The sequence below is a fragment of the Peribacillus sp. Aquil_B1 genome, from assembly GCF_022603275.1.
In the GTDB taxonomy this organism is placed as follows: domain Bacteria; phylum Bacillota; class Bacilli; order Bacillales; family DSM-1321; genus Peribacillus.
Genome location: NZ_JAKXEE010000001.1, coordinates 1,669,476 through 2,130,848, shown reverse-complemented (window position 1 = coordinate 2,130,848; position 461,373 = coordinate 1,669,476). Strand labels below are relative to the sequence as shown.

The 461,373-nt window shown below is 38.8% G+C and carries 408 protein-coding genes, 1 other RNA gene, 10 pseudogenes and 4 riboswitches (1 of these 423 cut by a window edge); of the genes and pseudogenes, 127 read left to right on the top strand and 292 right to left on the bottom strand.

The window, feature by feature from the left end:
• Window positions 1-94, top strand: partial view of an MFS transporter gene (locus MPH60_RS10440; RefSeq protein ID WP_241588639.1) — the 3' end only. The gene continues 1,250 nt to the left of window position 1, outside the view; the window shows 94 of its 1,344 coding nt (coding positions 1,251-1,344); its start codon lies beyond the left edge, outside the window; its stop codon occupies window positions 92-94.
• A gap of 109 nt (window positions 95-203) precedes the next feature.
• Here the strand turns inward: MPH60_RS10440 and MPH60_RS10435 are convergent, their stop codons facing one another.
• Complete coding sequence (locus MPH60_RS10435; RefSeq protein ID WP_101222067.1) at window positions 204-530, bottom strand: YnfA family protein; 327 nt, start codon at window positions 528-530, stop codon at window positions 204-206.
• Between the two features lie 251 nt (window positions 531-781).
• On the opposite strand from MPH60_RS10435, the gene MPH60_RS10430 reads away from it, so the two are divergent.
• The gene (locus tag MPH60_RS10430) at window positions 782-1,729 is read left to right on the top strand and encodes a DMT family transporter (RefSeq protein ID WP_241588638.1); all 948 of its coding nucleotides are present in this window, start codon (window positions 782-784) and stop codon (window positions 1,727-1,729) included.
• Between the two features lie 41 nt (window positions 1,730-1,770).
• Here MPH60_RS10430 and MPH60_RS10425 read toward each other — a convergent pair whose 3' ends face one another.
• Window positions 1,771-2,856 (bottom strand): MBL fold metallo-hydrolase, encoded by a 1,086-nt coding sequence (locus MPH60_RS10425; protein ID WP_241588637.1) that lies wholly within the window; start codon window positions 2,854-2,856, stop codon window positions 1,771-1,773.
• Window positions 2,857-3,176: 320 nt separating this feature from the next.
• Here MPH60_RS10425 and MPH60_RS10420 point away from each other — a divergent pair, with 320 nt between their 5' ends.
• Together MPH60_RS10420 and MPH60_RS10415 are read left to right on the top strand one after the other, a co-directional pair.
• Window positions 3,177-3,923, top strand: a complete 747-nt coding sequence (locus MPH60_RS10420) for a type II toxin-antitoxin system SpoIISA family toxin (RefSeq protein ID WP_241589026.1) — start codon at window positions 3,177-3,179, stop codon at window positions 3,921-3,923.
• Window positions 3,920-4,099: a hypothetical protein gene (locus tag MPH60_RS10415; RefSeq protein ID WP_241588636.1), complete on the top strand. Its 180-nt coding sequence runs from the start codon at window positions 3,920-3,922 to the stop codon at window positions 4,097-4,099. Before MPH60_RS10420 ends, MPH60_RS10415 begins: the two co-directional genes overlap by 4 nt.
• 276 nt (window positions 4,100-4,375) lie before the next feature.
• Here MPH60_RS10415 and MPH60_RS10410 read toward each other — a convergent pair whose 3' ends face one another.
• Entirely contained in the window at window positions 4,376-5,335 is a 960-nt protein-coding gene (locus MPH60_RS10410) for a sensor domain-containing diguanylate cyclase (protein ID WP_241588635.1), read from the bottom strand.
• 529 nt (window positions 5,336-5,864) lie between these two features.
• Between MPH60_RS10410 and MPH60_RS10405 the strand changes: the two genes are divergently transcribed.
• Complete coding sequence (locus tag MPH60_RS10405; protein WP_241588634.1) at window positions 5,865-8,435, top strand: helicase-related protein; 2,571 nt, start codon at window positions 5,865-5,867, stop codon at window positions 8,433-8,435.
• 76 nt (window positions 8,436-8,511) lie between these two features.
• Here the strand turns inward: MPH60_RS10405 and MPH60_RS10400 are convergent, their stop codons facing one another.
• Window positions 8,512-8,721 (bottom strand): YqaE/Pmp3 family membrane protein, encoded by a 210-nt coding sequence (locus MPH60_RS10400; protein ID WP_241589024.1) that lies wholly within the window; start codon window positions 8,719-8,721, stop codon window positions 8,512-8,514.
• Between the two features lie 250 nt (window positions 8,722-8,971).
• Here MPH60_RS10400 and MPH60_RS10395 point away from each other — a divergent pair, with 250 nt between their 5' ends.
• A complete protein-coding gene (locus MPH60_RS10395; RefSeq protein ID WP_241588633.1) occupies window positions 8,972-9,643 on the top strand; it encodes a hypothetical protein in 672 nt (223 codons plus the stop codon).
• A 102-nt stretch (window positions 9,644-9,745) separates the two neighbouring features.
• Here MPH60_RS10395 and MPH60_RS10390 read toward each other — a convergent pair whose 3' ends face one another.
• Window positions 9,746-10,057: a hypothetical protein gene (locus tag MPH60_RS10390; protein WP_241588632.1), complete on the bottom strand. Its 312-nt coding sequence runs from the start codon at window positions 10,055-10,057 to the stop codon at window positions 9,746-9,748.
• A 227-nt stretch (window positions 10,058-10,284) separates the two neighbouring features.
• Window positions 10,285-10,614: a four-helix bundle copper-binding protein gene (locus tag MPH60_RS10385; RefSeq protein ID WP_241588631.1), complete on the bottom strand. Its 330-nt coding sequence runs from the start codon at window positions 10,612-10,614 to the stop codon at window positions 10,285-10,287.
• A 163-nt stretch (window positions 10,615-10,777) separates the two neighbouring features.
• On the opposite strand from MPH60_RS10385, the gene MPH60_RS10380 reads away from it, so the two are divergent.
• Both MPH60_RS10380 and MPH60_RS10375 read left to right on the top strand, forming a co-directional pair.
• Window positions 10,778-11,167, top strand: coding sequence for a DUF948 domain-containing protein (locus MPH60_RS10380; protein ID WP_137024467.1), 390 nt, complete (start codon window positions 10,778-10,780; stop codon window positions 11,165-11,167).
• 92 nt (window positions 11,168-11,259) lie between these two features.
• The gene (locus tag MPH60_RS10375; RefSeq protein WP_241588630.1) at window positions 11,260-11,625 is read left to right on the top strand and encodes a DUF948 domain-containing protein; all 366 of its coding nucleotides are present in this window, start codon (window positions 11,260-11,262) and stop codon (window positions 11,623-11,625) included.
• 209 nt (window positions 11,626-11,834) lie between these two features.
• Here the strand turns inward: MPH60_RS10375 and MPH60_RS10370 are convergent, their stop codons facing one another.
• Both MPH60_RS10370 and MPH60_RS10365 read right to left on the bottom strand, forming a co-directional pair.
• A complete protein-coding gene (locus MPH60_RS10370) occupies window positions 11,835-12,026 on the bottom strand; it encodes a DUF3934 family protein (RefSeq protein ID WP_137016732.1) in 192 nt (63 codons plus the stop codon).
• 174 nt (window positions 12,027-12,200) lie between these two features.
• Window positions 12,201-13,532 carry an oligosaccharide flippase family protein gene (locus MPH60_RS10365; protein ID WP_053534965.1) on the bottom strand — a complete coding sequence of 444 codons (1,332 nt, stop codon included), beginning with the start codon at window positions 13,530-13,532 and terminating at the stop codon, window positions 12,201-12,203.
• Between the two features lie 343 nt (window positions 13,533-13,875).
• Between MPH60_RS10365 and MPH60_RS10360 the strand changes: the two genes are divergently transcribed.
• Window positions 13,876-14,154: a hypothetical protein gene (locus MPH60_RS10360; RefSeq protein WP_157830982.1), complete on the top strand. Its 279-nt coding sequence runs from the start codon at window positions 13,876-13,878 to the stop codon at window positions 14,152-14,154.
• Between the two features lie 292 nt (window positions 14,155-14,446).
• Here MPH60_RS10360 and MPH60_RS10355 read toward each other — a convergent pair whose 3' ends face one another.
• Both MPH60_RS10355 and rocF read right to left on the bottom strand, forming a co-directional pair.
• Window positions 14,447-15,883, bottom strand: coding sequence for an amino acid permease (locus MPH60_RS10355; protein ID WP_241588629.1), 1,437 nt, complete (start codon window positions 15,881-15,883; stop codon window positions 14,447-14,449).
• 374 nt (window positions 15,884-16,257) lie between these two features.
• Window positions 16,258-17,208, bottom strand: coding sequence for an arginase (gene rocF / locus MPH60_RS10350; RefSeq protein WP_241588628.1), 951 nt, complete (start codon window positions 17,206-17,208; stop codon window positions 16,258-16,260).
• A gap of 481 nt (window positions 17,209-17,689) precedes the next feature.
• Here rocF and MPH60_RS10345 point away from each other — a divergent pair, with 481 nt between their 5' ends.
• The 10 genes from MPH60_RS10345 (at window position 17,690) to MPH60_RS10300 (ending at window position 30,070) form a co-directional block, all read left to right on the top strand.
• Window positions 17,690-19,756, top strand: coding sequence for a helix-turn-helix domain-containing protein (locus MPH60_RS10345; protein ID WP_241615824.1), 2,067 nt, complete (start codon window positions 17,690-17,692; stop codon window positions 19,754-19,756).
• 308 nt (window positions 19,757-20,064) lie between these two features.
• Window positions 20,065-22,248 carry an acetate--CoA ligase family protein gene (locus MPH60_RS10340; RefSeq protein ID WP_241594837.1) on the top strand — a complete coding sequence of 728 codons (2,184 nt, stop codon included), beginning with the start codon at window positions 20,065-20,067 and terminating at the stop codon, window positions 22,246-22,248.
• A gap of 6 nt (window positions 22,249-22,254) precedes the next feature.
• Window positions 22,255-22,716, top strand: coding sequence for a MaoC family dehydratase N-terminal domain-containing protein (locus tag MPH60_RS10335; protein WP_241594836.1), 462 nt, complete (start codon window positions 22,255-22,257; stop codon window positions 22,714-22,716).
• Window positions 22,717-22,769: 53 nt separating this feature from the next.
• Window positions 22,770-23,186: a MaoC/PaaZ C-terminal domain-containing protein gene (locus tag MPH60_RS10330; RefSeq protein ID WP_241594835.1), complete on the top strand. Its 417-nt coding sequence runs from the start codon at window positions 22,770-22,772 to the stop codon at window positions 23,184-23,186.
• A gap of 35 nt (window positions 23,187-23,221) precedes the next feature.
• Window positions 23,222-24,385 (top strand): thiolase C-terminal domain-containing protein, encoded by a 1,164-nt coding sequence (locus MPH60_RS10325; RefSeq protein ID WP_241594834.1) that lies wholly within the window; start codon window positions 23,222-23,224, stop codon window positions 24,383-24,385.
• Between the two features lie 11 nt (window positions 24,386-24,396).
• Window positions 24,397-24,813 (top strand): Zn-ribbon domain-containing OB-fold protein, encoded by a 417-nt coding sequence (locus MPH60_RS10320; RefSeq protein ID WP_241594833.1) that lies wholly within the window; start codon window positions 24,397-24,399, stop codon window positions 24,811-24,813.
• A gap of 37 nt (window positions 24,814-24,850) precedes the next feature.
• Window positions 24,851-26,047, top strand: a complete 1,197-nt coding sequence (locus tag MPH60_RS10315; RefSeq protein ID WP_241615823.1) for an acyl-CoA dehydrogenase family protein — start codon at window positions 24,851-24,853, stop codon at window positions 26,045-26,047.
• Between the two features lie 21 nt (window positions 26,048-26,068).
• Window positions 26,069-27,205: an acyl-CoA dehydrogenase family protein gene (locus MPH60_RS27885; RefSeq protein WP_241591790.1), complete on the top strand. Its 1,137-nt coding sequence runs from the start codon at window positions 26,069-26,071 to the stop codon at window positions 27,203-27,205.
• A gap of 55 nt (window positions 27,206-27,260) precedes the next feature.
• Entirely contained in the window at window positions 27,261-28,736 is a 1,476-nt protein-coding gene (locus MPH60_RS10305; RefSeq protein WP_241591788.1) for an aldehyde dehydrogenase family protein, read from the top strand.
• A 56-nt stretch (window positions 28,737-28,792) separates the two neighbouring features.
• Window positions 28,793-30,070 (top strand): MFS transporter, encoded by a 1,278-nt coding sequence (locus tag MPH60_RS10300; protein ID WP_241591786.1) that lies wholly within the window; start codon window positions 28,793-28,795, stop codon window positions 30,068-30,070.
• A gap of 77 nt (window positions 30,071-30,147) precedes the next feature.
• Here MPH60_RS10300 and MPH60_RS10295 read toward each other — a convergent pair whose 3' ends face one another.
• Window positions 30,148-30,879, bottom strand: coding sequence for an alkaline shock response membrane anchor protein AmaP (locus MPH60_RS10295; RefSeq protein ID WP_241591785.1), 732 nt, complete (start codon window positions 30,877-30,879; stop codon window positions 30,148-30,150).
• A gap of 165 nt (window positions 30,880-31,044) precedes the next feature.
• Between MPH60_RS10295 and MPH60_RS10290 the strand changes: the two genes are divergently transcribed.
• From MPH60_RS10290 to MPH60_RS10245, 10 genes are all read left to right on the top strand, one after another.
• A complete protein-coding gene (locus MPH60_RS10290; protein WP_241591783.1) occupies window positions 31,045-31,929 on the top strand; it encodes a hypothetical protein in 885 nt (294 codons plus the stop codon).
• A 303-nt stretch (window positions 31,930-32,232) separates the two neighbouring features.
• Window positions 32,233-33,852: an amidohydrolase gene (locus tag MPH60_RS10285; RefSeq protein ID WP_241591781.1), complete on the top strand. Its 1,620-nt coding sequence runs from the start codon at window positions 32,233-32,235 to the stop codon at window positions 33,850-33,852.
• Between the two features lie 104 nt (window positions 33,853-33,956).
• Window positions 33,957-35,189, top strand: a complete 1,233-nt coding sequence (locus MPH60_RS10280; protein WP_241591779.1) for a Zn-dependent hydrolase — start codon at window positions 33,957-33,959, stop codon at window positions 35,187-35,189.
• 136 nt (window positions 35,190-35,325) lie between these two features.
• Window positions 35,326-35,526, top strand: a complete 201-nt coding sequence (locus MPH60_RS10275) for a DUF3311 domain-containing protein (RefSeq protein WP_137016757.1) — start codon at window positions 35,326-35,328, stop codon at window positions 35,524-35,526.
• Window positions 35,523-37,007: a sodium:solute symporter family protein gene (locus MPH60_RS10270; RefSeq protein ID WP_241591777.1), complete on the top strand. Its 1,485-nt coding sequence runs from the start codon at window positions 35,523-35,525 to the stop codon at window positions 37,005-37,007. Before MPH60_RS10275 ends, MPH60_RS10270 begins: the two co-directional genes overlap by 4 nt.
• A gap of 50 nt (window positions 37,008-37,057) precedes the next feature.
• Window positions 37,058-37,975 carry a carbon-nitrogen hydrolase family protein gene (locus MPH60_RS10265; protein WP_241591775.1) on the top strand — a complete coding sequence of 306 codons (918 nt, stop codon included), beginning with the start codon at window positions 37,058-37,060 and terminating at the stop codon, window positions 37,973-37,975.
• Window positions 37,976-38,549: 574 nt separating this feature from the next.
• Window positions 38,550-38,867, top strand: coding sequence for a DUF3870 domain-containing protein (locus MPH60_RS10260; RefSeq protein ID WP_241591774.1), 318 nt, complete (start codon window positions 38,550-38,552; stop codon window positions 38,865-38,867).
• 160 nt (window positions 38,868-39,027) lie between these two features.
• A complete protein-coding gene (locus MPH60_RS10255; protein ID WP_241591772.1) occupies window positions 39,028-40,188 on the top strand; it encodes a DUF819 family protein in 1,161 nt (386 codons plus the stop codon).
• 15 nt (window positions 40,189-40,203) lie between these two features.
• Window positions 40,204-41,286 carry a dipeptide epimerase gene (locus tag MPH60_RS10250; protein WP_241591771.1) on the top strand — a complete coding sequence of 361 codons (1,083 nt, stop codon included), beginning with the start codon at window positions 40,204-40,206 and terminating at the stop codon, window positions 41,284-41,286.
• A 16-nt stretch (window positions 41,287-41,302) separates the two neighbouring features.
• The gene (locus MPH60_RS10245; protein ID WP_405389732.1) at window positions 41,303-42,313 is read left to right on the top strand and encodes a C40 family peptidase; all 1,011 of its coding nucleotides are present in this window, start codon (window positions 41,303-41,305) and stop codon (window positions 42,311-42,313) included.
• A 555-nt stretch (window positions 42,314-42,868) separates the two neighbouring features.
• Here the strand turns inward: MPH60_RS10245 and MPH60_RS10240 are convergent.
• Window positions 42,869-43,243 (bottom strand): DUF2294 domain-containing protein, encoded by a 375-nt coding sequence (locus MPH60_RS10240; protein WP_241591767.1) that lies wholly within the window; start codon window positions 43,241-43,243, stop codon window positions 42,869-42,871.
• 242 nt (window positions 43,244-43,485) lie between these two features.
• A riboswitch (cyclic di-AMP (ydaO/yuaA leader) is annotated at window positions 43,486-43,627 on the top strand.
• Window positions 43,628-44,347: 720 nt separating this feature from the next.
• On the opposite strand from MPH60_RS10240, the gene kdpA reads away from it, so the two are divergent.
• The 6 genes from kdpA (at window position 44,348) to MPH60_RS10205 (ending at window position 54,757) form a co-directional block, all read left to right on the top strand.
• Entirely contained in the window at window positions 44,348-46,021 is a 1,674-nt protein-coding gene (gene kdpA, locus MPH60_RS10235; RefSeq protein ID WP_241591764.1) for a potassium-transporting ATPase subunit KdpA, read from the top strand.
• A 22-nt stretch (window positions 46,022-46,043) separates the two neighbouring features.
• Complete coding sequence (kdpB, locus tag MPH60_RS10230) at window positions 46,044-48,083, top strand: potassium-transporting ATPase subunit KdpB (RefSeq protein ID WP_241591762.1); 2,040 nt, start codon at window positions 46,044-46,046, stop codon at window positions 48,081-48,083.
• Between the two features lie 25 nt (window positions 48,084-48,108).
• A complete protein-coding gene (gene kdpC / locus MPH60_RS10225) occupies window positions 48,109-48,666 on the top strand; it encodes a potassium-transporting ATPase subunit KdpC (protein WP_241591760.1) in 558 nt (185 codons plus the stop codon).
• Between the two features lie 60 nt (window positions 48,667-48,726).
• Window positions 48,727-51,042, top strand: a complete 2,316-nt coding sequence (locus tag MPH60_RS27760; RefSeq protein ID WP_272492823.1) for a universal stress protein — start codon at window positions 48,727-48,729, stop codon at window positions 51,040-51,042.
• Window positions 51,043-51,181: 139 nt separating this feature from the next.
• The gene (locus MPH60_RS10210; RefSeq protein WP_241591798.1) at window positions 51,182-52,981 is read left to right on the top strand and encodes a S9 family peptidase; all 1,800 of its coding nucleotides are present in this window, start codon (window positions 51,182-51,184) and stop codon (window positions 52,979-52,981) included.
• Between the two features lie 225 nt (window positions 52,982-53,206).
• Window positions 53,207-54,757, top strand: coding sequence for a histidine kinase N-terminal 7TM domain-containing diguanylate cyclase (locus MPH60_RS10205; RefSeq protein ID WP_241591758.1), 1,551 nt, complete (start codon window positions 53,207-53,209; stop codon window positions 54,755-54,757).
• 112 nt (window positions 54,758-54,869) lie between these two features.
• On the opposite strand, the gene MPH60_RS10200 is transcribed toward MPH60_RS10205, so the two are convergent.
• Entirely contained in the window at window positions 54,870-55,583 is a 714-nt protein-coding gene (locus MPH60_RS10200; RefSeq protein ID WP_241591757.1) for a class I SAM-dependent methyltransferase, read from the bottom strand.
• 179 nt (window positions 55,584-55,762) lie between these two features.
• Here MPH60_RS10200 and MPH60_RS10195 point away from each other — a divergent pair, with 179 nt between their 5' ends.
• Window positions 55,763-56,023, top strand: a complete 261-nt coding sequence (locus MPH60_RS10195) for a hypothetical protein (protein WP_137023549.1) — start codon at window positions 55,763-55,765, stop codon at window positions 56,021-56,023.
• Between the two features lie 240 nt (window positions 56,024-56,263).
• Here the strand turns inward: MPH60_RS10195 and MPH60_RS10190 are convergent.
• A pseudogene (locus MPH60_RS10190) lies at window positions 56,264-56,902 on the bottom strand (formylglycine-generating enzyme family protein).
• A gap of 277 nt (window positions 56,903-57,179) precedes the next feature.
• Here MPH60_RS10190 and MPH60_RS10185 point away from each other — a divergent pair.
• The 5 genes from MPH60_RS10185 to MPH60_RS10165 all read left to right on the top strand — a co-directional run bounded on the left by MPH60_RS10185 (window position 57,180) and on the right by MPH60_RS10165 (window position 61,395).
• Window positions 57,180-57,977: a DUF2935 domain-containing protein gene (locus MPH60_RS10185; RefSeq protein WP_241591755.1), complete on the top strand. Its 798-nt coding sequence runs from the start codon at window positions 57,180-57,182 to the stop codon at window positions 57,975-57,977.
• Window positions 57,978-58,234: 257 nt separating this feature from the next.
• On the top strand, window positions 58,235-58,885 hold the full coding sequence (locus tag MPH60_RS10180) for a GntR family transcriptional regulator (protein ID WP_241591753.1): 651 nt from the start codon (window positions 58,235-58,237) through the stop codon (window positions 58,883-58,885).
• Window positions 58,886-59,001: 116 nt separating this feature from the next.
• Window positions 59,002-59,790 (top strand): SDR family NAD(P)-dependent oxidoreductase, encoded by a 789-nt coding sequence (locus MPH60_RS10175; protein ID WP_241591751.1) that lies wholly within the window; start codon window positions 59,002-59,004, stop codon window positions 59,788-59,790.
• A gap of 34 nt (window positions 59,791-59,824) precedes the next feature.
• On the top strand, window positions 59,825-60,577 hold the full coding sequence (locus MPH60_RS10170) for an SDR family NAD(P)-dependent oxidoreductase (protein WP_241591749.1): 753 nt from the start codon (window positions 59,825-59,827) through the stop codon (window positions 60,575-60,577).
• 32 nt (window positions 60,578-60,609) lie between these two features.
• A complete protein-coding gene (locus tag MPH60_RS10165) occupies window positions 60,610-61,395 on the top strand; it encodes a glucose 1-dehydrogenase (RefSeq protein WP_241591747.1) in 786 nt (261 codons plus the stop codon).
• Between the two features lie 182 nt (window positions 61,396-61,577).
• Here the strand turns inward: MPH60_RS10165 and MPH60_RS10160 are convergent, their stop codons facing one another.
• Entirely contained in the window at window positions 61,578-61,751 is a 174-nt protein-coding gene (locus MPH60_RS10160; RefSeq protein ID WP_241591745.1) for a DUF4021 domain-containing protein, read from the bottom strand.
• Between the two features lie 189 nt (window positions 61,752-61,940).
• Here MPH60_RS10160 and MPH60_RS10155 point away from each other — a divergent pair, with 189 nt between their 5' ends.
• The gene (locus tag MPH60_RS10155; protein ID WP_241591744.1) at window positions 61,941-62,588 is read left to right on the top strand and encodes a lysozyme family protein; all 648 of its coding nucleotides are present in this window, start codon (window positions 61,941-61,943) and stop codon (window positions 62,586-62,588) included.
• Window positions 62,589-62,661: 73 nt separating this feature from the next.
• Here MPH60_RS10155 and MPH60_RS10150 read toward each other — a convergent pair whose 3' ends face one another.
• The 4 genes from MPH60_RS10150 to MPH60_RS10135 form a co-directional block, all read right to left on the bottom strand.
• Window positions 62,662-63,213 (bottom strand): DUF402 domain-containing protein, encoded by a 552-nt coding sequence (locus tag MPH60_RS10150; RefSeq protein ID WP_241591742.1) that lies wholly within the window; start codon window positions 63,211-63,213, stop codon window positions 62,662-62,664.
• A 235-nt stretch (window positions 63,214-63,448) separates the two neighbouring features.
• Window positions 63,449-63,949 (bottom strand): VOC family protein, encoded by a 501-nt coding sequence (locus tag MPH60_RS10145; protein WP_241591741.1) that lies wholly within the window; start codon window positions 63,947-63,949, stop codon window positions 63,449-63,451.
• 229 nt (window positions 63,950-64,178) lie between these two features.
• Window positions 64,179-64,592, bottom strand: coding sequence for a VOC family protein (locus tag MPH60_RS10140; protein ID WP_241591739.1), 414 nt, complete (start codon window positions 64,590-64,592; stop codon window positions 64,179-64,181).
• Between the two features lie 62 nt (window positions 64,593-64,654).
• Window positions 64,655-65,122: a DinB family protein gene (locus MPH60_RS10135; protein ID WP_241591736.1), complete on the bottom strand. Its 468-nt coding sequence runs from the start codon at window positions 65,120-65,122 to the stop codon at window positions 64,655-64,657.
• 153 nt (window positions 65,123-65,275) lie between these two features.
• On the opposite strand from MPH60_RS10135, the gene MPH60_RS10130 reads away from it, so the two are divergent.
• Together MPH60_RS10130 and MPH60_RS10125 are read left to right on the top strand one after the other, a co-directional pair.
• Window positions 65,276-65,767: a hypothetical protein gene (locus MPH60_RS10130; RefSeq protein ID WP_241591735.1), complete on the top strand. Its 492-nt coding sequence runs from the start codon at window positions 65,276-65,278 to the stop codon at window positions 65,765-65,767.
• Between the two features lie 187 nt (window positions 65,768-65,954).
• Window positions 65,955-66,335 (top strand): VOC family protein, encoded by a 381-nt coding sequence (locus tag MPH60_RS10125; RefSeq protein WP_241591733.1) that lies wholly within the window; start codon window positions 65,955-65,957, stop codon window positions 66,333-66,335.
• A gap of 80 nt (window positions 66,336-66,415) precedes the next feature.
• Here the strand turns inward: MPH60_RS10125 and MPH60_RS10120 are convergent, their stop codons facing one another.
• On the bottom strand, window positions 66,416-66,736 hold the full coding sequence (locus MPH60_RS10120; protein ID WP_241591731.1) for a 2Fe-2S iron-sulfur cluster-binding protein: 321 nt from the start codon (window positions 66,734-66,736) through the stop codon (window positions 66,416-66,418).
• A gap of 275 nt (window positions 66,737-67,011) precedes the next feature.
• Between MPH60_RS10120 and cdaS the strand changes: the two genes are divergently transcribed.
• The 19 genes and pseudogenes from cdaS to MPH60_RS10025 all read left to right on the top strand — a co-directional run bounded on the left by cdaS (window position 67,012) and on the right by MPH60_RS10025 (window position 90,250).
• Window positions 67,012-67,632, top strand: coding sequence for a sporulation-specific diadenylate cyclase CdaS (gene cdaS, locus MPH60_RS10115; protein ID WP_241591729.1), 621 nt, complete (start codon window positions 67,012-67,014; stop codon window positions 67,630-67,632).
• Between the two features lie 253 nt (window positions 67,633-67,885).
• Window positions 67,886-68,632: a type I methionyl aminopeptidase gene (gene map / locus MPH60_RS10110; protein WP_101222117.1), complete on the top strand. Its 747-nt coding sequence runs from the start codon at window positions 67,886-67,888 to the stop codon at window positions 68,630-68,632.
• Between the two features lie 243 nt (window positions 68,633-68,875).
• A complete protein-coding gene (locus tag MPH60_RS27880) occupies window positions 68,876-69,628 on the top strand; it encodes a helix-turn-helix transcriptional regulator (RefSeq protein WP_241591727.1) in 753 nt (250 codons plus the stop codon).
• Between the two features lie 112 nt (window positions 69,629-69,740).
• Window positions 69,741-70,991 carry a GTPase family protein gene (locus MPH60_RS10100; protein WP_241591725.1) on the top strand — a complete coding sequence of 417 codons (1,251 nt, stop codon included), beginning with the start codon at window positions 69,741-69,743 and terminating at the stop codon, window positions 70,989-70,991.
• 116 nt (window positions 70,992-71,107) lie between these two features.
• Window positions 71,108-72,250, top strand: a complete 1,143-nt coding sequence (locus tag MPH60_RS10095) for an acyl-CoA dehydrogenase family protein (RefSeq protein WP_241591722.1) — start codon at window positions 71,108-71,110, stop codon at window positions 72,248-72,250.
• A gap of 215 nt (window positions 72,251-72,465) precedes the next feature.
• Window positions 72,466-73,737, top strand: a complete 1,272-nt coding sequence (locus tag MPH60_RS10090) for a sensor histidine kinase (protein WP_241591720.1) — start codon at window positions 72,466-72,468, stop codon at window positions 73,735-73,737.
• A gap of 106 nt (window positions 73,738-73,843) precedes the next feature.
• On the top strand, window positions 73,844-75,832 hold the full coding sequence (locus MPH60_RS10085; RefSeq protein ID WP_241591718.1) for an acetoacetate--CoA ligase: 1,989 nt from the start codon (window positions 73,844-73,846) through the stop codon (window positions 75,830-75,832).
• A gap of 211 nt (window positions 75,833-76,043) precedes the next feature.
• Window positions 76,044-76,637 (top strand): annotated as a pseudogene (locus tag MPH60_RS10080) (TetR/AcrR family transcriptional regulator).
• Window positions 76,638-76,747: 110 nt separating this feature from the next.
• Window positions 76,748-77,071, top strand: a complete 324-nt coding sequence (locus MPH60_RS10075) for an antibiotic biosynthesis monooxygenase family protein (protein ID WP_241591716.1) — start codon at window positions 76,748-76,750, stop codon at window positions 77,069-77,071.
• 73 nt (window positions 77,072-77,144) lie between these two features.
• The gene (locus MPH60_RS10070) at window positions 77,145-77,708 is read left to right on the top strand and encodes an NADPH-dependent FMN reductase (RefSeq protein ID WP_241591714.1); all 564 of its coding nucleotides are present in this window, start codon (window positions 77,145-77,147) and stop codon (window positions 77,706-77,708) included.
• 283 nt (window positions 77,709-77,991) lie between these two features.
• Window positions 77,992-78,984 carry a thiamine pyrophosphate-dependent dehydrogenase E1 component subunit alpha gene (locus MPH60_RS10065; RefSeq protein ID WP_241591712.1) on the top strand — a complete coding sequence of 331 codons (993 nt, stop codon included), beginning with the start codon at window positions 77,992-77,994 and terminating at the stop codon, window positions 78,982-78,984.
• 21 nt (window positions 78,985-79,005) lie between these two features.
• The gene (locus tag MPH60_RS10060; protein WP_241591709.1) at window positions 79,006-80,040 is read left to right on the top strand and encodes an alpha-ketoacid dehydrogenase subunit beta; all 1,035 of its coding nucleotides are present in this window, start codon (window positions 79,006-79,008) and stop codon (window positions 80,038-80,040) included.
• Between the two features lie 107 nt (window positions 80,041-80,147).
• The gene (locus tag MPH60_RS10055; protein WP_241591707.1) at window positions 80,148-81,371 is read left to right on the top strand and encodes a dihydrolipoamide acetyltransferase family protein; all 1,224 of its coding nucleotides are present in this window, start codon (window positions 80,148-80,150) and stop codon (window positions 81,369-81,371) included.
• Between the two features lie 17 nt (window positions 81,372-81,388).
• Window positions 81,389-82,771, top strand: coding sequence for a dihydrolipoyl dehydrogenase (gene lpdA / locus MPH60_RS10050; protein WP_241591705.1), 1,383 nt, complete (start codon window positions 81,389-81,391; stop codon window positions 82,769-82,771).
• Between the two features lie 19 nt (window positions 82,772-82,790).
• On the top strand, window positions 82,791-83,567 hold the full coding sequence (locus tag MPH60_RS10045; protein WP_241615822.1) for an acetoin reductase: 777 nt from the start codon (window positions 82,791-82,793) through the stop codon (window positions 83,565-83,567).
• Window positions 83,568-83,762: 195 nt separating this feature from the next.
• Window positions 83,763-85,649, top strand: a complete 1,887-nt coding sequence (locus MPH60_RS10040) for a sigma-54-dependent Fis family transcriptional regulator (protein ID WP_241615821.1) — start codon at window positions 83,763-83,765, stop codon at window positions 85,647-85,649.
• A 71-nt stretch (window positions 85,650-85,720) separates the two neighbouring features.
• Window positions 85,721-86,698: an NAD(P)H-dependent flavin oxidoreductase gene (locus MPH60_RS10035; RefSeq protein WP_241591699.1), complete on the top strand. Its 978-nt coding sequence runs from the start codon at window positions 85,721-85,723 to the stop codon at window positions 86,696-86,698.
• 939 nt (window positions 86,699-87,637) lie between these two features.
• A complete protein-coding gene (locus MPH60_RS10030) occupies window positions 87,638-87,988 on the top strand; it encodes a hypothetical protein (protein ID WP_241591697.1) in 351 nt (116 codons plus the stop codon).
• Between the two features lie 1,230 nt (window positions 87,989-89,218).
• Window positions 89,219-90,250 (top strand): acyltransferase family protein, encoded by a 1,032-nt coding sequence (locus MPH60_RS10025; RefSeq protein ID WP_241591695.1) that lies wholly within the window; start codon window positions 89,219-89,221, stop codon window positions 90,248-90,250.
• Window positions 90,251-90,642: 392 nt separating this feature from the next.
• On the opposite strand, the gene MPH60_RS10020 is transcribed toward MPH60_RS10025, so the two are convergent.
• From MPH60_RS10020 to MPH60_RS10005, 4 genes are all read right to left on the bottom strand, one after another.
• Window positions 90,643-91,281, bottom strand: a complete 639-nt coding sequence (locus MPH60_RS10020) for a glycosyltransferase (RefSeq protein WP_241591693.1) — start codon at window positions 91,279-91,281, stop codon at window positions 90,643-90,645.
• 493 nt (window positions 91,282-91,774) lie between these two features.
• Entirely contained in the window at window positions 91,775-92,362 is a 588-nt protein-coding gene (locus MPH60_RS10015) for an SET domain-containing protein (protein ID WP_241591691.1), read from the bottom strand.
• 267 nt (window positions 92,363-92,629) lie between these two features.
• Entirely contained in the window at window positions 92,630-93,604 is a 975-nt protein-coding gene (locus tag MPH60_RS10010; RefSeq protein WP_241591689.1) for a bile acid:sodium symporter family protein, read from the bottom strand.
• 4 nt (window positions 93,605-93,608) lie between these two features.
• The gene (locus tag MPH60_RS10005) at window positions 93,609-94,997 is read right to left on the bottom strand and encodes an FAD-binding oxidoreductase (RefSeq protein ID WP_241591687.1); all 1,389 of its coding nucleotides are present in this window, start codon (window positions 94,995-94,997) and stop codon (window positions 93,609-93,611) included.
• 520 nt (window positions 94,998-95,517) lie between these two features.
• Between MPH60_RS10005 and MPH60_RS10000 the strand changes: the two genes are divergently transcribed.
• Together MPH60_RS10000 and MPH60_RS09995 are read left to right on the top strand one after the other, a co-directional pair.
• Window positions 95,518-96,306: a FadR/GntR family transcriptional regulator gene (locus MPH60_RS10000; RefSeq protein ID WP_241591685.1), complete on the top strand. Its 789-nt coding sequence runs from the start codon at window positions 95,518-95,520 to the stop codon at window positions 96,304-96,306.
• Window positions 96,307-97,026: 720 nt separating this feature from the next.
• Window positions 97,027-97,398 carry a cyclic-phosphate processing receiver domain-containing protein gene (locus MPH60_RS09995; protein WP_096339513.1) on the top strand — a complete coding sequence of 124 codons (372 nt, stop codon included), beginning with the start codon at window positions 97,027-97,029 and terminating at the stop codon, window positions 97,396-97,398.
• Between the two features lie 690 nt (window positions 97,399-98,088).
• Here MPH60_RS09995 and MPH60_RS09990 read toward each other — a convergent pair.
• From MPH60_RS09990 to MPH60_RS09930, 13 genes are all read right to left on the bottom strand, one after another.
• Window positions 98,089-99,417: a 6-phospho-beta-glucosidase gene (locus MPH60_RS09990; RefSeq protein ID WP_241591683.1), complete on the bottom strand. Its 1,329-nt coding sequence runs from the start codon at window positions 99,415-99,417 to the stop codon at window positions 98,089-98,091.
• Between the two features lie 18 nt (window positions 99,418-99,435).
• On the bottom strand, window positions 99,436-99,750 hold the full coding sequence (locus MPH60_RS09985; RefSeq protein WP_241591681.1) for a PTS lactose/cellobiose transporter subunit IIA: 315 nt from the start codon (window positions 99,748-99,750) through the stop codon (window positions 99,436-99,438).
• Between the two features lie 2 nt (window positions 99,751-99,752).
• Window positions 99,753-100,655 (bottom strand): ROK family protein, encoded by a 903-nt coding sequence (locus MPH60_RS09980; protein WP_241591679.1) that lies wholly within the window; start codon window positions 100,653-100,655, stop codon window positions 99,753-99,755.
• Window positions 100,656-100,670: 15 nt separating this feature from the next.
• A complete protein-coding gene (locus MPH60_RS09975) occupies window positions 100,671-100,907 on the bottom strand; it encodes a hypothetical protein (RefSeq protein WP_241591677.1) in 237 nt (78 codons plus the stop codon).
• Window positions 100,908-100,919: 12 nt separating this feature from the next.
• Window positions 100,920-102,266, bottom strand: a complete 1,347-nt coding sequence (locus MPH60_RS09970; RefSeq protein ID WP_241591675.1) for a PTS sugar transporter subunit IIC — start codon at window positions 102,264-102,266, stop codon at window positions 100,920-100,922.
• 32 nt (window positions 102,267-102,298) lie between these two features.
• The gene (locus tag MPH60_RS09965) at window positions 102,299-102,610 is read right to left on the bottom strand and encodes a PTS sugar transporter subunit IIB (RefSeq protein WP_241591673.1); all 312 of its coding nucleotides are present in this window, start codon (window positions 102,608-102,610) and stop codon (window positions 102,299-102,301) included.
• 3 nt (window positions 102,611-102,613) lie between these two features.
• Complete coding sequence (locus MPH60_RS09960; protein WP_241591671.1) at window positions 102,614-104,083, bottom strand: glycoside hydrolase family 1 protein; 1,470 nt, start codon at window positions 104,081-104,083, stop codon at window positions 102,614-102,616.
• 127 nt (window positions 104,084-104,210) lie between these two features.
• Complete coding sequence (locus MPH60_RS09955) at window positions 104,211-104,930, bottom strand: MurR/RpiR family transcriptional regulator (RefSeq protein ID WP_241591670.1); 720 nt, start codon at window positions 104,928-104,930, stop codon at window positions 104,211-104,213.
• Between the two features lie 305 nt (window positions 104,931-105,235).
• A complete protein-coding gene (locus MPH60_RS09950) occupies window positions 105,236-106,153 on the bottom strand; it encodes a DMT family transporter (protein ID WP_241591668.1) in 918 nt (305 codons plus the stop codon).
• Window positions 106,146-106,841, bottom strand: coding sequence for a GntR family transcriptional regulator (locus MPH60_RS09945; RefSeq protein ID WP_241591666.1), 696 nt, complete (start codon window positions 106,839-106,841; stop codon window positions 106,146-106,148). The genes MPH60_RS09950 and MPH60_RS09945 overlap by 8 nt, the downstream gene beginning before the upstream one ends.
• A 690-nt stretch (window positions 106,842-107,531) precedes the next feature.
• Window positions 107,532-108,350 carry a methyltransferase domain-containing protein gene (locus MPH60_RS09940; RefSeq protein ID WP_241591664.1) on the bottom strand — a complete coding sequence of 273 codons (819 nt, stop codon included), beginning with the start codon at window positions 108,348-108,350 and terminating at the stop codon, window positions 107,532-107,534.
• 205 nt (window positions 108,351-108,555) lie between these two features.
• Window positions 108,556-109,011: a HEAT repeat domain-containing protein gene (locus MPH60_RS09935; RefSeq protein ID WP_241591662.1), complete on the bottom strand. Its 456-nt coding sequence runs from the start codon at window positions 109,009-109,011 to the stop codon at window positions 108,556-108,558.
• A 302-nt stretch (window positions 109,012-109,313) separates the two neighbouring features.
• The gene (locus MPH60_RS09930; protein ID WP_241591660.1) at window positions 109,314-110,141 is read right to left on the bottom strand and encodes a TrmB family transcriptional regulator; all 828 of its coding nucleotides are present in this window, start codon (window positions 110,139-110,141) and stop codon (window positions 109,314-109,316) included.
• A gap of 140 nt (window positions 110,142-110,281) precedes the next feature.
• Here MPH60_RS09930 and MPH60_RS09925 point away from each other — a divergent pair, with 140 nt between their 5' ends.
• On the top strand, window positions 110,282-110,911 hold the full coding sequence (locus MPH60_RS09925; protein WP_241591658.1) for a homoserine/threonine efflux transporter: 630 nt from the start codon (window positions 110,282-110,284) through the stop codon (window positions 110,909-110,911).
• A 297-nt stretch (window positions 110,912-111,208) separates the two neighbouring features.
• On the opposite strand, the gene MPH60_RS09920 is transcribed toward MPH60_RS09925, so the two are convergent.
• Window positions 111,209-112,540 carry a (Fe-S)-binding protein gene (locus tag MPH60_RS09920; RefSeq protein WP_241591656.1) on the bottom strand — a complete coding sequence of 444 codons (1,332 nt, stop codon included), beginning with the start codon at window positions 112,538-112,540 and terminating at the stop codon, window positions 111,209-111,211.
• Entirely contained in the window at window positions 112,537-113,943 is a 1,407-nt protein-coding gene (locus MPH60_RS09915; protein WP_241591654.1) for an FAD-binding oxidoreductase, read from the bottom strand. Before MPH60_RS09915 ends, MPH60_RS09920 begins: the two co-directional genes overlap by 4 nt.
• Before the next feature lie 114 nt (window positions 113,944-114,057).
• On the opposite strand from MPH60_RS09915, the gene MPH60_RS09910 reads away from it, so the two are divergent.
• On the top strand, window positions 114,058-114,693 hold the full coding sequence (locus MPH60_RS09910) for a hypothetical protein (RefSeq protein ID WP_241591652.1): 636 nt from the start codon (window positions 114,058-114,060) through the stop codon (window positions 114,691-114,693).
• A gap of 62 nt (window positions 114,694-114,755) precedes the next feature.
• Here MPH60_RS09910 and MPH60_RS09905 read toward each other — a convergent pair whose 3' ends face one another.
• The 7 genes from MPH60_RS09905 to MPH60_RS09875 form a co-directional block, all read right to left on the bottom strand.
• Window positions 114,756-115,562, bottom strand: a complete 807-nt coding sequence (locus MPH60_RS09905) for an ABC transporter permease (RefSeq protein ID WP_094246734.1) — start codon at window positions 115,560-115,562, stop codon at window positions 114,756-114,758.
• A complete protein-coding gene (locus tag MPH60_RS09900; RefSeq protein ID WP_241591650.1) occupies window positions 115,562-116,506 on the bottom strand; it encodes an ABC transporter permease in 945 nt (314 codons plus the stop codon). Before MPH60_RS09900 ends, MPH60_RS09905 begins: the two co-directional genes overlap by 1 nt.
• Complete coding sequence (locus tag MPH60_RS09895) at window positions 116,470-117,603, bottom strand: ABC transporter ATP-binding protein (protein WP_241591796.1); 1,134 nt, start codon at window positions 117,601-117,603, stop codon at window positions 116,470-116,472. Before MPH60_RS09895 ends, MPH60_RS09900 begins: the two co-directional genes overlap by 37 nt.
• Before the next feature lie 45 nt (window positions 117,604-117,648).
• Window positions 117,649-118,749 (bottom strand): ABC transporter substrate-binding protein, encoded by a 1,101-nt coding sequence (locus MPH60_RS09890; protein ID WP_241591648.1) that lies wholly within the window; start codon window positions 118,747-118,749, stop codon window positions 117,649-117,651.
• Window positions 118,750-118,768: 19 nt separating this feature from the next.
• Window positions 118,769-119,776: a TAXI family TRAP transporter solute-binding subunit gene (locus tag MPH60_RS09885; RefSeq protein ID WP_241591646.1), complete on the bottom strand. Its 1,008-nt coding sequence runs from the start codon at window positions 119,774-119,776 to the stop codon at window positions 118,769-118,771.
• Window positions 119,777-119,938: 162 nt separating this feature from the next.
• Complete coding sequence (locus MPH60_RS09880; protein WP_241591644.1) at window positions 119,939-121,315, bottom strand: sigma-54-dependent transcriptional regulator; 1,377 nt, start codon at window positions 121,313-121,315, stop codon at window positions 119,939-119,941.
• 24 nt (window positions 121,316-121,339) lie between these two features.
• Window positions 121,340-123,439, bottom strand: coding sequence for a transporter substrate-binding domain-containing protein (locus tag MPH60_RS09875; RefSeq protein ID WP_241591642.1), 2,100 nt, complete (start codon window positions 123,437-123,439; stop codon window positions 121,340-121,342).
• Between the two features lie 354 nt (window positions 123,440-123,793).
• On the opposite strand from MPH60_RS09875, the pseudogene MPH60_RS09870 reads away from it, so the two are divergent.
• A pseudogene (locus MPH60_RS09870) lies at window positions 123,794-123,940 on the top strand (IS5/IS1182 family transposase); the annotation flags it as partial.
• A 183-nt stretch (window positions 123,941-124,123) separates the two neighbouring features.
• Here the strand turns inward: MPH60_RS09870 and MPH60_RS09865 are convergent.
• The 9 genes and pseudogenes from MPH60_RS09865 to nirB (MPH60_RS09825) all read right to left on the bottom strand — a co-directional run bounded on the left by MPH60_RS09865 (window position 124,124) and on the right by nirB (MPH60_RS09825) (window position 133,073).
• On the bottom strand, window positions 124,124-124,714 hold the full coding sequence (locus MPH60_RS09865) for a YdeI/OmpD-associated family protein (protein WP_241591640.1): 591 nt from the start codon (window positions 124,712-124,714) through the stop codon (window positions 124,124-124,126).
• 82 nt (window positions 124,715-124,796) lie between these two features.
• Window positions 124,797-125,189 carry an SRPBCC family protein gene (locus MPH60_RS09860; RefSeq protein WP_241591794.1) on the bottom strand — a complete coding sequence of 131 codons (393 nt, stop codon included), beginning with the start codon at window positions 125,187-125,189 and terminating at the stop codon, window positions 124,797-124,799.
• 93 nt (window positions 125,190-125,282) lie between these two features.
• Window positions 125,283-125,522: pseudogene (locus MPH60_RS27750) on the bottom strand (ArsR/SmtB family transcription factor); the annotation flags it as partial.
• An 877-nt stretch (window positions 125,523-126,399) separates the two neighbouring features.
• A complete protein-coding gene (locus MPH60_RS09850) occupies window positions 126,400-126,861 on the bottom strand; it encodes a hypothetical protein (RefSeq protein ID WP_241591638.1) in 462 nt (153 codons plus the stop codon).
• Window positions 126,862-127,161: 300 nt separating this feature from the next.
• A complete protein-coding gene (locus tag MPH60_RS09845; protein WP_241591636.1) occupies window positions 127,162-127,482 on the bottom strand; it encodes a hypothetical protein in 321 nt (106 codons plus the stop codon).
• A 357-nt stretch (window positions 127,483-127,839) separates the two neighbouring features.
• Window positions 127,840-128,265: an OsmC family protein gene (locus MPH60_RS09840; RefSeq protein ID WP_241591634.1), complete on the bottom strand. Its 426-nt coding sequence runs from the start codon at window positions 128,263-128,265 to the stop codon at window positions 127,840-127,842.
• A gap of 243 nt (window positions 128,266-128,508) precedes the next feature.
• Window positions 128,509-130,125 (bottom strand): family 14 glycosylhydrolase, encoded by a 1,617-nt coding sequence (locus MPH60_RS09835; protein WP_241591632.1) that lies wholly within the window; start codon window positions 130,123-130,125, stop codon window positions 128,509-128,511.
• Window positions 130,126-130,323: 198 nt separating this feature from the next.
• Window positions 130,324-130,641, bottom strand: a complete 318-nt coding sequence (nirD, locus tag MPH60_RS09830) for a nitrite reductase small subunit NirD (protein ID WP_241591630.1) — start codon at window positions 130,639-130,641, stop codon at window positions 130,324-130,326.
• 17 nt (window positions 130,642-130,658) lie between these two features.
• The gene (nirB, locus tag MPH60_RS09825; protein WP_241591628.1) at window positions 130,659-133,073 is read right to left on the bottom strand and encodes a nitrite reductase large subunit NirB; all 2,415 of its coding nucleotides are present in this window, start codon (window positions 133,071-133,073) and stop codon (window positions 130,659-130,661) included.
• A 255-nt stretch (window positions 133,074-133,328) separates the two neighbouring features.
• Here nirB (MPH60_RS09825) and MPH60_RS09820 point away from each other — a divergent pair, with 255 nt between their 5' ends.
• Window positions 133,329-133,604 (top strand): MerR family transcriptional regulator, encoded by a 276-nt coding sequence (locus tag MPH60_RS09820; protein ID WP_336275413.1) that lies wholly within the window; start codon window positions 133,329-133,331, stop codon window positions 133,602-133,604.
• 200 nt (window positions 133,605-133,804) lie between these two features.
• Here MPH60_RS09820 and cobA (MPH60_RS09815) read toward each other — a convergent pair whose 3' ends face one another.
• The 4 genes from cobA (MPH60_RS09815) to MPH60_RS09800 all read right to left on the bottom strand — a co-directional run bounded on the left by cobA (MPH60_RS09815) (window position 133,805) and on the right by MPH60_RS09800 (window position 140,503).
• Entirely contained in the window at window positions 133,805-134,575 is a 771-nt protein-coding gene (gene cobA, locus MPH60_RS09815) for a uroporphyrinogen-III C-methyltransferase (protein ID WP_241591626.1), read from the bottom strand.
• 109 nt (window positions 134,576-134,684) lie between these two features.
• Complete coding sequence (nasC, locus tag MPH60_RS09810; RefSeq protein WP_241591624.1) at window positions 134,685-136,835, bottom strand: assimilatory nitrate reductase catalytic subunit NasC; 2,151 nt, start codon at window positions 136,833-136,835, stop codon at window positions 134,685-134,687.
• An 87-nt stretch (window positions 136,836-136,922) separates the two neighbouring features.
• The gene (gene nirB, locus MPH60_RS09805) at window positions 136,923-139,244 is read right to left on the bottom strand and encodes a nitrite reductase large subunit NirB (protein ID WP_241591623.1); all 2,322 of its coding nucleotides are present in this window, start codon (window positions 139,242-139,244) and stop codon (window positions 136,923-136,925) included.
• 53 nt (window positions 139,245-139,297) lie between these two features.
• Window positions 139,298-140,503 (bottom strand): nitrate/nitrite transporter, encoded by a 1,206-nt coding sequence (locus MPH60_RS09800; protein WP_241591620.1) that lies wholly within the window; start codon window positions 140,501-140,503, stop codon window positions 139,298-139,300.
• Window positions 140,504-141,360: 857 nt separating this feature from the next.
• Here MPH60_RS09800 and MPH60_RS09795 point away from each other — a divergent pair.
• Window positions 141,361-141,903, top strand: a complete 543-nt coding sequence (locus MPH60_RS09795; protein ID WP_241591618.1) for a ribonuclease H-like YkuK family protein — start codon at window positions 141,361-141,363, stop codon at window positions 141,901-141,903.
• 155 nt (window positions 141,904-142,058) lie between these two features.
• Here MPH60_RS09795 and ssrS read toward each other — a convergent pair.
• The 5 genes from ssrS to MPH60_RS09770 form a co-directional block, all read right to left on the bottom strand.
• Window positions 142,059-142,245: non-coding RNA, 6S RNA (gene ssrS / locus MPH60_RS09790), on the bottom strand.
• Between the two features lie 120 nt (window positions 142,246-142,365).
• Window positions 142,366-143,847, bottom strand: coding sequence for a UDP-N-acetylmuramoyl-L-alanyl-D-glutamate--2,6-diaminopimelate ligase (locus tag MPH60_RS09785; protein ID WP_241591616.1), 1,482 nt, complete (start codon window positions 143,845-143,847; stop codon window positions 142,366-142,368).
• 185 nt (window positions 143,848-144,032) lie between these two features.
• Window positions 144,033-145,286, bottom strand: a complete 1,254-nt coding sequence (locus tag MPH60_RS09780) for an MFS transporter (protein ID WP_241591614.1) — start codon at window positions 145,284-145,286, stop codon at window positions 144,033-144,035.
• A gap of 635 nt (window positions 145,287-145,921) precedes the next feature.
• Window positions 145,922-146,803: a mechanosensitive ion channel family protein gene (locus MPH60_RS09775; RefSeq protein WP_241591611.1), complete on the bottom strand. Its 882-nt coding sequence runs from the start codon at window positions 146,801-146,803 to the stop codon at window positions 145,922-145,924.
• Between the two features lie 22 nt (window positions 146,804-146,825).
• Entirely contained in the window at window positions 146,826-147,218 is a 393-nt protein-coding gene (locus tag MPH60_RS09770) for a sporulation protein (protein ID WP_241591609.1), read from the bottom strand.
• Between the two features lie 664 nt (window positions 147,219-147,882).
• Here MPH60_RS09770 and MPH60_RS09765 point away from each other — a divergent pair.
• Window positions 147,883-148,413 (top strand): IseA DL-endopeptidase inhibitor family protein, encoded by a 531-nt coding sequence (locus tag MPH60_RS09765; RefSeq protein WP_241591606.1) that lies wholly within the window; start codon window positions 147,883-147,885, stop codon window positions 148,411-148,413.
• A gap of 146 nt (window positions 148,414-148,559) precedes the next feature.
• Here MPH60_RS09765 and MPH60_RS09760 read toward each other — a convergent pair whose 3' ends face one another.
• From MPH60_RS09760 to MPH60_RS09745, 4 genes are all read right to left on the bottom strand, one after another.
• The gene (locus MPH60_RS09760) at window positions 148,560-149,549 is read right to left on the bottom strand and encodes an HAAS signaling domain-containing protein (RefSeq protein WP_241591604.1); all 990 of its coding nucleotides are present in this window, start codon (window positions 149,547-149,549) and stop codon (window positions 148,560-148,562) included.
• Window positions 149,536-149,883: a PadR family transcriptional regulator gene (locus MPH60_RS09755; protein WP_034306796.1), complete on the bottom strand. Its 348-nt coding sequence runs from the start codon at window positions 149,881-149,883 to the stop codon at window positions 149,536-149,538. The genes MPH60_RS09760 and MPH60_RS09755 overlap by 14 nt, the downstream gene beginning before the upstream one ends.
• A gap of 160 nt (window positions 149,884-150,043) precedes the next feature.
• Window positions 150,044-151,390 (bottom strand): GntP family permease, encoded by a 1,347-nt coding sequence (locus tag MPH60_RS09750; RefSeq protein WP_241591602.1) that lies wholly within the window; start codon window positions 151,388-151,390, stop codon window positions 150,044-150,046.
• A 4-nt stretch (window positions 151,391-151,394) separates the two neighbouring features.
• The gene (locus MPH60_RS09745; protein ID WP_241591601.1) at window positions 151,395-152,540 is read right to left on the bottom strand and encodes a glycerate kinase; all 1,146 of its coding nucleotides are present in this window, start codon (window positions 152,538-152,540) and stop codon (window positions 151,395-151,397) included.
• Between the two features lie 302 nt (window positions 152,541-152,842).
• Here MPH60_RS09745 and MPH60_RS09740 point away from each other — a divergent pair, with 302 nt between their 5' ends.
• Together MPH60_RS09740 and MPH60_RS09735 are read left to right on the top strand one after the other, a co-directional pair.
• Window positions 152,843-153,937, top strand: a complete 1,095-nt coding sequence (locus tag MPH60_RS09740; RefSeq protein WP_241591599.1) for a CdaR family transcriptional regulator — start codon at window positions 152,843-152,845, stop codon at window positions 153,935-153,937.
• A 146-nt stretch (window positions 153,938-154,083) separates the two neighbouring features.
• Window positions 154,084-155,691, top strand: a complete 1,608-nt coding sequence (locus MPH60_RS09735) for an FMN-binding glutamate synthase family protein (RefSeq protein WP_241591597.1) — start codon at window positions 154,084-154,086, stop codon at window positions 155,689-155,691.
• Between the two features lie 190 nt (window positions 155,692-155,881).
• Here the strand turns inward: MPH60_RS09735 and MPH60_RS09730 are convergent, their stop codons facing one another.
• Both MPH60_RS09730 and MPH60_RS09725 read right to left on the bottom strand, forming a co-directional pair.
• Complete coding sequence (locus MPH60_RS09730) at window positions 155,882-156,820, bottom strand: MBL fold metallo-hydrolase (RefSeq protein ID WP_241591595.1); 939 nt, start codon at window positions 156,818-156,820, stop codon at window positions 155,882-155,884.
• Window positions 156,821-157,059: 239 nt separating this feature from the next.
• Window positions 157,060-157,653, bottom strand: a complete 594-nt coding sequence (locus tag MPH60_RS09725; RefSeq protein ID WP_241591593.1) for a branched-chain amino acid aminotransferase — start codon at window positions 157,651-157,653, stop codon at window positions 157,060-157,062.
• A gap of 173 nt (window positions 157,654-157,826) precedes the next feature.
• Here MPH60_RS09725 and MPH60_RS09720 point away from each other — a divergent pair, with 173 nt between their 5' ends.
• Entirely contained in the window at window positions 157,827-158,945 is a 1,119-nt protein-coding gene (locus MPH60_RS09720) for an NAD(P)/FAD-dependent oxidoreductase (protein ID WP_241591590.1), read from the top strand.
• A gap of 918 nt (window positions 158,946-159,863) precedes the next feature.
• Here MPH60_RS09720 and MPH60_RS09715 read toward each other — a convergent pair.
• From MPH60_RS09715 to MPH60_RS09695, 5 genes are all read right to left on the bottom strand, one after another.
• Window positions 159,864-160,109, bottom strand: a complete 246-nt coding sequence (locus MPH60_RS09715; RefSeq protein ID WP_241591588.1) for a hypothetical protein — start codon at window positions 160,107-160,109, stop codon at window positions 159,864-159,866.
• Window positions 160,110-160,442: 333 nt separating this feature from the next.
• Window positions 160,443-161,381: a glutarate dioxygenase GlaH gene (gene glaH, locus MPH60_RS09710; RefSeq protein WP_241591586.1), complete on the bottom strand. Its 939-nt coding sequence runs from the start codon at window positions 161,379-161,381 to the stop codon at window positions 160,443-160,445.
• A 328-nt stretch (window positions 161,382-161,709) separates the two neighbouring features.
• The gene (locus MPH60_RS09705) at window positions 161,710-162,051 is read right to left on the bottom strand and encodes a DUF3870 domain-containing protein (protein WP_241591584.1); all 342 of its coding nucleotides are present in this window, start codon (window positions 162,049-162,051) and stop codon (window positions 161,710-161,712) included.
• 27 nt (window positions 162,052-162,078) lie between these two features.
• Window positions 162,079-163,296: an L-2-hydroxyglutarate oxidase gene (gene lhgO, locus MPH60_RS09700; RefSeq protein WP_241591582.1), complete on the bottom strand. Its 1,218-nt coding sequence runs from the start codon at window positions 163,294-163,296 to the stop codon at window positions 162,079-162,081.
• Window positions 163,297-163,310: 14 nt separating this feature from the next.
• Window positions 163,311-163,985 carry a GntR family transcriptional regulator gene (locus MPH60_RS09695; RefSeq protein ID WP_241591580.1) on the bottom strand — a complete coding sequence of 225 codons (675 nt, stop codon included), beginning with the start codon at window positions 163,983-163,985 and terminating at the stop codon, window positions 163,311-163,313.
• 377 nt (window positions 163,986-164,362) lie between these two features.
• Here MPH60_RS09695 and MPH60_RS09690 point away from each other — a divergent pair, with 377 nt between their 5' ends.
• Window positions 164,363-165,073: a diphthine--ammonia ligase gene (locus tag MPH60_RS09690; protein ID WP_241591577.1), complete on the top strand. Its 711-nt coding sequence runs from the start codon at window positions 164,363-164,365 to the stop codon at window positions 165,071-165,073.
• A gap of 596 nt (window positions 165,074-165,669) precedes the next feature.
• Here the strand turns inward: MPH60_RS09690 and MPH60_RS09685 are convergent.
• The 16 genes and pseudogenes from MPH60_RS09685 to MPH60_RS09615 form a co-directional block, all read right to left on the bottom strand.
• Window positions 165,670-166,242, bottom strand: coding sequence for a site-specific integrase (locus MPH60_RS09685; protein WP_241591576.1), 573 nt, complete (start codon window positions 166,240-166,242; stop codon window positions 165,670-165,672).
• Window positions 166,243-166,722: 480 nt separating this feature from the next.
• Window positions 166,723-167,694, bottom strand: coding sequence for a UV DNA damage repair endonuclease UvsE (gene uvsE / locus MPH60_RS09680; RefSeq protein WP_241591574.1), 972 nt, complete (start codon window positions 167,692-167,694; stop codon window positions 166,723-166,725).
• A gap of 184 nt (window positions 167,695-167,878) precedes the next feature.
• On the bottom strand, window positions 167,879-168,382 hold the full coding sequence (locus MPH60_RS09675) for a PCYCGC domain-containing protein (protein WP_241591572.1): 504 nt from the start codon (window positions 168,380-168,382) through the stop codon (window positions 167,879-167,881).
• Between the two features lie 421 nt (window positions 168,383-168,803).
• On the bottom strand, window positions 168,804-169,907 hold the full coding sequence (locus MPH60_RS09670) for a GerAB/ArcD/ProY family transporter (RefSeq protein ID WP_241591570.1): 1,104 nt from the start codon (window positions 169,905-169,907) through the stop codon (window positions 168,804-168,806).
• Between the two features lie 23 nt (window positions 169,908-169,930).
• Window positions 169,931-171,124 carry a Ger(x)C family spore germination protein gene (locus MPH60_RS09665; protein WP_241591569.1) on the bottom strand — a complete coding sequence of 398 codons (1,194 nt, stop codon included), beginning with the start codon at window positions 171,122-171,124 and terminating at the stop codon, window positions 169,931-169,933.
• 34 nt (window positions 171,125-171,158) lie between these two features.
• Window positions 171,159-172,640: a spore germination protein gene (locus tag MPH60_RS09660; RefSeq protein ID WP_241615820.1), complete on the bottom strand. Its 1,482-nt coding sequence runs from the start codon at window positions 172,638-172,640 to the stop codon at window positions 171,159-171,161.
• 429 nt (window positions 172,641-173,069) lie between these two features.
• Window positions 173,070-173,591 (bottom strand): annotated as a pseudogene (locus tag MPH60_RS09655) (DUF1641 domain-containing protein); the annotation flags it as partial.
• Window positions 173,584-176,535, bottom strand: a complete 2,952-nt coding sequence (gene fdhF, locus MPH60_RS09650) for a formate dehydrogenase subunit alpha (RefSeq protein WP_241594470.1) — start codon at window positions 176,533-176,535, stop codon at window positions 173,584-173,586. The pseudogene MPH60_RS09655 and the gene fdhF, both read right to left, overlap by 8 nt.
• A gap of 192 nt (window positions 176,536-176,727) precedes the next feature.
• Window positions 176,728-178,614, bottom strand: a pseudogene (gene pulA, locus MPH60_RS09645) (type I pullulanase); the annotation flags it as partial.
• A gap of 386 nt (window positions 178,615-179,000) precedes the next feature.
• Window positions 179,001-181,130 carry an ATP-dependent Clp protease ATP-binding subunit gene (locus MPH60_RS09640; protein ID WP_241594442.1) on the bottom strand — a complete coding sequence of 710 codons (2,130 nt, stop codon included), beginning with the start codon at window positions 181,128-181,130 and terminating at the stop codon, window positions 179,001-179,003.
• A 906-nt stretch (window positions 181,131-182,036) separates the two neighbouring features.
• A complete protein-coding gene (locus MPH60_RS09635; protein WP_241594443.1) occupies window positions 182,037-182,480 on the bottom strand; it encodes a C40 family peptidase in 444 nt (147 codons plus the stop codon).
• Between the two features lie 206 nt (window positions 182,481-182,686).
• The gene (locus MPH60_RS09630) at window positions 182,687-183,313 is read right to left on the bottom strand and encodes a metal-dependent hydrolase (protein ID WP_241594444.1); all 627 of its coding nucleotides are present in this window, start codon (window positions 183,311-183,313) and stop codon (window positions 182,687-182,689) included.
• 243 nt (window positions 183,314-183,556) lie between these two features.
• The gene (locus MPH60_RS09625) at window positions 183,557-184,522 is read right to left on the bottom strand and encodes a nucleotidyltransferase family protein (RefSeq protein ID WP_241594445.1); all 966 of its coding nucleotides are present in this window, start codon (window positions 184,520-184,522) and stop codon (window positions 183,557-183,559) included.
• Window positions 184,519-184,899, bottom strand: coding sequence for a hypothetical protein (locus MPH60_RS27955; RefSeq protein WP_405390735.1), 381 nt, complete (start codon window positions 184,897-184,899; stop codon window positions 184,519-184,521). Before MPH60_RS27955 ends, MPH60_RS09625 begins: the two co-directional genes overlap by 4 nt.
• A 76-nt stretch (window positions 184,900-184,975) precedes the next feature.
• Window positions 184,976-185,242, bottom strand: coding sequence for a PqqD family protein (locus tag MPH60_RS09620; RefSeq protein WP_241594446.1), 267 nt, complete (start codon window positions 185,240-185,242; stop codon window positions 184,976-184,978).
• Window positions 185,242-186,024 carry a hypothetical protein gene (locus MPH60_RS09615; RefSeq protein WP_241594447.1) on the bottom strand — a complete coding sequence of 261 codons (783 nt, stop codon included), beginning with the start codon at window positions 186,022-186,024 and terminating at the stop codon, window positions 185,242-185,244. Before MPH60_RS09615 ends, MPH60_RS09620 begins: the two co-directional genes overlap by 1 nt.
• A gap of 431 nt (window positions 186,025-186,455) precedes the next feature.
• Between MPH60_RS09615 and MPH60_RS09610 the strand changes: the two genes are divergently transcribed.
• The 3 genes from MPH60_RS09610 to MPH60_RS09600 all read left to right on the top strand — a co-directional run bounded on the left by MPH60_RS09610 (window position 186,456) and on the right by MPH60_RS09600 (window position 191,152).
• On the top strand, window positions 186,456-188,630 hold the full coding sequence (locus tag MPH60_RS09610; protein WP_241594448.1) for an Ig-like domain-containing protein: 2,175 nt from the start codon (window positions 186,456-186,458) through the stop codon (window positions 188,628-188,630).
• A 15-nt stretch (window positions 188,631-188,645) separates the two neighbouring features.
• Window positions 188,646-188,798 (top strand): hypothetical protein, encoded by a 153-nt coding sequence (locus tag MPH60_RS09605; protein WP_241594449.1) that lies wholly within the window; start codon window positions 188,646-188,648, stop codon window positions 188,796-188,798.
• 308 nt (window positions 188,799-189,106) lie between these two features.
• The gene (locus tag MPH60_RS09600) at window positions 189,107-191,152 is read left to right on the top strand and encodes a right-handed parallel beta-helix repeat-containing protein (RefSeq protein ID WP_241594450.1); all 2,046 of its coding nucleotides are present in this window, start codon (window positions 189,107-189,109) and stop codon (window positions 191,150-191,152) included.
• 125 nt (window positions 191,153-191,277) lie between these two features.
• Here the strand turns inward: MPH60_RS09600 and MPH60_RS09595 are convergent, their stop codons facing one another.
• The 31 genes from MPH60_RS09595 to MPH60_RS09445 form a co-directional block, all read right to left on the bottom strand.
• A complete protein-coding gene (locus MPH60_RS09595; RefSeq protein ID WP_241594451.1) occupies window positions 191,278-191,997 on the bottom strand; it encodes a metallophosphoesterase family protein in 720 nt (239 codons plus the stop codon).
• Window positions 191,998-192,071: 74 nt separating this feature from the next.
• Window positions 192,072-193,613 (bottom strand): oligosaccharide flippase family protein, encoded by a 1,542-nt coding sequence (locus tag MPH60_RS09590; protein WP_241594452.1) that lies wholly within the window; start codon window positions 193,611-193,613, stop codon window positions 192,072-192,074.
• A gap of 44 nt (window positions 193,614-193,657) precedes the next feature.
• A complete protein-coding gene (locus MPH60_RS09585; RefSeq protein WP_241594453.1) occupies window positions 193,658-194,842 on the bottom strand; it encodes a glycosyltransferase in 1,185 nt (394 codons plus the stop codon).
• A 26-nt stretch (window positions 194,843-194,868) separates the two neighbouring features.
• A complete protein-coding gene (locus MPH60_RS09580; protein WP_241594454.1) occupies window positions 194,869-196,059 on the bottom strand; it encodes a glycosyltransferase in 1,191 nt (396 codons plus the stop codon).
• A gap of 273 nt (window positions 196,060-196,332) precedes the next feature.
• Window positions 196,333-196,749: an adenylyltransferase/cytidyltransferase family protein gene (locus MPH60_RS09575; RefSeq protein ID WP_241594455.1), complete on the bottom strand. Its 417-nt coding sequence runs from the start codon at window positions 196,747-196,749 to the stop codon at window positions 196,333-196,335.
• Window positions 196,709-197,923 carry a CDP-glycerol glycerophosphotransferase family protein gene (locus MPH60_RS09570; protein WP_241594456.1) on the bottom strand — a complete coding sequence of 405 codons (1,215 nt, stop codon included), beginning with the start codon at window positions 197,921-197,923 and terminating at the stop codon, window positions 196,709-196,711. Before MPH60_RS09570 ends, MPH60_RS09575 begins: the two co-directional genes overlap by 41 nt.
• Window positions 197,923-198,978, bottom strand: coding sequence for a glycosyltransferase family 2 protein (locus MPH60_RS09565; RefSeq protein ID WP_241594457.1), 1,056 nt, complete (start codon window positions 198,976-198,978; stop codon window positions 197,923-197,925). The genes MPH60_RS09570 and MPH60_RS09565 overlap by 1 nt, the downstream gene beginning before the upstream one ends.
• A gap of 38 nt (window positions 198,979-199,016) precedes the next feature.
• On the bottom strand, window positions 199,017-199,361 hold the full coding sequence (locus MPH60_RS09560) for a helix-turn-helix domain-containing protein (protein WP_214768333.1): 345 nt from the start codon (window positions 199,359-199,361) through the stop codon (window positions 199,017-199,019).
• 22 nt (window positions 199,362-199,383) lie between these two features.
• Window positions 199,384-200,589: a DegT/DnrJ/EryC1/StrS family aminotransferase gene (locus tag MPH60_RS09555; protein ID WP_241594458.1), complete on the bottom strand. Its 1,206-nt coding sequence runs from the start codon at window positions 200,587-200,589 to the stop codon at window positions 199,384-199,386.
• A 1-nt stretch (window position 200,590) separates the two neighbouring features.
• On the bottom strand, window positions 200,591-201,232 hold the full coding sequence (locus MPH60_RS09550) for an acetyltransferase (RefSeq protein ID WP_241594459.1): 642 nt from the start codon (window positions 201,230-201,232) through the stop codon (window positions 200,591-200,593).
• Window positions 201,229-201,843: a sugar transferase gene (locus tag MPH60_RS09545; protein ID WP_241594460.1), complete on the bottom strand. Its 615-nt coding sequence runs from the start codon at window positions 201,841-201,843 to the stop codon at window positions 201,229-201,231. The genes MPH60_RS09550 and MPH60_RS09545 overlap by 4 nt, the downstream gene beginning before the upstream one ends.
• 20 nt (window positions 201,844-201,863) lie before the next feature.
• Entirely contained in the window at window positions 201,864-202,001 is a 138-nt protein-coding gene (locus tag MPH60_RS09540; RefSeq protein WP_241594461.1) for a hypothetical protein, read from the bottom strand.
• 16 nt (window positions 202,002-202,017) lie between these two features.
• Window positions 202,018-203,091, bottom strand: a complete 1,074-nt coding sequence (gene galE / locus MPH60_RS09535; RefSeq protein ID WP_241594462.1) for a UDP-glucose 4-epimerase GalE — start codon at window positions 203,089-203,091, stop codon at window positions 202,018-202,020.
• Between the two features lie 29 nt (window positions 203,092-203,120).
• Window positions 203,121-204,320: a glycosyltransferase gene (locus MPH60_RS09530; protein WP_241594463.1), complete on the bottom strand. Its 1,200-nt coding sequence runs from the start codon at window positions 204,318-204,320 to the stop codon at window positions 203,121-203,123.
• 16 nt (window positions 204,321-204,336) lie between these two features.
• Window positions 204,337-205,476: a glycosyltransferase family 1 protein gene (locus tag MPH60_RS09525; RefSeq protein ID WP_241594464.1), complete on the bottom strand. Its 1,140-nt coding sequence runs from the start codon at window positions 205,474-205,476 to the stop codon at window positions 204,337-204,339.
• A gap of 20 nt (window positions 205,477-205,496) precedes the next feature.
• Complete coding sequence (locus MPH60_RS09520; protein ID WP_241594465.1) at window positions 205,497-206,579, bottom strand: EpsG family protein; 1,083 nt, start codon at window positions 206,577-206,579, stop codon at window positions 205,497-205,499.
• Window positions 206,580-206,585: 6 nt separating this feature from the next.
• Window positions 206,586-207,485, bottom strand: coding sequence for a glycosyltransferase family 2 protein (locus MPH60_RS09515; RefSeq protein ID WP_241594466.1), 900 nt, complete (start codon window positions 207,483-207,485; stop codon window positions 206,586-206,588).
• Between the two features lie 5 nt (window positions 207,486-207,490).
• A complete protein-coding gene (locus MPH60_RS09510) occupies window positions 207,491-208,600 on the bottom strand; it encodes a glycosyltransferase family 1 protein (RefSeq protein ID WP_241594467.1) in 1,110 nt (369 codons plus the stop codon).
• Window positions 208,585-209,742 (bottom strand): glycosyltransferase family 4 protein, encoded by a 1,158-nt coding sequence (locus MPH60_RS09505; RefSeq protein ID WP_241594468.1) that lies wholly within the window; start codon window positions 209,740-209,742, stop codon window positions 208,585-208,587. The genes MPH60_RS09510 and MPH60_RS09505 overlap by 16 nt, the downstream gene beginning before the upstream one ends.
• A gap of 69 nt (window positions 209,743-209,811) precedes the next feature.
• Window positions 209,812-211,638, bottom strand: a complete 1,827-nt coding sequence (locus tag MPH60_RS09500; protein WP_241615819.1) for a polysaccharide biosynthesis protein — start codon at window positions 211,636-211,638, stop codon at window positions 209,812-209,814.
• Window positions 211,639-211,927: 289 nt separating this feature from the next.
• On the bottom strand, window positions 211,928-212,626 hold the full coding sequence (locus MPH60_RS09495; protein ID WP_336275436.1) for a CpsD/CapB family tyrosine-protein kinase: 699 nt from the start codon (window positions 212,624-212,626) through the stop codon (window positions 211,928-211,930).
• A gap of 16 nt (window positions 212,627-212,642) precedes the next feature.
• Complete coding sequence (locus MPH60_RS09490; protein WP_241594522.1) at window positions 212,643-213,392, bottom strand: YveK family protein; 750 nt, start codon at window positions 213,390-213,392, stop codon at window positions 212,643-212,645.
• A gap of 181 nt (window positions 213,393-213,573) precedes the next feature.
• Window positions 213,574-215,361 (bottom strand): ABC transporter ATP-binding protein, encoded by a 1,788-nt coding sequence (locus MPH60_RS09485; protein ID WP_241594523.1) that lies wholly within the window; start codon window positions 215,359-215,361, stop codon window positions 213,574-213,576.
• Window position 215,362: 1 nt separating this feature from the next.
• Entirely contained in the window at window positions 215,363-216,544 is a 1,182-nt protein-coding gene (locus MPH60_RS09480) for a nucleotidyltransferase domain-containing protein (RefSeq protein WP_241594524.1), read from the bottom strand.
• 14 nt (window positions 216,545-216,558) lie between these two features.
• Window positions 216,559-217,014 (bottom strand): lasso peptide biosynthesis B2 protein, encoded by a 456-nt coding sequence (locus MPH60_RS09475; protein WP_241594525.1) that lies wholly within the window; start codon window positions 217,012-217,014, stop codon window positions 216,559-216,561.
• A gap of 33 nt (window positions 217,015-217,047) precedes the next feature.
• Window positions 217,048-217,347 carry a lasso peptide biosynthesis PqqD family chaperone gene (locus tag MPH60_RS09470; protein WP_241594526.1) on the bottom strand — a complete coding sequence of 100 codons (300 nt, stop codon included), beginning with the start codon at window positions 217,345-217,347 and terminating at the stop codon, window positions 217,048-217,050.
• Window positions 217,344-218,279 carry an aldolase gene (locus MPH60_RS09465; RefSeq protein WP_241594527.1) on the bottom strand — a complete coding sequence of 312 codons (936 nt, stop codon included), beginning with the start codon at window positions 218,277-218,279 and terminating at the stop codon, window positions 217,344-217,346. The genes MPH60_RS09470 and MPH60_RS09465 overlap by 4 nt, the downstream gene beginning before the upstream one ends.
• 88 nt (window positions 218,280-218,367) lie before the next feature.
• Window positions 218,368-218,493, bottom strand: a complete 126-nt coding sequence (locus MPH60_RS09460; RefSeq protein ID WP_241594528.1) for a paeninodin family lasso peptide — start codon at window positions 218,491-218,493, stop codon at window positions 218,368-218,370.
• Between the two features lie 14 nt (window positions 218,494-218,507).
• Window positions 218,508-220,427, bottom strand: a complete 1,920-nt coding sequence (locus tag MPH60_RS09455) for an asparagine synthase-related protein (RefSeq protein WP_241594529.1) — start codon at window positions 220,425-220,427, stop codon at window positions 218,508-218,510.
• Between the two features lie 556 nt (window positions 220,428-220,983).
• Entirely contained in the window at window positions 220,984-221,889 is a 906-nt protein-coding gene (locus MPH60_RS09450) for a hypothetical protein (protein WP_241594530.1), read from the bottom strand.
• Window positions 221,890-222,127: 238 nt separating this feature from the next.
• Window positions 222,128-223,021, bottom strand: coding sequence for a selenium metabolism-associated LysR family transcriptional regulator (locus MPH60_RS09445; RefSeq protein WP_241594531.1), 894 nt, complete (start codon window positions 223,019-223,021; stop codon window positions 222,128-222,130).
• Window positions 223,022-223,154: 133 nt separating this feature from the next.
• Here MPH60_RS09445 and MPH60_RS09440 point away from each other — a divergent pair, with 133 nt between their 5' ends.
• Window positions 223,155-224,180: a YeiH family protein gene (locus tag MPH60_RS09440; protein ID WP_241594550.1), complete on the top strand. Its 1,026-nt coding sequence runs from the start codon at window positions 223,155-223,157 to the stop codon at window positions 224,178-224,180.
• Between the two features lie 26 nt (window positions 224,181-224,206).
• Here the strand turns inward: MPH60_RS09440 and speD are convergent, their stop codons facing one another.
• The 6 genes from speD to MPH60_RS09410 form a co-directional block, all read right to left on the bottom strand.
• Window positions 224,207-225,043 (bottom strand): adenosylmethionine decarboxylase, encoded by an 837-nt coding sequence (gene speD, locus MPH60_RS09435; RefSeq protein WP_241594532.1) that lies wholly within the window; start codon window positions 225,041-225,043, stop codon window positions 224,207-224,209.
• A 153-nt stretch (window positions 225,044-225,196) separates the two neighbouring features.
• A complete protein-coding gene (locus MPH60_RS09430; RefSeq protein ID WP_241594533.1) occupies window positions 225,197-225,859 on the bottom strand; it encodes an ABC transporter permease in 663 nt (220 codons plus the stop codon).
• A gap of 17 nt (window positions 225,860-225,876) precedes the next feature.
• Complete coding sequence (locus MPH60_RS09425; protein ID WP_272492865.1) at window positions 225,877-226,794, bottom strand: osmoprotectant ABC transporter substrate-binding protein; 918 nt, start codon at window positions 226,792-226,794, stop codon at window positions 225,877-225,879.
• Between the two features lie 11 nt (window positions 226,795-226,805).
• Complete coding sequence (locus tag MPH60_RS09420; protein ID WP_241594534.1) at window positions 226,806-227,459, bottom strand: ABC transporter permease; 654 nt, start codon at window positions 227,457-227,459, stop codon at window positions 226,806-226,808.
• Between the two features lie 12 nt (window positions 227,460-227,471).
• The gene (locus tag MPH60_RS09415; protein WP_241594535.1) at window positions 227,472-228,626 is read right to left on the bottom strand and encodes a betaine/proline/choline family ABC transporter ATP-binding protein; all 1,155 of its coding nucleotides are present in this window, start codon (window positions 228,624-228,626) and stop codon (window positions 227,472-227,474) included.
• Between the two features lie 208 nt (window positions 228,627-228,834).
• A complete protein-coding gene (locus MPH60_RS09410; protein WP_241594536.1) occupies window positions 228,835-230,010 on the bottom strand; it encodes an acyl-CoA dehydrogenase family protein in 1,176 nt (391 codons plus the stop codon).
• 477 nt (window positions 230,011-230,487) lie between these two features.
• On the opposite strand from MPH60_RS09410, the gene MPH60_RS09405 reads away from it, so the two are divergent.
• Entirely contained in the window at window positions 230,488-231,153 is a 666-nt protein-coding gene (locus MPH60_RS09405; RefSeq protein WP_241594537.1) for a 2OG-Fe(II) oxygenase, read from the top strand.
• Window positions 231,154-231,370: 217 nt separating this feature from the next.
• Here the strand turns inward: MPH60_RS09405 and MPH60_RS09400 are convergent, their stop codons facing one another.
• From MPH60_RS09400 to MPH60_RS09360, 9 genes are all read right to left on the bottom strand, one after another.
• Complete coding sequence (locus tag MPH60_RS09400; RefSeq protein WP_241594538.1) at window positions 231,371-232,150, bottom strand: hypothetical protein; 780 nt, start codon at window positions 232,148-232,150, stop codon at window positions 231,371-231,373.
• Window positions 232,151-232,709: 559 nt separating this feature from the next.
• Window positions 232,710-233,135 carry a VOC family protein gene (locus MPH60_RS09395; RefSeq protein WP_241594539.1) on the bottom strand — a complete coding sequence of 142 codons (426 nt, stop codon included), beginning with the start codon at window positions 233,133-233,135 and terminating at the stop codon, window positions 232,710-232,712.
• A gap of 1,100 nt (window positions 233,136-234,235) precedes the next feature.
• On the bottom strand, window positions 234,236-234,844 hold the full coding sequence (locus MPH60_RS09390; RefSeq protein ID WP_241594540.1) for a ClpP family protease: 609 nt from the start codon (window positions 234,842-234,844) through the stop codon (window positions 234,236-234,238).
• Between the two features lie 271 nt (window positions 234,845-235,115).
• Entirely contained in the window at window positions 235,116-235,544 is a 429-nt protein-coding gene (locus MPH60_RS09385; RefSeq protein WP_241594541.1) for a DoxX family protein, read from the bottom strand.
• A gap of 72 nt (window positions 235,545-235,616) precedes the next feature.
• A complete protein-coding gene (locus tag MPH60_RS09380; protein ID WP_241615818.1) occupies window positions 235,617-236,387 on the bottom strand; it encodes a M56 family metallopeptidase in 771 nt (256 codons plus the stop codon).
• Window positions 236,388-236,467: 80 nt separating this feature from the next.
• Entirely contained in the window at window positions 236,468-236,884 is a 417-nt protein-coding gene (locus MPH60_RS09375; RefSeq protein WP_241594543.1) for a BlaI/MecI/CopY family transcriptional regulator, read from the bottom strand.
• 273 nt (window positions 236,885-237,157) lie between these two features.
• Window positions 237,158-237,835, bottom strand: coding sequence for an NAD(P)H-binding protein (locus tag MPH60_RS09370; RefSeq protein WP_241594544.1), 678 nt, complete (start codon window positions 237,833-237,835; stop codon window positions 237,158-237,160).
• A 37-nt stretch (window positions 237,836-237,872) separates the two neighbouring features.
• Window positions 237,873-238,445 (bottom strand): histidine phosphatase family protein, encoded by a 573-nt coding sequence (locus MPH60_RS09365; RefSeq protein ID WP_241594553.1) that lies wholly within the window; start codon window positions 238,443-238,445, stop codon window positions 237,873-237,875.
• A 27-nt stretch (window positions 238,446-238,472) separates the two neighbouring features.
• Window positions 238,473-238,823: a n-acetylglutamate synthase gene (locus MPH60_RS09360; RefSeq protein WP_405389678.1), complete on the bottom strand. Its 351-nt coding sequence runs from the start codon at window positions 238,821-238,823 to the stop codon at window positions 238,473-238,475.
• A gap of 238 nt (window positions 238,824-239,061) precedes the next feature.
• Between MPH60_RS09360 and MPH60_RS09355 the strand changes: the two genes are divergently transcribed.
• Complete coding sequence (locus MPH60_RS09355; protein ID WP_063233682.1) at window positions 239,062-239,583, top strand: DUF2179 domain-containing protein; 522 nt, start codon at window positions 239,062-239,064, stop codon at window positions 239,581-239,583.
• A 335-nt stretch (window positions 239,584-239,918) separates the two neighbouring features.
• On the opposite strand, the gene MPH60_RS09345 is transcribed toward MPH60_RS09355, so the two are convergent.
• The 12 genes from MPH60_RS09345 to MPH60_RS09290 all read right to left on the bottom strand — a co-directional run bounded on the left by MPH60_RS09345 (window position 239,919) and on the right by MPH60_RS09290 (window position 252,415).
• Window positions 239,919-240,323, bottom strand: coding sequence for a cytosolic protein (locus tag MPH60_RS09345; RefSeq protein ID WP_241594546.1), 405 nt, complete (start codon window positions 240,321-240,323; stop codon window positions 239,919-239,921).
• Between the two features lie 63 nt (window positions 240,324-240,386).
• On the bottom strand, window positions 240,387-241,142 hold the full coding sequence (locus MPH60_RS09340; protein WP_241594547.1) for an exodeoxyribonuclease III: 756 nt from the start codon (window positions 241,140-241,142) through the stop codon (window positions 240,387-240,389).
• 74 nt (window positions 241,143-241,216) lie between these two features.
• A complete protein-coding gene (cls, locus tag MPH60_RS09335; protein WP_241594548.1) occupies window positions 241,217-242,722 on the bottom strand; it encodes a cardiolipin synthase in 1,506 nt (501 codons plus the stop codon).
• 127 nt (window positions 242,723-242,849) lie between these two features.
• Complete coding sequence (glgA, locus tag MPH60_RS09330; RefSeq protein ID WP_241590754.1) at window positions 242,850-244,286, bottom strand: glycogen synthase GlgA; 1,437 nt, start codon at window positions 244,284-244,286, stop codon at window positions 242,850-242,852.
• Between the two features lie 16 nt (window positions 244,287-244,302).
• Entirely contained in the window at window positions 244,303-245,409 is a 1,107-nt protein-coding gene (gene glgD / locus MPH60_RS09325) for a glucose-1-phosphate adenylyltransferase subunit GlgD (RefSeq protein ID WP_241590755.1), read from the bottom strand.
• 17 nt (window positions 245,410-245,426) lie between these two features.
• Window positions 245,427-246,593, bottom strand: a complete 1,167-nt coding sequence (locus MPH60_RS09320) for a glucose-1-phosphate adenylyltransferase (RefSeq protein ID WP_101225372.1) — start codon at window positions 246,591-246,593, stop codon at window positions 245,427-245,429.
• The gene (glgB, locus tag MPH60_RS09315) at window positions 246,593-248,521 is read right to left on the bottom strand and encodes a 1,4-alpha-glucan branching protein GlgB (RefSeq protein WP_241591039.1); all 1,929 of its coding nucleotides are present in this window, start codon (window positions 248,519-248,521) and stop codon (window positions 246,593-246,595) included. Before glgB ends, MPH60_RS09320 begins: the two co-directional genes overlap by 1 nt.
• Before the next feature lie 258 nt (window positions 248,522-248,779).
• Window positions 248,780-249,793 (bottom strand): glycoside hydrolase family 15 protein, encoded by a 1,014-nt coding sequence (locus MPH60_RS09310; RefSeq protein ID WP_241590756.1) that lies wholly within the window; start codon window positions 249,791-249,793, stop codon window positions 248,780-248,782.
• An 861-nt stretch (window positions 249,794-250,654) separates the two neighbouring features.
• On the bottom strand, window positions 250,655-250,804 hold the full coding sequence (locus MPH60_RS09305; protein ID WP_241615817.1) for a hypothetical protein: 150 nt from the start codon (window positions 250,802-250,804) through the stop codon (window positions 250,655-250,657).
• A gap of 165 nt (window positions 250,805-250,969) precedes the next feature.
• The gene (locus MPH60_RS09300) at window positions 250,970-251,488 is read right to left on the bottom strand and encodes a mismatch-specific DNA-glycosylase (protein WP_241590758.1); all 519 of its coding nucleotides are present in this window, start codon (window positions 251,486-251,488) and stop codon (window positions 250,970-250,972) included.
• A gap of 389 nt (window positions 251,489-251,877) precedes the next feature.
• On the bottom strand, window positions 251,878-252,093 hold the full coding sequence (locus MPH60_RS09295) for a hypothetical protein (RefSeq protein ID WP_241590761.1): 216 nt from the start codon (window positions 252,091-252,093) through the stop codon (window positions 251,878-251,880).
• Window positions 252,094-252,106: 13 nt separating this feature from the next.
• The gene (locus MPH60_RS09290; RefSeq protein WP_241590762.1) at window positions 252,107-252,415 is read right to left on the bottom strand and encodes a DUF2642 domain-containing protein; all 309 of its coding nucleotides are present in this window, start codon (window positions 252,413-252,415) and stop codon (window positions 252,107-252,109) included.
• Window positions 252,416-252,862: 447 nt separating this feature from the next.
• Between MPH60_RS09290 and MPH60_RS09285 the strand changes: the two genes are divergently transcribed.
• Window positions 252,863-253,150, top strand: a complete 288-nt coding sequence (locus MPH60_RS09285) for a hypothetical protein (RefSeq protein WP_241590765.1) — start codon at window positions 252,863-252,865, stop codon at window positions 253,148-253,150.
• Window positions 253,147-254,292, top strand: a complete 1,146-nt coding sequence (locus MPH60_RS09280) for a glycosyltransferase (protein WP_241590767.1) — start codon at window positions 253,147-253,149, stop codon at window positions 254,290-254,292. The genes MPH60_RS09285 and MPH60_RS09280 overlap by 4 nt, the downstream gene beginning before the upstream one ends.
• Before the next feature lie 294 nt (window positions 254,293-254,586).
• Here the strand turns inward: MPH60_RS09280 and MPH60_RS09275 are convergent, their stop codons facing one another.
• The 15 genes from MPH60_RS09275 to pdxS all read right to left on the bottom strand — a co-directional run bounded on the left by MPH60_RS09275 (window position 254,587) and on the right by pdxS (window position 266,969).
• Window positions 254,587-255,486 (bottom strand): sulfite exporter TauE/SafE family protein, encoded by a 900-nt coding sequence (locus tag MPH60_RS09275; RefSeq protein WP_241590768.1) that lies wholly within the window; start codon window positions 255,484-255,486, stop codon window positions 254,587-254,589.
• A 160-nt stretch (window positions 255,487-255,646) separates the two neighbouring features.
• Window positions 255,647-256,261 carry an NAD(P)-binding protein gene (locus tag MPH60_RS09270; RefSeq protein WP_241590770.1) on the bottom strand — a complete coding sequence of 205 codons (615 nt, stop codon included), beginning with the start codon at window positions 256,259-256,261 and terminating at the stop codon, window positions 255,647-255,649.
• Complete coding sequence (locus MPH60_RS09265) at window positions 256,242-257,003, bottom strand: sirohydrochlorin chelatase (protein ID WP_241590772.1); 762 nt, start codon at window positions 257,001-257,003, stop codon at window positions 256,242-256,244. The genes MPH60_RS09270 and MPH60_RS09265 overlap by 20 nt, the downstream gene beginning before the upstream one ends.
• Window positions 257,003-257,779, bottom strand: coding sequence for a uroporphyrinogen-III C-methyltransferase (cobA, locus tag MPH60_RS09260; RefSeq protein WP_241590774.1), 777 nt, complete (start codon window positions 257,777-257,779; stop codon window positions 257,003-257,005). Before cobA (MPH60_RS09260) ends, MPH60_RS09265 begins: the two co-directional genes overlap by 1 nt.
• A gap of 19 nt (window positions 257,780-257,798) precedes the next feature.
• The gene (locus tag MPH60_RS09255; RefSeq protein WP_241590775.1) at window positions 257,799-258,014 is read right to left on the bottom strand and encodes a DUF3906 family protein; all 216 of its coding nucleotides are present in this window, start codon (window positions 258,012-258,014) and stop codon (window positions 257,799-257,801) included.
• Window positions 258,015-258,034: 20 nt separating this feature from the next.
• Window positions 258,035-259,660, bottom strand: a complete 1,626-nt coding sequence (locus tag MPH60_RS09250) for a nitrite/sulfite reductase (RefSeq protein WP_241590777.1) — start codon at window positions 259,658-259,660, stop codon at window positions 258,035-258,037.
• A 16-nt stretch (window positions 259,661-259,676) separates the two neighbouring features.
• Complete coding sequence (gene cysC, locus MPH60_RS09245; protein WP_241590779.1) at window positions 259,677-260,276, bottom strand: adenylyl-sulfate kinase; 600 nt, start codon at window positions 260,274-260,276, stop codon at window positions 259,677-259,679.
• 42 nt (window positions 260,277-260,318) lie between these two features.
• Entirely contained in the window at window positions 260,319-261,467 is a 1,149-nt protein-coding gene (sat, locus tag MPH60_RS09240) for a sulfate adenylyltransferase (protein WP_241590781.1), read from the bottom strand.
• A 29-nt stretch (window positions 261,468-261,496) separates the two neighbouring features.
• Window positions 261,497-262,201 (bottom strand): phosphoadenylyl-sulfate reductase, encoded by a 705-nt coding sequence (locus MPH60_RS09235; protein WP_387549249.1) that lies wholly within the window; start codon window positions 262,199-262,201, stop codon window positions 261,497-261,499.
• Window positions 262,202-262,384: 183 nt separating this feature from the next.
• On the bottom strand, window positions 262,385-262,528 hold the full coding sequence (locus tag MPH60_RS09230; protein WP_072273036.1) for a YezD family protein: 144 nt from the start codon (window positions 262,526-262,528) through the stop codon (window positions 262,385-262,387).
• A gap of 171 nt (window positions 262,529-262,699) precedes the next feature.
• Window positions 262,700-262,808: riboswitch (SAM riboswitch) on the bottom strand.
• A gap of 275 nt (window positions 262,809-263,083) precedes the next feature.
• A complete protein-coding gene (gene ssuE / locus MPH60_RS09225) occupies window positions 263,084-263,617 on the bottom strand; it encodes an NADPH-dependent FMN reductase (protein WP_241590783.1) in 534 nt (177 codons plus the stop codon).
• A gap of 200 nt (window positions 263,618-263,817) precedes the next feature.
• Window positions 263,818-264,405 carry a TetR/AcrR family transcriptional regulator gene (locus MPH60_RS09220; protein WP_241590784.1) on the bottom strand — a complete coding sequence of 196 codons (588 nt, stop codon included), beginning with the start codon at window positions 264,403-264,405 and terminating at the stop codon, window positions 263,818-263,820.
• A gap of 173 nt (window positions 264,406-264,578) precedes the next feature.
• Complete coding sequence (locus MPH60_RS09215) at window positions 264,579-265,325, bottom strand: SDR family NAD(P)-dependent oxidoreductase (RefSeq protein ID WP_241590786.1); 747 nt, start codon at window positions 265,323-265,325, stop codon at window positions 264,579-264,581.
• Window positions 265,326-265,480: 155 nt separating this feature from the next.
• A complete protein-coding gene (gene pdxT / locus MPH60_RS09210; RefSeq protein ID WP_241591041.1) occupies window positions 265,481-266,080 on the bottom strand; it encodes a pyridoxal 5'-phosphate synthase glutaminase subunit PdxT in 600 nt (199 codons plus the stop codon).
• A 1-nt stretch (window position 266,081) separates the two neighbouring features.
• Window positions 266,082-266,969 carry a pyridoxal 5'-phosphate synthase lyase subunit PdxS gene (gene pdxS, locus MPH60_RS09205; RefSeq protein WP_076369529.1) on the bottom strand — a complete coding sequence of 296 codons (888 nt, stop codon included), beginning with the start codon at window positions 266,967-266,969 and terminating at the stop codon, window positions 266,082-266,084.
• Window positions 266,970-267,104: 135 nt separating this feature from the next.
• On the opposite strand from pdxS, the gene pdxR reads away from it, so the two are divergent.
• Entirely contained in the window at window positions 267,105-268,499 is a 1,395-nt protein-coding gene (gene pdxR, locus MPH60_RS09200) for a MocR-like pyridoxine biosynthesis transcription factor PdxR (protein ID WP_241590788.1), read from the top strand.
• 400 nt (window positions 268,500-268,899) lie between these two features.
• On the opposite strand, the gene MPH60_RS09195 is transcribed toward pdxR, so the two are convergent.
• From MPH60_RS09195 to MPH60_RS09160, 8 genes are all read right to left on the bottom strand, one after another.
• Window positions 268,900-270,231, bottom strand: a complete 1,332-nt coding sequence (locus tag MPH60_RS09195) for a D-serine ammonia-lyase (RefSeq protein WP_241591044.1) — start codon at window positions 270,229-270,231, stop codon at window positions 268,900-268,902.
• Window positions 270,232-270,330: 99 nt separating this feature from the next.
• Window positions 270,331-272,079, bottom strand: coding sequence for an aminodeoxychorismate synthase component I (gene pabB / locus MPH60_RS09190; RefSeq protein WP_241590790.1), 1,749 nt, complete (start codon window positions 272,077-272,079; stop codon window positions 270,331-270,333).
• A gap of 92 nt (window positions 272,080-272,171) precedes the next feature.
• Complete coding sequence (locus tag MPH60_RS09185; RefSeq protein ID WP_241590792.1) at window positions 272,172-273,194, bottom strand: LLM class flavin-dependent oxidoreductase; 1,023 nt, start codon at window positions 273,192-273,194, stop codon at window positions 272,172-272,174.
• Window positions 273,195-273,287: 93 nt separating this feature from the next.
• Window positions 273,288-274,286, bottom strand: coding sequence for an LLM class flavin-dependent oxidoreductase (locus MPH60_RS09180; protein WP_241590794.1), 999 nt, complete (start codon window positions 274,284-274,286; stop codon window positions 273,288-273,290).
• Window positions 274,287-274,571: 285 nt separating this feature from the next.
• Window positions 274,572-276,818 carry an AAA domain-containing protein gene (locus MPH60_RS09175; RefSeq protein WP_241590795.1) on the bottom strand — a complete coding sequence of 749 codons (2,247 nt, stop codon included), beginning with the start codon at window positions 276,816-276,818 and terminating at the stop codon, window positions 274,572-274,574.
• Window positions 276,819-277,050: 232 nt separating this feature from the next.
• A complete protein-coding gene (gene pepF / locus MPH60_RS09170; protein WP_241615816.1) occupies window positions 277,051-278,868 on the bottom strand; it encodes an oligoendopeptidase F in 1,818 nt (605 codons plus the stop codon).
• Between the two features lie 95 nt (window positions 278,869-278,963).
• On the bottom strand, window positions 278,964-279,590 hold the full coding sequence (locus MPH60_RS09165; protein ID WP_241590800.1) for an FMN-dependent NADH-azoreductase: 627 nt from the start codon (window positions 279,588-279,590) through the stop codon (window positions 278,964-278,966).
• A gap of 232 nt (window positions 279,591-279,822) precedes the next feature.
• The gene (locus tag MPH60_RS09160; RefSeq protein WP_241590802.1) at window positions 279,823-280,557 is read right to left on the bottom strand and encodes a YqcI/YcgG family protein; all 735 of its coding nucleotides are present in this window, start codon (window positions 280,555-280,557) and stop codon (window positions 279,823-279,825) included.
• Between the two features lie 229 nt (window positions 280,558-280,786).
• Here MPH60_RS09160 and MPH60_RS09155 point away from each other — a divergent pair, with 229 nt between their 5' ends.
• Window positions 280,787-281,041: an alpha/beta-type small acid-soluble spore protein gene (locus tag MPH60_RS09155; RefSeq protein ID WP_241590803.1), complete on the top strand. Its 255-nt coding sequence runs from the start codon at window positions 280,787-280,789 to the stop codon at window positions 281,039-281,041.
• Between the two features lie 143 nt (window positions 281,042-281,184).
• On the opposite strand, the gene MPH60_RS09150 is transcribed toward MPH60_RS09155, so the two are convergent.
• Window positions 281,185-282,393: an iron-containing alcohol dehydrogenase gene (locus tag MPH60_RS09150; protein WP_241590805.1), complete on the bottom strand. Its 1,209-nt coding sequence runs from the start codon at window positions 282,391-282,393 to the stop codon at window positions 281,185-281,187.
• Between the two features lie 125 nt (window positions 282,394-282,518).
• Window positions 282,519-283,406 (bottom strand): R2-like ligand-binding oxidase, encoded by an 888-nt coding sequence (locus MPH60_RS09145; RefSeq protein WP_241590812.1) that lies wholly within the window; start codon window positions 283,404-283,406, stop codon window positions 282,519-282,521.
• A gap of 130 nt (window positions 283,407-283,536) precedes the next feature.
• Here MPH60_RS09145 and MPH60_RS09140 point away from each other — a divergent pair, with 130 nt between their 5' ends.
• Window positions 283,537-284,223, top strand: a complete 687-nt coding sequence (locus tag MPH60_RS09140) for a response regulator transcription factor (protein WP_241590814.1) — start codon at window positions 283,537-283,539, stop codon at window positions 284,221-284,223.
• Window positions 284,224-284,530: 307 nt separating this feature from the next.
• On the opposite strand, the gene MPH60_RS09135 is transcribed toward MPH60_RS09140, so the two are convergent.
• Window positions 284,531-285,619 carry a branched-chain amino acid aminotransferase gene (locus tag MPH60_RS09135; protein WP_241590816.1) on the bottom strand — a complete coding sequence of 363 codons (1,089 nt, stop codon included), beginning with the start codon at window positions 285,617-285,619 and terminating at the stop codon, window positions 284,531-284,533.
• A 506-nt stretch (window positions 285,620-286,125) separates the two neighbouring features.
• Between MPH60_RS09135 and MPH60_RS09130 the strand changes: the two genes are divergently transcribed.
• The gene (locus MPH60_RS09130; RefSeq protein WP_241590818.1) at window positions 286,126-287,394 is read left to right on the top strand and encodes an L-lactate MFS transporter; all 1,269 of its coding nucleotides are present in this window, start codon (window positions 286,126-286,128) and stop codon (window positions 287,392-287,394) included.
• A 515-nt stretch (window positions 287,395-287,909) separates the two neighbouring features.
• Window positions 287,910-288,977, top strand: a complete 1,068-nt coding sequence (locus tag MPH60_RS09125) for an AI-2E family transporter (protein ID WP_241590820.1) — start codon at window positions 287,910-287,912, stop codon at window positions 288,975-288,977.
• A 266-nt stretch (window positions 288,978-289,243) separates the two neighbouring features.
• Here MPH60_RS09125 and MPH60_RS09120 read toward each other — a convergent pair whose 3' ends face one another.
• Window positions 289,244-289,696, bottom strand: a complete 453-nt coding sequence (locus MPH60_RS09120; RefSeq protein WP_241590821.1) for a YueI family protein — start codon at window positions 289,694-289,696, stop codon at window positions 289,244-289,246.
• Window positions 289,697-289,915: 219 nt separating this feature from the next.
• Between MPH60_RS09120 and MPH60_RS09115 the strand changes: the two genes are divergently transcribed.
• Window positions 289,916-290,659 carry a L,D-transpeptidase family protein gene (locus tag MPH60_RS09115; protein ID WP_241590823.1) on the top strand — a complete coding sequence of 248 codons (744 nt, stop codon included), beginning with the start codon at window positions 289,916-289,918 and terminating at the stop codon, window positions 290,657-290,659.
• Between the two features lie 400 nt (window positions 290,660-291,059).
• Here the strand turns inward: MPH60_RS09115 and MPH60_RS27745 are convergent, their stop codons facing one another.
• The 10 genes from MPH60_RS27745 to MPH60_RS09070 form a co-directional block, all read right to left on the bottom strand.
• Complete coding sequence (locus MPH60_RS27745) at window positions 291,060-291,182, bottom strand: hypothetical protein (protein WP_272492815.1); 123 nt, start codon at window positions 291,180-291,182, stop codon at window positions 291,060-291,062.
• A gap of 111 nt (window positions 291,183-291,293) precedes the next feature.
• Entirely contained in the window at window positions 291,294-291,716 is a 423-nt protein-coding gene (locus tag MPH60_RS09110) for a nucleoside 2-deoxyribosyltransferase (protein ID WP_241590825.1), read from the bottom strand.
• 612 nt (window positions 291,717-292,328) lie between these two features.
• Window positions 292,329-292,649 carry a hypothetical protein gene (locus MPH60_RS09105; RefSeq protein ID WP_137020179.1) on the bottom strand — a complete coding sequence of 107 codons (321 nt, stop codon included), beginning with the start codon at window positions 292,647-292,649 and terminating at the stop codon, window positions 292,329-292,331.
• A 110-nt stretch (window positions 292,650-292,759) separates the two neighbouring features.
• A complete protein-coding gene (locus MPH60_RS09100) occupies window positions 292,760-293,041 on the bottom strand; it encodes a DUF4190 domain-containing protein (RefSeq protein ID WP_241590827.1) in 282 nt (93 codons plus the stop codon).
• A 977-nt stretch (window positions 293,042-294,018) separates the two neighbouring features.
• Complete coding sequence (locus MPH60_RS09095) at window positions 294,019-294,669, bottom strand: amino acid ABC transporter permease (RefSeq protein WP_034307000.1); 651 nt, start codon at window positions 294,667-294,669, stop codon at window positions 294,019-294,021.
• Between the two features lie 14 nt (window positions 294,670-294,683).
• Complete coding sequence (locus MPH60_RS09090) at window positions 294,684-295,322, bottom strand: amino acid ABC transporter permease (RefSeq protein ID WP_133346635.1); 639 nt, start codon at window positions 295,320-295,322, stop codon at window positions 294,684-294,686.
• 106 nt (window positions 295,323-295,428) lie between these two features.
• Entirely contained in the window at window positions 295,429-296,256 is an 828-nt protein-coding gene (locus MPH60_RS09085) for a transporter substrate-binding domain-containing protein (protein WP_101225415.1), read from the bottom strand.
• 19 nt (window positions 296,257-296,275) lie between these two features.
• Window positions 296,276-297,004, bottom strand: coding sequence for an amino acid ABC transporter ATP-binding protein (locus MPH60_RS09080; protein ID WP_048687119.1), 729 nt, complete (start codon window positions 297,002-297,004; stop codon window positions 296,276-296,278).
• A 419-nt stretch (window positions 297,005-297,423) separates the two neighbouring features.
• The gene (locus MPH60_RS09075) at window positions 297,424-297,834 is read right to left on the bottom strand and encodes a hypothetical protein (protein ID WP_241590829.1); all 411 of its coding nucleotides are present in this window, start codon (window positions 297,832-297,834) and stop codon (window positions 297,424-297,426) included.
• Between the two features lie 216 nt (window positions 297,835-298,050).
• Window positions 298,051-298,953 carry an AEC family transporter gene (locus MPH60_RS09070; RefSeq protein ID WP_241590831.1) on the bottom strand — a complete coding sequence of 301 codons (903 nt, stop codon included), beginning with the start codon at window positions 298,951-298,953 and terminating at the stop codon, window positions 298,051-298,053.
• A 257-nt stretch (window positions 298,954-299,210) separates the two neighbouring features.
• On the opposite strand from MPH60_RS09070, the gene MPH60_RS09065 reads away from it, so the two are divergent.
• From MPH60_RS09065 to MPH60_RS09055, 3 genes are all read left to right on the top strand, one after another.
• Window positions 299,211-299,663 carry a nucleoside deaminase gene (locus MPH60_RS09065; RefSeq protein ID WP_241591045.1) on the top strand — a complete coding sequence of 151 codons (453 nt, stop codon included), beginning with the start codon at window positions 299,211-299,213 and terminating at the stop codon, window positions 299,661-299,663.
• A gap of 31 nt (window positions 299,664-299,694) precedes the next feature.
• Window positions 299,695-301,446 (top strand): adenine deaminase, encoded by a 1,752-nt coding sequence (ade, locus tag MPH60_RS09060; RefSeq protein ID WP_241590833.1) that lies wholly within the window; start codon window positions 299,695-299,697, stop codon window positions 301,444-301,446.
• Between the two features lie 148 nt (window positions 301,447-301,594).
• Window positions 301,595-302,653, top strand: a complete 1,059-nt coding sequence (locus MPH60_RS09055; protein WP_241590834.1) for a lactonase family protein — start codon at window positions 301,595-301,597, stop codon at window positions 302,651-302,653.
• 60 nt (window positions 302,654-302,713) lie between these two features.
• Here the strand turns inward: MPH60_RS09055 and MPH60_RS09050 are convergent, their stop codons facing one another.
• The 5 genes from MPH60_RS09050 to MPH60_RS09030 all read right to left on the bottom strand — a co-directional run bounded on the left by MPH60_RS09050 (window position 302,714) and on the right by MPH60_RS09030 (window position 308,143).
• Window positions 302,714-303,511 (bottom strand): endonuclease I family protein, encoded by a 798-nt coding sequence (locus MPH60_RS09050; RefSeq protein ID WP_241590836.1) that lies wholly within the window; start codon window positions 303,509-303,511, stop codon window positions 302,714-302,716.
• A gap of 94 nt (window positions 303,512-303,605) precedes the next feature.
• On the bottom strand, window positions 303,606-304,220 hold the full coding sequence (locus MPH60_RS09045; protein WP_241590839.1) for an NUDIX hydrolase: 615 nt from the start codon (window positions 304,218-304,220) through the stop codon (window positions 303,606-303,608).
• 286 nt (window positions 304,221-304,506) lie between these two features.
• The gene (locus MPH60_RS09040) at window positions 304,507-305,847 is read right to left on the bottom strand and encodes an aspartate aminotransferase family protein (protein WP_241590841.1); all 1,341 of its coding nucleotides are present in this window, start codon (window positions 305,845-305,847) and stop codon (window positions 304,507-304,509) included.
• A gap of 71 nt (window positions 305,848-305,918) precedes the next feature.
• Window positions 305,919-307,376, bottom strand: coding sequence for a CoA-acylating methylmalonate-semialdehyde dehydrogenase (locus tag MPH60_RS09035; RefSeq protein ID WP_245406318.1), 1,458 nt, complete (start codon window positions 307,374-307,376; stop codon window positions 305,919-305,921).
• A 218-nt stretch (window positions 307,377-307,594) separates the two neighbouring features.
• On the bottom strand, window positions 307,595-308,143 hold the full coding sequence (locus tag MPH60_RS09030) for a GNAT family N-acetyltransferase (RefSeq protein ID WP_241590842.1): 549 nt from the start codon (window positions 308,141-308,143) through the stop codon (window positions 307,595-307,597).
• Window positions 308,144-308,264: 121 nt separating this feature from the next.
• Between MPH60_RS09030 and MPH60_RS09025 the strand changes: the two genes are divergently transcribed.
• Both MPH60_RS09025 and MPH60_RS09020 read left to right on the top strand, forming a co-directional pair.
• On the top strand, window positions 308,265-309,221 hold the full coding sequence (locus MPH60_RS09025; protein WP_241590844.1) for a D-2-hydroxyacid dehydrogenase: 957 nt from the start codon (window positions 308,265-308,267) through the stop codon (window positions 309,219-309,221).
• 184 nt (window positions 309,222-309,405) lie between these two features.
• A complete protein-coding gene (locus MPH60_RS09020) occupies window positions 309,406-309,606 on the top strand; it encodes a cold-shock protein (protein ID WP_029714163.1) in 201 nt (66 codons plus the stop codon).
• Between the two features lie 220 nt (window positions 309,607-309,826).
• Here MPH60_RS09020 and MPH60_RS09015 read toward each other — a convergent pair whose 3' ends face one another.
• From MPH60_RS09015 to MPH60_RS08980, 8 genes are all read right to left on the bottom strand, one after another.
• Window positions 309,827-310,681: a crotonase/enoyl-CoA hydratase family protein gene (locus MPH60_RS09015; protein WP_241590846.1), complete on the bottom strand. Its 855-nt coding sequence runs from the start codon at window positions 310,679-310,681 to the stop codon at window positions 309,827-309,829.
• A 218-nt stretch (window positions 310,682-310,899) separates the two neighbouring features.
• On the bottom strand, window positions 310,900-311,892 hold the full coding sequence (locus MPH60_RS09010) for an ABC transporter ATP-binding protein (protein WP_241590847.1): 993 nt from the start codon (window positions 311,890-311,892) through the stop codon (window positions 310,900-310,902).
• Between the two features lie 13 nt (window positions 311,893-311,905).
• Window positions 311,906-312,919 carry an ABC transporter ATP-binding protein gene (locus MPH60_RS09005; RefSeq protein WP_241590849.1) on the bottom strand — a complete coding sequence of 338 codons (1,014 nt, stop codon included), beginning with the start codon at window positions 312,917-312,919 and terminating at the stop codon, window positions 311,906-311,908.
• Between the two features lie 49 nt (window positions 312,920-312,968).
• Window positions 312,969-313,898 carry an ABC transporter permease gene (locus MPH60_RS09000; RefSeq protein ID WP_076369602.1) on the bottom strand — a complete coding sequence of 310 codons (930 nt, stop codon included), beginning with the start codon at window positions 313,896-313,898 and terminating at the stop codon, window positions 312,969-312,971.
• Window positions 313,898-314,827: an ABC transporter permease gene (locus tag MPH60_RS08995; protein ID WP_034311122.1), complete on the bottom strand. Its 930-nt coding sequence runs from the start codon at window positions 314,825-314,827 to the stop codon at window positions 313,898-313,900. The genes MPH60_RS09000 and MPH60_RS08995 overlap by 1 nt, the downstream gene beginning before the upstream one ends.
• Before the next feature lie 133 nt (window positions 314,828-314,960).
• Complete coding sequence (locus tag MPH60_RS08990) at window positions 314,961-316,595, bottom strand: peptide ABC transporter substrate-binding protein (RefSeq protein WP_241590852.1); 1,635 nt, start codon at window positions 316,593-316,595, stop codon at window positions 314,961-314,963.
• Window positions 316,596-317,300: 705 nt separating this feature from the next.
• On the bottom strand, window positions 317,301-317,735 hold the full coding sequence (locus MPH60_RS08985) for a DMT family transporter (protein WP_241590854.1): 435 nt from the start codon (window positions 317,733-317,735) through the stop codon (window positions 317,301-317,303).
• 154 nt (window positions 317,736-317,889) lie between these two features.
• Window positions 317,890-318,468, bottom strand: coding sequence for a GNAT family N-acetyltransferase (locus tag MPH60_RS08980; protein WP_241590856.1), 579 nt, complete (start codon window positions 318,466-318,468; stop codon window positions 317,890-317,892).
• A gap of 521 nt (window positions 318,469-318,989) precedes the next feature.
• Between MPH60_RS08980 and MPH60_RS08975 the strand changes: the two genes are divergently transcribed.
• From MPH60_RS08975 to MPH60_RS08965, 3 genes are all read left to right on the top strand, one after another.
• Window positions 318,990-319,616 (top strand): CAP domain-containing protein, encoded by a 627-nt coding sequence (locus tag MPH60_RS08975; protein ID WP_241590858.1) that lies wholly within the window; start codon window positions 318,990-318,992, stop codon window positions 319,614-319,616.
• A gap of 589 nt (window positions 319,617-320,205) precedes the next feature.
• Complete coding sequence (locus MPH60_RS08970) at window positions 320,206-321,087, top strand: helix-turn-helix domain-containing protein (RefSeq protein ID WP_241590860.1); 882 nt, start codon at window positions 320,206-320,208, stop codon at window positions 321,085-321,087.
• A gap of 173 nt (window positions 321,088-321,260) precedes the next feature.
• Window positions 321,261-321,860 carry an exonuclease domain-containing protein gene (locus tag MPH60_RS08965; RefSeq protein ID WP_054395691.1) on the top strand — a complete coding sequence of 200 codons (600 nt, stop codon included), beginning with the start codon at window positions 321,261-321,263 and terminating at the stop codon, window positions 321,858-321,860.
• Between the two features lie 199 nt (window positions 321,861-322,059).
• Here the strand turns inward: MPH60_RS08965 and MPH60_RS08960 are convergent, their stop codons facing one another.
• The 8 genes from MPH60_RS08960 to MPH60_RS08925 form a co-directional block, all read right to left on the bottom strand.
• On the bottom strand, window positions 322,060-324,456 hold the full coding sequence (locus MPH60_RS08960) for a YhgE/Pip family protein (RefSeq protein ID WP_241590861.1): 2,397 nt from the start codon (window positions 324,454-324,456) through the stop codon (window positions 322,060-322,062).
• 406 nt (window positions 324,457-324,862) lie between these two features.
• On the bottom strand, window positions 324,863-325,861 hold the full coding sequence (locus MPH60_RS08955; RefSeq protein WP_241590862.1) for an NAD(P)H-dependent flavin oxidoreductase: 999 nt from the start codon (window positions 325,859-325,861) through the stop codon (window positions 324,863-324,865).
• A gap of 172 nt (window positions 325,862-326,033) precedes the next feature.
• Window positions 326,034-326,783 (bottom strand): Cof-type HAD-IIB family hydrolase, encoded by a 750-nt coding sequence (locus MPH60_RS08950; protein ID WP_336275409.1) that lies wholly within the window; start codon window positions 326,781-326,783, stop codon window positions 326,034-326,036.
• Between the two features lie 163 nt (window positions 326,784-326,946).
• On the bottom strand, window positions 326,947-327,942 hold the full coding sequence (locus tag MPH60_RS08945) for a cation diffusion facilitator family transporter (protein WP_241590864.1): 996 nt from the start codon (window positions 327,940-327,942) through the stop codon (window positions 326,947-326,949).
• A 284-nt stretch (window positions 327,943-328,226) separates the two neighbouring features.
• Window positions 328,227-328,979 carry a hypothetical protein gene (locus MPH60_RS08940; RefSeq protein ID WP_241590866.1) on the bottom strand — a complete coding sequence of 251 codons (753 nt, stop codon included), beginning with the start codon at window positions 328,977-328,979 and terminating at the stop codon, window positions 328,227-328,229.
• 234 nt (window positions 328,980-329,213) lie between these two features.
• On the bottom strand, window positions 329,214-330,632 hold the full coding sequence (locus tag MPH60_RS08935) for an amino acid permease (protein WP_241591051.1): 1,419 nt from the start codon (window positions 330,630-330,632) through the stop codon (window positions 329,214-329,216).
• A gap of 776 nt (window positions 330,633-331,408) precedes the next feature.
• Window positions 331,409-332,551, bottom strand: coding sequence for a histidine kinase N-terminal domain-containing protein (locus MPH60_RS08930; protein WP_241615815.1), 1,143 nt, complete (start codon window positions 332,549-332,551; stop codon window positions 331,409-331,411).
• 212 nt (window positions 332,552-332,763) lie between these two features.
• Window positions 332,764-334,596: a sigma-54-dependent Fis family transcriptional regulator gene (locus MPH60_RS08925; RefSeq protein WP_241590869.1), complete on the bottom strand. Its 1,833-nt coding sequence runs from the start codon at window positions 334,594-334,596 to the stop codon at window positions 332,764-332,766.
• A 504-nt stretch (window positions 334,597-335,100) separates the two neighbouring features.
• Between MPH60_RS08925 and MPH60_RS08920 the strand changes: the two genes are divergently transcribed.
• Window positions 335,101-336,582, top strand: coding sequence for an aldehyde dehydrogenase family protein (locus MPH60_RS08920; RefSeq protein WP_241590872.1), 1,482 nt, complete (start codon window positions 335,101-335,103; stop codon window positions 336,580-336,582).
• A gap of 188 nt (window positions 336,583-336,770) precedes the next feature.
• Here the strand turns inward: MPH60_RS08920 and MPH60_RS08915 are convergent, their stop codons facing one another.
• From MPH60_RS08915 to MPH60_RS08900, 4 genes are all read right to left on the bottom strand, one after another.
• Entirely contained in the window at window positions 336,771-337,475 is a 705-nt protein-coding gene (locus tag MPH60_RS08915) for a TerC family protein (protein ID WP_101225442.1), read from the bottom strand.
• Window positions 337,476-337,797: 322 nt separating this feature from the next.
• A complete protein-coding gene (locus MPH60_RS08910) occupies window positions 337,798-339,285 on the bottom strand; it encodes a tagaturonate reductase (protein WP_241590874.1) in 1,488 nt (495 codons plus the stop codon).
• An 85-nt stretch (window positions 339,286-339,370) separates the two neighbouring features.
• On the bottom strand, window positions 339,371-340,384 hold the full coding sequence (locus MPH60_RS08905) for a zinc-binding alcohol dehydrogenase family protein (protein ID WP_241590877.1): 1,014 nt from the start codon (window positions 340,382-340,384) through the stop codon (window positions 339,371-339,373).
• Between the two features lie 44 nt (window positions 340,385-340,428).
• Window positions 340,429-341,934, bottom strand: coding sequence for a UxaA family hydrolase (locus tag MPH60_RS08900; protein WP_241590879.1), 1,506 nt, complete (start codon window positions 341,932-341,934; stop codon window positions 340,429-340,431).
• A 196-nt stretch (window positions 341,935-342,130) separates the two neighbouring features.
• On the opposite strand from MPH60_RS08900, the gene MPH60_RS08895 reads away from it, so the two are divergent.
• Window positions 342,131-343,000 carry an AraC family transcriptional regulator gene (locus MPH60_RS08895; RefSeq protein ID WP_241590880.1) on the top strand — a complete coding sequence of 290 codons (870 nt, stop codon included), beginning with the start codon at window positions 342,131-342,133 and terminating at the stop codon, window positions 342,998-343,000.
• Between the two features lie 68 nt (window positions 343,001-343,068).
• Here MPH60_RS08895 and MPH60_RS08890 read toward each other — a convergent pair whose 3' ends face one another.
• The 8 genes from MPH60_RS08890 to MPH60_RS08855 all read right to left on the bottom strand — a co-directional run bounded on the left by MPH60_RS08890 (window position 343,069) and on the right by MPH60_RS08855 (window position 351,229).
• Complete coding sequence (locus MPH60_RS08890; protein WP_241590882.1) at window positions 343,069-344,310, bottom strand: MFS transporter; 1,242 nt, start codon at window positions 344,308-344,310, stop codon at window positions 343,069-343,071.
• Window positions 344,311-344,468: 158 nt separating this feature from the next.
• Entirely contained in the window at window positions 344,469-345,470 is a 1,002-nt protein-coding gene (locus MPH60_RS08885) for a LacI family DNA-binding transcriptional regulator (protein WP_241590884.1), read from the bottom strand.
• A gap of 185 nt (window positions 345,471-345,655) precedes the next feature.
• Window positions 345,656-346,492, bottom strand: a complete 837-nt coding sequence (locus MPH60_RS08880) for an SDR family oxidoreductase (protein WP_241590886.1) — start codon at window positions 346,490-346,492, stop codon at window positions 345,656-345,658.
• Window positions 346,489-347,565 carry a mannonate dehydratase gene (uxuA, locus tag MPH60_RS08875; protein WP_241590888.1) on the bottom strand — a complete coding sequence of 359 codons (1,077 nt, stop codon included), beginning with the start codon at window positions 347,563-347,565 and terminating at the stop codon, window positions 346,489-346,491. The genes MPH60_RS08880 and uxuA overlap by 4 nt, the downstream gene beginning before the upstream one ends.
• Window positions 347,566-347,577: 12 nt before the next feature.
• On the bottom strand, window positions 347,578-348,198 hold the full coding sequence (locus tag MPH60_RS08870) for a bifunctional 2-keto-4-hydroxyglutarate aldolase/2-keto-3-deoxy-6-phosphogluconate aldolase (RefSeq protein WP_241590890.1): 621 nt from the start codon (window positions 348,196-348,198) through the stop codon (window positions 347,578-347,580).
• A 13-nt stretch (window positions 348,199-348,211) separates the two neighbouring features.
• A complete protein-coding gene (locus tag MPH60_RS08865) occupies window positions 348,212-349,231 on the bottom strand; it encodes a zinc-binding alcohol dehydrogenase family protein (protein ID WP_241590891.1) in 1,020 nt (339 codons plus the stop codon).
• Window positions 349,232-349,239: 8 nt separating this feature from the next.
• Window positions 349,240-350,250, bottom strand: coding sequence for an ureidoglycolate dehydrogenase (allD, locus tag MPH60_RS08860; protein ID WP_241590893.1), 1,011 nt, complete (start codon window positions 350,248-350,250; stop codon window positions 349,240-349,242).
• Window positions 350,251-350,272: 22 nt separating this feature from the next.
• Window positions 350,273-351,229 carry a sugar kinase gene (locus tag MPH60_RS08855; protein WP_241590895.1) on the bottom strand — a complete coding sequence of 319 codons (957 nt, stop codon included), beginning with the start codon at window positions 351,227-351,229 and terminating at the stop codon, window positions 350,273-350,275.
• Window positions 351,230-351,619: 390 nt separating this feature from the next.
• Here MPH60_RS08855 and MPH60_RS08850 point away from each other — a divergent pair, with 390 nt between their 5' ends.
• Window positions 351,620-352,537, top strand: a complete 918-nt coding sequence (locus tag MPH60_RS08850) for a DMT family transporter (protein WP_137017613.1) — start codon at window positions 351,620-351,622, stop codon at window positions 352,535-352,537.
• 259 nt (window positions 352,538-352,796) lie between these two features.
• Complete coding sequence (locus MPH60_RS08845; RefSeq protein WP_241590896.1) at window positions 352,797-354,533, top strand: methyl-accepting chemotaxis protein; 1,737 nt, start codon at window positions 352,797-352,799, stop codon at window positions 354,531-354,533.
• 70 nt (window positions 354,534-354,603) lie between these two features.
• Here the strand turns inward: MPH60_RS08845 and MPH60_RS08840 are convergent, their stop codons facing one another.
• The 5 genes from MPH60_RS08840 to MPH60_RS08820 form a co-directional block, all read right to left on the bottom strand.
• The gene (locus tag MPH60_RS08840) at window positions 354,604-355,563 is read right to left on the bottom strand and encodes a DUF4822 domain-containing protein (protein WP_241590898.1); all 960 of its coding nucleotides are present in this window, start codon (window positions 355,561-355,563) and stop codon (window positions 354,604-354,606) included.
• A gap of 76 nt (window positions 355,564-355,639) precedes the next feature.
• Window positions 355,640-356,341 (bottom strand): ankyrin repeat domain-containing protein, encoded by a 702-nt coding sequence (locus tag MPH60_RS08835; protein WP_241590900.1) that lies wholly within the window; start codon window positions 356,339-356,341, stop codon window positions 355,640-355,642.
• Between the two features lie 273 nt (window positions 356,342-356,614).
• Window positions 356,615-357,301 carry a response regulator transcription factor gene (locus MPH60_RS08830; RefSeq protein WP_241590903.1) on the bottom strand — a complete coding sequence of 229 codons (687 nt, stop codon included), beginning with the start codon at window positions 357,299-357,301 and terminating at the stop codon, window positions 356,615-356,617.
• Window positions 357,298-358,746 (bottom strand): sensor histidine kinase, encoded by a 1,449-nt coding sequence (locus MPH60_RS08825; RefSeq protein WP_241590905.1) that lies wholly within the window; start codon window positions 358,744-358,746, stop codon window positions 357,298-357,300. The genes MPH60_RS08830 and MPH60_RS08825 overlap by 4 nt, the downstream gene beginning before the upstream one ends.
• 529 nt (window positions 358,747-359,275) lie before the next feature.
• Entirely contained in the window at window positions 359,276-361,534 is a 2,259-nt protein-coding gene (locus tag MPH60_RS08820) for a metallophosphoesterase (RefSeq protein WP_241590907.1), read from the bottom strand.
• Between the two features lie 447 nt (window positions 361,535-361,981).
• On the opposite strand from MPH60_RS08820, the gene MPH60_RS08815 reads away from it, so the two are divergent.
• Both MPH60_RS08815 and dapA read left to right on the top strand, forming a co-directional pair.
• Complete coding sequence (locus tag MPH60_RS08815) at window positions 361,982-362,398, top strand: DUF2690 domain-containing protein (RefSeq protein ID WP_241590909.1); 417 nt, start codon at window positions 361,982-361,984, stop codon at window positions 362,396-362,398.
• A 539-nt stretch (window positions 362,399-362,937) separates the two neighbouring features.
• Window positions 362,938-363,116, top strand: a riboswitch (Lysine riboswitch).
• Between the two features lie 137 nt (window positions 363,117-363,253).
• Complete coding sequence (gene dapA / locus MPH60_RS08810; RefSeq protein WP_241590912.1) at window positions 363,254-364,150, top strand: 4-hydroxy-tetrahydrodipicolinate synthase; 897 nt, start codon at window positions 363,254-363,256, stop codon at window positions 364,148-364,150.
• Between the two features lie 623 nt (window positions 364,151-364,773).
• On the opposite strand, the gene MPH60_RS08805 is transcribed toward dapA, so the two are convergent.
• Window positions 364,774-365,244, bottom strand: a complete 471-nt coding sequence (locus tag MPH60_RS08805; protein ID WP_241590914.1) for an Lrp/AsnC family transcriptional regulator — start codon at window positions 365,242-365,244, stop codon at window positions 364,774-364,776.
• A 252-nt stretch (window positions 365,245-365,496) separates the two neighbouring features.
• On the opposite strand from MPH60_RS08805, the gene MPH60_RS08800 reads away from it, so the two are divergent.
• The gene (locus MPH60_RS08800; protein ID WP_241590916.1) at window positions 365,497-366,411 is read left to right on the top strand and encodes a DMT family transporter; all 915 of its coding nucleotides are present in this window, start codon (window positions 365,497-365,499) and stop codon (window positions 366,409-366,411) included.
• A 210-nt stretch (window positions 366,412-366,621) separates the two neighbouring features.
• Here MPH60_RS08800 and MPH60_RS08795 read toward each other — a convergent pair whose 3' ends face one another.
• The 7 genes and pseudogenes from MPH60_RS08795 to MPH60_RS08760 form a co-directional block, all read right to left on the bottom strand.
• The gene (locus tag MPH60_RS08795) at window positions 366,622-366,849 is read right to left on the bottom strand and encodes a hypothetical protein (protein ID WP_241590917.1); all 228 of its coding nucleotides are present in this window, start codon (window positions 366,847-366,849) and stop codon (window positions 366,622-366,624) included.
• Window positions 366,850-367,175: 326 nt separating this feature from the next.
• Window positions 367,176-367,736: an HPP family protein gene (locus tag MPH60_RS08790; RefSeq protein ID WP_241590919.1), complete on the bottom strand. Its 561-nt coding sequence runs from the start codon at window positions 367,734-367,736 to the stop codon at window positions 367,176-367,178.
• 795 nt (window positions 367,737-368,531) lie between these two features.
• Window positions 368,532-368,902: pseudogene (locus MPH60_RS08780) on the bottom strand (zinc-binding dehydrogenase); the annotation flags it as partial.
• Between the two features lie 17 nt (window positions 368,903-368,919).
• Complete coding sequence (sat, locus tag MPH60_RS08775) at window positions 368,920-370,098, bottom strand: sulfate adenylyltransferase (protein ID WP_241590921.1); 1,179 nt, start codon at window positions 370,096-370,098, stop codon at window positions 368,920-368,922.
• A gap of 68 nt (window positions 370,099-370,166) precedes the next feature.
• Window positions 370,167-370,763 carry an adenylyl-sulfate kinase gene (gene cysC / locus MPH60_RS08770; RefSeq protein WP_241590923.1) on the bottom strand — a complete coding sequence of 199 codons (597 nt, stop codon included), beginning with the start codon at window positions 370,761-370,763 and terminating at the stop codon, window positions 370,167-370,169.
• 12 nt (window positions 370,764-370,775) lie between these two features.
• Window positions 370,776-371,648: a sulfite exporter TauE/SafE family protein gene (locus MPH60_RS08765; RefSeq protein WP_241590925.1), complete on the bottom strand. Its 873-nt coding sequence runs from the start codon at window positions 371,646-371,648 to the stop codon at window positions 370,776-370,778.
• Window positions 371,649-371,973: 325 nt separating this feature from the next.
• Window positions 371,974-372,693 (bottom strand): glycosyltransferase family 2 protein, encoded by a 720-nt coding sequence (locus MPH60_RS08760; protein ID WP_241590927.1) that lies wholly within the window; start codon window positions 372,691-372,693, stop codon window positions 371,974-371,976.
• 302 nt (window positions 372,694-372,995) lie between these two features.
• Here MPH60_RS08760 and MPH60_RS08755 point away from each other — a divergent pair, with 302 nt between their 5' ends.
• A complete protein-coding gene (locus MPH60_RS08755; RefSeq protein WP_241590929.1) occupies window positions 372,996-374,075 on the top strand; it encodes a glycosyltransferase family 4 protein in 1,080 nt (359 codons plus the stop codon).
• A gap of 67 nt (window positions 374,076-374,142) precedes the next feature.
• Here MPH60_RS08755 and MPH60_RS08750 read toward each other — a convergent pair whose 3' ends face one another.
• The 3 genes from MPH60_RS08750 to MPH60_RS08740 are packed head-to-tail and all read right to left on the bottom strand — an operon-like array spanning window position 374,143 to window position 376,584.
• Window positions 374,143-374,868: a sulfotransferase family 2 domain-containing protein gene (locus MPH60_RS08750; RefSeq protein WP_241590931.1), complete on the bottom strand. Its 726-nt coding sequence runs from the start codon at window positions 374,866-374,868 to the stop codon at window positions 374,143-374,145.
• A 39-nt stretch (window positions 374,869-374,907) separates the two neighbouring features.
• On the bottom strand, window positions 374,908-375,621 hold the full coding sequence (locus MPH60_RS08745; protein ID WP_241590933.1) for a glycosyltransferase family 2 protein: 714 nt from the start codon (window positions 375,619-375,621) through the stop codon (window positions 374,908-374,910).
• 57 nt (window positions 375,622-375,678) lie between these two features.
• Complete coding sequence (locus tag MPH60_RS08740) at window positions 375,679-376,584, bottom strand: NAD-dependent epimerase/dehydratase family protein (protein ID WP_241590935.1); 906 nt, start codon at window positions 376,582-376,584, stop codon at window positions 375,679-375,681.
• A gap of 528 nt (window positions 376,585-377,112) precedes the next feature.
• Between MPH60_RS08740 and MPH60_RS08735 the strand changes: the two genes are divergently transcribed.
• The 3 genes from MPH60_RS08735 to MPH60_RS08725 all read left to right on the top strand — a co-directional run bounded on the left by MPH60_RS08735 (window position 377,113) and on the right by MPH60_RS08725 (window position 380,079).
• Entirely contained in the window at window positions 377,113-377,553 is a 441-nt protein-coding gene (locus tag MPH60_RS08735) for a hypothetical protein (protein ID WP_241590937.1), read from the top strand.
• Between the two features lie 238 nt (window positions 377,554-377,791).
• Window positions 377,792-379,012 carry a glycosyltransferase family 4 protein gene (locus MPH60_RS08730; protein WP_241590938.1) on the top strand — a complete coding sequence of 407 codons (1,221 nt, stop codon included), beginning with the start codon at window positions 377,792-377,794 and terminating at the stop codon, window positions 379,010-379,012.
• A gap of 152 nt (window positions 379,013-379,164) precedes the next feature.
• On the top strand, window positions 379,165-380,079 hold the full coding sequence (locus MPH60_RS08725; protein WP_241615814.1) for an NAD-dependent epimerase/dehydratase family protein: 915 nt from the start codon (window positions 379,165-379,167) through the stop codon (window positions 380,077-380,079).
• A gap of 552 nt (window positions 380,080-380,631) precedes the next feature.
• Here the strand turns inward: MPH60_RS08725 and MPH60_RS08720 are convergent.
• The 4 genes and pseudogenes from MPH60_RS08720 to MPH60_RS08705 all read right to left on the bottom strand — a co-directional run bounded on the left by MPH60_RS08720 (window position 380,632) and on the right by MPH60_RS08705 (window position 385,650).
• Window positions 380,632-381,480, bottom strand: coding sequence for a dTDP-4-dehydrorhamnose reductase family protein (locus tag MPH60_RS08720; protein ID WP_241590942.1), 849 nt, complete (start codon window positions 381,478-381,480; stop codon window positions 380,632-380,634).
• 1 nt (window position 381,481) lies between these two features.
• On the bottom strand, window positions 381,482-382,468 hold the full coding sequence (locus MPH60_RS08715; protein ID WP_241590944.1) for a polysaccharide biosynthesis protein: 987 nt from the start codon (window positions 382,466-382,468) through the stop codon (window positions 381,482-381,484).
• Window positions 382,461-383,552, bottom strand: coding sequence for a non-hydrolyzing UDP-N-acetylglucosamine 2-epimerase (gene wecB / locus MPH60_RS08710; RefSeq protein ID WP_241590946.1), 1,092 nt, complete (start codon window positions 383,550-383,552; stop codon window positions 382,461-382,463). The genes MPH60_RS08715 and wecB overlap by 8 nt, the downstream gene beginning before the upstream one ends.
• 384 nt (window positions 383,553-383,936) lie before the next feature.
• Window positions 383,937-385,650: pseudogene (locus MPH60_RS08705) on the bottom strand (ABC transporter ATP-binding protein).
• 222 nt (window positions 385,651-385,872) lie between these two features.
• Here MPH60_RS08705 and MPH60_RS08700 point away from each other — a divergent pair.
• Window positions 385,873-387,114: an MFS transporter gene (locus tag MPH60_RS08700; protein ID WP_241590948.1), complete on the top strand. Its 1,242-nt coding sequence runs from the start codon at window positions 385,873-385,875 to the stop codon at window positions 387,112-387,114.
• 193 nt (window positions 387,115-387,307) lie between these two features.
• Here MPH60_RS08700 and MPH60_RS08695 read toward each other — a convergent pair whose 3' ends face one another.
• The 8 genes from MPH60_RS08695 to MPH60_RS08660 all read right to left on the bottom strand — a co-directional run bounded on the left by MPH60_RS08695 (window position 387,308) and on the right by MPH60_RS08660 (window position 396,554).
• Window positions 387,308-388,570 carry a glycosyl hydrolase family 18 protein gene (locus MPH60_RS08695; protein WP_241590950.1) on the bottom strand — a complete coding sequence of 421 codons (1,263 nt, stop codon included), beginning with the start codon at window positions 388,568-388,570 and terminating at the stop codon, window positions 387,308-387,310.
• 176 nt (window positions 388,571-388,746) lie between these two features.
• Window positions 388,747-389,496 (bottom strand): (S)-benzoin forming benzil reductase, encoded by a 750-nt coding sequence (locus tag MPH60_RS08690; protein WP_241590952.1) that lies wholly within the window; start codon window positions 389,494-389,496, stop codon window positions 388,747-388,749.
• Window positions 389,497-390,388: 892 nt separating this feature from the next.
• The gene (gene cls / locus MPH60_RS08685; RefSeq protein ID WP_241590954.1) at window positions 390,389-391,846 is read right to left on the bottom strand and encodes a cardiolipin synthase; all 1,458 of its coding nucleotides are present in this window, start codon (window positions 391,844-391,846) and stop codon (window positions 390,389-390,391) included.
• Window positions 391,847-392,072: 226 nt separating this feature from the next.
• The gene (locus MPH60_RS08680) at window positions 392,073-392,336 is read right to left on the bottom strand and encodes a metal-sensitive transcriptional regulator (RefSeq protein ID WP_054395644.1); all 264 of its coding nucleotides are present in this window, start codon (window positions 392,334-392,336) and stop codon (window positions 392,073-392,075) included.
• A gap of 171 nt (window positions 392,337-392,507) precedes the next feature.
• A complete protein-coding gene (locus tag MPH60_RS08675; RefSeq protein WP_241590956.1) occupies window positions 392,508-392,951 on the bottom strand; it encodes a CoxG family protein in 444 nt (147 codons plus the stop codon).
• A 150-nt stretch (window positions 392,952-393,101) separates the two neighbouring features.
• Complete coding sequence (locus tag MPH60_RS08670) at window positions 393,102-393,638, bottom strand: DUF4309 domain-containing protein (RefSeq protein ID WP_241590958.1); 537 nt, start codon at window positions 393,636-393,638, stop codon at window positions 393,102-393,104.
• Between the two features lie 472 nt (window positions 393,639-394,110).
• A complete protein-coding gene (gene aspA, locus MPH60_RS08665; protein ID WP_241590960.1) occupies window positions 394,111-395,541 on the bottom strand; it encodes an aspartate ammonia-lyase in 1,431 nt (476 codons plus the stop codon).
• A 23-nt stretch (window positions 395,542-395,564) separates the two neighbouring features.
• Complete coding sequence (locus tag MPH60_RS08660; RefSeq protein WP_241591053.1) at window positions 395,565-396,554, bottom strand: asparaginase; 990 nt, start codon at window positions 396,552-396,554, stop codon at window positions 395,565-395,567.
• Window positions 396,555-396,786: 232 nt separating this feature from the next.
• Here MPH60_RS08660 and MPH60_RS08655 point away from each other — a divergent pair, with 232 nt between their 5' ends.
• A complete protein-coding gene (locus tag MPH60_RS08655; RefSeq protein ID WP_241591055.1) occupies window positions 396,787-397,158 on the top strand; it encodes a helix-turn-helix domain-containing protein in 372 nt (123 codons plus the stop codon).
• A 424-nt stretch (window positions 397,159-397,582) separates the two neighbouring features.
• Here MPH60_RS08655 and MPH60_RS08650 read toward each other — a convergent pair whose 3' ends face one another.
• The 7 genes from MPH60_RS08650 to MPH60_RS08620 all read right to left on the bottom strand — a co-directional run bounded on the left by MPH60_RS08650 (window position 397,583) and on the right by MPH60_RS08620 (window position 403,929).
• Window positions 397,583-397,750, bottom strand: a complete 168-nt coding sequence (locus tag MPH60_RS08650) for a hypothetical protein (RefSeq protein WP_162878727.1) — start codon at window positions 397,748-397,750, stop codon at window positions 397,583-397,585.
• A gap of 248 nt (window positions 397,751-397,998) precedes the next feature.
• Complete coding sequence (gene mmuM / locus MPH60_RS08645) at window positions 397,999-398,961, bottom strand: homocysteine S-methyltransferase (protein WP_241590961.1); 963 nt, start codon at window positions 398,959-398,961, stop codon at window positions 397,999-398,001.
• Complete coding sequence (gene mmuP / locus MPH60_RS08640) at window positions 398,951-400,345, bottom strand: S-methylmethionine permease (protein ID WP_241590963.1); 1,395 nt, start codon at window positions 400,343-400,345, stop codon at window positions 398,951-398,953. The genes mmuM and mmuP overlap by 11 nt, the downstream gene beginning before the upstream one ends.
• Before the next feature lie 83 nt (window positions 400,346-400,428).
• Window positions 400,429-400,531: riboswitch (SAM riboswitch) on the bottom strand.
• A 214-nt stretch (window positions 400,532-400,745) separates the two neighbouring features.
• The gene (locus tag MPH60_RS08635) at window positions 400,746-401,354 is read right to left on the bottom strand and encodes a flavin reductase family protein (RefSeq protein WP_241590965.1); all 609 of its coding nucleotides are present in this window, start codon (window positions 401,352-401,354) and stop codon (window positions 400,746-400,748) included.
• A 17-nt stretch (window positions 401,355-401,371) separates the two neighbouring features.
• Entirely contained in the window at window positions 401,372-401,980 is a 609-nt protein-coding gene (locus MPH60_RS08630; protein ID WP_241590967.1) for an alpha/beta hydrolase, read from the bottom strand.
• Window positions 401,980-402,927, bottom strand: coding sequence for a ring-cleaving dioxygenase (locus MPH60_RS08625; RefSeq protein ID WP_241590969.1), 948 nt, complete (start codon window positions 402,925-402,927; stop codon window positions 401,980-401,982). Before MPH60_RS08625 ends, MPH60_RS08630 begins: the two co-directional genes overlap by 1 nt.
• Window positions 402,928-402,951: 24 nt before the next feature.
• The gene (locus MPH60_RS08620) at window positions 402,952-403,929 is read right to left on the bottom strand and encodes a ring-cleaving dioxygenase (RefSeq protein ID WP_241590971.1); all 978 of its coding nucleotides are present in this window, start codon (window positions 403,927-403,929) and stop codon (window positions 402,952-402,954) included.
• A 245-nt stretch (window positions 403,930-404,174) separates the two neighbouring features.
• Here MPH60_RS08620 and MPH60_RS08615 point away from each other — a divergent pair, with 245 nt between their 5' ends.
• Window positions 404,175-404,774 (top strand): nitroreductase family protein, encoded by a 600-nt coding sequence (locus MPH60_RS08615; protein WP_241590972.1) that lies wholly within the window; start codon window positions 404,175-404,177, stop codon window positions 404,772-404,774.
• Window positions 404,775-404,956: 182 nt separating this feature from the next.
• Here the strand turns inward: MPH60_RS08615 and MPH60_RS08610 are convergent, their stop codons facing one another.
• The 4 genes from MPH60_RS08610 to MPH60_RS27740 all read right to left on the bottom strand — a co-directional run bounded on the left by MPH60_RS08610 (window position 404,957) and on the right by MPH60_RS27740 (window position 407,518).
• Window positions 404,957-406,009, bottom strand: a complete 1,053-nt coding sequence (locus MPH60_RS08610; RefSeq protein WP_241590974.1) for an alpha/beta fold hydrolase — start codon at window positions 406,007-406,009, stop codon at window positions 404,957-404,959.
• Window positions 406,002-406,505 (bottom strand): hypothetical protein, encoded by a 504-nt coding sequence (locus MPH60_RS08605; RefSeq protein WP_241590975.1) that lies wholly within the window; start codon window positions 406,503-406,505, stop codon window positions 406,002-406,004. Before MPH60_RS08605 ends, MPH60_RS08610 begins: the two co-directional genes overlap by 8 nt.
• Before the next feature lie 27 nt (window positions 406,506-406,532).
• Entirely contained in the window at window positions 406,533-407,294 is a 762-nt protein-coding gene (locus MPH60_RS08600) for an SDR family oxidoreductase (protein ID WP_241591057.1), read from the bottom strand.
• A 98-nt stretch (window positions 407,295-407,392) separates the two neighbouring features.
• Entirely contained in the window at window positions 407,393-407,518 is a 126-nt protein-coding gene (locus tag MPH60_RS27740) for a hypothetical protein (RefSeq protein ID WP_272492818.1), read from the bottom strand.
• Window positions 407,519-407,607: 89 nt separating this feature from the next.
• Between MPH60_RS27740 and MPH60_RS08595 the strand changes: the two genes are divergently transcribed.
• The gene (locus tag MPH60_RS08595; protein WP_137024511.1) at window positions 407,608-408,057 is read left to right on the top strand and encodes an OsmC family protein; all 450 of its coding nucleotides are present in this window, start codon (window positions 407,608-407,610) and stop codon (window positions 408,055-408,057) included.
• 50 nt (window positions 408,058-408,107) lie between these two features.
• Here the strand turns inward: MPH60_RS08595 and MPH60_RS08590 are convergent, their stop codons facing one another.
• Window positions 408,108-408,359 (bottom strand): YkuS family protein, encoded by a 252-nt coding sequence (locus MPH60_RS08590; protein ID WP_241590977.1) that lies wholly within the window; start codon window positions 408,357-408,359, stop codon window positions 408,108-408,110.
• Window positions 408,360-408,457: 98 nt separating this feature from the next.
• Here MPH60_RS08590 and MPH60_RS08585 point away from each other — a divergent pair, with 98 nt between their 5' ends.
• Window positions 408,458-408,592, top strand: a complete 135-nt coding sequence (locus MPH60_RS08585; protein ID WP_101225105.1) for a YuzL family protein — start codon at window positions 408,458-408,460, stop codon at window positions 408,590-408,592.
• A gap of 116 nt (window positions 408,593-408,708) precedes the next feature.
• Here MPH60_RS08585 and MPH60_RS08580 read toward each other — a convergent pair whose 3' ends face one another.
• Window positions 408,709-408,870 carry a hypothetical protein gene (locus MPH60_RS08580; RefSeq protein WP_241590980.1) on the bottom strand — a complete coding sequence of 54 codons (162 nt, stop codon included), beginning with the start codon at window positions 408,868-408,870 and terminating at the stop codon, window positions 408,709-408,711.
• 97 nt (window positions 408,871-408,967) lie between these two features.
• On the opposite strand from MPH60_RS08580, the gene MPH60_RS08575 reads away from it, so the two are divergent.
• On the top strand, window positions 408,968-409,159 hold the full coding sequence (locus tag MPH60_RS08575) for a hypothetical protein (RefSeq protein ID WP_241590981.1): 192 nt from the start codon (window positions 408,968-408,970) through the stop codon (window positions 409,157-409,159).
• 417 nt (window positions 409,160-409,576) lie between these two features.
• Here MPH60_RS08575 and MPH60_RS08570 read toward each other — a convergent pair whose 3' ends face one another.
• From MPH60_RS08570 to MPH60_RS08560, 3 genes are all read right to left on the bottom strand, one after another.
• Window positions 409,577-410,515, bottom strand: a complete 939-nt coding sequence (locus tag MPH60_RS08570) for a magnesium transporter CorA family protein (RefSeq protein ID WP_241590983.1) — start codon at window positions 410,513-410,515, stop codon at window positions 409,577-409,579.
• Between the two features lie 318 nt (window positions 410,516-410,833).
• On the bottom strand, window positions 410,834-411,106 hold the full coding sequence (locus MPH60_RS08565; RefSeq protein ID WP_241590985.1) for a hypothetical protein: 273 nt from the start codon (window positions 411,104-411,106) through the stop codon (window positions 410,834-410,836).
• A 61-nt stretch (window positions 411,107-411,167) separates the two neighbouring features.
• Window positions 411,168-412,247: a nitric oxide synthase oxygenase gene (locus tag MPH60_RS08560; protein WP_241590987.1), complete on the bottom strand. Its 1,080-nt coding sequence runs from the start codon at window positions 412,245-412,247 to the stop codon at window positions 411,168-411,170.
• A 263-nt stretch (window positions 412,248-412,510) separates the two neighbouring features.
• Between MPH60_RS08560 and MPH60_RS08555 the strand changes: the two genes are divergently transcribed.
• Complete coding sequence (locus MPH60_RS08555) at window positions 412,511-412,834, top strand: winged helix-turn-helix transcriptional regulator (protein ID WP_101225109.1); 324 nt, start codon at window positions 412,511-412,513, stop codon at window positions 412,832-412,834.
• A 139-nt stretch (window positions 412,835-412,973) separates the two neighbouring features.
• Window positions 412,974-413,891, top strand: a complete 918-nt coding sequence (locus MPH60_RS08550; protein WP_241590990.1) for an NAD(P)/FAD-dependent oxidoreductase — start codon at window positions 412,974-412,976, stop codon at window positions 413,889-413,891.
• Window positions 413,892-414,195: 304 nt separating this feature from the next.
• Here the strand turns inward: MPH60_RS08550 and MPH60_RS08545 are convergent, their stop codons facing one another.
• Complete coding sequence (locus tag MPH60_RS08545) at window positions 414,196-414,342, bottom strand: lmo0937 family membrane protein (protein ID WP_106027466.1); 147 nt, start codon at window positions 414,340-414,342, stop codon at window positions 414,196-414,198.
• 253 nt (window positions 414,343-414,595) lie between these two features.
• On the opposite strand from MPH60_RS08545, the gene MPH60_RS08540 reads away from it, so the two are divergent.
• Both MPH60_RS08540 and MPH60_RS08535 read left to right on the top strand, forming a co-directional pair.
• Window positions 414,596-414,916 carry a YckD family protein gene (locus MPH60_RS08540; protein ID WP_241590991.1) on the top strand — a complete coding sequence of 107 codons (321 nt, stop codon included), beginning with the start codon at window positions 414,596-414,598 and terminating at the stop codon, window positions 414,914-414,916.
• A 169-nt stretch (window positions 414,917-415,085) separates the two neighbouring features.
• Complete coding sequence (locus MPH60_RS08535) at window positions 415,086-417,059, top strand: S9 family peptidase (protein ID WP_241590993.1); 1,974 nt, start codon at window positions 415,086-415,088, stop codon at window positions 417,057-417,059.
• Between the two features lie 42 nt (window positions 417,060-417,101).
• Here the strand turns inward: MPH60_RS08535 and MPH60_RS08530 are convergent, their stop codons facing one another.
• From MPH60_RS08530 to MPH60_RS08500, 7 genes are all read right to left on the bottom strand, one after another.
• Window positions 417,102-417,533: a CBS domain-containing protein gene (locus tag MPH60_RS08530; RefSeq protein ID WP_241590995.1), complete on the bottom strand. Its 432-nt coding sequence runs from the start codon at window positions 417,531-417,533 to the stop codon at window positions 417,102-417,104.
• An 80-nt stretch (window positions 417,534-417,613) separates the two neighbouring features.
• Window positions 417,614-418,450: an MBL fold metallo-hydrolase gene (locus MPH60_RS08525; RefSeq protein WP_241590997.1), complete on the bottom strand. Its 837-nt coding sequence runs from the start codon at window positions 418,448-418,450 to the stop codon at window positions 417,614-417,616.
• A 986-nt stretch (window positions 418,451-419,436) separates the two neighbouring features.
• The gene (locus tag MPH60_RS08520; protein WP_241590999.1) at window positions 419,437-420,417 is read right to left on the bottom strand and encodes an ABC transporter permease; all 981 of its coding nucleotides are present in this window, start codon (window positions 420,415-420,417) and stop codon (window positions 419,437-419,439) included.
• Entirely contained in the window at window positions 420,410-421,324 is a 915-nt protein-coding gene (locus MPH60_RS08515) for an ABC transporter ATP-binding protein (RefSeq protein ID WP_241591001.1), read from the bottom strand. The genes MPH60_RS08520 and MPH60_RS08515 overlap by 8 nt, the downstream gene beginning before the upstream one ends.
• Window positions 421,321-422,112, bottom strand: coding sequence for a GDSL-type esterase/lipase family protein (locus MPH60_RS08510; protein ID WP_241591003.1), 792 nt, complete (start codon window positions 422,110-422,112; stop codon window positions 421,321-421,323). The genes MPH60_RS08515 and MPH60_RS08510 overlap by 4 nt, the downstream gene beginning before the upstream one ends.
• A 320-nt stretch (window positions 422,113-422,432) precedes the next feature.
• A complete protein-coding gene (locus MPH60_RS08505) occupies window positions 422,433-423,629 on the bottom strand; it encodes an MFS transporter (RefSeq protein ID WP_241591005.1) in 1,197 nt (398 codons plus the stop codon).
• Between the two features lie 60 nt (window positions 423,630-423,689).
• Window positions 423,690-425,831, bottom strand: coding sequence for a PAS domain S-box protein (locus tag MPH60_RS08500; RefSeq protein WP_241591007.1), 2,142 nt, complete (start codon window positions 425,829-425,831; stop codon window positions 423,690-423,692).
• Window positions 425,832-426,205: 374 nt separating this feature from the next.
• Here MPH60_RS08500 and MPH60_RS08495 point away from each other — a divergent pair, with 374 nt between their 5' ends.
• The gene (locus MPH60_RS08495) at window positions 426,206-427,120 is read left to right on the top strand and encodes a YitT family protein (RefSeq protein ID WP_241591009.1); all 915 of its coding nucleotides are present in this window, start codon (window positions 426,206-426,208) and stop codon (window positions 427,118-427,120) included.
• 83 nt (window positions 427,121-427,203) lie between these two features.
• Here MPH60_RS08495 and MPH60_RS08490 read toward each other — a convergent pair whose 3' ends face one another.
• The 4 genes from MPH60_RS08490 to MPH60_RS08475 form a co-directional block, all read right to left on the bottom strand.
• Entirely contained in the window at window positions 427,204-427,398 is a 195-nt protein-coding gene (locus MPH60_RS08490) for a cold-shock protein (protein WP_034307294.1), read from the bottom strand.
• Window positions 427,399-428,469: 1,071 nt separating this feature from the next.
• Window positions 428,470-428,676 (bottom strand): cold-inducible protein YdjO-related protein, encoded by a 207-nt coding sequence (locus MPH60_RS08485; protein ID WP_061463486.1) that lies wholly within the window; start codon window positions 428,674-428,676, stop codon window positions 428,470-428,472.
• Window positions 428,677-428,805: 129 nt separating this feature from the next.
• Window positions 428,806-430,932, bottom strand: a complete 2,127-nt coding sequence (recQ, locus tag MPH60_RS08480) for a DNA helicase RecQ (RefSeq protein WP_241591011.1) — start codon at window positions 430,930-430,932, stop codon at window positions 428,806-428,808.
• A gap of 153 nt (window positions 430,933-431,085) precedes the next feature.
• A complete protein-coding gene (locus MPH60_RS08475; RefSeq protein ID WP_241591013.1) occupies window positions 431,086-431,919 on the bottom strand; it encodes a 3D domain-containing protein in 834 nt (277 codons plus the stop codon).
• 256 nt (window positions 431,920-432,175) lie between these two features.
• On the opposite strand from MPH60_RS08475, the gene MPH60_RS08470 reads away from it, so the two are divergent.
• Genes MPH60_RS08470 through cotJC form a run of 3 tightly spaced genes read left to right on the top strand, consistent with a single transcriptional unit; the run spans window position 432,176 to window position 433,258 of the window.
• Window positions 432,176-432,409: a spore coat associated protein CotJA gene (locus tag MPH60_RS08470; RefSeq protein WP_063234475.1), complete on the top strand. Its 234-nt coding sequence runs from the start codon at window positions 432,176-432,178 to the stop codon at window positions 432,407-432,409.
• On the top strand, window positions 432,410-432,676 hold the full coding sequence (locus tag MPH60_RS08465; protein WP_063234474.1) for a spore coat protein CotJB: 267 nt from the start codon (window positions 432,410-432,412) through the stop codon (window positions 432,674-432,676).
• A 12-nt stretch (window positions 432,677-432,688) separates the two neighbouring features.
• Window positions 432,689-433,258, top strand: coding sequence for a spore coat protein CotJC (gene cotJC / locus MPH60_RS08460; protein ID WP_048679126.1), 570 nt, complete (start codon window positions 432,689-432,691; stop codon window positions 433,256-433,258).
• Between the two features lie 46 nt (window positions 433,259-433,304).
• Here the strand turns inward: cotJC and MPH60_RS08455 are convergent, their stop codons facing one another.
• The 4 genes from MPH60_RS08455 to MPH60_RS08440 all read right to left on the bottom strand — a co-directional run bounded on the left by MPH60_RS08455 (window position 433,305) and on the right by MPH60_RS08440 (window position 439,279).
• Window positions 433,305-434,177: a CvfB family protein gene (locus MPH60_RS08455; RefSeq protein ID WP_241591014.1), complete on the bottom strand. Its 873-nt coding sequence runs from the start codon at window positions 434,175-434,177 to the stop codon at window positions 433,305-433,307.
• Between the two features lie 121 nt (window positions 434,178-434,298).
• Complete coding sequence (locus MPH60_RS08450) at window positions 434,299-437,187, bottom strand: ATP-binding protein (RefSeq protein WP_241591016.1); 2,889 nt, start codon at window positions 437,185-437,187, stop codon at window positions 434,299-434,301.
• Window positions 437,162-437,545 (bottom strand): response regulator transcription factor, encoded by a 384-nt coding sequence (locus MPH60_RS08445; protein WP_241591018.1) that lies wholly within the window; start codon window positions 437,543-437,545, stop codon window positions 437,162-437,164. The genes MPH60_RS08450 and MPH60_RS08445 overlap by 26 nt, the downstream gene beginning before the upstream one ends.
• Window positions 437,546-437,656: 111 nt before the next feature.
• Complete coding sequence (locus tag MPH60_RS08440) at window positions 437,657-439,279, bottom strand: GGDEF domain-containing response regulator (protein WP_241591020.1); 1,623 nt, start codon at window positions 439,277-439,279, stop codon at window positions 437,657-437,659.
• 311 nt (window positions 439,280-439,590) lie between these two features.
• On the opposite strand from MPH60_RS08440, the gene MPH60_RS08435 reads away from it, so the two are divergent.
• Window positions 439,591-440,781, top strand: a complete 1,191-nt coding sequence (locus tag MPH60_RS08435; protein WP_241591022.1) for an alanyl-tRNA editing protein — start codon at window positions 439,591-439,593, stop codon at window positions 440,779-440,781.
• Window positions 440,782-440,874: 93 nt separating this feature from the next.
• Here MPH60_RS08435 and MPH60_RS08430 read toward each other — a convergent pair whose 3' ends face one another.
• A complete protein-coding gene (locus tag MPH60_RS08430) occupies window positions 440,875-441,291 on the bottom strand; it encodes a hypothetical protein (protein WP_241591023.1) in 417 nt (138 codons plus the stop codon).
• 77 nt (window positions 441,292-441,368) lie between these two features.
• Window positions 441,369-441,560 carry a hypothetical protein gene (locus MPH60_RS08425; RefSeq protein WP_034307314.1) on the bottom strand — a complete coding sequence of 64 codons (192 nt, stop codon included), beginning with the start codon at window positions 441,558-441,560 and terminating at the stop codon, window positions 441,369-441,371.
• Between the two features lie 141 nt (window positions 441,561-441,701).
• Here MPH60_RS08425 and MPH60_RS08420 point away from each other — a divergent pair, with 141 nt between their 5' ends.
• The gene (locus MPH60_RS08420) at window positions 441,702-442,223 is read left to right on the top strand and encodes a GNAT family N-acetyltransferase (RefSeq protein ID WP_241591025.1); all 522 of its coding nucleotides are present in this window, start codon (window positions 441,702-441,704) and stop codon (window positions 442,221-442,223) included.
• A 38-nt stretch (window positions 442,224-442,261) separates the two neighbouring features.
• Here MPH60_RS08420 and MPH60_RS08415 read toward each other — a convergent pair whose 3' ends face one another.
• A complete protein-coding gene (locus tag MPH60_RS08415) occupies window positions 442,262-444,520 on the bottom strand; it encodes a HelD family protein (protein WP_241591027.1) in 2,259 nt (752 codons plus the stop codon).
• A gap of 321 nt (window positions 444,521-444,841) precedes the next feature.
• On the opposite strand from MPH60_RS08415, the gene MPH60_RS08410 reads away from it, so the two are divergent.
• Window positions 444,842-445,081 carry a hypothetical protein gene (locus tag MPH60_RS08410; protein ID WP_241591029.1) on the top strand — a complete coding sequence of 80 codons (240 nt, stop codon included), beginning with the start codon at window positions 444,842-444,844 and terminating at the stop codon, window positions 445,079-445,081.
• Between the two features lie 182 nt (window positions 445,082-445,263).
• Here the strand turns inward: MPH60_RS08410 and MPH60_RS08405 are convergent, their stop codons facing one another.
• Window positions 445,264-445,665 (bottom strand): RDD family protein, encoded by a 402-nt coding sequence (locus MPH60_RS08405; protein ID WP_241591032.1) that lies wholly within the window; start codon window positions 445,663-445,665, stop codon window positions 445,264-445,266.
• Between the two features lie 342 nt (window positions 445,666-446,007).
• On the opposite strand from MPH60_RS08405, the gene MPH60_RS08400 reads away from it, so the two are divergent.
• A complete protein-coding gene (locus tag MPH60_RS08400; RefSeq protein WP_241591034.1) occupies window positions 446,008-447,627 on the top strand; it encodes an ABC-F family ATP-binding cassette domain-containing protein in 1,620 nt (539 codons plus the stop codon).
• A gap of 199 nt (window positions 447,628-447,826) precedes the next feature.
• Window positions 447,827-448,099 carry a hypothetical protein gene (locus MPH60_RS08395; RefSeq protein WP_241591035.1) on the top strand — a complete coding sequence of 91 codons (273 nt, stop codon included), beginning with the start codon at window positions 447,827-447,829 and terminating at the stop codon, window positions 448,097-448,099.
• 419 nt (window positions 448,100-448,518) lie between these two features.
• Here MPH60_RS08395 and MPH60_RS08390 read toward each other — a convergent pair.
• From MPH60_RS08390 to MPH60_RS08350, 9 genes and pseudogenes are all read right to left on the bottom strand, one after another.
• Window positions 448,519-448,782: pseudogene (locus MPH60_RS08390) on the bottom strand (flotillin family protein); the annotation flags it as partial.
• Between the two features lie 430 nt (window positions 448,783-449,212).
• A complete protein-coding gene (locus MPH60_RS08385; RefSeq protein ID WP_241615842.1) occupies window positions 449,213-450,751 on the bottom strand; it encodes a glycoside hydrolase family 32 protein in 1,539 nt (512 codons plus the stop codon).
• 104 nt (window positions 450,752-450,855) lie between these two features.
• Entirely contained in the window at window positions 450,856-452,319 is a 1,464-nt protein-coding gene (locus tag MPH60_RS08380; protein ID WP_241593670.1) for a glycoside hydrolase family 68 protein, read from the bottom strand.
• A gap of 145 nt (window positions 452,320-452,464) precedes the next feature.
• The gene (locus MPH60_RS08375; protein WP_336275663.1) at window positions 452,465-453,742 is read right to left on the bottom strand and encodes an ABC transporter substrate-binding protein; all 1,278 of its coding nucleotides are present in this window, start codon (window positions 453,740-453,742) and stop codon (window positions 452,465-452,467) included.
• Window positions 453,739-454,905 (bottom strand): response regulator, encoded by a 1,167-nt coding sequence (locus MPH60_RS08370; protein ID WP_241593672.1) that lies wholly within the window; start codon window positions 454,903-454,905, stop codon window positions 453,739-453,741. The genes MPH60_RS08375 and MPH60_RS08370 overlap by 4 nt, the downstream gene beginning before the upstream one ends.
• Window positions 454,902-456,713: a sensor histidine kinase gene (locus MPH60_RS08365; protein ID WP_241593673.1), complete on the bottom strand. Its 1,812-nt coding sequence runs from the start codon at window positions 456,711-456,713 to the stop codon at window positions 454,902-454,904. The genes MPH60_RS08370 and MPH60_RS08365 overlap by 4 nt, the downstream gene beginning before the upstream one ends.
• A 257-nt stretch (window positions 456,714-456,970) precedes the next feature.
• Window positions 456,971-457,261, bottom strand: a pseudogene (locus MPH60_RS08360) (iron chelate uptake ABC transporter family permease subunit); the annotation flags it as partial.
• A gap of 1,246 nt (window positions 457,262-458,507) precedes the next feature.
• Complete coding sequence (locus MPH60_RS08355) at window positions 458,508-459,344, bottom strand: alpha/beta fold hydrolase (RefSeq protein WP_241593674.1); 837 nt, start codon at window positions 459,342-459,344, stop codon at window positions 458,508-458,510.
• Window positions 459,345-460,027: 683 nt separating this feature from the next.
• Window positions 460,028-460,711, bottom strand: a complete 684-nt coding sequence (locus MPH60_RS08350) for a C40 family peptidase (RefSeq protein WP_241593675.1) — start codon at window positions 460,709-460,711, stop codon at window positions 460,028-460,030.
• Between the last annotated feature and the right edge of the window lie 662 nt (window positions 460,712-461,373).

The window sequence follows — 461,373 nt, the reverse complement described above, 5'->3', positions numbered from 1 at the left end:
CATACCATGCATCATTGCAGCACTGGCGATTTGGTTCATTCAGGATAACTTCAGTAATATGACCGTAAACAGGCAGGAAAAGAAATTGATATAATAAACACCCAGCTGAATCACTTTATGGAAAAGTTCAAATGGGGATCAGACAAAACAAAACGTGGAGATCTTGGTAAAAGAATGAAAGGGCCTTATGCCCTTTCATTCTTTTACTGTCTAGGGCCCCATATAATGACTGAAACCCCGACCAAGCAGATTAAAGCTCCAATCCAATCATATAAATCAGGGGTTTTCTTATCGATGCCCCATCCCCATAAAACCGATAAAACGATGAAAACCCCGCCGTATGCAGCATATACACGTCCAAATGTAGGGAACGTTTGAAAAGTTGCAATGATGCCGTATAACACCAACCCAAAACCTCCGGCTAAACCTAGATAAATAGATTTACCTTCTCTTAACCAAAGCCAAATAAGGTAACCGCCGCCAATTTCAGCTAGACCAGCCATAAGGAATATTACAGTAGTAACTAACATATATGTATACCTCTCTTCCTAGTTGAAATTTTATCATATGTGAAACTGCAAATGACATATTTAAGGAGTCCTTACTAATTGAAAGTTAACTGGCGCATTACCGTTAAGGCATGGAAATGATCTTTAAAAAGTTATTATTAATAGGTGAAAATGCCATATTTATTTTTTGACTCTAACTTGGATTGCAATACAGATGCAAAGGGTACTATACCTAAATAGGAATATAGTAATTTAGTTGAGGAGTTGCAGCCATGAAAACCCGAACATTTGCATACATGTTAGCTCTATTTCATTCAAGTATTGTCGGCCTATCTTTCTTATTCACGAAAATGGCGATTGAAGAATCGAATCCGCTGGATACTTTGGCGTTCCGATTTTCCGTTTCTTTCGTCATCATTTTCTTCCTGGTTGCCGTTAAAGTCATTAAGGTGAATTATTCCTGGGAGTCGGTTAAACATCTTGTTCCGTTATCTTTGTTATTCCCAACTCTATTCTTTGCCTTTCAAACTTTCGGACTTAAGTATTCGCAATCCACCGATGCTGGAATTCTGTCTGCCGTCACCCCGATTCTAACATTGATGATAGCTGGATATTTCCTTAAGGAGAAAACATCTTTATATCAAAAACTTTCGATTGTGTTGTCGGTAGTTGGAGTCATATTTATTTTTGTGATGAAAGGGAGCACAATCAATTCTTCCGACATGCTAGGGATGGTGTTGATCCTGCTATCCTGTATTGCAACTGCATGTTATACAACGATGACCCGGTCCCTTGCCAAGGACTATACACCAGGTGAAATGTCCTTTTTCATGATGGGAACAGGCTTTGTCATTTTTAACGTGGCTGCGCTCTTCACCCACTTAAAACAAGGAACGATGCCGGAATTCTTTACACCATGGTCGAGCATCGAATTCATCAGTTCCATTTTGTATTTAGGAATATTGGCTTCATTGGTCACTTCGTTATTATCCAATACGATCTTATCAAAAATCAAAGCGTCCCAAATGAGTGTGTTCGCAAATCTATCCACTGTTGTAACGGTTGCAGCAGGAGCTCTCATTCTAAAAGAAAAGATTACAATCTACGATATATTGGGGTCGATCCTTATCATTTTAGGTGTAATAGGCACGAATTATTTTGGAGTGAAAAAGGAGCATTCAATAAAAGTGAATCTTGAATATAATGAAGGCAAAATGTGAAATGAATAAAAATGGTCCATCCCGTTTGGGAAGGACCATTTTCATTTCCACCATTTTGTTTGAGGGAAATCCGTTGAACCAATCACTACTGGTTCGCCTAATTGAGGTGTGCAGACCTGGACGCCAAGATCATTGGCCGCTTTTGTTACCCGTTCTATCGGATCTGTCCAGTCATGAAAAGATAATGTGAAACCAGCCCAATGAATGGGGAGCATCCGTTTTCCTTGTACATCGATATGTGCTTGAACAGTTTCTTCTGGAATCATATGGATGGTTGACCAGCGTTCATCATATTGGCCGCATTCCATTAAAGTTATATCAAAAGGCCCGAATTTTTCGCCTATTTCTTTAAAATGGCTGCCATATCCACTATCTCCGCTGAAAAAGATCTTTTCTTGTTTGCCTTTAATTACCCAAGAACACCATAGTGTCGTATTGCCATCGCCTAAACTTCTTCCAGAAAAATGCCTTGCAGGTGTACAGACAAATTGCAAATCCTTGAATGAAACCTCATCCCACCAATTATGTTCCTGAATCAGTTCTTGTTTAACGCCCCATCTTTCAAGATGTCCGCCGACACCTAGTGGGACAATGAACTGACTGACCTTATCCTTTAATTTCTTTATTGAGAAATAATCCAAATGATCGTAGTGATCATGTGAGAGCAGGACGGCATCGATAGGAGGCAGCGTATCCAAATCAATAGGCAGCTCCCCGCTAAAACGTTTGTTCCCAAACCAAGGAAAGGGAGTGGGTGCTTTGCCAAACATGGGATCCACTAAAATGGTTTTTCCATCTAACTCCAACATGAATGCTGAATGACCAAACCAGGTGATTTTATTGGAATTCATAGATCCAGGTTCTTTTGTTCCAATTACGATTGGCTGGTCGGGTCTCCTTTTTGGATTGGGTTTTATGAAATCACGTAAAATCGAACCAGTATGCTTAAGACTCATCGCTTGACTGGCTGGAATCTGATTTTGGAATTTTCCCTTGGAAAAATTCTCTTTTGTAGTGTAACTTTTCACTTTTTCTTTGTTTATCCTTCTTCCAAGTGGAGGATAGAGGTTTAGGAAAAGTAATAATAGTATAAAAGAAGAAATGAGGATCTTAATAATTTTCATCATGATAGCTTCCTCCCATAATAATCATGCCTTTTTATTAAAACATATCATATCACAGAATATATAAAGTTATTTACTATGATGTCCCACAAGAAAAATGATTAAAATATACCCTTCTGAAAAAAGGGACAATGGAACTGAAACATATGATTCATTTACTGTAAACCCGCATGGGGAGGAGTGTTTTACAGCTAGTGAAAATTTCTGGCAAGTGTTTAAGTTTCACCCGTCTTAGGCAGGGAATAGAGGTATATATAATGAATAATATAAGAGCGGGATATGGAATGTAGCAGCTGAAGGGTAGGGTGATAAATCGATTGTTAATGTTTTTCAGAGTCTTTGTGTGGGTAGTATTTATTGCTTTATTAGCTTATGTCATACTTTCTTGGAAATATAAGGACAAGGTAAGTAAAAGGATTGAAGCGATTCGAAAAACCTGGTATATCATTTTTATACTGGGAGCTTTGATTTATTGGAATTTCTATCCGATGAGCATTTTTAATGAGTGGAAAAATTTCTTGATAATGGCTATTGTATTCATCCTGATTGATATGTTTGTGTTCTTGAGCATGTATATATCGAAGATTGGCGATAACGAGCTGTCCTATGCAACAAAAGCGGTTGCGGAAAGTGACAAACTTTTAACGGATAATAGGGAAAAGGTCAAAAATATGTTTCATCTCCTAAAGAAAGAAGGAATACCTGAGTATTATCAATCGAATAAGGAATACTTGGCTTATTTGAGCATTCTCCTTCAAGCGTATGCAGCTAAGGAAGGGATGAACGTGAAAATCCTTCCTTTCAAAACGGAACAGGACAAGCAATTGGTGATTAATGGGCATCCGAACTTGAATGGCAGTACCATCCGTGCTACATTGGAAAGAGAAGATACGTATTATAATGATGAAGAAAAAATGGCTTTGCAGCCTGTAAGCATTTTGATGGAACCTTATATCCTTGACGTTAAATCGGAAAGCTTCGTTTCAGAAGTCGATTGTTTATTAATAGCATTATTAATCATGATGTTCGATATGGTCATAAAACAAAAATCAGGTGGTGAGGATAAATGAGCATTTATGATAAAGCCGGTAATGACGTGTCAGTTGCCGTAATCAAACCACAGGTGAAGATACCCGATGTAGGTTTAAGTCCCCACACTAAAAAAGTGATGAAACAGAACGAACGCATTATCCTGAAAGAAAAAGAAAAAGCTGCACGCTTCAGCCGATTAAAAAATGTTTTATAAGATGGGAAGGGGTTTTTCCTTTCCTGATGATATTTAATGGGGAACCCGCATATACTATTCAAAATCAAAGAATAGGAAGGGTCTTTCAGAATATGAACAAAAAACCCGAGAGAGTTAACATCCCGGTCCCCTCCGCTTCACCATCCGAAAAACGGATACATAAGGGAAATGCCGATCTGCTTAAGCTTTTGCAAAGGCTGAAAGCTAAACGTTGGATTTTTTTAAGGTAAAAAGCCAGTCTCCAAGGAGAACTGGTTTTTTTATTTTTTCAGAGTATCACTGCTGGTGGAAGTAGTGAATTTTCTTACGTCCAGACTTCTTAGCCATATACATGGAACGGTCCGCTTTTTTCAAAAGCGACTCCATTTCCGTACCATTATGAGGATAAAAACTTATCCCTATGCTAGCTGATACAACATGATCATTTCCATTTATGGTAATGGGCATGGTGGATAAACGGTTCAAGATGAATTCAGCGTTTTGCTGAGTGCTTTTCATTAAATCCTCACAATGCGCTGGATGTAATAATACAATGAATTCATCACCACCAATTCGAGCCACATGACTGCCTTCGGGAACGGTTTGCACAAAACATTCAGCTGCCTTTTTAATAACGTCATCACCAGTATCATGACCATAGGAATCATTGAAAAATTTAAAATCATCAAGATCGATGTAAAGAAGGGCCATTTCATCGTTTGTTTTATCTTTGTGATATTCAAAATAATGATAAATGAAGTTCCGATTATAAAGACCTGACAAAGGATCCCTGATAATCCCTTTTTCAAGATTGATGGTATGACTAATCAAAGCTGCCAAAGACTTAATGAGGATCAGATCATATTCTTTAAAATCATGAGGTTTAATGTCGAATGCACATAATGTTCCGATGATTTCACCCTCAATAGTAAGGGGAGCTCCCATAAAACACCCATTTCCTATAAACTTCGTTGCGGGGTGGCCACTAGTCAATTCATGTTCCCCCAAATTCGGGATAACAAGTGGTTCCAAGCCATTCTCAACAACTAATTTGCAATAAACCATATTATAAGGAAGGATGTCACCTTCACAAATTAATTTTGCATTTCTATTGAAGGATTTGATCATGAAACTATTTAACGGATTCAATATAGAAACGAAGAATGTATTGACCTCAATGGTTTGACCTAAAAGTGCTAATACTTCTTTAGCGATGGAATCGAAATTCTTATAATAGTTGATATCTTGCTGAATCATTCTCAGGCTCCTCATTTATTTATAGTCTTTTTAGATTTCCGGATATTAATTCTCATATTGAACGCCAAGGACACAAAATCGGAATCTCAATACCGTGACAGTTGTCCGAATTTCCACTAAACTCAATTAAGGGGATGGATTCGTTTTATGGATGAATCATGTTATCGAGAAAGTTTGAAAATTGACCTTTCCTTTATTTTCGGCTTTTTTTTAATATCATTAAATTTTTATTGCCTGTTTACAAAACAGCTAAACCTATGTCTGGATTTCCGGGATGGGCATAAACCATAAAGGCCAAGTCAATGATCAGTCTATTCTTCATGAATTATACTGTAAATGAAATGGTAAGAGTAACTCCGATGTACATTGCAAGTAAAGCATCTTGGCATTTCTTCACTTTCTCATGATAACAGAGCACTTGAATGTAAATAGATAAAACGAATGTACCCGCGCTCATTTTAAACAAAAATTTGGGGAGGATAAAAGGAAGTAATAAAGTACATATTGGATAATTCAAAAGGGGATCATTATGGGAAAATTAGAAAGTATATATCCTATTGCGATTGAGAATACAAAGGAAAAAATAATCCAGGATATGGATTTTTATTTAGAGAATCAAGAGACAATGCCTTCTTTTTCAGCATATATATCAGACAGGGCGACATTTATTGAGCAAATTTGGATAAATGTTTGGATAAATAAAGCATCAAATGATGTGCCCAGAAAGGAAAAAAAGGCGTTTTTAAGCGAAAGGGGCTTTGTAACGGAAGGTTCAGATCATAAGCTGATCAATAGCATGTTCCGGAACGAATTAAAGAAGTATCACCCGTTTGATGGCTTAACATGGATTTATAAAACCTTTGCTGACAATCAAGAAGAGTGGGAAAAGAGATATAAAAAAGCAAGGGAAAAATTCTTTAGGCGACAAGAAGAACAGAGGCTTGCCAAGCAGCGTTGGAAGATACGCGCTAGGCTTCAAGAAGAGGCCAATACATTTTTCGAAAAAAACTCCCTCCTATTATATTTACATGTCAGGTATTATATTGCCGGTATATTGACAAAAGATCTTAAGAATAAGCCTAAATTCCAATATGTCGATCCATACTTGCTTGAAGAACAATTGGTGGAAGAGGGGGGCTTTCAAGCTGCAGAATACCTAATGGTCACTGATTTTTTTGAAGAGCTGACAGGCGATATCCACTCGTTAGTCGGTTGGGGAAGGAACCGTTATGAATATGAAAATTACTTCTTCAGGTATGAAAGATTAGTTTCCGAATTCATAATGAAATTAGCCCCTGACAAATACTTGAACCATCTATCTGCTGCACTGCATCATGATTTTTTGGAGTCATATGGGGAAAGGCTGACGGTTGATGCCCTTCAAGGTATACTAAGCGATGAATTGGCCGATTTGTCTCAGTCCTGTTTTGATGAACTTCAGGAAGAATACCTTTCTGATTTACTGAAGCTTGAAGAAATTCCTTTTAATGAAACTTTGCACGAAGAAATATACGAAAAAGACGTGGAGAACAGGGAGAGAAGAAAAGCTGAAGTATTGGCAGAGCAAGCCAGGAAGCGGGCAGAAGAACAAAGGATGATCGATGATATCATCGGTAAGGCCTATACTCCGTCATTAGGGAAAAAAGTTCGATATGTTTTGCATATAGGAGAGACAAATACCGGGAAGACGCATAAGGCCCTGGAAAAAATGAAAGAAGCGGAAAGCGGTTTGTACCTAGCTCCCCTTAGACTGCTGGCACTTGAAGTGTTTGATAAATTAAATGCTGACGGTGTACCTTGCTCATTAAAAACAGGTGAAGAAGAAAAGGCAGTGGAGGGTGCTAAACATGTCTCCAGCACCGTTGAAATGTTTCATGAAAAAGACTACCACGAAGTAATCGTCATAGATGAAGCCCAAATGATTGCCGATAAAGATCGAGGCTTTTCATGGTTTAGGGCAATCACGCAAGCTAATGCGAAAGAAGTACACATAATCGGGAGCAATAATATCAAAATGATGCTTCTGAACCTTCTGAATGAAGCTGATTTGGAACTCCACGAATACAGACGGGAAATACCGCTTGAGGTAGAACAAAGGGAGTTTGGACTGAAGTATACGAAAAAAGGGGATGCGCTCATTTGTTTTTCGAGACGGCAGGTACTCGAAACCGCGTCCCGGCTAAAAGAGAGCGGACATAATGTCAGCATGATATACGGAAGCATGCCTCCTGAAAATAGGAAACGGCAAATAGAGCTATTCAATCGCGGTGAAACATCAGTTGTCGTTGCCACCGATGCAATCGGAATGGGATTGAACTTGCCAATACGCCGTATCGTCTTTCTTGAAAATGAAAAATTCGACGGGACACGAAGAAGAAGGTTGACTTCTCAAGAAATCAAACAAATCGCAGGTCGAGCGGGTAGAAAGGGAATTTATGACACTGGAAAGGTAGCATTTACAGCAGATATAAAAATCATGAATAAGTTGCTGGAACAAGTTGATGAGCCAGTTCAAACCTTCACAATCGCCCCAACCTCAGCTGTATTTGAACGTTTTCAGAAATATTATCGGAACCTAGGGACATTTTTCGAAATGTGGGAGAGGTTTGAGCCCCCTAAAGGCACGAAAAAGGCATCGCTTTCGGAAGAAAGGGAGCTTTACGAACTGATACGGGATACTGAAATCGAAGCGCGTTTTTCTTTAATGGATTTATATGGTTTCCTGCATATTCCTTTTTCAGCAAAAGAACCAAGTCTTATCAGGCAGTGGCTGGAGACGGTCGAAGCGATTGCCGAGAACAGTGACCTTCCTGAACCGGTCATCAAGACAAGGAATTTGGAGGAATTGGAGCTATCTTATAAAGCGATAGGTCTTCATCTATTATTTTTATATCGGATGGGTAAGCGGACCGAAGCTGTTTATTGGGAGCGTATCCGTGAAGAAATCAGTGATGGCGTTCATGATCAGTTAAAAGACGAAATGTTGAATTATCAAAAAAAATGCAAGCGCTGTGGAAAAAGGCTGCCGGATGACTCGCGTTTTCAAATATGTGACGCTTGTTATCATAGAGGGCTTAGGAAGACGCACAGATTCAATTAAACGAATTCTTTCGATAGTAATAACCCGAATAAAATGCACCTTGGTGCTTCATTCGGGTTATTAGTGGTTGTCTAAATCACTTAGTTGTTTGTTTCGATTTAGCAATGATTGCTGCTTGCTGCTTCATTCGTTTATCAGCTTTCTTATCATGCACCACTAAGATTGCATGAATTAAACCAGGGACATAAAAAAATAGTGTGAGTACCAAATTAAGCACAGCCTGAACGGGCTTACCGGCTAATAATACGGCTAATGGTGGGAAAATAATCGCAATTAAATAAAGAATGGTGAACACTCTCCAATATCATGATTTTTACTGACTATTACGGTTTGAGTCTTAGTATCGCCTTGATAAATATATGCTCGTGAGCCGGATACATACCAACTGAGCATTCTTGCTCAAAGAAGCAGTCTTTTGCCCCTCATAATGGCAGAAGAGGGCTAGATAAAGATTTGTTTTCCCGACAGCTAGTCAATGTACCGCCGCTTTTTGTGTTAGAATAATCAGAATACCAACGGATGAAAGCAGGAGATTTATGAAAAAAAGGATAGGCTGTTTGCATGCACACTATACAAATATAAAATACATAGAAAATGCATTCTCGAAATACGATATTGAATGGCTTCATTTTGTAGATCCGGGATTGATGCATCGGGTGTCATCGGATGAAACTTTTAACAATTCGGATGCTCAAAAAAGGGTAAAAGAACAAGTCGAATGGATGGCCGAATGTAAAGTGGATGCCATTCTGATAACCTGTACAAACTACATCGCCTTTTTAAACGAAGAACAACCATCCTTACCCAAGCCGATCATTAAAATCGATGAACCATATTTTGAGCAAATTTGCCAATCGCAGCAACCGCAAATGATTTTATTCACGAACCCAGCAACTGTAGAAGGAACAATCAACCGCTTAAATGCCCATGCTGAAAAACATAGAGCTGTGGATTTTGATGTTATCATTATCGATAATGCCTTTGAATTGATTATGCAGGGGTTTGAAGAGAAATATAACCAGGAAATCATGAACTTCCTATACCAGTTTAATAACGAAGAAAGACCGCTGTCGGTGGCTCAACTATCAATGGTCGAAGCAGCTATGAGTTATGAGCTTGAGACAGGAAAGACAGTTTTAAATCCATTGCAAGCATTAGTGGATTACATGATCGATCGACTGGAACTAAGGTCATTGAGTGTTGAATAAAGGATTTCTGGTGCCGCATGAACGTATATTCAAAAATATGTGTTTGTATATTAGGAAAGAAAAAATCCCTGCAGGTTAAATCCCAATGCAGGGATTTTTTTATTATTCCTTTGTGCGGATTTGTTCACGGATGTTTTCAAGTTCTTCAAGGGATAGATCAGTCAGGGAATTTTTTATTTCTTCTTCGACCCGTTTTCGATCAAGCTCTCTATATTCGCTCCACCAATCCCGCAGCCCTTCGGTGTTCTCGAGAAGATACTCTATATCAATTTCTTCTTGCTCATCATCAGATAAATATCGCATGACCGCACCTAATAATCGATTGAGTTTAGCTGTTTCACTTTCCGTAGCGGGTGAATCCGGGGTATCTTTCACTTCTACATCATCTTTAGCAGGAACATTCCGAGGTGTCATAATATCCTCCTGTTTTTAATACTAGTGTGCCTAAAAGAAGGGGTTTCAATATCTGTTTTTGATATTTAAAAATTTCATCTTTTAGAATATTTATTGTCATTAAAAATTTTAACATATACCTCGCTAGAATATACATAATTTATCATCATCCTTTAATAGGTTTAATAAAATAATGGGTAGGTAAGAGGGGTGCATAATAAAAGGAATAGCTTATGCTATTCCATACATCAAGCGGCTAATTTTCTGCATTCATCTGCGCATCTCAAGCATGCCTCCGCACATTTTTGACAATGTTCATGATCGTGCTTTTTACATTCGTTTCCGCAGCTTTCACAAATCTTGGCACAAACTTCAGCCAACTCTGAAATAAACGCTGTTCCTCTTGCTATCGCCTGTTCTAAATAAGAGCAAATATCCGCACATTCCCGATCCAAGCGAATGCATTCCACCATCATGCTTACATGATCTTCTTTTAAGCAGGCGTCGTAGCAATGATTACACGCGTTCATACAATCATTTAAAGTTTGGATAACAGATGAATAATTATCTTTTGACATGGATAAATCTCCTCCTAAATATGGTCTCTCCCTTACTATTATCCTTTAAACTGCCCATTAAACTTCTAGGAAAAAGGTTCATTAAAACTGACCGGACAAGTGATGTACTTTAGGGAATGATTGGAAGGGACAGTGCATAAATTTAAATGAAGGGAGTGGATATATGAAAATGTTTATTAAATTAAGTGTTGCCAGTGTCTCCGGAGCCGTCGTGTATTTGATATATAATGTCAACCAAACGCTGCGTAAAGGAATGGGAACGCTTGAAGAAACAAATAAGACACTGGAAGAGGTAAGGAATGCAGTACATGGATTGACGCAAGAGTCCAAACAATTGATCCACTCTGCCAATCAAATTACAGCGGATGTAAAAGGGAAGATGGAAAATGTCGATCCATTGCTAGAATCCGCTCAAGATGTTGGGGAAATGATTCATAATGTAACCAATTCCATGAAGGAAGCCAGTTTGGAAGGCCGCCACAAGGAATTATCCGCTCCGACAGCTCCTTTGATTCGAACTGAAGCTGAAGGGGTTCAAATCAAAATCAAATAGTACCATTCAACATTAGAAACAGGCACCCCGGGATTCACTAACCTATTTGAAGTAATCGTTTCTACTATTTAATTTAGAGGGGGAGCTTTATCTTGATAATTCAATATAGTGTGGCTGCGATCGCTTTAGCCTTCATTTGGTTGGTCGTATTTTTAATCAGTACCCTTCAAAAGGGAATGGTCACGATAGGAGAAGCCAATCGAACATTGGTTGAAGTGAGAAATGCCATCCACGATCTATCCGGCGAATCGAAACAACTTTTGCAAACTGCAAATGAAATCACCGATGATGTAAAAGCTAAAATGAAAACGGTTGAACCATTATTGGATTCTGCCCAAGATGTTGGTGAAGCGATACATTCAGTTACAGACTCTGTTAAAAAAGCCACTAACGGTTTCCGTACAGAGTTTTCCCCGAAAAAAATCAATGCAATCAAACCCAAAAGCCAATTTAGATAAAAAGAAAATATTAAAAAAGCGAAAGACACTACCGGGAATTGGAGTGTCTTTTTTGATGGTATGTATATAAGCCGTACTTCTTAAGCTTCATATGGATATCGCGCGTGGTTTATATCTATAACACCCATTTATCTCATACAGATCTCTTAACACCCTGTATGAGAATATGGAACGATCATAAAATTTTTTATGGGTTTTAGGACAAGCACTTATTTATCTGTCTTGTCACCAGCAGCATGACCGGATGCTTTTGAGTCATTGGAATGTTTGACGCCTTTACTTACATATGGTTTGGCGCTTTTTTTCTTATTGGCACTTGTTTTCCAACGATTCCAGCCCTTCTTGCCAGTTCCTGTGCCGGTACCTTTACCCGTTCCGCTCTTAGCCTTAGCTTTACTCATGAAATCACTCCATTACCTATTGTATGGTTAGTTTAAACCATTTTACTTGATTATTACCCAAGTATGTTGAAATATACAGTAATGAAGGAGATATGTACAGGGAAAGGCTCAATTTTTTTTATACTGAATCTTTATATACCAATAACAGCAAGAGATTTTGCTTTGGTTTTTGCCTCACTTTATCGATATCGATCTTGATTTCGTCAGTAAGATGCTAATGCCGATTTTTTTGCAAATGGTCAAGTAGTGCATGAAAGTTAATAATACAGCACCTGTATTCATTCCTAATATGATTCCTCCCATATTAAGAGAAGCCTGGGACCCTAGGATATACATCATTAAAAACGCAACAATATGGGACCATACGGTATGGATGAATGCATCCTTCACTAAACCAAGGCCGATGAGATAGGCTTGCATGGGAATCACAAAAAAATGAAAAAGGAAATAAGGACATAATAATTTTAAATAGTATGCGGCAGATGTCGAAGAAAAAAAGAGGGAGGTCAAAGGTTCCGCAAAGAAATATATGAAGATCACAGCCGGAACTCCATACAGTACGGTGAAAGACATCGATTTTTGCAATAAAACCCTCAATTTTTCCTTATCCTGCCTCTTGTAAGCATTCGAAACATTCGGAATGAGCATGATCATTAAGGAATGAGCGATAAAGGCTGGGAAGAAGCCGATCGTCATCGCTACTCCAGTGAGCATCCCAAAATGCTCTGTAGCCACTACCGCACCAAATCCTGCCGAGAGAAGGGCAGTGTGGATCAAAAAAGGTTGGATCGCATTTGTTATCGCATGAAAGATCCTCAACCCCATGGTGGGCAGCGAAACCGCCAATAACTTTTGCCGGGCATGTTTACCGGTTGTTCGCGAGTTTGTACCGCGCCTCATGATTCGCATTTGAAGAATCAAAAGGTTGATCAAGTATAGAAAAACGAGGAACTCACTGCCAATCAAAACAAAAAAGGCCATCAACAATGACTTTTCCTGGTTAAAATGAAATAAATTAAAGATGAGGAAAAGCAAGCCGAATTGAATGATATCCTTTAAAAAGTTGGAAAAGGCAATTTTGCCCATTTGCTGGACACCCATGAAATAGCCTCTTGCAATCGACGAAAAGGCAACTATTGGGATCAAAGTGATGAGCAGCCATTTAATATAGGGATGGTATTTGTCCATTATGGATGAAAAGGAAAGTATGAAAGGCATGACTACACACATGACCAATACGACGACTGCAGCCATTTTAAGTGCATGAATGATAAGATTATAATGCATTGCCTGTTTATTTTCCGCAACGAATTTTGAAATGGAAATATGTAATTCGAGGCTAGCGATCACATATATCAAAAAGAAAATTGGCAATATGGACATATAAAGCCCCATGCCCTCTTCGTGTAATTCCCTGGCTAGGAGCATGTTCACTAAAAATTCGATACATTCACCAAAAAACGCTGCGACAATCAAAATGAGCGTTCCTTTATAAAAAGACTTCATGTTGGTCCACTCCTAACAAGGTGTTTGTATAAAGATATGAGACATGCCATGGAATATTCATGAGGAACTGCATATCCCGGCGATACAAAATGCGGTTATGCCTAGGGCAATCCTTATTAATCGCTGTTGAAAGATAAAAAATTAAATCAGGGTAAAGGTGGGAAATGGGATGAAATCGATTTGTTGCACTCATTTCTAATGGGAAAATACTTACCCATACAATTTTCATCAAAAATTCCTTTTCAAAAGTGTCAGATGTATCATGAACATGAGAATGGGACATGAAATTCGCTTTGAAATTCTTGCTATATTTTGCTATCCTTTAGCAGAGGGGATGATCAATATGAAATTCACATCTATTAGTCAATCAAATATAGATGAATTGTGCATTGCGTTTGAAAGTTGTCTTACGAAACATGACATTACATTTAAATATGTAGATATGACGGAAGAGAACGGAATCATATCGTTTATTTTTTGTGATGACCCGGAAAATGCGAGATCGGTCGACATGGAAAGTGAACGCTTCATTGGATTGGATACCGATTACATAGCCAAGGAAATTTTAGAGCCAATCCTGCCTAAATTAAAGGAGTTTGCACAATATAAAATCATCGATTAAGATGATTTTTTTGTTTTGATATTTGTTTTTATTGCCTGGATGGAGCTGGAAATTTAACTTCCTATTATATGCGTAATATTAAAGACAGGGTATAGTTTGGAAAACTAAAAAAGCTGGAAGGAAAACGGAAGAGTTCTTACTGCGGTATACACTGGGCTAGCTATTCAGGAAATGGTGATTAAATAAAAGAAATACCCTGGGTGTAATAACATCCAGGGTATTTCTTCTTTGAAAAGCCATCAAGAGGTAAAGATCGCTTTTCACCATTTACTCTACTCCGCGGAATTCTGGATCAAATGACCATTTTTTTACCGGCATTTAATTCAACTTCCTGCTTGGGAGTTTCAATTTTCTTGATTTTCTTCACTCTAAAGTGATAAACCGCATAACATCCAATGAAGAATGCTCCCCCGCAATAAAGGGCCATTCGCTGCTCAGGAACAAATGCTAAACTGATCATGACGATGCAGTTTGTTATTAATGCAAGTATGGGGATGAATGGGTATAGCGGAACTTTAAATTTCAGATCTTCTATCTTTCCGCCTTGGCGGGTATAGGATCTTCTAAATGCAAGAAGACTAGCCGAAATGGCAATCCAGCCAATTTGTGCACCTAAACCTGCAAGGGAGAGAAGAAAGACAAATATTGTGTCTGCAGCTACTACACTTGAAAGTAAAGACAAACCGGCAATCGCCAGGGTGATGAGCAGGGCATTGAGCGGAATCCCTCTCTTATTCACCAAACCGAGCTTCGGACTTGCCATCCCTTCCCTTGAAAGCGAGTAGAGCATACGTGTCGCAGCATAAAGTCCCGAGTTCGCCACTGACAATAGTGCTGTAAGAATGATGAAGTTCATGATGTCAGCTGCATACGGAACTCCGACACTATCAAGAACAACAACGAATGGACTTTCTGAGATACCGGCTTTTTCCCTTGGGATCAGCGCCGAAAGTACAGTGACAGAAAGAACAAAGAAGAAAAGGGTTCTCCAAACGGTTTGTTTGATGGATTTTGGTATGACCTTTTCCGGGTTTTCACTTTCTCCAGCGGCTATTCCGATTAATTCAGTGCCCTGGAAGGAAAAGTTCACTGTAATCATTGTGATTAGCAGGGCCGATATCCCATTGGGGAAAAGACCCTCAGCGAAAAAGTTTGAGAAAAATGGAGCTTCTTGTCCACCTTTCATATCAATCATACCAAACATAGCAGCACCGCCAACGATGATGAAAAGAATGATGGCCAATACTTTTATGCTGGAAAAAACAAACTCCGATTCGCCAAATGCCTTTGCTGATAAGGCGTTTAGTGAAAAGATGAGAAAAGCAAAGATTGCACACCACATCCAAACGGGTGATTCAGGAAACCATCTTTGCATTAGCTGTCCTGCTGCCAGAAACTCTAAGGCTACGGTAACGGCCCAACCTAACCAGTATAGCCATCCGATGGCAAATCCGGTTCCAGGACCGATGAACTTAGTCGCATATGTCTGAAACGAACCGGAAACAGGCATGGCAACGGATAGTTCACCTAGGCAAAGCATGGTTAAATACATGATGAAGCCGCCGACTATGTAAGAGAGGATAGCACCAAAGGCTCCTGCTTCATGAATGGTATAGCCTGAACCAATGAAAAAGCCCGTACCAATACATCCCCCTATTGAAATCATAAATAAATGTCTTGCTTTCATGCTCCGTTTTAATTCATTTGGTTGATTTTCTGCTGTTTTCATTGAAAAACTCCTTTACCTGATGGGTGCAAACGGTTTCATTTATGTTGGGACGTTATTCGGGAATTTGTGTTTTTACAAGTCTAATAGCTTTGATTCTGATTCTTAGATGATGTCGAATTCCCTCCGAAAAGAGATTACTTCTGCATTAAAGAAGCATGAGTCAATGAACATAGGTACCTATGCAGAATTAATTTCGAATGCGCCGCTTAATAAAGAAAGAAAGAGAAGCAAAGCGTCAGGAAACTAGGGATGTAAATTGATTCATGTCGATCATCCGCCAACGGGAAGAAGCTCATAAAAGAAGTATGGGCTTTTCCCGATGGAGCATCACTTTAACGAACTCTCTATATTTCTATCAAAATCATAGAGTCCGATTATTTAACATGAGCCAATAAATCAGGAGTGATATGATCTTCCGCTCCATATAGTAATTTTTCCCCAAGCAATGAGCCCATTAATGCGACAGCAACTTCAGCCGTTTTATTATGCTCGTCCAATATTGGGTTTATCTCAACAAACTCTGCTGATGTAATGATATTAGCTTCAGCTAGCATCTCCATGGCAAGATGGCTTTCGCGGTAACTAATGCCTCCCATTACAGGCGTTCCGACCCCTGGTGCATCATCTGGATCAAGACCATCAAGATCAAGTGATAAATGGACAAGGTCCGTACGTTCTTTCAGGTAGGCAATCGATTCTTCCATCACTTTTGTCATACCCATTCTATCAATCTCATGCATCGTATAGACTTTAATTCCTTTTTCCCTGATTAATTCTTTTTCACCTTGGTCTAAAGAACGGGCACCAATGATGACAATGTTCTCTGGTTTGACTTTTGGAGAATATCCGCCAATTTTAGTCAGTGCAGGGTGGCCAAGACCCAAACTTACTGCTAGGGACATACCATGTATGTTTCCTGATGGGGATGTTTCGGCAGTATTTAAATCTCCATGTGCATCATACCATATTACCCCTAAGTTTTCAGTATGCTTCGCTAGACCGGCTAATGTCCCGATAGCAATGCTGTGATCTCCACCTAAAACTAAAGGAAAACGATTTGCTTGGATGACTTCATCCACTTTTTGACTCAATTTTTCATTACCTTCTGCTACGTCCTGCAGATTCTTTAAATTTGTGTCGCTATCACTTTGTGCTCTTTCCTGTATTTCTACTTTAATATCACCTTCATCACGGACAGTATAGCCAATGTTTTCAAGTCTTTCACTCAACCCTGCATATCTAATGGCACTAGGCCCCATATCTACTCCTCTTCTAGTTTGACCAAGATCCATTGGCACACCAATAATTGAAATTTGCTTCTTCATATGTAATTCCTCCTTCGATTTTTCTTCCCTAGTATAAGGGTAAAAGGAGTGATGACTCAACTCGACATTTTTTTGAATATTTATACGATTGAGAAAAGGGTAAAAGTCCTGGGTTAAAATTCCTATTATTGATTTTTTATGAACATAATATATTACCTTAAGGGGTATTAGTGACAATGGATGATTCCTTGTAAAAACTGCAATTGTTGTGATTTTTATTCCAGGAATGGAAGTGGTAGCGCTGCCAATCAAAATCTTTCGCCAAGGATGATTCAGAAGATACTGAATATAATTTACTAGATACATTTATTCAGGAAATGGGGCCGTAACACCTATAATGTATGGAAGGATTTTTCATTTTTATATGGAATATATAAAAAAAAACTAAAAATATTTCGTTGCATTTACAATATCACGACTTTTTTCATCTAAACACACTGAGTACTTTGTATTTAGACGCAGTTTGAACTAGGAGGTATTCATGTTGAATAGCAATGATAGACAGAGTGGAAAAATGGAAACGAACCAAAAAAATGAGAGCCTTAAGTATTTATCTAACCGCTGGTCAAGCAAGATTAATAATTTTTTGGTTCTCTGCATATATGAACAAAACAATCAATATCATGATTTCAAAAATAAATTCAAAACACACAAATTAAAAAATTCGAAGGGATTTTTAACCTTTAAAGATGGATTGAACAATAAAAGTTTCGTCATTTGGGAACAAGCATATAAAGAAAATGAAGAGCTATTTGCCAAGCTGAGGCTAACGGCGAGAAACGAAACATTGTCACATATTGCCCAACATGTCGTATTCTATCTATTAAGTGAATATGAAAGGGTTTCCACAAAAAATCATGCTGTTTTAAAAGATAAACATTTAATGGAAGATTCAATCTACCAAATGGAAAATAAATTAAAAAATGAAACTTTTTTGGCTGAGAGATCGGTTTGGGAGGAATTTTACAGCTGGTTTAGACTGCTAGTAAAAGAATGGGTCCTTGAAGAAATAGCCTTATCAATAGGCGTTAATGAAATGGAAAGACTTGATGATCAAGCATTAAATAAGTTATTTTACGATCATCTCACAAAACATTTTACTGAAAACACTGGATTTTTATCGAAAGTAACAGATATTGTTAATCAATATATTAATGAGTGGATCGATAAAATCATGATTGAATTTAATATCGGAAACAATACGATCGAAAAGATAGAAAACCTGCTATGTTTTAAGAGGGATTTTCAAACATCAGATTTATTATTATCCACAATGAGGGATTTTGCTTTCAACTTTACCGTCCAAGATCATTTGCTTGTTATGAATAGTGCTCCATATCAGTCGGTTAGAGATGCAATTTATAAAAAAAAATTCGAAATCATTGGAAACATTCCTTGGCCTGCAACCCCAATATTAAAGGGGAATACAGAAGGCTCCATACAAATAATCCCTTTTGGTAACGATCATATAACCTATGGGCAGACGAATGTGAAAGAAGCTTGGAACCGAGTCCACTCTTTATCTGATGTGGATGTAGATGTTTTTGATGCTCTTTGCAGCCTTTTCCTGTCAAAGGCTGCTCATAATGAGGAAACAGTGGAAATTTATTTAAATGACCTCCTTTCAATTCGAGGATTAAAGCCAAAACTTGGCGGGTTTGGGCGTCGGGGTGGTTACGAGGCCAAACAGCGTGCTCAAATTTTGAAATCGCTTACAAATATACAAAGCATATGGATTAACATTAACAAAGCCACCATCTATGAAAAAGGTAAGCCTGTTCAGACAAAGCTACAAGGGAGGACGTTTATCTTTAAAGATCGTAATGGAGTGGAATATGATATATCAGAAGAAGCATCCAGGAAAAAAATAACGTTCACGATCGACAAGGTTTTCGCCAAATATCTTAATGGTTCTGCTAGACAAGTTGCTTTACTTTCAATAAAAGCACTTCAATATAATCCGTATAGGCAACTTCGGGAAAAACGGCTTACAAGATATTTAAGCTGGCGTTGGAGGACCCAAGCAAGAAAAGGAGACTTTTTACAGCCGAATAAAACGAGTACCCTATTGGAATCGATCGGTGAAAAATTAAATGACCGAACACCATCCCGTACTAGGGAACGTTTCGAGAAAGCTTTGGATGTTCTGCGAGAAGATGGCGTAATTGCATCATGGCATTATGAAAAGTGGGATGAATCCATAGCCGATTATAAAGGGTGGGCCAGTATTTGGCTGAATTCAATGATATTGATAGAACCGCCTGATATCATAAAGGAGCAATATCGCTCCATTGAAAAAAAACAAAAATCTCACACTGGCAATCGTCTTGCAAAACAAGAATCGGCTAACCTGAAGAGCAGCAATCATATTGGTGAGCAAATAAGAATCACAAGAAAAAGACTCAACCTCTCCTTATATCAATTAGCAGAAGAGCTGGAGATATCGGCCCCATATGTCAGTAACATTGAAAGAGGGATGAAAATTCCATCCTCTAAAATTCAAACGAAATTGAAGAAATGGCTGGAAAAACAGGAGCATATTAATTGATCATGAACAAATTAACCCTATTCCTTTATTAGGAAGAGGGTTGTTTGTGTTGCCTTATACATAAAAAGCATTGGCGTTTATCTTGTTCCAATGTCGGGGCTATCAATGTAAGAAGTCGGGGTCATCCAGAACACATATTTTTCATTCTATTTTTTTGACCCTGCTGCATAGGTGAATTGTCGTCCTTTTAAAATAATTAACTGCCTAATGTTTTAAATGAATTTAACAAACTATGATTTTTCAGGATATTAACGCCCTCCATGTAAGATTAGTTCAAAGATATCTTTTTTATGTAGGGGGGAAGATTCATGATAGACAATCAACATTCTAACCATTCCCATGAAACTCTTGAGCCGTTATTCAATCCAAGATCCATTGCAATCTTAGGTGCCTCCAAGAGTGAATACAAAATCGGGAATTTACAGGTCAAAGCTCTATTGGAGGGACATTTTAAGGGAGAGATTTACCCGATCAATCGCAAAGCAAAAGAGATTGAAGGGATAAAGTGCTATGAATCTTTGTCCGATGTTCCGCATGAAATTGATTTAGCCATTTTTTGTCTTGGGGCGGATCAAGTGCAGCAAGGTTTAGAGGAATGTGCTCAAAAGAAAGTGAAAGCAGCCATCATTTTCGCTGCCGGTTTTTCGGAAACAGGAAAAGAAGGCATTAAGCAACAGGAATTGCTAACAGATATTGCAAGAAAGAATGGAATACGGATAGTGGGCCCCAACTGTGTTGGATTAGTGAATTTGTCGAATGGTTTGATTGGCACTTTTTCCCCTGCCATTCAATCAGTGCCATTAAATGACCAAAGAGGCGTAGGATATGTCTCCCAAAGCGGTGCATTTGGTGTTTTGACCTATATGGCAGCAGCTCAGAATGGATTGAGCTTCAATTACTTCGTGAGTGTAGGAAATGAAATGGAAACTGAATTCTCGGATGTAATTGAATATATGATCCATGATTCAAAAACAAGTGTGATAAGCGGCTACTTGGAAGGTGCAAAAAATCCGGAAAAATTACGAAGCCTGGCAAAAGAGGCATTGGATAGAAACAAACCCATAATTGTCATGAAAACCGGGAGGAGTTTGGCCGGAAGCAGAGCTGCAGCTTCTCATACAGGATCACTTGCGGGATCGGATAAAGTGTATGATGCCTTTTTTAAACAAGCTGGTATCGTAAGGGCTGACGATTATGAAGATATCATTTCTTTTTCAAAGCTATTCCTATCAAAGAAGCTTCCAAATGGACGCAATACGGTTATCATCACCAGTTCTGGCGGGAGGGGGATAAATGAAGCGGATCGCTGTGAATCAAATGGACTTACCATCAACCCACTCAGCTTAAAGACAACAACAGAAATCAAACGAAATATACCTGCATTTGCAAGCGCTTCCAATCCTGTGGATTTAACAGCGGCCGCCTCTGTTTCCAATCCTGAGTTATTCCTTGCGCCATTGCGGGCACTTGTGGAAGATCCGGATGTCGATAACATCATTTTTACGGAATTTCCTTTTAATTGGACTGCCGAGCACCCTTTGCTACAAGAGTTTATTGAAATTTGCAGTTGCTCAGATAAATTTGTATTCATTACAACTTTTCCATTAGATGGCATGACACTCCCGCCTGCTACCGCTGTGCTTGTGAAAAATGGCATACCAGTCATTCCGGGAAACCTTAATCCGATAAGAGGGCTGGCGAAACTAGTTGAATACAGTGAATATTATCGAAAAAATCTTGAATCTCAAGTTTCTGATAGTACAAAGAAAATAGAGAAACAAAGCTTACAGGACATGCTGAAGCCCGGTGCTACATTAAGTGAATCAGAAGCCAGTCTGGTTTTGGAACGATACGGGATTGCTGCCACAAAGCGTTTTATAGCTAAAAATGAAAACGATGCAGTACAATTCGCTAACAGTATCGGTTATCCGGTTGTGTTAAAGGTCGATTCGCCGGATATCCCACATAAGACGGAAGCGGATGCGATTCGATTAAATGTAAGGACTGAACTTGAGGTCAGGAAAGCTTTCACAAATATTAAGCACAATGCACTAACTTATAAACCTGAGGCTACAATAAACGGCGTTTCCGTTCAGGAGATGTTACCTGATGGAGTGGAAATCATTGTTGGTGCAAGTGATGATCCCGTATTTGGACCGGTTATCATGTTTGGTCTAGGGGGAATATTTGTTGAGGTTTACAAGGATATTTCGTTTAGGATTGCTCCGCTGTCAAGACAAGATGCACTTGAAATGATTGAAGAAATCAAGGGGAAGGACATTTTAACGGGAGCACGCGGGAAAGCACCAGTTGATATCGAAGCCATCATTGATGTGTTATTAAAGGTCTCCTCGCTAGTTACAGATTATAAAGATTCCATCGACGAATTGGATATTAATCCATTGCTGGTATATGAAAACGGTATCAAGGCAGCTGATGCCATGATTGTTGTAAAAAATAAAGTGAATGATAAAACCATTATTAGGGGGTAGAGAGCAATGGAACTCGATCATTTGAAAGGATTAACGGGAGCTGAATTTATATTTGAAGTCGAAAAGAGGCATATCCGTCAATTTGCTGAGGCGATTGGAGATTTTAATCCCTTATATGTGGATGAAGAATTTGCTTCGAAATCTTCATATGGCGGCATTATTGCACCGCCAACCTTCCCGATTGCCATTGGTCAGGATAGCGGCGAAAGCCTTGACCTGGGCCTGGAACAAAGGAGAATGCTGCATGGTGAACAGGAGTTTATTTATTCCCGCCCCATTAGGCCAGGTGATAGATTGCATTGTCAGATGAAAGTATCAAATGTATACGAACGGGAAGGAAGAAAAGGAACGATGCAGTTCTTGGTACTTGATACAGAAATGAAAGATGAGTCAGGTGAAATGGTGGTCATAAGCCGAACAAATATCATTTATCGGCCCATCAAGAGTGAACATGCTCATAGTTCATGACATTAAAGTATCAATATCAAATGCTAGCAAACTGCAAACAGGAGGAATCAGGGATGTTGAAATATGATGATTTACATGAAGGGCAAAGACTTGAACCTTTCATCAAGCCACCTGTAACCAAGGTTCAACTTGTTAAATATGCCGGTGCTTCAGGAGATTTCAATCCATTGCATACAGATGATGCATTTGCACAAGAGGTTGGCATGCAGGGTGTGATTGCTCATGGAATGCTTGTAATGGGCTTTCTTGGTGAATATGTAATGAAACTGGCTGGTGATCATGCTGTACCGGCAAACTTTAAAATGAGATTTGGTGCTGTCACCGTACCAGGAGATCGACTCACATGTTCTGCTTTTGTGAAAGGTTTATATGAAGAAGGAGGTCAACGCTTTGTAAGGCTGGACCTTATTGCTGAAAAGGAACCAGAGCAAATTGTGGGTTCAGGTGAAGTCGTTTTACAGATTCGGTAAAGTTAACAAGTTATCAAATAGTAGGAGGGTTTATTATGGAAAGCATGAAAAATCGCTATGCCATTGTCGGTGTAGGGGAAAGTGAGCGTTCAAAGAATTCCGGTACAACCCCGTTACATTTGGCGTTGGACGCCGCTCGAGCTGCATTGAATGATGCTGGTCTTCAAGCGAAAGATATTGATGGGTTCATGAGCTATTCGGAAAACGATTCTTGTACATCTCATCAATTAGCAACATATTTAGGGGTCCGTCCCAAATATGTTAAGGATATTTTGGGCGGGGGAAGCAGTACCGAAATGCTGATAGCTGACGCTGTTGGATTAATCGAATCAGGTCAATTGAATACGGTGTTGATTTATCGTTCCATGAATGGACGCTCAGGCGTAAGGATGGGCGGAGGCGGTTGGGATGTAAATATGCTTCAAACAGCCATAGAAGGCGGAAGCTTCATCATTCCTTACGGTGCTGGAAGTCCGGCTCAGTGGTTCGGACTTTTTGCGACGCGGCATATGCATGAAACCGGGCTGACAGAGGAACATCTAGGGCATGTCTGTTTAGCTTTTTACGAACATGCTCAAAGGAATCCAAAAGCATACTTTTATGGAAAACCACTAACGATGGAGGAATATCTTCAAACGCCCTATTTAAGCTATCCATTTAAAAAACATGATTTCTGCCTGGAATCCGATGAAGCCAATGCAATCATTGTCACTTCAGCCGAACGAGCTGAAGGATGCAAGTCCAGACCGGTATACATCATGGGTTTATCTGCTAGGCAGTGTGTGTCCCATGCGCATTATTGGAATGATTTAACCGAAGTGGCTGCTGACTATGTCGCTCCTGAAGTATATAAAATGGCTGGAGTAAAACCTGAAGATATTGACGTTGCATCCATATATGACTGTTATAGCTGGGTTGTACTTCGGCAGTTGGAGGCTTATGGATTTGCACCGCGTGGAGAGGTCGGAGACTTTGTAGCCGAAGGAAATTTGCGGATCGGCGGGAAATTACCTTCGAATACCGCAGGAGGAATGTTATCGGAAGGATATACACATGGAATGAATAACGTATTGGAAATCGTCCGTCAAGTTCGTCATGAATACAAAGGAACCGATCGTCAAGTTGAAAATTGTGAAATTGGAATCTGTACTGGCTGGGCTGGACCTGATATGGCCGGTGCCATGATCTTAAGAAATTAGGAGGGGACAAAATGGAATACCAAAAACCTATTCCGCTAAAAACGCAGGATAATAGTCCATATTGGGATGGAGCAGATCGTCATGAACTGATGCTTCAAAAATGCAATGGCTGTCATCAATACTCCCACCCTCCCGGTCCGAGCTGTGCAAAATGTGGCAGTTCTGAACTTAGCTGGGAAAGCCAAGGCAGCGATATTAACGGTAAAGTCTATTCATATATCGTTTCCTATCGGCCCTTTTTACCTGGATTCCAGGATGAATTACCGCTCGTAATTGCCATAGTCGAATTAGATATGTTGCCCCAGGTCAAGCTAATCGGAAATATTCTGCATTGTTCACCTGAAGATGTTGAAGTGGGTATGCCTGTAAAGATGATTTGGAAGGAAATTACGGATGAACGTTCACTGCCGCAGTGGATTCAGTCATAGAAGTGTAATTTGCAAGCATTAAAGGAGGAAAGAATCTATGGATTTTTCGTTTACAACAAAAGAAGAAGAATTCCGTCTTGAATTGAGAACGTGGCTTGAAGGAAATTTACCTGAAGGTTGGCTTGAAGGAACGAGTAATGTTTCAAAAGATGAAGGTGAGTATGCCGCTTTTCTCAGGAATTGGCAAAGGAAATTATATGAAGGTGGCTGGGCAGCGATTGCCTGGCCCAAAAAATATGGCGGACGAGAAGCGACGTTGATGGAGGAAATAGTTTATCAACAGGAAATGGTTAGAGTAAAGGCTCCGGCGCTTGTGAATTATGTAGGTATCCATATGGTGGGACCCACTCTAATGCAGATTGGAACGGACGAACAAAAAGCAAAATATATCCAAAAAATTCTCACTGGGGAGGAAGTATGGTGTCAAGGATATTCTGAACCGAATGCTGGATCTGATTTATCCGCCATTCAAACAAGTGCCGTAAAGGATGGAAATCGGTGGATCATTAATGGTCAGAAGGTTTGGACAAGCTTTGGCCACTTGGCTGATCGATGCTTTTTACTGGCTAGGACGAATCGTTTTGATAAAAAGCATAAAGGGATAACGGTTTTCCTATTGGATATGAATCAGCCGGGCGTGGAAACAAGGCCCATCATTCAAATGGATGGTCAGCATGATTTTAATGAAGTCTATCTGAATGATGCGATTGCATACGATGCTGAAATAGTTGGGGAGGTAGATGAAGGCTGGAAAGTTACGATTGCATTGCTTATGCATGAAAGAACGGGAATCGGAGCGCAAGTTTTTACATTAGAGCAACAATTTAATGAACTTGTAGCATTAGCTAAAGAATTGAATGAAGATGATAAGCCATTGTTGGGCAATCCGCTTGTTCGTCATACAATGGTAGATTTATATACTCGCTCCCGGGGTTCACTTTTGAACTATTATCGTAATCTAACTAAAACATTAAAAAACGGTCATCCTGGTGCAGAAGGTTCAATGGATAAATTGATGGTAAGTGAACTTACTAAGGAGCTTTTATCCCAATCTATTTCATTACAAGGACATAAGGGTGTGCTGTGGAAAGAAGATGCAATTTCCTCCAACTCCTATTGGCAGGACAATTATCTTTATTCTTTTGGACAAACAATTGGAGGTGGAACGAGCGAAATTCAAAAGAACACCATTGGGGAAAGAATTCTAGGTTTACCAAAAGATATGGGACGTTAAGATGAAACGGGGGGAATAAAGGTGGATTTTTCTTTAAATCAAGAACAAGAAATGTTTCGCGGATATGTACGGAAATATTTAGATGGTGCTGGGCAAACAAAAACGGCCCGTGCATACATGGAGGGTGAAACGGGATCACTAAGGGCCTTATTGTCGGGGCTTGCCGAATTAGGATGTACAAGCATTAATATATCGGAAGATCACGGGGGAATGGGCTTAGGTCCCCTTGATTTAATACCTGTACTTGAAGAAACCGGCCGTTCTTTATTCCCGGGCTTATACTTAGAAACGAATGCACTAGCTGTGCCATTATTAGAGAAATTCGGTACGGAAGAACAAAAAGGTAGGTATTTGGCAGAAATTTCGGCTGGTACAAAAACATTCTCATTAGCCTGGTTAGAACCAGGTGGAAGTTACGGCCCTTCTGGTATTAACCTGGAGGCAAGACCCCTAAACGGTCAGTTGATATTAAGTGGTGTGAAAACAATGGTTCCCGATGCAAAGTTGGCTGATCATTACATAGTGTTAGTCCGCACAGGCAAAGGAAACCGAAATGAAGGGATTACATTAGTTATCGTCGATCGAAATGAAACGAACTTGACGCTTGAAAGCCAGAAAAACATCGACGAAACCCGGCAATTGGCAGCATTGGCTTTCAATGATGTTGAAATTCCCATGGGTCAGGTACTTGGGTCATTGCATCTAGGATGGGATGCCCTCCAAGAAGGATTACTCTCTTTCAATGCAGCTCTCTCCGCAGTAATTGTCGGGTGTATGGAGAAAGTGGTAGAAATGGCAGCAGAGTATGCGAAGATTCGTGAACAATTTGGTCAGCCCATAGGAAGATTCCAAGCGATTAAACATAGAATCGTCGATATGAAAATGGATCTCGAAACAGCTAGATCTTTAGCTTATTATGCTAACTGGGCTTTGGAGAGCGGGGCAGAAGATCGTGTTCAAGCCATTTCCTGCGCACGAATATTTGCCACGAATGCATTCGTACGAATTTCGTCAGACAATATTCAGATTCATGGTGGAATTGGGTTTACAGAAGAAATTGATTGTCACCTTTTTGTTAAGCGTGCAAGGTTCTATGAGAATTATTTAGGAAGTACCGAACAATATTACAAACAGGCAGCTACGGCATTAGGTTGGTAGTAAAGTAGAAAGGGTTACACTCATGTTTTACTAATCCGAAGGGTGGAGATGAACGTTGGAAATTTCATATAAAGTGAAAGAGTACCAGAATATCATTAATGGCGATCTGGTTCCAGCTTCTTCCGGGAAGCGGATTGAGAGCTACGATCCGTCAACAGGCAGGGTTTGGGCAACCATTCCTTGCAGTACTTCCCAGGATGCCGAAGCGGCGGTAGAAGCAGCCCGAAGCGCTTTTGCCGATTGGTCTTCGAGGCCAGCTTTGGACCGGGCAGCTTACCTGAGGAAAATAGGTGACTTAGTCGTAAAACATGGAAAAGAGCTAGCTGAGTTGGAATCAAGAGACAATGGTTGGGTGATAAGCGAAACGAGCCATGGCCTCATTCCCAGCTTAGCAAGCCTTTGGTATGATGCAGCAGGTGCTACAGCTATTGGAAGTAAGGGAGATACCGTCCAATTGGGACCTTCAAGTGTAGGGTATTCATTGAGGGAACCTTTAGGGGTAATAGTAGGAATCCTTCCATGGAACTCACCGCTTTTCACTTTTACCATTAAAGCGGCTTATGCTATTGCAGCAGGCAATGCTGTCATTATCAAACCATCTGAATTGGCTTCTATTGCTTCACTACGATACGGAGACTTGATTAATGAAATCCTCCCGCCGGGAATACTGAATGTCGTATCAGGAACTGGAGCGGAAGTGGGGGATACTCTAGTAAGCCACCCAGATGTGAACAAAATCAGTCTGACCGGTTCTGGAGGAACGGCAAGGGCGATAGCACAATCGACCGCAAGAAACCCTAAGCCCATGATTTTGGAGCTTGGCGGGAAATCACCAAACATAGTCTTTGCGGATGCAAACCTTGAAAAAGCAGCACAAGGGGTGACAAACTATGGGATATTTAGCGGCAACGCAGGCCAATTATGTGTAGGCGGATCGAGGATTCTAATTCAAAGGCCCATACTCGATGAAATGATCATAAGGATGAAAGAAGTGATAGAACAGCAAATTCAACTGGGTGATCCAATGAATCCAGCCTCTTCAATGGGACCGATCGCTAACGCTGCTCAATATGAAAAAGTCCTCTCATATATAGATTTAGGCCAAAAGGAAGGAGGGGAAATCATCATCGGTGGCCGTCATGGAGGTGTTAGCCTATTACCTGATGAACCCAATTTAGCTGATGGCTATTGGGTTGAGCCAACACTGATCAAGGTCAATAGTAATTCTCTCCGTATCTGTCAAGAAGAAATCTTCGGTCCGGTAGCGACCGTTATCCCCTTTGATACGGAAGAGGAAGCCGTCACCATAGCTAATGACAGTGATTTTGGTTTAGGAGCTGGAGTATGGACCTCGAATTTGGATCGGGCACACCGGATGGTCCGCAAGCTGGAATCGGGTAATGTGTGGGTGAACTTGTTTCGCAGGGTGGGACCTGAACTCCCATTCGGAGGCCAAAAAAGCAGTGGATTTGGAACGGATACCATTCTTGAATATACCCGTGAAAAGACCGTTTATATGGAAATAGGATGAGTTTTTATGAGATTAGCAGGGAATTCGCTGTAAATAGTGGACTGGAGGTTCTGTAAATGGCACAAGATTCTAAAGGCATTTTTTATGGATGGTATGTTGTGTTGTGTGGCTTTTTCATAATGTTCGCCGGTTTCTCGATAATAAATTCCCTGCATAGTTTGTTCATGGTCCCTGTTACAGAGGATTTAGGAATAAGCAGAACCACTTTTTCCATTGCACTTTCCATTGCGGGCCTTGGAGTGGCAGTTGCTTCTCCGATAATGGGTAAATTACTCGCTAAAGGGAATATGAAATTGATCATGTCAATTTGCGTAGTAATGGCCGGAGCAGGATTCATGTCATACTCGCTTGCCAACTCAGCTGTATATTTTAGTATCATAGGCTTTGTAATTGGCATCTGTGTTGCAGGCTTTTCTAATATTCCCATATCGATCATGTTAACCAATTGGTTTTATGAGAAAAAAGGAAAGGCCATGGGTTTGGCTTTTGCGGGGTCGGGAATTGGGGCAGCAGTACTCAGTCCGATCATTACAAATTTAATCTCAAATTATGGTTGGAGAACGGCCTACGTAATAGCAGGGATACTGATAATTGTCTTAACATTACCCTTGGTTCTTCTATTTGCAAAGAAAAGTCCCGCAGAAAAAGGGCTTGATCCACTGGGTTCTGACAAAGTGGAAATGGCCGAAACTACTGGGGAATCTGAACAGAATGGCTTAATGATGGGGGAAGCAAAGAAGACAGCCATGTTTTGGATTTTCGTACTTGGAATCGTTTGTTTTGCATTAGTTGCAGGCGGGGTGCAAATGCATATCCCAGCATACTTGATCGATATAGGGCATCCAGCCATCTTTGCTGGCACCATTTTTGGCATACTCTCTTTGGCAAATACGGTTGGTAAATTGATTTTAGGAGCTGTTTTGGATAAGTACGGTACGGCAGGCGGTGCCATTTATGTAGGCGTTTGCATGACGATCGCTATGGCAGCGCTATTGTTAGCTAAGACACAGGCATTCGCATTCTTATTCGCCATCGCCTTTGGCTTTAGCATTGTGATATCCACTCTAGGGCCTCCCTTCATGACAAATGATATTTTTGGAAAGAAGGATTTCGGTTCCATCTTTGGCATTGTGCAAGTTTTTTTTGTGGCGGCAGGCTCATTGGGTGTGATCGTGTCGGGTTTAATCTATGATTTGACAGAAAGCTATCGTGCTGCTTGGATCTTCTTCCTTTGTTTATTCATCTTCAGCATGGTTTGCGTACTAGCGGCAAATGGCATGAAAAAAAAGACAATCAGCAAAATCAAAAATATTCCCGACCAAAAAATAGTCTAGTTTACTAGAGAAAAATACCATATTGAAGGGTTAGTGGTAAAGAGCGGCAGGCTAGATTGCTGCTCTTTACCTTACTGTTAAAATTTCCTCCTCCATTCCTCATCTTCCAGTGGCACACCATTGGTGTTAATATATTCTACAATCATATTTCCATGTTTAAGAACTCTATCTTTTTTTAGGGCATTGATAACTGCGGTAAAGCGGTCTTCATCTGCGTCCTGTTTCTTACGTGAAAGGGTAATCCGTATGGTTGGGGAAACATCGTAATCTTTATAGCTGGCTGGTTTATTCGGATCAATCTTCCATTCTTTCCCGACACCCTCATCAAACACCAAGAGTAATTGATTATAATCGCCTATCTCTTCTTGAATCTCCTCCCAATCTTCATTCTCTGTAATATCTCCCAGTTCCTTGGAGATCAACACGTCACCCAGTTCCTTTTCAACATAAGGCCTGATTTCTTTTTCTGCATCATCTTGCCATTTATCAGATAGGAATGTATCCTCCATTTCCCCTGTTTCATCATTAAAGAAAACTAGAAATTGAGTCCCATATTTTTTATGTTTCACTTTAGCTGCGTATTCAAAATAGCCCCAGTTTCCCATATTATCGTATAAGACATCATATATTTCGGTTCCTTCATCAAATGTTTTCTCTAAATATCGTTCAGCTTGATCCCGGACTTTCTTTTCTTCATCAGGATCTGCTTTCATACTTTGTGTGAATGAAAACATAAGGATCATCACACCGGCTAAGATGATTAAAAAAACACCTAGTATAGTCAGTAAAATCTTTTTTGTTTTGCTCAAGGAACACCCTCCTGTTATCTCTGCTACTTCTCAATAATTCCCATATTATTCTAACATTTTTATCGCTTATTTTACTATGCGAAATCTAAATGACCTGACCTCCAAAATATCGGGATACTTTGTTACAATATATAAATGGTTAATACCCTAAAGGGAGAGATCAACTTGGAAACCTATCAAAGAAAAATGAACCATAATCGGGATGAATACAGAAAGTTGCGGTGGAAACAGCATCGTCTACAAGTTACAGGGTTATTCGATGCCGTTTTTGCAAAAAAAGCGTTCGTAGATAAAGTGGCTATCGTTGGTGCAGGCAATTGCGATGATTTGGATTTAAAATATCTGGCAACTAAATGCAACTCCATCTATTTATTTGATATTGATATGGAAAGTATGGAAAAGGGTACGGCGAATTTGCCTGAACGGATCCGGGACAAAATTCAACTTGTTGCAATCGATGTAACAGGCCTCGATAAAGTGGATTTTGATCACCGCCTATCTTCCATGTTGGATCGTGGTGAAACGGCAAAGGTAATTATTCAATATTTAAAGGAAACCGAGAATCAATTAGGTCAGCTTTCTGAAAGGGTTTTTGCTAATTATTACAATGATTTTGATATCGTGGCAACTTCCGCCATTTATACGCAACTATTTTATAATTGGGCCAAGGAACTGCTTTCTGATTATGAACACCAATATCAGAAAAAAGGCACAGAAAAGATTAAGAATGGAATTTTAGATTTAAGGGATGAAATCGTACGTACAATGAATCACTCTATATCTAAATGTACCAGGCAAAATGGATTCTGTATTACATGGACTGATATCTTAAAAATCGAACCGGAGTATATGGATACCATTAATGAAGGGCTGAATGCCATCTTTACATTGGCCTCGAACGTGGGATATGGGGCAGCATTGATAGGGATAAAAACGTTTATTGAAAAAGTGGATAAAAGCGAGTTAAGCCTTCGATACTGGACATGGGATTTTCATGCAAACAAACAGTATTTGACCATTGGTATTATCGGGAGATTGAAAGGGGTGTAAATTGAAAAATGGCGGGATAGATAAGCATATCAGCAGCTATCTATCCTTTTTTTGATTGGTTATAGTCCCCTTATCCTTTAGGCGTGATAAAAAGGGGCTTGGCCAGCAAACCATAGGAAATAAGACATAATTATATAAAAGGTATAAAAAAACGATGAAATTTTTGACTATTTGTCTAATGATTTCACTAACTGGTGTGGATATAATGAATCTGTTAAAAACAGAATATTCCGATTAGTAGAGGCGGGGAAAGCAAAGGTAGAGGAAGGTGTAATGGTGGCCAATAAAGAAAGGGGTGTTTGTTTGAAAGCAGATATTGTGTTCATAAATGGCGAGGTCATAACCGTCAATCAAAAAAATGAAGTCGCAGAAGCCCTGGCAATTAAAGGTGATCGTATTTTGGCAGTCGGAACGAATCAGGAAATCAAGGTATTTATCGGAGAGGAAACAAATGTGATTGATTTGCAGGGGAAGTCATTACTTCCTGGGTTTATAGATTCTCATATTCATCTTATCTTGTACGGTGTCAATCAATTGGCGGTAAGTTGTAAAGCTGAACATATCCAATCTGTAGAAGATGTGTTAATCGATCTGAAGGAGAAAGCTTTGACGACCCCTAAAGGTGAGTGGATCCGTGCCTGGGGCTTCAATGAGACTGCTGTGAAAGAAAAACGTTATCCTACAATAGCGGAATTGGATGCTATTTCAACGGATCATCCGATTATCGTAACCCGTACATGCAGCCATATTAGTGTGGTGAATGGCAGGGCGTTAAAGATTGCCGGAATAGATGAGAAATCAGAGAATCCAACTGGAGGGATCATTGAAAAGGATAGGGAGGGGAGAATTACAGGCAAACTCATTGAAATGGCAAATATGATAATGGCCGACAGAGCAAGTTATTCTGAAAGTGAACTGTTGAAAGCAGTGAAAACAGCGTCTGAGCATTTCATCGCAGCAGGTATAACAAGCATTCATGAAGCAGGTGCTCATGGCCCTGAAAGTTTCCGTTTAATGCAGCAGGCCATAAAAAATAAGGATATTCGTGTCCGTATCTATGCGATGGTCGGTTCATTGAATAATTCTCATGAATTTGTAAATAAAATGGTAGATTCGGGAGTCATTACCGGAACAGGGGACGAAAGATTCAAAATCGGGCCAGCCAAATTGTTTACGGATGGCAGCAGTACCGGTCCGACAATTGCTACCCGTGAGCCCTATTCGAGTGATCCTGGTTACTCCGGAATTCTTTATTATAAAGAAGAGGAAATCTATCAAGTATTAGGTCAAGCACATAAAAAAGGCTTTCAGATCACAGTCCATGCCCAAGGGGATAAAGCGATAGAGATGTATTTAAACTGCGTCGAAAAGGCTTTGAATGAATCGCCAAGAAAAGATCATAGACATAGGATCGAGCATGCCGGAATATCTTCTCCAGACTTACAAATGAGGATGAAAGAACTTGGAATCATCCCAATCCCCAACCCCCCATTTCCTTTTGAATTCGGTGATATATATATTGAACATTATGGCAATAGGGTCAACCACATGTACGCCGCCCGTGATTTTATTGATAATGGGATCTTGGCTGCCGGAGGTTCTGATGCTCCCGTTACTGATCATGACCCCTTATTAGGCATACACGTTGCTGTTAATAGAACAAGCAGGTCTGGTACGAAAATAGGTCCGGTTCAATCGATTAGCGTTTTGGAAGCCATAAAACTATACACATGGAATGGCGCGTTTGCGAGTTTCGATGAAGATGTCAAAGGCAGCCTGGAGGCAGGGAAGCTGGCCGATCTAGTAGTATTGAATGATAGTATATTGAAAGTGGATTCTCAAAATATCAAGGCTTTGAAAGTTGAATCAACGATTCTGAATGGGGAGATTCTTTATCATAGGGAAACATTGGTAGAAATATAATCTATCGTAACTACTCTAACTCAACTAGATCTTCACTTTCATTTTTGGGCTTAAGCGAACGTAAGCGGGATTGGACAAGGATTAAAAAAAGGGGGATATTCGCTATGAAAAAGCAAAAATTATTAATTAATGGGAAGAGACTGAGTCGTTCACTTGAGAAATTTGCTGATTTTGGTCGTACAGAAAACAACGGTGTCACAAGGCTATCTCTGTCCGAAGAAGATCGATTAGTCCGTGATTACTTTTGCGAATGCTGTAAAGAATTGGGTATGACCATTAAGGTTGATGATATGGGGAATATCTACGCTACTTTGGCGGGACTAGAAAACAAACCCCCTATTGTAATGGGATCGCATATGGATACCGTAAAAAAGGGCGGACGGTTTGATGGTATCTTGGGTGTAGCTGCAGGCTTGGAAGTCGTGCGGACACTGGTGGAAAACAATATCCAACCTAAAATTCCGGTAATGATCGTCAATTTTACGAACGAAGAGGGAGCCAGATTCGAACCTTCCATGATGTCTTCAGGAGTTCTTTCAGGTAAATTCGAAAAATCCATCATGATGCAAAAAACGGATAGCGAAGGAACGACATTCGAAAATGCTTTGAATGCCATTGGATATGCAGGTGATAGTGAGTCTCGTTTAAAAGAAGCGACTGCATTTTTGGAGTTGCATATTGAACAAGGGCCCATTCTTGAACGGGAATCACTTACGATTGGTGTCGTAGAATGTGTCCTTGGTATGGTGTGCTATGAGATAGAAGTTACAGGCGAATCGGATCATGCAGGAACCACCCCGATGAATATGAGAAAAGATGCTTTCTTCACTGCGAATAGCTTGATTATGGAAGCTCGTCAAAAGCTAGGCATGCTTGATGACGATTTGGTTTTTACGATGGGAAGGGTAAATGTGTTTCCTAATATCCATACGGTAATCCCTAATAAAGTGGTTTTTTCGCTGGAAGCGAGACATAAGGATTCCAAAGTCATCGAAAAGGTGGAGAAGGTCATTGAAAGCCTTAAAACTACAGGTTCCGAAAGCGGCTGCGACATCCAAGTGAAAAAATTGTGGGACAGGGATACCGTTTGGTTCGACAAATCCATTTGCAATTTGCTGGAGCAATCGAGCAATTCATTAGACCTGCCTTATAAAAGAATGGTAAGCGGTGCAGGACATGATGCACAGTTTATAGCTAGTTATATACCGACCGCCATGGTTTTCGTCCCAAGCATCAACGGTAAAAGTCATTGTGAAGAGGAACTTACTACTTGGGAAGATTGTGAAAAAGGCGTCAATGTAATATTGGAAACGGTCCTTGCCATCCAGTCATCTTAAGACGAATATAGGGTTGGTTGAATGCAGCTAATGACATTGAAAAAAGGGCGCTATCAAACCATCAGTTCAGTTTGAAAGTCGGCTTGACTGATGGTGATGCATCCGTGTTAGGAACCTAAATGGGGAGGGTATGATTTTGGATGCTATTAAGCTATTGCTTTTTGTTCCATTTATAGGGTTTTTAGTTTTTTTGCCCTATGCAAATAAAATAGAACCGTACATATTGGGGATGCCTTTTTTGCTATTCTGGGTTGCATTTTGGATGGTGATGGCATCGATCATCTTGATGATTGTCTATAAGTTCGATCCTGATAATAAAGGGAGTGATTCCGAATGAATATCTCATTACTCATCATTTCCATCTTCTTGGTTCTAGCACTTTATTTAGGGATAAAAGCAAGAAATGGGAAGGATATGGACATGGAGCAATTTGCCGTAGGGGGCAGGGGCTTCGGTACATTCTTCATATTTCTGCTGATAGCAGGTGAAATTTATACAACGTTTACATTCCTGGGCGGTAGTGGGTGGGCTTACTCGAAAGGTGCCGCTGCTTATTATGTTCCCGCCTATATTTTCTTAGCCTACGTCCTATCATATTGGCTCGTTCCTAAAATATGGAGATATTCAAAACGTCATTCCATTATCTCTCAGCCAGAGTATTTCGCGTCTAAATATAAAAGCAGGTCAATGGGAATGATCGTTGCTGTATTGGGAAGCTTAGCCCTCGTGCCGTACATAGTCATACAGCTCAAAGGATTAGGTATCATTGTTTCCGAAGCATCTTACGGAGCAATTTCACCAGTTGCTGCAAGTGTCATCGGTGCTGTAGTTGTAACTGCCTATGTAATGATTTCAGGCATTCATGGTTCGGCATGGACAGCCATACTGAAAGATTTCATGATTTTGGTCGTGGTTATCTTTTTAGGGATTTACATTCCATTTCATTATTTCGGAGGCATACAGCCGATGTTCGAGACCGTCCAGGCTGCTAAACCGGAAATGTTGGTTTTGGCAGATCAGGGATTGAGTCAGTCCTGGTTTGTGTCCACCGTTTTGCTGAATGCACTAGGATTTTATTTACTGCCACAAACATTCATGGTCGTTTTATCGTCCAATGGGGAAAAGACCCTTCGCAAAAATGCGATTGCGTTACCGTTATACACATTGTTACTGCTTTTCGTTTTTTTCATTGGATTTACAGCCATCATGGAAATCCCGGGTTTGCAAGGTGCAGATGGGGATCTCTCACTTTTAAGGCTTGCGATTCAAACATTCGATCCATGGGTGATAGGGGTGATCGGGGCTGCAGGTTTATTGACGGCTCTTGTACCGGCTTCAGTCATGCTAATGGCAGCATCGGTAGGTCTGACAAATAGCTTTTACAAAGTTCTCGTCCCTGCCGCGACTGAAAAACATCAATTGATTGTCTCCAGGATCATCATCATCGGTATCTCTATCATTGCTTTAATTGTAACGGTAACGGGCGGCGAGGCCTTGGCCATCATGAATATTATGTCATACAGTTTAATTACCCAACTGGCGCCTTCCTTGTTTTGCAGTTTGCCGAAAACCAATATAATCAATAAGTATGGTGCAATGGCAGGAATATTGGCAGGCGTCCTGATTGTTTTATATGCGACAATTGCAGAGGTGAAGATTGCAACATTCCTGCCGGGTATCCCGCATGTAATTAATGATATCAGTACAGGCGTCATAGCTTTGTTGTTTAATATTCTAGTAACATTCATTGTAAGTGCACTGACTAAGCATATCTCTATGCAAGGGACCGAAATGAATGATCTGGACAAGATATCCTAATTTCTTTTACCAGGCTAATGGAATAAAAAGCATGATTTGGGAGGGCTTTTGTGAAAATTAAAATAACGGCTTGTCAATTTCGTGTAGAAAAGGTAACAACTTTCAATGAATTTCAGGAACAAGTAGAAGGCTTGATCAACCAAGTTCCCGAAAACTCGGATTATATCATTTTTCCTGAACTGTTAACTATCGGGTTATCAGCGGCCTTTGGAGAAGAAGATGGTTCATCCGTTATCAGGATTGATGAATATACCAATCAATACAAAGATCTTTTCAGTTCACTTTCAAGAAAAAGAAAACAGGTCATCATTGCCGGCACGCATCTGGAACGCCGTGAAAATGAATACTTCAATATCGCATACATTTTTGACAAAGACGGATCGGTCGTTGAACATAAAAAAACGCATATTTTTCCTGCGGAAGCGAATTGGCATACCTCTGAAGGTGATGATCTGCAAGTTTACTCCGTAGGTCCGGTTAAGATAGGAATAGCGGTATGTTATGAAGCGGAGATACCTGAAATTTCAAGGATATTATCAGTGAACGGGGCCGACATCATTTTTTGCCCATCATACACATTTACTGAGGCTGGTTTTTGGCGAGTTCGCCATTGCGCACATGCACGTGCAATCGAGAATCAGGTATATTTTGTTCATTGCCCCACTGTTGGTGAACCAGGGTCACCCCTGCCGAACGGATACGGACGCGCCAGTATACTTAGCCCCTGTGACAGCGCTTGGCCAGCAAATGGAGTAGTAGCCGAGGCGGAAATGAATGAACATACAATCATTACCGGTACGGTCGATATGGACGAGCTTTATGAGAATCGAAAAAGTGGTGCAGCAACCACTTTCAAGGATCGCAATCGCCGAAAAGACTTGTATGTGAAATATAAGCCGTATGAAGGGCTGAAGTGGATCCCGAACCATAGTCCGAATAATGATTGTGAAGGTCGAATTAATTCATGAACGGTCGAATAAAGTGGGAGCTAGGTCGAATTAATTCGTGAACGGCCGATTAAAGTGGGAGCTAGGTCGAATTAATTCGTGAACGGCTGAATAAAGTGGGAGCTAGGTCGAATTAATTCGTGAACGATCGAATAAAGTGGGAGCTAGGTCGAATTAATTCGTGAACGGCTGAATAAAGTGGGAGCTAGGTCGAATTAAATCATGAACGGCTGAATAAAGTGGGAGCTAGGTCGAATTAAATCATGAACGGTCGAATAAAGCGGGAGATAGGTCGAATTAAATCATAAACGGCTGAATAAAGTGCGGAGTAGATGGAAAAATGGCCCCTGAACACTGTTTTATTAACCATACCTAGTATCATTCGTGATTTTTCCCGTTAGATGGGTCGAATTAGTTATAGAACTTATCTATTCTCTGGCGCAGGAATCGGAAATTGACTAAATATACGAAATATATTGTCAAATGCTGGCTATATATATTAAAATATATGTAACCATTTCATATTGTAATAATATAGATAGTCACCCTATTTATACCTGTTATGATGTCTGTAATGGCAGGAGGCACAATAATTATGTTTCAGCAGAATACAGTATATATAGTCGGTGAATCGAAGGCGGCGTCCAATAATCCAATTACACAGCAATTCAACTGCTTTTTTATCGGGTTCGTCATTGATCGTGATACGCATGAAATAGTGGATGCGGAATGCTCGACCACGATATCGATTACATCACGCTTCATTCATTCCATGTTAGTTGGTAAATCCATTCTTAGGCCTGATGAAATGGAGAAAGAAATTGAGAAACGGTACTTTGGTTCATCGCAGAAAGCACTGACCGTCGCTCTTAGAAATGCCAGCATTAAATATCAGCAACTTTATAAGTTATAGCTGCTTCATTTGTCAGTCGCAATTGAAATCCAGCTGTTAAAGAGTGTGTACGCGCTCTTTGGCAGCTGGATTTTTTTATGTAGGGCCATGAAGACTTCATTGGCGTGTTTGACTAGATTTCATGATCATGAAATCCCCTAAATATAAGGAGGTTTGGAATATGATTCAAGATGGTGTGATGTTTGTCTGTTTTTTATTGGCATTTACTGCCGTGATAGCCGTAGCGGAAAAAAAGATTGGAGGAAAGTTCTTCAAATATGTTCCTGGTATTGTCCTTATTTATATTGGAGCGGCTCTGATGAAAACATTCGGGGTCTTTTCAGATAGTGAGTCAGTCGAAAGTGCATATAGCACCATACGAGGACTCCTGCTGCCTGCCATGTTGATGCTGATGCTTTTGCAATGCGATATGCGGAAAATAATCAGACTTGGACCAAAGATGCTGTTAACTTTTTTTGCAGCTTCATTCAGCATTATTGGAGGGTTCACTCTTACTTACGTTTTAATGAATGGCTTTTATGCTGAAGGAACTTGGAAGGCATTCTCGGCGTTAAGCGCAAGTTGGACAGGGGGATCTGCCAATATGGTGATCTTGCAAGGCATACTCGATGTGCCGGAAAATATTTTTGGTTATGCGTTGATTATGGATACAGTCAATTATTCCATTTGGGTCATGTTCCTGTTTTGGCTGGTGCCTCTTGCTGGAAAATTCAATATTTGGACTAAAGCGGATACATCTTACATTGATCAAATGACTTCCGAGCTTGAAGCGGGAGAAACCGCCAAGACGGAATTTGGATTTGTGGAGTTGATCGGATTCTTGGCGCTGGCTTTAATTATATCAGCAGGGGCAACCAAAATTGGGGAAAGACTTCCAGTTCTGGTTGCCGCAGTGAATGGTACCACTTGGACGATCATCATCGCTTCCACCGTAGGTTTAATTCTGGCTTTAACAAAGGTTGGACGGATAGCCGGTTCCATGGAAATTTCCAAAGTCATGCTTTATATAGTCATTGGTTTAATTGCTTCCCATGCCGATTTTTCACAGCTGTTCCAAGCACCTGTGTATATTTTATCCGGATTTATGATTCTATTCTTTCATGGATTGATCATGGTGATTTTGGCCAAGATCTTTAAGTTGGATCTATTTACAATGGGAGTTGCCTCATTGGCCAATATAGGGGGTGTGGCATCAGCCCCTATATTGGCAGGAGCATTCAATCGGGCGTTAATACCGGTCGGGATATTGATGGCTGTACTTGGCAGTCTTCTGGGCACCTATTTTGGAATTCTTACATCATATATACTCTCAAGCTTTTAAGGAAGGGTTGTTAAAATGAAGATTGAAAGATTACAAGTATCAGTGGAAACCTTGCCACTTGTCAAGCCATTCAAGACTGCATTACGTACAGCAATGGAAATTGAAAATATCATGGTTACTGTAAAGTTAGAGGATGGAACGGAAGGCTTGGGGGCCGCAGCTCCTACGGTTGCCATCACAGGTGACTCTACAAAAGGAATCATGACGGTCATTGAAGAAGTGATTGCACCACATCTAATTGGCCGCGACATCGAGAATATCAATCTATTGTCTCAGCTGATCCAACGATCTTGTGTAGGTAATACAAGTGCAAAAGCTGCTGTTGAAATCGCTTTGTACGACGCAGTCAGCAAACGATGGCAGCTCCCTTTATATCAATATCTTGGCGGTAAATCGAATGTCCTTAAAAATGATATGACAATCAGCGTTGGTGAACCTGAAGAAATGGCAAAGGTGGCATTGTCCCTCATTGATGGCGGATTTTCTACAATGAAGATAAAACTGGGGAAAGATTGGGAGAGTGATGTGGAGCGGGTTGCCTGCATTCGTGCTGCTGTTGGCGACCAGGTTATGATCAGGATTGATGCAAATCAAGGGTGGACAACAAAACAAGCGATTTCCATCATTCATGAACTCGAGGAAAGAAAGCTGAATGTTGATTTAGTGGAACAGCCCGTCATAGCCCATGACATCGAAGGGTTGAAAGAAATAAAGAGGGCTGTCCAAGTGCCGATCATGGCCGATGAAAGTTTGTTTTCCCCTCGTGACGCCATGAAACTCCTGAATGAACATGCTGTTGATCTTCTTAATATTAAATTAATGAAAACAGGCGGAATTAGACGTGCACTCCAAATTGCCGATATGGCAGAAGCAGCCGGGGTGGAATGCATGATCGGGAGTATGATGGAATCATCCGTGAGTGTAGCGGCCGCTGCTCATCTGGCAACCGCCCATCCAAATATAACGAAGATTGATTTAGATGCTCCATTATGGATTAAGAATGAGCCATTTGAAGGCATTCAATTTATGAAAGATCAACTTCTAATTTCCGATAAACCTGGACTCGGAGTCAAGAGGAAATCCTCATTTACTCAATAAAAACAAATTCGAAAGGGTGATTATTTTGAAAAGGTTAACAATTTTTGTGCTATCTTTATTTGCTATTGGTATTTTAGTATTCAGTCCCAAAGAAGCTAGTTCAAGAGAGAAGCAGAGAATTGCCTATGTTGACGTAAGCGTGGCTACTCTTTGGACGGAGCCGGGATTATTAAGGGAAATCGATGCTCCTTCTACATCGAATCCCGTTGATTTGAATGCCTGGATCGGCTCAATGAAATATGAAGACAAGCTGTGGCTTGTAGGTAACCTGGAAACACAAGCATTATACGGTTCTAAAGTGACGATATTAGAAGATCGGGGTGAATGGGTGAAAGTAGCCGTTGCCAATCAACCGACACCCCGCAATGAAATTGGTTATCCAGGATGGATGCCAAAGGCCCAATTAAAAGACGGAAATTCTTTTGAGAAGCAATTTAAACGAGGATTTGCCCTTGTAAATGCCCCAAAGACTTGGCTTTATTCGGATTCGAAACTTCGGTCCAAATTCATGGAAATCAGCTTCGATACCCGTCTCCCGTTATTGCAGGTGAAAGAAGATAAAGTGAAGGTGATGACACCGAATAATGGAGCAAAATGGGTAGAAAAGCAGGACGTATCAGTCAATCAAAATGACAAACGATTATCTGCTCCTACCGGTAAGGACATCGTTGAATCAGGTAAAGAGTTTTTAGGGCTTCCTTACCTATGGGCTGGAATGTCCGGATTTGGATTTGACTGTTCTGGATTTACCTACACAATGTATCATGCGAATGGAATAACGATCCCAAGGGACTCTTCCGTTCAGGCGCAACATGGTGAAAAGGTGGAACAAGAAAATCTTCAACAAGGTGACTTACTATTTTTTGCCTATGATAAAGGGAAAGGAAAGGTCCATCATGTCGGAATGTATATCGGTGATGGAAAAATGATCCATTCGCCTAACAGCTCAACACATGTAAGGATAGATGAAATAAAAACATCGGGATACGGAGAGGAATATGCTGGAGCAAGAAGATATATTGATTGATTTTTAAAAACCTGAGAGCACGGTGCTCTCAGGTTTTTTTATATGTAAACAAGATTTCAAATCTCTCTAACGGATGACAAAACTTATGACCGACCAATGCCCTTCTCTTCCTGCATACATTGAAAAATCATTTCTTCATGTTTCCTCATCACAATCAAAAGTTATATTTTGATATACCTTTTATTGTTATTAAGTTTATGGTTCATACTATTGTGTAATGTGTGACGAATACATTTGGGTTTTTAGAAGATGAATGGATACAAGTTTAAGGAAAATCATCCATCCGCCATTCAAAGCGAACATCCCGTATTTCATATTGATGATAGGAATAGGAGTGAGGAGCCAGAAGATCCGTATACTTTTATAGTGTATTAAGCTGGAACAACCAATCTGTTTTTTCATGATAGGTGATTTTACCTTTTATTTAAAAGAACAATAAACATCAGTGAAGGGTCATTAATTTTTGTCGTCCCTATGATGTTTTCTTCATATAAAGTTATTTTGAAATAATTTACTGTAATATTTGTTTGGTAGAATCGTAACTTTATAGCCTTTCTACTTGATCGTTTCTAAAAGACGTTCTAAATCCTTATCCATAATGAAAACTTCTATTCTTTCACCTGTTTTGGTGCTTATATCACTGTGAGAAGAAAGAACCTTACATCCGGTATGGTCTTCAACAATTTTTTCGTAATCCTTCGTGTACATTTCACGAAGCAGCGAACGCATTTTCTTTACAAGCTTTTTACCGGAATTGTGACTTACAAGGTGCTTTTCCTCAACAGTCAGAACACCCTTGAAACGGGTTATCAACATATCATTGATAATATACGTTTTAGTTTCTTGAGGTCCTCTTCCAATCAATTCGCGCTGGAACTTAATGAATGCTTCACTTATTTCAGCTTCAAGCCTTTTTTTTGTATTTATCATAATGCCTCCAATTACCTGACCAATTTATGGGGTTTATCATAATGCCATGTTTGAGTTCTTGTCAATAGCAGTTTGTAAAACTTTCGGAAAATGCGAAATAGTTAGTGTTTTAAAGAAATAAAGCAGTTTTGTAGTTTAAATGGTTAAATATGGTCTGTAATGAACGAATATGGAGGTTTTTAAAGATTTATATGAGTTTACAAACCTTCGGTGAGGAGCGTACAATAACCTCAAGAAATACAATTTGATATCGGCCAAATCTCAAGTGATTGAGAACGGAGGACCCACTATTTTTGGGGTTAATTCTGCATTTGCAGAAGGGATGAGATACTCTTTCGCCATCCTACCCGTCAGCTAACTTCGTCGGCTAAAGCGAAGGAGGTCATAAGACCACCTTGATTCAGGAGGCTTTTTTGTTATGCTATAGCAAAATGGCAATCTGACATTTCCGTAGGTCTTTTTATTATGCCTATAATTGAAAAGGTTTCTTGGAAGACGGATCGTGGAGTAAGCGCTATCGCTTGCTGGGCGTTAAGTAGACCAATGATTACTTTTTCTCCATCTATATGTTTGCTTCTGCATATCTTTTCTTTTTCTGATGCGTCAAAGCTCGTGACGCTGTAAGGATAAGGATTTATTTGAGCAGGGCAGCTGTACTGGGGGAAAGTAAGCATTGGTCTATTTTTTTATGCCTTAACTGACGTTTTCCCCTGCCTGGGAAAAGTCAAAGTGTAAAAAAAAGAAAAAGATTGTCCAATTTCATTCAAAGAAAATGGATGCAAACGAATGAAACCTTGGTTTTAGGTTTTTAGCAAAAGGTCTTCTAGATTAAGATACATACTTTTTAAGGAGGTGGATCGGAATAAAAGTGTTTAATAGCTGTGTGGGAGGTGTGATACAAAATGGATGTGATAGCAATTTTACTAATGGTTACACCGTTTATTCTCTTTTTAGGGTTTCTTCATTTTTGTAATAAAGTCATAGCAAATGAGGGTGAGTAGCATGATGTTTTTAATGGTCATCGTCGGAGCGGTTTCGCTGTATTTAATACATGCCTTAATATATCCGGAAAAATACTAATGGTTACTATCGGAGGAATTGCAAATGGATTTTTTACAAATCGTTGTGGTATTGGCAATTGCGGTAATATTAGCCGTGCCGTTGGCTAAGTATTTAACGAGTGTTTATTCTCTTGAAATAACGAAACAAGATCGCATTTTTGGAAGGATGGAACGTTATATCTATAAACTGTCAGGAATTAAGACGCATGATATGACATGGCAGCAGTACGCTAAGGCGCTGTTATTAAGTAATTTAGTGATGTTCTTTATCTCTTATATGATCCTTCGTTTCCAAGGGGAGTTACCAGGCAACCCCAGTGATGTAGACGGCATGGAGCCATTGCTGGCATTCAATACCGCTGCAAGTTTTCTTACGAATACCAATTTACAACATTATAGCGGAGAATCGGCCCTGTCATATTTTTCTCAAATGGCAGTAATCATATTCTTGATGTTCACGACCCCCGCTACAGGCCTTTCAATGTGTATGGCATTCTTTAGAGGGTTAACTGGTCAGCGGAGTTTAGGAAACTTCTATGTGGATTTAATCCGTACGATTTCCCGAGTGCTGCTTCCCTTATCGATTTTGATTGGTTTAATCCTTGTATCTCAAGGGGTTCCGCAAACATTCAGCCCTACTGCAGTTGCTGCAACATTAGAAGGAGCGACCCAACATATAGCAAGGGGACCTGTAGCGGCACTGGAATCGATTAAGCACATAGGTACAAACGGAGGAGGGTTCTTTGGGGTTAACTCAGCCCATCCATTTGAAAATCCGAATGGTTTCACTAATGTATTGGAAATCTTATCCATGTTCCTTATACCTGCTGCCCTTCCGTTGACGTTTGGATATATGGCGAGAAATAAGAAGCAAGGCTGGATCTTATTTTCGGCGATGGGAATCATGCTACTTCTCTTCTTGGGCATGACTTATTTCAATGAAAAAAATGGTAATCCTGCTTTCGAGCAAGTAGGCCTTTCACAAGAGAGTGGGAGTATGGAAGGGAAGGAGGTTCGTTTCGGGGTGGCACAAAGTGCATTATTCACTAGCATCACTACAGCTGCCACTACAGGTTCGGTAAATAATATGCATGATACCCTAACGCCTCTGGGAAGTATAGCACCACTAGCAATGATGATGGTGAATTGTGTATTTGGCGGAGAAGGTGTGGGGACGATCAATATTCTCATGTATTCAATAATGGCTGTATTTCTTGCCGGCCTTATGGTGGGACGTACACCTGAGTTTTTGGGTAAGAAAATTGAAGGGCAGGAGATGAAATTAATAGCTTTAACCATTCTTCTCCACCCATTGATCATATTAGTTCCATCTGCCATCGCTTTAGCGACACAAATGGGATCAGCAGCTATTTCAAATCCTGGTTTTCATGGTATTTCTCAAGTAGTTTATGAGTTTACCTCTTCTGCTGCCAATAATGGATCCGGTTTTGAAGGCTTAGGCGACAATACACCTTTTTGGAATATTTCCACCGGTTTAGTCATGTTGTTCGGCCGTTACTTTTCGATGCTCGCAATGATCGCTGTCGCAGGATCATTACTGGTAAAGAAACGTGTTCCTGAGACAATTGGAACATTCAAAACGGATAATAGTACCTTCCTTGTCATTCTTTTAGTAACGGTTTTAATTATAGGAGCTTTGACTTTCTTTCCCATAATAGCACTTGGACCAATCGCTGAATGGCTTACGATTAGATAAATGTTGAAAAGGGGCATTCCAAATGAGTACAGACCGAATAGCAAATCTAAATAAGAACATTGTTTATGAGGCAAGTAAAGATGCACTCAAAAAATTGAATCCAAAAGTAATGGCTCGCAATCCAGTCATGTTTGTTGTTGAAGTGGGATTTATCATAACCTTAATTTTGTCTATATTCCCTGAAATTTTTGGTGGAATAGCTGACAGGGGGTATAACGTTGCAGTAACGATCATTTTATTTGTAACGATCATTTTCGCCAATTTTGCGGAAGCTCTTGCTGAGGGACGCGGAAAGGCACAAGCTAATAGCCTCAAAAAGACAAAGCAGGATACAAAAGCAAGGTTAATCCAGAAAGATGGTTCCATAAAAATAGTCGATGCCTTGCATTTACGTAAAGGTGATATGGTTTTAGTGAAGGCAAACGATTTGATACCAGCCGATGGAGAAATCATCGAAGGAGTGGCTGCTATAGATGAATCAGCGATCACGGGTGAATCAGCTTCCGTAATAAAAGAACCGGGTGGAGATTTCAGTTCTGTAACAGGCGGTACAAAAGTTATCAGTGATTATATCAAAGTTAAAGTCAGTGCAGATCCTGGGGAATCTTTTCTTGACCGGATGATTAATTTGGTGGAAGGAGCTAAAAGGCAAAAAACACCGAATGAAATCGCACTGGGTACACTTCTGGTCAGCTTGACCATTATCTTTTTGCTTGTATGTACGACGCTTGTGCCAATTGCGTCCTATATACAAGTTACCTTGCCCATCGCTACACTTGTAGCTTTACTGATTTGCTTGATTCCCACAACGATAGGGGGTTTGCTCTCAGCCATAGGAATAGCTGGGATGGATAGGGTAACACAATTCAATGTCATAGCGAAGTCTGGAAAATCAGTGGAAGCCGCAGGTGATATCAATACGATCATCCTTGATAAAACAGGAACGATAACACATGGGAACCGCATGGCCTCTGCCTTAATACCGGCTAGCGGTATAAGTCAGGAGGTGCTTACCCAATATGCCGTATACGCATCTTTACATGATGATACCCCTGAGGGCCGTTCCGTTGTGGAATTTGCAAAAAAAATCGGGTTGCCTGAAAATACGCTGAATAAAACGGGTTCGGTAGGAATTGAATTTACGGCTGAAACCAGAATGAGCGGAACTGACTTTTCTGATGGGAAAAGAATCCGAAAAGGTGCAGTTGATACGATCATTAAATATATAGAGCAACAAGGGGGAAAAGTGCCAACCGGTTTAAAAGATACGTGTGATGAAGTGGCCCAAAAAGGCGGTACCCCACTGGTTGTCACAGAGGGAAACCGTATACTTGGCACAATTTACTTGAAAGATACAGTGAAACCAGGCATGAAGGAACGATTTGATGAGTTAAGGAAAATGGGGATTAAAAGCATAATGTGCACAGGGGATAACCCATTAACCGCTGCAACTATTGCTAAAGAAGCAGGAGTCGATGATTTTATCGCAGAGGCTAAGCCGGAGGATAAAATTTCCGTCATCAAGCGGGAACAAGCGGATGGCAAGCTTGTTGCCATGACTGGAGATGGCACAAACGATGCCCCTGCATTGGCACAGGCAGATGTAGGGTTGGCGATGAATACAGGAACAAACGCGGCGAAGGAAGCCGCTAATATGGTGGATTTAGATTCAGATCCTACAAAAATCATTGAAGTGGTATCCATTGGGAAACAATTGCTCATGACCCGGGGGGCATTGACAACCTTTAGCATCGCTAATGATGTAGCTAAATATTTTGCGATAATCCCAGCCATGTTCATGTTGGCGATACCTCAAATGAAAGCCCTGAACATTATGGGTTTAGCAACACCACAAAGCGCCATATTATCAGCTTTAATATTTAACGCCATTATCATTCCATTGCTAATTCCCTTGGCAATGAAAGGGGTTAAATATGTTCCTATGAGCGCTACAAGATTGTTGATGAGGAATTTGTCCCTTTATGGAGTAGGGGGAGTGTTAGTTCCCTTCATTGGAATTAAAGTAATTGATTTACTTCTTGTCGTGTTTAGAGTGATTTAAAAATATAAATTAAGGGTGGAAATCCATGTTAAAAAACTTACGTTTGGTTTTTGTGCTTCTTATCATATGTGGAGTGGCCTATCCGGTGCTGATGACAGGCCTTGCACAGTTGACGATGCCCACAAAAGCAGAAGGCAGTTTAATTAAGAGTGAATCGGGCGAAATTATCGGATCCGAAATGATCGGCCAATCCTTTAAAGACCCTTGGTACTTTCAAGGACGTGTTTCATCTATTGAATATGATGCAGCTAATTCAGGTACGTTAAACTATTCTCCTTCAAATGAAGAGCTCATTGATCGGACAAAAAAGGATATTTCAAAATTTATAGAAGAAAACCCTACTGTCGATAAAGCAGACATACCAACTGATTTAATGACAAATTCTGGGTCAGGGCTTGATCCCAATATTTCTCCTGATGGCGCCAAGGTACAGGTTCCCCGTATTGCTCATGAAAGGGAATTGTCTGAAAAAAAGGTATATCTTCTTGTGGAAAAATATACCAGCAGTAGATCTTTTGGACTTTTTGGCGAACCTCGAATTAATGTTTTGGAGTTAAATATGGCATTGGACGAATTAAAATAAATTTGTTGTAGAGAGGGAGTTTCTCTCCGATTGCAATAGATCTAATAAGGAGGTGTTAATATGTCGGAACAATTTCGCAGGAAAACATCAGATGAAATTCTAGAGTCGATTTCCAATATCAAAAGAGGTAGGCTGAAAATCATACTTGGAGCTGTAAGCGGATCGGGGAAGACCTACCAATTGCTTCTTGAAGGAAATGAATTGAAAAAACGAGGGATTGACGTTGTTGTCGGAATAGTCAGCAAGTCCTGCAGTCCTGGGACATTTAAGCAATTAGGCAGTCTTGAACTTATCCCGACTATAGAATGGGAGCGAAATGGACACATAGAACAGGATGTTGATTTAGATAAGATTTACAACCGGAATCCGGAGGTTGTTTTAGTTGATCGATTGGCCCATGAAAATCATCGTAATGCAAAAAATCCAACCAGATTGGACGACGTCATGGAATTAATTAAGAATGGAATCAGTGTCATTACGACCATAAATATTTATGAATTGAAAGGAGTGAAGAAAGTTGCTGAACAATTACTGAAACTTCCATTTCACGTACAAGTTACAGTGCCTGAAGATACTCTGACAAACGCTGATGAAGTACGTCTTTTGGACGTCACCCCTGAGGCCATTTTAAAACGTCTGCAAAAAGGGGAAATCGAGAAAAAAGACGAAGGGGTGTTACAGTTTTACAATAATGGTAATCTAGCCACTCTTAGGGAATTGTCACTTCGGTATTTAGCTGAAGAAGTTGAAGAGAATCTGACTGAACAAAGGGAACAAGAAGGTTTATTGGGTCCTTCAGGTGCAACGGAGCGAATCTTGGTCTGTGTGCAATATCATTTGAATGGCTCCATATTAATAAGGCGAGGAGATCAAATTGCCAAGCGTTTGGGCGGTGAGTTCATAATAGCTACCTTTATCTCAAAAACAAGAAAACTTTCAAAAGAGGAAATAATATTTAAAAGGTCCATGCAAAAACTGATCACTAAATTAAAGGGAACGTTTATTGAGATAGTAATGAAGGAAGACGAAATAGCAGATGAAATAGTCGAATTTTCCATGCAGCATCAAATAACACGAATTATCCTTGGCCAATCCAAAAAGTCAGCGTGGGAGGAGATGATCAACGGTTCCATAGTCAATAAAATATTGAGAAAATCGAAGAACATGGATGTATTTATTGTAGCAGACAGGGTTAAAGCATTTGGTGAGAGAATCATCCCCGCAATAAAGACGAAAAAAAGGAGTGGAAATCCTTATCACAGACTCACACCTGTGGAATTGCACAAAAAAGTCGAAGGGGTGAAGAGAGGGACATTTAAGATTTATATCGGGGCTGCTCCTGGTGTTGGAAAAACATTTACCATGCTAAGGGAGGCAAATCACTTAAAAGAAAATGGACTTGATGTGGTGATTGGATTACTGGAGACACATGGGCGAAAAGAAACTGCCTCCCAAGTGGGGAATTTAGAAATTGTCCCTAGAAAGCTAATTCCATATAAAAACGTATTATTGGAGGAAATGGATCTTGATGCCGTTATGATACGAAATCCTGAGGTAGTTCTGATAGATGAATTAGCACATACGAATGTACCAGGAATTAAAAATCGAAAAAGATATCAAGATGTAATGACCATTTTGGACTCCGGAATTTCGGTAATTTCTACAATGAATATTCAACATATAGAAAGTTTAAAAGATAGTGTAAAGCAAATAACAGGTGTTTCTGTTAGAGAAACAGTACCTGACAGCATTCTACAACTAGCGGATGAACTTGAGTTGATCGATATCTCCCCAAAGGCGCTCCGGCAAAGGATGGTAGAGGGGGATATATATGCCATGGGTAAAGTAGAACAGTCACTTAGCCATTTCTTCAAGACACAAAACCTTATAGCTTTGAGAGAACTTGCACTCCGTGAATTGGCAGATGATGTGGATGACAGATTAGAGTCATTGAAACGTAAGGAAGGAGTAAGGGGACCATGGAGAGAAGATGAAGTGATTTTTGTCAGCGTCAATCTAAGAGCGGATTCTGAGCGTCTAATTAGAAGGGGGTTCCGCATAGCTTATCGTCTTAAAGCAAATTGGTATGTTATTTTCGTAAAACACCAAAAAGAGCTAAAGACTGATGAAGGGAAGATACTTGATAAACTCGTAAGCCTTACACATCGATTAGGAGGCCATTTTGAATTGCATACAACTAGGAATAAACGTTCAGTGGTCAATGATATTATGAAACAACTACATGAAAAAAAAGCTACACAAATTATTTTAGGGCAATCAGCAAGAACGAGATGGCAAGAAATTAAGGGAGGGTCAATCGTTGTTCGTCTTTTAAGAGATGCTAGACACCTGGATGTTTTGATTGTAGCTGATTAATTCTTATATCAAGCAGTATTTCTTTAGAAATGGTGACAGAGAATTTCTAGAGTTCATTTTACCTGCAGTCATGAGGAAAAATATGGTATAATTAATTACAGATTTTTCTTTATATTATAAATGTGAGGGGTTGCCAATGATGATCGCTTTTCCAAAACCTGATGTTGAGCAATTTTTACGAACTTTTTCCATTGCTGATTTTGCCGTAAGTCCAGATGAAAAACATCTGGTTTTCAGTACCAATTTGAGCGGTAAGTATAATTTATGGGGAATGGATTTGCCCAACTCCTTTCCTTATCCGCTTACATCCATTGATCAAAGCTGCCAAGCACTGATATATGATAAGAAGAGCCGGTTCATAATTGCTGGTTTTGACCAAGACGGTAATGAAAATACCCAGTTTTACGGGGTTCCTTTGAATGGCGGGACAATGAAGGAAATCGTTCATCATGAAAATACACGTAATTTCATGCCGAAATTATCCAATGACAGTAAAAAGCTTTATTACACGACATCCAGAGGAAATGCTTCCTTTCTAAATGCCTATTGTTTAGATTTAGAATCAGGACAGGAAAAGCTGGTATTGAAGGGGAAGGATGCAGCGACCTATTTATTTGGCTTCAGCCCAGATGAAGAAACCTTACTTTACTATAAACACTTTTCCAATACAAATACGCTTCTATATGCAAAAAAAGGGAACGAAGATATCCTGCTCACTCCGCCCACTGAGAAACAGCACACAGTGAATGATGGTGTTTTTGTTTCGGATTCGATGATTTATTTATTGACTGATTATGATTCGGACTTTACCTATTTGGCTTCATACAATCTTGAAACAAACAAGTTCTGTAAAGTTAAAGAATTGGAGAATGAGAGTTTTACTGCCATTAATTATAGTAAAGAGAATCAACTTTTATATATAACCAGTCAAAAGGGTGTAGAGGATCAATTATATGAATTCAATCTGCAAAATGAAAATTGGAGAAACATCCCCGTGCCATGCAGCGTCATTAATAAGCTTGAGGTTGCTGCATCAGGTACGCTTTACTTGTTTGGCATGGGCGCAACAAAGCCTCATAATATCTATAAAAATACAGGTGATGAGTGGGTATCATTAACTAAATATACTGTTCCTGGCGTCGATTCCGATGCATTGGTTGAACCCGACATCATAACATACCCTTCCTTTGATGGCCTGGAAATCGAGTCGTTATTTTTTAGGGCAAAAAAGGAAAATGACAATGGTGAAGTCATTTTTTGGCCTCATGGAGGACCTCAAGCGGCAGAACGGAAATCCTTCAGAGCTTCATTTCAATTTTTCCTGAATCACGGTTACAGTATTTTTGCACCAAACTTCCGCGGATCTACTGGTTATGGTTTGGAATTCACGAAAATGGTAGAGGGAGATTGGGGAAATGGGCCACGACTTGATAATGTAGCCGGCCTTGATTGGCTAATAGACCAAGGACATGCACAAAAAGGTAATATCCTATTGGTGGGCGGAAGTTTCGGAGGGTATATGGCACTTCTGCTGCACGGACGGCATGCCGATTATTTTAAGGCAGTTGTCGATATTTTCGGTCCATCCAACCTCTTCTCATTTATCAATTCCGTTCCAGAAGACTGGAAGCCAATCATGGATCAGTGGGTAGGAAATCCGGAAAAAGATAAAGAAAAACTAATCGAGTATTCGCCTATCACCTATTTAGAATCGATGATAAAGCCAATGCTTGTCATTCAAGGAGCAAACGATCCCCGTGTCGTCAAAGAGGAATCAGATCAAATCGTTCAAGCCTTGAAGGATAAAGGAAGAGACGTCGATTATATGCTTCTTGAAGATGAGGGACATGGATTTTCAAAAAAAGAAAATGAAATTGCCGTCTACCAAAAAATACTATCATTCTTAAAGCGATTCACAGCAGTAACAGAGAAGGTATAATCAAGCATCTAAATAGAATTAGAAACCCTGCCACTCACGTTCAAAGTGATGAAGCAGGGTTTTTCATATTGTAAAACTGGATGTTTATTTTGTTCGGCGGTTTGGGGTGTAAGTAAATAGGGGATTTAAAATTCAGAGTTCCCTGAATAAACTCTAGTCACCTAGTCATAAAGTGCTATATAATATACGGAAAAACTATTTTTTGTTAAACGGAGTTGATTCGCATTGCCACGGGAGTTATTGTTATACATACTCGTAGTTATAATAGCAGGTGCTTCAAGCTTATTCCTGTGTTTATTTGCACAGTTAAAGATCAAGGATGCACCTGGAGCAAAACCCTATATTCTCGTGACATTATTTTCTTCCATCTTTACTTTTTCTTATGCTTTCGAACTTTCCAGTACATCGTTAGAACAAATCATATTCTGGTTAAGGGTCGAGTACTTGGCATTACCGTTCATCCCAGTATTCCTTTTGTTGATGTGCATTGAATATGTAGGTCAGAGTATGAAGAAGGCCTGGCAATATGCACTCTTCATCATACCGTTCATCACCATTTTCATACATTATACAAATGACCTTCATCACTTATATTACAAATCAATGGAATTGAGAAGCGATAGTCCTTTTCCAATTATTAAACTGGTGGGCGGCCCTTGGTTTTACGTACACTCCCTGTTTCTTTTTTTATGTGTGATGATAAGTATAATAATATTGCTAAAACAGGTGAAAAAATCTTCATCCAGATTCAGGATGCAAATATCAATGATGGTGGCAGGTCTTCTTATTCCTATAATAGCAAATTACTATTATATAAATGGATTAAGCTCATATGGTATCGATCTTGGTCCTGTATCCATGAGTATCACGTTTATCTTTCATGGTGCGGCACTTTTGACTTTTCAAATGTTCAATGTAGCCCCGATCGCTCGGGAAACCGTCTTTGAAAGTATGAAAGAGGGGGTCATCGTTTTAAATCAACAGGGGTTGATTGTCGACTATAACCATGGAATGCGCAAAGTCATGCCAATGTTGAATGAACATTCCATAGGTAAATCAATTACAAGTGTGCTAAATGGGAATCAACATCTTAGGGGAATAATCGACTTTAAACAAGACATTGACTTTAATTGCAGCATAAATGGTGATATGGTACATTACCATATTGGTTTTTCACCCGTGTTCAATAAAAACAACCTGCCTATCGGACAGATCATTACCTTCGCCGATGTAACTGAAAGAGTGCTCATGCTGGAAAAGATGAAGCAACTTGCCAGCTTGGACGGATTAACCCAAATATTGAATAGGACATTTTTCATCAAAAAATCAGATATGTTATTGGATGCTCTAAGCATGGAAGGCGGCAATGTTTCAGTCATCATGTTTGATATCGATCATTTCAAAAATGTAAATGATACTTTTGGACATGAAGCAGGGGATGCGCTCATAACGCTTGTGGCGAATACTGCAAAGGAACACATTCGGGATGGAGATTTATTGGGGCGCTATGGCGGTGAAGAATTTATCATATGTTTGCCGAATACCGCTTTACCCACTGCATATGAGTTGGCCGATATGATAAAGGAAAAGGTTTCTGAAAGTATTGCAGTGATTAATGAAGAAAAAATTTCCGTTACCTGCAGTTTTGGAGTGACCCATGCATTAATTGAAGCCGGTGACCGAAGCATTACCATCAAAACATTGATGCCACGGGCCGACCAAGCCTTATATGCCGCAAAGAAGAATGGCCGAAATTGTGTACAGATCATCGCCTAGATTAAGACTATTCATTTAAACCTTGAACTTGTTCTAGGTTTTTTTCATTGTGTTCAAGATTAATCCGTGTAAAAGAACTGAAGATCCAACCTATCTTTATGAAACGGAAGCATTACTTTTTACTTGCTCTGTATACTCTATATCCGAGGCTGTTTCCGTAAGATAAAATGAGGCGGTAATGTTCGGCCATGACTCGTTCCAAGGATTCATTCACGTGCTGAACGAGGTTATTTGATGCTGAGGAATTCATTAATTCCTCTAAGACGGTACTTGATCTCAAGATTTTTAAATCTGTAAATCCGTTTTGTTTGAAGGCCTTTAACCATTCGGATTGCGTCAATAATTCTCTTAAATGATAAAAGTCCATGATTTCTTTTTTTGAGGCAGGATCAAGGCTGGTTTCTGCTGTCATATCAATGGATAATAAAGTTCCTTCTAGTTTAAGGACCCTATAAAATTCTCGGAGTGATTTTTTTATATCCGTGAATGCAGTCGCTGATTCGGCTATGATAAAATCAAAAGAATTATTGTCAAAAGGCAGTTCTTCTATTGAAGACTTATAGAGGTCAATGCTTAAGTTAGCTTTTTGGAATCTTCTTTTTGCATGTTTCAACATCTCAGGGTGATGATCAAGCGCGGATACTTGGCAAAGAAACGTTTTTGCCAAGTAAGATGAGGTTTGCCCTGTCCCGCATCCGGCATCAAGGATTATTGACGTATGATCGATTTTTTCATTTTCCAATAGCTGTTTAGTCAGTTCAAATCCACCAGGGTGTGCCCCTTCAATTCCAAGTATGGCTAGTGCGTCTTGGTATGAGTGGTTCATGGCATAATCTCCTTTGGTACATGTATAAATGTATTTTATGCTTTGGTTTCAAAGAGTGTTTAACCTTTTGATAAAGGAAAAGGGGAAAGACTTTTAAAGGATTGGTGGGTATTTAATCCATGCATGCTAGTCCCCGAATGCATACGATGTAAAATCGACTGACAAGGGGAGTGCAAAAAATGGGATATCATAATTATTATCATAAATGCAGGCAAGGTGTGGGAAGACCGGTTGAAATTCGTACAAGCAGAGGAACCGTACATCGGGGAATCATACACCGGGTTACACCGAACCGTGTATATATTCGTCCATTTGACGGTGGCGGAAACCTTGGGGGTTTTGGTTATGGAGGTTTTAATGCAGGATATGGTTGGGGTGCCGCAAATGGATTTGCCTTTGGTGCAATTGCATCTTTAGTTTTTCTCGCATTTCTCTGGTAAACGAATGAAGAAACTATAAAAAACCTGAAAAGTTATCAGGTTTTTTTTTTCATTGAAATCTTCAAAGAAACTGGTAACACATATGAAAAGATGTGCAATTAAGATACATATAAGACGGGGTATTTTGGGAGATTCACTTTTTTCTGGGTCCATCATGAATACAAAAGCTGATTTCTCTGTTTTCCTCCTGTTATTTGTTACTAAAACTGTGAAGCCTTGAATGAAGTTTGCTTGCTGAAGTTAAAAAGACCGGGCAAGACGGAATCCTAGGTCGTCTATGCAAAATGTCGGATGGCTGCGCCGGCGACATGAAGCTCCACAACCCCTAGCATCCTCAGGTTAGCTACCTCCTCGAAAAATACGGTAGGTGCCGTACACTTGTTCATCATATAAGTCCCAGCACCATTCCCAAACATTCCTAAACATATCATGCAGCCCCCAGTGATTCGGTTCCTTTATTCCTACTTCATGGATCATGCCCCCTGAATTTTCATTATACCAGGCAATCTCATTCAGCTCTCCGTATCTATAACCAGCAGTCCCGGATTTACATGCATATTGCCACTCTGCTTCTGAAGGAAGTCGAAAACCGCTTGATTCCCAATCACAAACCAAGTTTTCCCCGTTTTTAGAATAACACTCTCCCAGTCCAGCTTTCCTTGAAAGTAGATTACAAAAAGAAATTGCATCATTTCAAGAAATATTCACAACAGGTTTTAGATCCCGATCAAAAGAATTAGGTGATTTATTTGTAATGGCATAGTAGTAATCCGTAGTAACAGGAATACGGCCAAGAAGGAACGGTCTTATTTCAGCTTTCCATTTGCTTTTAATTCTATCGTCCCTTAATTCTATTTCTCCTCCGGGAATTTTCTCCATTGGATAGTCAATGTAACTCATTTTTTCCTTTGACAATCTACCTTCCTCCTACCGCCTTGCTTCCAGAACGATTAATTCAAAATAAATTTTTATTAAAATGACCGTTTTTGAAGCGACTCAAAGACCCCATTAATTTGTTGGTGTGTAAGCAATCTGAGGGTATAGGATCAAGTTAAGGCTTCATTACGCCCCATATAATTTATATTAATATGTTCGTAGGTTTAGGAATACAAATTATAAGTGAGTTTCTTATACTTTAGATTATGGGGGAGAGAAAATGAACGAGTTTTTAGAGAAAACAGCAAGATTCGAGCATCGGTTTTGGCTGCAAATCTTAGGAGACCATGCCAGGTTCATCCATGAGTCTTTAGCTCCGATTGAAGTGGAAAACATTGAAATTGCCTCTGAATTCATTCAAGTTTTTGATGCTCTCCTTGGTCAAGCCAATTCGGAAGAAATTTCGCAACTTACTGCCATCGCAGAAGAAGAGACATTAAGATTTCGAGAGTTTAAGCTAAGCCTAATTAAAGAACATCTGGCAGGTAAAATAAAAATACATCTTTCGCCCTCATTCCTTAATCATATGGTGAATGAATTAGAAGAATATTTAAGATTATTGAAATACTTCAATTCAGATCAAATGCCGCCGGTTTTTCATGAGGTTCATCATCATTTAGTTTGGCTGTTAGATGCAGCGGGACATGCAGGCGCAATATCATCCAATATGGATGACGTTGAAAAAAGGTTAAAAGAGAAGAGTGACCAATATAAAAAACATTTTAATGATTTTTATTTAAAAGCTGTTGAAATGGCTGGATTTTTACGAACCAATCTGTCAACTTTCCCAGCATTGGAAAAAATGAATGCGGACGTCACATTGGAAATTAAATTCTTCCAGCACTTCCTGCTTGAATTGGAGGAGCTTGACCTTAGTGCGCAGGTTCTTGGAACGTTTTCGCCTTTAATGGCAGATCATATGTGGCGTGAAGAATGTTATTATTTAACGAAACTCGCTGAATCGACAGACACGGAAAAGCCAAACTGCGATCCAGCGAAACCGAGGCTAGTTGATTAAAAAGTGCACATGGAGCCCTTTATATAAAAGGGGCTCTAGATCTGTTGCATTTTTAACCCTAAAATCAGTAGGGTATGGATAACTCTTCGAACCAGGCAATTGGACATTAAGTCTTTTTGAGCTTTTCCTTATAGGTAAATACATTTTTCTTGGCTGGTTAGCATTAAAGGATGTAATTTTTAAAGGAAGTTAATTCCTTTCCTTATGTTATACTAAAACAACCACAATTAATTATTGAAGTATAGGAGTGCTGAAAGATGTTTGGAAATGCTTCCAATTTGACAGATGGCATTTATTTTGGAGAATCGTTACCACAACAAATCGCTAAACACATTTTAAAAAAAATCATTGAAGGTGAAATAGAAGCTGGAGAGAAAATCGTCGAAGAAGACATTTCCAAAGAATTGAATACTAGCCGAGCACCAGTACGCGAAGCCCTTTATCTATTGCAGGTTGACGGTATAGTTGAGAGAATACCGAGACGGGGAACGATCGTCAAGCCATTTTCACAAAAGGAAATCATTGAATATAATGATGTTACGATCGGACTGATCCAGATGTGCATTGATTTTTCCCAAGGGAAGTGGCACGCAGAATATAAGCAATCATTACGTAAGCATTTAGAAAGTGCATCAGATGAGTGTGAAAAAGGTAATGTTATCGAGTATCAAAAAAGGGCAACACAGATATTTCGATATATTTTTTCAATCGCTAATAACAAAGCATTATCAAGATTTTTTGAAGAAGCCAGTCATATTCTCATGGTTTTTGCCCAAAGTCAATGGAATACGGAAACGATGGAAAGTTTCCATTTCAGATTAAAAATGTCTATTGAGGCCATTTTAGAAGATGATTTAGTTAAAGCAAAAAATGAAATTCATGAAGCCTTGAATCGTGGAGTGATGTAGAGTCAGTCTTTGACTCTAAACCAAATTGTCGACAATCGACAAAAATAATGTTAAGATGTAATCGTATTCAAACAAGAATATCATCACCAAGAATAAAGGGAGAAAGGGAGAATATTATGCAAGCATTTGATTTTACAGAAAAAGTGGCAATTGTTACCGGTGGCGGCGGGGGGATCGGCCGGGCAGCGTCTATTACACTTTCAGAAAATGGAGCCAAAGTGGTAGTTGTAGATCTTTCCGAAGAGGCTGGCATGTTAACGGTAAATGAAATTAAAGAAAAAGGCGGCGAAGCGAAATTCGTTAAAGCCGATGTTACAAAGGAAGACGATATAAAAAATTATGTTCAAAAAACGATAGATTTCTATGGGAAAATCGATATTTTCTTGAATAATGCAGGATGGGAAGGCAAAATAATGCCACTTATCGACTATCCTGCCGAGGTTTTCGATCAATTAATGTCAATAAATGTACGCGGTGTTTTCTTGGGCATGAAACATGTATTGCCCCATATGATTGAACAAAAAAGCGGGGCGGTCGTGAATACAGCTTCTGGAGCTGGTTTATTGGCAACGCCAAACATGGTGGCGTATGGCGCTAGTAAACATGCGGTTCTAGGAATGACGAAAACAGCTGGTGTCGAAGTTGCTCCACATGGTGTCCGGGTGAATGCCGTCTGCCCAGGTGTCGTCAACACGGCTATGATGCGGTCGATTGAAAGCGGATTTGGTCAAGGTGATTCCGCGGCAGCTGAAGCGGCTAGAACACAGTTGGAAGCAACGACTCCGGATGGCCGGTATGCTGAGCCGCAGGAAATTGCAAATCTAATGATGTACTTAGTATCCGATCTTTCCAGCCACATTACGGGTCAAGAACTTGTAATCGACGGAGGGGCCATTTTAATCTGATAAGCAACAAACTTTGTTAAAGGGGGACGAATACATGAGTTTACAAGGAAAGGTCATAATAATTACAGGAGCAGGCAGCGGAATTGGAAAGGAAACGGCATATAAATTAGCTGAACAGGGAGCTATCGTCGTAGCGGCTGATTACAATGATGTTGCCGCTAAAGAAACGGCTGAAGCTATTCAACAAAAGGGTGGCACGGCATCTTTCGTGAAAGTGGATGTAGCTAAAGCGGAAGAAGTGGAAGCGATGGTCGAAGCTGCAATTGCCAATCATGGCACCATCAATGGCATTTTCAACAACGCTGGAATTGGACTAGTAAAACCATTTTTGGAGATGGATCCAGAATCATACCACAGAGTAGTTGATGTTGACCAACACGGCGTTTACTATGGCATGTATTATGCAGCAAGGAAGATGGTCGAGCTTGGTGTAACAGGCGCAACGATCGTAAATACAGCCTCAATATATGGCACAATGGTTTCTATTGGCAGCTTTAATTACCATGCTGCAAAAGCGGCAGTCATCGCGATGACTAAATCCGGTGCAATTGAACTTGCGCAATATGGGATTCGTGTTGTTGGTGTTGCACCAGGTTTTATCGAAACGCCTATCATTGGTGAAGATCAAGAGTTCCTGGACAGTTTGGCACAACTTCATATGAGGAAAAAATTGATCCAGCCAGAAAAAGTTGCTGAAGTTGTAACGTTCTTGTTCTCTGAAAAAGCGGATGCCATTAATGGACAAGTCATTCCTGTTGATGATGGATTCTTAAGCTTTAAGGGCTAATCAATATAATCTTAAAAAGGGAGTTTTGACATATGAGCAAACGATTCGATGGCAAAGTTGTAATCATTACCGGTGCAGGATCAGGTTTAGGACAATCAGCCGCATTGGAACTGGCTAAAGAAGGAGCTAAACTTTCATTAGTTGATTTAAACGATGCATCTTTGGAAGTGACAAAAAAATTAATCTTAGACATTGCACCACATTCGGAAGTGCTTCTGCTCACTGCAGATGTATCGGATGAAGAAGCAGTAAAGAACTATGTAGACCAAACAATCAGCAAATATGGCAGAGTTGATGGATTCTATAATAATGCGGGTATCGAAGGTAAACAGGCACCTATGGCAGAATACGATAGCAACGTTTTCAACAAAGTAACGGATATCAATATCAATGGTGTATTTTATGGAATGAAATACATTCTGCCAATCATGAAGGAACAAGGATCAGGGGCAGTGGTGAACGTGGCTTCTGTAGGCGGAATTCGTGCTGTGCTTAACCAAAGTGCTTACGTTGCAAGTAAACATGCTGTAGCAGGCTTAACAAAGACTGCTGCCATAGAATATGGTCAATATGGAATCAGCATAAATGCCATAGCACCAGGAGTAATCTTAACAGCGATGGTAGAGGGATCATTCAGGCAAATAGGCGGAGAGAATTGGGAAGAAGCAATGGCGGATTTCGTCAGTGTGAATCCTAAGAAACGCTTCGGTAAACCAGAAGAAGTCGGCCGTTTAGTCGCCTTCCTATTATCAGGGGAATCAGAGTTCATCAACGGTGTAGTCATTCCGATTGATGGCGGACAATCTTCACAATACTAATTGAGCAAGGGAGTGACAGTAGGTCACTCCCTTTTTTCCTTGTATTTAATGACCAAATGAATTTAAATTTGGATAAAACGAAGACTTTCTCGATTTTTGTTTTTTTGCATATATATGAAACTATATGAACACATAGAAAAACGCTTTAAATGGCGCTTAACAAATTTTCAAGAAACCCATCGTTACTTTTCTTTATCATGTAGCTTATCTTCATCATGTAGCTTATCTTCATATTCAGTTTCCAGCATACCATATAGGCCATTCATTTCTTGTTCATCTGGATCTGCCCCAAACTCGTTTCTATATTTTTTCTTTTTATCATCAAGCATTTCTTCTTTTTCATTCTTCTTGTCCATACATATCACCTCCAACCAGTAGGGTGTCTCATTGTCCTAAAAATATGCAATGTGTGCCTCTGTTCCTTTTAAGATTTTTGCGGCCAATCTAAGTGGTGGAGAAAATATATTTATGGTTATTCTAAATAGTTATTACTCTTTTAATTTGTTAAGATATAAATATATTAACTGAGATAACGGAGAGAGAATGTGAAGAAGAAACGTAAGAAATCAAAGAAAGTTTTTACCATTTTCATCCTGATTTTTGTATTTTTGCTCATTAAGGAGATCATGCAAACCCCCTATTCCGAAAATGTTACCACATCAGTAAATACGCTCGATTCTTTTGCGAACGTGAAAAAGTATAGTTCACTTCTGCAAGACGAGTTGGCTAAATACGGACTTGAGGAGCATACTTCGACATTGATTGCTTTGATGCAGCAGGAAAGCCGCGGACGGGGCGGTGACCCAATGCAGGCATCTGAGTCAGCGGGCCTTGATCCAAATACAATTACAGATCCAACGGAAAGCATTAAGTATGGAGTGAAACATTTTAAGAGGATCAATGAATACGGCAATGAAAAGGGCGTGGATTTTGCCACGATCCTTCAAGCATATAACATGGGAATTGGTTATATTGATTTCGTTGCGAATGAAGGGGGCAAGCATAATGAAGAGCTTGCAAAGAAGTTCTCCATGCTTCAGGTTGAAAAAAACCCCACGCTCTATGATTGCGGCGGTGACAAAGATAATTTTCGATACCCCTATTGCTACGGTGACTACTCATACAGTGCGAAGGTATCTAAGAACATTGAGGCGCTTGCCGACAGTATATCGGCTCAAGCTGATGGTGAATGAGGGAGAACAAAAAGCCTACTAATGAAGTAGGCTTTTTGTTCATGTAGTCGAGTGTAAAGAATCCAAGTTAAAGTCATTTGCTGATCAGCAATGGAAAGAGGTCTTTATGTTTATAGAGCTTATCTGATTCTGAAAGGGTTTGTGAAAGAATAATATCAATGGAATCAAGTAAAGAGATTAGAGCTTGTTTAACAGAACCACTCTCAAATTGCTCTAATGGCACAGGTAGCTCTTCCTCGTCTAAAATAAAATGTGCCCCACCCGGAAACACCAAGATATCAATGATCAAATCCTCAAAGGATACCAACCTATCCGCCATATATGTATTTCTTACAATATTAAAATAGGATCCTAAATAGTTTCCATCGTTATCTCTCCAAATGTATAAATTATAAGGACGGTCTTTCCAATAATAAGCAATCGTATAACTGCCTATAGGAATGGTTAATTTTATAGGACCGGCTTTCATCGTGAACGAATCCATGATTTCATGAAAAAGCACGACATGTTGCTTTTGTCCGTTTAACAGCAAACAGTTATGTTCTACAACTAGGGAGTCGTAGCGGATTTTTCTTTCTATGATTTCATCGCCATGTTGTCGTGCTGTTCTAAATATATTGTCCATTGTTTATATTTCTCCCTTAAAACGATCTAGATCATTTATGATAGTATACTTAAGAAAGTTTATCCTTTCTAATAGGGGTATCGCTAGGATGATGCGGATTTACAACTTTCAGGAAATTCAAATAACAAAACCTAATTTCACACCTGCAATACCGAGAAACTAGGCTTTAGTTACTTCAAAATCGGATACTTTTCAGGAATGAATACAACTTACTAGATTGATGTTCCTTAGGAACCTATCCTATATACGCCTGCTTTAAAGTTTTAATGTCAATTTTCTTCATTTGGAGCAGCGCTTTCATTACTCTTTCCGATTTTTCAGGGGTGGAGTCGTTTACCATCTCGGTTAGATCTTCAGGAACAATTTGCCATGACACACCAAATCGATCTTTCAGCCAACCGCACACTTGCGCCTTTTCATCTCCGCCTTCGGAGAGTTTTTCCCAATAATAATCCACATCTTCTTGATCCTCGCAATTGATGATAAATGAAATTGCCTCGGTGAATTTGAATTGCGGACCGCCATTTAATGCTACGAATGCTTGTCCGTCCAGTTCAAACTCCACGGTCATCACTGATCCCTCTGGCTTCCCATGGATTTGATTTCCAGCATTTCCATAGCGAGTGATTCTTCCGATCTTAGAATTTTCGAATATGGAAGTGTAGAAATTCGCCGCCTCTTCAGCTTGTATATCAAACCACAAGTTGGTTGTAATTTTTTGGATTTTATTTTTCATATTTTTTTCTCCTTTATTGTTTTTCATGTTAGCCAGGAAAACGGTACCCTATTACTATATACCATTTTTCAAGACCCAAGAAAATTATGTAAGGGTTAGTGTATTCTAACCCATCATTTAACTAATATCCTTAATCCTATGCTCGTTACAATATCCTTGCCTTACGATGAAATACAAAAGGATATAGGGACTCTTCACCAGTGAAAAGTCCTATATCCAATTCGATTTCTCAGCTCTCGAAGTTAAATTGCCAATTGATTCCGAATTTATCGGTTAACTGACCGTAAATTTTGCTCCAGAATGTTTCTTGGAGCTCTACTCCAACCGTGCCGCCTTCACTTAGTTTGTTAAAAATCGATTTAATTTCATCCAAATCATTACTGACATAAGCCAAGCTGATATTGTTTCCTTCAACAAAAGGCATACCAGGAAAAGTATCTGAAAACATGATATTGCTTCCATTAATATTTAGCCTTGTATGCATGACTAAATCTTTCGCTTCTTCTGGAAGGGTAAATTCCGGATTAGGCGGTGTTTCCCCAAAGGTCATGATATTTGGTTGTTCCGTTCCAAAAACCTCTGCGTAGAACTCTACTGCTTGTCGGCAATTCCCATTAAAATTAAGATATGCATCAACTGACATCTATCTCACTCCTATTTTCTTATTTCTTATTCATTGCTCCAAATTTATTACAGAATGCATAATTACCTTACGAAAAATTCCGGCGGTTCAATCCCGAGTGTTCTAAGATAGATATAACCCTGTCCCCTATGGTGGATCTCATTTTCCAAGGCATATTGAAGTCTATCAAAGTGGCTTTGTGAGGGACCGAAAAAAGGATCCTTTTCAACCACTCCAAGCGTTTCCTCTGTCATTTCCTCCCACAGTTTCCGTGTATCATCCCTTATTGCTTCGCATGCAGATACAAGTTCTTCTTTGGTAGAAATTCCGGCAAACGAATCTGGAAACTCCCAAACACCCATTGCAATTCCACGCATATATGCAGTTTCAATGTTCATGATTTCTTTAACCATCTCTGCGAAAGGGCGAAGCTTCCCGGCCGGTGTATAATGAAATAATTCCTCTTCAGGGAAAGCCTCAACTACCCGCAACGTCAAGCTCCTGTTGCCTTCCAATATATTTAACAAACCCTCTTTCGATAGAACCACCATTTCACTCTCCTTTGAGAAATACTCTGTATAGAAGTTCTGTGAAAAATAGAAAAGTCCTGCGAATTTCTGTAAATAAAAATTGCATAGCTTTTTTTATCTACCGGTGTAGACTTATAATTAACACTTAGATAATTAATAAAGGGGAAATGTCATATGTTCGGTTCCTTAAATAGAACAAAATTAATAAAAAACGATTTAAAAAGCATGGCGAAATTAATGTATCAGGATGTATCAAAAGATACTTGGGATCAAGAGAATCTAACAAAGAGAAATTTAGATTTTACTATTGAAAGCATTCGCTATATAGATGCTTATACGAAAAGATTATGTACTACTCAAATGGGTAGTGACCTTTTAAAGAATCATTTTGATAATTTTGTGATAAGAATAGGTGCCTATATTGGAGAAACTATCAAAAGGTATATAAATCAAGATTTTAAATGGTATGAATATGATTCTGTATATCATTTTTCTTCTGCACTTGACGGGGTGCATAGGGGCATTAAAACAGACACGGTTCTTTACTCCAAAAAGGGAGATAAAGTTATAGTTCCATTAACTGTGGTAGCGCAATATCTGGAAGGGAAGTCGACATATACAGATTTTTTGGAATATGTAGAAGAAACAATTAAGCAAAATTCGTAAGAGATAACTGCTTTTCTTAAGCCAATGTTCAGGTTTCAAAAACCTCCCTAAAAATCAATTTTGGTAAATATTGATTAAATCTTGTATTTATATTACGCTTTAATCAGTTATATATTTCCAACCAACATGACGCTTATACATAAATGATTCAATTAATAACGGAACCAGCAGAAAGGAAGAGATGCAAATGATTAATAAAGTCGGTCAAATTATGTTATATGTAAATAACCAAGACGAGTCATTGAAATTTTGGACGGAAAAATTCGGTTTTAGCGTAATTTCTGAAGAAGATAATGGCCAAGGGCTAAGATGGATTGAAATAGCCCCAATAAAGGAAGCAGAAACGAGTATCATCCTGCATAATAAGGAATTCATTGCTAAAATGCAGCCTGAATTAAATCTTAATACACCTTCGTTAATGTTTTACTCAGATAATCTTGATGAATTATATAAAGACTTTTCAGAGAAGAATATCAAAGTGGGGGAACTTGTAAATATGCCTTCTGGAAGAGTCTTCAATTTTGCTGATAATGAAGATAATTACTTTGCGGTCATGGAAAAGAAGTAATTCCTTTGGTTAAAGATTAAAAAACATCAAAACAATCGTTTTGATGTTTTTTGATTAAACTGTGACACTTATGAAACCATTCAGTCAGCAGGCCTTGGCCCAGCAGGAATACCAGAGTTTTCTACCGTCTTGATCGGCCGAAGGGTTATGTCTCCATTCACGTAAATTTGACAAGATAAACGTAAATGATCTTCCATTCCTTTTTCCTCAAAGACCTCTTTTTCTTTATGTGTGACCTCCAAAAAATCACCTGCCAATATTTCAACTCTGCAAGTTGTACATTTAGCCTTCCCGCCGCATCGGTGAAGAATATTTATACCGTTATCTTCCAATGCTAATACTAATTTTTTTCCCATTTCTACTTCAAACGTTCCTTGATCAAATACGGTTACATAAGGCATCTAATACCACCTCTTATATAGAATATCTTTCAACAGGTCATTAACATATCTATTCTTTTACCTTGTCCATATGACATAAAAAAATGTGAAGTCATTATTGAATGGATAGTAAAGATGAATAATTAATTATCGTGAAGACAAACTTTAAGTACATTCATCATTATAAATTTAACGAGGCATAAATGGAGCTAGGAAAAATATGATTGGCCTTTTAGAGGTCAATTAAGATTACTTGAAAAAAAGAGAGTGAAATAGTAAAGGGGAGGTGCATGCCTGTGAATAATGGCAATTGTGATTTTTCACCAATGAAACAAAGGTTAAAAGAGGATTTACGACAAGTAATATCAGCATTACAGGATAACTTAGAAGCAATGGGGGATGAAAATTATTGTCTTCTTGGAAATTTCGAGAAAATAAAGGATAAATTTATATACATCGATATGAAAGCAGCTACATTTTATTTGAACTGTTATTTGTCACCGTTTACGGACAAATATCCCGAGTTATCAACTTGCGTACAAAATTTGTCGAATTTGAGACATGGCGGCTTGATTGTGATTCAACGAGGTAACCCTATTGATTCATTGATTCAACCCGGTATTTCAATAGGAGCGGAGTTAACCCATTCTTTATTGGAATCAATTTTTTTTCCTGGAAATCCACTGCATGATGGTGCCGTTTTGGTTAATAAAAATCAGATTGTTTCCGCAGCAAATGTCCTTCCGCTTTCAGACAGATCAACAGGGGGAAAAAAACTTGGAACACGCCACCGCTCTGCATTAGGTTTATCTGAACGAAGTGATGCCCTGGTATTGGTAGTATCCGAAGAAACAGGAAGAGTTTCATTTGCGTTAGACGGAAATCTGTACCCGATTAATACACATGGGCCTATATAAAATTTTTGAGACAATTAAGTCCAATCGTGATTATAAATTCTAAAAATTCTCACCTAGAACATTCAATTGTGTAAAAAACGTAAACGCTAGCTTCCATTTTTTATTTTTCTCGGAATTACAGGTATAAAAAAGGTCATGAATTAATTAACCCGGTGATTTTTACCGGGTTTTTGGTTGCTTTTTATATAAAAAAAGGCATATGATAAACAGGGAGTCTCAATCAGAAAAGTTATAAAACGAAAGAGGATTTTAAATGATAACCATTAAAAGTGAACGAGAAATAAATTTGATGCATGAAGCGGGCAAACTTCTTGCTGCGACCCATAGAGAAATTGCAAAAATGATAAAACCGGGCATCACGACTTGGGAAATCGAAGAATTTGTCGATAAGTACTTGGCAGAGCATGGAGCTACACCTGAACAAAAGGGCTATAATGGCTACAAATATGCAACGTGCGCGTCCGTGAATGATGTAATTTGTCACGGCTTTCCGCAAAAGAAAGCCTTAAAAGAGGGAGACATCGTTACGATTGATATGGTGGTGAACCTTAACGGCGGTTTGGCTGATTCCGCTTGGACATATGCGGTCGGTGAAGTTTCAGATGAAGCTCAGCGTTTAATGGATGTAACCAAGAATGCTTTATACAGGGGCATCGAAGTTGCACGGGCAGGAAATCGACTCGGGGACATCGGGCATGCAATCCAGTCATATGCAGAAGGTGAAAAGTTTTCTGTTGTCCGCGATTTTACAGGTCACGGAATCGGTAAAACCATGCACGAGGACCCAACCGTCCTACATTATGGTAAGCCAGGTAAAGGTGCCCGTCTAAAAGAAGGTATGGTCATCACGATTGAGCCAATGCTGAATGCAGGAACATGGCATATGAAAATGGACCAAGACGGCTGGACGGCTAGAACGGCAGATGGAAAGCTTTCCGCGCAATATGAACATACCCTTGTCATTACAAAAGGTGAACCGATCATTTTAACGGAACAGTAAACCAAAAGAAGAAACGGCCTAATCATGGGCCGTTTCTTCTTTTGAATTACAACTATTTCATAATAAACCTCGACAGAATATTCAGAATTCATTCCATCCCACAATAGATCGAATCCGAAAAATTAGTACTAGGCATTCAGGCATTAAAAACTTTACTATTATGTGGCAGCACAGGATAATAAGGGGAAGGAAGAAATATTTAATGATGTGTTATATAACCAGTATATAAAGGGGGTTTTGACAGTGAAGAAAGGGGAGAAACTGTCTGCAACGGTTGAAACGGTTGGGTTGAGCCAGCGGGAATTTTTAACGATTTTCTTACTTCACTCTTTGAGGATAAAAGCGAATTATCCAAGGGCGATTCATCAGGACCTGAAAAATACGTTCACTGGAAATGTGCATAGCTATGACTACTTATGTAAAATATCCAATACGCTAGTAGATTCCAATCATTTATCCTTATATACGAGTAAGGGAAGAAATTATTATCAAATAACGGAAAAAGGCAAAGAGCTTTACATATGGTACCAAGAAAATTTCCTGGAACGGTTTTCCGAAGTGAAAAAGGTCATTGATCGCTTCATGTTCGATTTAAGGGGATCTGGTGAAAACCCACCGGTTGTTAATGAGCTTCCAGAAGAATACAGGTCGTATTTCTCGAAAATAATATCGGTGAAGGATCTTGTCCGTTATATAACCTTAAAAGCAGCTTTCACTAAAAAGCCCATTTACATGGGGGAAATTGGCGATCTGCTTAAAAATCAATTCGGTTGGATCGCTTCTAACGGTTATTTATACGATTTATCTCATGAAATGGAAGAGAACGGGCTTCTCGTCGGCAGGTGGGAAAGTGAAAAACGAACTAAACGCTATTTACGAATCACCGATGAAGGACAGCATCATTACAAACAGATTGCGGATTCTGCCGCCTTTCAAGTCCAGGAAATCCAAAAATACATGGCCAGTGTCATTATGTTCTTAAAAGAAAAGAGTTAAATGAATAAAAGAAATGGTCCCCTTAATTTGCAAGGAGAATGAAGTTACATGCTTAAATTGAATCGTTCAAGGGTAAATGTTACTTAAAACACTTCTTAACAAGGGGGAATGAATGATGGTGGGAAAACACGATGAAATGGGAAGCATATTCAGTTTCATTAAAGGCCAGGTAGATAAGCTCCCCATTTCACAATCGAAAAAGAACAAAATGCTCGACCAGCTCTTAAAGCTTAAAACGATGACAGTTGATGCAAGGGAACCACGAATTGCACTTGTCGGAAGGCGAGGTTCTGGAAAATCATCACTGATCAATGCGATGTTTGGTCAGGAACGGCAATATGTCAGTTCCGTTAAATCCGGAACGGGTAAGGGAAAATGGCTATGGTACCCGAGTGATGCCGAGCCCAAAATCCGTTTGCTGGACTCCCGCGGGCTGGGTGAGAGTGAAGCTCCTACGGAAGAGTTCGAAGAAGAAACACCATTGGATGAATTGATAAAAGCGGTAACCGAAGAACAGCCTGATGTGTTTCTTTTCTTGATTAAAGCAAAAGAAACGGATTCCCGGATCGAAGAAGATTTACAAGAATTGAAGAAGCTGCGCAAGATCGTTAAAGAGAATCACCATTATGATGTACCCGTCATCTGTGTGGTCACCCAAGTGGATGAATTAGATCCGCCACATTATAAGCAAGTACCTTTTGATGCCAATCCTAAGAAAAAGCAAAATATTGATGAAGCCATCGCTTTGATGTCAAAACGATTTATAGAGAGTGAAATACCACTTTTGAACATCATTCCTACTTGTTCTTATATTGATTTTGATGAAAGCGGGAATATTGAATATGATATGCGTTGGAACATAGATTTGCTTTCTGATTACTTGATTGAGGCCTTACCCAGTGAAGCGAAGCTGAAGACAGCCAAAGCGATGCAGAGTCAATTCGTAAAGAAGAAATTCGCACGGACGATAGTCGGAACGTTTACGGCAATCGCAGGTTTAATCGGAGCAGAGCCAATACCTTTTGCCGATTTTCCCATTTTGACCGGCATTCAAGGTTTGATGATTGTGGTGATTGGTTTTATCGCGGATAAAGAAATCAATACAAAAACGGCAAGTGAATTCATTGCAGCACTAGGGATCAATGTCGGAATCGGTCTCCTTGTCAGGGAAGGTGTCAGGGCTGCTGTCCGTTTCATCCCAGGAGCCGGGCTAGCCGTTTCGGGCGCGGTAGCGGGCGCAGTCACATATGGAATCGGGCAAGCAGCGATCGCTTACTTTCTCGAAAACAAAAATATTGATCAGGCGAAGGAAGCATACAAGAACGCGAACAAAGAATATAAAAATGAAGACATCGACTCTTAATAGGCAGATTCGAACCATAAACTACAGTAAGGTGATATGATAAAGGGGAGTTAGCAGTTCTGTTTCTGCTGCTGGATGGTTCAGGATTTTTGTTTACTACAGGAGGGGTGATCTTCATGTCGTTTTTTCAATCACAGAAGCAAAAAGAATATATAAAAAAATTAGAGGCAGCGATTCAGTCCTTTTCCGGCCGATCTGAAGCTCTTGATGAGTCAAAGGGATTTCCTTTTGAAAACATTCAGGTGTTAAAGGAATTCGGATATCCTCAATTAACGTTAACAAAAGAGGATGGAGGGTACGGAGGCTCCTTATATGATTTTCTCCTATGCCAAGAAAAAATAGCTCAATATTGCGGCCCAACAGCCTTAGGAATAGGCTGGCATGTCGGAACCGTCCTCTCCTTAACGGAGAAGAGACCGTGGGAAAAAGAAGTCATGAAAGAGTTATTTGATGAAGTGTCGAAAGGCGCTCTTATCAATACGGCAGCATCTGAGGCTGGAACGGGAAGCCCGACTCGCGGAGGCCGACCGGAAACGATCGCTATCAAAAAGGGTAAACAATGGAATTTGAATGGCAGAAAGACTTTCACTACACTCTCTCCCATCCTTGATATTTTTCTTGTAACGGCATGGGTACCCGAGGATGAGTGTTTAGGCACTTTTTTAGTTCATCGTGATGTAACGGGTGTAAGTATAGAAGAAACTTGGGATATGATCTCCATGCAGGGAACAGGAAGTCATGATTTGGTGTTAACTGAGGTCAGCCTGCCTGAAAAGTATTATGTCATGAAAAGCAATCCTGGTGAAAAAAGAAAACCTGAATCGTGGCTATTACATATACCTGCTTGCTACTTGGGAATTGCAGTGGCTGCCAGAAATTACGCAGTCGAATTTGCGAAAACCTATTCTCCCAATAGCTTACCAGGACCAATCAGGGACCTTCCGAATGTTCAACGTACAATTGGGGAGATGGAATTGGAATTGGGCGAAGCACACCATTTCCTCTACTCTGTCGCAGAAAAATGGGTGCGGCAGCCTGAAGATCATGAGGAATTATCGAAGCAATTGGGGGCTGTAAAGTTATCGGTCGTCAACAAATCGATTTCCATCGTCGATAAAGCGATGAGGGTCGTCGGAGCCAAAAGCTTACAACGAAACAATCCTCTTCAACGCTACTACAGAGATGTACGCGCAGGTCTCCATAATCCTCCGATGGATGATGCGACTATAACGCTGCTCGCAAAATCCGCTCTTTATTAAGTTCGCATTCGAAAAAACACTGAAATGACTTCGTAGTTTTCAGTGTTTTTTTCTGTTCTTGTTCAAGCCGTGAATCCTCCGCTTTCTTTGTTGGTCACTCAAGCAGCCTCTTTTTTTGTCCCTCATATTAATTTCACTAGCTTATCATTCTCTATCTTGTTATGATTGATATACCTGTCTAAATCTTCGAAAAATATCGAAAGTTCGGTGTAAAAATGAATCTTATGACAAAAGATTTACTGATTAACTTTTTAATTATCCTTTTTCCGATCTTTTTATTGCAAATGAGCTATCTAGTGAAGTACGTATACCGTTTAGATGCATTAAAAGGATCCTTCCTATCGATTTTCCCTATTCTTTCACTTGTTCTATGCATGTTATTTCCCGTTGTTATAGAAGAGGATTTTGTTTGGGATCTTAGATGGATCCCTTTTCTATTAGGCGGTTTATATGGAGGCTACCGGTTAGGAATCATATTGATCGTCATCACTCTTGTTATCCGCTATTTATCAGGGGGTGACAATGGATTTTATATATCATGCATCACTTTTCCACTAATGGGAATTTCCCTGTTTTTTATATCTAAGTACTATCTAAAAATGTCTGTCATTAAAAAAATCCTTATTGGTATATCATTAATATTCATTGTCCATATTCTTACGCAATTTATTTCAACAGTCGTATTTGACCTTACTATTGGCATAAGCTTATGGAAACAATACTTCACGATCCAAGTCATTGGAATCGTTGTTGTGATCTTACTATGGGAAGTCATCCTCACTAATTTTCAGGTTCTCGAAAAATTAGTGAAAGCGGAAAAATTACAGATCGTTAGTCATCTGGCTGCAAGCATATCTCATGAAGTCAGAAATCCCCTTACCGTTACCAGGGGATATATTCAAATGTTAAGCGAAGACGTCTCTTCCCATACAAAGGTCAAATATGCAAATATTGCACTGAAGGAATTGGATCGGGCCACGGATGTCATTAATGATTATTTAACGTTTGCTGCCATAAGCCCTGAAAACACGGAGCGATTAAGGGTATCAGAAGAAATGCAGCATGTCGTGAACAGCATAAAACCCTTGGCTAGCAATAATGGAACAGAATTGAAATTATCCTTATTCGAAGATGGAGCTTATTATATCATGGGGGAAAGAAAGAAATTCCAGCAGTGCTTGTTCAATATCTTAAAGAATGGGATAGAATCGATGGAACATGCTGGAGAAATATACATAGATTTAATTCGTACTGCCTCCACCATTCAAATTAAGATCCAAGATCAGGGAATTGGAATGACACAGGAACAGATATACCGTTTAGGTGAGCCATACTTCACGACAAAAAATAAAGGGACGGGATTAGGCATGATGGTTTCATATAGCGTTATCAAAAGCATGGAAGGAACGGTACATGTGTCAAGTGTACAAGGGAAAGGGACATGTTTCTCTATTAACCTGCCCATACATAAATACGAGCCTATTTAGTTTAGTGTAAATTGACGGTTTTACACTCATAGATTACAATTTAAGTAAACTACCAATATTATGAAATGATTCATTGACGCATTTGATACCTAAGGGAGATGATTGTATGAAATCGCTTACAGATGGACAAATCATTTGGGAACCGACAAAGGAACAAATCGAGCAAACGGTATTGACTCAATATGTGAAATGGTTAAAAGAAAAGAAAGGTTTAACATTTCATGATTATCATGAATTATGGAAATGGTCGGTAGATGAACTGGAGGAATTTTGGGCTTCAATTTGGGATTATTGTGATGTAAAAGCAGCCAGGAAATATGACAGGGTTTTAGCGGAGCAATCCATGCCAGGTGCGAAATGGTTCGAGGGGGCAAGGCTTAATTATGCTGAAAATGCATTATGGAATGAGCAAGAAGAGAAAACGGCGATTTTTTTTCGTTCCGAACATATCAGGCAACAGGAAGTCAGCTGGAAGGAGCTGAAAGAAAAAGTAGCTTCTGTCGCCCATTCATTAAGGGAGCTTGGTGTGAAATCCGGTGACCGTGTTGTTGCCTATATGCCAAACATTCCTGAAGCTGTCATAGCTTTCTTGGCAACAGCAAGCATAGGTGCCATCTGGTCCAGTTGTTCACCTGACTTTGGCGCAAGAAGCGTCATAGATCGTTTCAAACAGATTGAACCGGTTGTATTACTGGCGGTTGATGGATATCAGTACAATGGAAATGTATATGATAAAACACCAGTCGTCTCCCAGCTTAAACAGGAATTGGTCACTGTAAAGCATACCGTGCTGGTTCCTTACATAGAAAAAAAGATTTTGGAAGTGAATCTGGCAGATACGATTCCTTGGGAGGACCTTTTAAAAGAAAAGGCAGAATTATCTTTTGAACATCTTCCGTTCGATCATCCGCTTTGGATTCTCTATTCATCAGGCACAACCGGAATGCCAAAACCAATTGTACAAGGGCATGGCGGTATATTATTGGAGCATTTAAAATCAACAAGAATCCATCAAGGCATGACTTCCGAGGATACTGTTTTCTGGTTTACGACTACAGGCTGGATGATGTGGAATCTCCTTATGGGCGGTTTGCTTAATGAAGGAACCATCGTCCTTTATGACGGCAGTCCTTCTTTTCCGAATATGGATGCCCTTTGGGAATTGGCTGAAGATACAGGCATGACTTTCTTTGGTACAAGTGCACCATTCCTTACGAATTCCATGAAGTTAGGAAACAAGCCAATCGGAAAATATGATTTATCGAATCTGAAGGCTCTTTTCTCAACTGGAGCTCCATTGTCTGGCGACGGTTATAAATGGGTGTATGAGAATGTCAAGATGGATATCTGGCTCAGTTCATCCAGTGGCGGAACCGATGTTTGTGCCGGATTTGTAGGTGGCGTTCCAACATTGCCCGTAAGAATCGGAGAGATACAAGGAAGGGCATTGGGTGTTTGTGCAGAAGCGTTTGATGAACATGGTCAAACATTGATTAATGAAGTCGGTGAATTGGTCATTACCAAACCGATGCCGTCCATGCCGCTATACTTCTGGAATGATCATGACGGGTCAAGATACTACGAGAGTTATTTTGATACGTATCCTGGCATATGGAAACATGGTGATTGGATAAAGATTGACGACAAGGGCAGCTGTATCATTTATGGTCGTTCCGATTCGACCATCAACCGTTCTGGTGTACGGATGGGAACTAGCGATATCTACCGGGTCGTCGAAGCGATCGACGAGGTGATGGAAAGCCTTGTCATTGATAGGGAAGTACTTGGCCGCGGTTCCTCACTTCTGCTGTTCGTTGTCCTTAAGCCCGGTAAATCCCTGGATACTCCATTGACGGCAAAAATCAAGGAACAAATCAGAGGGCATGTGTCCCCTCGCTTTATCCCTGACCAAATCCATGTCGTTGAACAAATTCCTAAAACGTTGAACGGAAAGAAAATGGAGGTCCCGATACGTAAATTGTTATTAGGTTTCGAGTTTGATAAAGTAATGAATGCAGACTCCATGGGAAATCCAGAATCGCTAGAGTTCTTTAAAGAATTAGCTCTAGAGTTGAATGAGAAAAAAATATTCTAGCAATCAGGCGGAGCAAAATGCTCCGTCTTTATTAGTTTTCCTGAATGGGCTGGCTGTTAATTCCCCAATTAAGTTCTATCATTTGGATCGGCTGCCGTCTTAAAAAGAATATGTATCGCTGGAAATATTTCCTTGACAATTTTAAAACAGCTGAATAGAATAAAATAAATAGTCAGTAAGTACTGACAGTCTATTCAGAGGAAGCGAGAGCATGAGCAGCAGTAATAAGCCAAGTACCGATGATAAGCTGCTTTTGGCGGCAATCGATCTAATCGCAGAGAAGGGGTACAATGGTGTTACTACTCAGGAAATTGCCGCCGCCGCAGGTTTGAGTGAAAAAACACTGTTTCGTCGGTTCGGAAGCAAGCGAAATCTTCTGGAAACAGCATTTGATCGATATCATTATGCAAAAGAGATGACAAGACTTTTTAATGAAGAGCAAATCTAGTGGGATTTACATTCAGACTTACAACTGATCAGTCGAACAAATCATGAAATCATGAAACGTAACCGGAAAATGATTATGATAAGTATCAAGGAGGAAGGCAATTTACCTGGGTTTCGAGAAAAAACATAAAAGCATCCTCGACAGTTACTGGAAATCTTGACAAACTATTTTAACACGATGTATGAGAAAGGAAAGCTTATTCACACAGACCCAGAGCTTCAGGCGTTGTCGTTCATGATGATGAATTTTGGCGCCTTTATGAACAATCTGGATGCCGATGAAAACTATCCAACCGTGTCCCTGGAGGCATTTATAATGGGGAGTGTACAAACATTTACAAGGGCTTTAACTCCCTAGTTTTTCATTAGAAACAATGACAGTCAGTACTGACAAACTTTAATAATAAAAAGAAATGCCGATTAGTAATGAATTGAAAAAAATATGTTAAATGACAGGAGATTATGAATATGAAATCAAGTAATCCAATAATATGGATTAATGTATTTACAGCTAAACCAGGCAAACTAGATGAATTGGTTGCTATCCAAGCTGAAGAACTACTCAATTTCAAGAAGGGATCACAAGGTGTTCCTGGTTGGATCAGTAGCCGTTGGCATCGTTCTGTGGATAATAATAAGGCAATGATGGTAACTACCTTTGAGAGTATTGATTTTCATGAAAATTGGTTAGAAAAAAGTGAATTTAGAGAACATCTTAACAAAATAAACCATCTCATTGAAGATACAGAAGGTGGGTACTACACGTTAGTGGAAGAGATTGAAAATATGTAAATCCATCAAATTATGAAGTTTTTATTCTAAAACAATTAATTTGCCAGTCAGTTTTTACGAGGAGGAGAAAACATTGGAAAAATTAAAAATTGGAATTATCTTAGGAAGCACACGTATAGGACGCGTAAGTCCACAAGTAGGAAATTGGGTTAAAGAAATAGCTGATAAACGAGAAGATGCAAATTATGAAATCGTCGATATCGCAGACTTTAACTTGCCATTTGTTGGAGAAGGCACTGGTAAAGAACGTGGATTATTAGCTTGGTCAGAAAAACTTTCTAGCTTGGATGGTTTTGTGTTTATCGTACAAGAATACAATCATAGTATTACCGGGGCATTAAAAAACGCACTTGATTCCGCACGTGATGAATGGAACAACAAAGCTGCTGGCATCGTGAGCTATGGTTCAACTGGCGGAGCCCGTGCAGCCGAACATTTACGTGGCATCTTAGGGGAATTATCCGTTGCGGACGTTCGGGTAAATCCAACATTATCGCTATTTACAGACTTTGAAAACTTCAAAATGTTTAAACCAGCTGATTTACACCTTGGTAATGTCCATGCCATGTTAGATCAAACGATTGCATGGAGCGGTGCCTTAAAAAGATTACGAAAAGCTTTATTGATTACTAGTTAGGGACTTACCCTCTTTAACAAAATATATGTTAGTTAGTACTAACACCAAGTAAATGGTGTTCCTTAACAGGCTTTTTCCACATTCAAACCATCTTTTCACTTAAGTGATAAGTGAATGAGATAGTATATTACTAAAAAACGAGACAAAACGAGACAATAATCTCATTTTGTCTCGTTTTGTTTCGACTGAAAATAGTTAAATCCCAATTTTACCGACCTCCCATCTTGGCACGGCATTTGCAATATATAAAATTGACTTATTATTAATGATTGGGGGCTGAAAAATGGAAACGGTTCAATCGAATGAAATAAAGTTATCACAGGACAAGGCTTATTGGATGTACAAAAAAATGCTGGAGATCAGGAAATTCGAAGACCAGGTTCATGAATCTTTTGCAAAAGGGATTTTACCAGGTTTTGTTCATTTGTATGCTGGGGAAGAAGCGGTAGCTGTCGGAGTATGTGCTCACCTATCCGAAAAGGACAGCATTACAAGCACGCACAGGGGGCATGGCCATTGTATTGCAAAAGAATGCGATCTTAATGGGATGATGGCTGAAATCTATGGGAAGGTGACAGGGCTTTGCAAAGGGAAAGGCGGCTCCATGCATATTGCCGATTTGGATAAAGGGATGTTAGGTGCAAACGGGATAGTCGGTGGAGGCTTTCCGCTCGCATGCGGGGCAGCATTAACTGCCAAATATAAAAAGACCGATCATGTTAGTGTTTGTTTTTTTGGTGATGGTGCCAACAATCATGGAACATTCCATGAAGGGATAAATCTGGCGGCAATCTGGAAGCTGCCCGTTATATTCATCGCTGAAAATAATGGGTATGGGGAAGCCACGCCTTTCAACTACGCTTCAAGCTGTAAAACGATAGCCGATCGGGCGATAAGCTACAATATCCCGGGTGTCCGGGTGGATGGGAAAGATGTATTGGCTGTGTATAAGGCTGCTGAAGAAGCCGTTCAGAGGGCACGCAGGGGTGAAGGCCCATCATTGATCGAATGCGTTACTTATCGTAATTATGGCCACTTCGAGGGAGATGCACAGAAGTATAAAAAAGAACAAGACAAAAAGGAGCATAAACAAGAGAAAGATGCGATTGCCCTATTTAGGAATTACTTGCTGAATCAGAATCTGCTGGCGGAAAAAGAACTGATTTCTCTTGAGAATGCTGTTGAGGAATCTATTAAACAAGCAGTCAAGTTCAGTGAAGATAGCCCGTATCCAGAAGCATCCGATTTATTAAACGATGTTTATGTATCCTATTAAATGATAAAAGGAGGAATTGAGATGAGTAGAAAAATCAGTATGTCACAGGCAATAAATGAAGCAATGGCCATGGCAATGAGAAAAGACGAAAATGTCATCCTTATGGGAGAAGATGTAGCCGGCGGTGCAGAGGTCGATCATTTGCAGGATGACGAAGCATGGGGTGGCGTTTTAGGTGTCACAAAAGGATTGGTTCAAGAGTTTGGCCGGGATAGAATTCTTGATACACCCATTGCGGAAGCAGGATATATGGGAGCGGCCATGGCAGCCGCTTCGACAGGCTTACGACCGATTGCCGAGTTAATGTTCAACGATTTCATTGGCAGCTGTTTGGATGAAGTTTTGAATCAAGGTGCGAAGTTCCGTTATATGTTTGGGGGTAAAGCACAGGTTCCCGTTACGATCCGAACGATGCATGGTGCAGGGTTCAGGGCTGCAGCTCAGCATTCACAAAGCCTCTATGCCTTGTTCACTAGCATTCCTGGATTGAAAGTTGTTGTTCCTTCATCCCCCTATGATGCAAAAGGGCTTTTACTTTCAGCCATTGAAGATAATGACCCTGTCATCTTTTTTGAAGATAAAACGCTATACAACATGGTAGGGGAGGTTCCGGAAGGCTACTATACAATCCCAATCGGCAAAGCTGAAATTAAAAGGAAAGGCTCGGATTTGACGGTCGTTGCCATCGGTAAACAAGTTCACACCGCGATGGAGGCTGCTGAAAAACTTTCAGCGAAAGGCATTGAAGTTGAGATTGTCGACCCGCGGAGCTTGTCACCACTGGATGAAGAATCGATTCTCTCCTCTGTGGCAAAAACAAATCGTTTGATCGTGATCGATGAAGCGAACCCAAGATGCAGCGTCGCAACGGATATTGCCGCATTGGTGGCGGATAAGGGATTTGACACGCTCGATGCGCCAATTAAGAGGATTACGGCACCACATACACCTGTACCTTTCTCTCCACCGCTTGAAGATATTTACCTTCCAACATCAGAAAAAGTGATACAAGTCGTTTCAGAATTATTAGGGGAGCCTTCCATTCTAGGGGTGTAAATAAATCCACATGATGCATGCTCCAGCTTTTTCGCATAGAACTGCAAAAGTTGGAGCAACTAAACCGATGATGGACACAGAAACCAATCTGAAGGGAGAAAAAAGATATGGCGGTCGAAGTGGTAATGCCGAAATTGGGCATGGCAATGAAAGAAGGCACTGTTTCGTTATGGAGTAAGGCTGTTGGGGATCCAGTAGAAAAAGGTGAAGCAATAGCCAGTATCAATTCAGAGAAAATAGAAATGGAAATTGAATCTCCAGCTGAAGGCACAATGCTGAATATAGCTGTTCAAGAAGGACAAGGAGTACCTCCAGGAACCGTTATCTGTCATATTGGAAATCCGAATGAAAAAATAAAGATCGATGAACCTGTTGCGAAAGAAACACAGTCTAAAATTGCTGTACAAGAAAAGCCGAAAACAATAGAGCCACCCATTTTGCCAATGGGAGATCGACTGATGATCACCCCGGTTGCGCGAAAAATGGCACAGTCAGCGAATCTTGACATCGAGAAGATACAAGGCACCGGGCCAGGCGGAAGAATCACAAAAGAAGATGTACAAAAAGTAATGGAGAAAAGGGATTCCATTCCGGTAAATATAGAAAAAGACATAGTTCCCCCACTCCAACCTCCTTTAGAGAGTCCGCAGCAGATTCCTGTGACCGGAATGAGGAACATCATCGCTAAACGTATGAAGGAAAGCTTGCAAAGCAGTGCCCAGTTAACTATAACGATGAAAGTGGATGTCACTGATCTAGTCATTTTGCAAAAACAGGCTGCTGAAACACTGCAAAAATATGAATCAACTAAATTGACTATAACGGACTTTGTTGCCAAGGCTGTCGTGCTTTCACTTAAAGAGCATCCTAAAATGAATAGTGCTTATATTGATGATAACATCATTTTGTATGAGCATATCCATCTTGGATTAGCGGTGGCCTTGGAGAATGGACTCGTTGTTCCCGTCATAAGAAATGCCGAAAATTATACCTTAAGGCAGTTATCGAGTAAGGGGAAGGAATTGGCCCGATGTGCACGTGACTCGCAATTGCCTATTGAAGACATGCAAGGGTCCACTTTTACCATCAGTAACCTCGGGGCATATGGCGTTGAGCACTTTACACCTATTCTCAATACACCGGAAACGGGGATACTCGGAATCGGCTCTGCTTACGAAACCCCGCTTTATATTGGCGAAGAATTGGAGAAGAGAACGATTCTTCCACTCAGTTTAACTTTTGATCACCGTGTACTCGACGGGGCACCCGCTGCTGCCTTTTTACAAGCACTAAAAAGGTATTTAGAAGAGCCGATCACCGTGATTTTATAGAATAGGAGGGAAAGGTCTTGAATCGTATAGCTATTATAGGCGGAGGTCCTTCAGGATATGTAGCGGCAATCACTGCTGCCCAGCAGGATAAGGAAGTCATATTGGTAGTCGATGGGCCATTGGGAGGCACCTGTTTAAACGAAGGCTGCATGCCAACGAAGTCATTATTGAAAAGTGCCGATACGTATGACTTGGTGAAAAATGCCGGGCATATGGGAATTCGCCTGCCCTCCAATTCGATTGAAGTCGATTGGGAAACCGTACAGGAACGAAAGAGAGATGTCATATCTAAACTGGTGAACGGCATTCGATATTTAATGAGTAAGAATAAAATAAAGGTCATTCAAGGTAGGGCTTCTATCCTTTCAAGCAATCGACTGCGGATCGAGAACAATATTAAAAATGAAATAATTGAAGCTAGTAAGATTATCATTTCAACGGGGTCAGAACCGATTCCACTACCTTTTGCACCATTTGATGGTGAATGGATCATCCACAGTGGCCATGCCATGTCACTTCCTGCCATTCCCGATTCGCTGCTGATTGTCGGAGGCGGCGTCATCGGATGTGAATTTGCCAGTATTTATAGCAGGTTTGGCACCAAGGTCACCGTTATCGAAATGGGGGAAAAGCTGCTTCCAGGGGAAGATGATGATATCACAAGCATCCTTCATGACGAATTGAAAAACCAAGGTGTTACAGTCCATACCTCCACATCAGTCAAAAACATCAATTCAGCCAGTAAGACGGTATTTTTGGAGAAAAGTGATGGCGAATTGGAAGAACTTCCTGCAGATTACGTACTCGTATCAATAGGGAGAAAACCAAGAGTGAACGAAATGGGCTTAGAGGGAAATGATATTGATTTTTCCCGACTTGGCATCTCGGTGGATGATCGAATGCAAACAAGCAATCCTTCGATTTATGCCTGTGGCGATGTGATAGGGGGCATACAACTTGCCCATGTTGCTTTTCATGAAGGGCGAGTGGCGGCTCTGAATGCCTGCGGTCAATTTGCACAAGTGAATTACCGGGCAATCCCTCGCTGCATTTATACCTCCCCGGAGATTGCCAGTGTAGGCTTGACCGAAAAAGAAGCGCGTAAAAAATATGGGGAAATTAACGTTGGTGAATTCGCTTTTTCGGCAAACGGGAAAGCTGTCCTTTCCGATAAACCGGTAGGAAAAGTCAAAGTCCTGGTGAACCCACAATATAATGAAATTCTAGGTTTTTCCATTGTTGGTCAGCATGCAACCGAATTGATTGGTCAAGGAACGGTCATGCTGCATGCAGAAATAACGGCAGATATGATGGAAGATTTAATAGCGGCACATCCAACCTTGTCGGAATCCATACATGAAGCTCTTTTAAATGTTGTAGGACAAGCTGTGCATTGCTAAAACTGAAGGAGGAATTTGTATGGTTAGCGGTCAACGGACGGCGGTAGTCACTGGTGCAGGTCGCGGTATCGGACGTGCCATTGCATTAAGATTAGCTCAAGATGGATTGAATGTGGTCATTAATGACGTCAATCTGGATACGGCTGAATCGGTCGTGAATGAGATTAGGGAACTTGGACGTGAAAGCTTTGCCGTTAAAGCGGATGTAAGCAATAGGCCGGAAGTATTCGAAATGGTGAAGCAAGTTGTGGAACGTTTTGGACAACTGGATGTTATGGTTTCAAATGCAGGAATTGCACAAATAAAGCCTCTTTTGGAAGTAACTCAAGAGGATCTGGAACAGATTTTCAATATAAATGTAAATGGTGTCCTCTTTTGTCTGCAAGCCGCGGCTGAACAAATGAAAAAGCAAGAAGGCGGGAAAATAATAAGTGCTGCCAGCATCGCCAGTTATAAAGGTTTTGGCTTACTAGGTACATACTCGGCCACGAAATTTGCCGTAAGAGGCATTACACAAGCGGCAGCACAGGAATTGGCCCAGTTTGGCATTACGGTGAATGCATACTGTCCAGGAATTGTCGGGACGAAAATGTGGGATTTAATCGATGAAAAAATGGGTCAATATATGAATCTTGCTAAAGGGGAAACATTTAAAAAGTTTACAGATTCCATAACCTTAGGACGCTCCGAAACCCCAGAAGATGTGGCGAAATTCGTCTCTTACCTCGCTTCACCGGATTCAGATTATATGACAGGTCAATCCATCATGATTGATGGAGGAGTTATTTTCTCATAAACCGTAGGAGAAGCATCATGTGAATATTCACATGATGCTTTTTTTGTAAACTCAATCTATATATTGTAAGCGAATACATAATCTACTATAATTAAAAAGACCTCGATTAACATCCTATTTTATACTCCATGGTAATTTCCCTCTAGATTGACTGGTCAAATGAAGGTTTAAACCAAATGATTAGAGGAGGATTATATGCTATCCACTAGTTGTTATCTACGTACATGGGAACGCTTTGTCAGTGAAGGGGTTCTCGATTCAAATCGACTGAATAAGCGAATAATGGAATCCTGGCATCGCTGCAAAAAAGATCAAGTCAACCCATACCTTAATAAGGGCAGCCATATTTTGACGAATGAATTATTGGACATTCAAAGAGAAAAAAACTCCTTTCTATTAGAAGTGGCATCACCCCAATTATCCAGGATGAATCAATCGATAAAAGAATCAGGAATGATGGCCTTATTGGTCGATCCGGATGGATATGTCCTTTCACTTTCCGGAAACGAGAAAATCCTCGATGAGGCAGGCAAAATAAATTTTGTGGAAGGCGTATGCTGGACGGAGGGTGAAGTCGGAACGAACGCAATTGGAACAGCGTTGAAAACGGGTGAAGCCGTTATGATTCAAGGTACCGAGCACTATTCAATTGCCTCACACAAATGGAGTTGCTCTGCCATGCCCATTTTAAATGAAGACGGTAAGATAATGGGCGTTTTGGATATATCATGTCCAGTAGATTATTTCCATCCCTCCATGCTGGGTATGGTAGCCAATTTGGCGTATACGATCGAACAGGAAATGGGAGTGCGTTCCTATAAAAAGGAGCTGGCACTGACCCAGCACTCGATAGAACTTGCAGAGACCTATCCAGATTTGCCTTTTATCGTCTGTAATCATAAAGAAATGATAATCTCCGCCAGTAAACAGATTCGCAAAAAAATTCCTCAATCCATTGGGATGGCATTGGCCGATCTATTAAATCATGGATATCGAATCGTAAAGGAAAATCCACTACGATCCAAAGAGGATAATAGGATTTCCGGTAAGTGTTTATTCTTATCAGAGAATTATGGTCATGATACCAATAGGCTTTTTCCTGCTTCCATGCCTGCAGAAAGGTTTGCCTTCAAAGGGGAAAGAGGGATTAGCGAGTCCTTTCAGAACACATTACATAAAGTGAAGCTTGTTGCACCGACAGAAGCCAATGTGTATATATCAGGTGAAACGGGGGTCGGGAAAGAGCTTATTGCCATGGCCATTCATGAAAATGGATTCCGTAAAAAAGGACCTTTCGTCACGATAAATTGCGGAGCCATACCTAAAGATTTAATGGAGAGTGAATTATTCGGGTATGTTGATGGAGCTTTTACTGGGGCTAAACGGCAAGGGCACAAGGGGAAGTTCGAGCAGGCAAATGGAGGGACCATTTTTCTCGATGAAATCGGTGAAATCCCTCCAGCGATGCAAGTTGCCTTACTGCGTGTACTTCAGGAAAGAAAAATCGTTCCGATCGGGAGCACAAAAAGCATTTCATTGGATATTCGCATTATCACTGCCACACACCGTAATCTTGAAGATCTTGTCATTGAAGGATCCTTTCGGAAGGATTTATACTATCGGTTGAATGTTTACCCTATTCATGTACCGCCCTTAAGGGAAAGGATTGAAGACATTCCTTATCTAGTCAACTACTTGTGCTCGGAGAATAATTGGAATATTCCATTAACAGAAGAATTATTGAATCGTTTAAAAGAGTACAATTGGCCAGGCAATATTAGAGAACTGCAGAATGTACTTCAGCGATTGACCATCTTACTTGCAGAAGGACCTCTGGATTATGGTAAAGTGTTGAATTCCATGCAATCTCAACCCGTTACACGGCATGATGATTTCCCTGCATGGGAGGAACCTGGTAATAACGGCATAACGAGAAAAGAACTGACGATCCGTGAAAAAATTCAACGTGATCTAATGATAGAGGCATTACAAAAATCAAGAGGAAATGTCACTGCTGCAGCAAAGCTGATGGATATACCAAGAAGTACATTTTACAAGCGGCTCCATAAGTATGGTATATAGACAGGCATGTGTACATTATGTAAGAAAAGCAGACTTATAGAAATCCTTGAAATATGAAAGGGGTATGGCAAATGAAAACGAGAATTACTGAATTATTAGGGATTGAATATCCGATTATTTGCGGCGGGATGTTCCAAGTTGGCCGAGCCCCGCTTGCAGCCGCTGTTTCAGAAGCGGGGGGACTTGGCATCATCACTTCGAAAACACAGGCGACACCAGAAAGTCTCCGCGAGGAAATTAGCAAAGTGAAAACTTTGACCAAGAAACCCTTTGCTGTCAACCTGAACCTGTTCCCAAGTCAAACGGCTACTCCGAATGATGAGTTCATCGATATTTTAATTGACGAAGATGTAAAAATTGTTGAAACGAGTGGCCGAAGCCCGGAAAGTTTAATGCCCAGACTTAAAGAGCACGGCTTTACCGTGGTACATAAGGTAGCGAACGTCAAAAACGCAATATCGGCAGAGAAATTAGGGGTCGATGCCATTATTATTGTAGGAAATGAAACAGGCGGACATCCTGGCATGGGGGATGTAGGAACGCTTGTCATGCTCCCTAGAGCAGTTGATTCTGTTACTATACCAATAATAGCAGGCGGGGGATTTTCAGATGGCAGAGGCCTTGTCAGTGCCTTATCACTCGGTGCTGAAGGTATCGTCATGGGGACTCGCTTTATGGCAACGCAAGAAGCGCCGATTCATGATAACGTGAAGCAGTGGATGGTATCGGCCAATGAAACGGATACGGTTGTCATCCAACGGAATATAGGCAGTCCGTCGCGTGTAGCATTAAATGCAGTCAGTAAAGAAGTGGACAAACTTGAAAATGAAGGTGCCACAATAGAGGAATTGATTCCGCTAATTACGGGACAAAGAAGTAAGAAAGTATACTTTGAAGGAAATTTAGACGGAGGCATCTGGTCATGCGGTCAATCCATAGGACTGATAAAAGAAATATTGACCGTCAATGAACTAATAAAACAAATCGTCCAAGAAGCAAAAACCTCGTTCGAATTCATCCAAAGCCGTATCGAATCCATTCGAACATAAATAGCCTATCTTACAAAAAGGAACAAGAGATCCAGTGCGATTTCGTGTTCCTTTTTATCTATTAGACATAAGGTTCCATAGGTGCCCAAGTATAGGCTTTTTCAAAAGTGCATTATCGCTATTTATAACAGAAAGTTGAAGGAAAGACTGGTTTAATACGCAACGCAAAAACCAATTCAAGAAAGAAAAAAAGGTACATAGTTCTTCAATTCCTTACCAACCAACTTTCAGCAACTTCTTAATAAAGACTTTCACATGTAAAAGAAACAAAGAAATAGCCAATTAAAATTTTGCAATCAATGTTTACATAATATTATTATTCCACTTAATCAGACTACCTTAGATTCTAATGTCATCTGGCATTTCTCATATGCTGCTTTGATTCCAGAGACTTAATAATTACTTCTTTATTAAATGTAAAAATCGACTTTTAAGATTTCCTTATAAATGAATGGCATTCATGATACCCAAGAACTGATTGCTGAAGGTAGACAGTGTTTCTAAACAAATTCGTTTTAAAGGTTTACCTTATAGCTCTTGGCAGCATCCTGCTGATTCTAAGCATGTTGTTGCACATATGAAAGCGGTAAAGCTTGAACATCAATGAGCTTTAAACATTTATTTAAGGGTATTCATGCTAGAGGTTAAGTGTAATATGTCTTATAGGAGATAATGTGGCTAAAAAGAGGATTTATGATCATTTTCAGGAAGAAAGCAGAACTTTCATGATAAAATATCCATTGAATTTTTATCGAAGTAAATTATATTTATATAACTTTTTATAAGTGTTAACCCGTGATATTTCTCATTTTACCATTTATTATATATATCAGAATAACAATATGGATAAATCATGTCAGTTAAGCAGGATTAATTTAGATTACTACAGAATTATTAGATAACGATTTTTTTAATAGGTCTTTAGGAAAGGATAAACAATTGAAGAATATAATTAGCGGGGCACTTACCATAGCTGCTTTATTAATAATAGGCGGGGGGGCAATCATTTATTACTTTATCTCTTCTTCATACACAACCCCCCAAGGGTTATACGAATTCCCTGTACCTAGAAACGCTGAATTGGTTCAGATAAATGAACAAGGGAATAGATATGAATGGTCAAGGGCTTCTGAAGAAAATGGCATACCAAATGGATATGACTTAGTCCTTAAAGCGAGTGGATGGAAAAAGGGGGAAAGAGAAGGAGCTTCCGTTTTTTACACGAAGGGAAATAATACAATAGACTTGCTAACTACAACAAAGCAATTAGAGATCCTTAGAGTGAAATGACTAAGGATGACAAATACTAATTGAATAATCAAACCTATATCATAAAAATGTCCGAAAACGAACTATGTTAACAATTAGCAGATAAATTAAAATTCAAAATAAAAATCAGGAAATTTATTTATTAACGACGTAACTGATGTGAAATTAGCTTAAATCCAAAAAATCTTATTACAAAAAGTTTATCCGAATTTCAAATCAAAGATCAATCATTTTAATTGCAACAAGAAAGTTTTAAAGTATAAATGAACAATTACTAATTAGATAAAAAGTTTAAAGATATATAAAAAAAAGCCATGATTAAATATAAAAATTTGCATTCCGTCTCACTAAGTTAAGTATTCTTAAGATATGAGACAAAATTAACATTAAAAATAGAACTTCCTATAATATATATTATGTAAACTAGATAAAAATAATAATAAATAAATGTTCACAGCTTCATATTCCCCTAAAATTCATTATAGTCCCCTAATTCGGCTATAGTTGACTATATCATTCATTGTTGCTTCCGATAATTCTCAAGGTTCTTCCTATAAGTTAAGTCGGTTATTTCTCATAATAAATGGTCATTTCACAAATGTTAATAGTGGCAGGCAATTGTTAAAGTAAATTACCCGCAAGAATAAATAAAGCTAAAGAATCCACAGTGCATAATATATAATCCGCTTCTAAGAGCTGTTTTTAGTCGTTAATCTACCTTCGTTTTAATAACCTCTTTATATACCATATATGCAATTACAATTATAGCTAGAATAAAAATTACTTTCATCCAAATCCACTCCCCACCTACTTTTTCTACCCTCTCTTATACCCGTAATCTGTATTAAGAAACAATGAGATAAAGGAAAGGTTAAAAAACCATAACAAACATAGTTTTCATAATAAATGTCTTGGTTGTAATAATCCAGGTAGAAAATGTATACGGCGCTGACAATTAATGCGTTTAGCACCTTTCTATACTCTTTGGTCTTCGAACAGCAATAATGAGATATCAATTTGCAATCAGGTAGTTCCCACATTTTCTAATAGGCATTTCTTCTGTAAGAGCCAATTTAAATCGAACATTGGCTTACATATGACTATCCGCAAGGTGATGCACCACTCCCCCCCTTTAAGCCTCTTACAGTATCTCGTAATTGGATTCAGAAAGAGAAAAATAAATATTGCTTTGGTGTACATAATATAAGGAATAACCAATGACAGTAAAACTGTTATGAAAAGGGTGAACAAATGGAAAGAAATAACGCGATTGATTTTATTAAATTTTTTGCAATATTTTCTGTTGTAGTCATTCATGTATTCCCAAGGGATAGCCAGATTGGTCTATTTATTCTCGATAACGTCTCAAGGTTTGCGGTGCCATTCTTCTTTACTGCATCTGGTTATTTATTCGGTAAAAAGATGATACATACAAGGGATTCCATTGACTATTTTAAAAGGTATATTATAAAAATCTTAAAACTGTATTTATGCTGGCTCTTCTTTTACATGATGTATGATGTTCTTATTCTTTATAAAGTTGCTACTGATGCACCAAAGGAATTTGAGCAGTACATTAGTCAATTTTCATTTCTTGACCTTATATATTATGGAACTGGGACTAGCGGATACCAATTGTGGTTTTTAACCGCATTAATTTGGAGTGTTATCATTCTATTCGTTTTTTTAAAGTTAAAAAAAGTGAAGCTTCTTTTAATCATCAGCCTAATTTTAAACTTTTTAGGTCTTTTCGGACAATCGTATTCGATGTTCTATGAATTTCCCCTAAGTACAAGGGATGCTTTATTCATTGGTCTTTTTTATACAACTTTGGGCTTCTTCTTTGCGGATGATAAATTCTTTGAAAAGTCAAAATCAATAACAAACAAAACCTACCTATTATTAATTTTTATCTTCTTTACTTTACAAGTTGTAGAAGGATACTTATTAGATAAGACATTATCAGGAAGTCATGGAGAATATTTTATTTCTACTATCTTTTTAACTGCATATCTTTTTTTATTTGCATTAAATAATAAAACATTGGGAAAGGATTTGTTCATTACTAAAGTTGGAGGAAGAGCCCTAGGTATATACATTGTTCATGTAGTCTTCATCGATATTTTTGATTTGATTTTATCGGCAGTAAAACTAAATCATATATCCGGCAATTTATTGTTAAAATTATTTGAGACACTCCTTATCATTACTATGTCGTACATTTCTTATGACCTGCTTCAATATTTCAAAAGGCGTTTAAGCAAAATGTTAAAAACCTATTAGTGGATAGTTACAGAGCATGAGACCAGCAACCCCTATTTTATTATTTGTTTTCCTTATACTCCACTAAAAACAGATTATCGTAAACGGTAGTATACGATCCATCTAATAGATATTGTTTAGTTGATATGCATAGGATACTGTCTCATGCATATCAACTAAAGAGCAAAATCCTCGTTGGCCATTGTAGTAACAATCATTAAGAAGCATCATTATTTCACCAAATCGTACCCAAGTCACGCAATGTAGACCGAATACCGCAATTGGAAATATCCGTACCGCTTAAATCTACTTCAATCTCTGCGTTTTGTTCTGCCCCAGTTTAGACCAGAGATTTTTTTTCGGTTTAATTCTTCCGTATTTTTCCTGGTCAATTGTTTGACTTAAGAATATTGTTAAAACTTATCCGGGAACTGCTTAACAACTCCCGCAGAGATAGTATCCGCCATTAGGATTATATGTGTGACCCCTTCGTCAATTGAAACGATTCTTGCGTTCCAATTTTTTGCTAAGCTTGCAGATAAATCATTTGTCACTAATTTCAGATGCATATACAGCAAATTTTTTAGATCTTCATTTTTCAAATAGGGGTTGGCACTGCTAAGGAAAGCTGCTATTTCATCAGCATTTCTATACCATTCTTTGTTTAGCTGTTTCAACAAGGCCTCATTTCCGCTTTTAGCCGCATCTACAATCTTTCCCGCAATCACAATATGCTCTTTAAGTAAATCCGTAAGTTTGTTCCCAGCTTTCTCACCGTATACTGGCTTTATAGCATTTCCAATATCCTCCTGATTTTTCAGAAGCCTAGTCAATACCTGTTTTTGATCCTCCGCTCCAGCTGTCGTTGCACTTGTAATGTAATTACTTGTCCACAATACATGATCAATCCAAAGTTTCCTGAATTCATTTGCGAACTTTACCTCAGATTGACTAACACTTTGCACCTGCGGTTTAGCGTATGCACTAGTTGGTCCAGCCACCATGTTTAGAGGAAATAAAAAAATAAATCCCATCAACAATAATTTTTTCATAAAACCATCTCCTTCCAAAGTTAAAAAGCACCTTTTTATTATTGATATATGGGATTTTAATATTCATGATAGTGGTTCTACTTACCCTGTTGAACGGTAAATTGGACTTAGACGAACTCTCATCTAACTATGTAAGCTGTTTTGTATAAGATTAGGTCAACTATCAAAGTATTCATACAAGGACTACAACGTCGCGATTTGCGCTTAAAAGATGATGAATCAATGTTTAAATTACTTAAAAATTCAAGAATGAGAGTCCGTGTTATTAATCCACTTAATACCTCACTATATCTCTCTAACTGTCGAGTACATGATAAACAATCTAAACGTATACATTTAACTGTAAACACACATACCACCGTTCATAAATTTCTGAACGGTGGTATGTGTGTTGCCCTTTCAACCTATACCTCTTCGCTGGATAAAGCTTTCCATTCTAGGTAAACGGTATAAAGTTCAGAGGGGCGGTCAGATCCGTCTGTGATAGTTGCCTTTACTCCTCTTCATAGAGCGTAAGAAAGGAATCCGGTACGGCTCGTCCTTCTGCTATTGCGTTTACCCTGTCGACGAATTCCGGTAGAATCAGATGACGCAGAGGCTGGTCTACTTGATTCAATCGTTTGAATGCCTCCCGGGCCAAATCATCCCATTCCTTGTAGCGATGCAGATAATCATCCGGCATCACTACGGTGCTAGACGTCCCTTCCTCTGGTTCACACTCAAATGGTTCATCTAATCCGAGCGTAGCATAGTCGCATGTGATTTGCTCTCCGGGGAGGATATCCCTTGACGCTAATTCAATCTCATAGACAGTCGATACCACATTTGGACTGAAGCTGTGATTAATGTATCTAGCATGATCCCAGCACAGCACGTAGCGGTCGTCATCGTTGAGGTAGGCATATTTATAGACGATTTCCCTTCGCAATAGATCAAGCGATTCAATCACATCTTCCTCGAGGATGATGTCCAAATCATCCAATGCCCAGATAATCGTTCCTTTGGGTATCATTTTTGTGGCAAAAACGCCCACACCAATCTTTTCATTGACAAACCGAATCTCGGTATCTGGATGTATCATCGATTCTGTTCACCCTTTCTCATAATTACTATTACAATATATAGCAGATTCGTTTATTTGACTGTTCATTCGCGTATTTTATCAAAGTTCAATTAGCGGAATTTCCTCCTGGAAAACTTGATAGCACGTTTATTTATGTTCCACAATTGGTCGCCTTCTTTTATATGAAATCTAATGAAGTCAAGTAGCAAGAACTTCCTGGATAATAGTACAGCGACAAAAAAATCCCATGCCGGATGCATGGAATCTTTTTTAACTAAAATATAATTAAAGTTTGTTCTCCACCGGATGAACTGGCGCTTCCTCTATACTGTCGCCAGCAGACTTTTTTGACCAGTAAGTCGCGAGAATTGGTCCGGAAATGTTGTGCCATGCAGCAGCCAGGACGCTTGGAAGGGCTGCCAGAGGGCCGAAATGTGCAGTGGCAAGCGCAACACCTAACCCTGAGTTCTGCATGCCTACTTCAATCGAAATCGCTCTTCTATTCACTTCATCAAGTCCAAGCGCTTTTGCTGCTAAGTAACCGAACAGCAGCCCAAATCCGTTGTGAAGCATAACGGCAGTGAAAATAAGGAACCCGGATGCAGCAATGCTAGCTGCATTGCCTGAGACTACTGCACTAACAATCGTAATGATGGCTGCTACCGAAATAAGCGGTAAAACGGTTAAGCTTTTTTCAACTATTACAGGGAAAAACCGCTTAATGGCCAAGCCTAAAACAATCGGAAGAAGGATGACTTGGATAATGGACTTAAACATATCAAAAAAATCAACCGGCATCCATTGGCCTGCCAGCAAAAGCAGAAGCAGCGGCGTCATGATTGGAGCCAGTAAAGTTGAAACCGAAGTCATAGCTATCGACAAAGGTACATTGCCTTTTGCCAGATATACCATAACGTTAGAGGCTGTTCCGCCTGGTACACAGCCGAGCAAAACCAGTCCTGCAGCTAATTCTGCAGGCAAATTCATCAGTTTCGCAATAAGGAATGCCACAGATGGCATGATGATAAACTGGGCACAAACTCCAATTATCACGGGCAGTGGTTTAGTAATGATGATTTTAAAATCAACGGCCTTCAAAGTGAGCCCCATACCAAACATGACAACGCCAAGCAAAATTGTAATATATCCCCCCAATCCCAAAAATGGCTCTGGAAAAATAAAGGCAATGACGGATATTAAGATAACCCAGACAGCAAAATATTTTCCGGCTAATGCACTGAATGCTTCTAATACTTTCATTCCATCACACTCTTTCTTGGATGAATATTTTATTTGGATTTAATAAATTATCTGGATCAAGGGCCACTTTGATTTTTTCCATCACAAACAGGGCGTCCCCATGTTCTTTTTTCTGATATTTTTGTTTACCGACCCCAACACCATGTTCGCCTGTACATGTTCCCTTACGCTCAAGGGCATATAGGACAATTTGTTCATTTAGCTGTTCAGCTCTTTTAATCTCTTCTTGATTATTGTTATCGATCATTAATAGTACGTGATAGTTCCCGTCGCCTACATGGCCGACGATCCCACCGGTAAGGCCAAGGAAATCAACAGCTTCCCTTGCGTGATGAATGGCACCGGACAGCTCTGAAATCGGAAGGCAGACATCAGTCACCATCAGTTTTTTCCCAGGATTGCCATGAATATAAGCATAAGCAAGATTATGGCGAGCTTCCCATAGGCGGTTCCTGGCAGCATTATCTGTCTCGAATTCAATATCGAGACAATTATGTTCTGCTACTATTTCTTTAGTGAACTCTACATCTTGCTTCAACCCTGCGTCATTACCATGAAACTCCAAGAATAGCGTAGGCGCTTCGTTATAACTTGTCTCACTATAGAGGTTAACCTGCTTCATGGATGGTTCATCGACAAGCTCCACCCTTGCTATTGGAACACCTGACTGCAAAATGGATACGACTGCTTCTACCGCATGGTTCAAAGCCGGAAATGATGCTCTTGCCGCCATAACGTGCTCAGGAATTCCGTAAACTCTTAAAGTCAATTCCGTAAAGCAGCCAAGCGTTCCCTCTGACCCGACAAAAAGCCCGTTTAGATGATAGCCTGATGACGATTTAGCGGCCAAATTACCAGTATGTATAATCGAACCATCTGCAAGTACCACTTCAAGATCACGTACTTGATCACGCATCACACCATATTTAACTGATGTAGTTCCACTGGCATTTGTTGCCGCCATTCCTCCAAGAGTAGCATCAGCTCCCGGATCCACGGAAAAAAATAAACCGTATTTTTTCAATTCTTTGTTTAGTTGCGAACGCGTTACCCCTGGTTGAACCTTTACGAGAAAATCGTTTTCACGCACTTCAAGGATTTTATTCATTAGTGAAAAATCAATAGTTATGCCATGGTTGTACGGTATGACATGTCCCTCGAGGCTTGATCCCAACCCGAAAGGAACAATCGGAATTTTGTACTTATTTGCTAATATCATAACTTCACTGACTTGCTGTGTTGTTTCTGGAAATACAACAATATCAGGAAGACTTACAGCATGATAGGATTCATCTCTGCCATGTAATTCTCTTACTGTCAGGTTTTCCGTTACTTGACTGTCTGAAAGAATTTCCTTTAAATCGTTGATTAAATTTACACTAGCCGCTTCCATTCTATTCTCCTTCTTTCTGCTATAACATCCGTTTTTTCCTATCAAAAACTTTGCTCGCACCTATTCCCAGACTTAGTTTCTTCTTCAATTCTTCAACTGTATGATCGAGAGATGGTTTCCCCCTCCTTAATAGCCTAAAATGATATCGCTTCCATTTTATCAAATAATTGGTCTAACCAATTTTAATTATACTAAATTTTTTGACTTTTTCAACAATTATCCATTTTATACTTTTCTCCTTAAATAAATGTTTATTTCTCAATATTTATAGGTAATTTTCCATCAATAAAACAAAACCAAAATGGCCTTCAATAGCCATGTGACCATAATTTGACTGAATCTAAACCATTATATTTAACAATATTGGTCTAACCAATTTAAATGATCTACATTTATTTATTTTGATTTTAATATTGCGGCTTATCCCCTTGCTTCACAAATGAATGCTTGTTAGAATGATTTCACTAATAGTCGTACCAACATTTTTTTAGGGTTGTTATGAAAGGATGTGAAGGAAGCAATGGATTCAATACCAGTTAAATCCCCCAAAGTGTATGAAATCATCTTCAATCAAATTAAGGAATCTTTTATTAGCGGTGAATTGAAACCTGGAGATAAATTACCCCCTGAACGGGAGTTGTCCAATCGTTTTAAAGTGAGTCGAACATCAATCAGAGAGGCCCTTCGAGTATTGGAGATAAACGGAGTCATCGAGGTCAGACCAGGTGATGGGACATTTATCAGACAATCTGAAGTTCAGTCACTGATCGAACAGCTAACCAACTCAATCATCAAGGCTGAGGACAACATGGTCTATGAAATGCTTGAAGTCCGTCGAGTAATCGAAACGGAGTGTGCTTTTCTTGCTGCGCAGAGAGCAAACTCTCTTGATTTACAAAATATCCTTAAAGCTCTAGAAGAAATGGGACGTTCGGAACATGATGAAGAATTAGGCTTGCGAGCTGATCTACTGTTTCACAATAGTATTGCACAAGCCACAAACAATTCCATATTTGCTGGATTGGTCCATACCCTTAGTGATCAAATGAAAAATACGATTCGTGCCACCAGACGGCATCGTTTCAAAGAATCAGGTCATTTCCAAGAAACGCTTCAAGAACATAAAGAAATCTACTATTCTATCGCATTAAAGGACGCGGAAAAAGCCAAGCGACTAATGAATGCCCATATCATTCGCATTAGAGAACAGATGGCTGCAGCTACACTAGAATGCATTGGAGATGACGCCAAAATTGCTTCTTATCAAAATGAAAAAGACCATCATCGTAATGCTGAAGGTGATAAATAAGCGTCCGCTCGCAATATAACTTACGAGAACATGAAGGTATACCTGATCTTTTTAGGTGACCAATTAAATTTGACATTAAAAAGCGCCTTTCTCAGAGGGCGCTAAGCTGGTTTATTATAGTTTAAAAATTGAACCCCTATATAAGTAAATGTTGGTTTTATCCTTTTGACATAGTGAAGGAATCAACGTTACATTCTTTTAGAGCATGATCAATCAATGAAAGTTGATCATTAATCATTGATAAGTAGGATATATGATAGTCATTAATTTGTTCCTTTAACTCCAACAGCAACTTTTTGTTCCTAAGTACAAGGTAAATCTCTTCTGGTTGTAACATATTACTACTCCTTTTTTTATCAAGATATTACCTTTTACCCAAATTATTACAATCACTAACTTATAAATGGATGTTTTGCACCATATTTAACTAGGGATATTGAAAGGGAGTTGGTCAATACGTTTTTTATAACATACCATGCTACTTGTTCCATAAGGGAATCATAGTAACAGTTCCTCCTTTTAGTAAAGATCCGTTAGTTGAAGTAGCACACCGATAAGTATACAGAATATATATTAAAAAAGGCTGTCGTATAATAGTCTTTAACGTCGAATATGCCCCCTTCTTACTTTGTTGTGTTAGACTTAATATATAAAACCATATTTTCTTGGATTTATTTGACCTTTATTAGTCACACGCATATAAGGAAGGGAGTGTAATAAATGGAGAAAATTAGCGTTTTTCTGGATGATTATCGGAAAGCACCCGATGGCTATGTGTTAGTCGAGACTATTGACGAATGCATAGAGCTATTGCAAAATTTTGATATTGAACATCTCTCTTTGGACCATGATTTATTAAATAAAACCAGGAATGGTTTTATGCTTGTTCAAAAGATGGTCAAAGAAAAACTATTTGCCAATCGCATTACTATTCACTCTGCCAATTCAGTTGGCGGTAAAGCAATGTACAACTGTTTAAAGCAAGCACAACAGAATTTAACTATGCCCCCTGCTATTATTGTATCCTTACGACCATTGCCCCTCAAATTCTTCCCGTCAAAGGTTCTGCAGCATTATATAGATATACGATAAACTCTTCTCCATCTCAACGTTTCATCCATTATTATTCTATTTATTAAATCAGTTAGTTTAAAAGGGAAAACTGGATTCAGAATAAACTACCCGGAAATCAATATCTTAGTTGTATGGCACTTCCAAGTCCTCCCTAAATAAGACCTTTAATGGCAGCAACTTCATTTTATAAGTTGTTGCTATTTATCATGATGGAGTTAACTCTAATAGGTAGATTACTAGTACGTTTCCTGCAGTTTACATCCATCACCGCAAACTTTTTATGTATTTGGGAAAGGGAAAAACATTCGCATTCACCCTCTCCCTTTGCTTTTTATAATCACAACCAGGGATTCGTTATAATCCGTTCCAATACTAAAATTACTTTAGTCCTGGTGAGGTTTTTCATGGTTTGTGACTAGTTTTTTTTATTTCGGATTATTCGGACTGACTGCTTTGCCATATACTCCGCTCCTCTGGAAACATCATATACGACTGCGTATTCAGAACCTAAATATTGCAGAATATTTTGGACCTCCTGAAGTGGATTCTTTTTTCCGCAAGTATAAATATCAATGGTTGTACAGAATGGTTGTACAGATAGAAGCAATCCTTCATAAAAAAAAGATCACTCCCTGATTAGAATCTAACAGGGAGTGATCTTTTTTATGTCCGAAAATTATAAGCACCTTCTGTAACCATTGATTTAAGTCATGATTTCACTTCATTAAAAAATTGCGGCAGGTCTGCTTTATGCGCTTCGAGCATTTCATCCAGTATTTTTTTGGCGATGGTGTCTGATGGTACTAAAGGATTTATGGTCATCGCTACTAAAGCTTTATGATAATCTCCTGTGACAGCCGCTTCAGCAGCCATCCTTTCAAAAGATTTAATTTGCTGAACCAATCCCCGGACTGCTACAGGCAGGTCGCCAATGGCGATTGGTCTTGGCCCTTCTTTGGTGATCACACAGTTAATTTCAATGGCTGACTCATTTGGAATACTCGCTATCGCCCCGTTATTGCGTGTATTGACTGGCTGAATATCCTGCTTATCATTGTAAATCGAATTGATGAGACTGCAGGCCGCTTCGCTGTAATACGCTCCACCGCGCTTTTCTAGTTGAGCTGGTTTAACATTCAGTTCAGGATCTCTATACAATTCAAATAGGTCCTTTTCCAGTTGTTGAACGACCTCGGCCCTCGTCCCATTTGTTGCTGAAGATTCCTTTTCTTCGGCAAGCATTTCATCGGTCTTGTAATAATAACGGTGGTATCCGCAGGGAATAATGCCCATTCCTTTGATGAAATCACGATCCCAGGCAAAGCCCGCAATGTTTTTCATCGTCATTTCATTTTTTGGATCCCCCAGCGCATGTATTACTTTATCCTTCACGCTTTTTCCATCCACATATACATCCAGTCCGAATACCATATGATTCAATCCTGCAAAATCGACTTGAACCCTGTCTGGCTCTACATCCAAAGCTTTTGCGATGCCCATTTTCATCCCGATGGGAACGTTGCATAAACCAACAACCTTTTTGATAGTGCTATACCTTAAGACTGCCTCCGTAACCATTCCAGCTGGGTTGGTGAAGTTTACAAGCCAGGCATCCGGACAAAGCTCCTCTATATCCCTGCAGATTTCAAGTATCACTGGTATGGTCCGGAGTCCTTTGAAGAGACCTCCAGGCCCATTTGTCTCCTGTCCGATTACATCATATTTTAATGGAATCCTTTCATCCTTAGCTCTTGCATCAAGTAATCCGACCCGGAATTGGGTCGTTACAAAATCTGCATCCTTCAATGCTTCACGTCGGTTAAGCGTAAGGTGAATGTCAATTGGAAGACCTGCCTTTTCAACCATTCTCCTAGCAAGGTTTCCGACGATCTCCAGTTTTTCATTACCTTTGTTTATGTCAACGAGCCAGATTTCACTTACAGGAAGTTCATCATACCGTTTGATAAAACCTTCAATCAGTTCCGGTGTGTAGCTGGAACCGCCGCCTATTGTCACGATTTTTATCCCATTCTTCAAAATGACACCCCACCATTCTTATTTTTGTCTCATTTCCCGATACATTTTAATCATTTCTGCAACTAGGTCCCTTATCGTCTCAGCACTCATCATTTGATCCTCTGCATGCATAAGTAAAAGCGAGAATTCCATCTTTTGTCCTGATGCTTCCTGCTGGATGAGCCCTGAATGGGCATGGTGGCCTTCAACCATATGAATCTGGGATTTCTTCAGTTTTTCCTCGGCCGCTTCATATCGTCCTTCTCTTGCTTCATACAAGGCTTCCATGATTAAGCTCTTTGCGGTCCCAACATTGCTGATCATTTCAAAAGCTACAGCTTCCAATCCTTCCATGACTATTCCCTTCTTCCTTGGCTTACATATGTTTCGAGATGATGAAACAAGGCACCAAACATGCCTGCATCATTGTTCAAAAAGCATGCTTCAATACAATTTCCATTTATATATCCATTTAATGATTCAACTCTTCTTCTGAGCTCTGGAATCAATTCTTGCCTGGCACTTACAGCTCCGCCAATCAAGATTTTGCTTGGATTGAACATGAAATACAAATTATGGATTCCAAATGCAAGGCTATCATAGAACCTTTCCACTTCTTCAAGAGCAATAAGGTCCCCAGATTCATAAGCATGAAAAACATCCTGTCCGGTTACTTCCTCAACCAAAATTCCTTTATGTTTTGCATACCGTTCCCTGATGCCTGAAATAGATCCATTCCAACTCAAAGTATTTTTAAAAGCTGACCCATTTTTGCTGCCATGGGTGATCATGAATCCAAATTCACCGGCCCCAAAGGAAATGCCACGGTATAATTGATTGTTAAGGAAAACCGCTCCGCCAACCCCTGTACCGACAGTCATGCAGAGAAAGTGTTCAGTATCCTTTGCGTTCCCCTTCCATTTCTCGGCTAGAGCGACACAATTCACATCATTTTCCACCGTGACAGGGAGATTCGTCCGTTCCTCCATATATGTTTTAATGTTGAAGCCATCAAAATCCTTGATGGCTCCACCCATTTCTATAAAACCTGTCTGGTCATTGACAAAGCCGGGAACGCTGATGGCGATTCCTCGTAAACTGGGAAAAACGGAAACTTTAGCTAAGATTGCTTCAAGGATAGCTTTGCCACTGTTGCGAACCGACGGAAATCTTCCTTTTTCCAAGATATCGCCTAATTCTGTCAGCAATCCGAATTTTATTTCCGTTCCCCCTATGTCAAAGGCTAGATAGTTGGACATGTCATCCTGTCCCCCTTACTTAATTTTTTTGATAGTATAATATAGACCAGGGCCGAACTTGGATTGTTGAAAGACTTGTTTAAGGTGCTTAACCGCTTCCTCTCCTTTGAGGGCGGTCATTGCTTCAAATACCGCCTGAACACGGTTGGAGGATAGCAGGGTTGTTTTTATTTGTTCATCTTCATATTCCGAGAAAAAATTACACAGGTATGATATCTGACCGCAATTCATTTGAATTTGATAGGTGTTCATACATGCTCCTTTCTAAGCGGGTAAGTCGTTATTGCTGGTTTCGGTTGCTTGCTGTATCGCTGCAGCCTTATTGGAAGCCAGCACGAACGGTAGATAGACAAGCGTTGAAACAGCCAGACAGACGAATCCAATAACCAGGGCCATCCAGTTTCCGCCAGTACCAAAGAATGCAATAAGCGGACCAGGCGTCGTCCATGGCACAGTATAGGCTATCGGCGGTATCAGCTCTGTTGTGATTGCGATATAGCCGATCAAGATATTAACTGCCGGCACCAGGATGAAAGGGAAGATCAATATTGGATTAAGTACTACTGGCAATCCAAAGATGATCGGTTCATTGATATTGAAGATACCCGGTGCAATGGAAAGCTTTCCGATATCGCGATAATCCTTTCTTCTTGATGCGATGAAAATGGCAATGATCAATCCCAGGGTCATGCCTGATCCACCGTAATTGGCGAAAGCGTCATTGATAGCCCAAGTAACAGGGTAGGGAGCTCCCCAGGCAGATCCATGTGCAGCGACATAGTTCAGGTTTTCAAGCGTTGCCTCCGCAAACATCCCTTCCCTGATTGCGGCAACTGTATTAGGACCATGAATCCCGAATACCCAGAGGAGATTCGATACAATCGCCAGGATAATTAACGAGAATATATTGGTTCCCAAGTTTTTCAATGGGGTCTGGATCGCTGCATATATCAATTCATGGATCCCATTTGGGTAGATAGCTAGAATGATTGCATTACCAACTGAGAATAAAACTGTAATGATGACGATTGGAAAAAGAACCTTGAATGTTCTCGAGATGGCTGGCGGTACGGACGCAGGCATCGTGATTTGTAGACGTTTCGATTTGGATAAACGGCTGAAGATCTCTCCCACAAGCAAGCCGATGATCATGGCTACAAAGAGTCCCTGTGCCCCAACCCATTGAGTGGAAAGGAAATTCGTCCCATCAACGACCGTATAAGCGGGATATACAATGAAAAAAGTGGATAGGGCAGTTAATCCGCATAGAAGGTCATCCGCCTTCATGGCCAAGGCTATATTCCTGGCAATTAGAAAGACGATGAATATGGATAAAATACTGGTTGACCCATTCAATACTGGTGCAAATACCTGCTGGAAATCAGCCAAATTAGGAAATAGCTTATTCAAGAACAGCATTTTTGCAATGAATCCATCCGGAGCCAGTACAGCAAAATTCAATAGAACGATCAATGAACCCGCAAGTGTGATTGGAAATGCTAATATAAAAGCGTCACGAATAGCAACAATATGCCTTTGAGAGTTCAGTTTAGCCGCGACAGGAACAAGGGCTTTTTCCATACCACGCTCAAAACCAGCCATGAATCCCATAATATACCCCCTGAATCATTCGTTTTTTTGTTTTATTGATTTTGGTCAATTAGCTCAATAGCCCGATCGAGGATTGCGCTCCCGTTCATCGTTCCATATGCTCTCATTTCTATGACCTCTACTGGCACCCTTCCGTCTACAATGGAGTCCACCTGTGCTTTTTGATACCTGACCTGAGGACCCAATAATACGACGTCCACTTCTTCAGCGGCTTTGCTGCATTCTGAAATGGGCAAGGCAACAATATCAATGGCGATGCCCTTATCCTTTGCAGCGTCATTCATTTTATTAACGAGCAAGCTGGTGGACATTCCAGCTGCACATACCAATAGGATTTTTTTCATTCCTTATTCCTCCTTCTCAATAAAAGATTGAATATTCTGTAAATTATTTCCGTTATTTTTTATCAATTCTTTATACCAATAGAAACTTTTTTTCTTAATGCGCCTTAAATCCTTTTCACTATGTTCATCTCTGTTCACATAAACGAAGCCGTAGCGCTTCTTGTAGCCATTAAGCCAGCTAAGTATATCCGTGAATGACCAAGTGCAATATCCAATTAGGTCTACACCGTCACTGATGGCATTCTGGCAGGCCGCTACATGACTTTCCAAATACTCAATGCGGTACTCATCATTCACCACATCCCCTTCAAGGAGCGTATCATATTCACCTAAGCCATTTTCAGTGATGAGGATAGGGAGCCTGTACCTGCTGGTCAATCTGCGAAGTCCGATACGAAGGCCTGTAGGGTCGATTTCCCAATCCCAGTTCGTTGCATCCAAGTGAGGATTTCGCTTCGATTTGAAAAGTCCGGGAACACCGCTTTCCTCCGATGTTCCTTTCTTTCCGGTCGTATTCATGGTCCCCAGTTCTATGCCGTCAAGCGGGTTCATATCGACAGTTCCCGATCGGTAGTAATTGACTCCGATGAAGTCAGGCCTTCCAAAGGCCAGAAGTTCCATATCTCCATCCATGATGGTCGGGGCCAATCCATTTCTTTCTAAATACTTCATGCTTATCATAGGATAGGTTCCCCAGCAATAAACATCCAGCCACCAATGGTTATTGAGATCCTCGGCATTTTCATAAGCAAGAATATTATCCGGGGCACAAGTAAAAGGGTATGTCGGTCCAAAAGCAAAGCTGGGCCCGATTTTGCCTTCAGGTACGAACCTTCTGAAAGATTGGATGGCTTTAGCATTGGCCAAGTTTGCAATATGATTGGCTTCATACATCCTTTTTAAATCTTTCACACCCGGTGGATGCAGCCCTGTACGGTATCCTAACCCGATAAATACATTTTGCTCATTCAAAGTGACCCAGTACTTAACCCGTCCACCGAAGTATTTGAACAGCGTGATGCAATATTCGTTGAAGTCATGGATGATTTCCCTTGATTCCCAGGCACCATATTCCTCCATTAATGCTTGGGGAACATCCCAGTGGTAAACCGTTAAAATGGGCTCAATGCCGTGTTTTAGCAATTCATTAATGAGATCATCGTAAAATTTCAGCCCCGCTTCATTGATTTTCCCCTTCCCTTCAGGATAAATCCGGCTCCAGGCAACAGAAAAGCGGTATGCCTTCAATCCCATTTCGGCCATCAAGGCAATGTCTTCCCTGTATCGATGATAATGGTCAACCGCGACATCACCGTTCGTACCTTCATGAGTCGTTCCATCTTTTTTTGTGTAAATATCCCAGACGGAAAGACCCTTTCCATCCTCATTCCATGCTCCCTCCACTTGGTATGCTGCCGATGCAGAGCCCCATAAAAAGTCTTCTGGGAAGCGTTCATTCTTTTGATGAATCATTATCTCACCTCTTCCTGAGAAAATTGTATCCGCTTTCAATGTTGCGGTAAATACAATTCCCCCTTTCTGTTTATTGTGACGTCAGTTGTCATCCGTTACATAAAAGAAACAGGATGTTTCTCGTGATTTATATCTTGTATATTTCTTTGGCAATCGCCTCTAAAAGATAAACGACCGGAATTTGGGTAGTTATATTTGATTTACCGCTGTATTCCTCTGTCACGAAATAGGATATATTCAAATCGGAAATCCTTGCAATCGTACTGACTTTATTATTGGTTATGCTGACGATTGTGCTTCCCTCTTCTTTTAAACATTTGATAAGGTCAATGATCTCTATCGTTTCTCCAGACACACTCAAGGCAATCGTTACACTGTTACTTGAATACTTTGAATGGATTGGAAAGAAAGGATCCTTAATATATAAGGAAGATTTCCCAAGGCTGGAAACATAGCGAGACCCATATTCAGCCATAATGCCCGAGCTTCCAATACCAAGAAAAATGACACTCTCCGCTTTGGCAATCAGCCTCGCCGTTTCTTGGATATATGATTCGAAGCTTCCCTTTAGCGTCCTCTCTACAAATTCCGACAAAGAATGTTGGGTACTCTTTAGCTTGACATGCTGTTTCTCACTTATATACATCTTAAGCTTCACTTTGAATTCCGAGTAACCGGCGCAATCAACCTTTCTGCAAAAACGAAGGATGGTGGAGGTAGAGACATGTGTCTCATCTGCGAGCTCCCTTATCCTCATATATGCGACCTTTTCTGCGTTTTTGGTAATATAACCATACAACGAACATTCCAATTCATTAAAAGATGCAATGGCTTCTCTAGTAAACATTTGAAAAACTCCTTTTGAGTGTCAGTTAACGACCAAAGTCTCATTTTGATTTTCCATACTCGTATCTATATTTCGATTTCTATGCCATTTCTCCTTTTATTACTTAAGATTGGTACTGCTTGATGAGTTGAACAGTCTACATAACGGCATGTGAATAGCCAAATGTATGCGTAATACTCGTAAAATACAAAAAAAGCAATTCACATGAAGTGTAATTGCTTTTTTTTAGAAGTATATATTTTCGAGCTTCGTCCACTCCATGGCAGATTATTAGTTTTTTCGCCTAGAATTAATAACGTCTGTCATTACTTGTTTTTTACGATCGATAAAATCGTAATGGTGCTAATAATGCAGAGCGTGCCAAGCCACTCGGCAAAACCGAATGTTACATTCAGCCAGAAAACGGATATTAAGGTTGCGGATAATGGTTCAACCGAAGCCAATAAACTTACCTCAGAAGCCGAGATGAATTTGGTACTTTCCAAATAAAAATAAAAAGCAATGATCGTACCGAAAATGATGATGAATAAAACCGCTGAAAATGAAGGTAACGTCCAATTGCCTTCAAATGCCCATGGAGGATGGATGATGCTAAAGCATATGCCTCCAATCAACATGCCCCATCCCACAACAATCATCGCTCCCCATCTAGAAAGGAGTTTATAAGGCTGCAATGTATAAAATGCCAATGCAAAGGCTGATGTTACTCCCCAAAATACTGCCCACCCGGAAATGGATAGTGTACGAATGCTTCCTCCCGTCACAAGCAAAAAGGTGCCTAAAATCGCTATGATCACAGCTACACTCACTGTAATGCTTGGAAAACGTTTGGAACGAATGGCTAAATAACAAGTGATCAGGGCAGGTGCCAAGTATTGAAGGACAGTGGCAGTGGCTGCGTTGCCATGTTCAATCGCCGCAAAATATGTGTATTGAACAGCGAGCATTCCAAGAATGGCAAAAAGGATAATTTGAAACGCATCTTTTTTAGTTTTCCAAATCTCAAATACTTTCAGTCTTTCATTTTTATAAGCGAGACCCAATAAGATGATTCCAGAAAGCAACAAGCGTACAACGGTGAGCCACTCAGGACTGAAGCCTTGCTGCTGAAACAGATATTGAGCTGCCGTCCCTGACACTCCCCATAACGCAGCGCCAGTCAGTACTAGTGCAATCCCTTTGTTTCTTGAAGGTGATATAGCAACTAAAGTATCATTACTCATTTTTTTCTTCCCCGCTTTTTACCCGTTCCGTATGGGCTTGAATTCTTAAATAACTTTCATTCCAATTCTTTTCTATCATCTTAAGCACCATAGTGAGATTTCCATTCCTTAATGCGTGTATGATCTGATCATGCTCATCAACGGAAAGATGAACATCATTTACCTGATTGAAATAAAACAGTTCCATTCGTACAAGTTTTTGTTTGAGTCCCGATAGAATCCGCTTCAATTCATCATTTGTAGAAAGATTGATGTAAATGGAATGAAAGTCATTATCTTTCTGAACGGCGGCTATTTGATTTCCTTCCTCGATTGCTTTTTTCACTTCATGATTGATGGTTTCCATTTCTATTAAGTGTTTTTGTTCGATGAAATCAAAAGCCTGTTCCATAGCCAGCTTTTCCAGTGTCCAAACAATGGAGTATATATCTAATACCCCTTCGAATCGAATAGGGGAAACAATAGTTGAACGGCTCGGCTTGGTCTCGACAAATCCCTCATCCTCAAGCCTTAATAGTGCTTCTCTAATTGGGGTTCTGCTTACTCCCAATTGCTCGGCTAACTCTTTATCGCGTAATTGCTGTCCTGGCGTTAGGATTCCCTGGACAATCCAATCCCGCAAAATCATGTATGCTTCTTCACGTACAGAAATACGTTTGATTTTTTGTGAAGAATTTGAATGATTCAACGGCTATACCTCCTTAAAATATCGATATATAATATGCAATATATCACATATTGCATGCCGTAGAAAGAAATTATTGAAAATTTATATCTGAATCCTTGATAAATCATCAAGCACATTTCTACATAATAAAAGGGCACCCTTCCATAGTAAAAATATTTCTGTTCGAATGATGAAAGTAAACCTTATACCATGAGTCCTCGAGCTTTGAGATTTACGACGATTCACTGAAAAATAAGTTCCAATTTTCTGTATAACCATAGTATGTATTTTAAAATTCTTAGAACACTAGACTGAGACTTACGGTATTTGTAGTTTAATGTTACTGGAACTCATAAATATAGGATCGTTTTCGCAAATGAATTGGATAATCCTTCACTTACAGACCATTTCAAGTGAAATTTTATGTTTCTAAAAAAATGTCTTGAATATATCTTCGTGCTGACCGCACTCATTACATGAATATTCTATTTCCAATGCATCTTCAGTTACAGTATGAACTGTCTCTTTTTTACAAGTTTCACAAAATCTTTTTTCGGATATTTCTTTCATTTATCATTCACACTCCGTTTAATGATCATTTTTTGTAGCCCTGTTACTATTATTTTGCGAATATCCAACAGAAAAAATACCTTTTTCCTGAAGTACCTCAAAAAGAAGGTAAAGAACTCAGAGAAAAAGGTACTCAAATTGTTAATGTAACCTTGGATTCCAATACATCAAAGCTGCATGAAACGGATATTCGTATTCGAAAACTCCTTCTTTTTCCACCACATATTTATTTAGGATCGTTTTTACTTCATCATAGGAATAATGATCATCAAGAATTTTTGTTGTATTATCTCGGATCACTTCTTCATAGGTGGAATAGATTTTTTTACTTTTCAATTTTACGATCTTACAGTCCGCCAGTATTCCAAGTTGATACAAAACATTCAAGATGTGTATGTAATCCCGTTTTCTTAAATTGATCGTATATCCTCGTTGCTTCAATTCCATATAATGAGGTTTTTCTGGTCCGGTTGTCATACCTACTATCACTAAACGGGCTGCAGAATCATTCATTTTTAACAGAGTTTGACCGATTTCTGTCATGCGGTAATAACAATTAAAACCAAATACCACATCAAATTTGTCTTTTTTGGTACTACTTTCCCACTTATCATGAATCAGCTCCATGTTTTCGAAACCTTTTACGTTTGCCTGGGATTTTAAAAAATTGATAATGCTTTTGGAACTATCTATACAAGTTAGCTTCCTGACTTCTTTTGCAATATCAAATGTATAATTGCCCCATCCAGGACCGATTTCCAATACGTGATCATCCTGTTTTAATAATGCGAATAACTCTTGCTGCACAATTTTTGCATAAGGGTCCGCGTTATGTTGTTTTTTCGCTGCAACCTTGGAAGCCCAAAAAGCTTCTTCTGCTGCATCATCTTTTAGTCTGTCAGGTATGTTTCCTGTATGATCTGCCATTGCCTGTTTCCAAAGTTCAATATAATCTGTCATCTTTTCTCCCCTGAATTTGTTTGTATTTATCGGTTTTCACATTGGTTTGGAGTTGCCTATTAATTTGATTCAATTTAAAGCAAACAGCCAAATACTTCCTCTTTTAAATATTAGCATACCATAGCTAAAACTTTGTTTTACACATAAGAAAAAGGAGCAAAAACTTTGCTCCTGCATCAAAAATTGCTTATTATTCTTTAAACTTTTATCTTTTCGATAAAGCAGACCACGTATTTTCAAGCCATTTATCAAAGTCTGCTCCTTTTTCACCCTCATATGTATCATATATATCCATTCTCATCTTCTGGAGTTTCTCTTTGAATTCAGTATATGTTTGATTTTCTGGTAAACTCTTCTTGATCCTGACTAAGATTTTGGTCAATCCCTTAACCAACTCGCCTTTTTTCCTTGCTGGCAATTGAACATTTTCACCTAAACTTTTCAATTGACGGTAGGCGGCCTCTTGAACTTTATATACAGAATCATTGCTCATGATATGTGTAAGAATGTCGATTACTTGTTTATTTTTTGACTGACCTAATTCTTCGATCGCATCTAAACGTTCTCTCCAATTAGATTTGCGATTGGCAGATTTTTTTAATTCCTCATAGTTGGCAGGTAACTCGATACCCTTTGTTTCTTTGTCATTCAAATGAATCATTTCTCCTTCTGTTTTAGTAATCCGGATAGTAAAATGTTAATCCGATACTACAATAATCCCATTACCAAGAATGGTTTATAGCACTCCTTATTATACCCTTTTCCATATTTTAATATAGTTAAATTTCTTAATCACCTGTTGTATCCTCAATCAGTCGGGTATCGGGGGTGCAATGCTTTGCTTCTACAACTCACCTGTGCCTATAGCTAAATAAGTAGCTTTAACAGTAAAAGGCATAAATCCTGTCTGGATTCATGCCCATATAGTTGACTATGAAGTATGCAGATAATAATAGCACATATCTAGTCCACGTAATGTTTTTTATAATCTGGATGGATAGAAAATTTTTTACGTAAATTGGCTAGGTTTTCACCAAAACTTTCTTCCAATAGTTCTCTATGCTTATCCATGATTTCCATCAGATACAAATCATGAATCATGACTTCTGTAATGGGCATCACTAAACCTACATGCATGGTCCATGCGGCGCGGCTATCTTTGCCAAGCGAGACAATGCCTGCTACTACTTCTGAATCATCTCCACTGATAACAAGCCATCGTCCGCCATACTCTTCTGTAATTGCATAACCCATATAATGGAGGTAAACATTAGCAAAATCACAGACGATTTCCCCATAGGCAATAATTGTTACATTGACCCCTTTATTTGCTGCCTGTCTTAATTCATACTCGAATTCTTCGAATTCGTCTTCCCAAATCTCTAAGAGTATTCTTTTTTTAGCAGATAATATACAAGCTTTTACCTTATCGAGTATTTCATTGCGCCCCATGATATTCCATATGTTTTCACGGTCATTTGCAGAACGTTCAAACTCCGCTAATGATTTTTCTGCCCGTTCAAAATTCTCTTCTGCTTTTATCCGACGGTTTTTTATTAGTTCCTTTGCAGGTACAGGCGTGTATTGTGGTGTGTTTCCAGGACTAACCAGAATATCTCCTCTTATTGCGAGACTGTCCAGAATTTCATAGATTCTTGAACGTGGTACACCGGAGTTTTTTGCAACTGCATAGCCTGTTAATGGCGATTCTTCCAATAAGGTAAGATAAGCTTTCGCTTCATATTCGGTAAAATTCAGATTTTTTAATGTTTCTAAAATGTTTTCTTTCATAATCCCTCCAACACAACCTTAGTCGCTACCTTTGTAACTAATATTTTAACAAAATCTGTTGACGTTTTCCATTTTCATCTAATATACTTACATAAGTAGTTACTTGAGTAGCAACTAATAAAGAGTGAGGGAGAAATAGTATGGATAGCTTACTTACATACATATCAATTGTTGCAATGATGGTTATTATACCAGGAGCAGATACAATGCTCTTAGTGAAAAACACGCTTAGCCATGGTACAAAAGCGGGACGGTATACGGTTCTCGGAATGGCAACGGGACTTTCTTTTTGGACGCTTATTGCCATTCTTGGACTATCTGTTGTGATTGCAAAGTCTGTGATTCTTTTCAGTGCAATCAAATATTTGGGAGCCGCCTACTTAATTTATTTAGGAATAAAAAGTTTTTTTGCTAAAAGCGCTTTTTCTTTAAAAGACATTCAAGCACAAGCTAATACACCTGCAAAGCATTCAAATCGGCATAACAAAGATTCCTTTATGCAAGCATTACTTAATAATATTCTTAATCCAAAGACCGTTTTAGTTTATATTACAATCATGCCGCAATTTATCAATTTGAATGGAAATGTAAACCAGCAATTGATTATATTAGCCTTCATCTTAACCTTACTCGCTGTATTGTGGTTTCTATTTCTTGTTTATCTAATTGATTATGCAAAAAAATGGATGAACAACTCCAAATTCCAGAATGCATTCCAAAAATCAACAGGCTTAATTTTAATAGGTTTTGGCATAAAAACAGGATTTTAAATTCATTTACTAACGCCTCTTATTTACTTCTATCCGTTCAGAAATTGAACGGTTTTTTTATATGTATTTAAAGTGCGACTAACATACTGTTTACAAACCTGAACGGATAGTTTTAAAGAAAATCCTAAAATATTCCATCCGTATATATGGCACTGCATTATTGATCTGCCAATATTTTTTCCGCCTTACATCTTCAATGGAGAATGATCAAGTTTCTAACATAAAAACGTCAGTATTTTCCCATAAGAGAAGAAAATACTGACGTGTAACGTCCTGCTATGAAATTTCAGTATCCTTTCAATCCAATCCACAAGCCTTGGCAAGTATCTCAACAAGATGCATACTTTTCATTTGGTTCGCTGCTCCCTCCCTTTCAATGCCAATGCTCATTTGCATTTGGCAGCCAGGGTTAACCGTGACTACGGTTGTCGCTTTCGTTTCTTTTAAGTTCTTCATTTTCTCATCAAGAATTTTCATGGATTCATCAAAGTGGAGAAGATTGTAAATTCCTCCAGATGCACAGCAGCGGTCAAATCCTTCCATTTCCACATAGGAAACTCCTGGTATGGATCGCAATAATAAACGAGGTTCCTTTTGGACCTTTTGAACATTGCGTAAATGACATGAATCTTGATAAGATACGATGCCTTGCCATTCCTCAGTAAAGGGAAGCGGCCCCAATTGATGAAGAATTTGACTGATATCTTTTGATTTTTCCGAAAACGCCCTTGCCGCTCCAGCCCATTCGTGTTCATCTGCCAATAGATGTCCATATTCAAGAAGCGAAGCACCGCAGCCTCCTGCGTTATTTACAATGACATCAGCATCTGTTTGCATGAATGCTTGGATATTCCTCTTTGCCAAGTCTTTCGCTTGTTTTGTTTCACCTTGATGGGAATGCAGTGCACCGCAGCAATTCTGATTTTCAGGGAGAATGACCTCACATCCCGCTATTGTGAGCAGTTCGATGGTAAGACGGTTTATTCGTGACATCATGGAATCCATGATACACCCAGTAAAAAATGCCACCTTTAATTTCGTTTTCCCTTTTGCAGGCATTCTCGTACCTGTCCGGATTCGTTTGGAGGACGGCTCGATGGCAGGAAGCGCTTGTTCTAAATGTGCAAGGGCTGGGGAAACCTTTTGCAGTACATTCGATGTCCGGATAAGCTTGGATAAGCCTGTTTTTTGATACAGATGTACTGCACTTCCAATTCTGTTCATCCGTTTTGGATAAGGAAAAAGATGAACCAAAGCCAGTTTTTTAATCTTGGTCATTTTATTTTTTTGGGTTGCTGATGGGGAGTTTTCAATGGCTTCTTTTGCCGCTTCCAGTATATGTCCGTATGGGACACCAACAGGACAAGCTGTTTCACAAGCACGACAGCCTAAGCACAGGTCGATCGGTTCAGCCAAATCTTTTTGGAAATCTATTTTCCCTTCGGCTGCCATTTTCACTAGATTGATTCGACCGCGTGGAGAGGCGGATTCTACACCCATTGATTCATATGTAGGACATGCCGGTAAACAGTAACCGCATTTTACGCATTGGTTTGTCCAATCATATGCATCTGAATATAAATTTTGTAACGCGGCATTTGTCTCGTTCGCTTTGACAGATAGATTCATGTAACCAACACGACCCTTGTCTGGCCTTTATCAGGAAAAATCTTACCTGGATTCAGGATATTATTGGGATCCCATGCTTCTTTTATTTTTTTCATCATATTCACCCCTGTTATTCCTAATTCCATTTCCATATATGGTGACTTTAAAGTACCGATACCATGTTCCCCGGAAAGCGTTCCGTCTAGTTCAATTGCTGCTTCAAAAATTTCACTGACTGCAAGCTCCACTTTTTTCATTTCCGTAATATTTCGTTTATCAGTGATGATATTCGGATGTAAATTGCCATCCCCTGCATGGCCGAATACAACCAAGTTCAACCCGTATTTCTCCCGGATATTGTTTAATCTCTCCATCATCGCCGGTATTTGACTGCGCGGTACGGTCGCGTCTTCAGAAATTTTTGTAGGTCCCATTTGTGTAATGGCCGGGGAGACCCATTTACGCGCACTCCAAATCGTTTGTCGTTCTTCTTCTGTCTCCGCTATCTTGACGTAGGAAGCACCCTCCGCCCTGCATATATCGGCGCATTTATTGATTTCTTCCTCAATCGCCAACGGGTGACCATCTATTTCTATGATCAAAATGGCTTCTGCCTGAAGTGGCAAACCGGAAGGCCGATAGCTTTCAACAGCACGGATGCAAGCATTATCCATCAATTCCAAGGCAGATGGCAGAATTCCTGACGATAAAATGCTGGTAATGGCATGGCCAGAGTCTATCAAATGATTGAAGTGGGCGACAAATGTTTGTTTAGATTGAGGTTTTGGTATTAAGCGGATGATTGCCTCAGTAACGATGCCCAGAGTACCTTCCGATCCCACGATCAATCGTGTCAAATCATACCCTGTTACATTTTTTACGGTCTTTCCGCCAGTACGAATGATTTCACCGGTAGGGGTTACCACCTCCAGGCCTATCACATATTCTTTTGTCGTTCCGTATTTCAATCCCTTTGGCCCGCTGGAGTTTTCTAATAGATTCCCGCCTATAGTGGCTACATTGGAGCTGCTTGGATCCGGCGGATAGAACAAGCCGGCTTCTTCAGCCTTTTTATGAATATTTGCCGTAATTACTCCTGGAGAGACAATGGCAAGCATATTTTCCCGATCAATGATCAATTTATCCCGCAAAAGGGTCATATCAAGAACCATCCCCCCTTTTACAGGTAAAGGGCCGCCACTTAGCGAAGTTCCAGATCCTCTAGGGTAAACAGGAATTTTGTGAGTATTAGCCAATTTAATCACTTCACTGATTTCCTCCGCATTTTTTGGCTGGATAACGATTTCAGGTAAATATTCCCCAAAAGAAGCGTCATAGCTATAACAATACCTTTCTGCCAAATCAAGGAACATTCTGTCATCTGGGATCACCTGACTAAGGTCGTCCAGGGCTTCTTTCTCCATGCTTCTCACTTCCTTTCTTAATAGTAAATTGAAGAAGAACTATTTGTATGTAATATAATGGCATTTTATGATTCTGCTAGATATAATGATGAAGAAAAAAGGAGGCTGTTTTTTTTGAAAATTGCACTGATTCACGCAACCACAACTGCACTACGTCCAATTGAAGTGGCCTTTCAGACTGTTGCCCCAAACATTGAACTCCTTCATTTCATGGACACGGGTCTTCTCGACTTGATGGAAAAGAGCGGCAAGTTGACCCCGGAAATCATCCGCCGCTTTTCTGCATTAATGAATATAGCCTATGAATCTGATGTTTCATGCATCCAACTTACTTGCTCTGCTTTTAATGACATCACTTCAATCTTACAACCTCTATACCCTGTAAAGTTATTTCGTTCAGATGAGGCCATGCTTGATGAAGCGCTTAGTTATGCTAGCATCGGCCTGGTTTCTACCGTAAAAGAAACGCCGATTGCCCTTCAAAATTACTTATTAAATAAGAATCCTGACTGTATGATCGAATCAGTGGTGGATCCCGGGATCATCCATTTATTAACACAAGGAAAAAGAAAGGAACATGACGATCGGGTTAAAAAGATGGTGGAACAATTGGATGGAAAAACAGAAGTGATTTCACAATATAGTATGGAACATATCGCAAAGCAGGTTAATCCCTCTGTCCCTGTCCTAACGGCTCCACTATTGGCTGCTAAAAGGTGTGTGGCTCATTTGAATGGAACGATTGGATGAGTTTTCTTCGTAATATCAGAACTTAGCCAGCATGATTGTTTGTCACATCATTCAACTCATTTTTAACCGTTCGTATGATGGGAACCACCAAAAACTTTCCCGACACCTTGAATTTTTTCAAGTATGACGATTAGTAGGACTGATATGAAAATAACCACGCTTGACACGGATGCAACGATTGGATTGTAGGCATCCTGCATTTGCGAGAATATTTCGATCGGCAGCGTTCTCATTTCCGGTGATACCATAAAGAGAGAGACCGTTACATTATCAAATGATGTCAAAAATGCGAATAATCCCCCTGAAATGGCCGCGGATCCAATTAGCGGCAGAGTCACTTTCATGAATACTGTTAATGGATTCGCTCCAAGTATCGCCGCGGCTCGTTCGAGATTATAATCAAATCCACTTAAACCGGTTAATACGAGCCGCATAACATATGGTATGCAAATGACGATATGGGCAATTAAAAATCCCGTCGAGGTTCCAGCAAGCATCATTGGTGTAAAGTACATTAAAAGTGCTATCCCTAAGACTAATTGCGGTACACTTAATGGAGAAGTTAAAAGGGCCGTAATATACGATTTACCCGGAATATCATACTTTGCTATGCCAAGGGCGCCTAAAGTTCCGAATATGACGGAGAAAAGGGCAGCTAATGCTGCGAACTTCGCACTGTTCAAAAAGGCTTCCAAAAATTCAGGACGCTCCAAGATCTTGGCATACCATTGCAGTGAGAAGCCTTCAGCCGGAAAACTTGGATAATTGGCACTTGTAAAAGAAGCGGGAATAACGACAATGAGCGGTATCAAGATATAGATAATGGCCAATACGGCTACGGCAATCCGAAGGCCGCCAAACGTTTTCATCATCGGAATACCTCCTTGAATTTCCCTTTTTCAAACACTCTGGTAAAGACGGCCACTGATATGACAGTGGTTGCTAATAGAATATAAGAAAGAGCAGATCCGAATGTCCAATGCAGCAGGTTATTTATTTGATCATAGATGACAACAGGCATCACTGGCACATTGGCTCCGCCCATTAGTGCAGGCGTAACATAAGCACTCATTGATAAACTGAATACGAGAATGCAGCCCGATACGATACCAGGGATACTTAGCGGCAATGTAATTGAAAAGAACCTTCTGAATGGGCTTGCCCCAAGTATCGCTCCTGCCTTATCCAAAGAAGGATCGATATTATAAAGACTTGCAACGATGGATAAGATCATGAAAGGGAGATATGCATTGGAAAGCCCTATCACAACTCCGATTTCCGAGAACAATAGTTTCAATGGTGCATCTATTATGCCAAGTGCCATCAAGGTTTGATTAATCGTTCCGTTAGGCAATAGCAAGAGGTACCAGCCAAAGTTACGGACAACTATACTCACCAAAAGCGGTGACACGATCAAGAGAGTAATATACCCTCTGATCCGCGCTGAACTTTTGGCCATCGTCAAGGCTACCGGATATCCAAGAAATAAAGCAACCAAGACCGAATATAAACTGATTTTCACTGTCAGCCATAAAGAAGATAAGTAATAGCTATCAGTAAATAATTGTGTATAGTTTTTTAGGCTATAAACTGCCTCCGCTCCACCAAGATTATCTGTTGAGATGAAGCTTAAATATAAAATGTATAACATCGGTATGACAAAGAAACCAAATATGAAAAGCAGAATCGGCGTTAAAAGGAGTAATCCCGGAACCCAGACTTTCCTTTTTTTGATTTTAGGTTCCTTTTGCGGTTCAAGAGGATTCGTTTCCTGTTCTATTTCTTGACTAGCATAACTTCTGATGGGCTCCATCCAATCAACACCTCACTTCCATTTTGCCATGATGAATCGAAAGCGGAAGTCAATACTTGAATACTTTTCCCATGTAATAGAACATTGATTTCCCAAGAGGTACCAAGATAGTTAATTTGGCTGATCTTAGCATGTTGGAAGTCCAATGAAGAGGCAGATTTTTCATCAAGAGAAACTATTTGCAGTTTTTCCGGTCTAATATAAAGCTTCACCTCATCACCGGTTTTCAAATCACTATCATTTCCCATGATGTTGTTTGCATCGACATGGGTGATATCAGGCCCTATCTTGACGGAAACTTTCCGCTTATCCACAGCAGACACATTCCCTTCAAAACAATTCGATTTCCCGATGAACTGGAACACGAATTCAGTCTTGGGGTGGTTGTAAATCTCAGTCGGAGTACTGATTTGTTCAATTTTCCCTGCATTCATGACCACGACCCGATCAGACATGGAAAGAGCTTCTTCTTGATCATGAGTCACAAAAATGGTCGTTACGCCAATTTCCTTTTGTAAGCGCTTTATCTCGGCCCTGAGTTCATGGCGCAGCTTTGCATCAAGGTTTGAAAGCGGTTCGTCAAGCAAAAGGAGCTCCGGTTCCACTACAAGTGCCCTGGAAATCGCAACACGCTGACGCTGACCTCCAGATAATTCCCGTGGATAACGATTTTCCAATCCTGACATTTTCACTAATTCAAGCGCTTTACTTATTTTCTTTTTTTGCTCAGCTTTACCGACCTTGCGCAATTTCAAGCCAAAACTGAGATTTTCATAGACTGTCATATGAGGAAAAAGCGAATAAGTTTGAAAAACCATACCTAAATCTCGCTTATAAGGAGGAACCTTCGTAACATTATGGCCCTTAATATGAACCTCGCCCCGATCTGCATCGAGGAACCCTGCAATGAGGTTCAAGGTTGTGGACTTTCCGCACCCTGAAGGCCCAAGAAGAGTGAGTAACTCTCCTTGTTTCACCTCAAGGTCGATGCCATTCAGGACAACATTCGCTCCAAATTGTTTAAACGCGCCTTTTATCTCTACATCATTTTTATTTGATCCAGACCCCTGAACTGCCTCCAGGTGCTGCCTATTCATTTCCACTTCTTTTTTTAATAATTCCATGTGATCAACACGCTCCTTTTATTTGAGTTTTTTCCCTAATTCAGGAGTAACCTCTTTCGCCCATCTGTCTGACACCTCGGCACGGATCTCGGCAAACTTGGCGAAATCAGGTTTGAATGTTTTATCACTTGCTTTAAGGCCAATTGACTCTTCATATTTTTCTGGAATTTTCATTCCCTCTACCGTCGGATAAAATCCTTTTTCGGAAATTAACGCTTGCGCTTCTTCACTGATTACATAGTTGATGAATTCAAGGGCTTCTTTACTATTAGGTGTATTTTTCACGAGACCAGCACTAAAAGCTTGAAGCGGTACACCTTCTTTAGGCACGGCCATCTTAATGGGAATACCTGAAACGGCTAGTTCGCCTATGGAATAGCTTCCCATGACCGTTACGTCAGCAGCTCCTTGTTGGACAGCTGGCATCATTTGTGTTGAGTTTTTATAGAAGGTATTGGAATAAGCTGCAAGATCTTTCGCCTTTTCTAGACCTGGCTCCATATCTTCCGTACTCCCGCCGTTTGAAATCGCTAGACCATTAAGGGTATTGAAGCCCCAATCATTCGTAATATCTGAAAATGCCGTTTTACCCTCGTACTCAGGAGAGACAAGATCATTCCATGATTCAATTGATTTTAACCCTTTCTTTTTAAAGGTTTCCGTATTATAAGCTGGTGCAATGACTAAACCGAATGCTGGCGCGGCCGCCTTTTCAACCGGAATGAAACGTGGATCCACCGATTTCATATTGGGAACATTGGACTCATCAATTGGTTCGATCAGTTCTTTCTCCTTAGCGCGAATTACATCAACCGGTACAAAAAGGGCAACATCTATTTGTGGAGCGTTTTTCTGTAATTCCACTTTGGAAAGGATTTCACCTGACAAACCGGAAATATAATTAACGGTGATTCCCGTTTCTTCTTTGAACTTTGGTGCAATCACATCCCGGATGGCACTTTCAATGACACCGCCATTACCGGCTATCGTTATTTTCTTCTCTCCTTTTTCCCCTGCACTCGTTTGTACGGATTCCCCCGGTTTTTGCGGAGTGGGATTACCACAACCCGCAAGAGCGATCAATACTATTATTGATAATAGACTCATCAGTTTTTTCATAGTCATTGCCTCCCGTTTTTCATTGATTTCCAATAATTCCTTGTTCGGTAAAATAATTCATGGCTCCTGGATGAAAATCTAGTGGAACTTGTTTGGTTGCTTCCTCTATTGAAATATCAGAAGCAGCGGGATGTGTATGCTGCAGTTCAGGCAGATGTTCATATAATGTTTTCACTAGATTGTATGCATGAGTGTCAGACATTTCCTTGTAGGTTACCAAGACATTTTTAATTGAAATCGTTTGGACATTTTTTTTCATTCCCCTGTATGTATCTCTGGGAATTTCATCAACCGTATAAACTCCATATTGTTTCTGAAGTCGTTCAATGATGTCTCCTGGTATGGGAATGAAAGATAGTTCGGTCTGCTTGGATATGAAAGCGATTTCATTATTCGGAATTCCTGAAGAAAAGAAAGCTGCATCAATGGTACCATTTCGTAATGCTTCTGCGGATTGAGAAAAAGAAAGATAGGATAAATTCAATTGATCAGTCGGTAAATCAGATTCTAACAGTATCCGCTCTGCAATAAGCCTTGTACCGCTTCCTGCCGTTCCCACACTAATGCGTTTACCAACTAAATCCTCCAAGGAATCCATATCATTTTGTTTAGCAGTAACAATTTGAACATAATTGGAATATAAGGCCGTTAAAGCTCTTAACTTGGATTTATCCGTCTCAGGCAAATCCAGTACATCCACTGAGGTAAACCCAATTTCTGCCCGATGGCGGCTAACCAATTCAGTATTTTCGATGGAAGCATCGGTTACCTGGGTTCCTGACACAGCACCATTATATTTTTCATACATATTTGATAATCTTTGTCCTAATGAAAAATAAACACCTGTCATATCCCCGGTTCCAATGATTAGCATCCTATTATTTAAATCCTGTCCTTCAGAAGTTAGTTGAGTCTGAATCAAGGTAGAAGCAGGTTTAGATATTTCCTGCTGCTCATTCATAAAAGAACATCCTGTCATGAAACAAAATAACAAAGCGACTTTTATAAAGAGTGCTCCATTCTTCATCGTGGCCCTCCTTTCTTAATGAATTTAGATGCAAATATCATGCCAAGTCGATTTTCTGCTTTAATACGCAAATCCTGCCGATTTCTTGGATGTTATTCAAGTATAAACCGGCAATTTTTTCCGGTTACCCAGAAAAAATTGCCGATTACTACGATAATCCTGTTATTCTCCCTTTGAAATGAGCTTGATTTTATCACGAAGGCTTCTTTCAGAAATTTTTAAGATTTGAGCTGTTTTTTGTCGATGGTTTTTACAGTATTGAAGAGTGGCCGTTATGACCTTTTCTTCTATCTCTTTCATGGAAATGCCAATGGGAATCCTAAAACTGTTTAAATCATCTTCATTGCCATCCGGCTGGAGAATGAACTTCTGTTCTTGAACATATTGCGGCAAGTCGGTTTCTTCCATTCTTTTCGAGTTTGATAGGGCAACGGCATATTCTATAATGTTACCAAGCTCACGGACATTCCCAGGGTAATGATAATCCAGTAAAATCCGACGTGCGGCTGCCGAGAACGTCTTATCTTCACGATTCATATCCTTAGCATGCTTTTTTATGAAATAATCCATAAGGATCGGTAAATCTTCTTTTCTATCTCTTAGAGGCGGCATCAAGATGGGAATGACATTTAGCCTGAAATACAAATCCTCCCTAAATTCGCCTTCCATCACCATTTGCTCCAGGTTTTTATTGGCTGCACTTATAATACGGACATCCAATGAGATTTTTGTATTGGACCCAAGAGGCGTCACCTCCCGTTCCTGCAATACCCGTAATAATTTGGCTTGAAGTGGAAGGGGCATTTCACTAATCTCATCGAGAAAAAGGATGCCTCCATTAGCAGCAACGAATTTCCCTTCCTTCCTCTGAGTTGCACCGGAAAATGCCCCCTTCTCATAACCAAACAATTCAGATTCCAGCAGCATCTCAGGAATTGCTGCACAATTGACAATCTGCATGGGATTGTTTTTCCTTCTTCCCAGTGTATGGATGTTTCGGGCTACAAGCTCCTTTCCAGTTCCACTTTCACCCGTGATAAGAACACTGGAATCAATATCTTTCACTCTTTCGATCATTGAGAAAATACGCTGCATAGCCTTGCTGTTACCAAGGAAGTTACCAAATCCCTTTTGAATCTCCAATTCTTCATGCAATGTCTCCAATTGATTGGACATCTGTTTGAATTCGGCTGCCCTCATCAAGAGCAAAGAAAGCTCTTCTATATTAATTGGCTTTTCAATATAGTAGTAGGCGCCTTTTTTTATGGCCTCGATGGAAGTTTCAATGGATGAATAGGCAGTCATCATGATGACTGTCACGTTAGGTGCTATTTGTTTGATTTTCTGCAGGACATCAAGTCCGCTTTTATTTCCTATTCTTAAATCAAGTAACACAATATCAAAGTGCTGATTGTCAATCTTTAGAAGACCCTCATCGGGGTCAGTAGTTGTCACGACTTGATAGGAATCTTCCAATGCAAAGCTAAGAGCGGTGCAAATAGCAGGTTCATCATCAATCACCAATACGTGCATTTTCATATTACTCCTCCTCTTTCCAGGCTTCTATTCGATATGTAAAGGTAGTGAAATGGTGAATTTCGTTCCTGAATTAGGATAACTTTTCACATGGATATCTCCGTTATTTTCTTTAATCAGCCTATACGATAACGTAAGTCCCAAACCGACTCCCTTTTCTTTATTTGTGAAAAAAGGTTCGAAAATATGGTTCAGTTCTTCCTGTTTCATCCCTTTTCCCGTATCGGATATGGTAATCCGCCCTGTCTTTTCGTTCTCTTTATCAATGGTGATTTTAATGGTCTTTTCCTTTGTTTCTTCAACGGCATGAATCGAATTCAACACCAAGTTAAGAAGTACTTGTTGTATTTGTTGTAAATCTATATAAAAAATAAGGTCCTCCGCAATCTTCTGCTCGAAATTTATTTGATTTTTTTCCATGGTCACCTTATGAAAAGCAAGTAATGATATAAGTTCATGAGCGTGGCAATTTGTTATATTTGGCGGACGCGGACGTGCATATTCAATTAAATCGGTAACAATCCTATTCAAACGATTAACTTCATTAGGCAAGTGCTCCATTAGAACTTGTCGGAATTGAGGATTATCATATTTACTCGGAAGTAAATCAATGAATGTTTTAATCGATGTCAACGGATTCCTTATTTCATGTGCGACACCTGCAACTAGTTGACCAAGAGCGTGCAGCTTTTCTTGTGTGACCAATTTTTTCTCCAATGTTTTCTTTTCCGTCTCATCACTCATGGAAAGCAAGTATCCGGTTTGTATATCTTCAGAATTGAACATCTTATGCATCGAATATGATATCACCTTCTGTTCATTTTCCTCATTAAGTACCAAGATTCGAAAAGAACCCGTACAATTATTTTCACTTTGTTCTTGATGTAAAGCTTCGAAATTCTTCATTAATTGCGAATGATTCATAAAATTCAGAATCATTTCCTTGGAAATGTTGAGAATGTCCGACGCCTTTGCATTGCAGCTGGTAATCATGAAATCGAGATCGAATGTAATGATTCCATTATTGATATTGTTTAAGATTTGATCTTTGAATGCCTCAGCGTTAGCGATGTTTTGCTTTTGTTTCTCTAAATCCTTATTTAATAAATGTAATTTTAACGTCTGGTTATGAACGGATTTTTTTAGCTTTTGATTCCATATGTAAATGATTAGAAGGATAAGGGCTACTCCAGTTAAGCTGATAATCAACCAGAATATGAATTGCTCCAGCCTGGCAATTTTTTGATTGGATTGTGGCATGACCCATTTATCAATTATCCCATTGATATTTCGGTTTGCTTTAAGTTCTGTGAGTGTATTATCCATCATGAAAAGAAGGGATTGATTCCCTTTTTTTACTGCAATCGTATAATCCGCCGGTTCAATGACTTCATCGAGAATGATGTAATTTTTTTCTTGGCGGAACTTTTTCAAATAGAAATCAGCAGTCCATTTGTTTCCGATGAATACATCTGCACGGTTGTTCATTAAGGTTAAAATACCCGAGTATTGATTCGAAACGGTCGTTAAATTTGTATTCCTCATATTGAGAAAAGTACTGATTACTGGAGTGTTATGGTCAAGGACAACATGTGAATCACGTAGATCCGTTAACGTATGAATTTCCTGTTTCTTTTTACTAGGAATGATTATGGATTGGGACATTGTAAAATAGGATTGAGTGAAATCAAGTTGGTTATCTTTTTCGGTATTATAGGTACTTCCAACAATTGCATCAATTGTTCCGCTACTTAAGGCTTTTTCGGCTTCTTCCATCCTCATCGGAATATATTTGAAATCTACACCATTATATTTTGCTATTTCCTCCATTAAATCGATATTGATGCCTGTCAGCTCACCAGCTTCATTTTCAAATGAAAATGGGGGAAGAGCACTCTCTCCAGCAATTATAAAAGTCTTTTGTTCAGCAAAAACAGCGGGAGACCAAAGTGATTGAACAAAGACTATCAAGCAAAATATACTTAGTTTAAACAGCTGTTTTTTAATTAAAGAACCCTCCTTCAATGTCAAAATCCTAGCAGTCAGTGTTTCTCGGTTAATACTCCATGATAATATACTTCTCCAATCAGGGCTTGAACCCTTTAAAATGCTAAGAATTCTTGACACAATCTAACAATTTCCTACAAAAAAGTGTGTGATTCTGTCTTACCAAATACATATAACCCCAGCAACCTTTGCTGAGGTTAAGGTTAGGAAAAGACTACTTATTTTAATTAATAAGTAGGCAGACTGTAGCCAAACTAAATGAAACTCGAGTTTGGCTGCAGTCTTTTTGGCTTGTACAAATTTGGAGGTTGATTTCCACTTCAAGCACTCGCTTTCAGGTCTGCCTTGGACTGCTATTCCCGCAGAGTCTCGCACACCCGCTCCAATCAACTATGTTAAAAATTTAGATAGAATTCCTGTTGCCTCAGTTTTTTTTGTTTTAAAATTGAACGATTAAAACTTGAGGTGATGAGGATGCTTTCGAAACATAATTCTATTCATCGAGATCAACTTGAAATGATTACTTTAGATCAACTGGTGCCGGCGAATCATTTGGTTCGTAAAATTAAGCTTCCATTGATTTCACTTTCATTTATGACTTGGTGAAAGATATGTATTCAGAGGATAAGCACCCGTTAGTTCAAGAAAAGTGTACCTTTCAGCAAAAAGCCAAAGGGTACACTTTTGGTGTTTTCCATTTTGATGATTTGATTGAGTGGATACTGCGTTCCAAAAGGGAGGTCGAGAGTACGTATATTGAGGAAATATCTTAAACTTGATTCATTTTATTTTCTCATCGATATACTAATCCTTTAATCCCTTTCCATTGAGAATATTCTGCATACATTTTTCAACTCTTGACTCTCGAGTTTTGGATTGTTTTGGTTGAGAAAAATGAAGAATGTATGCTCTTTGCCGTCCCGGTGTCAATGCTTCAAAAGCTGTTTTCAAGGCAGGGATTGCATCGAATTTGTTTTGAAGCTCTTCAGGAATTGTGAATTCTGTCTTTTTAAAATCCACTTCCAAACCGGCTTTTTCAACATCAATGGCTTCATGAATATAGGCTTTCAAAATGGATTCCGTTGCCACTATTTCTTGAACATTGGTGAACCGAATCTGGCGCGCTCCCTGTACATTCTCCGTTTGTTGGATTAGAATCCCGTGGGCATCCTGTAACAAGGCACCTTTGTGAAACAAAAGCGCACAATATTCTTTAAATCCATGTATTAAAACTATGTTTTTTTTCTCAAATGTATAACAAGGATGCATCCACTTAAATTCTTCTGTCAGCTCACAGTCAAGAACGATATTTCTTAACGTTTCGTATTCTTCCTTCCACTTTTTAGCTTTACCTAAAAATTCATCAACCTTAGGATTCGTTCTACTATTTGTCATCACGGAACACTCCTCTTTCCGAGCGGTTTGCTTTTTCCTTTACGTTAGCTAAATTACTTAAAAACAGTTCAGAGGTTCGGTCTTACAATTCCTCTAACACTTTTTTAAGTTCTTCGCCCATACTTGCCCAACCATATTTCGCACCATTGAATGCTTGATCTTCTTTTTCGAACCCTGTTTGTTCAAGATTTAAGTAGGTTGTTCCATCTTCGTGCTTTAGTGTCCATGTGACTGTAGTATCTACCCCACCACTCACCCAAGTGTAAGATAACTTATAAGGCTCCTCCACTTCAAGAACTTCGGAATCAATAATTAAATTCCACTGTTCATTCCGAAACTGAAATTTATGACCGACGATTGGTTTAATATCATTAGGCATTACCCATTTCGCAAGAGTATTTGCATCCGTTAAGGCAAGCCATACCTTTTCGATCGGGCTCTTAAAATTAAAATCTTGTGATACTGTTAAACTCATTTTTTGTTCCTCCTCTAATATTTGGTTTAAAAGCAATATTCTTTCACTCCAGAATTTGCTGTAGAACGATACCCAATCCTCAATTTCTCTCAACGGGGCAGCATTCAGCCGATAACGCGTTTCCCTGCCGACCTTTCTGCTGATTACGAGACCAGCCTCTTTAAGGATTGTCAAATGCTTTGAAACCGCAGTACGGCCGATTTCAAAATGTATAGTCAACTCATTGAGTGGCAATTCTTCCACGTCCGCCAACAAACGTAACAATTTACGTCTTGATGGGTCAGCGATGGCTGCATATATATCACGCTCTTGAATTTTCTCGTTCAAAATCACCCCCCCTTTTAATTGGACACTGATTGGTGTCTTTTATTATATGACACCAATCGGTGTCATGTCAATTTCATTATTGACATACGGTATTTGTTTTATTCTCCTATCATCAAGTATATTTTTAAATCCTTTTACAACCAAATTTCCCCCTGTTGGATATGCACGTGTTTCAACAAAAGATCAAAATCCAGAACAGCAGCTTAACGTGATCTTGGAATTGAAGTACGATAGATCTTTATTGATAAGCAAAGGAGGAAATTTTTTTACCGTGCCTCCATATCTGGGGATGATTCGCGAAGGCGTTTATTATTCCTTGATTCACTAGACGGATTGAGTAAGGATTATGAGGGTTTCATTAACGAATGGAAGTATATTACTCGAGATCTGAACTCAGATATTAAGGTACTTCAAAATGAGACAATTTTTAATAGTAGGAAATTCAGAGATATGGGTGTTACTGGAGAATTTAAGAAGAAGGAGCTCTTTTTAATTCTGCTTTCATATGGGGCTGAGCAAGAAAGTAAAAAATAAGCAAAACACAGGCAGAAGGAATTGCAGTGGCAAAGAATAACGGCGAGAGATTCGGACGACATACGTAAGAATCAATAATGACTTCCTTCAAGTATATGAAAATAAACAATCAGGTTTTATAAACCCTCAACTTAGGAATGAGATTATTCGAACCCCTCTTGTCGACTATGACTAAAAGGTTTCTATCTAAATTTTTCAAACAAAGTTGATTGGAACGCGTGTACCAGACTCCCACTGGAAAAGCGTGTCGAAAGGAGAACACAGGCGCCAAAGAGCGCCGAGGGCGGACTGCCTTCGGAAAGCGAGTGTCCTACGCTCCAATCAGTTTACAAACCCTCAATATGTTATATTATTTTTCTATTTCAAGGTTTTTTATCATTTGCCTTAACGCTCCAAGATGATAAGCCGAGTGGGCAATGGTCGCATTTACATTTGTCAGCCATTTTCCTAAATCGATTGTATCGATTTCTGCGAAAAGAGATACATATTCTTTATGTAATTCCTCTCTGATTTCAGCCCATTTCACCTCATCAACAGTACCAATGGTCCAGCTTGCGTCCCAATCTTTTTCAAAGTCAGTGCCACTTATCATCGTTCGGATCACCCATAAATAATACCGTATGTGGTCTGAGTGAGCCGCAATGGTCGATCCGTTTATGGAACGTGAAGCATCTTCTGCGGTTAAACCATCAAGTGTACCAAAAACCCCGGTATTCGGTTTTGATTCAGTATAATAGCTCCCTTCATTTCCCGGTCCTTCAAACGTTTCTTTCAAGAGCATTTTTATTGAACTTGCCATCGTCTCGCTCATCTCAATTCCCCCCAAGTGTTTTAATGACTTCATTACTTTATAATACACTAAGACACATTAATAATCGTTTATATTTTGTTAAATTAATCCAAAAATACCGCATTTTAAAGAATTACTCGCTCAACTGGCCTAAGGTATGGATTTTCCTTTTATTTGGGTGCAGTTAGGATCCTTACATGTATTTGACGCTACTTTTGAAAAGAATAAAAAGGCCATTCCTTAATATAGAAGGAACAGCCTTAATTATTTATCAGAAAATATGATTCAGTCTGAAAAGTATACAATGATAAGCCTAAAATTTTAGTAGCTTTTCAAACGGTCCTCCAGGGACACAATTCTAAACTTTAACTCTTGATTCGAGTCTAAGCCCCCTATTACAATTTGATTATCTTCCGTAATGGTGACATATCTGAAGGTTTCTTCTCCATGGATCTTTATTTTTGTCTCCAATGTCGTTTCCATTTTTGCAAAAACTTCATTTGTGTATGTAAGCGGAAGAAGATCATCTAATCCTTCTTCGGGGCTGCCAAGCCACTTAAACATGAAATCTTTCAATGAATATTGTTCAATCATCGATAAATGATTTTTAAAAATTAATTTGTCAATTGTTATCTCTTTCAACTTAACCACTCCTCAATAGTATCTAAAGTTTATATCGATAAACTCCTAACATCAAGGGCATTACAATGACAAACCATTACATTTTGATTACTTGCTGACTAAATAAACCCTTTCCTTCCGAAAAATGGAGTTGTGTTACCTTGAAAATAAATTGGAGAATGATTTTTTTGGAATACGACTTTTAGGATTAACATGTAGAGGGGTTATTTTTTGAGAATGCACGTTTTGGTATAGATGATTATCCGTGAAACAAGGATTTTCATTTCAGTCGAAAAACAGCCTCCATTTGCTTATGAAATGAAGGCTGTTTTTCTTATATGAAAAATGTATAAACAACATTCAGTTAAAGCCTTTACATCATAATTCTTGTTTTCCTTTAACACCATTTATCGAATAGCTGATTTTAATGTTGGCATTTAATGAGTGATATACTGAACAGTACGTATTTTTGGATAATTGAATTGCACGGACCACTTTATCTTCAGGCAGATCACCCTCCAATAAATAGTGAATATGAAAATCGGTAAACCGTTTAGGGTGATTTTCCGATCGTGCCCCTTCTATTTCTATTTGAAAGGCCTTTGTTTCAAATCGCATCTTTTTTAAAATCATTACAATATCAATGCCTGTGCACCCAGCAAGAGAATGCAGAAGTAACTCAGTGGGTCTTGCTCCGCTATTGTTTCCTCCTACATCTTCGGCAGCATCCATCTTAATTTCATGCCCCGACGGAGTTGTGCCAGAAAAGGCCATTTCCCCTGTCCATGTAATCATTGTTTTCATTTGAATCAATTCCTCCCTATCTTGTCGTTTAGTTCAATAATAGTCACATGTTTATTTAATGTAAGTACAGATCATTTAAGTCTTAAAATAATATTTCCCCAATGGGATCAGTACGTAAATGTAAAGTGTACTTGGCTTCTGGATTGTTTATACCTAATTCGTGATGGCCTAATACTCTTATATTCTTCCCAAAAGCCTTACATAGTTAGTCATACTGATTTTGTTTCATGGCATTATATACCTTTACCATGAAGTTTTATAGTGTCCTTCTCCATTCAAAGGAGTTTTATAACTATTATTCTCCCCATCTTGCCAAGTGATATTGCCATTTTCATCTTTTAGGACGAACTTGAATTCATAAAATCGATTTGCGGCTAAAAGAAATGTTCCACTCCAGCTGCCTTCTTTGCTTTGGGTGAGTTTATATTCATAATCCTCAGGATTCCACCTGCCGATTTCCCCTCTATCCCCAATTAAGTAAACTCCATGAGTGGCAGGTACATTTTCAACTGTGAATGCAACTGGAATGGACATGCCTTCCAATTTATCGGCCATCATCCTGAACTCATTCGTTGGATTTCCTTCATCGTCGAATAAATAGGACATCCTTAGCAAGGTAAACCCCTCAAAACCATGGTTAAACACCATTTCTGCTATATTGTCAAAGCCCGCTTCATTATTGATCAACGGGAGTGCGTTTTCCCCGTTTAAGGATATTCCTTTTTCATTGGCTAAAGAGGCAATATGGGTCACCAACGTTTTAGGTGCACTATAGGATGGGGCGGTATGTGCGTCTTGATCTCCCATTTCCAAACAGGTGAACGTGAGGGCCATATTCGATTTCTTAAATTGATTCAGTAATTGGGAGTAATTATAGTACCCTGCACTATACTCTGCTGAATGCGGCAGTACTGGATCATTCATTTTCCAGTGAACCCCTGAGATTTTAGCTCCAATTGGCACACCAAAGACTTCATCAAAATGTTTATGGGCAAATTTTGAGATTTTTGCAAGATGCTTTTCGAGTGCCCCTTGGTACCACTGCATAAAGTCATAGCCAAATTGGGTGTCGATTGCTCCGGCCCTGGTGAAAAATTCATCCCCATTTCCTGGCGGCTGAATCTCATTCCAGTTTTTATACGTTTTGCCCCAGGCAGCATTTACTTTTTTTATCGTGGAATATTTTTCTCTCATGGTAAGCCTGAAATCCCGTTTCGCTCCTTCTGTATAAGCTTGAAGCTGTCCCCTTTCAGGATAATCCCAACCATCAGCATTTTGATAGGAGGGATATCTTAGTTCCCCAGCTGGCCCTGCACTTAAGTATATTTTAGCTATTAAATCCTTCTTATCAGCAAAGTTCACTGCAAAGGATTTATACAATTCGTTGTATTGATCGGCTGTACCTTCCCACCAAGGAGCAAGTACTTCCTTATTCCAGAAACCACTTTCACTCTTGAATGCCATGTTTTCTAGAGTGTCTTTATTCCAGAGCCAACTCGGGATGGGATAGTTGCAATCATCCCCCACATTACCGCCACATTGATGTGTAGACAAAATGGGCACCCATTTTAAACCGGAAGCTTTCACGGTTTCCGCGTATTTTTTATAATAAGTCCAATCAAACTGATTATCTTTTTTACTCTCGACTAACCCCCACCAAATATCTGTCGTTATTGCATATACTCCATTTTCCTTCAACTGAGATAACTGGGCTTCAAATGCCTCCCAATCTGTAATTTCACCCAATGGGGCCATTACATAAAGCTTGTAATCTGGTTTTACTTCTGCCATTCCAGGTGTATTTGATAAAGGAACAAAATACAGCATAAAGGTAAAAACACCAACAGATAATTTGTTCATAAAAACGCCAACCTTTCCCCTATAACTTTATTCATTCGTTTATCGAAACCGCTTACATACATTCGTTTTAATAAAGGCATTCCTTTACTAGAAAGTATATTGCCTTTGGAAATATTTATCAATTAAATCATGTTAATTCAATTCATGCCACCTAAAATGAAAAAATGGATAGTCTAAGAGACTATCCAGAGCAGCTGGTTATAAAACAATATAAACATTATCATCTTCTATTTCAACATGGAATGTCTTAACGCAACCATTATCAGGTTTTTGGACTTCTCCATTCTTGACACTGATTTTCCAGTCATGCATCGGGCAAAAGACGTGATCACCGCTCACAATGCCTTCCACCAGAACCCCACCTTTATGTGGGCAACGATTTTCTATGGCCCGGAATTCACCATTTGCCAAGTGAAAAAGAGCAATTTCATGAGAGCCTATGGTCACTGTTTTCCCCAGGTTTTTTGGCATCTCATTTACTGTTGAAACCTTTATCTTTTGAAGAGTTTTTCCCATTTAGGCTACCCCCATATTCATTTATTTGATATAGCTGGAATTTTCACTTTTTGAAATAAACCGGTTTGGATTGCATGGCTCTCAATGATTTCTTTCCACGGTTCTTGCAAAACGGATAATGCCTCCTCCAAGCGTTGATTAAGCTCCATCCTTTTTTGCTTATCACCAATAATCGCCTTAATGGTATCGAACCCTACACGCTCAACCCAGACAGATGTTCTTTCTAAATAATTGGCAGTCTCTCGATAATGTTGGATGTATGCACCTGTAATTTCAATTACCTCATCACTTGTTTTCACTTTGCATAATAATTCAGCAGCTCTTAAATGGGTACCGCCGTTACCGCCAATATAAATTTCCCATGCACCGTCCACTCCGACAACACCAAGATCTTTGATACCGGATTCAGCACAATTACGAGGACACGCCGACACAGCCATCTTAACCTTATGCGGTGTGCCTACACGTTCAAATTTTTTCTCCAGGGCAATGCCCAGCCCAATTGAATCTTGGGTGCCAAAGCGGCAAAAGTTTTCACCGACGCATGTTTTCACAGTTCGAAGGGTTTTTCCATAAGCATATCCAGAAGGCATATCCAGGTCTGCCCATACTTTTGGAAGGTCTTCTTTTTCAACGCCGAACAAATCTATTCTTTGTCCGCCTGTAACCTTAAGTAACTTAACATTATACTTATCAGCAACATTTGCTATTTTCCGTAATTGATCAGGATTAGTGACGCCGCCATACATTCTTGGCACAACAGAAAATGTACCATCCTTTTGAATATTTGCATGTAGCCTTTCATTGACATAGCGGGATTCTTTTTCATCTTCATATTCAACAGGATGGATCATGCCTAAGTAATAGTTCAGTGCCGGTTTACACTTCGAGCAACCATCACTTGTATTCCAGCCGAGAACATTCATGACTTCCCGAGTATGTGTCAGATTTTTTTCACGTATTTCAGCAACAACCTCATCTCTGGATAATGTGGTGCACGTGCATATGGATTCCTTCTTGTTTGACTTACTGAATTCAGCGCCTAATGTCAGCTCGAGAATATCACCGACTAACGGTTTACACCCCCCGCATGACCTCGAAGCACTTGTGCAGCCCTTTACTTCCTCAATACTCGTTAACCCATTAGATTCGATAGCCGTCATAATATCGCCCTTTGTTACACCATTACAACCACAGATGATTTCTTCATTTGACATCGTAGAGACAAGACTAATACTGGGTTCACTTGTTCCAGCGTTTAAATATTCGGAAATCTCGGCATTTTTATTGATCATGCTCAATAGGTTATTGCTTTCCTTTGTATCCCCGAATAATACCGCACCAGAAATTTTCCCATTTCGAATCATCACTTTTTTGTAAGTACCATTCCATTCATTAAATTCCTTGATGGATTTAGCTTGTTCATCCTCGAAAATTTCTCCAGCCGAAAATACATCAACACCAGATATTTTTAACTTAGTGGACAGCACTGAGCCCTCGTAAGCTTTGTCGTCCAGCCCGCAAATCCTCTTGGCTAATACTTTGCCCTGTTCATATAGGGGGGCGACCAAACCATATACCATTTCACGGTGTTCCGCACATTCACCAACCGCAAAAATATTCGGGATTCTTGTTTCCATATAATCGTTCACGATAATTCCTCGATTGACAGGGATGCCGCAATTTTGGGCCATTGCAACATTTGGCTTTATTCCAACTGCCATGACCACTAAATCTGCACTGATTTCCTCTCCATCACTAAAGCGTAATCCTTTGACATCAAGTTCACCTAAAACCTCCTGGGTTTGTTTCCCAAGATAAAAATTCATTCCCTGGCTTTCAAGTTCCCGTTGCAGCATTTTTCCTGCTGCTGGATCTAACTGCCTATCCATCAAATAATCCGAGAGGTGAATAACATCTACCTGCATACCTAGATTTAAAAGACCCCTGGCTGCTTCAAGACCCAGTAATCCTCCACCAATGACTGCAGCCTTTTTATTATTTTTTGAATATTCAATCATTTTTTCACAATCTTCAATATTTCGAAAGGCAGTCACTCCTTTTTTATCTGCTCCCTTTATCGGCAGAATGAAAGGGATTGATCCGGTAGCTAAAATTAATCGATCATATGCGACTTCACGATTTGTATCTGAATATATGATTTGCTTAGTCGTATCAATATTCGTGACTGTTTCACCTGAAAATAGTGTAATATTGTTCTCTTTGTACCAGTTCCAATCATTTATTGTAATATCATCTATCGTCGTAGCCCCTTGCAATACATTCGATAGTTGGATTCGATCATAATTCGGATGCGGCTCACTTCCGAAGACAGTCACCTCAAACCTTTCCGGTTGAATTTTCAAAATTTCTTCTATACATCTTACTCCAGCCATACCATTCCCAATGAGTGCCAATTTCTGCTTAGCCATGTTTTGTCCTCCAATAAGGTTTTTTTGAAAGGATGATAGGTTTGATTATAGGTGACGTCACTATTTATCGCCACAAGTGTGTTATAAAATCTTACATAGTTTTTAAAAAATAATAATTAATGTTAGTTTTTATTACAAATATTCAGAAAATTAGGATATAATATCCTTATTGAATTAGCGTAAATCCAAAATGAGGTGATTTTCATCGACCAGCAAAAAGAATCTTATTTAGACAGAAAAGTAATTTCCATAGGGGTGGTCAGAGAATTAACCGGACTATCCGATAGACAAATCCGGTACTATGAAGAAAGAAAACTCGTTTTCCCCGAAAGATCTAAGGGAGGTAATCGTAAATACTCTTTTTCCGACGTCAAGGCATTAGTGGAAATTGCCGATAAAATAGAGGATGGAGTGCAAACCAATGAAATTAGGCAGGAAAAATTAAAAGAGAACAGAAGAATTGAACAGGAAAAAATGCGAAAAAAAATGCTGCAGGGCCAATTAAATGCACACTTTGGATTACGTAATTGATTTTCACTCAGCAACCGCAATTATTAGCCGATTCACTACATACCATAACTGTCCATATTTCAAATTTCGATTAGCCGGATAACAAATTCAGCTTACATCTAATAAATAACTGTTAACATGATTAAACTGGACATGATGACTTTCATGTCCAGTTTTCCATTTTCTTTACAATAAAAGTATTCTAGCTAATCCTTCCTCTTCTAAGCGAACTCCTTATCTTTTGTCTTCTCTGAAAACCATGATAACTTTTCGGATAAATTCACCACTTCTCCTATTACAATCATGGCGGGATTGGCTATCTGCTCTCTTGTAACAATCTCCACTATTGAATCGATTGTTCCTGTAAAAGTTCGTTGAAAACCTGTCGTTCCTTGTTCAATGACAGCAATGGCAGTTTCAGGCTTCTTTCCGCAGGATCGTAATTGTTTACAGATATATGGAAGGTTTTTAATACCCATATAAATAGCAATGGTGTCAACACCATGTGCCAAATGATGCCAGTTGATGTTATCAGGTTTGCCGGTCACGCCGTGTCCTGTGACAATCGCGAAGGAACTCCCCCATTCCCTGTGAGTCACTGGAATTCCGGCATAAGCTGGCGCAGCGATTCCAGACGTGATCCCAGGAACTATTTCATATTGAATTCCGCGCTTAACTAGCACTTCCGCTTCCTCACCGCCTCGTCCAAAGACGAAAGGATCTCCCCCTTTTAGACGAACAATCGTTTTTCCATCCATTGATTTACTAATTAACAATTGGTGAATGTCCTTTTGGGGGACACAATGTTTACCAGGCGCTTTACCGCAATAAATGTATTCAGCTTCAGTTTTACCGTATAAAAGCAATTGGCGATTTACCAATCGATCATACAAGATGACATCCGCTTCCGCGATGCATTTGATTGCCTTGACAGTAATTAAGTCCGGATCACCAGGTCCGGCACCAACGATATAGACCTTACCTTTTTCCATCCTTTTTCCCCTTTTTTGTTTTGTCATGAAAGCTCTGTGTAATTAGGCTCTGCTGTTCAATTATGATTGAACCAAAAAAACATGATGATGCATGGGAAGAAAACCTCCCTTAATGAGACGTTAACTCAACTATAGGATGTACTTTTACAGCACTGACTTTAAAGCCAGGCATTTTGCATGTCGGGTCTAAATCCTGTGAAACGAGGCGATTGACATTTTGTGAGTCTGCCCAATGAAAAGGAACGAATATAGTATCATGACGAATGGTTGCTGACCATTTGCTCCTTACAACAATACTTCCCCGCCTTGATTCGATTTTCACCAAAGTATTGTCTGGAATATGATATTTCTTCGCTGTTTCCGGATGGATTTCCATATATGATTCAAAATTTCTTGCAGCTAATGATGAGCTTTTTCTCGTTTGTACTCCTGTTAAATAATGTGACATAATTCGTCCTGTTGTTAAATAGAGTGGAAAATCAGTACATGGCTGTTCTTTTGGAACAAGTGGCACATTATTAACCACAACCATGGCCGCCTTTCCATCCGGGTGGGCAAAAGACGTTTCGAATAACCTTTTTGTCCCTTTATGGTCAATGGTTGGGCATGGCCACAATATGCCTCCTTCTTTTCTTAATCGATCATACGTTATACCATAATAATCAGCGGTCCCCCCGCGGCTTGCCACTCTTAATTCTTCGAAAATCTCTTTTGCAGATTGAAAGGGAAAATGCTCTCCTTTTCCAAGAGCTTTTGCTATATCACAAATGATTTGCCAATCATGCTTCACTTCCCCAGGCGATGAAAAGCTGGCTTCCCGCAGCGTTACCCGTCCTTCTAAATTTGTCATCGTTCCTTCATCCTCTAAATAAGACGAAGTAGGTAAAATCAAATCAGCCAATCTAGCAGTTTCAGAAACGAACATATCTACTGCGACAAGAAACTTCAATTTCTTCAAAGCCCTTTTGACAAAGTTAGCATTGGGATTTGAAACAATTGGATTGGAACACATTAAAAACATGCCGGTAATTTCACCTTCATTGATCTTCTCTATCATTTCGTATGCCGATACACCTTTACGCGGCAAATCAGCCTCATCGATTCCCCATATTCTTGCAATATGTAATCTATGTTCCTCATTTTCAATCATACGATACCCCGGAAGCTGGTCTGCCTTTTGGCCATGTTCTCTTGCTCCCTGCCCATTTCCCTGTCCAGTGATTGCTCCATAACCCGAATTCACTTTTCCGATTTTTCCTGTAACAATTAGAATATTAAGAAAATTACGGACAGCTGCCGAACCATCTGTTTGCTGCTCAACTCCCCTTGCTGTAAAAATCATTCCTGATTCTTCTTTCCCGAACATTGTAGCCGCTTTTTGAATTTGGTCGCTAGGCACCCCTGTCATTTCTGCAATTTCCTCCAACTTTAAAGATGTAACATACTCTTTAACTTCGTTGTAGCCATTTGCACGGTCCCGGATAAATGCTTCATCAGTAAAACCTTCTTCAATAATCACTTTCAATAACCCGTTTGCCAAGGCGGCATCCATCCCCGGTTTTACTTTTAGATGTAAGTCAGCCATTTTTGTTGTTGCTGTTTCTCTTGGATCTACAGCAATAATATATGCCCCATTTTGTTTCGCTTTCTCAAAGTAAGGCATGATTGTCGGCTGGCACTCCGCAATATTCGTGCCCGCCAAGATAATGCACTTTGTGAACGGAACCTCTGATAAGCTGTTGGTAAGGCCCCTGTCCAAACCAAACGTTTGGCTTGCTGCCGAAGCAGCTGCGGACATGCACAAACGGCCATTATAATCTATATACTTTGTTTTTAAAGCCACTCTTGCAAATTTCCCAAGCAAATATGCTTCTTCATTTGAAATGGATGCACTCCCATATACAGATAATGCATTTACACCATCTTCCGCTTGAATTCTTGTGAAATTCTCTTTAATGTGATGTAATGCCTCCTCCCAAGATATTCGAATAAATTCTCCATTTTTTTTAAGTAATGGGTATTTAATTCGGTCGTTATGCAATGCATGTTGGTGTGCATTCATTCCTTTAATGCATAAGCGCCCCTCTGAGGTTGGATTATCTTTTCCAATCGTCATATACTTTTTTCTTGTTACTATGGTTTGTTCCAACAGCTGCATCTTACATTGCATACTGCAAAATGGACATTGTGTTTCATATCGTTTTTCTGATTGGACCTCTTGTTGCTTCGTCCGGAAATACTTTAATAATAATTCGGTCAAGGCTCCTCACCCTTTACTCATTGTTTTCTTCTGGAACAAACGTTTATCCGTTTATCTAAAGGTATTCCACTTCGTTCATTCTCTGATCTACGCCATTTCCAATCGTTGAGATAGTTGCTTACTAAGTTCATTATCAAACAAAACTTCTCTAACATGAATTAAACCCACTCGTTCAATCCATTGCCAAGTCCGCTCTAAGTAATTGGCTGTTTCACGATAATATTGAATAAATCCGATGATGATTTCAATTGCTTCATCATTTGTCCCGGCTATACATAACAGTTCACCGGCACGAACATTACGCCCGCTGCTTCCGCCCACATATATTTCCCAGCCCCTGTCAACGCCCATAACACCTATATCTTTCGTTGTTGATCCTGCACCATTATGCATGCATGCAGATATGCCCAACTTAATACGATAAGGTGTTGATACATGCTCCAATCTTTTTTCCAAATCAACAGCAAGTATAAGGGATTGCTGTTTTTCACAAGAGCAAACATTCTCACCGATACATGTTTTGACGTTTTGAACGGTGTTACCATATTTTGAACTTAACGGCATGTCTAAATCAGCCCACACACCTGGAAGGTCTTCTTTTTTCACACCCATTAAATGAATCCTTTGTTCGCTTGTTACCGCCACCTGAGAAATATCATATTTATCTGCAACATTTGCAATTTTTCGCAAGTCCTTCGCATTCGTCATCCCCCCGTACATTTGCGGGATAACAGAGTATCGGTTATCACTTTGAACGGTTGCATTCTTTTTTTCATTTATGAAGAGGGTTTGCTGTCTGATCTCGTATTCTGGATGAATCATCCCTAAATAATAGCCAAGGGCCGGCCGGCAAGTTGAACAACCTTCGACATTTCCCCATTCAAGAATATCCATCGCTTCTTCGACAGTTGTTAAGTCTTGGAGCTGCATTTTATACACGACCTCATCTTCCGTTAATGCCGTACATGAGCAAAACGCAGTTTGTTTCTCATCCTGAGTAGAAAGATTACTTTGAGTATAGTTCAAAAGCTCGGTCACTGCCGGCTTACATCCACCGCAAGAACCGGAAGCGTTTGTGCATTGTTTAACTTGTTCCACAGTTGTTAATCCCTTTTTTTGAACCACTTCAATGATTGCCCCTTTTGAAACAGCATTACAATTGCAAATGATTTCATGGTTTGCCATCGAAGCGATAATTCCCTCTCCCGTACTTGGTGATTGGAACAAATCACGCTTTTCCTCTGACGATACTTCTTTCCGCTTTAAAATCATATCGAGTAATCGTGAACGGATGTTTGTATCTCCATAAAGAACAGCACCTATGATTTTTCTTCCTTGGAAAACCACTTTTTTATAAACACCATCTAATTCATCAATAGTTGTGATTGATTTCGTTGTTTCATCACCAAGGAAATCTCCAACAGAAAATAACTCAACTCCTGATATTTTCAACTGGGTCGACAGGACCGAGCCTTGGTATCCGTTGCATTTCATCTCACAAATATGCTTTGCCAGCACTTCACCTTGTTCATATAGAGGTTTCACCAGTCCATAAACAATGCCTTGATGTTCAGCACATTCACCAACTGCATAAATATTTTGGATGCTCGTTTCTAAATAGTCGTTTACAATAATGGCACGATTTGTATCAATTCCGCTTTCTTTGGCCAACTGAATATTCGGTCTGACCCCCACAGCCATGACGACTAAATCTGCTTCCAGCTCCGTTCCATCTTTAAAACGGACGCGCTCTACACGTTCGTTGCCGATTATCTCCTGTGTTTCCTTTTTTAAAAGAAAGTTCATTCCCTGATTTTCCAACTCTTTTTGCAGCAAAAGTGATGCCTTTGAATCAAGCTGCCTTTCCATTAAATGGTCAGCAATATGAACGACATGCACATCCATCCCAAGGTTTAACAGCCCTCTCGCTGCTTCTAAACCTAATAAACCGCCTCCGATGACGATTGCTTTTTTATGTTTGTGTGAAGTTTCAATCATCTTTTGGCAATCTTCAATCGTCCGAAATGCAATGACGCCTTCTTTATCAACTCCGGTAACAGGAAGAATAAACGGGACAGAACCTGTGGCAATTATTAGCTTATCGTAGTAAACTTCCCGTTCTTTGTCCGTTTTTATCTTCCGAGTCTCTTTATCAATTTTCACAACCGTTTCCCCTGTGAACAATTGGATATTATTCTTTGCATACCAGTTTCGATCATTTATCGTAATATCTTCAAAAGAAGTGTTGCCTTGGAGCACAGTCGACAATAAGATTCGGTTATAGTTGACGTGTGGTTCACTGCCTAAAATAGTAATCTCGAACGCAGCCGGATCATTCCTGATAATTGACTCAACACAGCGTAATCCCGCCATTCCGTTTCCTATAAGGACAAGTTTTTGTTTAAACATTTTATCCCCCCAAACAAGTACTGTATCAAGCTTGTAAATTAGTAAACAAAGTTTTAAACCTTAACTGAATTCTTTCCGAGTACCCACGTTTTTCTCCATGAAAGCTGAGCTAGGCCCAGGATAAGCAACGCCACTATTCCAACTGCGGAAAATACTAAAAATCCTGTAGAATATGTGCCAGTAATCTGTTTTAACGATCCTAGTATGTTTGGAACCAAGAATCCGCCAACACCTCCGGCAGCTCCTACAATTCCTGTGATAAAACCAATTTCTTTAGAAAATCGCTGTGGAACTAACTGAAAGACAGCCCCGTTGCCCATACCGAGAAATAGCATTCCGATGAACAGCAGGATGGTAACGACAGTAAGGGAATAAAGAAAACTAATCCCAAACATACATAATGTGAGTCCGATAAATAAAAACATAAGCAACTTAACTCCGCCTATTTTATCGGCAATATATCCTCCGACGGGACGAAAGAAGCTTCCAGCGATGACACATAATGTAACAAATTCGCCAGCCCTTATTCGTGTTAACCCATACTCATCAACAAAAAAGATGCTTAAAAAGCTAGTAAACCCGACAAACCCTCCAAAAGTTACACTGTAAAGAATACAGAAATACCACGTATCCCTTATTCTAAATACGTTGAAATATTCCTTGAGTGGTTTTGCAGCTGGTTGAGATGGTGCATCTTTTGCGATTAAAATATAAATGACAAACACGATGGTTAAAGGAATCAATGCCAATCCCATAACGTTATGCCAGCCAAGAGACTCTGCAATACGCGGACCAAACAATGTCGCAAAAAGAGTTCCGCTATTACCGGCTCCCGCAATGCCCATCGCCAGACCCTGCAAATGCGGGGGGTACCAGCGGCTAGCCATAGGAAGTGCTGCAGCAAAACTTGCACCTGCCACTCCGAGCAAAATCCCAATTAAATAAAGCTCGGCTAAAGTTTCTCCGAATAACCACCCCCAAAAAAGCGGAATCATCGTAACAAGCATCCCGCCGATTGCTGTTTTCCGCGGACCGATGCGATCAGTCAAAAAACCAAGGACGATTCGAAAAAACGAGCCTCCCAAAATCGGAATAGCTACAATCAAGCCTTTTTCAGCTGGGGAAAGCCCGAAATCCCGTGTAATATAGACACCTAGTGCACCCAATAATACCCAAATCATAAAACTGATATCAAAATAAAGGAATGAAGCTAATAACGACGGAGCATGACCGCTTTTTTTCAATTCAGATATTTTCATTTTTCATCTCTCCAATACTTTATTAATTGAATATTCGTTTATTTTACTCTTATAATCGTAGGATTTCTTTGTTTATGTCAGAAAACATCACACACTTTTTTGTAAGTTATAAAATGTGTATAATTTGAAGCCGTTTTTGGCTAAAATTTAATAATTTTATCTCATTTTTCTTATATAAATTGAATGTTAATGTGGTTTACTTAGGAGAGGTATAGTCCCAAGCTTGTTTAACATTTCAGTTATGGCAGGAGATATACCAAAGATACCTCCATTAACTTTTCGAAATATCCCCATACAAAAAAAGAGAAGCCTAATGCTTAAGCTTCTCTTCCTGATTGTAGATAAACACGACAATAATAATTAAGTTTGTTTACAGTTGTAATATTTATCCGATAATTTTCACTCCAGGCACGCGCTTATTCCGCAGGAGTCTCGAATACCTGGGCTTCAATATCTTTGTTATAGGCTCTTTTCGTAAAGATTGTTGTTTTTAAAGCGAAACTACCAAGTAGTGCGGTGTGGTTGATTTTCCCTCCAGATGCTCGCTTTCCGCGGGGCGGTCGGTGAGCCTCCTCGGCGTAAACGCCTGTGGGGTCTCACCTGTACCGCTGCTCCCGCAGGAGTCTCGCACTTCCGCTCCAATCAACCTTATATTGTTATAACATGAAGAAAGACCTCCTTTTGCAGTCTTTTTTGTTTAAAATAGAAGAAACCAAAACGTTAAATGATGATTGCATCTTCATTAGAAGGCGGGTTCTTCTCACAGCACGAAACAAGGAACTTTTTCATATGATGTGATATGAGCGGCATGAGATTTAATAATCTGATTATATCCGGGGAAAGGTTGGGTGCAAAATATGAAGCAATATCCATTTCATAACATCCCATTTCAAAATCTTCAGAAAAAAGACATGTCATTTGAAGAGGTATTCGTTCATATTGTTGAGTTCATGAAATTAAACCCTTCCGGTAACTATCGATTAATGGTCGGTACAGATTCACAAGTACATAAAAAACATACTGTTTTCATTACAGGCATCGTGATAAGGCAGGTAGGAAAAGGTGTATGGGGCTGTATAAGAAAAGTGATGATTCCCAGAAGGATGCTGCATTTACATGAACGTATTTCCCAAGAATTGTCGTTGACAGAAGAGATTGTAGCACTGTTTACGGAAGAAAGAAAAAATCAATTAATTGATATAGTCTTGCCTGCTGTATACCAAGGGGCAACGTTCACAATGGAAGGGCATATTGATATCGGGATTGGAAAGCGGAACAAAACCAGTGAGTTTGTAAAAGAAATGGTAGCTAGGATGGAATCAATGGGCGTGGAACCGAAAATCAAACCCAACGCTTTCGTCGCTTCAAGTTATGCCAACCGGTATACAAAACAAGAGTAAATGTCTTTAGAAAATGTAATAAGGCAAAGCAACCTACACTGGATTTGTAAAGGGCTGTGAAAATAAATCAAAACGGTACATAGAATTCCTATTGTACGGTATTTGAAAACAGCAAAAAACCGGCCTCGGACCGAGACCGGCTTCAACATTTAAAGATATAAGCCGCCATTGCCGTATTCAGTAAGAAGGTTTTAAACCACCACTCCTCAAAGTGGGTGTTTGCAGAAATAATCCTGTTGTCCAAGTCAGTGACAAGGCATAACATTCCTGTTTCAATATAAAACTCCCTATTACAGCTTAAAGGTTAAAACTTTATTATCATTACGAACAGTGCAGCTTGTATTATTATAATACCTGAATTCCTCATATGTTACAATGTTAATTACCACCATATCAATAACCTATTGCTGACTAATGGAATGGTCGTATTAGCCCTTTATAATAGCATTCGTTAAAATCAAACTATTGATCAAAATAACCGATAAAATCCCCTTCGTCTTTATTTTGCAGATATAATACCGTTTCTTTGTCAGAAATAGTAGGCAGTCCGAAATTTTGTTCATACCTCTCTATTCCTTTTCCTGTAATGATAATCCAATCCCCTTCCTTTCCAGCTTGTATCGCCTCCTGTATAGCAAGTGTCCTATCTGGAATAACCTTCCCATTTCCAGCAGAGTAATCGCTTTGCAGTTTATTTAGTGACGATTCCATCCCCTCCATTCCCTCCGAATTCAGATCATCCATCGTCAAAATCGAAACATCACTATGATCCGATGATACTCTAACCATTTCTGCCCTTTTGGTTGTATCTCGTCCACCCCGGAAACCAAAGATATGATAAATCTTTTTCGCCCCGCATTCTTTGGCAGTTTGAAGCATGTGATGTATGGCATCTGCAGTATGGGCATAATCAATGACGATTGTCGGTCCATATTCTTTCTTATACATTTCAAACCTTCCAGGCACACCGGAAAATTGTTTCAATGAAGTGAGAATTTCCTCTTTTGAAATTGGAAACATCTTCGCTACGGAATAGGCAGCAGTTGCGTTATATAAATTATGAAGTCCTGGTAAAGGTAACTCAATTTTCACAAAGTCATGATTCTCATTCAATAAAATAAAGGGGCTTGTTGCAGTATTATAATTGGTGATGGTTAAATCGCAGCGATTGGATTTTCCAAATACATAGGCACTTACATTTTTTTTCTGTAAATATTCTTGTAGTTTTTCTCCCCAGAAATCATCCCCATTGATGATTGCAAGTCCATTAGGTTTCAATTTTTCAAAAAGAAGTAATTTTGCCAGGAAATAATCCTCCATCGTACCGTGGAAGTCAAGGTGGTCATGGTACAAATTCGTGAAGACACAGAAATCAAATTCAATTCCTTCTAAACGGTATTGAGCTAATCCATGTGAAGAAACTTCCATTATGACAACCATGTCCCTACTTGCAGCCAGTAAGGAATTCAACTCCATGCTACCTGGAGTCGTATTATGGGAATCGACTTTGTTTCCATTGATAATATGCTGTATCGTACCAATGACGGAACAGGTTACCCCATTTTCTTTCAATATTTGCTGAAGCATATAACTCGTTGTGGTTTTTCCATTTGTACCCGTAATTCCTATCATTATTTTTTGTTTGCTTGGATCTCCATAAAACCTTTTGGCGATTAGCCCCAATGCTTTACGGCTGTTCTCCACTCGTAAATAAGGAACTTCCAATCCCTTCATATCGCGATCACCAATCACAGCTGATGCCCCTAAACGAATTGCATCTTTAATGTAATTATGGCCATCTGACTTATATCCGGCTACGGCAACAAAAAGGTAACCCTTTTTTATTTCTTTAGAGTTATCGGTTACACCTGCGATGGATATATGTTCAACGTCCTTCGGCAAATCCCAGTTTATCGCTTCTTTCAATATATCTTTAAGGATCATTAACTTTTCTCCTTTTTCATTTAAGCTATTCACCGACTTTTGAAAATTACATGCGTAAGTACCAAAAAGCCCTTTTTTAGTATTAACCAGTACACTAAAATAATTGTCAATCCAGATTATGTTAGTTGCAATAACAGTCAGCAGGAAAAAAGAAAAGCAGCCAAAATTGGCTGCTTTTCTTATGGCTACGGTTGAATTTCCAGGGGTTTTGTTTCGGCCTTTTGATTGTACAATGGCAATATGAAAAACATCCCTAGAATAAAAAAGAAAGCGGCTGTTTCAAATATGGCGACGAGTGAAAATTGCTCTTTCAGCACGCCTGCTGCACTCATGGTCAACACCATCGATCCTGTGAATAACGGGCTTAAGATTCCATTGACCCTTCCGATGAATTCACCTTCGGTCCTCTGTAATATCAAAGTATTAATCCCGATTTGAATACAAGGCAGCATTAGCCCATTAAAGAACTCAGCTGTAAGTGTAATCCAAAGATTTGTTGAAAGCCCCATTACCGCTAATCCAATGGCATTCACAAGCATTCCGAAAGCTAATAATCTCTGAGGTGCCACTTTTTTAGCAAAAATCATCACCCCAGCTCCGCCTAAAATCATGCCAAATCCATTCACCATAAATAACCATTGCAAATTTTCCTTGGGAAGTTCCAGTTGTTCGGTAACAAGGAATATAGAAAGCGGCTGAATGAAGCCCAGTCCAAGCCCGGCTGCCAGAAAACATAATCCAAGCAAACTTAGTTCTTTTTTTCGCAACACATAGCTCACTCCGCTTTTCATTTCCTGCCATAACGTTGTTTTTGCTGTCTCTTCATTCAGTTTACGATCTTTTGGAAGAAAGGCGAGTGCTCCAGCTGAAAGTAAAAACGCCAGGCCAGTAATCGCAATCGATATGTTTATCCCAAATGATTGGAAGGCAAATGTCCCGAGAATCGGGCCTAAAACCATAAATACTGCGAAGACGGTCTGATAAACGGACATCCCTGTCTGAATTTGACTTTCAGGCAAATGCATCTTAAATAGCTTCATGCCTGATGGCTGAGAAAATTGAGAAAGTATCGCCGAAATCAAAGTGGCGAAGAAAACCATTTTCCAACTGCCAAAGATGAGCGAGATTAGCACAGCAAATACGGATATTGCACTTAATATATCACACCAAACCATCGTTTTTTTCGGACTCCAGCGGTCCGCAAACGTCCCTCCAATGAATGAAAAAATAAAGATGGGAGCGAATTCCGCTACTGATATCATCGAAATGGCAAAGGCATCCCCGTTTGTCTTTTCCATGACGAATAACAAAACAGCAAAATTCCGTACCCATATCCCTATTTGTAAAAACAAGCCTGAAAAGATAATGGCCCGGAATACACGATTTTTAAAAATGTTAGGTTCCTTATTACTTAATGATACGGACGTGTTTTTTTCCATATAAAAACCTCCTGTGAAATTTCTGGACAGGAGGCAGTACAATACAAAATTAACAAACCAAAAGATTCCTAATGGACGGAACACAATGATCTTTGTTTGTATTTTAGTACAGACTAATCCTATCCAGAAAAAAAGTTCGTATTTAGCACGCATTTTTTCTCTTTAAAGAATAGGATTAAATGATCATTGTTTAAAGGTCACCCTTCCATTTTATGCTAATTTGATAATAATCTATTCAATCTGATAAATCAAGGTAAAATTTAAAAATACATCCATTTTTTAGAAAAGTTTGTGCAGTTTCTCGCATAAAAAATAGGCTCCTTTTAAAGAAAGCCACAGACTGGAGACAAACTCGAAAAAAAGCTAGTTGCCTCCAGAATTTTTTTTGGATCGGGAGTTTGAGACTCCTGCTGGGTATGCGACTCCAAAGGAGACCTCACAGGCGCAAAGGGCGGACCGCCTGCTGAAAGCGACGGCAATACGGTCCAATCAACGTTCGAATACTTTCTTTAAAAGAAGCCGTTTAATATCCTAAAGTTCCCGAGCACTTCCACTAATTTCGGCCCTTTCTCACACTCACCATCATTCGTTCTTGATAATTCCTGGAATACCTCAGGCAATTGTGTTTCTTCTTTTCAGTTCTCCCATATACGTTCTTGAATAGGATTGCCCTGTACAAGCAAATGGGAAGATGGCATTAGAATTTGATGCTCATGTAAAGCAGTCATCATTTCAAACCGCACACTCCTCGATGTTTCAAAGTAATCATCAGGTTTCACAAGTCCCACTATGCATAGTTCATATCCAACAAATTTTAAATTCGGATTTAAATCCGTAATGCCGATGTATCTAAAATCCTCTTCAGGTGTACCATCCTCTAGCCTTAGAAGGGTTTCACCATACTTCTCATTACAGATCATGCATATATCCTCCAACAGCCGTTTTACCTTTTCTGGATTTTCTTGATAGCTTACAGTAATACGCTCAATGATTCGCATTCTCCCTTTATTAAAATTTTGAATTGTCCTGATTTCACTGTGAGGGATTGTCAGCAATTTTCCTGACCATTCCCGGATCTGCATGAACCGGATACCTATTTCTTCAATTGTCCCCGAACTTGTCCCATTAAATGTAACGAAATTCCCCACCCGGAATTCATTATCTGAAAGCCTTACAAATCCCAATAAGATATCCTTAAGCATTTGCTGAGCAGCAAATCCGATAACGACCCCTACAATCCCAGCTCCAGCCATGATTCCCTTTATGTCAATAAACTGTCCAATCAGATAAATGAGGAAAAGTCCTGCCATGCCGTATCTAAGAGCAGACCGGGTAACTCCCTGTATCGTTCTTTCAACTTCTTCCACAAAAAAATTAGATCTTTTAAAGAACCATTCAACCATTTTATTTAAAATACAATAAACGGCCAATAACAGTAAGGCCAATATAAAAAGCCTCAATAATAAAAATTCCTGCAAATAATCCATAGCCTGCTCTGTAAATTTCAAGACATTCATGTTCCCAACTCCAATTTCACTTTTATTCAGAATCAATTAAAATCCAGTCATCATCCTTGCCTATTATCCCTTTATCAAGGATAAGTCTTGTTTTAAGGCGGTAGGAAACCCCTCGTTTATAAGGCTCCTTCAATATAGGCAGACAAAAGTTAAAAGGAATTTCATTGCTTTCCCCTGAATTTATCTCCCTTGAAGACAAAATGGTGCTCGTTTTAAGGATTTCTTCCATTCCGGTAGAATGTGTATCCATAATCAAATCACATTCAATCCTCCTTATTCTTTGCGTAAGGGTACCGCCCTTAATCAAGAAATACCCATTTATGCATTCACCAGATTTATACGTATTTTTCGGAAGGATTAAATCTATTTGTGCAGAACCTATCCCTAAAAGTAACAAAGATTTTCTCAGTATCAACTAATACACTCCATTTATATTTATTTGTTTTTCTACTAAACCCACATGTTTATACATTTCCGTAAGGGTTACATGATCTGGACTACAAAAAAACCTTTACCATTTTGGTAAAGGTTCAATAAAAGAAAATAGACCTTTACCAATAGGTAAGGTCTGGCTAACAACAATATGCTGCCAACAACACCGAGAGCATAGAGCTCCGTAATGACGACGTTGTTGTAAAAGCTACTCCCCTTTGGAGAATGTATTCAAGTATATAATTTATAATACGGTAGGATTGGAAAGTTTGTCAAACCTTTATATTTTATTATTTTTAGGCGCTGCCCGGGAAATTCAAGATCTTTGTACATATCTTGATATTAATGAAAATATAATGAATGAACTTGTCCCGTCATTAAAAAAGAATGAACTGCTGGGTTTTAAATAGTCCAGTTCGTGGAATATGAAGTATGTAACAGTAGTGACATTCATTTACTACGCCGCTTTCAAAAAGAATAAAATGAACAAACTATGTATATTTTATGGAAAACTAAAATTATATTTAAAAATTAACAAGATTTCTCTTTTACTTGCGCCAATCATGTTGTAATATAAATGTAACAATTGTAATATTTATTAAACTTTCGTTACATAAGTATCCTATTAGGGATTGGGGAGATTAATTATGAAAAAATTTTTAGGTATGCTATTATCCATTATTTTAATTTTCACTCTAAGTGGTCAGGTTACCGCAAAAACGACATCACAGAATTTGTCTGATGCAAATGCATTAAAGATAGCCGATAATGCCAGCAAGCATTTTTGGAATGCTTTACATGGTTATAAAACCCGTTCATGTTCACAAAAAACTTTCAATTATAAAGGGACAGAGTATTCATACCTTTGCCAAGAGTTTAATACAAAAGATAAATTGACAACCTACTTAGCAGAGACATTTACTAATAATGCAGTTGAAAAAGGGCTGACCAAATATAATTACATTACCCATAAAGGGAAATTAGCCCGTCCAGTCGGAGACGGATTTAGCATGTTAGAGTGGAAAAAAGCAAAAATTAAATTGGTCTATCAAAAACAAAACGTTAGGTCATACAATTTAACTGTACCTACAGTCGACGGTGAGTCAGTAAAAAGAACGGTTACCTTTTATAAGTCCGGATCCACTTGGAAAGTCAATCAGTTTGATGCAGTTCAATAAATGCTGGTTTAAATATAACGCCTCATATGTTGTATAGTTCGTTAAAAACTATATGACATATGAGGTGTTTTTCTGTTTTCCCTTTGATAAATCTTTTTACATCATGGGACTTTAAAATCAAAAAAACACAGCTAGGTTGCTGTGCCTTAACGAATTTTTGCCTTACGGAAGCCTTGATAGGAATCGTAGGCGGCAAAAAAGATGGAGATGAGTATGAGCCCCCAGTAAATCGATGTTTTCCAATCATCGATTGAAAATAGTGTTTTTTGGTAGGCAATGAATTCGGGATTCAATAAATTAGGATTACTGATGATGATGATGAAGGTCAGAGTGGACAACAGCTGGTATATAGCATGGAATATAGCTAATTTCAGGGTCCATTGTCTTAAAAATAATTTATAAATCGCCAAGAGCACCCCGATGATAACGACGCAAGATACCAGCAGCCAATAGGAATTCAATACATCTTGATTAAAAGAAGGTGTCACGAAAATGAGACTGCCATTTCTTTTTTCATAAACCCCTAGGAGGTTTGCTGCGTTGAAATACAGGGCTGCGAATACAGAAAGGCCTAACAAACTAGCAAAAACCTCGATCATAGGAACCGCTTTTATCTTTGAAATGTTCGGAATATCTTTTAGGTTTTCCGGTGTCCATGGCTTCAAGTTTTTTGTTAAAGGTGACTGGTCTTTTGAAGTATCCAATCGTTCTGCAATGGCAAATGAAAGCGTTAACCAGAAAAACACTTGGATACTTGTACTGATGATGCCTGCAATCCCTTTCCCGATTATTTTTAAAATTGCGTCCACAATCGTATATTCCGTATCCCGGAACGGATTATCCCCTACTAATGCGATCAGCGAAATGACTGCAGCGATTGGTAAAATCATTTTCAACAGACTGATATAGACATCATAATAACGCGGTCCAATCAGATGCATCGGCCGATCTCGGTAACCACTTGCCAGTGTAACCGGATCACCTAATTTTAAAAGAACCGCTTTCACGTCTTGCTCCGTATGATTCTCCGGAAGCATATCTGCGATTGTAGATTGAAGCTCCAGCCCTATGTCCTCCCGGTTTTTTTCAGGCAGCCTGCGGGTCACTTCTTGAATATAAAGTTCAATCAGCTCCATCTTCTCCCTCTCCTTTTAATAATATATAAAGCTCTTGAGAAGTTTTTTCCCATTCTTCCTTTAACTGAGTGAAGATCTCTCCCCCATAATCACTTAAAGAATAGTACTTGCGCGGTCTACTTTCAGAAGTATCCCAGCTGCTGGTCACCAATTCTTGTTTTTCCAGGCGGCGAAGTAAAGGATATAAAGTACTTTGATCAATGGTAATTCCTGACTTCTCTAAACGCTGGACAAGCGAGTACCCATACTGAGGGGTTTTGAGCTGACTCAGAACAGCTAACGTCAAAGTGCCTCTGCGCAGCTCAGTGGTTAATGAATTCAGTAAAGTGCTCATCCAATCACCTCTTCCCTATACTATGTGACGTACACCATACCTTATACTATGCATCATACACTATTTTAGTTCTTACAACACCATAAAAATTAAAATATATTTAATTTAAAGCATAAAAAAGAGAAGCGTTTCACGCCTCTCCTTTTTTCCATTATTAATATCATACGAGAATGACCCATAAAATCATCGTCGTGATAATCGTGACTACACCTTGTATTAAGGTTGCCATCGTTTGAGCTTTATAGGCATCCGTCACTTTCATCCCGCTAAATTGGGTGACCACCCAGAAGAAGCTATCATTTACATGGCTTACAGTCATCGCACCTGCACCGACAGCCATGACTACCAGTGCAAGTGGAACGGCTCCTTCAATACCCAATGTTGGAAGCATGGGGGCTATCAAAGATGAAGTGATGACCAGGGATGCTGTTGAAGATCCCTGGGCTGTTTTCAACCCAGCAGCAATTAGGAACGGGACCAACAGGAACAAGGACCCGCTAAAGATGCTGCCCATATCCCAACTTTGGATGATATCTGCAATCCCTGTATTTTTAATGACGGTACCAAATGCTCCGCCCGCACCGGTGATCAATAATATGGGCGCGGCATCCAATAATGCTGCTCCTACCCAGTTTGTCAATGTTTCTTCATCGTACTTAGGCAGCAATGTCAGAGCTGATATTACTCCGACGAGCAATGCGATGACCGGCTGGCCCAAGAATACGAAAAATACGGCGATACTGCCCTCTGTACCAAAGAGCGTTAATACAGAGCTGGCACCAATCAGGACAATCGGTAAAACGATCGGTAAAAATGATTGAAAGGCAGAAGGCATCTTGCCGAATGAACGGACAATTTCATCATAATCGTAATCCAGGTCACTTCGGTCATCTTCAACATCAATCTTGGTCGCTACTTTCATGGACCATATATAACCAGCAAGTGCAGCTGGAATGGCCGTAATAAGACCTATCAAAATGACGGTCCCCAAGTATCCGTCCGCTCCGATATTCCCGGCTGCCGCAATTGGCCCTGGAGTTGGAGGCACAAGTGTATGTGTCGCATACAAACCGGTTGCAAGCGCAACTGACATGGAAGCAACCGCTACTTTTGCGCGTCTTGCCAATGCTTTTCTCAAGCTCGATAAAATAACGAAACCTGAATCGCAAAAAACGGGTATGGATACGATAAAGCCAATCATGCTCATGGCAAGCTGCGGCCTTTTAGGACCGACAATCCTCAATACGACTTCGGCCATTCGCAATGCGGCCCCGGCCTTTTCCAAAATGGTTCCGATTATTGTACCGAAAACGATGACAAGTCCAATGCTCGTCATCAGTCCGCCAAAACCGCCATTAATATTCTCAACAATCTGATCCAGAGGCATTCCAGAAGCAAAACCCACAAATAAAGTGCCTAATAAAAGCGATAAGAACGGATGCAGCTTGAATTTAGTTGTCGCGAAAACAATTAAGAACACACCAATGGCCAAAACAATAAATAACATATGATTACCCCCTCTTTTTGATCGCTGTCAAAAAAGTCCGCATTACTTGTTCTGCTGAAGCTTCCAACAATTCAGCTCCTCTTTCCATAGCTTCCTTTAAAGGCATAGGAGCGTTCACCAAACTATGAACACTAGTTATTCCATGATCATATAGAACTTCAATACCTGTTCCGATCGATCCAACCAAAACAAATACGGGAATACCTTGCTTTTTAGCTTCTTGTGCAACTCCCATTGGTGTTTTGCCTGAAGCAGTCTGGAAATCGATTTGGCCCTCACCGGTAAAGACACAATCGGCATCGGACAATTTTTCACCCAGTTTCGTATACTCCATCACAATATCGATGCCCCTTTTTGTTTCTGCACGGAAAAAGGCTTGAAATGCTCCACCAATTCCACCTGCAGCACCAGCACCTGCTTTATCATGCAAGTGTATGCCTGTTTTGATTTCCACTAAATCAGCCCATGATGATAAAGCTTTATCAAGCATTTCAACCATGTCAGGAGTCGCCCCTTTTTGAGGTCCGAATACATTTGATGCCCCATCGGGACCGACTAATGGATTTTGGACATCCGAGGCAATCAAAAATTCGGAATCTGCTATTCTGGAATCAAAATCATCCGTATTAATTTCTGATATCCGCAATAATTCGGCACCTCCGAATCCCAGCGGTTTACCCTCTTCATCAAACACCCTCATTCCCAAAGCCTGAAGCATTCCAACACCGCCATCATTGGTAGCGCTTCCACCAATGGCTAAAATGAACTTTCGACAGCCCTCATTCAATGCTTTTTGAATAAGCTCCCCTGTCCCGTATGTAGTAGTGATCAATGGGTTCAACTCATCTGGATCGACTAGGCATAGACCGGATGCACTGGCCATTTCAATCACACATGTTTTTTGATCGCCCAAAATTGCATATGCTGCCTGAACATCTTCAAGTAAAGGTCCTTTAACGGTCACTTCAACTTTTCGCCCATTTGTAGCTGCAACTAGGCTATCCATCGTACCTTCCCCGCCATCCGCTGCAGGAACCAATACAGTCTTCGCATCCGGCAGCGCCTTCCTGACTCCTCGCTCGATTGCTTTGGAAGCTTCTGATGCTGACAAACTTCCTTTATAGGAATCTGGTGCAATAACGATTTTCATGCCCAGGGCCCCCCTTTGAATATATTTTTATATCAATTTAATTATAATCTTCGGAAATATTTTAATCATCGTTCATTCTAAACGAAAATTAGTATGACATATTTGATTTTTTTGGCTATACTATATAGAAAAAATGATCTTTTGGAAAGTTTTCTGTTATTTTCCCATTTTCCTAAAGTATAAGATAGCTAAAGACTTAATCTATCGACAATCCCCCTTTACATGAAAAATCCTAGCTTGTTTGCATGAAATATGATTACCATTCTGTTAGAAAATAAAATAACTCTAGAAGGATGACTTCAATGCTGACCCAAGAAATTGCAATGGAAATTGTCAAACAAACCACTAATAGACTTAACAGAAATATTAATATTATGGATGATAAAGGAACCATCATCGCTTCCGGAAATCATGAACGCATCGACCAATTGCATTTAGGAGCAATCGAAGTATTGAAAACGGGAAAGCCTTTGATCATTCACGAAAATGATCGTCATCAATGGGTGGGTGTCCTTCCTGGGATTAATTTGCCTATTAATTTTCAAAATGTAATTATAGGCGTCATCGGGATCACCGGAGATCCGACTGAACTTTTGGAATTCGGTGAATTGGTGAAAATGATAACGGAAATGATGCTTCATCAAGCTTTTATGGCGGAACAACTCGAATGGAAACAACACTTGAAAGAATTGGTCTTTGAAGACTTATTAAAGGAAGATATCAATCAGCATTCGATTGATCAGAGACTTGAACTGATTGGAATGAAATTAGAACCTCCCTATCAAGTGGGGGTGATGGAAATGAAATTAAATCCATTAAATAAGAATGAGCTGATTCAAATGACTGAAACTATTTTTGGCACCCAACAGTCCATTGCTGGGTTCCTGAATGTGAATCGGGTTTTCATTCTCACTACGGCGCTAAGCGGAAATAACATTAACAAAAGACTGGATACAGCCATCAAGCAATTAAGAGCAAAAGGCTTTGTTATACGAATCGGTTTGGGCTCTATAGTGGAAGAGGAATCATACATAGTCCACTCTTTCCGCGAAGCTGAAACCGCACTTTTACTAGGTGAAGCCAATCAAGATTTAACCAGATATACTGATGTGGAAACAAAAGCTCTATTGGAAAGGATAGATGAGCGGACGAAACAACAATTTCAGGAAAGAATTCTAGGCAGCTTATCCGAAAAGTTGATAGAGACACTGCAACAATTTTTCCTTAGCAACCTAAATATCGGGGAATGTGCAAAAAGAATGTATATCCATCGTAATTCCCTTATATACCGATTAAAAAAAATCAAGGAAATTACCGGATATAATCCACAGGTGCTGCATGATGCCATAACTTTGCAGTTAGCCATTTGGGTAAGCCGATCAAAAAGGAGAAGTTGAAAGATATCGCGAGAACCATACTAGCTATTTAAATTTTTTCATTCCATCCCTATTAAATTAAGCATTGCATTGGAATTCTGTATAATTGATCGAATTACCGAGTAGATTAAAAATACATGATTTTTTTGCATATCAGGAGGGATTGAATGAGTGGCATTGCAAATCTTTTAATTATCCTTGGGTTTACCGTTATTTTCATCATTATCATCGTTTTAGTTTTACTATTACTTTATATGATTTTCTTTGATCGCATGCAGAAGCATCATGCAATATTAAGGAATTACCCGGTGCTTGGGAGAATTCGATACTTTCTGGAAAAAATCGGGCCTGAAATGCGGCAATATTGGTTTAACAGTGACAACGAAGGAAAGCCCTTTTCCCGTGATGACTATGAACATATGGTGAAAAGTTCAAAATATTTACGGGATGTCATAGGTTTTGGCTCAAAACGGGATTTTGATGAAGAAGGCTTCTTTGTTAAAAATAGCATGTTTCCAAAATTGGCCGAAGAAGAAAAATACGATCGAGAAACAAAAGTGACAACTAAAAGATACATTCTAGTGAAAGACCCGCTTTTCTCACAGCGAGAAGAAAAATGGGGAGATGAAGTTTCCTCTGCGTTCTTATTGGATGATGAGGATGCCGTGATCATCGGACCAAACACCAAAAATCCCTTTCGATTAAAAGGGCTTATCGGCATGTCCGCCATGAGTTATGGTTCTTTAGGGAAGAACGCAATCACTGCCCTTTCTGAAGGTTTGGCTGCAGCAAAAGGCACATGGATGAATACAGGGGAAGGCGGACTATCTCCTTATCATTTAATCGGCGGTGTGGATATAATCATGCAAATCGGTCCAGCCATGTTTGGGGTTCGTGATAGTACCGGCGAAATGGATTGGGATGAGTTAAAAAGAAAAAGTGAAATACCCGAAATCAAAGCATTTGAAATCAAATTGGCTCAGGGGGCCAAAACCCGCGGAGGTCATATCGATGCTGAAAAAGTGAATCCGGAAATCGCTGAGATCCGCAAAGTCGTTCCGTTCAAAGCAATTGATAGTCCGAATCGGTTTCATCAATTCAATGACGTAAAATCCATGTGCGATTTTATCGAAAAAATCAGGGAACATACAGGCATCCCCGTCGGCATCAAAATGGTCATCGGCGGGAATGACAGTGTTGAAGAGCTTGCTAGCTACATGAAAGAATCCGGGAAAGGTCCGGATTTCATTTCATTGGATGGCGGTGAAGGCGGCACGGGTGCTTCTTATCAGGAATTGATTGATAGCGTAGGATTACCTATAAAATCCGCTTTGCCAATTTTAGTTTCGACTTTGGAAAAATACGGTGTCCGCAATCGGGTTAAAATTATCGCCTCCGGCAAATTGTTCACACCTGATAGAATAGCGATAGCTCTAGCCATGGGAGCAGACCTTGTTAACATAGCTCGAGGTTTCATGATTGCGATAGGTTGTATCCAGACGATGAAATGTCAATCCAATGCTTGTCCTGTCGGGGTAGCAACGACTGATCCGGAACTGCAAAAGGCACTTGTCATTGATGAAAAGAAATATCGTGTGGTCAACTTTCTTGTTACCCTTAGAAAAGGATTATATCGTATCTCAGCAGCTGCTGGTTTGGATTCACCGATCCATTTTCAACCTAAGCACATTAGTTATAAGGACGATAAAGGAATTGTCACATCCCTTGAAGATATTATGGACGAAGTTAAGGGACAATTAGGAGCCAGACAATGAAAAAACCACCGCCCAAAGTTTGATGGGCGGTGGTTTTTACTTTAACAATCAATGAAGCGGTTATAGGCCGCGAATACCCCTCCTGACGCCACCTTCCCCATAGAGAAACTAAACATAAGCTAAATTGCAATACAAGACGTTTTATGAGCTAGAATCACTTTCGATACGGTATCATTTATCATTCAATTTATCAAATGGATTGATAATACCATTTGCCATCACGTTTAAACTTTCTGCATTGGTCATTTAAAAAAAGGTATTCTAGGTGTGCCAATGTTTCACCAACAGCAAACCTGGTCTCGTGAATGGATAGATTGCTAAATAAGATCTGGCAAGCACTATTTACTGAAATCGGCTCTTTCATGTTTTCATGAATAACATGCAACCGGTCCTGATGGTGATCCAACAATTCAACAATTCTTTTATTGGCATTTTGAAACGGTTTCCCATGTGAAGGGATGACATATTCGACGTCCAGCTTTTGTATTTTTTTCAAAGAATTAAAAAACTCTTGCAATGGGTTGCTGAAACCTTTAAACCAATAAGAAATATTTGGAGATATCCTAGGCAATATATGGTCTGTCGAAAAAAGGACACTTTTTTCCTGATTGTATAAGGAAATCAGGCCATCAGAATGTCCCGGAGTGAAAATCACCTCATACTCATATTTGCCAAAATGCAGTTTCATTCCTTCTTCAAGATGATGATTTACGGTAGGATAGGGTTTTACTTGTGGCATGAATCCGCTTTCGTCACTGGATAAGGCCACGGATAAATCATCTTCCATACCACATGCTTTATAATTATCTTTAAGCAGATTCAGCGAATCCGCTTCCCAATACGTAGTTCCCGCATGTTCATCCACTTGTGTCATCCAAACATCCGCACCGGTTAGTTGTTGTAATGTCCCTGCATAACCGAAATGATCTGGATGATAATGGGTGATGATAATATTAGTAATATCGTGTTTTTCGATAATTGGGTTCCATAAATCCCTTGTCGTTCTATTATTTAATCCCGCATCAATGATTGTCCACCCTTTTTCACCTTCCGCTAGGAAACAATGGACATGGTCCAACCTAAAAGGCAATGGAATGGTAACTTGAGTAACTTTCAGTTCCTTCAGCAAGTATAACTTCCCCTTCCGATGTAACTTCATTTACAAAAATCAAAAAATCCAAATTGCTAAAAACAAAACATTTATGTTTATTAAATAAGGTATATATCATTAATCAATTCGACGAATTCTTTCAAGTTCCTTTTATCAATATCCAGAGCCAGCGATTAAAATCCAGAAGAAAGCCCAGGGGCATTGGTTAAATCAAGAAATAAAAAAACCGCCATTAAAATTTATGGCGGCACCTCGTTTTACATATCTTCCTCGATTGTTTGAACAAGGATAAAAAGAAAATGATAGATTAAATTAAAAGCTTCCTCTAATGTCATGTCTTCTCGGAATCCTTTTACGTTATCCAAGGCTACATTCACATCCCATAGTCCGTCGCCCTGGTTGAACATTAAACTGAACGAACCAATTTCTGCTTGAAGTTCCTTAGTTAAATACGTTTTTAAAACTTCTCCCATTTTTTTCTGGAATTTCAATCCGAACATCGCGTTATACGTACCAAAAACATCATCGACTTCTAAAGAAAGTGCCTCAACACCGATTAAATCGAACCATTGTGATTCAAAGTAAAGGAACTCATCTTTGTTATTTTTCAAATACTCGATCGGTTGTGATAAAAAGGCAGAGCTCTCTTCAGAGATTAATTCTTCGCTCTCTTTATTACTGCGCTCCATATAAGCATCTGTAAAACGGGATGCATTTTCTTTTTCCACTAAAATGATATCATCAGCGATTAATTTATGCTTTTCTACATAATCCTTTTCTTCTTTAAACAACTCAACCTTGTTTTCAATTACGGATTTTGATATGTATGATTCCATTTGTTTTTTTAGCATGATATGTCCTCCTAGTATCTTTTCAAGCTTTTGCAATATCAATCATAGCATATTCACTATAGATAAAATAACTTTGTGAAAGAAATTACAATATCAGTTGTGGCAATCATTTCGTGTCTTCGATATAGTAGTGGTAAGCGTATATACATATGAGAGAAATGAGATGTTGAATCATGCAAAAAATCATTGTAGTTGGTGCAGGAATTTTGGGAGCTTCCACCGCCTATCAGTTGGTTAAAAATGGGGTTGAAGTGATCATTATTGACCGACAAGATATCGGTCAGGCAACATCTGCAGCTGCAGGAATCGTTTGCCCGTGGATTTCGCAAAGACGCAACCAAGCTTGGTATCTCCTTGCCAAAAATGGGGCGGCTTTTTATCCCGGTTTAATTGAAGAACTTGAACGGGACGGGGAAACCGAGACTGGGTATGCCCAGGTAGGGGCTATAAGTTTACATACCGATGAAGATAAACTGACTGCCATGAAGAAACGGGCTGCAAAAAGGAAAGAAGAAGCTCCGGAGATCGGGACGATCACAATACTTTCCGCAGAGGAAACACGTGCCTTATTCCCGCCTCTTTCCAGTGAATATGCAGCCGTTCACGTCAGTGGTGCCGCCCGGGTGGATGGACGTGCACTACGTGATTCCTTATTGCGGGCATCACAAAAAAACGGTGCAAAACTTATGTATGGCGAGGCCGAACTTACATATAATGGTACACAAGTGACAGGTGTAACACTTGGAGATGCATTCATATCTGCCGATAAAGTGATTGTCTGTGCTGGCGCTTGGGCACCTCAATTACTGAAGCCACTCGGCGTAAATTTTCAAGTCACCTTCCAAAAGGCTCAAATCATTCATCTGGAAACGCCTAATGACAATACGAATGACTGGCCTGTAGTCATGCCTCCCAGTGATCAATATCTTTTGGCTTTCGATAATAATAAAATCGTTGCTGGGGCGACTCACGAAAATACGGAAGTTTTCGATACTCGAATGACCGCAGGAGGACTCCAGGAGGTTTTCAATAAAGCCTTGCAAACCGCTCCCGGTTTGACAGATAGTACGTTTGTTGAAGCAAGGGTCGGATTCCGTCCTTTCACGCCGGGATTCCTTCCGGTCATGGGTCCTTTGCCTGACTGGGAAGGAATAATCGTAGCCAATGGCCTTGGAGCTTCAGGTTTAACAATGGGCCCCTATATAGGTTCCCTTTTGGCAAACCTAGCACTTGATAGAAAAATCGAAATCGATATAAAAAATTATGATGTAAGTGGTGCACTTTTCACATAACTTCCAAATCATTCGTCTAATCTGAAAATTACCACCAGTTTTTTTAAAAGGTCCTTCCCATAAAAAATCAAGGACTTTAATCGGTCCTTGATTTTTTAATTCTTTAATTTTTCGAACAAGACATTTTTGTTGAAAAATGACAAATTTAAATATCTATGTACCATTGAACAATATTTACATACGCACTATTCAGTTCTTGAAATGAAAAAATAAGATTCTTCTATTTCAAATTTTTTTCATTTATTTATTAATATCAGATTCACTTACTTCTTCATAAATAACTTTTAACTCTTCAATCGTAAGTGATTTTAAAAATTCCTCTAGTTCATCCATGTTAATGCCTCCTACAATAAAGAACATTTGTTCTTATTATAATCTTCAAAACTGCACTAGTAAATAGTTAAATTTACTTTTAACACTAATAGGTGAATATGCATTCTTAATCGAATGATTCCTGTCCTTTAACACCTATATAAGTTTTATTGAGCATACAGTCCCGTCTTTAACCAACGGTCATTTCCTTTGAAAAATAGTGCTGTAACATCATTTTCATTTGCTCTTTATTTGCTGCAAATTGCTTATGACGATGACCATTTCCTCCAGATGGGTGAGGAAATCCTAGAAACATGCTGTTAATCTGAATAATTCTGACCTGCTAAATAGTTTAAGACCTTGGAAACATTAACGCCTAAAGGAATAATAAGCGGGCTTTCAATCGTACCTATTTCGGCAGCAAAGCCTTCCATTATATTTTTTTTAAGCAACTCGGTCTTTAATATGTTCGGAGTTGTCCCATTGTAGTTTTTCCCGTTATAAAAAACTGGATAGGTTAAAACAGAGGTAGTATGAACGAGGTGACTTGCTTCGTTAAAAAGATCCAGCGCGGACGATATGTTTAAGTATGTGTGTAATCCAAGCTCATCTAACATTTGAATTAAAATTTTTTCTCATCGTACCTTCAAAACTGGAATTCTTTTTTACTTCGTGCAGGATCTCTTCATCAAAATGTATGTGCCCTTTTGCATTAATTACTGTAGAATAAGATTTTTTCATTTGATGTAATCCAGGAGTGATTCCGACAATCACCACTTTGGCCCGTTCATTTACATATTCAAAGGGTGCGTAATAGATTTCGAGCTTTTTCTTTTCATCTTTTTCAAGCAAAAATTGCTCGCTCCGTATCATTTCATCTGTATAAGCTGCAGGTAATGGGGGCATTATGAATCTTTTTGAATCCGTATGTTCCTAAACGGAAATTGAGATGACTAGTTGTTTATAAAGTGGTGTAATCTCTCTCCATCATGATAAAACCGTAATGAAATATGCCTGATGGTACCCTACTTAGGAAGTTTTACTTACTTAATTTCAGACGAGATAAAATTAAAAGAATGCATCCTTTCAAAAAAAAAGATAAATTGCTTTCCAACCCTTCGGTTGAAAAGAATTTATCTTCAAATGGTATTTGGGGATGAAAAAAATTGGGTTTACAAAATGAAACTATTGATTGAATCTTCCGCGTTGGCGAAGTAATTCACGGTTCAAGTTCGGATCTTTTTCAAATGCAGCGCGGCCGTGAAGCCAAAATATATTGTTGACGACAACTAAATCTCCAACTGGCAGTTCCAGTTCTAGTACACTTTCATCGTTTTCCAATGAAGTGGATAAATCACGTAAGTATTTGGCTTGTTCAATTGATTCAGGATAAACGAATTGATCGATAAAACATATACCAGGTTTGTTATTATGATTGAAGAAAGTCAATCTTTCAATCTCCTGATCAATGTTCTTGCTTTTCGGTGCCTTATACGTGAATTTGTGGCTTGATAATGAATGATTTACATACTTATCAAGATCTTTCCAATCGTCTAAGTGCAATAAGCGTGATTCGCCACCGCGGGCATTTTGTTCGATCATCTTCATCATGAGTAACCAGTCCGTTGGTTCATCAACAAAGGTTCCGTCCGTATGAAGTGTAAATAAACGATAGGCCTGACGCAAATATGAATCACTGCTATCCGTGTCTTGAACACTAAAGCGGGCATAATATTTTCCTGACATGGCATCATGGTTCGGAGTTCCTAACAAGTATGAAATAGCTGTTGCAAAAATTACATATTCATCTGTATTTTCCGTGACACCTTCCAAGCCGAGGGTGAAGCCGCCGGATTCCCGGTCATGAACGATGTTCCGAAGCACTTCGCCAAATTCTTCCCCCACTTGATCCAGAAGATATGAAGCAATGATGAGTCGTGCATATGGTGTGTATTCCAGATGCTGAACAGACTGATTATCCTTCGACACGTTTTCTAAAAAAGCGGCAATTGCCTCTTTTGAAATTTCAATATGATATAAACGGCTGGATTGAGGGTGAACTTTCACCTCGTATTTTTCTGTTTTCCTTTCAAACTTAGCTCTCTTTTTTTCTGCAATGCTCATGAATAATTCCTCCTGTTTTTTGTAATGTAGGTGACAAAGTTAACGGGAAATATAAAAAGCCAGTCGCACATGAACCTCAAATAAAATAGAGATCCAACTGTACAACTGGCTTATATTCACTTCACTGCTCTATGCAAATAGAGTCACAGCGAATATGCAGTTTATGTATGATTTATTTTTCCTGTTTCCAAACATTATGATCTTCACACGATTCTAAAAAGGTATTTTCCAGAAGGTGTTAATGTCATAATATTGGCTTAATTCCATTAAAACGTTTTTTCGTAAAAATGTCAACACTTTTAACATATAATTCTGATAAATCATTTTACTAACTTGGCAGTTTCGTTTTTTCTCCTGCTTTAATTTGCTGAAAATGGAGATCCAGATCCTTCAAGGCAGCAATCAATGCATTAGCCGCTTTCCCCCGATAATAAGATTGTATCGATTCAATCGCATCCTCAACACCATCATTTAAACTGATTCCTTTTAATAAACGTCCAATGAATTCCCGGCCATGATCTGTTGCCAGTGTACAGGAAGCTTCCAGGACAACCCCATACTTAGCATCGACTTCCGCGGTGATGGTCAATGTTTCAAAAACACTTTTCGCTGCCATACCTTGAGGCAATCGTGCATGACCTGCGATGAAAATAGTTTTACCATTGAACATGTAGCATCTTCCTCTCTTAAACAAATTTTATTGTGTCAATACAGCTTCCAATAAGTGCGATTGTTCCGGGATGCGGTTAACAACCTCTTTTCCAATTTCTATGGAGGCTGTTGCTGCAGGTGACGGTGCATTACAAACATGAATGGTCCGTTTCCCTATTATAATATGAAAATCATCCACCATATTACCATCATCCTGTAACGCCTGAGCCCTTACTCCAGCAGGTGCAGGGATTAAATCATCTTCTTGAATTTCCGGAATCAATTCCTGCAGGCTTTTCGTAAATTGCTTTTTACTAAAAGAACGGACATATTCATCCATCCCTTCCTTCATGAATTTACTGGCCAGCTTCCAAAAACCTTTATAGCTTAAAACTTCAGTTAAATCTTTTGCACTGAAATCCGTTTTCTTATAACCTTCCCGTTTGAAACTTAGTACAGCATTTGGACCGGCATCTACTTCCCCACTAATCATCCGCGTAAAATGAACCCCTAGAAACGGAAATTTCGGGTTAGGTACCGGATAAATTAAATGATTGACAAGGAAGCGTTTTTCGGGCTTCAGTTTAAAATACTCACCGCGAAACGGGACAATTTTCATATCAGTTTTATACCCCGCAGCTGCCGCGATACGGTCACTGTGCAATCCAGCGCAATTAATGACCATCCTTGCCTTTATTGTACCGTTGTTCGTGTCGATGATGACTTCATCAAAATCCTCGTCAATCTTCTCCACCTTTGTATTCAGCTTGATTTCACCGCCGTTGCCTCGGATGATGTCCGCCATCTTTTCACTTACCTGACGATAATTGACGATGCCGGCTTGAGGAACGCGAATCGCACCAAGTCCATTAACATGTGGTTCAATTTCCTTTAACTCATCCACACCGATTTTTTGGATAGCTAGCTCATTTTGCAAACCGCGTGAAAATAGATCATCTAGAAGGGGCAACTCTTCTGGCTTTGTTGCAACAATGACCTTTCCGCAAATATCATGTTCAATTCCATGCGTCCGGCAGAATTCCGTCATGGATTTGCTTCCTTGTCGGGCAAACCGTGCCTTGAAACTGCCTGGTTTATAATAAATTCCTGAATGAATGACGCCGCTGTTATGGCCCGTTTGATGATCTGCAACAACAGCCTCTTTTTCAATAACTACCACTTTAGCATTAGGAAAGCGCTGGTAAAGTGCCATTCCCGTCGATAAACCTACAATTCCCCCGCCAACAATTGCGAAATCATACACAATTAACACTCCTTTTATTGATGATTTTTAGTATTCAGCAACTCCATATACGTAATTAAATTGTTCTTAGTCCGTAAGATGTGAAATTCTACTGCTGCCCTTAGTTCTGCAGGATCCCCTCTTAGTGCCGCTTCATATATCATCCGGTGTTCCCGTTGCGTTTCTGGGTAATAATCAATCAGCAAATTCGGCGCAATGGGTGAGATACCCAACGTTTCTACCATTTTTTGAACCCTTGGCCATGGGCACCCTTTTCGGAGGGTTTCATGAAACGCCGCATTCAAATGGATATAATGTTCATTGGTTTCATCAGATAACTGAATCCCTTCCATTTCAATCAAAATTCCCTTTAATTTTTCTTTATCCTCCTTTGTTAAATAAGGAAGCGACTTTTCTACTGCAAGGCCTTCAAGCAGAGACCTGGTATGATAAATTTCTTCAATATCATCCCGGGTAATCGGTGTCACGATTGCTCCTTTATGAGGGACCATTTCCACCAACCCTTCCATTTGAAGCTGTGTAAGGGCTTCACGAATCGGCATCCTGCTTACTTCTAGGCGATCGGCCCACTCCTCTTGGATGAGTCGCTCCCCCTTTTTCAACGTCCCATTCAAAATCGCCTTCCTAAGACTTTTCGTTACATTCTTAACGATTGTTGATTTATTTCTTTTAGAATTTTCATTATCCAATTCAGCGTCCACCTTTCGATATTGGATACAATTTAAACTATATCAACTATATAAAGCGATTACAATACTGAAAATTAAATAAATTGTATCCAATTCAAATAACACTGGATACAACCCATAGAGTAAACATCTAATTTATATCTGTTGATAAATTGGTTCCCCCACCGACTCATGCCTTTTCAGCTTTGTACACTAGGGATTTAAAACAATCATCCTATATTGTTCAGTTCATTATAAAGCAGTTTTTTTGTATCAGGATGCATTAAATATCTTATCTGAAGGCTTCAACCGTGATAAAATCAAACAAATATAGTCAAGAAAATGCTTCTATAAAAAATGAATTGGGAAAAAATCAATAGAATAAAGGGGAAATATGAATGGCAGAATTAATCGATTGGAAAAATAGTGCTAGCGGTCATAAGTTCATAGCTTCTTTTAGCGGAGGAAAGGATAGTGTCTTAGCCCTTTATAAAGCAATGAAGATTGGAGAAGCTGTAGGACTGATTGTCATGCTGGAGGAAGAAGGAAAACGTTCCAGATCCCATGGAATGCCTCCGGAACTCATACATGCCCAAGCTGAATCAATAGGATTGCCTGTATATACTGCAGCTGCCAGTTGGAATGATTATGAAAAAGTATTTATGCGCCTTTTAGAAATTGCAAAAGACCAAGGAGCAGAAGTTTTAGTAACAGGAGACTTGGACATGCCTGCCCATGGCTGTTGGCATGATAAGGTTACGAAGAATGCCGGGTTGAAGCTTGGAATGCCTTTATGGGAAATGAATCATCGTGAAGCTGTCGAGGAATTCATGAATCTAGGATTTGTTACGCTCATCGTAACCGTTAATTTATCATTAGGAATGCGAGAGGATGATTTAGGTCGAACGTTAACCTATGAATACGTAAAAGAACTTGAAGCTCGCGGCATTGACCCCTGCGGAGAAGGCGGAGAGTTCCATACAACAGTAATAGACGGGCCTATTTTTAAACAGCCAGTTCCCGTTCGTAAATGTGAGATTATTAAGGACGGGGAATATGCTTTTTTGCCTTTGGAGCTAGATAAGTTGACGAATATGAGTACCTTATAGCCGAACTAATTACCAATATTCTTTCACAACCACTCTGTACTGCACCACAATTATGAGATTTTCTCAAACGATTGAGGTGCAGTTCATCTAATGAGTCCTTTAATAGTAGGATAATAACGGATTATAGTTAACATAACATCATTATAGTAACTTCACTTTGCAGCAACCATTCATTACTGATAACTTTCTGTTTCATTATTTGTAAAACAGGAAAACAACGGAATTTCAGAAAAATAAATGTTTCTAATATACTAAACCGAATGATGCTTTATAGGAATCAATACGATGATATCAAGAAAAAAAGACTATATATTCTAGTCTTTTTAGTAGTCCTTCGGTTAATTTAAAACTCTGTCCATCACCCGGCCAAACTCTTATAACTTTCAAAATCCTCAGTGAAGCCGAGTTTCCTAGCAAAAGGCGCGTATTCCAATCCGAAAGTCCGCTTTCAGCTCTCCACACCAATGATACAAGTTTTATCTACCCATTCAGTTATATCGAAATAATGTTTACGCTGAAATAACTCCCAATTGAAGGATTGTGATATCCATTTAAAAATACTGAGTAATACAGGAGTTGTACTTTTTCCTTTTCAGTTAATAATAGAAATCCATTAATGTTTCGTCCATTAAATCCTGTGTGAGTCCTATGTAAATCATCGTATCTTTTGGATTGGAATGATTAAGGATTTGCTGCAGTAAAGCGATATCCTTGAATTTTTGGTAATGCAAATAACCGAACGTTTTTCGGAGGGTATGTGTACCGACATCCGGAATGTCTGCCATTTCAGCCGCTTTGTTCAGAACCCGATAGGCCTGTACCCTAGTGATTGGACCATTACCTTTTCGACTTGGAAATAAATACTGTTCATTTTTCAGGTTCGATTTCCGGACATACTTCCTAACTTCCTTACGAAGTTGAGGATTGACAAGGAACCGTTTAATTTTATCTGTTTTTTGCTCCACAATGACAATATGTGTACCCTCAAGAATGTCTTTCACTCGCAATTGTAATAGATCCCCTATACGTAACCCGATGTTTATCCCGATTGAAAACATCATATAATCCCTGTAGCTGCAATATTTTAATAGTGACTTTTTCATCTTTTCTATGTGATTCAACCGGCGTATAGGCTGGACATTTTTAATTCTTTGAGAGGCTGCTTGCATGAATGGCTCATTCCCCTTTCCCCTTCTTTCATTGTACGTGAACAGGTGAAAAAAAGGCAAGTTTTATAAATTCCGACCCCCTTATAAACCTTGATTTAATGCGTTTTCGAATGTATCAATACAAGTCCTTTGTTACATTCAGAATATTCTTGTAAAAGTAAACCGAAAAGCACCTAAAATCTTCAAACCTACATAAACCCTCAATATAGTTTCATAGAGCCTTTTTAACCCATTCTTGAATTATGACTCCAATATCATAAAACAACGGCTTTAAAAGCTAAATATGGAGCTCGCTTTTTTGTCTAATTTAATATTTTTGTAAAATAATGTATACACATCTCACCCAATCAATATTAGTAACAAATCCACTTTCTATTTATTTGGCAATTGATTTATTTTACCATAATCTAATTATGTAAACATGATACCTTTGATAAAGAGAATCTTATGCATACCCTCTTTATTAAATCATACCGATGATCAATGAATATAAAAACTGCCATCATCAATGATTTCTATTTCTTTATAACTTCTCAATTCATCCATCAACTGGAAAAGTGCACCATCCTTTTGTTTTGCTTCAATCATGCAATCCAGCTTTGGTAAGCTTCCCTTTATTTGTTGTAAAAATTCCATGAACATGCCAGTATCCACAAAGTCAGCATGTGCTCGAAAATCTTTATCGGACCTTGGACTTGAAATATGCATTTTAGGAGGTAGTTTGGAATTACTCCAGGTATTCAATACTCGGGCCCAATGATCTTTCCAATTCTCACTTGGTAACTGGTGTGCAAGGTAATGGTGATAATCAAAAACCATTGGTATGCCTAACTTTTCACATAAATAAAGAGTTTCCGACAAAGTATAGGTAGTATCATCATTCTCAAGAATGACCATTCTTTGAATCGATTCCGGAATCAAACCCCAATTATGGATAAACTGCTCTAATGCCTGTACATGCTCTCCATAACCGCCGCCAACATGCAAAACACAGCGGTGCTCGGGATCCACTCCCATTTTTTTTAATAAAGTAAAGTGCATCCTTAATGTTTTTAAAGATGTCTTCAGTATATCGATATTTGAACTATTCAAGATGACAAAATGATCTGGGTGAAAATCTATCCTCATTTTTGGGTGATTCTTTATGAATGTTTTTAATTTAGCCAGTTCTGCTGAAATAGGCTCTATGTAATCCCATTCTGGAATTTCTGGATGATTGGCTAAAGGGATTAGTTTAGAAGAAAGCCTAAAGAACTGAATGCTATTAGCTTCGTTATGAATCAGTAAACGCCAGCAATTATGAAGATTGGATATTGATATGCGTTCAAGTTTCCTTATCGCTGCTTCTCTGTCTTTAATTTTAGAAAACTGAGCAAAAGTCATCGTTTGGGATGGTGAACAGTTTGGCACATGATTACTCATGGCTACATACCCAAGGCGAATTAATGTCAAAGTGATAGCTCCTTTCCCGTTTAATGTATAATGGAAGTATTCCCCTTTTTGACCAATAATATATATGTGAAAGAATCCATCACTCTAAGAAATAAAAAAATGGCCTTTTTCCGAAAGAATATCGGGCAAAAAACCATTTTTCTAAATTATTATTTTTTAGCTAGAATTTCATAATTTTTTTAACTTACACTTCAGGGGTAGGAGTTGGTTTGGCATATCCGCTTTTATACTTTTTGTCGACTTTATTCCGAATCTCTTTGACGCTCATACCGTCATTCAAGTCCAATATGGATTGCGCAGCAATTTCTAAGCAAACTCCGCATCTTGTTCCGTGGTCATCCCAAACCACTTCACCATTTTTTTTATTCTCATGGATAAAACAATCGTAATTATTTTTATGGTTAGCAGACTCTCCGCAACCGCAGTAACAAGGTATTTTTTCCAGTAAATCTTTATTTTGAGCAACAGCTAAATAGATGGTCTTCATATCCTCAGGTTTATCTGCTAAGAAATCCGGTGCTATTTCCTTACTGCTGGTCTCCTCTTGAAGATCTCCGGATACCGTATGCTCTGTATGTCCTTCATGACTGCTTTCTTTTTCTACAACACTTTCCTCCTCGCCTGAACAACCTGAAAGTATTAAAGAAGTACAGATTCCCAAAGAGATGGTCATTAATTTTAGCTTCATTTATACACTCCTTGATCCATTTTGATAACCCCATTTTATGGCATATCATGCTTTTCTACAAGCATAAGGTTCCATCATTATAAAGAGTAAAAATGACAAGGTATCTATGGCATATTCACTAAAATGCCTTTTTGGTACGACTTCTTACATATTTTTAAAGTATTAATCGCACTTTAAGAATAAAGAATGAGGTGATATTTTCGTGAGAGCGCTACCATCATTGTTAATTTTGTTAGGCACGTATTTACTTATTATGCTTCTTGATAACCTACAGGGCTTGAATATTTGGCATTCTTTTTATAGCTTTAAACAATATTTGATAGTAGGTCGAGGAGAAGATTACTTTCTGCTCTTGTTATTTACCATAATTTTTTTATATTTGTTTATATCCTCTGCGATCAAAAATCGGCAGCCTCCCTCTTCATGAAGCAGCTGCTTTAATTTTTTGTTTTATATATGCGGTTACTAATAATAAAATGGGGATTACAATGAGTAAAGGTAGATGTAAAAGGTAAGGGACGACTTTTAACCCTTCATTTATATGAGCCTGATAGCTAGGAGCGATCATTATCGAAGAGATAAAAATTACACCGCCAACCAGATAAATGAATGCAGGGGAAGGTTTCATTTGAAATAAGTCAGCTGAGCCAATAATGGCGCAAAAGAAAAAGATTGAAATTTTAATGAAGCCTAAAATGATCATTAAAACTAGAATAAAGGTATCCAGTCTTTCAATAAAATCGGCGATATTAATATAACTCACGGCTGTAAGAGCTGGGAAATTAGACCTTAATACCCCCTCGGGACCTAATACGGACAAGAGAATGATCGAATTAAGAGTTAAAGAAACCCCACCTATAATTATCGCAAATAGGCCCACTTTAACGGCAGAACTCTTTTTATTCAAATACGGAAGGATCATCGTAAATGTAATCAGTTCTCCAAAAGGCACGGTGATACCTGTAGGAAACAATTCTTTCCATACCTTTCCCCATCCGTTGCCTAATACAGGCTGAAGGTTTTCCAATTTTGTATATCCTCCCAATACAAACATAATATTCAGAATCAAAAGGCTTATGGTAATAATGGCGAAGCATAAGCATGCAACACGTGCAAATGCTTCCACCCCTAGGTGAACTCCATAAATTAAAACAAGTATCATGCATATCCCCAGCGTTATTATGGAAGTACGCCTATAAGTGGAGCTAATTAATAGTTCTTCAAAATCTCTTAACACTCTTGAAGCTAGATATATAAAATAAATTATATAGCAAAAACTGAATACACCGCCGATATATTTACCCCAAATTTTTCGGAGATAGCCGGTCATCGGTAAGTCAGGATATTTTTTAAATAATGAAAAATACACGAAATACAGTACACACCCAAAAAGGGTTGATAAGAGATTCACAATCCAGACGTCCTGCTTGGCCTCCTTTCCTATATCAAGCAGTAAATTACTGCCAAACATAAAAATGACCATCATGCAAAATAACTGAAATCCATCAATTTTTATTTTAGGCATTTCTTCCTCACCTCCTCATACATTTATTTCGGCTTATACGGTTCCATCCGCATTCCAGAATTAATAATGTCAACGTTAACCTTCATCGATATTTCCGCATCTGAAAATAGGTCATCCCAATTTTTTTTATGCTTCCGCCAATAATCCGGATTTGTTCGAGACAATGCATCACCAAAACCGAAAATGTCTGACTTTTCTTTTTGAGTGATGTTAATCGTGTTATTAAGTTGCTTTTTCAGATCATTTTCCACTTTTCTTTCGAGCTCTTTTAATAATTTCGGATTACTCATATCCAGGTCACAAGATGTTTGCATCATTTCTCCCATCACATTCAAACTAGTATGAATGACTGGTTTTTCATGATGGATTTTGGTTTTCATTTTGCTTTTTACTCTGATTACCGTGATTGTGGCACTTCCCGTCCCACTGCAAGGTATCACAACCTCCGTTCTATTTAGTTCCGATGTAACAAATTGAACACCTCTTGCCGTTTCTCCATCAAGCCATCTCACCATTTTTCCCTTTCTAAATAGAGCTAATCCTTTCGCCTCTACATAAGCTGGGGAAGTCGTCTCAAAATTGCTTATTTGCTTGGCCCCTTTTGAATCATTCCTTATACTGATTCCGGGCAGTGATACATCCTTCCCTTCACTCATAAGTGCTGAAATGGTTTCATATAATAAAACTTCACTTGAAGATCCATAGTCGTTTTGCTCACTTTTAGTAGTGCTAATGATATTTTTACCAGGAGTGGTCTCCAGTGGTTCTATAACACCGAGCATATACTCGGCAGTCTTCCCGCGCGCAATATAAACCGGGACACTTACCCTTTGATTTTTACCTCTATCAACAGTATCAAATAATAAATCAAGTCCATTTCGTGCTAACTCTTCACCTAAAATAATGATCGATAGGTGTGAGATATTGATTTGTCTAGGAATAATGGCGGAAGCCTTTCCTAATGCCTCAACTAGCGTTTTTGCCGTTACCGTATAGTTGATGACAGCAAGACCTTTACCGCCGGAAGTAGTTGTTTGGGATAGCCCGCTTGGATTAATGACTTGATAAGTTACTTTGTATGGGTTGTCCGGATCGTCGTTATGGTCGATTCCCATCGCTATAATGACCCCAAGCTCGTTCAATTCCCGGTAGTTCGAACAACCTGAAATCAATAAACAAAATGCTGCTATCCATAAAAGTGAAAGATTAATTTTCATTTTTCGTCCTCATTCTTTTTTAAACGAGTTTTATTTATTTGGTTTTTTTCATTAGTGACTGTATGGGGAAACGAAAAAAACCATCTTTTTGCTCCTTGAAGCGAAATGGAGCAAATGGAGCAAAATATGGTACACCAAAAGACCTCAGGCTGCTCATATGAAGCCAGATACTTAAAGTCATAAGCAATATGCCGTATAAACCTATAAATGCTGAAATAAAAATCATTATGAATCGAATTCCGCGAGTCACATTGACTAGACTTGTATTTGGCAGTGTAAAACTGCTGATTGCAGAAATGGCTACAATGATAACCACCGCCGCTCCCACAAATCCCGCTTCAACAGCTGCCTGCCCTAAAATAAGAGCTCCTACAATTGATACGGCTGGCCCGATCGCCCTTGGCATTCGAATTCCCGCCTCCCGTAAAATTTCGAAGGCCATTTCCATTACCAGTATTTCGACAATTGCCGGAAAAGGAACATTTTCTCTTTGAGCCATTAAACTGACAATTAAAGTTGTAGGAATAAGCCCCTGGTGATGAGTAATAAGTGCCAAATATAAAGCGGATGCATACATCGATAGAAAAAAGGCTCCAAATCTTAACAACCTTAAAAAGGAGCCGATATATTGATTTTGATAATAATCCTCAGGAGATTGAAAATATTGAGAAAACACCGCCGGGACGATTAAAACAAAAGGTGTTCCTTGAATAATGATGGCAACTCGACCTTCCAATAAATTCCCAACTACCGCATCAGGACGTTCTGTATTCAAAAGAAGGGGGAAAATGGTCGTTCCATCATCCCGGATCAATTCCTCAATGTAATTCGATTCAAGAACACCATCAATATCAATGCCCTTTACCCGTTCTTTGACTTCCTTCACAATACTCTCATCCGCAATTCCCTGAATGTACATGATTCCAATATCCGTTTGAGTGACGTTTCCGACTTTCAAACTCTCTAAACGTACATCAGGATTTTGAATTCTAGCACGAATTAAAGACGTATTGGTTCTTAAATTTTCAGTAAAACTATCTTTTGGTCCTCTAATGACAGTTTGGCTTGTCGGCTCAGTTATCGCACGGGAGGGCTGACTTTTCGTACTGGCAATGAATGCTTTTGTACTCCCATTCAACAATATAACCGTATCACCTGTCAGAACCGCTGATATGAATTCCTGCCAACTTTCTTTAACGGTTAACTGGGATACAGTTAGAATATGGCTAGCTCGTTCTTCCACCTCTTTGAATATTTGTTTATTTTCGTTGAACCAATCTATTAAGGGTTCAACTATGTTTACATTTATGATGTTAGCATCAGCCAAACCGTCAAGGTGGATGACAGCTGCCTGTACCGATTTTTCGTGTGGAGATTCAATCATTCGAATAGACAAATCTGAACTGTTCCCTAGCACGTTCATCAATCTCTTTACATTTTCATTAACCTCACAGGATAAGGTGCCATTGATTGTAGATTTTTCTTTAGCTCTTTTAAGAGAACGTCCTATTCTCACTTTTCCGCCCCTTACTGATTAAGTGTGTGTATATGTTCGGTTCACTGATGATTGTCTTTATTATTTGTATCTAATATAAATATATGTAATAAAAGGATGGTGAGAAAAATTTTGATATCATTTTGCATCGAAAAAAGCCGATGTTTCCTTTAAGGGAATCATCGGCTTTAATATTTTGGCGGGAATTATTCACCATCATTCAAGTCAAAGTCAATTACGCAGACGATTTTACGTCCTTTTCAATAATTTTAACGAGCAACTTCATTTCTTACTTTTAGATAAGGCAAGCGGAATGGTTACGAGCGAAACGCCTGCTGCGATCCAAAACCAGCTGGTGTTTCGTTTTTTTTCGTTTCCGCTTTTACTGGGTATGCTTGATCCGTATGATTTTCTGGAGGTCGGCCGTTCTATGTCCGCTGTTTCATTCGCTTTATGTAAATGCTGATTCTCCGGTAGTTGGGTTGTTCTTTCTAAATCGCTTGTATCCTCTCCCATTCCCTTAAGAAAGGTCATTAGAAAAGTCATGGCTTGTTTGACTTCTTGGTCATTCAAGGAACGCAGCAATGCTAGATAGCTTGGCTTTTCCGGCGTTTTATCAGCTTCGGCCACTCGGGCAATCCCTGAATTGACCTTGAGGATAAGCGGTTCAAGCTGCTGAACATTTAGTGTTCCTAACGTGCCAAGTATTAAAAGGAGATTTTTTAGCGTATTAGCCGTTTCTGGGGTGTCCGCTGTCTTGACAAGAATGTTCAGCACCTTATCCCCTTCCTTCAACAAGCTGTTAACCATTGATAAAATCCCTCGATCTTGCATGCCCTTCATGACTTCAAACGTTTCTTTAATCACTACTTTATTCTCCAAAAGGGTACGCTCGATATCCTCGAGTTCGATTCTTCTTCTTTCTTCATCGCTAATGGAGATTCGATTGATCACTTTTGTCGCTTTAGCCACGGTTCCTCTCCTCCTTTTTGATTTTCAAGAGGTCACCAGGGAAAATATAATCTTCGCGGGCCCATTTTTTTTGTACTTGTACACCTATTTGCGGTTGTGGATTACCATTACGATGGTTGATACTCGGCAATGGATTTTCTCCTTTGACCCTGAGCACTTCCATTTTCACTTGAACTTCCTTATATGCGGGAGTATCAGTATCTTTATCTGAATGGCTGCTTGTCAATTGGTTGATCGCACCGTCATCTGAATCGTTCATTGGCAGATAAACTTCTTTCCCTTTTACACGATCCGTAATCAGGCATTGCACTTTTGCATTTCCATATGGTGAAGTAAGCCGAACAAGAGTCCCATCCTCAAGCCCTCTATCTTTTGCCAATTCCCGGGAAACCTCAAGGAAGACGTTTGGCGTTTTGGAAGTGATGCCTTTTGATTTATAAGTCATGTTTCCTTCATGGAAATGTTCCAATAAACGGCCATTATTCACATGAATATCAAACTCATCCCCAAAGTCAATCGGTTTGGTCCATTCGACTGGAAATAACCTTGCTTTTCCATCAGGGAAAGGGAAATCTTCCGTGAATAACAGTGGCGTATCTTTACCATCTGGCATCACTGGCCATTGAAGACTGTTATATCCCTCCAAGCGTTCATAGCTTACTCCTGCATATAATGGTGATAGTTTCGCTGCTTCTTCCATAATTTCACTTGGATGTTCATAATTCCAGCCGGCTCCTAACGAATTAGCGACATTCATTATGATTTGCCAATCAGGCTTTGAGTCGCCAAGCGGTTCAAAGACTTGATAAAGACGTTGAATACGGCGTTCCGTATTCGTGAAAGTACCTTCTTTTTCAAAGCTCGGGCTTGCGGGAAGGACGACATCCGCGAATTCAGCCGTTCTTGATAAGAAGATATCCTGTACCACAAAGAAGTCCAGTTTTTCAAATGCTTTGTGGACATGATTTATATTCGAATCGACAAGACCCATATCTTCACCTTTTAAGTACATTGCTTTAATGGTACCTGCATGTATCCCTTCGACCATTTCATGATTATTCAGGCCAGGGTTTTCTGGTATTTTTGCACCCCAGATATTTTCATATTTCACGCGGACCTTTTCATCCGTTACTTTTTCATAACCTGGCAGGCGATCCGGCATACTGCCAAAATCGCTGGCTCCTTGAACATTATTATGACCGCGTAAAGGATAAGTACCTGTTCCAGGTCTACCGTAGTTGCCTGTTATGAGCAATAAGTTGGAAATTGCCGTACTTGTATCGCTTCCTCCTCCATGCTGGGTAACGCCCATGGCCCAAAGCGATACAACGCTTCCCGCTTCATGAATGGCTTCCGCCAATGTAATTAAATCTTCTTTAGCTACTCCTGTTACTTTTTCTGCATATTCCATTGTGTAAGGTTCCAAACTCTTGATGTATTCTTCCATTCCATTTACACGATTTTTGACAAAGTCTGTGTCTGTCCAACCTTTGTCGACGATATATTTAGTCACGGCAGACAGCCATATGATATCCGATCCCGGAGCAGGCTGGATGAAAAGGTCGGAACGTTCAGCCATTTCATGCTTTCTAATGTCCGCCACTATCAGCTTCTGTTTACCTAGTTTATGGGAACGTTTGATTCTTGTAGCCAACACGGGGTGTGATTCGGATGTATTGGAGCCTATGATCAATACAAGTTCGGACTTTTCGATATCCTTTATGCCCCCAGTATCTCCGCCATATCCAACCGTTCTGAATAGTCCTAAAGTAGCCGGTGTCTGACAATACCGGGAACAATTATCCACATTATTGGTGCCGATGATTCCCCTAGCCAACTTTTGCATTAAATAGGACTCTTCATTGGTGCATTTGGAAGACGTTATGAAAGCCATCGAATCCGGACCGTAAGAATCTTTGGTTTCGGTGAATTTACGGGAAATCAGTTCAAGGGCTTCTTCCCATTCGGCTTCCCTGAACGCCTCCCCTTCCCTAATTAAAGGCTTTGTGAGTCTTTCTTCACTATTCACGAAATCCCATCCGAATTTCCCTTTTACACAAGTCGAAATCCCATTTGCAGGTGCCTCCACTTGCGGTTCAATCTTAAGGATTTTCCGATCTTTGGTCCAAACGTCAAAGCTGCATCCTACCCCACAGTATGTACAAACCGTTTTTGTCTTCTTGATCCTTGCATCCCTCATGGTGGATTCCATATCTGAAATCGCTAATATTGAACCATACCCCGTTTCAACATTTTTCGTAATTTCTATCATAGGTCGAAGTGTTTGTTTGGCAATGCCGGTTAAAAATCCTGCTTTCCCTTCCATTCCTTTTTCCATCATTGCATTACACGGACATACAGTTGAACAGTGTCCACATGACACGCATGAAGATTCATTGATCGGAACATTATCATCCCAAATGACACGCGGGCGTTTTGCTTCCCAATCAATGGTCAATGTTTCAGTGACCTGTACATCTTGACAAGCTTCAACACAACGGCCGCAAAGGATGCATTGATCCGGATCATATCGATAGAATGGATTCGACCGATCCACTTCATATGGCTTTTGATCAAAAGGAACACTTTGATGATTTACCTTCATTTCCTTAACCGTATTGTGTATCTCACAACCGCCATTATTATAATCGCAAACCGTACAATAAAGCTCATGGTTATACAATATCCTGTCCATCGCCATGACCTGTGCTTCTTTTACATCAGGTGCAACTGTATCAATTACATCACCATCCCTGATTTTGGTGGAACAAGACCTTACAAGTTCTCCATTAACGCTCACTAAACATGTATCACATGTTTCGATAGGACCTAGGCTAGGATGGTAACAAACATTCGGGACCTCAATTGAGCTATCCGTCAGCATTTGTAATATTGTTTGATTACCTTCTAGACTGGTCTCGGCACCATTGATTTTTATATGCATTTTCTCTGGCAAAATAATCGCTCCCCTCTTACAAAACGATAAAATTCATCATTTGGTATTTTCTACCCTCGCACATTTTTTTTCAAACTTGCGAAAGTAAATAATGGAAGACTCCTCCTTTTAACCAATTTCATATCAGCAAATGCACAAAGTCGAAGTGAGACATAGTATCCACTCACTTCGACTTTATTGTCATTGGTTAGCGTTCGCTTTCAATACAAACGAACTTAAAGGGTTGACGGTTATCTGACTCCCTTTAATCCTTTCTATTTCTTCCAGGCCAGCCCGCTGGCCATCCACTAAAACGGACCAATTACCTTCGTGGGGAAGATTAATCGTTATCGCGTCCCAATTTGCATTATGAATCACTGCAATTGTTGAATCTTCTGTTATTAAAGAGAAGGCAACCACATTTGGCGGAGCATCAATGAATTGTAAATGCTTTTCAATTTCTTCGGGTGTGCTTAACCTAAAAACAGAATGATTTTTCCTGAGAGAAATCAGTCCTTTCATATACTCCACTTCCCGATCGAAATCAGCTCTCCTTTTCCAATCCAATCGGTTAATCCAATCAGAAGATTGATAGCTATTTTCATCTCCATCCTTCGTGCGCATAAACTCTTGTCCAGCATGTATCATTGGAATTCCCTGTGACAGTAAGACAATTGCCGAAGCTAATTTATGCATTTGTTTTCGTTTTTCTTCTGTCGCATCCGGATTAGTGATGAGAAGTTTATCCCATAAAGTATAATTATCATGTGCTTCAACATAATTGATCACTTGATCTGGTCTTTGATATGTTGCGATATCATCATCATATTTCAAACCACCAGCAATGCCTTTTTTAATAATATCTTCCATGCCTGGTTTTCCATTCACGAATCCTTTATCATGTTCATTCATTACAAACCCTTTTAAACCATCACGGATCGCATCATTAAAGTGAGCGATTCCAGGCATTTTAATAGCATTCTTTTGATTTGCTTTCAGCTCTTGTGCCAAGGGGGTATCCATATCCCAGCCTTCGCCCAAAACAATGAGGGTCGGATCAATTTCTGCCAGTGCCTTTTTCACTTCATTCATCGTATCCACATCATGAATCCCCATTAAATCGAAACGGAAACCATCCAGGTTAAATTCCTTCGCCCAATAGATTACGGATTCAACGATGAATTTGCGCATCATTTTACGTTCAGATGCGGTGTCATTTCCTACACCAGTTCCATTAGATAAGGTGCCGTCAGCGTTATAGCGAAAAAAGTAAGTGGGAACGAGTTTATGGAAGTTTGAGTCCTCCACGGAATATACGTGATTATAGACAACATCCATGATTACTCGTAAACCGTGATCATGTAAACCTTGAATCATTTCCTTTAACTCCCGAATCCTGACTTTTGGTTGATACGGATCAGTCGAATAAGAGCCCTCGGGAGCGTTATAATTCTGTGGATCATATCCCCAGTTATATTGTGGTTCATTCAATTTCATTTCATTGACTGTAGCAAAATCGAATATCGGGATAAACTGAACATGCGTAACACCTAGATCTTTCATATGATCAAGACCCGTTTTCGCTCCTTCTGGACCTTTGGTTCCGGCTTCAATTACTCCTAAGAATTTACCTTTATGATTTATGCCGCTTTCAGGATGAATCGACAAATCCCGAGTATGCAATTCATAAATGACTATGTCCTCAGCTTTTTTGAGAGGTGGTTTATCCCGTGTCCACCTTTTTGGATTCGTATCTGTTAAATCTATCACGACTCCTTTAATCCCGTTAACAGTAACTGCACGAACATACGGATCGACGGCTTCACTCCAGATTTCTCCCACTCTCACTTTATATGTATAAATCAATCCATCCTGATCACCGTTCAACTCAATCGTCCAGGTACCTTTTTCCGCGCGGACCATCGGAATCTCTGTTCCATCTGAATCATTCCAATGTTTATAAGTAACTAGCTTAGCTTCAGATGCAAGTGGTGCCCATAACCGGAATGCGGTTTTATCTTTAAGATAGGAATTTCCTAAATCTTTGCCTTCATAGAAATATAGTTCATCCAATTCCGACGGGTTTACTGGATTAATATTCGCAACCGGCAGGGATTCCACCTGATTTTCCGTTTCATTATCCGCAGGTTTTCGATTATTTTTATTTTCCTCTTCAAAATAAGAAAGTGAATCTTTAATAGGTCATTCCTCCATTGAAATTCCCATTTTAGAACAGGAATTATTAATTTTTATATTCATGAGCGAATCTTACCTTATGTTATGATTCCACAGGCATTACCCATCAAAACACTCGATCGGCAAATTATGTCGAAAATTCAGAAATCTATATTTTAATCGAAAGCTGCAGGTCATTTAGCTGTACCATTCCTACCTTTTATGAAAACGAAGCCTAAAAAAGATAAAAAAATGCCTCCATAACAGTTTTACGGTCTTGGAGGCATTTCTAGTACTCTTTATGGTGTTTTAATAATTTTCACAGAGTTATCTTCAACAATTGCAGTGAAGTTCTTAACTTCAGGCTGCTCAAAGATAAAGTCAGTGATACCGTCTTCGAGCTGTTCTTGTAAAACACGGCGGAGCGGTCTCGCCCCGAAAGTTGGGTGATATCCGAGTTCAATTAGCTTTTGTTTCGCTTCATTAGTTACATCTAAAGATAAACCATTTGCAGCAAGTGTTTCGTCTAGCTCGTGAATCATGATATCAACGATTTGCAGAAGATCTTCTTTCTTCAATGCCGAGAATTCAATGATGCTATCGAATCGGTTCAGGAATTCCGGTTTAAAGAAGCTGCCTAATGATTGTAGGATTGATGCTTCTTCCACAGCTGAACTTGTACCGAACCCCATTACTTTTTGTTTCTCACCAACTCCAGCATTACTCGTCATGATGATCACGGTATCTTTAAAAGTAACGGTCCGGCCTTGACTGTCGGTTAAGCGGCCATCTTCCATGATTTGCAGGAACATATGCATTACATCCGGATGTGCCTTTTCGATTTCATCCAATAAGATGATACTGTAAGGCTTGCGGCGGACTTTTTCCGTCAATTGTCCAGCTTCCTCATGCCCTACATATCCAGGAGGAGAACCGATTAATTTAGAAACACTGTGTTTCTCCATGAATTCACTCATGTCAAGACGAATCATCGCATCCTTGTCCCCGAATAATTCCTCAGCAAGCGTTTTTGCCAATTCGGTTTTACCTACTCCTGTAGGACCAACGAAAAGGAAAGAACCGGTAGGGCGGTTTTTTGATTTTAACCCGGCACGACTTCTTCGAACGGCCTTGGAAACCTTTTTGACAGCCTCTTCCTGCCCGATTACTTTTTTCATCAGCTCCGCTTGGAGATGAACCATTCTTTCTTGCTCATCTTCTTGGAGCTTACCTACAGGTATACCAGTCTTTTGTTCGATGATATTTTGAATGTCTTCAACGGTAACGGTTGGCTTAATTGCATCTTCACCAGCCTGCAATGACTTTTCCAGTTTTTCTTCTTCATCACGAAGAACGGCAGCTTTTTCATACGCTTCTTCTTTTAAGGCCATTTCTTTTTCTTTATAGATTTGAGCCAGACGTTCTTTCATGTTTTCTACTTGGCCGTCTTCGATGGTCAAGTTCAATTTGGAACCAGCTTCATCCATTAAGTCTATTGCCTTATCAGGCAGGAATCGGTCTTGAATGTAGCGGTTCGAAAGTTCAACTGCCGCTTTAAGGGCTTCCTCACTATATGTCACACCATGATAAGATTCATAACTATCCTTTAATCCACGTAAGATGACAAGTGCCTCAGCCGTTGTCGGCTCATTAACCTGTACAGGCTGGAAGCGCCTTTCAAGGGCACCATCTTTTTCAATTTTTCTATATTCTGATAAAGTGGTTGCTCCGACAAGCTGAAGTTCGCCGCGTGCAAGTGCAGGCTTCAAGATATTTCCTGCATCCATTGATCCTTCGGCTGAACCCGCTCCCACAAGCTGATGAATCTCATCGATGAATAGTATCACATTTTTTCTTTCCTGTAATTCGCTGATCAATTGCTTCATACGTTCTTCGAATTGCCCTCTAATTCCAGTATTCGACACAAGGGACGCTACATCAAGCATATATACAAGCTTATTACGTAATTTAACTGGCACTGAACCTTCAACAATCGCTAAAGCAAGACCTTCAGCAATGGCTGTTTTACCGACACCAGGTTCACCGATTAAAACTGGATTATTTTTATTGCGTCTATTTAGAACTTCAATGACGCGTTTGATTTCTTCGTTTCGTCCGATAACCGGATCAATAAGTCCTGCTTTAGCAGCATCGGTCAAATTGCGGCCATACTCCTCAAGCAATCCTCCGTCCTCTCCATGTTCAGCTGAATCCGGTTTTGGTACACCATTATAATTAAATGGATTGAATGAATTTGGAGATCCGTTAAATTGGAATTTCCCTATATCCATTCCGCCCATAGCTGCTCCAAGTTTGTTTCGCTCTTCTTTATAACAAGTGGAGCACAGTTTCACATCATGCTCCTGACCATTCATATTTAGGTGAACTTGAATATTAGCTTGGTTTACATGGCATTTTTCACAAAGCATGTAGTACTCCTCCTTTAAAAAATGAATTTAAAAAACTTTGACCTTCTTTGACTTTCTGACTTTATTATACATTGACCTTCTTTGACTTTCAATAATTTTGTCTGGGAATTTTTTTAATAAAAAAGAAATTACCTTGAATTGGTTTGCTAAGCATATTAAACTATCCATTTTCAGTCAAATAAAAAGATTCTATATTTGCCTCTTAATTTATTCAGTTAGTATGAATTACCCACTTCAGGACTCACCATAACCTTAAACTATTACAAATCGACAATTATCTTGTCCATATGCCCCATCTACTCTTACTTTTTAAAACAAAAAAAACTTTATTAAGTCTCATTAAGGTTTGGATAATTTTTAAACGTTGGATTTCCACTCCAGGTACTCGCTTTCCGCGGGCGGCCGAGGAACCTCCTCGGCATCTTCGCACCTGTGGGGTCTCCCCTTGACACGCTTTTCCCGCAGGAGTCTCGCACCTTCCGTTCCAACCAACTTCATTAAAATTTAGTTAAAACCCGCATTGGTCTAATAACTGATAGGGCTGACGGATGTCAGTCCTATTTGACTGATAACAAACTCGTTGAAAAATTGTCTACATTCTTTTTAGGATTTATATGAGTTGATTATTTCCTCTCCAGACACCCGCTTTCCGCGGGCGGACCGCCCTCGCCGCCTTTGCTTACAGTCTTTTTTGTTTTTAAGTAGTATTAATACTTGAGGTGATATCGATACTTTCTTAAAAGTCCCTTCGTTGTCCAATCCGTGCCATGCTTTCCGTTAAATCTGCTTCAATTCCAACAAAAAAAAGATTTTGGAATGAAACCTTCCAAAACCTTTTTGTTTACAAATTGAAAGAGACTTCATTAAGTCTCTTAGCTTTTTTATATTAAGATTGATTTCCTTCTATTATATACGTTTCGCACCAATATACTTTGGCTTCCAATAGGTATTATTGGTTTTAGCGTATGACACTCCTTTAGATGATGAAGAGTGTATGAATTCATTGTTTCCTATGTATATAGCCACATGTGTAGGTTTTTTCGCTTTATTTGGGGCAAAAAACATTAAGTCACCTTTTTGCAGGCTTTTAACTTTCTTACCTTTTTTATATATGTCAGCAGCTGTTCTTGGTAAATTCTTACCAGCCTTTTGATATGAATACTTCACTAAACCGGAGCAATCAAAACCTGAAGAGGAAATGCCACCCATTTTATATTTTGTACCTAATTCACTTTTAGCCACTTTAATCGCTTTTGTATAATATGAAGCAGCTTCCACTTGGTCCCCAGCAAAAGATGCTGTTACAAGCGTAATAGCCAATGACAATCCGACGACAATTTTCTTAAACAAATTATTTTACCCCCTGATGTGATTTGCTAAACCTAATATACTAGAAAAGGTATATCACTCGCATCACAGGATCTTTACAAATATGTTACATTTAGTAGATTTAGGAAGAATGACCATATAAAACATAAAAATATGTCGAATGATGTGTCCATTTTGCTAAGAACTGATTTTTCCTCATAGAAAAAACAGCGGTAAGAAAACCACTGTTAAAATTCTTTTGAGAAAAATGGAAGAAATAATTTTACCCCACGTTTATTAAAAGGTAAACATTTCAAATCTGCAATTAAATGACTTATGTATCCTAATGAACAAGTTGCGAAAATTCCGTCAATCCCCATAAAGGCTTCGAATTGAAAGGCAATGATACCAAAGAAAGCGATACCGGCAATCGAATGGGTATAACTTCTATGTGGTGTAAAGGATGCTAGGATAATATAGACGCCTAACAGCCACAACCAGCTTTCCTGCAATGATAAACCGCCGCCTAAGACCGCTAATCCAGTCAGGGTCAGCATATGCCTTTGTCTAATGAATGATGAAATTATGATGATTCCGATTCCAGCACCTACACCGATCCACTTCTCCGTATCCGAGCCTTCCAAAAGACTATAAATGATCATTAATATCCCAATCGTTTGTGCTATTGTTCGGATAAACTTATGTGAAAAGGTAATCCTATTACTTAACTTTCCGTCAATATCCATATCGGGCATAAGGCCTGAAACACCCCCAATGCCAACCAAGAATAAAGTGGTGGTCGGATCTGTTTGAAGTGTGTTTGCCGCCAAGAATCCAACTGTGGCCCCTAAAGCCATGTGTGCTGTACCGTTCACTGTCTCTCTCCTGTCCCTCTAAGAAGTAATCTCTGTTTCCAAGAAACGAATGTTTGTTCGAATACCTGTAATATAACTATACAATATTTTTGGGGAAATTTCTTTAATTCTTGTAAAAAAGCCTAGCAATCAATAATTAGCGTCTATAAAGGACCTTATTGCTTTAATTTCTTATCTCGTTTATATAAAGATTGCTTTCAACCTTTTTCTGGGTGGTGGGAAATTTAATCCAGCCAGTAACATTTATTTTTGGGGATGCAACCAATTACAAAACTCAATTATGGAATGTTTAGGTGAATCAAAACTTAGAAATGAATAATCAATGAAGTCCACATACTTATTGATTGTAGAATTCCTTTTGTTGAATAAAGTAGGGTTATAATAAGGAAACTCTTTTACTGAATGAAGAATAGGTAACTGCTCATATACTATCGATAACGTTCTGATGATTCTTTTTTTTGTTTTGTGACGGGTAGCATCCGCTAGTAATCTTTCAAAATCGATATCCAGGTTTATAAGAAGTTGAATGATATCTATAAAATACTTTAATGAATCCATGTTATGCCGCCACCCATGGAGACAAATCGTATAAAAAAGATGGTAATCGGAAAGTTGTTTAACATGAAGTGAGTCATTGATGAGATATCCTTCTTTCCAAAACTCGGTGATTTCCAAATTAGCCGTATCTTTCTTTAAAATATCCCAATGAAGTTCGACGGTTAGTGGTATTTTGGATTCAGGAAGGTATTTACTGAACGAAGTATGGAAATGACTAGGAATTTGTTTCTCCTTTTGTTTATACCCTAATTGTTTAACCGATTCAATTGCCTGATCCATGTCACTAGCTTTAATTAGTAAATCGATATCAGAGGTGGGCCGGGCTCCAAGATGGCCGAACTGTTCCTCAGAAAAAAGCGTCCCTTTTAAAGGAATAACATCTAAGCCGATATGTTCAAATTCACGCAAAAACAAATCAGTTTGACTTTTAATCAGGATATTTTGATAAAAGACACTTTGAAATTTTTCAATTATTACTTGCTGAAAGAAGGCCGGTGTATCCACAAACCTCCCATTCTTTTTCATTAGGAACCATATTTGTGGATGAATTTTCGATTTTTCTATTTCATTTAGAAGCTGCCAATAATATTCAGAGTCAATGGGCAACTTTACTTGTGGTTCAAATAATACCTGCAGTATCGTTGGATTCAATGGGAAAGTCTCCCCTTTACTCTTTGTTGTAGATTTAGATACTTTCGTAACATCCTCGATAAAAACGGAAATGAAAGTATTATTCCCCCCCACGTTTTTGCAAGAAAACCAGAAGCATGCAACTTGGAATTCCGTTTTTGGACATAAACCAGTTTACCAATCAATTGTTCCACTTGTACTGTATGATCAAAGCTTATATTAGTATCTCCTTTGAAAAGGTATTCCCGTTGCTGATCACTTTTCATTTCCTTATAATACCGGTGGGCAATCAATCGATTAGATGAAGTGTAAAACAAAATAATATCCCCTTTTTTAAAATGAAAAGGTTTGCATTCATTAAAGTTACATATATCCCCTTCCTTTATAAAAGGATACATACTACATCCTTGCGCAGGTAAATTAAGTGTGCCCTCTTTTTTCAGTGTCATCTTAAACAATTCGACAATCTCCTTGTCAAATAGCATGCTGAATTAATCCAAACTGTAATAAATCCAATAAATACGACTCTATGTCATCTTTTGCTATTTCCTCTGCCGTTAAATATTGATCCGTTAATGTCTGAATCAAGGAGTCCACTGTTTGTGCTTGGTTTAAAAGCCCCCAGCAAAACCCACCGATTTCATTTAGCTTTGTCACTGTGAATTTTTCAGTATGTAAAATAATCCATTCATCACCAAGTTGCGTGGCTTCCACATGATTACTTTGAATATATTGGACCATTACGAAATCAACTCCCAAAAAGTATCGTTTTTCTGAAAAAAGAGGTTATATATAGGTACCTGGTTAACCAGTTCTGTTAACATCCCTAGTATGACTTTTTTATTTGCTGGATGATCTGACCAATAAAACACTTTAGTTATCAATGATATAAGCGAATCCGATTTAGTAAGTATTTCTCTTTGGTTTTGAAGAGACTGATGTAAGAATTGAATACTCCCTAATGGGAAAATTTCTTCTTCCCCAGCAGCTAGGATTTCACTTCGGAATGGCGAATTATATACTTCCATTTTTTCAGATGAAATTTTTAAAATGGTTGCTTCATCCGAGAGAAGGTTTCGCGGATAAGATAATTTTGCTGCCGTTGATTTTCCAGCACCAGAATGACCTGCAAAAATATGAGCTTTACCATTTTCTATTACGCAAGAAGAGTGAAGCAGCAGCCCCCATTTATGGAATACAATGAACGAACTGTATAAATTAATTAATGCATGCTTTAAAGCCAATTCATTATAAGCGGAAATCTCTGCATATTGATACTCTGCATCTACTTCCACTAGGTAATCAGACCTTCGAAAATAAATTCTATCAGCCTGCCTATCTTCTTTCACATCATAGTTCACAAAAGGTGATCCAAAGTCCATCTGGATTGTTACGGTAAGGTCAGGCCGATAGCTTGCGTCCTCCAATTCTCGGAACATCCCATTTATATATTCGGGGGCATTTTCAAATTGAATGAAATGATCCCCTATTTTAGTGTGAAATATTTTCATAGTTAGATTCATTTCTCCCCTTTTTTAATCGACCAAAAATGTTTAAACAGAATATATAACATTAGGATAATACTCCTACACACGCTATTATAATTCATTATATATTCTTTTTAAAGAACATTTTCAGCTACCTGAATTAAAAATATTTGAATATAACGCACAAGATATCTTATGAAATACCTTATAATTTAATTGTTTTTACTGAATTAAATAATTTTCATAAACGCATATTGTTCTTTATGAAGAACGATGGTATTCTAAAAAAAGTCAGGTATTTAGTTCTAGTAAATATGAGATGTATTGAATGAGCGAGGAAAACATACTACTACAAACATCCTGTTTTTTCTAGACTTATTCTTTATAAATAAAGGCTTTATGTGTAAAAAGGAGGGGCTTTCAAAAAAAATAAGCTTATATAAACATTTAACACAGGGGGAAATTTCATGTCAATTGCAAGGAATATTAAAACGCTCACAATATTAACGATTGCAATCCTTTTTTTATGTCTTGTGGGCAACTCGCAGGCATATGCGACAAATGGAGGTGGAAAAGGAAGTAAACCTGTTCATGTGACAGGGATTTCTCTAGCTCCAGAGACTATAAAAATGAAAATTAATGATAAAGATGTGGCACTTGTTGAAACGATCAAACCCTCTAATGCTTCAGATAAGAAAGTGACTTGGTCTTCATCAAACACTCGAGTCGCAACGGTTTCGAATGACGGTAAAGTTCATCCGAAAGGTCCGGGTACAACAATCGTTACTGTCACGACAAAAGATGGTAATTTTAAGGCGAGAACGAAAGTAATAGTATGTGAACCGGATATTGCCGTAAAAAGTGTTACGCTACAACCGAAACTAGTAAATCTAACTGTTAATGATGAAGCGCAATTAACAGCCAAAGTCATACCTGACAATGCAACAGATCAAAAGCTTAGTTGGTTTTCTTTTAACCCACGAGTAGCTACCGTTTCAGACGGTAAGGTTCACGCCGTGAGCCCAGGGATCGCCATAATAAAGGTTTTCACTAACAATGGGCGGTTCGATTGGTCCTTAGTGACCGTTTGTGCTAGTAAACTAGTACCTGTTGAGAGTCTATCACTTAATCCGAAGATTATAGACATGACTGTAGGTGGAAAAGATGAGATCTTAACTGCGACCATCACTTCATCCAATGCAACTAACAAAAAATTAATATGGACTACATCCGACTCGAATGTGGCAACTGTTAAAAATGGAATAGTCCATCCAATAGGTCCAGGGTTGGCTACCATCACTGTTTCTACAGAAGATGGAAAAATACAGGAAACAGCTAAAGTGACCGTAACAGTCCCAGTGACTGGAGTAAACATTAGCCCGGATTTCTTGAATCTAACGGTTGACGGTGAGGATAAAGCTTTAAACGCTGAGGTTTCACCATCCAATGCAACCAACAAGAATGTCACTTGGTCAAGCTCAGATTCAAGTGTTGCCACCGTTGATAATGGTATAGTCCACCCAATCGGACCAGGACAAGCCACAATCACTGTTACCACGGAAGATGGCAGCTTCACAGCTTCAGCAACCGTTACTGTCAAAATACCTGTTACGGGTATTTCACTGGATCCTGCATCTCTGGACTTGATAGTTGGTGGAAAAAACGGAACATTAACAGTAACAGTTTCACCATCCAATGCAACAAACAAGAGCGTCACTTGGTCCAGTTCAGATTCGAGTGTAGCAACAGTTGATAACGGTGTCGTTCATCCTGTAGGACCAGGACAAGCCACAATCACTGTTACCACGGAGGATGGCAGCTTCACAGCTTCAGCAACTATTAATGTTACCGTACCGGTTACTGGAATAACGGTTGACCCTGACACACTTGAGCTTATTGTCGGCGGAAAGGATAAAAGTGTAACAGAAACGGTTTCACCATCTAATGCAACAAACAAGAATGTCACTTGGTCCAGTTCCGATTCAAGTGTTGCCACCGTTGATAACGGGGTTGTCCATCCTGTTGGACCAGGACAAGCCATCATCACAGTTTCAACGGAAGATGGCGGATTCACGGATATGGCTACTGTCATTGTCACAGCCCCAGTAGTAAGTGTGTCTCTAGATCCTAAAAGCTTGAATTTCAATCTTGGAGATGCAAATCAAAGTTTAACAGCAAAGCTTAACCCATCTAATGCAACAAACCAAAATGTAAGCTGGACTACATCAGATTCTAGTGTAGCTACCGTTGTAAACGGGGTTGTCCACGCGGTCGGCATAGGTCAAGCAACAATTACAGTCACAACCGAGGAAGGTGGTTTTTCAGACTCAGCTATCATAACAGTTGTCAATCCGGATACGATCCCACCCATTACGAAAAATAAAATGACTCCTATTTTTAACGACAAAAATACCTATGTAGTAGCCTTGACGGTTACCTACAATGCCTCAGATGATAAATCTGGAGTAAAAGAAACATTATACCGAATAAACGGAGGAATTTGGCAGGTCTATACAAAACCTTTTGATGTCACTGCCGATAAAACCCACACATTGGAATACTACAGCATTGACAATGCTGGCAATAAAGAAACAATCAATTTATATGATTTCGACAAAGGAACATGTTCATGTTCTAAATAATTGGGAGGAATGAATATGGAAAAGCAAATCAAAGCAAAAAAGAAATACGAAGCGCCTAAAGTATTGCACCATCAAAACGTCACCTTTGAAACAGCGATCTCTTCTGCAACAGGACATTGGGAATTCCAATATATAGATGGATGCTGGGTAAGGGTTTTTGTTCCTTGATGGTTATAATAAAGTAAAAAAGCGCGTTAAGGTCTTTTCTAAAGACTTAACGCGTTTTTTTGTGCAACTTATTTATATTATCTTTTTTACGTTCTGTAACTACACCTATTCCCCCTCCTATACGTTTAGTGATACAAATTTTAAAAAATGATGCATATAACTGTGCACTTTGGCCCTTACAACTTGTCCATAGATGAATATCATAATCATATAGATTCTTTAATCGATGCTATTTTGTGAGGATTTCTCGAATTACTAAGAAAATAAAGTGTGAGAAGTCTAATTCTTTTAAATGAAGGAGAATTTTTATGGAAAGTTCATATGTACTAGAATTGGACCGATGGAACGTGAAAAATAATAATACTGACCCTGTTAACACTTCTAAAGGAATAAATAGCGCTTTAGACTGGGCAGTACAAAAAGGATATATAGAATTTGTATTACCAAAAGGCACGTATTTAATAGATGAAAACAATCCCATTCAGCCCAAAAGTTTTATGACATTTAATCTAGGCGGATCAGTTTTGAGAATCAGAGATAATAGCTTGATTGGATATGCAATAATATCCCTTAAAAATAAGCAGCAATATGTACGGATAACAAATGGAAAAATAGAAGGCGATCGATACACGCATAATTACTCTAGCGGTGGGACCCATGAATTTGGTGTGGGTATTGAATTAAAACAAGGGGTTCGTTATATTACTCTAGATAACTTGGAAATTTATAATACTACCGGTGATGCCATCATTGCCGTTGCATCTTATGGAGGTATTGGCGGTGGATATCCTTCAATTCAAGGAAACTTGGAGAGCGGTGGAATAAATACTGCTAATGGCACTTTAGTGAATGACTCAAAGAGAGTACGGACAAGTATCAAGCTGCCCATCGTCCCCCAGATATTGAACATAGGTTATTTCGGACTATATGGAGACAGCTATGGTGGCATTGGTAATGAAATAACAACTGACACATATGATGTAATTTTTTATTCTGGTAATGACACTTTTTTATCATCTGTAACGAATATACATTTTTTTGATGAAGTAGAAATCCCCTCTGGCGCAAGTTACGCGAAAGCAGTATTACATCAAGGTACTGTCCCCTCAAAAAATGGTAACACACTTGTTGTTAGAACTCCGGAATTCCCTAAACATGTGTATATAGATAAATGCAATTTACATCATTGTAGAAGATTAGGAATCGCCATTTGTGGTGCTAAGCATTGTTATATCCGAGGCTGTGAGATTCACCATATTAGTGGGACAGCCCCAAATGGAGCTATTGATATCGAAGATGGTTATGACTTGAACCAATATATATATATAGATGGGAATAACATATACGAGAATTCAAGTTATAACATTATCGCTGTTTCAGGGCGTCATGTGAGCATTACCAATAATAAAATTAAGCTAGGAATTTTCACAATAAATTCTGGTGTTAACAAAGCAATTGTGAATAATAACTTTTTTCATGATGCGGGACCCCGTTTAACTGGCGATACACTCTTTTCTGATAATCACTTATTTAATTGCAAATTGCTGTTATTAGGAGAAAAAGAGGCACTTTTGGACAATTGCTTCTTTCATAATAGTCCTTTATCCATTGATAAAAAGAAAGCCTACGTAGCACAAGTTAATAATTGTAAATTTTTCTATGATGAAGATTTTTATACATCAACAATTAATCCTGGTGCACCAATAATATTTAGTGTCGAACCTCAAAATATATCTAATTGTGTATTTGAAGGAAATGGACTGGAAGCATTCACTGTGGTTCCAAGTGGCACCTATGGATGGAATTTCACCAATATTACTTTTAAAAATATTAAACACCGAGAAAATAGGGTGACTGGATTACCGGCTGGTACTTACAATGGTTGTAAATTTATCAATGCTGGTCGTCTAAGTGTAGGACCTTTAGCTGCCAAGTCAGTTTATGATTTTCATAATTGTTACTTTGAATGGGAGGGCTATTATCAATTTTACATGGGCCAATCATCAAAAGTAGACCATTTTAAAATCAGTAACAGCTATTTGGCTGGTAAGTCTAATGCTTTTTATCTGAGTGGGGTTTGGGGGAACTTAGAGTTTCATAATAATACCTTTAATTTTCCTGCGTCGTCTACTGGCCGAATGATTGAACTAGTAAATACCCTAGTTGCTGACACTGTTTTAATTACAAACAATAAATTTATATCCACCAATTCCCTTATCGCAGTCTATGCAGAAAAATCTCCGTCTGTCCCCTTAGTCTTCAAAGATAATATTCTAAATAATGTACAAATAAAGCTTAATGCTAATCATGTTAAACTAAATAATTTTGTCAATGGAGTTTTCAATCCTAATTAATTAATAACAAAAGTACCAAGGTGAATATCAGATAATGTTTTGAACGTCCCGAGATAAAATAATAATCCAACTCTATTGTGAAGATGGATTATTATCTTATCAAGGATGATTTACAACTTTAACGATTAAATTTTCCCATTCAACACAATTCTGCTCATTAATTCCTTATTGGGATAATCCAAATTTTGATACTGTTGAATAACTTCCTGAACATCATAATCAACTCTAATAATAGAGGCTTGAAAACTGTCTTTTTCAATATTAAGTAATACGTATGACGGTTTTCTAAGTCCATCAAATGGTAGACCTACGCTGCCAATATTAATAATGCACTTACCTTCTATATATCTGATGTATGGTTTATGAATATGAGCGTAAATGAATATATTGGCAGAACTTTTTTTTATTAATTTTTCTTTTATAGTTTCATTATTTTCAGAAGGTAAAACAACTTCGAATAAATCATCTGGAGTTGCATGAAAGGCATGAATTTTGAAATTTTCATGTTCGATATTTAAATTATCTGGTAAATTTTCCAAATATTCATGATCTTTGGCGTTCAGTTTAGACTTGGTCCAATTAACTTCTGAGCTCATTATTTCATATACTTGAACAGGTACCTCTTTGTCTTTTATACCCCGAACAACCCATTCATCTGCATTCCCTTTTATTACATCTGTCTCCAGAGAGCGGACTAAATCGAGTGATCGTTTTGGTTCAGGCCCTCGGAAGCAGATATCACCTAGAACATAAATTTTATCTACATCGTGTTTTTTAATATTTGCCAATACTGCCTCTAATGCTAATGCGTTCCCATGAATATCAGATATAAATGCAAGTTTCATATTTTCTCCTTTGTATATAATCTTTTTATATTTGTCTGACTTTTTAATCCAGTATAATTCCGCATTATATTAATTTAAGTGGCTTGATTCTTAACCCTTAGCCTAAACTTGTGATAATAATTTCTGGCTGGCACGATGATTAGACTTTTTTCATATTTATTCATTCCAGTAAACCACATACATAAAATATACAGAATAGAAAATACAATAATTTTCACTATTAAAACTATCCATAAGTTAGCTATTATTAAGTTATTAATAGTGACACCATATATAATACTAATGAAAAGTGGGAAACTCATAAAAAGAATATTAACCCAAAACTTCGGTATGTCCAATTTGATTTTTTTCCAATAAAAAATATTTATTATAATAATATTCCCTAAAGTAAAAGCAATGCCAGTTGCTATGGCACAACCGATAACTCCCCAAAATTGAACAAATATAATACTTAAAATAACATTTGCTATTGCAATGAAAATATTAACTATTGATTTAAAACCTTGCATATTTTTGGCTTGTAGTATAACTCCACCCATTCCCTGAATAAGAGAAACAATCATGGGTACTAATATAACTAATGCAACGGTATATGAAACAATATACTCTTCACCGACCCATAAGTTTATGAATTCTTTTCCAAATACAATGAAACCGCCTAAGGCAAAAGAAATGATTATATATTGAATCCTGCCTATCCTTATAAATAGATTTGATATTTCTTTATTAGATACTCCTTTAATAACCATTCCAGAAACACGTGTTAAGAATACATTCGATATTGCTGAAGAGAATCCAGAAAAGTAACCAGTAAATGATGCTCCGACAGCATAAACAGAAACCGCTACAGTACCACTATACATGCCAAGAATAACTTGATCGGTAGATGTATATAGTTGTCCGATTATTAAATTCAAAAATATATAAGATGAAAAAATAATAATCTCCTTAAATAATTTTGAATCGAATTTCCCAAAGGATATTTTTATGTCCAGTTTTTTGAAACAATAATACATGTTAAGTACTATAAATAATAAATTTAAGACCGTAGTCACAATTGCCATTGCTATGGAACCATATCCCATGAATAAAAGGGGTAACATAATTAGTGGGGTTATGAGTGATGAAGCGATCACAATCAATTTTTGGAAAACAAACTTTTCATGTGCTAGTACTATTACACTGAAGACACCTAGCCCAATACCTGTAGATATGTTAAAAACCATGATTCCCATAAGTAATTTAAGTTTATTAATCTCTTCTCCATTTAAAGTATCTGAAAAAATCAAATCTGAATTTAAAGTTAGTAGAATACCTAAAATTAACGCTATTAATCCAAGAGTCATATAAATCTTGAAAAATAAACCGTAAAGATTGGAGCAGCCTTCTTCATCATTTAATGCTCTGTATTTTGCTGTATATCTTATTACGGCATTGCCTAAGCCAAAGTTTAATACTCCTATATAACCTGCTGCTGAACTAGCTAAACTGTATAAGCCATATTCTGATTGACCAAGTTGATTTAACATTAATGGAGTGTAAATTATAGAAATGAAGATGTTAAGGAAAAGTGCAATATAAGATAAACCCGCACCTGCTTTTAGTTGATTTTTCATTGTATGTACCTTCCATCCAATTCAAAATAAATCCTGAAATTTATTTATTGCATATTGACTATTTTTTTTACTTCATTATTTGTATTAATATTTTCACCTGCTAAATTACTGGTTAATTCATTCCTTAAAACAGGATCATTTATCAAATTGACAATCGCCTTATATATTTCATTTGCATCACAATTAACGATAAGACCAGTAACACCATTTTTTATTTGTTCATTTGCACCGGTAAAATCCGTAGTTATGATTGGTTTGTTTAAACATCTAGCTTCAGCGAGAGTGATACAGTAACCCTCATGTCTAGAAGGTTGAACATAAATATCACAATCTTTAATATATGGATAAGGATTTGGATCTGAACCTAAAAGTTTAAAGTGGTCGGAAACATTACTATTTGTTATTAACTTTTCATAGTTCACTCTTGATTTTCCGTCACCAATGCAATACCACTTTACCTTATATCCATTATGAATTAACTTAGTTAATGCCTGAATGGCTAAATCTTGGCCTTTTTCGTATGAAAGTCTTCCAACTGTTAAAATTCTTATTCCATCAAATGTGTCCCTAAATCCTTTACCTTCTTCAGCTTGATATTCGATTAACTCTTGTGAAACCACATTTGAAAAAACGTCTGTTTTATTAATTAATGAAGGAAGTTTTTTCAATAAACGTTCTTTTCCTTCCTCGGAGACTACAAAAATTTTATCGATTTTTTTATACATCTTAGCTGCAAAGAATTTATTAAAGCCTATTTTGTTAACGTCAAAATGAATCCATTGTATTCTTTTTTTTGCCTTTATTTTATTAGTAACATAATAGCTTATGAAATCCATAGGGCCTGCATATGCTACCGCTATGTCATATTCTTGTTGTATTACTGGAAATTCTCTTAAAATATATCTATAATATAAACTTCTTTCTTTCATTAGCTTTGAAGATAAGTAACAAAGTAATACTATACTGGCTTTAATGAGATTTCCTTTTTTAAAATGCCCTAATACAACTGAATGAAGAGGTTCAATAATTGAATGTTTTATATTTTTATATCCCTTGACATATTCTACTCGAATCCCTTCAGGTATATAGTTCAGAAAATCACCATGCTTCTCCAACATTAAAATGGTAATCTTAAATTTATCCTTAGGGAATGCTGAAACCATATTAAGTAACGCTTTTTCAGTCCCCCCAACATTCATATTGATTACCATAAACAATATCTTTTTCATTGGATGGCTCCCTTTTTTGATGAGTTTTATCCGATTAATTGGTTGAACTTTTCAATTTCCTCTTGATTCCCTTTTTTTTCAGTTTTGAGATAATCGATGATTTTTTCTTTTATATCCTTTTCATTAATCAATCTCATGATTCCCTCACTAACTCCATCAGCATTCATATCCACTACTAATCCGTTTTTTTCGTCCACCATTTGATTATAAACTGCATCAAAACGAGTTGTGACCACTGGAACATTTAGCATTCTTGCTTCAGCTATTGCTAGGCCAAATCCTTCAAATCTTGATGTTTGGACATATATATCTGCATCTTTAATGAACGGGTATGGATTCGCTTCAACTCCTAGTAATTTGAAATGATCCATTAAACCATCCCTTTCAATCTGTATTTCAATATCTTCTCTTAAAGGTCCTTTCCCCAAAACATACCATCTAAAGTTTATCCCTTCCTCTTTTAGTTTTTTACAAGCGTCCAATGCTATATCATAGCCTTTTTGTTGAGCGAGCCTTCCAATGGTAAGTATCCTAATTCCATCAAATTCATCATCATAACTCCTACCGATATCCGCCATTTTCATAATGAAATCAGCATTATTAATGTCATAAATAACCTGTGTATTGTTTGTATATTGTTCAAAAGTTTCATTGAAAATTTCTTTTGTAGATTCAGAAACAGCAACTATTTTATCAATTTGATCATAGTATTTCTGCTGAAATGTTTTTTCATTTTCATCTAATCGATAACTTACATTAACCCATGCAAGTTTTCTTTTAGCTTTTACTTTTTCTGAAACATAAAAGGTAGGAATTCCTTGTGCATAACTTATTGCAACATCATAATCTTTGGTATTGTTCTCAATGACAGGACTAATAGCTTGCCAAAAAAACCTTGCTTTTTGCGGATTATTATAACTTTTTCTTCTGATATCAAACGAGTATTTTAATCGGGCTGCAATCATCTTGAAATTTAATTTTTTGACTGAATAGATGAATGCAGATAAAAGACTTAAATTTGAAAACTCCGTATAAGTAAGCGGCTTTATAATATTCACTTCTCGTGGAACCAAGTCTTTCAAAATACCTTCGTGGGCAAAAAGCATTAAATCAACCGAGTACTTTGAATAATCAAGAAGTGAAAGTAAGGTAACCAAACTTTTTTCCGCACCAGCACAATCTAAAGAATCAATTACAAAAAGGAGATTTTTTTTCATTTTTTTCACTTCACTTTTTAAAAAATAATTTAGTCTGGTTTTTAATCATTTATTATTCTTTTTTTAGTCGTATCTGAAAAACGCCAATACACATATGAAAAGGTTACTTTATCATAGAGTTGTATAATTTTTTTAATAAAAGGACATATCTTTTTCCAGGCCATTTATTAATTGGGGATTTCATTATTCAATATTGGAATAAGAGTATAAAAAATATAAATAGGTACAATTACACTAATTAATGGTTAAATTTAAGAATTCATCTCTCAGTTCCTATAGTTTAATTTTTTCTTTGACAATTGATGTAGAGACTCCCTTTGTATAAGGGAAATAGATGATGTCTACCCCCACTTGTTTAAATTTTATTTCCACTTCATTGAATAGAGGGTCACCTTTCCAATCATCCCCTACAAACATTCGATTAAATTGAAGGTTTTCCCATGCAGTAAATTTATCCCGATTCGTTTGAGAAACTACTTTATCTACATACTTTATACCTGCTACAATTTCCATTCTTTCAATATGGGGGATTACAGGCTGTTTATTTTTATATTCCATCACAAGTTCATCTGTACTTACTCCAACAATAAGGTATTCACAATTTTCTTTTGCTTTTTTCAAGATATTAAGGTGCCCTACATGAAATAAATCAAACACTCCTGTTGTATATCCTATTTTGAATTGATTCATCAATTTTACCTCCTAGTTTGTTAAAACAAATTTTTTCTATAAGATTTAATAAACTTTCACTTGCTTTACCATCTTCATATGTTTCAATTCGTTCAAGAAAGCTGCTCAATTCGTTTTTATACCTTTCAGTATTAAATTGTAAAATTTCCTTATTTAAACCAGCATTATCGACTGCGCTTATAAACGGTAAATCAGAAATATCATAGTACAGTTCTCGATCCGTTTTTGTATATTCCAATAAATCTGGCACATATAAAAAACAGGGACGTTTCGTGATTGAAAAGTCAAAAATCATAGATGAATAGTCCGAAATAAGAATATCCGATATAGACAAGAGTTCTTGAATATCGTCATACGCTGTTACATCCATAACATTTTCACCCTTTATTAATTTATGCACTTCAGAGAGTAAATGAGGATGTAGTCTAACTAAAAAAACCCAATTACCACTGAACTTTTCTTTCAAAGTTTTTAGGGTACTTGAGTAGTCAAGGCTATACATTTCAGTGCTGTTGCCTTTTCTGAAAGTAGGAGCATATAAAATTACTTTAGTTCCTTCTGGAATACCTAGCTTGGTAAATATTCCTTGTTTTTGTTTAGGATCGAAATGAAAAAGGAAATCATTTCTTGGTATACCCTTTTTGAAAATTTCTCCGTTATACCAAAATGCTCTTTTGAGAATTTCCGTACTATCGTGACACCCGGATAATAGTAAATCACATTTTAAAGAATCCTTTTTAGCCATTTTAATATACTGTTCTGGTAAATTTTCTTCAGCGTCTTTTTCAATTTGTTTTAACCTTAAGGAACTGTGCCAAGTTTGTATGTAGTATTGATTTTTCCTTTTTATGAAGAATTCATTAGTTCTATAATTAGTTATGATTACCTTAGAAGTACATAATTCATAAAAATACTTAAAAGTCATGGTTTTGACTTTTCTGATGTTTGTTATTTCTGTTTTAGATTCTAAGTCATTAAAAGCCCAGACTAAATCGAAATAATCTCGAGGGTAATGTTTTAGTATATATTCAGTAATATATTTAGGGTTGCACCCATATTGGCTACCATAATAACTATAAAGAAATATCTTATTTTTTTTAACAGGAAGCAGATTTAATAAATGAATAAGAAGAAAAGTGATTCTTTTTTTTAGAACTAGCCATAGTCTACCCATTATTCAGGAATCCCCTTTATGTTATTCGATAAATTTATACGTTCTAGTTTAGGTGATTTTGTATGAAACCCTGTCAATCTAAAAAGTTTGTATACAGCCAAATATAAAGTATGAAGATAAGGGTGTATGTTAAAGAGATGTAACTGAGTTTGTAATTGGAGATTATACGAAACAGCTTCATTAATTTCACGATAATGAGTCTTTAAATAGTTTTGAAGATCTTTCCTAAACAATCCGCCTTTGTCTTTTGATCGGTTAGCTAAAAGAAGGTTATAATGAATAAGAATATTCTTTAGAAGAGACTGGTACGAATCATTGGCCAAGTTTTCATAATTTTCTTCTATAAAACTATGTCTTTCTTTTAACCCTTGTATAATATCCAAGTTCCTTGTGGTATAAGAGGCAACGATACTGTCATCTCTTTGAAAATAGTAACACAAGGGTTTATGAACCATTACATAAGAATTGACTCGCTGCATAACATGATGAGCCCAAAATACATCCTCGAATAAAACACCCTTTTTGAAAGGTATATCCTTTATAAGGCTGGTCCTATAGAGTTTTCCCCATGCAAAATTCTTCACTCTTTCATTAATGACTAACTCAGCCATTAATGCTTGATTGTCTAAAATTAATGGGGGGGCATCTTTGGAAAAATATCTATTATCAAAAATTAAATGATCTTCATGGGCATAATAAAAGGCAGATTGAACTATATCTGCTTTAAATGTTAAACTCGTACGAACAAGTTCTTCAATCATAGTAAGTTCCAACCAATCATCACTATCTACAAAAATAGTGAATTCACCTGTAGCTATTCTCATCCCGTGGTTTCTAGCATCGGATAGTCCCCCATTTTTTTTATGAATTACTTGTATTCGGGAGTCCTTTTTTTCATAATCATCTGCGATTTTTCCACAGTTATCGGGTGAACCATCATCAACTAATATAATATCAAGATTAGTGAAGCTTTGATTTACGATACTATCAATACACCTTGTTAAGTATTTTTCCACATTGAAAATAGGTACAATAACACTTACTTTCGGTAACATAATCATTGTAACCACCTAACTTTTATGAAAGCTTTATCTCATTTATCGGATGTGTTATTTTGCCATTTTATAAAATCAATTAATTGTTTGTACTGAGGAATCTGTTCTTTCTCAAGACCATTCCTTTTTAGTTCTTGAACAAATTCAATCCATTCTTTTTCTATGTAATATGGAGCCAATGTTGGCGTTTCTTGGTTTAATAGTGAAACAAAATCGACATTCAATACATGCGCAATTTTTTCCATAATGTGAAGTGAGGGATTACGATTTAGATTGCGCTCAATGTTACTTAGATAAGACTTCGATATATTTGCCTGTTCAGCCAATTCAGATAACGTATATCCTCTTTTCTTACGCAATTCTGCAATATTTTTTCCAATCATTTGATTACCTCTTCATCCTTTTTTACCCATTTCCAACTGGATTCCCTTTGGATGAATGGGTGTTATCAATTCCTTTATTTATAGCATTTTTAATTGAGTTGATGACTCTCATTTGATCATCCCGTGTCATGTTTGATCCGGATGGTAAACAGATCCCTGTAAAAAATAACTGTTCAGAAACGTTCGTTTCTCTATAATGAGGGTAATAGACATACCCTTTAAAAATAGGTTGCATGTGTAGCGGCTTCCAAACATGTCTAGCCTCAATATTATCCTCCTGTAGAGCCTGTAATAATTTTTTTATGGAAATTCCAAATTCAGCTTCATTTATGGTCAATGCGGTCAACCATCTGTTTGAACAGGTATTTTCTAATTCGGGCATGAATTTTAATCCAGGTAAATCAGCCAAATGCTGATAATATAAATCATAAACCGCTCTCCTTGCTTTTACTCTTTCCCCCAATACCTCTAATTGCCCTCTTCCAATGCCAGCAAGAATATTACTCATACGATAATTGTAACCAACCTCACTATGCTGATAATGAGGAGCAACATCTTTAGCTTGAGTAGCTAAAAACCGAGCTCGTTGTATTGCATTAGTATCGTTAGAAATTACCGCTCCGCCACCAGAGGTTGTGATGATTTTATTTCCATTAAATGAGTAAATTCCGAATTTCCCAAATGTCCCACTCGCTTTTCCTTTATAAGTGGCACCTAATGACTCGGCTGCATCTTCGATGATCGGGACTTCATACTGATTACAAATCGTTACTAGTTCAGCCATTTTAGCCGGTTGACCGTATAGATTAACTATTATGACAGCTTTAGGAAGTTTGCCAGCATTAGCAGCTTCTCTTAATGCTCTTTCTAAAGCAATAGGAGACATATTCCAAGTTTCTGGTTCAGAATCTATGAAAATAGGTTGTGCATTTAAATAAAGAATCGGATTGGCGGTTGCCACAAAGGTAAGACTAGAGCAAAAAACAGTATCATCTTTTCTCACACCCAATAAAGAAAGAGCCAAATGAATTGCGGCAGTTCCTGAGCTGACAGCAAGCACTTCTTTGACTCCTACATATTTGGCTATATCCTTTTCAAAAGCATCCAGATTTGGCCCCAGCGGTGCAATCCAATTTGTTTCAAATGCTTCATTAATATACTTTTCTTCATTTCCGCTCATATGGGGAGATGAAAGTAAAATTCTTTTTTTGCTTGTTACATTTAACATTCTACACACCTCCTATACCTATTTTTTTCATCTTTGCAGGGGTTCCGACAGCTAAACTATGAGATTGAATGTTATTTATAACAGTAGCTCCAGCACCAATCACGGACCATTCTCCGATATTTACATTTGGTATCAGTGTAGAACCGGCACCTACATGAGTACCTTCATCTACCTTTACGGCACCAGTTAATGTCGCATGGGGTGAAATATGTACAAAATCACCTATTTCGCTATCATGTTCTATCACAGAAGCTGTATTGATGATTGAATGACGGCCAATTTTAGCATCAGCATTGATGACAGTTGATGGCATGACTACTGTCCCTACTCCTATCTTTATGCTTGGACTAATAATGGAAGAAGGGTGAATTACCGATACATAATAAGAATCCGGTATATTCAATTCCTCTACAACTTTTTTACGAATATGGTTATTACCTATTGCAACAATGAATTTTATATCCTTGAATTGTTCTAATAAATCGGATACGACTGAAAGCGGTGCAAAAAATAAATGACCTTTCACGATTGTTCGATCATATTTATCGTCTAGAAATCCAATTAATTCGTTCCCATCAGCTATATCAATCATGTCCTTTATAACTTTACTATGACCGCCTTCCCCAACTAATACAATTTTCATCCCTGCCCCTCTCTTTCCTGACTATCAGATCCCCTAAAGGGAAGCATGGTTTCATTTGTACCTGAATTTACTCCTTCAGATTTAACCACTTTTACTATCGTGAGTAATAATATTTTAAAATCGAGTAAAAATGATTGATGATTTACATACCAAACGTCCAATGTGAATTTTTCTTCCCATGATATCGCATTTCTACCATTTACTTGTGCCCAACCAGTTATACCAGGACGAACATCATGACGTTTAGCTTGATCATCGTTATATAAAGGAAGGTATTCCATTAATAAAGGACGTGGTCCGACTAAACTAAGATCACCTTTAACAACATTAACTAACTGTGGCAATTCATCTAGACTTAACTTTCTAAGTGCATTTCCAAATCTGGTTAATCTCAAATGGTCAGGAAGGGGTTTACCGTGTTCATCGGTTTGATTATTCATGGAACGAAATTTATAAAGGGTAAAAGGCTTTCCATTAAAACCTGGTCTTGTTTGTTTAAAAAGTATAGGCGTTCCAAGGTTAAACTTTATTAAAATTCCTAGTATCACCATAATTGGACTTAGGATGACCAATAAAATCAATGAAATTAAAAAATCAATTATTCTTTTCATAATCTTCACTTCCGAGATTTTTATTTACCATTTGTCATGACAATTTTTTGTTTGATTTCTTCTATTAATATAGATACTTTCATATCTGATTGATTACCCAAGTTGTAGGCAACTAATAAAATATCTTTAAAGTTTTCCTTCTTTGCTTTTTTACTCATCCTTTACACCATTTTTCTAATTATTTGGTATTAAAAAATCCTCGCATTGTATTAAGCGGGGATTTTCCAATTCATCATTTATTTTATATCCATTAGGATTACGTGATTGCCATCTCCAAGAATCCTCACACATATCGTGAATGCTTTTCTTTGCAATCCAGTTTAATTCTTTTTCCGCTTTCTTGGGATCTGCATAACAAATGGCGGCATCTCCTGGCCTAGGATGTGTAATGTTAATGGGGATTTTCACTCCTGTTGCTAACTCAAAAGCTGACACTACTTCTAAAACGCTGTATCCTATTCCGGTTCCAAGATTATAAATATTAACACCGGTGGTTTTTAGAGTTTTATCTAGTGCTGCTACATGACCATTTGCAAGATCAACTACATGGATATAATCTCTTACACCTGTCCCATCTTTCGTTGAATAACCATTCCCGAAAATATTAAGTACATTTAACTGACCTACGGCCACTTTAGTGATATATGGCATTAGGTTATTAGGGGTTCCGCTTGGATCTTCACCTATCAAGCCGCTTTCATGTGCTCCTATTGGATTGAAATACCTCAGGATTGTAATGCTCCATTCATTGTCTGAAATATAGATGTCCTGTAAAATTTCTTCGACCATTAATTTTGTCCTGCCATATGGATTCAAAGCTCTCAAGGGAAATCCTTCTGATATTGGAACTGTATCCGGCAACCCATATACAGTGGCAGATGAGCTAAATACCAGTTTTTTCACACTATATTTTTGCATAAGGTCACAAATTATAATGGTGGTAGTGATATTGTTTTTATAATATTTCAGAGATTCCTTAACGGATTCACCTACCGCTTTAAGTCCAGCAAAGTGGATAACTGCTTCAATTTGATTTTCTAGGAACACTTTTTCTAAAGATTCCGAATCTAAAAGATCAAAATGATAAATCATGATGGTTTTTCCTGTTATTTCACAAACACGCTTTAGCGATTCTGGTTTACTATTAGAAAAATTATCTACCACAACAATCTCATAATCTTCATTCAAGAGCTCTATGCATGTATGGCTGCCGATGAATCCAGCTCCGCCGGTGACCAGTATTGCCATTTATTAGATTCCCTCACTTTCATTTACATTTAATTGTTGATTAATCCATAGATTTTATTAATTTCATTTTCATTGCCATAATCCTTTGAAAGTACGTTCGAAACTATTGCCCCCCTAAATTCATCATCAACAATCATTTTTACAATCCCTCTGGCAATTCCATCCTGACCGCACTCTGTTATTAAGGCATCAAACCCATTATCCGCTTGGCTTTTTGCGGTAGGAAAATTGGTTATCACAACTGGTTTACCTAGCACTTGTGCTTCTCGTATTGTTACTGCTTTACCTTCATAACGTGACGGTTGAACATAAATATCACAAGCTGCAATATATGGATATGGATTGGTTTTCTTCCCTAATAATATAAATTGCTTTTCTACTCCTAATTTCATTATTAAGTTTCTTAACTCGTTTTCGAGAGGTCCATAACCTACCACATACCACTGAATGTCAAATCCCTCGTCTAATAGCTTTTTGCAAGCCCATATTGCTTCATCTAAACCTTTTGCATGTGTTAAACGTCCCACTGTTACTAATATGGTTTTTCCAGGTGAATTAATGATTTCTCCAGGAATATCTGCCTTCGCTTGTTCTCTAACAAAATTTGGAGAAAGAATATTTTCGATTACCGTTGTTTTTTCCTTGAAGTCAGGAAAAACTTCTAAAAATGTTTGTGAACATTCTTCAGAAACCACTACGATATCATCTATTTTCCCCCACATTTTCTTCTCTATTTTCTTATTCACATAAATATTGGAATAATCGGTATGAATCCAGCCGATTTTCTTCTTGGCTTTGACTTTATCCCCGATAAAGTGATGTGGCCATAAAAAACCTATGGCCACATCATATTCTTTATTAAGATTTGGTAAATGCCGGGTAGTTAGTTCCCAACCGTACTGAATGGATAAATAACCTGGTTCTTCAACTTTTTTTACTTTTCCATGTACTACACCTGAATACTTTGCGATGACTCTAGAGATAGCGATAGGGTAAAAACCTTCTTTTACAATTTGTTGAATGGATTTTCTAAAGGTTGTATACGAAGGTTCTTCCGGTAATAAATTGGGTCCTTCCGGGATATATGACAGGAATTCTCCTTCATGTTTAAATAATAATAAATCGACATCGTATTTAGCATAATTGATTTGATTTAACAATCCTATTAGACTTCTTTCGACTCCTCCAATTGCCAAGTCAAAAGATGTAATCAAAATCTTTTTCTTCATCGTAAAAACCTCTTTTTCAGGAAACTTTATATAGCCTTAACCAATCCCTAACATTCCCATGTATATCATAACCCTTATTCGATATTTTTCTTTTAATCGTTTCATTGTCAGGTGTATCGATCAATAAGGATCTAATTACTTCGTTACACCAAACATCTAGAGGCTCCTGCAAACTAATAAATGATGCTAAGCCCAGGTCCATATCTATACTTTTCGGTAAAGTATCCGACATAATGCAAGGCGTTCCAGATCCTTGTGCTTCTAATGCAGCAATTCCAAAGCCTTCGAATAATGAAGGAAATAAGAAAACATCAAAAGCTTTCATTAATCTAGGAATATCCGTTCTTACTCCTAAGAATTTGATATTTTCTTTAATTCCTAACGCTTCTGCTTTTTGCTCTATTTCCAGTCTTAAAGGACCATCTCCGATTAAAAGGGCAAAAAACTTTCTATCTTTCTTTATTAATGTATTTAAAAATTGCAAAATAAAAAGGTGGTTTTTCGAATCCGAAAACCGCCCCACATGTCCAATGATTTTTACATCTTTGCTTAAACCAAACTCTCTAATGATACTATCCTTACTATTTACATTTGATTCAGTAAAATCGTTAACATTTATTCCATTCTTTAATATCGTGACTTTTCCATTTTTCACTCTTCGTTTACCAAACATGAATTGAGCCGCCTCAGGACTACATCCGCAAAATCTATTTGCTGAAATTTTCATGATTGTTTGAAGGAGCTTAAGCGTAAATCTTTCTTTAAAATGGTTTCCTTTTGCCCAATTATTACTGTGTGAATGACAGATCCTTATTTTAATCCCTGCTATCTTTGCTGCTAATGCTGGAAAGCCTGCTTGATAATCAGTATGGGCATGAACAGCTTGGTAAGGATGGAAAGACATGATTCTATTTAGTTCTTTAAGATAGGCTAATGGACCGACTTTTCCCAAGCTTGGTATTTTAAACAAGTTTCCACCTAATCCTATTATTTCTTCTTCGAAATCTTCTTTCTTATTTGAATGAGTAACAAAGTCAAATTGAATCTTTTCTCTGTCCAGATTCCTATATATGTTCATAATAATTGTTTCTGCCCCGCCACGATCCATCGCACTGACAATATGTAAAACTCTCTTTGGAGACATTAAATTCTTCATCAAATTTCACCTCCCCACTATTAAAATAGGCTTTCTAAAATATCACTTTTATACAAAATATTCAAACTGGTAACATTTTCGTAAAAATAAAAAACAAAAAATAAAACGAGAATTGAATAATATAAGAGCTTTTGATCTTTTTCACTAAATAATTCAATTAGCCAGGAAATCAGAATTAGTTGATATAAATTAAAATAAATGGAAATCCTCGCGAATATCCATTGTTGTGTGGAAATAATCATAAACACCAATCCCAATAAAGCCATATTTACTATATAGTCGCTCTTAGGAAATATTTTGCGAAGTTTATCTTTACCTATGTAGGCAATTAATAATGGCGCTGCACTGACTGCTACCCTAATTACACTGGCCCCACCTTCATTAAAATTAGAATAGTCACTATACTGGGTATCTTGTAAAACAGAAAATAAAAACGATGTAAATTGCCCAAAACCAAGGACAATAATAACCGAAAAAGATAACCAAGCAAGAGTTGATTTTGTCCATGCCTTTGTTCTAACTAAAAAATAAATGGGTATAAGGATAAGAGCACTTTGGTGAAATGTAGATGCAATTAGTACAATTAATGTGTATTTTACAAAATTTCCATTTAATAAATACTTGGTTGCTGTAAAAATAATGGCAGCTGCAAGCACTTGCCGTATTCCATTCATTGATACTAAGTGCAACCCACCTGTAATATATACATAGGTGCTTAGTTCAAAAAGTCGTGAATATTTATATAAAACCATGACAATTAAAACATTTGTGATCATAGCAGTTGTAAAAATCAGGATCTGAGGGTTATCCGAGAATTTCTTTAATAACATCTGCAGAATGCCGAATCCCATATCCTTTTGTGAAGATATATACTCCCAAGTAAAGTCATTTTCAATATAAATATTTTTATAATTGAAAGTATCTCCAATATTTGTCCTGAGTCCCGAAACACAAACTAAACATACAACAGCTAAAAAAACCAACAGCTTATTTGGTTTAAAACCATATAATCCAGTCGGTGTGATTAGTGAATATGTTGAAAAATACCTACCTAAATATGAAAAAATAAATACGATGGCGAGATTGATCCAAAGTATGGTCATTTAACATTAATTCCTTTCAATTAACCTAGTCCTAGTTTTACTGATGATGAAGGCATATAAAAGTATTCCTAATGGAAAGGCCAAAACCGTCAGTGCTTTCTTAGGAGTTTCATTGAACAGTTTCGGGTTTTTCATTAGTAGGTTGCTCGATACATAGTGAATGGCTTGCTTATATTTGAATAACTTTCCGCCAAAAGGTAACTTCATAAGCTCTTTCCGGTAAAATGAGAAGCCCCTAGGATTTTTAAGATATTGGTTATACATATTACGAGAGGATCCATCAGGAAGATATTCAACATGACACAGTACTTCATTCATCAGTAACATTTCGTATTGCTTATCCAGCATATAGTATTTATATGCTAGCCCTACATATTTCTCGTTTTTAAAAACAGGATAGGGATATTGCTTCGTCAATTCTGTTCGATAAACCAATTTCTTGTCTCCTGTTACACCATATTTGTTATAGAGATCAAACAATGTAGAACTTTTTAATTTCTCAGGTAACCTTGACCCTATAATTTGATGATCAATTGTTGCATCTAAAGCTGCTATACCACTTACTTTTTCGTTACCATGCTTTCTCCAAAATGAAACGATACTTTCTACTGCCCCATCCGCCATATAGTCATCGGAATCAATACAAACATTCAATTCAGTTTCAATTATTTTATAGGCTGTATTATGTGCACCATGCATTCCTTGATTTTCTTGCCAGTAATACTTAATATCGATTTTCTTTTCCTGAATCCAATGATGTGCCATTTCTTTTGTATTATCTGTTGATCCATCATCAATAATTAACCAAATAAAATCTTTATTGTTTTGACGTACCAAGCTCTTATAACATTTTTCTAGACAATAAGCCCTATTATAGGTTGGAGTAAACACTGTTAAAGTTTTCATATGATTCACCCTGACATTGATATATAAAAATCTTTTAGTTCATTGGCTGTTTCATTTATCGAATACCCCTGTTTGGATAATGAATCCGGTTGAATACTTCTTTTCATTTTCGTGGAAGTTATTTTCATTAAATGGGAAATCCATATTTTACAATCATATATAGGTAAAAATTGGATCAGGTTGATTCCTAAATCTACCTCTTTGGAAATTTGGTCCGAGATTAAGCAAGGCAGTCCAGATGCCTGAGCTTCGATAAGTGAAACCGGCAATCCTTCATGTAAAGAAGGAAAGACAAAAACATCGAAAGCTTGTAGGACTCGATTTATATCACTCCGTATCCCAAGGAATTTAACTTTATCTTCTAAATTATGAGCTTTAACCTTTGCTAATATTTCTGGTTTTAATGGCCCATCTCCGACTAAAATCAAGTAGGAATTTTCCATTTCTCTAATATAATTTGCAAAGATATCAATCAAAAAAGAATGATTTTTTTGTTGAGCAAATCTTCCAACGTGTCCTAAAACACATGCATCACTTTCGATATTTAATTCTTTTCTCACTTTACATCTTGTCTCGGGTGAGAAAGAAAATAATTGGTATTCAATGCCGTTTTTTAAAATATTCGCAGTATTGGTTTTATCTTTAAATAACCACTGTGCTGCCTGTCTAGAACAAGCTAATAAATTTGTAGCATTGGGCAGGATCAATGTCCCTGCATACCATTTATAAATCCTGGAAGCTAAGCCACCTTCACTTTGGGTGTTATGACTATGTGAAATTCTTTTTGGAATTCCTGCTTTTTTAGCTGCTTGAAGAACGATGCCGCTCATTTTATCCATATGGGCATGAACGACCTTATAGGAATGATTTTTGCTAAAGAATCCATCTAACTGTTTCTTATAACCAAAGTGACCTACATCAGAAATATAAGGAATTCTATGAATCTTACCGCCCAGTTTTACGATTTCATCATCAAATACACCTTCTTTGGATGTAAGAAAATCAAATTGTATTTTCGAGCGGTCCATATTGCGATACAAGTTCATGATCAAGGTTTCCGCTCCGCCCCTATTCATATTAACGACAACATGCAGGATCCTTAGTGGATTCCCCATACTCTTTCCTCCGTATCTTCCATATATGATTTATAAAGTTGGCTTTTAGCTTCCAGGATTTTTTTTGTACTATATTTCCTTTCCACCATTTTATGGCTACTTTCACCAAGCATTTTTCTCATTCCCCTATTTCCAGCAATTTTTATGATCTTTTCAGCAAATGATTTTTCATCATTCCTTGCAATTAACCACCCATTTTGACCATTGAAGACCAACTCCCTATGGCCTCTATTTTCATTTGCTATTATTGGCAGCCCAGAAGCCATCGCTTCCATGATATTTACCGGTAGGCCTTCTCTCAAACTTGAAGCTACAGCGAGATCACTGATTTTCAATAATTCATCAATATCTTTCCGAAAACCAAGAAAATCAACCCTATTTCTTATTCCTAAAGAATCTGCAAGCATCTTGCATTCCTCTAATAAAGGTCCATCTCCGGCCAATAGTAACCTTGCATTTGAAACCTCTTCTTTTAAAAAGGAAAAAGCCCGAAGCAAGAGTTGCTGGTTTTTGTTTTTATTGAACTCGGCTGCATAAAACATAAGGAAATCCTCTTCACAATACCCTTTTTCTAACCTTAGTTCAGTTTTCTTATTTGTAGAGACAGGATGATATTGATTTGTATCAACTCCAACACCAAGGATATGAGTAATCTCCTGTGCCCTGAAGTTTCTTTGTATGGCACGTTGAAAATCTTCATTATTGATCGTTATCAAACAATCTGTCATACTTGCTAAAAATTTTTCAATGGGATAGTAGACTAGCCAGTTTAGGATAGGAGCCCCTTTGAAAAAATGGAAGCCGTGTGCCGTATATAGCATTTTCGTATCACGTTTTCTCGCTTTCCGACCAGCAAGCCTGCCTAGAACCCCCCCCATTGGCGTATGACAATGAATGATTTGAAAATTATTGTTATCGATGATGTACTTTAATTCTTTGTATGCCATAATGTTTTCTTTTTTAAATGGAGACCTCTGGATGGGAATAACGTGCTTTTTATCAACAAATGGGAGATTCAAATCACCCTGTGCTGCTGTATGGACCTTATACCCTTGCTCTTTAAACCATTTAAAATATGGCAAGTGGAACGCTTCAAAATGATAATCCTTTGTTGCACAAAATAGGACTTTCTTTTCCATCATTCACTATCCTTTCTATATCCTGTTCCTCGTTTCATTCCATGACTCTTATATATAAGATCTTAATATCGTTTAGTTGGAAACGGGCACAAGAATAGGTGCAGTATCACGTTCATTCGCCAGATCTACAAGTTTTTTCCTTAGTGATTCTTTATCCATATCAGGATAACTGTTTATAATATCTTCAATCTCCTTTGAATATAAATTCCCTGTTTTCCCTATGTAAATATTTGGATATATTTGTTTTTCATGAATCTCATCTTGATTCAACAGTTCTTCAAATAGTTTTTCACCTGGTCTTGTTCCCGTGAATTCTATTGAAATATCATCTTCAGAATGTCCGGAGAGTTTAATCAAGTTTTTCGCCAAATCTACAATCTTCACTGGATGGCCCATATCAAGTACAAAAATCTCCCCGCCTTGTGCTAACGCCCCAGCTTGGATGACAAGTCTTGAAGCTTCAGGGATAGTCATGAAATAACGAATCATATCGGGATGTGTCACTGTGACTGGCCCGCCTTTTTCAATTTGTTTGGTGAATAGCGGGATGACGCTTCCTCTGCTCCCCAGCACATTCCCAAAACGAACGGCTACGAACTTCGTTTTGCTTTCTTTATTTATTTGTTGAATCGTCATTTCCGCTAGCCTTTTTGTAGAGCCCATAACACTGGTAGGGTTAACTGCCTTATCACTGGATATCATTACAAAAGTCTTTACTCCGCTCCAGCTAGCCGCATTGGCAACATTCCTTGTTCCAATTAAGTTATTTTTGACTGCTTCTTCAGGGTTTCGTTCCATCAATGGTACATGTTTATGTGCTGCTGCATGATAAACGACATCTGGTTGATATTCTGCCATGACGGACAACATTTTTTTTCGATCTTGAAGATCAGCAATTTCTGTTAAAAACTCGATATTTTTGTTTTTATATGTTTCTTTCAACTCCATTTCTATCGTATAAATACTGTTTTCACCATGACCGAGTAAAATTAACCTAGCTGGATTAAATTTAGAAATTTGGCGGCAAATCTCTGATCCAATTGAACCTCCTGCCCCAGTGACTAAAATTACCTTTTCGGTTACATACTCTGAAATTACTTCGATATCTAATTCTACAGGTTCTCGTCCAAGAAGATCTTGAACCTGTACATCTCTAAATTTATTGACTGAAAGCTTTCCAGTTAATAAATCTTCTAACATTGGGAGGATTTGTGTCTTCGCATTTGTTTTTGCACATTCTAGGAAAATTCGATTCATTTCCTGTTTATTCAATGAAGGAATGGCAATGATAATATGTTCGATATTCAATGCTTCAACGTTTCTTGAAATTTCACCCACCCCTCCTACTACAGGTATTCCTAAAATATCAAGATTATGTTTTCGTACGTTATCATCAATAAATGCTACTGGTAATAAATCTACATCATTATTTTTTAATAATTGCCGGGCAACCATCGTACCTGCTGAACCTGCCCCTATTATTAATGTTCTTTTCTTATTTTCATATTTGATTAAGTATTGATCTCTAAACATTCTCCAACAAAATCTTGATCCGCCTATCAATAGCATGTGAAGTAACCAAGTCACCGCCAACAGCCGATAATATACATCTTGAAAAAGAAGTGCCTGTACAATTGATGTAGTAAAAATGGATACCGTAACAGTTTTGAATATAATGACTAATTCACCTATGCTCGCATACTCCCACGCTTTTTTATATAGATGAAAGGTAATAGCAAAAATATGATGGCTGAGGAGAATCGTAACAGAGCTGAGCACAATCGGAATAGTAAAAACATAAATACTGGCATCTACTAAAAATCGCCCTAAAAAAATAGCTGATAAGACAATACATGAATCGATTAATATAAAAAGTGATAGTCTTTGTTGATATGTCAATACTTTCCCCCCTTGCAGATCAATTTATTGTTACAGTTAAAAGGAATTAAATGATAAAGTGCTAATGAATACTGTCCTATTAAGACAGCATTCATTAGCACTTTAATAAAATTATAGGGCATTTAACCCTCCCTCACTCCACACTCTTGACGACTGGCGTCTAAGGTCTATTAAACCCACAGCATGATCGAGTGCCTCCGTTTATAATGGCAAGGAGACATCACCAAATACTTTATTAATTTTATTTCTGTTCGCAATAAAGAACATTACTATAAAATTTTTTTCGTCTTTATAGGATTTTCTTCAATAAATTGGTAAACAGATTTTCTGGATTATTGTTTAAAACGACTCCTACAATCTTTTCTTCAACAAATTGAAGGATTCTTTTTGTAGCTAAAGCTTTTTTTAACTCCGTTTTGCCGTTATTGAACACCATAATGATCCCATTGCAATAATTGGCCAAAATTTTTGTGTCTGTAACCTCTAATATTGATGGGGAGTCTATCAGAACAATATCGTATTGCTCTTCACACTTAACAAGGAAGTCCTGCATGACTGGCAATCCAATTATTTCGCCTGGATTGAAGGGAATAGGGCCACTTGTCAAAACATCTAAATCACCCATTCCCGTCCTGTATACAGCCTTGTCAAGAGATGTGAAATTTGAATCCGATAAAATATTTGTCAATCCTACTTTATTTGGAATCTTAAAAATCGAGTGAATTGCAGGATTCCTTAAATTAGCATCTATCAGTAAAACCCTTTCTTTATTTTGGGCCATTGAAACAGCTAGATTTGCAGCAGTGGTTGATTTACCTTCTCCAGATGATGGAGAGGTTATCATGATGATATTCCGTTTTTTCGATACGGAGGAAAACTTAATATTTGTTCGAATCGTTCTATATTGTTCGGAGATTAAAGAATCCGGACTTGAAAAAGCTACAAGATTCCTTTTCTTTAGTCTATCCCCGATATTTTGTTTATTCATCGTCATTATAACCGCCTCACAATTCTGCTCTTGTTTCTTTTGAATGTTTAGCTTGTTGCACTTCTTTAATTTTTTTAATATTGTTTTTACTGACATTCGAATTCTTTTTATTCATTTTAGAAACATGTCCTATAACTGGAAAACCTATGATATCCTCTACTTCTTGCTCGTTACGAATTGTGTAATCCAATGAATTCAATAAAAATGTCAGCCCGATGCCCAAAAATAAACCTATAATTCCGCTTTTTATAATTGTTCCATTATTGTCTCCGTTAATGGGCACAAAATTTACCTTGGCCGGGGACAAATTTCTTATTTTTTTAAAGTCCACTATTTTAGGAGCCTCATTTTTAAATACTCTCGCCGTCGTATTGGCGATTTCGGCAGCTGCATAAGGATTGGATGATGTAGCGCTAATACTGACTACTTCTGATTCCTCTACACTGGTTACGTTTATAGCCCCAGCCAATGCTTCTGGCGATAGCGATAATTCCATTTCATCGATAACTTTCTGTAAAACTGTAGTATCTTTTATAATGACCTGAAGAGTTTTCATTTTATCTTGATTGGCTTCAATAATAATTCTCGTAGATGCCTGGTAAAGAGGGGTTGTAGTTAAAGTTTTCAAATATCCTGCCAGTATGAATAAGAGTGTGACAATAATGACGATCCATAAACGCCTACTAATGATTCCGATTAGTTCTTTTAAATTAATTTCTTTTGCAGGTTGTTGATTTTCAAAGTTCCTTTTTGAGTAATTTGTCATTGAACCACCTTTTTCAACTAACTTTTCTTTATTAAGAACAATAATGCTTTAAGCATCGATGTAAAACAGCTAAAACTGTACTGTTCTTATTATGTGTTAATTTCCCTATGAATATATCCTTATTTTAGTTCTTTATAAAGAACGAGTCAACTAGTTATCTTTTTTTATTTTAGAAATTATTTCATGAATTTATCGTATCCACTTCTCTTGTTAGCAATTGTTTAAATAAACCTCTTTCTTTAGACAACTCACTATATTCACCGTTCTGTAAAATTTCCCCTTTCTCTAATACGATGACTTGATCGGCATTCCTTATCGTGCTTAAACGGTGTGCAATGACAATGATGGTCATGCGGCCCTGTAAAGTTTCGATAGCTTTTTGAATTTTGGCTTCAGTGTCGTTATCAAGGGCGCTGGTAGCTTCATCCAAAACCAGAATCGATGGTTTACGTAATATAGCCCTTGCAAGAACTAGTCTCTGTCTTTCTCCCCCGGATAACCTAATGCCTCTATCCCCTATTACCGTATCTATATTTTGAGGCAATTTAATCACAAAATCAGCTGCGGCAGAAAATTCCAACGCTTCCCATATTTGTTGGTCGCTTGCCTTCGGTTCGACTAAAAGCATATTTTCCTTTATACTTCCATTGAATAAAAATGGATCTTGGGAAACATAACTAATAGATTTCCTTAAGCCGATTAAATCTTTTCTAGAGAGTTTTTTACCATCAACTATAATCTCTCCCACATCAGGGAGCATGAGGCCCATCATTAGATCGATTAATGTGCTTTTACCTGCCCCGGATGGACCGACGATAGCCGTCAACCTATTAGCGGGTATTGCTATATTGATATTTTGCAGTGTATAGTCTGTTTCAGTTTTGTTATAACGAAAAAAAAGATCATGACATTCCAGTTTTTGTTCGATGACAATTGGCATGATATTTTCGAGACTATAAGCCTCTTTGTAGCCTTTCGCTTCACCTTCTATTTTCATAATGGATTTGAAAGCTGGTAAAGTTGAAGATATATTTTCCATATTGCTTTGTATGGCTGTAAATCTAGGCCATAACCTTGAAAAAATAAGGATAATGAGTAAAAGTTCTTCCTGTTGAGCAGCAAAAAGTGTAATGGATAAAAAAACGAAAGATGCGATTAATAAGGCAGATGATACTTTATATGATAATTGAGATTTTGTGTTTAATTTAATATACTCAACTTGCTCGTCATTCATTTCTTTCGTTAATGAACGGATCCAATTTACATGTGATTTCTCTAAATGATAACTTTTTATATCCTTAATTCCATTTAACTGGTCAGTAACGCTTGCTAAATATCTTAGTGCTAATTGAGACGTCCTACTTCCTAATGACTTAGCTTTTCGGATGAATTTCCTTGAAAATAATGCCAGGACCAAACCAGCAACCAAAACGAATATTGTAATTTTCGGAGCTAACCAAAACGCCACACCAATTTGAATGAGTGTAAAGATCACAGAAGCTAATAATTGTAAGATTAAATTAATTCCTGCATTAACTCGTGCTAAATCGTTTGTCATGATATTTATTAAATCCGATTTCCGTGTTTTAATGAAGAACTCCCAGTTGGCATGTAATAAAGACTGATACAATTGAATTCTTAAATGACTGATATATGCTTGCTGCATTCTCACATCACGTATTGTAAGATTTCGTTGCAGAATGTTCTGGAGAATCACTAAAACAATATAAAAACCTAAAATAATGGATAAGCTTATCATTTTAGGTATCTCGACTATCCAAGAGAGCGTGGAAGGAAGATTATTTGATAGATCTATATCTATAATTCCACTAACACTTATCATGGGTACCAATAAAAGAATGCCTACACTGTCCATTAAGCTAACAATGACCATTCCTAGCATATTGATAAATAGTATTTTCCCTGTGAAAGTGTATAGCCTTTTGAAAAAGAACCACAGCTGTTTCATCTTATCCTCCTATGACATTTCGTATTCTCGTTTTTCTCCAAAACCATAAAAAAGGCCTCAAAGGAAAATATAAAAAATGGAACTTTAGAGGCAACGGCAAGGTTTTTGTATCCTCAAAATAAGGATGAAGAAAACTGAGTATGAATAACAGTTTATTCTGAAATGACATGAGTGAAAATAGATGCTTTTTATGATAACTAGCAATCTCTTCAGATAGTGGTTCATCATGAAGGTTAATGAATCGTTGAATATAAAATAGTGCTTCTTGTGCCAATCGATTGGAACGGTATTTTAGTGTAAGATTGTTTACTTCTTTGTTTATCGGTGTATTTAACATTTGGGAAGTCAGGACTAATGTTTGACCTGCAACATGCATATATTGATATTTTTTTAGCAGGCTAATTATTTTATCCCAATCCAATTTTTTTTGGCAAAGTCGGTCGATATCCACTAACCAGCGAAGTCGTGACCATCCATGACGTGCCCCATGTGAAGCTAGAAATAAAAAGAGATCCTCATTACCTAAACAATATATCGGATATGAAGTAGTTAGTGAGCTTACCCTCTTTCTTAGCCATAATTCCTTAAAAGTTGGTTCCTTGGCTGGACCTGGGTTTAGACGCCAATGAATTTCAAGTTTAATCTCTTTCTCGGTATGAAAATAGACAAAATGATGATGGCGCCACTTCCAATCATTTAATACGGTTTGTATATATTCATCTTTTACATATCCCATTTGAATTAAAAGGGACTCGATCTTCTCTAGATCATCGATGTTAACCAAAATATCAACATCACTTGACGTCCTTTGGGATATACCTCCATATAAGTCAGCTGCCAATATAGGTCCTTTTAAAAATAGCGTCGAAATTTCATTTTCAAAAACAACTCGGGAAATCCTTTCGATTTCTCCACTTAGCTTTAACATTTTAAAGGTATTTTTTTGATAATCGTAGTACATCGATTGAGTTATAGGTGCAGGAATATAATTTGCGGATTTTAGTTTTGGATAAATAAGTGGGTAAACCCTATGATGCCTGGCTAGTTTCAAGAACAAATTCCAATCAAGGTTTTGTTCTACATTAAATGGAACCTGCTTGTTTGTTTCACTTTTCAGACAATCCAATAAAAACTTTAATTCATTAGATATGCTTGAAGAATCGAAATTGGTTTTGTCATTCATTTAATTCCCTCTTTTTAAGCTTTTTTTGTTTTAGCGAATTTCCCGACAACAATGAATTTACCCATTTCTTCTGCGCCCGTTACATAATACGGACCACTCCGCAACCAAGCATGAGCAATCAAATCACCTTTTTCATCTCTTGCCGTGCCAAAATAAACGGTACTTTCCATTCCTCTTCTTTCAAGCATTTTCATTCCAGCTACGGCCTTAACTAAACATTGGCTCTCCCAGAATGTATAACGGCTCATGATATGTATGGCATCTGAAATGTTCTTTATTACTTCTTTATCTAAACATTTTAGAGAGTGGCTGGTTTCTTCCATGTGATTTCCCAGTAGTCGGGCACTTTTAATAAACGGTAACAATTTAAAAATACGGCCCACTGCTAAAAAAAATAAAGCTTCAAACAATAACCCCTTCATGCTCCTATTGAATGATATGAACGTGTTAATTTTTTTATAAAGATTCATTTTTTGCCCCTATATAAACTGGAATATAAATGCTTAAATTTCAGCTGGTAAGATTATTAACCCCTCATTATATAAATCACTTAAAAACGATAACACTTCTTCTTCGCAATCTTGTTGACTGACGTCATACTGTGAAATCAATTTTTCTAGTAAATCACTAATTATAATTGGTTTTTCAATTAAACTCCAAATTTCCCCGCCTAGAACTCCCAGATTATAATAATTCCCTTTTTCAATGCTTAGCATGACCAACTCCCCATCCATATCACTAACAATATTTCCCTGACTTTGAGTAATTACTTTATTTTTTGATAGAACTGATGCGTTAATCATTTATTTTCCCCTCCTTTAATTACACTTAGAACCGTGGTTACAATTTCGTGGGCTGTGAATGTTGAGGTTGGACGACTTAATCGATAAATCGGCACGGAATTCATACACATTGCACAAATCTTGAAATGCCAATCCATCATATGCATTCTTTCAATTAGAGATCGTCTATAGGTATGCAAGTGCATTACTTGGAATCGATGAAGCTTTTCAATAGGTTGTAGATCTATGGATACTATATCTGCCCCAGTTAATTCGAATATACCTCCAAGTGGCAAAGGTTTGTTATAGAAGTCAGCTTGCACTGGTATCGAAAATTTTGTCGTTCTATCGAATAAAGGTTCGTAATCAGCTGAATTCAATCCAAAAGCGTTTAAACTTTCCTGCCATAACTTTTGTTGAGGGTATGACGGGAAAACCCATGGCTGGTTTCCCTCCATTAGAGATATTGCCACTACATCATCACTTAAAAGTTTATACCCCTTGTTTACGAAAGAAGAAGCTAGAGTAGATTTGCCAGCTCCTGATTCACCAATAAAAGCATATGCTTTCCCTTCTATGGCTATTGCACTTCCATGCAGTGGCAATACTTTTCTTTGCATCAATAAAATTCCTAAACAGCTTCCTAAAATGTAAAGCCGAATCTTATCCTCGTTATCACTGTCGTAAGTTGAAAACGTAATGGTTTTCCCATCTTCTATTGAAAAAACAGCTAATCCTGGCACTTCGAACATTACGCGATTTCCTTCAACGACAAAACTTGTACGAATTAAAGGATTTATTTTAGACCAAACATTTGATAAATCTTTCTTTTTAATCTTTATATCTGCTTCCTTTTCAATATCTGTCAAATTCTCTAACTCAGGAAGAGGAAGTACACTTTCTGCAATTAACCCAAATGTGGTATACGTATATGTTTTTTCCGTGCTTAGCATTCTTCTTCACTCCAAACATATCATCACTGTTTTCATAAGAAACCCTTACACTTACATAGTGTAAGGGCATAAATCCTTTAAATTAAATTTAACTAAATCTTAATGGATCATCTGGATCTGGTTGAACCGCATCCGGAGTTTTCCTTCCTGGTCCAGCCATTGTCAAATTAACATTAAGTATTTCTAATTCTGGTTTTTTCCATTCTTTTTTCATTGTTTCACCTCCCTTCAAAAATGTTTTTTTATAAATCGTGACACGATTAAGGTTCGCATTAATATCCTGAAATCATCATCAAACACTTTTTCTGGTAGTGGTTGTTTGATGCTATTAAGTGCTTTTTTAACTTCATCCATGCATAAATATTCTGACATGACTTCATCCTTACATAGACTTTGAATTTCAGCTACGAAAGAACTCCAAGATGAAGCCATTCTATGAATTCCATCAGAGCCTTGAATCCCACGTGTTTTGTCATTCAACCTAACTTTATCGGGCAGATACCCCTTAGTTGCCCTTCTTATTAAGGAGCGATCCTGTCCATTTAAGACATATTGAGATTCCGGAACTGAATTACAAAATTGGATGATACGAAGATCGTTGGTTGGATCACGCTCAGCTATAGAATGTCTTAACGATAGCTTCGTAGAAATATTACCATTGATATTCCAATAGTATAGTTGTTCAAATTGCGTTTTTTTCATCGCAAATGCATTAGTATTGATAATACCTTTAACATCAATATTGTGTTCTTCTAATTTAGTAAATACTTTTGTCCTTCTTGCGAACTCAGGGTTGATTAACATAGGATAAGGTGTTTCCGCTGAAGATAATGGTGGGAAGGCTTTTTTTCTTACCGCTGTCATCACTCTTGATTTGTTCACTCCATGATTTTCACTGAAATAATATACTTCTTTGTATAAATGAAACCATTTAAACTGCTTCAATAAACTGGCTAGATAGTCTAAAGCATGTCCCCATGATATGGTCCAATTCCCTCTTTGACCATTAAGAAGCACTCTTATATTTTCTTGTGCTGCCTTCTCATAAATTCCTTTTAGCCAAAAACTATTTTCATAATATTTATAAGGCATTTCAAGCACTTCAAGCCAATCATCCACCTCTGATAAAGGGCTTTTATCTTTAAAATCCAAATAATGATCCTTGATATTTCCTACATATTCAACAGTAGAAGATATAAAAGGCCTTTCATCAGCTACTCTACTTTTGGATGTCCAATCAACAAAATCCTCAACTGGTACATAGCTGTATGTATATAATTGTTTTTTTTGCTCATCTAAAGCCCTGGCTGCAAAGCTAACGACCGATCCAGAGTCCAGTCCTCCACTTAAATGTGAGCCAATATTGTATGTAGTTCTTAATTTGGATCTCACTACTTTATCGAAAACTTCTCGGAAAGCTTCTTCATATTCTTCATTCGTATTTAGCTTCAGTTTTTCTTGTATTTTTATAAAAGAGTATCTGGAAAAATTTACACTTCCATCAATGATCGTTATTGAATGTGATGGTGGTATTTGTTTAATGTTCTGATAAACGGTTGAAGAGGAATCTACTGATTCCACATTAATGGGAATGGCCAAAAACTCCGATAACCACTCCTCATTCAATCTCTTTTCTATATATGGCAAATTAAGTAACGGTTCAATTGTTGTACAAAATGCTAATTTATCTTGATTTTTAAAATAATAAAGAGTGCGACTTCCTGAAAAGTCACGGGCTCCGAACAATTTGCGTTGTTTTTGATCCCAAATCATGAAAGCAAATTCACCAACCAAATACTTTGGTGTTTCCTCTTCCCACTTATAATAGGCAAGCAGAATCAATTGGCTATCCGACATATTTAGTCGGTCAGAATACTTAACCTGTAATCGTTCAAATAATTCTTCCCGATTATCAATGATTGCGTCAGCGGTAATGACAAGCTGTCTGGCATAATCAAAAAATGGCAGAGTTTCATTCACCGATTCAGGGGTAATCCATTGATTATGGCAGCCAAATAGGATATTCTCATCATTCCATATTTGAATGCTGTCTGCCGGAAATTTATGTAATGATTTCATTAATATATCCCCATGATGGAGATTGATCGGTTCTTGGTTTAAATGATAGAGGCCAGCAATTGCGCTCATTTTTTTCCTCCTGCCGGTGAATGTTCATGATACAATAAATTATGTATATATGTTCTTGTAAAAGAATTTTCCAAGCTATAATTAATGTATATTCCAAATATGTTCTTTATAAAGAACGTCTCTATGTATAAAGTACCACCTTCATCAATCTTCTGTCAATATACAACAAATAATTTTTGCAATTATTAAACTTCTCCATTCTTTATTTATTTCATATTTCGGATGATTACTTTAAATAATATATTGAACGTTGAACATGATAATTGAATCTGAATCACACTAAAACCGCAAAATATTTTTCTATAAATTGAGGTTTTTCATGAAATTTTATCCATCATATGAATATACTAATCTATAAGGGGAGTGATTCAGATAGCTTTTTTAAATGCCTTCAATAATTTTAAAAAAGGGAAAAAGTCAAAGAAAATAAAGAACATGGATTTTAGGGAACAGCATGTAAATAAATCGTCTGAGCTCATTGGGAACAATGAAATTGTCCAAAATATAATTAACAATCACCTTTCCAAAAAAAATAACCACTTGTAGGGTGGTTTTTTTAATTATTATGGGAAATGGTTTCATTCTTTTCCAGCTTCTCGCTCGCTTCGTAAATATAGTTATATTGTAAATAGTAATCGTATATGACGTTTTGCAGGATTTTAAGCAGGGATTTATCGAATGTATCGAATTCAGTTTGATAACTATTTAAGACAGTGACGAATTTCCCATCCATGTTTTCGAAATAAAAGAGCAGGAAATTTTTGTAATATTCACTATCGCTGTTACTTTTATTCGTAATGCACGGATCGCCGGTTTGAATGGACTTATCAAGCATCGCTTTGATGGATTTAGGCAGCTTTGCTTTTTTGAACTGGTTCAGGGTATAGATATCATAGGTAAATGAGAGTCCTAATTGATCGGAATAAAAATCCACGGCACAGTCCAATGTATAGATTAATGGTGTTTTAAAGTCCTTGCTGTTGGCAATTTCCTCTGATATCTCCAATTGAAATTCCTCGGATGTTAAATACGCAGCAAATTTCATTTTTGAACTGCTCATGCTGAATACTTCATAAACGGCTGCATCTTGTTTTTCAATTTCAATTTCGATATTAAAAAATTTAAAGTGTTTTAAACGGTAAAAAGCAATCGGTGCTAATAGGAAAAGCAATATCCAAACTAGGTAAAGAAATAACGTATTAAAGATTATTTGATAAAATTCAGACGTTACGATCGGTTCGATGATTAACGATATCAATGTATGTTCAAAGCCCTGAGAAATAGGGGGTGCAGGTACAACGGTTTCCTCTGGCTTTTTCAATGTTTGGATACCTAAATGAGCCATCGCAACTAGCGTATAAACAAAAATTAAAATTGTTCCAATCACATAAAATTTTGGCATGAATCCAATAATCCTGTCGAAAACAGAAATCCGTTTATCTTTCTGCTCCTCTATAGCCAATGTGGTTGCTCCTTTTAAGATTATTAATATCAGGAAAAGTCTTCTGGGATTTAGAACTTCCTGGAGACTGCCTATTAAATTTATATGTTTGCTATTATGTTAAAATACGTAAAATTCGTTTAATCATTGACATATTCCAAATTACTTTCGACGTTTTCATTAAATTTAATAATATTTCGTCGTTAAAAATGCCCAACCTCTTCATTGAAAATGAAAGGATGAGCAAATGTTTAGGGTTTTATTTAGGACGGCCCTTTATCGCAAATTCTTCGACCTTCCTTAAAAACAACTCCATGGCTTTTGATGCTTCGAAGTCCAACTTTTTCACGATTGAAAAAGGTCTTATAATGGGCTCATTTTTCAAATGAAAGGTTTTCAATTCATTGGACTTCAATTCTTTTTGTACAGTCAATCGGGATAAAAGGGCAATGCCAAGCCCAGCCATCACCGCTTCTTTCACTCCTTGGATACTGGTGAAAATAAAGGTTTTCTTTATGTTTAACTCCAGACTGCTGAGAAGTTTATCGGAATATGTACGGGTTCCCGATCCTTGCTCCCTTAGTACCCATGTTTGGTTTTGGAGCAAGGCACCTTCGATGAGATCCATCTGTGAAAGTGGATGATCCGGGGGGACGACAACGATCATCTCGTCATTCATGAATGGTCTGACATCTATATCTTTATATTCCGTTTCACCTTCAATCAAACCGATATCAAGCCTATTCGAACGTATTCCTTGAATGACATCATTTGAATTCGAGATGATGATTTGTATATCCACCTTAGGATATTGAGCCGCAAATTCTGCTAATACTTTTGGAAGATAATACTCCCCTATCGTGAAGCTTGCACCTATTTTCATCGTTCCGCTAACCACGTTATTAAATTCATTTATTTCTCTTTTTGCTGTCTCATAATGATTAATCATTTGCTTTGCATGTCTATACAATATTTTTCCCGGCTCTGTTATTTGAACTTGTTTGGGAGAACGATAAATTAATTTCGTTCCTAACTCATTTTCCAGATTCCTTATGTGAAGACTGACTCCTGGCTGCGACAGGTTCAGAATGTCCCCTGCTCTTGAAAAGTTTTTCTGTTCGATTACGGTTACGAATACTTTTAATGGATCCATGGTTACCTCCCTATTTACCTATGCGTTTCATTTTATCATAAGTAGGAGTTATCATTGAAATAGCAAAAATATATTTCACTTATTTTTAATTAAGCTTTAAAGTTAAAGCATCAACATAGATGGAGTGATCACACTGGAACAAACAAACGTTGAAACTAAAAAACTTGGATTTACAAAAGGAATAGCATTGACTTTGCTAATTGCCATTGCAGCAAAATATTTAGCAGAGCTTCCATTCCTTCATATAATGGGACAGTTAGTCATTGCGATACTGATTGGTGTTGTTTGGAAATCGCTAATTGGCGTCCCAGCCTACGCCGTTGCAGGGACAAATTATTCAAGTAAAGTCCTTTTGAGAGTGGGCATTATCTTATTGGGCATGCGTTTGAACCTAATGGATATTTTTAATGCCGGTCCGAAAACATTTGCAGTTGGTGCCATTAGTCTTGCATTTGCTATATTAGTAGTTTACGGAATGACCCGTATATTTAAAGTCGAGAAAAAGCTAGGCATATTGACAGCTTGCGGAACGGGTATTTGCGGAGCTGCTGCCATCCTGGCAATTTCCTCCCAAATAAAAGCAAAGGAAAAAGATACAGCAATAGCTGTAGCGACGGTTGCTGTTTTAGGCACAACCTTCACTTTCGGATATACGATCCTATATCCATTATTGGAGTTATCCGATCAAGGATATGGTATTTTTTCGGGTGCGACACTCCATGAAATTGCTCATGTCATCGCTGCAGCAGCACCAGGGGGAAATGAGGCAGTCGACTTGGCAGTGGTGGTCAAATTGACAAGGGTGGCCCTGCTCATTCCCGTTGCCATTTTAATTGGGTTCATCATGAATTGGAAAGACCGATCAACAGTTACCGGGAAGAAATTTTCCTGGAAGTCCATTCAGATACCGTGGTTCATTTTTGGATTTTTATTAATGAGTGCCATTTACTCTACTGGTGCAGTTCCTGAACCTTTAGCTGATAAACTTGTTATGCTTTCCTATATCCTCATGGCTATGGCCATGGCAGGCCTAGGATTGAATATTGACCTTGTAACTTTTAGAAAATATGGCGGCAAACCTTTTTTAGCCGGACTGATCGGCTCTATCTTATTGACATGCCTCGGGTATGTATTGGTGCAGGCATTCCATTTAAATTAACTTTTCAAAAAAAAAACAAGCATCCCTTATTCGGCATGCTTGTTTTTTTCTATTGGATGCGGAACATTGGCACCATAAAAAATTTCATCCATCTCCGTTTGAAGCCTTTCTATAATTTCTTGCCTTTCCTCTTTATTCAGCTTTTCCTCTGTATAACCGAATAAGTAATTATTAATATCGAACCTTCTCAGCTTACATTTTGTGTGGAATATATTTTCCTGGTATACATTCACATCAATCATGTCATATAAACCCTTTACTTCATCAGGAATATAGTTTTGAATGGAATTAATATCATGGTCAATGAACAATTTCCGCCCATCTTTATCTCTCGTAAAGCCTCTCACTCGGTAATCGATCGTGATAATGTCGGTATCAAAGGAATGAATGAGATAATTAAGGGCTTTAAGAGGTGATATTTCTCCACAAGTAGAGACATCGATATCGGCCCTGAATGTGCTAATGCCTTCATTTGGATGATATTCAGGGTATGTATGTACGGTAATATGGCTTTTATCCAGTTGCATGACCACATTATCAGGTAAAGGCCCTGGTGATTCCTCATAAGTCCCCATAGGTACTTCGACGACAGGACCTTCTGAAACAAGAATGGTTACACTGGCGCCTTGAGGGACATAATCCTGTTTGGCCGTATTTAAAACATGTGCCCCTATTAAATCAGAAACGTTGTGCAAAATCTTCGAAAGCCGCTCTGCATTATATTGCTCATCGATATAATCCAGGTAGGCCTCCCTCTCTTCCCTTGTTTTTGTGTAACAAATATCATACATATTAAAGCTTAAAGATTTCGTAAGATTATTAAAGCCATGAAGTTCAATACGCTGCTCTGGTGTAAGTTTCATGCTTGATTCCCCTTATATTTTTTTAGGACTATCCTTATAGTTACCCTTTTTCTGAAATAAAAAACTAAGTCTGCGAGCCTAAGCTTCTGCCTTCTTATCGGTAAGCAAAGAAAAAGCCATTGCATGAACATGCAACGGCTTTTTTATTATCTTCTATGCAGTATGAATTTTTTTCTTTTTTACCGGTGAAAGAATTCTTTCCAGCCATCCGAGTATAAGATCTGAGAGAATGGCCATCAATGCCGTCGGGATTGCTCCTGCAAGTATGATTGCCGTTCCATTTGAAGCATTCGTTCCCCTGACAATGATATCCCCCAGTCCGCCTGCCCCTACGAATGTACCGACAGCAGTTACTCCAATTGCAACGACAAGCGCTGTACGTAAGCCAGCCATGATGACAGACAGAGATAATGGCAGTTCGACCATTCTAAGTAATTGCAGCTTCGTCATCCCCATTGCCTTTCCAGATTCTAAATAAGCATGATCTATACTTGTAATACCGACATAAGTGTTCCTCAGGATCGGCAGTAAGGAATATAAAAACAATGATAAGATTACTGTATTTGTTCCTAACCCCATTACTAGCATCAAGAGAGCGAGCATAGCCAATGCCGGTGTGGTTTGTATGACATTCGTTATCGAAAATACCCAATTGCTCAATTTCTTATGTTTTGCGATGAAAATGCCTATCGGGATGGCTACAATGGCTGCAAATAAAACCCCATAAGCTGACATTAAAAAATGGCGATAAAATTCAGTAAGTACATACATCCAATTCTGTGAATAATAAGTTCCCAGCTGTTGCAAGATTTCCATTAGTTTTCACCTCCCATTTATTCAAAATAATTATGTGCTTTAAGGAATTCTGAAGCTACGACCGATGGCTCCTTCAAGTTCCCATCAACTTCATAGTTCAGTTCCTGCATGGTTTCAGTAGTGATTTCGCCAATTAACTTATTAAGTTCATCCTCAATCTCAGGATATCGTTTCAATAATTCTTCGGTAACGACCGGTGAACAGTCATATGGTGGGAAATATTGTTTATCGTCGTCTAAAAGCTTCAAATCATTCACCTTAATCCGTCCATCTGATGAGTATGCAAGAACAATATCCATCTGTCCATTTTTGACTGCATCATATACCAGGCCAATCTGCATCGGATAAGTTTCTCCAAATTCCAATCCATATGTATCGACGAACCCTCTATAACCATCCCCTTTTCTTTTCAGCCAAGCACTATCTACACCTAGCCTTAAATGATCTGCATCCTTTTCCAAATCAGATATTTTCTGATACCCTTTTTCCTCAGCCAATTCATTTGAAATCGTAAAGGCATACGTGTTATCGAACCCATAGGAATCAAAAAATTTGAACCCATATTGTTTTTTGAATTCCCTTTGAACAATTTCCATCGCCTTTACTGGATCCTTTTCAATTTCCTGTCCCAGGACACTCGTTAAATCCGTACCTGTATATCGAGTTGCGGCTATGTCTATATCACCGGTCTCCATCGCTTTTTGCTGAACGAAATTGGAACCTAGATTTTTGATGATTTTCGTATCAAGTTCCGTATTCCTTTCAAGGAGTTGAGCAATCATGTTCGCAAGGATTTCGGATTCGGTCATGCTTTGGGCACCGATCTTTACAGTAGATTCAGAAGATGACCCTAAACCAGGCAAAGAACAGCCGGTGATCATTAATGAACAAACTAAAAGGGCCAGTAAAATTGTACGTCTCATTTTTTTATACATGGTAATCCTCCTCAAGCAACTTCCTTCATACCTTTCAATCCTTTTGGAACGACTTTTCGTTCAATGATCGAGAATACATAATCCACTAGGATAGCCATGATGATTACCGGAACTGCACCTGCGATGATATATTCTGTTTGGTATAAATTCAAACCGATAAAAATGTAATCTCCAAGTCCTCCGCCTCCAATAAAGGAAGCCAAAGTGGCCCACCCGATCAAATAGACGGAAGCCGTACGGATACCAGCCATAATGACTGAAAGTGCCAGCGGGAATTCTACCAGACGAATCCTCTCCCAGCTTGTCATCCCTATGCCGCGGCCGGATTCCAGCAGATTTTTATTCACGCCTTTAATTCCTGTGTATGTATTCCTGAGTATGGGTAAAACAGAGTAGAAAAATAACGCAATGATTGCGGGTGTTTTCCCAACGCCGAGGAAAGGAATGAAAAAGGCCAGGACTGCAAGGCTTGGCAGTGTCTGCATGATGTTTGCCATTCCAATTATTAGTGAAGCGCTCCTTTTCATCCGGGTCAACATAATTCCTAGTGGCACGGCAACTATTATTCCGAGGAAAACAGCGATCATGGATATATATAAGTGCTCCCATGCCTTATAAATCAATTCTTGCCAGTTCGTTTGTAAAAAATTGAGCAAAGCTTCCATCTGATTCACCTCCTAAAACATTTCTGCCATTTCTGCCATTTGATTTTCTTCCTCTCCCCATATGCTGTCATATACGATGTCGACCAATGTTGCCCTAGTGACAATTCCGACCAAATGTTTATTCTGGTCAACCACCGGCACATATTTGAACCCTCGCTTTAAAATCTTCTGAACAGAATCACGGATTAAAGTATCCTGTTTGACTGAATAGACTTCAGTATTGATGACTTCATTGATAAATTTAGCTTTTTTTCGATACTCACTGATCGTTTCAACATCTACGAAGCCTTTTAAAACATTTTGCTCATCAACCACAAGTAAAGAATCGACCCTTTTCTCCCGCATTATCGTAATAGCTTCGGTAAGGGATTTTTCTTCTGTAATGGATATTGGATTTCGACTCATGATTTGTTCGACCAACTCAACATTTGGTCTTGTTTGGAGCAATCGATCTTTGCCGATGAATTCTTCCACGAACTCATTGGCTGGGTTTCTGAGAATTTCATCCGGAGTTCCCACTTGGACGATTTCACCAGCCTTTAAGATGACGATCCGGTCCGCTAGCTTAATGGCTTCATCCATATCATGGGTAACAAAAACGATTGTTTTATCAAGTGTGCGCTGCAAATTTTTAAATTCCTCCTGAAGGGCATCGCGGGTGATTGGATCTAATGCACCAAAAGGTTCATCCATCAAAATGAGTGGAGGATTGGAAGCAAGTGCTCTGAGAACGCCTATCCTTTGTTGCTGCCCGCCGCTCAATTCGTAAGGATACCTTTCCAGGTATTCGGGTCCCATATCGACAAGCTTAAGCAATTCCAGTGCGCGTTCCTTTTTCTTCTGTTCATCCCATTTAAGAAGTTTTGGCACGAGGGTGATATTTTCAAGAATCGTCATGTGAGGGAAAAGTCCGATTTGCTGGATAACGTACCCAATCTGTCTTCTTAATTCGACTGGATCTTTATCCATGATATTTTCACCATTAATAAATATCTTGCCTTCAGATGGTTCGATAAGGCGGTTAATCATTTTCATTGTCGTTGTTTTACCACATCCACTTGGACCAATGAAGCAAATGAACTCCCCTTTTTTTATATCCAAAGATATATTCTTTACAGCTTTCTTTCCTCCCTTATAGATTTTCGATACATTTTCGATTTTTAACATTAAAAGCACCTCCATCATTCGCATACAATTACAAATTTTACAAATATATTAATTTTTCATATGCACAGTCTCTTGTACCCATTAGATAAGCTGTTTAAACCTTTTTATTTAAAAAACTAGTCATATGTAATTATATTGAAAAAAAGGTATAAAAAAACTTCCTCATTTAAAATGAGGAAGTTGCTTGATTTAAAGTATTAATAATGAATTAAAAGCCGATATTTTTAGCAATCAGAATTTTTACCGTTTCATCTGTCCCTGTAAAGAATCTTGACAAAGGAATGTCCCGGTGACGCCGGGTAATATTTTTATCTTCCATATATCCGTATCCATCGTGTAACTGCATGCACTTTTCAGATATTCGCTTAGACATCTCTGTTATCCAATATTTAGCCATTGATACTTCAGTTATGATATTCTCCCCAGTCATATGTTTACAGATCAACCCATCAACAAACGTCCTTCCCAGTTGAATATCGGTCGCAATTTCAGCAATGGTAAACTGTGCAGTTTTAAATTTACTTATTTTCTTGTCAAATGCTTTTTGTCCTTTTATAAAATTCATCGTTAAGTGAAGCATGTCTTTCGCTGCGATTAAAGACCCAATTGCACACATTAGTTTTTCTTGTTGCAGTTTTTGAATGATATATGAAAGACCCTTCCCCTCCTCACCAAGGAGGTTGCCAATAGGTACTAAAGCATCATCGAAAAATAGCTCGGCTGTGTCTGAATTTCCCAGTCCTGCATTACCCAGCTTTCTTCCTCGTGAAAACCCTGGTGTATCTTTATCAATGAGCAGTAAACTGATTCCGTCCTCGGAAGTGCCAGCATTAAGATCAGTTTTACATGCTACTATCATGATGTCAGCTTTAAAGCCATTTGTGACAAACGTTTTAGCTCCATTGACTATATAATACCCCTCTTTCTTGATGGCTGTGGTTTGAATATTCGCTATTTCAGAACCTATTCCGGGCTCTGTGAATGCAAAGGCGGAAATCATTTCTCCTGTAATGAACTTTGATAAATACTTTTGTTTTTGATCTATTGTTCCGAATGAAGCTATATAAGGGGCTACAACATCTGAATGAATGGATATTCCGCCTAAGGCTGAACCAACCATTTCCAATTCTTCTGCCAACACAACTGAATATCCAAAATCTGCTCCTAACCCACCGAATTCCACATCAAGCCCCGGACATAAAAATCCATTATCTCCAATCTTTTTCCAAAACGAGCAAGGTATCCCCCCCTCTTTTTCCCATTGATCATAAAAGGGGACAGCCTCATTGGCGAGGAATTCACGAACTGATTGTTTAAATAATAAGTGTTCTTCCGTTAGGAAGGAACAGTAATCATCTTTATTGATTGTCAGCGTGCTAACCATGGGTTAACCTCCATCCGCTAATGGTTTTATTAAATACATCAATGTGAAAATAACTTATAATCACTCCCGTGAAAATATGTTTAACGCCTCAATGTAAACGATAACAATAACAAATCATCAAAAAAAAGTTCCACAATATTCATGTTCAACAAAAGTATCGATTTCCCTTTAAAAAATCTATTTTTTACCATTTTAATGATGTATTACTTAACTGCTTTGAGTATGGGTTTATCATATATTCTACCGAGGTTATTTTTGAAATATTAATTGGATTAGATTAATACGCCCTTCTTTTGTAAAACTCACTTTTCCCATTTTCTCGACAAAATGTTCGTTTTAATTAACTCAATATGGATGTTAGCACAATAAGAAACAGTTATATAGCAACGTTTATGGTATAATCAAGAGAGAAAACGCTTACAACAAAAAGAGAAACTGATTGTTCGGAAAATTCATTCTTTTGGGAGTCGATGAAGGTTGACAGTTAAAGAACAAACCATCTTTAATCATATTGGAAATAAAATAATAACAGAAGATCGAGAAATTAACGTAATTACTAGATTAGAAGAACCTCTGATTGTAGTTTTAGGAAATGTTTTAAGTGACGATGAATGTGACGAACTTATTAGCTTGTCAAAAGACAAAATGCACCGTTCCAAAATTGGAGTAAAACACGAGGTAAATGAAATAAGAACAAGCAGTAGCATGTTTTTTCAAGAAAAAGAATATGACATCATAACTAAAATTGAAAAAAGAATATCATCCATCATGAGTATCCCCATTGAACATGGAGATGGTATTCAAATACTTAAATATACTCCTGGTCAAGAGTATAAAGCTCATTTTGATTTTTTTTCATCTACAAGTCAGGCAGCAAAAAATAATAGAATTAGCACAATCATCATGTATTTAAATGATGTGGAACATGGAGGGGAAACCGTTTTTCCTAAACTGAATTTTTCAGTGTCTCCGCGAAAAGGAATGGCAGTATATTTCGAATATTTCTATAACGATAAAAACCTAAACGAACTAACTTTACACAGTGGAGCGCCAGTTATCACTGGTGAAAAATGGGTTGCGACACAATGGATGAGGAGACAAAAAAATAGTCCGCAGATTGATAATGTAAACGCTGGACTATAAGTGCCTCATTTTTAGGTGCCAAATGAACCAAGGCACCTATTTGTTCATTTGGAATCGTTTATTAAAAATGGCCAAACGAATGGAATCAAAATAATAATGTTCCTTTAAACTTTATAGCGCTCTTGATCCTAAACAATCGATTCGTTTCAAAACATGCTTTTGCCCTATTTTCTCATTAAGCTTTATTTGATAATACTCTGTTTTTATTTAAACACCCTCATTTACCTTTGTTGCTCTTTCTAAAATTATCGTAATCAGTTTTAATGTAATGAAATACCTTCGCGTTGCCATTATGGTCAGGATGAGTTATTTTTAATAACCCTTTATATTCTGCTAACACTTCTTTATTGCTCGCCATTTTAGAAAGCCCTAATTTTTCACTATAATCATTAGATGGAGCAGTGGAGTCAATATTATCATTATTTCTGATGTTTTCTTTTAATTTTATCAATTCATTACGTAATTCAATATTTTCTTTTAATAAATCCTTTGTTTCATTTTGTAATTCACTTTTCTCATTCTTTAGTATGGCCACTTCCTTTTTGAACATATCCCTTTGCTGAATCAATATTCTTTTTGCAGTTTCATGAAGTTCTTCGATTCCTTCTATATGCTTATCTTGAGTTTGTATTTTCAATTTTAATCGATGTATGATCTCGTCCTTATTTTGATCTATAAAATCATTTATAGCCAGCTTTGAAGCCGTTTCATTGCTTATGTATCCAGTGTTCCTCTTTCCGTTTCCCGCATTTTTAATTTTACCTTCACGAAGCCAGCGCCTAACAATTTGTATGCTGTTACTTTCTGTTATTCCTGCATCTTTTAACATTTCAAATGCTTGATCTGTGTCATCCATTATGTATCCGGTTTTTCTAATCCCGTTTCCTCCCTCATATTTAATCTTACCTTCACGAAGCCAGCGTCTAACAGTTTGTATACTGCTGCTTTCTGTTACTCCTGCATCCTTTAACAGGTCGAAAGCTTGATCTGTGTTCAAGTTGTTACCCCTTCCCCTTATTACTCAATGTAATATTACTACGATTGATATTAGCCTATTAAAAGGAATATATTTTGCAAACAATAACGGCTAATTTATATGCCAGTGTTTTAAATGATAGCATAGCCATTTTCTAAACAAAGAACAAACAGATGAAGAATATATGACGAATATCACAGAGAGATAACGATAAGGTATCAAAGTGAAAAGTGGTGGGACCAGAACATTAACGGTTAATGCGTAACTCATGATTTCAATGGTGGAGTTCGGTTATCAAGAGCCATATAAACTCAATTTGAATCCATGGTCAGGGAAAGTGTGAAGATTACCCAGCAAGGGTTATTTTGGAATCTTTCTGAAGCGGCGGAATGAACTTAGACAGCATAGGAAAAGCAAAAGCGATAGGTATCATACCTATAATTCCATAAGGAGTACCGCAAGCAACACGTTGATCTACTAAAAAAAACCAATCTCTCAGTGATATAAAATTGAGAAATCGGGTTTTTTTATTACAGTTGCAACTAAGTCGCCAAAGCAGCTGCTATTCATTAACTGGATATTATTGTTGACCCTCTGTATACACTTGAAAGGTTACACCGAATTTGTCTGTGACAATTCCATATGCAGGGCTGAAAAAAGCTTCCTGCAGCGGCATTTTCACTTCTCCGCCTTGAGACAAAGTTTCAAAAATCCTTTTTGATTTTTCAATCTCGTTTATTGAAATACAGATCGTGACTTGATCTCCAGAGTGACTGGGTTGACCTGGAAACGTATCTGAAAACATGAGATCCGTTTCCCCAACCCTTAACATTGCGTGTGCCACAAGATTTTTTGCTTCTTCTGGCAGAGGAAATTCCGGATTTTCTGGCATTTCTCCAAAAGATTGATTAAAAAGGACTTCTGCATCCAATGCTTGCTCGTAAAATTGGATCGCTTCCTTCGCATTTCCGTTCATCATTAAATATGGAGATAATCGCATGGTCATAATTAATTTGCTCCTTTTGCTATAGTTTTTACAAAGCATAACTTAGATTTCCAAGATTCCTTTTGAACTGTTCAATGGAAATAACACTATACCATTATTACCCATGATTGCATTTTATAACAAGGAACATGTGTTCGTCAACAAAAATCACTTGAATACTAACAATTTTTCATGTGACAGACTAGTTTAAATAAAATATTAAATGATTATCCCACTAGCTTAAAGTGTTTGTATTGTTCATGACCACATTGTTACAAAACACTGAACCATTCACCATGGAATTTTCTTCGATTAAACACCAACAGATGCTTTTGCATTAAAAAATCTATTTTTTGTTTGTTATTCATAAAAGCTATAGAAGCAGGAGAAACCACGGTCCTTATCAAACCTAAAGTTCATGACACCCAATTACGGAATTTCTTGAATCTCTTTGCTATAGACTAATAGAAAAATCCTTCAGTGTTCCTCTTTTAGCCGTACTTAACTAAAAAAGGAACCTGATGGATTTGCATAGACTAATCAAATCTTTTTTACATCCGCAGCCGATTCGTCTTAAAATTCCCCGCCCTGTACATGGTAAATTTTCTCTCCTGCACTTTGCCTTCCATATGTAGAGTACCAATAAAAAAATGAAGCGAACAAAAAGTAGTCCCGAAATACACCACTTATGTAGTATATTTTGGGGCTACTTGACGTTTACTTTATTTTAGCGTTCATAGTTTACTTAAATACTGAGTAGTCAGTCTTATATTCCGGACTATCAGTTCTTTTCATTCCAATTTTTTTGAAAGTTTGTCTGGGCATTGATCTTTTGTAGCTTAGAATCATACTAATTTGCACCTGGTTGACTAATGATCTCAGACTAAGTTTGTATCCCACTATTATATAAGTTACCCATCTCGTTTCAATTCTCACGTTCTAAAAAAGATGGAAAATAGCTATAGAATGTTGATATAAGAGGAAGTGATTAATCTTGTAAAAATAAGATATTTATTTTTTGTAGCACAGATTTAACTATATAACCGAAAAAAATTAACGTTTTTCTTCTAAATATAAAAAAAGAATTATAACCAATTTCACATCCCAATTAACTATAACTATTAAATTATTTCATGTACAATTCCTAAACTCAAACCTTCGTCATTTGCAAACATGTACCATTCTTCATCTCCCTTTTCATCATACAATTCTTCTGAGATGTTGGTATTCCCCACAATAAAATCCTTAATACGATTATCTAAACGATCATAGAAATTCATTGTATTTTTAGCCTTCTTAGAAGTTGATTGAACAGACATACTTCCATCATGTATGAGAATTATTGTATTGGGATATGCTTTTCTATAATGTCCACTAATCAACAGTAACGCACCCATAGAAACACAAGATCCTACACCAATGGTTTCAACTTTCGTTTTACTTGATTTAATAGCATCAATGGCAGAAAAACCTGCCACTACATCCCCGCCATCAGATGTTATATAAATTTGTATTGTCTTTCTTTTATCTATTGGAATATTCAATTCTTCATCTTCACGATTCCATTCTTGAATCCAATAAACAATTTTATTTACAATGGTTGTATCCACATCATAATTAAAATAAATTTTCCGTTCTTTTAGTCCAAGGTAAAACTGATACTCCTCAAGAGAGTCAGGTAAACTTCCGATTATCTCCAAATATTCTTTATTGAATTCAACGTTTCTCATTATTAATCCTCCTTAATAATATGCTGTGTTATAGGTGAATAAGGGTAATACACAATCATATCTATTTATTAATTTATTCAGCAAGTACAATCTTCGCAACAGCATTCATCATCATTTTAAAGTACATTATTTTCAGAAAATAGATAAGTGAAGTGAGAATTCGCTCCATCAAAAAAGGACCTGATCAATTAGGTCCTTTTTGTCTTTAGTCTATTCGTTTCAATTTGGTGAGCTATAAACTTAACATTGTGATATTGTTTGTTTATTCTTATTAACTTGCTTTCATTTCTGAATCTAGTCCTTTTTTAAGGGCAGGTAACTTAGAATCTATCGATAGGAATCGGCTTCCATTTAAAACTAGATGAATTGCAATAATCATAAGAACGAGATCCAGTTCGTACCCTGAAGCTTCTCCATTCCCCATAAAACCTGCAGGGAATTTCACATATACAATTGCACCAGCCATGATGAATACAAGGAGGGCAGATATTATTCTTGTTCCAAGACCTAAAATTAAAGCAATTCCTCCAAATAATTCAATAACACCGACTACATAGGCCATAAATCCCGGAATGCCTATACTTTGAAACCATCCAGAAGTGTTCTCCAATCCACCTTGGAATTTTGACAATCCATGTAACAAAAATGAAATTCCCAACATAACTCTTAATAAAAAGGTACCGATCTCTTGTTTATTCATGTCACATCTCCTTATTTTTACTTAACACTACAAAGTGTAGTGTAAGGTGGTAAAAAAATCAAGTGAAAGTCATCAGACAATCACTATAGTCATTCCCAAAAGTATAAGCAAAACATAAATAGAAACAAAAATCGTAGTAGTTTCAGCCTTCAAAGGAATTTTTTTATGGGGATCGATTAATTGCTGAAGCCTATAGTTAACTGATTCATTGGAGAAGTGGACAAGGACTGGCGAGGATTCATCAGTGTAACCATGTTTAATTAACTTCAACAAAGCAGTACTTATGCCTAATTCAGTCCCCATTTTATTTATCGCATTTTCGTCGGCTGATAGTTCACTTATTATTTTGTAATTTTTATGACACCATTTTGTCAGTGGGACAAACCATAAAGCATCTGATAACAACTGTAAAATAAAGATTACCAGCGGATGATATTTTTTTTGGTGATAGGCTTCATGCTCTACTACCGCTTCTAGCTCATCCAAGTCCAATAATTTAATTAAACCCGAACTGAACACAATGAATGGACGCCAAAAACCAAGCGTAAAAGCAAGAGGCTGGTCAGCATTCACAACTAAGATATCATTGTTGACCCGGTTGAATGTTTCATTTACAAAACTTGTCATTTCAACATTTTTTGAAAGAAAAAGCTTTTGTTTAAACCTTCTGGATAAGAAATACTGCTCTGCAATTTTGAATAGGGTGCTCAATAAGCTATAGGAAATTATTATACTGAGCAGGGTGACGACTGCAAAATAATATACTGAATCTTCCTTGAATAGACTAAAGCAAAATTTAAAAAAGTTTGCTTTTATATTCACACCAAAAAAGATGTGTACCAAAAACGCTCCCATTTGGCACCATACTACACAGGCAATTAAAAGACTCAGGCTTATCACAAAATAAGACTTCCTCTTCCACATTATAATTTATCCTTTTTTAACGATTGAATTTTTTGTTCCAATTTTTCAATTAAATCTTGGTCAGCGTCTTTCATGGCATCCAGCATATGGCTTATGACTGATCCACCAAATTCATCGAGCAAATTCTCAGTCAGTTTCTTTGACTGCTCTTCTAAAAACTCCGCTTTGGATTGAACTGGACGAAATAATGAGAGCCTTCCTTCAGACCTCTTTTCAAGAATTCCTTTTTCGACTAAACGATTCATGACGGTCATCACTGTGTTGAAATTGATAGGTTTGTCAGCTTCCAATGATTGCTGAACCGCTTTGATGCTCTGTTCATCTTTATCCCATAAATATTCCATGATATTAGCTTCCAATGGACCAAAGAAACGATTCAGTCCAACTTCATCATATTTAAAATTTTTAATATTCATCCTTTACCACCTCCCACTACAAATTGTAGTGGATATCATTCTTACAATCAAGTTCATCTGGAAGATTTGAACATTGTTTTCCACACCAGGCACTCTCTTTCGGTATGGCGGTTCGGGAGCCTGCAGGGTCTTCCTTGGACACGCTTTCCCCACAGGATTCTCGAACACCCGCTCCAATCAACTGAAACGTTTATAAATAAAAACAGTAGGCAAGCTGGCTTTTCTTCGAGTTTGACTACTGTATGAAACGGGCCTTTTACAGGCTCGTTTCACCTAATTAATAGTAACCCTTTGTGCAAGTTTCTCTATTTCATCAGAATTATAAAAATGATATCCTTTTGCCGTCGTTTGGGCGGTAGCGTACATCGCAGCAGCTACTTTGTTTGCTTCTATTGCACGATATGGACGTAAAGGGCCTACAAAAACAAATTTTACAAAAGTACTTAGCAGCCCAGAAATCTTTTCACCTGCCCTGAATTCCTTGCGTTCTCCTAGAAGTAAGGAAGGGCGGAATATATGTACAGCATTCATTTCCAGGCGTTGAAGTGTTCCTTCCACATCCCCCTTAACACGACTGTAAAAAAACTTTGATTTGGAATTGGCTCCCATGGCCGTAATGACGAGTAGTTTTTCAACATTGGATGTCTTCGCCATTTTAGCCGCTTCGATTACATAGTCATAATCAACTTTACGAAAAGCTTCCTTCGATTTAGCCTTTTTGATCGTTGTACCTAAACAAATGAAAACATCGGTGACGTTGAACAAATAGGCATATTGGGACAAATTATCGAAATCCACAACATGTCCTATGCACTTGGGATCCGTGTATTTCACTTCCCTCCTAGTAAGAAAATGGATTTCGCTATAGATTTTGCTGTTGCTTATTTCTTTAACCAACTGGGTACCGACCACACCTGTAGCGCCTAAAATCAATGCCGTCTTATTAGTCATGAATTTCCTTCTTTCCTTCATCAGCTACTGAATAGGACTAAGATAAATGTTTCACTTGATTGAAATCATCAATTATCCAAGAATCGACGTCAAATCTAATCGTACTCAAACATGCATTGAACAAGCGCATTTCATTTGAGACGATTGACTCGTTTGACATCAAGCGTAAAATAAAATGAATGACCGCACCATGTGCAACAAGTATAACTTTCTTCTGAGGATACTCCCTTTGAATTTCCTGAAGTCCATTCATCAGCCTGTTTCGTAAAGATTCCTGATTCTCCTGACCAGGATATTCTTTATCAATGAATGCTGAAGCCCTTTCAGCTGCTGTCATTCCTTCAGCGACGCCAAAATTCTTTTCTATGAATTCCATTTTTTCAATAACCGGGACTTCAATATGATGCGAAATGATATCTGCCGTTTCCCTTGCCCTTTTTAGTGGGCTTGAAATAATTACATCCCAGGAAGCCTCTTTCGACAAATATTCACCACATTGCCCCGCCTGTATCCTTCCTAGTTCATTTAAAGGAATATCAGTCTGCCCCTGCAGTTTCCCTTGTGCATTCCAATCTGTTTGACCATGCCGCACTAAACAGATAGTAGTAATTGTCCTCAAACCCTTCTATGTAAATTATTATTTTTTCACTTCTTCAATGATGGAGTATCCTTCAGTCTGTTCTAGATCTGACCATTTCCATTTTTCATGCAAGCGTATCCTTCCATCTGGCAACATTTCAGGAGTGGAAAGGCAGCTGCCTCCTCTAATTTCACCTTTTTCATTGATATGATTATACCTGAATTCTAAGGAACCATCCATATTGACAAGCCCTATTAAAGTCCCTTTAACAATCTCTCCACCGTGATAACTTGCTGAAAGAATTGAACCTTCTTGTGAATAGTGGAAGGACGTATTTCCTGATACTTCTCCATTTTCAGAATTGACTACAGCTTTGAAAACCCGACCATCATAATTAAACATCATCATCTTTCCCCCATATGAATTAATAAGGATAATGATACCAAATTAATCAAAAAATGAATATTCAAAAATCTTATAGGATTTTAATTCTGTGTCAATGGAAATGACACAAAAAATACATAATATTCCCCATTGAATTCCCCTATTATGTTGTGGTTAGATTATGGAAGATGTTACTTATGGAATGAACAATCCCTTAGGTGAAACGTCTAATCAAACTGGAAGATGTTGGTGAGGTGCTCAATTGAAAGAAATACTTCTGATTCTACTATTACAACTTATTTATGTTCCGATTTATACGTTGCGAACCATTTTCTTAGTAAAAAATATTACCATCCTTGCCTCGATACTGGGTATCGCAGAAATGTTAATATACGTTTTTGGATTATCCCTAGTATTTGGCGGTGACCAAAGCATACTCGCCATGGTTGTATATGCAGTCGGTTTTGGAATCGGAATAATTTTTGGTACGAAGATTGAGCAAAAACTTGCCATCGGTTTTATTAATGTAACCGTAAATACACAAACCAAAAATGAACAATTGGTAGATACATTGAGGAACAATGGATTTGGTGTAACGCTTTATACGGGCGAGGGCCGGGATAGTAACCGTTATCGGATGGAAATTTTGACAAAACGCAATCGGGAACAAGAATTGATAGCGACCGTTGAAAAGTTTGAACCTAAGGCTTTCATCATTTCATATGAACCACGTTATTTTAAAGGTGGTTTTTTATTGGACCGATTGAAAAATAAAGCAAGCTGAATGAAATGCAAAAGCCCATCTTGTTATGATGGGCTTTTGCATTATTTCGTTTTTGATTTTCTAATCTTAACTGCTCTCGTTACCGGTTGTTTTTTGATCCACTTTAAGTATTTTTTTAATGCTTCATCATCTTTTAACAAAAGCACGCTATATAGTCGGATGGCCAGCTCTCGGTTTGAATACAGTGCGTGAATCTGTTTGTGACAAGATTTACAGAGATAGGAAATGGGTAAATGGCTGCCACCTAATTCTCTAGGTGTTAAATGATGGATAGTCAGTTCTATCTCTCCCCTGTCACAAAGCTCACAAGTACCTTTCATCTCATCAATCGGCCGTTAAGGCTTAACGGATTTTCCTTCTTCAACAATATGAAACATCAAATGGGCAAGATGATGGATTGGTCCATACTCTTCATTGTCATCATCTTCTTCATCTTCCACTTCCACCTCATCCATGCCTTGTAAATAAAGTGCCATGAACTCATAAAAATCATTTTTAGTAAAAGAATAACAATCACTTGGATCCTGATTATCTTCTTCATACTGTAAAACTAGATGAGATAAATCCCCCTCATCATCTTCAGCATCAAAAAATACAAAATATCCGATATTTGTATCCAGTTCAAATAGTCTGCGAAAACCGCGTGATGTTGCTTTTTCAAACTCAGCCGCCGTCAATTTTTGCACTTGCATGCTGTCTACATTATCTTCTTGATGAAAGCCCACGATAAATGTGTTCATAATCAAACCTCCTGTTGAATATGGATAACCATTAGTATCCCCATTTAACCGAATTTATTCCATTTAGAGGTTTGTTTCCAAGACGACCGGGCAATGATCGCTTCCCATGACATCGCAGTGAATAGTAGCCTCAATTAAAGATTCCGCAAGACGTTTTGAAACGATGAAATAATCGATTCTCCAACCTATATTCCGCTCCCTAACTTTTGCCATGTATGACCACCAAGAATAGGCCCCTTCCTGATCTGGATAAAAATGGCGAAATGTATCAATAAACCCTGCATCAAGTAATTCTGTCATTTTTCCACGCTCTTCAATAGTGAAACCGGAATTCCCAATATTGGATTTTGGGTTTTTCAAATCGATTTCCTGATGTGCAACATTTAGGTCCCCACAAAAGATAACCGGCTTCACCAAGTCCAGTTCACTAAGATATTTTATCATCCCATCTTCCCATTCGAGACGGTAATCAAGCCTTGATAAATCCCTTTTAGCATTGGGTGTATAAACGTTCACCATATAGAAATTTTCGAATTCCAGTGTTATGATCCTGCCTTCCGGCTCCTCGTCCAGCTCCCCTACACCATATTTCACTGAAAGCGGTTTTTCCTTCGTGAAAATGGCTGTACCTGAATATCCTTTTTTCAGTGCATAATTCCAATATTGATGGTACCCTTCCAATTCAAGTGTAATCTGTCCTTCTTGCAGCTTAGTTTCTTGCAGGCAAAAAATATCTGCATCCACATCTTTAAAGTAATCTAAAAATCCTTTTTTAACACAAGCTCTAATTCCATTCACATTCCAGGAAACCAATTTCATATTCTCTTAAATTCTCCTTATGGCAATTAATTTCTGTACATTACAACTATACTATTTATCTTCTATTTTTCCCATTAGAGTACATTCGAAAACAATCTGGCAAATGATTCTTTTGAACGTTCCAGCAACCCCCGATTGTTATACCTAATAGGATCTAGTTTTTCACTATCCATCATATCCTCTTTGTAGTGAGTGATGAGATCTTCAATGGAACGGCTGCCCATTAGAAAGACATTCACTTCAAAATTCAGATGAAAACTCCTCATATCCATGTTTGCCGTCCCTATGGAAGCCATATCCCCATCTACGATAATGAGTTTCTGATGCAGAAAACCTTTTTTATACGTGTAAACCTCTACACCGAATTGAAGCAGCTCCCCGAAATAAGAGCGACTGCCGTATTGGGTTAAAAACCCATCATTTACTGCCGGAACCATCAGCCTAACTTGTATCCCCTTAATTGCGGCATGTTTAATGGCGGCTTTAATCGCTTGATTTGGTACGAAGTATGGACTTGCAATCCAGATTGATTTTGTGGCGCTAGTAATAAGTGAATAGTAAAAATCACTCATGATTCCCTGTTGTGTATCAGGTCCGCTGGCCACAACCTGGACAGCTCCATCCCCTTGTTCCACTATATTGTTGAATTCTGGACGCTCTTCTAATACATCTTCCCCACTGACATATTCCCAATCCAAAAGGAAAACAGTATGAAGCATATATACCGCTTCACCTCTAAGGACCATATGTGTATCTCTCCAAAATCCGATCGTTTTATTTCTCCCTAAGTATTCCTCTCCTACGTTTAAACCTCCAACAAAGCCAACTTCCCCATCAATGATGATTATTTTCCGGTGATTCCTAAAATTAAACTTTTGATTAAAAAAACCATGTTTCAATGGTGAAAATGGATAAGCCTTTATCCCTGCATTTTTCATCCGTTTAACTTCATTATTTGAAAGGCTTAAACTACCGGCAGCATCAAAAATGAATAAAACTTCAACACCGTTTTTCGCTTTTTCAATTAGGATATCTATAATTTCAGTACCAAGCCTGTCAGATCGAAAAATATAATATTCTATATGAATGAACTTTTCAGCTTTTTTTAACTGTTTAATGATTTCGGTAAACGTTTCGTTACCATTTTTCAACACTTCCGTTTGCGAAGATGTACTAATGGTGGTCTCAGATGCATTTTTGGCAAAAGCTGCGAATGATTGCTGATGATTATTCAAGAACGATAGATCTGGCGATGATACATGTGTAACAAGACTCTTCCATTCTTCACGATCTTTTTTCCTTTTACTTTGAAATAAATACCCTTTTAAATAGAGCTGACCTGAAAATAGATAAAAAACATATCCAAATACCGGGAAAAACAAAAGTACATACATCCATAAAAGGGTCTCGTGGGCAAATCTATTTTCCAGCATGAGTGAAAACATGGTAATAAACATGACAAAAATATACAATCCAATAAAAAATAGCTTCACGTCGAAGCTAACATGAGTGAACAGGATCATATAAACTGCAGCAATCAAAATAAATAAAAATACAAATTCCATTCTTCTTCTTTTCATCGTTTCATTCTCCTACACAGCAATATTTTATATATCTAACCATATACCCATATTTGATGGTAAAAGAAACAAAACACTTACGAAAACAATATTCGTAAGTGTTTTTTGTGTATTACCTATCCAATTATCACTTCATGACAGGAATCAAACTTTCATATAGCTCAATATACTTTGAGGAAGATGAAGTCCAACTGAAGTCTAACTTCATTGCACTTTCGGCCATTTTCCTCCATCTTTTCGGCTGGAACTTATACAGACCAACAGATTGCTCAATGGTATGAAGCATATCGTGTGCATTATAATTCGTAAAACTGAAGCCATTGCCTTCACCAGTAAATTGATTATACGGGATGACCGTATCACGCAGTCCGCCAGTTTCCCTGACTAAAGGCAGGGTACCATATCGGAGTGCCAAGAGCTGGCCGATGCCACATGGTTCGAATTGGGACGGCATCAGGAATATATCAGAACCTGCATATATCTGTCTTGCTAACCCCTCATCAAAATATGTATGGACTAATACCTGATTTGGATATTGGTCAGCTAAATGGCGAAATGCCGATTCATATTGCTCTTCACCCGTACCTAAAAGGATGAATTGAGCTCCTTGGTTCATTATTTCATGAAAAACATGGAGAATAAGATCTATTCCTTTTTGATCAACAAGCCTGGTTACCATGGATAGAACCGGGACCCCATCATTTACGGGAAGATTCAGCGTTTCCTGTAGCTGACGTTTATTCTCCATTTTACCGTCATACGAATCGAATGGAACTGCAAGATGTTCATCTGCAGCAGGGTTATATTCCTCATAATCGATTCCGTTAATGATCCCTTTAAGGTCACTATTTCTCTTGCGTAAAAACCCATCAAGATTTTCCCCAAAATAAGGACTCTGAATTTCTTCCGCATAACTTGGGCTTACAGTTGTGACAATGTTAGAGAATGCTAGGCCGGCTTTCAGATAACTGACATTCCCATGGAATTCAAGACCATCGATATTAAAATATAACTCACTCAAATCGAGTAATTCCGCTAAAACAGCTTTAGGATAAACCCCTTGATAGCGTAAATTATGTATGGTAAATATTGTTTTAATATCCTGATAGAATGGATGCTTATGATAATGAGCTTTCAGCAAAACGCTAACAAGGCCCGTTTGCCAATCATGACAGTGTATGACATCCGGTTTTACTTCTAAATAGGGTAAAGCCTCTAAAACTGCACGGGAAAAGAAGGCGAACCTTTCGCCATCATCAAAGAAACCATAACTACCATGTCTTTTGAAATAATATTCATTATCCAGAAAATAATATGTAATTCCGTTAGCAACAAGTTTTTCGATGCCGCAAAATTGCTGGCGCCAACCAACAGGAACTTCAATACTCGTCATATGTTCCAATTCCTGTTTGAATCGGTTAGGAAGATCCCCGTATTTTGGAAGGATGACACTTATATGGACACCCTGTTTTTTCAGCGCTTTCGGGAGTGCGCCTATAACGTCTCCGAGCCCTCCCGTTTTTATAAAAGGGGCGCATTCTGAAGCAGCAAATACAACATTCATTGCCGCACCTCCTCTATTAAATTACTTTCGCTTTTTTTATTACAGTAGGCTGTTTTAAACCAATAACTGATTTTTCACTAGTAATCTTCACTTCTTTATCAGTTATGATATTTTCAACGATAGCGCCTTCTTCAATCACGCCTTTTTGCATGATGATGCTATTTCTTATTATCGCTCCCTTTTTCACCTTTACCCCACGGAAGAGTATACTGTTTTCCACAGTCCCTTCAATATCACAACCGTTGGCTATCAATGAATTGGTAACCTTCGAGGAACTTGAATATTTAGTCGGTGCCTCATGTTTGATTTTAGTATAAACATCCCAAGTATCCCCGAAGAAAGAACGGATTACCGAAGGGTTCAGGAAATTCATATTACTGGAATGAAAGCTTTCAATGGAATGAATGAATGGCATATCTCCAGTAAAATTGTAGCCTTTGACGGTAAAACGATGAAGATTGGCTTTCACGGCGTCTTTCAAAAAGTCATATTCCCCACTCGCAACACAGCTTTTGATCAAATTCACCAATAGCGTTTTACTAATGATGAAAGTTTCCAGACAAACATGGTCACCAGGTCTAGGGATGGTATAAAAGCTAATGTCAGTAATGTCTTCATCCGAATCTACCGAGCATGTGTGATAAATTGGTTTTTCAATCAATTCCCCTTCATAATCCTTATATACGACCGTGATATCCGCTTTATGTTTTTTGTGATAATCAAGCACTTCATTAAAATCCAATTTGCATACATGGCTGCCAGGGGAAATGATGACAGTATCTGCCTCTGCACGTTCGAAAAAGCTAAGATGATCATAAAATTGCTTCATGTCGCCTGTTACCGTTTCATCCGGATGGATAGGGGGCAAGATGTATAAGCCTCCTGAACGACGATCCAAGTTCCATTCTTTCCCTGAGCCTAGGTGATCCATAACTGAAAGATACTTTTCTTTTGGAAAAACGGCTACTTTTGATACATCTGCATTAATGAGATTCGACATCGTAAAGTCAATCAAACGGTAGCGTCCACCAAATGGCACGGATGCTACATTACGGTGAGCAGTCAGATCTTTTAAATGTTGTCTTTCATTGATTAAGTTAATAATACCCAACACATTTTCCATAGCATCTTCCCCTTTTTCTAGTTAAGAGTGATCTTTTTTTTGTTTGGATTGATAATGGTCTGATTTTCACCAATTAAGGTAATGTCTGATGTAACCGCTGAATTGCCCACTACGGCACCATCTTCGATAACACAATTGCTGGCTATGATGCTTCTTTCTATATGAACATTTTCACCAATCGTAACATTAGGCATGATGACAGAATCTTTTATGGTTGACCCATAGCCCACCTGTACATTATAGGATAAAACCGAATGTTCAATATTCCCATGAATCATGCACCCTTCATTGATAAGCGACTGACTGACCTTGGCATCCGGTGATATATATTGCGGCGGGTGATTTGCATTGCGGGCAAAAATTTTCCATTGCTGATCATCCAACTGGAAATTTGGCTTATCCTCCAATAAGTCCATATGGGCTTGCCAAAGGCTTTCGACCGTTCCAACATCTTTCCAATAATCATTAAAGCGATAGGCATATAGCTTTTTTCGGTCTTCAAGCATCTTTGGAATGATGTTGCTGCCGAAATCATTGGAAGAATTTTCATCTTTTTCATCATTTATTAAATACCGTCTTAAAGTTTTCCAATTGAAAAGGTAAACTCCCATGGAAGCAAGATTACTCTTTGGATACTTTGGTTTTTCATCGAATTGAGTGACTTTATCATCATCATTGGTATTCATGATTCCGAAACGACTTGCTTCCTGCCACGGTACTTGAATGACAGCTATGGTCGCCTCGGCATTTTTTTCGATATGATAATCCAGCATCTTACTGTAATCCATCTTGTAGATATGGTCACCAGAGAGAATCAATACATGTTCCGGATCATAGTTATCAATGTATTGGATATTTTGATAAACAGCGTTTGCCGTCCCTTTATACCATTCACCACCTTCTTTCCCTTGATAAGGAGGAAGTACGGAAACTCCGCCAACATCAAGATCAAGGTCCCAAACCTTCCCATTACCAACATAATCATTTAGAATCAATGGCTGGTATTGGGTTAGTACCCCAACCGTATCAATACCAGAATGAGTGCAGTTACTTAATGGAAAATCGATGATTCTATATTTACCGCCAAAGGGAACAGCTGGTTTTGCCAAACCGATTGTCAATTCACCTAACCTTGAACCCTGGCCTCCTGCCAATAACATTGCTATCCATTTTTTTGCTCCCATTATTCGGTCACTCTCCCCCGTCTTTTTTTTGTTTGCTTCATAAAAATAGAAATGCCTAATGGAGGTACAGTTATTTCCATGCTGAATGGTTGATTATGGTATGGTTCCTTTTTGACATTTATGGGTTCTTCATTGATCTGACCCGACCCTCCGAAAGCTGCCGAATCACTGCTGAAAACCTCTATATATTTGCCTTGGGATGGTACACCTATTTGATATTGAGCATGAGCCTGTGCAGAAAAATTACAGACAACAATGCAATAATCGCCTTTCCGTTTACCTTTTCGCATAAAGGTAATGACACTCTGATTACTATTGTTCGGATCTATCCATTCAAAACCCTCCGGGACATGATCCAGTCTCCAAAGTGAGGAGGTTTGCCTATAAAAATCTTGGAGAGTTCGGAAGTAATAGGCCAGCTTGTCGTGTGATTCATATTCCAAAAGCAGCCAATCCAATTGTTCCTCATCTTTCCATTCTATGAATTGGCCAAATTCACTGCCCATAAATAGAAGCTTCTTTCCGGGATGCGTCATGAAATACCCAAAGAGTAACCGTAAATTTGCGAATTTCTGCCAGTAGTCACCTGGCATCTTATTCAGTAATGACTTCTTGCCATGAACCACTTCATCATGTGAAAAGGGCAAGACGAAATTTTCTGAAAAAGCATAGAAAAATGAAAAGGTTAAGAGATTATGATGATATGGCCTTTCATGTGTTTCAAGTTTCATATAACGAAGGATATCGTTAGTCCATCCCATATTCCATTTGTAATTAAAGCCCAGTCCGCCTATATCGGTAGGGGAAGTTATGAGCGGCCGGTCTGTTGCTTCTTCAGCCATCATTAATGCATTGGGATATTTTTTGAAAACCACTTCGTTAAGTTTTTGCAAAAATTGTATAGCTTCAAGGTTTTCCTCACCGCCAAACTGGTTTTTCAGCTTGACCGGCAACGGATTATCATGATTTAGATAAACCATGGACGATACCGCATCGACACGGATTCCATCAATATGGTATACATCCATCCAAAACATAACATTTGAAATAAGGAAGCTGATTACTTCCGGTTTGGTAAAATCAAAATTGTATGTCCCCCATAACGGGCGATCTGCTCTAGTGTGTTCAATTGGTTCATAGAGAGGCGTACCATCGAAACGGGAAAGTCCATGTGCGTCTTTACAAAAATGGGCTGGAACCCAGTCAAGGATTACACCTATGCCCTTTTGGTGGCAAAGGTTAATTAAATATTTAAAATCTTCAGGTGAACCGTACCGACTGGTTACGGAATAATAGCCCGTGACCTGATATCCCCACGATTTATCAAATGGGTGTTCCATTATGGCCATGATTTCAATATGTGTAAAACTATTATCAATCACATAATCAACTAATCTATCAGCCAATTCACGGTACGTATAAAATTCGCCATCTTCTTTCTGTTTCCATGTTCCTGGGTGCACTTCATAAATGGACATGGGTTTATGATAAATGTTTTCCTTTTTCCTATCCGCTATCCACTTCGAATCTTGCCATTCAAAATTATCCAGCTTTTTAATGACCGAGGCTGTATTTGGTCTGACTTCCGAATAAAAGGCATATGGATCGGCTTTTAGGATACGTTTATTTCCGGGTGTATGTATTTCATATTTATAGAGTTCCCCTTCTTGTAGTCCTGGTACGAACAACACCCAGATACCTGAACGCTCGATCCGTTTCATTGCATGATCTTTTCCGTCCCAATTATTAAAATTACCGACTACTGAAACTTGGTTCGCATGGGGGGCCCAAACGGCAAAGCGTACTCCTTCATTACCTAATGATGTCACAATGTGTGCCCCAAGCATCTTATAGCTTTCATAAAGGGTGCCTTCATGAAACAAATATAAATCGAAATCGCTTGGATAATTCTCTTGCAGCTGGTCCATAATTGTACTCAATAAAACCCCTCCATCAGTATTAACTCGATAGTATTTTACCCATCCTTCCCCAGTTATTATATATATTCGGTAAAAATGGTATTAATCCTTCAAATGGAGGTGAAGTTATTGTAATAAATGCCCGTTTTTTTGAAAATTAAAACATTTTTTCGCTAAAAATAGTCATTAAATGTAAAAATATTATTATACCAATAAAAGCCCTTCCCATTTTTTAGGAAGAGCTTTAAGGTATCAAGTATGAATGCTTCATGTTATTTGTTCAGTTCGAATACTGTAAGTCTTCGTCAAGAATAAATAGGATAAAGAGACTGACCATGCCAAAGGAGTATTCCTGTTTGGTATATTACTGCCTCCTATATATAACTCAGGAACTTCCCAATTTTCCGGAATGATCATTTTCGTTTTATCTATATATTCCTTAACTTTGTTCATCATGCCAAGTTCCAGGTAGCATAAGCCCAGCCACGGAAGCCCGAAACACCATTCCGCTTCTTGACCGTCATTATAATAAAGGTCTTTTTCATATCTAATGCAGCCTTTTGTTCTTTCTAGGCGCCCTGTCACATTCTTCAAAATGTTAAGTGCTGTTTCACGGTCTACTAGACGATACGGGTAAATTAAAGATAAAAGGGCTAAATCCGTCTCTTTTGAATAACTTTCCCTTGGAAGCAGGAAACGAAGAGTTTCTTCTCCTTTTTTAATTAGTTCTTCTTTAACGTTGACCAGCATTTTGACTGAATTCAAACCAGCAACACATGCCCCTATGCTTGAAGCATGGATTTCGATATTCTCTTCCCACATCCCGTTATCTTCCGCTTGCCAATATTGCAGACATTCCAAGTAACTGACCAACTTTTGAACGATCTTTAAATCACGTTGGTTTCTTATCACCTTTTTCCCATGCCTATATCCTTCACCGACACCCCATAAAAAGGCACCTATCGCATCATTTTGGGCATGGCCCCACTCATCGGGCAGTTCTTTAAGCTCAGTGGAATACCGTGCATGGATATGTTCAAATAGAAACTGGGGTTTCTGTTCCGTATGAATATCTATCTTCCACTCATAGGATTGAAATAAGTCGAATAAAGCATGATATGCTTTCTCGTAACGATTGGACGGATCATTTATAAAAGGTATTACTGTATAAACGACATCCCTTATCCAGACATAATTATAATCATCGGAAACACTTGCAGTATATGCGCCATTAGGTAGCCGCATGCGATCAAGAACCTCTAGGGCACCATTTACATTCATTAATTGAACACCTCCATAGTTATTTGCTTATTCCCATTGTTGACAGACTCCCATTTTCTAAACGTTTGTTGTTTCATTTTTCAATTAAAAGCGCTTTCAATTCAGCTATCCAATACGACTTTTTCAGAAGTTCATTCACCATAGTTTATGTAATCACTGCCCTTTTTGATAATCAAGCTTCCAATGTTCATTAAAAAAGCGTCATTTGCCTAACCGTAATGAAGTTGCTGTTATGAAATATGTTCTTTGGAAAATAAAAACCCAGTAATGGCAATCCATTACTGGTTATATCGGCCTATCATTCAAATGTTTAGTAGTTAGTTAAAGAAAAATCGCATTATCATCAAAGAATGTACGCCAATCATTACCATACCCATTAGACTACTCGTATACAATGCAACCAGGACAGCTGTTAAAAGCTGCGGTCAAATTTAAAAGACCCGCTTATTTCCATTTTTAATCACCATCTAACGCTGCCGCTATAACCGTTGCAACTATGACGCCAGTACGGCCAGGAATGAAGAAACCTACTGCAACAACGATTAATCTGCTGCTAAAAGAGACTGCAAGAAGATCTATAAAAAAGTTTTTTCACTTTATATTCACAAAAGTAAAAAGGCCGATAACATGGCTGTCAGGGCGAAATCCATTTCATATTTTTTGAGACCTGGAATCCGCCAAAGAAACCGCCGGCCATATTTGCCAGTAACCAATTTATATAGGCTGCAAGATTCAGACCGAGCATTCATTTCATATCAAGCTGTTCCTTCTTCTGTGCTGTTGTGACGGCCAACTCCAAACGTTTCATCAGTGAGTAAGGCTCCAAGTTATCAGGTTTTGTTTCTAACCTTGCTGCCTGAATTACGGAGCTAATGCAGCAAAGATGACGACTGCTAACTTAAAAATCGTAAAAACATGGCCGAGACTGTATGACTTGCTGCAATCGTCCCTGCCGCTATAAATGGTCCAGACCCTGCAAGAGTAAATGGACATTAGTGCCACTTCAATCATGCTTAATCCTGACGTTATTCTACCCCCCTGTAGCAAACCGATACTTAAGGTATATAATCCTTTACTCCTTGCCAAAAGTCTTCCGCATCATCGGAAAAGCCATCGCTTTTCCATTCAGCATTATCCTGACCCAGAAAATTCCGACCCTTATATTAATAATTTCCTTCAATTGCTTTTCAGCTTGCCAAGCAGAATTGGCAACTCACTATAGATTTCGATGATCTCCTCTATCGGCATTCTAACTAAGCCGCTGGAAGAAGGGGCAACGAATTCCATGGATTTATTCGATGAAGGTTCTTCTTGCAGCCCCCAAGAGATTTTTCGTAATTGACGGTATTCCTGATAAACACCCTTGCCTACAAAACAGACAAGTTTAGGTTCATACTTTTCAATCTTCCTTTTTAATTGCTGCCTTCCTATTATGTACTCTTCTTTTGTGATATCTTCCGCACCTTTTGTAGGCCTGGAAACGATATTGGTAAAACCATAACCTAAATCCAGTAATGACGAGTCTTCAGTTGGGGCATATTTCCTTGGTGTCAGCCCGGACTCGAAGAGGATTTTCCAAAAGCGATTGTTTGGATTCGCGTAATGATGTCCAGTCTCGCCTGAACGAATGCTTGGATTGAAACCTACGAACAAAATATCCAAATTTCCCTTTAAATGATCAGAGATGCCTTCCATTTTAAAACTCCTTTTCAAATTTCCTATTTAATCATTGTACAAAACTGAAAAATAATTAACTACCTTTTCCGCCATTTTCAAACATTTATCCAAAACTTGAACACGTTTCTTGTAGAATGAGGGTTGATTGTTTCATAGTGAAAACCTTATATTGATGACATAATAGGTAACTGCTTTTAAACAAGAAAAAACCAAATTCAAGTCACTGTCTTGACATGAGTTTGGTTTAGAAGTATCAAGCATCATAGGTGATCCCGACCTATATTAACACACTTCCTTTCATTTATGAGTGGAATGGCTGATTATGAAATATAAAAGGTCGGGATACGATGCATTTTACTCGTTCAAAAGAAACAGCCACCTTATAGATGGCTGCTTCTTCATATAACTTATTGTGCGTGATTCACGCGAACAAAGTTTATTTGACTTAGTGGAATGGTTATGATATCAAGATTGCCTTCATAACCTGGAGAGGTTTCTGTTAATCGACAAATATCATCTGTTACTTGATGTAACACTCCCTCGAATAAATCACTGCTTGTTGCCACTTCGACCGTGTTCCCAATGTAATGTTTTAATTGTTCATAAAAAATACTAGCTAACAATGCATTCTCCTCCTTATATAGGCTCTCTAACAGAATTGACGGAACTGAGCGGAACAAATACTATAGTTCCCGCAGCTTCAGTAATTAGGATATAATCAGCTTGAATTGAACTTAATATTCCCGTTACCGGGGCAAAGTCAGTTGAAACTGTTACCGTTCTTCCTAGTAATGCTGCTAAAACACCTCTTAAATCAATGAATGGATCCCCAGGAGTTTCAGGTGTTCCTGGTCTTGTTTGACCATTTTCAACAAGCCATTTATAGTAAAGATAGTCGCAACTATTCTTTTTACATTGCTTCTCACTTTGCTTCTCAGTGTTCATTTTTTTACCACCTTTTTTTTGTCTATTTTATTACCCTCGTCATGGTTCTCTTCTTATTTCCTACATCCCCATGCTCGCATTCCTTTTCCATCTCTTTAGTTTTTGCAACGGTCCCCCTTCCTTATCTTTACTGCAGCACTGAACTCGTTGTCGACCGAGAATGTGAATCCTTTTTTGACCAACCGGAAATGAATTTCGATTTGAATTTTTACTAAATATTTTGCCTGGATTCGATCTCCTTGAATTCCTTGATCCACTTGATTCCTTTGAGGATCTTGACAATTTGCTGCTGCTTCTATATCGCTTCAAAAGTAGTATATTGATGACTGATGTTTTCGGCTTGGACTAATCAACCTTTTTTTAAATTACTTTACTTTTTTTTGAAGGTTTTACGAAATCATGTCCATTTCTCTAATGGATGAATATGATACGGTTGAGGTGATAACTATGACAAACAAACAAAAAAAGGATTACATAGGCATTGTAATCCCTTCATGCTACAAAGAGCCTGCATTGAATGCAGACTGTATGGAACAAGCAAAATCCCCATTTTTCAAATGTTCACTTCCTATTAATAAAGGTTTTTCTGAAGCGGATGATACTAAATGTTGCTCCCTGCTAAATGAGCGGGGTTCCCGCATTAAATTGTTACTTTCAGCATTAAAGTCAAATAAAATTAAGCTTCATTCAGTTCCTGGATATGATGAATTTTCCCAAAGAGGTAAGGCATCATGAAATCCATAAGAGTCCTGATGGTGTTAGATACAATGGATGTAAGCGGAACGGAAACGCATGTATTGAGTCTTGTGAAGGAATTACAGTCTAGAGGAATATATACAGCAGTTGTTACTGGAAAAGGCAGCATGATTAGCCGGTTAAGAGAAACGGGATGTACAGTTCACCAAATGAATTTCCCTAAAACATTAACGATTAACTCGAATGAGGAACCTCCATTATTGAACAGCTTGGTAGCATTGTTACGAAAAGAACAGATTACACTAGTGCACGGGCACCAGATTATATCCGGCTACCTCTCTGCAAAGGCAGCTAAGCTCTCCAATATTCCGTTCGTCTTCACTCTGCACGGGACATACTTCCAAAAACCCGATATAAAAAGTGTGTTAGAGATTACAGATGCCGCGGTTGCAGTTAGTGAACCGGTAAAAAAACAAATTCAGCCACTTTTCCCAAAGAATATTTCAGTCATTGCAAATGGAATTGATACATCTGAATTTGCCCCTTCCCCATCATATGAATTAAGAAGACAAATGAATATTCCGCTGAATGCAAAAGTAATTCTTTACTGCAGCAGGATAACCCGGCATAAAGCAAAAATCTGCATGCTTTTAATCAAGGCTTGCAGGGATTTAAAATTAAAGGATATCCCCAACCTTCATGTAATCATCATCGGTAACGGCAACCAGCTCAAGGACATTAAGAATGTGGCTGCGAGCATCCAATCTTTATATAAAGAAGATTTCATTCATTTCACTGGGGAACAAAAAAATGTGAGAGACTATTATGCACTTGCAGATTATGTTGTAGGTACGGGCAGGGTTGCTTTGGAGGCTATGGCATGCGAAAGACCCGTTATTTCTTGTGGAAATCTCGGTTATTTTGGGGCGGTGAATAAGAAAAACTTTCAACAAGCTTGGGAATGCTACTTTGGGGATCACGCTGCAAAACAGACTTGCAGCCAAGCCATTCTTTATCGTGACTTACGCAACCTCCATCAATCAAATGCCGGTGTTCAAACAGGCAGGGATTTAAGGAAATTGGTAGTGAAACAATTCGATAGTAAAAAAAATATATTACCGCTTATTGAATTATATGAAAGTACAATTCAATCATTTGAACAGCAGCAGGCTATAAATTAATGGTTCTGCTGCTATTCAATCTCTCACGATGGCCATCTTTAGTAAAAGGGTTCTATTGATTCTTTATTAGGGAATAAACTACATAGATATTGGAGGCATAGAACTCTCGATTAATAACAGCCATTTTAGAAAATGAATGAATCTATTAAATAGAGTTTAGAACATTATTAAAATTTAAAGGCGGAATCCCATTTTTCAAATGGTTTTACTCGTAGGTATTTATGTACCTACGAGTCTTTATGTTACGTATCGCAATATACTTTTGAGTAAATTCGCTTCTATCAAATTCGGGGTTCAGGAAACATTCTGCCGTTGTTCGATATGATCATGTTTTCTCGCATTGGACATCTTATTGAGGGTAAGAAGTATTCCAGAAAGCCATATAATCACGATGCCTGTATAAATATATATGTGGGCTTCAATCGGAATCCATGTAGCTAATAATGTTCGTACATTGATCAAGATAATGAAACCACCGACTAAAACACCCATTAATTGAGCAGGAAGCATCCGGACCAACCAGGCTGCAATTGGTGCAGCAACCACCCCACCAATTATCAAAGCTACGACCCAAAGCCAATTGACAGCTTCCCATCCAAGCGAAATGATAAAACCAAGACTTCCGAAGAAAGCAATGGCAAATTCACTCGTATCAACAGTCCCTACGGCTTTTCTCGCTGTCATTCCTTTTTTTGACAATAAAACAGGCGTTGCAATAGGTCCCCAACCGCCTCCGCCTGTTGCATCACAAAAGCCTGCAAAAAGGCCTAACGGAATGGATTGTTTTGCGGTCAATGGCCTTACGGTTTCATTGTCCTTTGACGGTTTAAAAATAAATAAAAAGCGAAATAAAACGTATACACCAAGCCCAAATAAAAATATGGCAATGTACGGTTTAGCTAATTCGGCTGGCAGGTTGCTCAGGAAACAGGCACCTACAAATGCACCGACAGAACCTGGAATGATTAAGCGATAGACCATATTCTTATCCACGTTCCCAAACTTTATATGTGAAGCTCCGGAAACTGCTGTGGTCACTACTTCCGATAAATGTACGGATGCTGATGCTACTGCAGGGGCAATCCCGAATGTCAACAATAAGGAAGTGGAACTCACTCCATACCCCATCCCAAGCGAACCATCGATTAATTGGGCTAAAAACCCGATAAAGGCTAAAACGATTAACTTTTTCATGACATTCCCCTTTTTCAACTAAAATAGAACCTAGATAACATCGACCACCGTTTGCCAGTACAGATCATTTTGATCTATAAGACACAAAGAGGCACCTAACCAACATGAAATAACATGTTGGTTAGGTGCCTTCAGTTTTTCTGATCAGCCCATGATTTTTTTATTCAGCTTCTACTGGCATAAGCCTAGCTAAGAAACGATATCTTTCTTTTAGGGAATATTTATAAATATCCTCTATTGAATCTTTCAATAACTTAGATTTTTCCTCTTTTGAAAAGGAACCACTTTTAATGATCATCCTTGCTTCGAAAAGGAATTCAAGATAATCTTCATAAGATTCATCATATACTTTACCTAGGTCATTCCGAATTTTTTTTGCGAGAGTTGGACTTGCTCCATTGGTAGAAACACTAATGGAAAGCATGCCTCTATTCAATGTGGCCGGTATATGAAAGTTACCCAGCTCATGATTGCTGATTACGTTCACCAGCTGACTTTGGGATGCATTCTCGTATACTCGTTCATTAACTTCAGTAGAATTTGTTGCAACAATGATTAAAAACGCATCTTTATAGTCAGTTTCTTCCACTTCTTTAAGTAAGACTCGAATCTTACCTTCTTTCTCCAACAGTTGAAAACCCGTGCATATCTCGGGGCTTACGACGGTAACTTCGGCACCAGCTTCCAATAAGGGGCCCGCTTTAAAGTAACCTATTTTACCACCGCCGATGATGACACACTTTCTGTTCTCAATATTAAGCGTAATTGGATACATAGGCTCCCTCCCCACTCACTTCATGAATTCGTTCCGATATGGCTTGTTCAATCTTTGGATGATAACCTAGATATCGGCAAAGTATGATTTTTTGCTTCCCCTTTTTTTGGATCTTTTTTATGCCATTTTCAATCGACTGCATTAAGAGACCCGTAAACAATAGGTAAGGAATGATAAATACTTGGTTTGATCGAGATTCCCCTGCTATTTCCAATGCTTCTCCAAAGCTTGGTGTGGCGGCTGTCAAATAACATTCTTGCACACGGATTTCAGGAAACCTGTTCCTTAGCAGATCTGCCAATCGAGACAAATCCCGTTTCACGTCTGGATCACTGCTGCCCCTTCCAACCAATAAAACCAAGGAATCCTCCGTAACCCTTACATTTGTTTCCTCCAACCGTTCCACTAAAATGTCAACCATTTTATCACTGACACCAATCGGTCTTCCATATTTCAATTCAACGGCAGGGTACCGTTCTTTCATTTTGTTCAATATGACCGGAATATCATGCTTTGCATGTACAGCTGTCAGCAATAGAACTGGAATGGCGATGATCCTCGTCGCACCTTTTAGCACACATCGTTCGTAGGCCTCTTCTATCGTAGGAGTTTCCAATTCCAAGAAGCAATGCTCTTGAATGGAATTTGGCTGTGCTTGCATACAAACTTTAATAAAATCAATGGCTTGGGCTGAAGCTTCTTTAACGCGGCTGCCATGGCAAATATATAAAATGGCTTCCATTAAAAGGCCTCATTCGCCAACAAATTTTCAGTTTGTTTTCCTTCAAACCATTTAATTTTTTCCCGTAAATTAACGACATCGCCCACGACTATCATGCAAGGATTGGAAATCTGTTCGTTATTGGCCGTTTCCACTACATTAGCCAACGTACTGACAGCTGTTCTTTGCGTTGTTAATGTCCCCCAATGGATAAGGGCTACCGGAGTCTCTGGATTTTTTCCATGTTCCAAAAGTTTCCCTTGAATATATGGCAGGTTTTTAACACCCATGTAAATGGCTAATGTATCGATTCCTTTTGCTAGGGATTCCCACTTGATATTATCCTCTTCATCCTTTTTCCGATGGCCGGTAACAATTGCAAAAGATGAAGCGTGGTCCCTGTGTGTAACTGGAATTCCCGCATAAGCTGTAGCGGCGATTCCAGCCGTAATGCCTGGTACGACTTCAAAGCTCACGCCACTTTTGACGAGGGCTTCCGCTTCCTCGCCACCTCTGCCAAAGACGAATGGATCGCCGCCTTTCAAACGAGTGACCACTTTTCCCTTTTTTGCATATTTGACAAGGAACCGATTAATGGTATCCTGCTGCAACAAATGATAATCCGGCAGTTTCCCGCAATTAATCAGCTCGACACCGTCTTTTGCATGATTTAAAAGTTCTTTATTGACAAGTCGATCATATAAAATGACATCAGCTTCTTGAATGCATTTTAATCCTTTTAATGTAATTAAATCTGGATCTCCGGGACCGGCTCCTACTAGATATACTTTCCCCATTTTTGCAACCTGCCTTCCCTTAGAGAATTGTTTCGAATTTCGATAAAACGAAACCTGCTCCATTTTTAATTTTCTTTTTTTCGTATAATGAGATGTCATCCACTTCAGGCATTTTCAAATAATGCTTTTCCAGCTCGATATCAACAAGTTCAAACGCCTTTTCATCTGAATCGGCAACAATGATGACATGGATAGGTTCTTCCTTGATAATGACTTCAAAACGGTATAGATTCATGGATTGCTTACCTTCCCCTATTAAACGGCCACTTCCGTTAATATATCATCAAGCTTACTTTGTAACTCGGATATCCCTACCCTTTCCACAAAATCAAGAAAGGTTTCCGATAGAAGTTTCGTTTCTTTGAAAAATAGGATCAGTTCTTTCAGAACATGATAGAGCTTTTCAGCTTCCACTTTTCCTTTAAGTTTTTCATTGAACTTCCCGCCCTCATTCAGCGTTCCACCGACGTATATTTCAAAAGCCTCGACCATCTTTTTGTCCTGGTTTTTCATTTTTATGCCTTGCAGCCCAATTTCGGCGATGGCTCTTTGACCGCAATTATTTGGACAACCGACCATATGCATCCTTACAGGAACATCGAGATCTATTTCCTTGTCCAATGATTCAGAAATGGTCCTCATGCGGTCTTTTGTTTCAACGAGTGCCAGGTTGCAATACTCGATGCCTGTACAAGAAACGGAATAACCAATGAATTTTTTTGGGTGATATGGAAATCTTTCAAAGATGGATTCCTGTTTTAATTCCTCAAGTTTTGCATCCGGTACATTTGGAATGATTAGATTTTGAGAATTACAGTTGCGGATTTCACCATTTCCATATTTTTTCGCAAGTTCGGCAAACTCGATCACTTCGTCTGGATTTAGACGCCCAACGGGTATATTGACTCCAACATAGTTCAGACCATGCTGCTTTTGTTTATGGATGCCATAGAAATAACCTGCATTCCATCCCTTCACCGCACTTTCACCCTTTTCAGGAAGCGGACCGGTGTATTCCAGCAATTTTTCCTTGAATTGTTCAGGACCCCAATCAGCGACAAGGAATTTCAATCGTGAGCGATGACGCTTTTCACGGTACCCGAAGTCACGGAATATCGTCGTGATGGCGGCCGCTACTTCGACTGTTTTTTCAGGTGAAATGAATAAATCAAGTTCCTCTGCCAGCATTGGAACGGAGGATAGCCCACCGCCTACTTTTACGTGAAAACCAGCTACCTTTACTCCATCAATTACTTTTGTTGCTGGATTGAATGAAACACAGTTGATTTCAGCATTTGAAGCATTATGGATATTAGCACTTATGGACATTTTATATTTCCTCGGAAGGTTCGAATAGTCTTCGTTAAGGCGGAAATACTCAAATACATCATAAAGGACTTCGCGTGTATCGAAAAGTTCGTCTGGATCGATGCCTGCCAGTGCATTTCCGATGATATTGCGTGTGATATCACCACAAGCACCAGCCGTAGTCATTCCAACCTTTTCCAAACGATTTAAGATATCCGGGACTTGTTCAATGGTCAGCCAATGGAATTGAATGGCCTGACGGGTTGTAATGTCATATACGCCCCTCCCGTAATCTTTAGCGATGTTTGCTAGCGTTATTTGTTGATCATAAGTCAGGATACCGCCTGGAATAACGACACGCATCATCCAATAACCAGCTTCTTTTGGCCGTTGCAGGTAGAGACCTGCCCACTTGAACATATCCCAATTTTCTTTAGGGATGGACTCAAAACCATTTGCTGCGTAATGTGGAATATCATCAAATATCTTCAAGCCGTCTTTTTCCAATTTCCAGACTTCGGTTTTATTTTTAGCGATTAGTGGATTTTCCGACCAAAATTTCTCGTAAACCATTATATGTCCTCCTTGATTAAATCGCTTTCTTTGCTGTCAAATAACCGATTACCTGTTCAACGCACTCTTCAATGCTGTATTTGTCGGATTCTAAAATGATTTCCGGTTGTTCAGGTTCTTCGTATGGAGAGTCGATTCCTGTAAAATCTTTAATGATTCCCTTACGCGCCTTGTCATAAAGACCTTTTGGATCACGCACTTCGCACTCTTCGATCGGACACTTTATGTATACTTCGATAAACTCCCCTTCTTCGAGTAAATCACGGACAATCTGCCGATCTGCCCTGAAAGGTGATATGAAGGCGGTCAATACGAACTGCCCACTATCCACGAATAACTTGGAAACCTCACCGATCCGCCTAATATTCTCGGTTCGATCCTCTTCAGAAAAACCTAAATCTTTATTCAAACCATGACGGATATTATCCCCATCCAAAACATAACTTCGAATATTCCGATTATATAACTCTTTAGCGACTGCGTTCGCAATCGTTGATTTTCCGGAGCCCGAGAGACCCGTGAACCATAGAACTGTGCTTTCATGGCCATTCTGCTTCCGGCGGAGCTCCTTGGTCAATGACGTTTCATGCCAAGTGACATTCGTACTTTTACTCATTAATAATCCCCCTCTTCTTGTGATCCTTCAATTTATGTCCTATCAGTTATAAACTTCATTCTTTTTTAGACCTTCGATCAACACTTCGATGACTTCTTTACGGCTAAAGGTAGCTGGAGGAATTTCTCCATTTCGCAGCATTTCCCTTACCTTCGTTCCAGACAGGATGACATGGTCTTCCTTGCCATGCGGACAAGTTTTGGCGGAAGCCATATTGCCACATGCTTTACAGTAAAAACTATGTTCAAAGAATAATAGCGTGATCCCTAACTCATCGGCGTTGAAATTCCCAAAGATTTTTTGAGCATCATATGTGCCATAATAATCGCCCACACCCGCATGATCACGTCCGACGATAAAATGGGTGCAGCCATAATTTTTACGGACCATCGCATGGAAAATGGCTTCTCTAGGTCCTGCATAACGCATGGCAGCGGGGAAAACTGCAAGGGAGACGCGGTCCTTAGGATAATATTTTTCAAGAAGCACTTTATAGCTTTCCATTCTTACATCTGCCGGAATGTCATCGGATTTAGTGGCACCTACGAGAGGATTTAAGAATAAGCCGTCGACAATCTCCAATGCTGTTTTTTGAATGTATTCATGTGCACGGTGAACAGGGTTCCTCGTTTGGAAGCCGACAACCGTTTCCCAGCCTTTTTCAGCAAAAGCTTTCCTTGTCTCGACTGGGTCCAAATAATGAGCTTGAAACTGCGGACGCTCTATTCTCTTGATCAACTTTATTTCCCCGCCGGCATATACATCACCGCGGTTATATAAATTTTTCACTCCAGGGTGCTTCTCATCATCCGTTTGATAAACTAATGTCGCTTCCAATTGCTTATCTGGAGTATAAATATCGGAAACGGAGAGAACCCCGTATGTTTCACCATCATGAGTCAAGGTTACTTCTTCACCTATAGTAAGGGTTTCTGCAATTTCTTCGGTCAAAGGCAGCGTAATCGGGATGCTCCATACATGACCGCTGCTAAGCCTCATATCCTTGACCACTGTCTCATAGTCACTTTTTGTAAAGAATCCATTAATCGGACTGTAGGCACCAGTGCCTATCAATTCAAGATCACTTAAAGCAATTTCATCGATTTCGATTGACTTTGTTATTTTACTAATATCATAATTTGGTTCCCAAAGATCGATTAATGTTCCTCCGTGCGGTAAACTGATTGTCATGCTAATTTCCCCCTATGGTTTCTATTTATTTAAGATAAATGCAATCCGCATTCCGTTTTTTGAGCTCCTTGCCAACGGCCTGAGCGTAAATCATCTGCATTGAAGGCTGGTGCAGTACATGTTTTACATCCAATGCTCGGATATCCATTATCATGCAGGATATTATATGGAAGTCCGTTTTTGTGGGCGTAACGCCATACATCTTTCCATGTCCAATGTATGAGTGGACATATTTTAACTGATTTGAACTTATTATCCTTATTGATATACTCGGTCAAAGCCCTTGTTTCGGATTGCTCCCTCCGCAATCCCGAAAGCCATGCTGTTGCCGTTGAAAGCACATCGGTAAGCGGAATGATTTTACGGATGTTACAGCACTTATTGGAATCTCTAACCCATAATTCATCCCCATATTCAGCTGCTTGTTCCTCAAGCGTCAAGGCTGGTTTCTTCATTTCGATCGAAAGCTTTGGATATCGCTTTTTCACTTGCTCGATCAATTGATAAGTTTCCTCAAAATGAACATCTGTATCAAGGAAAACTATTTTGGCAGAAGGATTGACCTTCGCCAATAAATCCGTAAGCACGATGCCTTCAATGCCAAAACTGCAAGCATAAATCAGTTCGTTTCCATAATGGTCATTCGCCCATTGCAGAACTTCCAAAGCACCTTTTGTCTCACTGTCTTCGGGAAATACAGGGAAATCCCCAGTGTTGAAATTTTCATAGTTTATTAATGCAGCCAACTTTGTAGCCCCCTCTAAAAACTTGCTGTACCAGGTTAGAGTAACTATTGATCACTACCCGTTGTAATCTTCTCCAGTTTGTTTGACTCTAGGAAAAAAAGAGACGAATCTAACCAATACTCTCTTTATATCAGTTAAACCCGCCTCTAGTTTTTCTAGTCAGCAGATACCTTATTTAATTCTTAATTTTTCATTTCTTTCCATTTGAATGATTTTACCATCCTGGACAATAAGTGTAATGGATCCATATTTCATAGAATTAAGCATTTCTTGAAGTCGTTCAAATATTTCTTCAAGCTGATTCTCTTTATCCAAGCCTGTTCCTCCTTTAAGAAAATCCGCGAATTTCTTATTTTCACCGCTGATTAAATGAATTTCTTAGATTTATATAATTCCAAACAACCTTACATTGTTATGGTTTGCCTACAACTTTCCAAAAAAACAAAAATCTTTCCATGATGGAAAGATCCCAAGGTAAATATCTTTACCTTATCTTCCAAAATGATCAACATTTTGTTGGAGGTAGCACCTTGCATCGATCATGCAGGTTGCTGGACTTCAAAGGGCCAATTCCCTCCGTCGCTCTGGATAAGTTTTATTATTTTAAATATTAACATATATTTAATCCTTGTCAATGGAGTTTTCTTATAAAATAACTTGGTTTAATATTATGGATGAACTGTTATTTTTATACACACTATTCCAATTATGATTTTATGTTCATGTAAATACGAAAATAGACTCGTCTTTTTAGATAAAAACTCCAAAAAAATGAGTCTATTTTCATTAACAAGCCTATTATTGGCGCCTGTCATCATTTAAAATAATAATTTTTCGAATTCCAGCCCTTTTTATAGAAGGGAGAATTCATTAATTTCTTAACTGTATCGCTTCTATAAATTCTTGAACTTGACTCTGGACCCGATCAATTAAATGCAAATCATTAATCGGGTTTTCTGAATTCTGTTTATCTATTTCTTTATCAACAAAATAAATGCCCTGCAGCGGCTCGCCTTTTAAAATTGAAATTAATGGTTTAAGTGCGTAGTCAATCGCCAATAGATGCCTGTTACTTCCGCCAATCATGATTGGCAGTACTGGCTTGCCCTTAAAAGCACCTTCTGGCAGCAAATCAATCAAGGCCTTCAATACACCTGTATAAGAAGCCTTATAAACCGGTGAACCAATAATGATTCCTCTAGCTGCTTGAATTCTCTCTGAAAGCTTTAAGATATCTTCACTGTTATATTTGCCTTGAAATAAATCATCTGCTGAGAAATCCGTAATTGAGTAATAAGCTGTGGTAAATCCTTCGTTTTCGACTAATGATTGAATATGTTTTAGTGAGATGTCCGTTCTGGACGGAATAGCCGGACTTCCTGATAAAATTACGATATCACTCATTTAATATACCCCTCCAATATTACATGATTTCCAGATAAAATCTTCGTACAGTATGCTTTTATCGTAATAGTCTGAAAAATATAAGTCAAATCTTACACTCTGGTTTAAAGAATTCACAAGTTTACTCCATCGGATCTGAAGGAAAATAAAACGGTCATATTTGCGGCTTGATGCTCATGCCCTTCAATATGACCGTTTCATTATGTATGTTTTTGTTTTCCATGAATGCCATATACCAAAAGTTGAGCAATGCTCTTAATTCGTTCAGAAGTAAAATATGGCTCCTTTTTCTGCTGATGGATCTCATAATGTGTAGATAATGCCAATGTGAAAGAAATGATCCCTACATTAAATAGGATAATATCAGAGATATATTGTATCTCACCACTATCTATTCTCTTCTGTATTTCAATATGCCTGGCATTCGGCTTAAAGATCTGATCTACATATTGCTTCGAAATATCTTGATCGAATTGTGTTTCCCTGAATAGTATCGAAAACTGTTCTTTATTATCAAGAATTTTATTTATCATGGTACAAACATGATTCTCCACTAGATCATCCGTAGATAGATGGCTAGTGCCCTCTTCAGATTCCTCTTTCTCATCAGGGGTAATGGTAGCCAATAGTAAATCTTTTTTGCTGTCAAAGTATTTGTAAATAGTAGCTTCGGAAACATTGCAAGCAGAGGCAATTTCATTCGTTCTTGTCATGTCAAAACCTTTAGTGGCAAAAAGAGTCCGGGCTACACTTATGATTCGTTCTTTCGTTTGCTGCCCTTTTTTCAAAAATATCAACCTTCTTTTATAATGATAAGACCAGTGTCACCAATCTATTTTCCATGATATCCCGATGGTATCAATCGGTCAATATTACCTTTGATTCATTAGAATCCAATATTCCCATATATCATAAATAGAAAACATCGTCTGATTGGGACGATGTTTTCTTTTAGTGAAAATCATTTAAAAGCTGCATAGCCATCATCGACCATGACTACACTTCCATTGATCGCATCCGCTTCCTCTAACGATAATAGATAGACGGCATTTGCAACGGCTTCTGGCTTAATTAATTTACCGCGCATTTGACTTGCATTCAATTTATCGATGATTCCCATATCTTTATAGCCTTGAATGATAGGAGTGTCAACCCCGCCTGGAGCAATGCCCACTACCCGTATGCCATAAGCACCTAATTCCAAAGCAGCTGTCTGTGTCATCATTCTTACAGCTCCTTTAGTTGCCTGATAGGCAAAGGTTCCGTGGGAAGCTAAGTAACCGAACACAGAAGCGGTATTAATAATGACACCCTTGTTACCTAACTCCTTCATTTTCCGTCCTGCTGCCATGATACCAAAGGCAACTCCATGCTGGTTCACTCCAATCGTTTTGAAATAACCCTCCATATCTTGATCGAGGATCATACCGCCTGCACCGATGCCGGCATTATTAAACATGATATCGATCCTTCCGAATGTTTCCACTGTTTTGTTGATTAAGGATTCAACATCTTCCTGTTTAGAAACATCCGTTTTAACAAAAATGGCCTCTCCGCCATCTGCTGTTATCTGTTCAACGGTTTCCTGTCCCATTTCTTCATTAAAATCCGCAACAACGACCTTGTCCCCTTTTGCTGCGAATTTCAAGCATGCGGCTCGGCCAATACCGCTTGCTCCTCCTGTAATAACTGCAACTCTTGCAGACATATACATTCCCCTTTCAACACTAAAAAATATAGTAAGTATTTACTTACTTTTTTATTATAAAAGTAAGGAATATGTAATTCAAGCAATTTGTATTTTTATAGACTTTTGAGCTTTCAAAAGTAAAGCTGTCCTATTAATAGGACAGCTTTACTTGTTTAACAGGTTTTCAATTCGGCCTTACCTATGGATGTCTTCACCATTTCAATGAAAAGCTGCATAAAACGATCATCACCTGTTAATTCTGGATGAAACGCACTAACGAGGACATGGTCTTGTCTCGCAGCCACTACATTCTCTTCATAAACAGCCAATACTTCTACACCTTCTCCAATTCCATCAGCAAATGGCGCCCGGATGAAAACTGCCTTATAAGGGGTTTCCATTCCTTTGATTGATAGTTCAGCCTCGAAACTATCCTTTTGACGTCCAAATCCGTTCCTTTTCACGGAAATGTCCATTAGTCCGAGATAGGCCTTCTCATCGCCAGTCAATTCATTGGCCGCCAATACCATCCCTGCACATGTACCGAAAATTGGTTTTTTATCTGCGAAGAAAGTTTTGACCGGTTCCATAAATCCATAACGATCCATTAGCTTCCTCATCGTCGTGCTTTCTCCGCCTGGAATGATCAAGCCATCGATTTCCAGCAACTGCTCCGGTTTTTTTACTATAATTGCTTGTTCACCGGCAGCTTTGATTTGATTCAAGTGTTCTTCAACTGCTCCCTGTAATCCCAAAACACCAATAGTTATCATATTACCATCCACGTTCCTGCATCCGTTCTGCCGGAGCTAGTTTGGAAATATCAATTCCTTTCATTGCACTGCCTAACTCTTTGGACAACCGGCCAATCAATTCATAATCGGTGAAATATGTAGTAGCTTGAACGATTGCCGATGCGAATTTTTCTGGATTTTCAGATTTAAAAATACCAGACCCAACGAAAACGCCATCTGCTCCCAATTCCATCATCAATGCCGCATCTGCTGGAGTGGCAATTCCGCCGGCTGCAAAGTTGACTACAGGCAATTTACCTGTGCGTTTGATTTCTCTTAAAATTTCATAAGGGGCTCCAATGTTTTTGGCCTCTGTCATTAATTCATCATCACTCATGATGCTCACTTTACGAATTTGTGACTGTACCTTCCTCATATGACGCACAGCTTCCACTATATTACCCGTTCCTGGTTCTCCTTTTGTACGAAGCATTGATGCTCCTTCGCCAATACGGCGTGCAGCTTCGCCTAAATCACGGCAGCCACAAACGAAAGGTACGGTGAAATCACTTTTTAGAATATGGTATTCTTCATCAGCAGGAGTCAGCACTTCACTTTCATCGATATAATCCACTCCCATGGATTCCAGGACCCTTGATTCAACAATATGGCCAATCCGTGCTTTCGCCATGACCGGGATGGACACTGCATTCATTACTTCCTCGACAATTCGCGGATCTGCCATTCTAGCTACACCGCCAGCCGCACGGATGTCAGAAGGTACCCTTTCCAACGCCATGACAGCGACAGCACCCGATGCTTCTGCGATTTTTGCTTGTTCTGCGTTAATGACGTCCATGATTACGCCACCCTTTTGCATTTGTGCCATTCCTCTTTTTACTGTGTCAGTTCCTAATAATTTTTCCATTTTTCTTTTCCTCCTAATATTTGCATTTTTTAGATTTGTTAGACTTAGTATAAAAAAGAGTTGACCGCATTGAAAGTGTCAGTTTTAATAAGTTTAATGGGGTCAGCAAAAACTCTTAAAAAAGGTGGAAACAAAATGAATATGCTTTCTTGCGATTTAAATCGGTTAAGTGAAGTACCTTTGTACGAACAATTATATTCATATATTAAAAAAGAAATCATTGATGGCCGTCTTCTTTACGGCACAAAACTGCCTTCCAAACGGAAATTGGCAGAGTTCCTTCAATTAAGTCAAAATACTGTCGAGACTGCATATGAACAATTGACTGCTGAAGGATATGTTGAAGTCATACCAAGAAAAGGGTACTATATTCAAACATTCGAGGATTTAGAGTATACACAAACTAACCAAGTTTCCTTAGAGCAAAATATTCATAAAGAGAGGGAAGTGCTGTATCATTTTCATCCTAGCCAAATTGATACGGAACACTTCCCATTTGAAAAATGGAGAAAATACACGAAAAGCAAAATCGATAAAGCACATCAAGATCTTCTTTTACTTGGGGATTCTCAAGGGGAATATGAATTGCGATGTGAAATTGCCCATTATTTGTATCATGCACGTGGTGTACAATGTGTTCCCGAACAAATCATCATTGGTGCAGGAATGGAAATATTATTGCAGCAGCTTGTCCTTCTTTTCGATAAAAATGCCATCTATGGTGTTGAAGATCCTGGGTATCACTTGATTCATCGGATTTTACGCAGCTACCCAAATGAAGTCCATCCACTGCAAATTGATGAAGAAGGCGTAAAGGTGAACCAAATTGAAGATTCAAACATCGACGTCGTGTATGTCACTCCCTCACATCACTTCCCCAATGGGACAATCCTATCGGTTAACAGACGGACTCGATTGTTGAACTGGGCTCAAGGGGCAGCAAACCGCTATATTATCGAAGACGATTATGATAGTGAATTTCGTTATAGTGGAAAAACAATCCCTTCCTTACAAAGTATGGATGCTGGAGATAAGGTGATTTATTTAGGGTCATTTTCCAAATCATTGATGCCATCAATTCGGATCAGTTATATGGTTCTTCCCGCTCCATTGTTACAAATGCATCAACAGGAATTATCTTTTTACCATTCAACCGTTTCTCGGATTGATCAGCATGTGTTGACACAGTTCATGAAGGAAGGGGATTTTGAAAAGCATTTGAATCGGATGAGGAAGGTGTACCGGCGTAAGTTGGATAAAGTGATCGAGCTGTTTAAACCCCATCAACAAATAAAAATCGTTGGTGAGCGGTCAGGATTGCATATCATCCTCGACGTTAAGAATGGCATGGATGAACAGACACTTATTCAAAAGGCAAACGAAAATCATATTAAAATTTATGGCTTATCGACATATTCGATCGAAAAAATTGACGAACATCCTCCAAAAATCATATTGGGCTTTGCAGGTATCCCTGAATCCGAATTGGAAAAAGCCATTCACCTTTTATTAAACTCATGGGGAATATAAAGAAAAAAAGAAGTTCACGAAAGTGAACTTCTTTAAGTTGTCGATAAAATGGAGTTCGGAATCGACTTATCAGGGTTTCCCTTCATTATTCCGAATGACTGGCTAGCCGAGAACCCGGCTAAATGCTTGCTGTGAGGAGGCTTGGCAGGAAGTTAGCACAAAGAACGGTTTCGATATAAGGGCCGCAAAATAATGCTCGGGGTCCGAATAATGCGGTGTAGATCGAATAAACGGCGTGAACGGTCGAATTAAGTGTGGTGTAGGTCGAATAAACGGCGTGAACGGTCGAATAAAGTGCGGTGTAGGTCGAATAACTGCTTCGGCTGAAAAAGACTGCAGGCAAACTCGCTTTTCTTCGAGTTTGCCTGCAGTCTGATAAATTAACTCTAGTGAACATTTTTTAGCTTTTAGATAAATACTGTTCCATCATAACCTTTGGTACCATGCTCCCGCCGGTCGCCCAGATGATATGTGTGGACTGGTTCATTTTATCCGCCAGTTTTTGGTCCAAGAGATATTTCTTTCCTTCTGGGGCTCTAAAAAGTTGTATCGGACCCAATGCTCCGGCGAGGGCAGATGGCTCTAAATAATGACCTTCCGTCTCTGCCATTCCCCTGAGCAGATCGAATAACCTATTATCCTCTATGGTATAGCTGCCGCTTAACATCGTCGTCATCATACGGGAAACCAATGCTGAAGGCCTTCCGACAGCAAGACCATCCGCTTCCGTCTTATTATCGATGCCAAAGTCCTGCACCGAGATTTTGTCATGAAGGCCTGTCATCAATCCGAGCGTCATGCATGGTGAATGTGTCGGCTCTGCAAAAAAACAATGTACATCATCTTCAAAGGCTAACTTGAGCCCATATGTAATACCACCGGGCCCTCCGCCGACTCCGCATGGCAAGTACACAAACAAAGGGTGATCTTCGTCTACTGGTATGGACATATCTTTCAGTTGTTTCTTCAGGCGCGTTGCAGCTGTCGCATAACCTAGCAGTAGATCCATTGAATTTTCATCATCAATAAAATGGCAATCGGGATCAAGTGATGCTTCATTACGGCCTTCTTCTACAGCTTTACTATAATCATCATCATATTCCTTTACAATGACCCCAAGACTTGTTAATTTATCCTTTTTCCACTGTTTGGCATCTGCCGACATATGGACCGTTACTTTGAATCCCAACTTAGCGCTTATTATTCCAATACTCATTCCTAAATTGCCGGTTGAACCGACAGCAATCGAATATTTTGAAAAAAGCTCTTTGTATTCATCACTCGCAAGTATTCCATAATTATCAGTCCGCTTTAAACGACCATGCTTCATTGCTATTTCCTCAGCACGTTTTAAGACCTCATAAATACCTCCGCGAGCCTTGATTGAACCTGATATTGGTAAATGACTGTCACATTTCAGCAAAAGTTTCCCAGCCATTTTAGTTCCATAGGATTTTTCCAAGTTTTTTTGCATGGAAGGAATCTCGACTAGTGGTGATTCAATGATTCCCTCCATTGGTTCGGTTTCTGGAAAAGCTTTAATTATATAATTGGCAAATCTATTTAATCTTTCCTCAGCAGATTTAACTTGTTCAGCTTGGACGATTGGGTTTTCTTGTTTGTTACCGAAATCTGGATTCGTCCAGAAGACTTCGTTCATCTTTATCACATTATTAAGTATAGGATCTTTCGCTTTCCAATCCATGATCGATAAACCAGCGATTTTATGCATCTCCACAGCAGTCCCTCCCGGATATGTAGTTTTCATTTCTACTATAACTCAACAAACTGCAATAAAGATTACCATTTTCACTTTTTTACGAATAATCAGCTAGAAAGTTAAATTCACTTTTAATTTCCCACGCACACTATTAATAAACCATATTTCCTCAGCGTTATTAAGGTCAGCCTTTGAAATCGGTTTTTCCTTGATTTCCTTCTTCCTGATCAAGTCTTGACGAAATGTTCCAGCAAGCAGACCTGATTCCACCGGAGGCGTATAGTGGTCACCATTTATCTTTACTACTACATTTCCGTTCGTGAATTCAGTGATGAATCCTTCTTCATTCCAAAGCAGAACATCATGGAAGTCAGGATTATTCATTTGAAAGCCTTCATATACATCACGATTGGTGGTCTTATGAAATAGAAATGGATTTGTACTTGATATTGGAGTTTCAGCCAAGATAGCCGTAAATTCTGTATCAAGGGGCTTGATTTCTTGTCCGGAGACTTCAATTTCACCATTTTCATGAAGTAATACCCTTACCTTTTGTAACGTCCCTTGATTCATATCCGCATACTTTTGAAGTTGTTCTCTAAGATTCAATTCAGAGAACCGGTAATCGAAGTAATCAGCGGATTGTTTCATCCGATCGATATGATCAGTCAACAAATAATATTCGCCATCGTTGAGCTTCATCGATTCCAATAGTTTGTAAGCAGGCCTTTCCACCGTCAATAATTTGGCTTTTAAAAACGCTTCGTCATATTCTTCCGATAGCTCGGAATCCCAAGTGATTCCCCCGCCTACCCCATACTCGGCTTTCCCAGTTTCGTTATCGATCACGACGGTACGAATCGGAACATTAAAGACTGCTTCGGATTCAGGGGTGATGAACCCGATTGCACCGCAATAAACTTCACGTGGTGAATTCTCGATATCAGCGATGATCTCCATCGTTTTAATTTTAGGTGCCCCTGTTATCGATCCACAAGGAAAGAGAGCCCTGAATATATCAATGATTGTGGTTCCTGGATTCGTATCGGCGGTAATCGTGGATGTCATTTGCCAAACGGTCGGATATTTTTCAATCGCCTTAAGCTGTGGTACCTTGACGCTTCCTGATTCTGCAATCATTCCCAAATCATTTCTGAGCAGGTCCACAATCATGTAGTTTTCAGCTTGATTCTTTTCCGAGGCTGCCAACCAGTCTGCATTAAGCTGATCCGTTTCCAGTGTTGTTCCCCGCTTCACCGTTCCCTTCATTGGCCGAGTAATCAGCTGACCATCTTCCCAACGGAAAAACAACTCGGGTGAAGCCGATAGGATTCGATGTGTCCCCACATTCAAATATGCACTATAGTTCGAGCGTTGAGCTCTCTTCAAGCGATCAAAGAAAGCGAAGTCATCTCCTTCGAACTTGGATTGTAAACGCATCGTGTAATTGACCTGATACGTATTGCCTTTCTCGATTTCCGATTTTATCCTTTTAAACCCGGAATGATAGGTGTGTGAATCCGTTTCTGATTGCCATTCTGCCAAATTAAAAGCTCCTGACATTTTTTCAGGTAATTCTTCTTCCGGTTTATCAAAAATCCCGAACCATAATAACGGCATTTTGGCTCCATCTTTTACTTTAAAAGATTTTTCAAAAGCAGGTGCCGCTTCATAGGAAACGTATCCCGCTGCATAATGCCCCTGTTCGATCGCCTCCTGGACTTTTTGAAATTGAGGAATGACATCCTCAATTGAATGGGCGGTGAACACTTTTTTCGGGTTCGTAAAATATAAAGGCCTGCTGTCACCTTGTTTATCTGTGAAGTGAAATATTAAGGATAAAGGATCTTCTCGTTTCATTCTTCTCTCCTAACTTTGTTTATGAAGTAAATCGGTATGTATTTTACAAAAAAGCTTGCAGACACGGAATCTGCAAGCTCATTCTTTGACACTTATTTCATCCCAGTAACCTCTGCAATGATTTCATAAGAACGAAGGCGTGCATCCTGATCATAAATGGCAGAGTTTATAATCATTTCATCCGCCTGGGTTTCATCTAAAAAGGTCTGCAACTGCTCTTTTACCTCTTCCGGATTTCCTATAATGGAGGCATTAAGTTGTTTCAGGACAATGGCCTTTTCATATTCTGTCCAAAGGCCTTCCATCGTATCAACTGGAGGAGCAAGTTGTCCTGGTGTATTACGGATCAAATTCAAGAATTGCTGTTGATAAGATGTAGCAATCCTTTGCGCTTCTTCCGTCGTATCAGCTGCAAATACATTAATACCAACCATGACATATGGTTTATCGAGAACGTCGGATGGTTGGAAATTATTGCGGTAACGAGCTAAAGCAGGTTGAGTATTTTCAGGGGAAAAATGGCTTGCAAATGAAAATGGCAATCCCAGCTGAGCTGATAATGCTGCACTGAAGCCACTTGAACCAAGCAGCCAAATCGGAATGTCCTGTCCTTCGCCAGGGATGGCACGAACACGATTATGTTTGGAATCCGCATCCAAATAACTGCGGAGCTGCGCCAATTGTTCAGGGAAATCCTGACCGTTATTGCGTACATCACCCCTAAGTGCCATGGCTGTATATTGGTCGCTTCCCGGAGCTCTCCCAAGTCCCAAATCTATTCTACCAGGATACATTGCTTCCAATGTACCAAATTGTTCTGCGATAACGAGCGGGGCATGATTCGGCAGCATTATGCCACCAGAACCGACGCGAATTCTTTTCGTCTTTCCTGCCACATAGCCTATGAGCACTGACGTTGCAGAGCTTGCAATCCCTGGCATGCTATGGTGTTCTGCAACCCAGAAACGGTTATAATTCCATTGCTCCACATGCTTTGCTAAATCTACTGTATTTTTAAAAGCTCCCGAAACTGTACCACCCTCAACAATAGAAGCCAGGTCCAGAACGGAAAAAGAAATGTCGCTAAGTTTTTTTGCATGTTGATCAGCATTCATATCTTCATCTTCTTTCTTTCAATTATGATAAATTGGACGCAAAGCCATCATATAGAAAATGCACACAAAATGCACACAAAATGCTCGAAGGGATTAACTGTTAAGAATTTCCCTGGCAATCAAACGAAACGAATTAAGCCTATCCTCCAACTTATGAGTGATGGTTATCAGCATGATTTCATCTGCTAAATATTTCTCCTCAATCTCCAAAAGACGATTCTTCACTTGTGAAGGGGTACCAAAAATCAATTTTTCATGCATGGTTTCCATGAGTGCTTTTTCTTTTTCAGTCCAAACATGATTCCTTACCTCTTCTATGCTTGGAACCCGCCTACTTCCACCTTGTCCACTTTGAATTTTCCATAGGGTGTTGCTAAGAGCGATTTCCTTTGCAAGTTCCTCGGTTTCCGCGCATATGGCAGCAACCGTAACGATAGTTTTAGGAGCTTTAAGTAAACCTTTCGATTGGAAGTTAACACGGTATTGCTGAAAACTCTGCACTCCATCATTTTCACTCATAAATTCACCAAATGCGTATGCAGTACCGTTCTCAGCGGCAAGTTTTGCGCTTTTCCCGCTTGTTCCCAATATCCATGGTTCAGGAGATACCTTTGGGATAGGAGCAGCAGAAATTTTTGAAAAGGGATGTCCTTTCGGAAATTCATCTCTAAGAAAATTCAACAGTTCTTGAACTAGTTCTGGCATTTTGTAAACATTCTGAAGAAAATTATCGGATAAGGCCATCGTAGCTTCGGCAGATCCACCAGGAGCACGTCCCAGCCCCAAATCAATCCTGCCTGGAAAAAGGGTCGCAAGCATATTATAAGTCTCCGCTATCCGATATGGCTTATAATGCGGAAGCAGCACTGCCCCAGATCCAATCCGGATCTTTTTGGTTTGCGCAGCAATATAGCTGATCAACACCTCAGGAACGGAACAGGCCAATCCCGGCAGATCATGATGTTCAGTAAACCAGATTCTGCTATAACCAAGCCTATCGCCTTCTTGAGCAAGTTGCAGTGAGGCCTGTAATGCTTCTTGTGCAGATTGTCCGGATGCAATTGGGGATTGATCTAATATAGCCAGTTTCATTTTATTCCCCCCTTCTTGTCTTTCGTTACTTAATAGTAAATCATAACTATTCGAAAGTCGCCTGAAACGCTTGCTTTGTTATTTTAGTTTGCTGCCTTTAACAAAAAATATAAGGAGTTGAATTCAAATTGGAGAGTATGGATTCATTATATATTCTAGCGAGGTGTTTACTTTAATATATAATGATGGCAGGAAGATCAAGGAGTTTTATCTTTATTCTATCGAGGTCTATTTAAGTATATATATGTATATGAAGAAAGGCCCTTATTAAGGGCCTTTTCCGAGCTATTCACTTTTTTTGAATTGATACAGTAATTCATCTGCCATGATTTTTGAATCCAAACGAGCCGCTATATATGGAGGCTGGACCCGATTATTGGACTCTACGGGTAAACCTAGCCAGACAACTCGTTTATCCAAGATGATAAACGAAAAGGAAACTGGTGAACAAATAAATTGATCAGAGTGGATATCAAGGTTTCTTTTTGCTGAAATGATCGTCAATTTCACTGCAGGGTTTCGTTTCATTAAATATTGCTGCCATTCTTCTGACAAACTGCTCAGATCCGGAACAGCGAAAACCATCTCTTGTTTTGTTGATACCATATCTTCCTGAAAGTCTCCCAATTTACGGGCATGCATCCATTGTAATCTCGGGTGCTGATGTTTTACCCATTTTCCAATGTCTTTCTTTGATACAATCTGATCATTTTGAATTTGATGATCGACAAGCTGACGAAGTGTTTTGCTGCGATAAACGTGTTTGTTAACAAATGAAGTGTCACATACATGTACGAACTTACCCTTTGTCCTTGTTATGGCCACGTTAATGAGCCTTTCACTTTCTCTCCCTGTCAATAACATTCCAGCCCTGTTTTGCGGATAACTATCAACTGTGTCAAAAATCATCATCTCCCGTTCACTTCCTTGGAAACGATGTACCGTTGCAGCGATGATATCCGCCGTTTGCCGTTCTTTGTCATATAAGTCATCCAATAGTTTTTCCATTAAATCTGCCTGGGCACGATATGGGGCAACATAACCGATTGACCTTGCCCCGCCCACATAAGCTTCATGAATCAGTTGAAAAGATAAAAGCAATTGCCATATATTCATTCTCGAGTGGGATGTACGTTCAGTGATGCAATATTCCCCTGCTAAGCTAGTATCGAGCAGTGCCGCTGCCTTATTGGCAAATGGTTCGGCCAGCATGATTCCCTCCCTGCTGGTCGCAACACTTTTATGATCGCCAACAAAATTGTTATAGACGACACGATTAGTAAATGCTGAAATATCCGGATGCATGCGGCGCTGTTCCTTTAATAGGAATAAATGGGGATGAAGTTCTCCTTCTTCAACAGACTGGGCGACACCAGCCCGATGAAAAATGTCTTCCTTTAGCCAAAGCTTCACCAGGGAATCACGAGCCGAAGCAATGGGTGGCAATTGTTTGAAATCACCACAAACGATAATATGCTTGGCTAACGCTGCAGCAAAAGCCACCTGAGGTACGTAAGCCATACTCGCTTCGTCCAAAATGACCAGATCATACTCCTTTTGATAAACCGTTTCATCATTTGCGGCTTTAGCCAAGGTCGTTCCGATGACTTTTGCTTCTTTTACGAATTGAATCTCTTTTTGGCGGATTTTCTCCAAGACTTTGGCCAGCTTTTTCTCTATCTCAATTAATTGATCTGTATCCCTTATACTGAAGGACCCTGCCAAGTCATGCTTTAACAGACGTTTCTCTTCGCCAAGCTCTTCTTTTTCTTTAATTAATGACGGTTCATGTTTACCTAATAATTGCCCTGTAACAATATCATCATGAATGGCTAGTGATTCACCGATTTGAGATCCATAGCGAAGCACATCGCCTTCTTTGAAACGATCTTTCTTTTTAATGAAAGACGAAATTTCAGCCATCAAAACGTCGACAGCCTGGTTGCTATGGGACAAAACCAGAACTTTTTTATCCTGTAAATAATGATTGGCTACTGTACGAGCCAATGTATAGGTTTTTCCTGTTCCAGGTGGTCCCCAAACAAAAGTGACAGGATTGAATTTCGAACGGGCATATAATTCTTTCACGCTGCTTTGTTTATCAATTAAAGGATGTTTTTGCGGCATGGACGGATCCATCAGGCGCTTGATCCGAAGCCTTTTCCTTTTGCTTCTCTTGATTTCATCCAAGCGGATGATCAATTGCTCCAGCAATTCCCAGGGGTCGTGGTATAAAAAGGCTTCATCGATCATATCGCCTAGCGAGCGATCAAAAACAATGATTATGCTTTTCCCTTCCGATGAGAGGATTCTTCCCTCCTGCTTAATCCCTCCCCATTCGAGCCGAACGAGGGAACCGACCGGGATTTTTATCGATGAACCTGTTTCGAAATAATAGTTAAAAGTTTCGTCACCTGTAAGCAGATGGCCGTTCGAAACCAGGTATTTTGTGCTGCCATATTTTTTCAAATGCAGGATTTCAAGTTGAAGCGCCTGCTGCCATTCTTTTATATAATTAACTGTCGTATTCATTTTTCACTTTCCTCACAAAATATGCCATTGAAGTACAAAGAAACTGGCCCATTGGCTAGGCTCCGAAGTAGAAAATAACGCTGTTACCAAGACTTATTTCGCGCAATACCTGTTTCTTAAGCATATAAAATAAGGCCCAATCAATAGATTGGGCCTCTCCTACGCCAATGTTTTAACTATAGCATTTTTTAAACACACATACCATGGGCTCTTTTGGAAGAAATGGTTTAGATTAGCCTTCTGTCAACTCAGTGAATTGGTCGACAAGATCGCTGAAAATCTTCATTGCGTTTTCGATTGGATCAGATTTAGTTAAATCTACGCCTGTTTTCTTAAGCAGCTCCAATGGGAAATCGGAACTCCCGCTTTTCAAGAAGGTCAAATAACTTTCAAGTGTTTTTTGGTCCCCAGAGAGGATCTTATCAGCGATAGTGATGGCTGAAACGTAACCAGTAGCATATTTGTAGACATAAAATGGACGATAAAAGTGCGGGATTCGCGACCAGCCATACTTCACTTCTTCATCGAAAATTATTTCATCTCCATTATAAGCACGAAATATCGATTCATAGGCTGTATTAAAAACTTCGGCATTTAGAGGTTCATCATTTTCAGCCTTTTCATGTACAATCTTTTCGAACTCCGCAAACATCACCTGCGTGAAGAATGTTCCTTTAAAACTATCGATGAAATGGTTAAGTAAGTGTTTTTTCTTCTGCACGTCTTTTGTAGTCTTAATTAAATGGCGAATCAAAAGGATTTCATTCACAGTGGAAGCAACTTCAGCGACAAAAATCGAATATCCGGCACTTATTTGCGGTTGATATTTTGAACTATAGTATGAATGCATTCCATGTCCAGATTCATGGGCAAGTGTAAAGACACTGTCTAAATCATCACGGTGATTTAATAAAATGAAAGGATGAACACCATAAAGTCCTAAATTGTAAGCACCTGACCGTTTTCCAGGTGTTTCCCTGACGTCGATATATCTTTTTTCCTTAAAGGTTTTCAGGATTGTGATGTACTCTTCGCCAAGAGGCTTCAGTGCTTCAACCATCAAAGAAAAACCATCATCGTAAGAAATCTCCTCTTTAGCGCCTTCGACTAATGGCACGCTTAAATCATAGGCACGCAATTCTTCTACACCCAGCAATTTTTTTCTTAAATGAATATATTTATGCATAGGTCCGATATTTTGCTTAGTAGACATAATCAAATTATCATAAACCTCTTTTGGAACTTGATCTCCAAATAGAGATTTTTCCAAGGCTGAAGGATAATTTCTTAGTTTTGAAAGATTCACATTATTCTTGATTGCTGTGGAAAGCGTGGAAGCGATTGTATTCTTCAATTGTACGTATGGCTGATAATAGGCGAAATATGCCTCTTTTCTTTTATCGCGATCATCATCTTCAATCAATTTGGAATACATTCCCCGCGTCAGCTCTACCCTCTCGCCGTCTTCATTCGTAACTTCCCCAAATTTTATATCAGCATTGTTGATCATCCCGAACGTTTTTTGTGGTGCTGAAAAGGCTTCGCCTACTTGGGAAAGCACCTCTTCTTGTTCTTTTGTTAACACATGGGCTTTATAGCGGAAGGAATCCAGCAGATCCTCCTCAAAATATTTCAAACCCTCGATTTCATTTATGTACCCTTTTAATGTGGGTTCTTCCAGGCTCAAAAGAAACGGCATGAAAAATGCAGAAGCATTACTGATTTTTTGTCCTAACTTTCCAGCCCGATCCAGCAATGCTTGTGATGAGGTTACCCGTGTATCCAAATCCGCTTGCAGCATGGCAAATACATATAGCTTGTTATAAATGTACCCAAGTTCCTCACTTAATCGTAAATAATCGAACAAATCTTGAGCTGACTGAATCTGACCATCATAAGTTTTTAATTTTTCTGTCATCTTCAGGACTTCTTGATAATCCTTTTCCCAGCTAGTTTGATCATCGTAAATATCCTTTAAGTTCCATGTTTCTTCTATTTTTATTTCGTCACGCGATTTAAACGTTTGCAAATTATCTGCACTTCCTTTCATGCTTATAGCTTACTCTTTTATTATAATCGACTTTCAGAAAAATCTGCATAGAAAAACCAGTATGCTAAAAATACATACTGGTTTTCCTTTAATAATTAGAATTTTGCTGCAGTTTCAGCAACTTTTGTCAATCCTTCTGCAACGATATCCTGTGAGCGATCTGGGTATTGATTATGTCCTTCAATTACAACAGTTTCTGGGTTTGTTATGCCCCATAAGTTTAAATTCATCGTTACATATTTTTCTGCCATTTCGCCAGCATCCATTCCAGGCAATGCATAATCAGATCCGCGAGCATTAAGTAAAGCCACTTTTTTACCTCCAGCTAAGCCGACTGGGCCTTCAGCTGTATATTTGAATGTTGTTCCCGCTTGAGCAAGATAAGAAATATAAGTTACCAAGGGTGCTGGAACAGTTGCGTTCCAAAGCGGGAAGGCAAATACCACTTTGTCGGCAGCAAGGAATTGATTCAAGTATTGTTGCACGATATCGGCAATTTCCACTTCTTCTTCAGTCAATTCCATGCCTTGGTTGCGTTTATATAGGGCAGTAATCGCTGTATTTCCGTAGTAAGGTAAGTTCAGTTTAAATAAATCTAATTCAGTTATTTCATCGTTACTATTTGCTTCCTTATAAGTGTTCAAAAACGTTTCATACATTTTGACACTGATTGCTTGATCCGCTGGACGGTCATTTGATTTAACAAATAATACTTTAGACATTTTGGTTCCCCCAATTGTTAATTTATTATGTTTTTTAAAAATAGCATTTAATCCATATATCTCGAATTAACTGCAATTGCTACTTTCACATTATAAAACTGAAAATCTAATAAGGCAAGAAATATGTTTTTTGTTTTCAATTTACATTTCGTGAATTTGCACGCCCTGTATTTTTTATCCCGGCGCCTTCCAGCAGTACGCAAAAAAAAAACCGAGAGCAATATGCCCTCGGTTAAGTTAAATCTTTATGATGGAAGGGGCACTTACCTTTTATCGGTTCTATATCATCCCCTATGAAAAATTGTTTCCATTCATTATGATCTACATCTCCAAAATGACTGATATCCGGATGTTTAGGAAGGTTATCCCATTTCTCCACTCGTTCACGAACCTTTTCACGCGACATGATTCCGCCTTTTTCCGTTCCTTCCAAGCCTTCAAAGATCATCCGGGGTTGGAATCCAAGTACAAGGCTATTTCCTAAATCACGCGTTTTACGCTGTTTATAAGCAGGTGCATTACCAAAGACAAAGATTGGTTCCCCTGCAAAATGATAGTCCCATAAATAATGCTCAGGGTCTTTCGGCTTTTCAATTGGCCAAGGTTTTTTATCCGCTTTATGCAGGTATTGCAGGATATCCCAAAACCTTTTACGGTAAAATTCTATATCACCCTCTATTGATTCAGGCTCCATAAAGACGAAAAGGCCGTGCCTGATATATGGCGGTTCCTGAAATAAATCAAGAAAGCTTTCCACTGCTTTTGGGAGATTGGACCAATCTTTCTGTGTGATATAAGCATAACGAAGTTCCCCTTTATTTTCAGCTTTCATACCAAAATAACAAGGAAAGGTTTTATCGGTCACTGTATTATGGAATGTTTGATATTCCTTAATTAGCCATTGCGGCACTCGATCGGGATTTGTCATATCTTCTTTTGTTAACAAACATGAATTAGCAGTCAGCATCATTTTTCTCCTTAAATCGTTTTATTATATGTTACCCGCTTTAAATAAACTAAAACTTCTTAGGAGCGCATGCAGCTCAATCAGGTGCACTCTGTATAATTACTTCCTTATTAAAGAGTTTATGACTTCCTCCAGGTTCATCGGTATTCAATTAAAAAACATACGATCTGCTTGTTAATCATTTTCTTTACATTAGGATAACCTAAGAAAAAAATAGGAGTGATTATATATGGCAAGGAGAAGAAAAATCCTAGTATCTGAAGCTAGAAAAGGACTCGATGATTTAAAAGCCAAAGTTGCTGGTACAAAGAATCCCGAAGAAGCAAAGTTTGAAGTGGCAAAGGAAATTGGCGTACCGCTGAAAAATGATTATAACGGTGAACTGACATCCAAGCAGAATGGAAAAATAGGCGGGAAATTAGGCGGAGGCATGGTCAAGGAACTTATAAGGATGGCACAGGAAAACTTAGGAAAAAAACATTAACAGAGTCGATCCCGGTTGGTAGTACTCCCCTTCAAAAGCATATATAGAAACGAACTGACTAAACGAAAGAATACGGGACTTAACACGTTGGATGGCATTAAACCGTAAAAAAAGCCAACCTTTACGGGCTGGCTTTTTTAATATTAACTAATTCCCACGGGTGATACTCTTGAAACTACTGACATTATTAATTCCTCCGACATCGGGTAATTTGCGGCTGCTGGATCCGTCCTTACTGCTTTAAGAATTCTTTCCATATCGGATTGGTTTCCATATGCGCTAAAGTCGGAGGGCAGCCCAAGATCGGACAGGAAAACACGGAGCTTTTCCACCACTTTCGCTAAGGTCCCTTTCGAATCTTCATCATGGATTTTCACGCTAAAGGCTTCGGCTATCAAATGGGCCTTTGAAAGATATAAATCCGGGGTTGATTCCATGACGACCGGTAATAACACAGCATTGGCCAATCCATGTGGAATACGGAATAACGCCCCATATGCGTGGGCAAAGTTATGAACCGGGATCGCATTCAATGCACTACAAAATGCAGTGATTCCCATCATGCTTCCATGAAGCATTTCCATTCTGGCCTGAATATTCGTTCCGTCCTTTACGGCCCTCGGTAAATTTCTTTCAATAACTCGAATGGCCTGGAATGCATAAGCATCGGTAATTGATGTCGCCGCAGGTGAAACGGCCGCTTCTATTGCATGTGTTAATGCATCTGCACCAGTAAACGCCGTAATGTCGGACGGCAGTCCGACTGTTAACTCGGGATCTAGAATGGCAACATCCGAACTTAAAAAAACATTGTATATATTCATTTTTACTTTTTTATGTTCATTATATATGACTGCAATTGGGGATACTTCAGAACCGGTTCCTGCTGTTGTGGCAACCGAAATATGCGGGATATTCATGGAATGGGCTTTTGGAAAGCCCTCATACAGATAACCGCTTGGAACCGCATCTTTAATATCCGTAATTCCTTTGTATAATGCGAATTTCAAAGCCTTTGCGGTATCAATGACACTCCCTCCACCAATGGCAAGTATGGCATCAGCATTCACTTCGCGTGCATATTTCAATGCTTCATTTACACATTCACTCGCTGCGTCTTGTGTAACACCCAGAAACTGTCCAACTATTTCAGCTCTGACAGCTAATTTCTGCTGATTAAACGTTTCGGAAACTTTTTTAACGATACCTGCATTTTCCAAGCCCGCATCACTTACGAGTAGAATCCTCTTGGCCCCGAGCCCATTGAAAAGGTTTGGAATGAGTGAACGAGTGTTAGTGCCGCTGTAAACCGAAGTCCTTAACCAAAAATTCGAATGAGCGTTTACGTTCATACAGATCACCTCAGATATATTAGTCTATATTCACAGTTAAGGATTGTTCATACCTGCCTTAAAGTTCCTGATGGCCATTCATTAACGAATATACTAAATAGTAAGCTTGTATCTTGTGACGGATTCTACAAAACCCCATATTCCTTTTCGTTACTTTGATAGATTTCTTCAATCCCCTTCCCTTTTGCCCTGGCTAAAATCTCCATCCGCACCGTTAATTGTTTCATGGTAAAATTCAATATAGCTTGTTGGTCATTGCCAAATGGATTTCCTAATCGATCATATCCCTCCGTATTTAATGCAATCGCCAGAGGTGAAAGTTCCTCCATCCTCTTTTCAACCTGTTTAAAGATATGTGGATGTTCACTGATGATTCGCTGCAGCAAGAAGGTCCCATAAGCAATATGACGTGATTCATCCTTCTTCAAAAGACCCACGCCTTTTAATAAACCAGGCATCATTTTATTAGCTTCGAGCGTCTGATAAAAACCAAAATATCCAGTTTCTGCAAGAACACCCTCGGTAAACATATTATAAACAGTGGCTGCTTCTGCCAATGCTTCAGGGGATTGGTCTGATAAAAGTTTCTCCATCGCTTCAGGCAATATTTCATAAAAAATCGATTTATAAGTGTCTGAGTGATAAACTGTCAAATCACCCGTTTCGCCAACCTGATCTAACGTATAACGAAAGAACTCCATATGCTTCGCTTCCTCGAACAGGAATGTCGTTAAGTACATTTCTTCTTCGATCCTGCCTTCTTTGGCTATCGTCATAATGAGTGGCAGCAAATCCAAAGTCACCGCTTCTTCGCCGCCCTGAAAAAGGGAAATGATCCGTAATAACACTTGCCTTTCAATATCAGTAAATGACTTCCAATCTTCTTTATCCTGGCTGAAATCAATGTCACGAGGATTCCATATACCGAATCTCTTTGCCTTTTGATAAAGTTTAAATGGCAGCGTATCTTCTCTAAAACTCCGGCTGGTGGTCGTTAAATTCTTTCTGCTCATAGTAATGCCTCCTTGAAAATATGAACTTTGATTCTCTTAGAATTTTTTGATTTGTAAGAGTTTTCATTATATTGTAAGATATTAGTAGTATTTATCCTAGCACTGAAAATGTAGGGAGGAATAAAGTCGAATGCTTGAGGAAACTCTGATGAATCATGTAAAAAAGATTTCCCATCAAAAAGATATGGCAAATAAATCACAAATGATCGTAAAAGGCTGTGTGGATTTTTTTTCATTTCAACGCGCTTCCTTATTCAGTTACTCATGTTTGACAGGCATGGGTGAAGGAATATGTGCATGTACAAGTGAAGCTACCTTTTCATTACATAATGTTAAAGAAAATATTCATGATATATACCCCATCCACCAAGCAGTCATCCATAACAAACCCATATACTTAACCATCCAACATGCGAAATCCTCCATCCCTGCAAAATACGTTAAAAGATTTTCCATCTCTTCGTTGGCTATCATCCCGATAAATGTGAATGACATGGCCATCGGTTTAGTGTTAGTTGACCCCATTCACGCCAACGAGCCTGTTACCAAGAATGATTTAATGAAGCTTTCCCATTATTTAAAACTGGCTGTCAGTTCGACATTGGATTCCGCCCCTCCCACTCACCTTCTAAGCAAACGTGAAGTGGAGGCCCTTCAATATTTAGCCAATGGATTGGGATTAAAACAAATGGCACCAAAGATGAGCGTTAGTGAATTTACAGTCAGAGACCATATTTCTTCTGCTATCAGGAAATTGGGAGTGAATCATCGGACCGAGGCCGTCGCTGTTGCCATAAGACACAAAATGATTATGTGAAACAAAAAAACCTTCAAAGAAGGTTTTACAGACTGTAGACAAACTCGATGAAAATCAAATTTGTCTACATTTTTTTACTTGTACAAATTTGGACGTTGATTTCCACTTCAGGCACCCGCTCCAATCAACTTTGTTTAAAAACAGTCTTTTGTGTTTTGTTGATGAGGATGCTTTCTGAACCATGATTCTATTCAGAGAAAAACACGGAGTTCTCGTTGAGCCCCAATACTTAATTTCAGTCCAAAATTGAAAGGGAATTTCAAAAGGGGTTCGGAATTTTTAATTCCGAACCCCTTTTATTTAAGTCTCATTGAGTCACTTTTTCTTCAACTTTCGTCGTCCATTTCAACTCGTCTGCGACTTTACCTGTTTGGACACCTGTCAGTGTATCATAAAGCTTTTTGGAAAGTTCGCCAGTTTCCCCGCTTTGAACGATCATTTCTTCACCATTCCACAAGAATTCACCAATTGGTGATATGACCGCGGCAGTTCCCGTTCCAAAGGCCTCTTCCAAGTGACCTGATTTATGGGCTTCATGGACTTCCTCCATCGAAATGCGTCTTTCCGACACGGGAAGACCCCAATGTTTCAGTAATTCTATAATCGAATCACGAGTAATACCCGGAAGGATACTACCATTTAAAGCAGGGGTGATGATCTCACCATTAATTTTGAAGAAAACATTCATACTTCCAACTTCTTCGATATACTTTTTCTCCACTCCGTCTAACCAAAGAACCTGGGCATAACCCATCTTTTCGGATACTTCCTGGGCTTTTAGGCTCGATGCATAATTACCGCCCGTTTTGGCTTCACCTGTACCTCCATTAACTGCACGTGTAAAAGCTGACTCTACTGCAATTTTAACTGGATGAATGCCTTCTTTATAATACGAACCTACTGGAGACATAATGATGATGAACTGATACTTATTCGATGGGGAAACCCCAAGATAAGGCTCAGTAGCTATAATGAATGGCCTGATATATAAAGATGTCCCTTCTGCCTGGGGAACCCAATCCTTATCAACGCTAATTAAACTCTTTAAGGCTTTCAACGCAAAATCAACGTCGATATCCGGTATGCATAATCGGCTATTTGAACTATTTAAGCGTTGGAAATTCTTTTCCGGACGGAATAAGATAATTTCATCCTCTGGTGTTGCATATGCCTTCAATCCTTCAAAAACGGATTGACCATAGTGAAAAATCATAGCTGACGGCTCCAATGAGAGCGGTTGATAAGGAACAATTCTTGGATCATGCCACCCTTGCCCTTGTGTGTAATCCATTATAAACATATGATCGGTAAACTGCTTACCGAACTCAAGCTGGTCCGCTTGTGGTTTTTCTTTCTTTGTTGTACTAAGCGTGATTTGCATGTCATGTTCCTTCATTACCAAAACCCCTTGTTGATTAAATTTACAAGATTTCACTTCCATAAAATCTATCTTTAATTAGTTTACTCCTATAAGGAATCATAGTTCAAGCCTTTAAGACGAAATTTTCGGAATTTTTTTAAAATAAATGGGATTTTTTTGATTTCCAGACTATGATTCCTGAAAAAAGAATCAATTATTCCTAAAACCTCTAAAAACATCAATTCCAATTGTACGCTAAGGTGTCTTGAATATTAGATTAATTTTATCAAAATAATCACAATAAAGCCAATGAGAATAATTCTAGTTTTGCCTTAAGAGTAAATTCAATCGTTTCCTCTTTTCGTACCATTCCCAATTTCAAGCCTAGAGGAAAATTTTACATGTATTTCAATTTAGTAGTTTACTACTAATTAATATTCTTATATACTTATCCCACAAGATAGATAAAACGCATGCAAAACGATATATTATAGATGAAACGCATGCAACTTTCTTATTTTTTGACGAAAAGGGGTAACAACATGACAAAAAACAGATGGTTAATCGCTTTATCCGCTATCGCCATCCACCTTTCAATTGGTGGTGCATATGCATATAGCGTTTACAAAAAACCATTAGTAGAGACTATGGGGTGGTCAGAAACTGAAGTAACGTTAGCATTCACAATAATGATGGCGCTTGCAGGAACTTCTGCTGCCTTCTTTGGCAAATTCGTAGAAAAAAATGGTCCAAGGAAGTCAGCCATGGTCGCTGCTGTATTATTCGGTTTAGGACAAGCTGGTTCCGGTTTAGCAGTAATGGTCGATTCACTTCCGCTTTACCTATTGACATATGGGGTTTTAAGTGGACTTGGTATGGGGATCGGGTACATTTCACCAGTATCCACTTTAGTCAAATGGTTCCCAGATCGCCGGGGATTGGCAACAGGAATGGCAGTATTAGGATTCGGTGCCGGAGCTCTCATTACAGCCCCAGTAGCTGCAAGCCTTATGGAATCCGTTGGCATTTATACTACCTATTATATTTTAGGAGCAGGCTATTTCATACTGATGTTCCTAGGGGCATCCTATATTGCACCTCCAAAGGCCAACTGGCTACCTGAAGGAATGAAGAAAGATATTGAGTCAGGTAAGAAAGAACTGAAGAAAGACTTAAGGCAATTAACTGCAAAAGAAGCGGTTAAAACTAAACACTTCTGGATGTTATGGTCCATGAAATTGATAAATACAAGTGCAGGTATCATGATGATTTCGGTAGCTTCACCTATGGCTCAAGACGTTGTTGGTCTGTCTGTAGCAGGTGCAGCAACATTAGTCGGTATTATGGGTATCTTTAATGGCGGAGGAAGACTTGGCTGGGCGGCAGCATCAGATTATATAGGACGTCCAAATGTTTTCGTCATTTTCTTCATCATTCAAATCGGTGCGTTCCTTTTACTTCCAACGACGACAAATACACTATTGTTCCAAGGACTCATCTTGCTGGTCGTAAGTTGTTACGGAGGAGGATTTTCAAATCTCCCTGCATTTGCCGGGGATTTATTTGGAACGAAGGAAATTGGGGCCATCCACGGTTACCTTTTAACTACATGGTCTCTAGGCGGGGTTTGCGGACCTATGTTGGTTACTGCAATCAGGGAAAGTACGAACAGTTACATCCCGGTATTCTATGTTTTCGCAGCATTAATTGCGATAGCATTTGCCATCTCGATCTGGTTGCGTCTCGACATTAAAAAAATGCAAAGAGAACAGATACAAGGAGCAACGGGAACATTTAGTAAAATATCATAATTTAAAACTATGCAAAAAGGCATGATCAAGTAAACTTCCCTAAACGGAATTTACCTTGATGATGCCTTTTTTGTTTATGACCTTAACGGCGGCCGCTCTTAAAAAACTGTAAGGGAATTTTTTACGATTATATCATCCCCGCAGGATTCTTTGCTGGTGCAGTTTTGAGCATTGCTTAAACTTAATCGCAGTAGTCTAGGGAAATGCAGTTATAGGGATGATCGGCTTATGAACGTGAGGACAGGTAAAAGTCAAAGTGACCAAACAAATATTTTTTTAAAAAGTTGACCTTCATTTTAAAGTGAAAGTCTGTTTTCGTTTGCTTCGGTTATATTTACAGGCAATATTTCCATTTCCTTCTGGTCAGCTAGTAATCCTTTAAAGTTCAAAATAAAACAGCAAAATCCAAAAAAGATGAATGATCATTTTACACCAAACATTTTGAACAAGTTATTTAGTTTAACTTTTAGTTAAATCAGGGAATCAAGTAAGAGATGGAATTAGGGGGAATTGTCTTGTGGATCAATAAACCGTTTTTTAAATATGCATGCGCGATCATTTTGAGCATTTTAATTATTTTTTTACTAGGTAAGATTGATTATGTTCTGCAGCCGCTACAAAAAATCATTGCTGCCATGTTTTTCCCTATTATTGTGGCTGGGCTTTTATACTATATTTTACGGCCGGTCGTTAACTTTTTAACTAAATTTGTCCCGAGGTCAGCTAGCATCTTCACCGTCTTTTTAATTATATTTAGTATGATTGGGATGGTAGGTTACTTTGGCAGTCCAGTAATCGTGGACCAATTTCAAAAATTATCTGAAAACCTACCCAGCAAAGTCAAGGAATTCTCTAAAGAATCTGAAGTCATGATTGAAAAAAATGATTTTGGCATGGTTAATATGGAAGAATTGAAAGAAAAAGCGATCACACATTTAAAAGATTACTCTGAAAAACTCATAATGAATGTCAATACCATTTTTTCCACAATCACTAGTGTATTAACAGTACTGGTCATTACACCATTCATTTTATTCTATTTCTTGAAGGATGGAGATAAATTAAGACCATTTCTATTAAAATATATTCCGACCGATGTAGAATCAGAAGGAAACACGATTTTAAAAGACGTCGATAAAACCCTTTCAACTTATATTATCGGTCAATTCATCATATCAATCGTCATTGGTACTTTGATGTATATTGGCTACCTTATTATCGGTCTCGATTATGCACTAGTATTAGCCCTATTCGCCATGATTTTTACCGTTGTACCATTCCTTGGTCCATTAATAAGCATCATCCCTGCCCTCTTCATTGCCTTACAGCAAGACATTGGGTTGGCAGTGAAAGTACTCATTGTCCTTACCGTTGTTCAACAGGTCGAAGGTCACTTGGTTACACCGAATATTATGGGAAAACGTCTTAACATTCACCCGCTTACCATTATTTTATTGCTGCTTGCTGCAGGATCAATATACGGTTTCATTGGCATTTTGATCGCTATCCCCACTTATTCCGTAGTAAAAACGATTATAGGGAATTTCAGGAAATTTTATAACTTACGGAAAAGGATTGCATAATCACCATTAAGAATTGTCCTGTGGAAAAACGCGACCAACGGGAGACCCCGCAGGTGCAAGAGCGCCGAGGAGGCTCCCGGACCGCCCGCGGAAAGCGAGTGCCTGGAGTGGAAATGAAAGTTCGAATTTTACAAACCCTCAAAAAAAGTTCCAGTTTCATAAAACTGTAACAAGAAGCATTCCAATTCTTGTTTTAAAATCATGGTTCGGGGAGAGTCCCCTCCGTGTCTCCTTTTGTAGACAAACTAAAAACGTTGATAATTTTATCAACGTTTGTTTAATAATTTTTTAATAAAGCGTTTGAAAAACGCTTTGAAGCTTTTCTTTTTGATAACTTGCTCGGCATGAAATTTCTTCTCGATATGAATTTCCTCTTTGTTTATGGCATTATTTTCTGCTAATACCAGACCCAAATCGGAGTTGTGTTCTTTATTTAGGACAATTTTATATGGAATATTATGACTCATTGCCAATTTTATATATTTCCCTAAATATTGATAGTCCATCTGACCATTTAAAAACAAATTTGAACGAGGGTACTGCTTCATCATTTGCTCTACCTCTGGATATACATTCGTTTCAAAGACTTGGCTTTTTTTTAGTACAATGACGACGCGCTCCCGTAATGTGCCCAGAAATTCCCTTCGTTCACCAGGCTTTATTTCTTTTGGACCATGGATACCTTGTTCTAGATAGTCCTCCACATTTAGGCGTGACAATTCTTTTCCACCTCCGTTTTCACTTCAATAATGTATGTAATATGGTCAAAAATAGTGCCCATCATTCTTTAGTATGCAAAAAAGGAGAAAGTACTCTGGGTGTAATATACCCATTGTTAGTTTACCCCCCATTTAAAAAATTGTCACTTTAGCCACACTTCATGCATAGGATAGTATATGTGTAAATGTATGTTGCTTAAATGAGGGACGGGGAAAAACATGAGGAAATTAATTGTATTTATATTGATATTCGCCTTTACTTTTGTTGGGTTCAGTAATACTTCAGGTGCGGCAGCAAGACAACTGATTATCATCAATAAAGCCAATAATCAGCTTGCCTATTACGAAAATGATAAATTGGTGAGGGTATTCATTGTGGCGACAGGAAAGAAAGCCTCCTACACTCCTGAAGGAAAGTTCAAGGTAGTGACAAAGATTGTGAATCGTCCCTATTATAAAGGCAACATTAGAGGCGGAGACCCAAAAAACCCTCTAGGTAAAAGATGGCTGGGGATCAATGCAAGGAATACACCAGGAAATACGTACGCAATACACGGCAATAATGATTCTTCAACCATTGGGAAATATATAAGTGCCGGTTGTATTCGTATGTATAACAATGAAGTTCAATGGCTATACGATAGGGTAAGAATGAACACTGTAGTCTTGATTGCCAGTTCGAATAAATCATTTGCCACCATAGCCGCCACGAATGGATATAAAGTGAGCGGATCTGTGAGCCTACCTGTTAATACCAACTCTACCCTAAAAAAAGGAAGCAGTGGCCCCCAAGTAATTGAACTGCAAAAAAGATTAACTAAACTTGGATTCAGCACTAAAGGAGTAGATGGGTCATTTGGAAAAAACACAGAAACGGCCGTAAAAAAATTCCAAACTTCTAAAAAACTTACTTCTGATGGGATCGTCGGACCAAGAACGAAAAAAGCGCTAGGTCTTAAATAATTTTCATTGCCGATATCCACTTTTTAAGGATATCTTTTTTTGTGTTTTAAATTACCTACCTATACATTATTACCCATATCGTCTTTAATTTCCCACCAATAGATATTGACTTTATGTTATAATTTATACATCAACAGCTAATCATAATCGCACTGTCATTACATACAAGGAGGTAATACAAATGTACGATGAAATTCTCGTAAATTCCATTAAAGCAATTTTTGTTATTGGCACGATTTCGATGTTTGTGATATTAGGATTCGTAAAAGGACGCCGGTTTTAACTTTATTCAATTCTTTGTAATATCCTCGCTTGCCTGATTGCTTGTATTTTTTTCATACCGGTAATCAGGTTATTTTCAATCAGAAAAAAAGCATATCCTCTCTGGGAATGCTTTTCCTTACCAATTATCCGTTTTATCCAAAAGTTGATCGATGTCAAATGTATCAAGGTGGAATGGAACTGACTCTTCTGCAATCGCTTCAGTGGCTAACAATAATTGGTCGATATCAATAATGGCCAAAACAGTCCTCTCCCTTTTTTTATAGGTTTTTACCCTCATTTTTAATACACTAAACCATTCGTTCAAAAGATATATTATTAGAGGGTATCCTTTAAATTTTACATGTGACAATTATTTAAGATGCAGTGAATCTTTTTCAGATCCGTCCGGAGAAAGCGTATGTATCAATTTAACCAGCTTATAAAAGGTCCCGCTGCAGATTGTTACCTCGGGAAGATTGTGAAATATTGATTTTTTATTAATATGATAATTGTCTTTCTCAGGTGAATACACAATAATTTTCTTATATAAAGATAAAGCATATCCAAGCTCATATAGATTACCTTTTCCTGCTGTTAGGAAGATCAGCATGAAATCGGCTTCCTCAATCCCCTTTTTTTCATATTCTCCAATGCCGTCCGTTACTTGGTTTTTCTCATCATTCGTAATTAAATTCAAGTCATTCACACATGTAAACCCTTTTGAAGTCAATTTCTTGATCAATGATTTGACTTGCTTTAAATTTTTTTCGTCTGATGCTATATAATATTTCACACATACACCTCCAAAATATATAACTATTGATACTTTTTACCTACGTTACCTATACTATACATATTCGTTATAAAGAACGCAATATCCTTTCCCCAAAATTAAAAAATAATTAAATGGAAATTCCATGCAAAAAAACCATCATTCCTTTACAGGTCATGATGGTTTCAGACTGTAGGCCAACTCTATTAAATTCGAGTTTGTCTACAGTTTTTTAGGGGTTTGTGCAATTTGAACGTAAATTTTCCTCTCCAGGCACTCGCTTTTCCCGCTGGAATCTCGGACACCTGTTCCAATCAACTTTGTTTACTTTTAGATAGAATCTTTTGCCAAAAGTTTTCATTATTTTAAATAGGATGATTAAAGCTTGAGGTGATGAGGATGAGTTCTACTGGACTCTGAAAACATATCTTTCACCAAATCATAAAAGTGAAGTCAATCCGGGGTATTTTATGCAGTGGATCATGATCACATCCAGTTCACCTTTCTACAAAAAATAATTAATACTGTATATGTATTAAGTGCCTGACATTTCGGGTTACAAAATTTACATTGAATCCATTGAATCTCAAGAAATACAAAATAAAAACCTTGTCCTTTAACCGGCAAGGTTTTTTATTTTTCATATGTGATATTTTCTATTTCAATTCTGAAGGGTGCAGCCTCACAAATATTGATTCCCCTATCCAGATTTACCTTTTCCATTTCACTTGCATCCGGGATTCTTTTTTTATCGTGAATAAAATGTTCGACCATGGATTCCAGTAGTTCTTGAGCACAAGCTAAGGCATCTACCCGATTCCTACCGCTAACGGAAGAAATAATTCCTTCTCGCCTAAAATCCGGAAAGCAAACCTGAACGGAAAAAGAGTCGATAATCAACGGGTGTTTTTCATAATAGAATACGGCTGGGTACTCAAAGATTTGAATGGTCAAAATATCATCCCTTCATACAAAATTTAGGTTTTTATAATAATTATAACATGAATTTCCATTTTATATAGATTTAATTTACTTTTCTTTGTTTGTCAAGTTAATTTTAGTACTCAATAGGTTGTTATGTTCGTATTTACTGAGAAATAAAAAAACACCAGGAAAATCAGAATCACGAGAACATTCAAGATTATTCCAACAATGCTGCACACTTTTCCAGCTGTCACCAATCCATCTCCAGATTCACCCGTAACCTTAATTTCTTTTTTACTCTTCGATGCAAATATTAAACCGAGAATACCTAATATGATGCCTATGAATGGAATAAACAGGGATAATACCCCCATGATCAATGATACAATCGCTTTGCTATTGCTTCTTTTAATTTCCGACATATATTCCACCTTCTTTCTTCCTTTATATATACGGTTATTAAAAGCAAAAGATTCATTTTTTTGTGTACTCATTCATCACTAATATTCCAGAGGATTCCAGAGATCCGCTCCCTTTCCGCCGACTGTCTGCCAAGCCTCCTCGGTACAAGCGCCTGTGGAGTCTCAGCTAGTTAGCTGTTTGGCAGGATTGTCGCATACCTCTTCAATCCATAAAGGATTACAGTATAAAATCATGAAGGATAACCTAGTCTTAACTTGGTTTGGGATGGTCCAGACTTCGGTTTTTTCTTAAAATAACAATCCTGTTGATTCCAGAAATCCGCTCCCTTTCCGCCGACTGTCTGCCAAGCCTCCTCGGCACAAGCGCCTGTGGGGTCTCGGCTAGCCAGTTATTCGGCAGGAGTGTCGCAAATTTCTTCCATCCATTAAGGATTAACAATTATAAAACCATGAAGGATAACCTAGTCTTAAACTCGGTTCGAATGAGTCCAGCCTTCGGTTTTTTCTTAATAACAATCCTGTTGATTCCAGTGATCCGCTCCCTTTCCGCTGACTGTCTGCCAAGCCTCCTCGGTACAAGCGCCTGTGGGGTCTCGGCTAGTTAGCTATTTGGCAGGATTGTCACATATCTCTTCAATCCATAAAGGATTGCAGTATAAAATCATGAAGGATAACCTAGTCTTAACTTGGTTCGAATGAGTCCAGCCTTCAGTTTTTTCTTAAAATAACAATCCTGTTGATTCCAGAGATCCGCTCCCTTTCCGCCGACTGTCTGCCAAGCCTCCTCGGCACAAGCGCCTGTGGGGTCTCGGCTAGCCAGTTATTCGGCAGGAGTGTCGCAAATTTCTTCCATCTAATGAGGTTCACAAGGAAATTACATGAGGGATAACCAGTCTCGTTTTATAATCTTGGAAGGAGGTGAGACACTTCCGAACCCCGTAGAGAAGTAGAAAACGACTCATTTCTGAGCCGTTTTTTTAGGTTCGTTTCAATTCAAGTCTCTGGGCTACCAAAGAAAGGCTATAATTTACAATGAAGTACATGAGAGCCACCAGGATTAAAATCGGTATTAAATACTTTTGACTTTGTCCATATATGATTTGACCATGATGGGTCAGCTCCGGCAATGAGATGACAACAGCTAAAGAGGTATCCTTTAATAAAGAAATGAATTGACTGACAATGGGAGGAACCATGCGGCGCAGCGCTTGGGGCAAAATAATATGTATCAATGCCTGTGTATAGCTCAAGCCTGATGAACGGGCAGCTTCCATTTGGCCTTTATCAATGGATTTCAGTCCACTTCGAATGACTTCAGAAAGCATGGCAGACTCAAAAATTGTCAAGGCAACTATGGCTGCTGGAATGATTTCCAGTTTAATCCGTATCTCCGGCAAAGCAAAATAGGTAAAAAATATTATTAATAACAGAGGCAAATTACGTACCGTTTCTACAATCAAAGCTAATATTTGTGATAACACCGGCACTTTTGCGTATCGGATTATACCTACAAGCCCGCCAATAATGAAACTTAGAATAATGGATATAAAAGCTACCTGGAGCGTTACCCAAAATCCTTCTAATAAAAACTTAAGATTATCTGGTGTATAGGCACCTGCAAAATCCATATCTTATGCCTCCCTCAATTACTCTTAGCCAGACGTTTTTCCAAATACCCAACGCCAAAACTTAAAGGAATGGTAAGAATTAAGTAAAACGCTGCAACGAAAATGTACACATCAAAGACGACAAATGTCCTGGAAGAAATCAAATCCCCGTGGTACATAAGATCGAGTCCTGCAACAACGGCTAAAATGGAAGAATTCTTTACTAGATTTATAAATTGGTTCCCTAAAGGAGGAATGACTATTTTAACGGCCTGCGGCAGAATGACGAGCCTCATGGCCTGTCCATATGTCAGACCAGAAGAACGGGCAGCTTCCATTTGACCCTTTGGCACAGAAAGTATGCCCGCTCGAATTGCCTCAGCTATGAAAGATGATGTATAAATGGTCAAGGCTAATGTCCCGGCGTATAGACCGCTTAGTTTAAGTCCGAGAAAGAAGAAAAAGGTAATGATCAATAACGGTATGTTCCGAATGAACTCGACATAGGCGGTACCCAGCCAGTTTAGTGGCTTTATTGGCGCAATCCGCATGATAGCAATTAGCACACCAAGAATCAAACTCGCTATCAATGCGACCAAACTCGACATGATTGTATTTTTAAAGCCTAATAAATACATATCCAGATTCTCTGTTAAAATGGAGAAATCAAGCACGGCATACACTCCTTTAACTAGTAAGGATGAGCAAAACGCTCATCCTCACAGACAAATGTTCAAATGTTATTTAAGGTCAGCTTCCCTTATCCATTTGCTAAAATGTTTAATGTTTAATCCATTTATCATGGATTTCATCGTACTTGCCTGAATCTTTAAGTGACTTAAGCGCTTTATTCAACTCTTCAACAAATTCAGCATTTCCTTTTTTTACGGCAATTCCATATGGTTCTTCCGTAAATGTACCGCCAACAAGCTCATAACTTGGATCTTCATCTGCCATTCCATAAAGGATGGAATCATCCGTGGTCAAAGCATCTCCTTGTCCGGATTTAAGTGCAGCGAACGCTTCGGAATAGTTTTCAAATTCAAGCACTTGTGCTTCAGGAGCTTTTTCACGGATATTTATGGAAGAAGTAGAGCCCTTGACAGCCAATACCTTTTTCCCTTTCAAACTATCAATACCCTTAATATCGCTGCCCTTTTTGACTAACAAAGATTGTCCTGCGTCGAAATAAACATCAGTGAAGTCTACTTCTTTTTTACGATCTTCCGTGATTGTCATGGTCGCTACAATCGCATCTATATCACCATTATTCAATAATGCCATCCTAGTTTTAGAAGTCACTTCTTTAAATTCAACTTTATTTTCATCACCAAGGATTTCAGCTGCAAGAGCTTTGGCAATATCAATATCAAAGCCTTCAACCTCTCCAGTACTTGGATTCTTCAATCCAAATAGTCTTGTATCATTTTTCACCCCAAAAACGATCTTATCCTTTTCCTTCACTTGTGCGAGAACATCTTTTTCTTTGTCTTTGCCTCCACCCTCTTCAGCTTTGTCTGAATCGTTCCCCCCGCCGCATCCAGCTAATAAGATGACAGCCAGTAAGGATAGCAAAGATAATTTTAACCATTTCTTTTTCTTCAACATGTAATTCCCCCCTGTTTTTTTAATGATTTAATATACGGCTAAGGAATAAACGAGCCCTCTCTTCACGAGGATTTGCGTAAAACTCAGCCGGTGATGCCTCTTCTAAAACCCTGCCTTCGTCCATGAATACGATTCGATCCGCTACTTCACGGGCAAATCCCATTTCGTGCGTGACCACCACCATCGTCATTCCTTCATGGGCAAGTGCTTTCATTACATCCAGTACCTCGCCAATCATTTCTGGATCCAAGGCTGAGGTAGGTTCATCAAATAGCATGATTTCCGGTCCCATTGCCAAACCTCTGGCAATCGCTACCCGTTGCTGCTGTCCACCCGAAAGCTGAGAAGGAAATGAATTCGCTTTATCTCCAATCCCCACTTTGTCCAGATACTTCAGTGCAATCTTTTTCGCTTCCTCTTCGGATTGTCCTAGAACCTTCCTGGGAGCAAGCATGATATTCTCGAGCACGGTTTTATGAGGATACAAGTGAAAATGCTGGAAAACCATACCGATATTCCGACGAAGTTTGTTTATGTCCGTTTTTTTATCCGCTACATTTAAACCATTTATGGAAAGGGAACCTTGCGAAATGGTCTCTAGACGATTAATGCATCGGAGCAGTGTACTTTTCCCTGAACCGGAGGGTCCGATGACCACTACCACCTCCCCCTTCTTAATTGTAAGATTAATTTCTTTCAATACATGGAAATCGCCATAATACTTATTCACTCGGTCAAAAACTATCATAATTAGCCCCCTGTCCAAAACTGAAAATTTATAATAATCAGAATTCTAAAAGCATAATATAGCAATCTCTTAACTCGAAACAAATTATGTATAATCCCTTCTTCAAATATTATTTCCCAATATTTCTTAATTCATAGTGAATAGTCCGTTTTTATTGTTATTTTAAACTAGTAATTCAAATAATATATTCAATATTCACATTTTTTATTATATATAATATTTCTTAAAATTACCATATAAACTTTAAATTGTTAAAAACGATATTATATTTCATGATATTATTGCTATATTTCATAAAACAGATAAATCTAAACTGATATCCCCTTAAAAAAATTCCCTCTTTTTGTAAAAAAAATTTATTTCCCGAAAGCTTAATAAGCTCTTAAAAATACAAAAGACAGCAACTGCTGTCCTTTTCATCATTCCTTTATCGCGTCTTCAAATGGCGCTGAATATAAACCCCTTGGCGCCAGCATATCCGTATCCGATTCACGAATTTCCCCGCCGTGAGCATATGGACCTACTGGAAAAAAATCAAACAAATCACTTTCCTTATGTATGATCAAGAAATAATCGTATAAATCATCCATAAGTTCTTGATGTTCATCTATTTTCACGATTTCACCACATTCATCAAGTTCAAAATTTTCATTTATCGCATCCTGAAGTTCCTCATTATTTGAATACGTGATATAAAAATCGACATCACCGCACTCCATGCATAGCAAGAGTTTTTCTTCAAGTGACTCTTCATAGGTTTTCAGAACGATTCCCTTTAAAATGGCATCAATCTTTCCAGTATTAGTCAGTTCAATTTTAGTCTGGAACACAAAACCCCTCCAATCAAATACAGGCATTAAAAAAGTAAATGCCAGTTTAACAAGCTTGCTCTTTAAATCTAAATGAAAACTTTTGGACACCCAAACCCAAGTCCGCGAGGTCAAGAGTAATACATATAATCTGCCCGTATTCCTCTTTTAATTGGCCGGGATCCCTCTGCTTCTTGTATATAATTAGTTTGCCCACATAATTAGAATGATAATCTCCTATAATACAAAGAAAAAGATGATTGGAAGCGTAATCAGGCTTAATGATGTACTAATGAACGTAGCACTTGATACGAATTCAGGCTCCGTGTTGAATTGGAGCGCATACATCGTAGTGTTGGCTGCCGTTGGCATGGCAGCTACGATGATCATGATATGCCTGACCATATCACCCACTGGCAAGGCAAGAGATAACAGGAAGGCAATGGCCGGTGACACGGCAAGTTTAAGGAGCAGCGAAACTGATAGCTTCCGATAGGCTATTTTTTTCAGCGAAATGTTGGCCAGCTGCATTCCCAGTGTAATCATTATTGTGGGGATGGCTGCATTTGCAACAAGGTTAATAGCTTCCATAACCGAATTGCTTAAAGGTATGTTAACAAACTGAAATACTGTACCGGCAATAGCTCCATAAACAATCGGCATTCGGCATACTGCTTTAATCGCTGTTTGAACTCCGTTACCTTCCGGACTTCCCTTTGCAGCGAAATAAATGCCGATCGTGCACATCACTAACTGCTGTCCCACCATAAGGATGATTGCATAATCGAGTCCTGCGGCTCCGAATAACAGGAAAATGACGGGTGTTCCATAGTTTCCGTTATTCATGAATGCCGATGCCAATATCATGCCGCTTGTCTCAGTGACTGTATAATTGCGGAAAAAAGATATGATGTAGACTACCAGTATAAGAGAAAGACAAAGTACTATCGTGAATAAGAACAGGTAAAAATAATCAATCGTAAATTCTGCGGAATAAAAAGTTCGGAATACAAGAAAAGGTGACATTAAATATAATGCCATCGTGGATATTGATTTTGTATCAAGTTTGAACTTTTTCTGACCGATGAACCCTAAAACAAAAATACCGAATATCGGTAAAAGAACTCCCAAAAACCCCATGCACTTCACCTTCATAATCCCAATGATTTTCTTTTAACAATATCAGTTTTATTATTATTTGTAAAAATTCTTTTAACCATTTTGATTGCACGTCATATATTCTAACACAAACTGATTTTTCTTTATTTTCAGAAAATAATATTCCAATTCCCCATGCATATGGTATATTGTTTATTATATTTACGTTAAATAACTTAACATCAATACTTTTGGTTATTACTAATAAGAAGGGGTGTTTTTTAGTGGATGTAAAATTCATGGAGATGGCTGTTCAGCTTGCATATGAAAATGTATTGGCAAAGAACGGAGGGCCTTTTGGTGCTATAATCGTAAAAGATGGCAAAGTCGTAGGCAGAGGATGTAACAATGTGACAACAGCCAACGATCCTACAGCTCACGCCGAAGTCCAGGCGATTCGTGATGCATGCAGGAATCTCGACAGCTTCCAGCTTACGGATTGTGAAATATACACTAGCTGCGAACCTTGCCCCATGTGCATCGGCGCTATTTATTGGGCACGTCCAAAAGCCATTTATTACGCATGTACTAAAGAAGACGCTGCAAATATTGGCTTTGATGATCACTTTATATATCAAGAACTTGCCCTGCCAATGGAAAATCGGACAATGAAAATGAAACAATTATCTTTTAATGACCACGATTTACCATTCCGAACATGGGAAACCAATAATGAAAAAGTGAAATATTAACCGGTTATATTTTGCCAAAGGGGATACGAATATGCAAAAAGACTTGCTTAAAAGGAGAATAGACGTTGCAACAGGAAGAACACCAGCCGATTGCGTCATTAAAAACGGGAAAATCATAGATGTTTTCAATGGTGATATCTATACAGGCGACATTGCGATCGTCGATGGTTATATTGCTGGAATTGGGCGTTATGAAGGTATATCGGAAATCGATGCTGCCGGAAAATTCGTATGCCCTTCATTCATTGATGGCCATGTCCATATTGAATCATCGATGGTCAGGCCTTCTGAACTCGCAAAAATCCTCCTATTACATGGTGTGACCTGCATCGTTGCAGATCCTCATGAAATTGCCAATGTTTCTGGCAAAAAAGGCATGCAATATATGATTGAACAATCCGATCAACTTCCTTTTGACTTTTACTTCATGATGCCCTCTTGTGTACCTGCTACGGAGTTTGAACATTCTGGTGCAGTCTTAAGAAGTGAAGATTTAATTTCATTTTATCAAAACCCGAGAGTGCTTGGTTTAGCCGAAGTCATGAATTTCCCGGCTGTTTCACATACGGATGAGGATATGCTGCAAAAAATATACGATGCAAATAGACTAGGTAAAAGCATCGATGGCCATGCAGCTGGATTATCCGAACAACAGCTCGATGTTTATATGAGTGCAGGCATTAAAACGGATCATGAATGCACTACAGCGGATGAGGCAAAAGAAAGACTGCGTAAAGGAATGTATCTTATGATCAGGGAAGGCACGGTTGCCAAAGACTTAATAAACCTGGTTCCAGTTATTAATGAGAAGAACTCCCGCCGTTGTTTATTCGTAACCGATGACCGGCACCTAGATGATATTGTATCTGAGGGAAGCATCGATCACAACGTTCGACTTTCCATAGAATCAGGTGTCCCGCCAATTACAGCCATTCAAATGGCGACCATTAATGCAGCAGAATGCTTTGGTTTAAAAGAACATGGTGCAATTGCGCCTGGATACAAGGCAGACTTCCTTCTATTGGATAATCTTGATTCAGTCATCATCCACTCGGTCTTTAAAGATGGAAAGCTTATGGTTCAAAATAATCGTTTGCTTAACTATCCAACTGACGAGAATCAGGTTATTGACGACGGGTTGAAGCACTCTGTTCAATTTCATGAAATAACCGGAAATGATTTGGCGATTCCTTTTAAAAATGAGTTCGCTAATATTATTGAGATAACTCCAAACAGCTTGATTACAAAGCATACGATTGAACCGGTTACACTTAATCATGATGGTCTGTTCCAGTTCTCCGAACATGTTGATCATCTAAAACTTGCTGTTATTGAAAGACATCATCTGACCAAACATTTAGGTCTTGGAATCGTCAAAGGGCTCGGGTTGAAATCAGGTGCAATTGCCACGACAGTAGCCCATGATTCACATAATTTGATCATTGCCGGAACGAATGATTCAGATATGCTGCTGGCGGCTAAGGAAATCAAAAAAATGCAGGGTGGATTGACCGTAATCCAAAATGGGGAAATTCTCGCTTCCCTTCCCCTTCCAATAGCTGGATTGATGAGTGAATGCAGTTATATGGATGTGGTTCATTCATTGAAAAAAATTGATGAAGCCCTATTGAAACTCGGTGCTTACAGGCATTTCAACCCATTTCTTACACTTGCATTCTTGGCGTTACCTGTCATCCCTGAAATTAAACTGACGGATCAGGGTTTATTTTCGGTTTCTGAGTTTAGGCATATTCCTATTCAAGCCTCAAAGCCAGTCGATTAAATTTGACCCCCTAATCGGGGTTTTTTCTTGCCCCCAAAAACTTTTAAAAGAAAAAGGTTCCAACTCAACGTAAACGGGAAAAGGATATAATGGGTATCATCTATGGTAAAATAAAAATAAACACAAATCTTTCTTGGAGGAGATAAATATGGCAAAACATGATCAACAGAATATCATTGGATACATAGGCACTTACACAAAAGGAAACAGCGAAGGTATTTACCGCTTTACTTTAGATACAGCAGCAGGAAAACTCAGCACACCGGTTCTTGCAGCAGAATTAACCGATCCGACTTATGTCGCCATCAGCCAGGACAAAAAAAATCTCTACGCCATTTTAAAAGAAGCGGGCAGCGGTGGAGTTTCAGCCTATTCGATCAATGAAGAATCAGGTGATCTTACCTTTTTGGGTAAACAACTGACACCTAATGGCTCTTCCTGTCATATAAGTGTCGACAGCAAGAAGCAAGTCTTGGTCACTTCCAGTTATGGAGAAGGCGTGATTGAATCCTATCCGCTTCATGAAGATGCGACCCCTTTGCCTGTATCATCCACTGTTCAACTTGAAGGTCAAGGACCGAATGAAGAACGTCAGGAAAAAGCACACACTCACTTCGCTGGTTTCACACCGGATGAAAGTTTCATTGCTGTAGTCGACCTCGGAATAGATAAAGTATTAACCTATAAAATAAATAATGGGGTTTTGGAAGAAGTAAACAGCTTATCTGTTGCTCCCGGCAGCGGACCACGGCATTTGACCTTCCACCCAAACGGAAAATTTGCGTATGTCATGGCGGAACTTGTACCGGAAGTCATTGTTTTGAGCTTTGATAGTCAAACTGGAAGTTTTTCTGAATTACAAACGGTTCGCACCGTCCCGGAAGATTTCAAGGAAAATAACCAAGGAAGCGCCATTCATATTTCCGATGACGGGCAATTCATATATGCCGCAAACCGCGGACATGATAGTATTGCCGTTTACCAAATCAATCAAGAAACAGGCAAACTGGCATTCGTGGAACTGGTTTCTACCGAAGGTCATTGGCCACGTGATTTTTCATTGGACCCTAGCGGAAGATTCCTGATCGCTTCTAACGAACAATCAGGAAACCTGACACTTTATGCACGGAATGAACATGACGGAAAATTAACATTATTGCAAAAGGATGTTCATGTTCCCTTCCCTGTTTGCGTGAAATTCTTATAATCTAAAAAAAGAGGATTGAAGCCTGTACCTCAGCTTCAATCCTCTTTTTTATATTCTTCTTTAATTCCATTTCTCCGCCATTTCGGGAAAATCTATATATGGGTTACGATTACCTTGCATTTCATGTATAGCCTGGTTTCTATGTTTTTCATAAATGCTGACAGGAAATAGCCGATGCCATTCCAAAAGCAGTGCGAGGTCGATTTTGCCGCTATCGATGATTCCCTCATATCTGAGTAAAAAATACAAAGTTGCCCTCGCCACGATCCCTTTTCCGTATTCAGGCTCGAATTTACTTTCATCTGATTTCCCGCAACCCGCTTTTATGCCGGCAGCCGTTCTCTCAGGGATATAATCCTCAAAATCATGGTAAGGATAGTTACTCCGGCTGCTATTACACGTTGGTTCACAGGCGAACAGATGATGCAAATCCCCCCTCATCGGTTCTTTTTTATCGAACCATGATTGAGGTACTACATGTTCACAATTAACGAGAATGTTCTCAGAATTTATTGATTCAACACCTCTTGACAACACTTCCAGTATACGGATATCTTCCTCAATCACTTGTACAGGATCCATCCCTTTACCGGAATACAGGCTTTTCAGCTGGCCATTTTCCTGTAAGTCCACCCATGGGTAAACATGACGATGTGGTGAGTAGTTCAGTTGGTTTTTATGGGTTGCCACAAGTAGGCCCTTCAACCCTTCCCGGTCCAAGGAACCATCTTTGTAGTATGCTAGCTTAAGTTCCTGATCTTTGGTTTCATCATAGTATTCGCGGTTTTCATTGAAGTTGACTAGTGCAGCCATTGCCATTTCCCGTTCTTTTTCAAGTACTTCAAAACTATACTTCATCCACTCATCCCCCCGCTTCTATTAAAAACCTACCTTTTACCATAATTAAAGCTTAATAGAAATAGACTAAAAAAAAAAGGTGCTTTAGAAGTGTCTAACGAAGAATTTCAATAAAATGGGTAAGGATTTTTGCCGTCATTCCCCAGATTACCCGCCCCTTATATAAGTAAAAATATTCTTCCATCTGTTTCGGCTGCCATTTATAATTCTCCCCGCCAACGACTAAATCGTGGGGGAAGTTTTCATGTGGTTCCACTTTATATTCCACATGGTAAATTTCTGGCGGTTTTTCCATGAAAAAGGATAGCGGGACCGTAAAAACGGTTTCAACCTCAGCTGGATTAGGAATTATCCGTTGATGGTTACGAACAAACCCTGCATAAGGATAGACGATCATCCCAAATGGAGATACCAAATAATCGATAGGAAAGACATTATCGATATCTTCTTTTCTCAAATTAAGTTCCTCATATGTTTCCCTTAGGGCCGCCGCCTGTTCATCATGGTCCAGCTTGTCTATTTTCCCGCCCGGAAAACATATATCCCCCGGCTGCCTCCTCAGTTTGTGTGAACGTTCTTCGAAAAGAACGTGAATTCCATCTTCTTTCTCTAGAAGCGGTACCAATACAGCATACTTTGAAAAATTCCCACTCCCTAAAATTTCAGGGATATGTAATGTTAGTTTTTTTGTTATATCTTCATTATTCATGTCCCTCACCTCTTCTGCCGGTTAATATTGAGTTTCTACCACTCCTTATCATTCCATTTTCGAACATCTGCTATAACTAAGCAAGGAAAACGATTCCAAAATATTGCCTTAATTTCTGCTGGATTCCTTTTCCTCTTATTTTTCCTTGATCATAGACAAAAGCACCGTTCAAAGTTCTGAACGGTGCTAAAACTAAACGCATCAGTACCATTAAAAAAGGCATAGTATGTGTAACAAAAGGTACAAGTGCAAAATTAATTTAATATTCAGTTTTTTATCCTTATTTTCATAGTTCAGCTAGCGTTCGCTTTATCGTCGTTATGATGAATGAAAAATCCTCTTCAGTTATACTAAGTGGGGGTGCAAGAGTCAGGACATTATTGAAACCTGCTACTGTATCACCATTTTTGCCTATGATCAGCCCCTTTTCTTTGCATGATGCAATCACTTTATTGATTTTGGAAAGTTCGAACGGTTGTTTTGTCAGTTTATCTTCCACTAGTTCAATGCCTACCAATAAGCCTTTCCCACGTACATCCCCAACATTGGGATGAGATTTGATTTCTTCAAACTCTTGCAGAAAGCGTTGACCTAATTCCTTAGACCGTTCTATGAGTTTTTCATTTTCATATATTTCAATATTCTTCAAAGCAAGGGCACAGGCAGCCGGATTGCCGCCAAATGTATTTACATGTCGAAAGCGGTCATAATCGTCTGAGCCAATATACGCTTCATAAATTTCACGTTTGACTGCTGTAGCGGATAATGGCAGGTAAGCGCTCGTGATTCCTTTAGCCATTGTTACGATGTCTGGTTTTACATCATAGTTCATAAATCCGAATTTCTTACCAGTGCGGCCAAACCCGCAAATGACCTCATCCGAAATGAGAAGGACACCATTTTTCTCACAAATTTCCTTGACACGTTTCATATAACCATCTGGCGGCATCAAAATCCCGCCCCCCGTGATGATTGGTTCCATGATGACCGCAGCCACCGTTTCGCTCAACTCCCATGTAATGGTACGTTCAATTTCCGCTGCACTTTTTTCACCGCTTTCATCCTCTGGATTTCGGTAAGAATCTGGCGGTGATACATGAAGAAATCCTGGGGCGAGTGGTTCATATTTATATTTTCGCTGCGCCTGCCCGGTAGCTGACAGTGCGCCCATTGAATTACCATGATAGCCGCGATAACGGGAAATGAATTTATAACGTCCATGTTCACCTTTTTGCTGATGATACTGCCGTGCAATTTTAAAAGCAGCCTCATTCGCTTCTGAACCGCTGTTAGAGAAGAAAATCACATAATCCCCGCCAAGCCATTCATTTAATTTCTCTGCTAGCTTAATGGCCGGGATGTGACTATTCGTTAAAGGGGCATAAGGAAGTTCCTTCAACTGCTCGTAAGCTGCTTCAGCCAGTTCCGTTCGGCCATAACCAACGTTGACACACCATAAGCCTGACATCCCGTCCAGGAAACGGTTCCCATCAACATCCGTTATCCATGCTCCTTGCCCGTTTTTAATCACCATTGCTCCAGGACTGGATTCAGCCCCTTTCATATGATGCCAAACATATTTACCATCCATCGCTTTAAGATCCTGACCCTGTTTTTCAACCTGCATAAGCTACACTCCTCCTAAAAAGATGTATAAAGGAAGGCCGACCACAATTTGAGCCGACCTCCTTTTTCCTATCAATATCTTGCCGTCAACATTTTCTTTCTAGTGTAAAATTCAACTCCGTCTTTGCCATTGGCATGAAGGTCTCCATAAAATGAACTTTTATAGCCGGAGAATGGAAAGAATGCCATTGGTGCGGGTACACCAAGGTTAATGCCAAGCATCCCTGCATCAATTTCTTCGCGAAATTCCCGGATGGCTTTTGCACTATCCGTATAGAGGCAGGCACCATTGGCAAATTCAGATTTATTGGTCAATGCGATTGCTTCTTCAAGGGTGTTAACCCGAACTATGGATAAGACAGGGGCAAAAATTTCATCACTCCATATTTTCATATTTGGTTTCACATGATCAAATAATGTCGGTCCAACGTAATAGCCATTTTCCTGATCGCCTTCATTCCTGCCATCACGAAGGAGGACAGCTCCTTCTTTTTCCCCGATTTCAATATATTGTTCTGTTCTTTTTTTATGAGTATCACGGATCACTGGTCCCAGGAAAACGTCCTTATCCATTCCATTTCCAATCTTGATATCATCCGCTGCAGCCTTTAATCTCTCAACGAGCGAATCTCCAACTTCTCCCACCGCAACAACCACTGACGCAGCCATGCAGCGCTCGCCTGCAGATCCGAAAGCGGCATTCGTAATGTTCGTTACCGCATTATCCAAATCCGCATCAGGCATGACGATTGAATGATTTTTCGCTCCTGATAAAGCCTGGACACGTTTTTTATTGGCAGCTGCCGTTTTGTATACATACTCTGCGACAGGCTGGGATCCAACAAATGATACCGCTTTAATGTCTTCATGTTCCAATATCCCATTCACGACATCGTGGGCACCATGGACAATATTGACAACACCATCCGGAACACCGGCTTCTGTCAATAATTCCACCAGACGGTTGGCTAATAGCGGTGTCCGTTCTGAAGGTTTTAAGATAAACGTATTTCCACAAGCTATTGCCAGCGGGAACATCCAACATGGCACCATCATCGGGAAATTAAACGGCGTAATCCCGGCAACGACACCCATTGGATAACGATACATGCCAGATTCAATACCTGGGGAAATATCAGGAAGCTGGCTGCCCATCATCAAGGTAGGCGCACCTGCTGCGAACTCCACACATTCAATCCCACGCTGAACCTCACCATATGCTTCTGTATAGCTTTTTCCATTTTCGATTGTGACCAGCTTTGCAAGCTCATCCCAGTGTTCTATCAATAATTGCTGATAACGGAATAAGAAGCGGGCTCTTTTTGGAACGGCGACCTTTTTCCATTCTTTAAACGCCTTTTTAGCAACCTGCACCGCTTGGTTTACATCTTCCTTTGTTGAAAGGGGAACGATCGCCAAAGCTTCTCCTGTTGCCGGATTAGGCACTTGTTCATGTTTCGATGCTGTGGAATCCACCCATTTGCCACCGATATAATTTTTCAGCGTTTTTACTTCATTTATTACTGCCATTAAAGAAACCCTCCATTTCAACACGATTTTATAGTTTCATTATATTTTTCAAACGGACTTTTTACATTAGACGTTTTGTATAGTTTTTGATTCAATATTTGCACATATTGTTTGTTTTTTATTTTCCCATATTCATAATAATCATGAACAGAAATTAACGCTTTCAAAACCGATGTATTTTTCCTTATTTCTTTTTTAATCAGCAGACTCCAAAGCCATCATTTTATAATGGAATATAGCTTTAAGTCTTCATGATTTCCCTTAACAAACATTCCTTTTCTTATGATTCCCTCAAAAGACATACCAGCCTTTTGCATGACACGCTCTGAACCCAAATTCTCAACGAAGCACCTTGCTTGTATGCGAACCAGGTTCATATTTTCAAAGCCAAAGGCGATTATCTTTTGCACTGCCTCCGTCATCAAGCCACTCCCCCAATATTCGGGAGCAAGCACATACCCGATTTCTGCACTTTGATGATCAACCTGCCATGAAACAAAATCAATCGTACCAATCAACTTACCACTTTCCTTGTGTTCTATGCCCCATGGGGCGATTTTCTTATCCTCATAATTTTGCAGGATAAATCTGATAAAATCTTTTGTATCACTTAGGGAACGATGAGCTTCCCATGTGACGTAACGGGAAACTTCACTGTTGGATGCATAAGCGAACATGTCTTCAGCATCATTCATGGTGACTTTCCTCATGACCAAACGTTTTGATTCTATATTAGGCAGCTGTCCATATATGTCTTTCACGTTCATGAATACACCCTATTCCATTGATTATTAGTATTATAGCAAGATTGTTAAACAATCGCTTTCCGAATTGAAAGATTTTCTGAATTTACGTATAATTCGGAAAAATGGATACAGGAGGTTAGTTATGCCAAAAAGGAAACTCATAATAAGCCAAAATTTGAATGAGCTCTTATTACAGAAAATTAAAGAATTGGTTCCCGGGTGGACGGTTATCACCGGAAGATCTCCTGAAATATGGAGAGATCATATAGCCGATGCTGAAGTGATCGCAGGCTGGAAGGCGGAAATGTCTGTATCCATTGACGCCAGCAAAGTAAAATGGATCCAAACATGGAGCGCTGGAGTGAATGCATTACCCCTGGAAAATTTAGAACAAAAGAATGTTCAGATTACAACTGCAAACGGTGTTCATGCGTATCCCATTTCAGAGACTATTTTTGCGTTAATGCTTGCCTTAACAAGAAAAGTAGATACATATATTAAGCAACAGCAAACAAAGACTTGGCATCACGCATATATGAAGCAGGAAATTCATGAAAAGACCATCGGAATCATCGGTGTCGGAAAAATCGGAAAGGAAACCGCAAAAATTGCCAAGGCTTTTGGCATGACCGTATTAGGAATGCGCCATTCCGATAAATCAGAAGAATTCGTCGATGAGATGTTCACACAAGAACATTTGAATGATCTACTTCCTAGGTGTGATTATATTGTCGTGACATTACCTTTGACTCCAAAAACAAAGAATATGTTCGGGAAAAAGGAATTAAACTTAATGAAGCGCTCCGCTTTTTTCATTAATATAGGAAGGGGAAATCTCGTCATTCAAAACGAATTGGTTCAAGCGCTTATGGAAAAAGAAATTGCGGGTGCTGGACTTGATGTGTTTGAAACGGAGCCACTTCCAGAGAATAGCCAATTATGGGAGTTGGACAATGTAATCATCACGCCGCACACATCCGGAAATACGGAATTTTACGACCAAAGGCTCATTCATGATATTTTCATGCCGAATTTAAAGAACTATTTAAATGGTAAAAAACCTTCAACAAATTTACTTGATTACAAAAAAGGGTATTAACAATTGTTCATTCATTGTGTACATAAATAATCTTCTCATGTTAGCTTGCAGATTCCGACATTATCTGTTATATTTAAAAAGAATTATTTTTGTTCGGGAAGATTGATTAGTGAAAAACTTTTCGTCTAATGATTGAGCAAGGGTAGTAACACAATGTGTGGATTCACACTAGGAGGCAACAACAATGGAACAAGGTAAAGTAAAATGGTTTAACGCAGAAAAAGGATTTGGCTTCATCGAACGCGAAAACGGAGACGATGTATTCGTACATTTCTCAGCTATCCAAAGCGAAGGATTCAAATCATTAGACGAAGGTCAAGAAGTTACTTTTGAAGTTGAGCAAGGTCAACGTGGACCCCAAGCTACTAACGTTCAAAAAGCATAATTTTAAATACAATATATAACGGACCCTACTTGTAGGGTCTGTTTTTTTTTGATTAAAAAAGTAGTCATAAAAAAACCCTATTCACGGGGAATAGGGAACATGAAACAAGTTTAGTAAATGGTAAACCCAGTATAACACACTAAGAATAGAATCCCTAATTTATCCGAAAAGTAAAAATTATCACGCACTTCCCCTTGTTTTCCCAGCCCATTCCATTCCATCATTTCTTATCCACTTCATATGTTCGATCCGTTCCCCAAGGATAGAACGGAGGCATGTCAGTACTGCTTTTCATCTTGAAATCAGCTTTCCTTTTTTCGAGGAAAGCTTCGATACCTTCTAGTGCATCCGCTTGTTTTCCGGTCCAATGAATCATTTTCGATTCTATTTTGTGTGATTCAACAGGATGGTTTGCACCGAGCATGGACCACATTAATTGCCGGGATAACGTCACAGAAACGGAAGAAGTATTTTCCGCAATATCTGTTGCAATTTCCATTGCAGCAGACATCAATTCGTTTGGCTCGACGATTTTGTTTACCAACCTTCCCTCATATGCTTCACTGGCCGAAATCATCCTGCCGGTAAAAATCCATTCGGAAGCTTTGCCCATTCCAACAAGCCTGGGTAAGAACCAGCCGCTGCATGCCTCCATCGTTATCCCCCGCCTCGCAAATACAAAACCCATTTTTGCATCTGTTGAAGCGATTCTAATGTCCATGGGTAACGTCATTGTGATCCCAATCCCGACTGCCGCTCCATTAATGGCCGCTATCATAGGTTTCTTCATCTCGAAAATCCGTAATGACAACATCCCCCCTGCATCGCGATATTCAACCAGAGGAGTGTGATCCATGAAGGTTTCTGCACCTTTTTCCAAGTCCATTCCAGCACAAAATGCATCCCCTGCGCCAGTTAAAATGACGGCTCGTACGTCATCATTTTCATCCGCTTCATTAAAAGCGTGAATCATTTCCTCACACATCTTTTCATTAAAAGCGTTCATTCTCTCAGGACGATTCAGAGTAACAATCATGACACGATCGACGATTTCACTAGTTATCGTGGAATACAATAACAGTCCCTCCTTCTCTCACAAATTGAAACATTCAACAGATTTTTAGTTTTTACATATAATTACATATTAAATGTTTTATTTTCAGATTCCTAGTTATTTGTTTTGACATACTGATAAAAATTTTTGTCTCCAAGATAATCGCTTCTACTCAAAAAAATATCTTACATAAACGTGTAACAAAAAAGACCAGTCGCAAACGCAACTGGTTTTTTTGTTCACCAATATAAATGACAAGCAACGTAGTGCCCTGGTTTTTGTTCTTTCCATTCAGGTACAGCACTGGAGCATATCTCCATCGCTTTAGGGCAGCGTGTCCGGAATACACAGCCGCTTGGCGGATTGATGGGACTTGGTACATCGCCTTTAAGTACAATTCTTTCCCGTTTAATAGTCGGGTCCGGGATCGGCACTGCAGAAAGCAAGGCCTGTGTGTATGGGTGAAGCGGGTCTTTCGTTAAAGAATCACTATCTGAAAGTTCCATCATTCTTCCAAGGTACATGACTAAAATTCGATCTGAAATATATTTGACCATCGATAAATCATGCGCGATGAATAAATATGTCAGTCCCATTTCTTTTTGCAGTTCTTTTAATAAGTTGACCACTTGAGCCTGTATCGAAACATCCAAGGCAGAAATTGGTTCATCACAAACAATGAATTTAGGATTTAATGCCAACGCCCTTGCAATTCCAATCCGCTGGCGTTGTCCACCACTGAATTCATGCGGAAAACGAGTGATATGTTCGGGACTTAAACCAACCAGCTTTAACAGGTCTTCAACCCGTTTTCTTCGCTCTTTACCTTTGGAAATCCCATGAATGGCAAGTGGTTCCCCTATTAATTCCTCCACCTTCATCCTTGGATTCAAGGATGCGTAGGGATCTTGGAAAATCATTTGTATTTCACGGCGGATATGTGACATTTCCCCAGGTTTGTAATCGAAAATATTTTTCCCTTGAAAAAGAACTTCTCCATCTGTCGGTTCATATAATCGAGTGATTGTACGACCTGCAGTCGACTTACCGCACCCGCTTTCCCCAACAAGTCCGACAGTTTCCCCTGGATAGATTTTGAGATCCAAACCATCTACCGCTTTCAGCGATTGAGAACCAATAGGAAAATGCTTCTTCAGATTCTTTATTTCAACAAGAGGAGAATTTTCGTTGTCTGTCTTTTCTTTTACGGCCTTATTTTTCAGTGAAACCATTGGTTCTCCTCCTTTATGCATTAGTCGGTGCTTGTACCTGTGCTGCCTTGGCCATCGGGTGGTGCAGCCAGCATGCGGCTGTCTGACCTTCTTCCACTACTTCAAGCTCCGGATCATGGTCTTTGCACACTTTCATTGCTGATTCACATCTTGGGTAAAATGGGCATCCTTTTGGCGGATCCAATAAATCCGGTGGTGATCCGATAATCGGAACCAACGGAGCCGTCTTTTCCATATCCAGCCTTGGCACCGTTTTAAGCAGACCTTTTGTATATGGGTGCTGCGGGTTTGAAAATATAGCCTCTACCGTACCCGTCTCAACAACCTTGCCTGCATACATGACGACTACCCGTTCACAAGTTTCCGCAACCACACCTAAATCATGAGTGATTAAAATGATGGAAGTATCCATTCTTCGCTGGATATCTTTCATCAGTTCCAAAATTTGCGCTTGTATCGTTACATCCAATGCAGTTGTAGGTTCATCGGCAATCAGTAATTTCGGTTCGCAAGCAAGGGCCATCGCTATCATTGCCCTTTGGCGCATACCACCTGAAAACTCATGCGGATATTGCTGCATCCTTTTTTCCGGCTGTGGAATACCTACCAGTTTCAGTGTTTCCAACGCCCGTTCGTATGCATCATTTCGGGACATGTTTTTATTATGCTTTAAAATGCCTTCCATGATCTGGCTGCCGATTTTTGTCGTTGGATTGAGCGAAGTCATCGGATCCTGGAAAATCATGCTGATTTCATTTCCGCGAATCCTCTGCATTTCCTTTTCACTCATTTTAAGAAGGTCTTTACCGCCAAAGTTTATCGACCCTTTTCCATACTCTGCTGGGGGTGTTTCCAATAATCTCATGATAGATTTCGCTGTAACACTTTTGCCGCATCCGGACTCCCCAACAATCGCAACGGCTTCCCCTTTTTTTACGTCAAAATTCACACCGCGAACCGCTTGCACTTTTCCTGCATAAGTATGGAAGGTGATTTGTAAATCGTTGACTTCTAATAGGTTCTCCATCATCGTCCCTCCTATTCTAGTAATATCACATCATTATGTTAGGACTCATTTATTTCCGTAGTTTTGGATCTAAGGCATCCTGCAATCCATCACCAGCCACATTGAACGCGAACATCGTTAAGGAAATCAATATTGCCGGGATTAAGAGTTGATAGAAATTCCCTACCAGAATGCTTCCCAGTGCATCACTTGTCAATGTTCCCCAGCTTGCCTGAGGTGCCGGAACTCCCAGTCCTAAAAAGCTAAGTGTCGCTTCGGCAAAAATGGCAGTAGGTACAGTCAACGTTAAATTGACAAGGATCGGTCCCATTGTATTTGGAATCATGTGTTTTCTTAAAGTCCAGCTCGTATTGGCTCCAGAGATTGTTGCAGCATGGATATATTCATTCTCTTTCAGTTGTAACACCTGTCCCCTTACCAGTCGCGCCATTGGAATCCACCCCGTAATCGACATTGCAATGATGATCGGCAGGATACCAGGTTTTAATACGACCATCATTAAAATAACCATCAATAGGTAGGGAATCGCATAGATCACCTCAGCGAAACGCATCATGATATTATCCGTGCGTCCACCGCGAATGGCTGAAATCCCGCCATAAAGGACACCAATTAAAAAGTCAATCAACGCGGCCATCAATCCAATGAACAAGGATATCCTCGCACCATACCAAGCTCGCGTAAATAGATCCCTTCCTGATGAATCCGTTCCAAACCAATGCTCGCTATTCGGGCTAAGATTCTTTTTCTCGAAATCTTGCCCATAATAAGTATATCCGTTAATATACGGACCAAAAATCGCCATCAAGACCAAGAGGATTATAAGAATAAATCCAGTCATGGCCAGCTTATTTTCTTTAAATCGACGCCAGACGTCAGACCAATATGAAACTGTAGGTCTTGCTATTTTTTCAGCTTCCTTAAAGTTGCCTTCGGCGGGTTGGAACATATCTTCGGTTAAATGCACTTTATCTGCCATTATTTCTTCTCCCCCGTCACTTTAATTCTAGGATCAATCAACGTATAGGCTATATCAACGATGAATATCAATAGAATAAGCACCGCACTATACACAATTGTGGAACCAAGAATCACCGGGTAGTCCCTGTTGGATATTCCCTTTACGAACATATCTCCCATGCCAGGAATACCAAAAATACGTTCAATGATGAAGCTTCCTGTCACGATATTAGCCGTAAGGATGCCCAGAACCGTGATAATCGGCAATAACGCATTCCGAATCGCATGTTTGATTATGACACCGCTCCGTTTCAATCCTTTGGCTTTTGCTGTCAAAATGTAATCCTGCCCCATTACTTCAAGCATGCTTGTCCGCATCAGTCTCGCGATGAAAGCAAGCGGCATCATGGAAAGGGCAATGGATGGTAAAATGGTATGCTGCCATGTCGCCCATGTAGCAACAGGGAATATATTCCATTTAATCGCAAAATAATTGATTAAAATAGTCGCAAGGATAAAGTTAGGAACGGAAATCCCTACGATGGCAATGATCATTGATAAATAGTCGGGCCATTTATTTCTTTTCAGTGATGCCACGACACCCAAAATGAGCCCAAAGAAGATGGCAATCACCAAAGCTTGTGCCCCTAAGTGCAAGGACACCGGAAACCCCTTCAAAATGTAATCATTCACGGAAATGGATGAGGATTTCAATGAAGGACCAAAATCAAATTGAACGACTTCCAATAAATAATTCCCATATTGGGTCAACAACGGCTTGTCCAATCCATAGTGGACTTGAAGGTTTTCATAAACAGCAGGAGGCATGGCTCCTTCTTTTGCAAATGGATTTCCCGGAATCGTATGCATTATGATGAACGTTAATGTAATAACAGCCCATAAAGTAATAATCGCCCATTTAAAACGGTTTAATGTATATCTCAACATGGTAATCACCCCAATCATCGATTTTCTAAGAAGTTGAAAACGGAAATGAATGCATGAAATATTCAAATTCGCAATTGAAAAATGGGGTATGTCCTTAATCGGACATACCTCCCATTTCACTATTATCCTTCTATTATTTTTTATCCGCGTAAATAAAGTTCGGATAAGCGTTAATTGGAGCAAAAACTCCAGTAACATTCGATTTAACCATATATGGTTTTGTATAGAAGTAAACCGGAAGGATCGGCATTTCGTCAATCATGACTTTCTCTGCTTTATGCAAAGCATCCATGCGTTCTTTTGGATCCATTGTAGATTTTGCTTCTTTTAATAAATTATCATATTCTTTGTTTGACCAACCTGCATCATTATAGGCGCCGTCCGTTTCCCAAAGCATGAATGTCATCGGGTCAACATAGTCACCAACCCATCCTGCACGGGAAATTTCAAAGTCACCAGCTTTTTCACGGTCAAGCTTAACTTGGAATTCTGCATTTTCAAGTGTCACTTCTACACCCAAGTTATCGCGCCACATTCCTTGAACCGCTTCAGCAATTTTCTTGTGTGAATCTAACGTGTTATACAAAATTGAAAACTCTGGTAATTCTTTCATGCCTTCTTCAGCAAGTCCTTCTTTTAACAATTTCTTAGCTTCGGTAACATCTTCCTTAAATAGGTTACCTGTATTTTCCTGGAAATCTCCAGTTGCATCAGGAATACCCGGAGGGACTACGCCGAAAGCAGGCTTTTGTCCGCCTTGAGCAACATTTTCGGTGATTTTTTGACGCTCGATAGCCATTGAAAGCGCTTTCCTTACTTTTGCATTATTGAAAGGTTTCACTTCCGTATTAAAGTTGTAGTAGTAAACAGCAAGTTCTTTGCCCATTTTGAATTCTTTATCATCAGAATTGACCATTTGACCTTGAATATCCACTGGCAGTGGATAAGCGAGGTCCAATTCGCCACTCTGATACATTTGCCATGCTGTATTTTCATCTTCAATTAGAGCAAAGTTAACTGCATCCAATTTGATTTTATCTTTATCGTAGTAATTTTCATTCTTTTCGATTTTCAGGCTTTCTTTATGTTTCCATTCCGTTAATTTGAACGGCCCGTTTGAAACGTGGGTTTTTGCATCCAAAGCCCATTTTGGGTTTTCTTCCTGTACCTTTTTATTGATTGGATAGAAAGTATAGAAAGAAGTCAAGTCAAGGAAATACGGTGTAGGCTGTTCCAAAGTAACGACTAATGTATGTTCGTCTGTCGCTTTAACCCCTACGTCCTCTTCCTTCCCTTTCTTACTGTTGTATGCTTCCCCGCCTTTTAGATAATAAAGTTGGTAAGCATAATCAGCAGCCGTTTCCGGTTTCAAAGCATATTTCCAAGCATATTCGAAGTCATTGGCTGTAAGCGGATCTCCATTTGACCATTTCAAACCATCTTTCAATTTGAATGTCCACGTTAATCCATCTTCACTTATTTCCCATGATTCTGCAGAACCAGGTACGATTTTGCCTTCTTCTGTTTTCTTTGTCAGTCCCTCAAATGTATGTTCAAGGATCCATGATTCATGAGTACCTTGTGCATTTGCAGGGTGAAGCGAACCAGGTTCACTCGAATTGTTTACGTTTAATACTTTTGATCCGGATGAGTCACCCGAGCCTCCTTCTTTTTCATTCGAAGTTTCCTTCGAACCGCCATTGCATGCCGCAAGCATAAGCATGATGGCCATAAGAAGAGCAAGCACTGAAAATTTAGACTTTTTCAAAAAATATTCCCCCTCATCTTTAATCTTTCTTAGAATAATCCCATTTAAGAGATTATCCTTCTAACACCTATTAATCTTCCGTATAGTACAAATAATGTCAGCGAGGAAAGTTAGAAGCATTCATTGCAGGAATTCACCAAAAAACAACTAGCGAACCGTTTGCATAAATCTGTATTTCTACCTATAAAAGCAATTAATGCAGTTTACTAGTTAAAAATCACCCTCTTTTCAACCTCGCTAAGGAAACTATACCTCGAATTAAAGATGTTGAATTTTAAGTATATTACGAATAAATCAAAAAATCAATAAACCAGTGAGTACTTTTTCACAATATAGTAATTAATTGCTAATCAATTCGATCTAGATACTAGGTAAATAGAAATGATCACCTAATTGTCGTAAAAAGGACTTCCGGCTTCCAGGTGTTTTTCCAAACACTTCTAAATCAGTATTCATATAGGTTCTCTCGTCTATTTATTTCTAAATATTCTAATAATTTAGAGTGGATTGGTTACTAAGACCACTTTCCTAGCAACCCATCCCCTCTCATATCATATATTTTAGTAGGATAATGCATTACTTCATTAAAATATTTAGTTCTCTTTAATCAATCACCAAATAATGGGTAATAACTATAGGAGAATAGAAATATCGCTTCATTCTCCCCTATATGTACCCGTCGTTTCAATCAAAAATGACCCTTACTCATTTATGATTAAATAAATATAATGACACGAAAAGTAAGCATATGCCTGCCACCTTTTTCACATCCAAAGGGATGCGTACCCCTCCAAATAAACCGAAATGGTCAATGACAGCCCCGATAATTATCTGGCCTGCTATAACCCCGACTAATGCCGGTGCCACTCCAATCCGAGGCACGACCAATACGATCACAATGACATAAATAGCCCCTAACAGTCCGCCTGTTAATTGCCATTTGGGTACAGACGCGATGGCAGAAATATTTCCATTTCCCGCAAACAAAACAATAAATAATAAAGCAAGAGTCCCGATTCCAAACGAAATGAAGGAAGCTTCAATGACCCCCACCTTTTTCCCTAATCCACCATTGATTTGTCCTTGTATGGCAATGGTGATGCCGCCTAAGACCGCAAGCAACGGAAATAATACCTTCACAATGATTTCGCTCCTTTTTTATGTCCATCCAGACTATTAATGAATTCGCATTCCATTTTAACATGAAAAATATGTATATTGTCCTTTGCTGTGATAAAATCATCTGCAAATAAAAAAACTGGCACTTGGGCCAGCTGCAATCTTCTATATTAAACTAAAACCTCTTTGATCCCTGAACACTTTGTTGCCGTAACGGGCAATACTCCGTACTCAACAAGGAAAATACCAGGGCATCATGCGATTGTTCACGAAGAAATAGATAACTTCGGAGGCTGCCTTCCTCTTTGAATCCAAATTTCTTCAATAGGTTTTGGGATGCAATATTATCCTTGAAAGTTAAAGCGGCGATTCTGTTAAGTCTCAATTCTTCAAAGCAATAACGCAATACTTCGTTGACAGCTTCAGACGTAAAGTATTTCCTCCAATATTCAGGATGGATTTCATATCCTATTTCGGCGCGTTTGTTGGCTAGGCTCAATTGACTCAGGCCAACGGTACCGATGAATTTGCCTGAATCTTTTAAAATGACTCCCCATCGCATCCCACGTTTGTTAATATAAGCACTTTTAAACGAATCGATTAAGCGGCGGGCATCTTCTACTAGAGTTAAACTTTCTATCCCATCATATTTGGTCACTTCATCTTTAGAGAGGATTTCAAACAGACTTTCAGCATGATGGTGACCTATTTCGATTAAACGCAGCCTTTCTGTTTCCAATTCCTTAAACCACATTGAAGAATCCCTCCGTATATTCAGTTGTCTACTTAATTCGATTCATGAAGAAGAGATACCTGTCTTAATGGACAATACTTTTTGAAAAATTCCTTTCCTTAACGTACAATGCCGATTCCACATGCCCTCCCTTTGTAATCAAACTCTGATGATTTATGGCATTATAAGCAGTCCGTTTCCTCCATAACAATAATAAATGTACTAACAATATGATATTTTTCATTTAGTTCCATATAACCACTTATCATTTTTGAGTCCTTATTATTTACCCCTGACATCATTATCAGCAATCATAAAATGATTCTTTTTCTGCATGAAATAATTTTTCCAATCTATCAAAAAGCCCTATGATTTTGGTCTACCATTAACACTTCCAGGGTTATATGGACCCTTATTATTCTGTTCCTATTAGATACCTTTTTCCCATAGCAACCAAGGATTTGAATGATCTAATTTTACACAAAACTATTTTTATAGCATACTATACTTCCAATCCAGATATTCTACTAGGAGGAATCAAAATGAAGAAAATCATCCTTTTATCGGCACTGTCTCTAGCCCTTCTATCTCCAAAAGTTGCTATGGGAGCCAATACTTACGAGGTGGAAAAAGGAGATACCTTAACGAAAATTGCTTCTGAATATGATGTCAGCATGGACGAATTACTCGAAACGAACTCTGCTATAAAGGATGCAAATCAAATTCGAATCGGACAAATCATAAATCTTCCGGCATCCAAAACCACAGTAAATCAAAAAGAAAGTCAATCAGTTGAACAGCGGGTTCTTAGTTTAGTTAACGAAGAACGTTCAAAATCGGGCCTCCCTCCCCTTGAAATGGATACAGCCGTTTCTAACGTAGCAATTCTGAAATCTGAGGATATGCGTGATCATAATTATTTCAATCATACAAGCCCGAATTATGGATCGCCTTTCGATATGATGAAATCCTTTGGAATCAATTACGAGTACGCAGGGGAAAATATCGCAGCAGGTCAACCTAGTGCGGATGCTGTCATGAAATCCTGGATGAACAGCCCCGGACATAAGGCCAATATCCTGAACAAGAACTATACACATATTGGAATTGGGCATGTGACAGGTGGGAAATACGCCCACTATTGGACCCAAGAATTCATTGGAAATTAAAATCGTAAGAGGCGGCAGATTGCCGCCTTTGAGTTTGTCGACTAAAGGAAGTTAGGGATGCTCTCACCCCTGACCATGATAATAGAAGGAACTTGGTCATCCTTCATGAATGAAACCTCATTAAATTAAAGAAATTTGCGACACTCCTGCCGAATAACTGGCTAGCCGAGACCCCACAGACGCTTGCGTCGATGAGGATTGGCAGACAGTCGGCGGAAAGGGAGTGAATTTCTGAAATCAACTGCAACTTTTTTTAAATAAAAAACTGTAGGCTAGCTCGATTTTCATCGAATTTGTCTACAATCTGAGAGGCGGCAGATTGCCGCCTCTTTTTATTTATTCTTATATTCCAAGTCTAATGATTGTTATTATCCGTGATTATGTACCTTTCCCACTTTATATCGAAAAGACGTCATTTTAAGTTTGATCGCTTCAATATGATAACGTTCTTGATTATTTTTTAGTTGGATGGATACCTAAGGAAAACACGTAAAGTAGTTATAACATACTATCTTTCGATTATATTACTGATAAAAATTAAATTATGTTAAAATAGAATTCTAGACATAGGTACAAAGGGGCAGTTGTAATGAAAATAGAGATTGGCTCTGTTATCAACGAATTACGAATAAAACAAAATCTAACAAAGGAAGAACTGGCTAAGGATATATGTGAATCTAATGCCCTGTCAGATTATGAAAGAAGCATCACTTCTCCAACCATTGATGAATTGGCACTTTTTGCGGATAAACTTAAAGTTGACTTGCCGTATTTTTTCACTACCAAAAATGAACCGATTTATAATTACATAGAAACCATTAAACTTTTGATTAACAAATACAAACGGACACGTAACTATAAAGCAATTTATGAAATCGTCCAAAAAGAAATGGCCACTGCACCGGAAAAATCGATATCATTTTATCAATTCTTAAAATGGCATGAAGGTATCTCTTTTTTTTATTTATACAATGACAAACAAAAGGCTATAGAATTATTGAATGAGGCCATTCAGATTACGATGGGTAAACGGGTCATTCTTCATCAACAGGAAATAGAAGTCTTAAACAGTATCGGGATCATCCATTTTAAAACGAAGAATTATGAAGAGGCCGTCACCATCTTCAATGAAGCTCTGGAATTTATCGAGAATATTCCCCATGTGAATCAAGAAGGTACCATTATCGTGAAGATCATTCATGGATTAGCACAAACATTGACTGAACTTCATTATTATCAGGAATCATTAAATTATACTCTTAAAGGGATTAACATTTGTAATTCGATAGAATCATTATATTTATATGCGGAACTCCATCTTTTAACTGGTAAAAATCTGGTTCATCTACAACAACCTGAAGAAGGACTGCACTATATAAAGCAATCCAAGAACATTTTCAGCCTTCAAAAAAACGAAGAATTCGTAAAAATTGCCGAACATGAATTGGAATGCATTTTGCAATGCTTATGAACTTCAATGGATTAAACGGTAGAGATTGCTTTAAAATCTCTATCTTTTTTTAGTACGTTAGTTTTCCCTTACCTTCAATCAATTTCAAATCCTTTAAAACGATCATAATAGTTACAATAGCTCTTCTATGTCAGCTATAATAGAAGAATGTTACCCAACTGGAGGAGAAAAAATTGTCTAATAGATTAGGTTTAGTACTTGATGTAGAAACAACTGGTTTACGTCCCTCTTCAGATGAAATAATCGAGCTTGCCCTTATACTCTTTACATACAGCAGTGAAACAGGGGAAATCATTAATCTTATTGATCAGGAATCATTTTTAAGGGAGCCTCTCTCCTATGGAGCAAGAAGGAATTATGACCAAGCATATAGAATTCATGGAATTCCATACAGCTCCGTAGAAGGAAAAAGTTTTCACGATGAAAAAATTAAATCCTTCATTGCCCGTACCGATTCGATTTTCGCACATAATGCTTCTTTCGATAGAAGTTTTCTCTACCAAATGTATCCGGAAATCAATGATCAAAAGTGGTTCTGTACGATGAGGAATGTACCTTGGAAGCAATACGGATTTGAAAATAGTAAACTCTTAACATTACTGCAGGCACATAATATCACCAATTTTCAAACACACAGGGCTATGGACGATATTTCTTACTTAATGGAACTTATGAGAAAACCAGGTCCTTCTGGCCATCCTTATTTAAAAGATGTCATTGCAAAAAATCCGATGAAGAAATATGCACCTGCTTCCCAAAAGACAAGGGTATAGCCATTTAATTAATTACTTCATTGTTTTGTGGCTTGCACCAATGATTTGTCACAAACAATCCGTTGCCCGTTCCATGTGAGCAGGAATGCATATCTTTAAGATGGGCGTTATATTAGGGGAACTATTATTTTCCTGCATTTCACTTATTACCTGATATTTATCAAAAAACAGCGACCCATTTGGGTCGCTGTTTTTTTGATCATTGTACAGTTGCTTCTTCCTGTTGTTCATTTAATGCGCCGTTCAATTTCTTATGCCGATGCACAAAGTAAAGAAGTGATAATATTAATGCCGCGGCGAGGAATATGGCCAATATGCCAAGATTATGCCACATGAAGCTATAATCTCCTGTTGAGATCACTGCCCGAAAAGCATTAATAGAGTAAGTCATCGGTAAGAACGGTGTGAATCCTTGCAGGAAGCCAGGAACCAATTCATTTGGGAATGTTCCGCCACTGCTTGTCAGTTGAAGAATCAAAATCAATAATGCTATGAACCGGCCAGGATTGTCAAAGGCTGAACCAAGGAACTGAATGATTGCCATGAATGTGCAGCTAGCAAGAATGCTTACTGCAAAAAATAGCGGCAGGCTCGTAACATTGATTCCAAGGCCTAAAATTAAAATCGTGTCCACCAATATGGCTTGACAGATTCCTATAAGAGCCATGACGCTGTATTTACTAATAAACCAGCTAAATCCACTCGCCGGTTTAACAGCAGGATCTCTTAACGGGAAAATGATCGTCAGAACGATAGCCCCGATAAATAAACTTAATGAAATTAAATATGGTGCAAAACTTGTGCCATAGTTCGGGACATTATTAATTGGTAATTTATCCACTTTAACAGGGCTTGCAAACATGTCATATACTTCTTCATTGGATTTTATCTTGCCTGCTTCGTTTGCCCCATCATTTAATTCCTCATGCAATTCTGCAGATCCATCTGAGAGTTTTGCGATTCCATCCTGTAACTTAATGGCTCCATTCGCCAGTTCTCCCATACCGCTTGTAAGGCTGGATGAACCTTCTTTCAACTTATCCGTTCCGGTAACCAGACCTTTCGAACCTTCGGAAAGCTGTGAGGTCCCACTTGATAATTGCTTGGAGCCATCTTCAAGCTGATCAAGCCCGCTTACCAAGTTGTTGCTGCCTTCAGTTAACTGTCCAAGCCCACTTTGCGCTGAATCTATACTATCGCCAAATGTTGTCAAACCAGACACCAATTGGCCTTGACCATTTTTCAGTTCATTCGCCCCATTGGCAAGTTTATCCTGAGCTTGCTTTAATTGAGTGAAACCGCCGCTTAATGCACTTGTTCCTTCACCTAACTGTTTTGCTCCATCACTAAGGCCATTTGAGCCTTTCGCAATTTCAGTTGCACTGGCTGATAGTTTCCCTACTCCTTCAGAAACTCCTTTACTACCTTCACTGATGCGGGTTAGAGAAGAAATCACTTCCTGCAAACGCGCTTTCTCCGCAGGATCATCCGTAGCTTCAGATTGTTGTTTCAATCCGGAAATAACCTCATCCAAACCTGCCGACACTTCAGATGCCCCCGCTTTTGCCTCGTTCGATGCTGCGCTCCATTCAGACAATGAACCTGAAAGCTGGGCAGCACCAGCCGCTACACCATTTGCTCCCTCATTCAAAGCGGGCAGCTTTTCTTCTATTTGATTGAATCCCTCTAATGACTGCTGCAGTCCTGAGGCCAATTCACCAGTTCCCGCTTCAGATTTCTTGGCTCCTTGCAAAAGCTCGGATTGTCCATCTTTCATTTGTCCAACACCAGAGCTAAACTGTTGTAACCCTTGATTGAGTTCTTTTGATCCTGCAGCCGCCGAACCGACCCCATTCGAAAAGGTCAATGATTTTTCAGCTAGTTTTTCCAAGTTTTCATGGATTTCTACAGAACCTGAATGAAGGGAATCAATTCCTTCATCCACTTTTTTGGAACCTTCTTTAGCTGAGTTAATCCCTTCACCAAGTTCACTGGATCCGTTCTTCACTGTATCTGTCCCATCTTTCAATTCCCCAGCTCCATCACTGGCACTTTTGAGTCCGTCAGCCACTTCGTTCAAATTATCGAACATTGACTCCGCATAGGTTTTCGTAACGGCTGACGATACCTCCCCTTTAATTCTCTCCGAAGCTGCGTCCCCTATTTTAGTCGATATATAGTTGAACCCTTCATTGGACGTATAAATTAAATCAAGTTTTTCCGGATTGTCCTCCTGTAAGGTCGTTGCATTTTTCGAAAAGTTTTTCGGGATTTCTATTTTCATGTAATAATCTTGATTTTCCAGACCTTCATTGGCTTCTTTTTGACTGACGAAATGCCAATCGAAATCCTTCTTTTCCTTTAATTCCTTGACTAAATCTTTTCCTATTGTAAGTTCCGACTCATTGAACTCCGCACCCTCATCCATATTGACAATGGCAACAGGCAACTGGTCGACCTTACCATATGGATCCCAAAATGCCCACAGGAACGTGCCGCTATATAATAGAGGAATCAGTATGATCCCTATTATGGAAATGAGTATCATAGGATGTTTTATTATGGCTAAAAATTCACCCTTTAAAGATTTTAACACGCCTACCAAGCCCTCCTATACGGCGAATATGCCGTTTATTAATCTATCTAGGTGAAAACTGATTGAAGAATACATAATTAAGTCATTTGCTTCTGCAATATATAATTTAAATTCTTGTTCACCTTAATATATATAATTTTTAAACAACCAATAATTAATGACCATATTGTTCATTTGGTCAATATCACGAAAATAATATAACATTTATCCTTCTTTTTATCAATATTTTTTCACAGTCCTATATGTATATTTACTGCTTTTCTCTTTATATCCTATTTAGATTGCCTTTTTAGCCGATTAAGACCTTATCATGAAATATCTCTGATATTACATGGCAAAAAAGGGGATCCAATATGGATCCCCTTTTTGTTAGCTATATTAACATAATTAATAAAGCGCTTTCATATCATTTCGATATAATTCTTTTTAATTTTTCCGCCTGCCCCGTCAATTTCTTCAAGGACTCCTGATACTCTTTTTCCAATTGTTTAATGATGCCGGCAGCGGTATCTATTTTTTTAATTGCCCCTACACCATGACCCGCTGACCAAATATCACGCCACGCTTTAGATTCAGATGGTTTGGACATGCTGTCAAAATCGACTTTTTCTTTTTTGGCTAATTGTTCCGGGTCCATGCCTTCCTTTCTGATGCTCGGTTTCAGCATATTACAATTAACGCCTGAAAATGCATCAGTCAAGATGATGTCATCATGATCACAATCGACAAGCATTTCACGATATTCATCATTTGCCCTGCTCTCTTTCGCCACGATAAAACGTGTACCCATATATGCAAGATCCGCTCCAGCTGCCTGAGCTGCCAAAATACTGTGACCAGTACTGATGGATCCGGCAAGCAAAATGATTCCGTCCCAGAATGTCCTTACGCTGTCCACAAAAGCAAAGCTATTTATCTCACCCGCATGACCACCGGCTCCCGCGGCAACCAAGATCAATCCGTCCACACCTGACTCCGCAGCTTTTTTTGCAAAATCCACAGAGCTGACATCCGAAAAGACCAAGCCGCCATAGCTATGTACGACATCCACCACATGTTTGGGTGAACCTAATGATGTAATGACGATGGGAGGCTGATGCTTTTTGACCAATTCCAACTCTTCTTCAAGCCGGCTATATGTACGGTGGACCACCATATTCATTGCCCATGGAGCAATCTTTGAGCCTGGTTCTTTAGCCTTTGCTGCAATCAATGTGTCGTTTATGTCACCCATCCATTGATCCAGTACCTCTATCGGACGCGCATTCGGTGCTGGAAAAGAGCCGATCACCCCATTCAAACAGCATTCTTTCACTAACTCAGGACCGGATATTAAAAACATAGGTGCTGAGATAACTGGTAAAGATAATTGATTCCACCACTGTTCAGGCAAACTTCTAGTCATCCATTAAACCTCCCATTATTAATATATTACCAAAATATAACACTACAAGATTATCATACTTCTAATATACACAATTTTCAAGAAATTAATTCGGCAGCTAACATTTCATTGTCGGCATCGCCATTTCTATAAAAAAACTGTATATGGAGTAGTTCCCATATACAGTGTCGATTCAATTTGAAAGCGCCCATTTACGAATGGCCTTAGCCACACCATCTTCTTCGTTTGTCGCTGTAACCCAATCTGCTTTTTCTTTCACAATTTCTTGGGCGTTTCCCATTGCCACACCCACTTTTGCTTCAGAAATCATTGCAAGGTCATTAAGGCTGTCACCCACTGCCATAACATTATCCATCGTAATATCGATCAATGAACATACGAGCTTTATCGCTTTCGCCTTATTTACGCCCATGGCATTCACTTCAATATTCGTCGGGCTTGAATTACTTATTTCAAAGTTTCCCTTTGATACCAGTTCATCCATGATGATTTTGCGAATGCTTTCATCATCTGTATCAAATCCGAATTTAAGCCATTGCGAATCGTGGATTTTCTCAGGCATTTCAGCCCTGTAAATATTATCGCAGCTTATTGCCCAGAAATGAGTGCCATGTTTTTGGCTTAATTCCCACATCCATTGTATGGAATCGCTATCGACGATATTCCTTTCCACCAGTTTTCCATGATTATCGTAAATTTCACTTCCGTTTACCGTAATGAGGTATGATTGAAGTTCCATTGACTTTGCAAAATCACTGCATGTCGCATAAGACCTTCCTGTGCTCAATACCACAAAAACCCCTTGATTTTCGGCTTTTTTTATCGCTCTGCGATTTTCTTCAGATATCTCTCCAGCCTTATTGAGCAGCGTGCCATCCATATCAAGTGCAACTAGCTTAATATCTTGTTTCTCCAATCGTATTCACCCTTTCATAATCCTTCTTTATGTAACTAAGTCCATGATAGCTTATAAAGCATGCGCAAGGAAAGAACGTGAAGAATTGAACAGGAATTTATCATTAGTGTCGTGATATTTATAATCAGACAAATTGCTTGTCATGACACTTTGTATTATGCCATTCTTTCTACTCCCTGTCTTTTTTCATTTCATTCAATTCTTTTTTTATTTGACCTTCCCATTTTGGGACACCATCATTTTCATCAAATTCTATAATGACATCCGTTACCCCTCTTTCCTTGAATATCTCAGTAAACAGCCGATCTTTAATGTCATCCGCTTGGGCGATTGAAATATGGGGATCAAGTTCGACTTCAAGTTCAACATGGAAGTCTTCCCCTTCTTTTAATACGGCCAGTTTCTGTATATCCCTTACGTCTGGATCATCCATGACCATCGTCCCGATTTTTTGTCGCATTTCAATATCGGCTTCCCCAAGAGCCCCTGCAGCATTATCAAGAAAAACCCTTCCAACCACATAGAACATACCGAGACCGATCATGACGGAAGCAACACCTTCCGCTTGGATGAAAGGAGTGAAGTTTGCTAATAAAATGGCAATTATCGCAAGCACTCCGCCACCGGTCGCTACCATATCTTCCATGAATACTAATTTCGTCGCTGGTTTTGCTCTTTTTAAACCAGTGAAGCTCTTAAATATGACAGCTGCTCCTTTAGCTTCGATTCCAGTCTCATGCACCACTTCTTTCATCGCTTTAAATAATACATATGATTCCAACACAACCGCTAAGAAAAGGACGGACAAGTTAATAAGGATACCAGTTGATTCTGAAGGGTGCAAAATGTGATGAAACCCTTCTTTAATCGTTTCATAAGACATGATTCCGACTACCAATACTGCCCCTAATAATACAAGGTTAACCAAACGTCCAAAACCATCAGGGAATCGATCAGTTGGTGCCTTTTTACTTAGTGCGGAACCAATGAAGACGAAAAACTGATTCGCAGCATCGCCCAAAGTATGTAAAGTTTCAGCAAACATAGCAACATTCCCTGTCATGAAGTAAGCAATCCCCTTTAGCACAGCGATGATACTATTCACACAGGCAGCAGTGAACGCCGATTTATTACCTTGTTTCAATAACCGAAATAATTCTTTCATTTAGAAACCCCCCCTAATCTTTTTATAAATCCATTTTCATAATGTATTATCCCCAACACTGGAATATATGAAACCACAAAAGGAAATCCTTAATTATACGATTAGCGAATAATTTGCATTATTTTGGTTTTTAAGTTGTATCTCCCACAATCGAATATATTCCAGAATCGGACTCAACTATTCTAATAAGTTCACAATGAACGCTTCCATTTCAAGACTGATTAATGCAACAAAAAAAGGAGTAAGCGGCGGCTTACTCCAGATCACCTAAGAACTTCAAGCGATTATCCTTCCTTTTTCACTAACTTAGATGGATTATTTACTTTATAGCGTATTTCTTTATTATATTTTTTGTCGACCACCTTTCCATCAAATTCGATCTCGTCCCCTTCTTCAAGCTCAGCTTTTTTCAATGTCTTGCTATAACCACACCAAGCATCGCCGATTGTCAATTCAGGTTCCGTTGTCACTTTGACATTCTCCAATAGTATGACTTCATCTTCTTCACCAGTGAAATGGTTCATTTTCGCCGTGAACTCCTTGACGGTCGCAGTGAAATGCACTTTTTCCCCAGGTAAGTCCAACTTAGGTTTTGCTGTCGTTTTTTTAGTTTTGGTTTTTGCTTTTTTTGGTTCTGCACTTAGCTGATCGGGGTTTTCCGTAATTGGCGCTTCCATCACCTGCTCAGTTTCACTTGGAACTGCGGCGGTTTCAGAAACAGGTCCACTCAATAATTCTTTTCCGAAACTGGAGCTTTGCATTTCCTTTAAATAGGAAGGGTTAATGCAACTAAGCTTACCATTTTCAAATTGAACGACTATAGTGTCAAGTCCGTTGCCGTATTGTTCATAACCAGCCAATTTGACTTTTGCTTGAACGCTTCCGCTTTTATATACTAGTTCTCTTTTTACCGAACGGGCAGTGAATAATTTCCATTCCAATCCTTTAGCGATATAGTCCGTATCATCTAAAAAAGGGATATATTCTCCTTTTGGTGCGATATAATGAATCAAATCTTCAGCTGGAGTTTCAGCCACAGTAACCACTCCTAATCTTTTCTATAGATTATATTCTAGCAAAGGATTTCAAAGTTGCAAATGAATGAGTATCGTAATGGGTTGATTGCAGTCAGAAATCCGCACACGCTTAAATCCTTTCCATGAAAAGAATGCGATCATTTTTGGAACCAGAAAAAAAGCTGCCCACTAAGAGCAGCCCTTATTTGAATAGTCAATCTTTTCTTTCTTTAATTGAAAAAACCACTGTATCCATTACCCTTCCTTAACGTGAATATTTTTTAGTTTTGCATCTTGTTCAGGAGTAATTACGTTTTTCTTATGATAAAACAGAAAGTATGACCCAATTACTAGAATCGTGAGAAGGGTTGTAAGAAAGAATTGCAATCTCATGGAATCAATAAACGCCTGAGCAACGAATATAATAAATAATACGGCAATGGTCACGTAGGTTAAATAAGGGAATAGCCACATTTTCACTTTGAGTGTCCCGGGATTTTCTTTTTCCGTCTTTTTCCGTAAATATAGATGAGAAAAGGCGATAAAGATATACATGATCATAGTGACTCCTCCAGAGCTGTTTGCGAGAAAAGCAAACAATTTATCAGGAGAAACAAATTTAAATGTCGTGAACACATATGCAAAGAAAACACTTGCCATTAACGCCCAAATCGGGATTCCCCGCTTATTCACTCGGGAAAGGATTTTCGGTGCATCCCCTTTTTTTGATAAAGAATATAACATGCGAGAGCTTGTATATAGGCCTGAATTCAAAACAGAAAGCAATGAAGTGAAGATTACGATATTCATGATTTGACCCGCTGCCGGCAGGCCTGCCATGTCAAATACGCTGGCATAAGGGGTTTTCAGTAAATCTTCAGCCCCTTGGGGGATTACGAGAACCAACACGGTCACTGAACCAACAAAGAAAAGAAGGAGACGCCATACAACACTGTTTATGGCTCTAATAATATTTTTTTCAGGGTTTTCAGACTCTCCTGCAGCAATGGCAGCTACCTCACTTCCCGATAAAGAGAAAGTAATGAATATCACACTAAGAAGGACAGGCAGAAATCCTTTTGGTAAAAATCCTCCATCTCCAGTAATGTTTGAAAGGCCTGGTGAATCAAATCCCGGAACAAATCCGAAAATCATGGCGGCACCCAGGAAAAGGAATATTACAATGGCAGCCACTTTCATGAATGCTAACCAGTATTCAAATTCCCCATAAGCTTTGACTGAATAGATATTCGTAATCGTCATTAATATAGGAAAGGATAGACTAGCAGCCCACATAGGAATACCAGGAAACCAATCATGAATCATAGTACCCAATAACGTAGTTTCAATAGCAATGATGATAACCCAGTTGAACCAGTATAACCAGCCGATCGTGTATCCGGCCCAGGGACCAAATGCTTGATGCGCATATGTTGAAAAGGATCCGCTATCAGGATTTACCACAGCCATTTCACCCAGCATGCGCATTATAAGCACGATCATCAATCCTGCGATTATATACGATAAAATAGCACCAGGCCCAGCTGACTCTATTATTGTTCCGCTTCCGATAAATAGTCCTGCCCCAATTACCCCGCCAATAGAAATCATTGTGACATGCCTGGTCTTAAGACCATGTTTCAATTCATTTGTTTGAAGTGCCACTATTGTCACCATCCTTTAAAACTGTCTAATTACCGTTTTGTAAGCAGTAAACCACTGCACATGGGTGCTTTAGTAGTAATCTTTCATTCAAAAATCATGTTTACAGTCCTATTCCCATTTCATCATTAGTTTTTAATGAGGCCAACTTCACTATCGATATATGTATATTGGACAGCATATACTCTATTAACCGTAACCGCTTTTCCATTTATACTCCCTCTTTACTAGCATCAGCACCTCAACGGAGTACAAAGAACCTTAGTACAGTCCTTTTATGTAAAAATATAGGTATCCAGCTCTATCCTTTCTTTCCTCACTCTTCCTTTTATAAAAGCACCCTCTCTCACTAAAATTTTATACATATATAAATAAAAGCAATATCCATGCCAAAAAAAGGATAGTTATTTTATTAGGGTTTAACGCTTTTAAGTATTTAAAACGATTCAATATTGAATTATAAATTCAATTTTCGATTCAAACATTAATTATCGACCCTTTTTGATTCATAATCGAATCAAAAAATGACAATTTATTTGTTTTCTTTTACTATTTCGACACATATATACTGAAAAAATGCAGGGATAAAAAAGAAGATGCTAAAATCCTAATTGTGATTTCTTGGCATCTTCCAAATAGCTTTATTTTACTGAGATTGGTTTTATGTAAAATACCGGCAGTACCCGAATGCCCTCCTTCTAATCACTAAAACTCTATGTTTACGAGCTTTGAAAAAATTCGATATGTATATATGAAAATTACCCTGATATGTATGAAACACGTAAGATTCAGTTCTGAACTTCAGGAAAATGGATGCTGAATGTGGTTAAATTTTCATTGGAGACACAATTCATATATCCATCATTACTTTCTATGATCTTTTTACACACGTATAATCCGATTCCCGTTCCTAACTCTTTCGTTGTGACAAAGGGCTCAAAAATAGATTCGATCAATTCACTGGCAATGGCCGGTCCATTATTTGAAATTCGAATTATTCTTTCATTCGCCTCAATTAAAGAGCTTATCCTCAAAATTCTAGGATGTTCCTTATCCTTTAAGGCATCAATGGAATTTATAAAAAGATTCAAGAACACTTGTTTTAACCCATCCTTGCTCGCTGTCATGACGAAGTTTGGATAAATATCTATTTCCACATTAACGCTGGCATCCACAATATTTGCATAAGTCAATTCCTGTATTTCTTCCATTAACTTTAATACGGAAATTACCTCTCTTTGTTCCTCATTAAAATCAGACTTAGAGGTATGGAGGAATTGGGTTATCCTGAAATTCAACTGATTTAACTCATAATCAATGATATCCAAATATTTCAGGTCGGGATTCTCCCTCTTCAATAATTTATTGAACCCCATGATAGCTGTAAGAGGGTTACGGAACTCATGTACAAAGCTTGATGATATTTGACCCAGTACCGCTAATTTATCTTTGTGGTTTTCGCTAATATAAGATTTTTTTTCCTCAATCACTTCATTTGTAAGATTCGTATATCTAGTTACTGCATGGTAGCTGAACGTATCAAAGTGCTGGTTAATGTCATTAATGAATCTCTGCATATATTTAATTGGGATATTGGCGCCAAAGACATTTCTGATTATGATATTTCTACCCAAATTGATATTATATAGAAAATCCCCAATGTTGATATTTGCTTCAAGACGTTCTTTTGCAACCTGGTAAGCCAATCTTATCAGCACATCATCAGAAAATACCTCCTTGAACGTTTGGATGACCAGTGAGTACATCCCATAACCATTTTCCCTTATTCTTTCTTTGTAGGGGTCTATTTCATTGATCTTAATAGTCTCGTTCCATTCATTTAAAAATACAGATTCATTTTCTTCCAAATATTGAATCAATACATGTTTATACTTCTTATGTTCAGATGACAACTCCATACTATTGACCACACATCCCCTTGCGGAATTTAGTTACTACATCAATAACATCATTCTATATGAGATTTTGATATCCTGCACTTCATTATTTGCAGCTTATAAGGAGACAGGTATGCTAGTCCGCATATAGTTACTTGCGATAACAAAGAAACGACCAAATCAGGTCGGGAAGCTGAAATTGTCATAAAAAGATTCTTCATATTTTTTTATATACTGAGAGTCTCTTACTTTTGAAAGGTGATTCCATATTTTTTCATTTTTCTATATAGCGTATTACGGCCGATGTCGAGTTGTTTCGCTGCGTTACTGATATTCCCACTTGTTCGTTCCAATGCATTCCTGATAAGTAGGATTTCTTGTTCTTGAAAGTTTCTTGGTTCTCGATCGGCATTTGCCCCTTCCTCATATGTAATGGAAGGAACAGGACAAAGTGCAGCAAGCAATTCCCTTGTAATCGGGCCACTATCAGCTAGGAATGCAGCCTGTCCCAGCACATTTTGCAATTCACGGAAATTACCTGGCCACGAATATTCCAAAATGAATGTTTTAGCTTCGTCAGTCAGTTCGGTATGTTCGCTCTTATAAGGTAGATCCGTTAAAATAGATTCTGCTAACATCAATAAATCTTTACGACTTTTTAGATTTGGTAGTTTTAAAGATAATCCACAAAGTCGGAAAAATAGATCTGCACGGAATTCTCCAGCTTCAATTTCTTTTTGTAGGTCTTTGTTGGTGGCGGCAATGACCCTTACATCGATTGGAATGGAAGCATGTCCTCCGACACGCGTCACACATCGTTCCTGAAGTACGCGGAGCAAAGTCGCTTGAGCTTTAAGCGGCATGTCCCCGATTTCATCCAAAAACAGGGTTCCTCCATCTGCAGCTTCGAATTTCCCCTTATGCCCGCCGCTTTTTGCGCCAGTAAAGGCACCCTTTTCATAACCAAATAACTCACTTTCCAATAAGTTTTCGGGAATTGCACTGCAATTGATGGCGATGAATGGCTTATCACTTCTTAAGCTAACCCCATGAATGGATTGAGCGAACAGTTCTTTTCCCGTTCCGCTCTCCCCAGTGATTAACAGGCTGATATCAAGCGCTGCAGCTCTTTTAGCAATGGAAATGGTTTGATTCATTTGCGGATCATTACTCATTATATCGGTAAATTGATAACGATTAGTTTTTAAACCATCAATCAATTTTTGTTTTTTTAACCTTACGATCACGGAGGATTGATGTTCTATGTTTTTGCCAAGGGTTTGAACCAGGAATTCCTGGTCTTTAATTGAAACCTTCTGTTCTAAAACAAGTGGGTCTGTTCCTGATATTATATTCGATACTGGTTTTTCCATTTTGCCGATAACATGTGACGCCGCTATATTGAGATCTGTAATTTTCCCCTCTTTATCAAGGGTAAGTAACGGATCAGGGTATGAATCATATATAAAATAAAGGTTTTTCTCCCTTTTTTGTGTATGTGACAATAAGAGTGCTTGTTTGATGCTATCAGCCACCCTCTGAACTAAACTAATGGAAAAAGGATGATAATTCTGTTGATGGCTGCTTAAATTCAGAACACCAAGCAGATGTCCCTCAGGGTGATAAATGGGCGATGCGGCACAAGTAAGGAAATGGTTATCCTGATGAAAGTGTTGACTGCCATGAATAAGTACAGGATTTTTCTCTACTATGGCTGTTCCTATCGCATTTGTTCCTTTTGAACCTTCTAGCCAATTGGCCCCTTTTCTCAGGGAAACATTATTTGCATGTCGAATGAAAGCTGGATCCCCAACTGTTTCAATGATATATCCTTCAGGGGCAGCAAGTAATAAAATGGACTCCAAACCATTAATCGTACGATAAACTTCTTCTAAAATGGGAGAAGAATGATACAGGAGTTCCGCATATCGATCGTGATATTCGGCCAACTCAAATGCACCAAGCATATCTTCCTTATCCATCATGCTTGGCTGAAGTCCCTTCGAAATGCACCGCTGCCATGATTGTTGAATAAATGCCGGTACGGTTCCTTTATCCGCGCTTATATTAACAGACATTGAATAATCCTCCCGTATGTATAATCCAGTAAATCGGCCACTGTTTTTTATTCAATTTCATTAATGAAACTCTTTGTAATCCAAAGTTTCAGAGCATTTAGGATTCGTTCATTCAGTTTAATTATAACAGAAAATTCAGATACCCACCAAAATGAAAGCGCATTATGCCAGCTACTAAACTTTTTTGTTCCAGATTGGTACAACTTCCTGTTCCAATATGGAACAGTTTGCTACCTTCCCATGCCCCTCCAGCACCTTCTTTAGCTGGTTTAATTGGTTTTTTTGTTATGGCACAAGTCTTGCATAATTACATGTCGAGAAATTGATTCTTTATGTTAAGGGGGGAAAGGATTCAAGTAATCCAGTAATATTCAGTCTTGCTGCAAGTCAGCCGAAGAGAATGGTATTAAAAACATAAGCTTATGCCTGATCCTTTTACTTAGAGGAACGCCATTGTCCGAACAAATATCGAACTTAAAATCTAAATGAAAAGGGGTATTATACATGGAACAAACGATTAAACTTAATCCAAGAGTGCAAGAATTCTTGAAGGGCACTAAAAAGCTTTTGATTAATGGGGAATTGGTGGAAGCTGCTTCTGGAAAAACCTTTGAGACCCTCGATCCTTCAAACGGCAAGGTTTTAGCGGTTGTGAGTGAAGCAGGTCCGGAAGATGTAGATAAAGCAGTTAAAGCAGCCCGTAAGGCTTTCGATAACGGTCCATGGAAAAAAATGAGTGCATCGGAACGCAGTCGTCTCATTTATAAATTAGCGGACCTCATGGAGGAACATAAAGAAGCGTTAGCACAATTGGATACCCTGGATAATGGCAAGCCGATTGGCGAAACCACCAATGCCGATGTCCCCCTTGCAATTGATCACTTCCGTTATTATGCTGGATGGACCACTAAGATAGTGGGACAAACCATACCTGTTGCTGGGAATTACTTCAATTATACCCGTCATGAAGCAGTCGGGGTGGTAGGGCAGATCATCCCTTGGAATTTCCCTTTACTTATGGCCGCATGGAAATTAGGCGCAGCCCTTGCGACCGGATGTACGATCGTTTTAAAACCAGCGGAGCAAACGCCGCTTTCAGCATTATATTTAGGTCAATTGGCGCTTGAAGCAGGTTTTCCTCCTGGCGTTCTCAATGTCATACCTGGATTTGGTGAAACAGCAGGGTCTCCGCTTGTAGACCATCCTGATGTCGATAAAATTGCCTTTACCGGTTCAACCTCAGTAGGGAAAATGATCATGCGCCAAGCTTCGGGAACCGTGAAAAAAATCTCGTTGGAATTAGGTGGGAAATCACCTAATATCATTTTACCGGATGCAGATATGAGTAAAGCCATTCCTGGAGCTTTAATGGGCATCATGTTTAATCAAGGGCAAGTTTGCTGTGCCGGTTCCCGCCTGTACATTCAAAAGAAATCCTATGATAACGTGGTAGCTGACTTAGTGTCCCATGCAAAAAACATTAAACAAGGGGCCGGTCTTGATCCATCTACCCAGATAGGGCCTTTGGTATCCAGTGAACAAATGGAAAGAGTGGGCGGTTATATTGAAAAAGGAAAGTCTGAAGGAGCTGAAGTGGTTACCGGGGGCAATTACGGACAAGGAGAGGGTTATTTTGTAACGCCTACAATATTTGCAGGCGTTGAAGATGAAATGACAATCGCTAAAGAAGAAATCTTCGGTCCTGTTGTAGCTGCGATGCCTTTTGACGATTTGGATGATGTGATAAACCGTGCAAATAACTCAGAATATGGATTGGCTGCAGGGTTATGGACCCAGGATGTAAAAAAAGCCCATTATGTGGCTAATGAATTAAAAGCAGGTACCGTTTGGGTAAACTGCTATAACGCATTTGATGCTGCTTCTCCATTTGGCGGTTATAAACAAAGTGGAATCGGTCGGGAAATGGGCAGTTATGCTTTGGATAATTATACGGAAGTCAAAAGTGTATGGATTAACCTAAACTAATAAAAAGAGTGAACACTCCATATGCTCATTTGGCTTAAATATGATGAATAACGTGCATGTTATCGTTTCCTAATTCGTAAAAAGATGTACCAAAGTGCGGGCTTTGGTACATCTTTTTCTTGTTTTGTACTTATATGGCGCAGACAAAAAGAAGAGACCTTTCATTTCGAAAGGTCTCTTTGTATCAATTATCCATTACGTTCGATTTGCATTTTTTCTCTGTTTGCTTTTTCTTTTTCTATATTTTTCTGTCTTGAAATCCCGGCAACCAGAATTCCAATCACCACTATTGCTTCAAATCCATATTTAATGAAGGGATTTGCAAAGTAGTCGTGCATGAAAGGTTCTGCTACGATCATTTTAGAAGCAGTCCAGCCTAGTATTCCCGCACCAATTATTATGATGAATGGGAAGCGTTCTATCAGTTTCAGGATTAATGTGCTTCCATACATCACTACTGGGATAGATACGAGCAAACCGATTACCACTAAAGTGAAGTTACCATGCGATGCACCTGCCACAGCTAGGACGTTATCCAATCCCATCAAAGCATCTGCAATAATGATGGTTTTTATAGCAGCCCACATCGAGTCTGCTGGCTTCACATCATGTTCTTCTTCATCAATAAGGAGCTTATAAGCAATCCATACAAGGAGTAATCCCCCTATTAAATGCAGTCCCGGCACCTCTAAGAGCCAAACGACCAGCAGCGTTGCAATGATCCTTATCACAATTGCGCCGACCGCTCCCCATATTATCACCTTTTTTTGCTGTTCTTTTGGAAGCTTTCTTGCAGCCAATCCAATAAGGATCGCATTATCACCGGCTAGAACCAAATCTATCATAATGATCGCTAAAAGTCCTGAAATGAATTCACCTGTTAAAAAATCCAACACAAATTCCTCCTTTTTACAAAAATAAAGAGACCTCTGCCATAAATGGCAAAGGTCTCGCTAAGCACTAAATGAATTAGGCCAATAAAGCCGGTGGGATTCCCACGTAATGACGACTTTATTTCAGGTTATCCCTGACGCTACTCCCCTTCACGGGAAAGAAGAATATGTAATTCTTTTAATATCTTTCCAGTAGGAAACTACCAAGAAAAAATATCACTCATTCAGTATACCAAAAATACAAATAAAATAAAGAAAAAAATAATAGATAGGAATGAAATTCATGAACTTACCCTTGCCCAAATCCTTTCAACGGATAATTTCAGTCAATCATCCCTTCTAGATATTGGCATAATTCGTTTCCAAGGTTCGGGATAGCGCTCAAATCCTTCCCCCATAGGTATTGATTACTTAACGTTGCCTCTACCAATTTCCTAAGCGGGATTTCTCCCCTCTCATAACGAAGCCATTGTTCCCTGAAAAATTCAATTGCCTTTAGATCATCTTTAACGACATAGACTTTACCCGTAAAGCCTTTACCAATATAACTCCCCTTGGTTTCGTTAACTCTATAAAATCGGATCAAGCCCGAAAAACCTTTTACGATACAGTCAGGCAGCCTGCCTTTCGCCTTGTGATATTCCTCCAAGGTAGGCAGGAGACGAGCCTTGAACTTCGAAATACTGTTCAGCGAAATATCGGCCAGGAGGTGATGTACAAAAGGGTTCTTAAATCGTTCAAGAACACTTTCCCCATATTGCATCATCTCATTTTGATCAAAAGGTAATGAAGGAATTATTTCCTTTTCGATGGCATTGCTCAGAAATTGGCTGAATTCCGGATGATCGATTGCCTGTTTTACTTCTTCCAATCCAGATAAAATCCCTAAAGGAGCCAACAAGGTATGTGAACCATTAAGTATCCTTACCTTTCTCATTTGATAAGGTGTCAAATCTTTTACCCATTGCACATTTAGGCCGGATTGATGTAAAGGAAGACGTTGATCAATACAAGGGTCACCTTCAATAGCCCATAAATGGTAGGGTTCAGCCGTATTTAGCAGAGTATCCTTATATCCCCATGCCGCAAATAGGTTGTCCGACTCATTGGCTGGGAATCCTGTAACGATACGGTCTACCAGCGAGTTTAGGAATAGGTTGTCCCGGTCCACCCACTCCATGAATGGCTTTGGTAAATCCCAATCCCTGCTATGCTTAAGAACATATTGCTTCAATGAATCACCATTTCTCTCTAAAAGCTCACATGGAAGCATGATCAGTCCCTTATTCGCATCTCCGTTGAAATGCAGATAACGATGATACAAAAAAGCAGTCAGCTTTCCTGGAAAAGATTCAATCGGCTTTCCTTCTTGCAAAGGAATCGGCTGGTATTTGAGCCCTGATTCAGTCGTGTTGGAAACTACAAATTCCAATTCAGGATTTTCTGATAGAGCTAAAAATTCCATCCATTCTTCATATGGATCAATTACCTTTGAAAAAACGGAAATGATCTCTGTATGTTCCATTTTCTCCCCTTGGTGAAAACCACGTAGCATTAATGTATACAGGCCATCTTGCCGCTTCACTTCCTCTATTTTCCCTTTTCCGGCGCGGCGGGGCTGGGTAACTGCAATGCTTCCCATGAAATGACCTTGTTTATTACATTCATGAATCATCCAATCAAAGAAGCCTCGAAGAAAATTCCCCTCTCCAATCTGCAATACTTTTATGGGAAAATCCATCATATGTGAATTTTGGACAGCTTTTGTATCTTTACTCAGACGCTTCAGTTGACTTTTATTTAGGTTCATTATCAAGGAACTCCTTTCTAATAGAAATAACCAATTCGGAGTGCGATTTAAATAGAGGTTTCCCTTACGACAGCATACCTAATGCTTAAATGTCGACAATGGCCTTGATCACTTTAGCTTCAGGAGTTAACCACCCTTCAAACTGATTGATCATTTCATCCAAATGTGTGCGATGTGTAATATACTGGCTCATATCCAACAAATCATTTTTCAGCGTATTTACGACATAATCAAAGTCATCCCTTGTTGCATTACGGCTTCCCATCAATGTAAGCTCTTTACTGTGGAATTCAGGATCATTAAAAGAAATATCCGCTTTAACTAAACCTACATAAATCAATCTTCCGCCGTGAGCAGGATATTTAAATGAATCCATCATTGACTTAGCATTACCTGTCGCATCAAATACCACGCTCGGCATATCTCCATTCGTCAATTGGGCTAATTTATCCATTGGATTCTCCAAAACGTTCAACGTATAATCGGCATTTGCCCATTTGCCGGCAAACGCAAGGCGTTCATCATTTACATCCATTGCGATCACCTTCGCACCCTGTTCTTTAGCGAATGCCATGACTCCCAAGCCAATTGGTCCAGCACCAATTACAAGGGCAAATTCCCCTTTTTGAATGGCAGCGCGCCTAACTGCGTGAGCCCCTATACTTAAAGGCTCTATCATTGCGGATTGGTCAAGTGTGAGACCCTCGGTTCTCACCAAATGATCATAAGGAACCGTAATCCACTCACTCATGCCGCCTTCAGCATGTACACCCAATACTTTCATATCCGTACAGCAGTTCGTTTTTCCACTTCTGCAAGCCAGGCATTCTCCACATTCCATATAGGGAATGATCGATACTTGATCCCCGACATTCAGCCCCGATTCATTCTCCGGTATGAATTCGATATAACCGGATAATTCATGTCCAAGTATTCGAGGATAGCTAAAAAAGGGTTGATTACCACCATAGGCATGAATATCCGTACCGCAAATTCCTATTCGCCGCACACGAACTAAAGCTTCGCCAGAATTTGGAACCGGCTTTTCCGACTCGATCATCTTAAATTCAAAAGGTTGTTCACAAACGATACTTTTCACTGAATAACACTCCTTTTTGATATTTTAATAGATATGTACACCTGTTAGAGAATGACGCCTTCTTTAAAGATGCTTATTTCCCTATAACCGAATCTTTCATTATTCGTTTTCTTTTTACCTGATGAAAGTTCAAGAATGTATTGGAATAAATCATGCTTTAATTCATCGATCTTTTGACCTTCAATCAACTGCCCTGCATTATAATCAATCCAGTGTTTTTTACGATTGGCTAAATCTGAATTCGTTGCTATTTTCACAGTTGGCACCGGTCCGCCAAATGGCGTTCCCCTTCCTGTAGTGAATAGAACGATATGTGCACCCGCTGCAGCCAAAGCCGTCACCGATATCAGGTCATTTCCAGGAGAATTGATTAAATTCAATCCATGCTTCACTACCCTTTCACCATATGGACTAACATCCACTACAGTGGCATGGCCGCCTTTTTGCGTGCACCCAAGTGATTTTTCCTCCAGCGTACTTATGCCGCCCTCCTTGTTTCCAGGTGAAGGGTTTTCATAAATTTCCTGATCATGGCGGATGAAATACTGTTTGAAATCATTAATAAGGTCAACGATTTTCTTAAAGGCTTCTTCATCCCTTGCCCTGTTCATCAATATCGTTTCCGCTCCAAACATTTCAGGCACCTCTGTCAATATCGTGGTCCCGCCATTTTCTACAATAAGATCGGAAACAGCACCAACCAATGGATTAGCGGTAATACCTGAAAAACCATCTGAGCCCCCGCACTTCAAGCCTATTTTCAGCTTTGAAACCGGTACGGGCTGGCGTACGAAGCCTTCGGCATATTCCACTAATTCTCCCATTAAACGTAAGCCGGTCTCCAATTCATCTTGAACCTCCTGGGCTTTTAAAAATTTTATGCGATTTGGAGGGAATTCGCCTATGACTTCTTTAAATGCTTCGATTTGGTTGTTCTCACATCCTAACCCTACAACTAAAACCCCTGCTGCATTTGGATGTTGAGCCAAGGCAGCCAATAGTTTCTGCGTATGGGTCAAATCATCACCCAATTGAGAACAACCGTATGGATGTGAAAAGTGATGAACCCCATCGAATTGTCGATCTTTAAATTGCTCATTTCCCATTTTAGCAAGAACTTCACAGGTTTTATTGATGCAACCAACCGTGTTGATGATCCAGATTTCATTCCGGATACCCACCTCCCCATTTTCACGGATATATCCTTGGAAGGTATGATTTTGACTTGGCTCATTTGTATCTTGAATGCCAGGTTGATAGGAATAATCCAATATACCATGCAAACCGGATGCTAGATTATGGGTGTGAACCCAATCTCCAATGGAGATATTTTCTTTAGCTTTTCCGATCGAGTAGCCAAATTTGATTACGTCCTCGCCTCTGTTTACCGGTTTCACTAACATTTTATGCCCTTTAGGAATGTCATCACTTGCCTTTACATGGATCATTCCCCTGTCTTCCGTTTGAATCTGGAGGCTCTGTCCTTTATGAATCCCCTCCAGGGAAATAACAACATCATCATTTGAATGCAATTGAACAAATTTATTCATTTTATCCCCTCCTTATCATGAGTGAAGACGTTCAAAACGAACCGTCAATTCATTCCGAAAGCCCTTTCATTTTTCGTTTGAATTTTCAATTTTTAAATCTATTTTAATTTTAACATCAATTTTTGAAATATAAATTGCATATTTTGCTATAAATATACTCATTCTTGTTGTATTATACTTTCAGGAGCTGAACGATATGAAAAAAATTCATAATGCATTAAACCATGATTTACTCTTCCCATTTTCATTTGTCTATCAAGATACAAAAAGTCCACAGAATGAATTGTCCGATCATATGCATGACTATTATGAAATTGTTTATGTTTACAGCGGTAAGGGGACCTTTTTTATCGGTGATGTGTTTTATGAGATGCAACAAGGGGATGTATTCCTGATCCCTAATAATACGATTCATAGGGCTTTACCCAATAAGGACGACCCTGTTACCTCCACCATCATCTTTTTCAGTCCCACATTGATATATAAAGATATGGTTGATGATTCTTTTTCATATTTACATTTATTTGACCTGACAAAAAAGAGTAAGAATTATAAAATATCATTGCCGCAAAAGAAACAAGTAAGGATGGAGGAACAGCTACAGCTCATCCTGCAAGAAACAACTAGCCAATCAATTGGCTCGAGGCATGCCTGTTTGCTGACCGTTCATCAAATCATACTTGATTTATACCGTACCCGGATAAATGGCAAAGAAAATTTACCAGAGGGCAATATCTATCGTTCAGAATGGATCAAAGATATCTTAATCTATATTAATGAACATATCGATGAACCATTGACTTTGACAGCTCTTGCACAAAAAGCTTTGGTCAGTCCGGCTCACTTCAGCAGGGTTTTTAAGGAAACGACTGGAATTGGCCTAATCGTGTATCTAAACACGAAAAGAATCATCAAGGCAAAGGAACTTTTGCTGGAAACGAATCACACCATTGCCCATATTGCTGAAATGTGTGGTTTTGAAAGCATGCCCCAATTTTTTCGCACTTTTAAGAAATACACTGAAAAGACACCAGCTACATTTCGAAAAGAAAATCGGATCCGCTAGGCATGCCTAATACTAATGAAAAATGGAAGTGTCTTCCCTTTGGGAGACACTTCCATTCTAACAATCCATTACGCAGGCTTTACTATCGGTCGTACAAAACGGATGACTGCTAGTGACGCAACGATGGCCAATCCACCAGCAAGCAAGAATGCAACTGTGTATGTGCCTGAGGTATCGACAATGTATCCTGTTAACGTCGGTCCGATGATTCCTGCTGTATTTGCCAAGAAATGCATAAAACCTCCAACAGATCCAACATTACCAGGGTCTACGACATCGTTGACGATTGCCCAGTAAATGGCACCAGTCAAATATAGGAAGAAGACGGAAAGTGCGACAAGCGTTACCGCACTGAACGTCGTGGATACAAGTCCGGCAAAACCGATACATACTGCCGATAAGAACAAACATGTTACAAGCACGAGTTTACGTGAGAATAAAACACCCTTTTGAGCGAATTTTTTAAAGAAGAAATCCGACACGAATCCACCCAAAGCAAGACCGATGAATCCAAAAATCCAAGGAATCACTGTAATGATACTCATATTTTCCACACTTAGGCCGCGTGCATCCACCAAATAGCTTGGGAACCAAGTTAAGAAAAAGAAGAGAATATAGTTGTAGGAAAAAAAGGCTAGAGCTGTAAATAAAACCGTTTTTTGTTTTAAATAGAAGGTGAATTTCACCTTTCCTTCCGATGTTGCCGCTACATAAGATTTTCCTGTATGTTTCTGTTCCTTTGACTCTTGTGGTTTTTCTTTAACGAACTTCCACCAGCAAACCGCCCATATAAGCCCAATCACCATTATGGCAATGAAAGAAACTCTCCATCCATATGAGATGGCAATGAATCCAACTATCGGACCGGCGATGGCGCCACCAAGCGGCGTCCCGCTATTCGTCAAACCAACGACAGATGCCCGTTGATTTGCCGGGAACCAGTTATTCACCATTTTATTGATGGTTGCCGAAAGAGGGCCTTCGCCCATCCCAAACAGGATGCGGATGACGATCATACTGGCAAAACCGACAGCAAGCACAAGTGCACCGCTGAATAAAGACCAAACGATCATCGCCACGAAAAGCGTAAGCTTTGCTCCCCATTTATCGGAAGCCATGCCTCCAAGGAAGTTAAATACGGCATAACCAACTGAAAAGCTACTAAAGATAATTCCCATCTGTGTTGCCGTTAAGGATAAATCATCTTGGATGAACGGAGCTGCAATGGACAGTGCAGATCGGTCCAGATAATTTATTACCCCTGCCAAGAACAAGAAAACGATAACCATTCCTCTACCATTTGAAAACATAAAGTACCCCCCTATACATTTCTATAAATGCAGCAGCATTTTTGGAAACGTTTCCATTTAATATCCAAGAGTAAAGCCTATATGGCCCATAACTAAATCGGTTTAGAATCCCCGTAAAAAAAGCGCTTTCTTTTTCACAGGAATTCTTACATCCGGTTCTAGCAAGAATTCCTTGAAAGCAAAGTCGGTTTCAAGCGATGGACGCTTGTATCCTCTTTTCCTGTTTTATTGATTTGACTAAGCAGTAACTCTGCTGCCAAGTTGGCCATTTCAATGGCTGGCTGATTAACCGTTGTAATGGTCGGTGTATAGAAACTGGCATACGGAACATCATCGATTCCTATGACCGCTATGTCATAAGGTATATTGATTTCATGCTGTTTCATATAACGCAATACTTCATTAAGTACGATATCATTTCCTGCCAAAATGGCTTGAGGCGGCTTTTCCAATTCGAAAAATTCTGAAAGTGCAATCGGAATTTCATTTGCATTCACAGTTTTAATATATTCTGAATTGAATGGTATCCCATGGGACTCGAGCGAATCCTTGTACCCTTGAATCCGTTCGATTCGAGGACTGATATCGCGTATTATTGAAGTGGTTATGATTGCAATGTTTTCAAAACCCTTTTCAATAAACCGATCGACCGCTAACTTGGAAGCAAGGTGATTATCGAGCATGACTGTAGCAATATTCAATTCTTCGATTGTCCTATCCATGAAAACAATCGGGAATTGATCACTCTTCATACGTTGATATAAATCAAGATTGTCCCCTGTGGGGAAAATGATGATTCCATCCACTTGTTTAGCCCTTAGCATTTCAATATAATTCTTTTCCTTTTCAGGATTGTCATCTGCATTGCAAACGATAATGTGGAACCCTTGTTCATAAAAGTAGTTTTCTATTGCTCTAATAACTTGCGTTGAAAACGTGTGAAGAATATTGGCAACCACTACCCCAACGGTAAAAGTGGATTTTTGTTTTAAACTGCGCGCTATTATATTAGGCTGATAGTTTAACTCTTCTATTGTTTCTTCAATCTTTTTCCTGGTTTTTTCACTCATATATTCATAGCGTTTGTTCAGGTATTGGGAAACTGTGCTTTTTGATACTTTCGCGTGATTGGCGACATCAGTAATTGTAATGGTTTTCATTTCATTCATTCCTGTCGTGTGGTTTCAATTCTTTATTACCAAAATGGCTTAGATATATAAGGAATATTCTATTATAATAAGGAAAGCTTTACAATCACCTTCTGATGCAGTAAAAAAGTCAATTTCCCATACCGTGGAACTAATTTAATCACGTTCACTTGTTTGCTTTATTATTGGACCTGAATTCAAACACCTGAGTATGCCATGAAGCCCCCATCGACCGGTACCGTAATTCCTGTGACAAAGCCCGAATAGGATTCATCAACGAGCCAAAGCAAGGTACCAAGTAAATCTTCAGGCTGCCCGAAACGCTTCATGGGTGTTGAAGTAATGATTTTATTAGATCTTGCCGTCAGGCTGCCATCTTCATTAAGCAAAAGATCCCGATTTTGCTTCGTCAAAAAGAAACCTGGAGCAATGGCATTCACCCGTAAACCTTCTTCGGCAAAATGAACAGCCATCCACATGGTAAAATTATTTATCGAAGCTTTGGCGGCACTATATGCTGGTACTTTAGTCATTGGAGCATAGGCGCTCATGGAAGATACATTTACGATAACTGGTGCTTCCACTTGCAATAATTCTTTTCCAAAAACCTGACTTGCCAAAAATGTACCGGTAAAATTACTGGCAAAAACTTGGGAGAAACCATCTTCATCCAGATCAAAAAATGATTTTCCTTCTGCTTCTTCTCCATATTTCTCTGGAGCAGTAATGGCATCAGGATGATTGCCACCCGCACCATTTATTAATAGATCCACTCTTCCGAACGATTCTATTATTTTCCCTTTTGCATTTTCCAATGAGGTTCTATCCAAAACGTCTGCCGCTATGGAAATCGCAGTCCCCCCAGTTTGTTCAATGAGTTCGACCACTTCTTGACCTTTTTCTGCCGTTCTGTTCAATATAGCTATCTTGACACCATGACGCGCCAATTCCACAGCCATTCTGGAACATAAAACACCGCTGCCCCCAGTGATCACAGCCACCCTGTTCTTTAAGTTTTCATGGATGGGAATCATGATTTCCCACCTGATTTACCAGCTTCATATGCATCCCATAATCCGAGCAAATACATGATTCCCAATGCTCGGTCATATAAACCGTAACCAGGGCGGCAATCTTCCCCCCATATATGGCGGCCATGATCCGGTCTGACATAACCAGTATAATTTTGCTTATTCAATTCTTCGACGACGCCCTGTATATTGATGGATCCATCCTGGGTATGATGGGATGTTTCCACAAAGTCACCATTTTCAAAAATCTTCACATTTCTTATATGGGAGAAAGGCGAACGGTTTGCATACTTTTTAGCCACCTGGACCATATCATTTTCAGGGTTTGCCCCCATTGAGCCTGTACACATGGTGAACGCATTCGATGGTGAATCCGAAATCGAGATCAGTTTTTCATAGCTCGACTCTCCGGTGATGATTCTTGGCAAGCCAAAAATGGACCATGGCGGATCATCCGGGTGTATTGCCATTTTTATACCGCAAGCCTCGGCAACAGGTAATATTTCTTTTAGGAATATTTCAAGATTCGCCCACAGCTGCTCTTCGTCCACAGTTTTGTATGCTTCGAATAATTCAGTGATTCTATCCATCTTTTCTGGTTCCCAACCTGGTAAAGTTAAATCTGAGGCTTCCGTTACCGTACGAATTAAATCTTGTGGATCTAACGTATCCACTTTCGCCTTTTCATAAAACAGGGCAGTTGATCCATCTTCCAAAGGATGGAACATTTCAGTCCGAGTCCAATCAAAGATCGGCATGAAGTTATAACAAATGACTTTCACTCCAGCTTCCGAAAGATTCCGGATCGTCTCTTTGTATTTCTCTATATATATCATGCGGTCTTCATTACCCAATTTAATCGATTCATGGACATTTACACTTTCTACGACATCCGTGTGAAAACCAAATGATTGGATATACTCGATTTCCTTTTTAATTTCTTCTTTTTCCCATACCTCACCAACAGGTTTTTGATGAAGTGCCCAGACAATCCCTTTTACTCCAGGAATCTGTTTAATGTGCTCCAATGTAACGGTATCATTGTCTTTCCCATACCATCTAAATGTAATGTTCATCATGCACCTCCATTATTCCGCAACTTTTTGCATGTATTTTTGGCTTAATTCCACTGCGGCTTCATAGCCGCCATTTTGATAGGCTTTGTTCAAGTCACTGCCGATCCCGATTGCTACGGCGCCCGCTTTCAGCCAGTCCTTCATGTTATCCAGATTAATTCCCCCTGTTGGCATGATCCTTACATTGGGCAGTGGACCATTAACCGACTTGATGAAAGAAGGTTCAAAATGGTTGGCCGGAAATAACTTCAATACATCACAGCCGGCTTCCAATGATGTAGCCATTTCTCTAATTGTCATGCATCCAGGCATATAGGGAATGCCGTATCGATTACAAAGTTCGGCTACGCCATTGACAAAGTAGGGGCTGACGATAAAATTGGCGCCAGCTAAAATCGCATGCCGAGCCGTTTCAGAGTCAAGTACCGAGCCTGCTCCTAATAGTGCATCCGTATTTTGCAGTTCTTTGAAAGCATCTTCAATTCCCGGTGTTGTATAAGTCAATTCGATTGCCTGAATACCGCCTTCCATAGCTGCTTTAGAAAGCTGTGCCGCCTCCTTTGCATCCTGCCCCCGGATAACAGCCACAACTTTCGTTTCCGTTATTCGACGTATGATTGAATGTTTATCCATAACACCTACCTCCTTAATTAAAAACGATGATCGCTTTTCGAACTTGTTCGGGATGATTTTCAACAAAATTAAATGCTTCCTGGATATCATTGAGCGAAAATGTATGGGTGACTAAACCTTCATGTCTGAGTTTTCCTTCATTTAAAAGTTTAACCACTTTCGGGAACTGATCGGTTTGCAATCTAGACCCTTTCACCGATACTTCCTTTTTTGTAATTGGCAGCTGGGAAACCGATGAAGGACGTTCATCAAAACCGAGTACGACAATCCGCCCCGCCGTTGACACGACATCGAAGGACAATTCAAATGTCATCGGCAAGCATACTGCATCAATGACGACGTTGGCCCCTTGGCCATTTGTCCATTCTTCCACTCGTTTTTGAACATCTTCTTTTCCAGCATGGACCGTGATATCGGCGCCGCTTTCTTTAGCGAATTCCAAACGCTCATCACTTAAATCCGTGATCATCACTGTTGCTCCTTGAAGCTTTGCCATCTTCAATATGCAAATTCCAATAGGCCCGGCTCCCTGGATCAGGACTGTTTCCCCTTCCTCCACTTCGCCTCTCCAAACGGCCTGTGCTCCGATTGTGTATGGCTCAGCCAATACTATTTCATTCCATGATAAATCGGAATCCACAACATGTAATTGTTTCTCCGGAAGGACGAACCACTCCCTCATCCCACCATCTTCATGCACGCCAAAAACGGAAAGTTTTTCACAAACATTTTGGCGTCCTTTGCGGCAAGCGTAACACTCACCGCAATAACTGATGGGCTCAATAACAACGTGGTCCCCCACTTTTATGCCCGTAACACCTTGACCTATCTCCACAACTTCTCCCGCTACTTCATGCCCAACGACCCGCGGCAGTGTTGCAAGAGGATTCGTACCATGGTAAATATGCATATCCGATCCGCAAATGCCGACTCTTTTTACTTTTACAAGGACATCCGTCGAGTTCGAAATCCGTGGTTTTTCCACTTCTTGAATGATCAGTTCATGAGCTTTCCGAACTTGAACCGCTTTCATTTCCCCACCTACTTTGTAAGAAATTCATAAACACTTGATGCTATCGTAATTCCTTGTTTCAGGTTTTTTTCTTCATTGATTTGTTCAATCTCACCCGGTACATATACGCGATCGAAGCCTGGAGCAGGTTCAACCTGTTGCAGCTCTTCAATCATTTGATCCATTTGCTCTAAAAATATATCAGTATCCGTAAAGAACGAAGGATTAATTACACAAAAGTAATGTCCCAGCTTCCGTTTCTTATCAAGGTCGTCATACATTTTCCCAATGTGCGGGCCAAATGCAGCACCGGCCAATAATCCAGAAAATACATCTACAATTACGGATAGGCCATAGCCTTTCGGGCCTCCGAAAGTGGAAAGGGAAACGACTTTATTCGGGTCAGTGACATTAGCTCCATTTTCATCCACGCCCCATCCCTCAGGGATTTCCTTTCCCTCTTCGCGTGCCTGGAGGATTTTACCCAGCGCAACATTGGATGTTGCCATATCAAGAATAAAGGGTTTCTTCGTTTTGGCAGGAACTCCGTAAGCGATTGGGTTGGTACCAAGAAATGATGTTTTTCCTCCGAAAGGAACCACAATTTTATCGGTATGTGACATCGCGATGCCAATCAACTTTGCTTCAGCGGCTTTTTGAACGAAATAGCTTAGTGCCCCGCAATGGCTGCTATTAAAAACAGTCACCATGCCCACGCCATTATCTCTAGCCATTTCGATTGCATGGTCCATGGCCACGTCGCTAATCACATGCCCAAATCCATCATCTCCATCAACTACTCCTGTAACGGGCCCTGTCTTTTGGAAGGAAATCTGGGCATCCGGATTTATGCCTCCTGCCTGTAAACGGTTCACATAATGCTCTGTGCGCAAGACACCATGGGAATTGACATTCCTGAGATCGGCATGAACCAATACTTCCGCGATTTTACCGGCATTCTCTTCATTTAAACCCACTTTGGTCAGCTGTTGTATGACTAATCGTTTTGCTTCCTCGGCTTGAATCGTAACTGTTGCCATTTCCTTCCCTCTTTTCCTTCAGTCATCTTTCTATAACGGCCTCATTCTGTATAAATGGCATTACTTCATCCAAATATGGTAATCCTTCATTGTCCCCTGCAACAGTTGTGACAAGAGCTCCTACACCATTTGCGAATGTCAATCTTTCTTCAATTGATAAGCCATGAAGATATCCGTAAATATAACCGGCATCATAACCATCCCCCGCACCAACAGTATCTACAGGTATAACAGGGAAGGCTTCTTTTTCATGCCATTCATTATTGGTATAAAGTTTTGAACCATGTTTCCCGTCCTTAATGACAAGCTGATCAATATCATTGACCTTTGCGAATTCCGCCAGTGATTCTTTAGAGTCCGTTCCGATGATCAATCTTATTTCATCCAAACCTGTAAGCAAAATATCAACATATGGAAAAATTTTATAATAAACTGATCTTGCCTCCTCGATGGACCACAGCTTTAAGCGGATATTCGGATCAAAAGAAACAGGTATATGTTTTTGTTTTGCAATGTCCAGTACTCTCTTGGCAATATCCACATTTTTGGGATCTATAGCCAAAAATACTCCAGTAAGGTGGACTATATCAATCTCTTCAAACATTTTTTCTGTTATATCTTCCGGTTTTAAAGTTAAAATGGGAGATTGATAGCGGTAATAAAATGTCTTTCCCGACCCATCTTCCCGAATTTCTTTAAAGTTAAGGGATGTTGGATATCCATTTACATAGGCAACATCACTCATGTCCACGCCTTCCCCACGAGCGAAATTATAGATAACTTTACCGAACTCATCCTTGCCTAAACGGCTTATCCATTTTGCCCGCATGCCAAGCCTTGCACAGCCAATCGCAAAATTCAGTTCAGCGCCTCCTACTTTTCGCTCAAAACGGGTAACGAATCTTAAAGGTCCTGTCTCTTCCGGATTTAGCGTAATCATGGCGTCGCCCAGCGTTAAAACACCATATTTTGATGACAATACAGTACCTCCTTCTTTCGAACAATCACAAATAAAAAGAAAAACATTTGATCATATCACTTTCATTAAGCTTTGCTAAATCGATTTAGTTTATTACTAAACCGGTTTGGTAAATCATAAGGAAATTGTAAATGAAAACCCTGCCAAAAACAATAGAAAAGTTTGATAATTTGTAATTTTATTTTTATTCGATTATATTTCTCTTAAATTTATGATAAAAAAAACCATATTAATGTAAAACGAAAGGGTTATTTCTCCCCATTTTTTTCATGATTAAGAGCTTCTGATTTTTCATCCTTGAGCTTTCAATCAAATTTTACTCTTTGCTATTAATTTAGTGAAAGTTGTATAATATATCAATTGTTAAATAAGTATGAAAGGTTGTTTGGAATGAGTTTTTTGAAAATATACATCTTACTTACCGGAATAATGATCACGTGGGGGTTAAATGTCTCAGTTATTAAAATATTAGTTGCGCATACTCAGCCCGTAACAATCACTTCATTGAGAATTTTTACTGCTTCTCTTATCGTCATTATTATTCTTTTCTTCTTTGGATTAATACGTCTTCCTAAAAAAAGTGAACTTCTTTACGTTTTTGGAGGAGCACTTTTGAGTGTCGTTTTTCATCATTATTTTTTAGCTGAGGGATTGACGAAGACTTCCGCCTCAAATGCTGGACTGATTTTGGGCATGGGACCCATTTTGACTGTCATCTTGACCATGATATTTTTTCGTAAAAAGCCCACTTTAATCAGGCTTATTGGCTTTATATGCGGTGCCCTAGGTGTGAGTTTTACCGTCATGGCAGGAAGTGGGGGACTTCATTCTATTAATCTGGGGGATGTGGATATTTTACTTTCCATACTTTCACAGGCATTAAGTTTCATACTAATAAATAAAGCCTCAAAAACAATGGACCCACGATTACTAACCGGCTATATGATGCTGATCGGGTCTTTTATTCTTTTTGCCATCAGCTTATGGAAGGAACCAGAGGGCTTATCTTCACTGGCAACGGCACCGCCATCCATCTGGGGAGCTTTCTTGTTCTCAGCTATTTTTGCCACTGCCCTCGGACACATGAGCTATAATTATGCCATTGGTAAGGTAGGCGCAGCCGAATCATCGATATTTCTTAACTTAAACACCTTGTTCTCTTTGTTAGGGGCAGCATTTTTCCTTAATGAAGCCATAGTTCCTGCACATTTCATTGGACTTATATTCATTGTTTCAGGAGTATTGCTTGGCTCCGGTGCAATAGAAATATGGATCCTCCAACGGAAAAATAAACGCATATCTGCCTAACGGCTACAGCAAAACCTGGTTTTCGTGCTTTAAAAATAGAGACCCTATGACACTACCATCCCTTTTAAAAATGGCTTAGCAGTGTCGTAGGGTCTTATTATTTACCCCCCTCTCCAATTCCTTCATACTCCTTTAGATTCTGCTTTAACATAAAACTTTAAAAACCACCCGAAGCTTTTAAAGTCTCATTAAATATATTCAATTATTACCGATATATAAAACATGGTTAATATATAACACGGGGAAGGAATAAACAAAGATGAATAAACTCAGTACGAAAATAGGTTTTGTTCTTTTAACAGGTATGGTCATTACATTAATTGGAAGTTTGCTATTGATGTATAAAAGTACAAATGATACGGTTGAGAAAACAATCGCTATGAGCAGCTTAGACATCGCAAGCAATATCGCTCAAGGAATAAATCCAACATCATATGCCGATTTTTTAAGTAATCAATCCGAAACCTCTACATATTGGGAGATACGCGAACAGTTAGACGATTATAAACAAAAAACTGGAGCATTATATGTCTATACATTGGGGATAGACGAAAGCAGCGAAAAAGTCCATATTCTTATAGATGGAATGGGTAAGGAAGATAAAAAAGCATCTCCCATTTCAACCCCCACAACCGTAACTTCATATCAGGATGTAGAAAGCGTCATGAGGGGAAAGGTTTCTACCACTTCCATCGTTCATGATCCTGAATATGGTGACTATTTATCCGTTTTTGTTCCCATAAAGAAAGGGGACGAGGTCATTGGAATACTAGGGGTGGATATTGATGCAAGTAAAGTCGATGCTACGACCGGAAAGGTACTGGGTGGCATCCTTCCCCTGATGATAGTAATCAATGTAATCTTAATGGCAATCGTTGTGGGTGCTTTAATATGGTTCTTGACTAGAAAGTTAAGCCCCCTACTCAAGGTCAGCATGGCTGCAAAGGAAATCTCAAATGGAAATTTATTATCAGCCAATAAACTGATTAGCAACACAAGGGTTAAGGGAAACGACGAAATCATGGTTTTAGTGAAATCCTTTGAAGAAATGATCACCAATACAACTATGATCGTCAACTCCATGAAAAACTCATCTTTCCAGCTATTGGAATCATCAAGTGATATCGAACACAAAATCAAAGAAATGGATACTTCCACACAATATATCGTTAAAGGCATTCAGCAAGTTGCAGGGGCTGCTGAAGTACAATTGCACAGAAGTGAAGAATCATCGAGGGTCATCGAGGAAATGACCATAGGGATACAAAAAATTGCCGAAGCTTCTTCAGAGGTCAGTGAACAGACAAATCATGTTTCAACTAGAATGTCCATTGGAAATAAAGATATAAATGAACTCTCAAATCAAATTCTGCAAGTAAAAGATGTTATGCTGCAAACAAGTTCAGAAATAAAGAAATTGGACGAACAAGCAAATGAGATTGTGAATATTGTACATTTAATTACGGGAATTGCCGAGCAAACAAACCTGCTGTCATTAAATGCAGCCATTGAAGCTGCTAGAGCCGGTGAACAGGGTAAAGGTTTTGCTGTGGTATCGAACGAGGTAAGGAAATTGGCAGTGGGCACGAAGGAATCTGCGATCAATATACAAGAGTCCCTGCTTCATTTTAAATCCATCATAAATCAATCAGTGAAAATGATGGAAACTGGAACTAAAGAGGTGGAGGAAGGGACAAAATTTGTCCTGAATACAAGGGAAACATTTAAACAGACCATAAAATCTTTTGAACATGTTAGTGATCAGATTCAAGAAATATCCGCCATTACAGAGCAAATGGCAGCAAGTTCTCAAGAAATCAATGCTTCGATAGAAGATTTTGCAGGGTTAACAAGGGAAACGGCAGTGGCTTCAAAGCAAGTGGCACAATCAACCGATCAACAAGCGAAATCCATGGAGGACATTTCCTTCTCAACCACTTCAATGGTAAAGCTCGCTAATGACCTGGAAACATCTGTTGAACAGTTTAACGCGTAATAAGTTTGAACTACATTCTATTACTATATCAAGAAAGGGATTTTGCTATTAATGCAAAATCCCTTTTTATTTACTTAGTGGATTTTAGTTTCAAATCACCTTCATATGGTATATGTTCAACTGTTATCGTTATATCATTGCCTTCTTTATCTTTACCGATTCGTTTATAAGTGAATTTATTTTCATTAAGTTCCGTAAGTTCAAGAACTGCACCATACTTATTTTCCCCTTGTGAAACATGGGCTCTAATCTTATTTCCATGGACAACATCGTAATAGCCGTAATCACCACGGCTTTCACCGGTTTTAGCATCAAAAAATTCATACTTATTTGTTTTATCATCATATTTTGCCAGTCCTAAATAATTCGAGTTATAGCTTGATACATCATTTCCCTTTTCATCCAATGCCACTGTACCTATCCAAGTGGTGCTTGATAAAATTTTGTCCCCATCAACGTCTGTAACTACATCCCCTGTGAAAGTTTCCAAATTTTTGTCTGGATCCGTAAAGGAAAGTTCTGTTTCAGTATAAGGAATATGATCGACAAACACTTCTACGTCGTTCCCATTTGCATCTTTGCCCATTCTTTTATAAGTGAACATATCCTTATTCAGTTCAGTTATTTCAACAACAGCCTGGTAGCCCATTGATTCTGAAATCAACACCCGAATCTTTCCATTCGTGATAAAGAAAGTTCCTTTATCACCTCGAGTTTTTTTAGTATTTTTATCAAAAAATTCATATCTTGATGCTTCATCATCATATTTAGCTAGACCAATGAAGCTTGCATTCTCCTTTGTTAAGTCATTATTATTTTTATCATAAACTTTTGTTCCTTGCCAATTCGTGCTAGTAAGAATTTTAGTCATTTCCTCCCCTGCGGTTAACTTTTTTTCTTGTTTACTCTGTTTTGCAGTTTGTTCCTGCTTCTGAGCACTTTTATTGTCTTGTGCGCTTGTGTTACATCCTGTTATGACCAATGTTAACCCAAGTAGTATAGCTGATGAAATTTTTGCTTTTTTATTCATTTTTTCGTCTCCTCATCATATTGTGGTTTTTTTGTAGTGCAATTGATATTACAAATTGAAAGTATCTGCGATCTGGTTATTTTGCTCCTGCCGAAAGTAAAATTTGTTCGATTTCCTTAAACCCTTTCTCACGGGCATGTTGTAAAGGTGTCATACTACTATTATCGGGGATATTGACATCTGCTCCATGATCTATTAGCAATTGCACGGTTTGCTGTTGTTTTCCATCACCATCATTCAAAATGATAGCTTCTAGCAAAGCGGTCCAGCCGAGATCATTCACATGATTCACATCAATATCAGTTTTAGAAAGAAGTTCTTTCATAACTTCAACATAACCATGTTCAGAAGCAGGGATTAAAGCCGTTCCTCCATAACGGTTGGTTATAGAGGGGTCTGCACCTGCTTCAATGGCAAGTTTAAGTATATCTATATAACCTTCAGCACCGGCATACAAGAAGGGGCTATTTTTCATGTCATCCTGTATGTTGACATCTGCACCCGCTTCAATAAGAATTTTGGCTGTCTCCACATCATTGTTATAAGTCGCAATCATAGTGGAGGTTCGCCCTTCCGAGTCCTGTGTATTTATATCTGCACCTTGCTCAATCAAGCTTCTTATTCTTTCCGTTTCTTTACGTTCTACAGCTTGAATCAATTGTTCATTCATTCCCTTTCCTGTCTCCTTTTCTTGTTTATTTAACTCTACTTCATTATCCAAGACACAGCCTTGAAGGATGAAAAGGCTTCCGATAACAATCGTTAGCCGTCTCCACATGAACCACACCACCCTTTCCCTGTTTGTACTTCACACCCGCATAAGGATTTCCCGTCATTCTTATGTAGCAAATTGACATGTTCTTTAGGTTCCATGATGATTTTTTTCTCCCTTTTATTTTTATTCGCTTACTTATTCCGTCTTCATAATGTTAATGCTTAACCTTAAACTCCCTCTAAACAATTTCTTAAAAAATGATTAACTTATTCATAAAATTTCTTAATGTTTATAAAAAAGTCCCGCCACCTTCGTGACGGGTCCTTAACAAGCTATTTAAACATTGAAGCGATACCCTGCTCCCCAAACGGTTTCCAAAAATTTAGGATGTGCAGGATTTCTTTCAATTTTTTCACGCAGCTTCCTGATATGGACGGTGACGGTCGAAACATCTGCAGCCGATTCCAAGCCCCAAATATTTTCATAAAGCTGCTCTTTGCTTAATACTTGATTCGGATGCATGACAAAAAACACTAAAGTATCGAATTCCTTTGTGGTAAACGGGACCACTTCTCCGTTTATGTGAACTCTGCGTGCTGACTTATCTATTGAAATTCCATGAACATAGATTGAATTAGATTTAGGGTGACTTCCTGATAAACGTTCATACCGCGCTATATGCGCTTTCACTCTTGCAACTAGTTCACTTGGACTAAATGGTTTTGTAATATAATCATCTGCCCCTAGACCAAGCCCCCGAATTTTATCGATATCTTCCTTTTTGGCGGATACAAGCAAAATCGGGATATTATGGACAGCACGTATTTGTTTGCATATCTCAAATCCATTCAACCCTGGAAGCATGATATCCAAAATGATTAAATGATAATTTCCTCGAAGTGCCTGTTGAAGACCTGCATCACCAGTATGTTGAATATCGACACTAAAATCATTAATCTCCAAATAATCCCTTTGTAATTCTGCAATACTGACTTCGTCTTCAATAAGTAATATCTTTTTCACATTTCCTCACCTTTCTTTATGGAAAAAAAGACACTTGTACCTTTTCCTATCTCGCTAGTAGCCCAAATATCTCCACCATGCTCGCCGATGATTTCTTTTGCAATCGCAAGTCCTAAACCACTTCCACCTGTCCGAGAATTTCTAGATTCCTCGGCACGATAAAAGCGGTTAAATATATAAGGCAAAGCAGAAGATCCTATTCCATAGCCATTATCCGTTACTTGTACAACAACATCATATAGTCCTTCATGCAGAGAAATGGAAATGTGTTTTTCATCTTTATTCATATACTTTACACAATTGCTGGTCAGGTTGGCCAATACGCGTTTCAGTTTCTCTCTATCCGCTGTCACGTATATCGGTTTATTCACCTGATGAAGTTCAATCTGGATCCCTAGTTGAAGTAAATCCAGTTGAAGTTCTTCTACGTAATCTTTTAAATACTTATCTAATCTGACCGTTTCAAAAGTGAATGGTTCTTTTTTCAAATCCAACTTGGAAAATAAAAATAATTCATCTATCAATGAATCCATATCTCTTGCTTTAAGGTATACAGTCGATAAATATTTGTCCATTTTCTGTGGGGTGTTTGCTACTCCGTCTTTAATCCCCTCAACATATCCCATAATCGAAGTGATCGGTGTCTTCAAATCATGGGAAATATTAGAGAGAAGCTCTTTGCGATTTTCCTCATACTGAAGCTGAATGTTTACGGACTCTTTTAACTTTTTTCTCATTTCCTCAAACGCTCTATTCAATTGTCCGATTTCATCATTCGAAGACGCTTTAATTTCAAAGTTTAAATCTCCTGATTTAATCCGCTCTGCGCCTTCTTTAAGAATGGAGATCGGTTTGATGATGCTACGTGAAACTAAATAATTTAATAGTCCAATAATCATTACAAACAGTAATAACAATAGAGCGAATAAAATGGGAAAGAGCTCTCGAGTCAGCTCGGCATACGAACTTGCCTTTCTCAATACAAAAATACTTCCTTCACTTTTATCCGAAAAATAATAATCAAACTTCACATAAGTGAAAAAAGAGTCTTTCATTTTGATTGTGTCCCGCGTATTGATGTTCGTTTCTTCGAACTTGGGAAGTGATTGTATCAAGCCTAGCTTATCTAGTGTTTGGGATGCATACTCAATGTTTTTACCTTTTCTAACGACAATCTTAACATCTCCATGTTCAATCTTCTTCAGCTGTTCTTCGTTTAGAAGCTGCTCAGGGTTATTTTTTGCCAAAAGCTTTAAATCGAGAAACACACTTTCCTCTACTGCAGTCAAAGGTTTTTGGAGATAAGACTTTTTATATAAATGCTCTATCGCTTTTACATCACCTGTTATTGCAAAAATAAGTAAAAATCCAGCTGCTAAAAACAAAGTGATGGAAATAAGGATTACGCCAACGTAGGACAACAGAAACCTCATTTTAATTGACAAATATTTTCACCCCGTATCGATCTTTCGTTTACTCTTTTATAGAAAAGTTGTTTATCTGCTGTTCTTGCAAAAAAATGTTTCCCACGATAACTTTTCTTAGTATTTAAAAAAACATATCACACAAATCTTAAAATTTTCTAAAATACACAGAAAAAAAACAATAAAAAATCATGCAGTATAACCAAGTCTTTATTTAGTTTACCTGTGGTTTTTTAATTTATGAAAGCTTCAGATGAATTCCGAAATCAGCGCCTTTTCCGCCGACTGTTTATCAGGCTTCCTCGGCGCAAGCATCTAGCATGGTTCCGGCTAGATTGTTTTATATTTTTTGAATCTACCTTTTATAATAATGATATTATTTTTAATTATCCAAGAATTATATAAAGCCGCACTTCAGTATTTATAATTAATTACTATCCCTCAATATGATGTATTATCTTCACAAAGAAGAGAAAAAGCGAACTTCCCCTTAAGGAAAGTCCGCTTTTTACTTTTACAAATTTCAAGAAAAGTTCACCTGTTCTTCTCATTAATTTGGTGAAACGATCATTTGGTCATCCAATCGAATATCGTCAATCGACCAAAACCAATTATTTTTGGCATTATGCATTCTCCATTGTAATTTCATAGAGGCAGCATCTTCAGGAACCTTAATCGATTTAATTTCATATTTATTCAAGACATGTCCATTTTTATTATCCGAAGCAGCTTTATTGTCATAAACGAGAACTTGTTGTTTTTTTCCATTATCAAAAACAGCAGTTACTTCAGCTGTTTGCATTCCTTCTTGTTTATAGTGGGATGCAAATCCTAAGTATAGATCTTTTGCATCATCAACTTTTACAGAAGGTGAAGTTAATGTACTATCAAAAAAGCCTTTTGCAGCTGGTGAACCGTTATCATCCCATTCATCAGGATCCGCTACTGCTATAACACCTTTGCCAAGTTCAAATCGGTTACGCTCCTGGTCTTCTGCTTTTGTCCAAAAGTCCTTTGTTGTGAAGCTCCAACCTTGCCACTCTTCTGTACCAGCTGGCATATTCGAGCTATTTGTAACCGTCCAGCCATTAGGAGCTGTATGGCTCCAACCGAGAATGGAACTTGGAATGTTTTCATTCACTGCTGGCTTTAATGCAGACTCTAATTGGTCAAAACTTTCTCCAAGCATCATGTTGACGAATACATTTATATTCTTGGAGCCAATTATTTGGCCATCCTCGAAAGCAGTAATCTTGAATTGTGCTGAACCCGAAATCTCCTTGCTAGGTGTAGCTTTTATTGTCAACAATTTTTCTTCTGTTCCTGATAGCTCATATTCAAGTTCATTGTGCTCCACACTCCAACCTTCAGGTGCATCCACTTTAATTTTCCCTTTCACACTTTTATTTCCATGATTTTTCATCTTCATTTGGAGTGCAGTCGATTCACCTTCCGTTACTAAAGAAGGAGAAGCTTGGGCCGAGACCATTTCCATTGCTTTTGTCTGGCCATCAGCCAGTAACACCCTTTTACTGCTATTGTTAAATGAATCTAGTGCTTGTACCTTAATTTCATAATCAATACCTGGCTTAAGTCCAGCAACAGGGAACTCTAAATTCTTTGGTACAGGATCATAATAGAATTCAGAAAATGCGGTGAACTCAGCGTCCAGCTCCCCTGTTTCCTTGTTTTTGGCGGTAATGTGATAGGAATGTACGAGTGCGTTATCTTTTGCCTGTGGAAAGGTTACATTTAAACTTCTAAGTGTGGATTTTTCTTCTACAATCAAAGCCTTGTCTTTACCTGAAAAAACCGGTGGTAACTGATCACGATCGTCTGTATATTTAAATTTATTTTTTTTAGAAGGGTTTTTTATTACCCATGGTTTTCCTGTCCAATCGTCTTTATGAAAGTCACGTTTTTTAATGACAACTTCATTATTATAAACTTCTACAATCATCCCTTGACTAATATCCCGATATCCTTCTGGATGAAACCCTTGAAGTTTACCTGGCTCCAATTCCAAATAACTTACAGAAGACGTGCCAACAGACGTAAAGTCTTTTTGGTGAATTGTTCTCGGGTCTTCAAGTGGATAATGAGAATGGCCTGAAAATGTAATAACCTGTGGATGTTTCTTTAATGTATCATATAAAAGTTCTTTGTTTTCCTGAGTTCCCCACAAGTCACTTCCATACACAGTGTCTTTAATGTGTTGATGAAGAAAAACAAAGATTGGTTGGTCCGGATTCTCTTTTTCTGCTGCAGCTAACTTTTCACCTAGCCAGTTAATTTGATTAACAGAATATAAACCATGCGTATTACCATTTTCCGGACTTAACGTAATAAAATCATATCCATTTACTTTTTTATGATAGTAAAGAGAATCCATTCCAGTTTTCTCGAGAAAACGATCTTGTGCCTTTTCAACGGAAAGTCCATTCCAATAATCATGGTTCCCCATTGTAAACATGGATTGGACATCGCCTTGTTTCTTCTCATTATAAATGGAGAAGAACTTATCATATTCAGTAGCGTATCCATAGTCCGTTAAATCCCCAACCACAACAAAAGCATCCTGTCTAGGCGCAGCTTTATTTAATTGATCCATGGCTGTTCTGAACTTGTTCATATCAGCTGTTGATCCATCATCAATATGTACATCACTGATTACTGGAAAAACGAGCTCTGGTTTACGTTTATTATCTGAACTTGAAGATTCCGAGAATGCTTGTACACTTGATAAAGAAGTTGTTAATCCTACTGTTACAACTGTCAGCATTGCTGCAAATTTATTTTTCGCTTTCAAAATCAATACCTCCTATTTATCGTTTAGGCAATTATGTATTTTTTAAACAAATCAACAAATATCCTCCTTGTTTATAAATTTTTATGATGTTTACCAATTAAAATAGTAACTTTACATTATTAATAAAATATAAGTCCAATGTATTTTATTTATTAATAAATGCAAAAAAAGGACTATGGCCTGTATTCGTTCCATTCACCATTGTCTCGTTTTTGGTATTTATTTACCTTTTTTTAATGGGAATGGATACTATCCCTCAACAACGTAAATCACCTATAAAATGGTAATATTTACGCATGTGGTAAATGATTCCATAGTGCATAGAAATACCAATTTCCATATGGTAAAGTCTAGAAGAAGGAAAGGAGAGAGGTTATTATAAAAAAATTATTAAATATTATGATGGTAATAACTCTTGTCTTTGGACTGTTTTTTGCGATTGCACCGATGAATAAAGCATTTGCTTTGTCCTACGATAATACAAACCCTTATTCGACAGGCTGTGCTTCTAAAAGCCCAATCACCTATGAAACAGAATATATCTATAAAAACGGTGTGAAAATTGGATATGTGCAGCTAAAAGGCAGTGCGTATTGTCATACGGCGTGGGGTTACTTAAAGTTTTATTCGTCTGCTCCTTACGATTATTATGCAAATGTTTGGGTTGACAGTTTTAATGGCACGACTAAGAGGGCATTTACAAGTTGCGCTAGTTCCGGCGGTAACGGATGGATAATGAAAGGTCAAACGTCCTGTTATACTGCACAATTATGGAATTTAGATCCGTATAATGCTTTGGCCAAAGCAGGTATTTATTCTTCAAATGGGGCTCTCATTATTTCTGCGAACACTGGTCGTTATTAATGAGGTACTAATGTAAACTTTCTGTTAACGGCGGTACAACCGTTTTTGCCATCTTTCCTCATTTTGCTTACAGTCCATTGCGCAGTTCAATGCGTGATCAATTTTCTTTGTTTAACAACCCCACGAATCTTAATGGCTTTTTTCATTTCATCTCATGGCTTTGGAACGAGATACGTATGTTGTTTATACGTATCTCGTTCCAATTTTGTATCAATGGGCCCTACTTACAATTGAAGCGATCGTTTTCTTGCTTCCCACGTCACAGATTTTCATATCTTGCTGTCCTCCCCACCTTGATACCATCTTCAAGATATATCTATTGTCAAAACTGACGATAAAAGGGTGGATCTTTTCATACAGTTTGTTTTATAAAACTATTAATTTTGAGTTACTAAAAAAGATGAATCCAGCCCTATGCCGTATCCATTCCATTGATTATCCATGAGTTCTAAAAAAATATTTCTAATTTGCCTTGCAATAGAAAGGATTCCTTGTTATATTACAGTCAATTAAATATTTTCTTACTTCGTACTTTTTGAAGTGAGGATAGAGGAGCAAAGACCATTAGTACACATTTTGAGGAGAATGAGATCCTATGACTATTGTGGAAAGGGGAATTTGCCGAAGCGGAAAGAATCTCATGTTCTTGAAGCTGGTTCTGCTATTGAATAAATACAGGACTGTCATATAGGAAACTATATGGAGGGCTATCTTACGCGCTGAAACGATTTTTTTGATAAATATTGTTTCTACTGCAGCAGCGAACCCTCGTTGTTGCTTTTTTGCGTTTACTCCTGAATGGCCCTAACCACCTCTGAATTTTTTAAAAAATATTATACAAAAGGGTGTGTAGTTATGAATTTTGGCCAAGTTTTAACCGCAATGGTTACCCCGTTTAATCATAATGATGAGGTTGATTTTAATGCTACGAGAACTTTAGTAAACTATTTAATTGCTAATGGTTCTGATGGATTAGTAATAGCTGGTACAACTGGAGAGTCTCCTACATTAACAACAGAAGAGAAACTAGATTTATTCAAAATTGTGGTTGAAGTTGTTGATGGAAGAGTTCCAGTCATAGCTGGAACTGGCTCAAATAACACAAAAGCTTCTATCAGCTTAACAAGGCAAGCAGAGGCAGCAGGAGTCGACGGAATCATGCTCGTTACCCCATACTATAACAAGCCGTCTCAAGAAGGATTATTTCAGCACTTCAAGGCTATTGCCCAATCAACATCATTACCGGTAATGCTTTATAATATTCCAGGACGTAGTGTTGTAAACATGTCAGTAGAGACGATTGTTAGCCTCTCAAAAATCAACAATATTGTGGCAGTAAAAGAAGCAAGTGGTGACTTAGATGCCATGGCACAAATCATTAGCAAAACAACTAGTGATTTTACATTGTACAGCGGCGATGATGGGTTAACATTACCGGTTCTAGCCATCGGTGGAACAGGCATTGTTTCGGTTTCTTCACACATAATTGGAAATGAAATGCAAGAAATGATCAATAGCTTTAAACATGGCGATGTCCATGGTGCTGCCGCTACGCATCGTAAACTTCTTCCAATTATGAAAGCATTATTTGCGGCACCAAGCCCCACACCGGTGAAATCAGCATTAAATATGCGAGGGTTAAATGTTGGAGGTGTCCGCTTACCATTGGTTCCTTTAAACGATGAAGAAAAAATAGCACTACAAATGGCTCTACAACCTAGAAACGAAGAAGCTGTTTTGTTAAATAAATAAAGTTAACGATTCATTCAGCTATACTTTAATACCGATTTTCTAATTTAAAGACCATAATTAACGGGATACAATCTTAAAAAGCAGTGCAACTCATAAAGAGTGCACTGCTTTTTAATCGATGCACGGCTCAGTGCTTAAACTAGTTTAGCAATATAATGATTTTATAAGATTAAGGGCAAAAGCAGAATCTCCATTTTCTTGAAATGATAAGAATAATCTTATATGACTCGTTCCCTAGGATCACTTAACAAATACAAACGAATAAAGTGAATTTCCATTCACATTCAATATGTAAAATTAGAGAAGGTTATTTTCATGAAAGAAATAAGAAACGCATTTAAAGTTCAACTTTAGAATTGGATTTATATTTACTAATATAACTTGATAATGAATAAATAGCCTTTGTTCTCTTTTAGCAAAGGCTATTTTTTTGACTAGTTTTTTAGCCAAACTCTTTTATTTCATGGCCTGAAGTTGCTGCTCTTCATTTTTATCCTTGCTGCAGATTTGTATGTTTCCAAATTTAAGGAATTCATTTTTTATTCCTTCTTCTACTTCTCTCTTTCTCTTGTTCTACAAAACACGTTCAATCAAGTGTACTTTTTCGAACGTGACTTTTCTTCCTATATGGGTAAAACTGTTGAATATTTAATTTCTCTGAGAGCTAGGCTAGTTTGAATTCTGGTTATGCCTAGTTTATTTAACTTTCTAATAAATATTTCTAATTCCTTTCGATCTTTATTAGCCACTTTTAAAAGATAATCATACTCACCTGTTAAACAATGGCACTCTAATACTTCTGACATAGAAGCTAAAGCCTTCTCCAAAACTTCCAGTTTTTCAGCTTGATGTATATTCGTACTCATAAAAATAAAGCATAATAAATCAAAACCTAGCTTCTCCTGGTTTAAAATTGCTACTTGCCCATTAATAAATCCTTCATTTTCCAAACGTTTTATCCTTGAATGTATAGCTGGTGGAGATAACTTGACACGCTTGGCAAGCTCAGTATTACTTAACTGTGCATCCTTTTGAAGTAAATCTAAAATTTGAATATCAACATGATCTAGAACCTTGCTTACGATAGATTCCACTTATAGTCACTCCTTTTACAAATGTTCCAAAATCGGTATCATCCACTATCCAAAACTTAATTAAATTCTGTATATCGACTATATTTTTTAACATTATTTTAAGTTTCTTCTATTATACAAAATAATATATTAACTAACGAACTAAAATGTTAAAATTATTAGTAATTAATTATGAAAATTGAAATGTCATTGTGCACAATGGCTTCGATCTTTTTTCACTTAAACTGTGAAAGATGAAAAGGAGCAAAAGATATGCAATATTATTATTTTTCGTTATTACTTTTAACAAGTTTATTATGGGGTGGAAACTTTGTCGTAGGAAAATCGCTTGTCGGTCATGCTTCTCCGATGACGTTGACGAGTTTAAGGTGGATCATTGCTATTAGTTGTCTTTTGCCAATTGTATGGTGGAAAGAAAGAAGGATATTCCCTACTCGAAGTGCAATCCTTCCTTTATTTTTGATGGGAATTACAGGTGTGGTTCTATTTAACCTATTACAATTTGTAGCATTAGAGAAAACATCCGCAACTAATGCTGGATTAATATCAACATTAAACATGATTTCAATTGCTATTTTTTCATTCTTCTTTTTAAAAGAAAGAATTAATATTTTACAAATGTTTTCTATGCTTTTTTCGCTTATTGGCGTAATACTTGTACTTTCAAAAGGAAATATTGATCTACTCCTTTCATTACGATTTAATTCAGGTGATTTATATATGATGGCTGCTGTATGCGTTTGGGGAATATATTCCGTTTGTAGCAAATGGGCCATGATAACAACAACACCCATGATGTCTACATTATATTCTGGTATATTTGGACTTATCGTTCTTCTTCCGTTTAATTTTTCCAATTTTACAGTGTCTAATATAAATACTTCTTTCATACAATCTATTTTATATACAGGCGTTATCTCAACTGTAGCATGTATGGTACTTTGGAACATTGGTGTACAAAAACTAGGTACAACAACATCAGGTATTTTCTTGAATTTCAATCCTATTTTTACTGCAATTTTAGCCTTTCTATTATTAGGTGAAAAAATGACGTGGGTACAAGGAATTGGTAGCGGTATTGTGGTTATAGGTTGTTATTTGTTCTCACATTTTAAAACGAAGGTGATTTTCAAAAAGAATTCTGGACAATCGCAGATTCAAGCATGATTTTTTCAAAGTCTAAAATATACAAAAAAGCCTGATCCAAAGTGGATACAGGCTCGTTTGTTCAAATGGAATTGTTATTTTTTTGCACTTCCTTCTTTTTGGTGTTTTCCTCCTTGAATTTTGCCCTTAAGACAAAAGGCATTCGCATACCATGCTTTCCTGTATCAGCGAAAATATGATCACGAGCTAACTGGATAATTTTATAGGTACTTACATAGTTTGAACCAAAACAATTTCGTCAATTGTCGGTATCTCTCTTTTTAATGAAGATAAGAGACTGTCTTCGATTGTATTGTCGATTTCACAAATCGTTATTGCAGCACCATTGATTTTGGACCGTTCATTGGCCATACGGGCTATTGAACCATCATTAGCATTAATTAGCAGGAGATCATTTTCCGCCAAATGCCAGCAATCTTGATTGACGATAACTTCCACTTCTCCCGAATTACGAAAAGAATTTCTATTCCTAAATGGATATGCTGTGAGTGATGGCGAATATTTTGCAAACTGATTTGATAAGAATCTCCTATTGTTGGTTCAGACATGAACATTCACCTTTTTTAATGGGATTTTACCACTGCCCATCAAGCTATAGCAAATCATTATCATACGTTATTTTATGTAATGTGATGGTAAGTAAGTTTTTTAATTCTATTAGTAAAAAAAGCGCAGCTCCCCGCTTATTGAAGTAAAGCAGTTATCAAATAAGCGAGGAGCTATAATACAGTCACACATGTAGCACCCGTTAATATATTAATTTTTTAAAACCAGTGCTTTGGATATTGTCTTGTTTGAAATAAGTTATTATAGATCATCGATATAAAAACTAATAATAAAGTACCTATTACAATTGAAATCAGGAATCCCCAACCAGCTTGAGAATTAATAGAAACAAGGGCACTTGCCGCTGCGGGGGGATGAACAGTCTTTGTACAAGTCATTATAATCAATACAATAGCCAATGTTAGACCGATAATGAACAGGCTTTTACCAAAGAAGCTCCAAATGATAAGAGCTGATGTAGTAGAGATAATATGTCCTCCAATAACATTACGAGGTTGAGACAAGAGACTTTTATGCGCACCAAAAACAATAACACAGCTCGCCCCAAGAGGAGCTAATGCCATAGGATATCCTAAATGGACAGCTATAAAACTAATCATGATAATAGCAATGAGCCCACCTATAGCTGAAACAAGGGAATCCATATAATCTATTCTGTCTTTTTCCCTAGCTTCGCCCTTCATTTTCTTTAAATATGCTGTTAAACCTATGTTTTGTTGATTGCTCCAACTTTTTTCAAGACTTTTTTCGAATTCCATAATGTATGTTTTCCTCGCGTTTTCTAAGTAAGTCGACAAGTCGACAGGGTTTTTATATATTGTTATCTTACAGGAAAACAATGAATTTTAAAATATATATCTGAATTTTCATTTTTGTTTTCCATAAACAGTTAACAACTTCCCTTATGTCTGTGAGTATGGCGCGAGTGTTTCTAGTACTTTGTTAATTCATTAAGGCCTTACCGATGATAAAGAGTATGGAGTAGTATCAAATGATATAATCTCTCAATCTCCCTTCTTTTTTGAAGCCTAAATTTGTCAGCAGCTTATTGGATGCTTTATTTTCAATACAAACAATTGCTCCAATACGCGTTATATCAAGCTATTTAAAACCATAGCTCAGTTCTGCTCTCTTATGTTCATGGAATCATTCTTGAAATCCAATCGTTCCAAAAATGCCATCCGTTCCTTTCAATTCCCCACTTAATACAAGGTTTTTCAACGAAAGTCTTTGAAAAATTCGTAATGATTTGCTTCACCTGATCCGTATTTGTTAATGGAGGTTGCCCATAATATCATAATACATCTGGATTGAAAAACATTTTAATAAATCCAATGCATCCCCTTCAGCCAATTCTCTCAAGCCGAACCGTTTTGTCTCTAATATTGGAGCATTTTTCCACCCCCTTTGCTAAAACTAGATCTATATCTTTCCAGAGGCACACCTCGTTAACACCGTACGTACTGCCCTGACATATATCAGACTTCCATTTTAAAAAAAGATCAACCAGTATAAACCGGCTAACCTTATGATTAACGCATCCCTTAGCTTTATTAAAACTTACCATGTTTCATTTTTTCGGATTTGTCATTATGTTCCAATTTCATGACGACATTTCCCATCTTGTGTCCTTCTCTACATATTTATGGGCTTGAACCATTTCTTCAAACTCATAATATCTGTCAATGACCACTACTAACTTCCCCGCTTCAACAAGTTCTTTGAGGAAGTTTAGAGCTTCTGGGGTTTCAGGGGAATTTTGGCTCAATATCAGCTTCTTGCCTGTTGTCAATTTAGTCCATAGCATTCGAACGCCGGGTAACGGCTTGGCGACATTTAGATAAGTTCCGTCCTTCTTCAGCGATTTCATACAAGCTGAAATCGGACTCTTGTTTACCGCTTCAAAAATACCATCATAGGTCTCCCCGCGTTTCCAATAGCTTACTCGCCTTCATTTATCTTCATGCCTCTAATAAGAACTTCAGCCACTTCTGGACGTGTAAATTCAAGTGGCGGGACAAGACCGTTCCGCAGCATTTCCCTGACTTTGGTCCCGCTTAATATAAACCTGTCTTCATCTTTATGGGGGCATGTTTTCAGGGAAGCCATATTCAAACATTTTTTGCAGTAAAAGCTATGTTCAAAGAAAAGAGGTTTTATGCCAATTTTCAGCGGATCAAACTGGCTAAAGATTTCTTGGGCATCATATGTGCCATAATAATTGCCTACACCCGCATGATCTCGGCCGACAATAAAATGTGTGCACCCATAATTCTTTCGAACAATTGCATGAAATACTGCTTCCCTAGGCCCTGCATAGCGCATTGCTGCTGGGTATATGGCAAGTAAAACCCTATCCATTGGATAGTAGCCATTTAGTAAGGCTTGATAGCTTTCCATACGAACATCCGCAGGTATATCATCTTTTTTCGTTTCACCGACAAGAGGATGCAATAATAGTCCATCAACGGTTTCCAATGCTGTTTTTTGCAAGTATTCATGTGCACGGTGTACTGGGTTCCTCGTTTGAAAACCGACAATAGTATTCCAACCTAAATCCGTGAACACCTTTCTCGTTTCGGAAGGGCTCATATGAAATTCCCCGAATGGCCCATGCGATGACCTATTTATTAAATAAATGGGTCCGGCAACATAGATATCCCCTTGTCCAAACAGCTTTTTAACCCCCGGGTGATCGGGATCGTCAGTTTTATATACGAGTTTTGCTTCCTCCAGTTTATCGTATTCAAACATTTCTTCCACCTGTATGATACCAGCAAGTTCACCGTCATCACTGTATAAAGCGACCTCATCGCCGATGTTCAGCCGACTTGCCTCATCCTTCGTGACAGGAAGAGTGATCGGTATCGTCCATGGCAAGCCATTTGCCAGATGCATATCCTTAATGACACTTCGGTAATCCTCTTTTCCCATGAATCCAACAAGCGGGCTGAACGCACCGTTTGAAATCATTTCCAGATCGGAAACATTCCATTTCGAGATGGTCAGGGACGATAAGGATTTACACTTTTCCAAGTATTCCACACGGTCATTTCCTGATAATTCACGTTGAATCAATTTCCCGCCATGTGGATCGATACTGGTTCTTTGAACCTTCATTTATAACCCCTCAATCATTAGATTTGGTTTGTTTCATATTCTCTTTATCAAATTCGGCCATATCGATATTAAAGACCATTGTCCTTTAAATAACTCATGACCTGCTGCACACATTCTTCAATGGTGTATTGACTGGTTTCAATTAGTATCTCCGGATTTTCCGGTTCTTCATATGGAGCCGAAACGCCTGTGAAGGAGGAGATTTCCCCACTTCTAGCTTTCTTGTACAATCCTTTGGGATCCCGTTTCTCGCAGGCTTCGATGGGACACTTTACATAAATCTCAATAAACTCATCCTGTTGTACTTTTTTTCTTACTTCCTCCCTGTCACTCGCATAAGGTGAAATGAAAGTGGCCAACACTACTATTCCGCTATCCACAAATAATTTGGAGACTTCTCCGATTCGCCTTATATTCTCTTTACGGTCACCAGAGCTGAAACCAAGGTCTTCATTTAATCCATTCCGCAGATTGTCTCCATCCAAAATATATGTCGAAATTCCCATCTCATGCAGTCTTCCCTCGACCATGTTGGCGATGGTTGACTTACCTGACCCTGATAAACCAGTAAACCAAAGAATATAGCTTTTATGTCCGTGCTGAGCTTGCCTTAGCTCTTTCGTAATGGAAAAAGGATGTTGATGGATATTCTCCTGTTTACTCACACTATCTCCCCTTTAATCTTTATGGAACCCCTTTTTGTTGTTCCGGATGACAAATGCCAAAGAACCTGCCCACCCAATCAATATCAGCATATATATGACGGTGACCCAATGATCCTGAAGAGACCATGTGGCAAGCAGCGTTCGAGCATTCGTCAAAATGATAAAACCCCCGACAAGGACTCCCAATAAATAAGATGGCAATTTCGTAACGATCCATGCAGCAATCGGGGCAGCAATAATCCCTCCTACCATCAGGGAGGTTACCCAAAACCAATTCACTTCCTGCCAACCTAACGCAATGAGAAACCCTATGGTTGCAGAAACAGCAATTGCAAACTCACTCGTGTCAACTGTACCAACCACTTTTCTGGCAGGAACACCGTCTTGGGATAATAGGACTGGAGTTGTAATAGGGCCCCAACCGCCCCCACCCGTTGCATCTGCGAAGCCCGCTATCAATCCCAAGGTGATCGATTTTTTTCTTGTAAGATTAATTGATTTCTTTTCACTTTTTGTCTTAGACGTTCTTAAAAAGCGGAAAAGTACATACACACCAAGAATCAGCAGAAATATCGAAATGTATGGCTTTATCAGATCACCAGGTAAGTTACTTAAAAAGCACGCTCCTGCAAATGCCCCGATAGATCCAGGTATGATTAATTTGAAAAGGGCCTGGCGGTCGACATTCCCGAACTTCATATGTGAAATGCCTGATGCGGCCGTTGTCACGACTTCTGATAGATGAACGGATGCAGAGGCCACTGCCGGTGCGATTCCGAATGTCAGCAACATCGATGTGGATGTAACCCCATATGCCATACCTAATGAACCATCGATCAGCTGAGCCAGAAATCCGATAAACGCAAATATAATGAGTTTTCTCATTTTCTCCTCCTACAAAGCATTCCTTTTTTTATAACGTACCTGTTGTCCCTTGTTACCAACCAATGCACTGACGCTCGTCCACTGTCGATTAACGCAATGAAGCCCTTCCTGACATAAGCTTTTATTGGTGACAGTCCCTTTTTATTAAGGAAAATAAATGATTTCTATAAGATATGCAAATAGCTTTATGTATGTTATAGACTCATATATGAAATTGGAAATTTCATTTGGCCACCCCGAGGTCCCGTAAGAAAGACAGGCCCTTCCAACAACTAAAGAAGCCCCTGTTTTATAAACACAGGGACCTCCTTTACATCATGCTCACCTATTGTTGTTTCCTAAGTTCATTTACCAATAATTTTTTCATTTTGGCATGATGTCGATTAACCACCAGCCTATTTTCCATTTTAATGCGTCCTTCATACTTTTTAGAGCCCATTTCTGTATGAATCCTATATAGTAATAGCGGTTGAGGCACAAAGTGAAATTTGAAATTTTGCAGGATCCGCAACCATAAATCATAATCATGTGTGTATAGAAGCGACTCATCAAATACTCCGATGAGCTCAAATACCTTTCTGTGAATCATGACCGAGCAGCCATTAATAATATTTCCTCGGATCATTGCTTTAATAAGTTCAAGCTGATTAGGTGGGAATATCCCTATAATCGGAGTAATGATTTCTCCATTATCATCAATGCAGTAATAACTAGTATAACTGAAACATGCATCTTCCCTTTCCATTGCTTTCAACTGAATCTCTGTCTTCTCAGGGTTAAAAATGTCATCTGAACTAAGCCAGCATATATAATCACCTGTTGCATGTTTGATGCCGGTATTCAATGCACTGGCCGTTCCCCCATTTTCCTTTTTGATATATATTATTTTATCCAGAAACGGATCGATTTTTTCTGAATATAATGTAGAACCGTCATTGACTACGATAATCTCCATATTCTTGTAGGTTTGGTTGAACAAGCTTTCCAAAGCTTTATCGATATATGGACAATTATAGAATGGAACAATAATCGATACTTTAGACATTTATGAACCGCCTTTCAATTGATTACCATGTATTCCGTAAGCATCAAGGGCTATCCGTTTCATAATGAATCATTCATTTTCCTTTTAATATTTATTTCACACTTATTAAGTTATGAACTATTCCCAAACGAGTCATTCCAAATTAAAACGGCTATAAATCCAATTAGTTAATCATACGTATATTACAAGGCTCTTTGACACATCCATTCAAAATGGATCGATTTGTGATGACTGTTGCCTGGAAAGGTAAATCCAACCTAAGTATGAAACCTGATGCTCCATTATTTTTAAGGAGGGGAATAATGAATATATTGTTTGTTTTTTATGTTCCAAGTGGTGGAGTGGAAACATTAAATCGGCAACGATTTGCCGCACTAAAAGAATACGGTATCGATGCTCATTATCTATATTATGATAACAGAAGGAATTTCTTGAATGACCACAGTGCCCCAACTTTTATTACGAATGATGATGCTGAAATCCAAAAAATTTTGGAAGATGGAGATTATTCCGCTATCGTTGTCGTTTCAGATTTCAAAACTTTACCGAGATTCAGGTCCATGGGGTATAAAGGAAAGATGATTATCGAAATCCAGGGTTACGGTCCAAAAAATGTGGCAAGATCGGCTCTTTCAAATGCCATCCCAGATGTCAATGCCCATGCAGATGGGTTCCTTAACCCAAAGACTCCTCATATCATGCAATTATTAGATGAACTTTACCCAACGTTCCCAAAGTTCAGTTTTAATAATTGCTTTGATACAAATCAATTCTGCTACAAACCCACACCTTTAGATGGCTATCGAAAAGTGGCTTGGATAGGAAGGATCGAAGATAATAAAAATTGGAGTGAATTCCTCAAGATCGGTTATCAACTAATTAACAATCATAATCCGAAAATACAATTACTTATGTTCGAAGATCCTACCTTAAGTGACCCTATCGAAAGAGATAAATTCAATAAATTAATAAAACGGTTAAATTTAAGCTCAAAGCTTACTTTGCATTCAAATGTCCCAAATTCCCAAATGGCTGATTTTTTCTCGGAAATTGGGGATTCCGGAGGATTTTTATGTTCCACTTCAAAAGTTGAAGGTGCCCCTTATGCACTCCTTGAAGCGATGAGCTGCAGATGCCCTGTGCTGACGACGGATTCAGATGGGGTAAGGAGTTCAATCATTCATAATCGAACGGGGAAGTTTTATTCTTTAGGAAATATCGATAATGCAGTCAGGGAGGCAAAGGAATTAATGAATAACCAGACATTAAGGGAAAGCATCCGGTCAAATGCCCTTGAGCACGTCAAAACTCATTTTAGTCCTGATTTGTATGCTCAAAACTTCATCAATATGCTAGAGTCCTTAGGAATAGATTCCAAGTGAAAAGAAACCGCCGGAATTTTTCCATTCCGGCGATTTCTTAATTTATCGGGGACTGTCATATGAGGAACTAGTTTGAGGCGCTCTGTTCCATTTGGAATTTTTCCAATTGCTTTTGCTCGTCTACTGTAAGTGATTGAAGTTTTTCGTAAAGAAGTTTTTTAGCAAAATCATATAATTCCAAATCCAATGCGTTATATTTTCTAATCAAGTTAATTAAGTCCGATGGCACTTCTTTTTTGGTCAAGCGATTTTTAGTAATATTTTTTCTTGTATAATGGATATCCCCCCAGGCATATTCCTTTTTTAAGCAAAAAAGTGTTTCATTGAACAACTCAGTAACTCCCACCACAGCAAATGTCTTTAAGTTTCCCTTAGCTTTTTCAATGTCAGGTATTTCCTGGCTGCCACATACCATCAATGTTTGTAAATTGGGTGCTTCAGGCCCTTTGACTACAAACTCCTCCAAGGTCATGTCTTTTACCATTTCATAGCCAGGATAATCCTTCAAAAAATAATAGGAAGAAATGACACGGTCTACCGGGTCACGTAACATCGTAAAATAATTGAATGGCCGTGAAAACTCCTGATGTACCCCATAGAAATAATGACCTGTAATCGCTTTGATATTCCTCTTTTCCGCTTCTGTTAATTCGTCCATTTTCATCATTTTCATTTGAAATGAGTCATGATCAAATATTTCGTTAAGCTTGTATTGTTTTTTAAATATTTCATTTAAAGTCGTTCCACCTGTTTTGGGGATATGCATAAATATATCGAGAAGACCTTCAGACATAATGATTCCTCCATTTCTAGTTATAAAAAAAATCATGCACTATAGGTTCTTTAAATTTTTTTTGAGAATGGGCCGGTAATGGGTTTCAATCGTAAGAATATCTTTTAACATTTCAGATTGGAATCTGCTTGTACCCGATTCTTCATGTATCCTGAACTTCGTTAAGACTTCATCCAAATAATACATTTTATAACCATTTACCAATAAACGAAGCCACATTTCATAATCATGGGTATAACGATGATATGGATTGAAGTAACCAACCGCATCGAATACATCTTTCTTCAAAACGACAGTACATCCATTCACGGCATTACGAAGTAAAAAAGCATGGTACACTCCGTTTTCAATATCGGAAAAGCGTTCGCCGGTCCAAGATAGAATGACTTCATCATTTTTGTTTATACTATCAAAATTCGTAAAACTCACCTTAGCATTATGTTCGAGCATAAACGAAATTTGCAGTGACACCTTTTCAGGAAGAAAATAATCATCCGAGCTTAACCAAGCGATATATTCTCCCGTAGCAGCACGTATCCCATGATTCAATGCCGTAGCAGTTCCCCCGTTCTCTTTTCTTAAATAACGGATTTGTTCCAAGAACGGCTCGATTTTTTCAGTATAAATTGTCGATCCGTCATCGACGACAATGACCTCTACATTTTTATATGTTTGATCAAGCGCACTTTGAATGGCGTGATCTATATAGGGACAATTATAAAACGGAATAATGATTGATACTTTCGGCTCCATTGCCCACCCTCCTGAAGAATTAATAGTGTATTTTTTCAAATTCCTACAATTGATTTATCACTTTTCCATTAAGTCACGATGAAAGGCAAGGATGTCCATTAAAGATGATTCAAGTGGGATATTTGGCTTCCAACCTAAATTCACTAGCTTAATAGGGTCGATTGCCGCTTTATTTTCGATTAAATCATTTCGTTTTGAATTGACCTTGATATCACCTGTTGTTACCGACCTATAGCCTTCTATGATTTCTTTTAAAGAACGATTATTACCTGAAGCCACATCATACGTTTCTCCAGACCGCCCCTTTCTCAAAAGAAAGTCATAAGCTCTCACTGCATCTCTTACATCCAGAAAATCACGTTGGTCATTCGGATTATCGACCTCAAGGACCTTTTCCATTCCCTTCCTTTCCATATCTGCGATTTTTTTCGCAAAAATGGAACATACCCCATTTGAAAATCCAGGTCCAATTAGATTGGATGGTTTTGCAATGATGATGTCCATGTTATATAAAACTGCCCATGATTGTGCTATAAGTACTTGAAGTGTTTTACTTAAACTATAAGGATGTGGAATGGAAGAGATTGAACCAGGATCTATTTGAAGAGCTGAGCCAACTATCACCATTTTACAGGTTGGACTTTCTTTGCGAATTGCATCAATTAAATATGCAGTGGACATGGTATTTGCCTCAAGAGTCGTTACGGGCTCCGACCATGACTCCCCAACGTGGTTTTGTCCGGCTAAATGAAGAAGGTATTGAGGTTTGGTCCTTTTGATGAGGTTCTTTACATCGTTTTCATTTGTCAGGTCACAGCATTCTGCATGTATCCTACCATCAAAATTCATCTTTTTTCTTGAAATCGCCGTAATATCAAATCCTGATTTCAGGAAGTGTGCGCATGCATGCCTGCCTGTAAACCCACTAGCCCCTGTGATCATTAATTTCCCTTGTTGATTCATTGATTCCTCATCCAATCATTATTGATATTAATAACCGCTTTAATCAACTCAAGGTTATCCAGATTTTCATTGATAAAAGGATACCGGATATACTGGTATTTTTTCTGACACATTGGGTCAGCAGGAACAATCGCTCTTAACTAGTTCTAAAAATCACCATTAGCAGTTATTTTATAAATCCATAGTAATCATAAACACAGTCTCTTATTACACTATGTTAAAACCCCTCTATTGCTATGGGCTGCTCTCACATCTACCGTCAAAAGGGCTTACACTTAAGGATGAACAATATCTTAAAATGCTGGACTTTTTTTGAGGGGATAATGTGGGAGTATCCGTTTCCATATATAGGGATATTTAGGAAGTGGATTTTACAGAAGGGTTGTACATAATGGGTCAATATGCTGCAACAGGGAAATGCCAAATATACTTTTAGATAAAAATATTCATATCATGAATAACTTGTCTATACAAAAACCTTCTCAAATTAATATGTTAGAGTATTCCAACAAAAAGAGGTGTTATAATTTGGGAAAATTTTTAGATGCACAAACCTCGCAGAATGCAAGTTATCGGGATTCCATCTCGGTTCCGGTTACCGCTACACCTGCACTCTTCGGAACATTGGGCCTTAATACTACGGGTGCTGGACCGAACCTTCGGGTGGAATTCACTTTCACCGCAACTCTTAGCTCTCTAGCTGCTATATTAACTCCTGTCAACATTGAAATTTATAGAGGGACAGGCGTAGGACGAGTACTCGTTTATTCAGCACAGCTAACATTACCCGTTGCAGGTTTAGGTGTTGCCTCCGAAACGTTAATCACCCTTGCAGGAGCGGACTTTAATCCACCCTCCCCTAATAACTTTTTAGTATATCAATCGTTCATAAGTATACCTGGCGGAATTGTCGTCGCACCGACTCGTACTGGCCCAGAAAGCTTTTACGCAGCTGCTTTTTCCAACTAAATACTTCTAAGGGCAATGAAGAATAATTAATTTACCCTTCTTTATATTGACGGCGAGTGCTTCTTGAGTGGACAAGTACTCGCACTTTTTTTATGAAATGATATTCAAATAACTTGGAAATCCCTTAAATAAGCTACATAAACACATGTGATTCGTCTATAGCATCATTTTTTCCCCGAATAGTTATAAAGAGATAACTTAAAATGGAGTATCAAAAGCATGATAAGGGGAGATTACCGTGAAAATATTACTTGCCACTTTTTGGGTAACACCACATGTTGGCGGTGTATGGAACTATATGCAGCAATTAAAGGAAAAGCTTGTAACTCTTGGTCATGAGGTCGATTTTCTAAGCTATGGTGAAAACCATGAATATGTTCATATCATTAACGAAAATCGTAGGGTAGATAGGGATTCACTGCCTCCAGAAGTATTAATGGAACAACAAGATTCACCCCTCCATAGTGATCCAGTGATTGCTTATTATGCCTCAAAGTGTGATTTTTTTCAGTTAGCAGCTAATAATTTAGGTTTGGAAAAATATGATGTCATTCATACACAAGATATATTTTCGACAGTCTGCATTAACCGGATACGATCCGAAAAAACTGCTCTGGTCGCTACCCTTCATGGTTGTGTCGCTCACGAGCTAAGGAGCGCGCACTACAGCTCCAATACGCTAAATAAAAGCTACGCAAAACAAGGTTGTGATTATTTTAACCGACTCGAATATGAAGGTGCGACCTCGGCTGACTTTACGATCGTAGCCAATGAATGGATGAGAAATATATTAACGGATGAATTTCAAGTGCCGAAAGAACAACTTAGTGTTTTTCACTATGGATATGACATCGAATCCTTCATGAAGCGAGTCGACGAAAAAACCGACATCCAACGCCCAACTGATAAAAAAGTGATTATCTATACAGGTCGCCTGAATGAGTTTAAAGGGGTGCATCATTTGCTAGGCGCACTCTCAGAACTAAAAAGAAAAAGAGATGATTGGGTTTGCTGGATTGTTGGGGATGGTCCCAAAGAAATCGAGTTGAAAAACAAAAGCAAAGCCGAGGGCTTGGAAAGTGATGTGATTTTTATGGGAAGGCGGGATGATGTTCCTTATTTGTTATCTCTTTCGGATATCTTCGTTCTTCCAACCTTGATGGAAAATCAGCCGTTGTCTGTTATTGAAGCGCAAATTTCCGGAAAAGCAGTCATTGCCAGTGATGTGGGAGGAGTGCCCGAAATCATCGAACATGGAATTACAGGTGTATTATCACCTGCGGGGGATGAACAGATGTTGACCACGCATATCAATTACTTATTGGAGAATGAATCCTATTTGAAAAACCTTGGATTAAATGCCCAAAAGTGGGGGATCGATCATTGGTCACCCGATAAAGCCGTTCAAAAAGTGCTAAATGTATATGAAAACGCACTTTGCAAAAAGAGAAATAATTGATGTCCATCGAAAAGTGCTGACCGCTTTGATTGCGTCAGCACTTTTCTCTTTTTTCCTTTTTCCTTTCTTTTTTGGCAATGCTAGGTACCTGTTTAGGCCATTTTTGGCCGTATAACATACAATACTAAAAACATATAAGAGGAGCATGATGCATGAAGGCTATCGTGACAGGAGGGGCTGGGTTCATCGGTTCCCATCTCGTTGAAGAACTTATCTTAAATGGAGCCGAGGTACATGTATTGGATAACATGATATCCGGACACAAAGAATATGTACATCCAAATGCCATCATTCATACTGAAGATATATGCAGTGAGGCAGCTGTTCAAATCATCGCGAGGGAAAAGCCGGATGTCGTTTTCCATTTGGCTGCACAAGCTGATGTGAGCCGTTCCATAATTGAACCCCAATATGATGCTGATGTGAACATTAATGGAACTATTAATATTCTTCGGGCTTGTCATGAATCCTCTGTAAGTAAACTGATCTTTTCTTCAACCTCAGGAGTTTATGGCAATTTACAGAGAGAACTGATTTCCGAAGATGACCCGACAGGACCCATTTCTTATTATGGATTATCAAAACTGACTGCCGAATCATATATCCGCCTGTTTCATCAGTTATATGGGCTCCCCTATACGATTCTCCGTTATGGAAACGTTTATGGGCCGAGACAAACCGCAAAAGGCGAAGGCGGAGTCGTCGCAGTCTTTTTGGAAAAACTCAAAAAAGGAATGCCTTTAAGCATTCACGGTGATGGTGAACAAACTCGTGATTTTATATATGTGAAAGATATAGTGCATGCTAACATCGCTTCGGTGAATCGTGGTAATCAAGAAACGATCCAGGTCAGCACTGCACAGAAAACATCAGTAAATCAACTATTGGAAATGCTCACACAAATTCATGGTTCAAAAGTGAGTACACTCCATTCAGCCGCAAGAACAGGAGATATCAAACACAGCTGCCTTGATAACAGGAAAGCACGGCAATCACTGAATTGGTATCCAAAGACTGATATTTTCCAAGGGTTATCCGAAACCTATTCCTTCTCGAGTAAGAAGTAGTTACAATGATATTCCCCATCTTCCCCTTTAAAACCACTACCACATTGTGTATGGATCTCCTTTACACCTCAAACCGACGCTGCAATCAAAATTAAAGACGCACTAAAAAAGGTTGCATTTTTAATCTATCATTTCTCCCGAAAACCTAAATTTTCGGGAGAATATCAGTGGTCATTTATTTTGGACCGTTTCTAAAAAGTTTTCTATCGAAACGATGTTCTTTTAACATCCTTCGTCCAGTATTCATAAGTTAAACTATTTCTGAAGAATTACTCTATTTATTAAAAGTCAATAAAATGATAGCGCTTTCACAAAGAAGCCTTTTCCACTTAAAAACTCAACGGCTTTAGGTAATGCCACCTTCAAAATTACTTTTTTGTTTTTAAAAGAAAAAGTCCTCTCGGATAGTAAACTTTTTACATTGTTTGGATCGAACTTTTCTCATCCAAAGCGATGCGAAGTTTCCTACACGAAGAGGTCTTTACATAGCATAGCTGACCATTTTCAGTCTGAACGAAATCTAGTTTTTTGGTGACGAATGGATTACCCCATTCAACCAATCGACTTGTTTTCTTCCTTTTTCTTCATCCAATCTCTTAATTCCACCAACATTTCTTCGTAAGTAGGCATTTTGTATTGAAAATCATTTCTTGTATTTTTAATGGTTCGATCTAAATTAATAAATGAATCAGGAATGATTTCCACATCGGTTTTCTTGAAGATTTTCTGTATCAATGTCAATAAGGCCGCTTTTGAGATTTTTTCATCTGAACCAAGATGATATAACCCAGTAATGTTCTTTTGGATCATCGTATCCAGTGCCTTAGCCAGCTCGAGAGTCGTTACACCATTCCATAGCACTTTTTCGTATCCTTTTATTTCTCCCTTTTGCTTCATGAACCAAAGAAATAAACCAATTCCATTTTCTTTTAGCTCCGGCCCGATTATGGAGGTTCGTATAGTCAAATGTTTATCACTAATGATTTCTCCCAAATGTTTTGATTGGCCATAAATTGTGGAACTGTCGGGTACATCATCTTCCGTATAATCACCTTTTAACCCTGAAAATACACAATCTGTACTGATATGAATCAATTTTCCATTATTGCGTTCAGTCAATTTAACAAGCTGATGGGGAAAGACACTATTAACCTGAAAAGCGAGCTTCGTATTATCGCTAGCATGCTCATTTAAAATGCCGATGCAATTAATCGTAATGTCAGGTTTAACTTTATCCATGATTTCCTCTAGACTCGTTACATCAGTTACATCCAGATATAGTCCCTTTTTATCATTCGGATCTCTTGACGTATAGGTCACCTGATACTTAGGGTCCTGTGTAAAATACTCCTTTATTACATGGCCTGCCATCCCTTGTCCACCAAGGACTAGTACCTTCATGTTAAATAAAGCCCCCATTCTTTAACATTTCCTCAATTTGGGCTTTATCCATTAGTCCTGTTCCAGAGTTATAGTCTTCTAAACTAACTGGCTGATATTTAGAATAATGTTCTTTTATCCCATCTATGTGAATCGCTGGCAATATGACATAATACTCATCGTCATAGGCAATCGCCGTTGTGCTTTCATATTCTGAAAGCAGAATCTCATGGAGTTTTTCACCAGGACGGATGCCTAGGACATCTACACCTACATTTGTTTTTCCAGATGCTTCTATCAACACTTCAGCTAAGTCAATAATTTTACAGGAAGGCATTTTCATCACGAAAATTTCTCCGCCGACACTTTCAAAAGTAGCCTTGAATACCAATTTTATCGCTTCTTGAATGGTTAGAAAGAACCTTGTCATATTCAAGTCCGTTATGCCAATTTTTCCCTTTTCCTTGATTTGCTTTTTGAATACATGAATGACGCTTCCATTCGTACCCATGACATTTCCACCGCGGATACATACGAATCTAGTTTTCGTGTTTAATGTATTAGCATGTATGATCAGTCTTTCCGCCATCGCTTTTGATAGACCATAAAAATTGGATGGATTCGAAGCCTTGTCTGTAGATATATTCACAACAGAATGCACATTACAGCTTATAGCTGCCTCTATTACATTCTGTGTTCCGATTACATTCGTCTTCAATGCTTCAATGGGTTGATCTTCACATACAGGAACATGCTTTAATGCAGCCAAGTGGAAAATATAATCAACGCCTTGGCAAGCTTCCAATAAAGCTTCCTTCTCTTTTATGTCTCCGATAATAAAATGCAATTTCGGATTATTATCAAACTCTTGTTTCATGGTGAATTGATTGGATTCATTTCTTGAGAAAATCCGTATTTCACTCGGTTCAAAATCCAATAGCTGCCTTACCAATTCATATCCCCATGAGCCTGTACCGCCCGTTACCAAAATTGTTCGATTCTTAATCAATTTCATGGCCTCCCAGTATTATTTTAAGCACTTTATCTGAAACGTTTTTATGGTCGTAGCCTTCTGGAAAAGTCCAGTCTTTTTGCTGGTTAACCATAACCTTCACACAATTGACAATTTGTTTAGCATTAATTCCTGATAACATATTGCTGCCTGACTCAATTGTTTCAGGCCTTTCCGTAGTTTTTCTGATCGTAACCGCAGGAACATGGAACAAGCAACACTCCTCTTGGACGGTTCCGCTGTCAGTCAGCACACAAAAAGCGCTTTTTTCAAGCTTAACGAAGTCGAAGAAACCAAATGGCTCATGGAATTCAATTAGTGGATGTACATCTAAATTGGGACTGAGTTCTATGCGGGATTTTGTCCGGGGATGTAAGCTGCATATGATTCTTTTTTGATAGGTTTCGGCAACCAAATTAATGCCTTTCATAATTTCCATCAAACGGTCTTCATAATCAACATTTTCGGCTCGATGGGCAGTTACGAGGAAATAATCCTCCTTTTTCAAATTCATTTTGTCCAAAATTCCACTTTGCTCGATCTCATTGTTGTAATGATTCAAAACTTCGTAAATAGGGTTTCCCGATAAATATATCCTTTTGCTGGGGATACCTTCTTTCAGAAGATTCTCTTTACTTTGAGGAGTGTAAGGTAAATTCAAGCTTGATACAGCATCAATGATCTTTCGATTTTTCTCCTCAGGCACTTCCAGGTCAAAGCAACGGTTCCCTGCTTCCATATGAATGACGGGTATTCCCAGTCTTTCTGCTAAGATGGAGCTGAGCCCGGAGTTCGTATCCCCCAACACTAATACTTTGTCTGGCTTTTCTTTTAATAGGATGGTCTCTAAATTCTTAAAGATGGCCGATAACTGTTCGCCGAGTGTTTTCTGTTGATTCAGCAAGACATAATCGGGTTTCCTTACCTGTAACTGTTGGAAGAATATTTCGCTTAAGGATGTAGTGAAATTTTGCCCGGTGTGTACTAGAATATGTGAATCAGCATACTGATCCAATTTCTTTATAATGAGACTTAATCTGATGATTTCAGGTCGAGTCCCTAAGATGGTCATTACTTTCACGATTTGCACTCCTTACTCTTTTCTGGTATATGGCCTCTCCGTCTACCCTTTATTGTATGCACTGCCAATCCTATTGATATAGGCTAACCTATTAGATTTCGGTCTATTTAAAAAATACCCGCCTTTATAGACTGCACGTCCAACTCTGGCCAAGGCTAAGTTTATAGATTTTTTTTAATAAAAAAAGACATGGAACGACTCCAAGTCTTTTTTGGTAGAACACCTGCCTCCGTACGCTGAAGCATTATCATCCTTTGGAAAAGGTAAATGATTCATCTTTTTTTCGATTACCTACCTTTGAAACTATGTGAAATCTTCCTGAATTGAATTCCACTCCATTCTATTAAAAAAGCTATATGTCCTTATGGGACATATAGCTTTTTATCATTTTTGAAATTGTAATTGATGCAGATTGGCAAAAATGCCCCCCTGCTTAAGTAAGTCATCGTGACCGCCCTCTTCAGCAATTCCTTCCTCCGTAACAACCACGATCTTGTCAGCGTTTCGAATGGTTGCCAATCGGTGTGCGATGATTAACGTAGTCCTGTTTTCAGCTAGTTCAGTAAGAGCCTGCTGAATGATTCTTTCCGTCTCCGTATCGAGTGCAGAGGTTGCCTCATCGAGAATTAATATTGGCGGATTCTTCAAAAACATCCTTGCTATTGCAATTCGTTGTTTTTGTCCTCCAGATAATTTCAAGCCGCGTTCACCTATTTGAGTTTCATAGCCTTCTGGAAGTCCTTCAATGAAGGTCTCCAAATGGGCTTTCCTTGCGGCATCTTGAATTTGTTCATCCGATGCTCCAAGCATTCCATACGCAATGTTCTCTTTTACTGTTCCTGAATAGAAACACGTCTTGCTGGACTATGCCAATTTGTGAGCGCAATGACTTTTTCGTCATCTCACGAATATCAATTCCATCAATGGATATTGAACCGTCCTTAACATCATAAAATCTTGGGATCAAAGAACATATTGTCGTTTTCCCAGCTCCTGAAGGACCGACAAAAGCAATGGTCTCACCAGCTTTAATTGTTAAATCAATACCTTTTAAAACTGGCTTTTTGTCTTCATAGTTAAAAGAAACATCTTTAAAGGAAATATCCCCTAAAAGGGGGGTTACCTCTATTGCATCCTTTTTATCCACGACATCAGGCGCGACATCCAGAAGTTCAGTAAAACGCTTAAATCCGGCCATCCCTTTTGGATAGAGTTCCATCAACGCACTGATTTTGTCGATCGGCTTAAACAATACGTTAACATATAAGACGAATGCAACCAGTTCACCATAAGAGAGCTGCCCATGAAAAGTTAGCCAAGCTCCAATCACCAACACGGCAAGGGTCATAAACCTTGTCATCATGTAAATCCCTGATAAGCTAAAGGACATAACCTTATATCCAAGAAGTTTCGCTTTACGGAATCTGCGATTATTAGTAGCAAATCTTTTCATTTCATATGTTTCATTAGTAAAGGATTGTACAACCCTCACTCCAGAGACACTATCTTCCACACGGGCATTAACATCTGCAACTTCTGTATACATTTTCTTCCAGGCTTTATTCATCTTTAAATTACTTATGACAATTAATAAAACGAGGAACGGTAAAATACAAACCGATACGAGTGCCAATTTCACATTGATTGTCAACATAATCCAAAATGCGCCTATAAAAGTCATGAAGGCAATGAATAAATCTTCGGGACCATGGTGGGCAAGTTCACCAATATCGAATAGATCATTGGTTATACGGCTCATGATATGCCCGGTTTTCGTGTTATCAAAAAAACGAAAAGATTGCTTCTGCACATGCTCAAATAATTCTTCACGCATATCAGTCTCGATATTGATACCCAATTTGTGACCCCAATACCCTACGATGAACTGCAAGAAGGTACTAATGATATAAAGGAGGAACAAACCGGCACTTACCGAAACAATTGCAGACCAGTCGTCGCCAGGCAGCAGTGTATCTATAAACCACTGAACAGCTAGCGGAAATGCAAGTTCAAGTACAGCCACGACCACTGCACTGAAGAAGTCAATAATGAATAACCGCTTATGCGGCAGGTAATATGAAGCAAAACGTCGAATCATCTAATTTTTCTCCTTTTTTACATATATTAAGGAGTATAATTCCATATTCAATATTCAGCAAGCATTTCAGAACCCCCATGTTCATATTATGGTAAAATCATCTATATAAAAACAGCCCAACCCGGCTCATGCAATCTAGTAAAATAAGGAGTGAATCCAGTGTAAAAATTATTACCATTCTAAATAACCATGAACTTTATTTTCTTAAAAAGGATGGTATATATGAGAAACGCATCGTTTCGATACCTTTGGATTGGTCAGGCTTTTGCAAATCTAGGGGATATATTTTATGTAGTCGGGTTGATTTCATTATTATATACTTTGACGGGATCTGCCTTTTATTTGAGCTTGCTTCCGTTTACCACAACGATTTTTCGGTTTATCAGCAGTTTACTCTCCCCTATTGTCATCGACAGGTTTCCTTTAAAAAGAATCCTTGTACAATCTCAATGGTGGAAGTCCATTTTACTCGTTGGACTCGGAATCTTTATAACAAATTTCAATCATGGTTTTGCTGTTGCCGTCATTTGCTTCATTGCCTCCATTTCATTATTGGATGGAGTCGCTGCCCCGGTTAGCGCAGCTTTGGTTCCTCAATTAGTTCCAAAAGAAGAACGGATGAAAGCGAATGGTTTCTTGAATATGATCACCCAGACCATCTTTGTAGCAGGATGGCCACTAGGTTCCGTCTTATTGATAAGTACCAACAGCAGTTTCATTATTTGGCTTACAGTCATGCTTTTTGCCGTTTCAACGCTCTATACAAGGAGAATAGAAGTCTCGGAACGAGCGACGGACTCTGTTGTTCCGTCAAACTGGGCTTCGATTAAATCCGGATGGGTTTCGATTCAACAAATCCCAACTATCCGTACACTCATTTCCATTGATTTTATAACTACTTTGGCTTCAAGCGTGTGGGTGGCTGCCGTTATATATGTATATGTTGAACAGAACCTGCAACTGGGTGAGGAATGGTGGGGATATATTAACACAAGCTACTTTGTCGGCATGATATTCAGTGGATGGATCGTCATCCGTTTTACCAAGTTACTAGAAAAATATATAGGATTCTTCATCACTTTCGGGCTATTACTCAGTTCAATGCTAACCCTGCTTTTTGGAACTACCAGTATTCCTGCTTTGGCTTTGCTGCTGGCATGCCTGTATGGTCTCCCGGAACAAATCCGGGAAGTGATCTATGCCAAGCTATTCCAAGATTATGCTTCGGAAAAGACTCTTGCAAAAATTCATGCCGTTTGGGGAGCGGTCATCAATCTTACATTTGCCGTCTCTGTTTTACTATTGGGCTATATAACGGAAACATACAGTGTGAAAACAACATTCCAATTTTCTTCCACCCTGATATTCCTTGCCTTTCTTTATGCAATTATCAAAAAGAAAGACTTTCAGGGAAAACAACATGAGCATTCGATGCCAAATGGGTCATCAAATATTCCTAGATGATGCATGCATTCCATTCGGTTAACCGTTAAAGTAAAGGAGCCTTGGTTTTCCATGGCTCCTTTTTATTGGTTCATAGCAAGTCAAATGATATTGGCTCCTTTTAAATTCTTTTAGGTGTGATTGGCTTGGCCCTGATAAAAGATGCACAACCAAACAAGGGAAAATATAACGCTTCTAATCACCTCCTGACCCATTATTTAATAATCAAGATATTCGTTTCTATAAACGCCCAATTCTGAGGGAATTCTAAGCCAATCTGCCAATAAGTTGCACCTATCAGTTCATATGCATCAATCATTTCATATTTTGCGCTTATCGATCGAATATCTTCAAACCAAACCACATGATTCGTATTTTCTCTTTGATAAGCATAGGTAGGTGATGCCGCAGTCGTGTCAAAAGTTATTTCAGCGCCAGTTGCAATGGCAAGATTTTGGGCATTTTGAGCAGATAAAGCTTTCGTCTCGTGGCTTGGTACTATCCAATCGTATCCATACATAGGAAATGCCGACTGCAATTTAAATTCAGGTATATTCATCAAAGCATAACGAAGAACCTCGCCCATCCACCAAAGTGGGGAAATGGGTTCAGGCGGGCCAGTAGGATACCCATAATCTATGGTCATCACAGCAACAAGGTCGGCTGCCTCTCCGATCCCCCGATAATCATGGCCCCCTACAATTCGATTATCAGGATTATCCGCTGTTTTTGCATGTACGTTCACATGAAGGATCAGTTCATTCAACCCCTCCTTTAGTTCTTTTAAAAAAAGCACATAATCCGAACGCCGAGCAGGTGGAATGAATTCGATGTCCATACTGACGCCCCCATACCCTTTTTCCCTAACAAAATTCAGCATGCTATTGATTAAATTAGCTCTGTATACTGTACTAGCAAGGACATCACCCGCCAAATCAGCATCAAAATCACCATCTTGAAAGTTCCGGATCATCAGTAGGGGCGTCACCCCGGTTTGCTCGCATTTCGCGATTAGCGGGAGATCATCACCATCAACGTATGCATTTCCTTCCGTTGTAAACGAATAAGCTACAATGGCTAAATATGATAATTTATCACCATTCTCCTCAAGAGTTTCAAATACAGCTCCACCAGTTGTCGGAAAGGCAAAACCCAGTGTAATCAATTGATTTTTGTAAGGAGACGGAATCAAAATTTCCGTACCGACTTTAAGCGAGTTTGCAACGATTCCTGGATTGGCTTCCATAATTGCCATTGCACTCGTTCCAAAACGACTGCCGATATTAGTAAGGGTATCCTGACTTTTAATTAGATACCTTCGATTCACCGCTTTTTCATCAGGTATATACAATGCCAGGCCAGGAACCAAAGCTGTTGATTCCAAACCGTTGACTTCAATTAACCTCGATGGTTCAATATTATTTTTTCTGGCAATTTCCCAAAGGCTGTCACCTTTTTTCACAATAATGATTGTCATTCATAGCCCTCCAAACTCCCTCCAAAAAAGTTTATGTTATTCAGGTAATTGGATAGAACGAATTATCATATTTCCTTAATGATATCTTGATCTTTCATATAATAATTGATCACTTAAAAAAGAGGCTGTCCAAAAAGACAACCCCACGCTATTTTCGTTTCACATGCTTTTATTCATTAAAGTAAATTCTTAATATCATAGAACTTCCCATTCTCCAAATCTTCCGATTCAAGAAGCTGCAAAAGTTTATCCGCCACAAATTCGGGGCTTCTTAACATGCCCTTCTCTTTATATTGATGAAATTTGTTTCGATCGGAAAAGTCCCTTTCGTCTGCTGACCGGATTGTCCCTTGCATCTCCGTATCCATTACTCCAGGTGAAAAAGATATGAGAGACGTAGGGAAAGACTCTTTATCCTGCTCCACCCCTGCAACTCTTGTAAACATTTCTAGCCCCGCCTTAGTACTGCAATAGGCGGCCCAGCCATGATAAGGATTTTTAGCTGCACCTGATGATATGTTCACCATAACCTTCTTTCTGTTCCAGTCCTTTGTCCGTTTAATGAATTCATCAGCCAATATGATGGGTGCCATGAAATTCACCCGCATGCTTGTTTCCAAATTTACCATACCAAGTTTTCCTACCGGCTTTATTGGTTCAATAACGCCTGCATTATTAATGAAGTAAATGTCACTTGTATCATCGACAACTGCAAGCAACTCATTGACTAAGGAAGGTAACTTTTCAGTTTCATTCAAGTCCATCGAAATAAATGTAAGTTTCTTCCCAGATCGGTCAGCCAGCCGCTGCATTTCAGGATTGGCTGTACGGGAAACTAATATGCAATGATCACTCGTCTGCAAACACCCTTTGGCGATGGCAGCACCTAAACCTTTTGAAGCTCCTGTGATAATAAACGTTTTCACGGCTTTTCCCCCTTTTATCGATATAAACTATTGTATCAAAAGGGCGTTCCGAATGGTCACACCCCGTACCATGATTTAAAACAAAACTTGGTTATACTTTTAAAATTCTCTCTGGATTGAAGAAAATTTACGACACTCCTGCCGAATAACTGGCTAGACAAGACCCCACAGTCGCTTGCCTTGATGCGGCTAGGCTGACAGTCGGCTAAAAGGGAGCGGATTTCTGAAATCAAGCTCCGTACTTTTTTAAAAAATTGCAGGAAGCCTCAATTATTGAGTATGTAGACAAAAGAAGTTTCATCTTATTTAAAGCAACATTGATTGGAACGGAAGGTGCGAGACTCCTGCGGGAAAAGCGAGTCCTGGGGAGACCCCGCAGGCGCAAAGGCGCCGAGAAGGCTCCCGGACCGCCCGCGGAAAGCGAGTGCCTGGAGAGGAAATCAACGATTTTCAGGAAACTCAATTAATAACAATTTTGTCTACAACTAAAAGGGAGCGGATTTATGAAATCAAGCTCCGTAATTTTTAAAAAAACTGCAGGAAGCCTCAATTATTGAGTATGTAGACAAAAGAAGTTTCATCTTATTTAAAGCAAAGTTGATTGGAACGGAAGGTGCGAGACTCCTGCGGGAAAAGCGAGTCCTGGGGAGACCCCGCAGGCGCAAAGACGCCGAGAAGGCTCCCGGACCGCCCGCGGAAAGCGAGTGCCTGGAGAGGAAATCAACGATTTTTGGAAACTCAATTAATAACAATTTTGTCTACAACTAAAAGGGAGCGGATTTCTGAACAACTGGAACATTTCATACAGAAAAAAACTGCAGGCAAACTCCATTTCTCGAATTTGTCTACAGCCTGAGCAGACCATGTAGTAATGGTCCGTTTAAATTAAAAATTATAATATCGGTGATACCAGCCTTGCAATGGACTCTTTAAAACGAATCCACTTTGAACGCTTTTCAAATTCTTCAATTGTAAGCTGCCTGCATACTTCGACATCCTTATAAAAAATTCTTGTCAGTGTTTCGGCCATTCCTTCATCATAAATGAAGGCATTGACTTCAAAGTTCAATTTAAAACTACGGACATCAATGTTAGCTGTCCCCACCGAGGAGACCTCTTCGTCCACCACGATCATCTTCGCATGAATAAAACCGTTATCATAGATGTATATCTTAGCACCCGCTCTTAATAGCTGCCCTGCATTGAAAGTTGTTGCCCAATAAACGAAAAGGTGATCAGGTTTATTCGGAATCATGATTTTCACATCTAACCCTGATAAGCTGGCAATCCTGAGTGCATCCAATAAACTTGCATCCGGAATGAAGTAAGGCGTTTGAATGAGAATCGATTTTTTTGCTGAAGAAATTAATTTAATATAGCCATTTTTAATTTGTTCCCATTCAGAATCCGGCCCACTTGTCACTATTTGCAAATCTATATTTCCTTGAGGCTTTACAATAGGGAAATAATGAGGCTGATACGTTATATCGTGGTGTTTTGATGCCTGATTCCAATCCAAGATAAAACGGGTTTGAATGGCTTTGACAGCCGACCCCTTTATTCGAAGGTGTGTATCACGCCAAAAACCAAATTTTGGATTAAGCCCTAAATACTCATCTCCAACATTAAAGCCTCCAACATACCCAATTTTTCCATCTATGATGACGAGCTTTCGGTGGTTACGGAAATTCAGTCGTAAGTTTATGAATTTTAATTTGGATGGAAAGAATGCCTCCACTCGTCCTCCAGCCTGCCTAAATTCTCTGAAGAAACGTTTAGTCATCCCTCTAGAACCCAGCTCGTCATAAAGCAGCCTAACTTTGACGCCTTCATTCGCTTTTTTAGTCAAAGCTTCAATGAATCGTTTACCCAGGCCGTCTCTTTGAATGATGTAATATTGTATATGTATATGGTTTTCGGCCGCTTCTATATCTTTAAAAAGCTGGTCAAACTTATTTTTCCCTTCCGTAAAAATATCGACTTCATTATCTTCAGTAAGAACGGCATCATTGTTCCGGAGATGCATATAAATCAAATCACGATAATTACTCGAAGAAACATTTCGAAAAGGAAAATGATTCGTTGAAAGCTCTTCCATCTGTTTATCAATGATTTCTTCGATCCCGATCTTCTTCTTATCCTCCCATTGGAATAAGTGTGCGTGCCTTAAACTTGTTCCAAAAAGGAGATATAAAATAAAACCGACTACAGGCAAAAAATATAAAACCAATAACCAAGCCCAGGTCGTGCTCGCTTCCCTTCTTTCAAAAAATATGACAATCGTGGCAAATAAAATATTTAGAATGATGACGAGGCCGAGCAAAACCGATGTAACATGCGTAAATTCCATAGCATACCCTCACTCAATTTTTATCCCTTTAAGGATACCATGCAAATTCTTTATATCAAAGGATTTGCTTATTAGAAATGAAAACAGAGAATTCACAAAAATGGACCTCTTCATGTAGAGGCCCATTAAAAAAATACATCCACCCCGGACACTGAATTTTCTCAGATTGGCCAGGTTGTCTAATAATCTTTGTCTTAAAAATTCCAGTTAACAATCATATAATTGCTTACCGGCTTTTCACTAATAAATTCACAGCTTCTTTCACTAGCTCTTCGGGATTCTTTTCTCCTGATTCATTTGCCTCACGGACGCATTCCACAAGATTGGAACTTACTATTACCCCAATTGTCCTATCGATTGCAGATCTAGTGGCAGATAACTGTGTTACTACATCTCTGCAATCTTTGTTTTCCTCCATCATCTTCAATATCCCACGAAGCTGTCCTTCAATTCGCTTCACTCTATTTTTAACCTGCTTATCATACTCCATGTGAGGCCTCCTACCCTGCCTATTACTTATGAATCCTATCCTGACATCCATTATAAAACCCATTCAGTTGAACAAAGGCTTTATAAAGAATATTACAATTTATAATACATACCAATAAGGTATAATTGTCAAGTGCCATTATCCAATAATGACAGCTCCAATATGTAATTTCTATTTTTGTACAAGGAGACTTTGTGCAACTGCCTCAGAAAACTCGATCGTCATTTGGGGAACGTAGGTTTTTAACAAAGCATTAACGATTGGGGCTTTGGTACCTTTTGCCGTAATCGCCAGGCAGCCAGTCATTTTAGTCTGTCCAATTCCGCACTGTTCCGCTAAAAAATAGCCATGCCCATCAAATTTTTCATTTATTCCCTTAAGATTAAATGTTACCTTATCAGGTTCAATCCATTCCAATATATTCACTTCAAGTTTAATTTTCTTCTTCATTAATCCCAAATCGCTTTTAAACTCCCAAATAAGCGTCTCCTCATTTATCATCTCATGATTGATATATCCTGGGACAAGAGGTGCCCAGCGATCTATACTACTTACAAATCCCCATACTGTTTTTATTGAAACAGGTAAAATGATACTATGCACACCTTCTGACAAAGCAAATCCCCCTTATTCATTCTACTTACATCTTTTTAATGTATGGCTGAACAATATTGAATAGAACGGATTAGTTTCTTAAATAACATTCTCCCGGCGGTAGCAAAGAATCGCCCCTCTGCAATAAAGGGACGATCCTTTTTTGACTTATTAATCTGACGCAAATTCAACCGTATACATATTTAATCTTGGATCTGGGTTAATCCAGGCGCTTTCAAATACGTAGACCACTTTATAGTTTGCGTAATCGGTATAAGTGACATAGAACATCCCTTCTTGCTCCACTTCACTTACAGGTTCACCGACCAATTCCTTCAGCATGGATAAATGGATGGTTTGCAATTGCGGATCAAAATCATCAATGGCGGTAATCGTCTTTCTGCCTGTTGAACCGTCATAGAGGAATCGAACATTATGGCTCCAATAATTGGCTGCAACGGTACTTAAATCTTCCGGTGCACCCCAGGCTTTTTCCACTTTTTTCAACGAATCACCTACAGAAAATGGTCCACTGCTAATGGATTGATGGGATTCGTAGGCTAAACCCATGATCTGTCTAATCAAAAGGTCTGGCGTGGATTGCGATGATATTGAATCTGATGAAGCAAATGCAGCCTGCCCACTAAACATGAGAAATGCGACCATTAGAAATGTAGCGCTTCGGATAAAACGATTACCTTGTTTCAAAGTTATCCTCCTTTTCCACCTGGAAATGACTGATTATACTATATTGAAAATCTTAATAAAAATGAAAAATTGCATATGTCATTTCATTTATTTTACCCTTACCATTTATATTCATCGGAACTTTGGACACATACCCTTCGTTCAAAAAAATCTTTAAATGGAAGATTAAAACCGATTAAGCCATTCAAGTGAGCCACATTTTTTATATAAATCTCCTGAGCTCAAACTTCCTCATCTCCCTTAGATAATCTATGGGAGATGAGGATTTATGGAATGCTAAACCCATACAAGATTAGACCAACGGTAAAATATCGGAATATTCAGTTTTTGATTACCACAAGCAGTTGACGAACTGTCGGGTAACTTTTCAGAGGTATATAAATTAATGACTATGCCTTAAAACCAACGGTCCTAAAGGCATAGTCATTACATCAAGAATAAGATAGATTAATGCTTTCTACTAATATACTGGTTATTGCCGATCAAAAAGAGACGCTCCCGCTATGCCGGGCTTTGTCATTTCATAAGGATTCAGAATCAGATCCAACTCTTCCTCTGTCAGTACATCATATTGTAAACATAGTTCGCGAACTGATTTGCCTTTTAATATCGCTTCACGCGCAATACGTGAAACCACTTCGTATCCAAGGTGCGGGTTGACTGCTGTAATCACTCCAACACTTTGTTCGACATAATCTTTTAAATGTTGCTCATTTGCTTCAATGCCTTCTAAACAATAATCTGTAAAGACATTGAAAGCATTGTTCATAATGCTGATTGACTGCAATAAGTTGAATACAAGCACTGGCTCCATTACATTCAACTCCAGTTGTCCTGCTTCTGATGCTAAGCAAATCGTATTATCGTTCCCGATCACTTGGAAAGCTACTTGGTTAATCAATTCTGGCATTACTGGATTTACTTTTCCTGGCATGATGGATGAACCTGGTTGACGAGCTGGAAGTGTGATTTCCCCTAATCCCGCTCTTGGTCCTGAAGCCATTAAACGTAAATCATTAGCAATTTTAGACATATTCATCATACATACTTTCAATGAAGCTGACACTTCAGTATAAGCATCCGTATTTTGAGTTGCATCCACTAAATGTTCTGCTCCTACAAGCGGCAAGTTACTGATCTCAGCTAAATATGTAACAACATTTTCAATGTAACGCGGATCTGCGTTCAATCCCGTTCCCACTGCTGTTGCTCCCATATTCACTTCATATAAATGTTGACGTGATTGACTGATTCGTTTTATATCGCGATCCAAAACACGACTGTAAGCCTCAAATTCTTGACCAAGGCGAATTGGCACTGCGTCCTGAAGATGTGTGCGTCCCATTTTGATAACATGATCAAATTGTTTTGCTTTATTCTTTAAGACCGTACTCATCTTATTCATTGTTTGCAACAATTGCTCTAAAAGTCGTAGTGTTGATAAATGAATGGCAGTAGGGAATACGTCATTGGTTGATTGCGACATGTTAACATGGCTATTTGGACTAACATGTACATAATCACCTTTATTGTGTCCCATAAGTTCTAACGCACGGTTGGCAACGATTTCATTAATGTTCATATTCATCGATGTCCCCGCGCCTCCTTGAATTGGGTCAACGATGAAATATTCATGCCACTTTCCATCAATCACTTCTTCAGAAGCCTTGACGATAGCGCTTCCAATACCATCATATAACCGTTTGGTATCCATATTTGCTAAAGCGGCTGCTTTTTTAATCATCGCTAGTGCACGTATCATTTCTTCATTGACTTTGTAACCGGTAATCGGAAAATTCTCTACAGCGCGTAGAGTTTGAATTCCATAATAAACATCTGCCGGAATTTCCTTTTCCCCAAGAAAGTCTTTCTCGATACGGTATGTTCTCTCTTCAATCAACATTTCCTCTTGCCCCTTTGTTTGTTCTAGAATGTGATGTCCTCTGCAATCGGTGTTTCCATCATTTCCTTCACTTTTTTAGGATCCCGTGTCTTGGCTAAAATCCACATCAACTTAGGAATGATGGCTTCTGTATTCATATTTCTGGAACGAATGATGACATTCTTGTTCACTTTTCGTCCCACTTCGTAAATATCCATATCTTCCCCTTCTTCTAAACATTGGGTAGTAATGACTACGGATATTCCACATTGTACTAACTCGTTCAATTTTTCTAAAATATTTCTTCCTTGAAAAGGAATACCACCGCTTCCATAACTTTCAATTACGATTCCCCGACATTGATTTTTCAGGAAATCAAAGAATTCAGGCTTAATACCGGGATGCAACTTAACCAAAGCAACATCTGTACATAGGGAAGCATCTAACTTAGCTTCCTTATTCTTTGGTGGATGAACTGGCTTTAGATACTCAATTTTATCTTTGAATATGGTAGCAATATAAGGATAGTTAATACTTTCAAACGAATCATAGCTTTTCGTTCTCAATTTAATGGCCCTCGTTCCCTGGATGACTCTACCATCAAAAACAACATATACTCCTCCAATATCTTCACACGCAAACCGGATCGCATCAGAGATATTTCTTTTGGCATCTGTCTTTTTAAAGGCAATTGGTATCTGAGAACCTGTAATGACGATTGGTTTCCCTAAATCTTGTAACATATATGAGAGCGCAGCTGAAGTGTAAGCCATTGTATCTGTTCCATGGGTAATCACAAAGCCATCGTAATCATGGTAGTGTTCATGGATGGATTGTGCCATTTCTGACCAATCTTCCGGCTGCATATTTGTACTATCAATATTCATCAAAGGCTTACTATCAATCTTGCATAGTAAATCCAATCCCGGTAGGTGACCTAAAATTTCGTCAGCTCTCATCTCTGGAACTAGTCCATTTTTTCCTTCTAACGATGCAATTGTACCACCTGTAGTAATCAACATCAACTTCTTGATTTTCGACTTCAACTTCTCCATTATACTACCCCCTATATTGCCTCCCTGTTTCACAATCATTCTTATCATTTCAGAAAAGGATGTTTCACTGCAAATGTACATGTTACGCGTACACCACATGTTATTATAGTCATGTTTCATATTGAAATCAAGCTAAAATTATTCATTACGCGTACACTTATTCCAAATTGATGTTATAATGGATTTATATAAAAGGAGAGTAATAAGAATGATGATTTTAAATAGATTGACTACATTAAGGAAGGCCAAAAGATGGTCTTTGCAATATACCGCTGACAGACTCGGAATCGCCAAGAGTACCTATGCAGGTTATGAATCGGGCCACCGCCGCCCTTCATTAGAAACGATTAATTTATTGGCAAGCCTATATGATACATCCACTGATTACATTCTAGGCCGAATAGATCATCCAGCTAAAGATATTACCACAGAATCACAAGTCATGGAATTAACGGATTTACCAAATATGAAGCTAGCCGTTGATGGAATCTCTCTATCTGAAGAGGAGACGATTCAATTTGTCGCTTTTATTAGAGCAAAACGAGAAGTGGAATTAAATCGCGATAAACAAAATGAAACATAGCAGAAATTGGCATTGGACTTGTATATGGGGAACGAACCGTACTAGGTTCTTATAATATTCACGATGTACTTGGCAAGATTTAAACCTAAAGCTGTAAAAATTCCAGGGTTTTAACCAGTTAGGATAAGTCGGTTCTGATTAATTAAGTTCGCCCTTTTTAGACGTTACCCTTAATTAATTTCTGAATGACAATGCAGACAGATTTTACTCACTAACCCGACTTAGTGACTTCAAACTAATGATCCCCCGAACTGAGAAATTTAAGTTTTAATTATTTATATAGAAGAAAGTCGGCTTATTATTTAGCTTACATCCTTTTCAACAAGGTATGATAGATATCTGTTTCCCTCTTGATTTATTAGTAATGAAAGAAAAACCATAGCTAAAGCTCATGGTTTTTCCCCCCGCATGAAATATCAATATATTAAGGCATCTCGTCTTCTTTTTCCCGATTTTTAAAAGCTTCATGTGTGACAATATCTTCGATTTGTTCATACTGCCGGCTGTGTTCCTTCTCTTCGCTAATTCTATTATTAGGTAAATTTCCAGGATGGCCTTTTTCTTTGTGATTAAAATTTTTACCACGGCTCATACTCATTTCTCTCCTTTCTATTCATTGTTTGTTTAGTTTTCCCAAGCACACAAATAATATGATTTAATTTCTCCTATAACTGTTTTTGGAGCGGTTTCTTTTTAGCCTAAGAAATAGTAGTCAGATAACTCGAATTTGGATAATGAGTTCAAAAAGAACAGGAACCGCCTGATTATGACGCTTCCTGTTCCTTTTTATGGTCTATATACTACTTTCATTCCTTATAACAGTTTATAACAGATCAAGGGCTAGGAGGATACCACCACGGAAGGTCGCCACTTTCTTGAAATATCTTCAATATGATGTGGTGCCGTTCTGCAGCACCCTCCAATTAAACGCGCCCCTGCATGGTGCCATTCTTCAGATTTCAGGTCGAGCCTGTTACATGATTCTTGACCATGCCATGTTTTAGTTTCTGGATTATATGTTTCACCTGAATTCGGATAAACAATGATTGGTTTATCCGTGTTTGCACGCAACACTTGGATGGCTTCCGTGATACATGATACTGGCGTACAGTTGATGCCGATTGCTGCAATTTGCTCACTGTCCCCAAACAATCTTGTACACTCCTCGAGTAATGTGCCGTCACTTATCGCTTTTTCATTTTTCAATGAAAAGGATATCCAAGCATACACTTCTGGATAATCCTTCAATAACGAATATAATACTTTTGCTTCTTGCAGGGAAGGAATCGTTTCAAATGCTAAAAGGTCAGCTCCTGCTTCAATCAACGCTGATATTCGTGAGCGATGAAATGCAGTTAAAGTTTCATCCGATACACCATAGTTTCCTACATACTCTGAACCATCTGCAAGATAAGCCCCATAAGGGCCAACAGATGCAGCAACCAATGGCTTAGGCCTAAGCATTTGATTTTCTTCCTTCCAAAAATTATCTCTTGCTTTTCTTGCGAGTAAAACCGTTTTACGGATTAGCTCCAAAGCCTCTTTTTCTTGTATTCCACGGAGGGCGAAACCTTCAACAGTGGCTTGGTAGCTAGCAGTAATCGCACAGTCCGCTCCAGCACGAAAGTAGTCAGAATGCACTTGATAAATCACTTCTGGATTTTCAAGTAATACACGTGCAGACCAGAGCGGGTCGTCCAAATCACATCCATGCCTCTCTAGCTCTGTAGCTAAAGCTCCGTCCAAAATCATGACTGAATGATCTCGTAAAATAGCGTCAATTGGGTTAGTTTTATTGTTCATGATCTACTCCTCTTTTCTTTATGGTTTTTGTCACATAATAACTTCCATAGCAAAACAAAATAAATGGAATGCCACAATATAGTGCAATTCGTTGTGTAGGATCAAATGCAATTCCTATGCAAGAAGCCAGGCATAGCATAAAAGAAACGATTGGCACGAGTGGATAAAATGGCGTTCGATAAGCCAAGTCATTTACTGAATTTCCTTCGTTTATATATCTTCTGCGAAATAGAAACTGTGACACGCTAATACTCATCCAAACTACCACCACGGCTAGTCCAGAAATGGATACGAGCACTATGTAAACAGTATCCGGTGCAATAATACTCGAGAACAGGGCTAAGCAGCCGCCCAACATACTGAAAAGGACTGCATTTATCGGAACTCCCCGTTTTGTCAATTTTGCAAATATTGGTGATATAGTTTCCTTATCTGCAAGTGACCAAAGCATTCTGGATGATGCATACAGTCCCGAGTTTGCAGCAGACAAAATGGCAGTTAATATGACAAAGTTCATAATATCCGCTGCATACGGCACACCAATTCGTTCAAGAACTGCCACAAAGGGGCTTTCTAATACGCCGGCATCCGAAATAGGCAATAATGCGGATAATACAACGATGGTTCCTACAAAAAAGATAATCAATCTCCATAATGTCATACGTATTGCCTTTGGTATCGTTTTTTCTGGATTCACAGTTTCTCCAGCTGCAATTCCGATTAATTCAGTTCCAGAGAATGCGAAATTCACCGCAAGCATCGTCATTAGAATGGCAAAAGCACCATTCGGAAATAAACCTTCACTTGTAAAATTGGAGAATAACGGAGCGGATTGTGAATGAATTATTGGAATAAAACCCAGCATTGCCGCTGCTCCCAAAATAATAAAAATCACAATGGCAAATACCTTTATAGACGCAAACCAGAATTCGGATTCAGCGAAAAATTTAACGGTCCACGCATTTAATGCCAAGACCAAAATGGCAAATAGCGCACTCCATATCCAGACATTGATTGATGGAAACCATCTCTGCATCAACAATCCTGCAGCCGTGAATTCCGAACCTAGTGCAACAGTCCAAGTTAGCCAATACAACCAGGCTACTGTATACCCTGTCCCAGGACCTATGTATTTAGCTGAGTAGCTATGAAACGCACCTGTCTCGGGCATATGTACTGCCAGTTCACCTAGACATAGCATGACTAGATAAACCACTAATGCCCCAATCAGATACGAAAGGATGGTGCCGAATGGGCCAGCCTGTTGAATCGTATAACCCGAACTTAAGAATAAACCTGTTCCAATCACCCCGCCAAGCGATAGCATTATTATATGCCGTGCCTGCATTTCCCTTTGAAAATCATGCTTCCTTTTGTTCTCCATGCTTACTCTCCTTTATCTTGCATCCAGAAAAAACGAAAACGCACTCTAAAAAAGAGTGCGTTACTGACAAATAAACACGTACGGTCTTATCTATCAAGGTTTCACCCCCTGGAATTAGCACAGTGTCATTGCAGACCTGTTGCTGAGGTTTCATAGGGCCAGTCCCTCCACCTCTCTGGATAAGAAATTATTTTTTTATAACTTTATCAATCTATGAAAAAATTGTCAAGTTTTGTTTCGGTTTGTAAAGAATTCCTTTAAAGTCCAAACGAACATCGCACCTTTGGCATAGATATGAACTGTTTTTGGAACAGTCGCTTACAGTATTAGATGCAGATAATGCTAACCGAAAAAAAATGACGACACCTTAAAAGGTGACGCCATTTTTCTTTCATATTCCTTAAGGTCGTTCTATGTCAAATAATTCCCCTAGTTTTGTATAAGTATGACCCGCTAATCTTGCTACAGGTTTTAGCCCATTCTGGTCAATTCGGCCATTATGGTAAATCTCCTGCTCTATATGATAGCAGACTATTTTCCCGATCAATAAATCACAACCAGGTTTATTCTTCGAACCTGCCAACGGTATCGCATGCTCCAATGTGCATTCAAAGCGTACCTTCGCTTCTTGCAATCCTGGTACCGACACCTTATCACTAACAGCCTGTGTGAAATTGGTAAGACCCAGTTCACTTTCGTCAGACGGGAGTTCCTTGGCCGTTCGATTTGCATCAGCAACATTATCTTCATCAGTGATATGAACTACGAATTCACCTGTTTGAATTGCATTTCGGGCCGTGTCCTTCGAAACTCCTTCTTTCCGTTGAACTGAAATGGAAATCATCGGAGGATTGGAACTGACTATGTTAAAAAAACTGAACGGAGCTATATTGATTGTACCGGTTTCGGACTGTGTCGTAACCAGGGCTATTGGTCTTGGTATGATGCTTCCAGTCAAAAACTTATAATTTTCCCGTTCAGTAAGGCTTTCAGGATTAACTGAAATCATCTTCATCCCTCTCATTCTTATAAAAAGTTCTTTTGAAACCATGAACTTGCTGCATCAACCTCTGAACGTGTTAACTGATGACCGTAGTGTTCCCAGTGAACATCCACCGCAGCACCAGCTTGCAGTAAAATTTGATTAAGTTCATCAGTTTCTGCGGCCGGGCAAATCGGATCGTTTTTACCTGCAGCGATGAATACAGGTATATCCGAAAGGGACGGCAAAGCAATGCCGCGTCTAGGCACCATTGGATGATGAAGAATCGCTCCTTTTAATGCCCCTTCGAAATGGAACATTAAACTTGCTGCTATGTTTGCACCATTAGAATAACCTAATGCCACCACTCTGTCACGATCGAAGTCATATTGTCCGGACGCTGATTCCAAGAAGTCATAAAGCTCCTTCGTACGGAAAATCAAATCTTCTTCATCAAAAACTCCTTCAGCCAGCCGGCGGAAATAACGGGGCATTCCGTTTTCGAGTACATTTCCCCGTACGCTGAGTACGGATGATCCCGGTGAAACCATTTCCGATAATGGCAAAAGATCCGTTTCCGTTCCGCCAGTGCCATGTAAAAGTAAAAGCAACGGTGCATCTGGATTACTTCCTTTTTGAAAAATATGCTTCATCATTTATCCTCCTCTAGTACCCTCGGCACTGCCGGCAGTAACGTTTTCTCCATGATCTCCCTTTTTTCTTCAAGCCATGGCGGCAGCATTAATTTACTTCCCATCGTTTCCTTCGTTTCATCATTAGCAAATCCAGGTGGATCTGTGGCAACTTCAAAGAGTATGCCTCCATCTTCCCTGAAATAAATGGCATCAAAGTATTGGCGGTCTTTAAAGGGAGTCACGGCATAGCCATGCTTTGCGATATGCTCCCTCCATTCTTTATGATCTTCATTGTCGCTTGCACGCCATGCAAGATGATGGACAGTTCCCACTCCGATTTTCCCATTAGGCAAAACCGTTTTTTTAACATCTATCAAATTTCCGATGTCCGATGTGGATTTGAAGCGGATGAAATCGCCCTCTTCCCCCATCTTTTGCAAACCCAGCACTTCCTCTAATAGTTCCATCGTTTTGATCGGTTTCGAAGTCAATAATACAGCACCGCCGAATCCCTTGACCGCCTTGTCAGCTGGTATACCGCCGAATGACCACTCGCTATTTTTACCCTCTTTACGCTCAACCAGTTCAAGTTGCAATCCATGTGGGTCCTGAAAGCCTAGATATTCCTCGCCAAAACGGGAAATCTTTTCAAAGTCTATGTTAAATTTACCCAAACGCGTTTCCCAGAAGCCCATTGATCCTTCCGGAACGGCATATGTTGTAATCCCCACTTGTCCGGAGCCAATTGTCCCTCGGTATGCCCCAGGCCAAGGAAAGAAAGTGATGATAGTGCCCGGTGAACCTGATTCATCCCCGAAGTATAAATGATAGGTGCCTGGATCATCAAAATTAACGGTTTTCTTAACCATACGCATCCCCAACACTCCAGCATAAAAATCCACATTCTCTTGAGGATTGCCTACAATTGCGGTTATATGATGTATTCCTGCATTTTGCTTTTGCATGCCGATTACTTCCTTCCCCGTTGATTAATTTGTTGATTTTGTATTCAGTGGTTTTAAATTCGATTCAATATCTTTTCTTTTTGATTCTAAAAATGGCGGCAGGGCAAGGTTCTCACCTAGGTGCTGCTCTGCTTCATCCACTGCAAAACCAGGTCCATCAGTAGCTAGTTCAAATAATATGCCATTCGGCTCCCTAAAATAAAGTGAACGAAAATAAAAGCGGTCCACATATCCAGAGTTAACGAATTTTGATTCACTAATTTTTTCTACCCATTTTCTCAGTTCTTCTTCATTATCCACCCGAAAGGCAACATGGTGTACTCCACCCCTCCCCAACCTTTCCCGAGGAATGTCATTCCTTTCTTCAATATGAAGTTCCGCTCCCGTTCCCCCCTCACCAGTCTCATAAACGACAATTGGATTTTGCCCCCTGATTGAAGAAGGATATGTGCCTGATTTCCTGAACCCCAATACCTCGGAAAGAACTCTTTCTTTTTGTTCAATATTAGGTACAGTAAGTTTTACCGGTCCTAATCCAAGGATGAAATACTCTTTCGGTACCGGGCTTCCATCCCATGGTGCTCCTCCTTGAACGCCGTTATTATCCTGATCTGAAACCAGAAGTAGCCTCTGCCCTTCAGGATCTTTAAAAGAAAGCACCTTCCTTTCAAAACGGCTCGATATTTCATCATGCTCAACATTGAATTCCACAAATCGTTTTTTCCAATATCCTAGAGCTTCATCATCTCTCACCCTTAAAGAAATTTCTGAAATGCTATTGTTTCCCTCATGAGTGCGGGCAGCATTGGGAATTTCAAAAAACGTTAATTCCGTACCCGGAGAACCAATTTGATCTCCATAAAATAAGTGATACACACGAACATCATCTTGATTCACCGTTTTTTTGATTAATCGCATCCCTAAGACTTTTGTGTAGAAATCAAAGTTATTTCCCGCTTTAGCTGTAATCGCCGAAACATGATGTAATCCTTTTAATTCCATCCTTACCACTCCTATCTTTATAAATCTCCCCTTACGGAGATGAATTAATCAGCAAATAATATCTCGAATTCGAGGTAGTTAACCTAATGTATAATGCTTTTAATACAAATATCTTGATTTAAAGATAAATGATAGCGATAAATTTGTCAACCATTTTCATTCAACTAATTTCACCCGTATTCACTTTTCATAAAATAATAAAATCAGGTCAAAATAAGTCGGTATAATGAATGGAGGTATGATATATGGCTAAAGATTTTTTTAGCGCAATTGAAGATAGACGCTCTTATTATTCCCTTAGCAAGGAACGTGTTGTCCCTAATAAAAGGATTAAAGAAGTTATCGATCATGCCGTTCAATATTCCCCTTCCGCTTTCAATTCCCAAAGTGCAAGAGTGATTGTTTTGACTGGTCAAAGCCACGACCAATTATGGGATATCACGAAAAACACATTAAGAAAAGCTGTCGGTGACAAAGATTTTGATAAAACGGAAGAAAAAATGAAGTCATTTATAAATGGTTATGGCACGGTTTTATTCTTTGAAGACCAGGCCACTATAACAAGGCTTCAAGAACAATTCAAAACGTATGCCGAAAACTTTCCAATTTGGTCGAACCAATCGTCTGCCATTTTACAATTTGTCGTATGGACGTCCTTGGAAATCGAAGGGTTTGGTGCAAGCCTTCAGCATTATAATCCTTTAATCGATGACGAAGTGAGAAAGACATGGGATATATCACGCGATTGGAAACTCATCGCTCAGATGCCTTTTGGAAAACCCACTGCAGAGCCTGGCGATAAAGACTTCTCACCACTTGAAGAACGAGTGAAATATTTTCAATGAGACAATAGGGGCTGGCCCTACATACCGAGCCAGCCCTTTCATATATTTCACTTTAGTAATCGGGAAATGTTGCAAAAAATCTTGAAAATATCAATGCCGCAAAGCCTATATATTCTACAACCGGCATGATTTTGATTTCCTCACTGGCGTTAAACACGTACATTTCACTTCCCCCCGGTAACCTATTGAATTGGTGAAGAACGCTCTGGTAGCCATTCCTTCAAATAATAAGGGAGTCCACCGGAATATTGTTTAGCAGCATGTCCACTTTTCAGCAGGCTATATGTTTTATCCTTACATGTTAAATGCTCCATTACCGGATAAATCATTTCCTGTGGGACCAATCGATCATACTTACTTGCAATGACCAAAACACTAGCATCAATTTTCGATAGCTTCGCTTTTTTCCCCCTTACCTTAAACCCCCCATTAACCAAGCGATTTTTTATCAAGAGGTCTTTGGTTATTTGTTTGGCAGCTGCGCCGGATAACGGCACATGCCCATTGGCCCACGCATTGAAGCGGCGCCAATTCTTAACGTATTCTTCATCATCCGCTTGATTCAATAATGATAAATACGGTGATATATAGATAGGAGATGTAATTAAACGGATTCCATATTTAACAGCACTGGCTGGAATCGTTTGATAAATATCAATCGTCTCGTCGAAATTCACGGTACCTTCTTTTAATGCTTCCTGCCACTGATCAAAAAATTCTGAGGCACTGAAATCTATCGGTGTAACGGAGAGAATCAAATTCTTGATTGGCTCGTCTGCAATGGCAGCATATATTGCCGCTATTGTACCGCCGAGGCAAAATCCCATTACTGTAATTTCTGATGCGCCAGAGTGGCGTAATGCACGCTGCACTCCTTTTTGAATATAATCGGCGATATAATCTTCGATCGATATTTCGCCATCTTCAAAACCCGGACTTCCAAAATCAAGCAAGTATACATCAAAACCTTCATTTACAAAAGCTTCTATTAAACTATTCCCTGGGGACAGATCAAGAATCAAAGGTGTATTGATTAGTGAATATATAAGAAAAACCGGCACATCATATTTTTTTTGTGCCGACGGATAATACCAAAGCGATGATTTGTTTTTTTTCCACACTGATATTTTAGGCGTCAGTCCCATTTGAGGCATCGGCTGATTGGGAATATCCAAAAAATGTTTCCACTTGGGTATGGTTTTGGATTGATTTTTCGGCACTTTCCGTTTAGACATTTGAATTCCCCTGTCTAAAAGAATCAAACTCAGGCAACTGTGCACTTATCAATAAGGAATCGTTTAAAAAATTCGCGATCCTTTTTTTACTCCCTTCCATTTCAATGGAATCCCAACTTGACTTCTGTTTCTTACTTCGGGATGAAAAAGCATTGCGTTTATTGCGAACTGAAGCATTACCTCTGACGTTCCCGCCCCCATCCTCAACAAGTGTGGAGAGCAAATCTTCTAACCTATCAATTTTATCTTCGAGCTGGATCACTAATTTCGCGATTCCCGCTACATCTTTTTTTGTTGGGTAATTCATGATGATGGACATTCTTTCTGAGGCTTCCAGCATTCTATTTATTCTTGGAATCTGCATTTGGGCATTGTCGCTTACTGCTTCTATTAACTCTCGATTATTTAGTAAATCCTGAATTTTCCCATTAAGCTGTTGTTCTTTTTGTGCGCCTAGTAATTTAAGCCCTTTATAAAAATTTGATTTTTCCGCCATATATTTCTTCCTTCCTTTCTCCTACGTTTACACTAATGCCGATATTCCACCGTCAATGATCAAAACATGACCAACCATATAGTCAGAAGCCTGTGAGGCTAAAAATACGGCAGCGCCCTTTAAATCATTTTCATCGCCAAACCTGCCAGCCGGAGTTTTACCTAATATGTCATAGTTGGATTTTTCTAGAATTTTCTTCGTGATTTTAGTCGGGAAAAATCCAGGTGCAATTGCATTTACTTGGATGCCGTATCTAGCAAGTTTAACTCCTAAATCCTTCGTCATTGTAATGATGGCACCCTTACTGGTGTTATAAGCTATCGTATCCAATAACTCGGGAAACGTCCCGCCAAGACCCGTCACAGATGCAATATTTATGATTTTTCCGGAATTTTGCTGCTTCATGACCTTCGCAACAGCCTGTGAAAACAGGAATGTACCTGTAACATTGACATTCAATACTTTTTCCCACTTATCCTTAGGAAGATCCAAAAGAGGACCTGACCAGGACGTACCGCTATTATTGACAAGAATATCAATCGTGCCAAATTGGGCAACCGTTTCCTGGACGACATGGTCGATGGCACTCTCGTCCGTGATATCACATTCAAAGGCGACGGCTTTAACACCCATCAGTTGCAATTCATCACATACCTCCTTACATACAGGAAGATTTCGAGAAGCAATGACGATATTTGCACCAGCCTCCCCCAACGCCATGGCGATCTGTTTGCCCAATCCTCTGCCGCCGCCGGTAATGATAGCCGTTTTATTAGTCAAATCGAACATATTACTCAATGTAGTCAACTTTTCAGCCCTTCCTTAATGAAGTATTATTTATATAAAACCGTCTATATCATTATAGAAAAGCCTATCCAATATTGTGCTTAAAATAGCCTGATGCCTCTGCCTTTTGTTTCATCAACAATATCCTTTATATCAATAATGCCTATCCGTTCGACCGCTACGGTCGGCTTGCTGAATTGGCATACCGAAAACTTAATTCGACCCACTGCTGTATGATTATTCCCCCAAGTGAGCAAAATCGAATACTTAGCCTGTTTAATCGTTTACACTATAGACATGGTAAGGAGGTAATAAAATGACAATACATCACTTTCATTTAACCGCAGAGTGGCCAGGCGGCAGAAATGATATCGGCACAATCCATTCAGGGAATCTTCTAACACAGATAAGTATTCCAACTGAAATGGAGGGACCAGGGATCGGCACTAATCCCGATGAAATGCTGCTTGGTGCGGCATCGACCTGCTATATCATTACCTTTGCTGCCATGTTAGAGCGAGCCCATATAGAAAAGGTGAGCTTGACCATGCAATCGGAAGCGTTAGTGGATGTTACGAATGGTGTATTCACCTACAAGAAAATCATTCATCGCCCTGAACTTATTTTAGTACCGGGGACTTCAGAAAAAGTGGTTGAAAAAGCGCGGAAACTTGCTGAAAAAGCTGAAGCTTCATGTATGATTTCCAGGGCGATCAAAGGGAATGTAGCGGTGGAATTGAATGCGGCCATTTCCATAGCACAGTAACCTTGAACAAAAAAGTGCCTAACCTTATATCGGTTTAGGCACTTTTTGAACTATTGAATGGCGTTCATTTTATTTTCAACCTCGCGGCACACTTCATCAGCCGTTAAACCATTTGCCTCAATGATAGACGCTTGTAATGAAGTATCGCTTATACCCATTACATTACTTTCCAAACCTGTTACCACACAACAATCCACGTTTTTGGCGTCAGCTTCTTGTTTGATCTCCACAACATCAAAACCTTTTTCACGAAGTGCTTCCTGAATATTCGTTAATGATTCTTCAACACCGATTTTTGACATCAACACACACCTCCTCTACCTTCTAACCTGTCCTTTTCACCTTCAATATATGTATAGGATGCAAAGGAAATAGGGAAAGTAATATCGAGGTGATAATCATGAATGGAAAAAACAAGAAAGATGCTTCACAAACCCGTTTAGGGTCTTCTCAGGTAGAGGGGCAAGGTACCACTACGAAAGAAACCGGATCCTTCACTCAACCCTCTTCACTTAAAAAGCAAAAGCGTTCTTGATAAGAATCCTAAATCAACATCCGTCTTCATGATACGCAAAAAAACGCTTGGTTATCCGCCAAGCGTTTTCCTCTGCATGAACCTGTGTCGCTTTAGTTTAACGATCAGGACTTCCCTTATATATTTTGCTTTCTGATTTCCCTTTGGATCTTTAAATCATTCAATCGATCCCCATCAATTGTTTTTGGATCCATTTTTGCTTTATCGGCTCCAGCCGGGTTTAAATCACTTGCCCTTAAATTATTATTGCGAGCTGCTTGCTCGTTCCATTTGGTCATCTTGATCTCCTCCTCCGTCCTTATCCTTCCCAATCCTAATAATATTCATGAATACACCCCATCCTTTATTGCCAAGATACTAATGGAGGTGGTTTAATTGGAACCAAACAGACCCGGCAATAGGAATGTACCGGATTTTAAAGAGTTGAACGACCGTATCATCAGAGAAGCATCACAGAGTCCCCGTTTAGTGATTAAAACAAATTTGGATGCAAAGAATGTAAAAGATGAGAACCCATATTCCGATCGAATTAACAGTGAAGGATTTGCTGATTTTTTTGAGGAATAAACAGAACCCGGCTTGGCAGCCTCAACCAAATGTTTCGGTAAGCATCAGTCGATCTATAATAATCTGTTCAAGTTGAACACGCTGAATAGAATCAAGTTTAGAAAGCATCATCATCACCTCAAGTTTTATTATTTCTATTTTAAAACAATAAAGACTTTAGGCGTAAGGGTTCTATCTAAAAGTTAAAACTAAGTTGATTGGAACGTAAGGTGCGAGACTCCTGCGGGAAAAGCGAGTCCAGGGGAGACCCCGCAGGCGCAAACGCGCCGAGGAGGCTCCCGGACCGCCCGCGGAAAGCGAGTGCCTGGAGTGGAAATCAATGTTCAAATTGCACAAACCCTAATAAAAACTGTAGACAAACTCGATTTACAACGAGTTTGTCTACAGTCTAAAACCGGCTTAATAAGCCGGTTAATTTTAAAAATATTTTTTCTTCCAAAAAATGAATGCCGTCGTCCCCGCCAATGTGATGGCTATTAATAATGTAAAAATGAAAGCAAACCGATTATGTTCAAATGGCAGTTCCACATTCATTCCGTAGAAGCTTGCCACCATCGTCGGCAGCGTCAAAATAATGGTCACGGAGGTTAGAAACTTCATGGCATTATTGACATTATTGGAAATGATCGAAGCGAATGCATCCATCATACCGCTAAGAATGGATAGATACACTTCTGCCATTTCAATTGCCTGAGCATTTTCGATGATTACATCCTCAAGCAATTCTTTATCTTCTTCATACATTTTCAAATAATTAAAACGGAGGATCTTATCAAGTACTACTCGATTGGATTTTAATGATGTCGTAAAATAAACCAAGCTTTTTTCCAAAGCCAAGAAAGTGTATAATTCTTTATTTTTCATGGACTGATGCAATTCACGTTCCGCTTCATTAGTCATCTTGTTGATCTGTTTCAGGTAACGTAAATAATAGGATGAAATCTCAAATAGTAATTGTAAGGCAAATCTTGTTTTCTTATTGGTGAAAAATCCTTTTATCTTATTGTTTTTGAAATTCGCCAATATCGGTGTTTCTTTCAAAGATACCGTAATGAAACAGTCTTTGGTAAAAATCATCCCTATAGGTATTGTTTCAAAAATCGGTAAGCCCGCCTCGTCCTTGGTCAAATATGGAAAGTCGACAATAATTAAAACATTATCATCCTCTTTTTCGATTCGAGGCCTTTCCTCATCATCCAACGGATCTTTCATGAAATTGATTGGTAACTTCAAAGTCGTGCATATATAATCTATTTCAGCTTCTGTGGGCGCGACAATGTTCACCCAGGAACCTTTTGTCATTTCCTCGATCTTGTTTAGGTGTCGGTTTTCATCCGTCTTGTAGATTTCAATCATTTCTTGACCTCCTCTTCTATAGAGAAAGCCTTATTTACCTTCTTCGAGCAGATACTCAGGGAGAATAACAGTCTCGACTTCTAGCATCATATTGGCTTCCTCTTGCTTTCTGGGTTCAGGATCATAAGAACTGCTGCTCACTCGTATCCACTTCCTTTCGATTCTTTAATCTTAATCCTTATTCTTTTAAAGCACAATAACGAATTTAATACTCTGGTTCCCTGTCCTGAATTCACAATTATCAGTTTTTAACGCTTAAAAAATATAATAAAAACTACCACAAAAAAGCGCTTGGGTTTCCCCAAGCGCCTGATAAATTTATCCATGCTTAGCATTATTATAATAGTGAACACCATACATGGCGCCTTCATCTACCATTTTATTGTCGTCATGATCATATGGATCAGGGTGACCTGCCTTTTCAATTACAGGATCCAAATCTGAAGCCTTCCTATTCCAAAGGCCTACTGTTTTTGCTTTTGCATTTGACCATATATCCTTCACTTTTCCTCTGTTCGTTTTATTCGATAAAAATGAGACTCCGGCAACTCCGACTCCTAGTAATACCACATTTCTTCCTAATGCCATCATTACCTTCCCCCTTATTTATTGGCTTGATATATATATACCCAACGCCAATTAATGTAAACCTTTATTTATATGGAGGAATTTGATAAAAGAAATTAGGTTTCACTATTTCATTATTATATGGCTGATGAAAAACATGGGTCGTGGCTGGAGAAACAGGCGGAATTAACCAAGTCCAGTCCCCAGTAACTTTCCGGTTACAAGTGGTTTCTTTTTCTTCGAATTTCTTGAATTGTTTAGCTGCTGTATGGTGATCAACAATGCTGACTCCGTGTTTTTTAAACGAATGAAGGACTGCTTCATTGAGTTCGATAAGGGCCCGATCTTTCCATAAACTTGAATCACGTTTAATATCCAAGCCCATCCTCTCCCCGATTGCCGGCAGCATATTGTAGCGTTCTTCATCAGCAAGGTTCCTGGCACCGATTTCCGTTCCCATATACCACCCATTAAATGGTGCAGCTGAATACGTAATACCGCCAATTTCCAACCTCATGCCAGATATAATTGGAACTGCATACCATTTGATTTGAAGATCTTTGAACCATGTCAGTTCAGGGTGGGTGATTTGAACTTCTTTAACGAGACTTTCAGGTATATCATGTAAACCAGGGGTTTTTCCGTCCAATTGGACTACAAGGGGTAATATATCGAAACGTCCGAATTTCCCTTCCCATCCCAATGCCATACATTGCTTGGTGAATGCTATTGAACTTGGATCGCCGATTACGCCATGTTCCGTCTCATACCCTGCATATCGAATAAGCTGATGATTCCATATATCCACTTTTCGATCATGATTTTTTTGTTTGAAAATTGTAATCACAGGTCTGATGTTCCCATTATTCGTTGCATATTCGATATGCTCGAAGAGAGCCGATACAATTTCTTCTTCGCTTTGAATCATCCTTTTGTCAATCACCCTCAGCGACTCCCAAAAAAAGCGCCCTATGCAACGATTGCTATTACGCCAAGCTAATTTAGCACCATAAACCAATTCTTCATATGTATGTTCATATCTACCTGTATCATCTATTTCCTTTTTGATTTGTTCAATCCTGCCATCCATGTCCTCTTCCGTTTTCGATAATTCCGGATAACTTGTCCTGATAAAGGATACGGCCTCCTGCAGTAAATCACTCATCTTTCCCACGAACCCTTCCATTTGTAAAACTTTGATTTCAATATTAAAATAACATATTTTTCACGGTAACCCTAAAGAACACATTTTTTTAAAACGCATTTCTTTAAAAATGTGGCAATTTCGAGGCGAATTTCTTTTCATGATACTTAAAGTAAGCTCATAAATTTCTTATACTTTAACATCTCTAGTAACTAAATAATTATCGGTAAAGTTGTTACATATGAGGTAAATGCATTATAATATATTAATAATGAGGTGATAAGATGAATAATACGACACTTTGTCCACGATTTGAAAAAGGAATGCAAATCTTGAGTAAACGTTGGACTGGATTGATTGTCAATCAATTACTTAATGGCCCTCAACGGTTTTGTAATATTGAATCTGCATTCCCGATAAGCGGCAGGATTCTTTCCGAACGTTTAAAGGACTTGGAAATTGAAGGTATTGTTAAAAGGGACGTATATCCAGAGACACCGGTCAGGATTGAATATTCTTTAACTGAAAAAGGCAAGGCACTTGCACCGGTAATGAACGAAATTCAAAATTGGGCACAAGAATGGCTCGAACCAATACAGGAACAATGATACAGGCATTAACTGAAAAGGAGGAAGTCCGCCACCTGGCGGACTTCCTCCTTTTTTGTTTAAGCGCCAGCGACTAGTGGTATATTTTTTACAGATAGAATAACACTAGGTTTATTCCAAATTTATGGGCGGTGAATTCATGAAACAAGTAGATTGCATTATTATTGGTGGAGGTATAGCCGGTATTCAGGCAGCTATACAGCTCGGAAGATACAAACATAATATTATCGTCATTGATTCTGCTAAAGGCCGCTCATCCATTGCCAAGGCATACCATAACATTCTGGGATGGCCGGATGGGGTAAGCGGTAAACAATTAAGGACGCTTGGCAGACAGCACGCTGAAAAATTCGGCGTCGAATTCTTGGATGATACAGTGACATCTCTTGAAAAAAAACAGGACAAGTTTTTTATCCGAACAAAGAATGACAGGGAATATCAAGCAAAAATGATTTTTCTCGGTACCGGCATCACCGATAACATTCCTCCAATCAAAAACATCTATCCAACTCTTGGGACATCCACATATATATGCCCTGACTGTGATGGGTATGAGATCATGGATAAGCAAACCGTTGTTCTTGGAGGCGGAAATACGGGTGCGGGCATGGCTCTCACACTTTTATATTGGTCAAAAGATATCATTTACGTAAATCATTTGAAAACAAAAATTGATGATGATTATAGGGAAAAATTAAAGGAAAATCAGATTCCCGTAATCGAAGAAGAAGTTTGTGAGGTTCATGTCGACGACAAACAGCAGCTAACGGGCATACAATTAGTCTCCGGTAAAATAGTCGAGGCTGAAAAAGCATTCACCGCGTTTAAAGGGAACAAACTAAATAATGACCTAGCCCTACAATTAGGAGTGCAAGTCAATGACAACAATCATGTCGTGATTCATCCCCGGACTAAAGAAACGAATATTAAAGGAGTCTGGGCAGGCGGTGACCTCGTTGCCCATTCAGAACAAGTCACCATTTCAATGGGGGATGGCACCCAAGCAGCGATATGGATCCATAAGAGACTGTTAGGCCAGCCACTTCCTTACGATTGACAACTTGATGGAAATTTAACAGGCGACCTGTTCACCAGGCCGCCTCAGTTTGTAGACAAAAGGGGTTCTATCTGAATTTTAAAACAAAGTTGATTGGAACGGAAGGTATGAGACTCCTGCGGGAAAAGCGTGTCCAAGGGAGACCCCGCAGGCGCAAGGGCGCCCGAGGAGGCTCCCGGACCGCCCGCGGAAAGCGAGTGCCTGGAGTGGAGATCAAAATTGTCTACAGTAAAAGGCGGCCTGTTCACCAGGCCGCCTTTTACATTGGTATTTAAGATTTTCACATCCGACATTCGATACACATCTACATTCGATTCCTTCCCTTAAAAACTTTAACCAAAATGAGAATGACCGCGATGATAAGCAAGATATGTATAAAGCCTGCAGCCACTTTAAAGACTAAACCAAGAACCCATAATAATATTATTACACCAATAATCGTCCAAATCATGATATTCCCCCATTCTTTAAGGTTTTTTTGTAAGAAATTACATCAAAATATTTGCTTACATTTAAATTACCCATATCTACCTTTAACAAACCCTTACCTGTTTTTTTACATAAAACTGTAAATGCTGTAAATGATAATAAAGAAATAAGGATTCTTCCATAAAGAAAAACATTTACAAGGAAGAGACTATCAGGTTTTAACTGTTCCACAATTCTTAATAAGGCAAAAAAACAAAAGAAGGAGTCGTTCATTCATGAAAAAGTTTTTAGTCATCTGTTTAACAGCCTGTTCCCTATTCTTAGTCAACGTGAATCACCCAGCTGCAGAGGAAAATAAAGCAGAAACGGAACGTGTACAATTCACTGATGCTCAAAAATCTGAAATCGCCAAGATCCAAAAGCAAATACTCGCTGACAAAAAGACATTGATCCAAAAATATGTCGAGTATGGCGCGCTTTCAAAAGAAGAAGCTGATAAAATGGTTTCACACTTTGAAAAACATTATAAAATGATGGAAGAACATAATTTCCAAATACCGCCGCACCGCCCACATACACGACACATGCATAAGTAATTGTATGTTTTTGCCTATATATCCTGATAATCCGACCTGACGAAAAGGCCGGATTTTTTTCATTTCTTTCGTCCTTGATAAATAAACCTTACGCGTTTACCATTTACTAAAGGATTTATATTTCTCTTTAGCGAAATAGATAACTATGAGAAATGAAAGGGTGAAAAGGATGAACAAAATAGGTATAACAGCAAGAGACTTATTTCACTTGAAATCAGTGACCGATCCAAAGCTATCACCGGATGGCAGTATGGCGGTTTATGTCCAAACCAGAATCGATGAAAAAACGGAAAAATATATTTCCAATCTGTTTATGTTCAGCCTAATTACGAATGAAACAAAGCAATGGACATTTGGGGATAATCGTGATACATCACCAGCCTGGTCCCCTGACGGCAAGCATATCGCCTTTACATCAGACAGATCAGGAAAAAAACAAGTTCACATTATTGGGAGCATTGGCGGGGAAGCTCGCCAGTTGACCCATTTCGTTAACGGCGCATCAAAACCTATTTGGTCTCCTTGTTCCACCAAATTGCTGCTTTCTACCGGGTTAAAGGAAGACGAAAACCTTAATACGGTTAAAGAAAATGATTTGACCAAAGAAGTTAATAGGTATGACCGGATTAAGTATAAATGGGATGGAAGAGGCTATTTTGATCAGTTATATCAACAGCTGGTCATAGTGGACATTTTCAAGGGAGAATCCACATTGCTAACGGAAAACAAAGTGGATCATCAACCGAATGCATGGTCCCCAAACGGACAGCATATTGCCTTCGTAAGCGGGGATGTAGAAAGAAGTGATGATGAACTTTTTTCCGATATTTTCATCATGGACATTGAAACGAAATCTTTAGAGAAGATAACGGATAGTACAGGTTTCTTTAGAGATCCGAAATGGTCTCCAAATGGCGAGTATCTATCTTTCATTGGCCATAATAAAGAATTTGCCGGTGCCACCTTTTCAAATATCTGGTTATATTCTATTATCGATCAAACGACTCAGTGTTTGACCGATGGATGGGACGTCCAAATAGGCGATTCCGCAATTGGGGATTTCCAGATCGGAGCCGTCGACCCAGGTATTTTGTGGACAAACGATAGCCAAGGTTTTTACTTCTTAATAAGTGATTACGGAAATACTGGAGTATATTATGGTTCGATTGAAGGAGCCATGTATCCATCAATCCTTGACCCGCAGCATATATACGGCCTGACTATAGATCCCGAAAGCCACCGTGCTGTCGTGGCCATCAGTACACCTGTTCATCCCGGAGATCTCTTTGCTTATAACCTTACCAATGGCGATAAGGAACAAATCAGTTTTGTTAATGAGGATTTTTTGAAGGATAAACATTTGTCCACGGCTGAACCCATTACATTCCAATCCGTTGATGGACTTACCATCCACGGCTGGATCATGAGACCGACCGATTTTGATGGTAATCAAAAATATCCGCTCATTTTAGAAATCCATGGCGGTCCGCATATGATGTATGCCAATACTTATGTACATGAATTCCAGACCTTGGCTAATGAAGGCTATACTGTATTGTTCACTAACCCGCGCGGGAGTGTAGGATATGGCCAAGACTTCGTAAATGCCTGCCGCGGCGATTATGGAGGCATGGATTATAAAGACTTAATGGCTGGAGTTGATCACGTTTTAGCTACGTATGATTTCATAGATCAAGAAGATTTAGGGGTATCCGGAGGAAGTTATGGAGGGTTCATGACAAATTGGATCATCGGACATACCAACCGTTTCAAGGCCGCTGTTACTCAGCGTTGCATTAGTAACTGGCTAAGTTTTTATGGGGTCAGTGACATCGGCTATTATTTTACAGAGTGGGAAGTTGGCGGCGATATCATTAACTCTGCTGAAAAATTATGGCAGCACTCTCCATTAAAATATGTTTCCGATGTGGATACCCCTTTACTTTTACTTCACGGTGAGAAGGACTTCCGCTGTCCAATTGAACAGAGCGAGCAATTTTTTGTCGCCCTAAAACGTCAAAATAAGGAAGCGGTACTTGTTTCCTTCCCAGATGAAACTCATGAAGTATCCCGAAGCGGATCTCCAAAAATGCGCTTGCAGCATGTTGAGGAAATCAAAGGGTGGTTCAATAAATATCTTTAAAAATAAAAGCTCTGTTAGCAAAAGCTAACAGAGTTTTTGTTTTTAGTGTTGAATTTGGTCTCTGTCTTCGGAAATTGAACTTAAAGCATTTCCTGCCATTGAATTTGTCTGTTGGTGTACAGCAAGATCACCTAATGCCACAACTCCGACCAGCTTGTCATTCTCAATGATAGGGAGCCTTCTGATTTGTTCGGTAGCCATTAACTCCTCAGCTTCCTCCACTGACATATCAGGCGTGCCTGTTACAAGATTGGTGGAAATGACATCGGTAATTCTAGTCGAATTCGGCTTTTTCTCGGCAACACAGCGAATGACGATATCCCTGTCTGTAATAACACCAATTAAATGGTTATTTTCTAATACGGGAATGACACCAACATCATCATTCTTCATTTTGACTGCTGCTTCATATATATTATCTTCCGCAGTGCAACAGTCAACGTCTGTTGTCATGATATCTCTTAATTCAGTCACGGAAATCCCTCCATTTTTCATAAGTTGCTTATTTATTTTTGACTTCTGAAGAGAAATTATTCATGAAACTCGTTCACGCTTCATTCCACATATTTCCCGTGATCCGGTTTAGCTAATGAATCGAATTCCTTTGCAAGCTTCGCTAAACCCATTTCCAGTTCTTTCCCTTCAACAGGATAACCATGGCCCGTTATGGCAACTGTCGGCATCAGACTTTCCAATAACCTTACCGATTTTTTGGCAGCCTCCCAATCGGTAGTCAAATACCGCGGCGGGCCCGCTATTTCTTTCTCCTGAGTGATAACCTTGTATAGGGAATCTTGCCTGACATTCACAAAAGCATCACCAGCAATCAAACTTCGGTCACTTTCACGGAAAAGTGATATATGTCCTTTCGAATGGCCAGGGGTGTGAACCCATTTCCAATCGTGAAGCCCGGGTACACTATGATCATCAGGCAATGGCTGAACTTTTTCATCAAGGTTAATTCCCTCATTCGGAAATACCCATGAAATTTTAGCGACCATTCCCCCTTCAACAGTAGGATCAGGTTCTGGATAATTTTCCTGTCCCGTTAAATAAGGCATTTCTTTAATGTGGGCATAGACAGGAGCATCCCAATACTCCATTAACTCAATCAGTGCACCAACATGATCGAAATGTCCATGTGTCAAAATAATCGCGGCAGGTGGATTTTGCGGTCCGTATATTTCTTCAGCTGTTTTCTTTATTACCTCTGCTGAACGCGGCATCCCTGCATCTATCAATACCCATTTATCATCTTTGGATGACCCTATAAAAATGACATTAACGATTTGGACGGACAGACAATATATATCCTCATTTATAATCTGTACATCTCCACTGGAAACTGAAGTCATTGGCATGAATTTTTTATTCAAATGATTATCGTCCATTTATAATCCTCCTAATTTGAACATACTGTTTTATAAAGGATACCCTGTACGAGAAAATAAAAAACAACCTATAATTTATATAGGCTGTTTCAGACAATAAGAAACATTCGAAGGCGAGTTTGCCTACAGTTCTTTAAAAAACTTGCAGATGATTCCAGATCCGCTCCCTTTCCGCCCCACCTTTTGTAGGCGTTGATTTCCACTCCAGGCACTCGCTTTCCGCGGGCGGTCCGGAAGCCTCCCCGGCGTCTTTGCGCCTGTGGGGTCTCCCTTGGACACGCTTTCCCCGCAGGAGTCTCGCACCTTCCGTTCCAATCAACTTAGCTTTAAAATCCCTTTCCGCCGTCTGTCTTCCAAACCTCCCCGTAAGCATCTAGCGGGTCTCGACTAGCCAGTTATTCGTCAGGAGTGTCGCAAATTTCTTCAATCCAATGAGTTTTCAGTTCATATAAACAGTAAAAATACATGAGGATAACCATGTCTTGTTTTTAATTCATGGTAATCTTCCCTTGATTAAATCGTGAAAAGGATTCGAAATGAGACCATTCCAAACACCATTAGGTGGACAAACTCAATGAAGAGCGAGTTTGCCTACAGTTCTTTCAAAAAGTTGCAGATGATTCCAGACGGACTTTTTTCGACAGTCACGGCACCTTTTTTCGGCCGATCATGCCCTTTTTCGGCCTTCACCGCACTTTATTCGACCGTCCACGCAAGTTATTCGACCTTCACCGCACTTTATTCGACCGTCCACGCAAGTTATTCGACCTTCACCGCACTTTATTCGACCGTCCATGCAAGTTATTCGACCTTCACCGCACTTTATTCGACCGTCCACACGAATTTTTCGACCTTCGCCTCAATATTCGGACCCCGAACCCCATTTTGTCGCCGAACTGAGGCATCTTTCATAATCATGTTCAGGGTGCGAAACTCCCTAACCATCTATGTCAACAAACTGAAACAACCTATTATTAGCATGTTTCTCAGTATACATCCCGCCGGGTAAATACTGTATAAGATACAATTAAAGCAAGCGCCCACCAAACGAGCAGAGTAATGACGGAGGATAATAAAGTCATCCCTTCAATCGGTGGAGCCGTCCCGCTAATGTAAGCGGTCAATTTCAAATTCACCATAAAGAAATATTTCGCTGATTCCCATGATGAAACCATATTGTTCAATATAGCCCCGGAAATTAATGCAGCCAGCATGATGCCCATGCCTGCAGGGGTGCTTCTCACTAAAACCGAAAGCATGAAAGAAAGGGTTCCTACAACAACCGCCACCAGCCAGACAAGTCCCAAATCCATCAATAGGAATTTCCATTGTTCCACTAACCTAACTTGACTGACATCCACGTCAGCCCCATTCAATTCGAATCCGGTTATTACAGGGGCCCCCCATCCTTGATATCCGAAAACGATACCGGATAAAAGGTAAGATAATAAGGCTGTCATCGCCACGATAATCGAAACCGATAATAATAATGTTACATATTTGCTCAATAAGATTTTCCAGCGCTCCACTGGCCGGGTCAACAAAAGCTTGATCGTCCCTTGACTACTTTCGGAAGAAACCATATCACTAGCCACAATCATGATCAACAGCGGAATGAACAAATCGATTGCATTTTCCAAAAACATGCGTGTAAAGGTGGCTGCGCCTGGTTCTGAGGGATTGATATCATGATCTAGATAATATTGCTGCTGCTTCAGACTTACTTGCAGCTGTTCACGCCACTCATCGAGCATCCTATTCGAGCCCAATCGATTTTGAGTATCTATGATTTGCTGCTGAAGAGCTGAACGCCAATCATCAGTTCCCAACTTCTCCCGCTGCTCTTCCACTTGTTTGTATTGGGCATATGTAAACATCAGCACTAAAATTCCCACGATGATACCGATTATGATTAAACGTTTCTTTGCCAACAACTTCATCATTTCATTTTGAATCAAGTTATTCAATGCCTGCACCTCCGACGCCGGTAACTTGCAAAAACAATTCTTCCAATCCCGGGAGCTTTCGATTCATTTCATGCACCCTCACCCCTGCTTGGTTAAGTGCAGCATTCCATTCGGGTGTTTTGAGTTCATCGTAGGCAGTAATGATATATTTTTGATCTATGTTAATTTCGGTAAAGCCGCTAAGAATTTCCGCTCCCTGTTGTATAGGTTCCACCCGCCAAAATATCCGCTCCTGCGTGGATAATAAGCTTTCCACCGTATCCGTTTTGATGATTTCCCCCCCTTTAATAATTGCGACCCGGTCACAAAGTTGCTGTATTTCACCTAATAAGTGTGAAGAAACCAGAACGCTCATACCTTCTTCTTCAGCCAACTTTCTGATGAATTGCCGCATTTCACGGATTCCGGCAGGATCTAGTCCGTTGGTCGGTTCATCCAAAATCAACAGCTTAGGGCTGTTTAGCATTGCCTGCGCGATTCCTAAGCGCTGCCTCATACCTAACGAATAAGTCTTCACTTTATCGTGAATTCTCGCTTGCAGACCGACGAGTTCAACAACCTCGATCATTCTTGTTTCATCAACTTCAGGTAACATTCTTGCAAAGTGAAGTAAATTATCCCATCCGCTCAAAAAAGGATACAACTCTGGATTTTCAACGATGCAGCCCATTTGCTTCATTGCCTTCGTAAATTCCTGACGGACATCATACCCGCATATATGGATGGAACCTGAGGATGGCTTAATCAAACCTACCAACATGCGGATCGTCGTCGTCTTGCCTGCTCCATTCGGTCCTAAAAAGCCAAAAACCTCCCCTTCATTCAGCTCAAAATCTATTCCTTTAATGATTTCCCTTTTGCCAATCCTTTTTCTCAAGTCCCTGACAGACAATGTCACCTGTTTCATCGTTCCACATCCTCCCATTTTATTAAAGGAGCAACTCTATCAGCAATTAAACGGTACCCCTTCTTATTAGGGTGAAATTTATCCGAATACAAGTACTCATTTACAGACAATTGAAATAAATCAAATGTTGGAACGAAAATAGCATTTTGAAAAAGAGCCACGACTTCTGCCGTTTCATTATTCCAGTCACGAACAATGCGGTTCGTATCAAAGTCTTCATCCAAATCTATAAACGGATTATACAGCCCAAGCAATAAAATGGTAGCTGTATCATTGACATTATTGATATCTTTAAAAATTTCATGTAAATTTCCCAAGAAATTCTTTTGTGATACAGATATAGCTTCACGATCATATTCAAGCAGGGTCTGGCCTTTTTGAAATAAATCATTACCCCCGATTGTAACTAAAATAACATCAGCTGCCTGGATTTGGCGCTTCACTTCCGGTTGTTTCACTTGCTGTACTAATTCTTTAGACACTTGTCCATTAATTCCGAGGTTATGAATGATTGGTTTTTTCTTGTACTCACTATTCAAATCTTCAACAACAAGTCCAACGTAGCCTTTACCTGTTTCATCACCTGTTCCACGTGTCAATGAATCGCCTAACGCCACTACCGTAAAATCATCAGGAAGATCATTTTTAATGGGGGTTTCTTCAATTACATCTCTATCGGAAGTTCCTTTTCCGTAATGGTCAGTAATCGCCCATCCAAGGCAAAATAAAAAAAACAGGCCGATAAGAGCTGATACGATGGTAGCAGCCAACACTTTTGGTTTGCTCAAAACACTCACCCTTCCATTCATTCTCTACCTTCCATTAAATCATATTATTTCCAAAAACAAAAAACTGATTGTTCTGGATAAAAATCCCAATTAAACAAAGTTGATTGGAAGCAAGTGCCCTACGTTCCAATCAACGTTTAAACTGTACAAACCCTAAAAAAACTTTTAATCGAGTTAGTCTACAGTCTGATGGGTTAAATGAATTTCATTCGGCTTTTCTGCTTGATCATTTAGCAGGCCTTCCCTCAAACTTGTAGAGAGACAAGTAAAAAAGACCTCTTCACCATGAAAGGTAAAGAGGTCTCTCGCAATATTTCCCATCATTTTTCTAATGTACCTATGGGTTTTTCCAATACTTTTAATTTTATATCTATCCTCATGAGCCATATTGTAAGCAGCATCCCGATCAGCGTGAGTAAACCATAAAATAAATAGACAGCATATATTCCTGATTTCTCCAAGATTATCCCGCCGCTGAAGGTACTGAACCAGTTACCCAATCCATTGCCAATGGCGGAATAAAGCGTTATTGCTGTTACTGTTATTCGGGCAGGGACAACTTCCCTGATATATTGTAAAGCTGCAGGAATGAATAAGCCAAGTGAAAATCCTTGAATGATCGAAGTCACATATACAGTAGCCAAACTTGGTTCGGTGAAGTACAAAACCCAGCGGACCAATGAGGCCGTTCCAGCCAATAAAGTTATTGGCAGCAGGCCTATTTTATGAATCCAGGTACCTGCGATTCTCATAAAGGGGATTTCCGATAAAACAGCCAAAAGGAACGCAATGCCAATTCCTGTATATGTCCCTCCCCTTGCCTCTACAAACAAACCATAGTATACATTATTTGCAAGATTAGGACCAAATAGCAGGAACGTTATGGCAAGAAAGATAAGAAATCGTTTCATGGTGATCAATTCTTTCATGCCACCGAAAAGCTTCACCTTTCCCCCAGGTGGCTCTTCAGGTAAACGAAGAGCAAGACTTGCCGCAATCAAAAGCCCGAAGAAAAAGGCATAAAATATCACTGAAGGACCCATGACGGATTCAGATAACCTTCCCATTACAAAAACGGCGACACCGTAACCAAGTGATCCGAATAAACGGATTTTCCCATAATTCGATTTGATTTTTGTTGTATATTGGAGGGTGATGCTATCTGAAACCGGTATTATCGCACTTTGAAAGATAGCCAAAGCGATTGCGACGGATACTATAAGTAAATAGTGCTCGAACAGTAAGTAGCCTAAACCGAATACACCAGCAAGCAACGATGTCATTGCCAGTATTTTTGCCGGTCTGCCGATCCAATCACAGACAATTCCCCAAAAAGGTTGAAAAACGATCATCACTATCGGTCCAACAGACATGATCGTACCTATTTCAATACCGGACAAACCAGCCTCATTGGCCAAATAAACGCTTAATAGCGGTGTTAGACTTCCTACTGCAAAAAAAGAAAATAGGTAAAATACCTTCAAGCTAATAATATTGACGTGCTTTTGTTTATCCAAATCCAGTTCCCCCACGCAGACAGCTTCTAAAAAGTTGTTATTTTAACTCATTGCTTCCTATTATGGAAATTGAATAGGGAGCACGATATTAAAGACTGTACCTTTATTGACCTCGCTCTCGACAAAGACATTTCCCAAATGGCTTTCTATGATTTTAAAGCTGATCATGAGACCCAACCCATTACCAGTTTTTTTCGTTGTAAAAAATGGTTCTCCAAGTCTCTTAAGCTGCTCTGGCGGCATCCCAATTCCTGTGTCGGTAATTGATATATGCACTTTATCCTCTTTAAGTTCAGTCATGACTTTTATGAACCCACCGTCAGGCATAGCTTCCATACCATTTTTAATGAAGTTCAATATGACTTGTTTTAATCGATTCTCATCACAACGAACGAGGATTTCTTCTACATTTAAATCCGAAATCAGCGTGATGTTCCTCTTCCTGGCTTCAAAATCCGTCAAAGATACGACATTTTGAATGATCGGCACAAGATTCTTCGATTCCAATATCAAGGCCTGTGGTTTGGCCAATTGCAAGAACTCTTCAACTATCTCATTCACACGATTGATTTCGTCCATGATTATTTCCAGATATTCTTGTTTATTTTCGTCCGTTTCATCTAATTGCAAAAATTCCGTATACCCTTTCATGGAGGTCAGCGGATTCCGTATTTCATGTGCCACTCCAGCAGCAAGCTGACCGACAGCGGCTAATTTATCCTGCCGATGGAGCATCTCTTCCGATTGTTTACGCTCAGTTATATCATATCTAAGTGCCAGAAACTGAAATGGCTTTCCTTCTTCGCTGAAAAATGGAACAATAGTTGTATCGACCCAATATAAACTGCCGTCTTTCGCCTTGTTTCTAATTTCACCCTTCCAAACTTTCCGTTCATGGACAGTCTTCCACATATGTTCAAAGAATTCCTTTGAGTGGTATCCAGAATTAACTATCTTATGTGTATGGCCTAGCAATTCACTTCTCCCATAACCGGAAATCTCGGAGAACTTTTCATTCACTTCGATAATGACGCCTTTATCATCGGTAATCGCCACTATCAAGGATTGGTTGATTGCATATTGCATATCCTCCAGTTCCTTGATTGACGCCTTTAGTGCATTTTCTGCCTTTTTACGACTGGAAATATCTGAACGGATGGAAATATATTGATATGGTTTACCTTTTTTCATAAAAGGTACAATAGTTGTATCCACCCAATATACAGTACCATCTTTAGCCCGGTTGCATATTTCACCATGCCATGTTTTCCCTTGGCTGATCGTAAGCCATAGGTCAGCGAAAAATTCTTTTGTATGATAACCAGAATTGATGATGGAATGATTTTTCCCTATTAGTTCATATTTTTCATATTGTGATATTTCCAGGAATTTTTCGTTAACATATGTAATGATTCCTTTTGCATCCGTGATGGCGACGATAGCCGATTGATCTAAAGCATAACGGATATCGCTCACAGTATTGTCGCTTTTTGCCAACCGCCTGCCTACGATCGTACTTGAAGCGATCAAACTGGCAAGGATGAATAATGATACGAAGCATGTAAGATAAAGCATAAATGGAGTGAGTGGAACAAATACACCCGTTTCATTTTTCGCGTTCATCGGTAACACTCTTAAAAAAAGATAATAGCCTTCAATGATTGCCCCGCTCATCAAGAGAGTACTGATTGGCTTTAGTGAGGATTGACTTAATTTATTAAAATAAAATAGTATTGCAAGTGCTGCTACAAATAAGCTAAAGATACTGAAAAGCGTAATGAAGACCGACAATGGGCTAAAGTGCAAAGAGTGATTTAAAGAAGATGTACCCATTATATAATTGGATAAAATGGCCAACGTAAACATGAAGCCGCAAAAAACGATTTGCAACACTTGTGTTTTATACGATATGGCCAATAACCCAACTCCTGCGAGAGCTATCGCCAATGCTAACGAAAAAATTATTGTAGCAATGTTGTATGCTGCCATTCCTGAATTATCAAGGGTGAATATGACCACAAAATTAAGCGTCCAAATAGCCACTCCCATAGAGCAGCTGCTCCCAATATACACCAGGCGTTTATATTTCTCTATCGTCAGTAATGTTGTCAGTAAATCCAACGCCGTATAACACGCCATTATTATCAAAAGTACTGCAATCATAAAGAGGACAGGATTTGATGCCACAATTGATTGTTCCATTTTTTTACTTGACCACCTCAAACGTTCTATTCTCCTATATTGTAATGGAAATCCATAGTAGCTCAAAGGTTTTTTATTTCCTTACTCCTATATATTTACACACTGATTATTTCTGTGCACCTTATATCTCAAGAAAATGCTGGATTCCATCATAAAATCATAAAAATTAGAAATACTATTGTTTTGTATGGAGTAGAATAGGAATACATGGTATTGACAAGCATTTTCAACCCTGATTCAGCATTGCAGGACTTTATCAATAACAAAATTAATTATTCGGAAATATATTAATCAAGAATGTTAATTTCTTTATTTAATTATACCTATAGGTTTATAATTAAATAGAACCTATATAGAGAGAAGGAGTGGGGGGCATGATTATGTCAGACCTGGCAGGTGCAAGTACAACAGAAATTATGCAAAAGAAGACCCAGCATAAAAAATTAACACTCAGACAAATTTTACAGAGAGGTCTACTAATTACAATCGGTGCGGTTATGATGGCTGTCGGCCTCGAGATTTTTTTAGTGCCGAATAACGTAATCGACGGCGGCATAACGGGTATATCGATTATGTTATCTTATATTACTGGATGGAAGCTCGGAATCTTTCTATTCATTTTGAATCTTCCTTTCTTTTTTATCGGTTATAAACAAATCGGTAAAACCTTCGCATTATCTACCCTTTATGGAATTTTAGTCCTTTCCATTACCACTACATTGCTTCATCATGTACCAGCTTTCACTCAAGATATCCTCCTAGCGTCCGCTTTCGGCGGAATGATTCTTGGCATTGGTGTTGGAATGGTCATTCGATATGGCGGCTCATTGGATGGTACAGAAATACTTGCCATACTCGCTAGCAAGAAGCTCCCTTTTTCCGTTGGGGAGATCGTCATGTTTTTTAATTTATTCATCCTTGGCAGTGCGGGCTTCGTATTCTCGTGGGATCGTGCCATGTATTCGATCATAGCTTACTTCGTGGCATACAAAACGATGGATATCGTCATCGCAGGTTTGGACGAATCCAAATTTGTTTGGATTATCAGTGATGAATTTAATGATATCGGTGATGCCATAATGAATCGTCTTGGACGGGGCGTAACCTTTTTAGCTGGTGAAGGTGCTTATTCTGGTGATGATAAAAAAGTCATCTTTTGTGTAATAAACAGGCTTGAGGAAGCTAAACTTAAAGAGATAGTCAAAAGTTTCGATCCATCTGCATTTCTTGCCGTAGGGGATATCGCGGAAGTTCGAGGCGGTCGATTCAAGAAAAAAGATATCCACTAATCATCCCTGCTTTTTGCTTGATGCAATTGGCAAAAAGATAAAAAAAGCTGAAGGGAGAATCCCCTTCAGCTTTTTTTATGACCTTAATAGTTTCTTGGATTGTTGATTGCTTGAAGCATTCTGGTGCCGGGTTTCATCTCGCTGCTACATAACGGACAAACGTGTTCATCATTACTTGTAAAGTTATCACGGATCCAACCTTTGCAATCTTCTGATGTACATTCCCACACCTTTGTTTCTTCAGGAATGATTTCTTCCGTATTATTTCTTCTATACATATATCTCACTCCTTAGAATTGAATTGACTCCGTCCTGCATAACAGATCACAAGCCATAAAGATAAAAGAAGAATAGATGGCGTTTAATCTAAATTGTGAGTAAATACCCATTCGCAAATCTAAGTATGATCATTGTTCTTTCAACCAAACTTTTTGAATGGTAAGAACTTGAGATTACGACATGAATTTTTCATATCTTAGTAACCATTATATCATATATATGCTTTATATATTTGAGGAAAGATTCTAAAAAAGAAAGTAGTCCTCAAAATGAAACACAGTCCCTGACTTACCCTTCAAGATAATCGAGACTGCGCTGTTTAAGAATCCATTCCATATGGTTCTTCCTGCTCGTTCGATGGAACATCGAGCCTGAGAGTAATTTTTAATGCCAAAACCTAAAACAATGAAAGCCCTGCCTCTCTCCCATCCATACGGTTCCTAGACCGTGCCTGCGAGAATCAGATAAAAGCTTGTAAGTACATGTTTATTAATTAAAACCGTCCGTAATTCCAATTGGGTAGATTAAATTCCAAAAGACAAATGGTACATAGAAGTAAGTTAATGAAGAACAGAAATGGATCGAGGAAAATACTTGGTGATTACATGTATTTCTTTTTTCTAGATATGTTTAACTTGATTCTACTTCATCATGAAAATGATGAAAAATTATTTTATTAATAAAAATGTTACTTTAAATTACCCTCCAGTGCTTTCTTTTCATAACACTGAAATTTAATGATACCACACATATTTTTATATGTAAAGCATTAACCCAGAATAAAACCACTCCTCTCTACGTCATTTTAAAATAAGGCTGTTTTCGCATACTTTGTTGCTATTTACCAAGTAGTGCGGTGTGGTTGATTTCCCCTCCAGATGCTCGCTTTCCGCGGGGCGGGCGGTGAGCCTCCTCGGCGTAAACGCCTTTGGGGTCTCACCTGTCCCGCTGCTCCCGCAGGAGTCTCGCACTTCCGCTCCAATCAACCTTATATAGTTTCGTTTTAAAAACAACAATCTTTACGAAAAGAGCTCAAAATAAAAAAATAAAGAGGCTAAGATTCACCTCTTTTATTTAAACGCATTATACTCATTTTCAATTTTAGGTAGTTCCCTGACTTCTTCAACTAATTGACTTCCACACATTGGGCAATCATAGTTTTCCGAAGCAAAATCTTTTCTCATCCAACCATTACAATCTGCTGATCCGCACGCATATACTATCGTATCTTCCATAACGATTTCTGGTTCCTCTGAATTCTTTTTACCAAAATACATGAGCAACCTCCTCTTTTTTATATAAAGACTCTGATTAAAGGCGCGAAATTTCACCTTTTTATCATTCCTAGTATACGCATTAAACCATATTCTTATTTATTCAATGAAGAAATTATCCAAAAAACCTTATCACCTTTCATTTTCCAGTCCTGCTTTAACCAAGATCGCTTTAATCATAAAGTAGGAAATATGCTCAGGAAGGGCTTCTTTTAGTGGTTTCAATTTTTCCGAATCCAATTGTTTTGCAGTTTCCAAAACAAGATCAAATTCTTTCTCTAAAAAAATCTCATCCCATTTGATATCCAAGTGTTCTTCTGCACACTTTAATAAATGATTTTCAATTGAAATGGAAGACAGTCCTCTCAATGTCCCTATTTCCTTGATTGATTTGCCTTCCTGATATAAGCGATAGCTTTCTAAGTGAGATGGTTTAGCAGCTCGCTTTACCGTTTCCTTTGTAACCATAGTATTCGTTTCTAATTCAGGATGTGCCTGTACATACTGGGAAATCCCTTGTAAAAACAATGCTCCGAAGCGTTCGAATTTCTGCATCCCAACCCCCTTGACTTCCAGGAATTCTTCTTCCGTTCGCGGCAGTTTGACGGCCATATCTTTCAAGGATGCATCAGAAAAAATGATGAATGGAGGTACATTTTCCTTAACAGCCAATTCTTTTCTTAACTGTCTCAACTCTTCAAACAACCCATGATCCGCACTGATGCTGCTTACTTTTTTTATTTCCTTACGCAGTACTTTTTTCTGTCCCAATAGCACTTCCCTGCCAGCATTGGTAACTTTAAGTACCGGAAACTGGCCGCCCGTCATTTCGATATACTGTTTTGCTGTCAGGAAATCAATGAAATCACCTACATCCTTCGCTGATTGATCATTGATGATTCCATAGGTTGAGAGCTTCTGGAATCCGAACTCTTCAATTTTCTTATTGCGTGATCCCGTAAGCACTTGGGAAATCATCGTTTTACCGAATCGCTCACCCATTCTCAACATGCATGAAAGGACCATCTGAGCCTGTGTAGTTACTTCTACAGAGTCACGTTTATCTGTACAATTTTCGCAATGACCGCAATCCTCGGGGTTTTCTTCTCCAAAGTATTGCAGAATGAAGGCTTGCAAGCACCCTTCGGTAAAACAATAATCCTTCATTCTGTTCAATTTCTTCAATTCCTGGGATTGCCACTCCAGCGAGGGATTTGATTGATCAATCAAGAAACGCTGTATCTGCATATCCTGAGGGGAATATAAAAGGATACATTCACTTTCCAAACCATCCCTTCCTGCACGGCCCGCTTCCTGGTAATAACTCTCCATGTTTTTTGGAGTTTGGTAATGGATGACGTATCTAACATTCGATTTATCGATCCCCATGCCAAAGGCAGATGTCGCAACCATCAAGGGTATGTCATCACGAATGAATTGCTCTTGCTGCTCCGAACGGTCATGTTCATTCATGCCAGCATGGTATCGACCTGTTTTGAATCCCGCTTTAATAAGCTTCGCATACAAGGAATCGACTTCTTTTCTAGTGGCTGCATAGATGATACCCGATTCATTTTTGTTTTTCTCTAAATAGCGCATTAAAAACCGGCCGCGATTTTCTTCTTTCACTACGGAAAAGAACAGGTTGCCTCTGGAAAATCCTGTTGATATTGTATGCCGCTCTGATATTCCGAGCGTCTGACATATATCGTCGGTAACCTGAGGTGTGGCTGTTGCGGTTAATGCCAGTACTGTCGGAGCTGATGGCATGTTTTTCAATAGGGTTTTGATTTTTAAATAGCTTGGTCTGAAGTCATGACCCCATTGTGAAATACAGTGTGCCTCATCGATGGCTACCAAAGAAATATCCACATTAAATAGATCCTGTTGAAACGCAGGATTTTCCAATCGTTCCGGCGCCAAATATACCAACTTATATCTTCCGTGTTTAATATCGTTCATTCTATTGGATGATTCCAACCCAGAAATGGAGCTATTAAGAAACGTGGCATCAATCCCAGTTTGTTCGAGGGCATCTACTTGGTCCTTCATCAAGGAAATTAGTGGGGATATAACGAGTGTTACACCTGGTAACAGAAGGGCTGGAATTTGGTAACATATTGATTTACCTCCGCCGGTAGGCATGATTCCCGCCGTGTTTATTCCTCCCAATACCTGTTCGATAATCTGTTCCTGACCTGTTCGGAATGACTCATAACCAAAGTATTCTTGTAAATATTCACGCGCTTTTTCAATCAATTCACTATTCCTCCTATTTACCTTCTAAGGATTTATAAGGATCTATTTCTTCCATTGTACCTGCTTTTCCCGACAACCTAAAGGACAAAAAAAGCAGACACACTATGTCTGTGTCTGCTTTTTCAATATATAAACATGATTTGCATGGTTAAATTAATTCAGGATTTGCACTTTAACGTTTTTAACGCCCCAATTCACGGCATCCTGTTCGTTTGGAACAAAAATGTCCACTCTATTCCCTTTGATGGCACTGCCTGTATCGGCTGCGGTTGCATAGCCATAACCTTCAACATAAACCTTTGATCCTAGCGGAATGACTGAAGGGTCCACAGCAATCACCTTTGCATCTGGATTAGCTTTCAAGTCCACTCCTGTGGCTGTTGTTCCGCTGCAGCCTTGACAATCAGCCGTATAGGCGGTTGCACTAACAGTAATCTCTCTTCCAGATTCTGCTTGATCTTGGGATTCATTGTTTGTGTCTGCTGGCTCCGATTGTTCAACTGGTTCCGATTGTTCAACCGGCTTTGTTTGTTCTGCTGGCTTAGATTGCTCTGCTGGTTTGGATTGCTCTGCTGGTGCAGCTTGCTCTGATTTCTGTGCAGGCCCTACACTAGCGGCTTCGACTTTGTTAGCTGCGGGTTTGATGACCAGTTCTTGACCAGGATGGATCGTATCTGAATTTAAACCGTTCCAAGATTTAATATCATTTACCGCTACATCATATTTGTGTGCAATTCCCGATAATGTGTCCCCTGACTTTACTTTATAATGCTCTTCTTGAGAAATATGTATGGTTTCTCCGGCATAAATCGCGTCTGAAGACAAATCGTTCCAAGACTTAATATCTTCTACTGATACTTTATATGTTTGAGATATCCCCCATAATGTGTCTCCATCTTTCACTTTGACATCTTCTGCTTGTACCGGAATTGTGAATGCACCGGATATAGCAGCCGCTGCCGCTAACGATAAGATTGATTTTTTCATATGTTGTTACCTCCTTGTGAGCTGCTTTATAAGCTACGAGTTAAATCTTAACATAGTTTTTTTCTATACAAAGAACAAACAGATAAAGAATAGATGACAAACATCACAGTAAGATAACGGGACTATAACAAGATTTTATAATATTCTGAAAAAACATCTTTTTCCAGATAATTACCTTTCCAGACCAGGGGAGTCATATTATTCATTACTTGGGCATAAGAATTAAAGGCTATATTTTTACAAAGGAGGTATTTTTTTGACTCGTGAAAAGACTTTCACTTTAGTTAAGTCATATAAACCTTTCCATAGTAAATTCGATCCGTGCCCGCCTATTGGGAGAAAGTACTACAGGACACCTCCTAATTTGTATATTAATTTTCAACCGCCGAATTTGGAGCAGTTCACACCAGAGGAAGCCTTGAAATACGGTACACTTTGGAAATTCTTTTATGATTTTTATGATAATCCATACCGGGAAAGGGAGACATAAATGAATAAGAAACTGGATGATGAATATTATCAGTTACTTGAACAAATACAGGCTGCGGACTTCGTACTTGTCGAGTTGACTCTTTATTTGGATACACATCCTAACGATCAGCAAGCATTACAGCAATTCAATCAATTTCATGAATACTCCAAACAATTGAAATCGGTTTTTGAGCCTAAATATGGTCCATTATTGGGTTTTGGAAACAGTCCAGGCGGTGAAAATAAATGGGAATGGGGCCAAGGCCCTTGGCCATGGCAGGTATAAGGAGAGATATCTATGTGGGTTTATGAAAAGAAGCTGCAATATCCTGTTAAAGTAAGAGACTGTAATCCTCGATTGGCAAAGTACTTAATAGAACAGTACGGTGGTGCTGATGGTGAGTTGGCTGCAGCACTCCGTTACTTAAATCAACGATATACAATTCCTGATAAAGTGATTGGCTTGCTTACGGATATCGGAACGGAAGAATTTGCCCATCTGGAAATGATCGCTACGATGATTTATAAGCTTACAAAAGATGCCACACCTCAGCAGATGGCTGCCGCCGGGCTAGGGGATCATTATGTTAATCATGATAGTGCCCTTTATTATCATGATGCTGCGGGGAATCCATGGACCGCCACTTATATCCAAGCCAAAGGAGATCCCATTGCTGATTTATATGAAGATATCGCCGCCGAGGAGAAGGCCAGAGCAACCTACCAATGGTTGATTGACATCTCGGATGATCCTGATATCAATGATTCCCTCAGATTTTTGCGTGAGAGGGAAATTGTCCATTCGATGAGGTTCAGGGAAGCTGTGGAGATTTTAAAAGAAGAAAAAGGTAAAAAGAAGTTCTTTTAATGAAATTCACAAAAAAAAGGCAGCGGAGATAATCCGCTGCCTTTTTTCATTTACGGTCTGACGAATATGTCCAACCATCTTCCTGATAAATCTTTTCTTCTTTCATTAGTTTGCCGAGCGCACGCTTGAACGCTCCCTTGCTCAAACCGAAGTGAAACTTGATATCATCAGGTGGCGTTTTGTCACCATAAGGCATTGCCCCGCCGCGATTCATTAAATATTTGAAAATGACATCGGCATCTTCCCCCATTAAATCTTGTTTAAAGGGGATTAAAGAAACGTTAAGCGTTCCATCTTCTTTACTATCAATGACGCGCCCTTCAACTAATTCACCGAGACGGGGCTCTTCATTGCGTTCACTTTCGTGAATGAAACAGCGGTACCCTTCTTGTGAAATAAAGAAAGATCCAACCATAAGCAAACGATAGACATTTCCCTTAATACTGGTGTTACGGACTCCTTTTAAAGGGGCTTTTACTGCAATCTCCTGAATTATATCTTCCGTTGCAAGTTTTCCAAACAGGCGATCATGACGATCTGTCTTCAGGGATACATATAGACGATCACCAACCTCGGGCCATAATCGATCTATATTCGGAAGGTCGTCCAGGGATACAAGAATATCTTTGGAAAGACCGATGTCAACAAAAACACCCAGTTTCCTTTTCACATTGACAACTTCCGCCCAGCCATACTGATCAATCTGGATTTCGGGTATCTTCATTGTCGCTGTTAGCCTTGCTTGTTTGTCATGGTAGATGAACACTGTTACTTCATCGCCAATCTCAAGTTCCGTTTCTTCATTCATTTCATTATGATGAAGTAAGACATCTTCTGAACCATCTGTTAAAAACCATCCGAAATCAGCCTTACGTTCCACTTCTAACTCTACAGCCATGCCGGCCTGAATTTTTTGCATGTATAAAAATCCTCCTGTAACTTACCTTTACCTACAATTGTACCCAATTATTTATATTTCCAACATATTTGAATTTATCATTTTTTTGTTGTTCTGTATACCTATTACGGTTTTTTATTTTTTAACCCTTGTTTTCTTCATGGAATGCCTGCGGAGCCAGAATATGCCCTTGTTTACCGTTACTTAATAAAGTATGCATGATCACTTTGGATAATTGGCTCGGTTTATACGGTTTAACTAAATAATCCTTTGCTCCCAAGGAAATTCCCTTCTCCCTTTCGTCAAGTGCGGTCGATACAAAAACGGGAATCTCATTCAAGTCAGCCGAACCTTTTAATTCCCTCAAGATCGTCCAGCCGTCCATCTCTCCCTCTTCAAGAAGGATATCCAGTACAATGGCATCAGGAGGTGAGCTTTTTAGCTTTTGAAATGCCTTTCTACCACTTTTGAAATAGCTGACGTGGAAGCCACTGTCCATCAATTCATATTTTAACAGTTCCGCTAAGTTAATATCATCTTCAATGACCATAATTTCATGGCTCAGTTTTCTTGACAGGCCATCATTGTTCAGTCCAACTTCTTTCAGAGTTACTCTGGGTAAGGATATGGTGAATGTACTTCCTTGTCCATAATCGGAAACCACCGTAACATTTCCGCCGTGTGACTTTATGATTTCATCAACAATGGCTAATCCAAGTCCGGTTCCTCCAATCCTCCTGCGATCTGAATTATCGACCCTATAAAATTTTTGGAATAAATGCGGCAGTGATTCTTTTGGGATGCCTAACCCCTCATCCTGGATATCGATGGAAAGCATATCGTTCCTGCTATATACAAGGACAGAGATCCTTCCCCCATCCGGAGAATATTTGATTGCATTGCTTAGCAGGTTGGAAAAGGCTTGTTCAATTTTCAAGCGATCTCCTAGAATCATTAAATCCTTGGTTTCGATATTGAGCTGAATATCATGCTGTGCTGTATTAATTTCTAGATGTTCAATCACCTTTTGAATTAATGGAATGATTTCCACATATTTTTTTTCATATATCTGTTTACCGGACTCCATTTTTTGAACATCCAAGAAATCATTGATAAGTGCGGTTAGCCTTTTTGCTTCATTATAGATTGTCTGTAAATATTTTGTCTGCCTTTCAGGTTTCAATGTTTTGTTCAGCATCAATTCGGTAAAACCAAGGACGCTTGCAAGCGGTGTCCTTAATTCATGACTAACTGTACTGACAAATTCGGACTTCATTTGATCCACTTCATATTCTTTTGTAATATCACGATAAACCAAAATTGTACCATGACCTTCTTCGCGATAATGTAGTGTCTCAAGATATACTTTTATTACCTGATTACTCTCTTCCTTTTTGAATGTAAAACTTCGTTCTTCATAATTTACTCCCTCCAGATTATCAATCGCTTCATCCATTGCATGTAAAAACCTCTCCCCCACCATTTGACCAGCCATTTCAGCACTCCATGTTTCCCATGGCAAGTCTATTATTTGCTCAGGAAAAGAACCTGTTTTAAAAATATCGCAAAATGGCTGATTGACCTGAATGACCTTTCTATCCTGATCAATCAACTGGATGCCTTCCTGAATCGTGTTCAGGATGTCCTGATTCAGCCTCCTATTCTCTTCCGTCTGTTCGTAAAGCTTGATCTTGTCAAGCGACGTTGAAATTTGCTTAGCCAACGTTTCGCATTCTTCCACTTCCTGATCGGTAAACGGGGTCCCATACCTGCTGAAAACCATGATGGCATCCACTTCTTTAAACGTGGATAAAACGGGAAGATATAAATCATAACTGTAATTCTTATTTTCATGAAACCCTTTCTCAGCCACATCTTGTTCTCTCTTTATTGTGAAGGGTTTCTTCTCTTCAAGAAGACGATGATTCAATCCGCTGTGGATATTATTCCGGAATTGCCGTACGCCATTTTCAGAAATTCCAAATGACGAGAAAGCATCTTCATGAACTAAAGCAATCATTCCCCGATCGGCAGAAATCAATCTGCTCATATTAAGGACAATGCTTTTTAACACTTCCTTTTTATCTAATGTCGATGATATACCATTGATCAGTTCATTTCTCCTCGTGAGCTTCTGCTCATTTTCAGTTATGATTCCAAGTGTTGCTTGAAGTTCATTTTGCTGGGCTTGAAGTTCATCCTGCTGTGCAAGGAGTTCTTCATTATGCGCCATCAGTTCCTGCTCTTTTTCCTGAACGCTAGTAAACATTTTTTTGAATGCAATGGACAAAACCCCAAGCTCATCTTTACGGTTTTCCTTGACGGAAATGACAGCCTCCCGTCCGGCTGCAATTTCATTCGCCGCTATTGAAAAATCCGAAAGAGGTCTTCCTATGTTCCTGATGATCGATCTGACGATGAATAAGAAGATGAATAAAAAAATAAGAACGAATCCGACAAAGGCTCCTTGAATAATGGACTGCTCTTTCGTGAGATCACTCACATTTTTATCGAGCCTTTCCGTTAAAGTACCAGAGTAAGATTTTATAGTACTGCGAAGTTTCGTAATTTGTGCCGTAATTTCAGTACTATCCATTTTTTCAACCTCAAACTCCCCCCCTGTTTCGGAATCAAAGAAGGATGGTAGGACTCCACTAAAATAATATTCAGTAAATGTCTCAAGCTGTTTGGATATATTCTTATCATCCTTTGTATTTGCAATCTCCTTAAACGCTTCAATATTTTCGGAAATTGAGGTTTCCTCATTTAATGCCTTATCCTTCAATGCATCATTATCGAATGCTATATATCCCTTAATATCTAAAAAGACCGTATTATATTGATCGAATATTTCATCCATCAACAATTGTTTATCCACAATGATTTGCCTCTGTTGGATATATTGAGCATTCAAAGACTGCAAAAAATAAAATAAAATCCCTGTTACGACAATAAATAAAATGATGCAACCCGTCATTAAAGAGACTACCTGCCTAGATAGGCTTTTAGTAAAGTAAGGATTCAGTTTCATGCAAAATGACCTCTATTTTTTCTATTAATTTTAACGGACTAAATGGTTTGGCCATGAAATAATCCGCACCAGCTTCCAATATCCTTTCTTGTTCAAATTGTTGGCTTTTTGCAGATAACATCAAGATTTTCCCTTGGTTTTTAATTTCAGAAGACTGGATTTTTTCAATGATTTCCAATCCCGTATATCCAGGCATCATATAATCAAGAATTATAAGATCATACGTATTGCTTTCGAGAAGCTGTACGGCCTCCATTCCATCCGCTGCTTCGTCAACCTTATAATCTTCATCCTCTAAAGTGTCAACCACGAGCATTCGTAACACTTCCTCATCCTCCGCTAATAAAATACGCTTCATCATTCATCCTCCTAATTAACCTTCAATCGAATGGCACCTTAACTCCTGAAGTTTAGACGCCCATTTTACAAATAGAATTCCATCCATGCATAACTAAAATCCGTTTGCCCTTTAAATTAACTTCGTCAATAGACGCTCTATTCTAGCCTCGAGTTCCCTAATGCTAAATGGTTTCGTTACATAATCATCCGCACCAAGTTTCAATGCATTTGCAATATCATCCGTACTTTTTCTTCCAGTTAGCATTAAAACGGTGAAAAACTCCGCATTACTGCTTTGTTTCACTTTCTGAAGCACTTCAATTCCATCCATGATAGGCATCACTCCATCCAGGATCAAAAAATGCCCTACATCTTCTTTGGCTCGATTGGATTTCAAAAAAGATGGACCATCTTCATACACAGCGATATTCAAATCAAAATGAGGAATTTGAAGCGAATGCAAGGCTTTAGTTAAGATGGTGCGGATAATGATATCATCATCGATAACGGACACATTGAGCGATTTCTTATTATTTCCAACTTTTTGCATGCTTTCAACTCTTCCACGGCCTGAGCGTTTCGCTTCATATAAAGAAGTGTCAGCTTCCTCCAAAGCCTCCTTGGGCGTAACATTTTCATGTTCAACCGTAAAAACCCCTGCAGAAAATGTAACCGAAAATGTGTAACCATTCTGGATGAATTTCTTTGCAGAAAAGTCCTTGATTAATTCCGTTAACTTTTGTTTAGCTTCATCATTCGAAGTATCAGGGAAAATAATGACGAATTCTTCCCCTCCATACCGGCAGATTAAGTCTGAACTCCTGATATTGCTTTTGATGAATTGTGCAAATTCAACGAGTACAAGGTCGCCCACCGAGTGTCCGTATTGATCATTCACCCTTTTAAAGTGATCTAGATCAATGATGCTTATCGTAAAATGACGCCCTGACCGCTTATAATCATTAAAATATCTTGGCAGTGTATCTTCAAGGAATCTTCTATTATATACCTGTGTCAACTCATCGATTAGGACCGATTGATCAAAGATTTTCTTCCGCTGTATATGCCTTTCCATCTTTACAATAAACTCATCGATATCAATCGGCTTACCAATAAAATCATCCGCACCCATCTTGAAAGCTTTTATCCGGGTATGTTTTTCGTTCTGAATGCTGATCATGATCTTCGGTATGAAATATTTTTCGTTATGCAGATGAATCTCTTGAAGGATTTGAAAACCATCCTTTGCAGGTAACTGAATATCAAGAATCAGACAATCCGGCTGCATTTCAAAATATTGATTTGTCGCTTTGACGGGGTCGGCATTCGTTATGACCATCCACCCCTTATCCTCCAATAGATCTTTCAATAAAATCAACATGGAGATATCATCATCAATGATCTGTATGAGCGGGGCTTGTGAATCGCGGACAGGCTTAGCTTTTATTTCAACTTCATCGAAATGCTCATATTCATATGTATGTTCAATGAGCTCAAAAAGGAAATTCCTCAGTTCCGTCCGATTCCAGACCCGCTCACTGTCTTCATCAATTCCATCCAATAACTGTTCGGTGATGGCCATAAGTCCACATAATTGCAGCGTTCCAGCCGTCCCTTTGACTGAATGCAGAAAACGGAATATCTCCTTAGCCGGAATGGTTTGCCCTACATCCAGCTCCAGCCAATCAGAAAGTTTGTTTTTTATATTCCCAAATAAGCTATTTTTGTATTTTTCCATATTTACCAGATTCACTTCATATCACTTAACCCTTCCCACTCAAATGATCCCATGGTCATCCTATTCCTAACAACCTTAACAGTGACCTTTTAACTATGTAATTCTGTTTAATTAGTTATTATTAGGTCTAAAGTATATACTTTCAGGAATATTTTACATCATAAGAGGTAGTCTATAAATAGATTATTGCCATCTTGCACAATTTATTTAGGATTTGTCATAAACTTTACTTATTTACCTGACTAATCTTCTAAACCCGCGATTTCAAACTCTGGTATGTCGGTGATATAATTTAATGATCAACTGAAAGGAAAAAGTAATCATTCATGACAAAAAAATTGTATTACACATCCTCCAAGACTTCCCAATGGGATACTAAAATTCGGGAGACCATTGAAGAAAACGGCTTTTGCTATATTACACTTGAAGAAACCGCTTTTTATCCCGAAGGGGGCGGTCAGCCTGCAGATACTGGTAAAATAGAAGGAATCACCGTTCTTGACGTTATAAAAGACAACGATGGAAATATTCTCCATAAAATGGAGAGAAGGCCAGATGTAGAGATCGTTCACTGTGAACTTGATTGGTCCCACCGCTTCGATCATATGCAACAGCATAGCGGCCAGCATTTACTCTCTGCTGTCTGCAAGGAATTGTTCGACGCTAATACGGTCAGCTTTCACCTTGGGAAGGAATATTTAACGATCGATATCATGACAGGATTTCAATGGACTGAAGTACATACAGCTGATGCTGAAAAGCTAGTTAATCAATATATTATCGAGAATCGCGAAATACTTATCTATTACGTGACGAACGAGCAATTACAGACGCTTCCTGTCGTCAAAATGCCTAAAGTTTCAGAGGATATCCGTATTGTTGAAATAGAAGGGATTGAATATAACCCTTGCGGTGGAACCCATGTAGGGCGTACCGGTGAGATTGGCTTAATAAAAATTTTCAAAACGGAGAAGCAGAAAGAACATACCCGTCTATACTTTAAGTGCGGTTTCAGGGCATTGAACGATTATTCCGAAAGTCTGGGAATTCTTTTGGCATTATCGAATAAATTCAATACCGGTCGTACTGAGATTCTGAATAGGGTGGAGAAACTGGAAAATGACTATAAGCAGCTGCTATCGGCTAACGAAAACTTAAAACTTGAAAATGCAAATTTCCTTGCCGACTCCCTGCTTGCAGTAAATGGAGGGGGATTCATCTCTCGTATTTTCGAAGATAGCTCAATGAAAGAACTGCTTTACCTTGCAGGTACGATTGTAAAAAAGGAAAAGGTTACCGTATTATTAGCATCACGTAAGGAGCAAAAGGTCATCCTTTCACACAGTGGGGATACACCCTTTCATTGCGGACAATATTTTAAAGCGGAACTGGGCTCGTATAACGGAAAAGGCGGAGGGAACGAACAGACTGCACAAGCAGGTTTTGCGTCACAAAATGACTTAATCGCCTTCTACCAATACACAGTTGAAAAATTAGGCCATATTCCTGGTGAATAAAACCGATCCGTAATGATGGCATACGTGATGAACATGGAAATCATGCCTTCTCGGAATGAGAAAAGAGAGGACAAATTTTTGTCCTCCCTCTTTTTATTCTTCTATTTTCAATTTCCCTAACCCTTGTTCTTCAATATGTAGATGATATTTTTCCTCGAGTTCCATGATACGGATAAACGCTTCCTCTTGATTATATTCATGGTTTTCCGACTCCTCGGCGAACTCTTTTCTAGCCAAATGATAGGCAAGCTTATCCCTGAACACTCCTTCTTCATATACATTTATGACTGTTTGAAGTTGATCCTCCAATTCCCGACTCAAATCATAAATTTCATATTCCTTCACAAACTGTACTCCTTCCATGCCGAAATCTTTGGCAAAGGAATTAATATACTGTTCCATCTCACTAAATTCTTCTTTATTATTTTCATTATCGGAAGCAACCCAATATCCGTACTGAACCATTTTGAATAATGTTTCATACTGTTTCCTGGTAAAATTGATTTTCATTGTCGATACTCCTTTTTCGGTTTCCTTACAACCAAAAGAATAAACCGCAATGGAACAAAAGTCCAATGCGGTTTATCTCAATCCAATATTTCCGTTACAGAAAAATAAGCTGCTTTTTCCGTATCTACTACATAATGGCAATCGCCTTTAACTAAATTATAATAACGATGCTTTTGAATGTTTGAAATCATTTGAGTTGAATCATCGCCTTCTACCTCATGCTCTAGTTCTTTGCCGCCTGGAAAATAAAAACCAACTTTCAATTTCATCTTTCTCATCCTTCCCTTCGTCTGGTTGAATCACTCTTTTATTTCATATCCTTTCTCATGCAGTTATAAACATAAATAAAATGCTTATTGGCTTTTTCCATGATATTCTAGGGGGGAATACGAAAATCAGAAGGTGTTTTTATGAAGATAAGGAAAGCCATGGAACAAGATGTAAGTGGAATAGCAAATGTACATATAAACAGCTGGAAAACGACTTACAAAGGAATACTCCCGGATCAATATTTGTCTTCCATGAATCTAGAAGCCAAAAAGAAAAACTGGCTAAGAAATTTAAAGATGCTGCATAATGCCACCTTTGTAGCGGAAAACGCCAGTGGGGAAATCATCGGTTTCGCTGCCGGTGGACCTGAACAAACGAATGATCCGCATATTCAAGGTGAAGTATATGCCATTTATTTTTTACAAGAATATCAACGACAGGGACTCGGCCGAAAAATGATAAAAGCGGTCATACATGAGCTTATGAAAATGGAACATCAGAACTTAATAATTTGGGCATTAAAGGATAATCCTTCATGCGGTTTTTACAGAGCAATTGGCGGTCAAGTGATAGCTGAAAAAACCGTTAAAATGGCAGGCATTGAGCTTATCGAAGTCGGTTTCGGGTGGGAAGACATCCAGGATATCCTTTTGCATGTGTAAGCATTCTCGGGGAGGGTGTTACTCTCCACCCTCCCCTCTCATGTCTCGATAAGGAAGGCCTTTTTATCATTTCCAAGAAAGTAAAGCCGGTGCAATGGCCTTGTCATTGTTACGTACAGCAATTTGATATCAAGTTCATTTCCATGACAATATATTTCTTCAAGGGATATTGCAAATACGACATCGAATTCGAGACCTTTGGCTTGATAGGATGGAACAATCAACGTTTTATCTTTTGGGATGTTTCCCTCTTCATCTATTAAATGAAAGCCTTGATGGAATCCACTTAGTTTCTCGTTTGCCAGTTTGCAATCTTTCATCGTTTTAGCAATAACGGCAAACGTTTTAAAACCTTCTCCTTTAAGGCTTTCGATAAGATCGACCAGCTCTTCTTCCCAATCTTCCTTTTCAATGGAAATGAATTCTGGATCCTTGCCATGACGAACTACAGGTTCAACTTCCGGGAAATCGTATGTTAACAACTGAAGTATTTCATTAGCTCTTTTCATTATTTCAACAGTTGTTCTGTAGCTTTTTTGTAATTCAGTATAAGTCGCCCGAGGGAAAATACGACTGTGAACCTCTTCCCACGTTTGAAGTCCGCGATAAGAATGGATGCCTTGTGCAAGATCGCCTACAAGTGTGAACATATCGGTATCCACTGCCGTCTTTAGTGCCTGTAACTGCATGAAGCTATAATCCTGTGCCTCATCAATGACGACATTTTTTGCTTTGTTTTCTTTATCGACACCAAAAAGCCGCTCATGAAGATATAATAATGCTCCCAAGTCCTCCATCTCATACCTTTTAGCAGAGAATAATTTATGATTATACTCACATAAAACACTGGCATCTTCAATAGTAAGTTTACCGTTGCTGTACGAGGCGAGACGCCCCGGATCTTGGAATAATTCCTGATAGTAATCCAGGAGATCTTTACTTTTGAATTGCTTAAAATACCCTTTTACCGAAGTACGGATCGCCTTTTGGACCTGCACTATCCTTTCCTCTTTCTTATCGAGGCATTTTGTAACAAAATCCTTGCGAATGACTGGATCGATATTCTTATAAAGAGCTTTCTCAATTTTGGCATCATAAAAATCAACAACACGTTCAAGCATTGTTTTCTTTTTCAGTTTCACTTCATTTTGTAGTATAGCCTTCAGTTTGTCCAGCCTGCTGTATAACGGTAAATACCAATAATCCTCTTCCAATAATCTAATGAACTTTTTAGCGGAATAGAGGCGATATTTATCACAATAAAAATCAGCATCTGGATGAAAACCCTTGAAAATATCCTTTACATATTCGTCCAATATATATTTAAAGGCAGGGGAACCCTTCAGACCTGATATCCAGACGGCTGAATTAATGTCTTCATCATCCTTTTCCAGCAATCGAGTTAATTTATCATCCGCGATAAGCTTCACTTGCTTTCCTATCGCTGCCTGAACATATTCCGAAAATGTGAATTGCTTTACCTTTTCGACACCCAATTCAGGTAAAGCTTCAGATATGTAATCAATGAAAACACGGCTCGGAGCAAGAATCATTAATTGACGCGGATCGAACAAGTCTTTATAGTGATAAATGAAATAAGAGATCCTATGTAAAGCAATTGTCGTCTTACCACTGCCCGCTGCGCCCTGGACAATGATAGGTTTATTCAAATCTGCCCGAATGATTTTATTTTGTTCTTCCTGAATCGTGGTAATGATATCCGTCAATCGATTGCTGGAACTTTTGGAAAGGGATTCCTGCAACAATTCATCTGTAGTTGTCAAATCAATGTCCCTTATCTCCTCCAAAACACCTTCTTCTATCATTAGCTGTCTTTTTAAAGTGATGTTCCCGCTGAATGTCTCCCCTTCCGCTTCATATTCTATTTCACCAATCCGTCCCTCATAATACAGGTTTGCAATAGGTGAACGCCAATCGACGATAATCTGTTCCTGGCTTTCCCTCTGATAAAGCGATGTTTTTCCGAAATAAAGGACTTCGCCACTATCACCGTCATTCCTTTCAAAATCCACTCTTGCAAAGTAGGGTTTTTTACTTGCCTTGCGTAAACTTTCAAGTTCGGTTTTGGACATCTCAAAAAAGTTGGCCGTCGTCAGCAGCTGTGAATATAAGGCTGATTCAGACCAATCGGCATCGCCAAAAGCTTCCTGCATATTCCTTTGAAATTGATCTTTGCTTGTTTCTGATGTTTTGATGACTACATCGATATAACGCTTCGTAAAATCCAGCCGCTGTCGTTCCTGTTCAAAATCAGGGTGATTACCCAATAAAATCACTTCCCCTTCCTTGTGTATTTATCAAACTTATTAATATGCCGATGCTAATACGAAATGGACATTTATACTATCAGAAAAGCCAATGGTTGACAAATCTGGAGACATAGAATTATATAGTTGAAATTTACCTTCCCTTATATTTCATATAATTCGAAGAATACACGATATATTCCGGATTGAATTTAGATATAATATGTTGACTTACGAACTGCTATTGTCATCAATTCTTAACATAAATAACGCTATTTTAATGTTTTATTGGAATCTCACATTATATACTTAAATTACAATTACATAATTTTTAAGAAAGTGGGTCCTGTCATGGAAATAAATGAAAGACAACCAATGCTATCCCCTAAATTAATCCATGAACTTGAAATTTTATCATCCAAAACAAATATGCCTGTTTCTGAATTATTGGAAATATCTGTAGCATCACTGCTGGAAAAAGTGAATAATACGAAAGAACTCAATTTTGGACTTAATAATAAGGAAATGATCTTAAGAAATAAAATCATCATTAATCAAAATAAAGAGGTTCTCAATAACAAAAGCACTTGACCATAAAGGTTAAGTGCTTTTTGGTTCCTAACTGCCACTGTTTTAATGAAATAGATATTCTAACGTGGTTTCCAATGTAATATTTATACCTTGAATTGTAATTTCCCAGCCAAAAAATCGAATCGGATTCGAAATGATGATTTGCATAAAAAAAAGCAGCTAGTAAACTGCTTATCCATTAATCATGGCTTATTAGATGTCACGTACGTACCTGCTATGAAATCATGTATCGCTCTATGATCTTTTCTAATACCAACCATGAACGCACTGACAATAAATCCTATCCCAAATGTAATGGCATAAACCAAAGCAGCAACTAAATACCTCAATAGCATTGTGCCTATGCCTAATTTCTTTCCGTCCACCCGTACTATGCGTATTCCCATAATCCTTTTACCCACTGTATAGCCATACCATAATATCGGGACAAACAGCATGTAAAGAAAGTTGAAAAACGTTGAAAAGCTTTCATTTTCCCAATCACCGGTAATCAACCCGAAAATTATCGCTAATGGAAAAGACACTATTATGCCATCCAAAAATCCTGCAAAAAGACGTTTCCAAAAACCTACTGAATCGCTCATATATATCCTCCTGTTGTGTTAGTTACAGTTACCTATATTACCAATAATAAGGTTGGTGCGTAACGAGCCTTTATACCCATAGTGGTCTTTAACAAAAAAATAAAACCTACATAATGGGTGACAATTTATAAGCAAAATTAAAACTCTGTGTAATTTTTGCTAATAAACGTGTGTTTTTGCTAATCTGCCTTTAATTTTCATAAGAAATAAGATACAATTTAAATGATGCACAGTTTAAAACATACAAGATCGTAAACTGCTGTTTGTATGAATCAGCGTAAAACTAATGAAACAAAGTGTTGGACACGTTGAAACAAAAGTATTTTGGAGGAATGTAAATAAATGATTACAGTAAATAATGTTGGTTTACGTTATGGCGATCGTAAACTGTTTGAAGATGTTAATATAAAATTCACTCCTGGTAACTGCTATGGCCTGATTGGTGCGAATGGTGCGGGTAAATCGACTTTCTTAAAAATCCTTTCAGGTGAAATTGAAGCGCAATCCGGCGATGTCCATATGGGTCCTGGCGAACGCCTTGCCGTTCTAAAGCAAGATCACTTCGCTTATGAAGAGGAAGAAGTCCTTAAAGTTGTCATTATGGGACATGAAAGATTATATGAAGTCATGCAAGAAAAAGATGCCATCTATATGAAGGAAAACTTCACCGACGAAGACGGAATGAAAGCGGCCGAACTTGAAGGGGAATTTGCCGAATTAAACGGATGGGAAGCTGAACCTGAAGCTTCAATCCTCTTAAAAGGCCTTGGTATCGCGGAAGACCTGCATACAAAGAAAATGGCTGAATTGAACGGTGGCGACAAAGTTAAAGTATTGCTTGCCCAGGCATTATTCGGTAAACCGGATGTTCTTTTACTGGATGAGCCTACCAACCACTTGGACTTAAAAGCGATCAAATGGCTGGAAGAATTCCTAATCAACTTTGAAAACACTGTTATCGTAGTTTCCCATGACCGTTACTTCCTTAACAAAGTTTGTACACATATCGCGGATCTTGATTTCGGTAAAATCAAAGTTTATATCGGTAACTATGACTTCTGGTATGAATCAAGCCAGCTTGCCCTTAAACTGACTCAAGATGCCAATAAGAAAAAAGAAGAAAAAATCAAAGAGCTTCAAAATTTCATCGCGCGTTTCAGTGCCAATGCATCCAAATCGAGCCAGGCTACATCCCGTAAGAAATTATTGGACAAAATCAGCCTGGATGACATCGAGCCTTCTTCACGCCGCTATCCATATGTCGGCTTTACTCCTGAACGTGAAATCGGGAACGACCTGCTTCGTGTAGATGGAATCTCGAAAACGATCGATGGCGTAAAAATATTGGATAACGTCAGCTTCACGATGAATAAAGGCGACAAAATTGCATTTGTCGGTAAAGATGAAATTGCTAAAACAACCATGTTCAAAATCTTGGCAGGTGAAATTGAACCTGATAGCGGCTCATTCAAATGGGGAGTTACGACCTCTCAGGCATACTTCCCTAAGGATAATGCTGAATTCTTTGAAGGTGTCGATTTAAATCTTGTCGATTGGCTTCGTCAATACTCACCAAATGACCAGAGTGAAAGCTTCCTGCGCGGTTTCTTGGGAAGAATGTTATTCTCTGGCGATGAAGTCACGAAAAAGGCAAGTGTACTTTCTGGGGGCGAAAAAGTCCGTTGTATGCTTTCCAAAATGATGTTAAGCGGTTCGAACGTCCTGATGCTTGATGAACCTACTAACCATCTGGACTTAGAGTCGATTACGGCATTAAACAACGGCTTGATCAGCTTTAAAGGATCTATGATCTTCTCTTCACATGATCATCAGTTCATCCAAACTATAGCGAACCGGATCATTGAACTTACTCCAAAAGGTACAGTCGATAAGCAAATGAGTTATGATGAGTACCTTGAAAATGGCGAATTGCAAAAACAAGTGGCAGAAATGTACAAATAATGCTTTTATGAAAGCACATCCTTATTGGATGTGCTTTTTTCGTTCCTTATTCTTGCTACCTGCCTTTTTTTCATACCTTTAATGCATGGAAGGTATAAAAAACACGCTGCAATAAATATAATAATATTCCCTTAAAAGATGAGCACTGAATAAGTTCATGGATAAAAAGATATATTGGTAAGGAAGGAGTGAGTTAGAATTGGATGGTCATACAGTGAAAAATATTTTTGATGATACAGGATACCTTTTTTTATATGATAAATTCAGTTATCATTTTTATATATCCGGATTGTTCGATGCAGTGGAACAAGAAAAAGTAATCTCGGATTTTTTAAATTCTTATGGCTTCGATGATAAAAACCCTCTCTTTTTTGACGACTTTTCCTATTACTTTAATTGCTTTCATTATTCCCACCAAAAACAAAGGATGCTGAATTACTTGAAAACCGAGTATGACGAACATATTTGTTAAGTAGTATAAAAGGCCAGATAAACTGCCAAAACTATTCAAAAAAAGGTAAGAGTATCATTCTCCCTTACCTGAGACTATAGGCAAACTTGATGAAAATTGAGTTTGCCTACAGTTTTTTTATGGTTGGACGATTTAGATGTTGACTTCCACTCCAGGCACTCGCTTTCCGCGGGCGGTCCGGGAAGCCTCCTCGGCGCCTTTGCGCCTGCGGGGTCTCCCTGGACTCGCTTTTCCCGCAGGAGTCTCGCACCTTACGTTCCAATCAACTTTGGTTTAACTTTTAGATAGTAGTCTACAAACTGTAGCTCCCTTGTCTATATGATTGGACCCAGTTTTTTGCCTATACAATTTGGATATTGATTTCCGAATCCACTTTGTCTACATACTGAAGTAAGAGCCCCTTAAATTTCCCCCTGTTATTCTTCCTTGCTTGCTGCCATATTCATGTTCGCTTCGGCTCGCTTGATTCGCGATTTTTTCTCTGCATCGACGGTAGCTATATCGGCCTCCCTCTTCACCTGCGTAATCCTTGGCTTTCAGAGCGATTCAAGGTATCCATTTTTACCCCAACATCTTTAATTGAACGATACGATAATGGGTCCCATTTTAGCTAAGTCCTTCGATCCTACCCTCTGTACCTTCTAGGGGAATGTTTCACGGCTTTTATAAACTTCCTCGACTGTCTTATGTGAGAATTAAAGAATTTATATATGGTATATGGAGTATCCATTAAACCCAAGTGTTCCTGGGAGAATAAAACCTAAAATTGTATCATTTCCCGTAAGGTGTTAAGAACTAAGGCTCTTTTCAGAAAACCTAAGTTTCTTAACACCTTTTAGCTGAAGGATTTATGAGGATTTTCCTCAACTGTTGATTTTCAATAACCCATACATTTATCTATGTTCAGTTAATATGACAAAGATAAGTTTCAGTACATATAAGACAGTCTTAGCTTATAGAAATCGAGCTTTTTCTATGTCGAAAATTTGCTTAACGTTTGTTTTGGGCGAAATGTTGGTGGTACCCCTCTTAGTAAATGTCCATATTTGAAGAGTCAGTTCTTATAAAGGAATGTATGTGTACTCATATGAAAGGTATCTGCCAAGATGAGGTTCAATTAATCGGAACAAAATGTGTAACCTTCATATTCTTAAAGATCGCTTTGCCGCCCTCGGAGAAGAGAGTAATTCCTTTATCTTCAACATGAGGGAATATTAAGTTTGAATAAGCAACCTTTCCATCATCCACAAAAACTTCAATACTCGTTTTATCGACGAGAATCTTTAAATGAACCTTCTTCTTACTGGCATCAAATGGTGCAGTACTTTCAACGAACTGTTTCGTTTCGTCAGGTTGATCTGTGAATGCCCGATTGACATAAGAATAATTTCCTTCTGCAGAAATGCCTACGTCAACGTGGCGTTTTTGATCATCTGACTCCTTGAGCCTGAATCCTGCATTCTTAAAATCCGACCATGAAAGATCTGCCTCTATTTGATAGGCATCTCCTTTAACATCAAGTGTTTCCGAGCCATCCACTTCGATTTTATCAAAAGAATTCGTTGAGCTTGTCAATTCTTTTAATGCTTCTGAAGGCTGTGAAGAAAGATAATACTTGTTCACGCCTTCACGCTTTAGTTCAATTTGACGGACGATCGAATCCATTCCGTTAAACCCTTCTTTTAATGTCGGCGTATTGTCGGCGTAGGCCCAGTTATTCATCCAAGCGAGGGCATAGCGTTTGTCTAATTTGTCACTTGCCTTGCCATCTTCAAACGTTACTCCGCCATACCAATCGAAACCGTAGTCTAGCCATTGCGGTTCATTGTTATCTGGAAGAAATTCTGTTCCATTAAACGTTCCTGTCCAGTATGCATAGGTGTTTGGTTTCCCTGCTGCTTTTCCGTTTGCACTGACGCCCAGCACCCACTTTACTGTCCCATCATCAGCGCGGATCTGGTAAAGGTCAGGGCACTCTAAAACTCCAATGTTCTCAGTGGAAAAGCTGCTCGTATAGCGCCAATCTTTCAGGTTATCAGACTCATAAAAACCTATTTTCGATCCTTCGGCCATGGTCATGATCCATTTTTGATTCGTGTTATCCCAGATGATTTTTGGATCTCTAAAATCCTTCGTTCCTGGATTTTTCATAATAGGCTCGTCACTATAAGAGGTAAACGTATTTCCTTTGTCGGTACTGTACCATAGAAATTGTTCTTGTTTCTGGCCATCCTTAGAGGGTTGTGTTGCGATCGCCACAAAAGCGTCTTTCCCAAACCCAGCTGTATTTTCCTTGTCTACAACGACTGACCCTGTCCATGGATCCCCATTTGGATTCGTATATTTTGGAATGGCAATTCCTTCATCCTTCCAGTGAACCAAATCTTTAGAGGTGGCATGTCGCCATTCTGTGCCGTTGCCATCCGGGTAATCTCCATTATAGAGGTAAAAATAATGATAATTTCCTTCAAAGTAAACGGGCTTCTGTGGATCGTTTTTCCAATGATCAGGAGAAGTAAAATGATAGGCAGCCCGGTATGAGTGCTTTTCTACCTTATCTGCCGGATTAGCTTCTTTTGTTTTATAAAATGAATGAATCAAAATTCCTGTGCTAATAACCATCCATAATCCAAGAACGAATAATCCAACCATCTTATATTTCTTTTTATTCACTTAAACTCACCACTTTTCTCTTTTAAAATAGAAAAAAGAAAATGCCAAGTTTCCTGACATTTTCTTTTTCTTTTCACTGGTAACTACTTAACCGTAATCTGGCCTTGTTCAAGAATACTGTCTTTTACTACCGATGTTTTTTTCCCTTTAATGTTAAGCTGGAAGCTTGGGGCAAAGGTAGATTTATTGTCTTCAAAATAACCTCTGTTTGTCATGTAGCTAGTCACTACAACATTATCACTGTCAGCCTGCGGGATCGCATAGTGAGCATAGTTCCAAGTGATGTCATATGGATCTAGATCCTGATGCAGGACGATGCCCGTTTTATTTAATGGTTTATATGGGCCAGTTAAGGAATTAGACGTGTAGCCTAACATGTAAATATCTTGATTATCGATGCCATCAATGGTCATTTTTGATCCTCTTGAACTTGTGAATAAATACCACTTGCCGTCCTTTTTAAAGATGTTTGGACGTTCGATTTCATCTGTGACCGTATTTGAAACAATCAATGGCTTCATTTCTTTTTTCAATGTATAATCGTCGTTTATTTCAATAATTCCAATTGCACCGTTTGCAAGTTCAGCTAACTCTTTTTTAGGGCTTTGCATAAGTTTGCTTTTTTCATCCTGGAAGAATTTATTGCTGTTGCCATAGTAAGCGCTATTGTATAGCGATTCTTCGCCTTGGTAGCCATATTCTGTACCCGTATTTGCTTCAAATACAAGGTATTTGCGGCCGTTGTCTTCTACATAGTGAGGGTCTCTGAAGGTATGATTATCAGCGGAATTTCCGTCCTCTACAAATTTATTTACAGTTTGATAGTACTTGCTGTCTTTGCCTTCATAGATGGATTTGTAATCCTCAACACCATCCACTTTTAATGTTACAGAATCTGGCTCTGAAAGGTTTACTTGAGCAGTCGTTAAGGTTTGTTTCCCATAATTTCCTGACTCAGGTGTATACGGTTCACGGTTTGTATAGAATAAGCGAACTTCCCCGTCCTCAGTGAAGGTTGCAGAACCTGACCACTCTTCGGCTTGCTCTTTTAGGTACGGATCATTTGGAACGTTTTTATCATTGTCATCAAATACTCTTCCAGCATTCTTCCAAGCATCAAGGGAGTTGTCGCCCACTTTTTTGTAGAATATGTAGATGAACGTATCACTCGCGTTTTTAGGATCGCCTGCTAATCCAAAAACGATATGATATCCTTTGTACTCTGCAACAGTTCCATCAGCGTTTTGCAATGGCCATGTATCCCACACATCTAAAGCAATGGTTTCGCCTGATTCCGTTACTTTTTTGGCAGAAGGGATGTTTTTAATTGTGGATTCGTCAAACTTAGGAACGGCATATCTAGTATCACCGTGCTGATTAATCATATCTTTCATAGCTGAACGAGTGATTTGTGAAGTATCGTACGTTTCTTTGTAATCTGCCGGATCCTTTGAAGCTGCAAATGATTGGGTAACAGTACCGCTTAATAGAATGCCAGTACTGAGTATTCCTGCTGTTGCCTGTTTGGCAAGCCTGCTAAAGTTCATAAGTCTTCCTCCTCGATTTATGTATTTGCTAGTACAATAGAATTATAGGCGTTTTCTGAAAAGAGAGGTATGCCACATATTGATTGGAATTTAGTCGTATATTGATATCGCAATTGTAGAAGGCAAAAAAAGCCCCGGCAAGAGGCTATTCCTTCGAAAACCTCTCCCAGGACTTCTGATATTCATTGAGCAGCTGATTGCGGTTCAGCTGTTTTCCGACATAGAGCTGAGTAGCCGCTCCGAATTCTTCTCTAATTCCAACAGGGAAGTGAAACCAGTTAGATGGGACGGTGTTCCCTTCTTTGTAATTTCGAAGAGTTTCTTCTGCGAGCGGCCCTATATCATCAGTTTTAATGTTCTTAAACGCAGGAATGAATTTGAATTCTTCCGTCATAAACCGTTTTCCTTGTTCTGACGACACCATCCAATTTAAAAACTTCTTGGCTTCTTTTTTCTTTTCAGGAATGGACTGTTTATTTACGGCCCAATAATTTGGAACGCTGACGACAAGGGCTTCCTTTAAAGGTCGGTCATTAATCGGAATCGGCATAAAACCGATGTTCATGTCCGGCGCAGCTTGATCGATCATCGGCTGAATCCAGTTGCCTTGCTGAATGATGGCTGCTTTTTCGGAGGTAAACAGATTCACTTCCATTGAATAGTCCGTTGACAGCGGATTATCGTTTCCGTACTTTATGGTGAGATCGAGCAGGGCAAGGAGATCCTTAAATGTTTGATTGGTACTGATTTTTTCCGTTCCGTTATTTAAATTCCTTATAAAAGCATCAGTATCCTTCTGCTGGGCAAAAGCAACATTCATTAGATGGTCGCCCAATTTCCAGTCTTCATAGTAGCCTGTTGCAAAGGGAGTAATGCCTGCATTCTGCAACTTTTCGGCAGCTGCTGTCAGTTCAGAAAGAGTGGCGGGCTGTTCAGTAATGCCGGCTTGTTTAAATAGATCCTTATTATAGATAAAGCCATACCCTTCAAGGTTAACCGGCATTCCGTAAATTTTCCGGTCCAATGTGACCGGCGTCAGGGCTTCTTTGTATGCTTGATTAATCCAGGGCTCCCCTGAGAGATCCTCCAGATAGTTCCGCCACAGCTTGGCATTTTCATAGCCGCTGTTTGTAAAGATATCCGGACCAGTGCCGGTCGCCATTTCGGCTTTTAGGTCGGCGAGGTCATCCATTGCGCCTCCAACAGTATGTACCCTAATATTGACGTGGGGATTTTCCCGTTCATAAGCACGCGTCATTTCTTCAAATTGAGTGGAAATTTCCACTTTCGGATTCCTTAAATCCAGCGTGATTTTCCGCTCTGTCTTTTCCGTTTTTTCTGGTGGGGCTTCGTCCTGACATGCAGAAAGAGGCAGGCTGACGGCTCCGATTAATAAAAGGGATAAAAACCTGTTTTTCATCATGTCACCCCTTTAGATTCATGTTGATCGTTCTTGTTCCTGAACTCAAAAGGCGTCATGCCGACGACCTTTTTAAATAGCTTTGAAAAGTAGATTTCATCTTGATAGCCAAGCATGGTCGAGATGGAGTAAATGCTTTTGTCTTTTTGTTTCAGCCACGACTTTGCCTGGCTGATTCTAAGCTCCGTGATGTATTTGGACAGGGTCATTCCGGTTTCTTGCTTGTACTTTCTTGAGATATGCTCGCGGCTTAAAAAGAAAACATTCGACAGCTTTTCCAGACTCAAATCCTCCATATAATACATGTCAACATAGGAAACCATGTCTTCCATGCGGCGAGCGGCATCTATTTCATCCAGACGATGGATGGATCGGAAGTTTTGTTCCTCGAGCTTTTTCTGCAGAGCCTGAAACGAGGTCCTGATATCCGATAAAGTTTCGACCTGCTCTTCAGTTACAAGCCTTACAGGGATATCGAACTCCTGGCTGATCCATTCCTCAACGGAGAGCCATTGATCGCGAATGGTGATAACAAGGCAGAGGTTAAGATCCGTCTGCAGGTAAAACGCATTTCCTAATTTGCGGTCCGTAAGCTCATCTGAAAGCTTTTGGATATAGAAATCCGGATTGTGCATCTGGTAAAAGGAGAGCAGTGTCAGCTGATAGCCCTCCGATTCAGGAAGAAACTCGGCAAGGCTGATTGAGTCTGAACGTTCCCCCAGACATATCGCAGTGGCTAACTGGTTTCTCCGCAGTTTTTTCACATCTTCCAGCACTTCAGCATGTTCAAAGTCATCCTTCCGGGCTTTTACCGATTTTTCCAGTGTATGATTGAACGCTTCATACTCTATCGGCTTCAGCAGGTAATCAAAGCTGCTGTGCTGAATGGCTTTCCGCATATAGGAATAATCGTTATATCCAGTAATGAAAATAACTTTGCCCGGATAGGAAATGGAATCCAGCCACTCAATCAGTTTGATTCCGTCCATACCGGGCATTTTCACGTCTGTAAAGATAATCTCCGGGCGTTCTTTCTCAATCAGTGATTTTGCCTCATGGCCATTTTTAGCCTCCAATAGCTTGGTGATGCCGTAAGTTTCCCACTGGCCTAAATGGCGTATGACGTCCCGCACATTGAATTCATCATCAACAATCAGTGCTTTCACCGTTTTGATCTCCTTTCCTGAAGTAAGTCTTTATCATTCCCAAGGGCGGTCTTTATCGGGATCCTCATGCTGACGGAAACTCCCTGTCCGTCATTCGAATCTACTTTCATTTCTGCACTTGGTCCATACCCTAGAAGCAGCCTGTCACGAATATTCTTCAGGCCTATATGTTCATTCGAATAGTTCCCTTCGTAAGGGGGTGTATAGATATGTTCCCGTAGAGTATGAAGCTCTTCTTCCGTCAGACCCGGTCCATCATTCTCTACAGTAAAGCACAGATCGTTTCCTTGTTTTTCCCCGTTAATGGACAAATGAGCGTTGCTGTAACCTTCCTCATACGTGTGTTTGAAGAAATTCTCTGCTAGGGGCTGCAGAATCATACTTGGAATAGTCATGTCCAAAATGGACTCATCGATATTGACCGAGTAACTTACATTTTCACCAAAACGCTCTGTTTGAAGGGAGAGGTACGCTTTTGTATACTCAGCTTCATCCCGAACTAGTACCCATTGGTCTGCCTGCATTGAGTAGCGCATCATTTTGGACAGCGAAGTCAGCAATTGATAGACCTTTGGTCCATTTGACCTGAGGGCGACAGCGCCGATTGATTGTAATGCGTTAAACAAAAAATGAGGATTAACCTGTGATTTTAACGCCCTGAACTGGTTCTTCCTGTTTTCAATTTCAAGCTTATATTCACGGTCAATGTGGGAATTGATCCGGTTCATCATGTCCTTCATGTGTGACTCCAAATGGCCAATTTCATCGCTTTTGGTATCATCAAAAGGGACATTCATATTTCCGCCTTCAATGGAGCGGACTTTGCTGCTCAGCCTCGTAATGGGACGGGTAATCCTATTTGAGATAATGCCTATCATCAGCAAACCCAGTATTCCTACGCCGATGCCGACAAGGATATTGGTATAGGCGGTTTTCCTGACATCTTCATATAAAGCCTGACTCGACATGATCTTAATCAATTTCCATCCGTTCAGTGACCCTGATAACTCCTTTGATAAGAGGATATCGTCATCATGCCGGCTCCTATTCCCATCAAGACGTTGCTTTTCATCGGTAGGAAGAGGTTTTCCAATCAGTGCATGATCATTTGCATACATGACGCGATCTTTTGAATCAATAAGCAAAACAGAAGATGCGTCTCCCTGGACAAGGTTATTGCAAATGCTGGCATACTCGCCCAAATCAATGTCGATTGTAATCATCCCAAGAAACTTTTTAGAAAGAACGTCCATAATTTTGTGGTGAAAAGTCATCACCATCGTTTTGTCCGATTTTGGAACAATGGCTGCATTATTGTAATTCTCAAGAGGATGGGGCGGCTCAATCAAATATTGTGAGTCAGATGCATACAGCTGTTTGATTGGGTTCTGTTTCAGAAAATTCGGCTGGTACCTGTGTGTGCTGATCATTGCATTATAGACAGTAAATGACTCATTGTTTTTAGCAATATAGAAACGGATTTGCCGGAATTCGTTTCTCATTAGATAAAAGGTTTCGAGACTCTTTTCCATAGTCATAGGGCTGAAATAAATGGAGTCTTCGAAGCCGTTATTAAAAATCCGAAACAGATCAGGGTTGCGGTACAGAATATATGGAATATCAATCATGCCGTCAAAATACTGCTCCAGTTCATCAGCATTCTTCTGAAGCTGCTCCCGGCTGTTTTCAAGTTCATACTGCTCCACACTGTTTTTTGTATAAGTGTAGATGAAAAAAACGGACAGGAAATAGGGAAGAACGATGAAAATCAGCAGCATGATCAATAAACGGCTTTGTATGCTTTTCACAGGGGGCACCCCCTTTCGCAGAAGGCTCTTTTTTTAGTCTGATCTTATCTTCACAATTTAGCATCCTAAAACTATATCAAATCAAAAATCCAAGTCAATCATGCTTAAGTAGGATTCGTGTAAGTCATGTATCGTTATATTTCGCAGTTCAGGCTTATATTATGTCCCAATCTGCGCTGCGCCAGAGATTTGAAGCTGATAAGGCAAAAAAAAAGCTGAAGACATCTTCAGCTTTTACAAAAATCGTGCTTTTTCTCCTACTTATTCATCAAAAAATACATAAAATAAGGAGCTCCTATTAAAGAGATCATAATCCCCGCAGGTATGCCTTCGAGTTCAAGTATGTTTCTTCCGATGGTATCTGCCAGATGCAGCAGCCAGCCGCGGATCAGAATCACTACCGGCAGTAAGAGATGATTTCGAGCTCCGACCAGAGCTCTTGCAAAGTGCGGAGCCCTGAGCCCGACGAAGGCGATGCCTCCTGTGACAGAGACAGCTGCTACTGCAAGCGCAACCGCTGTAAGCAGCAGGATTGCCCTTTCTTTTTCACCCTAACACCTAACCCTGTCGGCACAGATTTGACTGGCTGCATTCCCGCAGTCCGTCTTCGTAATTGTCACAAGGGTGGTAATTCGATGGCTTCAGAAGGTAATTCGAAACCAATAAAGTTCCGACTTAGATTTATAGTAGCCTGCCCTGTTCCTCCTGAACCATAAAACAAACCAATAATGTTTCACCTTCATTGGTTATAGTTACGAGAATGAATTAATTAACTCAGTAACTATATTAAGGCAAATTTATCTTCCATTTACATTAACTTAGATGATATTCGTCAAAATATGATGAATTATGAAAAGGATATGTCTGAACTATATTAGTATGGGGAACGGCTGTAGGCTTTTATACAAAGTATAAATTTCCTACAAGTATACATTTGAATATCGAAGATTCTATTAACTATAGGAGTGATTGTTAGTTTAAATAAAAGGCTCTTTTCGTAAAGATTGTTGTTTTTAACACTAAACTATTTAAGGTTGATTGGAGCGGAAGTGCGAGACTCCTACGGGAGCAGCGGGACAGGTGAGACCCCACGAGGAGGCTCACCGCCCGCCCCGCGGAAAGCGAGCATCTGGAGGGGAAATCAACCACACCGCACTACTTGGTAAAATAGCAGTAAATAGCAACAAAGTATGCGAAAACAGCCAAATAAAATAAATAAACATTCACATAAATATAACTTTAAAACGAATGAATGATTTAAGGTAGGATAGAATTGATAAACAGTTGATAGAGAGACTGAAAGAAGAAAAAGTAATTTACTCTTTCAGTTAAAGCACGGTCTCGATGCAAGGACAAAAATGGGAAATAAATACAGAAGTAAGCCTTTGTCACTTTGGACAAAGACTCCTTTTTGCAAGAGTTTCTTCTATTGTAACTAGGAAGGTATTAGACTGTGTTTTTCTTTAGAAATATATTTTTAACAATTAAGATCAAGTATATCTCGGGATGCCCTAGATTCTGCTAAAACTCTAAAACTGTAAAGTGCACAGCTAACTTGTTTATTAGCAGAACCCCTAAAATGCAATTCCGGTTAACATAAAGGGTATTGAAAAGTACAGAAATATCCAATCAATCCCTGATATCAGTGTAATAATAATTGCACGATTCATTTATTCGAAAAGTGTCTTCTAGCAAACACTCTACTTCTGCCTCATATTAAGGGTTTTCCTCAACCTTATAAAAAGAAAGACTGCTCTCCTCCTTCTCATTTGAAATAGGATCGTCATTACTTTATTAATCTTTTAAAAATGTTAGTAACGCTTCATTAAATTCTTTTGGGTGAGTTGCGTTTAATCCATGCGGACCACCCTTTATTAGAGCGAGCTTACTACCAGGAATGGAATCATATGTACGTTTTCCACTTAACTCAAAAGGTACAGTTGCATCAGAGTCACCGTGAATAATAAGAGTAGGTATATTGAACTTTTCCAAGTCCTTTCTAAAGTCTGTCTTACTAAAGGCCGTTATACAATCGAGCGTTCCCTTAGGTGAGGCACTAGCTGCAATATCCCGATTATATAAACGGAAAGGCTCACTAACTAAATCTGTTTGATTACCTGCCGCGAAAAACCCCTTCGTAAATTTGTCAAGAAATGCAAGGCGGTCATTTATCACGCCACTTTTGAACTCTTCAATTGTTGCATCATCTAATGCTCCTTCAGGATTATCCTCTGATTTGAATAAATAAGGAGGAACTGCTCCAGCAAAAACAGCCTTTTCAATACGATCTGTTCCATACGTACTAATGTATCGAGCTACTTCACCTCCACCCATAGAAAAACCAACAAGTGTAACATTTTGAAGATCTAAATGTTCTAACAGTTTATGTAAATCGGAAGCAAATGTCTCATATTCATATCCTTCCCACGGCTGGGATGATTTTCCGAATCCTCGACGATCATATGTTATGACTCTGTAACCTGCTTCAATAAGAGCTGGCACCTGATATTCCCAAGAGCGTCCACTTAAAGGCCAACCATGTATTAAGACAACGGGTTTCCCTGAGCCATGGTCCTCATAATAAAGTTCAATTGGAGCATGATTTTCATTACCTACAGTAAATTTTGCCATATAAATTTCCTCCCATGAATATTCATTATTAAACCTATATTCTTGCTTCTTTAAACAAAAAACTCTTTACTCCAAAACATTTAAAATATTTTTTTGCAAAATGTTTATAGAATTATTATATTCCCTACTATCTAAATTGTAAAATTATTCAAAAAATATCAAATCAATTAATATTATTAGATTACAATTTATTTGTTTAATCTAAGATGTGTAAATTATTGAAAATATTGAAGAACTTAAACTGAAAAATCGAATTAGAGATTTCTAAGCAACTCCAATTGGGGTACCTCCAATTAAGTTAGAATTCAAAATCACAGCCCTCCCTAAAACATCAAGGCTTATTTATCGAATTCACTCTGCAAATTTTAAGTTATTCCCCAAAAAAATAATTTGTTTTTCCAAAGTTTAAATGACCCTACGATAACAGTGAGCCGCAGCTTGAACACTATGATAATGAGTCCAACTTACAGTCGAGGAAGTTTATAAAAAACGTGAAAAATTTCCCAGAAGGTACAGAGGTTAGCCTCGCAGGACTTAGCTAGCAATAAAAGCTAAAATTGTGTCTTAAAAAAATTTTATGTATCAATAACTATTCTACCATCCATAGGACTTCTTAGTATCATAACCTATTGTTAGAACTAGAAAAGCCAGTCTCTTCAAAAAAGAACTGGCAACTTTCTCTATTACATTCTTTTTGCTCCTACATATCTTTTCTTCCAATAACTATTATCCATGGAGGAAATGCTTACACCGTTTGATGAGGAGCTGTGTATGAATTGATTGCCACCTATATAAATACCAGCATGTGAGGCACCAGGTTTATAGGTTTCATAAAAGACCAGATCTCCAGCTTGTGGTTTGGACACCTTTGTCCCCTTTTTATAAATTTCCGATACCGTTCTTGGTAATGTGACATTTGCGCCTTTATCAAAAGCATATTTTAGGAATCCGCTGCAATCAAAACCTTTTGGTGTAGTTCCACCCCATACATACCGTACATTCAAATGTTTCTTTGCTTCCTTCACTATCGCAGTAGATTTATTGCTTGGTTTATTTACATTAGCTACGTTGGAGGTTTTCTTTTTTACTCCCAAAGCCTTATATGTATTCGGACCGACAATACCATCAGCTTTTAAACCTTTACTTTTTTGGAACTTTACGACTGCACTTTTAGTAACGGTCCCAAAATATTTAGTTGTATTATTACTCTTAAAATATTGTTTTTTCTTTAGAACCTCTTGTAATTGTTTTACTTCTGTATGTGTCATTCCACTTTTTAATGTACGATCGCCCAATGCAGCATTACCAACCAACGGATTTGATAGTAACAATCCAGAAACAACAAAAGATGCTATGATTTTTTTCATTTTCTCCCCCGATTAAATCTCTTTTTTATCATTTTATCATCTTTAAGTGACACACATATTTACCTAATTTTACATTATTATTACAAATGCATACATAAAGTGAGTATAAAATACAAAATAACCAAAATATTGCTCGCGCTTTCGAAAGGTAGTAATTAAGAGTAAATTCCTTGCTTTTTATAGTAGTAACCATCGGGTTTGGATAACCTCCTCGTACTGTGATATATTCTCCACTCCTTACATTTTATTTTTTTCACTAGTTACAAATCCTTGAGCTTAATAAATACATCGAAGTTATGACTTTAATTTGGGATATTCCATTTAAGTAAAATAAACATCCTCTTACCCTTAAATTAGGTGGTGTCTAACAAAGGCTTATCGCTCACGACTATAACTGCCTGAATATTTTTCGTGATGCCATTCCATTCTTGTAGAATTCCTGCCTTGTTTCGTACAAAACAATCGAGTGAATGATTTGTCGGGAACAATCGTTAATTTTTTTTGAGGGATAGGAAAAGCACCTCCTTTGATACAAGGATCGTATCAGGAGGTGCTACGTATTGAATATGTGCTGTTTAAATGTGGGCTTACCTTTAACAGTAGTGTACGAACTATCCAACTGTTTACGCTTAAAGATATAAGTTATCCTCTATCCTCCAAAA

Bases quoted from the DNA above. Each gene is read 5' to 3' on its own strand.
- MPH60_RS09290 (WP_241590762.1), bottom strand. From the start codon at position 252,415: ATGAACACTGAGAAGCAAAGTGAGAAGCAATGTAAAAAGAATAGTTGC.
- MPH60_RS09460 (WP_241594528.1), bottom strand. From the start codon at position 218,493: ATGAAAAAAGAATGGAAAAAACCAGAATTAGAAATACTTAATGTTAAT.
- MPH60_RS10425 (WP_241588637.1), bottom strand. From the start codon at position 2,856: ATGATGAAAATTATTAAGATCCTCATTTCTTCTTTTATACTATTATTA.
- MPH60_RS08350 (WP_241593675.1), bottom strand. From the start codon at position 460,711: ATGAAAAAAATCATAGCATCTTTTGTTGTTTCTGGATTGTTACTATCA.
- ssuE (WP_241590783.1), bottom strand. From the start codon at position 263,617: ATGAGTGATATCGTAATTTTATCAGGAAGTCCGGCTATTCCGTCCAGA.
- MPH60_RS09520 (WP_241594465.1), bottom strand. From the start codon at position 206,579: ATGACCATACTTTGGATCAATCTCGCCATCGTATTTATTTTTTCATAT.
- MPH60_RS08565 (WP_241590985.1), bottom strand. From the start codon at position 411,106: ATGATGGCATTAGGAAGAAATGTGGTATTACTAGGAGTCGGAGTTGCC.
- MPH60_RS10150 (WP_241591742.1), bottom strand. From the start codon at position 63,213: ATGGACAATATATTTAGAACAGCACGACAACATGGCGATGAAATCATA.
- MPH60_RS08955 (WP_241590862.1), bottom strand. From the start codon at position 325,861: ATGACTAGAAGTTTGCCTGAACAGTGGTGGAATCAATTATCTTTACCA.
- MPH60_RS08445 (WP_241591018.1), bottom strand. From the start codon at position 437,545: ATGAAGCGTATTTTATTAGCGGAGGATGAGGAAGTGTTACGAATGCTC.
- MPH60_RS09485 (WP_241594523.1), bottom strand. From the start codon at position 215,361: ATGAAACAGCTGTGGTTCTTTTTCAAAAGGCTATACACTTTCACAGGG.
- MPH60_RS08740 (WP_241590935.1), bottom strand. From the start codon at position 376,584: ATGAATCAACAAGGGAAATTAATGATCACAGGGGCTAGTGGGTTTACA.
- MPH60_RS10300 (WP_241591786.1), top strand. From the start codon at position 28,793: ATGGCACAAGATTCTAAAGGCATTTTTTATGGATGGTATGTTGTGTTG.
- MPH60_RS09785 (WP_241591616.1), bottom strand. From the start codon at position 143,847: ATGATCCTTAAAGATATATTGAAAGAAGCGATAAACTGGGATTTGCCG.
- MPH60_RS27955 (WP_405390735.1), bottom strand. From the start codon at position 184,899: ATGTATCCTTTTATAAAGGAAGGGGATATATGTAACTTTAATGAATGC.
- MPH60_RS09960 (WP_241591671.1), bottom strand. From the start codon at position 104,083: ATGATTCATCAAAAGAATGAACGCTTCCCAGAAGACTTTTTATGGGGC.
- MPH60_RS09725 (WP_241591593.1), bottom strand. From the start codon at position 157,653: ATGCTAAAAAAACAAATGGAATCATACATATCAAAATCCGTAATTGAA.
- MPH60_RS08410 (WP_241591029.1), top strand. From the start codon at position 444,842: ATGGAAATAAATGAAAGACAACCAATGCTATCCCCTAAATTAATCCAT.
- MPH60_RS08800 (WP_241590916.1), top strand. From the start codon at position 365,497: ATGCAATATTATTATTTTTCGTTATTACTTTTAACAAGTTTATTATGG.
- MPH60_RS09540 (WP_241594461.1), bottom strand. From the start codon at position 202,001: ATGAGTAAAAAAGCAAAGAAGGAAAACTTTAAAGATATTTTATTAGTT.
- glaH (WP_241591586.1), bottom strand. From the start codon at position 161,381: ATGAGCATTGCAGAAAAAAAGAGAGCTAAGTTTGAAAGGAAAACAGAA.
- dapA (WP_241590912.1), top strand. From the start codon at position 363,254: ATGAATTTTGGCCAAGTTTTAACCGCAATGGTTACCCCGTTTAATCAT.
- MPH60_RS08910 (WP_241590874.1), bottom strand. From the start codon at position 339,285: ATGAACCTAAATAAAAGTCAACTGAAGCGTCTGAGTAAAGATACAAAA.
- MPH60_RS08750 (WP_241590931.1), bottom strand. From the start codon at position 374,868: ATGTCTGAAGGTCTTCTCGATATATTTATGCATATCCCCAAAACAGGT.
- MPH60_RS08975 (WP_241590858.1), top strand. From the start codon at position 318,990: ATGAAGAAAATCATCCTTTTATCGGCACTGTCTCTAGCCCTTCTATCT.
- MPH60_RS09800 (WP_241591620.1), bottom strand. From the start codon at position 140,503: ATGAAAATATCTGAATTGAAAAAAAGCGGTCATGCTCCGTCGTTATTA.
- MPH60_RS10170 (WP_241591749.1), top strand. From the start codon at position 59,825: ATGAGTTTACAAGGAAAGGTCATAATAATTACAGGAGCAGGCAGCGGA.
- kdpB (WP_241591762.1), top strand. From the start codon at position 46,044: ATGAGTACAGACCGAATAGCAAATCTAAATAAGAACATTGTTTATGAG.
- MPH60_RS10185 (WP_241591755.1), top strand. From the start codon at position 57,180: ATGAACGAGTTTTTAGAGAAAACAGCAAGATTCGAGCATCGGTTTTGG.
- MPH60_RS08630 (WP_241590967.1), bottom strand. From the start codon at position 401,980: ATGAAGCATATTTTTCAAAAAGGAAGTAATCCAGATGCACCGTTGCTT.
- MPH60_RS09270 (WP_241590770.1), bottom strand. From the start codon at position 256,261: ATGTATCCAATTACGCTTAATATTGAGAACAGAAAGTGTGTCATCATC.
- MPH60_RS10010 (WP_241591689.1), bottom strand. From the start codon at position 93,604: ATGAAAGTATTAGAAGCATTCAGTGCATTAGCCGGAAAATATTTTGCT.
- MPH60_RS10395 (WP_241588633.1), top strand. From the start codon at position 8,972: ATGAAAAAAAGGATAGGCTGTTTGCATGCACACTATACAAATATAAAA.
- MPH60_RS08555 (WP_101225109.1), top strand. From the start codon at position 412,511: ATGAATAATACGACACTTTGTCCACGATTTGAAAAAGGAATGCAAATC.
- MPH60_RS08400 (WP_241591034.1), top strand. From the start codon at position 446,008: ATGATTACAGTAAATAATGTTGGTTTACGTTATGGCGATCGTAAACTG.
- galE (WP_241594462.1), bottom strand. From the start codon at position 203,091: ATGGCAATACTGGTCACCGGCGGAGCTGGATTCATCGGCAGCCATACA.
- pepF (WP_241615816.1), bottom strand. From the start codon at position 278,868: ATGAAAGGAAGTGCAGATAATTTGCAAACGTTTAAATCGCGTGACGAA.
- MPH60_RS10140 (WP_241591739.1), bottom strand. From the start codon at position 64,592: ATGTCAGTTGATGCATATCTTAATTTTAATGGGAATTGCCGACAAGCA.
- MPH60_RS08450 (WP_241591016.1), bottom strand. From the start codon at position 437,187: ATGAAACTGAATCCTTACTTTACTAAAAGCCTATCTAGGCAGGTAGTC.
- MPH60_RS10040 (WP_241615821.1), top strand. From the start codon at position 83,763: ATGCTATCCACTAGTTGTTATCTACGTACATGGGAACGCTTTGTCAGT.
- allD (WP_241590893.1), bottom strand. From the start codon at position 350,250: ATGGCAACAGTTACGATTCAAGCCGAGGAAGCAAAACGATTAGTCATA.
- MPH60_RS09020 (WP_029714163.1), top strand. From the start codon at position 309,406: ATGGAACAAGGTAAAGTAAAATGGTTTAACGCAGAAAAAGGATTTGGC.
- MPH60_RS09480 (WP_241594524.1), bottom strand. From the start codon at position 216,544: ATGAATGACAAAACCAATTTCGATTCTTCAAGCATATCTAATGAATTA.
- aspA (WP_241590960.1), bottom strand. From the start codon at position 395,541: ATGTTGATTGAAGAGAGAACATACCGTATCGAGAAAGACTTTCTTGGG.
- MPH60_RS09175 (WP_241590795.1), bottom strand. From the start codon at position 276,818: ATGAATACGACAGTTAATTATATAAAAGAATGGCAGCAGGCGCTTCAA.
- MPH60_RS09155 (WP_241590803.1), top strand. From the start codon at position 280,787: ATGGCAAGGAGAAGAAAAATCCTAGTATCTGAAGCTAGAAAAGGACTC.
- MPH60_RS09895 (WP_241591796.1), bottom strand. From the start codon at position 117,603: ATGAATAGGCAGCACCTGGAGGCAGTTCAGGGGTCTGGATCAAATAAA.
- MPH60_RS08515 (WP_241591001.1), bottom strand. From the start codon at position 421,324: ATGAAACAGGTGACATTGTCTGTCAGGGACTTGAGAAAAAGGATTGGC.
- sat (WP_241590781.1), bottom strand. From the start codon at position 261,467: ATGACAATCAGTTTACCGCACGGAGGAACATTAATCGATCTTTGGGAA.
- MPH60_RS09575 (WP_241594455.1), bottom strand. From the start codon at position 196,749: ATGAATCAATTCAAAATAGGATATACAACAGGAGTGTTTGATTTATTT.
- MPH60_RS08495 (WP_241591009.1), top strand. From the start codon at position 426,206: ATGATTATGTCAGACCTGGCAGGTGCAAGTACAACAGAAATTATGCAA.
- MPH60_RS08995 (WP_034311122.1), bottom strand. From the start codon at position 314,827: ATGTTGAGATATACATTAAACCGTTTTAAATGGGCGATTATTACTTTA.
- MPH60_RS09565 (WP_241594457.1), bottom strand. From the start codon at position 198,978: ATGTTACCGAAAGTAAGTGTTATTGTACCTATTTTCAATGTGGAAAAA.
- MPH60_RS09705 (WP_241591584.1), bottom strand. From the start codon at position 162,051: ATGTTCAATGGTAAAACTATTTTCATCGCAGGTCATGCACGATTGCCT.
- MPH60_RS09860 (WP_241591794.1), bottom strand. From the start codon at position 125,189: ATGAGTTTAACAGTATCACAAGATTTTAATTTTAAGAGCCCGATCGAA.
- MPH60_RS08900 (WP_241590879.1), bottom strand. From the start codon at position 341,934: ATGAATAAATTTGTTCAATTGCATTCAAATGATGATGTTGTTATTTCC.
- MPH60_RS08375 (WP_336275663.1), bottom strand. From the start codon at position 453,742: ATGATGAAAAACAGGTTTTTATCCCTTTTATTAATCGGAGCCGTCAGC.
- MPH60_RS08865 (WP_241590891.1), bottom strand. From the start codon at position 349,231: ATGAAAGCGGTTCAAGTTCGGAAAGCTCATGAACTGATCATTCAAGAA.
- MPH60_RS08895 (WP_241590880.1), top strand. From the start codon at position 342,131: ATGAAAAAAATTCATAATGCATTAAACCATGATTTACTCTTCCCATTT.
- MPH60_RS08845 (WP_241590896.1), top strand. From the start codon at position 352,797: ATGAATAAACTCAGTACGAAAATAGGTTTTGTTCTTTTAACAGGTATG.
- MPH60_RS10210 (WP_241591798.1), top strand. From the start codon at position 51,182: ATGATCGCTTTTCCAAAACCTGATGTTGAGCAATTTTTACGAACTTTT.
- MPH60_RS09995 (WP_096339513.1), top strand. From the start codon at position 97,027: ATGGAGAAAATTAGCGTTTTTCTGGATGATTATCGGAAAGCACCCGAT.
- MPH60_RS09505 (WP_241594468.1), bottom strand. From the start codon at position 209,742: ATGATGGAAAAGAAAGTCCTATTTTGTGCAACAAAGGATTATCATTTT.
- MPH60_RS10065 (WP_241591712.1), top strand. From the start codon at position 77,992: ATGGAAACGGTTCAATCGAATGAAATAAAGTTATCACAGGACAAGGCT.
- MPH60_RS08635 (WP_241590965.1), bottom strand. From the start codon at position 401,354: ATGATTTCAGTTAATCCTGAAAGCCTTACTGAACGGGAAAATTATAAG.
- MPH60_RS08540 (WP_241590991.1), top strand. From the start codon at position 414,596: ATGAAAAAGTTTTTAGTCATCTGTTTAACAGCCTGTTCCCTATTCTTA.
- MPH60_RS08650 (WP_162878727.1), bottom strand. From the start codon at position 397,750: ATGAGCCGTGGTAAAAATTTTAATCACAAAGAAAAAGGCCATCCTGGA.
- MPH60_RS09265 (WP_241590772.1), bottom strand. From the start codon at position 257,003: ATGGAAGCCATTTTATATATTTGCCATGGCAGCCGCGTTAAAGAAGCT.
- MPH60_RS09760 (WP_241591604.1), bottom strand. From the start codon at position 149,549: ATGGAGCTGATTGAACTTTATATTCAAGAAGTGACCCGCAGGCTGCCT.
- MPH60_RS09640 (WP_241594442.1), bottom strand. From the start codon at position 181,130: ATGCTTTGTGAAAAATGCCATGTAAACCAAGCTAATATTCAAGTTCAC.
- MPH60_RS10280 (WP_241591779.1), top strand. From the start codon at position 33,957: ATGAAAAAGCAAAAATTATTAATTAATGGGAAGAGACTGAGTCGTTCA.
- MPH60_RS09215 (WP_241590786.1), bottom strand. From the start codon at position 265,325: ATGTCTGCAAGAGTTGCAGTTATTACAGGAGGAGCAAGCGGTATTGGC.
- glgD (WP_241590755.1), bottom strand. From the start codon at position 245,409: ATGGAAAATGTGTTGGGTATTATTAACTTAATCAATGAAAGACAACAT.
- MPH60_RS08545 (WP_106027466.1), bottom strand. From the start codon at position 414,342: ATGATTTGGACGATTATTGGTGTAATAATATTATTATGGGTTCTTGGT.
- nirB (WP_241591623.1), bottom strand. From the start codon at position 139,244: ATGTTTAAACAAAAACTTGTCCTTATAGGAAACGGAATGGCGGGATTA.
- MPH60_RS10240 (WP_241591767.1), bottom strand. From the start codon at position 43,243: ATGATAAATACAAAAAAAAGGCTTGAAGCTGAAATAAGTGAAGCATTC.
- MPH60_RS10340 (WP_241594837.1), top strand. From the start codon at position 20,065: ATGATAGACAATCAACATTCTAACCATTCCCATGAAACTCTTGAGCCG.
- map (WP_101222117.1), top strand. From the start codon at position 67,886: ATGATAACCATTAAAAGTGAACGAGAAATAAATTTGATGCATGAAGCG.
- MPH60_RS09470 (WP_241594526.1), bottom strand. From the start codon at position 217,347: ATGATTAACGCATCAGTTCTATCAAAAAATAAAGTAATTACTCAAAGT.
- MPH60_RS09165 (WP_241590800.1), bottom strand. From the start codon at position 279,590: ATGTCTAAAGTATTATTTGTTAAATCAAATGACCGTCCAGCGGATCAA.
- MPH60_RS08840 (WP_241590898.1), bottom strand. From the start codon at position 355,563: ATGAATAAAAAAGCAAAAATTTCATCAGCTATACTACTTGGGTTAACA.
- MPH60_RS10405 (WP_241588634.1), top strand. From the start codon at position 5,865: ATGGGAAAATTAGAAAGTATATATCCTATTGCGATTGAGAATACAAAG.
- cobA (WP_241591626.1), bottom strand. From the start codon at position 134,575: ATGGAAAAAGGTAAGGTCTATATCGTTGGTGCCGGACCTGGTGATCCG.
- MPH60_RS10160 (WP_241591745.1), bottom strand. From the start codon at position 61,751: ATGGACAAGAAGAATGAAAAAGAAGAAATGCTTGATGATAAAAAGAAA.
- MPH60_RS08745 (WP_241590933.1), bottom strand. From the start codon at position 375,621: ATGGAGCCGAAAGTATCAATCATTATTCCGTTTTATAATTGTCCCTAT.
- MPH60_RS10130 (WP_241591735.1), top strand. From the start codon at position 65,276: ATGTTCGGTTCCTTAAATAGAACAAAATTAATAAAAAACGATTTAAAA.
- MPH60_RS09130 (WP_241590818.1), top strand. From the start codon at position 286,126: ATGACAAAAAACAGATGGTTAATCGCTTTATCCGCTATCGCCATCCAC.
- MPH60_RS10000 (WP_241591685.1), top strand. From the start codon at position 95,518: ATGGATTCAATACCAGTTAAATCCCCCAAAGTGTATGAAATCATCTTC.
- MPH60_RS10370 (WP_137016732.1), bottom strand. From the start codon at position 12,026: ATGAGTAAAGCTAAGGCTAAGAGCGGAACGGGTAAAGGTACCGGCACA.
- MPH60_RS10060 (WP_241591709.1), top strand. From the start codon at position 79,006: ATGAGTAGAAAAATCAGTATGTCACAGGCAATAAATGAAGCAATGGCC.
- MPH60_RS08725 (WP_241615814.1), top strand. From the start codon at position 379,165: ATGAAGGCTATCGTGACAGGAGGGGCTGGGTTCATCGGTTCCCATCTC.
- MPH60_RS10410 (WP_241588635.1), bottom strand. From the start codon at position 5,335: ATGATTCAGCAAGATATCAACTATTATAAGAATTTCGATTCCATCGCT.
- nirD (WP_241591630.1), bottom strand. From the start codon at position 130,641: ATGGGAAAAACTCTTCAAAAGATAAAGGTTTCAACAGTAAATGAGATG.
- MPH60_RS09360 (WP_405389678.1), bottom strand. From the start codon at position 238,823: ATGATGATGTTTAATTATGATGGTCGGGTTTTCAAAGCTGTAGTCAAT.
- MPH60_RS08890 (WP_241590882.1), bottom strand. From the start codon at position 344,310: ATGTTTTCAAATGGTAGAGGAATGGTTATCGTTTTCTTGTTCTTGGCA.
- MPH60_RS09950 (WP_241591668.1), bottom strand. From the start codon at position 106,153: ATGAGTAATGATACTTTAGTTGCTATATCACCTTCAAGAAACAAAGGG.
- kdpA (WP_241591764.1), top strand. From the start codon at position 44,348: ATGGATTTTTTACAAATCGTTGTGGTATTGGCAATTGCGGTAATATTA.
- MPH60_RS08570 (WP_241590983.1), bottom strand. From the start codon at position 410,515: ATGATTGAAATCTACAAGACGGATGAAAACCGACACCTAAACAAGATC.
- MPH60_RS08655 (WP_241591055.1), top strand. From the start codon at position 396,787: ATGATTTTAAATAGATTGACTACATTAAGGAAGGCCAAAAGATGGTCT.
- MPH60_RS09390 (WP_241594540.1), bottom strand. From the start codon at position 234,844: ATGAGAAACGTTGAATTCAATAAAGAATATTTGGAGATAATCGGAAGT.
- MPH60_RS09140 (WP_241590814.1), top strand. From the start codon at position 283,537: ATGCTTGAGGAAACTCTGATGAATCATGTAAAAAAGATTTCCCATCAA.
- MPH60_RS09025 (WP_241590844.1), top strand. From the start codon at position 308,265: ATGCCAAAAAGGAAACTCATAATAAGCCAAAATTTGAATGAGCTCTTA.
- MPH60_RS10250 (WP_241591771.1), top strand. From the start codon at position 40,204: ATGAAGATTGAAAGATTACAAGTATCAGTGGAAACCTTGCCACTTGTC.
- MPH60_RS10200 (WP_241591757.1), bottom strand. From the start codon at position 55,583: ATGAACCACTCATACCAAGACGCACTAGCCATACTTGGAATTGAAGGG.
- MPH60_RS10075 (WP_241591716.1), top strand. From the start codon at position 76,748: ATGAAATCAAGTAATCCAATAATATGGATTAATGTATTTACAGCTAAA.
- MPH60_RS09065 (WP_241591045.1), top strand. From the start codon at position 299,211: ATGGAGATGGCTGTTCAGCTTGCATATGAAAATGTATTGGCAAAGAAC.
- mmuM (WP_241590961.1), bottom strand. From the start codon at position 398,961: ATGAACAATAAAACTAACCCAATTGACGCTATTTTACGAGATCATTCA.
- MPH60_RS09490 (WP_241594522.1), bottom strand. From the start codon at position 213,392: ATGACAAATTACTCAAAAAGGAACTTTGAAAATCAACAACCTGCAAAA.
- MPH60_RS08815 (WP_241590909.1), top strand. From the start codon at position 361,982: ATGAATAAAGCATTTGCTTTGTCCTACGATAATACAAACCCTTATTCG.
- MPH60_RS10175 (WP_241591751.1), top strand. From the start codon at position 59,002: ATGCAAGCATTTGATTTTACAGAAAAAGTGGCAATTGTTACCGGTGGC.
- MPH60_RS09135 (WP_241590816.1), bottom strand. From the start codon at position 285,619: ATGAAGGAACATGACATGCAAATCACGCTTAGTACAACAAAGAAAGAA.
- MPH60_RS10120 (WP_241591731.1), bottom strand. From the start codon at position 66,736: ATGCCTTATGTAACCGTATTTGATCAAGGAACGTTTGAAGTAGAAATG.
- MPH60_RS08425 (WP_034307314.1), bottom strand. From the start codon at position 441,560: ATGAAATTGAAAGTTGGTTTTTATTTTCCAGGCGGCAAAGAACTAGAG.
- MPH60_RS09930 (WP_241591660.1), bottom strand. From the start codon at position 110,141: ATGAAAGAAAACATTTTAGAAACATTAAAAAATCTGAATTTTACCGAA.
- MPH60_RS09525 (WP_241594464.1), bottom strand. From the start codon at position 205,476: ATGAAGAATTTAATGTCTCCAAAGAGAGTTTTACATATTGTCAGTGCG.
- MPH60_RS08880 (WP_241590886.1), bottom strand. From the start codon at position 346,492: ATGATTCCCATCCATGAAAACTTAAAGAACAGGGTGGCTGTGATCACT.
- MPH60_RS09905 (WP_094246734.1), bottom strand. From the start codon at position 115,562: ATGAAAACGTTTGGCGGCCTTCGGATTGCCGTAGCCGTATTGGCCATT.
- MPH60_RS08560 (WP_241590987.1), bottom strand. From the start codon at position 412,247: ATGAGTGATTTACTGCAGGAGGCCGTATCCTTTATCAGGACAAGTTAT.
- MPH60_RS08760 (WP_241590927.1), bottom strand. From the start codon at position 372,693: ATGTCTAAAGTATCGATTATTGTTCCATTCTATAATTGTCCATATATC.
- MPH60_RS09180 (WP_241590794.1), bottom strand. From the start codon at position 274,286: ATGAAACTGGCTATATTAGATCAATCCCCAATTGCATCCGGACAATCT.
- MPH60_RS10025 (WP_241591695.1), top strand. From the start codon at position 89,219: ATGGAAAGAAATAACGCGATTGATTTTATTAAATTTTTTGCAATATTT.
- MPH60_RS09670 (WP_241591570.1), bottom strand. From the start codon at position 169,907: ATGCCTAAAATAAAAATTGATGGATTTCAGTTATTTTGCATGATGGTC.
- MPH60_RS08595 (WP_137024511.1), top strand. From the start codon at position 407,608: ATGACAATACATCACTTTCATTTAACCGCAGAGTGGCCAGGCGGCAGA.
- MPH60_RS08600 (WP_241591057.1), bottom strand. From the start codon at position 407,294: ATGTTCGATTTGACTAATAAAACGGCTATCATTACCGGCGGCGGCAGA.
- MPH60_RS08615 (WP_241590972.1), top strand. From the start codon at position 404,175: ATGGCTAAAGATTTTTTTAGCGCAATTGAAGATAGACGCTCTTATTAT.
- MPH60_RS10145 (WP_241591741.1), bottom strand. From the start codon at position 63,949: ATGAAAAATAAAATCCAAAAAATTACAACCAACTTGTGGTTTGATATA.
- MPH60_RS09150 (WP_241590805.1), bottom strand. From the start codon at position 282,393: ATGAACGTAAACGCTCATTCGAATTTTTGGTTAAGGACTTCGGTTTAC.
- MPH60_RS09925 (WP_241591658.1), top strand. From the start codon at position 110,282: ATGGATAGCTTACTTACATACATATCAATTGTTGCAATGATGGTTATT.
- MPH60_RS08870 (WP_241590890.1), bottom strand. From the start codon at position 348,198: ATGGATAAACATTCAATCATACGTCGAATAACGGAAACGAAAGTTGTG.
- glgB (WP_241591039.1), bottom strand. From the start codon at position 248,521: ATGGACCAGCTGCAAGAGAATTATCCAAGCGATTTCGATTTATATTTG.
- MPH60_RS10415 (WP_241588636.1), top strand. From the start codon at position 3,920: ATGAGCATTTATGATAAAGCCGGTAATGACGTGTCAGTTGCCGTAATC.
- MPH60_RS08755 (WP_241590929.1), top strand. From the start codon at position 372,996: ATGAATATATTGTTTGTTTTTTATGTTCCAAGTGGTGGAGTGGAAACA.
- MPH60_RS09100 (WP_241590827.1), bottom strand. From the start codon at position 293,041: ATGTCGGAAATTAAAAGAAGCAATAGCAAAGCGATTGTATCATTGATC.
- MPH60_RS10085 (WP_241591718.1), top strand. From the start codon at position 73,844: ATGAAATCGCTTACAGATGGACAAATCATTTGGGAACCGACAAAGGAA.
- MPH60_RS10420 (WP_241589026.1), top strand. From the start codon at position 3,177: ATGTTTTTCAGAGTCTTTGTGTGGGTAGTATTTATTGCTTTATTAGCT.
- MPH60_RS10345 (WP_241615824.1), top strand. From the start codon at position 17,690: ATGTTGAATAGCAATGATAGACAGAGTGGAAAAATGGAAACGAACCAA.
- MPH60_RS08700 (WP_241590948.1), top strand. From the start codon at position 385,873: ATGAGAAACGCATCGTTTCGATACCTTTGGATTGGTCAGGCTTTTGCA.
- MPH60_RS09300 (WP_241590758.1), bottom strand. From the start codon at position 251,488: ATGGAAGGCATCTCTGATCATTTAAAGGGAAATTTGGATATTTTGTTC.
- MPH60_RS09665 (WP_241591569.1), bottom strand. From the start codon at position 171,124: ATGAAAATTAATCTTTCACTTTTATGGATAGCAGCATTTTGTTTATTG.
- MPH60_RS09580 (WP_241594454.1), bottom strand. From the start codon at position 196,059: ATGAAAAAAAATCTCCTTTTTGTAATTGATTCTTTAGATTGTGCTGGT.
- MPH60_RS08610 (WP_241590974.1), bottom strand. From the start codon at position 406,009: ATGTCTAAACGGAAAGTGCCGAAAAATCAATCCAAAACCATACCCAAG.
- MPH60_RS09915 (WP_241591654.1), bottom strand. From the start codon at position 113,943: ATGGAGAAAGAAGCCCTGGACGACCTTAGTCAGGTGATCCCAGATGAC.
- MPH60_RS09275 (WP_241590768.1), bottom strand. From the start codon at position 255,486: ATGAAAAAGTTAATCGTTTTAGCCTTTATCGGGTTTTTAGCCCAATTA.
- MPH60_RS09690 (WP_241591577.1), top strand. From the start codon at position 164,363: ATGGCAGAATTAATCGATTGGAAAAATAGTGCTAGCGGTCATAAGTTC.
- MPH60_RS10195 (WP_137023549.1), top strand. From the start codon at position 55,763: ATGGGATATCATAATTATTATCATAAATGCAGGCAAGGTGTGGGAAGA.
- pdxS (WP_076369529.1), bottom strand. From the start codon at position 266,969: ATGGAAAAATTATTAGGAACTGACACAGTAAAAAGAGGAATGGCACAA.
- MPH60_RS08525 (WP_241590997.1), bottom strand. From the start codon at position 418,450: ATGGACGATAATCATTTGAATAAAAAATTCATGCCAATGACTTCAGTT.
- MPH60_RS09775 (WP_241591611.1), bottom strand. From the start codon at position 146,803: ATGAATGTCTTGAAATTTACAGAGCAGGCTATGGATTATTTGCAGGAA.
- MPH60_RS08945 (WP_241590864.1), bottom strand. From the start codon at position 327,942: ATGAAAGAATTATTTCGGTTATTGAAACAAGGTAATAAATCGGCGTTC.
- MPH60_RS08680 (WP_054395644.1), bottom strand. From the start codon at position 392,336: ATGGAGTATGATAAGCAGGTTAAAAATAGAGTGAAGCGAATTGAAGGA.
- MPH60_RS09070 (WP_241590831.1), bottom strand. From the start codon at position 298,953: ATGGGGTTTTTGGGAGTTCTTTTACCGATATTCGGTATTTTTGTTTTA.
- cls (WP_241590954.1), bottom strand. From the start codon at position 391,846: ATGGAATTTACGCATGTTACATCGGTTTTGCTCGGCCTCGTCATCATT.
- MPH60_RS10125 (WP_241591733.1), top strand. From the start codon at position 65,955: ATGATTAATAAAGTCGGTCAAATTATGTTATATGTAAATAACCAAGAC.
- MPH60_RS10005 (WP_241591687.1), bottom strand. From the start codon at position 94,997: ATGGAAGCGGCTAGTGTAAATTTAATCAACGATTTAAAGGAAATTCTT.
- MPH60_RS10360 (WP_157830982.1), top strand. From the start codon at position 13,876: ATGAAATTCACATCTATTAGTCAATCAAATATAGATGAATTGTGCATT.
- pdxR (WP_241590788.1), top strand. From the start codon at position 267,105: ATGAATATGCTTTCTTGCGATTTAAATCGGTTAAGTGAAGTACCTTTG.
- MPH60_RS09675 (WP_241591572.1), bottom strand. From the start codon at position 168,382: ATGAAGCTAAAATTAATGACCATCTCTTTGGGAATCTGTACTTCTTTA.
- ade (WP_241590833.1), top strand. From the start codon at position 299,695: ATGCAAAAAGACTTGCTTAAAAGGAGAATAGACGTTGCAACAGGAAGA.
- MPH60_RS09550 (WP_241594459.1), bottom strand. From the start codon at position 201,232: ATGAAAATTGTATTAGTTGGGGAAGGCGGTCATAGTAAAGTTATAAAG.
- MPH60_RS09560 (WP_214768333.1), bottom strand. From the start codon at position 199,361: ATGATTGGAAAAAATATTGCAGAATTGCGTAAGAAAAGAGGATATACG.
- MPH60_RS09250 (WP_241590777.1), bottom strand. From the start codon at position 259,660: ATGGTTTACGAGAAATTTTGGTCGGAAAATCCACTAATCGCTAAAAAT.
- MPH60_RS09590 (WP_241594452.1), bottom strand. From the start codon at position 193,613: ATGAAAAATCAACTAAAAGCAGGTGCGGGTTTATCTTATATTGCACTT.
- MPH60_RS09765 (WP_241591606.1), top strand. From the start codon at position 147,883: ATGAAAAAATTTTTAGGTATGCTATTATCCATTATTTTAATTTTCACT.
- kdpC (WP_241591760.1), top strand. From the start codon at position 48,109: ATGTTAAAAAACTTACGTTTGGTTTTTGTGCTTCTTATCATATGTGGA.
- MPH60_RS10385 (WP_241588631.1), bottom strand. From the start codon at position 10,614: ATGTCAAAAGATAATTATTCATCTGTTATCCAAACTTTAAATGATTGT.
- MPH60_RS09615 (WP_241594447.1), bottom strand. From the start codon at position 186,024: ATGAATCTAACTATGAAAATATTTCACACTAAAATAGGGGATCATTTC.
- MPH60_RS09865 (WP_241591640.1), bottom strand. From the start codon at position 124,714: ATGACAAATAGTAGAACGAATCCTAAGGTTGATGAATTTTTAGGTAAA.
- MPH60_RS09145 (WP_241590812.1), bottom strand. From the start codon at position 283,406: ATGAGCAGAAAGAATTTAACGACCACCAGCCGGAGTTTTAGAGAAGAT.
- MPH60_RS10270 (WP_241591777.1), top strand. From the start codon at position 35,523: ATGAATATCTCATTACTCATCATTTCCATCTTCTTGGTTCTAGCACTT.
- MPH60_RS08580 (WP_241590980.1), bottom strand. From the start codon at position 408,870: ATGACCAAATGGAACGAGCAAGCAGCTCGCAATAATAATTTAAGGGCA.
- nirB (WP_241591628.1), bottom strand. From the start codon at position 133,073: ATGGCTAAGCAGAAATTGGCACTCATTGGGAATGGTATGGCTGGAGTA.
- MPH60_RS09375 (WP_241594543.1), bottom strand. From the start codon at position 236,884: ATGAATATTAAAAATTTTAAATATGATGAAGTTGGACTGAATCGTTTC.
- MPH60_RS08455 (WP_241591014.1), bottom strand. From the start codon at position 434,177: ATGCAAAAAATTCAGGCCGGCATGGCTGTAGAGTTAGAAGTGGAACGT.
- MPH60_RS09885 (WP_241591646.1), bottom strand. From the start codon at position 119,776: ATGAAGAATGGAGCACTCTTTATAAAAGTCGCTTTGTTATTTTGTTTC.
- MPH60_RS10335 (WP_241594836.1), top strand. From the start codon at position 22,255: ATGGAACTCGATCATTTGAAAGGATTAACGGGAGCTGAATTTATATTT.
- MPH60_RS09880 (WP_241591644.1), bottom strand. From the start codon at position 121,315: ATGAAAATGCACGTATTGGTGATTGATGATGAACCTGCTATTTGCACC.
- MPH60_RS09780 (WP_241591614.1), bottom strand. From the start codon at position 145,286: ATGGAAAAAAACACGTCCGTATCATTAAGTAATAAGGAACCTAACATT.
- MPH60_RS09740 (WP_241591599.1), top strand. From the start codon at position 152,843: ATGCTGACCCAAGAAATTGCAATGGAAATTGTCAAACAAACCACTAAT.
- MPH60_RS09955 (WP_241591670.1), bottom strand. From the start codon at position 104,930: ATGTTTACTAGAGAAGCCATTGCATCTTTTAATGAATTGGAATGTTCG.
- MPH60_RS09085 (WP_101225415.1), bottom strand. From the start codon at position 296,256: ATGTTGAAGAAAAAGAAATGGTTAAAATTATCTTTGCTATCCTTACTG.
- MPH60_RS09045 (WP_241590839.1), bottom strand. From the start codon at position 304,220: ATGAATAATGAAGATATAACAAAAAAACTAACATTACATATCCCTGAA.
- MPH60_RS09465 (WP_241594527.1), bottom strand. From the start codon at position 218,279: ATGCTAAGCACGGAAAAAACATATACGTATACCACATTTGGGTTAATT.
- MPH60_RS09320 (WP_101225372.1), bottom strand. From the start codon at position 246,593: ATGGGAGCAAAAAAATGGATAGCAATGTTATTGGCAGGAGGCCAGGGT.
- fdhF (WP_241594470.1), bottom strand. From the start codon at position 176,535: ATGCATATAAAAATCAATGGTGCCGAGACCAGTCTAGAAGGTAATCAA.
- MPH60_RS09410 (WP_241594536.1), bottom strand. From the start codon at position 230,010: ATGGTTAGCACGCTGACAATCAATAAAGATGATTACTGTTCCTTCCTA.
- MPH60_RS09850 (WP_241591638.1), bottom strand. From the start codon at position 126,861: ATGAGCGAGACGATGGCAAGTTCAATAAAAATGCTCTTGAAAGAAACG.
- MPH60_RS09600 (WP_241594450.1), top strand. From the start codon at position 189,107: ATGGAAAGTTCATATGTACTAGAATTGGACCGATGGAACGTGAAAAAT.
- MPH60_RS09920 (WP_241591656.1), bottom strand. From the start codon at position 112,540: ATGAATCTATCTGTCAAAGCGAACGAGACAAATGCCGCGTTACAAAAT.
- MPH60_RS08550 (WP_241590990.1), top strand. From the start codon at position 412,974: ATGAAACAAGTAGATTGCATTATTATTGGTGGAGGTATAGCCGGTATT.
- MPH60_RS08970 (WP_241590860.1), top strand. From the start codon at position 320,206: ATGAAAATAGAGATTGGCTCTGTTATCAACGAATTACGAATAAAACAA.
- MPH60_RS08535 (WP_241590993.1), top strand. From the start codon at position 415,086: ATGAACAAAATAGGTATAACAGCAAGAGACTTATTTCACTTGAAATCA.
- MPH60_RS08980 (WP_241590856.1), bottom strand. From the start codon at position 318,468: ATGTGGTTTAAGGAATTGGAAACAGAAAGGCTGCGTTTAATCGAAATA.
- MPH60_RS09080 (WP_048687119.1), bottom strand. From the start codon at position 297,004: ATGATAGTTTTTGACCGAGTGAATAAGTATTATGGCGATTTCCATGTA.
- MPH60_RS08435 (WP_241591022.1), top strand. From the start codon at position 439,591: ATGACAAAAAAATTGTATTACACATCCTCCAAGACTTCCCAATGGGAT.
- pabB (WP_241590790.1), bottom strand. From the start codon at position 272,079: ATGAAACGAGAAGATCCTTTATCCTTAATATTTCACTTCACAGATAAA.
- MPH60_RS09890 (WP_241591648.1), bottom strand. From the start codon at position 118,749: ATGAAAAAACTGATGAGTCTATTATCAATAATAGTATTGATCGCTCTT.
- MPH60_RS10320 (WP_241594833.1), top strand. From the start codon at position 24,397: ATGGAATACCAAAAACCTATTCCGCTAAAAACGCAGGATAATAGTCCA.
- MPH60_RS09685 (WP_241591576.1), bottom strand. From the start codon at position 166,242: ATGCAAGCAGCCTCTCAAAGAATTAAAAATGTCCAGCCTATACGCCGG.
- MPH60_RS10355 (WP_241588629.1), bottom strand. From the start codon at position 15,883: ATGAAAACAGCAGAAAATCAACCAAATGAATTAAAACGGAGCATGAAA.
- MPH60_RS09985 (WP_241591681.1), bottom strand. From the start codon at position 99,750: ATGGAAGGATTGGAAGCTGTAGCTTTTGAAATGATCAGCAATGTTGGG.
- MPH60_RS09115 (WP_241590823.1), top strand. From the start codon at position 289,916: ATGAGGAAATTAATTGTATTTATATTGATATTCGCCTTTACTTTTGTT.
- MPH60_RS08920 (WP_241590872.1), top strand. From the start codon at position 335,101: ATGGAACAAACGATTAAACTTAATCCAAGAGTGCAAGAATTCTTGAAG.
- MPH60_RS09530 (WP_241594463.1), bottom strand. From the start codon at position 204,320: ATGAAGAAAAAGATTTTGATTACATCTTTTGACTTGGCAATTGGAGGA.
- MPH60_RS08355 (WP_241593674.1), bottom strand. From the start codon at position 459,344: ATGGCAAAATTTACTGTAGGTAATGAAAATCATGCTCCAATTGAACTT.
- MPH60_RS09340 (WP_241594547.1), bottom strand. From the start codon at position 241,142: ATGAAATTGGTTTCCTGGAATGTGAATGGAATTAGAGCTTGTGTTAAA.
- MPH60_RS09605 (WP_241594449.1), top strand. From the start codon at position 188,646: ATGGAAAAGCAAATCAAAGCAAAAAAGAAATACGAAGCGCCTAAAGTA.
- MPH60_RS08695 (WP_241590950.1), bottom strand. From the start codon at position 388,570: ATGACAATCATTATTGTGAAAAAAGGTGACAGCCTTTGGGAAATTGCC.
- MPH60_RS10020 (WP_241591693.1), bottom strand. From the start codon at position 91,281: ATGAAAAAATTATTGTTGATGGGATTTATTTTTTTATTTCCTCTAAAC.
- MPH60_RS10015 (WP_241591691.1), bottom strand. From the start codon at position 92,362: ATGATACATCCAGATACCGAGATTCGGTTTGTCAATGAAAAGATTGGT.
- MPH60_RS09040 (WP_241590841.1), bottom strand. From the start codon at position 305,847: ATGCAGGTTGAAAAACAGGGTCAGGATCTTAAAGCGATGGATGGTAAA.
- MPH60_RS09185 (WP_241590792.1), bottom strand. From the start codon at position 273,194: ATGAATGCTGATCAACATGCAAAAAAACTTAGCGACATTTCTTTTTCC.
- MPH60_RS09935 (WP_241591662.1), bottom strand. From the start codon at position 109,011: ATGATTCATTTGAATGACAAAGAAACAAAGGGTATCGAGTTACCTGCC.
- MPH60_RS08765 (WP_241590925.1), bottom strand. From the start codon at position 371,648: ATGAGAAAACTCATTATATTTGCGTTTATCGGATTTCTGGCTCAGCTG.
- MPH60_RS08380 (WP_241593670.1), bottom strand. From the start codon at position 452,319: ATGAACTTTAGCAGGCTTGCCAAACAGGCAACAGCAGGAATACTCAGT.
- MPH60_RS09255 (WP_241590775.1), bottom strand. From the start codon at position 258,014: ATGAATCTATACCGTTTTGAAGTCATTATCAAGGAAGAACCTATCCAT.
- MPH60_RS09735 (WP_241591597.1), top strand. From the start codon at position 154,084: ATGAGTGGCATTGCAAATCTTTTAATTATCCTTGGGTTTACCGTTATT.
- MPH60_RS08420 (WP_241591025.1), top strand. From the start codon at position 441,702: ATGAAGATAAGGAAAGCCATGGAACAAGATGTAAGTGGAATAGCAAAT.
- MPH60_RS09940 (WP_241591664.1), bottom strand. From the start codon at position 108,350: ATGACAGATTATATTGAACTTTGGAAACAGGCAATGGCAGATCATACA.
- MPH60_RS10090 (WP_241591720.1), top strand. From the start codon at position 72,466: ATGAATCTTATGACAAAAGATTTACTGATTAACTTTTTAATTATCCTT.
- MPH60_RS08590 (WP_241590977.1), bottom strand. From the start codon at position 408,359: ATGTCAAAAATCGGTGTTGAAGAATCATTAACGAATATTCAGGAAGCA.
- MPH60_RS09835 (WP_241591632.1), bottom strand. From the start codon at position 130,125: ATGAACAAATTATCTGTTGGTGTTTTTACCTTTATGCTGTATTTTGTT.
- MPH60_RS09030 (WP_241590842.1), bottom strand. From the start codon at position 308,143: ATGAACGTGAAAGACATATATGGACAGCTGCCTAATATAGAATCAAAA.
- MPH60_RS09570 (WP_241594456.1), bottom strand. From the start codon at position 197,923: ATGGGTAGACTATGGCTAGTTCTAAAAAAAAGAATCACTTTTCTTCTT.
- MPH60_RS09345 (WP_241594546.1), bottom strand. From the start codon at position 240,323: ATGAACACATTTATCGTGGGCTTTCATCAAGAAGATAATGTAGACAGC.
- MPH60_RS09745 (WP_241591601.1), bottom strand. From the start codon at position 152,540: ATGAAAATCGTTATTGCACCAGATTCCTATAAAGGAAGTTTGTCAGCA.
- MPH60_RS09395 (WP_241594539.1), bottom strand. From the start codon at position 233,135: ATGACCATGCGATTATCTCCATATTTAATGATGAACGGAAATGCGAAG.
- MPH60_RS09005 (WP_241590849.1), bottom strand. From the start codon at position 312,919: ATGGAGAACCTATTAGAAGTCAACGATTTACAAATCACCTTCCATACT.
- MPH60_RS09000 (WP_076369602.1), bottom strand. From the start codon at position 313,898: ATGGCAGATAAAGTGCATTTAACCGAAGATATGTTCCAACCCGCCGAA.
- MPH60_RS09965 (WP_241591673.1), bottom strand. From the start codon at position 102,610: ATGAAAAAAATCCTATTGGTATGTGCAGCTGGAATGTCCACCAGCTTG.
- MPH60_RS08475 (WP_241591013.1), bottom strand. From the start codon at position 431,919: ATGAAAAAATCAATCTTATCGTTAGCGGCAGCGGCTGCTATATCCGGT.
- MPH60_RS09430 (WP_241594533.1), bottom strand. From the start codon at position 225,859: ATGGAAATCTTGCAACAGCTGGGAACTTATTATTCACAGAATTGGATG.
- pdxT (WP_241591041.1), bottom strand. From the start codon at position 266,080: ATGATAACTATTGGTGTTTTGGGATTACAGGGAGCAGTTGAAGAACAC.
- MPH60_RS09980 (WP_241591679.1), bottom strand. From the start codon at position 100,655: ATGTCCAACTATCTAGCCTTTGACATAGGGGGAACGGAAATAAAATTC.
- MPH60_RS08835 (WP_241590900.1), bottom strand. From the start codon at position 356,341: ATGTGGAGACGGCTAACGATTGTTATCGGAAGCCTTTTCATCCTTCAA.
- MPH60_RS08925 (WP_241590869.1), bottom strand. From the start codon at position 334,596: ATGTCTGTTAATATAAGCGCGGATAAAGGAACCGTACCGGCATTTATT.
- rocF (WP_241588628.1), bottom strand. From the start codon at position 17,208: ATGAAGAAGCAAATTTCAATTATTGGTGTGCCAATGGATCTTGGTCAA.
- MPH60_RS10390 (WP_241588632.1), bottom strand. From the start codon at position 10,057: ATGACACCTCGGAATGTTCCTGCTAAAGATGATGTAGAAGTGAAAGAT.
- MPH60_RS09415 (WP_241594535.1), bottom strand. From the start codon at position 228,626: ATGTTAAAAATCGAAAATGTATCGAAAATCTATAAGGGAGGAAAGAAA.
- MPH60_RS08485 (WP_061463486.1), bottom strand. From the start codon at position 428,676: ATGTATTTTGGTAAAAAGAATTCAGAGGAACCAGAAATCGTTATGGAA.
- uxuA (WP_241590888.1), bottom strand. From the start codon at position 347,565: ATGAACATTACATTTAGATGGTATGGGAAAGACAATGATACCGTTACA.
- MPH60_RS08720 (WP_241590942.1), bottom strand. From the start codon at position 381,480: ATGAAGGTACTAGTCCTTGGTGGACAAGGGATGGCAGGCCATGTAATA.
- MPH60_RS10325 (WP_241594834.1), top strand. From the start codon at position 23,222: ATGGAAAGCATGAAAAATCGCTATGCCATTGTCGGTGTAGGGGAAAGT.
- MPH60_RS10035 (WP_241591699.1), top strand. From the start codon at position 85,721: ATGAAAACGAGAATTACTGAATTATTAGGGATTGAATATCCGATTATT.
- MPH60_RS09970 (WP_241591675.1), bottom strand. From the start codon at position 102,266: ATGGGATTCATGGCTGGTTTTGAGCGTGGTATGGAAAAAGCCCTTGTT.
- MPH60_RS09370 (WP_241594544.1), bottom strand. From the start codon at position 237,835: ATGACTAATAAGACGGCATTGATTTTAGGCGCTACAGGTGTGGTCGGT.
- MPH60_RS09510 (WP_241594467.1), bottom strand. From the start codon at position 208,600: ATGGGGAATCCACTAAGGATCCTGCATGTTGTCGTTAATATGAATAGG.
- sat (WP_241590921.1), bottom strand. From the start codon at position 370,098: ATGAAGGTTCAAAGAACCAGTATCGATCCACATGGCGGGAAATTGATT.
- MPH60_RS10380 (WP_137024467.1), top strand. From the start codon at position 10,778: ATGAAAATGTTTATTAAATTAAGTGTTGCCAGTGTCTCCGGAGCCGTC.
- glgA (WP_241590754.1), bottom strand. From the start codon at position 244,286: ATGAATGTTGTATTTGCTGCTTCAGAATGCGCCCCTTTTATAAAAACG.
- MPH60_RS09755 (WP_034306796.1), bottom strand. From the start codon at position 149,883: ATGAGCACTTTACTGAATTCATTAACCACTGAGCTGCGCAGAGGCACT.
- MPH60_RS09055 (WP_241590834.1), top strand. From the start codon at position 301,595: ATGGCAAAACATGATCAACAGAATATCATTGGATACATAGGCACTTAC.
- MPH60_RS09840 (WP_241591634.1), bottom strand. From the start codon at position 128,265: ATGAAAACAATGATTACATGGACAGGGGAAATGGCCTTTTCTGGCACA.
- cysC (WP_241590779.1), bottom strand. From the start codon at position 260,276: ATGAGTAAAAGTACGAATGTCACTTGGCATGAAACGTCATTGACCAAG.
- MPH60_RS08620 (WP_241590971.1), bottom strand. From the start codon at position 403,929: ATGGAATTAAAAGGATTACATCATGTTTCGGCGATTACAGCTAAAGCG.
- MPH60_RS09475 (WP_241594525.1), bottom strand. From the start codon at position 217,014: ATGAATCTTTATAAAAAAATTAACACGTTCATATCATTCAATAGGAGC.
- MPH60_RS09455 (WP_241594529.1), bottom strand. From the start codon at position 220,427: ATGAGCGCAATTGCTGGCCTCTATCATTTAAACCAAGAACCGATCAAT.
- MPH60_RS08625 (WP_241590969.1), bottom strand. From the start codon at position 402,927: ATGCAAAAGCAAAATGCAGGAATACATCATATAACCGCAATTGTAGGC.
- MPH60_RS09280 (WP_241590767.1), top strand. From the start codon at position 253,147: ATGAAATCCATAAGAGTCCTGATGGTGTTAGATACAATGGATGTAAGC.
- MPH60_RS09095 (WP_034307000.1), bottom strand. From the start codon at position 294,669: ATGGATTTTGCAGGTGCCTATACACCAGATAATCTTAAGTTTTTATTA.
- MPH60_RS10430 (WP_241588638.1), top strand. From the start codon at position 782: ATGAAAACCCGAACATTTGCATACATGTTAGCTCTATTTCATTCAAGT.
- cls (WP_241594548.1), bottom strand. From the start codon at position 242,722: ATGAAAAGAAGAAGAATGGAATTTGTATTTTTATTTATTTTGATTGCT.
- speD (WP_241594532.1), bottom strand. From the start codon at position 225,043: ATGAAACTTACACCAGAGCAGCGTATTGAACTTCATGGCTTTAATAAT.
- MPH60_RS08585 (WP_101225105.1), top strand. From the start codon at position 408,458: ATGAATGGAAAAAACAAGAAAGATGCTTCACAAACCCGTTTAGGGTCT.
- cobA (WP_241590774.1), bottom strand. From the start codon at position 257,779: ATGGGGAAAGTATATCTAGTAGGAGCCGGTCCCGGAGATCCAGATTTA.
- MPH60_RS10135 (WP_241591736.1), bottom strand. From the start codon at position 65,122: ATGGTGGTTCTATCGAAAGAGGGTTTGTTAAATATATTGGAAGGCAAC.
- MPH60_RS08465 (WP_063234474.1), top strand. From the start codon at position 432,410: ATGAATAAGAAACTGGATGATGAATATTATCAGTTACTTGAACAAATA.
- MPH60_RS09285 (WP_241590765.1), top strand. From the start codon at position 252,863: ATGACAAACAAACAAAAAAAGGATTACATAGGCATTGTAATCCCTTCA.
- MPH60_RS09445 (WP_241594531.1), bottom strand. From the start codon at position 223,021: ATGGATCCATTAAAAGTATTCGTAACCGTAATCGAACAGAAAAACTTT.
- MPH60_RS09720 (WP_241591590.1), top strand. From the start codon at position 157,827: ATGCAAAAAATCATTGTAGTTGGTGCAGGAATTTTGGGAGCTTCCACC.
- MPH60_RS09555 (WP_241594458.1), bottom strand. From the start codon at position 200,589: ATGTTAAATGTAACAAGCAAAAAAAGAATTTTACTTTCATCTCCCCAT.
- MPH60_RS09750 (WP_241591602.1), bottom strand. From the start codon at position 151,390: ATGTTATTTATTGTTTTGGCCATTGGTGTGTTCTTAATTGTTTTCGCG.
- MPH60_RS09050 (WP_241590836.1), bottom strand. From the start codon at position 303,511: ATGAAGTATAGTTTTGAAGTACTTGAAAAAGAACGGGAAATGGCAATG.
- MPH60_RS08885 (WP_241590884.1), bottom strand. From the start codon at position 345,470: ATGAAAACCATTACAATTACTGATGTCGCCAATCACGCGAAAGTATCA.
- MPH60_RS10095 (WP_241591722.1), top strand. From the start codon at position 71,108: ATGTCGTTTTTTCAATCACAGAAGCAAAAAGAATATATAAAAAAATTA.
- cotJC (WP_048679126.1), top strand. From the start codon at position 432,689: ATGTGGGTTTATGAAAAGAAGCTGCAATATCCTGTTAAAGTAAGAGAC.
- MPH60_RS08605 (WP_241590975.1), bottom strand. From the start codon at position 406,505: ATGGCGGAAAAATCAAATTTTTATAAAGGGCTTAAATTACTAGGCGCA.
- MPH60_RS09195 (WP_241591044.1), bottom strand. From the start codon at position 270,231: ATGCATAAAATCGCTGGTTTATCGATCATGGATTGGAAAGCGAAAGAT.
- MPH60_RS08500 (WP_241591007.1), bottom strand. From the start codon at position 425,831: ATGGAACAATCAATTGTGGCATCAAATCCTGTCCTCTTTATGATTGCA.
- MPH60_RS09385 (WP_241594541.1), bottom strand. From the start codon at position 235,544: ATGAATAAACAAGAGATCGGTACCTTTTTATTAAGAGTTATGTTGGGA.
- mmuP (WP_241590963.1), bottom strand. From the start codon at position 400,345: ATGGAGAACAAAAGGAAGCATGATTTTCAAAGGGAAATGCAGGCACGG.
- MPH60_RS09595 (WP_241594451.1), bottom strand. From the start codon at position 191,997: ATGAAACTTGCATTTATATCTGATATTCATGGGAACGCATTAGCATTA.
- MPH60_RS09795 (WP_241591618.1), top strand. From the start codon at position 141,361: ATGAAGCAATATCCATTTCATAACATCCCATTTCAAAATCTTCAGAAA.
- MPH60_RS08490 (WP_034307294.1), bottom strand. From the start codon at position 427,398: ATGTATAGAAGAAATAATACGGAAGAAATCATTCCTGAAGAAACAAAG.
- MPH60_RS09160 (WP_241590802.1), bottom strand. From the start codon at position 280,557: ATGCTGACTGCTAATTCATGTTTGTTAACAAAAGAAGATATGACAAAT.
- MPH60_RS08405 (WP_241591032.1), bottom strand. From the start codon at position 445,665: ATGAGCGATTCAGTAGGTTTTTGGAAACGTCTTTTTGCAGGATTTTTG.
- MPH60_RS09035 (WP_245406318.1), bottom strand. From the start codon at position 307,376: ATGGCAGTAATAAATGAAGTAAAAACGCTGAAAAATTATATCGGTGGC.
- MPH60_RS08430 (WP_241591023.1), bottom strand. From the start codon at position 441,291: ATGAAAATCAATTTTACCAGGAAACAGTATGAAACATTATTCAAAATG.
- MPH60_RS09620 (WP_241594446.1), bottom strand. From the start codon at position 185,242: ATGGTCCAATATATTCAAAGTAATCATGTGGAAGCCACGCAACTTGGT.
- MPH60_RS10100 (WP_241591725.1), top strand. From the start codon at position 69,741: ATGATGGTGGGAAAACACGATGAAATGGGAAGCATATTCAGTTTCATT.
- MPH60_RS09425 (WP_272492865.1), bottom strand. From the start codon at position 226,794: ATGTATAAAAAAATGAGACGTACAATTTTACTGGCCCTTTTAGTTTGT.
- MPH60_RS27760 (WP_272492823.1), top strand. From the start codon at position 48,727: ATGTCGGAACAATTTCGCAGGAAAACATCAGATGAAATTCTAGAGTCG.
- MPH60_RS09975 (WP_241591677.1), bottom strand. From the start codon at position 100,907: ATGAACACCTATCAAATTCAAATGAATTGCGGTCAGATATCATACCTG.
- MPH60_RS09010 (WP_241590847.1), bottom strand. From the start codon at position 311,892: ATGGTTTCACTGAAAAATAAGGCCGTAAAAGAAAAGACAGACAACGAA.
- MPH60_RS10365 (WP_053534965.1), bottom strand. From the start codon at position 13,532: ATGAAGTCTTTTTATAAAGGAACGCTCATTTTGATTGTCGCAGCGTTT.
- MPH60_RS09610 (WP_241594448.1), top strand. From the start codon at position 186,456: ATGTCAATTGCAAGGAATATTAAAACGCTCACAATATTAACGATTGCA.
- MPH60_RS08385 (WP_241615842.1), bottom strand. From the start codon at position 450,751: ATGGTTGGATTATTCGTTCTTGGATTATGGATGGTTATTAGCACAGGA.
- MPH60_RS09585 (WP_241594453.1), bottom strand. From the start codon at position 194,842: ATGAAAAAGATATTGTTTATGGTAATCAATATGAATGTTGGGGGGACT.
- MPH60_RS08850 (WP_137017613.1), top strand. From the start codon at position 351,620: ATGAGTTTTTTGAAAATATACATCTTACTTACCGGAATAATGATCACG.
- MPH60_RS09495 (WP_336275436.1), bottom strand. From the start codon at position 212,626: ATGAATAAACAAAATATCGGGGATAGACTAAAGAAAAGGAATCTTGTA.
- MPH60_RS09900 (WP_241591650.1), bottom strand. From the start codon at position 116,506: ATGGAGCCCATCAGAAGTTATGCTAGTCAAGAAATAGAACAGGAAACG.
- MPH60_RS09545 (WP_241594460.1), bottom strand. From the start codon at position 201,843: ATGAAAAGAATAATTGATTTTTTAATTTCATTGATTTTATTGGTCATC.
- MPH60_RS10045 (WP_241615822.1), top strand. From the start codon at position 82,791: ATGGTTAGCGGTCAACGGACGGCGGTAGTCACTGGTGCAGGTCGCGGT.
- MPH60_RS10435 (WP_101222067.1), bottom strand. From the start codon at position 530: ATGTTAGTTACTACTGTAATATTCCTTATGGCTGGTCTAGCTGAAATT.
- MPH60_RS10330 (WP_241594835.1), top strand. From the start codon at position 22,770: ATGTTGAAATATGATGATTTACATGAAGGGCAAAGACTTGAACCTTTC.
- MPH60_RS10055 (WP_241591707.1), top strand. From the start codon at position 80,148: ATGGCGGTCGAAGTGGTAATGCCGAAATTGGGCATGGCAATGAAAGAA.
- MPH60_RS09310 (WP_241590756.1), bottom strand. From the start codon at position 249,793: ATGAATGTAAATGGTGCCCTAGAGGTTCTTGATCGCATGCGGCTACCT.
- MPH60_RS09515 (WP_241594466.1), bottom strand. From the start codon at position 207,485: ATGAAAACTTTAACAGTGTTTACTCCAACCTATAATAGGGCTTATTGT.
- MPH60_RS10255 (WP_241591772.1), top strand. From the start codon at position 39,028: ATGATTCAAGATGGTGTGATGTTTGTCTGTTTTTTATTGGCATTTACT.
- MPH60_RS10165 (WP_241591747.1), top strand. From the start codon at position 60,610: ATGAGCAAACGATTCGATGGCAAAGTTGTAATCATTACCGGTGCAGGA.
- MPH60_RS10260 (WP_241591774.1), top strand. From the start codon at position 38,550: ATGTTTCAGCAGAATACAGTATATATAGTCGGTGAATCGAAGGCGGCG.
- MPH60_RS10180 (WP_241591753.1), top strand. From the start codon at position 58,235: ATGTTTGGAAATGCTTCCAATTTGACAGATGGCATTTATTTTGGAGAA.
- MPH60_RS08790 (WP_241590919.1), bottom strand. From the start codon at position 367,736: ATGGAATTCGAAAAAAGTCTTGAAAAAAGTTGGAGCAATCAACAAAAC.
- MPH60_RS09420 (WP_241594534.1), bottom strand. From the start codon at position 227,459: ATGGAAGCTTTGCTCAATTTTTTACAAACGAACTGGCAAGAATTGATT.
- MPH60_RS09305 (WP_241615817.1), bottom strand. From the start codon at position 250,804: ATGATTGAAGTGGCACTAATGTCCATTTACTCTTGCAGGGTCTGGACC.
- MPH60_RS10315 (WP_241615823.1), top strand. From the start codon at position 24,851: ATGGATTTTTCGTTTACAACAAAAGAAGAAGAATTCCGTCTTGAATTG.